Here is a 461,373-nt window from a genome sequence, read left to right as displayed (position 1 = left end):
GGGAATCTTGGGAAATTGCAGAAATCGACTGGGTTCAGGTACTGGACTTTGGCATGATGGATTTCGTCAGTGATCATCAGGGTGCGATCCCGGCAAGCTGTATGCGTAGCCCCGGACAATTCGATCACCCCCTACTTGCGCGAGCTAAATCAGATATGGTCACAGCCGCACTCGCCAATGGTGTGGTCCCTGCACATAACGTAACGCTGGATCTTAAAAATCCTTACCAGACTTACAAAGATGCAGAAAGAGCGCGCAATGAGTTTGGCTTCCTTCGTATGTGGAGTATTTACCCAACACAAATCAAATCGATAGTAGATGCCATGAAACCTGATTACTCCGAAGTAAATGACGCCGCCAATATTCTTATTGCAGCACAGGACAACGACTGGGGTCCGATTCAATACGAAGGCGAGCTTCATGACAGGGCAACCTACCGATATTACTGGCAGTTACTGCAACGAGCACAGGTAACCGGCGTAGGCGTTCCTGAAGAAGCCACAAAGCGTTTCTTCTAAAAGATAACGACTTAAAAATCATTAAAATATAGGTGCGTGCTTAACGCACCTTTTTTTATTTGAAAGCAAACAAACCACTTGTCCCAATCCTGCCTTCTAACAAACTTATATAGCTCCTAAATACAGTTTACGTTTTCTTCACATCGATACTGATAGCTTAAACTTAAATTCGTGTTACAGGAGTTACATAATGAGTCGTTTATTATATGAGTCAGATAAACTCAAGCATGTCCAAGCCACCTATGAGGATTTAAAGGGACACGGCATTAAGGATAGCGATCTACATGTTATCGCGAAAAAACAGGGCAGAGTTCTGCGACGTGGTTTAAATACCGCAAACTTCTGGTACAAGACTAACGTATTGAACGGTAGCTTTAAGGGCTTCATTGCGGGCACCATACTCGGCCTGGTTATTGCCACAACACTATATACTGCAGAGGCTCTCGGCGGCCTGTACGGAACATTCGGCTTTGTAGCCACGACTATTCTATTTAGTGGTTTCGGCACTTGGCTCGGCGGCTTGCTTGGTATTGAAAGCAAGAACTACAAGCTTCGTAAATATTATGACCTGGTGGAAGAAGGACGTTATCTATTACTGATTGATGTTAAAGATAACTCCTTGGAAGATGTCGTAAAGTCCATCTATAAGAATCACCCAGAACTGATTTTATTGAGCGATGAAATTGACACAGTGATTCCCTTTGACTTCATGCAAACGAGCCACTAAGGCTTAAAGTTAGTCATAGATGAAATGGTAAAAGTTCTTACCCAAAGATATAAGATACTCCTCCTACCCCAATCTTATATCACCCTTTAGCTCCCTTTTTGGGAGCTTTTTTTAATATTCATTCAAGCATATAAAGTTAATTTTCTAGCTTAAATTATTAGTACTCTGCCTCCAATTATTATTTACCTTATTTAAAAATATCAATGCCCATTGTTTCTGACAGGATTTTTGGTGAAATACCACTCTCATTAATTTATCTAGGTTTAGGTTCAGCAGGCAAGTCGGAGTTTCCTAAATAATTATTTTCAATTAGATATTTGGTTAACTTTCTTGTAGGCATATTTAAAAGTCGCTCAAAATCGGAAGAAGGGATTTTTGTAACGTCAACAACATCATAAGGCTCATATTCATATTTGTTTTGACCGATATTTGATAAATATACTATATAGCGCCTACCAATACTCATAAAATCAAAATTAAGGTCAACCGCATTCAGTTCAGCCAGCTGTCCTTCTGAGAAAGCCTCACCATTAAGGTCTCGAAGAACAATAAACTGGCTCTTTAATTCCTTATTCACCTTGCACCATCGTTTCTCAATCTCTTCTTGTGTGAGAGAACTATTTTCCTTTAGATATTGCTCGTACCGTATAAATCAAATATCTAGGACACCCACAATTATTTCGCCAGGCTGCCAATGAACTGAGCATCAGTAAAGAAGAGTTATCCAGCTTTATAGGCGCCGAAACTCAAATAACCCCTGGCTTAGCCAGAACACTAGAAGCTTACACAAAAGTCAGCCGTAGTTTCTGGCTAAACCAGCAAGAGAAGTACGATAACTATCGGGGTGTTGATACCAAAAAGTATTGATTAATGTGGGTAGCGATCTTTTTGACCATAAATACCTAGGACACCCACAATTATTTCGCACAATCTTAGCAGACATTAGCCACTGACAGTAGTAGATAACTGGTCTATGCTTTTAGTTATAGATAACGATGCTAATGCTAAGGATGGCGTTTATGACTGTGGCGAGTAGCCGTTTAATTGATATTCACTCAACACCCTATTACCACATTACCTGCCGTTGTGTACGCCGTGCTTTCCTGTGCGGGGTTGATAGCTATACGGGCAAGGATTATGAGCACCGCCGTAGCTGGATTGAGGATAAGCTGTTTGATTTAACCTCGGTTTTTGCGATTGATGTAGCCGCCTATGCCGTTATGAGCAATCACTATCATCTGGTGTTACGTATTGACAATGAGCAAGCTCAGAGCTGGTCGACACGCGAGGTGTTGGAGCGTTGGGCACGGCTGTTTAACGGCAGCTTGATGGCACAGCGCTATCTAGCAGGCGCACTCTTGAGCGAGGCTGAGCTTGAGGTGCTCAGTGAGCTGGTAGAGGATTACCGAGAGCGCCTGATGAGTATCAGCTGGCTAATGCGTATTCTCAATGAATCCATCGCACGGCAGGCTAATCGAGAGGACAACTGCACGGGTAAGTTCTTTGAGGGGCGCTTTAAGTCGCAAGCTCTGCTGGATGAAGCAGCACTGCTGTCGTGTATGGCGTACGTCGATTTGAATCCGGTTAGGGCTAAGATGGCCACCACGCCCGAGGCTTCGGATTACACCTCCATTCAGGCACGCATCCAGCAGGATGTAGAGAAAGCCTTATTACCCTTTATCGGTAACGAGCGACAAGAGCAACCCAAAGGCATCGCCTTTGACTTAACCGACTACTTGGAACTGGTCGACTGGTCGGGACGCGCCATTCGGCACAGTAAGCGAGGCAGCATTCCCGCTAAACTGCCGCCAATACTCGAACGCCTAAACCTCTCCGAGGATGACTGGTTATTGCAAGCCCAGCACTTCGAGAAGCGATTTAAGCGCGCTGCGGGACATTGGTACAATTTAAGTCAGCTCGCTCACCGGCTCGGGCAACACTGGTTACACGGTAAGTCCTTCAAACCCAAAACCACGTAACTTCAACCAATATTCCAAACCCGTCTATCAAGTCAGCTTGAGGCTTACCCCTGCCTGAATATTAACAAAAACCATTCATTGAGCAGATTTTTTATAAAAAAACATCCCTTTTTAGCTAAAAACCAAGCATCCATTCCAATCAAGGCCCCACAACACTACCTAACCCTAAAATGTGGGTGTCCTAGTTTTTAACCTTACCATAGAATATCCTTTTCCTACCCCCTAAAGACTGATAATAATGAAACCAAGACAAAAAAGCATGAGTCAATCGCTCATGCCTTTGTAAGAAATATCAGAAATTGTACTCTGCCTCCAATTATTTGTTCTATGCCTTTTTCTTTCCCAATTATTCTACCTTATCTTTCAGATTATCGTTCTATATTATATTTTTGTAATAAAGTATAGTTTTCGTCTTTACTAATATCTTTCCATAATACTTTGCTTTTACTCCAATCCATGAGAGGGATCTCTTCTTCTTCTATTAAAATTTCTAGCCAAGACTTTATCGAGCTAGTCGTAGTTAACAAACAATTACTCGTATTAGCTTCCGAAGCTCTTTCAAAATGACACTCGCTCTTAACAAGAAAGTAATCAGGGTATATCCTTAGCTCAAGTTTCAGTCCCAGACTCTTCCTACTCTCGTAAAATGTATTTTTATAGAGATACTCGTCACTCATTTGAAGGTTCTCAGTCACAACATAAAGTTTATCACCAAGCCTTTGGCTATGTACTTCAGGAGTACAAGAAAAAACTCCACAAATAAATAATAGTATTACTATAGTGTTTTTCATTACGAACCTTCTCATTTCTATTCAAAAATTTTCCATCCACTTTGCACTGAACCATAACATGTATCTGCTAACCCGCAATTTGGTTTATTGTAATCTTCCCTTACAGTTTCCCCCATTAAACGCACCCAAGGGGTTTCATAGTTGTCAGTAACGAATTGCTCACCTATATCACTGACTTTATCTTTTGACTTGTCCCAAAACTTACTACTCCTATAATCCGCACCTGCTTTACTATACATATTGAAATGCGCAGCATGTCCCAATTCATGAATTAGCCCTGAGACTGGAGATTGACCTCTAAATGATTTTTTATTATTGAAAAGGACTTTATGAACTGTACCTTTTTCATTTGCGCCCCATCCCATATCTCTGTGAAAATATCTAGGACACCCACAATTATTTCGCACAATCTTAGCAGACATTAGCCACTGACAGTAGTAGATAACTGGTCTATGCTTTTAGTTATAGATATTGCTAAGGATGGCATTTATGACTGTGGCTCGTAGCCGTTTAATTGATATTCACTCAACACCCTATTACCACATTACCTGCCGTTGTGTACGCCGTGCTTTCCTGTGCGGGGTTGATAGCTATACGGGCAAGGATTATGAGCACCGCCGTAGCTGGATTGAGGATAAGCTGTTTGATTTAACCTCGGTTTTTGCGATTGATGTAGCCGCCTATGCCGTTATGAGCAATCACTATCATCTGGTGTTACGTATTGACAATGAGCAAGCTCAGAGCTGGTCGACACGCGAGGTGTTGGAGCGTTGGGCACGGCTGTTTAACGGCAGCATGATGGCGCAACGCTATCTAGCAGGTGCACTCTTAGGTGAGGCCGAGCTTGAGGTGCTCAGTGAGCTGGTAGAGGATTACCGAGAGCGCCTGATGAGTATCAGCTGGCTAATGCGTATTCTCAATGAATCCATCGCAAGGCAGGCTAATCGAGAGGACAACTGCTCGGGTAAGTTCTTTGAGGGGCGCTTTAAGTCGCAAGCTCTGCTGGATGAAGCAGCCCTACTGTCGTGTATGGCGTACGTCGATTTGAATCCGGTTAGGGCTAAGATGGCCACCACGCCCGAGGCTTCGGATTACACCTCCATTCAGGCACGCATCCAGCAGGATGTAGAGAAAGCCTTATTACCCTTTATCGGCAACGAGCGACAAGAGCAACCCAAAGGCATCGCCTTTGACTTAACCGACTACTTGGAACTGGTCGACTGGTCGGGACGCGCCATTCGGCACAATAAGCGAGGCAGCATTCCCGCTAAACTGCCGCCAATACTCGAACGCCTAAACCTCTCCGAGGATGACTGGTTATTGCAAGCCCAGCACTTCGAGAAGCGATTTAAGCGCGCTGCGGGACATTGGTACAATTTAAGTCAGCTCGCTCACCGGCTCGGGCAACACTGGTTACACGGTAAGTCCTTCAAACCCAAAACCACGTAACTTCAACCAATATTCCAAACCCGTCTATCAAGTCAGCTTGAGGCTTACCCCTGCCTGAATATTAACAAAAACCATCCATTGAGCAGATTTTTATAAAAAATATCCCTTTTTTAGCTCAAAAGCCGAAGTACCCATTCCAATCAAGGCACCACAACACTACCTAACCCTAAAATGTGGGTGTCCTAGTTTTTCTAGGATGTAGAGAAAGCCTTATTACCCTTTATCGGCAACGAGCGACAAGAGCAACCCAAAGGCATCGCCTTTGACTTAACCGACTACTTGGAACTGGTCGACTGGTCGGGACGCGCCATTCGGCACAGTAAGCGAGGCAGCATTCCCGCTAAACTGCCGCCAATACTCGAACGCCTAAACCTCTCCGAGGATGACTGGTTATTGCAAGCCCAGCACTTCGAGAAGCGATTTAAGCGCGCTGCGGGACATTGGTACAATTTAAGTCAGCTCGCTCACCGGCTCGGGCAACACTGGTTACACGGTAAGTCCTTCAAACCCAAAACCACGTAACTTCAACCAATATTCCAAACCCGTCTATCAAGTCAGCTTGAGGCTTACCCCTGCCTGAATATTAACAAAAACCATCCATTGAGCAGATTTTTATAAAAAATATCCCTTTTTTAGCTCAAAAGCCGAAGTACCCATTCCAATCAAGGCACCACAACACTACCTAACCCTAAAATGTGGGTGTCCTAGTTTTTCGGAGACCTAACTGGAACAGCTTCGGAATCTCGACTGGAACACCCTCGTAAATTGAGCGGTGCCATTAAATTGCTGGCACCGCCCTCAATTCCGAACCCTGCTGTTCACACTTCCGAGCCTAAACCAGACAGCCTTCCGACGGCTGCTGGTGAAACTCCGAAAGCCTTAACTTATTATTACCATCCTATTCCTTGGGTATCCTTGATATGAAAAATGATGGCAAGCATTGTTATTACCAATAGCGGCATCAGGGCTACGGCAATGACGGTGTAAAACATCTGTATTTTTTTTGATAACTTCTTATAGTTTTCCTCAATCATTGAAAACTTCTTTTTCCCATTAATAAATGCAGAAACTACCATCTCAAAGGCGAAAAAAGTAATGGTAATCCATAACTTAGAAATATCTTCACGCTGTAAATCTATATAAAGAGCTATAATCAAAAAAGCACAAGCATAAACTAGCATCCTCACCCCTGCCATCCAAACAAATGCCGACTCATCGGGATGCTTGTGTTTAAGCTTCTTAAAAAACAGATACACGCCGTAATAACAATGTCTAAAGAAGGTGATCATTGCCTTGTCCCCATATTGAAGTGGGTATTAGGAACATTAAACATCCGATGCATCGCATCGTGTGGCTCCTGTTGGATATAATTCATGTTATGTCGGAAGGTAGAAACCCCGCTCTGAAACTCTCGAACATGATAATTAGCAAAACCTGTCCAACCACCATAAGTCTGATTCACATGGTAATCAATAACAGCATAGCCAACACCAACACCTAGCCCGACTAATCCTCCAAAGCGTCCATAAGAAGCTGCTTTGAATGCAATATAGCCAATGGCAGAGTCAGCACCCAACTTCCATACAACGTCTGACTTTGAATAGTTAGGATCAAGACCATTTGCAATAGTTGAACCAACTAAAGCTCCTAACCCTAGCGCTTTTGATGCTACCCTTAACCGAGAGCCAAGACCTTGAAGAGCACTGACTTGCATAAAGGCTCGCCCATTGGCGCTACCCCAGGTGGCAGACCAACCGGCCACACCTCCTGCGGGGCTAAATTGTGGTATAACTTTTGCACTACCAGCCACGCCTAAGAATTGCCCGCCAGCATCGGCAGCAAGACCAGAAACCATGGCAATATCAGAAATAGATCTTAAAGAGTCAGATATTTGTCCTTCAATTTCATCAAGCCCTCCAGAGTAACTTTTAGTGTAGCTCGCTTCTACTGTACCGTCACTATTACTCCTACCAGATGTCAGTTCATAACCTTTATCTTTTAATTCACTGCCGATCTTCTCAACTTCTTCAGTACTACCCTTAGCATTTACCGAATGAATAACATCCGCTCCATTATCAACCTGGTAGACTGTTTTCCAGTCTTGCGAAAAACCTTGCCCACGTTTTTCCCTGCGCTCCTTCTTAGGCTCATCATCCCCACAACCTTTACCGAGGGCTTGTTCACATTCTGCCTTATACCCACTCGGATCTGTTCCACTTAATGGATTATTCATAATGTACGAGTATGGGTTCATACTCTGGCTGTTGCCAGGCGCTTGGATGAACGGGTCGACACTGAGGAACCTGCCAAGATTATAATCATACGCGCGTCCATTCATATGAATGAGTTCAGCATCATCCAAGTGCTCATGGTCGGTAAAGCCACGATTTGTAAACGGTGCTTCATCAGCTAACTCCGTACTGTGGATGTCTTCCAATACCGCTTCTCGCAAGGTTGGAATAAGAGGGTCTTCAAAGTCACCTGTTCTTGGTTTACCGAAAGGATCATAACTTCTGTGCTCCAGAATCTGGTTATTATGATCCGTCAGAGTTACTACAGAACCAAGGCGATCACGGTGAGTAAACCTTATTTTATGGTTTGAAACTTCCTGTCCAACGATTTCTTCTTTCTCTACAATCGCTACATCTCCAATGTAGGTTTTAATGCGTTTTGTTCCACCCTTTACACAAAAAGGGGACAGATTTATTTATTCACTCCTTTTAGTTCAAGTGAATATATATGCTGGCACCACTATTTCCCTCAGTTATCTTTTTGTTATAAACGTTTTTACTAATACCATTAATATTACAAATTGCAGTAATTTTATAACCAACAGCACCATCAGAACCCACAGGAACTACAATAGAGAATGAATTTAATACCAGCTCCTCTAATACAACCCTTTCAGTAGTATTTTTCACTTTTACGATACAACTATTAAAGCTCTGACTGACATTACCTTCAATAATGAAAGCGTGTTCGGAAACAGTTACACAACTGACACACGTGAATAACAGGTAAACGATAGTAATAATTTTATTCATACATATACATAACAGACTGTACAAGGCTATTTCGAAGGGTGAAATTAATAAGGTGCTTCAGGGCACAGCTCTATTTTCTATCCTAGTTATTCAGAAAGTAGCTCTATCACATTTTCATTACTAAGCAATAAGCCTCTTTTCTTTAACGCATTTTTGAAGTCATTATAATTAGATACTTCTTCTGTGACTTCCATTGTATTTGCATTACTAATTTTTAGAACAAGTATTTCTACATCGTATGTAATAGCCGAAGTTTCTTCGATGCTAGCCTTAACAACATGATCAAAGTTAATCTGTCTTAAGGCTCTACCATTCCTTACCAATGTAAATGATTCATTAACTTCATCCATGGCTAAGATCCAACTATCGCCACCGTGCTTTAATCTATAAAAAACATCTCTTAGATAATCTTTAAATTGCTTAAACACACATTTTCCTTACTGAATGGAGTTTTCTCTTGTTCCTAATGTTTAACCGCATAAAAAACGCGCCCTAAGGCGCGCTTTATTACAACTGAAATGCGTAGCTAAATTTGGTGAAAAAACTACGGCCTGTTTTCTCAAATCGGTTAACGGTATCGTCTTCAAAACCATTATCGGAGTAACCAATGTAGAATGCCGTACGTGGGTTCCATTTGTAGGTATACAGTAACTGTCTACTGGTACGAGTCAGGTTGCTGACCTGATCGGGGTCGCTATAGAGCTCGGTGTTATAGTCAACATCACTGTATCGAACAATAAACCGCAGATAGCTTTTTGCACTGAAATGATAGTTTGTATTCAGGTTAAAAATAAGCGCATTGAATAGTTGTCCGTCATTGACGTCAAAGTCGGTTTCACTAATGTCTGCACCGAGGAACCAGGCATCATTAACCTGCCACTCGGTATATAGCCCATAATCAAAGTATTCCCCGGGACGGATATGGCGATAATCAATGTCGTCTGAAACATCGATATTAAAGCCTAGTTTCCACTCACTCGCTGGACGGAAGCTACCGTTAACTGAGAAAAAGTCCTGATCGAACCACTGCTGTGCAAAAAAGTAATCACGTTTACCGCCGACAAGATTAATCGTCGAACGCAAGCTTCCGTATAGGTCCATCGATAGCTCTCTGATCTGTTCATACTTGTCGTTATTCGAGGTAAAGTGTCTGACGCTGTATTCTGCTTTTACTTTCTTTTCATAGAAAAAGTCATCATCATCTCCATACCAGCGATAGCCCAGACCTCCAACGTCCTTAGAGTTGCCGACAATAGTTAAATAACCGACGTCCATACGAAAATCTTCGTCAAACTCAGTACGACTCAAGTACCAGTTCCAATGCTTGTCGCTATGACCATAGTTAAGACGGTAGCCCATACCGGAAGTACTTGGATCCATTCCAAGGTTCTGTTGCATATCTTCAGTATTATCGGAATCGGTATACATCACCTGGTAGCGTAGCCTGCCCGCATCATAGAGCTGGTGCACGCCATCAACCGAATAAACATTATTCTCGTATTCCCCCGCCGAGCGATGTGTCGTCATAACACCAACCTGAGAATTTTCACCGACATCTAGAGCGTAACGCGCAACTGCGACATCACTTTCAACATTCTGCCCATTATCATCCAGTAAGGTATAGACTGACGAGCCCTGCGGTCCCGGCAAAATAAAGCTCGTGCTCTGATCACGAGAGATTAAGGCACCGTAAGAGTTACCCTCGCTTTTGCCCGTGTATTTAATGCCAAAGTCAGGGTCAGCAATGTTTCGCGTATGAAGCAGCGTATATTGAGTATTGAAGTAGTCCGCTCCCTCAAGGAAGAATGGTCTCTTCTCCGAATAGAACAATGAGAATTGCTTGTTGACGTCAAGCTGAGCCGCGTCAGTCTCAACCTGAGAGAAGTCGGGGTTGATGGTAGCTCCAAGCACCGAGTTATCGGTCACACCCCATCTCAAGTCAACGCCGGCCTCATACTCAACACCGTCGCCCTGCCACTCGTTTTGTACAGGCGGATCTCGGCGCTCGCTCTTTTGCGCTGCCGTATAAGGCGTTATCTCAAGATTATTACCACTGACAATATTTTCCAGGCCTTCAGCTTTACCAATCTGGCACAGCACACAAGATAAGTTACGATCATTAGGAGAGTAAGCAAAACGGTGTTGGTAATCCCGAGGATAAAAGCGTACAAAATCAATCCCCCAGACTTTTTTCCCTTTCGTGTTTGGGAACCGTAATACTTTAAAAGGGATTTCAAACTCAACAACGTAACCATCTTTGGTTATTCGACCAGCGCTGTTCCATATGGCGTCCCAGGAAGAGTCTTCTCGACCCAGGACGTCATCTTCTATGCTGTCGCCCTGGATACCGTATGGATTGACAAAGAAATTATAGGCTTTACGTTCATCGTTAAAGGTATCCACCTTAAAACCGACACTGTCTTCACCCCATATTCGGTCCCTTTTACGAAAAGATGCCTGAATTTGGCTCGGGTCACTGTCATAGGCGACAATGGCAACCAACAGTGAGTCGCCGTTTTCAATAATATAAGCAGTAGTTTTCTCAAGAGGTTCAATATTGATACGAGGCTGTGTTTCGTAACGATAGTCTACTTTTGTCGCATCCTTCCAGAATGGTTCATCCATACGACCATCGACGTCAATTTTTCCGCTGGTCTTCGGAATACTAATTTTAGAATCCTGAGCATGTGCAGAGTAGCCCAATACCAACATTAAGGCTAAGGCAACAGCTATGATTATAGGTTGCTGTTTTTTCATAGAATCTATTATTATTTTGTCTGTGTCAGGATTATAACGTTTTAATAAATTTTTTGGCTAAAATTTGTAAAGAAATTTTTCTTCAAAAACGCATCAAGCTTAAGTCACATATGACTTTTTAGTTTTTACGTGTTTTCTCGGTGTAGAATTTCAATCAAGTGAAAGCCAAAACAGCTTTTGACGGGGCCGTGTAGTATTTTTGTTGGAAGAGTGAATACGACATCATCGAACTCCTTGACCATCATCCCTTTCCTGAACACACCCAGCTCACCACCTCGCTCGGCAGATGAACATAAAGAATATTTTTTTGCTAAGGCGGCAAAGTCTGCTCCGAACTCTATGGTTTGCTTTATTTTTTTACAGAGTTCTTCATCCTTTACCAAGATATGTCTTGCTGATGCTTTCATTTCCCCTCCCCTACAAAAGCATCAGCAAGGTTACACGAATCTTTTAGATTTGTGTAGTGGTTAACACTTTAGTTTTCTTCTCCAGGCACCGAGCACTGCTAAAAGACCAAGTGTCAGCAAGCTTGTGCTACCACCACCGCCATGTCCCGAGCTGGTCGTTGAACTCGGAGGGTTAGACGTTGATGTACGGGTGTCATCATCAGCGTCCTCAAGCGGTACCTGAAGTAGTGGTGAAAACTCTGGTGATACATCATCCAGTACTTCACCAGTAGCTGCATCAATCACTTCGAGACGGAAGTCGTAATAGCCCGTAGGGTATCCTGATTGCCAGTTACCACTGATTTCATAGGCATCCTCAGAGCTATAGCCGTAAACGGTAAAGACATCAGACTCTGTTTCAAAATACCATTCACCACCATTCCTTCTCTGATATAGATTAACGTAGACGTCTCTGTCAGCAGTACTCTCAGTATCAATATCAAACGTTAAAGTGAACTCTCGATAGAAACCATCACCGTCAGCGTCAGTGAAGATTTCAGTTTTGACATTATCAACGTAGGTATCGCTACCACCGCCAATTGATTCATAAGTTTTATCTTCAAGGTAGAGGTTTGTTAAATCGTAGTCATCGAAGGGACCTAGTGTATCCACGATATCTGAATAGCCATACTCAAATAAATCGATTAGAACCTCATATTCATCCGGTGGGAAACCAGTGTTTAAACGGGTTGTCACGCTGTATTCATCACTACTGTCATCGTAGTGAATTTCGAACACATCAGTAGTGTAATAATGTGTCCACTGGGATTCACCAATCCGGCGAATAAATAACTCAGCGTATACATCGTAATAGTAATCGTCGGCAGCATCCGCATCGAAATCGACCCTTAACTGGCTATAATAACCATCGCCGTCATCATCTCCATATAGCAATACAGAAGCATCATAGAGATATAAGTGTCCCATAGCTGCTTTTGAAGTGCTATTTGAAGACTTTGGTAAGCCATTGTCTTCTCTTAGCTTTTTCATTTCAGCTCGGGTTTTATTAGGAACGGCCTTTAAATCAAGAGCCTGAAACGCCTTGAGCTCTTCTTCGAGATTGGCATCAGACTTTTGACTGATATAGGTATTTTGGCGCTGTAAAGAAACTGGCTCACCCTTCAGCGGCTGTGTATCGACTTTTGAATTGACTACCGTTGTGGTCTTTGCACGCTTCGCAATAGCTGTAGTAGCTTTTGAGCTAACTTCAGTAGCAACTGTCTGCTCTGCGGCCAGATCGTTTGCATTTAACGCTGTCGAGCCCAATAAACCCAACAACACAGCAGCCGATATCGCAGAAAATTTGGTCGTGGCTTTTTGCATCATATTCTCCTAAGACTTTATTATCCGACCCCAACGAATCACTATTTAATAGCCTCTGGGGAGCTTAGATACCAGTAAAGCAAAAGTGAAATGAACCAAAACTGAATCATTTTGAATAATATGGCATTATCAACTCGATAGTTTATACCTAGATCTTTATTCACTGTCTTATATAATGAGTTTCAAAATTAAACATCGACAGAAATAGGTTCATTCATGCCACTTCCGAGCTTCCAGGTTAGCTTAGAAAGTAACGAGATTATCACCCCTAAAGTCCGTAAACTGGTTTTTAAACTGGACGACCCGAAAACCATCAGTTATAAACCCGGCCAGTTTGTCTCATTCATGCTGCCCTCAGATGACGATCGCCCTATCAAGCGCAGTTATTCCATTTCTAATATGGAAAAAAACACGGATGGCGTTACTCATATTGAGTTTGTGATCGCTTACGTTGACGGTGGCAAAGCTTCAGAGTTATTCTTCAATGCTGAGCCCGGCATGACCATGGAGATGACTGGTCCCTTCGGTCTGTTGTGTTTACTGGAAGAATTACCGCAGAGAGTCTTTCTGGTTGGTACTGGCACGGGAGTAGCTCCATACCGCTGCATGATTGAGCAAATCAAGGCACGTCCTGATACGGAGTTCCACATATTATTTGGTGCACAATATTACGAAGACATGTTTTATCTGGATGACTTCAATGAGGTCGCAAAGCTGGACCATGTGCACTTCCACCCATGCCTAAGCCGAGAAGATAAAGAAGGCTGTGTTTCGGGATACGTTCAAACAAAACTAGCTGAACTTAATCCAAACCCTGAAACTGACATGGCTTATCTTTGCGGCAACCCTAATATGGTTGATGAGGTGTTCAATATGTTGCAAGAGAAAAACTTTGGCGTAAAACAGGTTAAGCGCGAAAAATACGTATTCAGCCGCTTTTAATGGAACTGCCTTTTGCATAGGCAGATTCAGTTTGATTGGTAGTAGCATTGCTACACTCAGCGGATATAACAACATCAACTGGTTAACTATCAGTAACAGGAAAAGTATATGAAATTATTTACACAAAAATCCACGCTTTGTGCTATCAGCTTATCAGTGTTGTTAGCTCTTGGCGGCTGTTCAGAACAGCAGGAAACTACATCCAAAGAAGAAGTTTCAGAGCAAAAAGTTGAGCAAGTCGAGGCAGAGACTACTAAAGAACAGACTGAAACACAGCAAGAACAAACAACAGAAGGCTCTTCTGAATATTCCCGTTTCGATATTTATGCCCCATTTACTCTCACCAGCGATTTGAGCCACCTGTCTGATAACCAGAAGCAGATGATTGGCCTATTGATAGAGACTGGTAAAATTATGGATAACCTGTTCTGGTACCAGTCTTATGGTGATAAAGAAGAACTGCTGTCATCCATAGAAGACCCTAAAGTGAAAAAATTTGCTGAGATAAACTATGGCCCATGGGATCGTCTGGATGGTAACGAGCCATTTATTGACTCCTACGACCAAAAGCCTAAGGGCGCTCAATTCTATCCGGAAGATATGACGGTAGCAGAGTTCGAGGCTTGGGATCAGGAAGGAAAAAAAGGCTTATATTCTTTCGTCGAGAGAAATGAAGAAGGCAACCTGACCTTAGTGCCCTACTCTGTAAAGTTCAAACAGCAACTAACTCAAGCCAGTGATTTATTAAAGCAGGCAGCGGAACTGGCTGAAAATGAGGACTTTAAGAATTACCTACAGCTTAGAGCTGACGCCCTGGTTACTGACAACTATCAGCCATCTGACTTTGCCTGGATGGATATGAAAAACAACCCAGTTGAGGTCGTTGTTGGCCCTATTGAAACTTATGAAGATCAGCTGTTTGGCTATAGAGCTTCATTTTCTACTTATGTCCTGATTAAAGATTTAGAATGGAGCGAGCGTTTATCAAAATTCGCCGCATTCCTTCCTGAACTGCAAAAAGGCCTACCAGTAGAAGACAAATATAAGCAGGAAATGCCCGGCACGGACAGTGATCTCAATGCCTATGACGTTGTATTCTATGCCGGCGATAGTAATGCGGGCTCGAAAACAATTGCTATCAACTTACCAAATGATGAAAAAGTTCAGCTAGCCAAGGGTACTCGCCGTCTACAGCTTAAAAACGCAATGCGCGCAAAATTCGATAAGATTCTTGTGCCAATTGCAGAAGAGCTTATCGCTGAAGATCAGCGTCAACACATTACTTTTGATGCGTTCTTTGCTAACACCATGTTCCACGAAGTCGCTCATGGTCTGGGCATCAAAAACACCATCAATAATAAAGGCACTGTCCGCAGCGCATTAAAAGAGACAGCTTCTGCTCTGGAAGAAGGTAAAGCTGATATTCTAGGCCTTTATATGGTCAGCAAGCTGTATGACAAAGGTGAGATTGCCGATGGCGAGCTGATGGATAATTACGTGACCTTCCTCGCTGGAATCTTCCGCTCGGTCCGCTTCGGAGCCAGCAGTGCTCACGGCAAAGCAAACATGGTTCGCTTTAACTATTTCAAGGATAAAGGTGCATTTGAGCGTAACCCTGAGACGGGAGAGTATCGTGTTAACTTCAATAAAATGACGCAGGCAATGAATGACCTGTCTGAAAAAATTCTGGTTATCCAAGGTAATGGTGACTATGAAGCAGGTAAAGCGCTACTAAATAACCAGGGTGTTATCAGTGAGCAACTAGCCAAAGATTTACAGCTATTAGAACAAAAGCAGATCCCTGTAGACGTTGTTTTCAATCAAGGAAAGGACATCTTGGGAATAAAATAATATGCATACAGCCACTTAGTATCCAGCTAAGTGGCTTCCCTCCTCTGCTTAACTAACAATTTCAGCCATTTTCCTTTAAAATAGCCCCAACTCATAAGTTGGTTCCAGGAGCTTAGCCAGTGGCTATCTTTTCATTATTAATCACTGCAAACCCATTTTCGTCTCAAGGTCAATACAGCGCACTTCAGTTCGCAAAAACCTTATTAGAACAAGGGCATGAGATAAAAAGAGTTTTTTTCTATGGCGATGGGGTTTTGGTAGCAAGTAGGCTGAACTGCCCTCCTTCTGATGAAATAAATTTAACTAAGTCTTGGGCTAAATTAGCCATACAAAACGACTTTGAGTTAACCGTGTGTGTTACAGCGGCATTAAAAAGAGGTATCACCAATGCTACAGAGGCTGAGCGTAATGCTCTAACCGGTGATAATGTAGACCCAGCTTATGAAATCAGCGGCCTTGGTCAGCTCACAGAGGCCATGCTTGAAAGTGATCGGTTAATAACCTTTGGCTAATCGCAGAAAGGGTACGGAATGAAGCGTTTAAGTGTTATCTTTAACAAGGCTCCTTACGGCTCACAAGCTGGCCGTGAGTTATTGGACATCGCGCTGATGGCAGCGGCCTTTGATATGGAAATTAGCGCAATTTTTATTGAGGACGGTATTAGGCAACTCCTGAACAACCAGCAGCCCGATATACTTCACATGAAAAGCCATAGCCCAACATTTAAAGCGATGGAGCTCTATGGGATAGAAACAGTCTTAATCGACAGAGACGATCTTCTAAAGCAAAACATTGCTCAAGAGCAATTGCTAGAAGTAGCTAAAATTACGTCTGGTGATGTTATCAAAGGCCATATTGCCGGTTCAGACTTTGTCTTTATGCTTTAGGTGGATCATGAAATCACTTTTTATTTTAAATAACCCCAAAAAACTTGAGCAATGTCTGTCAGCAATGTCGGAAGAAGATCATATATTACTTATAGAAGACGCAGTTTCACTATGTTTAAGAGAATCCTCACAAAGTGGATTCGTACTGGAAGAAGATCTGATATCCAGAGGCTACGTTAATTCGTCTTCTAATTGGAAGACCATCGACTATCCAAAGTTTGTAGAGCTTACTCTAGAATTTGATAAAGCAGTGACCTGGCTATGAAGATAGATTTAGCATCACTTCCAAGAGACAAAGAAGGATACCTTACCGACTCTAGCGTGTGGAACGAAGACATAGCTACGGCCATAAGCGAAGAAGAAGGTATAGAGCTGAATGAGGACCACTGGCAGGTTATTTGGTATGTCAGACGGTTTTATGAAGAATTTAATACCAGTCCATCGATAAGGCCTCTAGTCAAATATCTGGCTAAAGAATGGTCCAGCGATAAGGGCAACAGCATCTACCTGCACCTGCTATTTCCTGACGGTCCGGCTAAGCAGGCAACAAAAATCGCCGGGCTACCCAAACCCGCTCGTTGTATCTAATATCTTGTTACGAAGTTATCATTAAGCCAGCGTTAAGTTAGATTGTTTAGGATAACAAGCGAGGGTAAAATACAGTGTAACAACAGCTCCTTATTTTGAGAGGAAAACATGAAGAATATTATGCCTAAGGCATTGATAACATTAACATTACTGGTTTTGAGCTTTAAAAGCATGGCTTTTGCTGATCCTAAATTACACTTAGAAGAAGTGACAAAAAAGATCAGTCAGGAGATTATGCAGAATAAAGAGAAAATAAAAACTGATGCCGAGTACGCCAAAGGACTGATAAAAACCTACCTGCTTCCAGAGGTAGACAGTGAGTATATGGCTAAGCGAATTTTGGGCAAAACCTACTGGATGGAAGCCACAGAAGAGCAACGTAAGAAGTTTATCGATGAGTTCATCGGTTTACTTTTAAACAGCTATGCAAAAGGCCTTGCAAACTATGACGGTCAGCCTATTACCTATGATGACACGCAATACTCAAGAAGCGGTAATTTAGCGAATGTGCGCTCAACTATCATTCCGAATGAGGGTGAGCCTATTTTGATAGACTATCGTCTGAAGGTTCAACCAGACGAGAGCTGGCTGGTGACCGATGTGATTATTGAGGGCGTTAGTATGGCTAAAAGCTATGCGACCCAATATCGCGAACAAATTGCTAAAATCGGTTTAGAAGAAACGCTAAAACGACTGGAAGCTGAGAATGAAAGAGCGAAAAATGCTACGGAAATCAGCGATCTGAAAGAACAGCAAACATAGTTTGTGACAAGAAATAAAAAAAAGCCGCCGCAAAGGCGGCTTTTTTATTTACAGCTTACTTAGGATATTCTCCGCAGAGCTTTTTTCAAAACCCTTTTCATCGATTTCAAGCTCAGTTACCTTGCCATCTTCTGCAACCAGAGCAAAACGTTTGGAGCGAACACCCATACCAAAACCAGTAGCATCCATCTCTAAGCCAAGCGCTTCGGAGAAGTCAGCATTACCATCGGCCACCATCATAATGTTGTCTGCATTTTGAGACTTTCCCCAAGCGTCCATTACGAAAGCATCATTAACCGCCATACAGGCAACAGTATCCACACCTTTTTCTTTTAATTTGTCATAATTCACGACGAACCCTGGCAGATGAGCAGCCGAGCAAGTCGGTGTAAAAGCACCAGGAACAGCAAACATCACGACCTTCTTATCAGCGAAGATTTCATCGGTCTGAATATCCTTTGGACCATCGTCAGTCATAACTTTAACCGTCACGTTTGGAAGTTTATCTCCAACTTTTATCATGTCATTTTCTCCTATCATTTCGAACCGTTATTCTTCGGGCATTACAATCCAGAGTATAATATAGACAATCACACCGGCAAACGCGGTAAAAATGGTCAGAAGTGTATACAGTATGCGTGTCATTGTGACATCCCAACCGAGCCACTTTGCAATACCGCCGCAAACTCCAGCTATTACCCTGTCGCGTGAACGTTTTAGTTGTGCCATAACTGAACTCCTTTATATTAATACTCCTTAATCACTATAGCGCTCGCTATTATTGATTCAAGGAAATTATTTTAAGTTTGTGTAACGATTTGATTCAGATAGTAAAAGCTGGAGGCAGGGAACCTCCAGCAGGGTTAAAAACATTAATGCGCAAACATTAACGAAATCAATATAAATACTTCTTATAAAGTATGATGTGAACTGTCTCTAGGTTTATAGAAACTAGTAATCCACTTTTCCTCGTAAGGATTTTTTCTGGGCATTTTGTTTCTTCTTTTCCAGCCTTCTGCGTTTAGCTGCTTTTGAAGGCTTTGTGGGAATGCGCTTTTTTGGGGCTTTTAAGCAACGTTGAATGGCATTTTTTAAGCGTTTCAGGGCATCGTCTCGGTTGCGATCCTGTGTTCTGAAGCTTTGAGCTTTAATGATTAAGACACCATCTGAAGTGATTCGCGAGTCGTTGCTATCAAGAAGGCGTTGCTTAACGTCTTTAGGCAAAGAAGAATGGGGAATATCGAAACGTAGATGTATCGCTGAGGCCACCTTGTTAACATTCTGACCACCCGCACCTTGAGCACGGATGGCCTGAAGCTCTATTTCATAATCGCCCAGCGAAATATTTTTACTTATAAAAAGAGACATAGCGTCTAGCTATTCACCCTTCATCTGTGTTTGCGCAGCCTGCTGTTGCTTAGCCTGCTTTTTCCATTGGCGGCGCTTAGCAATTGACGTAATAACGTCTGAACCGATGTGCTTTTCTCCCCGAGCTTTTGCCAATTGAACCTGCCTTTCACGTTCGATATAGCGCTGACGTTGCTCTGGAGTCTGGCTGTCATAACAATGCGGACAACTCACACCCTTCTCATATTTTTCATGCTGCATTTCTTCTTCTGTAATCGGCATGCGGCATGCATGACACTGGTCGTATTGACCTTTTTGAAGATCGTGATCGACCGCTACCCGGTTATCAAAAACAAAACACTCGCCTTCCCAAAGGGTTTCCTCTTTATCAACTTCTTCAAGATACTTCAGAATTCCGCCTTCAAGGTGGAACACATTTTCAAAACCCTGTTCTTTCAGGTAAGCAGTCGATTTTTCACAACGAATACCCCCGGTACAGAACATGGCCACTTTCTTATGTTTTTCCGGATCAAGGTTTTCTTTTACATAGTCCGGAAACTCACGGAAAGTTTCTGTTTTAGGATTTACCGCGCCTTTGAATGTACCGATCCCAACTTCGTAGTCATTACGAGTATCAATCAAAAGTACCTCTGGATCAGAAATGAGCTCATTCCAGTCTTTTGGCTTAACGTAGGTTCCCACGACTTCTTTTGGATTAATACCCTCAACGCCCATGGTTACAATTTCTTTCTTCAGTTTTACTTTCGTGCGGTAAAACGGCATTGATTCATCGAAGGATTCCTTGTAGTCAAGCTCAGCTAAACGCTCGTCACTTTTAAGCCACGCCAGCAGGTTATCAATACCTTCTCTGGTACCGGCAACCGTGCCGTTGATACCTTCTTTAGCGAGTAAAAGAGTGCCTTTGACATCATTTTCGAGCATGACATCTAATAAAGGCTGACGAATATTTTCAAAATCTTCGAGAGTTACAAACTTGTAAAGTGCGCAGACTACAATAGGCTTTGCAGCTGCATTTGGAGCAGATGTAGACATAGTATATTTTCCTCAGCTGGCTGGAACGTAAATCCAGTGCAAATTTCGGACGTGATTGTAATAAAAAATTAAGCCTTTGTGTAGTACAGCTGACCAATTATTGTACAAAAATAAAAACTCAGGCCTCGCTTCGCAGCATTAATAAAGTAACTACTCTAATACCAAACGCTGTGCCCATGTTGCTTTAACCAATCTTCCGCACGTAAATAATCAGGGCAATTCAATTCTACCTGCTTCCAGAAGCGTTTTGAGTGATTGAGATGCTTCAAGTGTGTAAGCTCGTGAATAATCAGATATTCGATCACATACATAGGTGTCAGTAATATCAATTGATTCAACTGCACTATTCCCTGACGGGTACAGTGCCCCCACTGTGTTTTGGTTTTACGAAAACGAACACCTTTGAGTTTTGAGGAAAAACCCAACCTGGCAGCGATTTTTTCTACCCTCTCAGGCAACCACTCCTTAGCTTGCGACAGTAGCCATCGATCAAGTTGCTTCTTTACAGTTTCGTACGTCGGCTCCCTATTGGTAATGACTAACTTATCATTGTCTAAAGAGATTCGATTTGCCCCCTTTTCTATAACCAGACGGTGAGTCTTGCCTATAAAGCTAATAATCTCACCGGTTTGAAGCTTTAATCGATCTGCTTGCTTATCTGCTTGTTCTAAAAGTTTGCGCGCTATCCATTTCGCCTTTTGGTAAACAAAACCCTCAATCCAATCATCAGGAGCACCCTGTGGGGCCCTAACTTTTACTTTCTGGTGATGCACTTCAATAGATAAGGTCCGCCTGTTACTGCGAATCACTTCATAATCAAATGCTGGGCTGGTTTCGCTTATCATTTATGCAGTATCGGCAATTTCGTGGATCACTAACTGTCCTGAAGCCAGTAATTTTTTCTGGCTGGCCGTTAGTTTTTTTACTTTAATCTCGGCCTTAAGTGCCAACGACTTGTTCTTAAAAGACGTATGATAAATCATCGTCACAGGTTGGCGCCCCCGGAGATATTTAGCACATCGAGGGCCATTTGACTGATGTTCCTCAAAGCGTCTCTCCAGATTATTTGTAATACCAGTGTACAACGTCCCGTCTTTGCATCTAAGGATATACAGATGCCAGGTAGCCAATTCTTCTTCTGTCATACAGCTCCAAATTATTTCTCGGTCGGTCTAGTTGTCACTGTAAAGACGCCCAGCCCGAATAAAACGTGGTTTAAAATAAAGGTTCGCCATTGACGTGACACGAACTTTCTTGCCGCTGGATGGTGCATGAACAAACTGTCCTTGTCCAATATAAATTCCAACATGAGAAGGACTTCCATTTATTCTATAAAACAACAAATCACCCGGCTGCAAATCACTCATACTAACATTTTCTGAAGCGGCTAACTGAGCATAGGAGACACGAGGGATCTTTTCTCCGACTTTTAAATGCGAATAATAAACCAGACCACTGCAGTCGAAGCCTTCATCGGGGTTACTACCACCGTAACGATAACTGACTCCAACCATGGCCTGAGCAATTTGTGCAATAGTAAGCCCTTTATCGCTGCCTCTGGGAGCCTCTGTGCTGCTTCGATGCGGAGCGCTACCTGATTGCGATGATGAGCGAGGGGTACTGGCGCAACTGGTTATCAACACTGCGAGGAGGATGACTGCTAATAATTGCTGTATGTTAACTATGGCTACTCTGTTCATCTGATTAGACTAGCACGGGAAAACTGAATTTACACTAAACGGCAGTCGGGACGTTCCTAACTTCACCGAGAAAATTGATTTTTAATAATGAGGCAAGGTCAGAGGGGCTTCCTGTAACTCTGCAAATTGAACCCGTAAATCAAGAATTTGCTCCTGCCAGTACTGTACACTGCCGAAATATGGAAAAGCATGTTTAAAAGCGGGGTCATGCCAGCGACGAGCCAGCCAGGCACTATGATAAACCATTCTAAGTGTGCGCAGGCACTCAATAAGCTGAAGCTCGCTTACGTCAAAGTCACAGAACTCCTGATAGCCCTCTATAATCTCCATCAGTTGCTTTTGCTGCTGATCTCGCTCACCCGATAGTAGCATCCAAATGTCCTGAATCGCAGGAGCCATCCTTGAGTCGTCCAGATCGACAAAGTGAGGGTTGTCATCACGCCATAAAATATTACCAACATGACAGTCACCGTGAACGCGAATAGCTCGCTTGCTACCCGCCTTCTGCCATAGGTCGTCTACGAGTGCCATAAGATCTCGAGCAAGTGACTCATATGGCATACGAACCTCGTCCGGCAATGAATTCTCGATGATATAGTCGATGCTATCATGCCCGAAGGTTTGAGGTGTTAGCGCGGGCCTTTCAGAATAGTCTTTAGCCTGCCCCACTCTATGAATTCGGCCCAGAAAACGGCCCAATGTAAAAAGGTTATCCAAGTTATCCAGTTCGGGGGCATGGCCGCCCTTTCTTTCAAAAAGTGCACAATAAAAGCCTTTATACTCAAAAAGACTTTCCCCTTTTGTAATCATTGGTGCTACTACTGGAAGCTCCTGCTCGACCAGTTCAAAACAGAACTCATGCTCTTCAAGTATCTGTGCCCGGCTCCAGCGGTTTGGACGGTAGAACTTTGCTATTAGAGGAGCACCCTCCTCTATACCAATCTGCAAAACTCTATTTTCATAACTATTGAGGGCAAGGACTCGCCCATCAGAATAGAACCCTCTCGACTCGATAGCGTCCAGGATAAAGTCTGGTGTTAATCCAGCAAAAGGGTTCTCGCCATTCATATGTGTTAATTAACCACCAAGTTCATCATCGGCAACAAAGTAGCGAGGATCTTCTGTAGCATTCTTTTCTACCAGGTTACCGGCTTTTTTAAGAAGCTTAATACAGTCTGGGCTTAGGTGCAGCAGGTGTAACTTTTTGCCTGCTCGCTCGTAGCGCATGGCTAACGAATCGATAACCTCAATACCTGAATGATCCCAAACACGAGATTCGGCGAAATCAATGTAGACTTCATCCAGGTCATTACGTGCTGAGAACTGCTCTGCAAAGTGAGTAGTCGACCCGAAAAATAGTGGCCCACGAACGGTATAGAATGCTTTGCCATCTTTCTCACTACGACGAACTCGCACACGTTTCGCACTGGTCCAGGCGAAAACAAGAGCCGACAGTATAACACCCACGAAAACGGCCATTGCAAGATCGGTTACCACCGTTACAACTGAAACAACTACCAGAACAAAGGCATCGTGACGTGGTACTTTACGCATAATACGGAAACTGGCCCACTCGAAGGTACCAATAACCACAATAAACATGACACCGACCAGCGCAGCTACAGGGATCTGTTCAATCCACTGTGATGCAAATAAGATAAACATCAACAGGAATATTGCCGCGGCAATCCCAGACAGTCTTCCACGACCACCGGAGTTAACGTTAATCAAACTTTGGCCAATCATGGCACAACCACCCATACCACCGAAGAAGCCGGTTGCTGTGTTAGCCAGGCCCTGAGCAAAGCACTCGCGATTACCTTGTCCGCGTGTTTCAGTTACCTCATCAATCAGGCGTAAGGTTAACAAAGACTCAATCAAACCAATGGCCGCTAACACTACGGCGTAAGGCAAGATGATTTGCAAAGTTTCCAGATTTAGCGGAACCATAGGAATATGGAACTCAGGGAAACCACCACCGATACTAGCAATATCACCGACGGTTGTAGTATTTAAGTTAAACCCTAATACCAGACCAGAAACTACCAGGATAGCTGCCAACGAGGCGGGAATTGCTTTTGTCAGCTTCGGCAGTACATAAATGATAAACATGGTCAGCAGAACTAAACCAATCATCATGTAAAGCTCAGTACCTTGTAACCAGGCAACATCGATACTGGAACCTTCTAAGAAAGTCCCTTCCAGCCAGCCCGTTGCATTCTCGTCCTGAACGCCGAACTGTTTTAGTTGCGCCAGGAAAATAACAATTGCCAGACCGTTTACAAAGCCCAGCATGACCGGGTGTGGCACCATTCGGATCAGCTTACCCAGCTTCATCCAACCAGCCAACATCTGAATTATCCCCATCAATACAACGGTCGCGAATAAATATTCAACGCCATGATCCGCCACTAAAGCGACCATGACCACAGCCAATGCACCAGTAGCACCAGATATCATGCCTGGTCTGCCGCCGAAAACAGACGTTATCAAACCAACCATAAAGGCCGCATACAAACCAACTAACGGGTCAACCCCTGCTACAAATGCAAAAGCCACTGCTTCTGGCACCAGAGCCAAAGCTACTGTCAAACCCGATAGTAAATCATTCTTAAGACTCGAGGTCTTATTTACTATCAAATCAATCATCTTTTTACCTAAAAACGGAGTTTAGTCCCCAGAACGGGAAGATTAGACCTGATGGTCTAAGAGAGCCGCGCATTCTACAGATGACGGCCCTCCTTATCAAATCTGTTTTATCCCTACTATTCTTCTAATGGGCGCTTTTCACTGCCCATAGCCGCTGTTAAGACCTTTTTCATCGCTTTACTTGGAGGTATGTCCAGCTCTTTGACTTTATCCTTCGGCATAAATAGCGTAAATCCACCGATTTGATAGCTCATGGGGATATATACCGCAATCAAATCTGAGCGCTCTCCAAGTTCTAGATTTTGACTGGTGACAAAGCCAATGACCTCGGCTCCTTCCTGAACCTCTACTAACACGGTTTTTTGCAACTCCTCTTTTTCTGAGGCAGTCACAAACCGCACCATATCATTCAATGCATTATGCACCGCCCTGACCACCGGGATTCTTTCCATGAGTTTATTCAGGCCTCTTATGATCAGGCGACCCAGATATAACTTAATGAACAGCCCCAAAGCAAAAATTAATACAATGCCTAATATCAGGCCAAGTCCGGGCCAGTACATGTCTTCTGGCATAAACAACAATAATAGTTGGCTCAGATAATTTTCCAGAGTGGTTACCAGCCAGACAATAATAGCGATGGTTAATACGATTGGCAGGATAGCGAATAACCCCTGCAAAAATATTTTACTGATATTCTTCATATGTCTCTTAGTTATGATGGTGTATTTTCAGCGAAATCTTTAAAACGCTGCATATAGTTCATAGTCTGTTTCGGAAAAGCCTTTTTCATAAAGAAACCCATCAGCTTCATCCCAATACTGGTGAATTTAAATTGATTCTTGGTCATCCAGTGAGTCTGATCAGCACCGACCGCCTTAAAGTGATTTTCAACTCGATTAACCACGCCATCTGTCTCATACCTGGTAATAAGTAAATCAGGCAAGTCATGGGATTCTATCGTCTCTATCATTTCACATTCTTTCTTTCCCATCAGATACACGATCTTTGACTTCTGTCCCGCCGTTCTCTCTTTCCCGCCAATATGTTCAAAGGACACCAGCTCTGGCTGCCATTTTTTCAAATTTGCAGGGTCATCCATTAGTTTAACCACTTCCGCCAGTGGCTTGTTGATAATGATATCCAGCTGGTATTCCATAAAGACTTCCTATGTACTGATAATAAATATGCTTTACAGTCTATAACGCAGTTTACTGCTTTCCCAGTGAATTTTTCTGTTGTCACTGAGCTTTATAGGGCGAATGCTGGAGGTATTGCTCATACCTTAGCTCAAGCCATTCCGCCTCCTGGCTAATGGCTTTAGCAATAGCGGCTCGAAACTGGGGCTGTTCAATATAGTGGAAAGAGCGGGTCCAGGCAGGCGTAAAGCCACGAGCCAGTTTATGTTCACCTTGCGCTCCCGGTTCAAATACACTTAAGCCATGCTCTATTGCGTACTCAATCCCGCGATAATAACAGGTTTCAAAGTGCAGAAATTCGACTTCCTCGAAACACCCCCAGTAACGTCCGTACAACGCAGTATCAGACTTCATGAAAAACGCTCCCGCCACAGGCTCCCCCTTGAGCCTTGCCAATAACAACAGCGTCTGATCAGGCAAAGCGTTAGCACAGCATTCGAAGAAACCTTGAGACAATTGAGCCCAGCCCCCCTTTTTATCAAAGGTATTGCGATACATTCGATAGAATAACTGCCAATCGTCACTGCTTGCGGTGTGACCGTCTAACCAAACAAAGTCCCAGTCAGAATAATTATCGGAGCCAGTGCCAAAGGCTCGTCTTTCACGCAAAATATTTTTTCGCTTTTTGGCTTTGAGACAAGTTAGGAATTCCTCGAAACTTTCATATCGATTATTATGCCAATGAAACTGAATATCAGAGCGCTGCAATAACCTTTCATCAGTAAAAACACTGTCATCACTGTCACAGGTAAAGTTGATATGCCAGCTACTCAGATGGTTTTGCTGAGTCCACTGGATGGCAGCTTCGATCAGGGGCACTTGCTGCTCTGGCTTCAAGTGAGTAATAACTCGAGGGCCGGTCACCGGCGTCATCGGAACGGCTGATAATGCCTTTGGATAATACTTTTGGCCATTACGCTCGTATGCCTCCGCCCAGGTCCAGTCAAAGACATATTCACCATATGAGTGCCCTTTAATATAATTAGGAATAATTGCGATGAGCTCCCCTGCCTTATAAAAGGCGAGATGACAGCTTTGCCAACCATTTTCAGCAGATACGGAGCCAGAGTCTTCCAGTGCTTTTAGAAATTCGTACTGAATGAAAGGGTTTGTTGCTTCTGATGGTTTTGCAGGGTTCAATAAGTGTCGCCAATCATCAGCAGAAATGTCACTGATGGATAAAACGGGCTTTAATGTAATGGTCTCAGACAAGACAGATACTTAGTCACTGTGGATTAACCTGATTGTAACCAACAATGACTCATATAATAAAGCCCGAACGGGGGTAAACGTTCGGGCTTCGATAGGTATATTTGGGGTAATAAACCTAAACTAACAAGTACTTTTAAATGAAACTAGAATAATGCAACAACAAGTGCTGACAGTACGACTACCGCAATAACAGCTACTAATGTGCTCTCGATATATTCGCTCATCACCTTCTCGACCGTAAGTGTTTGCTACAGGACGAATTATAAGCACTTTAGATTACAGTTTTAAGACATTTTCATAGGATATTTTTTAAGCTTTCGGATTAGTTTTATTTATAGAATGCAGGTATGCAATGGATAGTAGCGAAACATCGTGAGAAAGCTCACAAAAACAGAAGGGCCACTCGAAGAGTGACCCTTTTTTGATGCAAAAGCGACTTGAAAAAGACGCTTTGATTTTTCTAGTTTAACCTGAAAATTCTCTTGATTTACTCAACATCATCTTCATCAACTAAACCACGGCTGATCATTAAGAACTTAGGATCAGCTTCTTTACCACGGAATTTTTTGTAAAGCTCTATCGGATCTTGCGTGCCACCTTTAGATAAAATGAACTCGACAAACTTATCCGCGGTTTCCTTATCAAAAATTCCATTCTCGCGGAACGCCTGATAAGCATCTGCAGCGAAAATTTCAGACCAGATGTAGCTGTAGTAGCCGGCGGAATAACCACCGCTGGCACTTGAGAAAATGTGGTTAAAGTAAGTTGAACGGTAGCGAGGAGCAATCTCAGGGATAAGCCCTAACTCGTCCAGCGTAGCTTTCTCAAACGCGTTAGCCTCTTTCAACTCTTTACCATCAAGCGTATGCCAGGCCATATCCAGCAATGCAGCAGCCATATACTCGGTCGTAGCAAAGCCCTGGTTAAACTTAGAAGCCGCCTGGATTTTATCAATCATCTCCTGAGGGATAACTTCACCAGTCTTATAGTGCTTAGCAAATTTGGCCAGGACTTCTGGCTCTAGCATCCAGTTTTCCAAAACCTGTGACGGGAACTCAACGAAATCACGAGGTACAGAGGTCCCTGTCTGTGATGGGTAAACACCATCAGACAGTAAACCATGAGCAGCATGTCCAAATTCGTGGAACAAAGTGCTGGCCTGATCAAACGTCAATAAAGTTGGCTCATCGCCCACTGGACGAGGATAGTTCAATACGTTAACGATAACTGGCTTAACGTACTTACCGTCCTTAGTGACAAACTGCTTACGGTAAGAGTTCATCCAGGCACCACCACGCTTACCATCACGTACATAATGGTCCGTCAGGTAGATACCGATTAACTCGCCATCGTTATCAGTGACTTCGAAAGTACGAACATCTTCATGGTATTTCGGTAGATCAAAGCGCTCTTTGAAATTCATGCCGAACAGCTTGTTTGCTGTGTAGAATACGCCCTGTAATGTGCTTTCAAGTGAGAAGTAAGGCTTTACCGCCGCTTCGTCGAGAGAGTATTTCTCATTACGAATCTTCTCAGCGTAATGACGCCAGTCAGAAGCCTGTAGGTCAAAGTCACCACCTTCTTTGTCGATCATTTCCTGCATTAAAGCGCGTTCAGCTTTAGCTTGCTCCAAGGCAGCCGGCCATACCTGATTCAGTAAGTTATAGACGTTCTCAGCATTTTGCGCAGTACGCTCTTCAAGAACGAAATCTGCATGCGTGTCATAACCTAGCAATTGAGCTTTCTTGGCTCGTAGCTGAGATAGCTTTGCAGCATTTACTTTGTTGTCATGCTCATTATTGTTGTCACCGCGATGCGTGTATGCGTAGTACATTTTTTCACGTAGCTCACGGTTTGTAGAGTACATCAAGAAAGGTGTTTTACTTGGGCGGTGAGTAGTGAATACCCATTTGCCTTCGTAGCCACGCTTCTCAGCTGTATCTGCAGCAGCGTCAATCAAGCCTTGCGGCAAGCCAGCCAGATCTTCTTCGTTATCGATAACCAATTCCCAGCTATTGGTTTCTGCCAGAACATTCTCTGCAAAAGCCAGTGCCAGATCAGTCATTTCTTTATTCAAATCACGTAACTGCTGTTTTTCTTCATCGTTTAGCTTAGCACCGCCGCGAACAAACGATTTGTATGCTTCTTCCAGAAGACGCATCTGATCTTCACGTAAACCCAGATCGTTACGCTTTTCGTAGACGGCTTCAACGCGTTTGAACAAATCAGCATTCAAATTCATATCATCTCGGAAAGATGAAAGTTTTGGGCCAATTTCTTTTTGGATTTTTTGTAATTCCGGGTTGGTATTAGCAGAAGTCAGGTTATAGAACACACTGGATACTTTAGTCAGCAAGCTTCCGCTATACTCCAAAGCCTCGATAGTGTTCTCAAACGTTGGTTCTTCTGGGTTCTTAATTATACTGTCTATTTCCGCCCGGGCTTCAGCTATCGCTTTATCGTAAGCCGGAGCATAGTGCTCATCCTTAATTTTATCGAATGGTGGCATACCATACGGTGTATCCCAATCCTGGAAGAACGGGTTGCTGCTTTCAACATCACTGCTTTCTTCAGTTTTTGCAACCTCTGCGCTTTCAGTTTCCGTAGCTTGGACTTCAGTCACCTGTGTCTCTTTATCGCTACTATCATTACAGCCAACGGCTAAAAGTGCCGATACAAGAGCTGCCCCTAAAGTTAGTTTCTTCATATAGTTACCTATTTTGTTAATCATCAAGGCTCGCAACTGATCTTTTATACGTGGTCTGTCCTAAATAGGCAAGGAGTAGCAAAAAGAGGTAGTCAGGAAAATGTAACAAAATTCAACAAAGAATTGAGGCAGACAGGTTAACCACTGATGTGGTCAATCAGGCCTGATGACAACTAGCAAGGTCATAAACTACCTACGAATTAGAGCTATAACTTGTCTATCTTAAGCGACCGAAATTCACAGATTTTCATTAAGGCTTCTGCTATAGTTAAGGTGTCTATATGACAAATACAGGAGGTTCGTATGTCACGTTTACTCTATGAGGCCGATCATTTGGCCGAGTTGGAAAACACCTACGAAGATCTTCGAGTTTCAGGTGTCTCCGACGATCATCTGCATGTCATCGCAAAGAAACAGGGACGAGTCCTTCGTCGCGGTTTAAACGCAGCTAATAACTGGTACAAGACAGATATTTTAAATGGTGCCAGTAAAGGAGCTATTATTGGTTTTCTGGTTTCTATTGCTATGGTCATTGTCTTCTATGCGACAGATGCCTTCAGTGGCAGTTATGGCATCTTTGGCGTATTGGCTACTTTAGCGGTATTCACTGGCTTTGGCACCTGGCTTGGTGGCTTTATTGGCCTTCAATCCAGAAATCACGCTCTGAAAGAGTTTTATCACTTAGTCGATGAAGGTAAGTATTTATTGTTAATTGATTTAACTCTAGCCGAAGAGTCCGATATTAAAGAGTTAATGAGCAGCCGTCACCCAGAGCTGACTTTATTAAGCGATCATGCAGAAACCACAATTCCTATGAAAATCATGCAACGAATGCACTGATAGTTTCAGTTTGTGGTTTGGGTACGGTAGAGCGACATTCGCCCTACCGATGGTGTTTTTTGTCCAACATAATCTTTATTTGGGATGATAGCTGTTGTTGTGTGCCTGATAATCCAGGTAAGGTAAAACGTTTTGGCGTTAAAAGCCTTTTCAAAGAAGCGCCTGACCGTTTTATTACGACTCACCGTATCACCGTCAAAGTATGAATGACTACGATTTACTGCCTTACAGTTGGTAAAGTCTATATACAGCGCATTCTTCGCATTCAAAGAACGCAAATAGTGACCCAGCCTCGCCTTTTGCTCTTCGCCCGGCTTCCTGCGAGACCATGACAAAGCATAATCGTCCGCATTAATGGTAATAAAGACCGACTTCCTACAGCGAAGAGTTTCGACCCATTCCTCATGAGACTCATTATTAGTGTCAGCCGCCACCAGCACGATATTATCAAACACTAACTGTCTTGCTTCGGACAATGAACTCTTAAGCGCATGCTTAAGGACATAGTTTCCCATACTGTGACACAGCATATTTACTGAGACATTACAGTAGCGCTCAAACAATAACGACAAATGCTCACGTTGCTTGGTAGGATTATCAGGGTACTTAGCCGCTGCTCTATGCTCTAAACGATTCCGAGTGGAGCGTGTTAGCATCCGGTGGTATTTCCCTACAATATCCACGACCCTGTTCAAGGCATCGTCGGATGTTCTGGCATCACGCTTGTCCGCCAGATACGACAGTGTGCCGGATAAGGCTCCCCCGCCATTTGCAGGCCTTGTAAAGGGAACCACTATGACGTCATATAAAGTTTCCAGCTCACTGGCTGTCTGGTAGATATCCCTTACATCATTATTGTAGCCATGAACGTAAAGGAGGACGCTTTTGCACTGCTCTTTGGCTTGACGAAAAACATCGCAGGCAACCCTGAGACTGGCATAGTGCGGCTCAGACTCGTCAATATCCAGTTTAAATTCGTCCTTTAATGCACGAACCTCATCAATTGAGAGCTGATCTTGTAGTAGTTCGATAGTGGGGCTTCGGTTTCCGGTTATTTTAACCGCCGATAATTCGTTAGGACCTTTTTTATTGGGATGCTTTGTTAGCTTTTCAAACCCTTCAAGACTAGGGTCAAAGGCACGGTTAGTAATAAAATACATTTTATCATCCTTAATATTACAGCGCTTTTTTAATTATTATGCGCCTGCTGAAGCGAAAAAAATGCGATGCTTTTCCCATCAATATAATGCAAAAATGCATCTTAACCCTTGAGCTGTCCTTTGAACTTGTCACCCGTAGGGTTTATTATCGAGAAGTCTTTTAAATAATGGGGAGTCCGATGAAGATAAAAAACGTTCTTACAACGCTACTCGTTAGCGCTAGCTTTATTCCGCTATCCAACGCAGCTGACCGTGTGACGGGAGAAATGCACGCAACACGTTCAGAAGTAATCGCACCCAATGCTATGGCTGCAACCAGCCAGCCTCTTGCTACCCAGGTCGCACTAGATATCATGAAAAATGGTGGTAATGCCATTGATGCCGCTATCGGTGCAAATGCAGCCCTTGGTCTGATGGAGCCTACCGGAAGCGGTATCGGCGGCGACTTGTATGCGATAATCTGGCATGAAAAAACGCAACGCCTCTATGGTTTGAATGCTTCTGGACGCTCTCCCAAAGGCCTGACCTACGATAAATTAAAGCAAGAGCTGGATAAGTTAGATCGAGATACCTTGCCTCCCTATGGCATGTTACCCATTTCAGTGCCCGGTGCGGTAGATGGCTGGTTTGAGTTACACCGCAAGTTCGGCGAAATGCCCATGGACAAAGTATTGCAACCAGCGATTGATTATGCTGAAAACGGATTCCCAGTTTCAGAACTTATTGCCTATTACTGGAACTTAAGCGTTCCAAGACTGAGTCCTCAACCAGGCTCATTCAGCGAGACCTTCACCATCGATGGGAAAGCCCCGCGAGAAGGACAAATGTTCAAAAATCCAGAGTTAGCTAACACCTACAAACTTCTTGCACGTGATGGTCGATACGCATTTTATCAGGGTGAAATAGCAAAAAAGATTGATGCCTTTATGAAAGAAAATGGCGGTTATCTGCGCTATGAGGACTTGAAGGATCATGAATCAAACTGGGTTGAGCCACTTGGCGTTGAATATAAAGGCCACACACTGTGGGAGTTACCGCCCAACGGTCAAGGCATTGCCGCCCTACAAATTCTTCAGATCTTAAAAAACTTTGATTTAGCAGAAATGGGATATAACTCAACAGAAAGCCTGCATACGCAAATTGAAGCAAAGAAACTCGCCTTTGAAGACCGAGCAAAATTTTATGCTGATCTGGACTTTGGTAAACAACCAATCGATGAATTAATTTCAGAAGAGTATGGCAAGAAAAGAGCTGGTCTGATAAAAAATAGAGCAGCTCGAACCGTTCAGGCGGGTAACCCTAACTTGACGGAAGGCGATACGATTTATTTAACCACCGCAGATCAGGAAGGTAACATGGTTTCCCTGATACAAAGTAATTATCGCGGTATGGGGTCAGGTGTCGTAGTTCCGGGACTGGGGTTTGTTTTCCAGGATCGCGGACAGCTATTCTCTATGGATAAATCTCACGCTAACGTGTATGAACCTGGTAAGCGTCCCTTCCACACGATTATTCCTGCATTCGTTACAAAAGATGGAAAGCCTCATATGAGCTTTGGTGTTATGGGCGGTGCGATGCAGCCACAGGGCCACGTACAGATTCTTGTTAATATGTCGGATTATGGCATGAACCTGCAGGAAGCTGGAGATGCCACTCGCTGGCAGCACATGGGTTCAACCGAACCAACGGAAAGTCAGGCAAAATATTTAACTGATGGTGGCTATGTAGAAATAGAGTCTGGGGTATCCTCTCAAGTACTAAGAGAGCTTGAGCAAAAGGGACACGACGTCAGAACTGGTAGAGGTGGATTTGGCGGCTACCAAGCGATACTTAGGGATCATGAGGAAGGCGTCTATCGTGGGGCCTCAGAGTCACGTAAAGATGGACAAGCCGCAGGCTTCTAAATACGAAATTAAAAGTGGTTTAGATTTTAAACCACTTTTTCCATGACATAATCGTCCATCACAAAGCCACCACCGATATCTTTAACAATAGAGTCTGTGGTGGTAAACCCTAATCTTTTATAAGCATCAATTGTCGCAAGATTGAACTTATTAACTGTAAGCCGAATGACCTTTGCAGACTTATCTCTCGCCTGCTGCAATATAAACTCGAGGGCTTTCTTTCCTAAACCTTGTCCTCGAACTTCTTTAGCTACATAAATTTTACTCAAAAACACAGCATCGCCTTCATAGTGAAAACTGAAGTAACCAACTGGGTGACTTTGCTCAAATAAAATATGATAGTTAGCACCCTCCTCAATCTGTTGCTGTATGGCGAGAGACGTCTGGTACTTCCTGAGCATGTAGCTCACCTGCTCTTTGCCAATAATCGGAGGGTAATGCTCTTTCCATATTTTATTTGCAAGCATTTCAACTAAAACAACATCGCTCCTAGACTTCACCTTGTTGATAATTGTTTTGACCATTTAAAACGTCCTATTTCATTCCTTAATTGACCTTATACAGAGACGTAATACGATATCTGCCTTTAATTTTTTATACATTATAAATACTTTTTGTTAAACGTGGAGGTGCAACTTCGAGAAGTGGTTAGCAAGTCATAGCGGCCAGGGGAAGTTAAATAAAAAAAGCGCCATCAGGCGCTTTCTTAAAACGGATAGTAAAAAAATTACTGCTTACTCATCTCTATAATCTCATCCGCAGTTTTGCCGTCCAAAGCTTCTTTCATAGCTTCTTCAGCTTTTTCCTCGTCAGACATGTTTTCCATAGCAATTTTCATCATTACCGCCATAATTGCCGTACCGAACTGGGCTTTTTCTGCTTCGGTCATATCTTTTGTTACTTCTTCCATTGAAGCTTTCATTGCTTCTTCGCTAGAAGCATCAATAGTTGGCTCGCCACAGGCAGTTAAAATAAAAGAAAAGCTAACTGCAATAAATAAATATATAATTTTTTTCATAATAAAGTCCTTTGTTAATCCAGAAAGCATCATACCCACTCTCGTAATAAATAGGAATATGCAGGGCAAAATTATCAAGAATGTTTGTCAGATGATATGATGTTGTTTTATGCCTATGACTTTTTATCGTGCCGAAATCTGAAAAGGCCTCCAAGGTCTCACTACCACAGGAAGTTCGTTACCGGACCATTCTCGCCTTCCTCGTTGAGAAGTTTCCACACGTCAGTGAAAAAGAGTGGATTCAACGAATGGAAGATAAACAGGTCTATAAGCCGGATGGCACGCTTATTTCTTCATCCACACCTTATCAAGCCGGACCAATTTACTATCACAGGCAGGTTACTGAAGAACCTAAAATACCGTTCAAAGAATTAATTATTGAGCAAAATGATGACTTTTTAATTGCCTACAAGCCTCATTATTTACCGATAATGCCCGGTGGAGCTTTTGTTAATGAATGTCTGCAGCAACGCCTAATAAATATTACTGGCAACATGGAACTACAGGCCATCCACCGACTGGACCGAGATACAGCCGGTCTAGTTTTATTTTCCACCAATGCCACTACCAGGCATCATTACCATCAGCTGTTCAGTCAAAGGAAGGTTGATAAACAGTATCAGGCAATCGCCACTATTTCCGATGACAGTACTCCGGTTACTGGGGAAAAGTGGCATGTGAAAAATTACATAAAGCGTTCTACTCCTGACTTTCTATTTCAAAACATTGAAGCTACCGATAGTACGTCTGGTGGCTGGTCAGCCGAATCAATCATTGAGTGTACCGGGATTAAAAGCAATCACGCTTTCTTTAACCTCAGTCCCATTACTGGAAGAACGCATCAGCTCCGGCTTCATATGTTGCATATTGGGCATCCAATACTCAATGACCGCTTCTATCCAGAACTACAACCAAAGTCTTCGGATGACTTTAATAACCCTCTCAAATTGCTGGCTTACAGCTTAAGTTTTACCGACCCTATCAGCCAGCAGAGAGTAAGCTACCAATCCCCGGTATCACTTGAAATTTAATTGATGAACCGCATGTTACTTATTACACATTAACTTCTAATTAGGTTCGTTATGGCTTCAGGTTGGGCGCGAGAAGGCGCGGTTCAAGAACAGATAGAAAGTACCATTAAAGACGCTGTAGAACGTGCACGAAGTGAAATGCAACATACCGGTGAGTCGTTAACTCATTGCGAATGGTGCGACGAAAAAATCCCAGAAGCTCGCCGCAAGGCCATTCCGGGGGTACGTCTCTGTATCACCTGTCAGGCAGAGCAGGAAGAGGAAAAGAGTGCCGCTTCCAGCATCAACCGCCGTGGCAGTAAGGATAGTCAATTACGGTAGTTCCTATAAATCCTCTGGAACTTCATTAAGCCTGACATAGGGAAACTCAGCTTCCTTCTGAAAAGAATAGTATTGATTCAACCCCGCAATCCCTACGTGATTGAAGCTTTCGAGATCAATATACCCTCTTTCGTCTATAGCATCGTCGGGAGCTAATATCATTTTGATCTCCCCAATCACCAAATGTGTGCCATTAAGCTCGATCGGTATATCCTGTTTAAACTCCATTCCTATTTTGATGGGCGACTCTTCTACAAATGGCGCCTTAAAATCATCAATGAAAAAGGATGTTAATCCACAACGCTCAAACTCTGAGACATCCTCAGGGAACTTTGCAGAGGTATAATGTGCCTGCTTGACCACCTCTTTGGGAATGTGGTTGATGGTATAACACCCTGTTTCACGTAAATTATCAAACGTATTACGGGGTACATCATCATCGGGACGAACAATCATCCCAAGCAATGGCGGGTTACTTCCTAAGTGAACTACCGAACTGAATATTGCGACGTTTTGAACACCATCAGCCGAGATAGTACCAATCAAATTGGCCGGTTTAATTCCGGTAATGCTATTAATCAGATTTAATCGGTACTTCCTTTCCAGCTCTTCAATATTTTTCGAATTTAAATACATGTCGTTTTTAAATACTCAAGGTTTACCCCAGCATAGAAAATAACCCATCAATTCCCCGTGAAAACTAATAAGTTTATATCATCATCAGAGACATAAATTCATGTACCGGAGTATTGTTTAACCGTTTAGGGTTCATCAGCAGATTAATAATATCGTCAGCATGCCTTTTCGGGAAACGGGTCATCACATTCTTTTTAAACTTATTGATAAGAACAGGTATACCCTCTTCCCGGCGGCGTCTATGTCCTAACGGATATTCCACAGTGATCTTATCCGTAGCAGAACCATCCTTGAAAAATACCTGAACTGCATTGGCGATGCTTCGCTTTGAAGGGTCATGATAATCTTCAGACCATTGCTTATTTTCCTGCACTTCAATTTTATTTCGTAGCTCATCAATACGCTCATCTGCTGCGACGTCATCTTCATAATGTTCTGCAGTTAAATCGCCAAACAACAAACCACAGGCGATCATATATTGAATACAATGATCTCGATCGGCTGGGTTGTAAAGCTCACCTTCCTTCGAAATAATTCGGATTGCTGATTCGTGCGTAGTTAGCTCGATTCGCTCGATATCCTTGATTTTATTTGAGACTTCTTTATGCAGCTCCGTAGCTGCTTCAACTGCAGTTTGTCCATGGAACTCTGCTGGATAGGAAATCTTAAACAGAATATTTTCCATGACATAGCTACCGTAGTCTCTTTGGAAAGAAAATGGTTTACCTTTAAAGGAAACGTCATAGAAGCCCCACTGTTTAGCGGTTAATGCTCCGGGATACCCCATTTCACCAGTTAAAGTGATCATGGCCAGACGAACAGCCCTTGAAGTGGCATCACCTGCCGCCCAGGACTTTCGAGAACCTGCGTTAGGCGAATGTCTGTAGGTACGAAGTGATTGACCGTCAACAAAAGCCTGTGACACAGCATCAATAATATCTTCCTTGTCCCCACCCATCATATGAGTGACCACAGCCGTGGACGCGACCTTTACTAAAATCACATGATCCAGTCCAACGCGATTAAAACTATTATCTAATGCCAGCACACCCTGAATCTCATGAGCCTTAACCATCGCCTCTAATACGACCTGCATGGTTAACGGCTTATGTCCTTCTGCAACCGACTGCCGACTTAAAAAATCAGCTACGGCTAAGATTGCTCCGAGGTTATCAGACGGGTGCCCCCACTCGGCTGCCAGCCAGGTATCGTTAAAGTCCAGCCAACGGATCATACAGCCAATATCAAAAGCTGCTTTTATTGGGTCCATCTCAAACTGAGTTCCGGGAACCCTTGCTCCATTGGGAACCAAAGTGTTGGGGACGATTGGGCCAAGGTGCTTTGTGCATTCGGGATAACGTAAAGCTAATAGTCCACACCCCAGCGTGTCCATCAAGCAATATCGTGCTGTTTCCATTGCTTCTTCGCTATCAACAACATAGTCAGCGACATACTCTGCTATCGCTACAAGTTCTTCATCAGGTTGCGGTCTCACGTTTGATTCAACATTACTCGACATAAGCTCACCTATCGCTCAAAAGTTATAACCCCACCATAAGATCTGCTCGCTATTGATTCAAGCTAAAAGCAAAACAGTTTTACTGTAATTGAATACCGTAAAATTCTTATTAATTACAAACTGACTTTCAACTTGTTTAAAAATCATACACAATGCTTAACAAACTAAAACAAATCATCAGGCCATGACAGGTAAGTATCCAAACACTTATTACGCTGCAACAAAAAAACTCGATTTAGACACTCACAGTCTTAACCCTAACAAGGAGGTAGAGACCTGCATTATTGGCGGTGGCTACGCTGGATTGATGACGGCACTTGGGCTGGTCGAACGTGGGCACAAAAGTGTCGCTATAATCGAAAAAAATGGTATTGGATTTGGGTGCTCAGGACGCAATGGTGGACTGGTTTTTGGTGGTTACTCTCTTAGCCCTCACAAACTTATAAAGCAGGTAGGTTCAGAGCGAGCAAAAGAGTTGTACCAGTTTACCCAGACAGCAGTCAATCTTATCCGACGCCGTGTGGTCCAATATACCATCGATTGCGATCTGGTTGATAAAGGCGTCATATGGGCTAACTGGTTTAAGGACCAGAAGCTACTCAATGATGAGCAGTCGTTCATGAATAACAACCTGGGCGTTAAATGGGAATATATATCTCCCGAAGCGCTGAGAGAACAATTACAAACAGACAGATATCATGGTGGATTATTCGAACCTAGCGCCATGCACTTCCACCCTCTTAATTACGCTCTTGGCATCGCCAGAGAATTAATTAAGCAAGGAGTTCGAATCTATGAAAACTGCGAAGTAACGGATATTAAATATGAACAAGCCGTTAGAAAAGTAAAAACGGCTCAAGGTGATATTCAATGCAAAAACATTGTTCTCTGCGGTGGCGGCTATCTCGGTAATTTGTTCAAGCCAGTATCAAACTCTATCCTTCCGATAGCAACCTATGTCATGACTACAGAGCCTCTTGGCGACAAGCTGAAGGAGTCAATAAATACCCAGTCAGCGGTTTACGACACTCGCTTTGCCTTCGACTATTATCGGCCCCTGAAAGATACACGTATTCTTTGGGGTGGTCGGATTCATACCAAGACCAATAAACCTAAAAATCTCAAGCACATCCTTCAGCAGGATATGCTAAAAGTCTATCCCCAATTAGAGGGAGTCAGAGTGGAGTATGACTGGCAGGGATTTATGGCCTATGCACGTCATCATATGGCACAGATTGGACAGGTAGCTCCCAACGTCTGGTACAACATTGGTTTCGGTGGTCACGGCGTGGCGCCAACGACAGCAGCAGGTGAAATCGTTGCTGCCGCTATTACAAAAGAAAATGAAGACTATAAAAAGTTTGAACCCTGGGGGCTCCCATGGAACGGCGGTATGTTTGGGCCACCAGCAGCTCAATTAAGCTACTGGTGGTATCAACTAAAGGATTGGTGGAAAGAAAAAACGGAGTGACCCGTTACTCCACGGTAAAGACCTTATTGATCTTGGCTGCATTCAGTTCTGATATCCATATGTAGCGGCCAGGCTCTAAATTGACATTGACGTAGCCATGCCCACCACCATAGGTATGCTCCAGACCACCAATAAATTCAACTGGTGCAGGTGCTCTTAAGCCACCAACATTGGTCCAGTCCATCCAGTAATACAGCTTTTCCAGATCGGTATCGTCACCAATTTTTGCTAAATTCAAATCATAAGGAATAAAAAAGCCTTCCGGATCTTCCTGCATAACAACTTTGATACTGTGCTGTCCGGCTGGAAGCGTATCCGGGCCCACAACCCCAGCATTAGAAACGACGACTTCATAGTCTGCTGAAGGCTCGACAGCATCGTTTTCTTCATCGACCACATTAACCTGTTGCAACATTCCCATCAGAGTATGCCACTGCCCATTTGGAGCTTTTACATAACACTCAACCAGGTAAGTTCCGGCTTCATCGATTAAAAAAGTCGACTCGGTGCTGTTGCCGGGGGATAACAATGCAGCGCCTCCGCTCCATTTCATTTGAAGTCCCCACTCAGGAATATTCTCCTCGAAAAAAGGCCCGATATCTGCTTTGGTAAGCTCTCCGCTTCGCAAGCCTTCCATTAGAGGATCAAACGCAGGGGCCACCTCGGTTAGCTGGTCTTCTAACGTTTTACCATCGACAAGTCGATAAATAGCCACAAAGTGAACCTGCTTCCCTTCATTCTTAAAGCGAAAAGTCGTCCATCCCTTTTTGATTTCAGCTGGCGCATTAATTTTGAAGTCGGTGGTAGTAACGTTAACAACTCCATCATCCTTTGGCTCAGGTTCTGGTTTAGGTTCTGGCTCCGGTTTGGACTCAGCGACTTCATTGGCTTGTTCTGAATCAGCCTTAACCACAACATTCCCTTTTTCAGCCTCAGAATCAGAGCCCTGATCACAACCCAGCAGTGCTGTCCCCAACAAGACTGACATTAAAATTGACCTATAATGCTTAAAGCACATCATCGATTCTCCTCTTAGTTAAAAATAAATACAAACACTCTATCGTGTTCTGCTTCCAATCATCTTTCTCAGCTACAGGTTGTTTTACCTTCTTATTGAGGCTTTGCTCTTACAATAAACCCGGTATCGACTCCGAACCAAAATACCTTTTCCTCTGGATCAAAATACATGTGTCTTACGGAACCGCCGCTTTTCACTACCGTGCGACTGATAAATTCTTCTGAGTCCGTATCGAAACCTACCATAACATTAGGGTATGGACCCGTTAGTCCAATCCATAATCGTCCTTCGCTATCCAGTGCAGTTCCATAGGGTTGGCTACCCTCTCCGTCTGGCGTTAGCCATTCGTTAAACGAATCAGAATCTGGTATATATTGGCCAAGATACCCATCTCGAAAGTCGACATACCAGATAGAGTCGTCTGAAGTAATTTCTAGTCGGCGTGGCCGTGCATCCTCTCTTGGGATTGATATTTCTTCTAAACTAAAATCATCCTTATTCACAGTAGCCAGTTTGTTCGTTCCTACCAGAACAACCCAGGGCTGATCGTTTGAATCCATCTTTATACCATAGGGTCTCGAGCGCGGTTCCGTTGCCTTAACGTAACGAACCTCTCCCGTTTCCGTGTTCAAATGACCTATGGCATTGGAATGCTGTGCGGTAAACCAGATATTCTCGTTCTTATCAAAAACCAGAGTGTGTGGATCACGAATGGCTTCGGGCATGGGGTACTGTTTAATATCCCCTGTTTCAGGATCCATTCGACCGATGTGCCCATTTTGGTTGCCGGCATACCAGACAAAGCCATCACTATCTACAATCAGGTTATGCGGGTGACTGCCTTCCGGAACGGAAAACTGTTTCATGCGTCCGGTATCAGGGTTTAGTCGGGCAATGTAATTTCCAGCCTGACCACAGAACCAAACCATGCCATCAGGTGCAACAGCAGGATCTCGGGGCCGACCTTTCCATTCAACTTCGTACGGTGTGAAAGTTAATAATGAGGGGAGAGACTCAGGTTCTGCCGCCTTTTCAGCAGCAACAGTCGAGGTGGGTATCAGAGCCAAACTAAATATAAGGTTGACACCAAATAATGCATAACGATAAGCAAGCATAAAATCCTCCAGACTGATTTACACCTCCACACAGTATAGAGAGAAGAAGCCATAACCGCAAAGATCGTTCAAAACATAAACACTTTCACCAATATTTCACACTCTGTAGCAATAATGGATGCTATGAAAACCGCATTGATATTTGGGGCTAGTGGTGGCATTGGGCAGGCTTTCACCCGTTACTGCCAAAAAAACTACGACTCAATCATAGTCTGTTCACGTGACATAGAGCACTTACAGATCTGTGATAAGAAGTTTGCCGCCAACGCCATTTGTTATGAAGTCGATCCGACCAAAGAGGAGCAGCTCGCTCAGCTATCGGAGCAATTATCACAGGGTAACTATAAGCTGTCGCTGATAGTTAATGCCTGTGGTTTACTGCATCAGGAAGGCGGGCCTTTTCCGGAGAAGAAAATAGAAGATTTCGACGCCGAACAGTTTAAGAAAATCATTGAAGCCAATACCATAGTAACTCCACTGATCGCTAAACATTTTCTTCCTCTGTTGGAGAAAGGTGCCAAAGGCCTTGGTACGACAGGAATTTTCGCTTCGCTATCAGCACGGGTAGGCAGTATATCCGACAACTATCTCGGCGGGTGGTATAGCTATCGAGCGAGTAAGGCTGCGCTGAACCAGATTATCAAAACTCTGGCCATTGAATCGTCGAGACGTTTTAAGCATTGCGCAATATTGGCATTGCACCCGGGAACCACGGATACCAAGTTATCAAAACCGTTTCAGGAAAATGTTCCTAAGGGGAAGCTCTTCTCTCCTGATTACTCTGTTTCGAAAATGATGAAAATCATAAAGAACGCTGACCTTGAAGATAACGGCAAATTCTTTGCCTGGGATGGACAAGTTATAGAATGGTAAAAAATGGCCTCAGATGAGGCCATGATTGATTTCCTATTTACTGACCGTGTCGTCCACCGCTCTATCGGGAATGATCCAGAGATAATCAGTCAAAGTTAACCCCTTCAGACAGTCACTGCCGGGTGTAATATCATCCAGCAACCCCGGACAATCTGGATTCTGATAACTGGCGGTTCCAGCGACCTTACCTGTTGGCCAGCCGGCACGAACATGACAGTTACGACAGCTGGTCGCAATGGGGTGAATTACGCCTTCAATATAAGGGTTAACCGCAATATCAACTTTACCGTCTAGGTTAGCTGGAACGGCGTAGGAGTCGGTTAATAGATAGTGCTGCCATGGCCCCTGAGCTTGCGGAAGTTGCGGCCTATTGCCTGCATACTGACCTTCGTTTGGTTTATCCGACCACCAGACACTTTGCATGGTCCAGCTTTTCAGTTCCTTGGTATTAACGTGCATGGCTATCGTCACCAAATAATCGCCCACCCCGATGCTTTGACCATTTGCCCAGTAACTGGCAGCGCTGAGAATCGCTTTATCTGCGTCGGAAAATGAATCCCAGTCATCTTGGGTAATCTGATGAAAGTAGAAACTGTCGAGGCCGTAAACCTGTGCTTCGGTAGACACGGTAGGAATAGGATTACCCGAATTATCTTTGACACCATATAAGAACGATACATCCGCTGTCTGACCAACCTGCGTTCCTGACGGATCAACGGCTACCATCGTGTCCCAGTATTCGTACCCCGCATATCCGGTAAAGGTCACTGGAAAGTTATTTTTCCAGACGGGAATCCCGGTCAGGCCCTCTGCTTTTACTGGCCAATACATATGCTTGGTCACAATCCACTTCTTATCCAGATCCAGCATCGTAACTTTATCTGCGTGCTTTTTGTCGAGCGTAGACTGGAGATAGAGTTTGTCGTTACGAATCTCCTTCATCGCCGTCATACTCAACGACTCCGTCGGGATCAGAATATCGCCATTGTTAACGAAGTGCGGGCCATCGCAGATAGTCGGGTTACCTTTCTTATCGTGGCAGATAGCATCTGGATATTGCTTTGAAACTGCTTCGGGAATATCGTAAATGGGCGCCTTGGTATCAACGTCGGGTGCATTGGCCAGATTATTTTGAATAATCGTCGAGTGTGACTTTCTGGTTTTAGCTCTAACCTTTTCACCAACGGGCTGAGGATTCGAATCCTGAAACGCTCCGTGGGTATTTGGCCAGCTATACCAGAGAGGCCAGCCCAATTCTTTAGAAGGCTGCATAATACCGGCGAACAAGGCCCAGGCATGCTGTCGAATATAATCACGATTACCCTCATCCGTGGCCTTCTGAAGCAGCTTTAAATCCTGCATGTAACCATAACCATCCGGGAATGGGATATAGCCATTGCTTTTGACTGCAAGCTCGTCTTCCACAGTCATGCTCCCCACCTCAGAAACCTTGCTTTGCTGTTCCTTGCTTTTCTCTACGGCTGGTTCTTCATACCGCTCACAGGAAAATATCAGAGCACAGCACATAATTATTAAGACATTACGAAACATAACTCCCTCCATTGCTATAGGTGTCCTATTATCTTTTTGGTTTACTTATCTATTTTATTCAGAATTTTAAAATCTTTGGGTGGCAGTTCCTCAGACGACTTTAGAAACTCGGTGACTTCCATAATCGAGCTCACCGTGGCCGAAGAAATAATATCGGTCGTGCAGGTATCCGGTGTGTACTTATCCGTCGTAATAACGTACATGTCGCCACCCTTACGAGTTGAGCAGGTACAATTTGCCTTACCGGTTTTCTTATCGATCATACAAGGCGCATCCAGACAGTAAGCCCACTCACGATCATTCTGACAAACCGCAAAACTTTTCACCGGATAATAACGCGAGACTAATGCGCCTGACTTCTCAGCCTTCTTGTCCTCACAAGCATCCGAGCCTACCGAATAGCCCTTCTTAACATCACAGACGCAAGACACCGCATTAGTCCCATCAATCGGCGTACACTTCGCCGTAGTGCATAGCGCATACTTGCTTTTACAGACCTTCAAATTTTGAGACGTTAAAACATCGTCCGCATAAGACGGGGAACTATAGAAAAGAGTTAAAGCAAAAAGGCTTAACGTACAAAGACTACAAAATGAAAACCGTACTAAGAAATAACGACTGAATAGAACAGAAACTTTAGAACGAAACATCCCCACATCCTCCTGATGACTCCATTAATAAGGCCGTCACCCCCAACTTCCATGACAGCCTTTAAAATATAATCCTCCAAATATGGTCAATAAACAAGCGATTTTCTAAAGCAAATTTAACATCAAGGCAATGCAAATATGACTTAGATATCAATTAATTAAGTAAGATTACTTCCATACGTCTTTCATCAAATTATAGGCATTCAGACCCAACACTTTTTCAATTCGAGTACTGCTATGTCTCCTTTCGGCAAGCTTGTTGGCGAGTAGGTAAAACTGATCGGGGCCGACGATATCTGGCATAAAGTTCAGGTTTCCTAGTTTTTCACCGGCAGCGGCAGCGCCATTATCAATCCTGTGCTGAGTCATTTTGTCGGTGTCTTTTCGAACCTTCTCCATGTCGTCGATTCCCGTATAGCCGCCGTCGGTTCCGATCGATACATGATCTTCACCACAGACGTTAATCGCATGTTCGATGTGTGCTACCAGATGATCCGAGTTGGCTTTACTGTCCGATGCAAGAAACGGCATAAAGTAGAGACCAAATAGCCCGCCTTTATCAGCAAGCAGGCGCATCTCTTTATCGGTTTTATTACGCGGCAAATCGACCAGAGCACGGCATCCACTATGACTAATGGTAAGGGGTGTTTTACTCGCAGCAATAGCTTCGAGACAGGTGCGCTCGCCGCTATGACTGAGATCGATCAGTACATTGGTTTCGTTCATCTTTTCAACCACCTTATGACCAAATTCCGTTAGCGGTAATCGTTGGCTGACGTTAGCCCCACCGCCGATCTGGTTCTGGCCATTATAAGTAAGCTGCATGGTGAGCACGCCAAGGTTCTTAAAGGTGTCAACGTTATCCAGGTTATCACCTAAAACATGGCTGTTCTGGAAACCGAGGGTTACTGCTATTTTGTTATCTTTTTTCGCCTGTTCAATATCGTTGAAGGTTCTAACCAGCATCAGTACGTCTGAATTAGCGTCAATCAGCTTCTGATGCTGGCTAAGCATGCTCACACTGGATTCGAAGATATCATCGCCTGGATATGCTGGGAAAGGCGCTCCTGTGGTCTGCCGGTAACAATCTAGACCACTTTTCAGTAAATCACTTCGTAAACGATCCGACATGCGCCAGTCATCCTGAATACTCCCCGCCGGATCATTGATGTCGTACAGCACGCCGAGTCCATCAAACACAAACCATTTATTGTACTGCTCGCGGGAAATCATGGCTGCGTTTGTTGATGCCGCTAACACGCTGCCAGAGCTTAGCTTTAAGCCCACTGCCGCCGCAGCCATGGCTGAATTCGTTAGAAAAGATCGTCTGTTCATTGGCGTTAATCCTTTTATCCAAGCTAGTTAAAGCTAATCTATATTAATTGCAACATATTGCGCAACATGTTACCTTTGTTTCTGAAATAGAGTCAATCGATTCTTTTTTAAAAGAAGTTACAAATAATTTCTTAAAGCAAACTATAGAGAGCAGTATGAACGGTAAAGCATTATTAGGTAAACGCGCAGAAGATCTGAGCAACCTGATTGAACAACAAACCCAGCCGATATTTGATAGCCTCGGCATTATTGTACCTATCAAGTCCTGCTCTACCCTGCTCACACTATCAGAACTAGGCCAGGCCTCGCTGGCGGACATAGCACGTCAATTGCAGCAGTCGCACCAGCTGGTCAAACAGAAACTACCTAAACTGATTAAGCTCGACCTGATTCAACAAAGCCCAGATCCAGAAGATAAACGACGGACGCTCTACTCTCTGACATCAGAAGGGAAATCACAGACTCAGAAAATTAAAGATTACCTTGAACAATCGGAAGTGTTAGTCGATAGCATCTCAAAAGATATCGGTGTCGACATATTCGACGCTATCGATAAGGCGATAAGTTGTATGAAGGACAAAAGTCTTTGGGATAGATATAAACAGCAGTAACTTATTTGAGCTAACTCTTCTACTGATTAAAACTAGGCTGTTCGACTGTTATTCTACGTACTTCCACATTGTTTTTAGCGTAATTATATCGAGTAATGATCAGATCAAACTGAAGCTCTTTACCTGCTTTATTAAAGTCATCACCATACTCAATATCAAATTCGTACAGTAAATGTTCATCTGGAAGGAATAATGTCTTCCAGCCTTTGTTATTTCGTTGCAACTGGTCTCTTAGAACATCTCCGGACAGGCTTATTATGCGCTGATAATTTTGATTGTTGTTATTGGCAAGAATGGTTGGCGTACCGTAGTGACTCATGGAGAGACTTAAACGAGGCCCAAGCTCTTTAATGCTAACCGTTTTCTTATGAGTTCTATTATTATGAGTAGCAATCTTATCAGAGCTATGCGAACAACTCGGATGGTAAATATCGATAGAGTCTTTACCGCTAAAATCACCATAGTTATGTTTCCATAACAGCACAGAACCGTCTTTATCCTGTAGAGAATAATTGAAATAAGTCGCTAGCGGTTTGGCATTACTCGCATCGAGCTGGATAAAGTCTTTATTAAGAGCAACTAGATCAATAACGCATTGCGCGTCTTCGGTTTTATCCGTAACAACGAGAGAATCGAAACAGACAGTCATATGATACTGATAAGTTTCCTGGTTCTCAGGCAATTGATTTAAAGCTAATCCCTTTTGGTTCGCACAAATGTCTTTTGAAGAGGAATGCTTAGGGACGGTTAAGCCACTCGCTGAATCTTGCTGAAAATCGGCATCGACAGTTATCTTATTAATATCATCATCAAGCATAACTGAGACATCGATTAAACGACTTTCAAGCTGTTTAGTGCCCCAGCTATCATGAGCCCCTACTCGGTAATACCGCTGCTGTTCATCGTAAACGACCGTAATATTAAACTGGTTATCCTCAACGTTATACTGACCATCATCAACGAATAACCAGCTATGCGTAACCTCACCAGTGGGAAGCGACTGGCATCCCATGATTAATATTAACAAAAGAATCAAGCTATATTTTTTCATATTAATATTATTTTTTCTTAGTTCGGTACTTTAAAAAGACAGCGAGCACTCCTAACAATCCAAACAAAATACCCATGATTAAGTAGTGAAAATCTGTAAAGGGTGAAAAAAATGGCTTTGACTTTTCATTTTCCTGCTGTGTTTGGTGACGCATTAAAAAATATTTGATATCTCTTAGATGCGAAAGCTTTGTGTTATCTCTGTGCTTGTATTTGACCTTAAGCATAGAGTCTATTCTTTTTTCTAGTGACTCAATAGCATTTGTTACTCTGTACTCTTTTTGGGAGTAACTTCTAACGTAAAAAGGTTGATCTATTTTTAAATTGAGTTCAGTCACAAACCCCTCAACTCTTTCATAGTTTTTTTCTTTTAGTTCGTGATTATATATAAGTGACTTTGATAAGAGCGTTGAACCATAACTATCGTATCCATTCAAATCTACTCCTTTTTCTTGAAGCTTTTTAAAGAATTGAATATCATCCATTCGTGCAGAGAGCTCAAAAATAGGATCCAGCTCATTCCTCTCATAAGTTTCATAGGCTTTATCAAAAAGAGTCTCATCCTGATAGCCTCCCTCATACCATAACCCTAAATATGAAGCCGATAGCATTAATCTAGCAATGGGATAGTCCATTAAGGCAATAGCATTTTCTGCATATTCTTTGGCTTCACTGTACTTTTCAGCTTTTAATAATTGAAGTGAATAATTACCGTTGGCCCATGCTTTTTCTTTCAAGTTATCAAAATGATCAAGCTCAATTACAACTTTATGGCAATATAATCTATCTTCTAACCTCATCCAGTTAGCTAATTTGTCACATTTAAAGATAGCTGCTTTTTTTTCCCTATCGGCGTAATCACCTTCTAGTACCACTTTTAAAGAATTAAGCCCCTTAGAAAGCTTTTGGTACCTGCGTTCCATAAATTCATCATCATTAAACTTCACTCCCATGCCGTAAGCCATATCATCTATTGTGGCAGCATAATTTAAATTAGCCCAGGCGTGCGAGCTATCAATAGATAACGCTTTTTCTAGATCTGTTATAGCTTTATCGTAACGTTTAAGGTTTCTTAATACATGGCCTGATAAGCTTAAGACCTCAATATCATTTGGAGCTATCTTTTTTGCAGTATTAATATCCTTTAAGGCTCTTTCCCACATTCCTTTTTTTTCACATTGTGGAGAATAGAAACCGCAGCCTAATTCATAGCGAGCTTTTTGTACCCAGTACCTTGGGTTATCTGCAGCAGTATCACTAATAGCATCTAATTTCTGCTTTACCTGAGTATATTTTCTTTCGGATATATTATCTTGGTCGATGAGTGATTTAATTTCCTTTATTTCTTCTTCTATAGTTCCCGCACTACTTAGCTCACAAAATGTAAAAGCTATAAAGACCAAAAGCAATTTACAGAGTTTATTATTCATTTTATTCCCTTAGTACATTTTTATTTTGGGTCATACTCCCACAAAGAAAGCCGCAAAACAATGCGGCTTTTATGATATGAGATTTTAATCAATAAACTTTTAAGTATTATTAAATGGAGCGACTTATTTCAATTGTTAATTTACTCTGATACCTGAGTGTCTTTTTTATTTTCTTTACCTTCAGACAATAACTCATCAATTAGCTTAGGAACGCGAGCATAAAAACTAAGTTTACTTAGCTCTTGATCCGATAAATGCCGATTATTATCCATATAGATAATATTGGTTTGGACCATCACCTCTTCCAGACTGGTAACCTTTACGATTTTCTTATCGGCAGAAAGGTAGTAAGTTGTTGGATAGCTGATGTTCCTAACACCCGAAATAAGTTCCCCGTAGCCACCCTCTAAATCAGTTGTATTATCTTCGGTTACACTAATTACAGTTATATTGTCATTAAACGGGCCGTATAGTTTTGGAAATTTCTGTTCCATCATTCCTGATGCGTACGGTGCTTGTTTATGTAAGACAATAAACTTAATTTCATCCGAGTACTTTTCAGCCATATCATTGATGTACTCTTTTTCCCTCAGAGACTGGCCCAAAGAATCTGAAAAAGTATGCAAATAAATTGGCTTTTTAATTTTACTCAGGTCTATCTTTTTACTACCGGACGCAATGACTAGTGGAGAAAAGGAATCCCCTATGACATTTTTATCGAAACACTCCTGTACTGGATTAGAAGTATAGTTGATTTTAAAAGTCTTTTTTGAGGCTTCATGAACTTCCGTTATACAGTCTGATATCTTCTCAGAATATGGAGGCTCTTCGACACAAGCGGTTAACAGACATGTACCAACAACTATGGCTGCGGTTTTCTTTATCATTACATTTCCTTATTTAAAACAGATAAAACAACTCGCAGCCACTATTGGTTAGAATACTCGCTTAGAGTTATATTTTTATTAATTACAGTTTTTAGTTATCAGCCGGCACTCTTACCCAGCCTTCCATTAGCACTCGTGCGCTTCTGCTCATGAATACTTTTTTAGCTATCCATTGATCGTTTTTAAGCTCGGTTTCAGCGCCTACTTTTAAAGTACCTGAAGGATGTCCGAACACAACGCTCTGACGATCACCGCCACCGGCTGCCAGATTTACTACTGTTCCTGGAATAGTCGACGCGGTTGCGATGGCTACAGCGGCTGTTCCCATCATGGCGTGGTGAAGCTTACCCATGGACAGTGCGCGTACGTTAAGATCGATATCGCTGGAGCTGATGTTTTTGCCACTAGACGATACATAATCGGCAGGCTTGGCAACGAAAGCGACTTTCGGTGTGTGTTGACGGTCGGCGGCTTCTTCCAAGCTTTCTATAAGACCCATCTTTAAAGCACCATAGGCTCGAATCGTTTCGAACATAATAAGCGCATCAGCATCACTATTGATGGCCTCCTGTAACTCTGTGCCGTTATAGGTTTTGCCATTAAAGTTGATTTCGTCGGCATTCAAGAAAATCGTTGGAATACCTGCGGTAATCATGGTTGCTTTAAAAGTACCAATTCCGGGTACTTCTAATTCGTCGACCAGATTACCCGTCGGGAACATAGAGCCTTCTCCTGCCGGATCTATAAAGTCCACCTGAACTTCTGCCGCCGGGAAGGTGACGCCGTCGAGAATAAAGTTGCCAGTTTCTTGTACCTGACCATTAGTAATCGGTACATGAGCGATAATCGTTTTTTCGATATTTGCCTGCCAGATTCGAACTTCAGCATGGCCGTTCTCAGGAATACGTTCAGCATCAACCAGGCCGCTGTTGATAGCGAAGGAACCCACTGCCGCAGTTAAGTTGCCGCAGTTACCACTCCAGTCGATAAACGGTTTATCAATCGAGACCTGACCGAATAGATAATTGACATCATGACCAGCCATTTCGCTCTTTGACAGAATCACGGTTTTACTGGTGCTTGAAGTAGCGCCGCCCATGCCGTCGGTATGCTTGCCGTAAGGATCGGGACTACCGATCACACGGAGTAACAACGCATCACGAGCAGGACCCGGAACCTGTGCTTCTTTCGGCAGATCAGTCAGGTTAAAGAAAACACCCTTACTGGTTCCGCCGCGCATGTAAGTGGCTGGAATTTTGATTTGAGGAGGAAACGTTTTTGACATTGTTTTGCCTTTAATTAATCAAAAAATCCCCACTGTCGTGGGGATGATGTGCTTTATTATTTTAGCTAGCGGCCAGGAAGTCCTGAGCGAAACGTTGAAGTACACCGCCCGCTGAATAAATAGAAACTTCTTCCGCTGTATCCAGACGACAAATCATAGGTACTTCTACGCGTTCGCCGTCTTTACGCTTAATCACCAGAGTCATCGTCGCGCCCGGTGCAATCTCGCCTTCAACGTCATACGTTTCAGTACCGTCGATATTTAGAGTTTTACGCGTTGTGCCCTCTTCGAACTGAAGCGGTAACACGCCCATACCGATTAGGTTGGTACGGTGGATACGCTCAAAGCCTTCGGCAGCAATCACCTGAACACCCGCCAGACGAACACCTTTCGCTGCCCAGTCACGTGAAGAACCCTGTCCATAGTCAGCACCGGCAATAATGATTAACGGCTGTTTGCGCTCCATGTAGGTTTCAATGGTTTCCCACATGCGCATTTCTTTACCTTCCGGCTCAAGACGCGCCAATGAACCCTGCTTAACGCTACCGTCTTCATTTCGAACCATTTCGTTCAACAATTTCGGGTTAGCAAAAGTTGCACGTTGTGCCGTCAGGTGATCACCTCGGTGAGTGGCGTATGAGTTATAGTCTTCTTCCGGTACGCCCATCTTATCGAGGTAAGCACCCGCTGCACTCGATTTCTGGATGGCATTCGATGGCGACAGGTGATCGGTTGTGATGTTGTCGCCCAATACAGCCAATGGACGCATATCTTTCATCGAACGTTCGCCAGCCAATGCGCCTTCCCAATACGGAGGACGACGAATGTAGGTACTCATTGGACGCCAGTCATACAATGGGTCCGTTTTATCGCCCATATCAACTTTAACATTGAACATCGGCTCGTAAACGTCACGGAACTGCTGTGGTTTTACGCTCTCGGAAATAATTTCATCAATCTCTTCATCGGTTGGCCAGATGTCTTTCAAGGTCACTGGGTTTCCGTCTTTATCCGTACCCAACACATCTTTCTCGATATCAAAACGAATAGTACCAGCGATAGCATAAGCCACAACTAATGGCGGCGATGCCAGGAACGCCTGGTCAGCGTGGGGGTGAATACGACCGTCAAAGTTACGGTTGCCCGACAACACGGCAGTCGAATATAAGTCACGCTCTTCGATTTCCTGCTTAATTTTTGGATCCAGCGCACCGCTCATGCCGTTACAAGACGTACAGGCATAACCAACGACACCAAAGCCAAGCTTTTCCATTTCTGGAAGCAGTTTTGATTCTTCCAGATAAGCCGTTACCGCCTTTGAGCCGGGAGCCAAAGACGTTTTTACCCATGGCTTACGCTGTAAGCCAAGCTTATTGGCGTTACGTGCAATAATACCAGCAGCAATCATGTTGCGAGGGTTACTGGTATTGGTACAGCTGGTAATCGCTGCAATAATACAGGCGCCATCCGGCATTTTGCCTTCTTCCGTTTCAACGTGCTTAGCGATACCTTTGCTCGCCAAGTCTGTTGTAGAAACCCGTGCATGAGGATTTGAAGGGCCTGCGATATTGCGGCCTACTGAAGACAGATCAAAAGTCAGTACACGTTCGTATTCTGCTTTAGTTAAACCATCAGCCCACAAGCCAGTTTCTTTTGCATACTGCTCGACTAACTTAACCTGCTCATCGTCACGGCCAGTTAGTTTTAAGTAATCAATCGTTTGCTGGTCAATGTAGAACATACCAGCAGTTGCACCATATTCTGGTGTCATGTTGGAAATCGTCGCACGGTCACCCAACGTCAGGTGTGCAGCACCTTCACCGAAGAACTCAAGATACGCAGAAACTACACGTTCATTACGTAGGAATTCAGTAATGGCTAATACGATATCTGTGCCGGTTATGCCCGGTTGCGGTTTACCTGTTAGTTCAACACCAACGATGTCCGGAAGACGCATGTAAGACGCACGACCCAGCATCACACTTTCCGCTTCTAGACCACCAACACCTACAGCGATAACACCGAGCGCATCAACCATTGGCGTGTGGCTGTCAGTACCAACAAGAGTATCTGGGAAAGCAACGCCATCTCGAGCCTGAATCACTGGTGACATACGCTCCAGGTTGATCTGGTGCATGATACCGTTACCCGGTGGTACAACGTTGACATTTTTGAACGCTGTTTTACACCAGTTAATGAAGTGGAAACGATCTTCGTTTCGACGCTCTTCGATCGCGCGGTTTTTTTCGAAAGCATCTTTCTCAAAACCACCATGCTCTACGGCTAACGAGTGATCTACAATCAACTGAGTAGGAACGACCGGGTTTACCTGCGCAGGATCGCCGCCACCTTCTGCGATAGCATCACGTAGACCGGCTAAGTCAACAAACGCGGTTTGACCAAGAATATCGTGGCACACAACGCGCGCCGGGAACCATGGAAAATCCAAATCACGCTTTCGTTCGATCAGCTGCTTTAAGCTATCCGTTAATGATTCAGGATCACAACGGCGAACTAAATTCTCAGCCAGAACTTTCGAGGTGTATGGAAGTTTGTCATAAGCACCTTCTTGAATGTCTTCGACCGCCTGACGCGTGTCGAAATAATCTAAGTCAGTACCTTCAAGTTTTTTTCTATAGTTCGTATTCATCTCTTAAAATGTGGTCTCTTCGTGTTTGTAATGCCTTCAATAAAAAAGCATAAAGAATTAATGTCACTCGGCAATATAAAAGTCTGGCAAATTGTTGGGTTACGAGGCTCAAAGCCTCTAACCCAACCTATAAAAGCTCCTGAATTACCTCAGAATGACTCCTTGTATCAGAGTCATTCCCGCGAAGGCGGGAATCTTTTAATGTTGCTTGGCTCCAGAGATTCCCGCCTTCGCGGGAATGACGTAACCAATTTCATTAAAATGATTTTTTAGCCTTAAATTTTCACTAAAAACTCAAAGACTGTATATTTGGCGTTGAGAATGCGGCAAAAGTTCACGAGAAACCGGAGGTTACCTAACAGGTAATTGAGGATTTCAAGTGAACTTTTAACAAAATTATCGACGCCAAAGGCCAGTCATGATATTAACGTTTGTCGATCTCAACAAACTCACGCGGCTCAGGCCCCGTATAGTTCGCGCTCGGACGAATAATCTTACCGTCCTGACGCTGTTCCATTACGTGTGCAGACCAACCAGCGATACGTGACATTACAAAGATTGGCGTGAACATTGATGTTGGGATACCCATCTTGTTGTAAGACACTGCTGAGAACCAGTCCAGGTTAGGGAACATTTTCTTCTCGTCCCACATCACTGTTTCTAGACGCTCTGCAATGTTGAACAAGTTAGTGTCGCCCTGCTCCACAGACAATTCTTTCGCTACTTCTTTGATCACTTTGTTACGAGGATCGCCCGTTGTATAAACCGGGTGACCGAAACCAATCACGATTTCTTTGCGAGCGATTCGCTCTTTAATATCAGCTTCCGCCTGGTCCGGGTTGTCGTAACGCATCTGGATGTCTAGCGCCACTTCGTTAGCACCACCGTGCTTAGGACCACGCAATGCGCCGATACCACCACAGATTGCTGAGTACATATCAGAACCTGTACCTGTGATGACGCGGCTGGTAAAGGTTGAAGCATTAAACTCATGCTCTGCATATAGGTTCAATGAAATCTGCATCGCACGCACCCATGAATCTGGGCATGGCTCACCGTGTAACAGGTGAAGGAAATGACCAGCGATAGATTCTTCATCAGTTTCCAGATCAATCGCCACGCCATTGTGCGAGAAGTGATACCAGTAAAGAAGCATTGACGGGAATGACGCCATCAAGCGATCCGCGATATCTTTTGCTTCGTTTAGCGGCTGGCTTTCACGTTCAGGAAGAACTGTACCTAAAATTGAACAACCTGTGCGAAGGACGTCCATTGGATGGGCATTAGCAGGAATTAGCTCAAGCGCATCCTGTACTAGTGCTGGTAAACCACGAAGCGCCTGTAACTTACGCTTGTAGTTTTTAAGCTCTGCTACGGTTGGTAGTTTGCCGTGGATTAGCAAGTGAGCAACTTCTTCAAACTCACACGTTTCTGCTAGATCCAAAATATCGTAGCCACGGTAGTGTAAATCGTTTCCGCTACGACCTACCGTACACAGGGCAGTATTACCTGCTGGTACACCTGATAAGGCGACCGACTTTTTTGGTTTTGGTAAAACTGACTCACTCATACTATCTACTCCTGTTTTAAAATTTAAATTCTCTGCAATCAGGCCGCTTACTTGCGGCCTTGATAATCATTTTCTGTTATTACTTTTCTTTACCTTCGGCAAAAAGCTGATCCAGCTTCTGCTCATATTCATGGTAGCCAAGGTAGTTATACAGCTCTTCACGCGTCTGCATAATTTCTACCACGTCACGCTGATGGCCTTTCTCAAGAACATCTCTATAAAACGTTTCTGCTGCTTTATTCATGGCACGATAAGCACCACAGCAATACAACACGATATCAACGCCCTGCTCGCCTAATTCTTCGCATGAGAATAATGGCGTTTGGCCGAACTCAGTGATGTTCGCCAAAATTGGAGCATTCACGTGCTCACGGAAATATTTATAATCTTCCAGCTTGCTCATTGCTTCCGGGAAAATCATATCCGCACCGGCTTCTAGACAGGCGTTAGAACGATCAATCGCCGACTGCATACCTTCGACACCTAAAGCGTCCGTTCGTGCCATAATCACGAAGTTTTCATCAGTACGCGCATCGACTGCCGCTTTAATGCGATCAACCATTTCCTGCTGGCTGACGATTTCTTTGTTCGGACGGTGGCCACAACGCTTGGCAGCTACCTGGTCTTCCATGTGGAAACCCGCGGCACCCGCTTTAATCAAGGAACGCGTGGTACGAGCGATGTTAAAAGCACCACCGAAACCGGTATCGATATCCACTAATAATGGCAGACTACAAACGTCAGTGATACGACGTATGTCAACTAATAGGTCTTCTGCTGTAGAAATACCTAGATCAGGCATACCCAGAGAGTTGGCAGCAACGCCGCCACCTGATAGGTAAACCGCCTTATGACCAACCTGCTCTGCCATACGCGCCGCGTATGCTGTAATCGTACCCATCACCTGTAGCGGATTGTTCTCTTCAACCGCCTTTCTTAATTTTAAACCTGCACTCATAATTCTTTGCCTTCTTTAATTTGTAACTCTTCTTGGAGCACTACCAATTTTCTAGATTCCGTTTCAAGCCCAGAATGACAAGTATTTCACCTTTGGCGTAGCGAGCGCTGGAAAGACAAGGCAAAAAAATCAAATTTAGAAGCGGAGTTTACTAACAGTAAATGACAAATCTAAATTTTAATTTTTAACGCAGTATTTCCAAGCGCAGTAGCCAAAGCTAAATTTAGCTTGCCAGCTTAACTTTCCAAACTTGCGGCCCAGTCTTATGGACTGACTCACCACCAGAATCCACCGCCACAGTCACCGGCATATCTTCAACCTCAAACTCATACACCGCTTCCATTCCCAGTTCAGGGAACGCAACAACGCGTGAGCTCTTAATCGCTTTAGACACCAGATAAGCAGCACCGCCTGTCGCCATCAGGTAGACCGATTTATGTTTCTTAATAGCTTCGATGGCTTCGTCACCACGTTCGGCTTTACCGATCATGCCAAGCAGGCCGGTTTTATCCAGCATCATCTCGGTAAACTTATCCATACGCGTTGCAGTCGTTGGGCCTGCCGGACCTACCGCTTCGTCGCGCACCGCATCCACCGGACCAACGTAGTAAATAAAACGATTCTTGAAATCCAGGCCTTCTGGTAAGCCTTCACCAGAATCTAATAAATCTTTAATCTTTTTATGTGCAGCATCACGACCGGTTAAAATTTTACCGTTCAGCAATAGCACATCGCCCGGTTTCCAGCTGGCAACTTCTTCAGGCGTTACGTTGTCCATATCGACACGCTTAGCATCGGCTGATGCTTCGTATTCCATATCCGGCCAATCTTCGATAGACGGTGGGGCTAGCATAGCAGGACCAGAACCGTCTAATGTGAAGTGTATGTGACGTGTCGCCGCACAGTTTGGAATCATCGCCACAGGTTTTGATGCAGCGTGTGTTGGCCAGTCTTTGATTTTGACATCAAGAACGGTAGTCACACCACCAAGGCCTTGTGCGCCGATACCAAGTTTGTTGACTGCGTCATAAATTTCCAGTCGTAACTCTTCGACTTTATTGTCTGGACCTTTTTTCAATAAGTCTTGCATATTGATCGGATCCATCAATGATTCTTTCGCTAGAACCATGGCCTTTTCAGCCGTACCACCGACGCCGATACCCAGCATGCCAGGAGGACACCATCCCGCGCCCATTTTTGGAACGGTTTCAACCACCCAGTCGACGATCGAATCGCTTGGATTTAACATGACGAATTTTGATTTATTTTCAGAACCACCACCTTTCGCGGCACAGGTCACTTCGACTTTATCGCCCTTGACCATTTCTACGTGTACTACTGCTGGTGTATTGTCTTTAGAGTTAAGGCGTTTGCCCGCAGGATCCATCAATACCGATGCACGCAGCGGGTTATCAGGATTGGTATAGGCACGACGAACACCTTCGTCGACCATTTCCTGAACTGTCATACCGCCTTCAAATCTTGCATCCATACCCACTTTGACAAAAGCACAGGCAATACCCGTATCCTGGCACACAGGTCGATGGCCCATGGCAGACATACGTGAATTGACCAGAATTTGTTTCATAGCATCCTTGGCAGCTGGACTTTCTTCTTTTTCATAAGCCGCTGACATGGCCTGGATAAAATCTTTTGGGTGGTAATATGAAATGTACTGGAAAGCATCCGCGACACTTTCGATAAAATCTTCGGCTTTAATCATGCCCATTGAGGTCTCTCCGAATTATGGTTTTTCAGGTTATGTGCCACTGTCATGACCTATCGTCTTTGTTACAGTCGGCTTCGCTATACAAGCCACACATAAACCTCTAAAATCGGTGCATCATTATACAGGCTGGATCAGGCGTTTCCCAAATTTTGCAGGGGATTAGATGATTCAGCACAACATTTAGACTACTTTTTAATCAAATTGCATGAAAAAAGACCAGTCAGAGCAAGATTTTATAGAATTACCCTATCGCGATCCTTCACAAGTCAGAACCTTGTTCGGGTATTTTGCCGATGAACCATGGGCCTTATTATTTGATAGTGGCAAAACCATTCATCAGGCAGCTCAGTTCGATATTATCCTTTCTCGCCCAAAAGCTACGTTTTGTTTTAGTGATGGCAGAACGGATATTACGGGGATGGAGATAGGAGAGCTTCAAAACGAACCGTTTGAGGATTTAAAACAGTTCTATCAGGCTGGATTAAAAAAAGCCATCCGTCTCCCCGAAGAACTTCAACAGCTACCTTTTCATGGCGGCATCGCGGGTTACTGCAGTTATGACGCTGGCCGCTACGTAGAGCAGCTGCCGAGCATCGCAGAACACGATATCAAGTTACCTGAGCTTGCCTTTGGTTTATATGAATGGGCTTACATTAGCGACCATATTAATCACAAAAGCTTTCTGGTTAAATTTTCAGACTATTGCAATAACTACTGGAAAGATATCATATGTGAATTCAAAAACCTGTATGAATCAGGCTATGATCGAGAACGAGAGACTTTCAGTCTTACTTCCGACTGGCAAAGCAACATGGGTAAAGAAGACTACATTGAGCGGTTCAATAAAGTCCAACACTATATCCATGCCGGTGACTGTTATCAGGTCAATTTAGCGCAACGTTTTTCTGCTACTTTTAAGGGAGACCCATGGAATGCTTATCTGAAGTTGACCGAGCATAACCAGGCCCCCTTCTCTTCTTACATGAATGTGGGTGAACAACAAATTTTATCGCTATCACCGGAGCGCTTCATTCAGATATTCCCAACAGGACGAGGCAAAAATAAAAAGCAGCATGTGGTAACGCAGCCGATAAAAGGTACGCGTCCCAGAAGTCCAGATGCAGATAAGGATCAAAGTCTGGCTGACGAGCTAATTCGAAGTGAAAAAGATCGTGCAGAAAACTTAATGATCGTTGACCTTTTACGAAATGACATTGGGCGCAATGCTGAAGTTGGTTCCGTGAGGGTCAGCAAATTGTTTGAGTTACAGTCCTTTATTTCGGTCCACCATCTGGTCAGTACCATCGAAGCTGACCTGGCTCCTGACAGCGACGCTTTTAAGTTACTTAAACACTGCTTTCCGGGAGGCTCGATAACCGGCGCACCGAAAGTCAGAGCGATGGAGATAATTGAAGAGCTCGAACCTCATCGACGCAGTATTTATTGCGGCTCAATGTTATATTATGACTATAGAGGTTTTTTAGATTCCAATATCGCCATCCGTAGCTTAGTGACTGACAAAGGCCATATTTACGCCTGGGGTGGCGGTGGCTTGGTCGCGGACTCCGAAGCGGAGAGCGAATACGATGAAACCTTACATAAACTCAGCAAGATATTGCCAGTATTAAAAGACTAATATGATCACTTTACAGCAAATTCAGGCCGCATTAGATGCCTCTGGCGAGATAACACCAAGGGTTGCAGAATTGCGTCCCAGTGCCGTTCTGGTACCGCTGATTGAACGTGATAATGGTCTCCACATGTTATTAACGCAACGTGCAGAACATCTTCGTCATCATGCGGGGCAAATCAGTTTTCCCGGCGGCAGTATGGATGATACCGATGATGACTTGATCCATACAGCACTCAGGGAAACAGAAGAAGAAGTTGGTATTCAGCAACATCACATCAATGTTATGGGTAAACTCCCCTTGCAACCCACAACCACAGGATTTCTGATTCAGCCGGTAGTTGGGATCATTCCACACGATATGGAACTGGATCTCTGTAAGGATGAGGTTTCAGATGCTTTTGAAGCTCCTCTGGACTTTGTCTGCGACCCCGACAACCAGATTCACTCATATCGTGAATTCGGTGGAAAGAATTATTCCATATATTCAATACCTTACGATGGCTGGAACATATGGGGTGCAACAGCCAGCATTATCGTAAAATTCTCTCAGCTCATTGGCCATTCTTCATATATAGAAAAGTTATAAACAACTGGTCGGATTAGCACCGCACAGCCCTCGACTTTCGTAGCCACTGCTATCCTTAACCAGTACAATGAAAGAATAGATTTTTAATGAGGTAAAAACTTTGGCAATTAGTGTTTTTGACATGTTCAGCATCGGTATTGGGCCTTCGAGCTCACACACAGTTGGGCCGATGCGTGCTGCTCATCGCTTCATTGAGTTTTTAACAGAAGAAAAATTATTAGATTCCACTCAACGCGTTGTCAGTGAACTCTATGGATCGCTTGGTGCGACCGGTAAAGGCCACGGCTCTGATACTGCCGTGTTACTCGGTCTTGAGGGTCATTTACCAGAAGAAATTGATCCTGATATTATTCCCGAGCGCCTGGAAACGATTCGCGGCGAAGGAAAAATATATTTAAATAACGACAAGTACATCAATTTCAACGAAGAAGCTGACCTTGTCATGTACCGCAAAAAATCCTTACCTAAGCACGCCAATGGCATGATCTTTTATGCCTACGATGACAATGGTAATGAAATTGCGAAGCGTACTTTCTATTCTGTCGGTGGTGGTTTTGTAGTGAATGATGACGTTACTGCAGACTCCCCTATCATAGAAGACGATACAAAAGTTAAATATCCCTTCAGCACGGCAAAAGAGCTCATCGATATCTGCGAGGAAGAAGGTATTTGCATTTCCACCTTGATGATGGAAAACGAAAAGTCGTGGCGCAGTGAAGAAGAGGTGCGTGCTAAGCTACTTGAAATTTGGCACACCATGGAAGAGTGCATCAAGCGCGGCTGTAATCGTGAAGGTGTTTTACCGGGCGGTCTTAAAGTTAAACGTCGGGCACATGGCATCTACCGTAAACTCAAATCGGAAAATAACACCTCGGACACTCTGGCAACGATGGACTGGGTGGATTTATATGCTCTTGCTGTTAACGAAGAAAATGCAGCAGGTGGACGAGTGGTAACGGCACCAACCAATGGTGCTGCTGGCATCATCCCTGCCGTTCTTTACTACTATATGCGTTTCCATAAAAACGCTGATGAGAAGAACGTGGTTCGATTCCTATTAACCGCCGGAGCTATTGGTGTCCTGTATAAATTAAACGCATCCATTTCGGGCGCAGAAGTTGGCTGTCAGGGCGAAGTAGGAACGGCCTGCTCTATGGCAGCAGGTGCTTTAACCGAAGTTCTCGGAGGCTCGCCTCTACAGGTTGAGAATGCCGCAGAAATTGGCATGGAACACAACTTAGGTCTAACCTGTGACCCAGTTGGTGGCCTGGTTCAGGTACCCTGTATTGAACGAAACGCAATGGGCGCAATAAAGGCAATCAATGCCTCCCGTCTCGCCATGCGTGGCGATGGAAAGCATAAAGTGTCGCTGGACAAGGTGATTAAGACCATGTGGGCGACCGGTAAGGACATGCGTGACAAATATAAAGAAACCGCCCGAGGCGGACTCGCTGTTCATATTATTGAGTGTTGATCAATCAATTCCAGTCACCTTTATCGTATCAAGGTGACTGGGTTTCTCTTCCCTGCCCACAGTTCAATAACTTCTGAATAACCCACATTGTTCACTTATTATCTACAAACGTTTTAGTATATTATTGATATAACAACAGAAAGGGGGAAGTTATGTCTCAAGTACTGATCACAGGTGGAACTGGTTTTATAGGTCGTAACCTCATACCGTTACTACAGGCTAAAGGGTACAAAGTCACCGTACTGACACGTTCGGCTGATAAATACAAAGCATACCCCGTGTTAAAAGAAGTCAGACTTGTTGAGTCTTTGCAGGACGTTAATGACATTGATGTAGTGGTAAATCTGGCAGGAGCGAATCTTGCCGCCAAGCGATGGTCGGACAGTTATAAAGAAACCATCGTCAATAGCCGCCTCAATACCACCGAAAACTTGCTGGAATGGATTAAGCAGCAAGAACATAAACCCCATACCCTAATTAACGGTTCAGCCATTGGCTTTTATGGTGCTCGTGGCAACGAGGAACTGGACGAAAGCTCCACTTCTGGCAATGGCTCCGAGTTTCAAGTCAGATTATGTACTCGCTGGGAAGACGCTGCTTACCGTGCTGAAAATCTGGGGCTCCGTGTATGCTGTATCCGTACTGGAGTTGTACTTGGTCACGAAGGCGCTTTGCAGCAAATGCTTCCACCGTTTAAGTTTGGACTCGGTGGAAAACTCGGCTCCGGTAACCAATATTTTTCATGGATTCATATTAGTGACCATGTACGGGCAGTGATGTATCTAATTAAACATAGCGAACTACAAGGTGCATTTAACCTTACAGCGCCAGAGCCTGTGACTAATTACGGCCTGACCAAAACATTAGGTAAAGTGCTAGGACGCCCTACATTTGCAACGGTCCCAGAGTTTGCCCTAAAACTGCTCGTTGGTGAGTTGGCGAAAATGCTATTAACCGGACAACGGGTCTACCCCAAAAAACTGATGGAAAGCGGCTTCACCTTCGAGTATCCCACTCTCAATGAAGCCTTGCAGGATTTGCTTAATTAGCTTTTTTTGCCTGTTGCACTAACTGCTTTACGTCTTCCCGAAGTTGGCGAGCATCAAAAATAATACCGTCTTTAATGGTATATTTTACGCCGCCAACATACTCTGCTTTGTTATCCAACCCAAGACGATAATGTCCTGTGCCGTAAAGCACCTTAAAATTTGCAATAGGATTTTCTTCAACAATGACTAAGTCTGCAAGCTTGCCTGCCTGGATAGTTCCAATTTTATGATCCATTCCCAGCGCTTCAGCACCCTTAATGGTTGCAGACTGAACGACCTCTAAAGGGTGGAATCCGGCTTCCTGAAGTAGCTCAAACTCTCGGATTAGACCAAAGCCGAATATTTTATAAATATACCCTGTGTCCGAACCTGTAGTGACCCGGCCACCATGGTTCTTATAGTCATTTAAGAAACTCATCCAAATCTTATAGTTTTCTTTCCAGTCTATTTCATTCTGTGTTGTCCAGTCGAAGAAATATGAGCCGTGGGACTCCCTGTTAGGCTCAAAGAAAGCCTTTAGCTTTGGATGTGTATACTCTTTATGCCAAGGTGCATTTCGCGCACGCATGACATCCCTACTAGCCTCATAAATAGTCAGCGTAGGATCAATAGTGAAATCTAAATCAATAAGTTCATCTCGAACATTGTTCCATTTGATAGAACCTTTCGGAGCGGCCTGCTGCCATAAACGCCCCGCTTCTGTAAATCGATGCGACTCATCATTATAGTTATAGTCGAGTGGGTAATCCTGTATGACCTTGTCTTCAAATAATGCCTCAGGCAGTCCATACCAGTGCTCCATGGTAGTCAGGCCCATTCGCGCCGAATCAAGGGCATTGGTACCAACAACATTCAATTGAGCATGGTGCATCATGGTACCCAGTCCCTGTTTTTTCGCTTCATCCAAAGCTGCTTCCATCATTGGACGAGGCAAGCCAAAAAATTTAATACCCTGAGCACCTTTATCAGCTACATGCCGAACCCAGCGACGAGTTTCATCTGGTGTGGTAATTTCTTTATCCCAGTCCATGTTGAAACCAACATAAGGAACGATTCTTGGAGCAGTAATATCATTATCTTTACTCAACTCCTGATGCTTCAATGTCCAGTCAAGCCCGTTAAAGCTACCTGGCTCTCTGACTGTCGTAATGCCGTGCGCCAGCCATAGCTTAAAGGGATACTCAGCAGGTAATCCATCGACACTTCCCGCAATATGACCGTGCATATCCACAAAGCCCGGTAGCACATAATGTCCGGAAATATCGATAACTTTATCACCTTCATTTGCCTTTGGTCGGCTTGATGCTTTTATCGGTACACCTGGCGCTCCGACAGACTGCACGGAAACAATAATATTGTCCTCAATAATAATATCAACAGGCCCAAAAGGAGGCGCACCTTTGCCATCAATGACAATACCGCCTCTTAGAATTAAGCGCTCATAAGGACCTTCGCCCTCGGTACGCTGTGGGGCATCAAGCGTTTTAGCGTTTAGGCTTACAGATAATGCAAATAACAGAACAGAAAAGAGAAGCTTCATACTATTTCCCAATTATTTTGACTACAGCAAACATGCCGTAAACCAATAGAAATAGCAAGAAAAGGGGAGCTTTTTAGAATAGTTACAGCGAAAACTGGCTTTAAGAAACAAGTTTATCGACTGGAAGAGTTACTCATTAATTACGCCATTAGGCACATGGCCACTCGGGATGTGCCCTTTAGCACGGTCTATATGCCCTTCCTGATCATCGAAGAACACATCCGCTCCAAAGGCTTTAAGAAACTTGGTTTTATCCATGCCACCTAAGAACAGCGCCTCATCAATACGGATATCCCAATAACGCAGGGTTCGGATAACGCGTTCATGGGCAGGAGCCGAGCGTGCGGTAACTAAAGCAGTACGTATAGGACAGTTTTCCTGAGTGAATTCTTTTTGTAGTTTGTGCAATGCTGACAGAAAGTTTTTAAATGGCCCACCTTCCAATGGTTTTTGTGCAGACTGCTTCTCGGAGCGAGTAAATTCTTCCAGCCCGCCTTTTTGAAATATCTGCTCCGCTTCATCGGAAAACAGCACCGCGTCACCATCAAAAGCGAACTTTATAATATCACTGCCGTTACCTGACTGGGTTGGTGACACAATGGTTGCGGCCGCTATTCCAGCATTAATTGCCTGCATTACATCTTTTGGATTAGTCGATAAAAATAAATGTGCACCGAAGGCTTCTGCATAGAGGTAAGGACTGTTGCCGGAGGTAAATGCTGCCCGGGTAATTTGCAGACTATGACTTTCGATAGAGTTAAAGACTCTAAGCCCTGTATCTGCACTGTTTCGGGATAATAGAATGACTTCAACTCGAGGAGTATCTTTATGAGTTTCATTTAGAGACAATAGTTTTTTTACCAGCCCAAATGCTGCGCCTGGCTTCAAAAGTTCGTCTTCATGATCAATTTGATATTGTGCGTAGCTATCAACACCACTTTCCATGTATATACGGTGACTTTCAGCTAGATCAAATAAAGCTGTGGAAGATATCGCGATTACTAATGTGTCGTTAAACTCTATCGGCATTTTTTATCCCAGAAGAATTACCATTCCTCACAGTCTTCTTCAAACTCACATTCATCTTCAATCGGCGGACGGCCGTCATATATTAAAAACTCACGGCGTTGTAAGTAAGCATCCCTTACCATGAGATACTCGTCAAGGGCTTCTTCAAGCTGATCCTCTAATGGTAGAAGTTCAGCTCGCATGTCTACCAACCAAAGCGAGCGCAATGCCCACTCAGTCTGCTCATCATTTAGTTCATCGTAAGGACTATAGATACCAAACGCATCTACCGCGAAACCGACACCATCTCTAGGGTTAGATGGCCCAAGGAATGGCAACATCAGGAAAGGCCCTGAGTCGAAGCCCCAGACAGCCAGGGTCTGACCAAAATCCTCTTCTTCTTCATCAATACCCATTTCTGTAGCAGGATCTAATAATCCTGCCAGGCCAATGGTACTGTTAATCAAGAAGCGTCCAGTACTCTTCCCTGCCTGACCAACCTTGCCCTGGAATAGTGAATTGACGATATTTGAAATCTCACCGAGGTTATCAAAGAAGTTGGATACACCCTTCTCAACGGGATCAGGTGTAACGTACTGATACCCCTGCGCAACAGGCTTTAGGACTGCTTTATCTAAGCTTCTATTGAATTCCCATACTGCCCGGTTTTGTTCCTCGTAAGGGTCCTTAGGATTTTCACCAGTAGTTGTACAGCCCGCCAGCAAGAGTACTGACAAAATCATTATAAAATGGTTAAGTCTCATTCCTTAATAACCTATATTTTGTTAATGTCGCTAATCATAAAGCACAAAAAGAAGTATGACCAGCTCAAGCGAGCGGTCTATACAATTCTGTAAATAGCTTATCCAAGAAGAAGTGAACTCTACATCAATCCTTCAAACGACTTAGTTTGCTCAATTTATGGTTGCTGATTTTAGCACCGTGATAAAAATTGCGGAACCACAAAAGAGGCGGTAGTTACTAACTAATTACGCAGTTCCCAGCAGGATGTCACGTTCCAGCAAACTATTTAATATTTGACGTCCGCCATTAAGCAACTGTTCAGGATTGGGGAATTGAGTCTCTTCTATCAATTGCTTCAGAGCTTGCACCCCTGTAATTTGCTCTCCACCTTCTTTATGCTCAATGAATATCTCCAGAAGCCGATAGGTCATGGGGTTTCCCTGCATGAAGTCAACTTCATGCTTTCGATTACGGCTAATCAGTAAAAATGTTGGCTGCTCGGGAGCCTCATCCGGTAGGTAGCTTTTACCAATGCGATGAACGGGATACTCATAGACCAGACTTTGAGCCAGTGGAGACACCACAACAGGTTCATTCATTAAGTCGCCGTTACGCTCATGTGGCACGGAAAGAATATTGTCTTTAGCCGAGACCATATATATTTCCATCCACTCCCAATGAGCCAGCTCCTGCATGAAGGGCCAGTCATCTTTCTCTGCTTCACGGTGGTTGGTGATGAAATCAAGAAACTCTTTTGAAATATCGATAAAGTAGGGGGAATCCGCTCTGTAGTCAGTGAAAAACTGGCGAACCATTCGATGCCATTTCCCCTCCTCCGTAATGGAGTGAAGCACTGGGAAGCTGTTTCGACAGAAGTTCTGGATATTGTTATAAAACAAATCCTGATATATCTTCATTCTTCTAGCTTCAATACCCTGCGGCGCCTCGTTTTCTGAAGGATTCCTCAGGTTTTTAGAAAATTCGTACTGAATTTTCTGAAACTTAGGGAGTGGCTCAGTCACGTCTCTATTCTCCCTAGGCAATAGCACTACCAGTGGTTAAGTCTGAGCTGTATTTATCCTGAAGCTTTTTAATATGATCGACTTCCAGCAATAATTCGGCCATTGGAGGGATATTAAAATCTCGCTCAAGCAGCGTTGGGAATACCCCAAAGTGCTGGTACGCAGTTTCCAATAAAGCCCAGACGTCAGGCTTCACATTGTCACCATGAGTGTCAACCTTCAAGTCGTCAGCCTCGTCGTAGTGCCCTGCTATATGAGCATAAGCGATCCTATCTTTGGGCAAGGCCAATAAAAACTCTTCGGGATCGTAGCGGTGATTAATACTGTTAACGTAAATATTATTAATATCGAGCAACATGTCGCAGTCAGCTTCTTCTAGCACAGCTCTAAAGAACTCGAGCTCCGACATTTCTTGTCCAGGTGCAGCATAGTAGGATACGTTTTCCATAGCCAGTCTCTGACCAATGATATCCTGCACCTGCTTAATTCTATCGGCAACATAATGTACAGCCTCCTCCGTGAAAGGAATCGGCATTAAGTCATACATATGACCGTCATCACTACAGTAACTCAAGTGCTCGCTGTAGCAACGTATATTGTAGCGTTTAATAAACTTAGCGACGTCTTTAACAAACGCCGTATCAAGAGGTGAAGGACCACCGATTGATAAGGATAAACCGTGAATTACGAAAGGAAAATGTTCAGCATACTCGCCAAACACCTGCTCTAGATTCCCGCCAAAAGGTAGCCAATTCTCAGGCGCCACTTCCATAAAATCAACGTTTGAGCTTTTTAATGCATCAAACTCTTTCATGAAATCACGTCTTAGACCTAATCCTGTGCCACTTACTGGATACAAAATACCACCTGTTTTGTTGAAAATTAGAGTAGAAAAGCTAAAGAAGATAAGGCAGCAGCTATGCTACTGCCTTACATAACGAATGGTGATGATTAAGCTTCGCCGCATTTACCTTCTTTTTCAGCTTTACCTTCGCCGCATTTACCTTCACCACATTTACCTTCTTTGGCTTTACCTTCTTCGCCGCACTTGCCTTCGCCGCACTTGCCTTCGCCACATTTACCTTCTTTGGCTTTACCTTCTTCGCCGCACTTGCCTTCACCGCACTTGCCTTCTTTTTCGGCTTTGCCTTCTTCGCCGCATTTGCCTTCGCCACACTTACCTTCACCATGGCCGTCAAATTTAGCAAGCTCATATCCAGCTTGAAGATCATTTAATTCGAAAGGATTGTCACTAGCTACTGCAGCGCCACCAGCAGCTGAAGCTGCGATTGATGCACTTACGATTGCGGCTAACTTTACTTTATCTTTGTTCAACATAGACTTTCTCCTATTACACTGTTTAGTTAAATTATTCAGAGACTTAGACCCAACATAACCGAATTTGTTACAAAATTTCAAAAAACAGTTCAAATTTGTGACTTTTTGAGAATAATGTCACGTAATTTAGAGTCTGGAAAGACTATTCCACAACTTCTGTGATTTCTATGTGAAACGTTTTACTAGGTGTCAGCTTGTTTAAGACAGGAGTTCTACCATATCGATCACCGGCTTCAGGCTTAGCCATACCGCTCTGTGAGAGTCTCACTTCTATGTAGACGTTTTCTGCGTCCCATAGATTAACGTCCGGTAACATGACATCCCCTGGAGATAACCGTAAGGGCTGATTCAGTGAGGAAAGTTGCAAAGGCTTTACTGCAATTGGAGGGCCGCCAGCTTCATTACGGATTAGAACAAATGCTTTTTTATAACGAGTCAGCAGTAACTCATCAACATTATCAACGATCACACCTACAAAATTCATCTGTGCCAGTTTTAACTGTCTTTTCGCCAGATTTATTTGCTGTTGAATTAATTCAGCTCCCTTACTGCCTGGCTCTTTCATTCCAAGAATCCTCTCCCAGTAAGGTATGGCCTGTTCAAACTCTCCCTGTTTAAAGTGATTAACACCCTGCCACATTAGCGCTCCTTCATGGTTGGGGCTATTAATCAAAACCATATTGATATGTCTTTCTGCAAACTCATAGGCTTCATTACTACCCTGGTCAATAAAGTTTCGTGCAAACTCAAGACGCACTGCGGGCTCAGGTTTAATATCGATGGCCCGTGTAAATGCTTGCTCGGAAAGAGCTATCTCACCAAAGCGAAGGAAAATGTTTCCCATTTCCTTCCACTTGTCAAAATTTCGTGGATCAGCTTCGGCCCTCAGCCTCAGCTCAGCCAATAAGTCTTGAATAGAAATATCTTTTTGTTCTGCTTTGTCTGCAAGTTCTTTCAGACTTAGCCCTTTGAGATCTTCATGAAGCTGTGCGGTAGCTTTCAGCTCTTTATGTGCGCCAATATATTTATAACTGACCAACGAAGCAGCTGTAGCCAATAATAGCATTGAAAGGTAGATCAAAATTCGCTTTTGACCACTGAAGATATCACTGAACAGCCATGCCGCCCAGACCAATACTAATAAAACTAAAGCCAACCACACTATCATCAGTATTTATTCCTCAGGAGTTACTTTTCGACGACCAACTTTGGCCAAAACAATAACCAAAATAATGACGAAGACAATTAAAGGGGCGAACCATAAAAAATAGTTTGCAGGTTTTACTGGTGGGTCATATAGAACAAAGTCACCATAGCGTTCCTGCATATACCTTAGGATACTTCTCTTCGATTCACCATCCATAACTTTCTGGTAAACAATGAATCGCAGGTCTTCAGATAGTCCTGCATTGGACTCAGCTATTGTCTGGTTCTGACACTTTGGGCAACGTAACTCATGGATAATTTCAGTATATAACTGTTCCTGCGCCTGGGTTTCAAATTCATAGGTTTCAATGACGGCTAAAACTTGCGCGCTCATAAGAAACATTAAGATACTGAATATATTTTTCATTATTGCCCCTTAGACTCTACTGTTACCGGCTTAATCTCCGAACCTTTAATTTGCTCCATAATGGGTAGTAACTTTGTGCTCCATACGCGGTCATCAATCACCCCCACATAACGAAAGCGAATAGTTCCATTCTTGTCCACAATGAATGTTTCTGGTGCGCCGTAGACACCGAGATCAATCCCTAAAGTCCCTTGCTGATCAGCGATGATCATGTGGTACGGATTACCCTTTTCCTTTATAAAGGTTAAACCGTCTATTGTCTCATCTTTATAGTTTACTCCGACAATAGGAATTTCATACTTACCCGAATACTTCATCAAGTAGGGGTGTTCAATATGACAGGGACCACACCAGGAGCCCCAGATGTTCATTAGAAATAACTCTTTGGGTAAGCTTTCCTCAGTGAAAAGCTGCTCAGGATTTTGTAATGCTGGAAGCTCAAAAGCAGGTACCTGTTTGTCAATCAGGTTTGAGTTCAGTTTTTTCGGATCATTCTTCAGGGCGACCCAGAAAAACACAATTAAAACCAGAAATACAATAATCGGCCCAACAGCCATAAGGGCTTTTTTATTCACTTGCTAACTCTCCTGACTGATTACCTTCAGACTTTTTCTGTTTCTTTAAACGACGTTTTTCACGATAACGTTTATCAGATATCGCCAGTAAACCACCCAGCGCCATAAAGATAGAGCCTAACCATATCCAACGGACAAAGGGCTTATAATAGAGACTGACAGCCCAGGCACCATCTTCCAGAGGCTCGCCCATTGCCATATAAATGTCACGGAACAAACCCGCATCAATATCAGCTTCTGTCATGACCATCCTTGAAGCATTGTATTTACGCTTTTCTGGATGAAGTTCTGTTAACAGCTCACCATCAGAGAAGACCCGGAAACTACCGGATGAAGAAATATAGTTTGGTCCCTGAGTATTTTTAAAGTCATAAAACTCAACCTCAAAATCCTCTACCGTAACCGTCTCGCCCTGCTTGATTTTGATATTTTTCTCAAGACTGTAGTAAGACGTTAAAACAACACCTAAGACAGTAATAGCGACGCCAAGATGAGCGACCAACATTCCCCAGTAACTGCGGCTAATCTTTTTAACACCAGACGCAATATTTTGACTTTTTGAAGCCTGGCTTAAAATATATTTTGCACAGCCAGCAAGCACCCAAAGACCCAATGTAGTACCTACTACTGCCATCGGCTCCAAATCACCAAGGACGATGACAATCGCCATTGCCACCAGCAATGCGCCAATAGCCCACAGCCAGTACTGTTTCAAAAATGGTTTCAACTCCTGCTGCTTCCAGTTTATCTGCTGACCAAAAGGCATCAGTATCAGTATTGGAATCATGAAAATTGAAAACATTAAGTTAAAGTACGGAGGGCCGACAGACGACTTACCACCGGTAAAAGCTTCCTGAATCAATGGATGCAAGGTACCAAGCAAAACCATGAAAGTAACCACTGCAAGCAAGGCATTGTTAAACAGTAAGGCTGTCTCACGAGAGTACAGAGCGAAGTTTGATTTAGAGCGAATTTTGCTGGACTGGATAGCATAAATTAAGAGTGATGCTCCCACTACAATAGCCAGGAAGATCAGAATAAAACGTCCGCGAACCGGATCATTAGCGAAGGAGTGAACCGAAGTTAGTACTCCAGAGCGGACCAGGAAGGTACCAAGCAGACTTAAGGAGAAAGTCATGATAGCCAATAAAACCGTCCAGGACTTAAACACTCCCCGCTTTTCAGTAGCCGCTAAAGAATGAATCAAAGCTGTGCCGGCTAGCCAAGGCATAAACGAAGCATTTTCAACCGGATCCCAGAACCACCAGCCTCCCCAGCCAAGCTCATAGTATGCCCACCAGCTGCCTAAAGCGATTCCCAGTGACATAAAAATCCACGCTACCGTAGTCCATGGACGACTCCAACGAGCCCACTTGTGATCGAGATCACCCTGCAAAAGACCGGCAATAGCAAAAGCAAATACAACTGAAAATCCAACGTATCCCATATATAGCATGGGGGGGTGAACTATCAGACCAAAATCCTGTAATAAAGGATTTAAGTCAGCGCCATCAATTGGAATAAAAGGTAAGACGCGCTCAAAAGGATTTGAGGTAAAGAGAGTGAATGCGATAAAGCCAACAGCTACCAGTCCCATCACGCCCAGAACTCTTGCTACCAGTGCCGAAGGTAGCGACTTACTGAACAGAGCTACCGCTGCCATCCAGCCAGTCAGTATCAATACCCACAATAATAAGGAGCCTTCATGAGCACCCCATACAGCAGATATTCTGTAGTGAACAGGTAACTGAGTATTTGAATGGTTAGCGACATAAGCCACTGAGAAGTCGTTAGTAATAAAAGAGATTGTCAGGCACACGAAGCTCGCCAACACCAATAAAAAAATACTGATGGCAGCGCGTTTTGAAAAACGAATTAAGCCTTGATGCGAAGTTTGTGCACCATAAAAAGACAAAGTACCTAGGAAAATGGCGTTGATAAACGCCATAATCAGTAAGAAATTTCCGACTTCTGGGATCAAGTTATATACCTAATATTCTGCTTTCTTGGATTTGACTGGGTGGCCGTATTTTTCCAGCGACTGCTCGATTTCTGGTGGCATATATTTTTCATCATGCTTAGCCAGTACTTTTGTCGCTACTAATCGATCTGCCTCAACTAATTTACCTTCAGCAATAACACCCTGCCCCTCTTTAAAGAGATCAGGAAGAATACCTTCATACTGAATCATCATCGTATTTTGATTATCGGTAATCTGGAACTCGACGTTTAAACCATCTTCAGCTCGCTTTACCGAATTATATGAAACCAGCCCACCGACACGGATAGTTTTATCCATCGGGGCTTTACCCTGAGCAACTTCAGTTGGGGGGTAAAAATGATTAATATTTTCAGACAGTGCAAATAATACTAATGCCACTGCCCCAGCCAATAAAGTCAGGCCGGCCAAGATTGCGATCAATTTATTACGTCTATGAGCTTTCATCGTCGTCTACACTAATTGGTTATTCAGCTTTAGAAACTTTCAGTTTTCGAGCTTTGGGTTTATCGGATTGCTTAACGTTGGCTTCTGCGATTACTTGCTTGCGTAAAGAGCGTAACATTATTCTGAACCCAAAAAACAATCCCAGCAGGACAAAAAATGTCATTAGATAACTAGACCACACATAGGCGCCATGCTTGCCCATAAAAATAAATTCATGCCAGCTGCTCATGATTGACCTCCGTTATGTGATCTTTGTGTTGCCCATTCTTCAACCCAACGAGCTTTTTGGTTACGCAGAATGATTTCGGCACGCAGGCGCATAATCACAAGTGCCGCAAACAGCAAATAGGTTGCTCCAAGCATGATAAACAAAGGCGTCTGAAATTCTGGAGCCAGCGCACCTTTGGCCGTCACTGAATAGCCTTGATGCAGTGTGTTCCACCACTTCACTGAGAAATAAATAATCGGGATGTTGATAACACCTACAATAGCCAAAACAGCACCAGCCTTATCTGCCTTGGTTCTATCGGAAAAAGACGCATGCAGTGCTATATAACCTAAATATAAAAACAACAGCAGAAGTTCGGAAGTCATACGTGCATCCCACTCCCACCAGGTTCCCCAGGTTGGCTTACCCCAGACGGAGCCTGTGAATAGTGCGAGGAATGTCATGGCTGCACCGACGGGTGCGATAGCTCGCGTTACGGCAAAAGCCATTTTCATTTTCCAGACCAAGCCAATTATGGCAGCAATAGCCATCGCCACATAAGCTACCATTGATAAGGCAGCAGCTGGCACATGAATATACATAATTCGTACCGTATGGCCCTGCCCCTGGCGAGCCTCTATCGGTGATGCCCACAAAGAGTAGTACAAGCCAACTGCTAATAGAATCAATGTGACCGCCCATATCCATGGGAGCCACTGACCTGTTTTTTGGAATAAATATTTTGGAGAACCCAGCTGGTGGAACCAGCGCCAAGCTTTTGCCATTAAATCTTAACCTACTGAAATTTTTAGTGCGCGGCCCGAAGTAAAAGGCGCAAATACTAACGTAATCAATAAAAAAGCGCCCAAGATGGCGAGTTCGCCATTATAACTCATATTTTCAAGGGATGCTGTAACAGTCGAAGCCCCGAAAATAAGTACCGGCACATACAAAGGAATAATCAAAATAGACACCAGCAAGCCATTACGGCTGGCCGCCAGAGTTAAACTCATGCCGACCGCACCTAATAAACACAGTGTTGGTGTACCCAATACCAGACTCAACATTAGGATCCAAGTATGGGCTGAATGCTCAACGCCATGATTGATCTGCATCAAAACTCCGAGCAAAGGCGACAAAATAACCAGTGGTAAACCGGTCAATAGCCAGTGTGCGATGATTTTACTGGTCGCTACCATAGTCGGTGAACTCATCAGTAGCAGTTGCTCCAGAGCCCCATCCTGATAATCGCTTCTATAGAACTGCTCAAGTGAAAGCAGCATGGACAATAATGCTGCTACCCAAATTACTCCGGGTGCTAATTTTTGGAGCACAGGTGCATCAGGGCTTACTGCGAATGGGAACAGGCTGACGACAATAATAAAGAATAATAATGGAATCGCCAGCCCAATCCAGTTTCGTCTGGCGACCTTTAATTCGCGGCGCAATAGAGTCAATATCATTCGTGTTCAACTCCTACGCTCTGATCGATCGGTAGCTCTTCAATGTGGTGATGAGAAGTAAACAAAACGGTCCCACCCTGCTGCTTGAAAGCCATCGCCTTTTCCGATAACCAGCTCCGAGTTTTATGATCAAGGTTGACAAAAGGCTCATCGAGAATCCAAATTTTTGCAGGTTCCAGGATGAGGCGCGCCAGAGCGACTTTATGTTGCTGTCCAGCTGATAATTCAGCAAACATACGGTCCTCAAGTCCACCGATACCCAACTCTTCAAGTACCGAACTAATTTTCTGATGTAATGGCTTACCCGTTATCGAACAGCGCATTCTAAGGGAAGCATAGAATGCCAGGTTTTCAGCAATACTCAGTTCATTTTTCATTGAGAGGCTGTGCGCCAAAAAGATGAGATCTTGAAAATAACCAGATTCAGGATGAGTAATTGGACGCTTATTCCAATACATGCTTCCATGATCCGCAGGCAACAAACCCGCCAGACAGCGCATTAACGTGGTTTTCCCTGCGCCATTTTCACCGTGAAGATAAGTAATTGTTGAAGGAGCTAGATGGAGCTCCGCGTCTTCCAGCAGAACCTGCTCAGATCGAGAAACCGTCAGCTCATGGGCATAGAGTCCATTGAATTGAATGTCTGAAGTTTGAGACATATAAACGACGGTTTGGCATAAGTTGCTTTGCTCTGAATTATAGAGGTCCTAACAACTTATGCCAATGTTTTTACGTATTTTTACCTAAGTAAAACTTATGCCAATGCCTTCAGTACAGCGTCACCCATTTCTTTAGTAGAAACCAGCTTGTCACCGTCTGTGTGGATATCGGCTGTGCGATAGCCCTGATCCAGTACCGTAGAAACAGCCTGATCAATCTTATCCGCCAAAGCACCTTCACCAAAGCTATGACGTAGCATCATAGATACTGACAGGATAGTCGCCAGTGGGTTAGCCTTGTTTTCACCAGCGATATCAGGCGCAGAGCCATGAATCGGCTCATACATACCTTTACCGTTAGCGTCCAGGCTAGCCGATGGCAACATACCAATTGACCCAGTCAACATCGCTGCGCAGTCAGAAAGAATATCACCGAACATGTTACCTGTGACCATGACGTCAAACTGTTTCGGAGCACGTACCAGCTGCATTGCAGCGTTATCAACGTACATGTGAGACAGCTCAACTTCAGGATATTCCTTGCTCACACGATCCATCACTTCACGCCATAACTCAGTCGCTTCAAGCACATTCGCTTTATCCACAGAGCAAACACGCTTATCACGCAGCATTGCCGCCTTGAAAGCCACATGAGCAATACGCTCAATCTCACTTTCAGAGTATACGTAAGTGTTATAGCCCTGACGCTCACCATTATCCAAAGTACGGATCCCACGTGGTTGACCGAAATAAATACCACCCGTTAACTCACGCACGATTAGAACATCCAGGTCAGCAACCAACTCTGGTTTCAAGCTCGAAGCATCGGCCAACTGCTTATACAAAATCGCAGGACGAAGGTTACCAAATAACTCCAGCTCAGAGCGTAATTTCAACAACGCCTTCTCAGGACGCACTGAAATATCGTACTGTTCCCACTTAGGACCGCCCACAGCGCCTAATAAAATCGCATCAGCGTCTTTAGCCTGTCCTAAAACTTCATCCGTTAGCGGTGTTTCATGCGCGTCGTATGACGAACCACCAACCAACGCAGACTCATAGCTCACATCCAAGCCATGATTTTCAATCAACGCATCCAATACGCGTGTCGCCTGACCAACAATCTCAGGCCCGATACCGTCACCCGGTAATACCAATACTTTTTTAGTCATAATTAAACTCAATCTTGTCTTCGTTAGAATACTCAATAGCTGTATAAAAAGGGATATCTGGAGCTTTAAAAGTGAATTTATGGATCATTTCCCTCTCAAAGCACTTAACGAAAAAGCCATCACCTTGACGCCAAGCCTTATTTACAGTGCCATCAGTTTGCAGTTCAACAACAACCGTAAACTCTTCTGGTGGAGAACCGGTTTTGTTAATACAGCCACTGAATGTGTCAACAATGAACTGCCCCTGAGCTTGGAATAGATTAGCTTGTTCTGCCTCGCTCAGGGTCGCTTCCATCTGATGTGCTTTCGCTAAAGCCCTCTCAAAGTTCGTCTGGTCTACACTTGATGCTGATGCATCAAACATTAGCATCAAGAATACGGCCAACATCCCCATTTAGTAACCTTAGTGATTAAATAACCAAGGGGCGCGCTTCGCGCGTTCCTTCTCATATGCCGTAATTGCATCTTCCTGCTTCAACGTAATTCCAATATCATCCAGTCCGTTATACAGGTTATGCTTTCTATCTGGCTCCACATCAAAACTGATGACGTCACCGTTTGGCATGGTAATGGTTTGCTTTCCTAAATCGATATCCAGCTTAAAGCCTTCATTAGCCTCTGTCTGTTCGAACAAAGTGTCCATCGTCGTATGATCCAATACGATCGGCAAGATGCCATTCTTGAAGCAATTGTTAAAGAAGATATCGGCAAAACTTGGTGCGATAACCGCTTTAATCCCATAGTCTTCAAGAGCCCATGGAGCATGCTCACGACTTGAACCACAACCGAAGTTTTCACGTGCTAATAAAATTGAAGCACCTTTATAACGATCTTTGTTCATGACGAAATCAGGATTTAATGGACGCTTAGAATTGTCCATGCCCGGCTCGCCATGATCCAGATAGCGCCATTCATCAAACAGGTTAGGACCAAAGCCGGTACGTTTAATCGATTTTAAAAACTGCTTAGGGATAATGGCATCCGTATCAACATTAGAGCGATCTAAAGGCACCACTAAGCCAGTATGTTGCGTAAAAGCTTCCATTAGTGCACCTCCGATGCTTTTGCTAATTCTTTGTCTAACTCAAGTTCACGAACGTCAACAAAGTGTCCGTGTACTGCGGCCGCTGCGGCCATTGCTGGGCTCACCAGGTGAGTACGTCCACCCTGCCCTTGTCGGCCTTCGAAGTTACGGTTTGAGGTTGATGCGCAGTGCTCACCCGACTCTAGACGGTCAGCGTTCATGGCAAGACACATAGAGCAACCTGGCTCACGCCACTCAAAACCGGCTTCAACGAATATTTTATCCAAACCTTCTGCTTCCGCCTGCTCTTTAACCAGACCAGAGCCCGGTACTACCATTGCCTGCTTAATGCTTGAAGCAACTTTACGGCCTTTTGCGACAGCTGCCGCTTCACGTAAATCTTCAATACGCGCATTAGTACAAGAGCCTATAAACACTTTATCTAATGGAATCGAAGTGATTGGCATATCAGCTTTCATATCCATATATTGAAGCGCACGCTCAATACCTTCTTTCTTGACCGCGTTCGATTCTTTTTCAGGGTTTGGAATATTGCCCGTCACTGGCTTCACCATCTCAGGCGAAGTACCCCAGGTAACCTGTGGAATAATATCTTCTGCTTTTAGCTCAACCACACGGTCAAACTCAGCGTCATCGTCACTATGCAGCTCTTTCCACGCTTCCACGGCCATATCCCAGTGCTCGCCTTTTGGCGCAAAAGGACGACCTTTAACATATTCAATCGTCTTATCATCGACAGCAACCAGACCCACTCGGGCACCGGCTTCAATAGCCATATTACAAATCGTCATACGGCCTTCCATTGATAAGTCTTCGATAGCACTACCAGCAAACTCGATCGCATGCCCATTACCGCCAGCCGTTCCAATCTCACCAATAACAGCAAGAACCACGTCTTTGGCCGTAACGCCCGTACCCAACTTACCGTCAACGCGTACCAGCATATTCTTCATTTTCTTCTGGCGCAGACATTGCGTTGCTAGCACGTGCTCAACTTCTGACGTTCCCACACCGAATGCCATGGCACCAAAAGCGCCATGAGTTGCAGTATGTGAGTCACCACAAACCATGGTTAAACCCGGAAGAGTATAACCCTGCTCTGGACCAACAATATGAACGATACCCTGACGAACGTCATCCATCTTAAACTCTGTCACGCCATAGGCGTCACAGTTATCATCCAAAGTCTGAACCTGAATTCGAGAAACCGGATCCGCGATACCATTAGTACGATCAGTAGTCGGTACGTTATGATCAGGCGTTGCCAGATTGGCTTCAATACGTCGAGGTTTACGGCCCGCGATCTTCAAGCCTTCAAAAGCCTGAGGCGAGGTTACTTCGTGTAATAACTGACGGTCGATATAGATTAATGCAGAGCCGTCATCATTCTCTGCGACAAGATGGTCATCCCATAACTTGTCATATAGTGTTTTTCCAGCCATTGACTGCCTCATTTGGTCTCTTCACGTAAAAAATAAACGCCGATTAACGGCAAACTGGCTCTAGTGTAGAACTTATTATAGAATAACTCCAATTCATTATTTTTATAAAACCCATAACCATCAGGAATAACTCGTTTGGATATTGAATTACTTAAAACCTTCCTGACCGTTGCTCGGCTAAAATCTTTTACCTTAGCAGCGAAGGAACTGCAGATGACCCAGCCGGCTTTGAGTAAACGAATCAAAAGACTTGAGTCCATGGTTGATAGTCAGCTGTTTGACCGGGTGGGAAATCATGTCATCGTGACAGAAGCAGGACAGCTACTACAGCAACAGGCACCGCAAATCATCAGTGACATTGACGATACGGTTCAAAGTATTCGTGACCTCAGTGGAAAAGTAAGCGGGGAGCTCCATATTGGCACCAGCCACTATATTGGACTACACCTGCTTCCTCAGTATCTGGAACAATACGTCGATACGTTTGAACAGGTTGACATTAATGTTGAGTTTATTGACTCAGAACTAGCTTATGAGCGAGTCCTAAGTGGCGACCTCGAGCTGGCGCTTTTAACCTTTCCCCAGCAAAAGGATCCTCGCTTGCAACATCAACTCATATGGCGAGAGAAGCTGGCCATTGTGTGTCATCAGGACTACCCCCTGGCCTACGAAGCGAACCCCTTATCCAAACTAAATGACTATACCTGCATCCTCCCTCCAGGGCACACATTTCCCCGCGAATTATTTGAACTACAGCTTGAACAGGCTGGTATCGAACTTGGCAAGGTTAAAACCGCCAACTACCTTGAAGTCATAGCTAAATTAGTCGCCTGTAAAATGGGGTGGACATTATTGCCTGCACGCTTATTAACGCCACCACTAATTAATCTTTCAGGTGATGAATTCCTTTCCGACAGGGATATGGGTATTATCTATAGAGCCAATAAAACTTTGTCTAACGCTTCGCAGGAACTGGTTAAGCTGTTGCATGATCACTAGTTAGAAAACAAGCGTTTGAAACCGCAGAGGAACAACAATGAAGATCACTATTAAGGTCTTAGCTCTGGTTATCACTGTATTGACGCCTTTCATCAGCAAAGCCGAAATACTGTCACGAAGTGAAAGCCACTTTCATATCAAGTTTGAAGTAGAATTACCTCAGTCAGTCAGTACCACTTACGACCAATTCCTCAATATTGGCGAGTGGTGGCAGTCGAGTCATACCTGGTTTGGTGATGCATCCAAACTTTTTATCGAAACTAAAGCCGGTGGCTGTTTTTGTGAAGTTAATGGTGATAAGGAAGCCTTGCACATGACCGTTGCACACGTAAATCCCGGTAAGTCGTTGAAGATGCTAGGCGGACTGGGTCCCCTCCAGGGAATGGGTGTTAATGGAGTAATGTCCTGGGACTTCAGCCAGCTTGAAGAAAATAAAACGAAATTAACCTTAAACTATAGTGTTAAAGGTTTCACCACAGAAAACGTACAAACTATAGCTGAAGCGGTAAATAAGGTTCTTGCTACGCAAGTGAACGAACTTAAGAAAAAATTACAGTAAAAAAAGCCCGCATTCTGCGGGCTTTTGGCGACGGTGTAAGTTTACTTTTTACCCACCACTAACTGTAACAGGCCTATTAAGCCGACTGCGCCACCACCAATCATCAGCCAGGTGGCTTTATCAGAGAAAGAGCCTGTCAAAGTTTCTCTAACCTCTTCTCCAATGGACTGGCTCATGTTGTATCCCCAGAAAAACAAAGCGATACCAACAACTAATAAAACAACTCCAAAAATCTTTTTATTCATGTAATGTCCTCTTATTGTTTTAACTTAGTTAGCTGCTCAATCATTACTGACCAGCTAACCGCTCTACTTCACTCCATACTCGCATCAAGTTACCTGACAGGATCTTTGCAATATCCTGCTCAGAGTAACCACGCTCAAGCAAACCCTGAATGAGGTTCGGGTAAGTCGAGACGTCTTTTAAACCCGTTGGTAAACTGTCGCCGACACCGTCATAATCTGAACCAATACCTACATGGTCGATACCTACCAAATCAATCACGTACTCGAAATGGTCTAGAACGACTTCAATATCAGCATACTCAAATGGGTTCTTTTTACGATAGGCTGCAGCGAAAGTTTGTACCTGCTCACTCTCAGGGTCGAGGCCATTACTTTCGGCATAGTTAGCAACTGCTTCTTTGTAAGCATCATAATTTTCACGGGAGTCCTGAGAGACAAAAGTTGACCCGAAGTTAATGAAAATTACGCCACCTCTCTCAGCCATAGCCTCGATCATGTCGTCGTCCATATTGCGTTCAAAGCCCGGAGTGAAGTCACGCACTGATGAGTGACTGGCTATCACTGGAGCTCTGGAGACTTCCATCACGTCATAAAAAGCTTCGTCCGACAGGTGAGACACATCAACCATAATCCCAAGATGGTTCATCTCAGCGACAACCAAGCGCCCCACTTTACTCAAACCCTCATTTGGGCGAGCCTCGTCATAAGAAGAGTCAGATAAATGATTACTTCGCGAGTGAGCAAGCGTTATATAACGAATACCTCGGTCGTAAAATTTCTTAATGTTAGCCAAAGACCCTTCAATAGGGGAGCCATTCTCCATCCCCATTGGCAATGAAATTAGTCCCTTTTCAAAATTGCTCTGAACTTCTGCTGGACTTGTAGCCAGAGCAAATTTATCAGGGTTAGCTTTTACAATCGCTTCAACATCATCAATCAGCTTATTTGCTAGCTTGAAGCTTTCTCCTTCGGCTTCAAACTCGAGTTCAGCAGGAATATATATAGACATAAATGGTGCGTCTAGTCCGCCTGCAACCGCACGCGGATAATCAAAATCACCTTCCTCTGTTGCTTCACTAATGTCTTCATTAGAGTCATGTAAGCGATGAGGCACGTCAACATGAAGGTCAGCAATAATGTACTTTTTACTGATTTCCTGAGCCTGCTTCGCATAATCAGGTTCTGGCGCATCGTCACCTATCAATGGCATGCCGCCGCAAGCCGTTAGTCCTAAAACTGTCGCTGCCACTAAAGTTGTAATGAAGGTCTTTTTCATACTACTAGCCTTTTCAGTTATAATTCGAATAGCTAATCATCATAAAGCGATCAGCAATAAATGCAAAGCTGACTATTTCTCAAAAGACTGCTATGAATCAAAAATTACTGCTCGAAGCCATAAATCAAACAATGCCCTTTGGTAAATACAAAGGTCGTAAACTTCTTGAACTGCCTGAGCCTTATCTCGTCTGGTTCCATAAAAATGGTTTCCCTAAAGGGAAACTAGGTGAACAGCTGGCTTTGATGTATGAAGTTAAGCTCAATGGCCTGGAAGGTATGCTAAGACCTTTATTACAAAATCAGCCTAAATGATAACGCTCGTGGTCAGTTGATGTTAAAATCAGCAACAACTGACCCCATAGCCAATAAGAGATAGATCTTGAGCCAGCAAACCGTTTTCACACAACTCGACACCAAGCTAATTAAAGCCTTGGATGCGTTGAGCTTCAAAAAACCAACAGACATCCAGCAGGAAGCCATACCTTTTGTTCTTGAAGGTATGGATTTGATGGCAAGTGCAGAAACGGGATCCGGCAAAACGGCAGCTTTCTTGCTTCCAATTTTGGACAGGTTACTGGCAAAGAAAGCCCCCAATAGCGGAACCCGGGTACTGATCTTAGCTCCTACACGGGAACTAGCCCGTCAAATTCATAAGCAGGCATTGGAGCTGACGCAATTTACTGGCATTCAGTCGGGACTGATTACGGGAGGTCAAAGTTTTAGAGAGCAGCGAGCTGCAATGCGTAAAAATCCCGAAATTATTATTGGGACACCCGGCAGAATTCTTGACCACAGCCAGCAGGGAGCAACCGATTTTGCAGATCTGGAATACCTGGTGCTGGACGAAGCTGACAAAATGCTCGACATGGGGTTTAGTGACGATGTTATTGCCATCTCTAACTATTGCTCCAAAAAACGACAAAGCCTTCTTTTCTCAGCAACATTACAGGGTGCAGGAATTAAACATATTACCAATACCTTGCTGAAGAACCCTAGATCCATCACTCTCAATACTTACGAAGATGCACAGGCCAATATTCATCAGTCAATTATTCTGGCTGACGATTTAGAGCATAAAGAAAAACTTGTCGGTCAGCTATTACAAAACGAGAAGTATCGTAAAGCTGTCGTTTTCTGTAATACCAAGACCCAGGTCGAGCGTCTTAGTGGTTTACTCAGATACCATAAATTAAAAGTGGGACATATCCATGGTGACATCAAACAAGATACCCGCAACCATATTATGGTGCAGTTCCGAGATGGTAAGTTTGATGTGTTAATCGCTTCTGATGTCGCTGCGCGTGGCTTAGATGTAAAAGACGTTGACCTTGTGCTGAACTTTGACATGGCACAAAGCCTTGAAGACTATATTCACCGTATCGGCCGAACCGGTCGCGCCGGTGCTGAAGGATCAGCAATTTCACTGATTACCCACAAAGACTGGAACCTGATGGTTACGATACAGAATAAGCTGGGTGCAAAGTTCGAAGTCAGAACCGTACAAAATCTTGTTGCTAAATATCAAGGCCCCCAAAAGCTCAAAAAGAGTGGTAAAGCCGCGGGTAAGAAAAAACGCAAACACGCAGGAAAAAAAGGCATGACCGCCCGCGACAAAAAACGCCTCGCCAAAAAGCAAGATAAAAAACAGGACAAAAAGACACCAAATGCTGATGTAAAACCTAAGAAAAAGTTTGGCGGTATAAAAAGATCTGAAGACTAATTTAATCAAAACGAAACAGGATGTTTCGTTTGATGGCACGCCATAATATTTTAAGCTACGAGGGGAGCCTTTAGGCCTAAATATTTGGGGTGTCGTTTCTTTTCGCCCTTTTCTTTGGTAAGTGACCGTAGGAAATGCCCGTGGTACAAGAAAAGTGACATCACCAAGCAAATGCTAAATATTAAAAGCCAAACATAAATAACTGCTAAAGCTAACTCTTATACAAATCGTACAACACAATAAAGAAGCCACCAATCATACTAATAAGTCCTGCCACAATGAGAAAAATAGCTACTAAGCCCAAACCTGTCTGCATAAAACCTGACGGGAAAAAGGAAGCCAGAAACATTAATGGCAAACCGATAAAGGCGGTAAGAATAAAGCTTAGCAGAACAATCTTCCAGCCACGTTGTAGCTTCGCATTTAAAATATATTTAACTGGATTCATAAATTATAAGTTGTCCAAAAATTCGAGTCGTTGCGGATAGTTTTTTCTTAATCCATCGAATTGATTTTTAATATCTGACTTTTCCGTTCTCATTCGACTGTCATCTGCTTCCAAATCATAAAATGGTTTCAGAGTTTGGTATAAGTTTTTTAATAAACCATTCCATTGCCACTTTGGAGAGTCAGGCAAAAAGTCCTGAAGCTGATTGTCACCATCGACTTGTAACCAGCTATGCACGGCTCTGTATAACTGATAAGTGCCACGGATTTTACCCTCCTGCGAATAACCTGCGATATGAGGCGTAGCAACCAAAGTCTTGTCCATTAGCTCAATGTTAACATCGGGCTCACCTTCCCACACGTCTAGAATATAATCAATAGCTTTTCCTGAGCGTTTAATATCCAACGCTGCTTTATTATCCAGCACAGGTCCTCTCGAGCTATTAATCAGTAAACTCTCATCAGGCAGTTGCTTTAAGAAAGTTTCACTGATCAAATGATAAGTAGGATGCTCACCGTCTTTGACCAAAGGAACATGACAGGTAATCACATCGCACTTGCCTATCTGCGTAAGGTCGACGAAATCTCCCTGCTCATGCATTTCGGCCAGTGGCGGGTCATTAACCACATAGTTGATACCCAGTCGTTGTAGAGTTCTGGCAACGCGACTTCCCACATTACCAGCTCCAATAATACCTACCTTTACTGTGCTTAGATCTTTCTGACGCTGTTCGGCCCAGTAAGCAATACTGGTCAGAACATACTCGACAACACCCTGGGCATTACACCCCGGGGCACTTGAAAACTGGATACCCTGCGATGCTAAATAGTCTAAATCAATGTGATCGGTGCCAATGGTGGCGGTACCAACAAACCGGACCTTAGTATCAGCCAGCAACTTCCGGTTTACTTTAGTCACTGAACGAACCAGTAATATGTCAGTATCGACCAGGTCACTTTGGGTAATTTCCCTACCCGGTAAGCGTTTGATTTGAGAGGGTTTCCCATCAATACTTGCAAAAAGCTCCTCAACTAGAGGCATATTTTCGTCTGCAACAATATTCCACATTGGCGCTGGAGCGTGTTTATTACTCATAAATCGTCTCTGTTATGTCTAAAATAGTGTCAATTGAGGCGTAAGATATTAGGTTTAGTCACTCTAAATCAATATCTTGCAACAAAGAGTGACGCTATTTTAGCCGTAACCCTAAGGGCTGGGACTATTTTTCCGCCCTGCGTTGTTATCAAAAAGTGAAAATATGAATAACTATTCTTCACTTTTAATGCCTAGCAGGGCAAAAAAAGTAGCTCCCAGCAGAGAAAGTTTATGAGTAATAAACCCGCTCCTTACATAATCTTCATATTTATTTGGGTATTGTAGCGTTATCCATTAGAATTACGACTGAAATTGAAACGGGAAGTGGCGAGATGTCCGATAAATTAGCAAATTTGTACAAAGAAGTGTTGGTAGAACTGGGTGAAGATGTTTCACGTAACGGAATTTTAGACACCCCAACACGTGCTGCTAAGGCCATGCAGTTTTTGACTCAAGGTTATGAGCAGGATTTAAACACAGTAGTAAATGGGGCGATTTTCGATTCTGATAACGACTCCATGGTTATCGTTAAAAACATTGAGCTTTACTCAATGTGTGAGCACCATATGCTACCATTCATCGGGAAAGCTCATGTCGGATATTTGCCGACAGGTAAAGTTATCGGCCTATCAAAGATTGCTCGTATCGTCGACATGTTTGCACGCCGCCTTCAGATTCAGGAAAACCTGACAAAACAGATAGCAGAAGCGATTCAAGAAGTGACCGGTGCATCTGGCGTTGGTGTTATTATCGAAGCCAAACATATGTGCATGATGATGCGTGGTGTAGAAAAGCAAAACTCAGTGATGCAGAGCTCGACAATGTTAGGGCAGTTCCGCTCATCTCAAAATACCCGTAACGAATTTTTGACTCTGATCGAGAAATAACTTCAATGCACAATGCTTTTCTTGGCGTAAAGCCAGCTGTTATAGAGTGGCGACGTTTCAACCCGGAAAAGCACCAATGGCTTATAGCTGAAAGGCGTCATATTGATGAAGCTAATCAACAATTGGCGCCCTACTCACCTGATTTTGATGATATCTACTTTAATCCCGAAAATGGTATCGCTGAAAGCGAACATGTCTTCCTGCAAGGTAACGATTTAGAACAACGTTTCAACGATGTTCATCAAGACACAAACAAAAAAAGTTTCAACATTTTCGAGACGGGCTTTGGTACCGGTTTAAACTTTTTACTTACCGCCCAACTATGGCAAAGCACGCAAAACAAACCGAGCAACTCAGAACTCCACTTCTGGTCGGTTGAACAGTTTCCTATCAGTCCCGATGATTTGAGAACTATCTATCGCGTGCTAGGACTTGAATCAGAGCTAACTCAGTCACTGATCGAACAATACCCAGACGCCCTTCCCGGTGTCCATGCCATACCTGTCGCACCCGGCATTACGTTACATCTTGTGTTACTGCCCCTGGATAAAGCATTAAGGGAGATTGCAGTACCTGAGAGCTTTGCTTTTGATGCATGGTTTCTTGATGGCTTTGCTCCTAGCAAGAATCCTGAGATGTGGGCCAAGGGCCTGTTACACTTTATGGCGCTTAACAGTAAAAAGGGCTCTACGTTAGCTACCTTTACAGTGGCGGCGGTACTTCGTAAGCCTCTGCCTCACTATGGGTTTCGGATACAAAAACGACCGGGGTTTGGCCGTAAGCGCGAAATGCTTACCGCTACCTTTGACGATAAAGAGCTTTCGCCTCCAAAACCAACGTTGGCGGATGACTATGTTATTAAGCATTCAAAGGCCAACAAGGTTGCAGTTATTGGTGCAGGGTTAGCTGGATGCGCTACTGCTTATCAACTGTTGCAGCAAGGTATCGAGGTCCACCTTTTTGATAAAGAAGCAACTATCGGCGCCAGCGCAACAAACATGCCGTCTCTGGTGGCTCTGCCCATCATGTCCATTGATCACAATGCATACAGCCAGCTGGCCTTTACAGGGTTTGAGCATTTACGGTCATTTATCCGTCAATACCCAGGACTTGCAAAAAACCACTTTGCCCACCAGCTAAGCAATAAAAAGTACTCCCAGTTTCATTTAGAACAATATGAAACAACCTACTCGGCTCAGACATGGGCTAGCAGTATGTATAAATTCGAGCCCATTGCAATTGGTCAGACTGGTGTAGAAGGTTTAAAAATTCCAGCAATACAGGTCAATGGTCCTGAGTTTTGTCAGGTACTCATTAAAGAACTAGCCGAAGACAATATTCATCTTAATAATAAGATTCAAAACCCGGAACAACTGGATGGTTTTGACCATGTAATTATATGCAGTGGATACCAACTTCCAAAAATATCCCTATCACAGCAGCTACCACAGATTTCCCCTATGAGAGGACAGCTAACCACACTAAAAACAAAGCTGAGTCATCAGACGCCGGTTAATCATGATGGTCACTTAACTCACTTCGATAACAAACTGGTCATCGGGGCGACGTTTGAGCGCAGCAGTGATGACACAATTCGACGCGAGGATTCGCTGCGTAATATCGAAAAGGTGAATAAACGCTTTGGACTGGGTATTAAGGAGAAAGACATCGCCACGGAGCATCCGGGAATTAGAGCAACAAGCTATGACCGTTTTCCTTTCTGTGGTTATCTGACCCGGAATCAAAAACAATCAATTTGGGTTAATTATGGGTACGGCGCAAGAGGCCTCTGCTTTGCCCTGCTATGTGGTGAGGTTATAACAAATGCAATATTGGGCAATCCATCACCCTTAACCAAAACCTTACTCAGCCGAATAACACCCCGACGTACTTTTTAATTCGCGCCTGTATCGGCCCTGCAAGTACCATGCCGTAGAAAAGGCTGATGAGCACAAAATAGCAACCATGATAACGATTTGATAGCGCACTGCTATCAGAGGACTGACTCCAGATAAAATCTGCCCCGTCATCATTCCTGGCAACGCAACCAGACCAACCGCCAGCAGTCCATTAATCTGGGGAATCATGGCTGTATGAAACGCTTTGTTTCGGGCATGCTCAAAAGAATGCTCTGCTTTAACTTCAGTTTCAAAACGCTCCCCTGACAAGCTTAGACTATTCATCGTGTTGGCCAATAACATGCCCGCCAAGGGTATAACGTAACGCGGCTGATACCAAGGGGATAAATCGAGCACTAAAAAAATAACAATCGCTAACATGAAACCACAGCCGACTAAAAGAGCCAGGGCCAGATGCCCTATGTGAAAGATGCTTTTATCGCTCAATGGACGCATTGCAATCCAGCCTGCAGCCGTTAGCATGACAGCCATGACAGTAAGGCCTAACCAGGTGGCAGTTTCTTTGAACAAGTAGACTAGAACAAAGCCTATCGCAATCAGCTGACCGATCATTCGTAGAGTAGCAACCACAAGTTCCAGGCTGTTTGCTTTCCAGCTATAAAAAATTAATCCAACCAGTATCACAGGAACGCAGGTAATGATTAGCTCAAGGTATCCAATATCAGGAAGGGTCACGTTTCTGTAGTCCCTTTACTTTGTTCACTTTTATCAGAATTATTTTTAGTCTCTTCATCATCGTCCAAAGAGACGGGTGAGCTCCAGGAGCGACTCATTGCTGAACTGTCTGCCTGATCTGCCTTTAATACAGCTTCCAGCATTTCAGCCCGCTCTGCCGCCTCCATAACATACTGTTTATCATCACCCCATAAATCGGCTAACTCTTCTAGATGTTGAGAGTCATAATGATAAAAGGCAGTAGCAGTACGATGTGCCTGGTACTTACGGTAACCAAGCGCAACAAGAGCCTCTCGGCCTAAAATTACCGCAGAACCAAGAGTCTCACGCATGACAAAATTGGCACCGGCCTTCTTCTGTTCATAAGCCTCCCGGCGGCCTTTTGCCCGTGAAAATATCTTAAGGTGAGGAAAATGTTTTCGACACAACTCAATGACTTTCAGTGTTTTTTCCTGATTGCCTACCGCAATCACTATCATTTTTGCCGCGTCTGCTCCAGCGACCCTGAGCACTTCCTCGTTGGTTACATCGCCGTAGTAGGCTTTGGTTCCAAACCGTTTAACCAGATCAATCTGTACGGCATCATACTCCAGCAGAGTCGTATCAAAGCCCTGCGAACGAAGTATCCTCGAAACGATTTGTCCGAAACGACCATAGCCAGCAACTATAACTGGTGTTTCACCATCATCGACGTGATCATATGTGCGTTTTTCTTTTTCGTAAGATAACCTTGGGATGATTAGCTTCTCGCAGAAAATTAACAGTAGAGGAGTGAGAGCCATAGAAAGAGCGACGACTACCGTTAATATAGAAATTATCTCATTACTCAAAACACCGTTTAGCGATGCAAAAGAAAATAATACAAAGGCAAATTCACCGCCCTGAGCAAGAGCAAATGAGAACAGCATATTCTCAATCAAAGACATTTTAAACTGTTTGGCCAGCAACATCAGTACGGCAATTTTAACTACGATAAGAATGACTAGAAGCAATGCAATAAGACCCGGTGACTGCATTAGGATCTCTAAGTTAATGCTGGCACCGACAGTGATGAAAAATAGACCGAGTAACAAACTCTTGAAGGTTACCAACCCTACTTCTAACTCATGACGATACTCACTCTCGGCTAAAACAACCCCTGCCAAGAATGCACCAAGAGCTGGTGACAGGCCTACCATCTGCATTGCAATGGTAATCGTTATGACCAACAGCAAAGAGGTTGCGATAAAGATTTCTCTTAACCCTGTGCGCGCAATCCAGTTAAATAAAGGACGAACCAAGTAGCGTCCAATGATAATGATTCCGCTGATAACAACGAAGACTAAAGCGGCCTGTTGCCAGGCCTCCAGTTCTACATGGCCAATGGCAGTTGTCGTTTCAACAGGCAAGGTGGCTAATAAAGGCATCAAAGTCAGCATTGGAATTACTGCAATATCCTGAAACAGCAATACAGAAAATGCTGACTTACCCGCATCGGTTCTTAATAGATCTTTTTCAGATAAGGTCTGTAAAACAATTGCCGTTGAAGATAAAGCCAATATCAAACCAATGGCCAGTGACATTTGCCATGAAAGCTCGAAAAGGTAAGCAATAGCGGTGATCAATATAGTCGAGAGTATGACCTGAAGTCCGCCCAGGCCAAGTATGGGCATTCGAAGCTTCCAGAGCTTTTTAGGCTGTAATTCCAGACCAATTAAGAACAGCATCATGACCACGCCAAACTCTGCAAAGTGCATGATATCTTTTACATCCTGTCCTACCAGCCCCAGGGCAAATGGTCCAATAAGGATCCCAGCAATTAAATAGCCAAGTACCGAGCCTAGTCCTATATGCTTCGCAATCGGTACACCCACAACTGCAGCAAATAAAAAGACAAAGACCTGGTGAAGTAAGGTGGACTCTTCCATTTTAAGCTCCCTCTAATGAATCAGGTTGGGAAGTGCCATTCTCTCTTCTATAGACCGACTCTACCAACTGCTTTATGTAGTCTCTATAGCGAATTGCCTCTTTTTCACAAGCACTATGACTGAGGGTTTCGGAATCATACATAATGAAGGGTTCGACGAACGACATTCCGCAAAAGTCTGCAGTCTGTTCAAAAGGACGTAATAACTCTCTGGCAGAATAGTTATTAAAACCGTGTGGGGCATAACTATCTTTAGCAGCGCCTGCAGTAATTGCATTTAACCAGTATCGTCCTGCTAACTGATACCCCCCCTCGCCATAGGCAAAGCCCTCTGAGAGCACCTGATCTTGCCACTCTTTTAACAATGATGGTGAGCTATACCAATAAAAGGGATGCTGAAAAATAATTATATTGTGCTCGAGTAGAAGTTTCTGCTCTCGCTTAACATCAATAAAAAAATCAGGGTACTCTTCGTATAAGTCATATACTTTGACATAATCAAGATCTTTTACCGCCTCAAGCATTGCCTGATTAGCCCAAGACTTTTCTAATACTGGATGAACTAAATATAGTAGAACTCTGCAGCCCATCTTCCCCTCTTCACTAGCGTGACTATAGCTGATTTATTGATTGTGACTTACTATGTTGAGTCTACACAAGTTCTTGTAAAAAAAGAAATTAACTTTAGAAATATTAGAGCTGATTTAAACACATTTTAGGTAGGCAAAATAAAAGCGGCTAAAGCCGCTTCTGAATATAGGATGAGTCCGTCCCACTTTTTCCTTTTATCCAACCTTGGATGATAATTCCGTTTAATTATGTCCTTTATTATTATTCCGTAATTCGATTTGTAGATAGTGCGTTCTCCCTGAACACGAGAGGTACTTTATCAAAACAGGCGGGGCTGGCAATCACATTATTTATGGAGAATTGATTAAACAAATTGAGAGCTCCAAAAAATATCATTATTTTTCAATGACTTGAAAAGATTCATTAAAAATACAGGAATAAAACCGGTAGACTTTTCAGCCTATGCTCACCACTTTGTAAGAGATCTCGCACAAAGTGATGGGCGAAAAGAGCAGTAATACACTACTGCTCGATGCCAACTGGGTACAGCACAAAATCCTGATAACCAGTGATAACCTTTATAACCCCTGCAAAGTGCTGATTGACCCTGGGGTTATCGCTGTCGACGATAAGGGGACGCCCTTCCAACTCTTTCAACTTAGTTTTTGTAGCAATGATAGTGATATCATCTTTGGTTAAAAACGACAGGACTTCCGAGCTAAGCTGCTGATTGCCACGACCAATGATGTGCCCCTGGCCACCTATCACTGTAATAATGACTTTTACTCGCTTAGGATGTTCTTTAAGTAACTTAAGAATATCCGACTCTGTCATATCGCTTTCAATTACAGCTCCTTGATGAACGCAATCAATTCCTAACAAGGTATTCTCTAACCCCAAAGACTCCATCACAAAGGCGCACGTTGAACCTGAACCAATGAGGTAATAGTAGTCATCTTCCATGTTTTCGATAATGTAATCAGCGATGTCCTGTAAAACCAACTCTTCGACTTCCTTACCTCCAGATTTGGTGGCCTGTACATATCGATGTTCGGCCGGAACCTGCATTTCTCCATATTGCTTGGCACGAACCACACCTTTTCTAAACGCTTCCTCGTCAATATCCATTACTGAGGTTTCCAGCAAGCTAACAAGCTCCTGATTTATCATTTTCTCAATTACCAGACCGGCTGCGTGTGGGGTCACAGCATAAACGCCTGAATGAATTTTCACTCCGGCCGGTATACCCAGGACTGGAACCATCCCATCGACGGCTTCAAAAATGTTTCTTGCGGTTCCATCACCGCCTGCAAACATTAAAACTTCAATCTGTTTTTCATTGTCAGCAAGCCCTGTCATGATCTGCGCCGCACGGATGGTATCGTCAGAAGAGGAAGGAGCTTCGCTTTGGTGCACGACCTCAAACGAAAATCCCATATCCCTTAACAGATTTTCTCCCATATCACCCGATGCGGTAAGCATATGAATATGCTCACGGTATGGGACCAAAGGCTTTAGAGCCACTCTGGCTCGCTCAACAGCCTGAGGTTTCGCACCCCGGGCAAATGCTTCAGCACGAATATCCTGACCATCACTACCTTTTAGTCCAACCTTTCCACCGATGCCAGCAAATGGATTGATAATAAAACCTAAATTAAACATGATAATTTCTGAGGTAAACGAATAGGTTGATTGTGCCGATATAGACAGCACAAAAGCGAAATAATACGTTGCGCACGGGTTGGGAAACCATTAGCAAAATAGTTATTTAATTGAAGATAAACACTGTCACGAAAATACTCAACATCCTCTCTTGGAATATGATCAGCCTTAAGATTATCCAGACTGATACGAAAAGGAATATTGGCAGCGAGACTAAAGGCCCACTCTAAAGCCTGAGGTTTCTGCTCAACTTGGTAGAATATTGATTGCTGTTCCTTACTTCGTCCATCTGGTTCGTACCAGTAGCCATAATCGTCATGCTTACGACGTGCTTCCCCTGCGATACACCAGTGAGCCAATTCATGCAAAGCGCTGGAAAAGTAATCTTGTGTGGAGAAGATGACAGAGCATTCGCCGGCTTGCCGAGAAGCCTGATAAAAGGGCTCATCAGCGCCGGGCTCTAATACTGTCCCATAATCTTTAAAATGCCGATTAAAGTTTCTGGCAAAATCAAAGACACAAGGCTCCTGCGCAATGGATTGGCTACTCTTTAAAGGCTGCTCAAATAACATCAATCAACCGAGAAGTGGTCCTGTAATTGCTTTTTGGTTAATACGAAGACACCATCTCCACCCTGCTCAAATTCGATCCAGGTAAAAGGCACTTCAGGAAACACTTCCTCCAGCGCAGGCCAGCTGTTACCAACTTCGACAATCAGCACACCTTGCTCCGTCAGATAATGGGCCGCGTCTTCTAAAATCTTTCGAGTCAGATCCAGTCCATCAATGCCCGAGCCAAGACCGATCTCAGGTTCATGCTGATACTCCTGTGGCATGTCAGCCAGGTCTTCAGCATCAACGTAGGGTGGGTTAGACACTATCAGGTCAAATGTTTCGCCTTGTAACTGATCAAATAAGTCAGACTGTATCGATCGTGCCTTGTGATACAAACCTAATCTTTCGACATTGATCTCAGCCACAGTCAAAGCATCTTCCGAAACGTCAGACATGACAACGTCTGCATCATCAAGATAGGCAGCAATTGCCAGTCCAATGCAACCACTGCCGCAGCATAGATCTAAAACTTTAGGGTTATCAGCCTCAAGCCAGGGATAAAAGTCGTTATGTATCAGCTCAGCAATGGGCGAGCGAGGCACTAGTACACGCTCATCAATGTAAAATTCAAGGCCAGCAAAATAGGCCTTATTGGTGATATAGGCCAGCGGTTTACGCTGAGTCACTCGGGTTTCAATGGCATGTATCAAGTGCTTTTTTTCTTCACTCAAAACCCTGGCATCTAGCATACTTTGCGGATAATCGGACGGTAAATCGAGCATCTGCAGAACCACAGCCACAGCCTCATCCCAAGGATTATCCGTTCCATGACCAAAGTACAAGTCTGATTGATGGAACTGTGTCGCTGCAAAACGAATAAAATCCGAAATGCTGGACAATTCAACTTCTGCCTGCTGATAAATACTGGGTTCGCTCATGACACTTCCTCCCTTAGCAGTGTATCTAGAGAATTATACACTAAATCTCTTAGTTCATTGCGCTGTTCAACCCCAAAGTTTCTACAGTCGATCGCTTTCCCGATATTCAAAGTGACTTCCTGGTTCAACCGCATATGCAACCATTTCTTGTTAGGTAACACCTTATAGATATCCTGAATCGCCACAGGAATTATCAGGGCATTGGTATCAATCGCTAAACGTATAGCTCCTTTTTTCAGAGGTATAAGTTTTCCTGTTTTGGACCGTGTACCTTCTGGGAACATACAGATTCGGATACCGCTTTCCATTTTTTCCTTTGCCACGGCCAGATCTTTTATCGCCTGCTGACGATTTTGCCGGTCAACCGATAAAATTTCAGCAGCTTTCATAGCACTGGACAGCAATGGAACTTTAAACAGTTCTTTTTTTGAGATCATACGAATACTGCCCGGTAAGGCAGCAAAAATTAAAGGAATATCGTAAGCGCTGGAGTGGTTGGCCAGAATAATAACTCGACGCCCCTCCTCAACCTGAGATTCGAAATCTCCCTTTACTGTCCACTTGAGTTTAACCCGCTTGACGAGGCTCTGTCCCCAGCGATGTATAACACGATCAACCTTGGGTCGTAATGACTCTGGATTTTTCTTAGAGAATAAAGCGTGGTACAGCGTCAGTAATGAATACTTCCCTGTTGAAGCGATCGAAATGACGATCACCCACATTATCCTGAAGAAATTAGCTTTTTCTGCTTTTGATTGTTCCACGGCAACTGTCACGCAAACGTCATAAAACCGCAATGCTAGCCATTTTTCCTATGGACTTCCAGTAATATTAACGATTTAAACTCAGGAGTCAGTGTCATCCGGGCTGCAAAAGATCACCTTTCGGGCTTGCTGAGTCCCGCTTTCAAGCTCAACCGACAGACATCCCATAGCTGAAGTAGGGAAATATTGCGACTCACCACCTAGCCACGCGGCCCATAAGTTAGACACCAGGGGCATATGACTGATCAGTAGAGTCGTACCCTGTGTCGTCTGCTCAACAAAAGGAATGGTTAAATCGGGATTTGATTCCGGTGAAATGAGAGGCTCGGTTTGACGTTGCCAACTGGCTTCAGTCAATTCCTTCAGAGTAGCTTCAAAGGTATCAGCTGTCTGCTGGGCTCTTAATATAGGACTTACCAGTAGTGTGGATAACCGTTCGTCCTGTTGTTTTAACTGTTGAGAAAACCAGTGTGCCATTTTTCTGATGTCCTGGTGACCAGAATCAGATATCTGACGCTCCCCATTAATATAGGGAGCATCACCGTGCCTCATGATCCAGATTGTCTTCATTAGCCTAGATTAAACTCTTTCTGCGCAAACTGAACCAGCTCATCTACGGCTTCAGGCTGTAAACGAGGACCAAATTGAGTTACCAGATGAGCCGAAGCAAAGCTGGCCAGCTTCCCTGTTTCAGCCCAGCTTAAGCCATTGGTAAGACCAAACATAAAGGCGCCGGCAAACATATCACCCGCACCGTTTGTATCCACAGCCTTAACGTTAAACGGCTGAATGTGGTGCTCATCTTGCCCATCAAAGCTCAAGGCTCCTTCCTTACCAAGTGTAATGATGACCTGTTTCGCTTTCTGAGACAAAATAACCAATGCCTTCTCAATGGTGTCTACGCCTGTAAACTCAAGAGCTTCATCATGGTTACAGAATAACAGGTCAACTCCGCCATCCAGCACCTGCTCGATTTCATTTTTGAAAAAACGAACCATATTTGGATCGGATAACGTTGTTGCTACTTTGACTCCGTTATCTCGTGCAAAATTTCTCGCCTTAATTGCCGCCTGATGTGCTTCTGGAGAGCTCACCAAATAACCTTCGATATAAAGGAACTGACTATTATCCAACGCCTCGAAGTTGATATCTTTATCTTTTAGCTCACTGCTAATACCAAGAAAAGTATTCATGGTACGGTCGGCATCAGGGGTAATCATGACCAGACATTTACCGGTTTTGCCATGATTATCTTCCAGGTGGAGTAACGTGTTTGCTACACCTGCACTATTGAGGTCATTCGAGTAAAACTCACCGGCCTCATCTTTTGCCACTTTGCAGGAGTGAAAAGCTTTGCCACCGAGCTGCGCTAGTGCGATCACACTATTTGCTGCTGAACCACCAGAGGCTCGCTGGTGGACTTTACCTTCCAGGTGTCCAAGCAAATAGTCATGACGCTCTTCATCAACCAAAGTCATCACGCCCTTTTCGACGCCGAGACGCTCTAGTTCAGACTCTTGTACTTCGACTTCAATATCGACCAGAGCATTGCCGAGTGCATACAAATCATATTTTTTTGTCATGGTTAAAATCTTGATTAGTGTTTGCACCGATTATGCTATAATTTGACCTAAGATTAAACGTAAACCACTCATCGTTAGTGAAACACTATGCCTGCATTATTTGTTGATCAACTCACTGTCATTGATTTCGCCTTCTTCGATACCCACCGGGGAATAGTCGGCGAAAGCTGGATCGTCGATCTTGTTCTGGAGGGTGAACTTGATGATCAGGGCATGGTATTTGACTTCGGAGATGTTAAAAAGCGTATTAAACAAGCCATTGATGCAACAGTCGATCATAAGTTTGTCGTCCCAGCTAAAAGCGAACACGTTTCATCAACCACTAATGAAAAAGGGATAGAGTTACGTTTAACCGATACCTCAGATAACCGTTATTATCATCAGTCTCCGGAGCAGGCTGTTGTCATGCTGGATGCTGATAAGGTTACGATGAAAGCCGTTTCAAAAGTTTTAAACCAGGCTTGCCTGAACGTTGTCCCGGAAAATGTTGTTAAGATCCACCTTCATCTGAGCACTGAGTCCATTGAAGGCGACTATTATCACTATGCTCATGGTTTAAAGAAACATTTAGGTGACTGTCAGCGAATTGCCCATGGGCATCGCTCTCAAATACATGTTTTCAAAAATGGACAACGCAACAGGGAGCTTGAGGCTCTATGGTGTGAGAAATGGGAGGATATCTATATCGGTACCGAAGAAGATATGGTCGGTACTGAACATGAAGATCCCAATGACTACTACCGGTTCGCCTACACCAGTGAGCAGGGTCACTTTTCTCTGGAACTACCTCAGCACCGCTGTCACATTATGAAAAGTGATTCTACGGTTGAGCTGATAGCTAACCATATTGCGAAACAATTAAAATCGATAGAGCCCAATGCCTCTATTCGTGTGAAGGCTTTTGAAGGGGTAAATAAAGGAGCTATCGCCAACGCCTAGCCCAACTTCAAAGCCTGGCAATCGCAATTGCTCTACTCTAACTATTCAAGGTTGTTTTTATCTTCGTCCTCACCCTGATCTTCATTAATTATCTGACGTCGATCTTGAGGAATAATTTCAACACCTTCTTTAGGATGAGGTACAACACCTTTATACACTGATGAACAGGCGCCGCCAGTCAGTAATCCAACGCCCTGTTTTATTAAACCAATCACAGAGCCTGTAACGGCATCAAACGCTGCGGTGAAAGTTTCTACCTCGGGTGAGGATAAACTGCCATTAAGAGTTTGACCGTATTCACTACATCCTTTTTCATTGATGACATCAAACTCAAAGTCGTTAAATTCCTGCTTGGCAAGATTAATCTGACCATTAAAGGCAAAACGGTATTTACGGGTGGCAGCAGCAACGTCTTTAGTTGTTAGTACGCCATCTTTTAAACTCATTTCAATATTCAGAGCAGATATCAAAGTATCTCCTTCATCTGCTCCAAGCTGACTCACCGTGTCCTGTAAGCTAACTCCTTGAGAAACTAAGAGCCCCAGTGGCCCCGCCAATAAGAAACCACCAATATCCAGTAACCCAAACTTCTGACTATCGAGAAAGCTCCGTAATATCTTATTAACATTTAATCGATGTATCGTTACTGGAGTCTGATTTTTTACCAGAAGGCTACCATCAATACTGGAGAAGATACTGTCTTGGGTCAGCCCATCAAATACAAGCCCAATATCTCCGTCTAACTGACCGGACATTGTTACACTGCGCTCTGTAGCTGGCTCAAAGAGTTTACTGAGTTCCAGATCATTAAATTTGGAAATAAATGTCGACTTATACGGTTGCTGACTAAGCTCAATGGTCCAGTCAGCCTTCAATGGTGTCTCGTTAAAAATAAAGCGTAAGGGCTGGACGCGGATTCTCTGGTCACTCTGTACAGCAGTCACAGTGAGACCACGAATATCATTTTGATTTTGCTTAATATGCTCGACTCTTAGCGCTATTAACGCAAAGGCGTTTTCCAGCTGCGAACTATACCACTGTTCTATGGTTTGAAAATTCTTAGCCAGCATAAGCTCGGTTGCACCAAGATATAGGTTATTTATCTCGCTAAGCTGCTGTTCCTCGCCAACCTGACGCGAGACAGTGACATCAATATTTTGTAGCTTCAGATCACCCACCTTAACGGTTCTAAATGCGAAGGGGCTCTCATCAAGAGTCTTCTTATCAGACGTCAGCTCGTCATCAGCTGGTACTACTGTTAATGTGAGATCCGCTGAGCGAGCCGTCAGTGAATCAAGCATCAAATCCTGATTTTGCAGGTTGCCCCGTGCTGCTATCCCCCTAACCTGGCCTTGTGGTAAATCCAGCTGCTCTAGACGTATATCCATTCGATTTGAGGAACGGGTCATAAACTGCTGTGGTTCGGTGATAAAATTACCGTCTTTAACCAAAGGCAAATACTGTAACTTGATATCAGCACCTGTCACTACATAATCTTCTTCTGCCTGACGATAAGATAGGTTAGTGTTGTTGAGTGTTATATTCTGCAACTCAATTGTATTAATGGGCAAAGACTCCGCAGAAGAAGCAGTATATCCTCCCTCAGGAGCAACAATACTTATGTCTGCTCTTTCAAGATCCAACCTGCTTACCAGAGCATTTTTGTCCTCAATCGTGGACTGTAAGAATAAGCTACCTAACGTGCCCTGAGGCAACTTCAGAGAGGAAGCGTCAATAGTAATATCCGATTGTTTCTGCCATTGATTTGGCTTTGCGATCAGCCACTCGGACTGTCCGTACACTGGAAGATTAGTAGCATTGAACTTTATTCCGCTACCTGCATAGTTTTGCTCATTCGCAGTAATATCAAAGCCAGCGCCAGTAATAGATACTGAGTCGATTGATATACTATTGAGTGGAAACGTGGAACTCTCAGTATCTGAACCTTCAGACTTTTTCTCGTGACTGACCTCACTGACGTATTTGATTTCTGGCTTTTCAAGATTCAGTTTTTTTATGGTGACATCTGAGCCCGAAGCCATTATTTGAGATGCAACGTTTTCAACTCGCCCATAGGCGCCTTCATACTGCGCACTGTCGAGTTGTACGTTGCTTGAGCCTGAACCGAGATCCAGAGACTGATCGTCGAGGACAAATCGATTATTTAAAATAAAGGGAATAGTCTTCAGCTTTAAATCCACATTACTCACTCGGTGAGTCTGCGCTCCCCGGGCAACCTCCACCGTTCCACTCTCAATACTCCCATCAATTAAGGTCGCTGTTTCAAAAGGTAAGAAAATAGAGGTGTCTGTTGATGCTTTAGCTGCTTCACCACTGCCTTCCGTGTCGCTGATACGGACGACAGGCTTAATCAGTTTAAACTTTGGAAATTGGAACTCACCATTGTTTAAAGCTCCTTCAAGTTCAAGACTGTCATAACCCAGAAGATCTGACTGAAAAACCTTAGAGCTGACAGTGAAATGGCTATTTTGCGTTTGATAGAATTCAGGCCAGTCTAACCACAGAGCCTTTTTATTTTTAATTAATAGCAGCTCATTGAATTGAGCCTCAACAGCTCTAATGGAGATGGTTTCTTTATCCTGAATGGTTAGATCCGTTTTACCAAGCATCACCCTTCTAATCGTGACATCAGAAAACGGCAAATCCAGCGGCTTTTCAGAGCTATTGCTATTTGGGACCTGAGCCTGCTGACTGTCCGAGTAATCCAATACATTAATGGTGACCTCTGACTGTCCTGAAACAACGTCGTCAATAATCAGCTGCTCATTCTCAATATGAGCCTGCAACTGCAGTTGATTTAATTGACTCTTATCAGACTTAACTGCGCCTATTGTTGCTTCTACCTTAGTAGTGCTGGCCTTTACCAGCCGACTCAAATCCTCAAACAGTAAAAAGCCCTCTTCTGCCACTGGCAGATCGCGAATTTTTACGTTGGCATTTTGAACGATCAGATCCAGGCCATCCTCATAGACGAAGTCTAAATTATTAATATCAATGGCACTGACATTGATAAAGTCAAAAAATAACGAAGAATCGCCTTCCTCGGATGATTTACCTTGCTGGGTTTTAAACTCGAATGGGTATCTTAATTTAGCCTGATTTAACTCGACCTGCTGTACGGTCAACCGACTTGACCAGAGTTCACTGTAATCGAGCTCGGCTTTGAGGCTTTCGAACTGAATGAAAGGATTGTCTGCAGGGCCAATGACACTGGATTCGATGTTGATGGTACCACTGAGAAGAGAAACATCCAGCTCACCAACTTTTGCTTCGACTCCCAGGTTTTCTGTGATGTAACCTTCCAGATAGGATTCTGAGTTAACGAGATATACAAGAAAAGACACTGCCAGAAACAGCAAAACAAACAGGCCAGATAATACCCATATAATTCGTTTTAACCATTTCCAGCTTTTTGTCATTTCCAAATCCCTCTTTGGCTAAGAGACTATTTACCCAGGTCGAACTCCGTCCAGACAGGTGCATGGTCAGAAGGTCGTTCCATGCTACGGATATCATAATCTATATCTGATGCCACCGCTTTTTTATTTAACCAATCGCAGGCGAAAATCGTATCGATGCGTAGTCCTCTTTTAGGATCTCTTTCGAAGCCCCGGCTACGGTAGTCAAACCAGCTGAACTTATCATCTTTGTCTGGATTGATCGTACGATAAGTATCATACAGCCCCGTGCTTAATATGCGCTGAACCCACTCACGCTCTTCAGGTAAGAAACTGCATTTACCTTCGCGAAGCCAGCGCTTCCGATTTTGCTCGCCGATACCGATATCAATATCAAGCTGCGACACATTAATATCACCTAGAACGATGGTCCGGTTAGCCTCTGCTTCCTGATCTTCCAGATAGGTGTAAAGATTTTCATAGAACTGCTGCTTATATGGAAACTTGGTTGGATGCTCTCTATTTTCACCCTGAGGAAAGTAACCATTTAAAACCTTAATTGTTTCTCCATTATAATCAAAGGTTGTTATTATCATCCGACGCTGAGCATCCTCTGGCTCATTAGGAAATCCTTTCTCAACTGAAATAGGTTTTTTCTTACTGAATGTTGCAACGCCATAATGCGCTTTTCCACCATGAATCTCTATGTGATAGCCTAAATGCTCATACATATCGAAAGGAAACATATCGTCATGTACTTTAGTTTCCTGAATACAAATTATGTCTGGGTCATGCTTCTCGATCAAAGCTTCTATTTGATGAACCCTTGTACGAATACTGTTGATATTAAATGTAACTACTTTCATTGTCTTTATGTTCCAGGATTATGAATTTTTAACCAAGCATTAAAACGTGTTTTATTATCGTCGAAGTTCTCAGCATAAGTAATGTAGGCAGTATCACACTCCGCAGGCTCTAATACCACCTCAAACTCCATCAGCTCATCTCGTCTAAACGCCATAATTGAAACTGTTTCTCCGACTGGAACCTGCTGTATCTGACCATCGAAACTATCCGCAGATATCATCAGTCCATTCAAGGCAATCAGCTGATCATCTGCTGAAATACCAGCTTTCCCAGCTGCGCCATCAGCATAGACATTCTTCACTCTAACGCCTGTAGCTTTCTTTGTGTATTCAATGCCCAAGTCAGCCAACGACTTATTTTCAGGCATAACTTTCTTAAAGCTGCCACGGTCATTACGCTCAACTCTCGGCAAAATACGCAGTTCCAGTCCCACCTGCTTTAACAAAGACTCAGTAGGCAATGAATCAGTGCTGTACAGAGCAGTGTCAAAGAACGACTTCATATCCTGATGTGCTGACTGGGGTACTTCCTCAAGTACTAAACTCTTAATCGTGTCATTTTCGACACCTTTCTGTACACTGCCGTATTCCAGCCAGAGACGTCTCATAATATCTTTTAGCGACTTATCCCACTGAGTTGCCTGTCTGATAAGCAGGTCCAGACACAGCGCTACTTCAGCGCCCTTAGTATAGTAACTGACGACCGCATTAGGTGCATTTTCGTCTTGCTTATAAAATTTTGTCCAGGCATCAAAGCTGGAATCAGTGACCGTCTGTATATAACGTCCCTTCGAGCGTCTTACCGAAGTTATCGTTTTCGCCAAACGGGTCAAGTACTCATCAGGACTGATCGTCTCAGTTTGTGCTAAAGCCAGATTATCGTAGTAGGACGTTATACCTTCAAACGCCCACAAAAGTTCAGTGTAACTCTCATTTTGTGTGTCGTAGGGTAAGAACTCTGCTGGTTTAATGCGTTTAACATTCCAGGTATGGAAATACTCATGTGAACATAAGTCCAGGAAAGTTTGATAATCATCTTTAACACTATCTTTATCATCTGCCTCCAAAGGCAAGTCTTTACGGCTACAGTGCAGTGCAGTGGAGTTACGATGTTCCAGTCCGCCAAAACCATCACCAAGGACATAAGTCATGAAAATATAGCGATCCATCGGAGCGGGTTCGCCAAAAAACTGAATATGATGCTCGCAGATATTTTTTAAGTCTGTCGCAAGACGCTCACTATCAACCCGATGTTGGCCCGTTAACGTCATATAATGTGGCACGCCACAGGCCTCAAACGATATCAAATAAAAATCTGACATTTCTACTGGACAATCAATCAGCTCATCATAGTCAGCAGCTTGGTAGCGTCCAAAGGCAAATTCTTCAGTCCCCTCAACCGGCTTCAATCCAGTCGCCAGTCTCCAGTGGACATAAGCTTCGCCACTAGGGCGACTGATATCAACAGAGCAAGTTTCATCTTCTCTACCATTAACGGCGAGGAACATGCATGTACCATTAAAGAAGCCATGGGTTTGGTCGAGATGAGCCCCCCTGACTGATAAGTCCCAGGCATAAACGTGATAGGTGATGACAACTTTTTCATCAGTTTGGGGAAGTAACCAGGAAGACTTATCCAGTCGCTGTAAAGGGATCTCTGCTGATGCTGTCTTCGCTTTTATCCACTGGATATGTTTGGCAAAATCGCGAATCATATAACTGCCTGGGATCCAGTTGGGCATATACAGTTTTTGCCCAGAACTATCTTCTATCGGATCAAGGTGGAGTTTAACTTCAAACAGATGAGCCTCAGGGTTGACCGGATGAATCTCGTAATGAATCATAGACTAGACTTTTCGCCATTAGCGATGTAGATTTTGGTTTGCGTTAATTATAGAGAAATCACCACCAATTTGCAGGGTTAACTGCAAAAGTCTGTTAAATCTTATGGCACACTTGGAATTAGAACAGTTAACTGAAGAACAACGGTTAAAAATTACCCAGGGAATCGTAGATGATCTTGTGAGAGCCCTGAATTTAGGTAATTACTCTTTGATATGGCGATATCTTAGTGATGATCTTGCCAATCGGCTGGACGAGAAGGCTTTTAGAGAGCTGCACCAAAAGACTTCTGAGCAGTTTCAGAATTTACAAGCTCCCAAGTTACAGCAAACAGAGCTCACACCTTTGCAACTGAACCAATGTTGGCATCTTGAGTCTGAAGCCGATATTACCGCTGAGCTGGCATTATCTTTTGTTCCCATTAAGGAATTCCTGGCTATCAATCGGCTCGACATCAAGCCAGTCTAATGGCTGGTCAGGAACTTCACCGATACCGCCTTACTGAAGTACCAGTAACTGACAAAAAGAACACCATTAAAAAGCAAGTCCCCAAGTAGGGTTCTCTGAAAAAAAGGAATTGCCATGGTGTAGCACGTTACCAACCCTTCCCATGAATTGGGGTAATAATCATTTACCCACCAGACTCCGAAATTTGTGACCACAAAGAAAATAATAGAGCCACACGTAGATGCCGCAATCACCTTCAGTGGTGAAACCGACCGTCTCAATAAAAATCCGATAGACACTGCCAGCAAAATAGCAGCATAGACAAATACCATGGTTGCGTGAAACCCAAGAAAGATATCGGCCATCAGCATCGAAGCAACTGGAATAACAAATGCTAACCACTTTTTATCGAAGTATGTACCCGCAAATAGCCCCATAGCCATGACCGGAGTGACATTAAATGGATGAGGGAATAATCGGTACAAACCTATCGCAACAATAATTGCGATCAAACTGAATGTTTTAACCTGAAGTTTACTCATCATTAATTACCCGTATTTCGTTGCCACTGAGGCTCATTTAGTGAATTGATTCTTCCAAGTAGTCTGGCAACGACAAACAATGCATCTGACAAGCGATTTAGATACGCTAAAAGATTGGAGGATAGCCTATCTTCCTGGTGTAAACCCACCACGCTTCTTTCAGCTCTGCGCGCCACGCAGCGGGCATGATGCGCCTGTGCTGAAGACCAGTTTTGACCCGGAATCACAAACTCTCTAAGTGGCGGAAGATTCGCATTGTGAAACTCAATAAAATCCTCAACAAACTGCACTGACTTTGCAGTTACAAAAGTATTCTGCGGAGAGGCCAGCTCTCCCCCCAGGTTAAATAACTCATTCTGAACCTCAATGCAAAAATGCTCGACCTGTTCGCGAACCTCACTGTGCCTATGATCGATAGAGCCAAGCGATACCTTTAATAATCCGAGTACTGCATTTAGTTCATCCACATCACCAATAGCTTCAACTCTCAATGATGCCTTACTCAACCGCTCACCGGTAGCGATGCTGGTTTCCCCAGCATCACCCTTTTTGGTTGTTATCCGAGTTAATCGCTGTGTCATGAACTATCTCTCTCAAAATTGATAACTGAGTTTAACATAGGCATATCGGCCGGACGCTGGATAAAAACCGTTGAACTGAGCATAACTTATATAGTCTTCATCCAGTAAATTATCGACCCTAAGTCCCAGACCAAATGTGTCCAAGCGCCAGTTAAAAGCAGTGTTGACCAATGTATAGTCATCAATAGGCTCAAAACTATTCGCAAGATCACCTTCCTGGTAACGCTCTCCACGGTAATTAACTTCAAGATACCAGTTTGCAGCAGGATTCAGCTGGAAATCAAACCAGCCATTAGCTGAGTGTTTTGATACCCCAGGTACCGTATTATCGTTAATATCGTTACGGCTGATATCAGCGTCTACGTAGTGATAATTCAGCCCTATTTGCCATCTTTTATTTAACTCTAGCTGATAGTCTATCATGGCCCCTAAGCGTTTGGAGTTGCCACCGTTAACGTTAGCCCCGGGAAAAAATGCACCCGCAGGTGGCGTTGAACTTGGGTCAAAAAATATTTCACCTTCCAGCTTTAGCTCATAACCTGACAGGGACAGAATTCCGTACTCACTGGCTCCCTCCCAACCTAACTCTATGGATTGACCAGTTTGTGGTTCCAGTCCGGTTACACCTTCAGCGGTATAAGCTTGCTCGTCTACTTTAGCGAAGCGGAAATTCTTACTGTAGCGCAGGTATGACTTGCTTTTATTCGAGTATTGCCGAATCAGGCCGATATCATAAGCGTGTGCAGAGTTTGTTAGCTTAACCCCTTGAGGATACAGAGCGGCGTCCGTTAATCTATCCTCAACTTTGGCAAGGCGCCACGCCAACTGTAAATCCGTTCGATTAGAAAAGGGAAATAATAGCTGAGAATAAAAACTATGAACCTGCTGATCATTTGCCCGCCCGAGTAACGAGAAATCATAACTCGCATCATCTATATCTATACCATTGGTCCAGTCAATACTACCGCTGTCAGTAATAAACTGCCCTTTTAACCGTGGGTAAATACTCAACTGCTCACGTTGCGTTTTATTGACTGTATTTGTTGGAAAGTTTAGGAAACTGTTGACGCTATCAATATCGGAATCCACATAATTTATATCCAATGCATAGGTCCAGTTTTGATCAATAGTTTCCTGGCCAAAAACTCGTAATACATCTTGCTTACTGTCTACATAATCGTTCTCAAACTCAGGTCTTGAGAAAGTTGGAGAGGACAGTTCAGACTCAAGCAATGCACCTGGTGTATTAAGTTTTTCATCATTGGAGTTATACTCAAACAGCCAGTCTGACTTCTCGGTAAGATAGTTAAACTTCAACGCAAACTGTTGCTGCTCTTGCTCGTTATGTTGACGGTAGTTATCCGTTTCCAGATAGTTACCACTGAGTAATACCGACCAGTTTGGGTTTAACTCTCGGCTTAAATTAACGTTACCCTGAACGGTACCAAAATTTCCCACCAGCAGATTAGCTGTCGAATCTTTTGTCTGGCCTGAGCGGGTAATAATATTTATCACTCCGGCTACAGCCTGATCGCCATACAAAGCACTGGCTGCCCCTCGAATAATTTCCACACGCTCAATATCAGAGACTAAAATGGACTCCAGGTCTGGCGCTGCTATGTCCGTGTAATTGAGTCGACGGCCATCCACCTGGATTAAAACGTTATTAGTGGACTGCTCTGCTGAAATACCTCGCATACTGACGATAGTTTTTCCGCCCGTTGAGGACAGTTGAACTCCAGACACGTTACGTAGCAGTTGAGCCAACTGTATGGCGTTACTGCGCTCAATATCTTCTTTCGTAATCACGGTAATGCTGGTTGGCAAACGAGCGGACTGCTCTTTAAATCGTGATGCGGTAATGGTTACCGTTTCTTCTTTATTGCCGTTTTCCTGTTGCGCGAAAATAGGTAATTGGCCTAGTCCCAAAGCGCTACTGACTATTGTTGTAACCAAAGCTTTTTTATATAAAGACCCGGTTGCTGATGCTGGCTGTGTCATTACTGATTCTCTTCATCCCAGCGGGCATTAATTTCATAATTATTGTTAATTGAGCTGGAGCCCACCGATCTGCTCAATATCTGTCAGGGCCGGTCTCCGGACTTATAAGCAATGGTTAACTCTCCTTCCCAAGCAAAGCTCAGTGGACCATGAGAAAACCTTCTTAATTACCGTTGCGGGGGCAGTACCAGATTTACACTGATTTCCCGATTAATCTTTGCAGAACCCTGTCAGCCAATAATTACCATTCGTCTTAGGTTGCGGAAGTTTAATAATTTGCAGAGAAATAACCACATAATGGTTCACCCTTCCCCAAGCTGGTGGTATTATAGCCATAACAAACTTTGGACGTCTATACTTCTTTACTTTCTTTGTTATACTTTATGGGTATATCAAAGTTCAGATACTGAACCGTCCCATCAAAAAAATGTTGGCAATAGATAATAGTGACTAAAACAATCAGAGAACTGCTAAAAGAAAAAATTCTGGTATTGGATGGAGCCATGGGAACCATGATCCAGCAATATGAACTGGATGAAGCAGATTATCGTGGTGAACGATTTAAAGATTGGCACTCCGATGTAAAAGGCAATAATGATCTTTTGAGTCTGAGCCAACCCAAAATTATCAGTGATATTCACCAGGCATATCTTGAGGCTGGCTCTGACATCATTGAAACAAACACTTTTAATGCAACTCGTATTGCCATGGCTGACTATGATATGCAGGAGTTATCAGCCGAAATAAACTATGAATCAGCTCGTCTTGCTAAAGAAATCGCGGAACGATTTTCAACTCCTGAAAAGCCCCGGTTCGTAGCTGGAGTACTCGGCCCTACAAACCGCACCTGTAGCATCTCACCTGACGTCAATGACCCGGGTTTTAGGAACGTCAGTTTTGATCAGCTGGCAGACGCTTATTACGAGTCAACCGATGCTTTGGTCAAGGGCGGTGTCGATCTGCTACTGATCGAAACCATTTTCGATACCCTCAATGCCAAGGCGGCAATTTATGCTGTAAAAAAATACTTTGATGATCACAGCGTAGAACTGCCCATTATGATTTCGGGCACTATTACTGATGCCTCTGGCAGAACCCTGACTGGGCAAACGACAGAAGCTTTTTATAATTCCATAAGGCACGCCAACCCCATTTCTATTGGCCTTAACTGTGCACTCGGTCCAAAAGATTTACGTTCCTACATTAGCGAATTACATCGTATCAGCGACTTCCACATATCTGCCCATCCTAATGCCGGATTACCTAATGAATTTGGTGGCTATGATGAAACACCGGACGATATGGTTCGAGAAATGATGCAGTGGGTTGATGAAGGCATGATAAATATCATCGGTGGTTGTTGCGGAACAACACCAGAGCATATTGCCCACTTCGCGAAAATGGTAGAAGGCAAAAAGCCGCGTCAACAATTCAACCGGAAGAAAAAATGTCGGTTATCGGGACTCGAGCCCTTAACCATCGATGATGACAGCTTGTTTATCAATGTCGGTGAGCGAACTAATGTTACCGGCTCCGCCCGTTTTCTGCGCCTGATAAAAGAAGACGACTATGAAACCGCGATCGAAGTTGCTCTACAGCAGGTTGAAAATGGTGCTCAGATCATTGATATCAACATGGATGAGGCGATGCTGGATTCTACTGCAGCCATGCAGCGTTTTCTGAATCTCATAGCTTCGGAGCCAGACATCAGCCGGGTACCAGTAATGCTGGACTCCTCAAAGTGGGAAGTTATTGAGGCTGGCCTGAAATGCATTCAGGGCAAAGGAGTCGTCAACTCCATATCGCTTAAAGAAGGCGAAGATATATTTATAGAACAAGCCAGGTTAGTACAGCGCTACGGTGCGGCAGTCATCGTAATGGCTTTTGATGAGCAGGGCCAGGCTGATACTTTCCAGCGAAAAACTGAAATCTGTGCTCGGGCCTATAACATACTGACGGAACAAGTGGGCTTTGACCCGTGTGACATTATTTTCGATCCAAACATCTTCGCCATTGCTACGGGCATCGAAGAGCACAACAACTATGCTGTCGACTTTATTGAAGCGACAAGCTGGATAAAACAGAACCTGCCTCACGCCATGATTTCCGGTGGGGTGTCCAATGTCTCTTTCTCATTCCGTGGTAATAACAAGGTTCGCGAAGCGATTCACGCCGTATTTCTCTACCATGCCATTAATGCGGGTATGGATATGGGTATCGTTAATGCCGGTCAGCTTGAAGTTTACAGCGAAGTACCTCTCGAGCTGAGAGAAGCGGTAGAAGATGTTGTTCTTAATCGTAAAGAAGATGCTACCGATACCTTGCTGGAGCTGGCAGAAAACTATCGTCAGGATGGTGCACAGGAAAAGAGTAGACAGGATTTAGAGTGGCGCAGCTGGGAAGTTAACAAGCGATTACAGCATTCATTGGTTAAAGGTATTACTGAATTCATTGATGAAGATGTCGAGGAGTCTCGACAGGGGTTTGAACGACCGCTTCACGTGATTGAAGGACCCCTGATGGATGGCATGAATGTGGTCGGCGACTTGTTTGGCTCGGGTCAGATGTTCCTGCCCCAGGTGGTAAAGTCTGCTCGTGTTATGAAAAAAGCCGTCGCCTATTTATTCCCTTTTATGGAAGAAGAAAAGAAACGATTAAACCTAGCTGATAAGCCTAAAGGCAAGATTGTTATGGCTACGGTTAAAGGCGATGTTCATGATATTGGCAAAAATATTGTTGGCGTGGTTCTTCAGTGTAACGGCTACGAAGTGATCGATCTTGGGGTCATGGTTCCCTGTGACGATATTCTGGATACAGCAGTTAAGGAAAACTGTGACATTATAGGTTTATCGGGACTCATCACTCCTTCTCTCGAAGAAATGGTGCATATTGCCAAAGAAATGCAACGTCGCGGGATGGATTTACCGTTATTGATTGGCGGAGCTACAACCTCAAAAATTCATACGGCAGTAAAAATAGAACCACAATATGAGCATGCCACCCTTTACGTTGCGGATGCATCACGTGTGGTCGGTGTTGCCAGCAAACTATTAGGTGATGACAAAGATGTTTTTGTGAAAGAAAACAAAGACGAGTATGAGCAGCTACGAATCCAGCGCGAGCAGCGAATGAATAAGAAATCGCTCACATCAATAGAAGACGCTCGTGACTATAAAACTGATATTGAGTGGAACAAAGAAGATATCGTTAAGCCAAGCTTTTTAGGCACTAAAGTCTTTGATGATTATCCGTTAGAAGATTTGCTGGATAGGATCGACTGGACGCCCTTCTTCCGCTCCTGGCAATTAGCTGGCAAGTTTCCCAAGATTTTAAAGGATGAAGTAGTCGGTGAAACAGCGACCAAGTTATACGAAGACGCGCAGGCCATGCTTAAGACTATTATCGATGAAAAGTGGCTAACGGCGCGGGCAGTAATCGGCTTTTTCCCCGCAAATTCAACTGGCGACGATATTGAAGTTTATTCTGATGAAGACAGAGCTGAAGTAAGCTATAAGTTGCACCACCTGCGTCAACAAAAACAAACGCGCAAAGGTAAGTTTAATCACTGTCTATCGGACTTTATTGCACCGAAAGAAACACGGTTACAAGACTACATCGGTGGGTTTGCGGTCACCGCGGGTATTGGCATTGATGAACATGTTGAACGCTTTGAAAAAGCACACGATGATTACAACTCGATTTTATTGAAGTCACTTGCTGATCGCCTGGCCGAAGCTTTTGCCGAGAAAATGCATGAACTGGTTCGAAAAGAATACTGGGGTTATGCCAAGTCGGAGGATTTAGATAACGAGGCATTAATTTCAGAAAAATACCAAGGTATCCGCCCTGCCCCGGGCTATCCCGCCTGTCCTGATCATACGGAGAAAGGCACCCTTTGGGATATGCTCAAGCCCGATAAAACTATCGGACTTAATATCACAGAACACTTCGCCATGTACCCTACGGCTGCTGTTTCCGGCTGGTATTTTGCCCACCCGGAATCAAAATACTTTGGTACAGGTAAAATTGAAAAAGATCAGGTTGAAGATTACGCAAAGCGAAAAAAATGGACGCTTGAAAAAGCTGAGCAATGGCTGGCACCATCGCTTAACTATGATCCATAAAAGAAGGCTGCTTAGAGCAGCCTTTTTAGTTCTATACAAATTTTAATGGCGAGGTGTATAAACAATTTCTGGATCAAAGATATCTTTGGCTCCGGCACAGCTACAACAATAGCAGTAGCCCATAATGGCGCCATGAGGACCCACTTCGAACTCATAGTCTTTACCTGCAGGAATAAACATCCAGTCCCCGGCCGTTAACTCTTTGCCTTCGTAGATAATCGAGCCTTGAGTAATAAATCGCAAACCGTCACCTTCTTCGTGAGCATGACGTCCAACTTTGGCTCCTGGGTCAGCTTGAGTCATAAAAATTTGAGTTGGCTCCATCAAGAACGGTAATTGCCACTTTTTAAATCCCCGAGGTACATTTTTGATCTGCATGGCTTCTTTTAGCCTTTCAGAGAGCTTATCTCGGGACGTTAAGATTTGTTCGTGGATATCAACTTTAGCTTTTTTTAGAAACTGCTGAAGGTTTTCACTGCCTTGTTTAAAGCTAACCTGGTTGGGATTAAAATTATCCATTGTAAACACTCCTTGTATTTTCCATGATTTGAACTGTGCATTTTTTGCACAAACTTTAGTATACGCCCTTATCTTTTAATTTCAGTGCAATTAAGTCATTTTGCCGATGCAAATATGACTGGTTGGAGTTGCCAAAAATGAATTATACAAATAAAAAAGGCCCCATTTCTGGGGCCATAAACACTAGGGAGTTTGTGTGTGTTTTTACGAGGACTAACGAGGTTGTTTTGGGCCTTTACCTTTGTTGCTTGCTTGCGCTGCAACAACTGTAACTGCTTCCGAACAAACGTTGCTTCCAGCTTCACAGATTTGATAATCAAACTGAGTAGCAGAAGATTGGAAACGGTCAGTGTAAGAACCGTCGTTATTAGTAGTATCAACTAACACGCCGTCACGATATACGTCTACAGAGTTAGTAGAACCACCCACCCAGCTTAGGTCAGCTGTAACACGGCCGTTCTTGCTTTCAGCTGATGCAATCAGATCGATAGCTGCTGATACCGATACTGTTTTAGAAACAGAGTGGCTCGCGCCCTGGTCATCAGTTACCGTCAAGCTTACAGTGTAAGTACCAGCCGCGTTGTAAGTATGCGATGGGTTAGCAAGGCTTGAATTCATGCCGTCACCAAAATCCCAGTCCCATGCAACTACTGAACCATCTGTGTCACCACTAGCGTCAGAGAATACAACGTCAAGGTTGTTTACGTTGAAGCTAAAGTCAGCAACCGGAGCTTCGTTTACTGGCGCAGGATTAACTGTTACAGAAACCTGTGCAGTACCTGTAGCGCTCGCGCTATCTGTAGCCGTAGCTGTTACGACGTGAGTACCAACGCTTAGAGCTGAAGTGCTCACTGAGCTACCTGTACCAAGGTTACCTTGAATGTCAGAAGACCATACCAATGTGTTAGTTACATCACCGTCTTCCGCATCGTTTGCAGAACCAGCGAACGTTACCAGGTCACCTTCAGTGAAAGTAGAACCACCTGTTGGCGAGCTGATTGTTACGGCTGGAACTTCGTTACCTGGGTTAGTGCTACCACCATCGTGAACGAATGTTAGAACCCAGCGGTTAAGGTTACCTTCGTCACCTGCGAACTCATCTTGAATACGAAGTTCCCAAGTACCTGCGGCATTCTCACCATTAAACTCAATTGGGTAGAACGTTTTGTTCAGGTTACGGTAATCATCGCCACTTTCTCTGACGTCAAAGATTTCAACAGTAGTGCCGTTTGGCGATACCAGGTGAATTAGCATGTCATTGTTAAAGCCGTGTTGAGCTTCAATGTGAACATTCATTTCACCAATAGTTACACCTAAAGGTACTTCCATCTGCGCCACAGTTGTTTGGAAATCACGGATAGGATAAGTACTAGTATCTTCATACGAAACAGTAGTACCGTCAGTGATAACGTATAGGAAGAACTGTTTTGAACTTTGTGCACCGTTACTATCAGCTGCCTCAACGGTGATTTGATGCGTACCTTGACTCAAATCGCTGCGTGTAAAGCTAGCTCCAGTTCCAATCACACCATCAAGACTTGATGTCCAGGTCAGATTCTGGCTGATGTTACCTTCTTCCGAGTCAATAGCTTCTCCGTTAAAGACGATAGCTTCGCCAGGCAAGAATAAAGAGCCGTCAACAGGGTCTGATACAGAAACTGTAGGAGGAAGGTTAGTACCTGGATCAGCACCACCAGTAATCTCCATGCTCCAGTTGTTTAGCGTACCCGTATCTGCGCCGACATTATCGCTGACGTTCAATACCCAGTCGCCATAAGCTTCTGTAAGGTCATACTGATCAAGACTATAGGTCGCAACCAAGTCATCAGCAGAACCACCAGTCTTATCGTGCAAAGTGACGGTTTGTCCCAGTGGAGACGTTAAAGTCACTACAAGGTCACTGATATAAGTGTGTGAGATATCAACATTCACCGTTAAATCAGTGATCGTTAGAGCCATACCAACGTTGATGATACTGTTGATACCAGTAGGATCATTGTCTGGAATCGCAACAGGCGTAGTATTTTCAAACGTACCTGTAAACGTACCTACAGGATACACAAGTAGAGAAACATCAGTGCTTTCAGTAATCTCTCCATCAACTGCAGTCACAGTAATGGTGTATTCACCCAACGCTGTTTGATCGTTAGTTGCAACCGTCATTACAGTTGAACCATTAGCGTTAACAGAGCTGTTCGAGAAACTGATATCCGCGTTCAAGCCAGGAGCTGATGCAGAGAAAGTTGCCGTACCTGTGTAACCTCCAACAGCATTCATGTCGATAGTATAGTCTGTAGGAGAACCCTGGTTTACTGTTCTGCTTCCCGGAGTTGTTAGCAGGTAGTAACCTGGACCACCGGCACCTGCCATGTTCAAGGCGTTTTCAACGTTAAGACGCTTACCAGTAACCGTTAAACCTTCAAGAGAAGAGATAGGGTCACCAGAAGACATCAAGATGTTTTTAACGTCGGCAGTAGTTAGGTTTGGAGCAGAGGCCAATACCAACGCAGCAGCACCAGCAACGTGAGGTGTTGCCATTGAAGTACCGCTTAACACATTGTAATCATTGCCGGTGACTGTTGAATAAATGCTCGAACCTGGAGCACCCATATCAACCGTGGTAGCACCCCACTGTGAGAAGCTCGACATAGCATCAGTGCTGGTAGTCGAAGCGATAGACATCACGTTAGGTACATCATAGTTTGCTGGCCATGAGTCGAATTGATCGTTATCAACGGCGTCATTACCAGCCGCTGCAACAAACAGCATACCTGCGTTATCAGCAGCAATAATGGCATCTTTCAGCGATTGACTGAAAGCACCACCGCCCCATGAGTTATTCAATACACGAACATTTACGCCACGGTTAGTTAAATCAACCATGTAATCAATACATTGAATAGCGTCAGCAGTTGTACCACCAGAACTTCCAAGGAAGCTACAGCCAACCATGTTTGTATTCCAGTTAACACCAACAACACCAACACCATTGTTACCGGTAGCACCGATAGTACCGGCTACGTGTGTACCGTGGTAATGCGTGTCCTGTGGGTTACCGTTATCGTTGATAGCAGAAATACCGTGGATATCATCGATATAACCATTACCATCATCATCTACGCCGTTGTCAGGAACTTCATTTGGGTTAACCCAGATGTTTGCCTGCAAGTCAGGGTGCGTGTAATCAAAACCGGTATCAATAACACCAACTACGATGTCTTTTGAACCCATTTCCATTTCCCAACCTTGTTCAGCACTAATTTTTGGCATACCCCAAAGCTGAGAGTACTGAGGATCATTTGGAACTACAGATGGGTATAGCAAACCGTTTAATTCAGCGTACTCAACGTTTGGATTACGCTTTAAACGAGCAACAACATCTTTTGGGTCCTGACCCGAAGGAAGCTTAAACTCTACTAAACGGCCATTAGCAATATTGCGGAAACGGTCATCGACGCCGTCATCATTTTTATCTTTAAAGCTCGCGCCAAAAGATTTTGCAATACTAGCTCTATCTGCTTTTTTAGCAAATGGCTTGAATTTAACTAGAACTGAGTCTTTAGCATACTCAGCCTGCACAGGAGCTTTTTCTTTACCTGCTGCGACTAACTCCGTACTAGCACCTGCCATCAATGTTGTTGATAGTAGAGCAACCAGTACCTGATTAGGTTTACTTGGAAACTTCATCTTTATCTCCTCGCCTTTTGGCGATTTATTACCCCATACAAACTTATACAATTTGCACATTTTTTGTATAAATAAATATACAATGATTATTAATAAAACATATTTGTATAGTTTTGTAAAACAATTTTTATGATTGGAGATCAAAGACATTACTAATTCTTATGCAGGAGAAATCTGCATACAGCACGAGAAAGGTTTGAATATTTATATATTTATCAGATAGTTATTGATTCATTGATAAATAGAAAAGCCAATTTAAAGAAAGGAAAAATAATTGTATATTTTTTTATACTATTTAATATATTTATGTAAAGGCCAGTATATAACAAAGCGAGAACCACCCAAATCACTGGTAGTGATACGCACTTCGGCCCGATATAGTCGTGCTAAACGGCTCACAATGGCCAATCCTAAACCTGTGCCACCAGTGGAACGAGTACGACTCGGATCCAGCCTGACAAAGGGCTCGAATATTTTATCGCGGTCTTCCTTGGCAATACCCGGACCATCATCATCCACATAAATCTCTAAAGCGCTTGGGCTGGATCTGTACCCTAACTCCACTTGTTGTTCCGAGTAATTCATGGCATTGCTGATCAAGTTGCTTAGTATCCACTCGAAATGTTTCTTAGGTAACTGGAATTCCGCAGGACCTCTCGGAGGTTCGGCTCGGGTTATAGTTTTGTTTGGATGCAGTGGCTGATATGCTTCGATCTGCTCAGCAAGTAGATCACCAACAATAACTGGCTGGAACTCTTCAAGTTCTTGCCGGCTCTCCATTTTTAAGAGTGCCAGAATCTCTTTCAGTAATGAATCCAGCTCTCCCAGTCCGCGATTGATGTTCTGGAAGACTTTTTTATCGCCATCATCCAGCTCTTCAAGCATGTCTACACCTAGCTGGACTCTGGCTAATGGAGCTCTGAACTCATGCGCCACTGCTTGCATCAGGCCGGTTTGTGTTTCCAGCGCTCGGCTTAACGCTTGGTTTACTTTTCGTTGGCTATAACGGCCATAGAGCAGTAAAGCTATAAACAAGAGCAATGTCAGACTAAAAATCCAGACATTGCGCTCAAAACGTTGTTGCTGAATTTTTGCAGCCTGCAACTCCTTGTCGCGCTCCAACAGCTCAATTCTTTTAGTCCTCTTCTCTGCTTCATACAAACTTTGGAGCTGAGACAGCTTGTCGCTGTTGGTCTGACTGAAGATATCGTCATCCAACACCTTATGTTTACGGTAAGCCTCCAGTGCCTGCTGATACTCTCCCCTTTCCTCATAGATTCGGGATAACAGTTCGTAAGAGTCACTTTCCTGCGCTCTTTCTCTTGCTTCCGTAGCAAGTTCAATCGCTGTCTGAATATGCGTTAATGCCTCATCCAGCTGGTTTCGAATCAGAAAAATCTCGGCCTGGTGAAAATTCGTTTTTACTTCCAGGGGCTTCAGTCCAATCTCTTCGACTAGAGCCATGGCTTTATTAAGTGATTCCTGAGCATCCTCGGGCATATGACGGGCAATCTGCAGCTCCGTTTTAGAGATTAGAGCATTTGCTTCCATGACCTTATCATTGGTCTGTCTCGCGTAATATAGAGCCTTATCATAGTGAACCGCAGCGGCATCATACTGCTCTTGATTAAAGTATGCTAAGCCCATGGCATTCAGCGTTTGTGAAATTGCACGGGTATCACCCACCGGCTCGTAAAAATTCAACGCACGTTTTAAATATTCATGCGCCTTCTCGTACTCACCAATGTGGATATAGGTAATGCCGATATTTAATGAAATTTCTGCAGTGCCCGGTTCATCGTTAAGCTCTTCCCGGACCTTTAAGACTTCGAGCTGCACTTCAAGCGCCTGGCTATAACTGCTCTGTGACGAATAAATCCCAGCGATGTTGTTCATAGCGATAGTCATTTTGTGCTTGTCACCAAGCTTATCGCCTAAGTTTTTAGCCTGGGTAAAATAATCAAATGCTTTAGGGCTATCGCCGTTTTCAACATAAATCAATCCGATATTATTCAGTGTGGCAGACTCCCCGCTGGTATCTCCAAGCTCTCTCGCAATGTCCAGCGCCCGATGATACAAAGCCAGTGCCTCATCGTAACGGCCCTGTCTCCAGTAGGCTAAGCCCGCAATATTCAGCGGAACGATCAGTGACTTAATATCATCAATTCCTTCCGCAATCTCAAGCCCCCTTACCGACAGTTCTTCAGCTTCATCATATTGGCCTAAAAGCATATATGACCAGGCCATGTTACAGAGCACCAGCACCTCATCTTCATCATTTGGGTATTGTCGGATATGCTCTAGAGCCTTTTTACCGTAATCAATAGTAAGTTGAGGCTTTTCATTGCGGTTTTTGATGGCGAGCTCGAGGTAAATAGCGGTTTTTTTGTCACCGGCGGCCTGCTCCAGCTGCTGTTCTAATTCTTCGTTGGTGGGAGGCTCATCAGCAGCGATAACTTGACTGGCAATAACCAGATTCAAGACAAAAAATAAGCCCGCCACCAAAAAGGTGTGCAGGCTTTGCATTGTTCTGATTCGAGTTATATTCGCCATTAATGAAACGCTAACTGATAACCTTTGCCCCGTACCGTTTTAATTAATTTCGGTACCTTCGGATCATCTCCCATCTTGCGCCTTAAATGAGAAATACGCAAATCAATGGTTCTGGTCGAACTGTCGTAGCCCATTTCTTTAAAGCTCTCGGAGATAGCTTCTCGGGTAACAACATCTCCAGCGTTTTCAGCAAGTATCCATAATAATTCAAACTCGGAAGTGGTGAGATCCAACGTATTATCATAAAGAGTAGCGGAACGTGCGACCTTGTCGATGGTCAGCCCATTCACCTTTATACGGTACTGATCGCTCTCATCTTCCGGCACATCCTGATACTTAGCCAGTAAATCGTAACGTCTTAACAGGGCACGTACTCTCGCCAACAACACCCGTGAACGAACAGGTTTTGCCAAATAGTCATCCGCACCTATTTCCAGCCCAGTAACCTCATCCACATCATCTTCCAATGCTGTCAGCATGAGTATCGGTCCTTCGTAATTGTTCCGTGCTTCACGGCAAATAGATAACCCATCAAGATCTGGCAACATGACATCCAAAATCACTAATTTTGGCTGCCCTTCCACAATGGCCTTAACCGCTTTTGCTCCGTTGGCTTCGGTTTTAACTTGAAATCCATTCTTTTCAAGAAAGCCAGACAAAAGCTCGGTTAGCTCAGTATCATCATCAACAATGAGAATCCAATCGTTTAACTTCATATATCCATCAACAAGTTAGTAAATACACATTTGAATTGTATCATAATGTAAACTTTCGTGTTCAGGTTAATACAAATTTAACATTTATGTAAAAAACTCCCTAATACATTTTACAAAAAGCGATGTTCAACACGTAAATTTAACCAGGTCAGTATGTGAAAACCTCCATGCAATACCCTTTTTACGCCCCTCCTTGAGTCGCCTGGTATGTTAATTATTCCATTGAAAAACAAGGGGGTTAGCTGTATGATTTTTAATCAGAAAGCAGATTGTGTTCAGGGAAGAATCGGTCAAATTAATCAGAACCCTACCCCTGGCAACAATTATAATGAGCTAAAGGAACCCACCACCCTATTAGTTTATTAGCTTAATACCATACTAGCTGAAGCACTTATTGGGATATGTCATTTTATCCCTTACAAGGATCTTATTGTCGTGGGCTACGACTGGGCGAGCTATGAAACTAAACGGAAAGAATAGTTGGCAGATATTCATTAAGGAACTGAACCGCCGTAAAGTTGTTCAGTTAGTCCTCGCCTATATTGCTTTTAGTTGGCTAGTGGTACAAGTCACGGATGTATTAGTTGATGCATTCGAAGCTCCGGAATGGATTATCCGAACGGTATTTATCGTACTCATTATCGGTCTTCCCGTAGTGGCCATTCTATCCTGGGTGTTTGACGTAACTTCTCACGGCATCATTAAAACCCGTGAACTTCCCCATCCCAGCCAACTCGATATTAAAGCCATCCCCATCATTTTTCATGCCGCACTAAGTAAAGAACTATCCTATAAAGAGACACGGAAGCAGTTAAAAGATTATGTTATCTGGTCCGAAGACTATGACAGTCTCTCATCGGTTTTAAATGATCGGGACTGTATGATTTTGTTTCCCAATAGTGTCGATGCGCTTCGGTTTGCGATTCGAATCCAAAACCACTCTCAAAAAATCGACCTCCCCCTAACTATATCGATTATTGAAGCGCCAGATGATTATCAGTCCGATAATGCAGAGTTAAAAGAGCTCGCAAGAGGACGCGCATTGTCCATAGACTCACGTCCCGGAGCTATCGTAACAACAGAAACTGTTAAAGACACTATCCTCAACCGTGGCATCGAAGCAGTCGAATCGGCCTTTCATCCGATAAATAATGCTCACAGTGTGATTGAGCAGACAGAGTACATCATTGAGCCAGAAAATATATGCGACCTCAATAAAACATTAAAGTCGTATCGGGATACCGTACTTTATCAACAAACACCGGTGGGACTAAAAATTGCCGCCCTCCTGTTCCTAACGGTTGTAGCAGCCGTACTATGGAAATTTGTTCCCTCAATTCAGGCAGATAAATATCGAAACTTGGCTGTGTTGCCCTTAGTCAACTCCAGTACTGATAAAACCACAAGCCAAAACTTTGTCTCGGGATTTAGTGAGGATATTTTCAATCACATAGCTCATATCCCCGAGCTGAACCTAATCTCTCGACGTTCCTCACAGGCCATTTCTGAAAACCAACATAGCGTTCAGGAAATTGGTGATTTACTGAATGCCGATCTTATTCTAGAAGGAACAATTTCAAAGCATCGGGAAGAAGTTAAAGTAAACTTATGGCTTACAGATAGCTCGGATGGGATTGAAGTTTGGAATAAAGCCTTTATTGCTAGCGACAGTGACTTGCTGCTGATAAACCGACAGATCATTCAGGAACTATCAGCTTACCTCGATATCCAGACAGATGCTGTAAGTGTTGCCAACTTAACCGACAATCCAAGCAAAAAAGTGTACCCGGAATTTTTGGAAGCAAAAGGGCTTTTGAAACAGCCTCCCACACAGGAACGGTTATCAAAGGTTGAACAGAAACTGCAACTGGTACTGGATCAGCAACCTAACTTTGCACCCGCTGTCGCAGGCCTATGCGTGATGTATATTCGCTGGTACACCCTGACCCTGGACAACGCACATTTTGATCGGGCTGAACGAGAATGTAAGAAAGCTAACAAACTGGATAATGATAACATTGACGTTCTGCTCGCACTGGCTACCCTTTATACCAAAAAGAATGCCTACCAACTGGCACAGAACTATACCGATCGGGCCCAGGCCATCAATCCCAGTGACGTTGACGTGCTACACGCAAAAGCCGAGCTGATGGCAGCCAAGTCAGACTTTGGCAGTGCTGTTAAAATACTAAACCAGGCACTACAAATCGAACCCGGTTACTGGCGTCTGTATGTGAAACTAGGGCATATTCATATTCGGCAGGGAAACTGGCAACAGTCGATTGTTAATTTACAGAAAGCTTTACAAATTAACCCCAACGAAGCCTACCTCTATAACTGGTTAGGATCAGCGTTTGCCATGCAGGGTAATTTTATAAAAGCAGCTGAAACCTATGAGAACGGTCTTCATTTAGAAAAAACATCGGTCATTCTTGCCAACATCGGCAATATGTCCTACTACGCGGGAGATTTTAAAAAAGCCGTAAACTATTACCTACAGGCGATTCAAATTGATCCGACCGACTATCGATATTGGCTAAATCTGGCCGATGCAAAAGATCAGCTTGAGGCTGATGAGTTTGAAGTTCAGAACCATTACCAGCATGCGCTAGATCTTGCTTTAGAATTACTGACAGTATCTCCGGAGAATAGCGAAGCTCGTGTCATTGCTGCCTGGTCTTACGCACAGTTAGATGAAAGTAGCAAAGCACAAAAAGAAATGACCAATGCGCTGCAGCTGAGTCCAGAAGATCCAAACATACTGTTTATGGCAGCGCTCGTTTCAGCTCGAACAGGTCAGCAGGATAAAGGTAAAGCATTATTAGAGCAAAGTATTCAGTATGGCTTTCCAAAAGCCATTATTGATGCCTCACCTATCGTGAAGCAACTGGAGCTCATTTGAGCCCGATGTCAAAGTAAGTCAAAAGGAGTTAGTTATGACACAGTACAAAATTAAAGTTGAAAAGGACAAAAAGAAAGACGGAAAGAGTATTCCAAAGCTGGAGGACAAAAATCAGGAAACCATTGAGGTCATAAATGGCGACACGATTAAGTGGAAATATAAAAAAGGTAAGACCATTACCATCAGTTCCAATACGGACTTTAGTCCAGGCTCCGGTAACTCCTATTCAGGAGATGAAGAAGTCACGATTGAAGTGGGTGGCGCCACAGAAGGTAATAATATTAACCTGAAATACAATATAGCCACATCAGACACTGACGAAACGCTTGATCCCGTCATCATCATAAAAACGGCACAGTTCCGATAAGACTATCAAGCTATCATAAAAACCAACTGAGCCAATATAAATAATAGGGCTTGCGCGCCCTTATCAAATTTCCTTCTCCATAGGATAGCTCAGAGTGATGTCTCAACCATAAGTGGGTATGCTACAAAAGCTCATGAAAAGGCAGGTTGCCTTAAAACAATAAACTGATAAGGTAAAACCGTGTAGCAATTTTCTAGCATGGCCCTCTGGTGTAGTTAATGACAACAAATACCGATCCACGAAAACCAAAAGTAACGCCCCAAATACTACTCTTTATTTGCGTCATGCTAGTCGCAACCAATTTACGAGCGCCTTTTACAGCAATGGCGCCACTTCTGGATATGATCCAGAACGCACTCAATGTTGGTACATCAGAGGCCGGTATTGTTATGGCCATCCCCTTGTTTGCTTTTATGCTGTTTTCCCCATTCGTACCCATGATCACTCGTAAAACTGGCCTCGAAAACGGCTTGCTGTATACGGTCATTTTAATTGGTTTGGGAATCCTGTTGAGGTCTTTCGGAGGCTTATCGTTTCTTTACTTAGGAACGGCCATAATAGGCTTAGGGATTGCAGCAGGTAATGTCATATTGCCCAGCTACATAAAACTTAAATTCCCACACAAAATCCCCCTCGTAACTTCCAGTTACGTGCTAACTATGGGGCTAACAGCAGCAATTAGCTCTGCTATAGTGATTCCTCTAGCTCAGGTTCATGACCTCAACTGGCGCTTTGCAGCGGGAGCTTTTGTAATACTGCCCATCATCACCGTTATTTTATGGGCTCCTCAGGCTCGAAAAAGTACCAAAGAAAAAATGGGAGATATTACAAAGCAATACCTCTCGCCTATCTGGCGCTATGCTCTGGCCTGGCAGGTAACTTTCTTCTTCGCCTGCAACTCAATATTATTTTACGCCATGATCAGCTGGCTGCCGTCTATTTTTAATGAAATAGGACTCAGCCCAGAAAAAAGTGCGACATTACACGGAGCCCTGCAGCTAGCATCAGCCGTTCCCGGCCTCATCTTAGTACCACTCATTAACCGCACCAAAGACCAACGAGGGATTGCCACGTTAGTCGCCATATTTAACTTGTTGGGATTACTGGGGTTACTATTACTTCCAGCCTGGGCGACGTTTTGGACCATCATCATTGGCTTAGGAACTGGCGGTGGTTTTATACTGGCTCTATCCTTCATGGGGCTACGCACCTCAAACAGTGACCGAGCTGCCTCACTATCCAGTATGTCACAAACCATTGGTTACTTAGCCGCCGGAGCCGCTACGCTTGTCCTGGCTAAAGTCGCCGAAGCTAACGACAGCTGGCAACCCATCCTCATTATCTGCATGGCTCTCTGTGTTACTCAGGGGCTCATAGGACTGTTCGCAGGAAGGTCTATTCAAATTAGTTATGACTAAGCAGTGTTAGACTATCCCCCAATTAAGCTCTTCTACTTTTAGCTAGCTTAGGGGGCGTTATAACGCACTACTTTGTTAATTAATTTTAGGGACTTGGTTCGTCACGACGCAGGGGCTACCCCACGGGGTACCCTACGTTTATTTTTACTTGTACCTTCATTAAGTTATCTTTAGGTGATGATGGGGTCCTCGTCCCAAAACTCTTTCTCGAAACCAAACCCTTTTAAGCCAGCATCAATAACCCGCTGCTTAAATCGATCAGAAACATAGCATGTTGTTTTACTGTCAGGTAAAACAAAAAGATCTACACCCTCTAGCTTTGACTCATCGAAGACCCATGTGTGAATAGAAGAAAAATACTCGGGACGTATTTCGTAACCAGTGCGTTTTCCAGTACTTTTATCCCTGTCAAGGCAGTCGATTTCTGTTGTAACAACAACCATATAAAAATTTTCATTAGGCGCATCCTTTAGTTTTACAGGATATAACTTTGCATGCTTTTCAAAAATATCGGATAAAGCATTAGCAGCCTTTTCGCTAACCAAATGAACGACTCCTGATGAAGGCGAATCACCTATAATCCCAGGTTTCCTTTTCTTTTTTCCATCACCTAAGTACTGCTCCAGTAAAGGAGGCTTCCAGTCCTCCATAGAAGCCGGTAATGGTACGCCCATTAAAGGATCGTACCATTGCATTCTCTCATCGTCAGACTCACTGACAGCAAGATAACCCGCATAGGACAAACTTGGATTAAACCATTTATAAATCATGCTTTCACCACTACTTTAAAGCTCTTTTATCTAATAATGATAGAGTGTAAACTTTAGGTGAACTTTTTCACAAAACCACCTATTTCAAGTACAAGCTTCTCTGATAGAGAATCTACTGCTGTTACTGTCAGGCCTGACCAAGTATCCCATTCAATCAGTACAGTTTCTTGTTGTTTACAGTATTTATTGCTAACAGAGTCTAAGTCATCAAACAGCTTTTCTGACTTTGTTAGACTAAACTTCCTTACTATCCTCCATCTAATATATTTGGAAGTAAATCGTGAGCAACCATCTAAAGCGACGACTTGCCTGTTACTAGCATCTTTATACTCTTTATATTTCATATCACTTCCTAAAGAAAATTTTTATTAACTCTTGGAAAGATGAATTCGGCCTTGTAGAACTTTCAATTATTTCTTCCCAGCTTTTTCCACGATCTCTTAAATATTTTATCGTCGGTCCCCACTTATCACCATACTTATCCATATTCCTTCTAAATGCATTTTCCCTAGTCTTAGGATCCGTTAATCTCTTAAACAATCTCCCTATAGCTCTTCTTTTTCTATGTAATACTTTTGCTATTTCTTTTGATGATTTGCCTTGTCTCCTTAGCTGACCTTCAATTTTTTTCAAATCCTTAACGCGCTTCATATATTTAACACGAATCACTGCGGCTTTCCCAGCACGACCAAATTTCAAAAGGGTTCTAACAGTACCACTAAATACCCTTGTTACCGCTGTTGCTGCAAACCTTATTCCATTACTTATACCTGCACCAATAGAGCTTAAAAACTTTCCAGTAGGATCGATATTATTTACCGGATCAGCATGCGTATAAAGATACTTATGAAGTGATTGTGGCTCAAACCGAGAGCCTTGGTATATGTCCAGTGATAAGAAGCGTCCGTTGTTTTGGTTATAGTACCTTGCTCTCAGGTAATAGAAACCTAGGTTTGGATCGTATTGCTCACCTGTAAACAAGTAATTGTTTGGAGTTATGCCGTCTTTATGCTCAATGCCACCGAAGATACGAAAACTGTACTCCTATTATGGCCTCTTTGGACAATATGATGGGGACAATTTGGTACTAATAATCGGGCTTTCCTTGGCATAACTCCTCCTTTACAGGAGTTACTATAATCAACTGCCTTACTATTTAAATAAGACTTTCGCCCTGCCCAACATCAGAAAAAGCTGAATTATCTGATTAAAATAGATCTGTCCCCTTTTTCCTTTTTTCCTCCGGTCCCCTTTTTCCTCCTTTTTTCTTTTTAGTGCTCTTTTATTTAAAGGAGTAAAAGTACCGTTCAATAATCCATTTCTTACGCATATTAAACCTGACCTCAACCAATTATTCTTCACAGTAATTAGTTATAAAGCCAACTGTGAGTTATTAATATCATCAACATTACAAAGAACACTACCACTCCTGTAGCAACTCCATAATCGTAGGCTTTAAGTTTACTATGCCGACTTCTTTGTCTTGTATGTTTATTTAATACTGAATTTACCCCTCCCACTATAATCATCAACAAAAGAAGGGCTACAGCAGAAAGTCCATGAAACCAACTATAATAATAGACTAACTCGGAAACTTCTGTTAAAACTCCGCTATCTCCTAAATAAAACTTTCCGCCTGAGTGCTCTCCATTAAATGCCATTCCTCCAATAAATACAGAAATAAACAAAAAAGTTATCCCGTTAAAAAAAGTTAGAAGGAATATAAAATCACTAATAGCGTTTATAATTCTTTTCATCATAATGCCTCAACTCTACGGATAATGCTCTCTAGTGCTTGTGGTGAATTTGAGCCTCTCAAACTTTTCATCAACCGTTCAATTGTATTAACCAATGGAGCCCTGCTACCAGTAATTTTCCTCCCTTCAGCCAAGCCAAAGAAGTCTGAAGAAAAAGAACTACCTTTACCTATTCTAGCAAATGCAGGCCCCTCTCCAGAAAATCCAGAAAAGCCAAACTGTAAACTCCAGCTACGATGGTTTTTTGCGAATTTAGCAGTTTGCGTCATAACCCCCCAGAATCCTCCTCTGGTTGCTGTCGAAACCCTACCAGCTCTAGTTAATAAGTGTGCAGTTCCTATTGGCCAAGTGGCAGTAGAGCCCGCTCCATTAAATTGCTTTGGACTATTCATGTTCCATACAAGTCCAGCAGTAGCCGAAATATTGAACTTACCTTGTGGTCTAAACGCCGTTAAAGGTGCAATAGTAAACTCTCCTGCCGCAAATGCCCAAAGGTCACCAGTTTTGAAGTCATATACTAAGTCTCCTCCAAACGAACCACCAACACCTTTTGCAAGCCCCCCTCTAAAACTTACACTTACAGCATCAGGGAGGCCATCACTATCATTTGCTGCTCTTCCAAAAGAATAACTTGTTATTGCAGTATTCGCTAGTACTGCAACAATACCTGTACCTACAGCAAAGCCACCAAGTGAAAAATTGCCTGTAGGGTCAATATTGTTTATTGGATCCGCATGAGTGTAAAGATACTTGTGAAGGCTTTTAGGATCAGAGTTTCGCCCCTGATATGTATCCAGCGAGAAGAAGCGTCCGTTGTTTTGGTTGTAGTACCTTGCTCTGAGGTAATAGAAACCTAAGTTAGGATCGTATTGCTCACCAGTAAACAAGTAGTTGTTTTTCGTTGAACCGTCTTTATGTTCGACTTCACCAAAGGCATTGTAGATATAGCTATCGGTTTTCAAACCAGAACTATCGGTTAAGCTTCGTGTTGAACCCAATCCATCGTACATAAAGTAGTGTTCGCCACTGTTTTGAGTCTGACTAATGAGGTCGTCGCCATAAACATAGCTTGTATTAAGCTACCCTGCCCATTGCCCAGCGGTAGCTGTTCGAACACACTATTATCCGTGCTGCTTCCGACCAGACTGTTAGGAATTGTTATTGGATAAAGCTCGCAGAAATCTTTAGATTTTGCATTTGCTTGAAAAGCAAAAACGAATAGGACAGTAACGCCTAAAAGGCGAACTAATGCGCTCATTGTATTATCCCCTAGCTATATGGAAAAACGCAGGGAATATACCTTCTTAGACGAGTTATTCTTCCCTGATTTATTAGAATTAATCCGTAATTTATAAGTATTCTATAAACAAGTGTGACCCAGTACAATATTCGGCATTGTTAAAAATTAATTTCAGGTGCCAAAAAACAACCTAACCCACTGTTATAAATGATATTTTTTAAAATATGTCAGTTTGTATCAAACACAATAATGTTATTAACGCTTAATCCCCCGTCAGGTAGATAAATAAGGAACTAGACTAATGGATTAGAATTTTTTATGAGCCAAAAAAAAAGCCCTGCATCAGCAAGGCTTTAGGAATTCTTAATAATAAACGATAGTAAGAATGGTGCCCAGGGCCGGAATCGAACCGGCACGGTGTCGCCACCGAGGGATTTTAAGTCCCTTGCGTCTACCAATTTCGCCACCTGGGCAGATGACTTAATCAGAGAAAAAAATGGAGGCTGAGGCCGGAGTCGAACCGACGTCCACGGATTTGCAATCCGCTGTATAGCCACTCTACCACTCAGCCAAAACAACCTTTCTCTGAAAAAAAACCTCGGACTTAAAAGCACCGAGGTTTTCTAGAATTTGGAGCGGGAAACGAGATTCGAACTCGCGACCCCAACCTTGGCAAGGTTGTGCTCTACCAGCTGAGCTATTCCCGCGTCGTTTTGATGGCGTGCATTTTACTGTGAAATGATTTTCTGTCAATAAGAAAAACCAAATTTTTTGCACTTTTCTTACGATTGATTAAGGCTTAAACAAATTGCTGTTTTTTCAGCCAAAATCACGGTGCGTTCCGTAAGAGAGGGTTATTATCCTTCATTCTTTTGCGATGTCAAGTACGGCCAGGCGGCTTTTAAATAGACCACCATAGACCACAATGTCAGTAGCGCAGCGACCCACATAAAAACGTATCCGAACGTCTTAGACAGGCCAAAAATAGCCGGTGACGCAATCAATAATAGGAAGATTGCCAATAGCTGACACAGGGTTTTGATTTTACCTATCGTAGAGACACCCACGACTGCCCTGCTACCCAGCTCGGCCATCCATTCTCTTAATGCCGACACTGTAATTTCTCGCCCAATAATAATCATGCCGGGGATTGCTAGCCAGGCGTTCCCTTCTCGACCAATCAACAGAATCAATGTAATCGCGACCATGAGTTTATCCGCCACCGGATCCAGAAACGCCCCAAATGGTGACTCGATCTGCATTTTTCTGGCAAGGAAGCCATCCAGCCAGTCTGTTGCCGCAGCGGTACAGAATATCGCTAACGTTATCCAACGGGCAGCTACGCCATCGATGAAGAAAAATAACACGAATAGCGGTAGTAAAATTATCCTAAAAATGGTCAGAATATTGGGTAGATTCCACATACAGGTCTCTGTTAAGGCTGATTAGACGCTTTATTATGGAACTCATTGTACCCTATGAGTTCCGAAAAATACTGCTAACTATGTAAATAATCATAGATTTTTTGGGCGATTGCCAAACTGATTCCGGGAGCTTTGGCAATATCCTTGGGGCTGGCCTTTTCGATTTCCTGCCAGCCACCAAAATGGCGTAGCAGGGCCTGACGTCGCTTGGCGCCAACGCCCGGAATCTCTTCCAGCAGCGACTTGGTGCCGGATTTCTTACGCTGATGACGATGTTTGGTAATGGCAAAGCGGTGCGACTCATCGCGAATGTGCTGAATAAAGTGCAACGCCTTTGAGTCTTCGTCCAGTAACAATGGACGGTGCTGGCCCGGAAACCAGATCTGCTCCATGCCCACTTTTCTGTCTGAGCCCTTGGACACGCCAATCAGAGGAACACGGCTAATCTCCAGCGCTTCGAACACATCCTCAGCCTTGGCCAGCTGTCCCTTACCGCCATCCACGATAACCAGGTCAGGTAATGGCTTTTCTTCGGCTTTCAGGCGCTTATAGCGTCGTGTCAGCACCTGCTCCATGGCGGCATAATCATCGCCCGGCTCTATTCCTGAAATATTAAATATACGGTAGTCGGACTTTTTTGGGCCGTTATCATCAAATACCACGCAGGAGCCTACCGTCTGGTTGCCCTGGGTATGACTGATATCAAAACACTCCACGTGCTTCGGCAACGACTCCAGTTGCAGTGCTTTCTGCAACTCCATCAGCCGCTCAGTAAAGTTTGACTTGCTGTTCAGCTTGGAACGCAGAGAATGTTGCGCGTTTTTGTTAGCAAAGTCCTGCCATTCCTTGGTCTGACCGCGACTGGCGACTTTAAGCTCGACCTTTGAGCCACGATGCTGTGATAGGGCATCACTAATGGCATCCGAGTCTTCCGGTAATTTCCCCAAGAATATCTGCTTCGGCATTTCTGCACCTGACAAGTAATAGAACGTCAGGAAAGACGATATGATTTCATCCAGATCACTGTGCTTTGGTACTTTCGGGAAATAGGTTTTATTACCCACTATCATGCCGTTGCGTACAAATACCAGCAAAATACAGCAGGTTCCGGACGCATAAGCCACTCCAACCAGGTCCAGATCAGAAGCAGTGCCGCTGATAACCTGTTGCTGCATCACATGACGCATCTGCTTGATCTGATCGCGGTAGCGCGCAGCCAGTTCAAACTCAAGATTCTCACTGGCCTTGTCCATCTTCTTCTGTAGGCTGCTGATGACCTGCTCGCTCTTACCACGATAGAACAGACGCACGTTCTCAACATCCTTGGCGTAATCCTCTTTTGAAATATAGTTCACGCAGGGCGCGGTACAGCGTTTTATCTGATACTGCAGGCACGGCCGAGAGCGGTTAGCGAAATAGCTGTCTTCGCACTGACGGATCTGAAACACTTTTTGAATGAGAGACAGACTCTGACGAACCGCTGAAGTACTGGGAAACGGCCCAAAATAATCGCCCTTCTCTTTTTTAGCGCCTCGATGATATGCCAGTCGCGGATAGTCTCCAGCGGACAGAAAGACATAAGGGTAAGACTTATCGTCACGGAAAATAACATTAAATCGCGGCTTGTACTTTTTAATCAGGTTATTTTCAAGTAACAGCGCTTCGGTTTCGGTTTCAGTCACCGTAGTATGAATATCTTCGATGTAACTGACCAGCAACTCAGTCTTAGGCGACTGATACTGTTTGGTAAAATAGCTTTTAACGCGATTATTTAAATTTTTGGCTTTACCCACATACAAGGTTTCGCCCTCTTTACCCAGCATCTGATAGACGCCCGGTTTTTTACTGAGGTGCGCGAGAATTTGTTTTATGTGAGGTTTAATGGAACCGTTGTCAGAATCGTTAGCCGACATGCTCATGCATTTATTGAGACTCGATCACTTTATAGCGTAACGCCAGGTGAGTGAGTCCAACATCGTTTTCAACACCCAGCTTTTCGAATAGACGATAACGGTAGCTGTTCACCGTCTTTGGACTCAGGTGTAGCGAGTCAGAAATGTTCTGAACTTTCTCGCCGCGAGTGATCATCAGCATAATCTGCATTTCGCGCTCGGAAAGTTTTGAAAAAGGATTGTCGTCGTGTTTGGAAAACTGACTGATGGCCATCTGCTGTGCTACTTCGGCCGCCAGATATAATTTGCCGCGATTGACTGAATGAATGGCCTTGACCATTTCATCGATATCCGTGCCTTTAGTGAGGTAACCCAGAGCACCTGCGCTGATAAACTGGCTTGGGTATGGCTCGTCGCCATGTACCGTTAAGGCAATAACTTTAAGGTCGGGATCAAAACGTAACATGCGGCGCGTTGCTTCGAGGCCACCGATGCCCGGCATGTTGGCGTCCATAAGGACGACGTGTGGTTGGTGTTCTTTTTGATGGGCTAGTGCTTCTTCGCCAGATTTCGCTTCCCCGATCACCTCGATGCCGTCGGCATCAGATAGAAGTCGGCTTAGTCCTGTCCGTACCAAGTCGTGATCATCAACAAGCAAAACCTTTATCACACTACCCCCCTTCTGGAACTTCAATTAGCGGTTCAATTATTATGAAATTAGGTTAAGATAGCAAGCAAGATTAGAAGAAGTTTGGAAGATTGTATGATTATTAAACGCATTATGATACTTAGCGCACTATTCAGCATTAGCTTTAGCATAAACGCAGCATCAACCGCCGAAGACTGTGCTGCTATTACTGACGATACCAAACGTTTACAGTGCTACGATGCATTTTTGAAATCGCAAAAAGCAAAACAGGAAGAATCCAAGTCAGAAGTGACTCAGCCGGAACAAACCGCACCGATTAAACCAGCGCCTAAACCAATCGCGCCACCGAAACCGACAGCCCCTGCGGAACCTGAACCAACGGCGGAAGAAAAATTTGGTGCAGAAAAATTAGAAAAATCTTCTGAAGAAAGTAAGGAGCTTGATCGTATTGAGTCTCGCGCAAAAGGTAATTACAAGATGTGGGAAAGAGGCTTAGAAGTTAAATTAGAAAACGGTCAAGTTTGGGAAATCACAGAATCTCGAAGTTCTTATCACAAAGTGAAGAATCCAAAAGTCACTATCGAGAAAGGTATGTTCGGAAGCTACTTTTTACGAATAGAAGGTCTTAATAAAGGCTTCAGGGTAGAACGAATCAAATAAAAAAATAACCGTTTATTTAACGATATTAAAGGGAAGCAAATGCTTCCCTTTTTTATTTTTACTGAGTAATTTTTATAGCCGATAAGAGACAAAACCAGTCCAGTGATCCTGAAACGATGGTTCATTAAAACTACTCTGAAGGAATTAATATCAGCTCCTGCTGCGGCGGGATCAGGTACTCCGCACCGTCTTCGGTAATAACCGCCATTTCCTCGACAGAAATGGTCTTAGATGTTCCGTCAGGACGCTTCCAGGCATGAAAGCCATCGAAGGCAAACACCATCCCCGGCTTGAGGACCTTTTTCGCCGCAGGTCGAACCGTCGCGCCTCGTGAGCCACCCAGGTTTGGTCCTGTATCGTGCGCCACGTATCCCACCGGATGTCCCGTACTCCACATTACATGTTCCGAACCATTCTGCTTCATTAACACGCTTTGAGCCGCATCGACATCAATACCGCGAACTCCGGGTTTCATCGCCTTATAGGCTGCCACACCGCCGTCACGACCGCTCTCCCAATAAAACTGAATATCGTCGGGCGCTTCTGTTTCGCCCGGCTTGAGAACGTACGCAAAGCGCTGAATATCCGTCACCCAGCGATCATAGACTTTAATGCCGAAATCCGTCTGAATCACATCACCCGGCATAATAACCTTATTGGTGGCATGAGAGTGACCCCGATCCGGCCCTGAGTTCACGTTAGGGTTCTGATCCGGTGCCCAGGCATCCGATACGCCATACTCCGCCATCTTCGCTTTCAAAAAGCGTGCCACGTCAGCATCCGTCGTTTTACCGGGAACAATCTGCTGATATGCCTCAATCTGCCACTTAGCGGTTAACCGCGCCGCCTTGCGCATAATCTCTACTTCCTGAGGCAGCTTAATGGAAAGCCACTCATAGACGACCTCTTCCGACGACACCAAACGCTGTGCGAATTCTTCGCCCAACGCCGCTTCCAGCGACAGACGCTGGCTATAGCTTAAACCGTCAGCCTGGGCGTTATTCGAAGACGAATTCACCGCAATGCGCTCGAAGTCCTGATCTTTTATAAAGTCCGCAGCAAAATCCACAGCCGACTCCCCGCGTGGTACCGCAACCACCTTATCGTGAATCTTCAGCTCAGCCAGCGCCGTCGATTCGCTGGACGGAGAAAATACCAATGAATGAAACTCTGACGAACCACCCTCGGACTCAGACAAATAAAACAAATATGCCGCTGGCGCGCCAGCATTCTCGCAACCAATATGATCCGCCAAAGGATCATTATTGTTCTCACGACAAAGCGTAACCCACACATCCACGTTAGCCGCCTCAAGAGCGTTAGGCAGCAACTTCTTAATCCGTTCTTTACGAATCTCCGGCCAAGGACTCGGCCCCGAAAACATCTCTTTATCATCACCAGCGACAGCACTCTGACCAAGCACCAGCAAACCAGTAATGAAAGATAAGAATAAAGTCGTTAATTTATGAATCATGGCACTCACTTTTATGCTTGGGTACAAAATTCTATAACCTTATATTAGACTTTAATTTCTAAGGCGTAATAAAAGCCAATATCAAAGCCTAGACAAAACTTAATATGCTCGAGATTAGATCAATTCAAAATTAAGTACGTAAGCTAAATCTACAACTAGAAAAAGGTAAAATAGTTATTCAAACATTTTACCTATCAACAATTGATCATATCCTTGAAATCTAAAGAAAGCCAAAAAGTATTTTTGAGGCTTCCACTAAAAGTATGAATACTCAGTAAGGTCATTACTTGATGTAGGATAGGCTGTAAATACAGGCTAACTAACCTAGTGACTTTCAAACAAGCAAGCAATAATGACTAATTATAATCATAAAAGAAAAATCTTAATATCTTATAGAAATGCTTTAGCCAATAACTAATGATTATTATCTTGCGCAGCTTTTTAGCTTTATGAAATAGTGACAATACTCTACTTTATTATTTTTTAAATTGATAGGGTAATGACTTATCTGTTAATAAAAATGATTCAGATATATATTTTTCAAACTTTTTCTCTATGGTCTCTGAGCTTTCTAAATCAGAGGTATCATTAAGTATGTCTATAATAGCAGGAATGAATGACATTAAATTTTTATTTGGCGTTTTCAAAGAAATAAAAATTTCGGTTGAGTTGCCTAGCTTAGATAAAGAGACGAAGCTAAGAAATCTAGAGCCAGCGCTTAGTAATTTTATTAAGTTTTGATTAGAGTAACTTCTTTCATCTAAGTCAATAGTAAGTGTAAAGTGAGTCCCCTTAATAGAAGCCAACATATCAAACTCAATATCTTTCAAATTAACCGTTTGAAGGTTCAGTTCCTTCACAAAAGTCTTAAAGTCATCCTTGTACTTCGGGTTAATACAAAACTCCTCGAGAGTAAACTTAGTCTCATATTTTGATAGTCGACCATATTCCTCAGACCAGTCTTCCAGATATTCTAAGAAATAATGCACGTTTCTAAGGTCTTTCTTAGTAATATTTCTAAAGTGTGCTAACTTGTTCCTAACTGCGATAACCCTTTTAAAGTCAGCAGTAATACACTCTTTCGCACCCCACTTAGAAAAGCAATCATCCCACAGAGGTCCCAGTATTAAATCTCTTAGTTCGCTAAAACTACAGTACGACAATAAGCCATGGGTCTGATAGTCGATATAGCCCAGGGACTTTTCACTACCCTTCTTTTGTTCTATCTGCTCTAGAAGAGATGGGGATAATGCACTTTTCCATTGCATTCCCCAACGGCCTTTAAGTTCCCATATAACTATAAATCGTAGGTACACTTCTAGGTCAAATAATTTTTTATAATATTTAGACTCTACTTCTCTGCAAAACATTAATAATCCTTTCTATTTATGTGGATAATAGTTTTCTCAGAGCGTTGTATCTAGAGTTAATCTCTTTTTTAGTTTTATCTTCTATTTGCTCAGTTGTAAAGTTGTCATTTCTTGCAGCAACAAGTATTTCAAAACCTTTCTTTACTTTTTTATTTTCAAATAAACAGTTTACAATAATATCTGATGCTAATGTTTCATTGTTACGCAATTGTGCTAAAGTTGGGATACCTTCTTCTGCATCGCTTAGATAGTACATTGCAACCCATGCATTGAGCCAACTTTCTATTCTTGAAGAGCCAACTTTTGTATATTCAATTCGTTTTTCAGCATTTAGAGATATTCCAGACCAGAAAAGACCACTCACGCCAGATATAGATGAGTCGGTCATATGTAAGTCAGACTCTACTAATTTATTTATTGCTGATATCCATAACTCCGTATATTCATGAAAATCTTTATCCAAGGAGTCATTTTCAATACCAAAAGATAGTGATTGATCTTTCATGTTTATAAATGAATTAAATAGTGCTTTCTGAAATACTACTTTAAAAAACCAGTTATTTAGTTTGATATCATCATCTATATGTTGGATATGACGTTCAAATCCTTCCTTAATGTTCCAATTTGGATTTACTTGTTTAATTGAGTCTTTTATATCATTTGCACGCCTTATAGCTCTCTCGCCTTCGTTAATATGTCTTTCAATATATAAATTAACTAACTCTGGGGAGTGCAATTGATGTTCTTCGACATAAGAGGTTAGTTCTTTATAAGGACTTAATTCCGTGAACAATTTATGAATCCAAGGAGACCAAAGCTTCTCAAAACTATCTCTTAATTGAATAAGCTGCTCGGGCTTAAAGGTAAGGGGGATTTCTTGATTGTAGCAGTAACGCACCTGCTCCATAATATCTTCAGTAAGCTCTGCATCGGCCTTAAAAATATTCTTGACCCAGTTTTTTATTTTAGGGTCATACTCCATTTGCGGTTCTTTCAGGTTATTTATTTTTAAAATATTACTAACTATATCGCTCAATATTAATAATGTTGTAATGAATGGTCCAGTTTCAAATTTATTCTTTTCTGATACCCAGTCAACCAAACCTAAATGAACTTTATTATCTTCTTTAGAAGTAGTTAACTTAGAACCTATCAAAGACCTTGTACAAATACTTACTATATCACTGTCATTCAATAAAATATTTCTCGCTCTTGAAACAGGCTTGGCATTTTGATTTAGGTCAATAAATATTTTCCTTAATGAAGAAAATACTGATTCAGTATCTTTTACAGGACTAGTGTAGTTAAGATTTTTATGCGGAATGATTAATATCACAGGGACAAATGTTTTAGCAAGTTTGTCGGGGTGTATTTTTTTAACAAGCTGTTTAATCGCTGCAAGTCTATGTTGCCCATCTACCGCAATTGGTGCTATTTCTTTTTTGTCCCATAAAATCTTCCCTGCCAACCCATTAGAGCCCTCAAAAGCTTGAACTGAGCATCCTCCAACCTGAACTGGTTCCTCAAACTCGTTGCCAAGGGATGCTATATGCTCACTTTCGTCATATTTATCCGCTAGACCATGCCCCTTTTTAGGTAATAAAGCTACTGTAAGTGAATTAAAAAATTGCTGTATACTTTCATTTTGTAAATACTTTACGAGTCCTTCATCTACTCTTTCCCAGGCAATATCTCGTTGAAACAGCTCTTGCAAAGTCCACTCGATTCTCTCTGAATTTGGAATTTCATCTATAAGGGTAAACTGTTCGGCTATAAATGACATGGGTAATACAACCGAAAAATACGGTATAGTATACTTGTGTAAGGAATATTCGCCTTTTAAATAAGTAATCGGGTTGGTTAAGTCTCTTTGTATAGTTGGATTAAAAGGTTTCATGGTTTTGTTATCCTGGTCTTTTTACGAATGCTGCAGGTGATAATTTTGTTATAATTTCTTCAATCAATAATGTTTTTTCATCTAGCTGACTAATTGTTTTAGGGTCATTAGTATCTTTAATATACTTAAATTTAATAAAACAACTATCTAACTCAATTCCAGCTTTTTCCAGCCTGGATGTTAGGCTGCTTAACCCTTCGCAGTGGTCACCTATTCTCTTTCTTAAATTTACAGCTTTTCCTACATAGAGTGGGGACTGGAACTCGCTTGCCATATTAATTAGATTTACTATATCTCTTCTTTCTCGGCTACTTCCACATATATCTTTTAGTAAAGCTTTCTTTTTTGGTGACAAGGCAGCAGGTACTTCTTGAATTTGTAACTCATACAAGTACCCAAGCTTTCCATTAAATTGAGCAGAAAGTTTTGCATTTAGTAACTTGTTAATTTCATCATATAATTTATCTCCACTAGCTTCATGATAAAGCTCATCAAAACCTCTATACCATGCATATACAGCTGCTTCTTGCTTTAATGAAATGCTCCTTGCACCTGAGTCCTTAATTTGAGAGAACTTTAATATTTGAAAGTTTTTAGTATTCATTCTACAAACTACAAATTAAACATGACTGGTCTTCCGGGTCTTCATCCTCTTCATTATAACGAAGAGCATCTTGCCAGCGTTTGTATTGCTTAGATTTGAAAGTTTTGCCTTCTTTCTCGGCTTTTTCCGCTTTGGCAACTAACTCATCGAGAGAGCCTTGGGTACTCCAGGTATATTCTCCATCTCCTACAGCGATTAACCCTTCTCCATATTGCCACTTCTTTCTGGATCGACCTTCGAATGCTTTTGCTTTTTCGTATAATTCTGGATGATTCCTTTTTAAACCTAACCACTCATCTTGCCTTTGGAAGAAACAAAAATAACAACCAGAGCGGCTTCTCCATTTGTAATACTCGGGTATTCCAACGCTATCTTCTAGAATTTGAAAAACATCATCCCTGACGAGGCCATCGTCTATAAAAGGATAGACTGCATCAACATTCTCTATGGTGTAATAGTTTGGTTTTTTCCCAACGCCTGTATTAAGTCCTTCGCGAAATTCATCTGCTCGAATACCGATATAGGAAATTGCTGCTGTGCCTTTGACGAAATCCACAAAAGGCTTGATTTTCATAACTCTTGTACACCAACGCTGACGTACAGAAGGTAGGTAATCATTATGAACCTTTAGCCAGTGTTCAAAATCCTCCCCAGAGGCTAACCTGTTAATTTCTTTACCAAGGTAGGCTTCCATTTTATCCAAAAACTCATATACCTCTGGTAGCTCAGCTCCTGTATCTGAGAAAAAATATTCCATTTTTGAGTGTATTTCAGGGTAGTGGTTTTTTATATAGACTGCTAGCGCAGCACTATCCTTGCCGCCGGATAAACCCAAAACATGTCTAACATTTTCTTTTTTGGCGATATCAGCAAAGTGTTCAGACACCTTACGCCTCCTTTTTTTGTGAAGTCTTCGCTTCACTCTTTTCTAGTTGACTAGACTCTTTATACTCACTTAAAAAGTCATTTACAAGTTCTGATATTGCAGCCAACTGCATTTCTTTCCCTTCTAGCGCCCTCAACTCCTCAAATAATTTGCCCTTAGTTTGATTAATAACTCGCGAACAGTCTTTATTAATTGTTGCGACAGCGTCAAGCTCTCCCTGCCCTCTCTTTATACTTCTTAATAAAATCACTTCAAAGTCATCATTGCCTGACTTGTTGTTAATATTATGCTGTAACCAAAGCTTGTGTAAGTCGTTAATTTGCTGAGCATATTGAGCCAGACGATATTCAGCTTGGCTTTGATCCGAGTCCGACCACTTCTCTATAGGTTTGTGGCCTAAGAATACGAATAAACTTTCTAGCCATAGTTCATCCGAGTCAGAACGTTTCGCTAACCGCTTTAGGAATGCCTTAACGCCACTAACATCCACTGTGAAACCTTCTAGCCCAGCAACTTTTCCTGAGATATCTGCTCTCAAGTCTTTTAAAGTAGAGTACTTTGGAAATCCTAGAGCGTTGGCTAGTAGCTTCACTTCTCTTTCCTTAAGCTTTTCACTCGCATACTTTAGCTCTCTAAACACCTCCATGATTTCATTAGAAAATCCATCAAAACTTCCCTCTTCTCTATCAACCTCATACCCAAGCGCTTTAGGGAGCTCTTCGAATAATAGTTTCACAGGAGATTTTGATAGGTTAAACGCTGTTCTAACAGCTATTGCCTCTTTGGAAAGTTGTTTTGTTTTCTTTGTATATTCTGGAAGCTCCGCCATAAACTTAGCTAGAGGCTTCACAATATCTAATACAGTCCTCGTCTCCCCGGACTGTTTTCTTCCGTCTTCAGAGTTAAACAACCCAAGATTGAGTTCTGAGAAAATACTTTTCTTTACGCCTTCAATTTTGAAGTATTGTACTTCAAATTCATCCGGCCTTTTCACAAAGCGTTCTATCTGCTCATAGCTTAAAATTGGTATAAACCGTCGATTTTCATAAATAGCAATTTCATCCTTATAGACAAGGCAAGCAGAAACATAAAGGATAGGCAAAAGGCCAGCCTTAACGCCAAAGGGTGGAGCCACTAGAATTTTATCTAGTTCACCCAATGACTTTGATTGCTTTTCTGTATTTTCAATAAACTCTTTAATTACAGTCCAAACTTTATGAAACTGTGTCTGTTTATGCTTCCTTCCATCTAAAGAAGGCTCGGATAGTGCCCACTCACCATTTGAGTCTTTGGAATGCAGGCCGGTAGCCTTAATTAAAGAATTATATATAGACTTCTCAGGAGGGTTCTTTTCTATCCCAAGATCTCTTTTGTGACTATTAACAAGCATTGCTTGCAATAATTTACCCCTAGCTCCTACAGCCTGACTTGAAGGTTTATCTCTATTAATAAGTTCATTGTGAATTACAGGTGATGCATGATAAACATCCCCTAAAACTTTGGATAGTTGCTCCTGGAACTGCCTTTTATTGTTAACTTCAAGCTGCTTTGAACTCCAGTACCAGCTTGATAACTCAGGAGAGTCGCTAAGTTCCCGTAGCATCATTTGCTCTGTATACTCCGCAGCGTCAAGACGATCTTGATATTCTCTCATAGCAACAGGATCAGAGTTTAACTCTTGTCGAGTAACACGCACTTTATCTAATGCTTCAACCTCTGCAACAGCTTCTCTCAGAGATACCGCATTCTTACATAAAGCAATTACATCCAGATCACCGAAATGTTGACAAACCTTCTCTTCGAATAATTGTTCATCATCTTTTCCTAATGAAAGATAAAACAATGCCCTCGGCTTGGTATCATTACTAGGTAAGGTTTTATAGGACTGTGCATCTATAAATACGGGAGAGTAGTACCTTAAAGTACCACTTTCGATTGTATACCGCCTGGCGACAATAGGAAGCAAGTTTGCTCTTGAATTTAATATCTCAGAGAGTGAAAACTGGCCTAAGTTTGAAAGCTCCTCTTGAAGAGCTAGTTCAATATCAAAATCACTTCCTTGCCAAACTCTATACTCCGAACTAAATCGTCTAAACTGGACTACTGAGCGCTCCTCCAGCGTTTTTAATGAAGTAGATACTGACTTACTGTATAGAGATTTTAAAAGGTTTTTAGAAGCCTTAAGTCCACCGTGGGCGCCTATAATATTCAAAAGTCCTATCGTTTTTAGGAGTGACATTTCTTCGAATGTTACGTCCCCCACTCTCTCTATAGCTGTGATAACTTCTACCCAACGTCTATGAGTTAAGTGATCTCCGATCGAGGCAGGCTGGTTCAGAATAAAGTAGTCAAATATATGATGTGGCATAACCAGCTCTTCAACTGAGCTAAAGTCTTCCAAAATTCTTTTTAAGCCACTAGGTTCATCGCTTCCTAAAAAGCTAAATAGTGTTCTTTCATTTTGTGCTATTTTCTGACATAACACGGGTAGTAGTAGACCTGTCACAGGGTGCAATGGATAGCACGATGTGAATAAATCAATGGCACTATCTTTATCTAGTACACCCGGTAGTGCAGACTCCTTTTCTAGTGTACCAACAACTTTTGCAACCCTGCTTTTTACAAGGTCCTTTTCTTTAGGAGTAAAGTCATGAGAAAAAGCTTTACTAGCTACGCGCAGTGTTTGCTCTGGTCCCTCTAGGAAAGGAATATCTTCAAAGCGCCCCTGAATTTTTGCCCACTCTTTTTTAAGAGCCTCACCTAGACCTTTTGCATATTGCTCAAAAGACTGATGAAGCATAGCAAATACGTAGAGATTTACTTGGTTTTCACTACAAGCGTGTTCAGCAAGTATCTGAAGAAGGAAAATGTCATTCACACCATAGTGCCTTGCTTCATACTCCAAAAACTTACCCAACTCATCAATAACTAATAAAATCCCTTTAGATTTTCCTTCAAGAGCATCCTGTAGTTCAGTGATGTAATTCAATATTTGATTTGGAGCTATTTCGTCTTGCTTTGAAGCTTTCTTTAACTTGCCAATAACTTTCGGCTTTGTTCCAGGAAGCGCACTCCAGTAGTCAACTGCTGAAGAATATAGGGTTTGAACCAACCTTCTTGAAAGAGGCTCTGGAGCACCACTCAGTAAAACTTTAAAGTAACCTTTTGAACCTTTGTTTTCTTTTTTGAAACGAGAAGACAAACTACCTTCACCTGCCAAAACCTTATAAGCTTCTTGAGTGGCACTAGCTCCAGGATTGCCGACTAGGTGATTTAAGAAAATAGAAAATGATGACTTACCTGAGCCATATGGACCTATAAGCGACCAGGCCCTTGGAGCTTGCTTTTCTCCAAATGAATTAGCAACTCTTTCCAAAGTTCTAACAGCTCTTGAAGTAGGTATATAAGAACGTACTACTGCTTCTGAGGAAGCATCTCTCTCAATATTAACTGATCGAGTGTAGTGAGTATTTAGTTTAACCTTATTATTAATACTCACGCGGCTACTCCTTTGATTGAATCTTTATAGTGTTTAGACAGGTAATTCACAGGCTTAATTTTATCATCCAAAATATATAGCTGGTGTATTCCTGCAGTCTCACGGATTGTTAGCTTGCCGGGTAAGTAGTTAACTAACTGCTCAAGCTTAGTCACTAATGCGTTTTCAGTTAATCTAAATATAGCCCCTGGTGCAGCAAAGTCATCTTTAGCATACATTAGGTCCTCTATTGGTAATGATGAAACACCTTTATCTTTCATAAGCTTAGTTACAGCAAAACCTAGCACACCCAAAGGTAGATGCTCACGTTCTTCAGGTTTAGATAAGTAATGTTTTGAACTAGAACCTGTGCCAATAAGCCTAAGTAAACTTAGAGGAGAGTCTAAAGCTTCCTCCACTGGAGTTTTCGCGTTAGCTTTCGATGGGGTATACATTCTCAAAACTAACTGAGCATCATTTTTTAAAGTAGTCGCGCTTACTTTCGTCTCAACCTGATCTTTTACAAAATCTTTTAATGCAGTCTGAACCTCTAGTCCAGTAAATCCGGCTTTATGGAACTTGTTAAAGAACCAAAAAATTGCAGTTGAGTTTTCTGCATTTGATGCTAGTAGCCAATGTATAAGCCATATCGTTGCTTCGTCTTCTAGATAGGGGTCATATCCTTTTTCTTTATCAAAAATTAGCTTTCCTAAAGTAGTGGGCTCCTGTTTGTTATCATTAATTAGCTGAGACGCTGTTAGCCAATACTTTATGGCATTAACCATATTTTTTCCTACTCCAAGAACAGTTGTAGCGTCCTCACTTTTAAAAAAGTTTGGCTCGAATACTAAAGCATTATAGCCCTTCGTTAACCAGCCGTATCTAAGGGCAAAAGACTCATGTCGCCCAAATGCAACTCTATTTTTATTAAACTTCATTGCTTTTCCCTTTCTTTTGGTAGGTCTAACTCAAATGATAACTGTTCCTTGTTGAGGAGTTCGTTGGCCTGCTCTAAAAACCACTCTTTCATATTCAAGCCATCAACTTTAAGTGCTTGATATAATTGCTTTTTTAGTAGTGGGTCAATTTCAAGAACTATTCGACCGCTATTTCCGATACTCATGCTAATTTTCCAGTCTATGTTACATAACATAAACAATGTAACATAGAATCAAGGGTCGTGCATGAAATGAATTTCTATATTATAGAAAGGGCACCAAATTAACGATGCATAAATATAGTAAGATTTTCAGACATAAAAAAACCGCCAATTAAGGCGGTTTCTTTAATATGGCGGAGAGGGTGGGATTTGAACCCACGAAGGGCTACAAACCCTTGCCGGTTTTCAAGACCGGTGCATTCAGCCGCTCTGCCACCTCTCCGAATTGCGCGAAATAATACCGTAACCACTGGTTAGATGGAAGCCCTTTTTTGAAAAAAACGTAACTTTTTTGGGCTTTTACTTAAGTTTTAAACAATTCGTATATTCTTTGTACAAAACTGAAGTCAGTATTAGTTCTAATTGTCTTTTAATTGGTCGGAGCGAGAGGATTTGAACCTCCGACCCCTTGCACCCCATGCAAGTGCGCTACCAAGCTGCGCCACGCTCCGACGTGATCTCATGATCAGAAAAACGATACGAATAGTACCGTTTTTCTCATGAAATGCAATGTAAAAATTGAAGTATTGGTCAGAAAGATTAAATCGTTAGGAATCGTTTAATTTTTTCTAGTTCTTCAATGATGTCATCAATTTGGGCTGATTCAGCCGCATTGCCGTTCTCACCGCCCTCTTCAAGGCACTGACGCGCTCCACCAATGGTGTAGCCATGCTCGTATAATAGAGAACGGATCTGACGGACGATAAGGACATCTTCGCGCTGGTAGTAACGACGGTTACCACGACGCACAGGATCAAGCTGGTCGAACTCTTGTTCCCAGTAACGAAGGACGTGCGGCTTTACCGCACATAAATCACTTACTTCCCCAATAGTAAAATAGCGCTTACCTGGAATTGCTGGTAATTCGTTATTATTGCTCGGTTCCAACATAATCGGCTACTTTCCCTCTAAGTTTCTGGCCGGGTTTAAACGTGACAACGCGTCTCGCGCTGATTGGAACTTCTTCCCCTGTTTTCGGGTTGCGTCCGGGGCGTTGCGCCTTGTCACGTAACTCAAAATTACCGAAGCCTGAGAGCTTGACATTATACCCTTGCTCTAAGGAATCGCGGATCTGCTCGAAAAAAGCTTCTACGATTTCTTTCGACTCACGTTTATTGAGCCCCAGCTCTTCGTATAAACGTTCCGCCATATCAGCTTTTGTTAATGCCATAATCAATCTCCGCTGTAAAATAGTGTCGAGAACACCAATATCCTTTTAATTCCTAAGTACCGCCTGATACTCATCGGCTAATCCAGACACGACTTTTTCGACGACTGCGTTAATCTCAGCATCTTCTAGTGTCTTCTCTGGATGACGCAGGGTCATGCCTAGCGCGATACTTTTCTTTCCACTTTCCAGATGTTCACCCTTGTATATATCAAAAATAAACGCATCTGTCAGTAAATTCCCGCCTATTTTTACAATAAAATCAATTAATTCCCCACCTTTTACGTTTTCATCAACGATTACCGCGAGGTCACGGCGAATCGATGGGAACTTGGATAAAGGCTTGAATTCAGGCAGTTTGCGCTCAGACAGTGCATCTAAATCGAGTTCAAACACGTAACTGTCCAGATCTAAATCCACTTTTTGCTGAATTTCAGGGTGGAATTTACCGATATAACCGACTTTCTTGTCGCCCAACATGATGTTCGCTGACTGACCCGGGTGCAGGATACCCTTGTCCGACGGAACGAAGTCGAAACGCAGCTTTGTCACGTTCAACAAGGCTTCCAGATCGCCTTTAACGTCATAGAAGTCTACTTTACGCGCATCACCATCCCACGACTCGATATAACGACGTCCGGCGACCAGACCGGCCAGGGTTGGGATCTGCTGTAGTTCATCACCTGACGTATCGAAGCGCAGACCCATCTCGAAGAAACGGATACGGCTCTGCTGACGGTTGATGTTGAACTGGGCCGACTGCACCAGTCCCGGAAGCAAGTTAGTGCGCATCACGCCCATCTCGCTGGAAATTGGGTTCATCAATGCCAGTGGCTTCTGCGCAGGCTCCAGAATCGCCTGTAGTTTCGGTTCGACGAAACTGTAGGTAATCACTTCCTGATAGCCACGATCGACCAGCAGATCACGCAGCGTGTCTTTGAACACGCGGTTCTCGTTCTGCATGAACATCGCCATCTCGCCCAGCGGTTTACGGATCGGCAGATTGTTATAGCCATAAACGCGAACCAGCTCTTCGATCAGGCTTTCTTCGTTATCGATATCGAAGCGGAAGCTCGGAACGCTGACGTCCCAGCCGTTATCCGTCGCTTTCAGGCCAAGACCCAGGCGAGTCAGGATATCTTCTACCTGCTCGTCAGAGAAGCTCACGCCCACAACGCGCTCGATGCGCTGGCGACGTAATGTCAGGTGACGCTTCTCAGGCATCGCAGCCTTGTCGACCGCTTCAATGATCGGGCCCGGCTTACCGCCGACGATCTCTAACAACAGCTCAGAAGCACGCTCCATCGCTGTTCTCTGTAATTCATAATCCACGCCACGCTCGTAACGGTGTGAAGCATCGGTATGCAGACCATACTGACGTGCTTTACCGGCGATAGCGATCGGATCGAAATAGGCACTTTCAAGGAAGATATCGTGAGTCTCTGTAGTCACGCCAGAGTGCTCACCACCCATGACGCCCGCAATCGCCAGTGGCTTTGAGTTATCGGCAATCATCAAGGTATCTTCTGTCAGCTCGACTTCCTGACCGTCAAGCAGCGTAAGCTTTTCGTCTTTCTTCGCCATACGAACGTCGATGTGACCGTCGATTTTCTCTAAATCGAAGGCGTGCATCGGGTGGCCCATTTCAAGCAATACGTAGTTGGTGACGTCTACCACCGGGTCGATGGCACGAACACCAGAGCGCTCGATACGCTGTACCATCCACTGTGGCGTGGTTGCTTCTGGATTAATGCCTTTGATAACACGGCCCAGATAACGCGGACACGCCTGTGGCGCGCTGAGCTTCACATCTAGCTCGTCGCTGATTTCTGCCGATACTGCTTCTGGAGCAACTTCCGTTACGTCCTGCTGCGTTAGAACACCCACTTCACGGGCAATACCGCGAATACCAAGGCAATCGCCACGGTTTGGCGTCAGATCAACGTCAATCACGTGATCGTCCATTTTCAGGAACGATTTCAGATCCTGCCCCAAGGGCGCGTCCTGTGGTAATTCCATAATGCCGTCGCTGTCTTCGCCGATTTTCAGCTCGGTTTCAGAACACAGCATACCGAAAGAATGGACGCCACGAAGTTTCGCTTTCTTAATTTTAAAATCGCCCGGCAATACCGCACCGATCATGGCGACGGCTACCTTAATGCCTTGACGGGCATTAGGAGCACCACAGATGATTTGTAGCGACTCATCGCTGGCATCACCCACGTTCACGGTACAAACCTGTAGCTTGTCCGCGTCCGGGTGCTGCTCGGCAGCGCTGATTTCACCGACAACAACGCCATCGAAGTTATCGCCCAGATATTCAAAACCATCGACCTCTAGGCCAGCCATGGTCAGCTTATCGACTAATGCCTGAGTGGAAATTTCAGGGTTGACCCACTCACGTAACCACTGTTCACTAAATTTCATTCTTATCCACCCATTAATTGAATTGCTTCAGGAAGTTCAGGTCGTTCTCGAAGAACAGACGTAAATCGTTGACGCCATAGCGCAACATAGTCAGACGCTCGACGCCCATACCAAAAGCAAAACCGGTATATTTTTCACTGTCGACACCGACAGATTCCAGTACTTTCGGGTGTACCATGCCGCAGCCCAGGATTTCTAACCAACCCGTGTGGCTACAGACACGACAGCCTTTACCGCTACACATCACACACTCGATATCCACTTCCGCCGAAGGCTCTGTGAACGGGAAGTAGGACGGACGGAAACGCACGCCTAAGTCCTTCTCGAAGAAGTGGGTAACGAACTCATACAGAACGCCTTTCAGATCAACAAACGTCGTGCTTTCATCGATCAGTAGGCCTTCAACCTGATGGAACATGGGTGTATGCGTTAAATCAGAGTCACAGCGATAAACACGGCCCGGTGCAATAATGCGGTACGGCGGTTCACCGTTTTCCATCACTCGCACCTGAACCGGCGACGTATGCGTTCTCAGTAGACGGCCGGCGTCAAAGTAGAAGGTATCGTGCATGGCGCGCGCTGGGTGATGCTCAGGAATGTTCAACGCTGTAAAGTTGTGGAAGTCATCTTCAACTTCAGGACCTTCTGCCACGGAAAAGCCCATCTGACTAAAGTATGACTCAATGCGTCTCAAGGTACGGTTTACCGGGTGTACACCGCCCACCTCTGATTGTCTTCCGCTCAGAGTGACATCAATTGTTTCGCTGGCAAGCTTAGCATTGATCTCAGCCGTTTTAATCGCGTTCTGTTTCGCCTCGATAATACCGAAGACTTCTTTTTTCGCTTCGTTAACTTTGGCGCCAAACTTTGGCTTTTCTTCTGGCGGTAGTGTCGCCATCTGCTTCATCTGAGCAGTAATAAGCCCTTTCTTACCAACGAAGCGGGCTTTGACCTGCTCCAGCTCTGGCAATGATTCTACGGCGCTGATTTCTTGTTCAGCCTGTTCGATAATCTCTTGTAAATCGGCCATGATAATTACTCATAGTTTTTGTTGTGTAGCAAAATAGTGTGGCATAAAAAAAGGAAGAGCATTTCTGCCCTTCCTTTAAGACTTTAATCGTGCCATCGTGGTTGTTTACAACCAGCCCCGATGGCAAATGCTATTCTTTTTAAACCAGGTTTGAAAAGAACAGATGCTTAGATTAAGCGTCCAGGGCAGATTTAGCTTGCTCTGCAAAAGCAGCAAAAGCTACTTTATCAAAAACTGCCAATTCTGCTAGCATCTTACGATCAATTTCAATGTTTGATTTTTTCAAACCATTGATAAAACGGCTATAAGACAAACCGTGATTACGTGATTCAGCGTTGATACGTGCAATCCATAGAGAACGGAATTGACGCTTACGTTGACGACGGTCACGATATGCATATTGACCCGCTTTAATTACAGCTTGTTTAGCTACACGATATACACGACTACGTGCACCGTAGTAACCTTTAGCCTGCTTTAAAACTTTCTTGTGACGTGCGTGAGCTGTCACACCGCGTTTTACTCTTGCCATCTCTTAAATCCTCACCAATTACCCGTTAGGAAGCATACGATCGATTTGCTTTGTATCCGCGGCATCAACTAGCTTGCCGTGGCGCAAATGACGCTTACGCTTAGTGGATTTCTTGGTCAAGATGTGACGCAAGTGTGATTGTTTGTGCTTATAACGACCCGAAGCAGTTTTTTTGAAACGCTTCGAAGCACCGCGGTCAGTTTTCATCTTTGGCATAGTAATATACTCGCATTTGATTACTGTCATGGCCATTGCTTGTCTTAACAAAAGACCCAATCGTTTGGAGCCATGATAAGTTATAAAAACGGATAATCCAGCTAAAAGCCGGTCTATCCAACCTTGTGAAGTTTATTAAGCGCCTTGCGGTCTTTTGTTCGGCCCAAACCCTGAGGCAAGAACCGAACGCTCAATTACTTCTTCTTGTTGGGGGCAACCACCATCGTCATCTGACGACCTTCCATTGATGGACGTTGCTCAACTGAACCGTACTCTTCCAGGTCTTTTTCGACACGCTTCAATAACTCCATTCCGAGTTCTTGGTGCGCCATCTCACGACCACGGAAGCGGACAGTGATCTTCGTCTTGTCCCCATCTTCCAGAAAACGTATAAGGTTGCGTAGTTTTACCTTATAGTCCCCTATGTCCGTCCCTGGGCGAAACTTGATTTCTTTGACTTGGGTAACTTTCTGCTTTTTCTTAGCAGCAGCTTTCGCTTTCTTCTGCTCGAAAAGGTACTTACCAAAGTCCATAATTTTACAGACTGGAGGATTCGCATCTGGTGATACCTCTACCAAATCCAGCTCGGCTTCTACTGCCTGAGCCAGGGCATCTTTTGTATCTACCACGCCAACATTTTCGCCGTCGGCTTGAATCAAGCGAACTTCCTTCGCACGAATATTCTCATTTATGCGCTGTCTATCGTCGCGCTTTTGACCTTTTTTAATGTGTCTAATCCTCTAATTGGTTAAAAGTAAGTCAAATTCATCAGCCTATGCTTCTGTCTTTCTTGCTCGCTTAGCGACTTCCGCTTCAAGCAACTCAGCAAAGGCATCAACGCTCATGCTACCTAAGTCTTCACCCTCTCGAGTTCTCACGGCAACATGACCATTTTCAACTTCACGGTCTCCGACTACAAGTAAGAACGGAACACGTGCTAATGTCTGCTCGCGAATTTTAAATCCGATCTTCTCATTTCTCAAGTCCGAATTTACCCTAAATCCCTTATTTTTCAAGGAATCTGCTGTTTTTTTGCAAAAATCAGCATGTTTATCGGTAATATTCATGATAACAGCTTGTGTTGGGGCTAACCAAGCTGGGAATTTTCCGGCGTATTCTTCGATTAAAATACCGATAAAACGCTCCAAAGATCCCAGAATCGCGCGGTGTAACATCACCGGTACTTCACGCTCACCACTCTCGGCAACGAACTCAGCTCCAAGACGACCCGGCATCGAGAAATCGACCTGGATCGTGCCGCACTGCCAATGACGCTCAAGACAGTCTTTCAACGTGAACTCAAGTTTCGGACCATAGAAGGCACCTTCGCCCGGCTGATACTCAAATTCGATGTCATTGGCTTTCAATGCATCGGCCAAAGCTGCTTCTGCCTTGTCCCAGACTTCATCCGAACCGACGCGCTGCTCCGGACGAGTTGATAATTTAACGATCACGTCGGTAAAGCCGAAGTCACGGTAGACGTCATACAACATCTCAATAAACTTCGATACTTCACTCTGGATCTGATCTTCAGTACAGAAGATGTGAGCATCATCCTGTACGAAGTTACGCAGACGCATAATACCGTGCAATGCGCCCGATGGTTCGTTACGGTGGCAAGAGCCAAACTCGGCCATACGCAACGGCAGGTCACGGTAGCTCTTGAGGCCAGCGTTATAAATCTGTACGTGACATGGGCAGTTCATAGGCTTAATCGCATAGTCACGCTGATCCGATTCCAGCGTAAACATGTCGTCGCCAAACTTGTCCCAGTGTCCTGACTTTTCCCACAGGCTGCGATCCACAATCTGTGGCGTCTTCACTTCCTGATAATCATGCTCTTTCAGGCGATCACGGATGTACTGCTCAAGCGTCTTGTAGATAGTCCAGCCTTTGTCGTGCCAGAAAATCATGCCCGGAGCTTCTTCCTGTAGGTGGAACAGATCCAGTGCCTTAGCAATCTTACGGTGATCACGCTTCTCGGCTTCTTCCAGACGTTTCAGGTAGCCCTTAAGTTCTTTCTTGTTAGTCCAGGCCGTACCGTAGATACGCTGTAGCATCTCGTTGTTCGAGTCACCACGCCAATAGGCACCGGCAACCTTCATCAATTTAAAGGCTTTCAGCTTCGATGTGCTCGGTACGTGAGGACCACGACATAGGTCGATAAAGTCGCCCTGCTTGTACAGCGACAACTCTTCGTTAGTCGGAATCGACTCAATAATTTCTGCCTTGTACTCTTCGCCCATGTTACGGAAGAAGGTTACGGCTTCGTCACGCTCCATCACGGTGCGCTCAACCTCAAGGTTTTCCTTGACGATTTTCTCCATCTCTTTCTCGATGGCGCGTAAGTCATCTTCGGTAAACGGCTTTTCGGTCGCAAAGTCATAGTAGAAACCATTGTCGATCACAGGACCGATGGTGACCTGAACATTGTCGAAAAGGCGTTGCACCGCTTGCGCCAGCAAGTGAGCTGTTGAGTGACGAATAATCTCTAAACCGTCTTCATCACGTTCCGTAATGATCGCCAGCTCAGAGTCAGAATCCATAACATAACTGGTATCAACAAGTTTACCGTCGACTTTTCCGGCTAACGCAGCTTTGGCTAAACCAGGGCCAATATCGCTGGCAACATCGTGTACAGAAACGGCTTTATCAAATTCTCGTTGGCTACCATCAGGTAAAGTAATTACAGGCATTGCAAATCTCTTTGTTCGAATATAAGCCCTACGAATGGCTTATTATTCTGTGATTGATTAATTTAATTCGTATTTTAGCGTCATACAGGCCTTAAAACACCCTCAACACAGTGGGGAATCAGGTCTTTTCACTAAAATTCGGGATAAGAGAGTGATTATGGGTATATTGCTAGAATATGCAAGGGTTAGAAGGAAATATTCTCGAATTTCTGAGCCAGGAAAAAGCCGAGGCAGGCCTCGGCCAAAATTTACTGACGCCCCTTTTGCATAATAAATATAAAACCAACTACGGCAAAGACGCCCGCAACCCCATAAAATGGAACCTGACCGGCCATCCAGCCTGCGACAGCAAAGGCGATACTGCTCAAAATAAATAGCACGCCGACAATGGTATTTTTATTCATAACGTTTCCCTTTTTCTATGTTGTCCAGAACCCATTTCAATGGTCTGTCGTTTTGATTTATGTAGTCACCGATGGTTAAAGCAATGTCTTTTGAAGGATACAGCGCGTTTTTGCCTTCCTCCTTGAAATGGTAAAGCCGTTTCGAGTAAGTGATCAACAGGTTTGAATTGGGCAAGGTAAATTGTCCCATGTCCTGATAACCTGACGGCTTAGCCCCCGTCGGCTCGCCAACCAGAGTGGCATTCAAAATCTGTGTGTATTGAGCAGCATTACTCATGGCCGCCGAAAAGGTTTCATTGTCGATAAGAACGTAGACGCCAGACTTCCAGTCGATGCTATCGGCCAACACCAGATACTGGGCCAGTTTTAACCCGATGAAGAAATCACCACCATAGTTTTCACGTAAATCGATGATCAGATGTCGAGACTGATTCTCGTTAATGTATTCCAACAAATCCTCTGCCAGCGACTCCATTTCTGACATGGATGGATAACGTCGGTATTTAAAGTAGACGGTATCTCCCTCATGAGTAGAGCCAAACCAGACATTATCATTAACCTTTTCCACTGGCATGATTCCATTGGTATTTCGGAAGCTAATGGTGTGCGCCAACTGATAGGAGTCGCTGGACTTCAAGTCTGTGCTGAACTTCCTACCATCTTTACTGAATGTAAACTCAGCGTTACTTGGCGTGGCTATTAACCCCAGGCCAGCTAACACTTCTGCCCGATTAAGGTAATAGCCCGCATTGGCTTTCTTTGAGTAAGGGTTTTCAGAGAACGGGACAATGGCAGCTAATTCGTTCAGCACTTTGTCAGCAGAGTAATTCTCCACAGAAGCAATTTCAGCACCTAATAGATCGAGATGCTCTTCGGTAGCACCAATAACGTAAGGCTTATCGTTGATAACTTTAAAGCTCAATGGAAACTTGTTGAGGGTCTGATTCCACAGCGGGACTGAGGTATGGCCGTCATTAATGGCCCGCGTGATTTCCATCAGTTCAACTAAGACCTGCTCTCTTGTCTTTGAATCCAGGGAACCTTTTAAGGCATCAAGTCTTTGTTGAAACTCTGACTCTGAAATGGAATGGAAAGCGTCGATATGTCGCTCAGCTAATATTTTAGCGTAATGGTCGATGTCACTTTTCCATTGCTCCACCGCATCTTTATCCAGCGCGTACACAGAGAAGCTCACCACCATGAGCAATAAAGTGAATAATAATTTCACGGACTGCTATCCTTGCTTTTATTGGTTTTTGTCTACAATTTTGAGATCGACTTCTGGAACTTCCATATTATCAGGAAGGTAAGGTAAGAAAGCTTGGATCATATATTTCATGTTCTTATATCCCGCTCCGTCCAAGTAATACCATCTATTGGCTTCCTGATACTTAACAGCAATTAAGTAGCTTTTTGATATAAGCATTTGAGTATCAGTACTCATCTTTAAATCAAAAGGAATAATAACGATGGTTCTATTTTTTACCTCATATCGGCTAAAAGGCTCACCCAGTCCATAAGAAACAACCGTCGCATTGGCTTCCTTTAAACCGGCCATTCGCTCTTTAGCAGATTCCATTAGAGACTCTGGACCACCGAACCCTTCTATAAACTCAGGAGGCATTTGAGAAATATAGTCCTCTGGTCCTCCAAACTCGAGATTATGAATCATCACATCAACATCTTGCTCAATGGTTGCCAGCTCTTGAATTGTCAGCAATTTTGAAGCTCCAGCACTGAAGCTCAGTAATAACAAAAGGAAGGAAAATATAAGTTTCATCAGGTGCTTCTTTTTGGGTTAGTCCATTAATCAAGCGCCAATGCTACACCGATATGTCTTATGGATTCAATATGCCAATGTCACGAATATTAAGATAGCGGCCAGAATAGGGTCAGTGTCATTTCGAAGATAGTAGCCCATGAATAGGCCAAAAAGAGACCTTCACCTCCCCGCAGAAAGGCGATTTCTCTGTTCGTCGCTGGTTTTATCTCAATGAGCTCATCCAGCGAATGGTGTTAGTTTACTCTGCCGATACGGGATCGATAACCGAGCGGACCTGGGCAACTGAATTTACCGGGAACCCACCCATTTCGCCATGCTTTCTAATGGCGTCCTCATCGGGGGCAATATAAATACAATAGACCTTATCATCAGTTACATAGCTATTGACCCATTGCACTTCAGGTCCAAGCTGGTTCAGGACGTCACATGACTTCTCTGAAATGTCGTGTAATTCACCCTGCGATAGTTTACCGGCATCTGGGATTTCACGTTCTATGACATACTTTGGCATCGCAATACTCCTTATTACTGATTTAACCATTGCATGATCTGGGACACCGGTATTTCTCTCAAACACCAGTAATAGCAATACCGGACCAAATCATTCTTAATTTAGCACAAGGTAGAAATTGATAATATCGATTCTTGCTCGAACACAGCCTTATACTGCATAAGGCCTGGATTAAAAATCGGCGTGAACGGTCAAGCTGACATCTTCACCATTTACCACAACGTCAAACTCAATAGGGCGACAGCAGATCTGACAGTCTTCGATATATTGTTGTTGTTCGATGGAAGGATCGATCAAAACGGTCTGTGGTTCACCACAGTAAGGACAGTTAATTTGAGATTCAATTTGTTCAAGCATTCAATGACTAAAGTTGGTTTAAGAGGCCGGTTTGAAAGCACCATTCTCGACATTATTAACCACTTTCACCTGATTTTTACCGCTTCGCTTGGCTTCATACATGGCGGAATCAGCAAGATCAACAAAGTCTGAGGGCCGTGAATTTTTTCTGGGAACCCCATAAAACACACCAATACTGACGGTGATATAAGGACTCACTTCAGAATATTTATTCTCAATTTTCAGATCGAGAATTGATTGTCTTAGCTCATCTAAGGCTTCTATGAAATTATCAGGGTCCGAATCCAGAGTCGTAACAATAACAAACTCCTCACCACCAAATCTAGCCACCAGATCACCGCTTCTAACGAAACGTTCCGAAACTTTTTTAGCAACAGCTTTTAGCGCTTTATCACCTTCAAGATGACCATAGTTATCGTTATATTTTTTGAATTCATCAATATCAATAAATGCGAAGGCAATAGTTGCCTGTAACCTCTGGTGAACCCCCCAAAGCTGACTGATTTCTTCGTTGTAATATCGACGATTGGGTAGCTTTGTCAGATGGTCTTTGGTCGCCATCTCTTCAATCTTTTTCCTTTGATTAACGCGCTCGGTTGCATCCTTTTGAACACCAATGTAGTGAGTCAGCTCGCCTTCGTCAGAAAACACCGGGGAGAGACTAAGCTCATTCCAAAAGGCATCGCCATTTTTTCTATGGTTTAACAAAGTCACATGACAGGGCTGCTGCTCTCTCAATGCTTTTCTAATCGTAGCAATAGCGTCTTGATCTCGCGCATTTTGATTGAGCATTCGGCAGTCTTTACCGAGAACTTCTTCTTGTGAATAGCCGGTAATTTTTTCAAAGGCAGGGTTGGTATAAATAATTAGAAAATCACTACCCGATTTTTCAGCGATAACAACCCCGTCAACGGCGGCGGCCAAAGCTGCGGACAATAACTTCGAAGGAATCTTTACACTTTTTTTTGCCATATTGTTAACCATCATGGTTGATGCAATTAGCTTAGCTGGCTGAATACTCGTCCACTAATTTTGTAGGCCTTCTCCATCCAGGTAAAGCCTTATAATAAGCCAAGTGCTATAAGTAACCACCAGAACACCAGGCTTCTTAGAACTTAAATTGACCAAAAAACCATCAAATGTCAATAACTTATTGTTTTATTAATATATTGGCGGCCGACTCCAGAGAGGCTTTTAGAAAAGATGTAGGGCTCACAGAGTGGTCTTATCTAGCCGCTACGGTTAGACAGGTTGAAACCGATTTAAGTAACAGCGTTATCCTTCAGGTTCCCAAAAAAAACCTGATGCCGTAGCCGATTGAGGCTAGCGTCAGAACGCCTGCCAGCCAGAGACCAACAAACCAGAGGGCTTTCTGCCACCCGGGTTTGTCGTTTGGATCTTTCTCTTGAGACATTAGTGATAGGCCTCGCCTTCTTTAACCTTGCCGCGGAAAACCCAGTAGGCATAGGTTGTATAGGCCAAGATAATTGGAATTAGGAATGCGGCGCCAACCAGTAAAAACTTCAGGCTGTTATCAGGCGCCGCTGCTTCCCAGACGCTGACCGATGGCGGTACCAGATTTGGAAAGAAGCTAATCACCAGTCCAATATAGCTCAACAGGAAGAGTGAAATAGACAGGATAAACGGGCTAACGTCACGCTCTCTTTTCAAGGCAAAAAATAGACTGATGCCAACGGTTAAAACCAGCACGGGCACAACAAACAGGTAATAGATATTTGGCGCATCAAACCAGCGGTGCAGGTACTGCTGTTCGATAAACACCATCCACAGGCTGATCAGCCCGATAAAGCCCAGAGTAGCAGTGCCGGATACTTTGGCAATATTTCTAGCCAGCCGTTGCAAGTGGCCGGTTGTTTTCATATTGAGCCAGGTAGAGCCTAGCAGAACATACCCCACTACCAGGGCAACACCTGTGGTGATACTGAACGGGGTCAGCCAGTCCCACCAGCCCCCGGCATAAGCTCGGCCTTCGACCGTGATACCCTGAACCAGGGCGCCGAGAGCAATACCCTGACATAAAGCGGCGACCAAAGAGCCGATAGCAAAACCTTTATCCCACAGGTGCTGTGACTTACGCGCACGCCAGTGAAATTCAAACGCTACGCCGCGGAAGATTAAACCCAGAAGCATCAGAATAATCGGCATATATAACGCTGGCAGGATAATCGAATAAGCCAGCGGAAAGACCGCATATAGGCCACCACCACCTAAAACCAGCCAGGTTTCATTACCGTCCCAGATGGGCGCGATAGTATTCATCGCCGTTTCTTTATCTTCCTTGCTTTTGATAAAGGGGAACATGATGCCGATGCCTAAATCGAAGCCATCCAGAATGATGTAAGCCAGTACCGCAAAAGCAATCAGGCCTGCCCAAATTAGTGCGAAGTCAATCATTCGGCTTCCTCCTCTGAGCTTTTAGTCGAGTTCTGAGGCAAGCGACTGGAAATGGTTACCGGAGCACTAACCTTTGTTTCTTCGTCCGCAACATCACCTTTCTCTCCGGGACGGACCCGCATCAGACGCAAGGTGTACACAATACCGGTGCCAAAGACCAGCAGATAAACCACCACAAAGATGGCCAGCGAGGCAGCCACTGCCGGAGCATCCAGTGGCGAGTGAGAATCATAAGTTCGGAGCAAACCGTAAACCGTGTAAGGCTGACGCCCTACCTCCGTAACGATCCAGCCAGCGATGGTGGCGACAATCCCAGAAGGCGCGAACCAGACGGCAACTTTTTGGATAAAGCGATTATCATAAAGCTTACCTCGCCAGCGTAGATATAAACTCAGTAAGCCAATAGCAATCATGCCCATGCCAATCGCCACCATAACGCGGAAACTGTAGAACACCCACTTGATGTTGGGTCGGTCTTCTTTTGCAAATTGATCCAACCCAACCAGCTCACCATCAAAGTCATGAGTTAATATAAAGCTCGCCATTTTGGGAATACCGATAGCATAATCCACGCGCTCTTCTTCATCATTAGGAATACCGAAAAGCAGTAGTGGCGCGCCTTTTTGCGTCTGATAATTACCTTCCATTGCCGCAACCTTTGCCGGCTGATGCTCCAGCGTATTTAGACCATGCATGTCACCAATGAACAGCTGGATCGGGGCAACGATAGCTGCCATCCACATCGCCATCGAGAACATGAGTCTGGCCGCTTCATTTTTGACTTTTTCCTTACGTTCTTTCAGCAAATGCCAGGCAGCGACACCACCGACTAAAAAAGCCGTACTCAAGAAAGCCGCTGTCACCATGTGGGCAAAGCGGTACGGGAACGATGGATTGAAGACTACTTCAAACCAGTCTTCAGCGATGAACTGCCCTACATCGTTATAAGCATAACCAGCGGGGGTCTGCATCCAGCTATTCACGCTGAGAATCCAGAAGGCAGACATCAAGGTACCGACTGAGACCATCAGGGTGGAGAAGAAATGGAGTTTTTTTCCTACCTTGTTCATACCAAACAGCATGACACCAAGGAAACCTGCCTCCAGGAAAAAGGCCGACAAAACCTCATAACCCATTAATGGGCCTAATACCGGACCCGTTTTATCGGAAAACACACTCCAGTTGGTACCAATCTGATAACTCATGACCACGCCAGAGACGACGCCCATACCAAAAATTATGGAGAATATCTTAAGCCAGTATTTGAAAGCGGTAAGGTAAATCTTATTATTGGTTTTCAGCCAGAGGGCTTCTAGAACAGTTAAATAGGCAGCTAGGCCAATGGAAAGGCCGGGAAAGACAATATGAAACGCGATAGTGAACGCGAACTGGATCCGAGCTAATAGCACGGGATCGAGGAACTCCATCAGTAACCTCCGTTCATCATAGGTCGTACTACCCAACACAGCGCTAAGTAGTTTGTGACTAAACTATGACAGCTGGTTTGTCTTTATCTTAGCGTGGTCTTGACCTATATCAAGAAAGATTCGCAGGATATTTTGTATGGAAAAAGAGGTTTTTGATTAGATTTAATAATGAGTATTTTTCATAGGATGGGTTACAGCTTACGCCCGGGCTTTCCCATTGGTTGAACCCATCCTATAAGTAATGCTACTGATTTTTATCAGCTTCCTGCAGCATGCGCATAAGCTCTGTCTGTTTTTCCTTAACCAGTTGCTGTCCGAGCTGCATACCCTGCGCCATCAAATCAGGTGTTTTCTTTGCGACCTTCTGACCCAGTTCAGTCTGATAAAAGTCGGTAAGTTTTTCGATTTCTGCCTGAGTAAAGTTACTAGCATAGAGAATGGCAAAGCGGCCTTTAACATCTTTCCAGTTAACGTGCTGATCATAGAAATCTAAAAAGGCTTGACGATAGTGAGCTATCGAAGGATTTGCTTCGATCTGTGCATCAATTCCAACAACCAGAGCATCAGAAAACTGGTTCCCCATGTCCATCACTTTAAGTAACTCAAGTGCTGCTTTTTTATGGCTTTCTGAAATAGTCTGCTCAGCTGAGGCAACACCAACAGCACCAATCAACATCAATCCTAACAGTATTTTTTTCATCATATTTCCTTGTAAGTAAAAGTTATTGTCCAAACCAGTTTTTAAAACTATCGCTGTTGAGATAGCCTCTCAAACCAATCAAATAGATCACGACAACGAGTGAACCAAAGAATGCCAAGGCTCCCCATAATGACAGGAAGTCTTTGGTTAACACCATGGTGGTTAATGCCTGTAACAGTGCTATCACCCAAATCAAAGCCCTGAGCATTCCCCAGGCTTTACGCATTTTTGTCAGCAGAATAATGTCGGCCAGCAGCAAGGTTCCGAACAGCGACCAGCTGGCAAAAGCAATTAATATCTCAGCACCTGTCTCGGTATACATATTAAATAAAGACCAGCCTACGATGGCAATAATAATTAAATTAATGACCAATACGTTCTTAACGCCTTTAGGCATTGGTACTTTCGAATCTGGAGTTGTTTCAGGCATCAAACTTCATGTCCTTTATTTGTTGTGGCGGTCTTCAAGCAGTTCAATTTTATAGCCATCGGGATCTTCGACGAAAGCTAAAACAGTCGTGCCGTGTTTCATTGGGCCCGGCTCACGCACGATAACACCACCCGCATCGCGAATTTTTTCGCAGGCCTTGTAAACGTCATCAACAGCAATAGCAATGTGACCGAAACCTTCGCCCTTATCATAAGAATCCGTATCCCAGTTATGAGTTAGCTCCAATACGGTATTATCTTTTTCGGGGCCATAACCAAGAAACGCCAACGTAAAACGGCCAGACTCGTAGTCATGTTTACGAATCAGTTCCATCCCCATGATATCTGAATAAAACTTAATCGACTTTTCCAGATCGCCGACGCGTAGCATGGTATGTAGTAATCTCACGATTCCTCCTAATCACCTATGTAACTGCTTCTTACAGTTCGAGGGTTTAGTTACTGTATGGACTTGCGTATAATAGCGCGCCACTGTATTAAGTAAATAGTCAATCAGCAAAAGAGTCCGTCAGGTAAAGCATCAATTACCGGCATATTGACATAACACCGAGATAACGTATGCAAACATTAACCATTACTCGTCCCGATGACTGGCACATCCATCTTCGCTCTGGAGCCGCTTTGCAGCACACGGTCAAAGATGCCGCCAAGCAATTCGCTCGCGCTATTGTGATGCCGAACCTTGTTCCGCCTGTTACCAATGTCAAAGAAGCCGATGTTTACAAGGAAGCCATTCTTCGTCACACCACGGAGAGTATGGATTTTGAACCCTTAATGACGCTTTACTTAACGGATAACACGTCGCCAGAAGATATCGAAGAGGCCATCGCAAGTGGTTTCGTCAAAGCCTGCAAGCTTTATCCCGCAGGTGCCACAACTAACTCAGACTCAGGCCTTACGGATATCGAAAATGCCTATCCTGTATTTGAAAAGATGGCAGAAGTCGGTATGCCTCTCTTGGTTCATGGTGAAGTGACAGATGCTGAGATTGATATTTTTGATAGAGAGAAAGTCTTTATCGATACCAAGCTGCGTCCTGTGGTTGAAAAGTTTCCTAACTTAAAAGTAGTACTGGAACATATCACAACCAAAGATGCCGTTGAGTTCGTTAACGAGCAAGGGCCCAATGTTGCAGCTACAATTACTGCCCATCATCTGCTGGCTAACCGAAACGATATGTTGGTTGGCGGCATTCGCCCACACTTATACTGCCTGCCGATTCTGAAACGTCAGGAACATCAGGCGGCACTACTGGTGGCAGCAACGTCTGGCTCACCAAAATATTTCCTTGGTACGGACAGCGCTCCTCATACCAAAAACAAAAAAGAAGCGGCCTGTGGCTGTGCTGGCGTATACACCGCTTACGCCGCCATCGAGTTATATGCCGAAGCTTTTGAGATGATGGACAAGTTAGACAGACTGGAAGGATTCGCCAGTTTCCACGGCCCAGACTTTTATGGCCTACCGCGTAATGAGAAGAAAATTACGCTGGTCAAAGATGAATGGAAAATACCAAAATCTTTATGCCTGGGTAATGATCACCTGGTTCCATTCCGAGCAGAAGAAACCCTGCAGTGGAAACTTCGCAAGGAAAACTCATAAGCGTTAGGATTTAAGATGATCAATCTGGATATGAAAAACCGGTTTCGTGGCTTTTACCCAGTCGTGGTAGACGTAGAAACCGGCGGTTTCAATGCTGAAACGGATGCCTTGCTCGAAATAGCGGCAGTTACGACACGTTATAATGATGAGGGACAGCTAGAGCTGTATAAAAGCTATCACTTTAACATTGAGCCATTTGAAGGGGCGAACATAGAGCAGCGCGCTCTGGAGTTCACCGGCATCAATCCAGATAACCCACTGCGTAACGCCGTGGACGAAAAAGAAGCACTTAAAGATATTTTCAAAGGCCTCAGAACCGAACAAAAGGAAGCCGGCTGTAACCGTTGTGTCCTGGTCGGTCACAATGCCTGGTTTGATCAAAGCTTCCTCAACGCCGCTGTTGAACGCGCCAATATCAAACGAAGCCCGTTTCACCCTTTTACCAGTTTTGATACGGCTTCGCTTTCCGCATTGATGCTGGGCCACACGGTGCTGGCTCAGGCCTGTAAGCGTGCAGATATCGCCTTCAGTCAGAAAGAGGCCCACTCGGCGCTTTATGACGCGACTAAAACAGCGGAACTATTCTGCCATCTGGTCAATCGGGCCAATCATGCTCAGGCCAGCGCTCCGTTTGTAGAAGAACTGGCGCGGGACATCGATCGCAATAAAGACTGATCAACGCTCATAGAGACACCGGCCGCACAACTCCTCACAGGTCAGTTCCAGAATCAAAGCCTTGACCAGCTGCTTACTGTCAGTACGATCGTTAGAAGCCAGTTCTTCATAACTGATCAGTCCCGAGTTAAAGAGCTGCTGAAGCCCTCTTCCCTGCCAACGCCCAATAATATTCCCAGAGTTCTTTTCTATCAGCTCCAATTTAGGTTGACGCCTATCCAGCCAGGCATTAATCATGTAATGAATCACTTTCTTCTCCCAGATATAGAAAACACACAAATGAGAATAATTCTCAACTGCATTTAAATCAAGTGCCTTTTGTGTTTATTTTTAATAGCGTCGCAGATCAGAGTTAACAATCTATAAGGCATGTGATAGAACATTAAATCCAACGAACAGTTTTGGCAGCTATGACAATGAAACTATTACTAAAAACCCTGACATTGACGCTTCTTCTTGGAACCGCCCTGAGCGCACTGGCTCAAAAGCCTGACAGACCCTACGGCCTGGTCATCCATGGCGGAGCCGGCACTATTTTGAAGAAGAACATGACGCCAGAGACTGAGAAAGCCTATCGCGAAAAACTGGATGAGGCGCTTAAAGCGGGTTATGCAGTCCTGGAACAGGGCGGTAGCAGTGTGGAAGCAGTTCAGGCTGCCATTATTATCATGGAAGACTCGCCTCTATTTAACGCGGGCAAAGGTGCCGTCTTTACCCACGAAGGCGTTAACGAACTCGATGCTTCGATTATGTATAGCAAAGACTTATCGGCCGGAGCCATTACTGGCGTGAGTCATATTAAAAACCCGATTCTGCTGGCGGATAAAGTTCGCACCGATTCGGTTCATGTCATGATGGCACGCGAAGGCGCTGAAGAGTTTGCCAAAGAACAGGGATTCGAGCTGGTCGACACCAAATACTTCTTTACGCAAAGACGCTGGGATCAATTACAGAAAGTACTCAAACATACGCCCGAAAAGCCAAAACTTTCCGAAGACGAAGCCAAGAACTCTAAATTCGGCACAGTCGGCGCGGTAGCGCTGGATAAAGACGGCAATATTGCAGCCGCAACTTCAACCGGCGGTATGACCAATAAACGCTATGGCCGAATCGGTGACTCCCCTATTATTGGCGCGGGGACCTATGCCGACAAAAACTGTGGTGTCTCGGCTACTGGCCACGGCGAATTCTTTATTCGCGCTGCGGTAACCTACGACATCTGTGCTCGAGTAAAATACAAAGAGCAAGGTATCCAGCAGTCAGCCGACGAAGTGATCCACGATAAATTAGTCGAGATGGGCGGTGACGGTGGCGTCATTGGTCTCGACGCGGGCGCCAACATCATGGCCAGCTTCAATACCGAAGGTATGTACCACGGCTGGAAAACCAGCAATGGCCAGTCAGCAATTAAAATCTACAAGGATGAATAATCATGAACAACCTACTATTCAAAATTATAGCGATCATTGCTGCAACCTTATTCCTTCTCGGTTGTTCTGACGATCCTAAAAAACCACAGCAGGCAGAAACAACGGAAACGACCAGCGAACAGTCTCAAGCTGATACGGTTACTGAGCAGGAACAAGTGATGCTACAAGAAATGATTCCGATGGAGCCCAACGAGCAAAATATCATTAAAGGTCTGTATTCTTACCATAACGGCAAAACAACCTTTATCGACTGCTCGACTAATACGCAATACACCGTATCACAGGAAGGCCTGGCCTCAGAATTACGTAATACCTACATCGCCTTACGAGAAGCTCCTCAGCAAAAAGTGCTGGTTGAAGTCAAAGGAGAATACGACGAACGCACCTCGCCGGAGACCGACGACGATATCGAAATGCTTATCGCCAGCGAACTGGTCAGTGTCGTTAACAAGGGTAGTTGCCAGTGAAGTTATTCCTACTCAGTATTCTGTCGCTTTTTATTATTGAAGCACAAGCAACCCACGATCAAACAAAATGGATAGATGCTGACTTAGTTAAAGTTAATATTAGTGAGCTTACACCAGGTGAAATCAAGACAGTTAATTGGAGCGAATACCCAATATCTATCCTAATACCAACTCAAGCACAGCTCAGAGAATATCAGGCCATTAAAGATGAACAGCTTGGTGCCCCACTTGAAATATATGATCTTGCCAAGCAAGTATCAGACTTACCCTATAACTCTTTTGAGAGACTGCTTATTGCAGATAAAATGCTAGGGAAGCGTTTCCACGAAAATATTTCAGTTTTTATTAACGTATCACCTTATATAGGTTGCTATGTGAGCTTTGAAGCTCACAAAAAATCAAAGTTCCAATTGAACAACTATCTCTATGATCCATGCCAAGATGTTTATTTCGATATTAGCGGGAGAGTTTTACGAGGTCATAAACAGAATATACAAGAAAACTTAGAGCTTCCTCCTTACACAATTAAGGATGACACCATCATTATAGGAAATACTTTTGGTATCGATGATTCTGATATAAAGAAGTTACTTCCCAAAGACTCTAAGAGGCCTATAAAAACTGAAAGCGATTTCTTCGATGCCATTGCCTATAGCCAGACAACACAAATCAAAAATCATCTCGAAAAAAATGATGTAGATTTATCAAAGAAAATCCAAGGTTCACGTTTAAAATTGACGCCTTTCGCTCAAGCTATTTTCTTAGAACACTTCAATATAGCTAAATTGTTCATGGACAGTCCGGGCTTCGAATCAAGGTTGCCTAGCGGGGAGTTATTAGGTTGTAGTATGCAGTATCACTGGGGGGACGATCTGGATGCTTTATTCGATCTTGGTTTAGATCCAAATAAAGCCTACTGTAATTACGAGTATAACGGTTGTCCCACACCGCTAGTTTTTCATAGCCCTACCGCTTATGCCGATAAGGATGCAGAACTCAGCAGATTACTTCAGCATGTAGAACATGGTTACGATCTCAAAAATCGCTACTGTGGAAAAACACTTGAAGAGAAGCTTTCTGAAGATGGTTACAGTGAATGGTACTCAGAGTTACTACAAAAAATAGAGAACACCACTAGCCACTAAATTCAGTATTGCATTTAAACCCTATTTTTTCTGTATAAAAACACAATAAAAATGCATCCTTGCATTAGACTAATCCGAACAGTCATAAATGTTCTATGGTTTTATGATTCTGTTGCTATACTCAAGGAAGCTAGTTTTCTGAAGGGATGCAGAAAACAATAATATTCCCTTCGAAGCTATCACCTTGGTAACAATAATGTTAAGACCATATAGCACAGAAGGAATATTGTATGACGTTCAACTACACCAAGTTTTATAAAGGAATCGATCCAGAGCCTCAGGGCGAAACTCAAGGCTATCCCGTTCCCGGCGCACAAGGTGCCACCGCCGATCAAATCGCTGGCAATGCTTTTTTTGCCTCCGAGTGCGACTGGAAACAGATCGTTAATGAAAAATACGACCATATCGTAATCGGCACAGGTCCAACTGGCGTAGCCTTTGTTGATCAAATCTATAAAGACGATCCCCATGCAAAAATCCTGATGCTGGAACGCGGCGGATTCTGGCTGCCAGTTCACTACCAGATGCTGCCGAATGCTTTTGCAGCGACTTCAGGTTCGCCGCCGACCACCTACCCCTGGTCTCGTACCAAAGAAATGTTTACCACCGCACCTGAGTTCTTTCAGGCTGGCTACATACCGGCGGTAGGCGGACGCTCGACTTACTGGAGCGCCTGGAGTCCATCGCCAACGCCAGATCTGATGCGCGACTGGCCACAGGAAATGATCGACGTCACGCTACAGGATGACTTCTGGACCCGAGCGAAAGAGTTCTTACACGTCACATCTATGGACAAAATTAACGACGGCGTTTATGGCAACCTACAGGCACAGCTCGACAGCAACATCGCCAACAATTTCAGAAAGTTCGTGCCATCCGCCGAAAACGCCTACCCCGCGCCGATCGCCGTCGATAACTCCGAGTGGAAAACCGTTAAATTTTATAAGTACTCAACCGTTGGAACGCTCCTCAATATCCAGCAACGTCAGCAGCAACTGGCGAAAACAGGAAAAGGTACAGAACTGACTATCGTCGACCAATGTGTGGTCGAAGAGCTACTGCATGACGACAAGGGCACCGTTGTCGCCATCGAAACCCGTCGCGGCACCATCAGCGTGGCAGACGCCAACATCATTCTCGCCATGGGCGCGATTCCTCCAGCAACCTTATTGATGAACTCCTTTGGTGAGCAGCTACCCAACGCAGGTAGCCGCTATACCGGCCACTTTATGTCCCACGTTACCGCCCGTGTGCCCCGCTCTGCCTATAGTGATTTATCCGACCTCGAAATCGGCGCCGTGTATCTCGACGGCAAAGACAGCGCAGGCTACCAATATCACGTCCAGGCCAGCGTCTTCGCCGAATCCAAACCGGAAGAAGATAAAGTCACCACCGCTCGCGAATGCCCCGACGCTGCAGCCGCTCCCAGCATGCAACAGCTCGTCGGCTCGGAAGACTGTGTGGTATTCGTGTGCGCCACACTAGGCGAAATCAGCGAAAAGAACAGCGACAACTGGATAAAGCTCAATAAGGGGAAAGACCCAACCACAAACATCTCGCTACAGCTCATATTAGGTAACGAAGAAAAGCAGTTATGGGATCAGCTCGACGAAGCTACCTACCAAACAATCGAAGCCCTGGCCACGTCTGGCGAAACCACACCGGACATTGAGTATTGGATTGATAACGGCGATGGAACCGGACAATGGTCAAAAGATAAGCCATCCATCAAACAGATTCGCCTCAACATCATCGTGCATGAAGCATCCCAGATCTGGGTTGGCGACGATCCCGAAGACTCAGTGGTTGGCTTAGACTACCGCCCACACGGCGTTAAAAACGTTTACGTCACCGGCGCAGGCCTCTTCCCAACCTCAGGCTCCTGGAACCCAACCCTCACCATGTGTGGCTTTGCTCAGGACCTGGCAGTGAAACTTTCCAATAAGTAAGTCAGAAAATTCATTAGATACAAAAAAAGCCCCATGTTTTAGCTTGGGGCTATTTTAACTATAGGGTTATCTAACTTTTTTCAAATGTCTTAGCAGTCTTTAATAACTTAGTAGAACTTTCTATTATTTCATCAATACAAGCATCACCAGCAGGAAATACGGAAAATAAGAAAGATACATTTTGAGTATGTAATAGATAATATAGTTGAGTTTCCTGCTTATCATTGATGAACCAAATATCAGTCCAATACTCAACGGTTAGAGAAGTATCGGTCTCAAAAACTCCATACTCACCATTATTTATTACTAAGCTGGTAAGGTTATACTGCTTTCGTAACTCCTCCGCCATTAACCGCCTAACTTCTTCAGAGTTTACTACAGCCTTAGCTTTATAAACTTCCATGAGGTAATTAGTCTCTTCACCACTCCAACCAACAACTACCTCTGAGCCTTTTCCAAAGCCATCCACTAGCTGATATGTAACATCTAAATTTTCCGAGGGTGTAACACTTAAGCCTTCACTTATAGTCCAAGTTTCTGAGGAAGCCGGGAAGTTTATGAGCAAGGTCAATAAAATAATTAAAAATAGATTTGTTATTTTCACTTCTGCTTACCTAATTTACAGATAAATACTTATTAAAGGCATCCTTTGATAGCAATATTAAAAAGGCCTGCCCAGTGACCGCTAATTTATGGAACTATAACAAAACTAGTTTAACGCATGTGTTTATTAGCCTTATCTACAGCTTTCAGCAATGGCCTTAACAGATTTAGCTTTCTTTATCCAAGACAATCTATCCCATTCGATACTGTTGAGTGTCATGGAACCAAGCATATTTGGAGGAAAAATTTTTACCTTATAAAAAGTTGGGCTCATTACCATTGTTGTACGATACATTTCAGGCCCGTCATCCACCATTTTAGCCGCAGAGTTTTTTATTTCACTTTTTAAAGCCTCCAGTGCTACCCGTAGGCCATCACAATTATTAATGTCCACTTCAAATGTTGTAACACTGTAATCATAGTCTTTAATTTTATAAGGTGACCAGACCCCAAGTTTATCGCCATACCAATGTAACGAGTATGGAGGCTTATAAATAAGAGGTGAATATTCCCAATAAGCAAGTCCGTCGAAAATCTGTTTATCTGAAAGCATCCCATACTTTTTAATAAAGTTGGTATCGTCATGATCATCGGTCATAAGAACCCACTCCCCTAGCTCGCCATTAGTCTGAGATGACATACAACAAACAAGAGAAGCTGTTAATGCTATTACTAGCAAAATCCGATAGAGCATGAATGATTCCTTTTATAATAAACCTGATGGGGGAGCGATATAACAAACCTTGTTGTTAATTTCACTCCACCATTACCCAGCTACCTTTTTCTTTTTTAATAGAACCGAATTTTTGCCGAGTTAAATATATTCCTAAATTTTCCTCACCGGTATTAGCGTTGAATAATATTTCATGTGATTTGCTTGAGTCTTGAAGTCTCTGATTTAAAGCCTTGCTTCCATTATCCGCAAGCGAAACTCCGTCCATATTTTCCAACACCCAACCAGTTTTAAGTCCCGAATGATATGAATTGGAATATTTAGAAATCAATAAGACCTCTAAGCCCACCCCTGGTTGCTCTTTAAATATAATTCCTAAGCTATAACGAGCATCCAGCCATTCCTTTGATAACGGCTCTGGTTCTTTAACTTGACTCGTTCCACATCCGACAATAGTAAAAGTAAGTAATAACGTGATAACTGTTTTCATAATTATTATCTCTTGGTGAAGTCGACGCCGGCGTTTATGCAAATTAAAATGTACTCTGACACCATTTATTGGGGTAGCTTCACGAGATATCCTACGCTCATTTTTTTCTCATTTCTTCTAACATAAGCTTCGAATAATTAGCGCTATCAATAACTGCTCTTAATGTCTGACCGGAAATCACTAAAATCAAACCACCAATTAGAACACCAAAGCCAGAAGCTAATGATAGAAGTCCCATGCTATCAAAGGTAGACAATACAACAACAACTGCAAAAACACAGGTCAGCCACCCAATTGCTGATACGACCTTTCCGATAATAATACTCGTCATATAATCTATATTTTGTTCTGTAGTGGTTGCCATTGAAGTATTTTGCTTAGACAAAGTTACAGGCTCTTTTGGGTCCGAAACAGAGCCATCACTATACTTTCTCTCTATAAATTCTTTAGCTGCTGATGTACCAATGCACTTTTTGCAATGCATGATATCCGATTCAAAACGAGCCGACCACTGGGTTACTTTTGCACCACATATTTCACAGGCCATTTCTGCCATAGTCATCCTCCATAGTAGTAATAAATAGATCTGTCACCTATATTACATTCTTAGCGAGTCCAGCACCAAAGGTGCGATGCTGACTTGCCTTGTTATGTGTGCTCATTGCTACACAACTTGTTGTAAAGCATGGGAACAAAAAAAGCGAAAATTGATGCAATGAAACCAACACCCATACCCCATGAACCAATAGGATGAAAAGCACCAAATGAAAGTAATGCAACCCAAGACAAAAGCAAAATAACTAGCAAAACACCTACTGCAATAACTCGATGTGTTTTATGCCCTGCACCATTGCGCAACCAAACAACAAGAATGATTGTGGATAGAACGCTCAATATCAGTAGAGGTATGCCTGCGCTCATAATGTCCTACTTAGCTTCATGACACATAACGCCGCGTTCACCGGCTTGTCCGGTGCAACGCCTTGCTATGCTTACCAAAGTGCAGGTCTCGGTGACAATTTGGGCACAGTGCAACTGCATTTTCCACAGTATCTTCCCCACCGTCAGCAAGTCTAGTTTTATGATGAACCTCCAAATATGGTCTATCGTCTTTTTTTCTTATAAAAGGAGCAGCACCATTGCATCTTTCACAGACACCATTTGCCCGTATAAGTACCTCTGCCACCACATAAGGATTGCGCTCATATACTTGGACGAGGACTGATTTGGTTTTAGGCACTGCACTCGATTCAGCGATTCGCTTTTGGCGCTCGTCTTTAGATGTACTTAATGCCTTCTTGACTTCAGCATCAAAAGATTCGTTTAAACTATCTAGGCAGGAAGAGCCTTTCTCAATTGCTGAGTAGGATGAATTCAAATCACGAAGCGACTTAAGCGTGACGTTATTCTTTGCTTCGTAGTACGTTATGTGCCTCCACAATGCTTCGACAGGTTTTGTCAAAGCGTTACTGCCACCCTCGCTCATGATTCGAGCTAAGTAATAACTCATGTCAGGTGCGCTTAAAGCACGCTTGAATTCTAACCCTTTAACCATCTTTGCGTACACGGTTATCATAATTTTTGCGGAATTAAGATTTATTCCATGCCCTGCGTTTAACTGGCGAGCACCTTCAGTTTGCGAAAGCTCTCCATTAAATACTTTTTTCGCTGTGGTAAAAGCCGCTTCGGTAGTATCCATCTAATTAGGGTCTCAATTGAGCATAACGCCCGCAGCACGTGCGACTTTGTAGTGAAGGCGAAGCCGCAGCGAAAAAGCCGTCGCTGTGCCTGCGATTGTTATGCATTGATATGTCCAAAGCCTGATTTTATGCCTCTACATACCAAATCAAAGACTTCGTCGTAGAACATCACCTGGTAGTGCTTGCACTCCGAAAGGTGCGCTTGATTTAGCGAGGCCAGCCACTTGGAATCCACAACCTCAAATATCGCTGCTCGACTTTCTCCAGTGGCTAGGATGCTACCATGCACCTCTTCCGAGGCCATGCTATACGCCTCAACTCCTTCTAATACCAAGTGCCTCAAATTGTCCGGGACATATTTATCGTCAGGATTGAAATACTCGAAGCCGACGAGGACAGTTCCCCTTAGTTTCCACACAACTCTTTGAAGCTCTGGACCCCTTCCGTCATGGTAGAAATCACTCTCGAGAATAGGCTTAGTGTTCATACTCGTCCTGATGCATAACGTCGCCGTGACTGGCATGGTTATGTGGGTTGCTGGGCATTGAATGACAGAGCCAAAACTGGTGGCTCGCCAACCTCGATTAGCCGCCAATTCACGAAAGCCGTACACTCGACGAGCGCCTCATAAAGGTCTCGGTGATTGGCTTTTAGCTCAGCTGCATATTCAACCTGAAGCATGACCATTTGCCCCTTAGCGCAGGTAACCGTAGTCATCCCATCCTCTGGATCAGATAGCGACGACATGCAATCTATCCAGGCATTCATATTTCTGCCATAGAACTCGGGAAAGCCGAAAACCCTGGCGAACTCCCGATGAAAAGAGTTCCAATCTTTCAGCTTCCTGCCATCTATGATCACCAAATTATGGCTCATGATTCCTTACACATAACATAAGAATACGGCGCAGCAACCGTATCCCATTGAATTTATTGGTTTTATTTTTTGAAGTTCCATTTACTTAGAAATACCCCTATAAACCGAACCTACGTGATTGACGTATCCTCGTGCGATTTCTTTTGTAATTTATTAGTTATGATGCCCTATAAGGCTTATAGTACATCACTATAAGATGAGTTCAACTTTTGTTTTGCACTTCATTTTTCTGAGGAAAGAGAACCTGATAAACAAAACTACCTATATACAAAAGCATCTGAAAAACCTGAAAGGACTAACCAAGGGCATTCCTACTAGTCGCCTAGAATCACGCGGGAATGACGGCAATATTACTTATCCAGCACAAAAAAGCCCCAAGGCTTTTCCCTAAAGGGATTTACCATAGGCACTCCTTTTAGTCGCCCAGCATCACGCGGGAATGACGAAAATACTTTTTGAACACAAAAAAGCCCCGAGGCGTTAACCCCAGGGCTTCGAATTACGCAGGAAAATTGTTCAAATTCGAGGCGGTTGATGATTTTTCAGCGGAGGCGACCTAAAAGGTCGTTGAGCATGAAAAATTATTAACCAACAAAGAAGTTGGACAATTTAACCAGTAATTATAGTTTATCAGCTTCTTCTGATAGGTATTTTGCTACACCTTCCGGAGATGCATCCATACCTTTATCACCTTGGTTCCAGCCAGCTGGGCAAACTTCGCCGTGCTCTTCGTGGAACTGAAGCGCGTCAACCATACGGATCATTTCGTCTACGTTACGACCTAGTGGAAGATCGTTGATTACCTGGTGACGTACAACGCCGTCTTTGTCGATTAGGAAGGAACCACGGAATGCAACGCCTGCTTCTGGATGCTCAACGTCGAACGCCTGGCAGATTTCGTGCTTAACATCAGCAACTAGCGTGTAGCCTACCTGGCCGATACCGCCGTCTTTGATGTCAGTGTTACGCCATGCGTTGTGTGTGAAGTGTGAGTCGATTGAAACACCAACAACTTCTACGCCACGCTTTTTGAACTCGTCTAGACGGTGGTCAAAAGCGATAAGCTCTGATGGGCATACAAATGTGAAGTCTAGCGGGTAGAAAAATACAACCGTTGGCTTCCCTTTTGTAGCTTCAGCGAAATTGTAGTCTTCAACGATCTCGCCGTTCCCTAGAACAGCTGCTGCAGTAAAATCTGGTGCCTTACGGCCTACTAATACTCCCATTATATCCTCCAAGAGTTTTGAATGTTTAATTATGTGGTGCGTATTATACGCTTTTGTGGCGTTAATTCTTAAGTCTTTTCACAAAAGATTAATTTTCCCTATAATTTTATAGAGAAAAGCTAAACCGCTTAATAATTAGGCAGTTATTGCTCGTTTATTAACGCTTCCTTCTACTCAAAATAGGGCCTGAATTCCTGATTTCAAGGCCGCCCTATCTCGAGTTACACACAATCAACAATTAGCTAGTCTGGAGTCTTTCTTAGCCAACGAACGTTGTTCAGTATATCCTGGAAAAATGCGCTTAAGGTTTCACCGCTCATGCTATAAGGATCGAAATTAGCGGTTGAAGAGTATTTTAAAAAGAGCTGTCTATTTTCATCGGAACGAGTGATTAAGCCCATAGACCATTCACTGAAGGAACGGGCGGTTACTTCTCGATAATCCAGAATGGCGGGATCTTTGTGGCGAGCATCGTTCAGAATTCTGTGATACACCCGATTAACAACCGTGCGATCGCCTTCTAGAATTTGCAGGAAGATCCCATCAGATAAACACAGAGCACCTGTGACGCCGTCAGCTTTATTATTTTCCTGAGAGCTTCTTAGAATATCTTTTATGTCGGTCGAGCCTAGCGTTCTACTAACGCGGCTAGCGTAGGTCAATTGCACAAGCATTGTCATCTCCTCTTTGTTTAACTCGTTGCTTTAAGTGATTTTTTACACGAGTACAAAGACTTTAAAGAATCAAAGATGAAGACGGTGTGAAGACTTTAGACTCAGTTATGAGGTTATCAGCTCTTTCGTGCGACGGACACTTTCTCTCATCAGCCTTCTAAACCAGCGATGAAGGGCTGTCTGATGCTGACGTTCGTGCCAGTAAAGGTAGATATCCAGCAGAGGCAACTCAAGCGGTAACTCTTTAATGACCAGGCCATAACGTTCGGCATCTTTTTCGGCGACGAGTCTTGGCATGGCGAAAATTAGATCGGTGCGGCTACAGATATCCAGCGCCAGATGGAAGGTGGGGACAAACAAATCAATATTACGGGTAAGTCCTTCTTTTACCAGTAGCTTATCGATGATGCCCTGTCCTTTACCGGTCACCGTGACCAGCCCATGTCGTTGTTTGGTGTAGGTATTGAGGCTGATATTTTTAGAGGAAGCCAGCGGATGGCTCTGTGCCATGACCATAACGAAGTCATGGCGTACCAGATGAAAATTGTGATATTTTGTGCTTTCCAGCGACTTGTTTTCATCACTGATCAAAAAGTCGATCTCCCCTTCTTCCAGCAAACTGACGGCGTCAGGACGGTAGCCGATCGAGCGCATGGCAACCGATGGCGCGGCTTTCTGTAAGTCCTGCCATAAGTTAGGTAAAAAGAGGCCTACCTCTGAATCCATCGACATGATGGTAATTTCGCCTTTGGCCTGCTCGGGGATAAACTCTTCGGGCTGCATGATCGACATAAAGTCTGCCAGCCAGCGTCTTAGTTTGGGCTGAATATCCTGGGCTCGCTCGGTCAGCTGGTAACCGCTGCCGACCCGGATAAGCAGAGAATCCTTGAACATATCACGCAAACGCTGCAGGGCGCGACTGACTGCAGGCTGACTCATATTCAGTCTTACCGCCGCATTGGAGATGTGCTTCTCTTCCAGAATAACTTCCAATATCAACAGTAAATTCAGATCCGCGTTTCTAAAATTCTCTACTTGCATAATGACTATACGATCAATTCATTTCATGCATAACTATAAACGGATTAAATTATCAACATCAAGATATTTCGGAGAAACAATATGAGTAACAACACAATCGCCGTGGTTTATCACAGTGGTTTTGGCCACACTAAAGTTCTTGCAGAGGAAGTGGCCAATGGTGCTAAAGAAGCTTCTGAAGATGTTCGTCTGATTTCAGTCGATGACGTCGACGATCACTGGGACGACCTGGCAGAAGCTAAAGCCATCATTTTCGGCAGCCCAACTTATATGGGTAGCGTCAGTGCTGACTTTAAAGGCTTTATGGATAAATCATCCAAGGTCTGGTCCGAACACGGCTGGAAAGACAAACTAGCTGCCGGTTTTACTAACTCTGCCTCCTACAGTGGTGACAAGCTGAATACCCTGGTTCAGATGTCAATCTTCGCTGCTCAGCACGGTATGGCCTGGGTTGGTCTTGGTCTGATGCCGGGCAACAATACCAGCGAGGGCTCGCCTGAGGATTTAAACCGTATTGGTAGTTATCTTGGTGCGATGGCGCAGAGTAACGCCGATCAGAGTTCGGATATCGTTCCTCCGCAGTCGGATAAAGATACGGCGAAAGTATTGGGCAAACGCGTTGCCGAATTTGCCGCCAGAATTAACTAATACCTCTTATGTAGTTTTTATATACCTCTTCAACAAAACTCTCTCCCCCACTTTCAGGCCGCTTCTAGCGGCCTTTTTTTGCGCAAAATCAATAGAATACAATCATTCCCAAATAACAATACAAATATTATTGACAATCATTCTCATTTGTAGGAAAATTTCAACCATTGAAGATGCTGCTACCAGTGAGTATTTAAATTATGTACGTTTGTTTGTGTAAAGCCGTTACCGATAAAGAGATTAAGCAAGCCGCTTGTGAAGGCGCCTGTTCAATGCGCTGCCTTAATAAGATGGGCGTGGCGACTCAATGTGGTAAATGTGCCAGAGATGCAAAACAGATTCTTCGCTCAACACGTGCAGAAATTGATATGCAGCTTAACGCTGATTCGGGCCGCATTGCTATTCAAGCCGCTTAACTCATACTCTCTCCTGCTAATAAGCGGCTTTTTAGCGCTCTTTCCTATTAAACACTTCCCTATTCCTCAGCAATAAGAATTCTATTCCCGTCTGGTTTACCCGTATCAGAATATCTCTCAAATAAGAATTGATAACAATTGATAACGTTTCTAATTTTCATTGCATTTCAATAACTTAACGCCTATTTAGCTTGATCGAGTAGCCTCCTGTGCCTACAATGATCTAATAACTAACACATAATTGGAGTTTGGCATGAAAGGCGACGCAAAAGTTATTGAGATATTGAATAAAGTACTGGGCAATGAGCTGGTGGCTATCAACCAATATTTCCTGCATGCCAGAATGTATAAAGATTGGGGGCTGAAAGAGCTGGCCGACCACGAATACGAAGAATCCATCGATGAGATGAAACACGCCGACTGGCTGATTGAACGCATTCTTTTCCTGGAAGGTTTGCCTAACCTTCAGGATCTAGGTCGCTTACGTATCGGCGAAGATACGAAGGAAATGCTAGAGTGTGACCTGGCGTTGGAAATGGACGCGATTCCTGATCTTCGTGATGGCATCAAGTACTGTGAAGATGTCAGAGACTACGTCAGTCGCGATCTTCTACAGGACATTCTTGAAAGCGAAGAAGAGCATGTCGACTGGCTTGAGACTGAACTGGGTCTGATTGAGAAAATCGGCATCCAGAACTATCTGGCTGAAAAAATGAAGGAAGATGGAAATTAGAATTAATAGTTTTACTTCCTGATTGGATACTATAAAGGCGCTTAATCGGCGCCTTTTTTTATTCCGTGCAATATTTTTTTACCCTGTCCGGGTAGTCCGTAAAGACTCCATCCACACCCCACTCCCTGGCTTGTCTGATTTTATCCAAATCATTGACCGTGTGAACATAGACTTTCATTCCCATAGAATGCGCTTCCTCGACCAAGTCCCGACTGAGCAAAGAGAAGCTCGGATGAAAACTATAGGCATTAATTTCATCGGCAAAGTCTAAAGCTACAACGGGCTGATCATCGGCTATTACGCCAAGCTGAATCTCAGTATCCAGCTGCTGCACCAGGTACAGCTCTGAAAAGTGATAAGACGAAATAATGAACTGCTCTTTCTTGAATCTGTCCTTGTCCAGTAATTCCACCAGATCCATCACCAGACTGGCGGTGTCTAATCCTTTAAGCTCTATATTAATAAAGGCCTGATTGCCGATCAGCTCCACCACTTCGCTCAAGAAAGGAATTTTTTCGCCCTTTCCCGCATCCAGACGGCGCAGCTCCTCAACGGAGTGCTCGATCAGTTTGCCTTTACCGTTGGTGGTACGGTCTAAGGTATCATCGTGAAAGATAAACAGTCGGCCATCAATATTCTGTACATCAAACTCAACGCCATCGACTCCAATTTCCAGAGCCCGCTGTATCGATCGCAGAGTATTTTCAGGCTCTAAGCCCAGAGCCCCGCGATGGCCAATTACTTTAAACTCAGCCGTCATTACCCTTTTTATCCTTCACTAAAATTTGGTTGCCGGACTTTTTAGTTTGGAATAAATCAATAACTTTAATTAAGTCGCTGAGTTTTTTATAGCCGTAGTTTCTGATATCAATCGATGACTTATTGGTAATAAACGAGCCAATCGGGCCGAGTGAAGCCCAACCATTGTCATCGGAGTTGAGATCGATAGCATCTCTTATCAGCGAGATAAGCTTGGTATCCTGCTTTAACTGACCTGGCGAAGCTTTTTGGATTTCTTCCTTGTTCAACTTTGAATCCAACACCAGAAATCGACTACATGAATTCTTGAAAACATCTTTGGTTTTACTTTCCCCGTAGCCAAACACCAGCTTACCTTCGTTAATCAGTCGCATCGACAACGGAGTAAAATCAGAGTCGGATGTTACCAGGCAAAAGGTATCGACTTCTTTAGTATATAAGACATCCATGACGTCGATGGCCATCGCCATATCGGTAGCATTTTTGCCTTTGGTCAAATCAAACTGCTGGATAGGCTGGATAGCATGCTCGGGTAGAATATCGACCCATCCTTTCAACCCATCTTTGGTCCAGTTGCCGTAGGCTTTCCGGATAACCACTCGGCCATGGCTGGCCAGATCGGATAATATCAGGTCGATATATTTACTGGATACATTATCGGTATCAATAAACAGTGCAATATGTTTTTCTTGTTCCATGACTGATGACTCCGTTGGGGTATATCAAGACAATACTGAGCTTTCTTCTTCATTTCAATTAAAGCTATATCATCCTTCCGTCTTTTTCTTCTCTCAAGACAGAAAATGGCATAAAAAAAGCCGCAGTACGCGGCTTCTTTTGATTCGGGTAACGGTGTTACTCAGGCTTCTTACCATAAGACTCGTCAAGAACCTGCTGTAGCTCGCCCTGCTGGAACATTTCCAGAATGATGTCACAACCACCGATTAACTCGCCATCAACCCATAACTGTGGGAAAGTTGGCCAGTTGGCATACTTTGGTAGCTCTGCACGGATGTCCGGGTTTTGCAAAATATCAACGTATGCAAACTCGTGACCACACTCCATCAAAGCCTGAACTGCCTGGGCAGAAAAACCGCACATTGGAAGTTTTGGTGAGCCCTTCATATACATGACAACTTTGTTGTCGGCGATTTGCTGTTTAATCTGCTCAATCGTTTCGCTCATGAGATCCTCAACTAATATATATTAACGCTGTCTTTTAAGTGGCGGCGATTATAACGCTTTTCAAGTCCTTTTATCACCCTTTGTCCGAATAATTAGGAGAAATCTTGATCTAAATGCTGGGCATATGTCTCAATGATGGTTACAATGCGATGCTAAATGAGAATGACTACCAATTCAGTTTTAGCGCATGAATGATAATCACCCCCTATTACATCTCAACCAGGTCGAGTGTCGATATGGTGATCAGGTTATCGTTAAAGATATTAATTTCTCGCTAAAACAAGGCGATAGCGCCTGCCTTCTGGGCGCAAGCGGTTGCGGAAAGACAACTCTACTTAGAGCCATCGCCGGTTTAGAGCCAGTTTACGACGGTTCAATCAGTATCCATGGTCAAATCTGCTCAACTTCTACTCAAATGACTCCGCCCGAACAGCGTAATTTAGGTCTCGTTTTTCAGGATCATGCTCTATTCCCGCACCTGAGTATCTATGACAATATCGCTTTCGGATTACGCAAACTCAGACGCAAAGCGAAAAAAGCTCGCGTTGAGGAGTGTCTGGAGCTGGTGGGGCTTGAAGGTATGGGCGATCGCTACCCGCACCAGCTATCGGGTGGACAGCAGCAGCGAGTGGCGCTGGCACGGACCATCGCGCCGAAGCCAAAGCTTATTTTATTGGATGAACCCTTCTCCAGCCTGGATACTCACCTGCGCCGCTCTCTGGCGAGAGAGCTAAAGGAAGTACTGGCTAACCAGAATATTGCGCATCTGCTAGTGACTCACGATCAGCAGGAAGCGTTTGCCATGGCTGATTATATTGGCGTAATGCACGAAGGTCAGTTACTGCAATGGGACAGTCCATATAATCTGTATCACAAACCACAGGACGCTCAGATAGCGGCGTTCATCGGAGAAGGCTATTTTATCGCCGGCAAGATCTGCCGCCAGAACGATAAGGTCTCTACCACGCTGGGCGACTTTAAGATTGCCAACGGTTATCACTTCGAGCCGGAGCAGGATGTTTTGGTCCTGATGCGGCCCGATGATCTGAAGCCAAATCCGGATTCTGAGCTACGAGGAAAGGTCAGTCACAAGGTGTTTAAAGGTGCAATTATCGAATACGAGCTGATTTTACCCAACAATGAGCGCCTCAAGGCCATTTTCCCCAGTCACCATGACTATCCAATATCACAAGATATAGGGTTCGATCTCGACATTCAGCACCTTATCGTCTACCCTAATGCGGTTCCATTGTAAAACTTTTCGACAAAAAAAAATAATTTAAAACACTTGATCTAGCGCTACACCAGACACTGCAAGGGCTGTAAAGTTACCCCCCTTTTTCACACAAGTTATCCACAAGAAATTACACGAGATATACCCTTGCTTCTAATGCAAAAACGGACTATCTTGTGTGCATAGGCTTTTGAACACCTATATATAGTGAATTAACTAGTTGTCCTAACTTGTTGATTTACTGCAAAAGCGCATTGATATTGTATAAAAAGCAATCAAAAAATAATGGTATTAATCTAACCGCTCAATCGACTGGATGGAGAGTGGTTAAAAAGCATCAAGAGGTCTGTGGAGGCAAGATGGAAACCGAAGTCAGCAAATCACAAAAAGCAGCTGCACCAACCCCTACTCAACATTCGGACGCAAGCCCTGAAATCCAAGCCAATAAACCCGGTGAATTACGTGTAATTCGTCGTAATGGCAAGGTGACTCCTTATGATGACAGCAAAATCGAAGTGGCAATGACAAAAGCTTTTCTTGCTGTTGAAGGTGGCAACGCGGCAGCGTCTTCAAGGGTACATGAGACGGTACGTCAGCTGACTAAGCAAATCACGGAAGCATTTGAACGTCGTATGCCAGGCGGTGGCACAATCCATATTGAAGATATTCAAGACCAGGTTGAACTGGCCTTGATGCGCAACAGTGAACAGAAAGTTGCTCGCTCATACGTTCTATATCGCGAAGAGCGTGCACGAGAGCGTGCTGAGCGTGACAGCGATAAGCTTGATGCTATCGTAGGCGATAATGCTGTAACGGTCACTGGCGCTGACGGCAAAGAAAAGCCTCTTGATGTCCAGCGTTTACATACTGTTGTGGTAGAAGCGTGTAAGAATTTAAGCGATGTCGATGCCGAGCAGATCATCAAAGAAACCATGCGTAACTTATACGATGGCGTTGCTCTGAGCGACGTATATCAGGCGCTGGTCATGACCGCTCGCACCATGATTGAAGTAGAGCCAAACTACTCTTATGTGACGGCACGTGTCTTGCTAGACAATATTCGTACCGAAGCATTGCGTGAACTGGGCGTAGCCAGACGTGCGACGCACGGTGAAATGTCAGCTATTTACCCACAGGCATTCAAAGCTTACCTTGAAGTGGGCGTTGAGCATGAATTATTAAGCCCTGAGCTTCTATCATTCGACCTTGAAAAGCTGGGTAATGCTTTACAGCCGGATCGTGACTTACTGTTTACCTACTTAGGTATTCAGACACTTTACGATCGCTACTTCATCCACAAAGACGAAGTTCGCATTGAACTGCCACAGGTATTCTGGATGCGTGTCTCAATGGGCCTCGCGGTTAACGAAGAGAACCGTGAAGAGCGTGCGATTGAGTTCTACAACATTCTATCAACGTTCCACTACATGAGTTCGACGCCTACCCTGTTTAACTCTGGTACGCTTCGTCCTCAGCTATCAAGCTGTTACCTGACTAACGTTCCAGATGACCTTGATGGTATCTATGGCGCGATTAAAGATAACGCCCTACTGTCAAAGTTCGCTGGTGGTTTAGGCAACGACTGGACGCCGGTACGTGGTCTTGGTGCATACATCAAGGGTACCAACGGTAAATCACAGGGTGTTGTACCATTCCTGAAAGTGGCCAACGACACTGCAGTCGCTGTAAACCAGGGTGGTAAGCGTAAAGGTGCGGTATGTGCATACCTGGAAACATGGCACATCGATATCGAAGAGTTCCTTGAGCTGCGTAAGAACACTGGTGATGACCGTCGTCGTACTCACGACATGAACTCGGCTAACTGGGTTCCTGACTTGTTCTTAAAGCGTGTCAGCACCGATGGCGAGTGGACTCTATTCAGCCCTAACGAAGTACCGGATCTGCACGATCTATACGGCAAAGAATTTGAAGATCGCTATGAGTACTACGAAGAAATGGCGAAATACGGCAAGATGAAAACTGCCAAGACCATTCAGGCGAAAGACTTATGGCGTAAGATGCTGTCCATGCTGTTCGAAACAGGCCACCCATGGATCACCTTTAAAGATCCTTGTAACCTGCGTTCACCACAGCAGCATGCTGGCGTAGTACACAGCTCAAACCTATGTACTGAGATTACGCTAAACACCAAAGCTGGTGAAGAAATCGCAGTATGTAACCTGGGTTCAGTCAACTTGCCTAAACATATGGTTGACGGTGAGCTGGATAAAGAACAGCTGGAAAAGACAGTAACTACAGCGGTTCGTATGCTGGACAATGTTATTGATATCAACTTCTACCCTGTTGAGACAGCGCGTCAATCGAACATGCGTCACCGCCCTGTCGGTCTGGGCATGATGGGCTTCCAGGATGCTCTATACATCCAGAATATCCCATACACCTCAGAAGGTGCGGTTGAGTTTGCTGATAATGCGATGGAAGCAATTTCATACTATGCCATTAAAGCATCGACTGACCTTGCTGAAGAGCGCGGCTCTTACGAGACCTTCGCTGGTTCATTATGGTCGCAGGGTATCTTACCGATTGACTCGATTCAGAAGCTTATTGACGAGCGTGGTGAAGAGTTTATCGAAGTTGATACCAGCAGCACGATGGATTGGGACACACTACGTGAGCGCGTACAGAAAGTCGGTATGCGTAACTCAAACGTAATGGCGATTGCTCCTACGGCAACCATTTCAAATATTACAGGTGTCTCACAGTCAATCGAACCGACGTATCAAAACCTATACGTGAAGTCGAACCTGTCAGGCGAATTCACCGTTGTTAACCCTTACATGGTACGCGAACTTAAAAAGCGTGGCCTTTGGGATAACGTTATGGTTAATGACCTCAAATACTACGAAGGCAGCCTGAAGCCAATCGAACGTATTCCTGGAGAGCTGAAAGAGTTATTTGCGAATGCATTTGAAGTTGAGCCAAAGTGGTTAGTTGAGTCTGCCAGCCGTCGCCAGAAATGGATTGACCAGGCACAGTCTCTTAACCTTTACATGAGTGAGCCATCCGGTAAGAAGCTGGACATGGTATATCGCATGGCCTGGTTCCGCGGTCTGAAAACCACTTACTACTTACGCTCAATGGGCGCGACAAGTACTGAGAAATCAACCATCAGTGATGGCAAGCTAAACGCCGTGTCTGCATCCCCTGTCGGGTCTGCTGCACCACAGGCATGCTCAATCGACGATCCTGATTGTGAGGCTTGTCAGTAAATACCAATGGGAGCTTAACCGCTCCCATTTTTGCAGAACAAAACTGCAAACAAAGAGAGTGACACAAATAAGCAACACAGCAAAAGCATTAACGAGGTAAATTATGTTCAACTGGGATGACTACGACAAAGAAGAGAAAGTGGAGCAGAAAAAAGCTCCGAAAACTCCACCAAAGCAGCCTGAGGTAGCAGCGGAAGCTCCACAGCCAAAACAACCTGAAGCTGCAGTTGAGCCAAAGCCAACGACAGAAGAGTATGTCGAGCCAGAAGCACTAGATAATGTTGCTAAGGCACAGGCTTCTCTGGAAAATCTAGATGTTGCACCAGGACTGGAAGAGCTGGAAATGGGTGCGGCTCGTATCGAAGTTGATGACAAGAAAATGATCAACTGTCGTGCAGACTTGAACCAGTTAGTTCCTTTCAAGTACGACTGGGCTTGGCAAAAATATCTTGATGGCTGTTCAAACCACTGGATGCCACAAGAAATTAACATGACTAAAGATGTCGCCACCTGGAAAGATCCTAACGGCCTAACTGACGACGAGCGTAAAATCGTCATGCGTTCTTTAGGCTACTTCTCAACGGCTGACTCGCTGGTTGCAAACAACCTGGTACTAGCAATCTACAGGTTGATCACTAACCCAGAGTGTCGTCAGTACATCCTGCGTCAGGCCTTCGAAGAAGCGATTCACACGCATGCTTATCAGTACTGCGTTGAATCTCTTGGTATGGATGAAGCCGAAGTATTTAACATGTATCGCGAAGTTCCAAGCATCGCTAAAAAAGCCGCCTGGAGTATTAAGCATACTCAGGGTATTTCAAACCCTGCTTTCACAACAGGTACTCCAGAGTCGGATCAGGAATTACTGCGTAACCTGATCGGCTTCTACTGCGTGACGGAAGGTATCTTCTTCTACTGTGGCTTTACTCAGATTCTATCCATGGGTCGTCGCAACAAGATGACGGGTGTTGCTGAGCAGTTCCAGTACATCCTTCGTGATGAATCGATGCACCTGAACTTCGGTGTAGATATCATCAACCAGATCAAAATGGAAAACCCTCACCTGTGGACAGAAGAGTTCCAGCAGGAAGTTATCCAAATGATTCTGGAAGGTACACAGCTTGAAATCGAATACGCACGTGACACTATGCCACGCGGCGTACTGGGCATGAACGCCAACATGATGGAAGAATACTTACAGTTCATCTGTAACCGTCGTCTGGCTCAGCTTGGCCTACCAGCACAGTTCAAGAACGTATCGAATCCATTCCCATGGATGAGTGAAATCATGGACTTGAAGAAAGAGAAAAACTTCTTCGAAACTCGCGTGATTGAGTATCAAACAGGTGGCGCCCTATCCTGGGACTAACCATCTGCTGTTTTGGGGGAACGGAGAGGTAGTTACATTAGCCTCTCGTCCAAAAGCCTGGCAAGAAATTGTCAGGCTTTTTTTGTTACGAAAAAGTAGAAGGTTTTACTGATGTAAATTAGCTTTATACTTCTACTCTTTCTTGAAGCTATAAAAGCGACTTTGGATCCTAGGTTTAAAACGACTATGACAGTCTAAACAACCCTGCATTACTTCAGAATAAACCTTAATCACCGCATCTGAATTTCCTTTTTTTGCCTGCTCTGAAAGCTCAACAGATTTGTCGTGAACAATTTGGTCAAAGGATTTAAACTGCGCCATATCATCACCCAGGTACTGTAGAATTTTCCTCTTTTCAATGAGTGGTGCCTGTTCATGGTTGGCGATACTGTCCGCATGCTGCTGTACCCTTTCCCAGTCTTCCAGCACAATAGCGTTAGCAATAGCTGACATATCTTTAGAGAGCTTCAGCATAATCTGCTTAAGCACTAATCCATTCTTCTTATTATTCTCTGCTGCTGTCGCCGACAAGCCAAAACTTAAGCACAATACCAATAAAGTTGTTTTTATCATCGTCTATCTCTCCAGAATTAATTTGACGCTTCCATTACGTTTTTATTTTTCCACTCAAATAATAATGTATATAAAGGTGGTATCACTAAAATCACCAATACGGTAGAAGTAAGCAGGCCAAACACTACCGAAATTACAAGTGGCTTAATGGCGATAGCCTGGGTGCTGGTCTCCGCTAACAGAGGTAGAAGGCCCATAATGGTGGTTACACTAAGTCAACCGAATGAAGTTGAATGGCTTCTTCGACTACCTGACACTTTATTTCTTATTTTTTCGACGATACCAGGTGATAAAGCCGCTAATAACTAACCAGATAATGATTAGAGCAGTTAAGTCGTTGGTGATTTTCCCGCTTAAGCCAATGACCGCGCCACTGTGGAGATCCTGTACAAACCGTAAGTGGGTAATTTGTCTGTGACGATACCCATTGCTCAGGGTGTCCTTTAAAGCAGGGGTGGGTTCTGTTGCTGCTTGGCGTTTTAATGTCGGAGCAGAATTGGTTTGCTCCCAACTGAAGAAATCTGAATTAAACTGATATCCCTTGCCGCTGGTTGTTTCAACCGTGAGCTGATCATTTATAAAACCGGCAGATGAAATGGTGTTCCCTAATTCCTCAGCAAAAGATATATCTTCTATTAATGCTAAGTCTTTAGTTAACCAAAACGCATGGGATGATGTTATGAGTAAACTTTCCTGCTCCAGCGTCTTAAACAGTAGGATCGGATCAGCCTGCTCTTTCCAGAAAGTCTCATTTAAATAAATTTGATCGCCTATCTGGCAAACCCGTTTTTGTTTCGACTGGAGACAATTTACGGATTCGGGAGACTCTATACCGTACCAATCCATCAACCAATCTGAAGTAATATAGGACTGATGAAGCTTTAATGCTTCATAATGATTCAGAAGGAGCCCGGTAACCGCAAGGTTTAGTAAAAATATAGATGCAGCAACTCCAAAACGACGATGCCACTTTCGGTAGTGACCCTTTCGGTTATTGTTTGAAGAATGCTTTTTTTTCTTCATTGAACTAATTCATCCAGCATTAATGCAACGCGTGCAATTTTTTTCATTGCATCAACCGACATGGTCGCTCCAGTGATACCATCGATATGTTTATCGAGTTTATATTCATCCGTGAGCTTAATCTGTTCAAACTGGTCGGTAAAAGCCTGCATGTGAATTTCACCGCCCCTGCTCTCCCTAAACTCCAGAACTTTAATCAAATTGATACGTTGTGATTTGACACTAACGCCAAAACTAATAGGACGTTCTTTCCCTATTTCGTCCAGAAACCACACGGTTTGATCATCATACTTCCAATATCGTAAACGAAGTTTTGGATACGAGTGCTCTAAAATTTTTGTGATCTTTGCCTGCACTTTATCATCGAGCCAAAGCGTCTTCATCGTCGGCTCATTCCCATTTTCAATGGAGGCAAAAGCCTGTTGAATAAACTGCTCTTTTGTCAGATATTTTTTAGCAATAGCCGGTATTGTTATTACTCCTAATAACAATAAGAAAGCTAATTGTATTTTTATCTTACTCATCAAGTATCACTTCTTTAAACGAACAAAGGCAGGCTTAAAATAAAGCCTGCCCCTATTTACAGCTTAAAAAGCAGGCTTTTAAAACTGGTAACCAACGCCTAGGTTAAATCCATCTCCGTCCTGAGCACCATCACGGCGTTCAAGATCAAATTTGAATACAACGTCCTGGTGTGGCCAGTAGTTGAAACCAACGTTTGTCTGTTCCATTGTTGTATCAACTGAGTTTCCTGCTACGTTATCCCACTCGCTGTAACGAGCGAAAACGCCGAACTCATCGTTGAAACGGTAGCTTGGCTCTACAAAGAAGCCGTCTTGCTTATCTTGGCCAGTCAATTCTGCTTCTTCGCTATCGATATCCCAACCTGCGTAAAGTGCGCGGATACCGAAACCATCAACGTTATAAATCGCATGCGCAGTGTATAAGTTTGCATCTGCGTTTAGAGCGCCTTGCGTCAAATCAGTCTGGTGTTGAACCGATGCTGCAAGCTCTAGACCAGGAATTGCAGTGTACTTGATGCGCGCAGTGTACGCAAAGCTGTCTGCGTTTGCTTTAGCCACTTTTTGGCGACCGCTACGGATACTAAAGTCAGCTGTACCAGTGTCTTCATCCCAAACATTCAAGCCCGAATGAATGGCAAAATCAGCCGTGATGCCCGGAGCCAGTTCAGATGTTACGCCAGCACCACCTTCCCACCAAGTTGTTGGGATGATGTTCTTTTCTACTGGGTTTCTTTCTACACCATAGAATGTTGGTGGTTCGTGAGTTTCGTTGAGAATACCTACTGGCACAAGGAACAAACCAGATTTAACCGACGTTGCATCAGTTACGTCAATTTCAACGTATGCCTGCTCAAGCTCAACTTCACCTGGAGCGCCATCACCAGCCAATGAATGCTCAAGTTCTAATTCAGAGAAGAAACGGACATCATCATTGAACTCATAACCCATAAAAGTCACGAAACGGTGGAAGTCAATCGACTCACTGTCTTCAATATTATTGTAGTGTAGTTCACCGTAACCACCGAAAGATAACTTTGAACTATTAGCATTGCTCATCGACTTTTCTGCGGCTTCGATAGAAGCTTCAGCTTTATTGTCAGTTTCTTCTACTGACTTCTTTAAGTTTTCTATTTCTTTTTGCTGAGACTCAATCAAATCCAATAATTCTTGGTTTGTTGGTTCAGCGGCAAAAGTAGTACCACAAGCCATTAGTGCCGCAGACACAAGTGCTAATTTGAATTTCATAATATTCCCCTAGAAATGCTTTAGTAAAAATGCTGGCGCACTATAACAAATCTACATACAAATGCAAATCATTCTTATTTATATTAAGAAATTAATTAGAACTCCGTTTAACTCAATAGATTTTTTTATACTAAGCCCAATTTAGATATTACTTTTTGGACAAAAAGTCTTTAGATGAGGCCTTATCGGCCGGGAGGAATAACTCTATTCGCTGTTACTTTTACGTGCGTGACGTATTTTAAAATGGACAAGTGTTAAAGCTCTATATGGGGATTTCCCTTTTGCAATAAACAAATCCAGTAGCTTTACAGCCTGCCCCTTCATAGGGGGAAGGTATGCTAAACATTCATCTCTTGTAAGATTTGCTGGGGATAGTACCCTGTCGAATTCGCGAGATTGAAAGTTATAGAGACGAGCACTTTGCTGTTCTTGAGGAAGGGTTATAGTTACGTTGACATCCAGGCTTTGTGACTGGACAGTAAAACTAAAGCTTAGGAATAGGATAATAGTGACAACCACTTTCAATAGCATATTACCCCCCTAGTTCTTAGTGATAAATCAGGGAATAGCTTTTTAATAATATCTGGGGGTACTAGCGACTGGCGTAATAAGAACTTGAAAGGAATTATGAAAGCGTAAGAACAAAAAGAATTTCTGCCTTGAGTGTTTGGCACCTTCAAAGCAATAAACCCGTTTAGTTTCCGCGTCAATTCCATTGACTGAGTAATTATATTTATCATAGTTTGTATATGCATTTTGTATGCATAAATACAGACTACGCCTTTACTGGATCTACCTCAAGACTAAAATGCTACAAAATGTTACAGAGCATCCCAGTAAGGGGGATCACCAAAATAATTACCAAGAAAGTCGATAAAGCTTCTAACCTTGTGGGATAAATAGCGGCGATGAGCATATAACGCATATAGACCTAAGGGCTCAGGTTCATTGTCAGATAAGATTACCGATAACTTCCCCGCAGCTATGGCCGGACCAACAATAAAGGTGGGTTGTACTATAATTCCAGCTCCAGCAATGGCGGCGTTGGCCAGTACTTCACCGTTGTTCGCGGATATATAATGATTTCCTTTTAAGTAAGGAAAGGCTCTGGTTGAGCCACTAACTAAAGGTTCCGATGAATCCCGATAGCTGTAGTGCAGATAATGATGCCTGGATAAGTCTGACGGAGTTTCAGGTGTACCATATTTTTTTAAATAATCGGGAGAAGCACAGGTTACTAACCTGATGGGAGCAATCTTCCTGGCGATAAAGGATGAGCTAGAAAGCCTCCCGATTCTAAGAGCCAGATCGAATCCTTCCTCAATGATATCAACTTTTCTGTCACTTAACTGGATGTCAATTAGGACATCTGGAAACTGTTTTTGAAAAGATGCCAGCGCCTCTCCCAAATGGAGCGTAGAAAAAGACATTGGTGCGCTAATACGCAAAACTCCTCTCGGTTTACTACTCTCGTCCTGAACCGATTGCTCTAGCTCTTCGAGCTCAAGTAATATTTGTCGCGCTCTGTCACAGTAGGCTCTTCCCACCTCAGTAACAGATACTCGCCTTGTGGTTCTTTGCAATAACTGCAGGCTCAGCTCCCTCTCTAAAGCAGAGACGTATTTACTAATGAGCTGTGGGGACAAGTCCAGCTTGTCCGCGGCAGCAGTAAAAGAACCCTGCTCTACCACCGAAATAAACGCTTTCATGCAGTCAAGCTTATTCATAATCAACAAATTATTGATAATAATTCAACATAAGCAATATTTATCAACAAATCATTTACCAGTAAAGTACTAATCATCGAAATGATGATTTAAATTTACTTTTGGAGATCCTGTTATGAACAATATTATGAACAAGCTGATGCCAGCTTCAGACAGTTGGGCGCCTTTATTTATTCGTTTACCGCTTGGAATTATTTTTATGGCACACGGTGCTCAAAAATTATTTGGCTGGTTTGGTGGTTATGGACTTGAAGGTACTGGACAGTGGATGGCCAGCATAGGTTTTGAACCTGGATATATCATGGCCTTATTAGCCGGAAGCGCTGAATTTTTTGGTGGATTGGCACTGTTTATAGGCCTGTTAACTCGTCCGGCTGCAATATTAACTGCATTTACTATGCTAGTGGCAATGACCGTACATATTGGTAATGGTTTATTTGTTAGCAACAATGGTTATGAGTTTGCCTTAATCTTACTGGCTGCATCAGTTTCACTGGCTGTATCAGGGGCTGGTCGACTATCAATAGACAAGGTGTTAGGCCGCAAACTGAATAATTAGTCCAATACCAATTGTCCGCTGATACATGTGTCAGCGGATAAACCTTCAACAGTCAGAGGTGATAGCTTATGTCCAAATACAGCACCATGCCTACTTTGTTTCTATCTCATGGCTCCCCCATGCTGGCAGTGCAGGATAATGATACAACACAATTTTTCACTTCACTCGGCCAGTTATTGCCACGACCGAAGGCCATTGTTATCTTTTCTGCTCACTATGATGAATCCGACTCAATACATATTACCAGTGGCTCAAAATTTGAAACGATCCATGACTTTAATGGCTTCCCAAAACAGCTCTATGAAATTCAATATCCTGCCTCTGGAGACTTCGAGATCGCAAGGGCGATTGCCGAAAATTTGTCCGGTGCGGGTTACCATGTCACTCTGGACGGGCACAGAGGTTTGGATCATGGGGCCTGGGTTCCTCTAAAATGGATCTATCCTGAAGCTGATATACCCATTGTACAAGTGTCGATTAACAGTCGCCTTGATACACAGTACCACTACCAGTTGGGACAAGAGCTAAAAGGACTACGGCAGGAGGGGATACTTTTTATTGGCTCTGGGGGGATAACACATAATCTTCGCGCTTACTTCAAAGCCGCGTCGGAGCCAAATCTTGGCGAGAAGGCAGAAGCGTTTAATGGATGGGTTCATGAGACGCTCACACAAGGGCGACATAGTGAGTTATTAGATTATCAATCGAAAGCACCATTTGCAGCATTTAATCACCCCTACCCTGAGCATTTTTATCCGTTACTTTGCATGGTGGGACTGACTCATCCTGACGAACCGATTAGCCGCCTCCATCACTCAATGGAGAATCATGTTCTGAGCCTTGATGCCTATCAATCAGGCAGCCCCTTGGTTTAACCGTTGGGGCTTCGACCGTTAGATTTAATCTGGTATTTGATGGCTATCCTTAATTCTGCTCAGAGGGCGAGCGTTCCAAATACTCTCGAATGGGTAACTCATTAACATAAAGTTCTTTTAGAGTCGCTTCACCATCAAGGACATTAACTTCGGCATAGACGTTACTAACTTCCTGCCTTCGTCCACTCCAGACCGCTTTTTCTATACTTGGAGCTGTTTTCTCAGAGGCATAGTAACGATTAAAAGGCAGTGAGATATGGTAACCACGCTCTTTAGTTCCCCAGCGGATGGTCGTTTTAATATAGTCACCACTTTTTGGTGGCTGCAATAACAATTGATTAATTTCGGCAAATCCATCTTTATTATTAGAGACTACCGCATATACTGTTTCACCCTCTCGCAGCGGCTCAGGATAAGCAATTGGCTGCTGGTTGGCTTCATATCTCAAAGTAACGTATTGTCCGCGGAAGGGGTCCCTGGGATCGATGGGTCGTGTTTTAAATTTATAAACCGTTCCCTCAGAAAGTATGACATGCTGGTTATAAATCATATATGCAGGCACTCCCAGCTGGATAGCAAACATAACGAGGATAACAAGTTTTAACGGTTTCATTATTCACCCTCCTCGATTTTGCTTTGTTGTTTTTTCTTAAACCAGATATTGGCCACAATAAATGCTGCACCCACTCCGATGAAAATAATACCCTTTGCCATAAAAGGTATGTCACTATCAAAGAATCGGAATAATACTAAAAAGCTAAACCATATCAGGCCACCGTTAAGAATCATCAGTCGAGTTTGCTGTATCCCGAGATACATTAATATAACTGAGCCCACTAGGATATAAAGATTGGAGAGTACAACAAAGATGTGCTCACCAATATCAAAGTAAAAATCGATAATGCCAAGGATAACGAAAACAAAGCTGGTTAGAGCCACCCAATGTGATACTGACAAACGCTTGGCGTAACGGCTGATAAAAAGTATGACGCCGATAAAGCATGCTACAAATAAACCCAGTATGGTGTACTCATTAGCCGTCATCGGTCTCTCCAGCTGCCACAGATCGACAGGCAAGGTTCGGCCGTACCAGGTAAACATCAAACTGACAAAACCAATAACCATTAAACCAAGACTTACCGGTGGATTGCCCCAAAACTTTTTGTTCTCAAAGCCGAACGTCCAGTACCCCAGTGCGTATAAAGCGCAGCCCAGCGCCAAAGAAATATAGATACTCCAATGATCCAGCGGCGAGGCATAATAAGCGCTACCGTATACAACCGAAGATAGAAGACCAATAATGGCAAACCAGCAGGCCCAGGCCAGAAGATTACGGCTGTTACTGCGATAAAGCTTGTATAAATAAGGGACCAGAGCGCCATAAAAGAGCCAGTAAGGTTCACGCTCCATAAAGCATAACCAAAGGATGAGACCTGAGAGCAGCATCAAGGTTGTCGCTGAGCGAATGGTGTAAACGATAGGCAAACCTAATAATAGCCACACCAAGAGGAAGCGCTCTAAATCACCATAGATATGGTAGGTTTGACTGATCAGTGAGATGCTTGCGCCAACAGCAAAGAAAAGCAGAACACCCGCAGTTTCCAGAACCGCCTGCGACTTAGGCTTATATTGTATTCCGTACCAACAGTAAGACTGGGCAAGAACCAGTGGTAAGAACGACAGAATCGTTCGAGTCATTTTGCCAAAGGATTCCCAGTTATGAGCGAGCAGGAGAATAACCCCACCACCGATTAGTAACGCTCCTAAGGATACCAGCAGGATGTTACTCCAACTATGTTGCTGAACGTGGGTTCCGGAAGCTGACTGGTATTGCTGTAGAATTTGTCGTTGAGTATCAGGGTCAATTAACCCTGTATTTTTCCAGCTTTCGGACTCTTGTTGAAGCCAGCTATGACGCTCCCTAGATATGCTCTTTTTATTATGCTCTGTAGCCATGGCACCTCCTTTGGTTTGAAATCACTATACACTATTCCCTTCATCAGTACATATGTCTCTGATTTCCCGGTATTTGTTACATCAGGCAATAGATTTAAATTCCTCTGCACAATGAGAACAGTTTCGCTACAATGAAATCAAAATATCAATAATGGATGTTGTATGTGGTTTATATTATTTGCTTCTCTGCTAATCATCTCACTTTGCGTGATGATCCATTATGAAATGCTCTACAGGCTGTCAAGGTTAAACATTTTACTGAACATTCCCGGCCGTTATCGGGTGACTGCCAGCGTTCTGGTGGCACTTGTGGCGCATACCGTTGAGACCTGGTTATTTGGTATAGGCTACTACCTGATCACTGAACACAGTAGCGTCAATCATCTAGTGAATGAGTCAGGAGAAATCATTACAGGTTTTTTTAATTGTCTGTACTTCTCTTTCGCTACATACACCAGTTTAGGCTATGGTGATATTGTTCCCCTGGGTCCAATTCAATTTATGGCTGGTACAGAAGCTTTGGTTGGACTGGTTTTTATCGCCTGGAGCGCATCTTTCCTCTATATAGAAATGCAAAAGCACTGGAAAAACATTAAATAAAAAAAAGCCCAGCAAGTGCTGGGCTTTTTATATCATCTAGTGCAGGACAGCTATTAACCGAAGTTTTTCGCAGCAAAGTCCCAGTTCACTAGTTCCCAGAAGTTTTTCAAATATTCTGGGCGAGCGTTACGATAGTCAACGTAGTAAGCGTGTTCCCAAACGTCGACTGTCAACAACGGAGTAACACCTGCGTTAGTAATCGGCGTATCCGCGTTGCTAGTATTTACGATCTCAAGTGAACCAGCTGAGTTTTTCACCAACCAAGTCCAGCCTGAACCGAAGTTGCCAGCTGCGCTTGCAGTGAATTTCTCTTTAAAGTCCGCAAAAGAGCCGAATGCAGAATTAATCGCATCAGCAAGTGGACCTGAAGGCTCGCCACCGCCGTTAGGGCTCAAGCTGTTCCAATAGAAAGTGTGGTTCCAAACTTGTGCAGCATTGTTGAACACACCACCTTCCGATGTACGAATAATATCTTCAAGGTCTTTACCTTCGAAGTCCGTACCTTCGATCATTTTGTTTAAGTTAGTCACGTAGGCATTGTGGTGTTTGCCATAGTGATAGTTGATCGTTTCTTCCGAGATATGAGGTGCTAACGCATCACGCTCATAAGGTAATGCAGGTAGTTCAATTGCCATGTTAATCTCCTGATTATTCACGCTATAAATATAAAGTGTGTATTCTACCACGTTCATATTAACGACCCAATAGAATATAAGTATCGGACTATAAAGCCATTATATATTTGTCGAATTGCGCAAATTTTGACATTTAGATTGTTTCCCTTATTATCAAGTGAACCAAAATATCTATAAGACCGTTTATGAATACTCTTGTTTTGCTCTGCGCCTTTATCATGGGTTTTTCCATTATGACCGTGGAGCTCCTTGGTGGAAAAATACTTTCACCTTACTTTGGCGGTAGTGTCTATGTATGGGGCAGTATCATTACCGTATTCATGCTTGCACTTTCTATTGGTTACCTGGTTGGCGGAAGACTCTCCCTAAGAGAGCCCAATACCAGAAAGTACGGCACAATTTTCATCATAGCTTCACTGACAACATTGCCATTGGTTATATGGCATGCCGAACTGTCAGACTGGGTGTTTATGCACATAGAGGATCCCAGGTATGGCTCTCTGGTCAGTTCTGTCATTCTATTCCTGATTCCAACCACCATTATGGGCATGGTAGCGCCCTACTCTGTCAGACTGCTGGTAGCTAATACCGAAAGCAGCGGACAGACGGCAGGCTTCCTATACTTCGTGTCGACGTTGGGCAGTGCCCTGGGTACCATCATGACTTCTTTTTATCTGGTACTGTGGTTTGAGCTTGATAATATTCTGTATGGGGTTGCAGCAGTATTATTTGTAGTAGGGATTGTTGCTATATTATTCCCCAAACCTTTACCTAAAGCAGAGAAAGCGGAGCTATATAATGAATAAGTTATTACACCTATTCCTGGCAAGTACATGTGTTTTTATTACTGCTTTAATTGCCGCTCCTGCTGAAGCTAAAATTCTGGAAGAAGAGCGCTCCCTGTATCAAAACGTCTACATGGTTCAGGAACACGGCTATATTTGTATGCGCTTCAGAAAGAAGAGTCATAACGATCTAAGCCAGTCCTGCATTTTTGAGGATGGCTCGAAACAGCTGGTTTTCGATTACTACAAGCTGGCAATGGGCGCGACATTTTTCTTAGACGAGCCTAAAGATATTCTAGTTATTGGTCTTGGAGGTGGTGTTCTGGTCAATCACTACAAGGAAATTTACCCGGAAGCTAACATTACATCGGTAGAAATTGATGAGGTTGTGGCTGACATGGCCAGAAAGTACTTCAGTTATACTGATGAGGGTGAGCAATACAAAACGCATATTCGCGATGGTCGAGTTTTTGTAAAACGCGCTCAACGCAAGGATCAGCGTTACGACTTTATTTTATTGGATGCATTTAACAGTGACTACATTCCAGAGCATATGATGACCAAAGAGTATCTGGAAGAAGTGAAAAGTATCCTCAAGCCAGGTGGCATCATCATGGCAAATACTTTTAGTTCCAGTGCCCTTTTTCACCATGAATCTGAAACCTACCATGAAGTGTTTGGCGAACTTTACCAGATTCGCTTTGAAGACGAAAAAACAAACCGAGTCATTGTAGTCAGCAATGAAAAACTTCCAGAAAAGCGTTCTCTGCTGAAAAAAGTTAATCAGCTAAAAGGGATAATGATGCAGTATGGCGTGGACAGCCTAAGAGTATTTGACGCAATTAATACGGAAGTGAACTGGGACACCAGTGCGAAAATATTGACGGATCAATACTCTCCTGCAAACCTTCTTAAGTAAATATGCAACTATTCGGCACTGACTGGTTATATAACAAACAATTTTACCCATAAACGGTCAGTGTCACCCCACTGGCGGGCGTATGTCGTCACCGTCAACTGGTATTTTAGAGATAATTTCCATCGAAACAGACAACGGAGACTTTGATGGTTATAAAAAAATTACGTGAACAAAAACAATGGTCACAGGAACAACTCTCTATTCTTAGTGGCATCAGTATTCGCACCATTCAACGAATAGAAAGTGGTAACCGGGCCAGTTTAGAGTCACTCAAAGCTCTGGCATCTGTTTTCGAAACAAATATCGAAACTTTGCAAAAGGAGATTATCGTGATTGATAAAACAACTGAAGACTGGAAAAGTAAACCCTGGTGGTATCGCATAAACATGCTGGGAATCAAAGACAGAAAAAGCTTAATTCACCTCGAAAGATTTTGCCTTTTCCTAGGATTATCATTTTGGGTTGCTGGCTTTTTCAGTAAAGGCTTCCTGATAGGTGCCAGTCCACTTTTCTTATCCGCTTATGTTGCTGCCTTGACGGTGCGAAAAGGTGATAAAGATAAAATATGGTAAGGTTCAGCTGTTAATAAAAAAGGCGCCAATCGGCGCCTTTTCATTATCGAGCTTTTGTTAAAATTTCAAAGCCTGATCGAGATCTTCGAGAATATCATCAATATCCTCGACACCCACAGATAGGCGAACCAGGTTATCCAAAATACCGATTTCCTGACGCACTTCATATGGTACAGATGCGTGAGTCATAATGGCAGGATGGTTTGATAGACTTTCAATGCCACCCAGGCTTTCCGCCAAGGTAAAGATTTTTAGCTTTTTCATAAACTCATGCGAGTTTTTAGCCGCCTGCTCAGGTGTCTCACCTTTAACCAGTACAGACACCATGCCACTGAACCCTTTCATCTGGCTTTTCGCCAATTCATGCTGTGGGTGTGACTCAAGCCCCGGATAGTACACCTTATCAATTTGGGGATGGTTACTCAGGAACTCAGCTACTTTCTGTCCATTCTCATTATGCTGACGCATACGCAAAGCAAGAGTCTTCAAACCACGAAGGGCTAAATAACTATCAAACGGTCCCTGTATCGCTCCCGCTGAATTATGCAGGAACGCCATCTGTTCACGCAGTTCGTCGTTATCACCAACGACTGCAACACCACCGACTATGTCAGAGTGGCCATTCAGGTACTTCGTTGCCGAGTGCATTACGATATCAAAACCAAAACTCAGAGGCTGCTGGTTGAATGGTGTCGCAAATGTATTATCTGCAATCGCAATCAGGTTATGCTTCTTAGCAAAATCAGCAATCGCCTTCATGTCGACCATTTTCAACATTGGATTGGTTGGACTTTCCACCCAGATCATTTTAGTGTTTGGCTTTAACGACTTTTCCAGATTATCCAGGTTTGATAAATCGACAAAGCTGAAATCAAGATTGGCTGTACGTTTACGAACTTTATCAAACAAGCGGAAAGTACCACCGTACAGATCATCCATGGCAATGATATGCGAGCCAGCATCCAGTAGTTCAAGAATAGTACTGGTTGCAGCCATACCGGAAGCAAATGCATAACCTTGTTTACCACCTTCTAAGTCAGCGATACAACGCTCGTAAGCCATACGCGTTGGATTCTGACTACGTGAATACTCATACCCTGTATGCTCACCCGGAGCAGGCTGCGCATAAGTTGAAGTAGTAAATATAGGGGGCATTACGGCGCCAGTGATTGGCTCTGGTTTCTGGCCAGCATGGATAACACGGCTAGCAAACTTTAATTTCTTGTCTGACATAAAATACCTGTTGGTTATATCAATTTAAGCTGTAATGAACAGATTAGTATAACATCGAGTCATTACAGCTAATTTCAAGGGGTGACGCTTAAAAATCAGGACGATCTTTCTTGGCGAGCTCTTTCTGGTATTGCTTTACTTTCCGGAATAATGCAAAGACCTGTTTATGGAAAGGGAGCATACAAAGAACACCAACACCCATAATAACCCACGGATAATGCGGCCAGCTAAAGTACTCAGCCAACATACCCGCGTTCTTTTCATTAATCAGATAGATTTCATAACCCGCCAATACGACTAAGGCCATGCCGATAATATCCAGCAATAGCCACCACAAGGATATATTGGCTGTCGGCGGTGTCGGCGTTTGTTTATCAGTCATCTAGAAAGCCCTGCTCTTTCATCCACTCATCGTTATACATTTTCGACAAGTAGCGGTTACCCGTATCGCAAACAAACGTAACAACATTCTTTGGTTCCGTTTGATCCTGACAATATTTCAGCGCAGCGGCTACTAGCGTACCGGTTGAAGAGCCGCCCATCACAGATTCTTTCAACATCAACTCGCGGGCAGTATTCAATGATTCTTTATCAGTCACTGTATAAGCCTTGGTGAATAGGCTCATATCACAAATATCAGGAATAAAGTCTTCACCGATACCTTCAATTACCCAGCTGCCAGCTTCAGACATTTCACCGGTCTCATGATAATGCGTAAGGATTGAACCGTCCGGATCCGCCAGGACAATATCGATATCCGGATTCTTCTCTTTCAGGAAGCGCCCTATACCTGTAACCGTTCCGCCTGAACCAACGCCTAAAACAACAGCATCAACCTTGCCATCCAGCTGTTCCCAGATTTCTGGGCCAGTGGTCATGTAGTGAGCCGCAATATTCGCTGGATTGGAGAACTGATTAATGAAGTACCAGCCATTTTCTTCGGATAGACGCTTAGCGACATCCTGATAATATTCAGGATGGCCTTTACCCACGTCTGAACGGGTACGCATCACTTCTGCACCGAAAGCGCGAAGGTTATATTCTTTTTCCATGCTCATTTTGTCTGGCATGACAATTTTCAATTTGTAACCTTTCTGCGAAGCTACCATGGCCAGACCGAGTCCGGTATTACCAGCTGTCGCTTCGATCAAAGTATCACCAGGCTTGATATGCCCTTCTTTCTCAGCCGTTTCGATCATGCTGATGGCAATACGGTCTTTAATTGAGGCTCCTGGATTCTGTGATTCCAGCTTGCCAAATAATTGGCATTTGCCTGTATTCATCTTGTGGAATTTGAGCATCGGCGTGTTGCCGACCATCTCAAGAACATTGTCATAAACCTTCATATAGCTTCAATATAACCTAACCTTATATCGTGAAGGCGCTACTTTAACACATTAGAGCCCAAAACCTAATGTCAAACTTAGGTCTGCAGATGATCTGCTCCAACCAGTGGCTTGTGAAGTGACATCCTTATATCCATAAAGCATACTAATCGCCAACTTAAAATCACATAAAATTATTACAATGCTCGACCGTGCCAGTGTCATCGACCAAAATTTTTTGATCGCCTTAAAAACAGCAAAATTCCCTAACAAAGTCAGTAACATACAAGCCGGTGTCACTCAGCTTTCTCCACAGGAATTTGTGCAGTTGTTTGAGTCCCAGATAATCAGCCGGCACCTCGATCTACGAGCACGAATTCTTAAGGACCAGGGAATAGGGTTTTATACCATTGGCAGTAGTGGCCATGAAGGAAACGCTACACTGGGAAAGGTCTTTCGTCATACGGATATGGCCTTTCTACACTATCGCTCAGGAGCCTTGATGGCCGAGCGTTCACGTAAAGTCCATAACGTTGATCCGATCCGGGATCAGATATTGTCTCTGGTTGCGGCAAAAGATGATCCCATCTCACAGGGACGCCACAAAGTATTTGGCTCGACCAAGTTATTCGTACCACCACAAACCAGCACCATCGCATCTCACCTGCCAAAAGCGATGGGAGCGGCCTGGTCTCTAGGCAAAGCACAACGCACAGGATTCGAAGCAGACATCCCGTCAGACAGCGTGATTTTGTGTAACTTTGGTGATGCCAGCTTTAACCATGCGACTTCGCAGTCGGCCTTTAATGCTGCTCAATATATCGCCTATAAGGGTGAGCCACTGCCGTTGGTCTATATTTGTGAAGATAACGGTATTGGGATTTCGGTCTCGACGCCGGACAACTGGATTGAAAATAACGTTAAAAACCGCCAGAGCATCGAGTATATCCAATGTAACGGGTTGCACTTGCCTGACGCCTATTTGGCTGCCCAGGAAGCAGAGGAAATTGCGCGTTACGAACGTCGCCCAGTGTTCCTTCACATGAAAACCATTCGACTGATGGGACATGCCGGCAATGATACCGAAAGTATGTATCACAGCATTGAGCACATAGAATCGACAGAAGCACAGGATCCACTACTGCATTCCGCACGCTTGGCAATTGAAGCGGGCTACATGACAACCGACGACATTCTTAACCTCTACGAGAACACCAGGCAGAAAGTAGAGAAAACCGCAGAAGCAGCCATTAAACTGCCGAAACTCAGCAGTGCGGAAGAGGTCTGCGCATCGATCGCTCCAGAGCGACCCGCCAAAGAGATGCCTGCTCTACCTACCCTCAGCAAACGGCATGAGCTTTTTGACATTGGCCGTCAGTTCAAATTTTTAGACAAGCCGAGAAGTATGGCACAACTGATCAACTATGCACTGACAGACCTGATGGAACAGTATCCGAACATTATGATGTTTGGAGAAGATGTCGGCAAAAAAGGCGGTGTGTACAGCGTTTCGACTAATTTACAGAAACGATTCAGTGACAATAGAGTATTCGACACCATGTTGGATGAAACCAGTATTTTAGGTAACGCTATCGGAGCTGCTCATTTGGGTTACTTACCCATACCAGAAATTCAGTTTCTAGCTTATACCCATAATGCGGTCGACCAGATTCGTGGCGAAGCATCCACCCTGTCCTTCTTCTCTAATAATCAGTTTACCAACCCGATGGTCATTAGAATCGCTGGCCTGGCCTATCAGAAAGGTTTTGGTGGGCACTTCCACAATGACAATAGCATGGCCTTTTTAAGAGAAATCCCCGGCATCATTATCGCCTGCCCTTCTCATGGGCAAGACGCTGCTAAGATGCTACGGGAAGCTGTGCGCTTAGCTGATGAGCAGAAGCGTGTCGTCATATTCCTTGAGCCTATAGCTTTGTATCATGCCAAGGATTTACACACGGCGGGTGATAATGGCTGGCTGGGTGTCTACCCAGAACCTCATGAAATAGCACCATTTGGGGAGCCGGCGCTGTACCCGGGCGAAGGTAAAAAGAAAAGCAAAACATTGGTCATCAGTTACGGTAACGGTCACTATTTATCTCAGCAGGCACAAAAGATCCTAAGGGATAAATACAAAACCCCTGTTGATGTGATGGATATTCGCTGGCTGGCACCGCTCAATCATAAAGCAATCGCCGAAGCTGCCGAAAACTATGAGAATATTTTGGTTGTCGACGAGTGCCGCAAGACAGGCTCTTTAAGCGAAGAGCTGATTACGGGACTTATCGAACACATGGATAAACCACCAAAGATTAAGCGGATTACAGGTCATGACACCTTTATTCCTATCGGGACCTCCTGGCAGTACGTACTTCCAAGCAAGGACAATATCGTTGCAGCAGCTCTTGAACTAAAAGATTAAGTTCAGCAGAAAATAAAAAAGGCGCCATCGGCGCCTTTTTAGTCTTTAGCCAGGAAAGCCGTAACTTGCCTGAAGCCCGAGAGGAATTCCCAGCCCCCAGTAAGCTAACAGGAATAAACTCCAACCGACCAAGAAAGCTATCGAGAACGGAAGCATCATCGCAATTAAAGTACCGATACCCGTGTCTTTCACGTACTTCTGGCAATACACTACAACCAATGGGAAGTAAGGCATTAATGGCGTAATAATGTTCGAGCTTGAGTCACCTACACGGTAAGCCGCCTGAGTTAAGTCAGGTGATATACCCAGCTGCATCAGCATTGGAACAAATATTGGTGCCAGAAGAGCCCATTTTGCTGAAGCGGAGCCCACGAACAAGTTTACAAAGGCCGTCAGCAGTACAATACCAATTACCGTAACACCACTTGGTAATGCCATTGCCTTTAACACCTGCGCACCTTCAATCGCCAGTAGAGCACCAAGGTTAGACTGAGCAAATGCAGCAATAAACAATGCACAGAAGAATGCCATCACAATGTAATAAGCCATACCACCCATCGCTTTGCTCATGGCATCAATCATATCTTTGGATGTTTTGAAGGTTCCTGCGATAAAGCCGTAAACTGCGCCCGGAATCCAGAATAATAAGAAAATGAGTGGGACGATGGACTGCATCAACGGTGCACTGAAGTTTGTTAATGATCCGTCGTGACGCATCGGTGAGTCTTCACCCCACGATGCCCATGCCAGCAATACAAGCCCTATAACCATAACCAGGGTTGCTACATAAAATGATACTTTTTCTTTTGACGAAACCGTATCAAACTCCGGCAGGTCATCCGTATCACCATCAATTTTGGTTTTCTGTAATCGAGGTTCAATAATCTTATCGGTGATATACCAGCCCAATAATATAATGAACAGACTTGATGCCGAAGTGAAGAACCAGTTATTCAGTGGGTTGACCTGCATACCTTCCTGAATGATCTGAGCAGAACTCTGAGTAAAACTCTGTAGCAAAGGATCAATGCCGGAAGGGATAAAGTTTGCACTGAAGCCACCACTCACGCCAGCAAATGCTGCAGCGATACCAGCCAGTGGATGTCTGCCCATGGCATAATAGATAACACCCGCCAGTGGAATAACTAACACGTATCCAGCATCGGTTGCAGTATGACTGACAATCGCCACGAGAATGATCATGGGTGTTAGCAACATTTTCGGCGTACGCTTCAACATCAATTTGATGCCAGTATTGATATAGCCAGAATGCTCGGCAACACCGACACCTAACATCGCAACCAACACCACGCCCAGTGGCGCAAAGCCAGTAAAGGTTTTTACCATTCCTGACAGAAAGCTGGCTAATGAATCACCTGTTAAAAGGTTTTTAATAACAATAGGGTCGCCTGTTCGAGGATCTATTGCTGAAAAGTTGACGCCTGAAAATAACCAGGACAATAGCCAAATTATCAACATGGCTACCAAGAAAATTATCGCCGGATCCGGCAGCTTGTTCCCTACTCGCTCAATAGTATTTAAAAAGCGAGCCACAACGCCATTTGCGCTGCTCGTTTCTTCACTCATTTGTTATCCCCAAAATAAACCAAACTAGATTTATACCCTAAACAGTCCTATATCTTCAAGGTAAATCCCTTTAATCAAATCCGACCACTAACAAAGACTCACCGTTAATAACAACCTGTAATGCTTGAAATATATTTTAATAGCCCAATACTAGTTGTTAACCCCACCGATAAGGCTCTCCAGTCAAAGATTGCAATGCTACCACTCTATATTTTCCTATTTGTATGTGCTGGGTTAATCGTTTGGATTGCGACATCGAATTATAGAAAACGGAAAAAGCGTCAACTGATCAGCAGCGAGCCTTTTCCGAAAGAGTGGCGACAGATATTGCGAAAAAATTTAAGCTTCTTCTACAAGATTCCGTCCGACCTTCAGCTTCAACTTAAAGATAAGATGAAAATCTTTCTGTCTGAAAAGGAATTTATAGGCCATCAAGGTCAGGAAATTACTGAAGAAGTCCGTGTCACAATTGCTGCTCAGGCATGCCTGTTACTATTAAATAGACCAACAGACTTTTACCCTTTCCTAAAAACCATCTCGGTCTATCCAGCCGCGTTTATTACCAATCGTGCCACTCAGGACAGTTCTGGCGTTCACCAGCGAGATTCACGAGTGCTACTTGGAGAGTCATGGAATCGAGGAAAAGTGATTCTGTCATGGCAGGATTCAGCACAGGGAGCTGCGGATTTTGAAGACGGTCATAACTTGGTGATTCACGAATTTGCTCACCAGCTGGATGGCGAGTCTGGCGTCACCAATGGTGCTCCCCCATTAACGCAGGAGCAGGATTATGATACCTGGTCTCAGGTTCTGTCTTCTGAATTTGAAGACTTGAGGCAGCAAGCGCAAAAAGGCGAACGCACTCTAATTGATCACTATGGTGCTACCAATCCAGCTGAGTTCTTTGCCGTCGCCAGCGAGGTTTTCTTCGAAAAGCCAGCTGAACTCAAAAAACGTCATAGCAAACTTTATGCGCAGCTTCAAAAATACTACTCTGTAGATCCCTCGGCCTGGGTATAAAAAATGAGCAATTGAGCAAGTTTTGTACAAAAAACAATCGTATAATGGCTTTTTTGGGCTAAAAGAATAGCCCTGCCAGCGACAACATCGTTGAAAACTTGTCAAGACAGGACTCTTACTATTCTTCTAGCTCAATTATTGCTACTAAGGAGAGTCCTATGAAACTACTATCAAGTTATACCGCAGCTGTTGTCCCCTCTATTCTCATGTGTTGCTTAAACATTAGCGTTGCCAACCCAGAAGAACGTATTAAACAAGCCCGATCGGCTGCTCCTCCGTCAGTGAGTGCTGATGCCACTATCGTTGATGGCGGTGAAGTATTGGTGGAAGGCAGTAATGGCTGGACCTGTATGCCCGATACCATGCCGGGAGATAATGCACCTGTCTGCGTTGACGACGTCTGGAAAGATATGATGCAGGCCCTATCCAATAAGGAAGACTTTTCAACCGACAGGGTTGGTATATCTTACATGTTACAAGGTGATAGTGGGGCCGGAGTCAGTAATGCGACACCCTATCACCCCAACCCCAAAGAGGCCGAAGATTATACTGAAACTGGTCCTCACTTAATGATTATTGTTCCCAAGGAATACCTAAAAGGAATTACCGATGACCCTTCCCAGGGGGGGCCTTATGTGATGTGGGGAGAAACCCCATACGCTCATATCATGATTCCTGTTGAGGATAATTAGTCCAAACCCAAGCCCATCATCCTGGTGGGCTTTATATCCCCCCTACTAAGAACGTTTTATCTTGTTACAAATTCAAACTACAGATATACACAGCCGATCGCTAGAATAGCTGTCATTGAAATAGGGGAATTGATCATGACATTGAAAAAACTCACGACCTTGAAAGTATCTCTAGTGGCCGCGATATCGACCTCACTGCTTACAGCATGTGCTACCACTGCTCAAAAAGGAGATAATGTTCAGCAAGCAGCAACCACTGTAAACAAAAGCCACCTTGATGAGCGCCAATATCAATATCAAACGCTCGAAAATGGGCTGAAAGTTATTGTTGTTTCTGATCCTGAAGCCGATAAGGCTGCTGCATCGCTAGTGGTTAATATTGGCCATCTGGCAGATCCAAAGGATCGTGAGGGTTTGTCTCATTATCTGGAACACATGCTTTTCCTGGGCACTAAAAAGTATCCAGAGGTCGGCGAATATGGCAAGTTCATTTCGCAACATGGTGGAACCCATAACGCTGGAACGGGAATGGAAAATACCAGTTATTTTTTCCAGATAGACAATAATCAGCTTGAGCCAGCGCTGGATCGTTTCTCTCGTTTTTTCATTGACCCGCTGTTTGATCCCAAATACGTTCAAAAAGAACGTAATGCAGTTCACTCTGAGTACAAACTTAAAGTTAAGGACGATGCTCGACGCTTGCATGAAGCCGTAAAGCAAACCGCGAACCAAGAGCATCCAATGACACAGTTTTCGGTAGGCAACCTATCCACTCTATCCAATACAGACAGTCGTAAGATTCTAGAAGATGTCAAAGCCCACCATAAGAAATATTATTCTGCTGGTATCATGTCACTTGTAGTAGTGGGTAACTATCCTACGGACAAACTCATGTCATGGGTGGAGAGTAAGTTTTCTGATATCCCCAATAATGGATATGAGCCCGAACACGCCAAGCGCCCTGTACCTTATCTGGATTCACAGCAAGGTGTAAAAATAGGTGTACAGACTCTGGAAAACAAACGCTTTCTTGAACTGCGGTTCGCTCTACCTAAAGCAACCGAGCATTTCAGAGCAAAGCCGTTAAACTACATTTCAAGCCTTCTGACCTACCGTAGCAAAGGCTCTTTGTATGACTATTTAAAGAGCAAAGGCTACATCAAAAACCTATACGATTATGTTTATGGCCCAGATGACTTTTCACGACTTATTGTGAATATTGAGCTAACCAATGATGGCTATGAAAATACAGATAAAGTTGTTGAGGCTTTCTTCGCTTACCTTAAGCTGATTAAAGAAGACGGCGTGAAGGAGTCAATATTTGATGAAATGAAGCTCATCGCTGACACTAAGTTTGAATACCAAAGCAAGACTCAGCCCGCCAACCTGGCACGAGCACTGGCTGGTAATATGCAGTACTATCCAGCAGAGCATGCACTTGATATCAGTCGAGTCTATGATCAGTTCGACCCAGAGCTTATACAACAGTTCTTATCTCATATAACACCTGAACATCTGCGCCTGGTGGTTTCAGCTCCAGACATTACTTCGGATACGAAAGAAGCTCGTTACGATGTTGCCTACACCATGGAGCCTTTGTCACAGCAACAAATCAAGGCCTGGTCTAATGTAGAGGTTTACGATGAAATGCAGCTGCCGGAGTCTAACCCATACCTGGCTAAAGACTTGTCTATCGTAGAGAAACAGGTAAAGGTCACAGAACCACAGCTGGCCTATGAGCAAAATGGAGTCCGTATCTGGTTTGAAAATGAAAATGAATTCGGACTACCCAAGTCAGCGCTCACAATGAGACTATATACACCGGTGTTTTATGACAATGATGAGTTAAAAGTCATTCGAGATATTTTCGTTAATTACATTAACGATCAGCTTGCAACAGAATCCTATGAAGCTAGAGTAGCAGGTCTAAGTTATAGCCTGTCATCGAATACTCGTGGGTTTCAAATTAGCACTGGAGGCTATAGCCCAAAGATCCCAGAACTGTTAAATACGGTCGTGGATGAGATGCTGTCCAATCAATTTAAACAGGATGATTTTGAGCGTATTAAGCTTAATATGATCCAAAGTTATCAGAACAGTAAGTTTAAGCGTCCTATCAGCCAAGTTATCTCAGCCATTGGAAATGAAATTAATGTGCAAGCAATTTCAGAAGACAAAGCACTCGAAATAATTAAGACCATTGACTTCAAAACCTTCTCAAACAAAGCACCGAATTTACTGGATAAGGTTCAGCTCGACGCTATCTATATAGGTAATATTACTGAAGCAGCTGTCCAACACCTTGGTCAAAACTTAAGTAAAAAACTTGGCGAGCGGCTGACAGGAGGTATCAAACCAGAAAGTCAGGTTATCGGTCTGGATCAGGGTGAAGAATTTATCCGTGAAGTCACTGTTAATCATAATGATTCGAGTCTGGTATGGGTATTCCAGGGCGATTCAGAAGACGTTGAACAAGAGGCCACTTTCCAAATTATGAATCACCTGCTGAGGCATCGTTTTTATGATTCGTTAAGAACTCAGCAGCAATACGGTTATATTGTTCAGATGTTCAATTACAACTTTGACCAGACTCCGGGGCTCGGTTTATTGATTCAATCGCCTAAGGCACACCCAGCTGTTTTAATGGAAAAATTTGATGCATTTATCCAAAAACAACCCGAGTACCTAAAAGGGTTATCAGAAAAAGAGTACCAGGCTCAAATAGCTGGATTGCTATCTAACCTGGATAAACGTCTTGATAACCTGGGTGATAAAATTAGCCAGCTTTCAAATGACTTATATGATGATAAGTATGACTTTGATTCAAAAGAAAAGTTGATAGCGGCTGTTCGCTCAATGCCTTTGTCAAAAGTCATTGAGGCTTATCAACATTATGTAGTATCAGATCACCGTGCTTCTATAGCAGCCTGGAATATTGGTCAGGCACACAAGAGTGAAGAGAGCTATCAGGCGGAAAACTATCATCTATGTAAGACCGATAGCTGTGTTCAACAACTAGCAGACTGATAGATACAAAAACTTAAAACGAAAAAGAGCTCATTCGAGCTCTTTTTTTATACGTATTGGCCACAGGCATGGCCACTGGCCCAGGCCCATTGGAAGTTATATCCTCCAAGGTGTCCCGTAACATCCAATACCTCACCTATAAAATACAGATCCTGTACTTTTTTTGCTTCAAAGGTTTTGGAGGAAACTTCATCTGTATCAATCCCACCAAGGGTAACCTCTGCAGTACGGTAACCTTCTGTCCCGGTAGGCTTTAACTGCCAGCTTTGACATTGCTCCGCAACAGCTGCCATTTGCTCATTGGAAAGCTCAGCTAGTGGTTTCTTATAGAAATCAACGAACCACAACTCACAAAGTCTATCCGCCAGTTTTTTAGTCAGTGTCTCTGATAAAACGCCATTAAGGTGACTTTTTGGATTAGATTGCTGCCTTTCTTTCAGATGCTCCAATAAGTCGATATCGGGAAATAGATTAATCCCAACCGAATCCCCCGGTCTCCAGTATGAGGATATCTGGAGAATCGCCGGCCCACTTAAGCCGCGGTGAGTCCATAAGATATTTTCTCTAAATGACTGACCATTACATGAAACTATCGAGTCAGCGGAAGTACCAGAAAGTCCTTCGAACTGTTCCAGTAAATGGGGTGTTAATGTGAAAGGAACTAGCCCTGCTGTTGTGTCCAGAACCTTCAGTCCAAACTGTCGAGCAATATCATAACCAAATCCTGTGGCTCCCATAGTAGGTATCGACAGCCCCCCTGTTGCGATAACGAGTGACTGACACTGCCATTTTCCCTGGCTAGTAATTAACAGAAAACCCTCATCCTGTTTCTTAATCTGCTCAACGGAACAATGCGTCCGGACATCGGCATCAACCTCAGAACATTCTTCCAATAGCATATTCACAATGTCTTTGGCTTTATTATCGCAAAACAGCTGCCCCAGCTTCTTTTCGTGATATGGAATACCATGTTTTTCAACCATTCCAATGAAGTCCCACTGGGTATAACGACTCATGGCTGACTTACAGAAGTGTTCATTTTTAGAGAGGTAGTTCGCAGGCTCAGCGTAATAATTAGTAAAATTACAGCGCCCACCACCCGACATCAGGATTTTCTTGCCGACTTTATTGGCATGATCCATCACCACAACCGAGCGGCCTCGGCTTCCCGCGCTAATCGCACACATTAACCCCGCGGCACCAGCGCCTATGATGATCACATCTACTTTTTGCATGTTTGCTACTTGTCGACAAATAATTCGAGCAGAATTTTATCATCTATGGCATCATCTGCCCATTCTAACTCTTTGGAGATACCATGCAGTTCTTAATGTCGACGTCGGTACTCTATTTTTTATGTGTTTTGATCTGGGGTAGCACCTGGTTTGCCATCGAGTATCAGCTTGAAGGCGTTGCCCATGAATACTCTTCCTTCTACCGCTTTGCACTGGCCGCAATTCTGCTTTGGCTTTACTGTCTATTCAAAAAGTTGTCATTAAAATTCAGCCTCATTCAACACTTATGGCTGATCTTACTCGGTAGCTGTATGTTCAGCATGAACTACATCCTTATTTATGACGCACAGGAATACCTGAGTTCTGCAATGGCCTCTGTCATTTTTTCAGCCGTGCTTATCGTCAATATCATTAACTCCAGAATTTTCTTTAAAACACCTATCACTCTAAGAGTCGCGATTGGTTCCTTACTAGGTCTTGTCGGCATGGTTTTAATATTTTGGGACGAACTGAGCCACTTCAATTTAGAAAACACGGCAGTATACGGATTGGTGTTAGCAATTATGGCGGTATTGATGGCTTCTGTAGGCAACCTGGTCTCTGTTCAAACACAGAAATATGATTTGCCGGTGATTCAGATGAATGCTTACGGTATGGCCTATGGAGCTATCGTCAGTTTAATTATCGGCCTGATACAAGGTAAACCCATTACCTATAACCTATCTCTATCCTATAACATCAGCCTGGTCTATCTTTCGTTGTTTGGCTCAGTATTTGCTTTTGGCTGCTACCTGACTTTACTGCGGAGAATAGGTGTTCATAAGGCGTCCTATGCGGTAGTGCTTTTCCCCGCGGTAGCTTTGATTATTTCAACCTTATTCGAAGATTTTGAGTGGACCTGGTCGGTGGCTTTAGGAATTCTCTTTATTGCCGCGGGCAATACGTTTGTCATTAACCGAAAAGACTTACGGAAAACGAAACCCACAGTTCAATAAATGTGAGTGATGTTTGAGTGCATTCAAACATCACTGCTCAAACTTTAACGACGAAAACATCTATTTAACGTCGCAGCTGAAAGTATCAATAGCAGCAGCCATCCAAGACTACCACCGCCACCACTGGACTGGGGCGCAGAAAGAGTCAGACCCTGATTTGATACTTTGATTTGGTAGCTGCTATCATCGCCACCTGTATCGCCCAGCTGCCCACTACCGTTCTCATAGCCAGTCCAGGCACCATTATTCCAGTCTACCGGAGTGGATGGGTTAGCATCCAGAGACAAGCCGGCGAAATCCTGTACATCAATGCTAATGCTGATATTCGTTGTTCCATTATTTGAACTGACCGGTATGTCTGACGGAATGGTGAAAGTTGTTTTAAAGGAATCATCTTTGTACCGCATAAAGCTAAAACCATCGGTTTCCTGATCCAGCCAATCAGTGCTACTAACTGCTATAGTACGAGTAAAGTTACCGCTCCCCCCATTTCCGGTTAAAGTAATAGAGGGTACTAAACTCACAGACTGTCCTGGATACTGAGCAATATTACCAGAAGCATTCCTTACTCTCATCGGCTTGCTGAAACTAACAAAAAGATTGTATTCCTGCCCAGCGGTTAATGTTGTATCGGTCGTGACTGATAAATTGCGATTTCCCGTCGATGATTGCCACGAGGCTGCGTAAACTTCGGAGCCATTAGTATCTGTCACTTTCACATTAGTAACATATGCTGGTCCCGCTTGATGATAAAGCATTAGAAACTGAGCTACTGCCAGCTCATCTCTTACTCTTTCTATTTCACCGGACGGTAAAATAAAACCTGAATGGCTCGCACCGGTACCACCATAAAAAGCGCCACCATCTGGAACATTAGTAAATCCCAGAGGAGGTTCAATCTCCAGTGTCCACGCTGGAACTAAATCAGTAAATGCAAAATAATCTGCTGTTGTTGGTATACCGCTCCCTACAGCATCTATGACTGGAAAATAATCCGAACCTTGCACTCGGGTGGCATCCTGAAATTTATTAGCCAGGCTATTAGTAATTGCATTGCGACGCGCATTTTCAGGTTGCGGTACAAATAAAACCCTTGAGAACGAATGGGTATCCTGATAAAAGCGAAGTCTATTTCTTGGGCCTAATTCAGCAGCTTCTAATAACGCCTGAGTTTCTGGTTCAGAAAAAGCTGAGGCTCCACCATAAATTAAGCTGGTTGGTGTACTATTGTCAGGTTGCACACCAAAAAACACCTCGCTATTTCTATTGAGATCAACCCCATCAAGGCGATCTGACTCTGTTGATAACACCTCATCCACAGCGGGCATATTCTTACGCCTCATTCTTCCATCTCTGGGCTGAGCAAACTTCTGTAAAGGCTCTGAACTGGAACTGGTTCCCGGTGTTTGGGTTACCTGATTAGGGTAACGCTGAGTCTGTAAGAAACCATCAATGTTTAAAACTGGGACTATTACTGTATTAGTATTTTCCAGTAGATATTGCACCATGGCTTGATCATTTTTACCTTCGACCATTTGCTCCATCAGCTCAGTTACCACTTCTGGACTCTGCCATTCTCGCGCATGAATCCCGCCATTAATTAAAAAGGCTGGTTCAGCCTGACCATCAACGGTCTGGTTATCGACATCTCCAAATCGATAAACATAAATATCACGGTTATAGTGGGTCTGACCGATAATACTGCTTCTAACTTCCTCGTTGTTTATGGCCAGAGCCTGGTGCTGGTTATGAAGGCTATTATAAGATCGGAAGCCGTTTACCGCGGTTAGAGAATCTATTGGTTCTGGTACCGGATATCCAATGGCTAACTCATTACTAGAGTTTGTATTTTCGGTATAGGTTAAGACTTCAGCATTGACGAATAATGAGGTGAGTAGGAGTGAAACACCAACAACACCTGAGTTTATTTTAACCATGCCAACACCTCTGCTTTCATGTCATCAAATTTTATTTCGTCAGACTCAAGCAACTCCCTAAGAATATATTTTGATTCAACATCACCCGCTAATTTAAGGGCCAGTAAACTATTGGCAACAGTTACCCTGGATTCCGAATGACGTTGAATATTATGTTTCAACCATCGAACGTCTAGAGGCTTTTGAGCCGACCTGGCCAGTGCGGCAGCGCTACTGGCTCCCAAATATTGATCAGATAACAACCCGTATAGTAGGTCAGGTTTACTTACCGTGGCAGGCAGCCTGGCATAATGTAATACAGCCTGAGATGATAACTCACCTTTCTGATGAATAAGATTGTGCAGCACGGCTTCCTGTTCTTGCGCAGTAAGATACTGACTTAAGTTATTTAGTATCTGACTCTTCTGCCAATGCTCGCCTTCAAAATCCAATAATGCATAAACAGCCTGTTTATTTCCGGTCAATTGGACCAGTTCGCTTAACAGCATGGCACTTGAACTTGAGTTATTAGCTTTATATGACATCACCATATTGTTCAGTACTGCATCACTGATTGGTAATGAATCGTTAAGCGCTTTTCTGGCTGCCTGTAACTGCGCCTTGTTATTTAGGCTTTCTTTAACAAATAACTGGTGATCGTTGGCTATCAGCTCTTTCATTTTTTCAGCTTGTGCTGCTACCTCATACTGAAAAATTTTATACTCTGCCAAGGCCCTGATATTAAAGACCGGGACTGCCACAGGTCCTTCAGGATGGGCTTTGTAAGCAAGAGACTTATGCTCGGTCAGCTTAAGCAGATAGTCTTTTTGTTCTGGAGTTACTTTTTCAGGATTAATAGATAAAACGGCACTGTAAGTTTGATAATCCTTTTCTAGTCCTGATGACTCCCTACCCTTTAGTTTCAAATCAACACCCTTTTCAAAGGCTGCTAACTCGCTCTCACTGTAAACTTGGCCAGGAGGAAGTTCAGAAATTAATAACGGCCCTGTATCAACAGCGACTGTAAGACCTGAATATATCAGAGCCGTGACCATTAAGTAGGATCTTAGTTTAGTCATAATATACCTGTGCGAAACTTTTTTAGGCACTCATTAACGTTTAGACCTACAAGTTTCAAGTTAGTTTTACCACTAGGTTAGCTTTTTAGCATCAAGTATGGACTCGAGCTTTTGTTTCGACAGTGATGTTAATTCAACAGCAACGTCCAAAATGGAGCGCTCTTCTTTTCTGGCTTTATAAACTATTTCAGAAGCTTTTTCATAACCCACTTCAGGAGCCAGTGCCGTCGCTAAAATAGCATTTTTACTAAGCAATGTTTCCAACGCTTCTGTATTCGGCTCAAAGGTTTTAATGGTATCAACCAGATGCTTCAGAGAACTGCTCGCCAACCGAAGTGACTGCCATAAATTATAGGCAATCATCGGTAACATCACATTCAACTGAAAATTTCCCGACTGAGCACCTACTGTAATACTGGTGTGGTTGCCTATGATCTGTGCTGCAGCTTGCGTCACTGCCTCAGGGATCACCGGGTTAACTTTACCGGGCATAATGCTACTACCCGGCTGAATCGCCTTGAGCTTAATTTCCCCCAAACCACTTACAGGACCACTATTCATCCAACGAAGATCATTACTGATTTTCATCAAGGCCGTGGCCAAAGTATTTAAGACACCAGACACACTGACACTGGAGTCCTGTCCTGCGATACTGGCGAAGGTACTTCCACTTTTTTTCAATGGCAACCCTGTTTGAGATTTCACTTTCTTTGCAAACTCTGTACGAAACTTAGCTGAGCTATTGATTCCTGTACCTATAGCAGTACCACCCTGAGCTAGCTCTCCTGCCTGAGGTGTGACGTTTTTGATAGCTTTTAGTGATATCTCAAGTTGATAGGCCCAGCCTGTCAATTCCTGCTCCATGGTCAATGGCATAGCATCCATGAGATGGGTACGGCCAGTTTTAACCACCGACTTTAAGGACTTGGCTTTCGACTTAATCGCATGGATTAACTTTTCCAGATCTGGAGTCAGCTGCCTGACCAGTAGCTCAGTAGTCATCATAGCAAGAGCCGTAGGTATCACGTCATTGCTACTTTGTCCCATATTAACATCATCATTGGGATGCACCTTGGTCCGTGAATTAGATGCTAAGTGGGCTACCACCTCATTCACGTTCATATTGGTGCTGGTACCTGATCCGGTCTGGAAAACATCAATCGGAAAATTGTCGGGTTTAATCAGATCATCAGACAGTAACTTATTAGTTGCCTTCGTTATGGCCTTAAATTTAGTTTTACTCAATAAACCAAGGTCGTGGTTTACTTCCGCCGCAACCTGTTTAATGGTCACAACCTGTCGGATAAAATCTTCGGGTAGAGTTAAGTTGCTAAAGTTAAAGTTGTCGACGGCTCGCTGGGTTTGTGCAGCATAAAGCGCCTCCTTCGGCACTTTAACTTCTCCCATGCTATCTTTTTCTGTACGGTATTGCTTAGACTGACTCAAAGTAACCTCCTTCTACTGTTCATGACCGGAACCATTAGTAATGAGGAGGAACCTCATCATTTGGATTGAATGGTTTGTTCGGCAGATTAGCCTCAATATCCTGAATTTTATCGCCAATCAATGAAAACTTAGACTGCATTAGCCGAATAATTTCATCCTGTTTAGTGACGATACGATTCAATTGATCAATCGTATCGTCTTGAAAGGCAAGCTTCGTTTGAAGCTCGTCAATTTGATGTTGTAATGATTCCAGTGTACTCATGTTTTAACTGTTTGGAGTTATGTGTCTTCAAGTTTTACCATGCGTGTAGGCAAAATAAAAGTTTAACTCAAACAACAGCGCTTAGCTTTGAGACCACTACCGCACGGGCAAGCTTGATTGCGGTTAATTTTTTGAACTGTTTTAGGCTGAAATTTACCGTCGGTATAGTACCAGCGATGATTTTCTCGAATGAAATTAGATATTTCGTGCAAGGTATGGAGTTTATCTTTATCGATAAGGCAGGCTTTAAACTCAACCGTTCCCCTGTCACCTTCTTCCGAAGCAGCTATGACCTCTAAACCACACCAATTAGTATTTTTAGCGCTGGCCGTAAACTCATCAACTGTGGTGTTGCCGCGATAACTGGCGTGATGAGTATCGAAGATATACTGCCCAAGACCAAGATAGTATGCGCTATATCTTGAACGCATCAATGCTTCCGGATGTTCAGGAATGGCCTGCTTTAAATGGAAAGGCTGACAGCACTCTTCATATATAGCCGGAGTGCCGTCCAGTTGTTTACCACAGGGGCATAAAGTTTGAGTCTCAGACACAGTTTATTGCTCTGGTAACTCGCAGTAGCCAAACATGCAGCGAGCTTTAATTTCCTCACGGATTTCTTCCGGCAACTGCTGCTCCCAGTCACCCTGCCCCAGCGGAATCTTAGTAGCGATATGGCGAGCAGAAATATGCAGATTTTCATCGTTCCATGTTTCAACTGGCACCAATAGCTTGTTACTGGTTAAGTGCTTTAGAAGATACTGAACATTATCTTCAACTTCTACATTATCCAGAGTAATTAACTGGTTGTTACGGCGTGTTGGGTATACATAAACGTTGGTGTTACCCGTAAACAGTTTACCCATTGCTTCTAGGATACCGCCTTCAAGGCCCTTATAGTATTTGGTATCAAATAACTGATCAAAATCCAGAATGCTCAACACAATGCCGATTCGGTTCTGAGTGTAACGTCGCATCCAGGAGCGAAGTCGGAAAAAGCGAAGGTAGTCAGAAATCAGTACGTTATAACCAAGCTTATTCAGCAGATCCACTCGCGCAAGAAAACTGGCATCATCGGTCTCTACATCACTCTCCAGCTCAGCCATGGTAATTTCGGCCACAGTACAGACCTTATCACTCTCAACGCCATCCTCTTCCAAAAACTGCTTCATGGCAGCCTCGGTCATATCCACATGTACTTTCGTTGGTGGCTTAAATGATCCACGGATGACCAACACATCTTTCTTACGTAATAAACTCATCGGTACTTCAGAGTCGCCTTTGGCGTCAAACATGACCGCACGGCAACACCAGGAACGAACCAGATGAAGGTTCATCAGTCGGTTTTCAACTTTCTCAAACTTATGGCCCGAAAAATGAATTAAATCAATTTCGATACGTTTCTGACCGAAAGGGTTAATCAGATTATCCAGCAATGACTCAATAAAGATCTTAGGCTCATCACTGTAGTTAAAAGCACCATAGACCACATTAACACCGAGAATGCCCAGCGCCTCAGACTGCTCTCGGTTTGTATCATCCAGCATCCTGACGTGCATCAGAATCTCACTGGCTGGAGCTCCAGCTTCAAGCTGTAGACGAATACCTATCCAGCCATGACACTCATTCTTCTGGCTATAGCTTTTGGCCGTTACGGTTGCCGCATAACTGAAATAAAGGGTCTCCTGTGGGCGAACCGTATCAAGACGCTTATGCAACAAGCTGTATTCATAGTCCAGCATTTGCTCCAAACGCTCACGACTGACATAACGACCGGCTTTACCATAAATGGCATCACTGACCTGCATATCATAGGCTGACATGGTTTTAGCGACAGTACCGGCGGCGGCGCCCGCTGAGAAAAACTGTCTTGCAACCTCCTGCCCAGCACCAATTTCTACGAAAGTACCATATTGCTTATCGTCTAAATTAACAGCCAGCGCCTTTTGCTCGGTTGTTAAGGTTGTATCGTTCTCAGTCATTGCTTATCCGTATTAACCTTAAAGTGCTGCATCAATTCTTTAATAAATTGTGCCATAGTTTGTGTCATTAAGACAAAGTCAGCATCAAATCGAGCTAATTTGTCTTGCGCGTCTATATCATCGTTTTCCTTCACCAGCTCATCATCAAACTTAATACTTTTCAATAATAAATCGCTGGTAAGTACCGCGCTGAACTCTTCATCACGTCGAATACCCAGTTTTTGTACCCAATAACCATCCTCTAGCAGCTCATGAACTAAATCCAGGTCCTGCGCACCTTTAATCTTTACCACACGCTCATCTTTAGGATCCTGAAGATCAAACTGCCCCGTCAGCTCCCAGCCTTCAGGCAGACCGTCCAGCAGCCAACGATTCATGATGGCTCCCGGAGACTCTTCACCCATTAATTTAATCGCACCCAGCGACCCCAGAGTTTCAATTAGGAGCTCGACGAAAGTATCCGCCGCACTGGCACTGCCCGCATTAACCACCAGCAAATTATGGTGTGTATCAATATAGCCATGGATATGACTGGACCTGGTCAAGGCCTTAGGCTTCAGCAAACTCAAAATATCATCTTTCAGCGAGGCCTTCTCTTTGCCATAAACCTTGCGCCCCTCAGCGTCTTCTATAGCCGCTACACGCTCCTCCAGAGCTTCCTTAACCATACTCGCGGGAATGACCTTTTGTTCTTTACGCATGGCCAGCAAATAACTGCCGTTGGACAGTAGTGCCAACTGTTCATGCCCTCTCCCCAAAGGAGAAACCCAACCAAAAGCGTCCGTTTCCTGTCGTCCTATTTGTTTAAAGCTTTGATTTTTAAGATGCTCTTCGAAAGACTCCTGAGAATGCTCGAATTGCTCGTTAAGATAATAAATAAAACAGTTTTTAAACCACATATTGGCCCTGGGGACTGGTAACAAATATGTCGGCTATTATGCCAAAACAAAACAGTGATGCTAGCCATTCGATGTTATTTTTTCGAAATCTGTTTTCCCAAGGTTTAAATCGCTTTCAAAGCCCCCATATGTTTACCTTAGACACCAAAACGGAGACACCATGTCATCTACAGATTTTTCAACAACTGAAGCCAAGGCTTCATATGGTATTGGCTTACAAATGGGCCAACAGGTCAGCGGCGCTTTCCCAGGCGTAGGTATTGACGCAGTTATCGCGGGCATTAGAGACGCATTTGAAGGCAAAGAATCACAAATTTCTCATGACGACCTTAATGCTGCTTTCCAAGAAATTCAAAAGATCGTAGAAGCTGAAAATGCTGAAAAAGCAAAGCAGTTTGCAGCTGAAGGCGAAGCGTTCCTGGCTGAAAACGCTAAACGTGAAGAAGTCACTGTTTTAGACAGTGGTCTACAGTATGAAGTGATCACTGAAGGCTCTGGTGAAAAACCAACGGCTGACTCAACGGTTCGCACTCATTATGCAGGTACTCTGGTCAGTGGTCAGGAGTTCGACAGCTCTTACAAACGCGGAGAACCGGCTGAGTTCCCTGTTGGTGGCGTCATTAAAGGCTGGACTGAGGCATTACAGAACATGCCAGTCGGTTCAAAATGGAAACTGTATGTCCCGCATAACCTTGCTTATGGTGAACAAGGCGCTGGCGGTGTTATCGGTCCATACCAGGCACTTATTTTTGAGATTGAATTATTAGACATCGTGTCTTAATGATCATTCTTTTGCAGCGAATACAAAAAAGGTGAGCATTAGCTCACCTTTTTATATTTCTTCTGATGATTAACGACATTTTGCTGGTCTAAATTTAGAAGCCAGGGTTCCTTCTGAGCAAACCCAGTAGGATATCTGTTTACCGCTAACCATGGGTCTTAAAATCATGGTCTGAGGTCCATCACCCAGCGAAGGATTATTCAAATACATTGTGATGACTCCATCATTAATGACCACTTTTTGAATAATCGCATTTTGATAAGACTCTGGCAGCCCAAAATCACCATAACCATTATCAATATCTTCTAGTTTGGCGCCTTCAACCAAACTCATCATAACCTGTAGCTTTACAGTCTCGGCAGTATTCATAGCTGACGCAACCTGTGCTCGGTTAGTGTAATCCTGATATGCAGGGATTGCCACCGCAGCCAGAATACCAATAACTGCGGCCGACGTGGTCGCGCCTCCACCAACTAAAATGTCGGTAGCACCGTTTTCAAACGTAAACTCCAAGCCAAGGCGTTGCTCGCCGGACTGAAGGCTAAAGCCCATCGTTCCCTTATCCGGAAAACCTAACTGGTCTGCCGTTGGTAAACTCATGATATCAATTTGCGTATTTGATAAGTCGGCCAACACGATCAAAGACTCTAAGTAATAGTGATAGCTGGTTCGTGACAAGTCATCGACCGTGGCAGTAAAGTTCAACAGTGAAGACTTATAACCATCACCTTGCTGCTGCTTGAACCAGTCAGCGAGACTCTTGCGGTCTTTCCTGCTATGTCTTTCCAATAATAACTGAGGCACGCTGGCAAAAACCACATGATCACCTTCTAACATCCAAAAATAATTCTCATGATAGTTTTGTAGAGCCATAGCACCAATTTTGGATTCAAAATCTCCATTTGTAGAAGGCTTCGCATCGAATTGAGCCATAGGTGCTCTTAAGTGGTGGATGATGGCGCCGTTCTTTTCATACGTACGGTACTCAACCTTCATATTATCCTGAGCTTTTAATAACAGCTTCTTAATATCAGTCTGTTTATAGCGAGTCGTAGCAAATGCACCAATATCATCTTTAAACAAAACCAGTTCAGGTCCGAAAGTATCCATCAACACATCCAGCTCCATGCCCACTTCCTGCTCAAAAGCTTGATTCAGCTGCTCCCAGGAATCGAAATTAACTTCTCCCAGCGCTTTCAGATTCTCAGCAATACGTTGAGCCTGTTTAGAGGTAGGTAATGACAAAATACCTGCCCACTTTACTTCACCAACGGCTTCAGCAGTAATCTTGTTATTAACCACAGGAATAAACTGTCTAAGACCAACGTCAGGCATATCCAGCATCAGTTTTAAGCGAGTTTTGCCACCGCTAACACCGTAGCCCAAAGCCAGACCATTGGCCTGGTCAACACCCATCTCTTTCATCTGTTGTAATTTTTCAGGGGGCAATCCCATCTGCATCAGCGGCATCGCATTCTTAGGACTAACCCAGGCGAACAATCCCTGGTGGCTAGCATCTATTTCGCTTTCTAATGCCAGCATGGCGTGTTTATCATTGGTTTTTATTAGCTCAGCAGCATTTTCAAGACTGGTTACCGAAGCGCCAAACCCCGTAACAAAAGTCAACCTCCCAGTACTCTGGTCATACTCATATCGAACCGGAACACCCTGCTGAATCATCATCACGCCTTTAGACTCACCCTCCTGAGCAGTAATGTATGCATCAGGTACTGACTCCATCATCGTAGTCAGCTCTTCATTAATAGATTTGTTCTCCTCCGGTTCTCTAATTTGAGAGCCAATAACAACTAAAGGCTGGCCATTTTGAGTAATAAAAGCGATCTCAATCGGACCCGTTACATCTTGGAGGTAACCTTCAACGAAAGGCCTTACACCCTTATCTAATTGAGGAAGAATATTATTGTAAATTCCTTCTTGAATTTGCTTAACGGCTTTAACGTGTTCTTTATTGCCCAAAGCATACTTAAAGCTGTCATCTTTTTGTGAAAAAGAACTCCACGGATTGGGTAGACGGACATATGCAACGGTGCTTTCAGGCAGGTTGCTATATAACCAACCTTGCTCAGTGACATTTTCCAGTTTGAAATTTGGTTCAGGCGCAGATCCTTTGTTTTCTGACTCCGTACACCCCGTCACCAGCAAGCCCCAGGCAACGGTAGAAATTAGTAAGTGTTTTATCGAAAGTGCTTTCATGGCGTCCTCTGTTAAGTTATTGTCTGTCCTTTAATGGAAATACTTTAATAAAATCAAGCGCTAGTGTATTACTGTCCTTACACAATGGCAATGTTATGCTAATACCATTCACATAATATTCAGCACTCATGATTAAACTTAATATTGATAAACGTGTGCCTTTAAGCAAACAATGAGTCGCGTGTTAGCGGTTTCAGCAGGAGATTAAACACTTTGAACAAATCGATACGAATCAGCCTAATAGCGATATTACTCTGTATCCTTCAGGGGTGTGGTTTTCAGTTCTGGTACAATCGATTGGGCTGGGTTTCCACCTGGTATGCTGATGACTATGTCACTCTCACTTCTGCACAGGAAGAGAGAATTGAGTCTTTGGTTGATAAGCATGCTAAATGGCACCGCCTTACCCAGCTACCCCGCTACAATCAGTTTATTGATGACGTTATCAGTCACCTGGAAAACGATACCCTTACACAAAACTATGACACCTACGGTGACAGACTCATAGGCTTTTATCATGACATTCTCGATCAGACCTTAGATGATGCTGTTGTAGAACTATCGAGGCTCAGTGATGAACAGGTTGAAGAGTTTATGCGTAACCTAGATGCATCAGCTAAAGAAGAGTCTAAAGGCTATCTTGAGAAATCCAGAGAGGAGCGCCTGGAAGATACGCAGGAAGAAGCTAAAGATTCCTATGAAGAATGGCTGGGAGACTTAACCAAAGAGCAGGAAGAGCTAATTATAGATACTGTTAACCAGTTAAAGCCGACTACAGAGTTTCGAATTCAATATCTGGAAAGATGGCGTCAGGCCTTTAAGCTGGCACTGGCAGAGCGCCAGACCGAGTCAGGCAAAAAAGCTATTTACAGCCTACTGAGAGAGCCCCGACAATTACGGACACCAGAGCATATCGCAGATTCTCAGCACAACAATAAACTGCGTAAGCAGTTACAGATAGCGCTTTATGAAACAGCTAGCGACGAGCAAATTGAGCATTTTATCGATTATCTTAATGATTATCGTGAAGACTTTAGTGAGCTCATCGCTGAAGCAGATTAAATCATGCTCTTAAAGTATACGTAGCCCAGACTAATACCAATTGCCAAGCCAAAACTAATTAAGGTTCCAATCAAAATATATTCGGTCAGCCGACGGTCATGGGCTTCTTTTAAATCACCAAATCGAAATACTGACTTTGCCGCCAACAAAAATCCCACACCTTCCCAGTGATTTGTAACAATAAAAACAAAAATAAACAGCCGTTCCAGAAAACCTATATAACTACCTGCATTTGCCAACGAATGATTGGTTTGACCGGCATCATTTACATTGAGGGGCGACCATCTAGAAATTAAGACCTTAATCACGATAGAAGAAACACGTGTCAGCAATAAAAGAGCAATTGCCAATAACCATAACTGCTCCGCATCAAGGTTATATTGATATAGCTCCGGATGGTAATAGCCAACAACCAGAAAGATTATTGCGATGTGTAGCAATTGATCCATAAAGAACAAACTGCGACGATTAAAAAAAGTGGAGTTCTCTTCTACTACAAGGCGATTACTGATGGACTTAAAGCCATCAATCAAATAATGCGTTACCAGTAAAACGGTCCAACCTAACCAGTACTCTGGAGCAAAGCCAAATGCCATTGCATATAAAGTGGCATGAACCAACGAATGCAATATCAGCTTGTTCGAAACGAAGGCCTTTTTCTCTTTATCCTGTATCCATCCTAATGGCTGAATCAGAAAGTCGGCGATCAAGTGCGCCATAATCAACTTCAATAATAGAACGGTCATTATTCACCCTGTTGTAATCGTTTTGTCACTGACTCCCGATAGTAACGCTCAGTATCGGTAATGGCGTCATAGCCCGCCCTTGATAAGCGCTCACTAACCCTGCTTTGCGGAATAGATAATAAGTCAGCTATTTCCTTCTGAGTTGCACCCGGCTTTTCCAGGCTTGCAGCAACTACTTCGGCACTGGTTTCTGACCAGTCGTCCATGGTCAGCAATGCCAGTTTGAGGAATAGGTTAATCGCTTTATCAAAATCTTGCCAGGGTGTTTTGACTGCAAGAGTCTGTTTTTTGAGCGAATCGAACATTCTACCGGAATTAACAAAGGCTTCACCATTTGACTGAAGTGCCTGATCTGCGCGGGTCCGCACCTGACCAATACCTATCGCCATACGGACATCAAGCTTTTTAAAGTGTTTAATAACGGCTTTTAAACCAATAGCAAAAAGAAGTGCTTTCTCCGGCTCTTCGATAATTACCTGAAAGCTGTCTCCACGGAATACCTGCCAGTCTCTGGGAGACTCGCCAAATTTTGATAAGTAGTCCTGTAATGCAGGCAACCAACCCTCGCCCTCTTCACTAGTCTGAGAGTTAATGATATCACCAGTAATAACAGCTACTTGTTTCAGGGGGCTGACCTCTTTCTCGGCTTGTCGATTCATTCACCACCAACCTTATCAATTATACGTATTTTAGCGTATACGATATAAATTACGCTTTTTTGCGTATAATGTCAAATATACGCTATATGACGTATTAGCAAATATCGTGATTTATTTAAGATCGAATAAAGTAAAAATTTACAGAGGTAACTTATGAAAATGAGATAAGATAATACCGCAACACCTGATGAGGTATTACGGTATATCTGGAGTTTGGGAGAAGCTATCCTGAATAGTTTATTGCTCTTTCAGCTTCATTTGAATAGTTAGAACGTCGCAGGGAGAACCATGTAATACACCGTTAGCGGTGGATCCTAGTAGCAGTTCCCAGCCATTCTGCCCATGGGTCCCAATCACGATCAAATCACACTTGTTGTCTTCTGCATACTTCTTAATAACTCGAGAAGGCTTACCAATTTCAATATGCTGTTTACTTTCTGAGATACTGAAATGCTTTCCCAGTTCACGCAAACGCTTTTCTTTAGCTTTTAACGCCTCCTGTTCAAGCTCTTCGGTATTCACTACTACCGCGCCGAAAGGAGCGCCTGCCCATAGACCCGCATCAATCGGTTCAGCAACGTGCAACAGCTCCAACTCACCGCCTTTAGCTAACACACCTTGTGCTTTCTGAATAATCTTTTTACTTTCTTTGCGTAAATCGACCGCTACAACAATATGATTAAATAACGACATGCTAACTCCTTAATTACAATGTCTATCTAGACAATAGCATAGGGCGTTTACTAAGTCTTGATCAAGATCATTATCCTGTAGGCATAAAAAACGCCCTTAACGGGCGTTTAGAATAAGATTACAGTGTCCTGAGTTTATTCAGCGAACTTACTTAATGCCTCTCCTGTTAACCGATAACCCAACCATTCTTTCTGTGGCTTGGCTCCTATCGAATCATAAAACTCGATTGCCGGCTTATTCCAGTCCAGCACGGACCAGTCCATTCGCTTACAGTCATTATCCACGGCAATTTTAGACAGACGTTTAAGCAACGTCATACCAATTCGCTTTCCCCTGAACTCAGGTTTCACGAACAGGTCCTCAAGATATATGCCATGCTTTCCCAGGAAAGTAGAATAACTGTAGAAATACAAGGCAAACCCAGCGCTCTGCCCTTCCCACTCTGCTATTAAACAGTAGGCTTTGGGCTGCTCCGCAAACACTGTCTGCTCGATATCTTCTACTGTAGCGACAACCTCATCAGACATTTTTTCATAGTCGGCAAGGTCTTTAATAAACTCAAGGATCTGCGGCGCGTCTTCCCGCGCCGCTTCTCTAATCACTAACTGGCTCATTAGCTTTTATATTTCTTAAATTCGCTGCTGTACCAGTCGAACTGGTTAGCAGTTTGCTCGCTGACCGTTGTGACCTTACTCACAAGGTAAATTGCTAGCATAGCTAAAATGAAGCCCGGTAACAGTTCATATAATCCGAACAATTCAATATCCGTGTTACTTCCAAGGTAATCCCAGACTAACACAGTGACACCACCGGTAATCACACCAGCTAATGCACCTTGGCGCGTCATATTCTTCCATAACAGTGATAAGATAATCACTGGGCCGAAAGCCGCACCAAAGCCAGCCCATGCCTGACCAACCAGGTTCAGAACATTTTTGCTACCACTCATAGCAACGCCAATACCAATACCGGCCACCAGCAAGACTGTAAAACGGTTTACCCATACCAGCTCTTTTTCAGAAGCTTTTGGACGTAGGTAAGGTTTATAGACGTCTTCTGTTACTGAGCTTGATACCGCCAGTAATTGCGAATCAATGGTACTCATTACCGCAGCCATAATAGCCGCTAACAAGAAACCTGCTAACCATGGATTAAATAATGCCTGAGTTAATAGTAGGAATACTTTTTCAGCGCCATGCTGAGTGTTCAAAGCATTAACTTCTTCAGTTGTCAGTAACTTGTACTCACTGGCCGCGAAGTCACCGCCAAAGTACGCGATACCGGCAAAACCGATAAACACTGCACCAAGTACACAGATCGCCATCCACGTCATACCAATGCGACGTGCTTGTGGTACCGTGTTAACACTCTTAATCGCCATAAAGCGGGCTAGAATGTGTGGCTGTCCAAAATAACCTAGACCCCAAGCCATTAGTGAAAGGAATGTAATCCAAAGGAAGGCACCATTCTCATCAAATAAACCGGCTGTGAAGCTGGCTAAATTCTCTTTACCCATGGTTTCGCCAGTCGCACGAACACCCTCAACGATGTTAGTAAGACCATTGTATTCCACCAACAGTACGATTGGAGCGACTACCAGCGAGATAGCAATGATTAAGCCCTGGAAGAAGTCCGTCCAACTTACAGCAAGGAAACCACCAAGGAACGTATAAGAAATAATTACGATGGTACTGACCAGCAACGCCGTGTTGTAGTCATAACCAAAGCTAGACTCGAATAGCTTACTACCAGCGACCAAGCCTGAACCGATGTAATAGCCGTAGAATACAATCATAACAATAACGGCAGCGATTCGTAGCCACTTACCACCATCGTGGAATCGGCCAGCAAAATAATCTGGAAGAGTTAATGCATTATCAGCAATTTCCGTGTAAGAACGGAGACGCCCTGCAATAAATTTCCAGTTGATGTAAGCACCGATAATCAAAAATAGTGCTAACCAGGATTCAGACAAACCTGAGAAGTAAATAGCGCCTGGCAAGCCCATCAAAATCCAGCCACTCATATCAGATGCGCCAGCACTCAGTGCAGTTACAGCGCCACCTAGGCCACGACCGCCTAACATGTAGTCGCTAGAGTCATTGGTTCTCATGTATGCCCAAATACCAATCGCCAACATAAAGACCAGATACAGGCCAAATGCGATCTCAATAGGACCGATACTCATTCCCCATAGTTTAAAAATTTCTGTACTAGAGCTCATATAACTCCTCTAAGTTTAAATTGACTTCACTCAGCATATCCCCGAACAGCCCTACTCTGCAAAATACCGCTCAAGATATTCTTCAAAGCTAAGAGTTTCGCTATCTTCGATATTCTGCTGTTCCAGTATCGACTTTGCAGCTTCGTGCTCAAACATTTGCTGCGTACGCGACTCAACAGCTTTGGATAAAAATTCCTGCTGAGTTTTTACAGAAAGCCCCATCGTGTAGCCAAAATAACCTTGTCCACTACGCCTGATATCATCGTAGTAAAGGCCAGAAAGTGTTTTAGATGGATCGTTAGCCATCTCGATGGCTTCCGACAGCGCTTTCGTATAAGACCGCGTATGGTTACATTTATCGAGCAAGACTGCAACCGGGCGCATTTCTTCGAAAATCTGCAAACTAGCATCTTTCAGTCGTAATGATCGGTTATTTCGCAATAAATTCAAGTCTGGCTTGCGTCCGTAATAGACCACGCGACGGAAATTTTCATCATTTTCGGCGTTTTCACGATCTGACTGCTCTTTACTATCCTGTAGTAAACAGAACAATAAAAATACATCCAGGAAGTCTACCTGTGACTGGCTGATGCCCAGTGGATCGAACGGATTAAGATCCAACGAGCGTACTTCAACATACTCGACACCTCGACGATTCAATGCCTGGGTCGGACGCTCACCACTGTTAATTGTCCGCTTGGGACGGATTTTTGCGTAGTATTCATTCTCAATTTGCAATAGGTTGGCATTAAGTTGACGGTACTCTCCATCGACCTTTACCCCCAGCTCCTGATAGAACTGATCCGGAGTTCTTATGGCACGCTCCAATTCGGCCGTATATTCTTCTAAGTCATTGTGACGAATAGAAAATTTGGACTGAGCATTATTCTGATAACCCAAGTCACTCATGCGCAGTGACGTTGCATAATCACCGTACATAGAGCCGTCTGTTTCCTCCGTTAAGAAAGCACCGCCCTCTCCCTTTGCGAAGGACTTACACATTGCAGGAGAAGCTCCGAACAGATAAGGGAGCAACCAACAGTAACGCAGGTAGTTCCGTATCAACCCCAGATATTGCTTCGATATAAAGTCCTGGAGGTTTTCTTCTGAGCCTAAAAATTCCCGGTATTTTGGCCAGAACTCTTCCGGCAACGAGAAGTTATAATGAACACCAGCAATGGTCTGCATATAGCGGCCATAGCGATAGCCCAGGCCTCTCCGATAAATATGCTTCATCATTCCGACATTCGATGTACCGTAATCAGCCAGAGGAACATCTTCTTCTTTTGTCATGATGCACGGCATACTGCCCACCCATAGCACCTCGTCTTCCATATAGGCAGCGATAAATCGATGTATATCATCCAACCATTGTCGAGGACCAAGGCGATCCTGTGTAACTGGGGTAATCAGCTCAGGTAGAGCTTCAGAATAATCCGTAGTAATAAATTTGTTGGTAAGAGCTGAGCCCCACTCTTTTGGATGCGGTTTCATGGATAAATAACCGTCTTGAGTGACTCGTAAGCTCTCTTTCTCTACGCCACGATTTATTTTAGTTAAACAATCAGCGGCATCTGATTCGATAAACGATAAAGCAGACCTATTTAGTTTAGGCTCAAACATACTTATCAGGAGGGGTAGAAAATAGTGTGTTTACTATGCCACAGCAATTGAAGATTTTGAAGCTAAGTATTTGTAATAAAATGGTCATAGACTTTTTATATAACCACGATGAAACGTATTAAGAGGGAGCCAGAGGCTCCCTGATTGCCTACGGCTATTTTGTTTTAATCGTTACGTTAAGTTCTTTTTGTACACGTTGTACTGGAGTAAATAACGAGGTCGTACCATTGGAGCCACTGTGGACACCCCATGCTTTATTATTCCATGACCAGCCACCGCCGCTGTCGCCACCGATTGAATTATCACCAGTCACACGAACCAGATTTTTAACGGTTACACCATCGGTAAAGGTCGCCGTTACGCCTGTCGCAATCACATCATGATTACAGGTACGTGTATTAGAAGAACGCCCATACTCACAAACAGAGGAACCTGGGAACATAAAAATCGTCGACTTGATACTATTGACGTCACGAATACTGGCCGAAGTTGCATAGAATTCTGCGGGTTCAATATGTGACGTTGTATGATATTCAGCGTCACCATTTCCACGTTCCTCTGAACGCCATGTCATGCCGTATATAGACGAAGTAGATTCTTCGAACTGGTTCAAGCCTGTGCAATGAGCCGCAGTAACAATACCGTCGCCATTCGGACCGCTCACTGACTAGCCACTGGTGCACTCCCTGAAACCATCATCACGCAGCCAGTTACCGCCACGACTATGTTCAAAGGTATAGATTTCGTCTTCGCTCTGAATGACATCCAGATCAATGTCACCTTCAGCAATCGCCTGTAAACCACGAGGCATATCCAAGTCACGTTTTGCATTGCGCTGCAGGAGCTCCAATACCTGTGCCTTGTTTGGACCTTTTGCAGGATTAGGCATCGCCATTTCAACTTTCACTTTACCAGTACGAGCATCAAAATAGGTCATGAAATTACGCTTGCCTGACTTCTTCAATACATCCGCGATATGTTCTGCGCGTTGAATGTTTTCCTGTAACGAGAAACGACCACCACCTTTAGCTGAAACATTAGCAGGTAACTGAACTGCTGGTACGCGACCCACGAATTGAATATGGGCCATTTGACTCGGTGCAGGCTCTAACCAGATGCGTGAGATTTTGTTAGGAAACTTAGCCATAAGCTCTGCCGCTTGACTTTCAAACTTCTCCTGGAACTTCATTGCTCTTGCAACAGATGCTTTATCCACCCCTTTTTCACGTGACAAAATCGCCACGTCAGCTTCAAAAGCTTCAGCACTGGTTTGTTTTTTTACACCAGACAAGTCTTGATCAGTACCCTCGTCAGCAGAAGCAACTGAGGTAGTCAAAGCTAAAGCTATAGCCGACGTTAACATTTTTAGTTTCGTTCCTTTGAACATAGATCTGTAATTCATAGATAATTACTCCTTTAACAATATGAATTAATAAGCAATACGTACTTGTATTACATCAGTGGATAATGAAAGTGATAAAGAATCTATGGCAATCCATAGAAAAGGAAAAATTTCCCTATCAGCTTCTCAGCAAAAACCCTTTCGCTGCAGCAAAGCTTCCATACTTTACTTGTCAAAAACTTAGCGGGTAAAAAAATTAAAAACAAACGAAATGAAGCGTTTTGAGACCTGGGTCAATGCAAGTAAGCATCATGTTAAGTTACCTGACATTTTAAGGAAATGTCCTAATTTAAAAAGGTGTGATATCCTACAAAAAATAACGTCAGGGACACTTAACAGGGAACGCAAATTCTGCTTTTAAAATGCTTATGAACATATTAAAACTTTCAATAATCTTATCGTTATTCGCAGCCACACCATCACTAGCCTCCGATCATGAACTTCTCATTCAACGTGATTTAGAAAAAGTCATCGGTACAGGCACACTTTTCACTGAATATCAAAATAGCAAATGCGGCAATCTGCTTGATGGCGAATTACCGCGGATGGTTCAAAAGATTAATCAGGCCATCGAAAAATTGGAAACAGAAGTAAAACCCAAATACCCCATAATCTGGAAAGAAGTCACTGCTTCAGATAGCCGTATCAACAAAAAAGCGGAGCAATGGGTTTCGAGAAGAATCGAAAAAGTTAAAGGCGTCAGTAGCAATCATGCCTTTGGGTGTGGGCTCATATTTGGTGAACTTCTAACCTTTGGCTACGAATTCGAAAGTAACCGCGTGAGCTTGATGATTAATATGAAAGAAAGCCAGATGGAAAGCTCAGACTCAAGCGCTGAATCATAATAGGCACGCTTTAAGTTACAAATCCAATAACCGATAAAAAAAACTTAAAGCACATTACATGCTTTATTTAAATTAACTTCATTCGTAAAAGGATAAAGGTGGCCTCATGACCCCAATTAAGAGTATTTCTTACGTCCTGCTTGCTTCTCTTGGATTATTTAACTCTATGAATTCAGCCAAAGCGGTTGACATAGGTAGTACAGCTTATTCAACCTTCCCGCTTGAAGTAGGATCGGGCCAAGCATCAATGGCCGTCTGTGACTTTAACTCAGATGGATATCAGGATGTTATTATTGCGAATTATACAGACAACAATATTATTGCTTATCAGGGAAATGGTAAGGGTAAGTTGATTGAAGTTGGGCGCTTCCCTGTAGGAGATAGCCCTTCAGGCATATCGGTATCGGACATCAATAACGATGGAAATTCCGATGTTGCCATCGCTAATCACGAAACATCATACGTCACTTTATTATTGGGTGATGGTAAGGGAGCTTTTAAAAAAGCGCAACAGTCACCGTTCAACATCGACATCAAACCTCACCCCCATGAAGTTCGGTTGAGTGATATTGACGGTGATAATAAGGTAGACCTGATTGTTGATAGCCGTACACACGAAGGATTATTAGTTCTTAAAGGTCTGTCTAATGGAAGTTTCCAAAAGCCAGGGAAAGTGATCAACGTCGGGGGCGACCCCTACCGCGGATTTGCTATCAACGATATCAATGGTGACGAAGCTTTAGACTTTGTTACTCCCAACCAGAATCACATTGGTGTCGTTATTAACAATAATTCTAACGATATGACCTTTTCCTTAAAAAAGTTATCGCAAACAGGCTCTCCCTTTGCGGTCGAGTTAGCAGAAATGAACGGGGATGGAAACATGGATTTAGTGATAGCTACCAATGGCAGTTTAATCACAGTCATTCCGGGCGATGGAAATGGAAACTTTCTTGAAGAGGAAAAAACTGAAATACAGTCTTCATCTGGGGCAAAGCAAATCGCAATTGGAGATATAAACGCCGATGGTATAAAAGACGCTTTGGTCAGTAACTGGTCGGGACAAATCCTGGCTATTTTTGGAAGTAAAACTTCTATAGAAACTATTAGCTTTGAGCACTCAAGTATTCCTAATCCCTGGGGAATTGCTTTAGCAGATTTAAACAATGACGGGAAAAGCGACTTTATAATTGCTGACGGTGACAGCAAGTCAGCTGTTGTATATGTTAGCCAGGATATAAGTGATTAAGAGCGGAGTTTATTTCGTCTGATAAATAAAATGTACTCTGACCCCATTTATTTGCCATTTATTTGGAGGTGAAATATGAAGCTACTAATATGTTCAGTTTTTTTTTCTACTCTACTTGCTGGTTGTGCTACTACAAGCGAAGTAATCCCAGTTGGTAAAGAAACCTACAGAGTTTCTGCGGAAATGGGAGGCCAGTTTCCAAGTTGGTCTGATGTAAAAGGTTTGGCTTTGAAAAAAGCAAATGAGTTTTGCCAAAGTAAAAATATGTACATGGTTGAAAAAGACTGGGTAACTCATGGTTCAAGAGGCTGGACGCCTTTAAACGCGGAACTAACCTTTACCTGTAATAAAGAGTAATAAGTTTTTTTTGAAAAAAATCTACCAGTGCGAATAGGTTGGGCGGAGAGCAGCGATGCCCAACAAATATAATAATTTTGGGGTTGATTACTCTCTAAACGCTGGGATGGTCCTCATGGGTTTTCAGGGCATAATGAGTTTGGTGGAACATTTTTTGATATCTACGTTGATCAAACAAGCGTAGCCTCGAAAGAGCGATAGCGACTTCGAGGGTTTCTTCCCCTTACATTGAGCTGAGCAATAAACAAATCATAGCAATTCAAAACAGGACGTTTTGAATAATGAAATTCAGGCCAGGGACGGACTGTATTTCATGGTGCGTTAAGTGATTTGAGGATTGCGAAGGAAGTTATTCGGAGAATAACCTCGATGTCGGGGCGCACTTCTTTTTGGTTACTTTTTCTTAGGCGTTAAGAAAAAGTAACTCGCTGAAAGAACGAAATATACTTCTAATTAAATACGCAGGATCCCGCGGTCAAACCGCGGGATGATAAGCAAGACTAACCAATCGAACGACGGGCGTTGTAGAATATACGCTGCCACGCACCGTCTTCACTCCACTCATCCGGTCTCCACGAGTTCTGTACCGTACGAGCAACACGCTCCGGATGTGGCATCATGATCGTTACGCGACCATCTGTGGTCGTCAGGCCAGTAATACCATGCGCTGAGCCATTTGGGTTGGCTGGATAAGTCTCTGCAATTTCACCGTAGTTGTTAACATAGCGAGCGGTAACCAGTCCTGACTGATTAACCTGATCTGCAGCTTCGTCTGACTTGAATTGCGCGCGACCTTCACCATGCGATACAGCGATTGGCAGGCGAGAACCTTCCATGCCCTGCATGAACAGTGATGGTGATTTTGCGACTTCAACCATGGCAAAACGGGCTTCGAACTGCGCCGATTCGTTTTTAACGAAGTGTGGCCAATGGTCCGCACCTGGAATCAGTTCTTTTAGGTTTGACATCATCTGACAGCCATTACAGATACCTAAACTGAAGGTATCGCCTCGGTTAAAGAAGGCTTCGAATTCGTCGCGAGCTCGGCTATTGAATAAGATTGATTTCGCCCAACCTTCACCAGCACCCAGAACGTCACCGTACGAGAAGCCACCACAGGCCATGGCACCAATAAAGTCATTCAGACTGACACGACCGCTAAGGATATCGCTCATGTGGACGTCAACACATTCAAAACCAGCTTTGGTCAGTGCCGCCGCCATTTCTAGATGGCTGTTAACACCCTGCTCGCGAAGGATAGCCACGCGTGGGCGAACCCCACCGTTAATCATTGGCGCTGCGATATTCTCGTGTATATCATAGGTTAGTTTTGGCTTGATACCCGGATTACTCATATCCAGCTTCGCCTGGTACTCTTCTTCAGCACACTTCGGATTATCACGAAGCTTCTGCATGTGATAAGTTAATTCAGACCAGATCGCACGCAAATCCTTCATCTCACGAGATACGATATCGTCACCATCTTTCGTGATACTGAACGTTTGCGTTTCTGCTGGGACACCAATGAAGTGACTGAACTCGTCTACTTTATATTGTTTCAGAACCGCTTCTACTGCAGCGCGCTTGTCTGCCGGAACCTGTAATACCGCACCCAGCTCTTCATTAAACAGAATTTCTTCAGCAGAACCCTTGAGGCCACTTAAATCAACGCTGATACCGCAATGACCGGCAAAGCCCATCTCAACCAATGTAGTTAATAAGCCACCGTCCGAGCGGTCATGGTAAGCATGGACCAGATCGTCACGGTTTAATGTCTGCACAGCATCGAAGAAGTTTTTCAGATCCGCGCTTGAATCAACGTTTGCTGGCTCACTACCCAATAGCTTATAAACCTGTGTGAAGGCTGTTGCGCCCAGACGGTTCTTACCGCGTCCCAGGTCAATCAACAATAGCTCTGTCTCACCTTTATTGGTGCGTAACTGAGGCGTTAAGCTCTTGCGCACGTCAGTTACTGGGGCAAAAGCTGAAATAATCAGTGACAGTGGCGAAGTAACGCTTTTCTTCTCTCCGTTTTCTTCCCATACCGTTTTCATCGACATGGAGTCTTTACCTACCGGGATTGTAATCCCCAGCTCAGGGCATAGTTCCATACCCACGGCCTGAACCGCTTCATAAAGATTGGCGTCTTCGCCCGGTGCACCAGCTGCAGCCATCCAGTTAGCTGACAGACGGATTTTTCGGATATCTTCAATCTTGGCTGCGGCAATATTCGTCAGTGACTCACCGACCGCCATGCGGGCTGCAGCCGCGCTATCCAGCAATGCTGCCGGAGTACGCTCACCCATCGCCATGGCTTCGCCTGAGTAACTATTATGCGTCGAAGTAGTCACTGCACAATCCGCTACCGGAACCTGCCAAGGACCAACCATCTGATCACGCGACACCATACCACCTACAGTACGATCACCAATGGTGATTAAGAAGGTCTTATCGGCGACCGCTGGCAGAGCCAGAATCCGATCAATGGCATCATTAATATTTGCCACCTGAGGTAACTTCGTCGATGGCTTAGATAATGTTTTTGCTTCGCGGTGCATCTTTGGTGGCTTACCAAACAGAATGTCCATTGGTAAGTCGACCGGTTTATTCTCGAAATGCTCATCGTTGACTTCAAGGTGCAGCTCTTCCGTCGCTTCACCCACTACGGCAAACGGGCAGCGCTCACGCGAACAAATCGCTTCGAAGCGCTCGAGGCTATCTGGAGCAACCGCCAGAACATAACGTTCCTGCGCTTCGTTACACCAGATTTCAACAGGTGCCATACCCTTCTCGGCATTCGGTACACGGCGTAATTCAAACTTACCGCCACGCTCGCCATCGTGTACTAATTCAGGGATAGCGTTAGATAAGCCGCCAGCACCCACGTCGTGGATGAATTCAATTGGATTACGTTCACCCATCGCCCAACAACGGTCGATGACTTCCTGACAGCGACGTTCCATTTCCGGGTTGTCACGCTGTACCGAAGCAAAATCGAGATCTTCCTGACTGGAACCTGATGCCATTGATGATGCAGCACCACCGCCCAGACCAATCAACATTGCAGGGCCACCCAATACAATAACTTTATAACCCGGCTTAATTTCTTTTTTCTCAACATGCTGCTCACGAATGTTACCCATACCGCCCGCAATCATGATCGGCTTATGGTAACCGCGAACTTCTTCGCCATATTCGAATGTGAACTTTTCTTCGAAAGTACGGAAATATCCGTTCACCGCAGGACGACCAAATTCATTATTAAAGCTGGCGCCACCAATCGGACCTTCCAACATAATATCAAGGGCGGTGACAATACGTTCAGGCTTGCCGAAATCAGTTTCCCATGGCTGCTCGTAGCCAGGTACACGCAAATTCGATACCGTAAAGCCGGTTAGACCGACTTTTGGCTTGCCGCCAATACCAGTCGCGCCTTCGTCTCTAATTTCACCACCAGAACCCGTAGAAGCACCAGGGTACGGAGAGATACAGGTGGGGTGGTTATGGGTTTCTACTTTACACAGGACATGAACTGGCTCTAGGTGATACTCATATTCATTAGTTTCAGCATTGGAGAAGAAACGATGAGCGCTAAAACCTTCAAAAACAGCTGCATTATCTTTATACGCAGAGAGGACACCTTCCGAATTATTGGCATAGGTGTTTTTGATCATTTTGAATAGCGATAGATCCTTGTCGATGCCATCAATGGTCCACGATGCATTGAAAATCTTATGACGGCAGTGCTCTGAGTTCGCTTGTGCAAACATCATAAGCTCAACGTCGATCGGGTTGCGACCCAACTGCGTAAAACTTTCAACCAGGTAATCGATTTCGTCATCCGCTAATGCCAGCCCAATCTCTACATTGGCTATTTCCAGCGCTTCACGACCACCCTTCAGGATATCGACCGTTGCGTAAGGCTTCGGGCTTTCCTGTACAAAAAGTTGCTCTGCTTCCTGGTGCTGACTAAGAACGGCCTGAGTCATGCGGTCATGGATAAGTGGCTTTAAGCGTTCAGCAACGTCAGCCTCAATGCTGATTCCCTCGGCAGTATTAAAGTAGACCGCTACGCCGCGCTCAATACGGATAATCTTTTCCAACCCACAGTTTTGTGCGATATCTGTCGCTTTTGAGGACCATGGAGAAATGGTGCCAGGACGTGGAACTACAATCATACGTTTACCTGTATGTTCACTGGTAACTCGTGAAGGCCCATACTCCAGCAAGCGATCCAGCACCTGCAGTTCATCTTCGGTCAATTCGTCATTAGTATGAACATAATGGACAAACTCACCATAAACTTCTGCAATTTTTGGCTCTATGGCGCTAGCTTCTTCAAATAAACGTTGTTTCTGGAATTGTGAGTAGGCTGGGTTTCCGCGTAGTATGAGCATAAACTTCTCTAAACTGTGGAGTGGATGACATAAGTGCGCAAATTTTACTCCATCTAGGACTTTTTGATAAGACATTGAATGCATTTAAACGCTTAAATTTGCACTTTTTTAGTATTTACCCCCATAATGCCGACTAGAGGATAACTATTTGATAATCATTGAATGATAAACCATTTTGCGAAAACACTTGGCTTGCTTGCGTTCATCTCTATTGGAGTACTGGGTCTAACTTCATGCGACTATCAGCAAAAATCACAGCTCGAACGCATTAAGGATAAGGGCTACATCAAAGTCTATAGCCGTATTTCTCCAACCACAATGTCAGTCGGTGAGAGTGGTTTTTCGGGCTTTGAGTACGAGTTGGTCAAACTATTCGCTGAGGATCTGGGCGTACGCGTAGAAATCGTCACACATAATGATATCGCCAAGATCTTAAGCGAAGTTGAAGAAGGCAAGGTAGACTTCGCTGCCGCAGGTTTAACCGTGACCAAACAGCGTCAGGAAAGGTTACGCTTTGGTCCTCCATACCAGAGCATTACCAGTAAGCTGGTGTACCTCAAAGGAACCAAGCGACCTAGAGATTTTTCCCAGGTAGATGAGCAACTGACCGTTATAGGTAATAGCTCCCACTCTGAAGATCTATATGATGTTCAGGAAGACTATCCTAATTTAAGCTGGACTGAACGCTCGGACCTGACCACGCAGGACTTGCTGGATCAGGTACTTTCAGGAGAAATCAAATATACTATCGTTGACTCAAATGAGCTTGATTTAATGCGACAGGTTCAACCTGAGTTAGCAGTTGCATTTAGTGTTTCTGAGCCAGAAGACCTGGCCTGGGTCTTCAGTAAGAGTGAAGATAACAGTCTATTTATCAAAGTGATAGAGTTCTTTAGTCGTATCCGTGAAGATGGAACCTTGTCCTATCTTATCGAGCGGTACTATGGGCACTTATCCAAGTTTGACTATGTCGGTAGCCGCGCTTTCCATCGCGCTATTGAAAGCAAGCTCCCAGAGTTCAAACCATTTTTCTATGAAGCTGCCGGTGACGACCTGGATTGGCGGTTCCTGGCCGCAATGGGCTATCAAGAGTCGCATTGGAATCCCAAAGCTCGATCTCCTACCGGAGTTAGGGGCTTAATGATGTTAACCCAGGACACGTCCCGCCAACTTGGTATCGAAAACAGAATCGATGCTGAGCAGAGCATAATGGGCGGCGCCGAATACTTCCGTCTTATGAAGGATAAGATCCCGGATCGAATCAGCGACCCCGATCGTACCTGGTTCGCGCTTGCGGGTTACAACGTTGGCTTTGGTCATTTGGAAGACGCCAGACGTCTGGCCCAGAAAGCTGGGGAAAATCCTGATAAGTGGCTTGTAGTGAAAAAGTTCCTGCCACTACTAAGACAGAAAAAATGGTATTCACAAACTCGATTTGGTTACGCCCGCGGCGATGAGCCCGTCAAGTATGTCAATAACATCCGCCGCTACTATCAGGTCCTGAAGAAACTGGAAGAGCCCAAGCCTGGTGCTGCGGAACTGGTTGAGGAAGAGCCGGAAGAAAATGACATTGAACCCGCTGATGAAGTCATCGATGAAGCCATTGAAGATCAGGGTGATGTTGAAGAAGAAAAGCAGTAACAGGTAAGGCCTGTTACTGTTACTTCTAATTATTATCTTTTGGAGCGACCCGCAACACTTCCTCAATAGTCGTCAGTCCTTGTGCCACTTTGTAGGCACCACTAATTCTGAGTAAGTGCATACCATCTTTCTGTGCCTGTTTGCGCAAGCTTTTGATCTGTGCATCATCATGGATGAGATCTTTAAGATCATCTGTAACACGCATCAGCTCATAAATACCCTGTCTACCCTGATAACCGGTATGTCGACAATCATCACAGCCAACAGGCTCATAGACCTCTTCCGGCATTACTAAGGTATCACTGACATCGCCATGGGTTAAAACTTTCCAGGCATCGGGATTAATTTTTGTTTTTTGTTTACAGCTTGGGCACAAGGTACGAACGAGTCTCTGCGCCATAACACCCAGCATGGTCGCATTAAGCAGATAGGGTTCAACGCCGACTTCAATCAGACGGCTCATCGCTGATGGAGCGTCATTCGTATGCAGCGTGGAAATAACAAGGTGTCCCGTCAACGCAGCCTGAACTGCCATCTGCGCCGTTTCCTTATCGCGAATCTCACCGATCATGATGATATCAGGGTCCTGACGCAAAAGAGCTTTCACGCCCGCAGCAAAATCGAGATCAATATCATGATGAACCTGCATCTGATTGAGCCTCGGGTCAACCATCTCTATCGGATCTTCAATTGTACAGACATTAACTTCCGAGGTTGCCAATAATTTTAGTGAAGTATACAAGGTCGTTGTTTTACCCGAGCCAGTTGGCCCTGTCAGTAATACAATACCTGTTGACTGACCGATAAGCTCTCGCCACGTATGCTCGGTTTCTGGCTCGAGTCCTAACTCAGAAAACTCTCGCGTTAACACTGTTGGATCAAAAATACGGCCAACAAACTTTTCTCCAAATGCTGTTGGCAGAGTGGATAAACGTAGTTCGATTTCTTGTCCGTTTGGTGCTTTGGTTTTTACCCTTCCGTCCAAGGGTTTACGTCTTTCAGCTAAATCCATTCGACCTAATATTTTCAGACGCGAAATAACAGCATGCGTAATAGCAATAGGTAACTCGTAAACATTATGTAATACACCGTCAATACGAAAGCGGATTTTTCCTACTTCGCGACGTGGTTCAATGTGGATATCACTGGCTCGTTCTTTAAAGGCATATTGTAAAAGCCAGTCAACAATTTGTACGATATGCTTGTCATTGGCATCAGCTTCCTCGCCCTCCTTCAACTCAATTAATTGCTCAAGATTTTGAACATTAGAGTCATTCTGCATCTTGGTATTTTTGGCACCGGCTACAGATGCAGAGAGTTGATAAAACTCTTTTTGATAGCGTTTAATGGAAGCTGGGTTTGCAAAGACTGGTACTATGTCTTTACTGACAATTTGGGCCAGACTTTCTTTCCAGGATAAGTTCTCTGGATTCATGACCGCAACTTTAACTGCTCCCTCGCCCTCATCTACCTCCACCGCTAATATTCCATGACGCTGCGCGTAAGCGTACGACATTACCTCGGTCACTTCGTCTACTTTGACTTTAAGGGGATCAATTCGGTAGTAGGGAAGTTTATAAAGGCCTGCTACAAAACGGGTTAGAACTTCTTCATCAATTATTTTCTGGTTTTGGTCGTGTCGTGTCAGTGATAGCTGAGCGACTTGCTCAATAGGATGTAACTTGTGATCAGCGCGTCGCAGATGGATCTTTGCAGCATCAAATTGCTCCTGCGTGATCCAGTCAGCTTTTAATAATAACTGCAGAATATGTATAGATGATAGTGGTGAAGTCATGCGTTATTGTAGCCATATCAGCTTATGATCTCTTCACTCAGGTTAAAGCATCTTTCTGTTTTTTCAAAGAGTTAGTTAATAATTAATAGTAAAAATGGGGCCGAAGCCCCATTTTATCGAACGTTTTGTTTCAGCTTAGAACTTCATCTTTACTGAGACATAACTGAAGCTACCTTCTGGGTCATAAACCGAAGGATCATAACCATTCAAAGAACAGCTATAACATGCTGGTGGCGCTTCATTGAAGGCATTATTAATACCAACAGTTAGTTCCATATCAACGTCCTCTAGCTCAGGGAAATAGCTGAACTGGAAGTCACTGTATGTACTGGCATCCAGCTTATTAGTTGATAGAGAATTATTCGCAGTGTTTGGATTAGAGCATAAACCTAAATTAGTTAAGCTATCAGGTGTTCCATCCAGGAAGTCACTACAAGACTCTGTCAGGCTATCTACATGACGTACTGTCCAGTTAAACGCCAGGTTCTCAAATTTCCAGCCCATCGCCAGGCGAGACTTCCACTCAGGAATACCGGAATCATTTCGCTCAATACCGGCGAGATCGACTCGTTGCCCCAATGACTCCTCGACGTACTCGTTAACAAAAGTATTAACCCAGCTGGCATTTAACATACCCCAGTCATATTGCGGACTGGTATAGCTAATCTCAATATCATAGCCGGATGTATCAATAGCACCGATATTAACCAGTCGATTATTGAAGCCATTGATCGCTCCGCCACTGGTACGGCTGATACCATTACAGAACTGCGGGTCCAGAGTATTAACACATAGATCCAGCTGCGCCTGAGCATCGATTGGTTCAATAGCACCTTCGAGTTCATGCTTGTAATAAGTACCTTTGATATCCAGAGTATTAACCCAGTCAACGTTCAGTTCTGGACTGAAAACAAAACCGAAAGTGGTGCTGTCTGACGTTTCAGGTTTTAAGTCTGGATTACCACCTGTTGTGATTGAGATCTGACTGTTAAGCTGCTGGTAAGTGTCAGGGACCCCTAGCGCAGCACAGTTTGTTTCATACTGAGTACCAACGTAATCACTACAACGATCCGCTAACTCAGCATCGAAACGCGAACCACTGGAATAAAGTTCTCCGATACTAGGAGCTCGGAAACCTTCCGATAAAGAGCCACGTAGCATAAAGTTATCGGTTACGCGCCATAAAAGGCCAAACTTCGTTGTGGTATCAGAACCGAAAGTACTATAGTCCGAGTTTCTCGCTGCAAGTGTTAAGCTTAAATCCTTAGCAGCTGACATATCAGCCAGTAGAGGGACCTTAAACTCCGCATAATACTCATCTACTTCATAAGAACCGCGAGTTGGCGTCGAAGGAACACCATTACTATCCCCTGCCACGATAATCGCATCAGGCTGATAATAACCACGATATTCACGGGACTCGATACCTGCTGCGAAAGACACAAAACCGGCCGGCATCTCAAAAAGGTCACCTGTAATGTTCGCAGAAATAGTATCAATTACATTCTCACTCTGGTCTGTCAATACGGGCTGAATATAGTCAAGCATCTCTTGAGTAATGGTTCCAGAGCCGTCACCCTGACCGCCAAAGATATTTAATGGCACACAGCCGTCGATTGCCTGACAGTCGGAAAGTGGACCTAGCGCGTTTTTGATATGGCGAATATTGTAGCTACCATAGGTAGTTTGTTTGGCCTCATTCTTACCATGGGTGTAATTCAAGTCCCAGTAGAAGCTACTATCACCGGCTATGAAATCACCATTTAAGCCCATTCCAACATAAGTCGTATCAACATTTTGTTTAAAGATACGTGGACCACCTTCAATAGGACGACGACCGATGAAGATCAAGTTATTCTCGTCCAATGTCATACCAAAGGGGTTGTACGGGTTAGTTTCATGAATACTGACCGTATCAGCTAGACCACCTGTACCGGCCTCTGGCCCTAAAAACATTGGCTCAGGTGCTGCACGGTTAGTTGACTTCCGATTGTTAAACAAAGCCTTGGTATAGAAGTTCACGTTATCGGTTAGCTGATAATCGGCCTGGCCAAAAATTGACGTTCTTTGGCTGGGCGTTACATACAAGTTATATTCAGCATAGTTGTAACGGTCATTGTTTGTGAAAGTATGAAAATCATCGGTCGCCCCACCCGGATTGTTAGGATCATAGGTTGGGATCCCAGTGACACCATCATTAATGGTTAAGTTATTTACATCGGGATCGCCATCACCATCATTATCCTGACCTAAAAATAGGAACCGCCCCTGAGGCGTGCCCGAACTACCACGAGTTAAACCGGTATTTGGTTTAGGCAAAGCTGATAATTCACGCTCAATAGAGTCAACCGGGTCTTGCTCATAATGACTCAAACTGAAGAAGACACGATGTTTATCGCCGGAAGCACCAAACGCTAAATCAAATTGACCGGTTTCACCATCGCCTTCATCAAACATACCGCCATAAGCGTTGAACTCCATGCCGTCAAAATCTTTTCGGGTAATAACGTTAACAACCCCTGCAATCGCATCAGAACCGTAAATTGATGAAGCGCCATCTTCGAGAATTTCGATGCGCTCAATCATACTAATTGGAATGGTATTTAAGTCTACGGAATTAGAGACACCCGATGCTGAGGAACCATTGACCCAACGAATACCATCTACTAGCACCAAAGTTCTCTTTGCCTTCATATGACGCAACGAAACCTGAGCAGCGCCAGCACCTACGCCACCGCCATCAGGTGGGAAACCAAAGTTACCACTACTGTTAAAGCGTGTATTTAAAGCTGAACCTGCGGCAGGTAAACGAGCAAGAATATCACCGACGGTTTTCAAACCAGACTGATCAAGGTATTCGCGATCCAGAACTCGTACGGGATTAGCCCCTTCGGCCTGAGCCTGACGGATACGAGAACCTGTCACAAGAATTCGTTCTGCTTCCGCACCGGTTTCTTCTTCAGCTGCTATGGTGGTATTGCTAGCGCCCAAAGTGGCAAGTACTGCCGTGGTCACTAACAATTTTTTTACGGGTGGAAAAAATAGATTTTTATCCATGATAATCCCCATTTGTTATTTATTAGTTCATTGTTTTTTAAGCTATAACTGCGACTTTATTTCCAATTAAAGTTTTCGCAGCCTACAGATATATAGCTTAAGAAATGAACAACAACAACCGGGATTTATCTAGAATGTGACATCATCTGTCTTTATACACTATGATACGCGCAGAACCTGCCGAGAATTGGCAGTCGTTTGCTCAGCAATTTGCGAGGCTGGCTCATCTCGTAATTCAACCAGCGTATTAAAATTATTAAAAATGAAGAGTGGACTATTATGATCGTGATCGCAGTTAGCAGGCATCATGTCCGGCGCATCCGTTTCTAGAACAATATCCGTTAGGGGCAAATTTTTCGCAAGGTCCCTGAGCTTAACAGCTCGAGGATATGTCATGGCACCACCAAACCCCAACTTAAAACCAAAGTCACGATAGCGCTCTGCTTGTTGCATACTGCCATTGAATGCGTGAACGATTCCCCCCTCCTGAAATTTCATGGTCTTTAAGTACAGCAGGACATCTTCATGGGCTTTACGGACATGCAGCACCACAGGAAGCCGACAAGACTTTGCGATTTCCATCTGCGCTTTAAACAAGCTAATTTGAGTTTTCCTATCGAGGTTTTTCTCGTAGAAATCCAGCCCAATTTCACCTATGGCTGCCAAAGGTTTGACTCCTGCAGCGAGCTCAAGGTCATGAATATGAGACTTTTTATGTTCCTTAAGGAACATCGGATGCAAACCCAAAGCAACAGAGACCTCAGGTCGCATCGCGGCAAGCTGCCGAATGAATCTCCAGTTATCCTTTTGTACACCGGGAATCAGAACTCCCTCAATACCAACCTTGCGCATCTGATCAAATATAACGTTCCGATCCTTATCAAAAACAGGGAAATCGAGGTGACAGTGACTGTCGAACAGTTTTATGTTTGGCGCTTTCGGTTTGGGTTTAAACATTTGTTCTTTTAATGCTCTCTTGTCTCAAGGAATTTAACTTCTGGCCAGCGCTCTATTGCCAAGTTCAAATTAACCATGGTTGGCGCTAGATAAGTCCAGTTGTCACCACCGTCGAGCGCTAGATTATCAGAATTCTTACGTTTAAATTCTTCAAACTTTTTCTCATCATCACAGGTCACCCAGCGAGCAGTAGACACATTCACCTGGTCGTAAATACACTCTACTTTATATTCATTTTTAAGTCTTGCTGCAACTACGTCAAACTGCAGCACACCTACCGCTCCCAACACCAGGTCATTTGAGTTTTGTGGCTTAAAGACCTGTGTCGCACCTTCTTCTGATAATTGAACCAGCCCCTTGAGCAACGCTTTATTCTTCATCGGATCGCGCAAGCGAACACGGCGGAATAATTCTGGAGCAAAGTTTGGGATACCGCGGAACTTTAGAATTTCACCCTCAGTAAAGGTATCACCGATCTGAATAGTGCCATGGTTATGAAGGCCAATAATGTCTCCCGCATAGGCCTCCTCCAGATGCTCACGGTCACCAGCAAGGAAGGTTAGCGCATTATTCACTGCAATATCCCGTCCCAATCTTACATGACGCATTTTCATACCTTTCTGGTACTTACCACTACAGATTCTGACAAAAGCGATTCGGTCACGATGCTGAGGATCCATGTTAGCCTGAATTTTGAATACAAAGCCGGTAAATTTATCCTCCGCTGCTTTCACTTCGCGCTCATCTGCTTCGCGTGGCAGAGGTGATGGAGCCCACTCGGTTAGACCATTCAACATATGATCCACACCGAAGTTACCCAAAGCGGTACCGAAGAAGACCGGAGTTAACTTACCCTCCAAAAACTCCTGCAGATCAAACTCATGACTGGCACCCAGTACAAGCTCCAGCTCGTCACGCAGATCACTCGCTAAACTGCCAATGGCTTCGTCCAACTCAGGATTGTCAAGGCCTTCGATGATTCGTTCTTCCTGTATGGTATGGCCCTGGCCTGATTTATATAAATACGTTTTATCTTCCAGTAAATGATAAACTCCCTTGAACTGCTTACCCATGCCAATCGGCCAAGAAACCGGTGCGCACTTAATTTTTAATACCTCTTCAACTTCGTCCAGCAGCTCGATGGGGTCACGAATATCACGATCCATTTTGTTCATGAAAGTAACGATTGGTGTATCTCGCAAACGACACACCTCCATCAACTTAATGGTTCTTGCCTCAACACCTTTGGCGCCATCAATCACCATTAAGGCCGAATCAACTGCTGTTAAGGTACGATAGGTATCTTCAGAGAAGTCTTCGTGTCCAGGGGTATCCAGCAGGTTAACCGTCTTGCCACCATAGGGAAACTGCATTACAGAAGTCGTGACAGAAATACCACGTTCCTTTTCCATTTCCATCCAGTCAGAAGTCGCATGTTTGCCCTTACGTCCTTTGACCACACCCGCTTCCTGGATTTGTTTACCGAATAACAGAACTTTTTCCGTAATGGTTGTTTTACCCGCATCGGGGTGAGAAATAATCGCGAAGGTGCGGCGATTTTCAATTTCAGACGTCAACTTAGACATGTCACTCTCTTCGTACTTATCAGCATTGAATGAATTTGGAGCTCAAAGCCCGCAAAAGCGGGCATTATAAGCTATTTGTTACTGTCTTCGCGACCATTCAAATTATTATCTTTCAGGTCTGCCAAACTTGAGAAGTCATGTCCCGTTGGAGACTGGTGAAGACGCAAACCAAACTCAGGTAGAATAGCAAATATATGGTCGAAGATATCCGACTGAATATTTTCATATTCAGCCCATTTAGTGGTAGCTGTAAAGGCATACACTTCTATCGGAATACCCTTTGAGGATGACTGTCCCTGACGCACCAATAAGGTCATGTCCTGACGTATATCCTCTCGGTTTTGCAGATAATGCAAAAGGTAAGCCCTAAAAGTCCCAAGATTGGTCATCCGGCGTCCATTAACGCTCAGGCTCAAATCTAAGTCATTCTTCTGATTATAGTCGGATATTTCTTGCTGCTTTTGTTGCAGATATGATGCCAGAACTTTCGACTTTTTTAATCTGGTAATATCATCTTCTGACAGAAAGCCTACACAGGTTGCGTCAATGAACACCTGTCTCATGATCCGTCGACCACCGGACTTTTCCATACCTCGCCAGTTTTTAAATGAATCAGATATCAGTGCATAGGTAGGTATGGTTGTGATGGTTTGATCCCAGTTACGAACCTTCACCGTAGTCAGAGCTATTTCAATGACATCACCGTCAGCGCCATAAGATGGCATCTCCAACCAGTCTCCAACTTCCAGCATATCATTCGCAGACAACTGAATTCCTGCAACAAGCCCCATGATCGGATCTTTAAACACCAGCATAATCACAGCTGTCATGGCACCAAGACCGCTGAGAATTATCAGAGGTGACTTACCAATCAACGTCGAAACAGCTAATATGGTGATAATGACCGAAGCAATTATCTTGACGCTCTGGAATAAGCCACGCAACGGCAGTCCTTTTAAACTGGATTCGCCACGGGACATATCCAACAGCGCATCTAAGACAGAGAATACTGTCAGTAGGACATACAACAACACCCATAGGATCGTGACGGTCTGTATCCATTCCAGTACCGCTGTGTCCGGTTTTAGCCATAACGAAGCTTGGATGTAAATGATCACGCCTTGCAATAGAAATGCAATGCGACTGAATAGTTTGCGTTCGAAAAAAGCCTTGCGCCATCGACGGCGAGAATTTTTCGCCATCCGCTCGACAAATCGTAAAACAATGCGATGGAAAATGAAATGAATAGCTATGGATATGACAAGAATTAATCCTAAAACAGACAACAAAGCTGTTATGTCGGAAAATTCATACCCTTGTGCCTGTAACCATTGACTGAATCGTTGCTGCATTCCTTAAACTGCCTATAAGACCTTCAGTAATAGTGCTAAGTCTAACAGTCCCTTGCTTAACAAGTTAAGTCTTTTTGCATTACAAGAGCGTCTTCCCTTCCTTCTTTCGTTGGATAATAGCCAGGGCGCCGACCAATTTCTTTAAACCCCTCTTTTAGATAAAATTGAATGGCGGGATGGTTAGATGCTCTCACTTCGAGCAAAACATTTTTCATTCCCTGCTGTTTAGCATCTTGGTAGATATGATGAATAATTTTTGTTGCCATGCCCTGCCCCTGTCGATCAGGTCGGGTTGTAATGTTCATCAGATGACATTCATCATATAGATAGTTATAAACTGCATACGCAGCAAGTTCACCGTCTACCTCTAATACCTGACTGGGATAATCCACTTCAATACAAGAGTTATGAATGGACTTTTTCCAGGGATATTCATGCGCTTCAAGTTCGATAGCTACTATCTGATCAAGATCGCCGCTAGTGAGAGGACGAATTAACATTTCCATCTAATTAATGAAGTCGTTGGAGTAACTGCCACCAAGCTTTTTTGTCAGCTTCTTTGAAATTAAAGGCGGGGCCGGCAAGTGTGGGTAGATCTAATTCCTGCTCACCCTGGCTACAGTCAATAACTTGACCGCCAAAGCTCTCAATATCAAGAAGCCCAGAGCTATCATTCTCGTTAGCTTCGACCTCCTGAAATAATGCTGCCGACAAAGGTTGTTCTAACCAGGCTTTCCAGGCGAACTGTAATTGCTGAAAAGTAATTAATGCAGTCTTTAAATCCATCTCTTTTGGAATCAAAAATGCAATTCTGGCACTTTCTTCACCATGCAGGCGCTTGAACTTATAAGCAACCTCAGCCTCAACCTTAGCAGTATCTTCTGACTTTTCTGATGTTGGGTTATCGTCTTTTGTGGATGTATGATCGTGAAGAGGTACCCAGACAGGTACCTCTAATGCATCCAGATAGGCTTTATTCCAATGTGACATGATTAGCGGTTAACGATTTTCAATAAATCTTCGTCTAAAATATCATGCTTCTCATCAGCCAGTTTTTTGAAAGCTACAAACGCTTCCTTCAAGTCCTCATTATTCTCAAACTGAACACCTAATTCAGCTAAATGACTCTTGAAAGCATTTCGGCCTGAGTGTTTACCCAGAACCATACGGTTGTTTGCCCAACCGACGTCTTCAGCTTTCATGATTTCATAAGTTTCACGGTGTTTTAGAACACCATCCTGATGAATACCTGATTCGTGGGCGAAAGCGTTATCACCAACGATCGCTTTATTAGGTTGCACCGGGAAGCCGGTTACCTTCGACACCAGCTGTGAGGTTGGAACGATATGACGCGTATCAATATCCACTTCAACATCAAAAAAGTCAGGGCGAGTTTTAATTGCCATAACAACTTCTTCCAGCGAAGCGTTACCAGCTCGCTCCCCTAAGCCGTTAATCGTACACTCAACCTGGCGAGCGCCTTTCTGCACAGCTGCAAGAGAGTTTGCTACCGCCAACCCTAAGTCGTTGTGGCAGTGTACTGAGAAAATGGCTTTATCAGAGTTTGGGATACGCTCAATCAACTGCTGAATGGTATTGGCGTATTGCTCTGGCAAGTTATAACCAACGGTATCCGGAATATTAATGGTGCGAGCACCAGCATCAATAACCTGCTCAATAATGCGACACATAAAATCAAGTTCTGAACGTCCCGCATCTTCACATGAGAACTCAACGTCATCACAAAGACTACGAGCTAACGATACTGACTTAACTGCCTGCTCAATGACCTCGTCTGGCTGCATCTGTAATTTGTATTTCATATGCAGTGGCGAGGTTGCAATAAAAGTATGGATACGGCCTGAATTTGCACCTTTCAATGCATCGCCAGCTACTTCAATATCCTTAGCAACGGCACGTGATAGTGAACAAATCGTACTGTCTTTAATGTTATCGGCCACTAACTTCACTGCTTCGAAGTCACCTGGGCTCGCTACCGCGAAACCAGCTTCGATAACATCTACTCGCATTTTCTCTAACTGTTGCGCAATTTCTAATTTTTCTTCTTTATCCATCGATGCGCCAGGACTTTGCTCGCCATCACGCAAAGTCGTATCAAAAATTACTAATTTATCTTTTGACATATATTTGGTCTCTCAATATTTAGTCGTATGTCTTATAACCTACGGGGGATATACACATATAATAAACTCAATACCTCAGAATACCAAATATTGATGCTTTAAGACATATAGTCGGAGATGGTTGTATCAGTTTCTATCTCACTGATTTATATAAAAAAGGCGCCAAAAGGCGCCTTAAACTGAACAAACTTGTTCAAGTATTAATCAGAAATAACTCCTGATATTTGTTCATGAGCATAATCATCAACCTGAATAACGTCTAGACGCGCCGTTTCGGCATCCGTAAGAAGCTGCTTTTCTTCCTCGTTTATAATCCCTTTTTCAATAGCCTGCTCAATACGTTCCATATTAGTTAGGTTTTTGTCCAATTCCTTGGCTTTCATTGCCTTACGAAGTTTGTAACGAACTTCATCAGCTGCCAAGACCTTTTTAAAGGCAAGTTCAACACGCCCAGTTACATCATCTTCCGTTTTACCAACGTAGGCGAACTGAGTGATGCGATCACGAAGGTCACAATCTTTCATCATAGGCTTAACAAGCTCACGCTCTAAACGATCTGATGGCTTGCTGTAACTTTTACCGTAAGGAAAAGCGATCAGACGTAAAGCTTTACCAACAACTTTATTTGGGAAGTTGTCATAAAAATCATAGAACGCTTCTTGAAGCTTATATAGGCCGTACTCCATATTCCATTTTACGTAAGGCAAGTCGGATAATGGACGGTCTTGATCTTCATAATACTTCAACACCGTTGAGCACAGATAAAGGTGACTCAATACATCAGCTAACCTTGCTGATAACCGTTCCTTACGTTTTAAATCACCACCCAGAGTACCCATTGCAACATCAGAGGTTAAAGCCAGCACTGAGCTCATTCGAGTTAATTGCTGATAATATTTGCCTGTTTCACCTGCCACTGGTTTATCAGCAATTTTTGCAGCCGTTAAACCCAGCCCAAGTGTACGGAAGAAATTACTGACACCGTACCCAATATGACGGAATAGCAGGCTATCAAAACGCTTAACGCCTTCTTCCTCATCGTCCAGCTGAGCCGCCAGCATTTCCCGTAATACATAAGGATGACAGCGAATAGCACCCTGACCGAATATCATCAGGTTACGAGTAAGGATATTGGCACCCTCTACAGTAATACCGATTGGCTGATTCATATAGCCATTAGCAAGGTAGTTACGCTCGCCCATGATAATGGCTCGGCCCGCATGTACATCCATCGCATGATTCATGATCTCACGACCCATTTCAGTCATATGATATTTAGCGATAGCTGATACCACTGATGGCTTGACCCCCATATCAACAGCACCCGCGGTCATAACCCGGCTCGCTTCAGTTCGGTAAGTTAAACCAGCAATTTGCGCCATCGCTTCTTCGACGCCTTCAAATCGACCAATTGGCAGCTTAAATTGTTCACGTACCAAAGCATAAGCACCCGTCATTCTGTAAGACAACTGCGCTACAGCTGTACCCATCGCTGGAAGAGAAATAGAGCGACCTGCTGCCAGGCTCTCCATTAACATGCGCCAGCCTTGACCAGCGTAATCCTTCCCACCGATCAACATACTCATTGGGATAAATACATCCTTACCATGAGTTGTACCATTCATAAATGCCTGGTTCATCGGTAAGTGACGACGACCGATTTCAACCCCAGGATGATCAGAAGGGATAAGAGCACAAGTTATGCCATAATCTTCTTTATCTTCATTACCCAGCAAACCCTCAGGATCGTAAAGTTTAAACGCTAAACCCACGATCGTGGCGACCGGTGCCAAAGTAATATAGCGTTTGTTCCAGGTGACTCTGATACCCAGAGTTTCTTCACCATTAAACTCACCCTTACAAACAATACCTTTATCTGGAATGGCTCCTGCATCTGATCCGGCAACAGGTGAAGTCAAAGCAAAGCAGGGAATCTCCTTTCCGGCAGCTAGCCTTGGTAAATAATGATCTTTTTGCTCTTGTGTACCATAGTGAAGAAGCAGTTCACCCGGTCCTAATGAGTTAGGGACCATAACCGTGACTGCCGCGCTTGGGCATCGGGTCGCTAACTTTGTAACAACAGTAGAATGAGCTAAAGCCGAAAAACCCTTACCGCCATACTCCTTAGGAATAATCATTCCTAAAAAACCTTTTTCTTTAATAAAATCCCAGACCTCTGGAGGTAAATCTTTACGTTTATGGACAACTTCCCAGTCGTCCAGCATTCCACAGAGCTCTTCGGTTTCATTGTCTACGAATGACTGCTCTTCTTCGGTCAGCGTTGGCTTTTTATACTCGAGCAATGTTCTCCAGTCAGGTTTACCCCTGAACAACTCGCCTTCCCACCAAACATCGCCGGCCTCTAATGCAGTCTTCTCTGTTTCGTTCATTGGCGGCAGAACCTGCTGCATAAAACGATAAAGCTTTCTTGAAATCCAATCTATGCGAAGATCAGGCAATAAATAGAAAAGTGCTACTACTGCATAAACCAGCAGGGACAGGAAGAAACCCCAGGAGTTATCCACAAAAACTAACAATACTGCTAGAGCAGCACCGTTTATGACCATTGCCTTTTTCATTGCCATACGCTGATAAGCACAAAATGCCATCACCGCCAGCATGATTAATAGCTCAACTAACCCGATCATTATTTTTCCTCAAATTTGTACTATAAAAACTTTATGCTTTCATTCCAGCAGCTAAAAATGGCACCATTTCTTCGATTACATCTTTAACCTCTAATCGACGGTTAAAATCTACCTCAGAAATCTGTCTTAATGCATCACTTCCAGCTAACGTAAAGATTAAACTTCCCAGCATGTAATGTAACCGCCAAAAAATTTGGTCATTACTAAGACTTGGATAAGCTTTTTGAAATAAGTGCGTGAACCGAACTAAAACATGCCCATAACGCTCAGTAACATAGCGACGAAGATGTCCTTGTGTTTCAGCGTAAGCTCGACCTAACAACCTCATGAAAATTGAAACTGCGTTTTTTCGTGAGCGATTCAAAGCCAACAAGGGATCAATTAATGCTCCAAGTAACCCTTCTGCATCAAGGTCACTGGCAGGCTGTCTCTCCATCTCGGTTAAACGGGTACTCAGGTTTGTGGTGAAGTCTTGTAGAAACCTATCAAAAACGGCCTGGATTAAAGATTTTTTAGAGCCAAAGTGATAGTTCACGCTGGCTAAATTGACCTTGGCACGACTGGTAATCGTCCTCAGGCTGGTCTCAGCAAAACCACGCTCAGCAAATAAAAACTCCGCTGCATCAAGTATTTTGGTCTGGGTAGAATCGTTTATGCTCATGATAGTAGGGTCAAAACAAACTAAAACAGTTGTTTGAAACATACGTTCAAAACGCTACTTTGTCAAGTTCATAGATTTGGCAAGTCTGTTATTGGCTAAACACGATAATAAAGGATGAATAAAAAGTTCAACCATGCGAAGTTGGAAAAAGGTGACAATCAGAAATTTAAGAATGGGTTTTAGTTTAGAATTAAGTTAACCAATCGTTCAGTTGTTCAAAAGTGAATGGCCAAAATAACTGTTCATTGGTTGCTTGATTTTTTAGAACAGGAATTGTTGTGCGATATTCCTCTAAAATTTTTTCATCATCGATAATATCAAACGCAATAATATTATATTTTTGTGTTAAATTTTTTTGCTGATTTAGAGTAAAAATCATAGCTTCAACTTGCTCGCACAAATGACAACCAAAAGTGGTATATAAAATTATTTCTTGCTTTTTTTGCATGCTTTTTAATAAAAAATATGAAAAAACTCTTTAATAAGCCTACTTTATCATAATTAACATTTAACATTACAAAATTCTTTCCGTATAATTTGATTGAAATTTAACCAAAAACATCACGCGACAAATAGGGGAAACATCATGGCTAGAAAACCAGTGAAGACAACTGCAAAAGCTTCATCAAAGTCTCCAACTTTGAAGCAGCTTGAAGCAGCAGCGAAAAAGGCAGCGAGCGCAGCAAAAAAAGCTCGAGAAGCTGCACAGAAAGCTAACGAAAAAGCTAAAGTCGCTACGAAAAAAGCGAAGGACAAACCAACCAAAGCGAGTAAGGCTGCCGCTAAAAAAGCGAAAGATGCCGTTCGCAAAGCTAAAACAGCTGTAAATAAAGCTGTTAAAGAGCAAGACAAAGCTAAACAAGCTCTTGCTGATGGTCGCACTGCAGCAAGGAAACAAGCAGCACTGGATAAAGCTATCGCCAAGTTTGAAAAAGAGTGGGCAGCTAAAGAAGCCAAAAAGGCTAAAGCTGCAGAGAAAAAACGTATAGCACGCGAAAAAGCAGCTGCTAAAAAAGCAGCCGCTAAAAAGAAAGCGGCTGAAAAGAAAAAAGCAGCTAAGGCAAAAGCCAAAGCTTCAGCGGCAAAGAAGAAAGCTGCCAGTAAGAAAAAGGCACCGGCTAAGAAAAAAGCTCCTGCCAAGAAAAAGGCACCAGCTAAGAAAAAAGCTGCTAGCAAGAAAAAGGCACCAGCTAAGAAAAAAGCTCCTGCCAAGAAAAAGGCACCGGCTAAGAAAAAAGCTCCTGCCAAAAAGAAAACTCCTGCTAAAAAACGTGTTACTCGTAAGAAAAAGTAATACTGAGTTTTCAAGCCTTAAAAAAAGCCCAGTCTTCACTGGGCTTTTTTAATGGTCTTATATTTTATGCTGCACTAACCAGCACCTGTGATGGTTTCGGCTATTTTTAAAGTCCGGAGGCAAAGTTTTCCCGGTGATTTCATGGATGATATATCGTTCTTTTAGTTTCGGCTCTAAACTAAACTTCTTGAAGTTATTCGAAAAATACAACTTACCCTCTGGTTTTAACAGACCCATAGTCAAATCAATCAATGACTCCTGATCACGCTGAACATCAAAGGTTTGTTCCATACGCTTTGAGTTGGAAAACGTTGGTGGGTCGAGAAAGATTAAGTCATAATTCGGTTTTGCTTCCTGCTCCTCTAACCACTGCACACAATCAGCTTGTATAAAGTTATGTCCATAGGGAGCAATGCTATTTAAACTGAAATTCTTTTTAGCCCAGTTAAGATAAGTGTTGGACATATCTACCGTTGTAGTTTTAGCGCCTCCTAAAGCAGCATACACACTAACAGAGCCCGTATAGGCAAATAAATTAAGAAACTTCTTACCGTCGGCTTCCTGATAAATCATTTTCCTGGTTTTGCGATGATCCAAAAACAAACCAGTATCGAGATACTGTTTCAGGTTGACCTGAAACTTAAATCCATTTTCCTCAACTATTTTAAAATCATCTTCTTGGGACTGTTTAGTGTATTGTTGCTTACCCTTCTGGCGTTTTCGTTGCTTTAAGTGAACCTCAGCCTCAGGCAACTCTAATATCCCAGCAGTGACCCTCACAATTTCGTTTAATCTTTTATTACTAACCTTCTCTGGCACTTCTTTAGGCGGCATATATTCCTGGATATGAGCTTCATCCTCATATACATCTATTGCGGCTGAATATTCAGGCAAGTCAGCATCATATAAACGATAACAGTGTACGTTGTTTTGCTTCAGATAGGACTTAAGACGTTGCATATTCTTCCTGATGCGATTTTTGAGCATGTTCGCACCATCCGAAAGATTGTTTTCCCAGTTAGGATTGAAAGTTGTGGGATCAAAAGGCGTGTAGTAATTATCTTTGTTTACATCAAACAAATACAACTTACAGTCTAACGCACCATTTTTAAATTTATACTGCTTATGTGAGCGAATTCCCACAGCTTTGGCAAATCGATCATCCGTAGTAATAAAAGCGACTTTCCACCCCATACAGCGCGCTTTTATATAATCTCCAAAATCACGATATAACTCTGTTACTTCATCCTCTTCACCTAAACGCTCAGCATAGGGAGGATTAGACAGTAATAAACCTTTTTCACTAATCAATTTTTGGCTTGGGTTTCGAATATCTTGCTCTTCAATAGATATGAACTCTGCGAGCCCGCTGGCCTCACAATTTTCCTTGGCTACAGGTAAGCTTTTACGAAAGCTGTCACTGCCGTAAAAGTGATTTGATAGATTTTGTCGGCCTTTTTCGGCCTGTACTTTTGCACGGGCTAAAATTTCTCGCCACACTTCGTCATCGTGCTGCTTCCAATGCTGAAAGTCAAACTGGTGATTCAATAAACCAGGGGCCATATCGGACGCCATCATGGCTGCCTCTATAAGCAGAGTCCCACTACCACACATTGGATCATGGAAGTCATAGCCTTCCCTTGCTAATTCTGGCCATCCTGCTCTAAGCAACAGCGCAGCAGCAAGGTTTTCTTTAATCGGAGCACGCCCCCCGTCTGCACGATAGCCTCGTTGATTTAAACCATGACCGCACAGGTCAATCCCAATTTTTAATTGAGTACCATTAATTAATGCATGTACTCTGTAATCAGGAGATTCTTTATCGACTGATGGTCGCTGCTCATAACGCTCCTGGTAATAATCTACAATAGCGTCTTTTACTTTTTGCCCACCAAAGCCTGAATGACGAATATGTTTATTTTTGCGGGCAACACAAGTAACAGCAAACGTTTGATTAATATCAAAATGCCAGCTCCACTCGATGCGGTTCACTTTCTTGTACAGCTCTTCAACCGAATCGAATTGCTCGTCCAGCAGGCATAGATAGATCCGATTGGCTAAACGGGAATGTAAACAGGCCCGATAAGCAACCGCCAGCTCCCCTTCAAAAGTAACATGAGTTGGGTGTTCTTTAATTTCTTTGGCACCGTATGAGGTTAACTCATCAGCTAATAGTGACTCGACACCCTTTGGGCAAATGGCATAAAACTGCATAATAATCTCGGTTACTTGACTGCGTAGTGTTCTTTAATAGCTCGTGCAACATCATGAACAAGCTGTGGTCCGTGGTATATAAAACCTGAGTAAATTTGTACTAAACGTGCCCCGGCTTCTAGTTTTTCTATCGCTGACTCAGGATCAGTAATACCTCCAACACCTATAACAGGTATCTTATCGCCCATAACATTAACCAGACGTTTGATAACTTTGGTCGATTGATTAGACAGGGGCTTACCACTTAAACCACCCTGTTCATCTGCGTTTTTCATACCTTGAACCTGACTACGGTCGAAAGTCGTATTAGTGGCAATGACGCCATCCAGCTCATACTGGTTAAAGGTATCGGCCAACTCTTGAATATTATCGTTTGAAAGGTCGGGAGCAATCTTAATGGCCAGAGGCTTATATACCTTATGCTCTTGATGCAACTGCTGTTGTTTCTTTTTAAGGTTATCCAACAGATCCTTCAAAGTATCTCCAAACTGCAGATCGCGTAACCCAGGTGTATTAGGCGATGATATATTCACCACCATATAGTCCGCCCTGGTATAAATTTTTTCCATGCCAATCAGGTAATCATCGACGGCTTTCTCTACTGGCGTATCGAAGTTCTTACCGATATTAATGCCAAGCACACCATCAAACCTCGCTTTAGCCACATTCTGCAAAAGCTGCTCTACACCATCATTATTGAATCCCATACGGTTAACAATGGCTTCTGCCTGTTTAATTCTAAATAACCGCGGCTTTGGATTACCGGGCTGTGGGCGCGGCGTTACAGTACCAACTTCGACGAAGCCAAACCCCATCCTGGACAAAGCATCAACATACTCACCGTTTTTATCTAAACCAGCCGCTAAACCTACACGGTTTGGAAACTTAATCCCCATGACCTCAACGGGATCATCTACTGCTGGCTTTGCTAGCATACCTGTTAACTTGAGTTTTTCAGCTAACTTTAACGAGTTTAGAGATATATGATGAGAGCGCTCAGCATCAAGCTGAAACAGAATAGAGCGAAGTAACGAGTACATAAATAGTCCAGTTTATAAATATCTTCCTGGCCAGAAATAACAAGGCCAGCATCGAAAGCTGGCCTATTTTAACGTGATTTCAATATGATTGGCAGTTTATTCTTTTTCCTGCCATTTGCCATTTACGTAAAATGCGGACCAGCCACTGGCTTTACCGTCATCTTTAACCCCGGCGACATACTGCTGCTTGGTTTTTCGGCTGAACTTCACAAAGGTACGGTTACCGTCAGGATCTTTGGTCGGAGCCTCAGCAAGAAATTTATACTTTGGATCTAACTGGTCTTTCACCATTAAGATCTCATCAACCGCCGGAGCACGAGTTTCACGATTACGTGGGAATTTGCTTGCCGCCAGGAAAATACCCGCAGCACCATCACGTAAAACATAATGGTCATCAACTTTCTCACACTGTAACTCAGGCATAGGAATCGGATCTGCCTTCGGTGGCGCAGGCTCACCATTCTTTAGCAATTTCCGAGTGTTTTTACAGTCATCGTTGGTACAGTCAAAATACTTTCCGAAACGGCCAGTTTTTAACTGCATTTCACTTCCACATTTATCACACTCTAGAACAGGTCCATCATAACCCTTAATTTTATATTCACCCTTTTCGACTTCGTAACCATCGCAATCCGGGTTATTACCACAGATAAATAACTTGGTGTTTTCATCAACCAGATAATCATCCATGGTTGAATTACATTTCGGGCAACGCTTTCGCGTATGTAAAAAGCGCGCTTCCTCATCCTCGTCCGCAGCGACAAACTCTTCGCCAGGAATCAGGTTAACGGTATTTTTACATCGCTCCTTGGGCGGTAAGGAATAGCCCATACAGCCCAGGAAAACACCAGTACTGGCATTTCGAATAGCCAGATGATGCTCATTACATTTGCCACACATCAACTCAGTTTCAACAGCTTCATTACGACGCATGCCACCTTCATCCTGCGCCTTATCTGCTTTGGCTAACTGCTTGGAGAATTCATCATAAAACTCATCCAGTGTAATTCGCCAGTCTGAACGACCTTTGGCAATGTCATCCAAGTGTTTTTCCATGGTGGCGGTGAACGAATAATCCAGCAGGTCATCAAAACTTTCGACCAGACGATCGGTAACGATTTCACCCATTTTCTGGGCATAGAATCTTTTGTTATCCAACCGAACATAGCCGCGATCCTGAATAGTGGAAATGATTGAAGCATAAGTTGATGGACGGCCAATTCCCCGTTTTTCCAGCTCTTTAACCAATGCCGCCTCAGAGTAACGCGCGGGTGGCTTAGTGAAATGCTGCTTAGGATCAAGCTTTTGCAGTTTCAGTTCCTCGCCTTCCTTCACATCCGGAAGCTCCTGATCTTCTTTGCTACGGCTTTGCATCGGCTGTACCTTGGTCCAGCCATCAAAGCTCATAACACGACCACGTGCTTTTAGTTCGTAATCACCGGCTTTGATTTTTAGACTGGTAACGTCGAATTCTGCAGGAACCATCTGACAGGCAACAAATTGACGCCAAATCAGCTCATACAAACGCTCAGCATCTTTCTCCATGTTACTCAGCTGTGATACTCGAACAGTAACACTGGAGGGACGAATCGCTTCGTGTGCTTCCTGAGCCCCCTCTTTACTCGAGTAAGTATTCGGCTCCTTTGGCAAATACTTCCCACCAAATTTGTCGTCAATATAATCTCGACATGCAGCGACGGCATCCTGACTCAAATTGGTCGAGTCAGTACGCATATAGGTAATATAACCTGCTTCATAAAGGCGCTGAGCCATCATCATTGTTTTCTTTACACCAAACCCAAGACGTGTACTTGCAGCCTGTTGCAGAGTTGAGGTAATGAATGGCTTAGGAGCTTTGCTTTTTTGAGGTTTGTCTTCGCGCGAATAAACACTGTAAGTCTGCTGCTTCAATTCCTCCAGTGCTTTATTGGTATCCGCTTCGTTAGTTGGTTTAAAACTTTTGCCATGATGTTTATTCACCATCAGGCGTAAATCTTCATTGCCCTGAGTCAGGGTATCAGCATGAACATCCCAGTACTCTTCTGGAATGAATGCTCGGATTTCGCGCTCACGCTCAACCAGCAAACGAACTGCAACCGATTGCACACGTCCTGCCGACAAACCCCGTGAAATCTTTCGCCACAACAGCGGAGAAACCATAAATCCGACAACGCGATCCAGAAAACGACGTGCCTGCTGCGCATGAACATAATTCATGTCCAGCTCACCCGGGTGTTTAAAAGCCTCCTGAATGGCTTTTTTCGTAATCTCATTAAAGATAACGCGCTTGTAACGGCTATCATCGCCACCTAAAGACTCACGCAAGTGCCATGCGATAGCTTCTCCTTCTCTATCCAAATCCGTTGCCAGATAGATTTGATCAGCGTTTTTCGCCAGCTTTTTTAATTCACTCAGTACTTTTTCTTTCCCGGGTAGTGTTTCATAGTGAGCATCCCATCCTTTTTCAGGATTAATCCCCATACGCTCGAATAGAGCTTTCTTCTCTTTCCGAGCTTTATGCTTAACCTTCTCCTCGGGTGATAGCTTACGAGTCTCAGCGGCCTTTCGAGCCCGCTCTTTCGCATCTACAGGCTTCTTTTTCCCTGATCCCGTTGGCAAGTCACGGATGTGACCGACACTCGATTTAACGATGTAGTCACTGCCTAAATATTTATTAATGGTTTTCGCCTTGGCTGGCGACTCCACTATCACTAAGGATTTACCCATAAAAAATTATCTTAAATTTCAGTACTTTATTAGTTCTATATAAACAAAAAACAGGCGATCACTGGTGCGATACCTGTTTATCCTTTTTTATTAATAACAACCAAAGCCAGTCGGTGTCTAGCTTTATTTTCATTAATCGTTAACTTTGGTTGGCCTGCTCTAATTAAAGAACAGGCCACAATCTTGACTGACTCCTCTAAGGATTAATACTCTCTCAGTACCTGATGCGCTGGCTGGTTCAGTAAATGCCTCAATCCTAACCAGCCAGTAACTCCGATAAATAACACGCTGACCATTGGAACCCACAACCAGAACCAGGGGTGCAGCACAATGTCTATGTCCAGAGCTCTCCAATATAGAATACTCACCAGTATTTCACCACCAATAACACCGAGTATCCCGGAAAACAATCCTAGAAGTACCAGCTCAGCCAGTATACTGGAGCGGATAAAGCGCTTTCTTGCTCCAAGTGCCTTTAGCAAGGTTGCGGACAGGACTCTTTCTTCACGGCTGACCTGAAGAACAGCGTACAATACAGCCACACCGGCCAACAACACAAACAGCATAATGAACTCAACGGCCAAAGTAACCTGATCCAAGATTGACTGGACTTGCTCCATAATAGCATCGAGCTCAATAATGGTGACAGTTGGCATCTGTTTCAATATTTGATTCAGAACATTTTTATCTTCCAGAGGAAGATGGAAACTGGTTATGTAGCTGGCTGGAAAGTCATCCAGCGCTCCAGGCTCAAAAATTATGAAAAAATTAGGCTGAAAAGAGTCCCATTGAATCGAGCGGAAATTGGTAATCTTTCCTTCCAGCTCTAGGCCGCCAATAGAAAACTGAATAACATCACCTAACTCCAGCGAAAGGCGATTCGCCAACTCTTCACCCATAGAAATTTCTGCGATGTCATCCTGAACATCCTGTTGCGACCACCACTCGCCCTTAGTCACTTTATTGGCACTTGGTACATCAGCCATCCACGTTAGATTTAACTCTCGTCGAAGCGCACCGGTACGCTGCTGCTCTTCATTTAATGCTTCTTCGAGGGTCATATCATTGAGTCCAACGACTCGTCCACGCACCATCGGATAAATGCCCTCTGTCTGAACATTATTTTGAGATAAAAGATTCTCTAAGGGTTCGACTTCGTCTTCCTGGACATTGATTAGGAAGTGGTTAGGCGCTCCCTCTGGTAGCTGGCTCTGCCACTCGCTGAGTAGTTCGCTACGAATCAGTACTGTCGATAACATGATTATAAAAGCCAGACCAAAAGCGCTTATTTGACTGATAGTAAAAGCAGGATATTGCTTTAACTGTCCCACACCAAAACGCACTGGAGCAGAACCTCTTTTACCCAGCCATATACCTATTCTAAAGATGAACCATGCTATCAGACGTATCAGCAGATAGGTAATTACAGCCACCACCAACAATATACCCACTAACTGTAAAGAATGGCTTTGCCACCACATTAAAATTGCCATCACTCCGATGGAAAGCAGATAAATTACCCAACTTGACATGGCACGGGGTAAAAGCTCTTTTCGCAGTACTCTCAACGGCGGCACTTTTGCAATCTGCAGGAAGGCAGGCAAAGCAAAACCCAATAGCACAACCAGACCACTGAGCGCGCCAGTGATTACTGGAGCTAGACTTAGGCCAACCATCGGCTTTGGCAGGTAATCGGCAAATTGATTGATGACTACAGCCTGTAAGCCGAGTCCCAGCAGCAGTCCCGCCACTGAGCCAATAAGTCCAATCATTAAGAGCTGCCACAGATAGAGTTTGTGAACCTGACGGATTTGCATTCCCAGGCAACGATAAATTGCTGAGTAATCAAAATGTCTATGGCTGTATCGACTCGCACCGACAGCTATAGCAACACCGGCCAATACGACCGAAATAAGACTAGCAAGACGTAGGAATATTTCGGCACGCTCGATGGCAGCCTTTAAAGCCGGGGTTCCTTCTTTACCACCAGTAATTTCCTGACTAGGATTTTTTTGTTCTTTGAGCCACTGTATATAAGGTTCACGCTGCTCAGGCTGACCCGCAATAAATAACATATGTTCTATTCGGCTACCGGCCTGAACAATATTCGCCGGAGCCACATCAGACTCATTGATTAAAACTTTGGGGGCAACGTTAAATACCTCACTGGCCTGCCCCGGTGCTGCGACAATAACACCATCAACTGTCAGCTGGATAGCACCAAAGTCAATGGTATCACCAACCTCAATCCCCAGAACGCCTAGGATTCGAGGCTCGACCCAGATAGTGCCCTTTTCTGGCTGAGATTGTTGAACAACGCCTTGACTGAATGGCTTATCCGCGATTTCAATTGTACCTTTTAATGGATATTTACCAGCCAGTGCCCTGACGCTGACAAGCTGAAAGTTATCCCCTTTTGATAGCACCGTGGCGAAGGACTGAGATCGGGTAATCTCCAAGCCGTTCTCTAACCCACGTTCAATCCAGGTTTGCTCTACTGGTCTTGGGGATTCAAAAGTATAGTCTGCTCCAAGAAACTCACTACTCTGCTCGCCCATTGCGCGATGAACTCGATCTGTTATTGAGCCTATGGCTACCATAGCCATCACCGCTATCATCAATGCAAACAATAGTACTTTGACCTCTCCCGCCTTCCAATCGCGGCGGAAAGTACGCATCGCCATTCTCAACATTATTTCTGTCCTACCGCTGCTGAATTTGACTGAGTGCTAGCTGAGTTACCATCTTCAACAACTTGACCACCTTCCAATCGAATTACTCGTTGGCAGCGCTCAGCCAGACGATCATCGTGTGTCACTAACACCAGCGTTGTTCCCAACTGTTGGTTCAGCTCAAACAGTAAGTCGCTTACCTTGTCACCGTTTTGAGTATCGAGGTTACCCGTCGGCTCATCAGCAAAAAGTATTTTCGGCTCACTGGCAAATGCTCGTGCAATTGCAACCCGCTGCTGCTCACCACCTGACAGCTGATTTGGATAGTGATGCAAGCGTTCTTTTAGGCCGACCTTTTCCAGCAGCTCAGTGGCACGCTTTTTGGCCTCACCCTGCTCTTTTAGCTCAATCGGCAACATAACGTTTTCCAAAGCACTGAGTCCGGGAAGTAGATGAAAAGACTGGAAAACAAAGCCAACATTCTGTGCACGTACAGCAGCACGCTCATCTTCATCCAATTGGTGTAGCGGCTGCTCTGCCAAAAAGACTTCACCTTTGGATGGCACATCCAGCCCCGCCAGCAAAGACAGTAAAGTTGACTTACCGGAGCCAGAAACACCAACAATTGCTACCGTATCTCGTTCATTTACGGTTAAACTAACGTCAGATAGAATGGTCAAATCTTGACCTTGTGAGTTAACTGTTTTGGTTAATTCTTTAGTACGTAACATAAATTAAAGTTTCTCAGCACATTATGATTGAACAAATTAGTAACAAACTTACCATGTTTAAACAGTTTTTGAACTGGATTTTGTTTCCAGTTGTTACAGTATTGACTCTCACCCTTTCGCCTGTTGCTCAGTCACAGGAAAAAGGAACCATTCTGGTATTGGGTGACAGTTTAAGCTCTGGCTATAACTTTAGCCCTGATCAAACATGGGTCGCATTATTAGAACAGAGGCTGGGTGAAGAAAACATCAATTATGATGTTGTTAATAGCAGTATCAGTGGCGATACGACGACTCAGGGACTGAAGCGACTGCCAAAACTGTTAGAAGTTTATAAGCCTGAGTTAGTAATTATTGAACTCGGCGGCAACGATGGTTTACGTGGATTTCCTCCTAACGTAATAAAATCTAATTTGAAAACACTAGTATCAAAATCCCAAAAAGCTGGTGCGGAAGTGCTTTTACTGGGTATCCAGATACCCCCAAATTATGGAGAAAAGTACGCTCAGGCATTTTTTGAAAATTACAAAGAAATAGCCTCTAATAGCGAGACGAAACTTGTCCCATTCTTTCTCGATGGAGTTGGTGGGAATGAAGAACTGATGCAAAAAGATGGTATTCACCCAAACGCCAAGGCTCAGCCGATATTATTGGATAATGTCTGGCAACAACTATCACCCATGCTACAAAAATAAAAAAAGGCACTCCGATGAGTGCCTTTTTCTTCTCTAGCGAATAACCTGAACGTTTCGAACTTAAGCTCAGAATCTCCAGGCAAAACCAACCATCGCCACCCATGGGTCGATGTCAACATCAACTGTCGTTGCCGTAGCACCATTAACAATAACATCAGCATCAGTATTAATATCTACGTACCATACGCCTGTGTTAATGAACCAGTTATCACCTATCTTCCAGTCGGCACCAATCTGCCCTGCAATACCGATAGAGCTATCAAGCGATAACTCAACATCATTAGTTCCTAACGCTGCTTTCAGTTCAGGCGATACTTCTTCATCAAAAAAGTAAGTGTAGTTAACGCCAAGACCAAAGTAAGGATGGAAAGAATCACCACCAACATCAGGGTAATACTGGAAGGAAGCCGTTGGAGGCAGGTGTTTAGTTGAACCTATCGGTAGACCTGACAGACTGCCATTGCCATCAATATCGTGTTCGAAAGGTAGAGCGGCAAGAACTTCAAAGCCCCAGTTATCCGTCAGCATCCAGGTTCCGCTGAAACCCAGCCCCGTGGCCGAGTCCACTGTCACACCGTCATCAGTACCAAGCACATTTGAACTTTCATCATTAGGGTTTACATGCGCCGCACCAACTCGAAGAATAAAGTCACCTTCTTTATGTGCTAACGCCTGAATAGAGCCTGCTGCTAAAGCAACACCAACAACCAATGCCGTTAGGCTTTTTTTCATATTTACCATTGTCACTGTCCTTATTATTTCTAAATAAACGTGACTACAGTAAGGCCCTTTTCAATTAAAAAAGTTGATGTAGATCAAGAATTTAAACCCACCTGCAAATGTGCATTGGATTTCCTTGTTTTAGATCAAAAAAGGCTCCATTTCTGGAGCCTTTTTTGCATTTATGACTTAAGGATTAAGCCACTAAAGAAGCTACAGCCTTGTCTAGGCGCGCTAAACCATCTTCAATGTCTGCATCCGTAATAGTCGCCGCAGGAGCAAAACGAACAACGTCTGCGCCAGCAACAAGGCACATCACACCATTTGCCCAACCGGCTTCGAGGAACTTACGAGCCTTACCTTTCCATTCGTCAGACAATACAGCACCAAGCAACAGGCCTTTACCACGTACTTCTGAGAATACGCCGTATTTTTCGCCTATAGCCTCTAAGCCTTTGACGATTTTTGCACTTTGCTCTTTAACTGTCGCCATCATCTCTGGAGTATTAACTGCTTCCAAAACAGCAAGGGATACTGCACAACCCAATGGGTTACCACCATAAGTACTACCGTGCGTGCCAGGAACAAGGCTTTCCGCAATTTTCGATGTAGTAATCATGGCGCCGATTGGGAAACCACCACCCATCGATTTCGCTGTTGTAAGGATATCAGGAGTGACACCCAGGCCCATGTAGGCGTATAGGTCACCAGTACGGCCGAAGCCTGTCTGAACTTCATCAAAAACTAATAGGGCATTGTGCTTGTCACACAGTTCACGTACCTGTTTTACAAACGCAGGATCAGCAGGAATGATTCCGCCTTCACCTTGGATTGGCTCCATAACAACTGCGCATGTCTTATCAGAAATTAGTTCTTTGAAAGCTTCTATGTTGTTGTATTCTGTGTGTAGAATACCACCCGGCAATGGCTCAAAACCTTCGGTATATTTAGGCTGGCCACCAACACATACTGTAAATAGAGTACGACCGTGAAAAGATTTAGAGAATGAAAGAATTTCACTCTTCTCAGGACCAAAATTATCATGTGCATAACGACGTGCCAGTTTAAAAGCAGCTTCGTTAGCTTCACCACCCGAGTTAGCAAAAAATACTTTATCAGCAAATGTCGCCTCAGTTAGTTTATCTGCCAATTCCAGCGCAGGCTTATTGGTAAACACATTACTCAAGTGCCAAATTTTATCGGCTTGCTCATTAAGCGCCTTTACCATACCAGGGTGCTTATGGCCAAGAATACTGACCGCGATACCACCAGCAAAGTCAACATATTCGTTTCCATTCTGATCCCATACCCGCGACCCTTCACCGCGTTCCGGAATGATTTCCGATGGATTATAGTTGGGGACCATGACCTCATCAAAGGTCGCTCTAGTATAACTTTTCGACATAAAAACACCTTATTTTTGTCTAAGCTGACGATTTCAGCGTTGCTATTCATCAATGATTAGCCGGACATGATCGCTGTTTTCAGGTCAAAATTCCAGCCTTCGCTGGAAAAATACTACTTTTTACTTCAGAATAACGCTTTTACTCAAGGGAACTTTTGTCTATCATCCTCTTCCCTGACTTTCATATACTAATATTGCATAGTACAAATATAAGGACTTAGGTCGCATAGTTATGGTAATTCGCCCTGCACAAAGCACTGATTTAGAAGACATTTTAGAGTTGGCCGCCAGCGCTGGGACTGGGCTGACAACCCTACCTCACAATCCAGAAACGATTTCAAACAGAATCACAAACTCACAACAGGCGCTTTCAGAGGATATTAAGCAGCCTGGTTCTGAGTGCTACTTCTTTGTACTTGAAGACAGCCAAGACGGAAAAGTAATTGGCACCAGTGCATTAGTGTCAGCTGTTGGAATGGATGATGCCTTTTTCAGTTATAAGCTCAGTACACAAGTCAGCACTAGCCCTGAATTAGGCGTTTACAACCCTCATCAGATGTTGGTTCTGGGAAATGATTACACTGGTGCTACCGAGATAGCAACATTGTTTTTAGCAGAAGAATATCGCGGTGGCATAAACGGACACCTACTGTCCAAGTCTCGCTTTTTGTTCCTTGCTGATCACCCTGAGCGCTTTTCAGAGAAAGTTATCGCTGAAATGCGTGGTTACTCAGATGACAATGGTTACTCCCCATTTTGGGAAGCTATCGGCAAACGCTTCTTTAAAATGGAATTTGCAAAAGCCGATGCAGTTCGTGGTCTTGGCAGTAATACTTTTATCTCCGAGCTGATGCCAAAGTATCCGATTTACGTTGATATGCTACCCGAGGAAGCTCGAGCAGTTATTGGTAGAGTGCATGCTGACACAGCTCCTGCACTCTCCCTGTTAAAGAAAGAAGGTTTTACCCATCAGAATTACGTTGATGTCTTTGATGGTGGGCCAACGGTTGAAGTTCAACGAAATGCCATCAGAACTATAGCACAAAGTCACATTGTCGAGCTGGTCGCCGGTGAAGTTAGTGGCAGTACCTTGCCAATTATGATTAGCAATCGTAAATTAAAAGATTATCGGTGTATTGTTGAACAAAGCCGCCTGGAAGGCGATCAATTAACACTTCCTCAAGCATCCATAGATGCCCTTGGCTTAAACGAAGGCGATACGGTACGAGCGGTAGAGTTATTCAACAAGCGCAGACCTTCCAGCTCGAAGAAAACTCAATAAATTCAGGGTTATTTTATGTTGCACAACAATCTATTCATTAATAATCAATGGCTTGCTGGTGAAGGCAAGTCGTTCAAGTCCATCAACCCAGCTGACGGCAGCACGGTTTGGGAGTCCAACAGCGCGACTCCTGATCAGGTTAGCGACGCAATTATGGCTGCTCAAAAGGCAGGCTGGACATGGAGTCAAAAAACTCTTGATGAGCGTATAGAGATCATCAAAAAATTTGAAAGCCTGGTCAGGGACAACAAAGAAAAGATTGCTGAGTTAATTTCTCAGGAGACAGGAAAGCCATTCTGGGAAACGTTGACTGAAGCAGGTGCTATGGCAGGTAAAATTGATATTTCTATCAAGGCATATCATGAGCGTACCGGTATAAAAGAAACAGAAACTGCAACCGGTCAAACGGCACTCCGTCATAAACCTCATGGTGTATTAGCCGTATTTGGCCCATACAACTTCCCGGCGCATTTACCGAACGGACACATCGTTCCAGCTTTAATTGCTGGTAATACCATCGTCTTCAAGCCAAGTGAACTGACACCCGCCGTTGCAGAGCTAACGATTCGCCTGTGGGAAGCTGCAGGTTTACCTGAAGGCGTAATTAATTTAGTTCAAGGTGAAGTTGAGACAGGCGTAGCCCTGGCAGGCCACCCTCAAGTAGACGGTATTCTATTTACTGGGAGTGAAACGGTCGGCAACATATTACATAAGCAAGTTGCTGGACAGCCCGGCAAAGTGCTGGCGCTCGAAATGGGTGGTAATAACCCATTAATCGTCGGTGACATCAAAGATGTCAATGGTGCTGTTTATCATACCATACAGTCAGCGTACCTTTCTGCGGGTCAACGCTGCACCTGTGCCCGTCGCCTTTTCGTTCCAAACACCGAAGAAGGTGACATATTCCTGGATAAACTCACCGATGCTACGGCAAATATCCGTGTCAGTTATTATAACGATGAAGAGCAACCTTTTATGGGCCCGGTGGTATCAGAAAAAGCCGCGCTTGAGTTATTAGAAGCTCAGGACAAACTTATCGCTAAAGGTGCAAAACCATTAGTAAAGATGGAGCACCTGGAAAAAGGTACTGGTTTTGTTAATCCAGCCATTCTGGAAGTAAGCGATGTTGAACTTGAAGATGAAGAATACTTCGGTCCTTTGTTGCAAGTGATGCGTTACGACAATTTCGAAGATGCCATCGTAGAATCTAACAATACTCGCTTCGGTTTGTCAGCGGGTTTATTAAGCGACAACAAAGAGCAGTACCAAGAGTTTTACACGAAAATCCGAGCCGGTATTGTTAACTGGAATAACCAAACAACTGGAGCCGCAGGTACAGCTCCTTTTGGTGGCGTAGGTAACTCAGGCAACCACCGCCCAAGCGCTTATTATGCTGCAGATTACTGTGCCTACCCGGTCGCTTCTATCGAGAATAATGCCTGTTTATTACCTGAAAACCTAGCTCCGGGAGTAAAACTTTAATGAGCAAGAAAGCTTTTGAGTTTAACTTTGATGGCCTGGTTGGCCCAACGCATAATTATGCAGGTTTGTCGCACGGTAACGTTGCTTCAACTTCGAATGCTAACCTGGTTGCAAAACCTAAAGAAGCCGCTAAGCAGGGACTAGCAAAAATGAAGGCGCTACATGACATGGGGCTTAGGCAAGGCGTCTTAGCGCCAATGGAGCGACCTGACGTATTTACCTTACGTAAACTGGGGTTCACTGGTACCGATGCACAGGTCATTATCAAGGCAGCTAAGCAAGCTCCAAAGATTCTGGCAGCCTGCAGCTCTGCTTCTAGCATGTGGACAGCGAATGCCTGTACCATGGCACCATCCAGCGACACCGCAGATGGTAAAGCACACTTTACACCAGCGAACCTGGCCAATAAATTTCATCGCTCGATAGAGCATGAGACTACGGGCCGTATTTTGCAGGCCATGTTTAACGATGAAAATTGCTTTGCTCATCATCCTGCATTACCTATGGGTGACCATTTTGGTGACGAAGGTGCGGCTAACCATACGCGCTTTGTGGATCTAAGCTCAGAAAAAAGCTATGGCAAAAAAGGCTTACACTTCTTTGTTTATGGGAAACATGCCTTTGACAGCAGCAAGCCAGCACCACATAAATATCCTGCTCGTCAGTCCTACGAGGCCTCACAGGCAATCTCACGTTTACACATGCTGGATATGGATAACACGGTATTTGCGCAGCAAAACCCGCACGTTATAGATAAAGGCGTATTCCATAACGACGTGATTTCGGTTGGTAACGGTAACGTCTTATTCGCTCATCAAAAAGCTTTCCTTAACCAAATGCAGGTATACACGGACTTAGAGCAGGCTTTTGACGGTGAAGAATTCCACGTAGTGGAAGTAGGCGCTAACGACGTTCCAGTTGAGGACGCCGTCAAATCTTACCTATTCAACAGCCAATTAATTACCCGTGATGATGGCAATATGGCTATCATTGCACCGGGTGAGTGCGAGACAACGCCTTCAGTAAAAGAGTACCTTGACTGGCTAGTAGAGCAAGATACGCCAATTAAAGAAGTCAAAATTTTTGATGTAAAACAATCAATGCAAAATGGTGGCGGTCCTGCCTGTTTACGTCAGCGTGTGGTTCTTAATGAAACTGAAATTGCTGCCATGAACCAAAGCGTTCTAATGTCTGATGACTTATTCAACCAACTGAATAGTTGGGTTGATAAACACTATCGAGAAACATTGGAAGAGGTAGATCTGGCCGATCCAAGCCTATTAACTGAGTCAAGAACAGCTCTGGATGAGCTTACTCAGATCCTTAATCTAGGCTCTGTCTATCCATTCCAGTTAGCATGATTTAATGACTATAAACATACAAAAGCCCGCTCTAAAGCGGGCTTTTTTATAGCAACACACTAACTGTCTAAAGCAAACTTCATCTGATAAGTCCGGCCTCGTTTACCATAGTCTTTGTCTGCAAAACGCCATTGTTTAATCGCGTCGATAGCAGCTTTATTAAAAAGCCCTTTATTACTCGACTTTTCGACTCTTATATTAGATGCTCTACCTTGGTTATTGACATCAAAAGTTAAATTGACATAACCCTCTATGCCCTCTTTTTTAGCTTCTTTCGGGTATTCTGCCTGAGGCTGTTCAATCACTGTCAAGGTATCAGCTTTGATACTGTCAGGAGCTTTTGGTGCTTTTGGATTCAAAGGCCCTTTAGGTGGCTTAGGGATAAGTTTAATCTTTTCTTCAAATCGAGCTTTTTCTTCCGATGTCATCGCTCTTTTCTTACCATTTTCTACAACGTAATACTCGCCATTTGCTACCGTATAGACTTTGCCTCCATTTTCCGTCCAGTTTATAACGCGGTGTTCATCACCCTCACCTTCGGAAAATACTCTCTCATCTATTTTAATAATGCGATGAGCTTCATGGGGAGGCATGGGCGGAGTTCTCATAGCCTGCGAGCGTTGCCTTTTAATTTCAGTGCGCGCTTTTTCTAAATCTCGCTTACTACGTTCAACATCAATGCGAATACGTTTTTGTAATTTTTCAGCATTAATCTGCTTTTTAGCCTTTGCCAGATCCTTCTTAATACGCTGCATCTCTTCTCTTGAAATCTCACCTTTCTCATACACTCTGACGATCTCTTGCTGTGCTCGGGCGATTTCTTCGTGGGCATGCTTAATCTCTTCTTCTGCTATTTTGACTTCATCAACATGCAGCTCCAGTTCTCGATGAGCTTGCTCAATTTCTTTCTCAACCTTACGAAGCTCTTCTTCTGACAAATAGAGTTGTTTCTGAGCCTCTTCATGCACTTTCTCAAACTTCTCTTTCTCCTCGGCTGTCATTTCGCGTTTGACGCCATTTTCCTTGATGTAGTATTTATCGTCTTCCTGCAAATAAACCACACCATCACCATTGTTAAATTCGATAACTGTTTTTTTCTGACCGTTTCCATCGATGGTGATATTTTCACGGGTAACAACTCGTTCTTCTTTGACCTCCTTGTTGGCTGCATAAACTGCACAACAGCTTAAAACCATTGCAGCTCCTAGCGACAAGGCAACTTTGCCTGTACGGTTGATGGGTTTAGTAATATTCATAATACGCTCCTCAAGTTGGTTAAAAACCTTCCAAGAGCAGAGTAGACTTACAGAGTGAGTGGCAGAAACTGTTGAAAGCAGAGCATGACCGTAGTCTTTTGTACGTGAGGTATCCGTTTTATTTAGAACCAGATAGTCACAGAATAATTCCTGGTCATGCCTGAAGTTTTTTCTCGCGATATAAATTAATGGATTAAACCAACCGATACAAACCAGCACATCCCATAATAAGTTAAGCCATAAATGCTTCTGTCTAATATGCTGTTCTTCATGTTCGATAATGAGTTGAATTTGCTCAGCAGTTAATTGTTCGGCAACGTGAAGCGGGAAATAGATCTTAGGTTTTATAAAGCCATAGACTGCTGGTGACATATCATCATGTTCTACGGCTATCAGTGAATACAGCTTTGGCTTATGATTCATATACCCTTTTAAATCAGTGGCGGGTCTTTCAATCCTTTTTAGCTCTCGTCTTAATTCAACATGCTGAATTAGTAACCGCAGTAGTAATAAGGTAGTTCCTGTTAGCCATATCGCACCTAACCACCAATAATTTTGAAGTGTTTCTACAGGCTTCATCACCATAACCGATACAGCCTGACCAATATAGCTGGAGCTGGCCGAGGTAAAGTCGATGGATGCAACAACTTTCGCCAACAAAAACCCTACCGGGATAGCCAACCATAGTAGGTATGAGTTGTAGCTTTTGGTGGTTTTACGTATAAAAAAGCGCACCACCAACACCGTCAACACGATGACACTTAAGTCTAAGTTGAAATGCCAGAAAGTATCCAGCCAGCCATTGAGCCTAAGATCACTCAGCATCATTCTGCTCCTTCCTATTTCCCTGCTCGGCCAGTAACCCTTTCAGATAATCCAGTTCATCTTTCGACAGTTGTTTATTCTGAACAAATGTCGCCAGTAATTCTTTCATATTGCCTTTAAAGACTTTATCCAGGAAACCTTCACTTTCATCGGCTAAAAACTCATCACGCTCTATGGCGGGATAGTATAGATACCGACGACCGTCTTTCTGGAAAGTCACTACACCCTTTTTAACCAACCGGTTTAAAAAGGTTTTTACGGTTTTCTCACTCCAGTCCTGAGACTGAAGTTTCTCGACTACTTCCGTACTGGATAATGGAGATTCCTGCCACAGAACATCCATCACACTTTTTTCTGCTTCACTCACTCTGATCGTCATACTCGACTCATATCAGTTAATTTATTCAATTTTATGATTACAAACGTAATCAATAGTTAAAGATTACACCTGTAATCATTCATAATCAAGTATTAATTTGCAGTTTTTTGTACAATGACTTAGAGTTCATAAATTCTCTAACAAACGATTAAAACAATGAACTTAAGCGCAAAAATTCTAATTTTTATGGTTGCGGGTGCCATTGTAGGCTTCTTATTCCTGCAATTTGGGGGCTACGACTGCTCAGGCTTCTTGACTCAGACCAAAACCATGGCTTTGAACATGGACAGCTGGGCAGGTAAAAAAGGCCTGTTAGCGGCGGGACAGGCAAACTGCACCCTGCTGCAAGAACAAAGCTGGTCTTATAATTACTTAGTTGAAGGTTTGTTTAGCGTCGGCGGCACACTATTTATCAATGCGCTAAAAATGTTAATGGTTCCATTAGTTCTTGTCTCTCTGGTTTGCGGAGTCTCTTCCCTGGCCGATCCCTCAAAGCTTGGGCGCTTAAGTTTAAAATCGATAGGTTTATACCTGCTTACCACAGCTATCGCTCTGACCCTGGCCCTAACTCTAGCTTCCATATTCCAGCCAGGGATAGGGATGCCAGTAGGTGATGCAACATTTAACGCCAGTGAGAAACCTCCACTGACAGAGGTTATTATCAATATTATTCCAACCAACCCATTTGAGGCTATGTTTAACGCCAATATGCTTCAAATTATCGTCTTCGCTATTCTTGTTGGTCTTGCGATTACTTTATCCGGTGAGCAGGGTAAACGTATCAGCAAATGGTTTAATGACGTTAATAAAGTAGTGATGGAACTGGTTAATATCGTTATGCGCTTCGCACCTTACGGTGTATTCTTCTTGATTGCTGAAACGTTTGCGACCTTCCCATTCTCTGACTTACTGGGTGGTTTGGGTGGCTATTTCTTATTGGTCATAGTGGGCTTAATTCTACATGCCATATTAACCTATAGTACTTTGATTGCTCTGTTTGCGAGACTCAACCCAATCAACTTCTTTAAGGGCATGTGGCCGGCGATGATCACAGCCTTTGGTACTTCCAGCAGCAACGCCACGCTACCAGTAACCATGCGTTGTGCCGAGATGAACCTTGGAGTGCATAAGAACACCTTCTCTTTTACCCTGCCTCTTGGTGCAACCATTAATATGGATGGCACTGCGATCATGCAAGGTATTGCTACACTGTTTATCGCCCAAGCTTACGACGTAGACCTGAGCATGGCGCAATTACTGACCGTGGTATTAACAGCGACCCTCGCCTCAATCGGTACTGCAGGTGTTCCTAGTGTCGGCTTGATTCTGCTTGCGGGCGTGTTAACTCAAGTTAATCTACCAGTAGAAGCTATTGGTATGATTCTGGGCATTGACCGTCTACTGGATATGACCCGAACGGCAGTCAATATTTCCGGTGATGCTGCTGTCACAGCAATCGTGGCTAAGTCAGAAAACGAAATTGAAATGGATACCTTTAACGATCCGTTCAACCACAGTAACTTTGATGACTAGAAAGTTTTAAGGAATGAGAATGAAAAGGAATTTTTTTACCTACATGCTGTGTCTATTAGTAGTGGGGTGTTCACACATCCCACTATCCACCATGCTAAGCATGTCGACCTTTGATAAGAAAGATTTTGCTGAACTTAATGCCAGGCATATTCGAGCAAAAATTGTTACCAATATCTCCAGGGGCTATGTTAAGGATAGAACTAATCTTCAAGTTAAACTATTAACTCCAAGCCATAAACTAGATAAAACCCTCAATCTCATTGTTGTCAAGGATACAATATCTTCTGAAGAAAGCTGGTTTGGTGACACTACTCTCAAACACAGTACCGTGTTTAAACTATCAGAGGAAGCTATTAAAGACTTTCAGGAACTACAACAATCACCGCTCATTCAAAAGAGAACAGAAGACGGTAAGTTTAACTTTAAGGTTCGTTGGCAGTTTGAGGGAGGAGCTCCAGATAACTTTACAATAAGTGCTGACTTGCTTCTGGATCCTGAAGATGGCTTCTTTACTTTGATTGATGACTATGAGTTTACTCAAGGTCAATAAGGGCAAGTAAAAACAACTTATACTAATTCGAAAGCCCTCTGTTGAGGGCTTTTTGCTATGACATTTAAAACAACTAAAAAACTGACTTAGTAACCGAGACAAAAGAAATAATGCCGATACCCTCCAGCTTGGCACAGTGACTTATCAAATCAGCAGGCGTAACCTAATCAAACTAATACTTTTTAGCTCAAGTAAAAGGCTTCTGTGGAGTGTATTACTCTTCTGATTCGAGCCCAAGAGCATTTGTATTTATTTCAAAGAACAACTTCGAGTCATCACTGACGCTCACCAACTGAACTGGCATCTCGGGCCTCTAACTTTCCACGCCCTTTACTGGCGATGCTCCATACGCTCCGACTAGCGACTTAATGTCTTCCACGCTAGTATCATTAATTTTTAGCCTCGGCTTATCCTTTTTTATGCCGAGGCATTATGGTGACAATCCCCCCTGGGGTATCAGGTATTAAAGTAAATACTGCTGATAAAAATGTAGCTCTGTGTTAAACGCTTTAATAATGGTATCCGGCTTTCTGAATCCATGACCTTCACCTTCGAACGTTATATATTCATAGGGCAACCCTTTTGCCTTAAGCGCATCAACCATTGCTTCAGCCTGGTTTGGGGGTACGACTTTATCTTCCAGCCCCTGCAAAATCAGGATTGGGCATGATAATTGGTCGGTATGGTTTACAGGTGAACGCTGCTGATATATGTCAGCCTTTTCAGGATATGGACCTACCATGCTATCCAGATAGCGTATTTCAAACTTATGGCTATCTTGAGACAAGGAAACCAAATCTGCCACTCCATAGCGGCTCATACCTGCTTTAAATGCATCATGGAAGGTAAGCGCACATAAAGTCGTATAGCCACCTGCTGACCCTCCTCTAATAGCCATACGTTCGCCATCTACTAAGCCCTGCTCCGCTAAATAGTGTCCCATTGCTATGCAGTCATCTACATCCAATAACCCCCACTGTCCACGAAGCTTATCTCTGAAAAGTCGTCCATACCCAGTACTTCCGCGGTAATTAACGTCGGCTACTGCAAAGCCTCGGCTGGTCCAGAACTGTATTTTCGAATCCAGTCCGCTATCTGCCATCGCTGTAGGACCGCCATGACTCATTACAATAAGGGGTGGTCTTTCATCACCTGGCCCCTCGAACCCACTGTTAACTGGGGGATAGAAGAAACCATGAGCTTTATCTCCATGAGATGTTTTAAAGCTAACATGCTGTGCCACAGATATGTCACCTCTATCTGTGGTCTGCTCTAAATCCGACAAGATCTCCCGTTGCAGGATATTGTGATCACCATCCAATGTAACCTCAATCACACATTCCGGCTGGGTTGGGTTCGCTGCAACGAAATACACCTGATTTCCTTGTTCAGTATGCCTTACCACCATCTGACCGTTAAAAGCAGTCCAATGGTCAGTTAGCAATGATATGGAACCATCGCTCAGATTTATTAAATAGAGTGCCTGGGTACCGGTCTTTGTTCCAATCGCAATTAAGGTATCCTCGTCAAGCTGTTGCCATGTATTACAGCCAAAGACCCACTGAGGGAGTGCAAATTCAATATGCTGAAATACATGTAATGGCTTGCTTGAGTTTTGCTGATATAAATGCCACCACTCTTCATAGTCCGCAGCAAACAACAACTCATTATTATCGCTCCAGTCAGGCTGATAAGCTGATACGTTGTTCTCCGCCACAACTGCCTTTGGGTTGGCAACTTCTCCGTTCACCCATTCGCCAGACCAGACTTCAGTCTCATCCCAGGGCATGTTCGGGTGATTCCAACAAAGCCAGCTAATACGTTTACCATCCGAGCTGATCCGTGGATTAGAGTAAAAATCATATCCCTCTGCAATAATGGATGGACTGGCAGAGCCATCAAGAGGTATCTTAACCAGCTCATTCACCACCTCGCCTTTTTCGTGCCTTTCTCGTACACAGACAGTAAAGTCGCCTTGAGGTGCTATGCAACCATCATTGTAGCGCCAGCTACGCTTAGAAGGTGGCTTAGGAGTAATGGCGATAACTTCCAGCGATTGTAAGTCTTGCTTATAAAGCTGCTGTTCTTCATCGTCAACAAACAGTAAGACATCATCGTTAAGCCAGAAATCAGCACCACCGTACTCATGAACACGGGTGCGAACATTGTAGGGTTTCGGTGTGATGTCTTCGCGCTGTCCTTCGCGGTAGCGGACTATAACTCCACGCCCCTGCTCTTCTGGCCTCCCTTCCAGCCAGTAGAGCGCGTCCGAGGTAGTTTGTATCTGCCCCAATCTGGTTGACTTGCTGGCAAGTTGCTCAGCGCTGATTGGAGATTCCCACAAACCATATGGCTTAACTTTTTTTTGCTGTTTATTCATATACTCTTAATGTTTTAAACGAATTTTATAAAGGATTTCATTCAGATAGCTCAGTTCAAGCTCTTTCCAACGAGGGTGGCTATCTAAAATACTGTGGCGGTCAAGTTCCGTTATCTCAGCATGGGGGAATAATTCATGCAAATCCCGCTCAGATATACAAAATGGAGGACCACTCATCTCTTTCGGGTCATAATCCATAGTCACCAGTAGAATTTGCCCATCCGGACTAAGAAAACTTTCGAGATGACTCGCATATTTGTGTCGTAGCTCAAGAGGCAATGCAACGATTGCTGCACGATCAAAAATCAGCTGGAAAGAACCCGTATCTTTCTTATGAAGTTGAAAAAAGTCACTGAGCCACAGGTGGATATGAGCAGCATCATACCGAACACCATTATCTACCTTTGTTATTTCGGGCCTAATCCCACTTTCCTTCCAAAACTCCTCTACCGCATGCTGGTTAAATTCAACTCCAACAGCATCGATCTTTTGGTCAGATAGGAAAAGTAAATCCCTTGTCTTACCGCATAAAGGCAGCAGTACCTTGTCTTTACCGTCAAAATACTGCTGGTAATACTTTACTAAAAAATGGTGCGCCTGGCTTAAATGGAAAGGTTGTGTTGGCCGCAACCAACAGTTATTCCAGAAATCGTAATCCACGCTAAACCTATTTGAATAAATCCTGTCGGGAAGAACGATGCAGCAGGCGATTAATCAGGCTTTCTGCACCACGGCTGAAGCTGACAGATAAACGCTCACTGATTGGTTTTTTGATACTGTATTTAATTGCATACACATCTTTATCTTTCAGTGCATCAATAATCAGATCATCGCTGGTTTTAAGGTCATCAACTAAGTCCAGCTCCTTGGCACGCGTACCATACCAGTGCTCTCCGGTCGCTACCTTTTCTAAATCTAACTGTGGTCGATTTTTATTGATAAACGACTTAAACAGTTCATGTGTATCATCCAGATCCTGTTTAAATTTATCTCTTCCGTGAGAGGTATTTTCACCAAACATCGTTAATGTCCGTTTATAGTCACCCGCTGTGTGTTGTTCGTAGTCTACATTTGCTTTTTTTAATAAACGGTGGAAATTCGGTAACTCTGCAACCACACCGATTGATCCTATTACTGCAAAAGGAGCAGCTGTAATCGTATCAGCAACACAGGCCATCATATAACCACCACTGGCAGCAACTTCGTCAACTGCAATGGTCAGTTTATAGCCCGCATCACGTACTCTCTGCAATTGTGATGCCGCCAGACCATATGTATGAACCATACCGCCGGGGCTTTTAAGCCGGACCATGACTTCATCACCTTCTTCCGCAGCAGTCAGAATAGCAGTAATTTCTTCTCGCATTGACTCAACATCACTGGCCTCAATATCACCGTCAAAGTCAATCACAAAAACTCTTGCCCGGCGGTCATCTTTTGAGTCTGTGTCATCCGCCTTACGGTCTTTTTTCTTCAAGGACTTAAGCTTTTGCTTTTCTTCCTTTTCTTTAGCCTTGTCTTCTTCCTTTTCTTTTTTCAGGCTATATTTGAACTGATATTTAGACATCACTTCATTTTTAATGGCCTGACTTCTCTCTTTAATCGCATCACCGAGGTTGGTAACTCTTAGGTCGCCTTTCGGGATAGCTTGCTGCTGCCGATGGCCAGCATTAATTATCATGCCCAGTACGAGCATAATCCCAATGATAATAGTTGCGGCCTTTAATAGAAAAAGCCCGTATTCCGAAAGAAACTCAATCATAGTAACCTTTGCATAATGCCATGAGGCGTTGACGGTAAAACGTGATTTTACTTTAAAAGCCAATAAAATTGGATAAAAATCACTCTAAAATATCTTTTTTCCTAGTCATAAAAAAAGCCCTCATATTGAGGGCTTTTCATCCTAATAGATTACAGCTTACTGTTCAACGAGTGAAGGGTCTGTAATCTCGACCAAGGCACCGCCAGAGGCAATAAACTTGGCAATTGCGTTTTGTATTAACGTGGTTTGCTCAATAAACTCTGTCGAACCATTAGGGCCCGCAGGTGTAAGTACGGTTCCATGATTACCATCAGAGACTTTAATCGAAGCACGTGATGTTTGTGTCGTCTGTGTAACGACCGGTAATCCGAACAATGCTGCATGAGGAGTTGCCCCAGCTAGAGGACCTCCTTCAATAACTGGAGGAACGACCGTATCCGTTTGGATCTGCACTCCCAGTGTCGGCTTATTATTAGCTATCGCGATTGCCGCGTAATTCACAGGATCACCCGAGTCAACTACTGTTTGTGCAGCAAACAAGAATGGTGATAAGACTTCAGGAACGAATGCAGGGTCATCTACTGCTACACCTGAAGCTGCTGATAAGCCACCACGAATAACAGGACCGAAGGCAGGCGATCCATTCAAGAATTGAGCAATGCTACCTGTTGTTCCTGCCAAGACCCCTTGCTTTGTGTCAGCAGTCAATGCCATATAGTTTGAACCAACAACTCCACCAAGAGAGTAACCCATGAAGCTGATTTTTGAACCATCAAAGTCAGGGGTACTATCTCCGTCAATATCCATATTAGGGATTTCAGATTCCAACGCTAGTAGGTCGAGAACCCCTTGTCGAATATTGTCTCTAGAAACCAACAAGTTTTGAAGGTTAATGAAGTGTGTTCCTGATGCATCAGGTTGGCCGTCTTGACCCGGCTGCGTTGGACTAGAACCATTTACTACATAGTCCACACCAAAAGTACGCTCTCTGGCTGAACCCGGAGTGTACCCCGCAAAAATTCCAATTTGCCCGCCACTCGCTTGCTGCAGCCCTTGGTGTACTGCATTGTCTTGAGCAATTCCGTGTAGCGGTAAATCCATAGATACAACCGCTGTACAAGCGCTTGCCATAGTATCAGCGATACCGAGCATAGCTGTTCTGTTACTTGTCAGTCCATGCTGGAAGATCATCACCGGGTACGGCTTAGGGCATTGGGTATTTTTTGGAATAGATACCAACAACGGAACTGACTCTTCACCCGTTCTCTGAGGTAATTTATTCGCATAAGTAATGTTAGCACCTGCTAAAGGATTCGGTACCAGACCCTGAGATGTTGGAACCATGTCCGCACCAACCCATTGGCTGTTCAGTGGTGCTGTTGGATTTTCTAACGAAGGCGCTGAAAGTAGATATGGTAAAGACACTTGGCCTTTGTATAGATTCGCTGCACCAATACCAGTAAATGGTGTTGTGTCCGTCATTAAACTTGAAAAACTAGAGTTTCCAGATGTAGCTAGCGGTGAAGCCGCATTAACGTATACCGAGTTTGATGCGACAAGAGCATCCGCGACAGACTGAACAGTAAACTGATATGCGAGAACGACATTATCACGCTCAACACCACCAGTTTCAGCAGCAGCCAGCATAGCGTTAACTAACTGTCTAACAGGCTCTAAACCGGCTGTCGCAGAACCCTCAGGAATTGCATCTGGCGATTTAGCAATGGCAAACTGAGGATCTTCTACCAGAGGATTACCATTTATGTCAGAAATACCGTCAGTAACAATAACCATATAGCTGCCTTGAGGCTCTAATGGTGCTAACGGGACAACACCTACAGCAGCAGGACCATTAGGTACCGCAACAAACTCGCTACCAGCCTGCAACTCGCGTTCCACACCCGTCACTGGTCCAGTCGGATTAGGGATACCTGAGCCAGGAGACGTTTCTCCACGCGCTACTGAAACCTTAAATACACGAACGGTCTGCCCAGGAACGACTGTGCTGCCATCAATTGCACCACGGAACTCAATATTAAATGGAGCATGAGTTGACCAACCATCAAGACCGCTAATTGCGTTTGATGGATCCGACATATCAGTTGGATCGTCAGTTGGGATATTTAGAGTTAAATCAGTTGTACCACTGAATAATAGATCGTTAGGAACTGGAATCTCACCATCGCCAGGAGCATATACTGGAGCAATTAACTTAGTACTACCATCGCCAGTACCTGGTACTTTGGGCTCTTCAGGCCCATCACTACACGCTGCCAACACTAAACTACTAACTAGTGTCACTCCGTATAATAAAGTTTTCTTCATTTCTAACTCCCGTTGATCAGTGAGCGGTTTTAACCGATTTAATTATGTTATTTATAAAATTGTTCTAATCCTACTCTGTAAGATACCCAATTGGCAAGTGGACTTACCAGCTGAAACTAGTTGAGCTGAGTCAGAGAGGTCATATCACCTTTGGCTTTATTCCAAAGCTCGCCACTTTGATGACCGTACTCCCAGAGTATCTCATTAACCTTCTCGACATCTTTCTCTTTAATCGCCTGTTCAAGCTGACGGTAATAGTTATAGGCCAGACGACGAGTCTGCTCATAACCAAAATAAAAACGACCTATTTTATAGTAAATCGCCTCAAAACCGTTAAGCATCAAAGTATATATAGGGTTACCGCAGGCGCGGGTTGCGGAATGGTGGAAATGCCAGTCGAAATCAATATAACCTTCCGCAGTGTTTGGAACATTATCCAACTCAGCCAATACTGCTAGAAGCTTTTCCGGTTCTTTTTTCACCGCATCACGCATAAATACACTGACGATAGATGTTCTTGCTCTGAGTAAATTATCAGCCAATGTCATCGAGCCGGCATCGTCCAAGGTTACTAGAGTGTCAAGGACGTTTAATGTCGCAGACTGCCAAATGTCATTAACCTTTGTTGGCTTGCCATGCTGAATGGTCAACCAACCATCACGTGCTAAGCGCTGCAATACTTCGCGCAAAGTTGTTCTTGTGACCCCAATAATTTCAGCCAGCTCACGCTCTGCTGGTAAAATTGTGCCTGCTGGAAATTTTCCATTCCAGATAGACTCTACAATATACTGCTCAGCAAATGCTGCTGGCGTTAATGCTTTAGCTGTAGAAGCCATCAGCTTTCCCCACTTAAATTTATCATGTTATATAACTGGTAAGAGGTCAACTCTCACCACGTTTTTAGCATATAGAACCAATCTTTTCCAGCATTAGTACCCCAAACCTGCCGAAAGAAGACTTTTATAACTTTCGTTTCAACCGCAGTAAAATACCTTAAAACCCCACAAAGATAAACCTTGTAGAGTTAAAGCTTTTTCGATATGAGTAGCCCTCTCAGCAAACTTTTGCCTTGCTTAACTTTCCATTAAATAAACATTAACCTTCCTGACTAGTCAAAAAGATGAGTCCGCCATACACTTCTGGTGTGCCTCTTTTATGGCCAGCTTAAAAATAAACACAAACAAAACTCAGTTGAAGGAGAAACAAAGTGAAAACATTAATCACCCTATTAGTCGCACTTATCATCGGGGCGGGCTACTCATTCGTTAACTCACCTGCTAGTTACCAGCCTGGAAGTCCGACTCAATTTCAAGCCGACGAACCGTTGCCAGGGAATGATGGTGAAGATGACTCTGAGCGAAGCTTCATGTGCCGTCTCTTTAATGTCTTCTGCCCAGAGTCTAAATCAGATTAACTAAGTCAGCCTGAAACACCGATCATGGCTTTAGTAACACTAGCGATGATTGAGTGTTCCAGCTGCGCTGATAGAGTAACTTATCAGCCTCAAAAGAAATAGAAAGCAACCAGGAGAAACCATAATAGGGCTGGAGCATCTCTCTTTTTTTAGCTGCTATATCATAACGATAAAGCTTCATACGAGGGTAATCATCAGACAGGTAATAAATATTATTTTGTCTAAGATAAATACTGTTCCAGCTGAACACATCAACGTTATCTACCACCAAACGCTCTTTTTCTGAGGAATAGGATTTAAACCACAGTCCCTTTACATGATACTTTAAGTAAAAGACACCATTTTGCTCAGGCGCTTCAACCCCAGCATAGCCCCCTTTAAAAGTAATTTGCTCGATAGAGTCTGCTCGATTTCCATCGTTAATGGGCAAAAGATAAACTTGCCAATCTCCATCCCTATTAGAAGAAAATAGTACTTTGTCACCAGTTCTGTTCCAGGACTCGCCTTCGACTGACTCACCAGGCTCAGCCTGATACAGCACTTTTAGTTTCTTGCTGGATAAACTCAGCTGGTAAATTTTATTATCATGGATAAATAATAATGAAGTATCATCAGGCGACCATCGAATTCTTTTTATATCAAAGCTTTGTTCAAAAGACGTTAGCTGCTTTTCCTCACCATCAAGTTCTTTTAACCATATTTGTGGCTTTCCGGATCTTCTAGAGATGAAAGCGATCCGGTCAGATGTATTCGCATACTCGGCATAATTATCTATGGAGCTAGAGGATACTACAGTAAGAGGAGAAGACTCGGAGCCTGAGTCCGCTGAAATGGGTTCCGCGACAATATTGACTACCTTACGTCCCGCAACCACTGCCAGCTCTTGTTTGATGGGTGAATGAACAGGAAAAGAGATGGGCTCAACACTTTTGGCTATATTTTTCTCTACCCCGGCTGATAAATGATAAGCGTCGATTTCCTCTGAGTTCCTATTATAAATCAAAGTATTGCCTTCATTTGCCCAATCGAAATATCGATTCCATCCGATCAGCTCCCTGACTGTTTCAAAACTAAGGCTTTCCAGATTCAGCACATCGATCCGGCTATTTCGCCAGTTAACATCTTTTAAAATAGCCAGATGCTTATTATCAGCTGACAGCTTTATGCCCAGTGCCCCTCGTGTTTCTCCCTGGGTATAATTTGTCAGCTGCTCGGTTTTCCCGGTCCGGATCGTTAAACGAAAAATTTGTAAGGGTGACACCTTAGTGGCCGAGCTGGTGTAATATAAGTACTTGCCTTCCCGTCCCCAGACAACATCATTGTGTTGTAATACTCCAGAACACTCCGTTAATGACTCAGCACTGGATTCGCTTTTTTGTCCAGAAGTTAAGGGAATTTCGATCACGTCAATCATGCAGCGTTTGTTGTCATAACGTAACACCGCAACTTTGCTACCATCAGGAGCCCATGCTGGATTAAGTTCATCCGTTATATCATCAGAAATCTGGTACAAGCGACCATCCTGCAAAGACTCGACATAAATATCCCAGTTATCTTTAACATTATCTCTGTAACTGAAAGCAATATAATTGCCATCAGGAGAAAAACTCGGATCTCGGATGCTTCCATTCAATGTTATCAGAGAGGTTGACTGGTTATAACCGGTTATGGATTGATAAAAATAAAGCTTTATCCCAAGAAGCGTCATAATAAACGTTGACACCAGTAGCAAGCTCCATTTAATCCACCGGACCAAACGTTTAGACTGAATTTTTGGCTCATTTTCCATGGCAGGCTGATCACTAAACTTTGCTTTCTCCGTTACCACGAAATCCTGCACATGGAAGTTTTGATCATCCCCACCGTCTTTTACTGTTGTACTCTCCTCAACATTACCAGAGTCAGGAGGCACAACGTCACATACCAACTGATAGCCTTTTTTGCGAATGGTCTTAATGTACTCTTGCTCACTATCCTTAGCGAGAGTTTTCCGCAGCTTATTTATGATCCTGTAGACAGCATGGTCACCGACAATTCGTCCGCTCCAAACGGCATCGATTAACTCATTTCTACTGACAACTTGTTGAGGATGCTGAGCAAAATAAACCAGCACATCCATTGCTAATGGTTCAATGTAGTGCTCAACGTCGTTGAAGCACAGCTTATTCGTGTCAGGATAAACGAACCAGTCCCCGACTTTTATAATTTTGGGCATAACGTCTGTAATGCTCTCTAGGCTATATGGTGTAAGGTATAACTACCTGAAAAATATACTATTTACTTTTATTTTAAGTCTTTTATTAAGTAGCTATTAAATTATAATCAATTAAATATCACAACGCCATTAGCCTTCTTTTTCATATTTATGCCACTGTTTTGAAGCCTATTTCACAAACAAAGGTAAATTAAAATATGAAAACATATCAATATCTCACTATGGCATCACTTTTGCCTCTGCTATTAATTAGCTCTCCAGGCTTACAGGCCAAAGAAAAAGAGGTGCAGCAACAAAAAGTATCCCCCAAGCTGATAGAGGAACCTTGCCTCGAGCCACTTAACGTCGAAAACAAATTGGAACCAATTGACAGTTGTGACGGCGGAGGCTCGACTGGTCCTTACTCTCCTCCAGGTACGCCGGGCTCAATTAAAACTCCGGTCTATACCAATGATGACAATTATCGTGTGACCTGGACCAGTGGCTATGGTTATGGTTATCCAGTAAGAAATGAGCTTTACCAGCAAACCAATAACGGTAGCTGGTCAAAAATTTATGACGGGTACGGTACCAGCAAGTATATCTCAGTATCTGCAGGTAAGGCTTTAAAACGATATCGGGTTCGCTCATGTAACACCAAGGGATGCAGTAGTTTCCGCTATGGTAATAAGATGATGGTTAACTACCAGCCAAGCCCTGATTTGTATGCAGAATATAGTTTCCTATCGAATATTGATCAAAAAGCATCAAGCTACAAGTCATCGGTCGATAGCTATGAATCATCACTAATCAGAGACGATTCAACCAGCGGCGGTACATTACGAATCTCAGGCTCAGGTGAACGCTTCTATCTTGGTGACGGCTACGATCTCGTTCGTGGTGCATTAAAGCAAACTTGTCTAGATGTCGATCACCCAGACTTTCAAATTACCCAGAACACACCTTATGAGCCAGTAACGTTTGATGTAGATTATGTTGAAAACAACGATCATCTTGCAGAACTACTTGATGTATCGGCCTCAGCAAAAGTAGGCTTCACTGGCGACGATATAAGCCTGGGTGTATCCGGGGAAAAGTCACGTTATGTCCAATCAATCTCTGATCATGACACGGTTAGATTTGTGGTTAAAATTGTTAACCGTGAGGAAAACTGGCGTCTAACCACATCTTCAGATCCGATTGATCCAGATTTCACCAATAACATGCTGACACCTAATAATGATGATGCCAAAGCAGACTTTAGAGAGTTTTGTGGTGATGCTTTTGTTGATGGGGCTAACGTCGGTTCTGCTCTATATCTAGTATTCTCATTCGACTCAAAAAAATACAGCTATACAGAACGAGAGCAAAAGAAAGGTCAACTGGGTTTAAAATTAGGAGACGTTTTCAGCGCAAATGGCGCCGCATCTTCTAACAGTGAACTGGAAATTTTACTCGATAATCTGCAAGTCAGTATCAGCGCATCTCAGGTTGGTGGCCCAGAGGGTCTGGCAGCAAACGTCACTCCTTCCAATGTGGTTGATAAGTACAATCAGTTTTTACAGGGGACAAATTCCAGTAACTGGGCCGCGGTCGAATTTTCTACACGCCAATACGTTAGACCGGCTGCTTATAGTGGTTACCCTCATTCTGCTATTTTTGCTGATTTTACTGGTAATCAGGGACCGTTAGCACAAATGCGTCGCTGGGCGAACATCAGTGTGCAGCATACTGAACGCTGCTCTCCCTGGAGTGACTACAATAAGAGCACGCCTGCCCAATGTGGCAGCTCTCAGATGGAGATTAGCACAGCCATGGACGCATGCCGTAACACCCGTCAGTGGGCAGACTGTGAACACCCTCTGGTTTATACCACGGGAGCAATCAGTGCTGCATATCCGGGTACAAACCTTTATAACTGGTTGAACTCAAATGTGAAGAAGCTGGAAAAAACATCCGTTTCCGATACCTATGATCATCATGTATATAAAGGCTCTCTTGCGGTAGATGATTACACTTGTCTAGCAGAGACATCTTGTTTTGCTGATCCATATAAAGGTAAAGGCGCAGGAATTGGTAAAGGTTTTGAAATTATTACCTATGAATACGACAACCCGAAAGGTTCTGGCCGTAGCCATAGAATATCTCCTCAATACTGTGTAAATTCCACTGCATACCTTGAGACACGTACTTGGTTCCTAGGTGATACCACTGCAGACTGGCACTACAAAGTTAAATTTGACGGTCTATGCCCTGAAAACCAGGACTTCGTAATCGTACAATAGTTTACGATACAAAAAAGCCGGCATTTGCCGGCTTTTTATTGGTATTGGCTACTACCAGAAGCTCAGAATTAAATAGCCTGCCAGCAAGATAGTCACCCATACAACCATGCTTCCGGACAATTGAGTTCTGGATAAAATACCGTCAGGCTCATGACGGGCAATCATGCCTAGTACGCCATTCACACCGCGCATAAACCAGCGACGAACGGCTCTATCAGTAGCCCAGAAAGCACTGAAGAACGGTGTGAGTATCGCTGGGAATAAGCGTCGATAGAACCAGTCAATATCCAGGTTAACCGAAGGTAGCTCAGGCGGATACATATTTCTCAGGTTTAGCCAGACAAAGGCTAATGCTGAGAAGAATAGTAACTGTGTTTGAGTCAACACGTGCGTCGCATCGTAAGGGTTATAGCCTGTATCGAACGGTAACAGGCTATATAAGGCCTGCGGGTAGACACCTATAGCAATACACAATACCGCCGCGATACTCATCGCAAGCAGCATATTCTTTGGAGGCTCGGACGTCCTAATCCCAGAATCATGGGCGAAGAACGCAAAATATGGGATTTTAATACCTGCATGATGGAAGACACCTGCCGCTGAGAATAACAACAACGCCCACGCCCAGCCGTAACCGTTGTTCAGCGCCGCTGACATCACCATCGACTTACTGACGAAACCACTGAACAGCGGGAACGCAGAAATTGATGCAGCGCCAACCATACATAAGATAGCGGTTTTAGGCATGGTCTTATATAAGCCACCGAGACGGGAACCATCAATCTTGCCGGTCATATGCAGGACAGCCCCCATTGACATAAATAGCAGTCCCTTGAACAGAATATCGTTAAAGGCGTGTGATACCGCACCATTAACAGCCAGTGCTGTACCAATACCAATACCGACGACCATAAATCCAATCTGGTTAATCATACTGTATGCCAGTACCCTTCTCAGATCATTTTCAATTACCGCGAAGAAAATTGGGAAGCAGGCCATGATGACGCCAATGTATATCAACAACTCAGTTCCGGGATAAGCACGGGCCAGCGCATATACAGCAACTTTTGTTGTAAAGGCACTCAAGAAGACGGTTCCTGTCGGCGTAGCCTCTGGATAGGCATCGGTTAACCAGTTATGCAGCATTGGGAAAGCACACTTAATACCAAAGGCAATAAAAATAAGCCAGCTGGCGGTATCCGTTAGACCAATGAACTGGAAGTCAATTGACTGATGCTTGTGAGCATAAAATATTATTCCGACCAGCAGAATAACACCGGAAAGTACCTGGATAATTAAGTAGCGGAGTCCAGCTATATAAGAGCGCTCTGTTCGACGTGCCCAAATCAAAAATACTGAAGTGACGGCCAACAGCTCCCAGAAAATGAATAGCGTAATTAGATCTCCAGCAAACACTGCACCAATTGCACTGCCTGCATACAGCAAACCACTAACCTGTTGCAGTGTGTCTTTCACATGTAATGCAAACAGCATGCATATAAAAGCTGCGATGTGAAATATGTACCCGAAAAGCAGGCTGAGCTTGTCAACTTCAAAGAGCTGAAGCTGGAAATTTAAGAAATCAAAACTTAGAACTGTTCCTACCGGCACAGTAAGTAAGTGCAAACCACTGACGACCGGCGTTATTAGTAAAATAGCCTGGCGTACCTTACCACTGGTAATCAGGGCTAGTAGTGCACCAATAAAAAAAGGAACAAAAGCGGGTAACTCAGGCATCCACATCATCGCCCCCTTTGGTTTCTTTGACTTGCACGTTTGATGATTCAGCATCCTTCTTTAGCTGATGCTGCTTTTGCTCTAACTTGTCGTAATAATCTTCATCACGCATTAAAAAGGTTCTCATCCACTTCGCAATCAGTACCAATAGCACACAGCCGATAAAACCATATATAGGATAGAAGCCAAACAGCTCTTCCCATGAATGGTAAATATGACGGTGAATAACAAACTCCAACAGAACCAGGATAAAACAGCAGGTGTAAAGACCATAAAGTAGCCGCTTTACGTTCTTTGGTTTATCAAATAAATATTTTTTCTCGTCATTGTTATTATTAGCCATTTGTACCTCCAGCAATACTTGCCAGTGTCTCTGCTAGCTCATAAAAAGCCTGTGGCCAGAAAAAGAAAACGATAGTCATGATGGCCGTAATACATAATGCCAGTAAGCTTGGCCAGGGTGCTTCTTTAATTTCAGCTCTATTAATAGAGACAACACTACGGTTACCATCAAAAAAGGCTCTTAAGGGAATTGGTAGCAAGTAAGCAATATTTAATAAGGAGCTGATCATTAATACGATCATCACGGCCCATTGCTGCGCTTCCAGGGTTCCCATCAGTAAATACCATTTACTCCACATTCCTGCGGCAGGAGGCAAGCCAATAATGCTTAGACTGCCAATGAAAAAGGCGATCATAGTGACTGGCATGGTTTTGCCCAAACCTCGCATGTCGCTAATTTCGGTTTTATGAGCTGCCACCATAATAGCGCCGGCACAGAAGAATAAAGTAATCTTACCGAAGGCATGAGCCACTATGTGTAACGCACCACCGAGAACCCCAGCCTGCGTTGCCAATAAGGCTCCAATCGTAATGTAACCTAATTGGCTAACCGTTGAATAAGCTAACCGTTTCTTCAGATTGTCCTGTCGCATTGCGACTAAAGACGCAAGCAGGACTGACGCCGTTGCAACGTACAATAACCAGTCGGTGACACTCAGATCATTAAGCAAGTCAATGCCAAAGACATAGACGCAAACCTTAAGAATCGAGAAGACACCCGCCTTTACTACTGCTACAGCATGAAGCAGTGCACTGACTGGCGTCGGTGCGACCATTGCCGCCGGTAACCAGCGATGGAATGGCATGACAGCGGCTTTACCAATACCAAATACGAACAGTACCAATAAAACACCCGCGATCATTGGCGACACAGTATCGTCAAAAACGCCGCCTTGAGTAAATGTTAAGGTGTCAGCTACATTCCAGGTGCCAATAATGGCAAATAGCAAAAATAGAATTGAAGTAGTCAGAAGTACGGATAAGTATACCCGTCCACCATGGCGTGCCTTATCAGTACCTGCATGAGTAACCAAAGGATACGTAGATAAAGTTAATACTTCATAAAAAACAAACAAGGTAAAGAGGTTGTCGGCGAACGCCAGTCCCATTACTGCTGAAATGGCAACGGCAAAACAGGTGTAGAACCTGGTCTGGTTTGCTTCACCATGCCCTCTCATATAACCGATGGCATATATCGACGTTACCAGCCATAGAGAGCCCGCAACTAAACTGAATAGTACACCTAAAGGCTCGGCCCTGAATGCAATATCCAAACCTGGCATTAACTCCCACCAGTGGACATATGCTGCTTTATCAACTACAAAGTCCTGATAAAAAGCAATGACAGCGATCAACAGCAAAGCGCCAACGATTAGTGTCACCGCCTCACGCAGATTTGGCTGTTTATGAAATAAAAGGATCCCCGGAATTGCCAATAGCGGCAGTATAATGATCCACTGCATCAATAATTCTTGACTCATTATTTAACCACCCCAAACAACAGTTCAGCTGTTTTTTCTGATATGCCTGCCGTGAAGCTGGTATCAATACCAAAGTAAATATTAGCGATAACAAAAATCCATGCTGGAACCAGAATCGTCAATGGCGCCTCTTTGTAAGACCGATTGTTTTGTAACGCAGGCTTGAAATATGCGACTTCGACGATACGCCAGATATAGGCCATTGCCAGCAATGAGCCGATCAGGACCAATACAGCTATTGGCCACCAGCCATTTTCCAGCAATGCCAGAACTAGATACCACTTACTAACAAAGCCCACCGTCAATGGCACACCTATTAAGCTTAAACCACCAACAACAATTGCCGCCATTGTCCAGGGCATCTGCCGCCCAAGCCCGGCAAATGCTTTTATATTAACGCTACCCACTCGGTAAACCACGCCTGCAAGAGCCAGGAAGATTGCACTCTTCATTAAGGCATGATTGAACAGATGCAATAACGTTGCGCTAAGACCGGTCTTGGTTCCAATACCCAGCCCCAGAATCATGTAGCCTATCTGACTGACACTGGAATATGCGAATAAACGTTTTACATTCGTCTGATAGATGGCAACGATTGAAGCAGCAATAACACCCAGTAACCCGAGAGTGACCAGTATCTCCGTCAGAGGTAGATGAGTGAACGAAAACTCAAAACCATAGACTGAGAAAATAAACCGCAGCAGAATATATATCGCTACCTTAGTTGCTGTTGCCGCCAAAAAGACGGTAGCGATGGAAGGCGCGTAAGCATAAGCATTCGGAAGCCATAAGTGCAGAGGGAATAAAGCCAGCTTAAGACACACACCAACAAGAAAGAAGGCAAAAGCCATATAAATGGTTTTGGTTTGCTCAACTTCCACCAGGCGCCCTGCAAGGTCATGCATATTCAAGGTACCTGTCATCATATACATCAGACCAATACCAATAAGAATGAACGTTGCACCAATGGTTCCCATAATTAAGTATTGGTATGACGCCCAAAGTGAACGGCGGTCATTACCCATCGCAATCATGGTGTATGATGCCAATGACGAAATTTCCAGGAAGACGAAGACATTAAAAGCATCTCCAGTTGCCAGAATACCCAGCAAACCGGTTAGACAGAGCATGTAAGCGATGTAAAAATAAGTTTGCTTACTCTCCTTCATTTCCTTTGTCAGACTGGAGCCAGCAGCCATCAAAGTGATGGTACTGATAGAAGTCACCAGAATCAGTAAATAAGCATTAAGCTCATCAATCCGATATTCAATGCCAATCGGTGCTTCCCAGCCACCCAGAGTATAAACTAAGGTTCCGTTCGCATTAACCTGCTGCAGCAACATAATGCTGACAACAAATGCCATGATGTTAGCCAGTAGAACAAACCAACGAACGAGCTTGGCTTCACGCAAAATAAAACATATCGGTGCTGCAAGTAATGGAATAATTACCTGCAAAATCGGTAAATGTTGAATCACTCTGTTGAGCCCTCTTGCTGCAAGTCTTTTTCTTGAATAACGTCCTCTTCGACAGTGCCGTAAGCTTCCTTAATACGAACAGCCAAGGCCAGGCCTAAAGCAGTTGTTGCGACACCAACAACGATAGCCGTCAGAATAAGCACATGAGGCAAAGGGTTGGAGTAAACCTCATAACTATCATCAAGTATTGGAGCTGTACCGCCAAAAACTTTACTTACGCTGATGTATAGAATGAAGACTGAAGTTTGAAAGATGGTCAACCCCATTAACTTTTTGACCAAATTGCCGTGGGCAATAACGATGTAGAACCCACTCATCATTAATAGAATTACGATCCAGTAATTGTACTGTTCGAGAAAATTCATACTATCTCCTCTTCAGTTTTGCCAATTCTTCCGGCAAAGGTTAAGAAGATTAAAATCATTGCTGTAGCTACCGTGATACCAACGCCCAGCTCAATAACAATAATCCCAACATGCTGACCGGTAATATCATTTTCAGCTAGCACACTATAATTTAAATAGGTGCCGCCATTTAACATACTGACAATACCTACACTTCCGTAGATTAGTACCCCGAGGGCTGCAAGGAGTTTAACCACAGGCATTGATACAGCTTTTCTTGTCTGCTCAATACCAAACAGCATTGCATACAGAATGATACTTGAGGCAAAAATAACGCCCGCCTGGAATCCACCTCCGGGGCTGTACTCGCCATGGAACTGGACATACAAAGCAAACAGCATAATTGGCGGAATAAGAATTTTACTGACTATACGCAAAATCTTATGCTGGAACATTGGGGCTGGCCTTTGACTCGCATCCTGCTCCTGTCTTGAAAACTCTAAAAGTGCTAACACCCCGATAACTGCGGTGAAGACCACTACGACCTCACCAAAAGTATCGAAGCCACGATAACTTGCCAGCACTGATGTGACGATATTTGGGATATCAATATCCTGTCCCGACTGCTGGATATAATACGGAGCAACGTGCGTCTGTGCCGGTGCTGATGGTGAGCCAAACGCTGGCATATCGAACGTTCCGATAACAAGCATGACTCCAGTAACAATGACCACGCTTAATGCGATTTTTGGATGATGCAGCTTCCTGTTTTCAAACCGCCCCGTCATTGTCAGCGTAGTCAGCATCAAAATTGTTGAAATACCTGCGCCAACGGCAGCTTCGGTAAAAGCAACATCAACAGCATCCATCAGTACAAAGAATCCTGCCGAGAGTAGACTATAGATCCCCGTTAGCATTACTGAAGCGAACAAATCCTTAGTAAAGGCTAAGGATAGAGCTGTAATTGCTAAAAAAGCCAGTAATATGACATTAATTAAGATTTCTATGGCTCTACTCCTTATTTTTATCAGAATCAGACGTCGCTTGACGGCCGAATTTAGTTAACACATCTTCCTTCTCATCTTTGTGACTTCCCTGTATTGGTCTAAGGCCGCCATGTAGGGCTGCTTTTGCAAGGGCATGGCTGGCAGTAGGGCTGGTAATTAATATAAATAAAAAGATTAAGACCAGCTTAACCAGGACTATAATCTCTCCCCCGGTTTGTAGCATTAAACCTAAGAGTATCAGGCCGCTCCCCAATGTATCTGTCACACTGGCTGCGTGCATGCGGCTAAAGAACTCAGGGAAACGGTGAATACCTATAGCTCCAGAAAAACAAATGAAGCTACCGATGACCAGTAGTCCCCAACTTAACCCATCAATAAAGAAGTTCATTTAACCTCCTCCTCCGGATCAGCTTTTTTGTATTCAAAAAAACGTAAAACCGCGATGATAGCGATAAAGTTGATTAGGGCATACACCAACGCAACATCTAGAAAGTCAGGCCTGCCCATGAAAAACCCAAGAACAGCAATGAACAGTACCGTTTTTGTACCGAACATGTTCACTGCCAAAATACGGTCATATAAAGTTGGCCCCATTAGCGCACGAACTAAGGCCAGCGCCATAGCTACCAGGATGGCAATTATTGCGGCAAGAAACATTATTCCTCCAAACGCTTAACGCGACGATCCATTTCTCCACCTTGGAGATATTTGATCGCATCATAGGACAGTGCGTACACAATCATCGTGTCGCCTTCGATATCAAGAGTTGTGGTGCCGGGAGTTAACGTGATGGAATTTGCGTATATAGCTTTCCCCATATCCGTATCTTGGCTCATGGGAAGTTTTGCTACAACAGGGTCGAGAGACTTTGGTCCCTTCCATATACGCTTTATTACTGTAATGTTGGATTCGACAAGAGTTTTGAGCAGCCAAAACCAATATCCGACAATTCGTCGACTGACATGTAAAGGCTGTGACTCTTCATCCAGGATATTTAAACGGTAAGCCATGAAAACAACAAAAGCCACTGAAACGACACCCAGCGATAGTAACAAGCCATTAAAGAAACCGGAGTTACCAATCCAAATGAGTGACAACACAACAATTAAGCTGATGATATAGCGAAGACTTGTTTTTTTCTTCATGTAGTTTTATAGCACCTTATTCGCTGAGACTGCGAAACTTGCTCAATCGCAATTAATTCGCGCCTCGTGTTATGCAGTTACCAACAAAGTCAAAAGATTGTAGCAACCCCCAAAATACCGCGCAAGCGCCCTACTGAGCAGTTATTAACCAAAAATCACTTCCGATTAACTACATAAATAAGCTGTCTATAAAATCCAATTTTTTTACTATTTTTATTTGGATAACCTAAAACCAGTGTTTTTTACAAATTTTATTCACCTTCATGATAAGTTTTTCTTGTCCTTGAAATCCCCCAAGCCGCTCACTTTATAATCAAGTTCTAAACAGTCCTCATTAATAGTCCCTACTGTATAAGCAAGCAGTCACTAATTGGGTACTTAGCTTTCACGCCATAAAGCGTTATCCATATCCTCAATTTTTTTCTGATGCGCTTCAACTTCTTCGTTCGTGGCCTTAATAACCTTTAAAACAGGCCTATCTTTCGATAACTTTCTAACTTGAATTTCACCGCCTTCACTACTGGCTGCAGACTGTCGACCTAATGTCAGGTTGGTTTGCCCACCAGTCATCCGCAAATAAACGTCTGCCAGAATCTCCGAGTCAAGCAAAGCTCCGTGCAAGTCCCGATGACTGTTATCGATATCATAGCGTTTACATAGTGCATCAAGGCTGTTTCGTTGGCCCGGGTGCATTTGCCGAGCAAGCACTAGAGTATCCAATACAGTGCAGTAGTCTGTGGTTTTACCCTTAGTGGGGTCGAACAGCTTAAGCTCATGATCGATAAAGCCGACGTCAAATGGCGCATTGTGGATGATTAATTCTGCACCATCGATATACTCTAAAAACTTTTCAGCAATTTCATCAAACGTTGGTTTATCTTCCAGAAATTCATTGGTAATACCATGAACCTCAATGGCACCCTCATCCACTTCACGATCAGGCTTGATATATTGGTGATAGTGATTTCCGGTTAACTTCCGATTAACCAGCTCCACGCAACCAATCTCAATGATGCGGTGACCATCAGAGGGCTCTAGGCCTGTGGTTTCTGTATCCAGTACAATTTGTCTCATGCTCATTTTCGCCCGCCTAATGCTTTCTCAACGCCTAAGTTTGCCAGCTCATCAGCTATTTCATTCTCGGGATGACCGCTATGGCCTTTAACCCAATGCCAATTAATATCATGCTTAGATACCTGCTCATCCAGCTGCTGCCATAAGTCTTTATTTTTAACCGGTTTCTTGCCAGCTGTTTTCCAGCCCTTAGCCTTCCACCCTTTAAGCCACTGATTAATACCATTTTTTACATATACAGAATCAGTCGTTAACTCTACGTGACAAGACCGTTTGAGCGCTTTTAGGGCTTCAATCGCAGCGGTAAGCTCCATACGGTTGTTAGTGGTTTCTAATTCACCGCCATAAAGGCGTTTTTCATGATCACCATAGCGAAGTAATGCACCCCACCCACCCGGGCCTGGATTCCCCTTGCAGGCACCATCGGTATAAATTTCTATTTTTTTCACAATATCTCTTGTCGTAATTATGTAGTAAAAGTGAAGCTATACATTTGCCAGTTTACCCCCTAAGGCAAGCGCTTCCCGTTGCTCAAGCGGCGAGATCGGTGTCATGGTTGATACCTTCTTCTCTGCCTTTATCATGTAAGCAATGGGAGCTGATAGCCAGGAGTTAGACATTTCAGACTTTTTTTCAAATTCTTTAAAGCCTCTCCACCAAGGGCAACCCACCACTTCAGTTTCTAATGTTCTAAAGCCAAGTAAATCTAGCCAATCCTGATACCGGCGAATGCCGATAGATTGTACAGGTATACTTTTTTTCCGTCTGCCAATTTGCATCCTGGCTTTCAAAGTCCATGGGCTCATTGGTGCGTATAATAACACATAGAGTACTCCCTGAGGTGCCAGCGAACGGTGTACCTCACCCAAAAGAACACTAGGATTATCTCCATAATCCAGGGCATGACTCATTATTACGGCCTGTACAGAGTCAGTCATGATGGGGAGCTGATCCGGTTTTGCCTGAATACAGTGTCCTAAACCATCCCCTATCCGAATATGGTACTCAAAAACGTTATCCGGCAAACTTAAGCTTTGAGTCAGACTATCCAAACTCAAGAGGTAAGTTCCATGATATTCTTCCAGGTGCTGCTGTAACCACTCTTGCCACAGGTAACGAATGCGGTTTCCCGCCGGCATTTTAGGCCAACTGAGCTCAAATAATCGTTCCATTTCCATCCATCAGTTGCTTGGGCTGAACCAGTCTTGTACAGTAAGACTCATGCTAACCCGAGACCCGACAGCACGCAAACACTCAAGCGCATAATCATGAAAACGATCCCAGTTGAAGCCTTCAATGATAACTATATCTGGCTAATTATTGCGCCAGACGGCCATTCTGCCGCTGTAGTTGACCCTGGTGATGCTAACCCCGTCATTGAATATCTTGATCAGCATCGATTAGCTTTAGATACCATTTTAGTTACGCATCATCATCATGATCATATTGGCGGAGTCAAAAAACTTAAGGCACGTTATGGTTGTCGAGTAGTTGCCCCACGCCATGACCAGCACTCATTCTCTGATCAGGATTTAACTGAAGGGGATGAGGTATCCATTTTAGATGATACCTACCGTTTCAAGGTACTCGAAGTACCCGGTCACACTATGGGGCATATCGCTTTCTACGGTCATGGTGCTGTATTTTGTGGTGACACTCTATTTAAAGCGGGCTGCGGCAGAATGTTCGAGGGCACCCCGCCGATTTTTCATCAGTCACTGAAGAAGCTTGCCAATTTACCAGCGGAAACTAAAGTGTACTGTGCGCATGAATATACTCTTACAAACCTTAAGTTTGCTCAAACGGTAGAGCCGGACAATGAGGCAATCCGCAACGCCATCGAGGAGTCTCAGGCGTTGAGAGCTAGTAATAAGCCAACACTGCCCTCAACCATTGGAGAAGAACTAACCTTTAACCCATTCCTTCGCTGTGAGCAAGAATCAGTCCAAAAGGCCGCAGAAAATGCAGGAGGAGATAAAACTTTCTCCGATCCTGTGCGAACTTTTGCTACAATTCGGCAACTAAAAGATAATTTTTAATTCAATAAAGAGTCTATGAAGCGCATTGCATTATTATCGCTACTGGTTTTATCAGCCTGTAGCACACTACAGAAAGAGTCGACAGACAACGCTAGCCAGAATAGCGCCTCTGGCGAACATCAACCGCTTCCAGCCCCAGAGCTGGCTCAAGGCGAACTATCACCAGAAGTTGAAATGGTGACAAAGGATATGAAGCCTCAGCCCCCGGAGAATCTCTGGGATGCTCTTAGTGCTGAGCAGAGCTTAACGCATCTTTCCAATCAACGTATTAATCAGCACAAAAAGCGTTTCCTGACTCATAAACACCTTCTGGTCGAGCGTGCAAACAAAGCCGCACCGTATTTGCATTACATTATTAACGAGCTCCATAAAAGGAACATGCCGGTCGAACTCGCTTTTACCCCAATGGTGGAAAGCAACTTTGACCCACTGGCTCATTCGGTAGTTCAGGCGGCTGGCCTTTGGCAGTTTATGCCGAGAACGGCCAGAGGATTTGGACTTAAGATTGACCAATGGTACGACGGTCGACGTGATGTAGTAGCCTCGACCCAGGCAGCTTTGGATTATTACGAGTACCTGAACGAAATGTTCGATGGTGACTGGCTACTGACCGTAGCGGCATATAATGTAGGCCAAGGGAACGTAAAAAAAGCCATCAGACGCAATGCAAGACAGGGAAAGCCAACGGACTATTGGTCTCTACGTTTACCCAGAGAAACCATGCGTCATGTCCCAAAATGGATAGCACTGTCTAAAATCTTCCTCAATCCACAGGATTATAATGTCGATCTACCTTTTATTGAGAATACACCGGCATTTACAGAGGTAATTATTGATGCGCCAGCCAATTTAATGCAACTGGCAAAGATATCGAACATCAATAAAAGCGACTTCTATCGCCTCAACCCTGCGTACAATAAATTATTTATACCAGAGGAGCATGGCCAGGCAACGATTTTAGTGCCGACCAAGAACGTGCAGCTTTTCCAAAAAGGACTGCTGGGAATTGAGCCAGGGAAAAGCCTTGGATTGCTAACTTACACAGTTAAGTCAGGCGACAATCTAAGTACTATTGCAAATAAACATAAGACTAGTGTCTCAACACTTAAAAGTATTAATAAACTGAAGTCCGACTTTCTTAGTATTGGGCAAGTTTTGAAGATGCCCGGGTTCGCCAATGCCTCAGAGCATGAACTGAACTTTATGGCAACACTGGATAAAAACCGTCAGCGCCGTCGCTATCAGACTTACAGAGTTCGAAGTGGTGACAACCTATGGAGTATTGGCAAACGTTTTGGAGTTAGCTCGTCTCAAATCGCTCGCTGGAATAACATCAGCAAAACGAGCACCCTAAGAATTGGCCAAAGGCTTAAAGTATGGCCAAAGCGTTATGCAAACTTCGCATCTGCTAAGACTTCTTACCAAGTCAAATCCGGTGACTCGCTTTACACTATTGCAAGAAAGTTCAAAGTCAAAGTAAGTGAGCTTACCAAATGGAATAGGCTGTCTAGAAACAGCATCATAAGACCCGGACAAAGACTAACAATTTACCGTTAGTCTCCATTACCAATTAAAAAGGGCCATTCCAGGCCCTTTTTTATTCATCCTAATATGCGTATGTTAACTTCTAAACAATACCTTTTCTTTCTTAAAGAACTGGGTAGTGAAGTACAACATTGCGCCGGCAATTACCAGTGTTGAGGCTAACAACACTCCTATCATGCCATAATCTACAGTACCTTTAATCAAATCCTTCATCGCCAATGCCACGTTAGTAATCGGTATCATGGCCGTTTTCACATTCAGCTCCATACCTGGTACAAATGCCACTATCACTGGCATGAATCCCAGCATAAAAATAGGTGACATATAGGCTTGCGCTTCCTTCATGTTTTTTGCGTATATTGAAGCGCTTAGCATGATTGAAGCAAAGATGCTGGTCAATGGGACTAACAGAACGGCAACCAATAATAAATCTAAACCAGAGATGTTAGATAAGAAGCCTAAGCCTCCCATATTAAACCAGAGAGTAAAAATGTAGGTCCATATAAAATAACTCAAGAGGGTTACAACGACCGTAAAGAAACTCGCAGTAAAGATTACAGCGAATTTAGCCAGAACGATTCTACCTTTACTCATTGGCGTTAATAATAATGTCTCCAGGGTGCCCCGCTCTTTTTCCCCAACACCCAATTCTAGCGCTGGATACATAGCACCAGAAACTGCTAGCGCAATTAATATATAGGCTATAAGCGGCCCGGCAAACTCACCCAGTCTCTCTCTTTCAGATGCGAAGTTTTTATTCTCAACATCAATTGGGTTATTAAAAGCTTTTACATTATCCGTAGACAGATTAAATTTATCACCTAAGGCCAGGCGCTGTGTATTATTGTACAGCTCAATGACATCATTAACCCTTCCCCGAGAGATGTTATCTAACTTTGAAGAGCCTTTGTAATACAGGTTAATAACTTCCTGCCTGGAGCTGTCGGAGGGCATTGAGGCACCCTCTGGGATTTCGATAATAAAGTCCGTATTATTATTTAAAATTTCCTCTTTATAATCTTTACTTTCGATGGTTACTTTCTTAAACAGTTTTTCTGCTGTGAAAAGCTCGGTAAACCCCTCAAAAGTATCACCATTAATGAAAGTAACTTTTATCTCTTTATTTTTAGCTTCAGTTTCTTTGCTATCAACAAATGCACCTATCCCAAAGAATAAAACTGGGAATATGACTGTTGGCAATAAGATAGAAAATATTAATGTTTTCTTATCTCTTAATATTTCTAATAATTCTTTTTTATAAACCAACCACATACTAAGCCACCTCTAATTCTTTATTGTTTATATTATGTAAGAAGGCATCATATAAATTGCCTGACGGTGTTTGTGCAGCAAACTCTTGAGTCGAACCATAAAACTTAGTTTCACCCAAGTCGATCAAGCAAACCTCGTCACACAGTTTTTCCACTTCATGCAAATGGTGAGTCGAAAAGATTACCGACATCTCCGAGCCTTTATAACTCTCGATAAAGTCCAGAACGGTTTTTGCTGAAATCACATCCAATCCTGTCGTAGGTTCATCAAAGACCAATACTTTAGGGTCATGTATTACCGCTCTTGCAATAGAAGCTCGTTGCATCATCCCAGTTGATAAATCATCAGCACGTTTTCCAGCAAACGAGTGCATATCCAACATATTAAATATCTTATCCAGACGCTCATCCATAACTTGCTTTGACAGGCCATGCATCCGGCCAAAATACTCAACATTCTCCCTAACTGTTAAACGATGATATAACCCCGTTTTGCCAGACAGAAAGCCAATTAACTTCTGGGCATAACGCGGCTCTTTCGTAACATCATGACCGTTGATCAATATCTCACCAGCGGTGGGTTCGAGAGCAGTCGATAGCATGCGTAAAGTAGTTGTCTTACCGGCACCATTTGGTCCAAGTAGACCTAATACTTTGCCCTTATCACAACTAAAGCTGACGTCTCTCACAGCATGAAAAACGCCTTCCCCTTCTCTTGGATCCTTAGCCACAGTTCCTTTCTTTTTCTTGGCTTCTTTCTTATCATACGCAAAGCTTTTCGCTAAGCCTTTAATTTCTATCATGTTTATAATTTCCCCTGCGTTTTTTTCTCTACGCTCTTTCCTGAGGTTGAAATGCTTTTAATAAGCCCTGCAACCTTACTGTAAATTGATTTCCTGATATCACCGAGCCTTGGTTTATTATCGTCGCTAAAGGCCACTGGTCGACATAACTGCATATTCTGCAGGCCCATTCTCGCAATCAACATACCTACCCCAATACCTTGAGCTGCCTTTGTTGATATAGTCGCTGTAAGACCTTTTCCAAGGAACTCAACACTTGCATCAGCCACTAAATCACTGGCACCGGCCAACATCATATTCTTAAATATCTTTTTCGTCATCTCAAATCTACTTAAGGCCGTTTGCGGACAGCCATAAATTTGCGAGACCTCCTCAATCATTTTGCTTCCACGCCACGCAACCAAAGCCATATCCCCTATTGCAAGTGGACTGATAGCAACCATAGCTGCGGCTTCTGTCGCGTGCTTGGTAATAGCGTCCAGAGCAATTTTATCTAACCCCTTCAGTACTGTATCCGAATAAATTTGAATCAACTCTTTGTCATTGTGTACCTGTTGCTTTTGGCGTTGATACTTCTGCTTCAACCCCTTCATATCCACATACTGACCAATTTCTAGCGTCAGCTCGTTTAATGGAGCGGCTGCCTTACCGTAACTATTTTTTTGTTGGATTTCCTCAAAACGTACTTGTTGTTGACGCCTCTTCTTAAAACGATATTTTGCCTGCCAGCCCTTAATCAGCATATAGCCACCACTGATAACTGCGGCACCAGCAAGTACCCCAACCGCGCTTCCAAGCAACCAATGGGTACTCATCAGACTATTAATGAATTGGATCGCCTCGTATCCGGCTGCCGTGATAACAAAAGCAGAGAGCGCGGGCCAAAACAATCGTCTAAGGAAGCCCCCCTTGCTTTGCTTTTTTAAAGAAGCCGAATCATCCGTCTCACGGTCAGATGCTTCATCAATAGCCAAATGATATTTAATGCCACCGTCGTCACCCAGGTTTTGTTCTTGCAGTAGTTTTTCAGCTTTTTGGTGCTCTTTATCCTTACCGTAAAACTTTACAGGCTTATCACTCATGAGAACTTATCTCCCAGCAGAAATTGTAATACCTTATCCATCCGAATATAGGGTAAGGGTTCATCTGCCTTAATTTCTGGTATACCAAAAGTAGAAAAATCTATATCCAGGCTCTGCCATTCAGTCCTGCTTAATGATGTCGAAGGGACTTTACCGGGGTAATGAAGTACGGGCTCTCCCGTGTCATTATCTAACCCTTTAACACATAACATTGGCTGACCGTTATGTTCTGTGGTTACGGGCTCAGAAGTCGATACCGAACTTATCGCCATAGTTTCAACTTCAACGCCTTCATAGCCAACATCATTTTTTGCCTGCGCTACCATCTTCTGCATAAATGACTCAATATTCGAGTGCTGGTCCGGTGGAATCAAGTCCACCTTGGTTGTCGCAATCATTAACTTGTCGATAGTTGGTGAAAATAACCTTTTAAGCCAGTTGGAGCGGCCATAACTAAACCCGGTAAGCAGCAGCTCGATAGTCTTTTTTAAATCTTGATAGGCCTCATAGTCACTCTCAAGAACAGAAGTTGTGTCAATCAGTAAAATCTGTCGGTCAACTTTAGAGAAGTAATCTTCAAAGAAAGGTTTTATGATTTCGCGCTTATAGTAGTCAAATTTCCTTTCGAGGCTTTTAAGCAATGTAGAGCCCTCTAGAGAGCTCCAATCCAGAGAAAGCACATCTTCATTCACTATAGGAAAAAAATCCAATACAGGCGCACCGGTGAGCTCTCCTGGCAATATAAAGCGTCCCGGTAGCGCGATGCTGTTATCACCTTCAGTATTTCTATATTGCAGCAGTGATTCTTTATATTGCTTTGCAAGTTCTGCTATGTATCCATCATCATCCCTATTATTAAAATCTTTGTGGAATTCCAGGCTACTTATTGCCCTTACTACATCCTTTGTATAGTCTTTTCTTCGCTCACTTTGCAAATAATTTAAACACTGCTGTGACCAATCCTTAAAGCTCATGCCTAAAAGAGGTAGGTCGAGAAGCCACTCCCCAGGGTAATCAACAATATCTACAGTCAACACAGACTGTTCATGTACTTTTTTTAGCCAAGGATTTTTAACTTTGAACCGGCACTTAATCTGGGCCTGAGAAATACTTTTTGTAGATTCAGGCCAAGAAGGTACTTCAGCTGTTAGTTGTTCTATACATTGATCGTACTTAAAGCTAGGAATATGCAATTCACTGTGAAGTTCTAACTTGGACGCTTTCAATCTACCCTCTTCAACAACCTCGAAAAAAGGCAGCTGATATTCTGAAGAAGCAAATAGTAACTGATTAATTAATGAGGTTATAAAAGCGGTTTTGCCTGCTCCACTTAAACCAGTAACAGCCACTCGCACATGCCTGTCAAGGCTTCTGTCCCAGAGGTCATTCACTTTATTTAATGTATTATTTATCCAATCCATACCGTGTCCTTTTCAACCCTACCAGTATAGCTTAGACAACAGGCTTAAAATATGAGGAAACGTAATAAAATATTACTCTATATGCTCTATCAAAGAACTTTGTACGAACTGTTTAAAATCACTTAGTGTTAATTCGGCAATACCCTTATTAAGCTGTTCATTATAATCTTTCAGGCCAAAAACCTTGGTTAATAATTTTGTTTGGTATTTACTATCCTGAAGTCGTAAGTTATTGAGAAGGCTTTTTTTCCACTGTTCAAATTGTTTCTCATCCACAAGCAGGCTAGTATTTAAATTCTCATGGATCTTATTGGCTGGCCTAACGGTCAGTGTCGAGCTAAACCGATTCACGTTAAAAAATGGCTGCGGCTTCAGGCCAATTATAGAATTATCTTTTACCACTTCCGCCTCTTCGCTAAGACTGGATTTAAGTACATAGTACAATAACTCACTAACAGGCCAGTCTTGGTCTCCGGGTAGAACAGGTAGTTTCCAACTCCTGGAATTTGAGTCAGAGGTATCCAGTATACCCTTCTGCTGAATCATAAGGCTTGATGATGACGGAAGCTTCCCTAGTGCAAAAAACAACCCATCTAACTGCTCTACTGTGAAATCTCCGCTCAGAGCTACCACAAGGTCTTTTTGTCTGAGCCCTTCTTGCCCAAGTATAAAGGGAACCAAATGTTCATTTATATAACCTAATACCTGCTGGGATATTTCAGGGGAAAAACTAAAAGATAGAGTTTGGTTTAAGTGGTTATCAGCGACTGTCAGGTAGTAAGGCGAGTTCTTACAGTCTATAAGTACACAAAAGCTATTGTCCACACGAACCGCAAAGGTAAATCGAAAGACACCATCCATTTCTTCAATTTCAAAGATATCAACTTCGAACCGATCTTCGACGTTTTGGTTAAAATCATACTTTTGTTTAGACTCAACACTTTCAGTTGCAGGGTGGCTGTCTGTTACTTCTAGTAGTCGTTCATTATATAGAGCTATAACGTCATCGATAGATACAGTTTGGAGGCCTTTATAATAGCTTAAAAATTGCTCATAGCCTCTATCCTTTGAAAACTGAGATAGAAGCTGCAACCACTCAAAAGGTTCAGAGTTTATGAATCTGGAGCGTTGCATTAGGTCACTTTTATAGTTAGCAACTAACTTCTCATCAATGTGAAGCTGCCTTGTATCAGCGGGTTTTATGCATCTAAACCCATCCTGATCCAAATAAAAAAGGGGGACATTGTTTGCGTCAATTTGACAGAGTAAAAAACCAGTCACAAGACTAGTAGCAATATTTTTTGTAGCCTTTGTTGATGACTTGGGTTGTGCAAACTCAAATGGAAAATCGTACTTTAAGATGTCCACACTAACCGCAGATTCTGACTGCGAAGCCAAAATATTAACAGTTGTATTCGAGTAGAATCGGTTGATAAGACCTAAAACACGTTGCTGGTTTATTTGTCCCATAACAGTAAAAGATAGTGAGCGAAAATCCTGGTTTTCTAGATTTGCGATCGATGACTGAAGGACTTCTTCATACTGTTCAACCGGAAGTTTAACTATTATTGTTGAATAATCTTTGAAGGAACTATACGTGTATGGGAACCCATGCTTTTGGTAATATTCTTTGTGTTTAATTAAATCAGCTTTATTACTCACGCTTCTTGTACGAATGGAGAGAAACGCAAGATCGTGATAATCTGCGTCGATCAGCTGAACCTGGACACCTTCACTAATTGTTTCTTCAATGACAGAGTCAACTCTCTCAAAGATAGCAGCAGTTTGTGCTTCAACTCCGTAAAGACATAACAGTAAACAACAAATTACAACTCTCAATATAGTTTCCCTTTTACCTCATCTGTTTGATTTTACCAGTAAACAGGCACAAAAAAAGCGCTAAAAATAGCGCTCTTTTTGTTGATAGTGAGTTTTAGCTTTCGCCTTCTCCCTCTTGATTCTCTTCCTGATTAATCTCAGCTAGAGAATCGCGCATTCTTTTCAAATCTCCAAGGTACTTAATGTATGCATTAGCATTTTTTGCTACTTTTGGATATTTTGTTGCGCGTTTCATTGTTTCAATAGCAGCTTGTTCGCGGCCCAAACGGAATTGAGATACACCTAAGTTCATGTAGGCATAACCAATGTCGCCTTCTTTAAGACCACCTTTCCTAATAGCTTCGCTATACTTTCTTGCTGCCTTAGCATAATCATCATTGTCTTGATACATGATTGCTACTTTATAATCATATTTACCAGATGATGTAAATGACGATGCTTTATCATAGGCTTCTACAGCATTCTCCAAGTCTTTTGCAAAGAAGTAATTATCAGCTACACGCTTCCAATTATCCTCGTTTGACTCAACAACACCCTTGTTAATGCCTTCTTTTAAGCGTTCCGCCGCAAGACGGGGCGTTTTATTGTTCGAAAACAATGCAGAAAGCTGCTTATAGTTCGTCTCACTCTGCCATATTCCATTCATTCTCGCTAATTCAGCTAAAGCAAGCATGTCAGCCTGTTTTCCACGACGGCTATATACGGCAAACAAGTTGTTATAGACAGATTTATCGTCTGGGAAAAGCTCAATCATTTCCTCGCCGATTGTCTCAGCACCAACATTTTCATTTAACCTAATGTGTGCACCGAAAAGCATGCTGTACATTGGTTTTTTTGAACTGATACCTTGCTCTAACGCTATGTATGCCGGACAAATGGCTTCACGATACTTCTCACTGTTATAAAGAAGACTTGCATAGGAAGCATAACTATTTGCTGGTGGCTTGATGGCGTCTTTAAAATAACGCTCCATCCAGCTTATTGCTTGAGAGTAATTCTCTTCAATAGCATAGAGCTGAGCAATACCACGACGCAGACGTACTTCATCTTGCTTACGCAGGAATCCGCTTTCGATTGCTTTCATAAAAGCATTACGCGCTGCGCTGTAGTTCTCTATCGCCTGGTAGTTCATACCCTGCAATGACTGTGCTCTACCTACAGCAACTTTATCACTTGAGTTAGCAATAAGCTCATTAAGTATAGCGATTGACTCTTGATGCTTTCCGTCTGCGTATGCCTCGTTAGCTGCCGTTAGTTTCTTGAACGCTGACTGTGAGCTAATCGAACCAGTAGAGCCTTTTTCCTCGTATTTGCCTTCTGTAGGAGAGAGAGGCTTACAAGAGCTAGTATACTTGGTTTGCGGAAGTGCCATAGCACTGCCCGCAAAAACCAACCCTGTGACTCCTAATAAAACGGATAATTTCTTCATATTCATACACTTATTTATGGTTATTGAGCAAGCTCAAATTCCATCGTATACCTCATATTACGCTGAGGGATGGGCTGCCCATTGACGATTCTTGGTTTGAATTTCCACTTCCGAATAGCTCGTAACGCATTTCTTCGGAAGACACCACGAGGATTTTCATCTTCAACCGAAATGTTTGACGGCGAACCATCTGGACCGATATCCAAACTGAATGTTACATAACCTTCAATGCCTTTCAGCTGTGCTTGGACTGGGTAGTCAGCAGGTGGCTGGTATACAGGGATAGCATCACCATCACCCATTCCAGCAAAGTCACTCTGGCCTTGCCCTAAACCACCAATATAAATACCTGCGCCGTCCATAGAAGCATCAATATTATCAATCTTAATATCAACCAACGCAGTCACAACCTTCTGCTGCTTCTGCTGCACCTGTTGTTGTGGCGGTGGTGGCTCTTTCGGTGGTGGTGGCTTTTTAGGAGGACGACGTTCTTTACGTTGAACCTGTTTATCTTCCTCAACAAAAGCCACTTCTACCTTGATATTGTCCATATCTTCATCTTTCGTATCATCAGAAGAGATCAAAAGATTCATCAATAGAAATAGACCAACCACAATACCAAAGGCAAACAGTGCACTTAATATAACTCTCATCATCGTTTACTGTACCTTCTCTGTTGCGACAGAAACCTTGGCTCCAGCGCTTTTAGCAAAATCAATGACTTTTAACACAAGCCCTGCTCTTGCTTTTTTATCTGCCTGGATAACTACTTCACCTTCCAAGTTTTCAGTACGCAATGATTGGATTTTTGATTTAACTTCTGCAGGCTGAACAGTCGTTTTATCAATCGTAATGGTGTTCTTATCGTCAATGGCCACAAAGATATATGCGTTTTTACGCTCTTCTGCTGTGGTCGCACTAGGTTTGACAACATCTACGCCTGCTTGTTTCACAAAAACCGTAGTAACGATGAAGAAAATCAACATGATAAACACGATGTCGAGCATCGGTGTCATGTCAATTTCAACATCTTCTTGCTTTCTTTTATCATTAGCCATGTAGCTTCACCCAATAATTAATGGTGTGGAAGGTTGTCGGCTAACTGGTGTGTCTTCATATAAGCTGTTTGTTCTAAACGGCTACTGAAGAAAATGCCAGATAAAGCTGCAACCATTCCCGCCATTGTCGGAATTGTCGCTTGGAAGATACCGCCCGCCATTTGACGTGCACTACCTGAGCCTTGACCTGACATGCCATCGAAAACACTGATCATACCGGTTACCGTACCCAAAAGGCCTAGTAATGGACAGATAGCAATCAACGTTTTAATTAATAACATTCTCTGGTTCAAAGCTTCTCTCGCAACAGAGACCCAAGCTTCACGGATTTGATGTGCGCGCCATGAAGTTTGATCGTCACGAGAGTTCCAACGAGCGATAATCGAACGAGCTTCTTTGGGGAATTGCCCATAGATGTACCAGTAACGCTCGATAATAAAGGTCCACATCATGAATAGAACGAGCCCTATCCACCATAGGACCCATCCACCTTTATCAATAAACTCTAATATCGTATAGATTAATTCCATAAGGAAATTCCTATCCGTTATTTTCGTCGTGTTGAGCCATTAGGCCCGTGCTTTGCTCTTCAAGTACATGAATGATGTTCTTACTCTTACCTGCAACAACGGCATGTAGGAATGTAAGTGGGATTGCTGCTAATAGACCCCAAACGGTTGTTACCAATGCTTGCGAAATACCGTTTGCCATCAAACGAGGGTCACCAGTACCGTGAAGTGTAATAGATTGGAATACCTCAATCATACCAACTACCGTACCCAATAGACCCAACAAAGGACCTAGCGCTGCAATAACTTTTATCAAGTTGATACCACGCTCGATTTTAGGCGTTTCTTTCAGTACAGCCTCATCAAGTTTCAGCTCCAAGTTCTCGACGTCTTCATTCTTATTCGCCAAGTAAACTTTCATTACACGACCAAGTGGGTTGTTGCCAGGAGTGCTTGATTTCTTCTGTGAAGCAACTTTTGGACCTGTAACCATGTACAGTGTGAACAGACGCTCTAGAGCAATTAAGATACCGATTGCCAACAAGATCATTACTGTTGAACCTGCGAAACCTTTAAACTTCCATAAGCGGTCTGGAAGGCTCATTTTCAGCTTTTCTAGCTGTAGGATACCGCCTTTAGTAGGGTCAATGTAAAGACCTGCATAGCCAGAGTTTGCTGCTTCATAGTCAGCTGCCAAGTCACGAACTTCTGGTCCAGGCTGAACTTGTAAAGTTTTGATCTGACCTTTGTCGTAAATCAGGTAGTCTTTACCAGTAAGCAGGTTAAAGGTACCGATACGCTCAACAGTTTGCGTTTCTGTACGACCTTCTTCGTTTACAACGTCTGCGGCAAAGCTTGCAGTATTACCTTGCTCAGAAAGCTCCTGCAACATTAATACGTAGAAGCCACGAAGGTCGTCCATTTTTGGAAGCTCTTCTGCTTCGATTAACTTGTTTAGCAGGGCATCACGACCAGGATACTGAGCGCTGATTAATGATGATGAAATATCACCAGACAAGCCGTTAGCTGCCTGACGAACTACACCAAACAACTCACCCAGGTTACCCTGCTTAACACGAAGGTCTTCTGCAATTTCAGTTAGTTGTTTTTCGTTTTCATCAAACTCGGCTTTAAGACGCTCACTTCGAGCTTCTTCTGCTGCTAAACGTGCTTTTGCGTCCGCTAGTAGCTCCGCTTGCTGGTTTTTCTTACGAACAAATTCTTGAACACGCTGGTTGTTCACCTGCTCTTGAATACGCTCTTTATCTCTTACTTTCTTAAGTAGGTCGGCGTGTGACAAGCTTTCAGCAGCATTTGACGCAGCTGAAACACTAAACGCTAAGGCGCCAGCGAGTGATAATGCTAAAATGTTTCTCATTGTGCTGCCTCCGTAACTGGGACTGGTACTTTGAAGAGTTCTTGTGTTGCTACACCTTTCGCCATATTGATAGCGCTATTTACCGAATCTAAGAATTCATTCGGAAGAGGTTTCCAAGTAGCTGAACTTTTGTCCCAATAGGCACCACTTTCACCGTCAACAGTTAAGTAAACGTAAGATAAACGACCAACACGTAGGAAATCGACAGTTAGAGTCTCACCGTCTTTATCAATGGTACCACTACTTGCAGATACAGCATTACCGTACTGCATTTCGATTTGATAAGCTTCTAGAATCTTACGGTATTTCTCAGAAACAGTAACATCAGCTGAATCCATCAGGCCGTACAAGTTTTGTACACGTTCCTGACGTTTTTCAAGGTTGAATGGAATGTCTAACTGAACAAACTCATCAAGGGTTTTGATCATTTCATCCATCAGTGGAAGAACACCCTTTTCTGTTTCATCAATGGTTTCCATTTCCTCAGTGCTTGATGCAATCTCTTTTTCCTGAGATGCAATTTGTCTTTCAAGCTGAGTGTTATAAATGCGCAGGCTATCAACTTGCTGTAAAGTGTTTCTGTATTCTAGCGCCAAATCGGTCGTTTGCTCTGCTAGACGATCTACAGACACCTGTGTGCTCGCTGCCTCTTTATCAATTCGCTTTTCTATATTCATAGAAGAATTGAATGGGCCAGCAGCAATTGTGCTCCCCATGACAGCAGAAGCCATCAAGGCAATAGCCGTTTTCTTAAAAAGTACTTGTTTTTTCATAAACTTACCCAAATTTCTGTTCAGAAATTGTTTCATTAAAAGTCGATGTTAAAGAAACTTAGTAGGATTCAGGCCAAAAATCAAGAAATTAAAGGCCAGAAGTGTTAATACCGTCTCTTTAATTGTCAACTTAAACCAATCGGTCTTCTCGCGGTGAAAGAAATCAACTATAAATGACAAGCCCCGTAACGGTCAACAAATCATTACAGCTAATTTACATTTAGTAATATACTCAGATAATATTTTTTTATAGTTGAATGCAGAAGTGACAATATATCAGTGAGCTTTGACTAGAAGTTAATACTGCCGCTTAATTTGATATATTTTGGGCTTTGGAAGGTGTAAGGCATCAACCCAGAATCATCCAGCTGTTGCAAACCATTATCCTGGTCCGCAGCCTCTCCCAACAAATTAAGCAAATCTATTCGAATCACCAGCCCCATATCATCCCAGCGCCCCTGGTATTGGACACCTATGTCTAAGGTTGTATTTTCAAAGTTTAGTTCGCTAGCATCAGCAGCAAGTAAAGACACTACCTGAGGGGACTCTTTTTGAAAGTAGTTGCGACTCAGATTCGCATTGAAACGCCAATCTTGGCTGATATCATATTGACCAAACAGCGAAAAACTCTGTTCATCATACTCTGAGATTGGAAGTTGTATATTATCAAACTTGTAAGGTTGCCAATCCAAGTTCAGGTTAGAGCTACTTATTGTACCGCCAACACGCAGCTTATCACTGGCCTGCCGGGTTAGGCGTATTTCAATTCCCTCAGAGGCCTTATCGAAGTCTGAAGCTGTTCCGAGCTCAGAAAACAAATTCACCGACTCAGGCAAACCATCTTTGTTCAGGTCGAACCAATAATGCTGGTTCAAAGCACCACTATGTTCGTAACCGACTTCACTGTTTTGTGATGAATTCTGTTCAAGCTCAGACTTAGTATAACTAATACTTACTGACCATGAATCATTTAACTTTTGATTTAACCCAAGTGAAAAGTTTTCATCCGAAATGCGCTTTTGATTATACTCGAGAATATCATCAACCTTGATGGAAACAGGAACTCGTCGATTTCCATAATCAATGTAAAAGGTAGACTCTCCATTATTCGGACTGTATGCCGTATTCAAACGATACTGTTCATCAGCAAAAGCCGACTCTTTAGACTGATTCAGATCTAAAGACACTTTCCAGAATCCATCTATACTATCAGAGAAACCCACGGATAATTTCTCTTCATTATCTTTACCACCAAAAGTACCTGAGTCTGAATCAGCGTAAAGAGGGATCACTTTGGAAGAGGAGTAATAGTCAAATAGTTCAGCGTAAGAAGAATCACCAAATGTATAGGGAGACCAGCTGTCCGCCGGTACTGAAGCACCATTTGCAACAACAACTGGGCTGCTAAGTAGCACCAGCGCTGCTGTGGCGATCATTTTTGCCTGATTAAACGGTTTCATTGCTCACTCTATACTTATCTCTGCCATCACTTTACGAAACCCGAAATACTTATTGCTTTTGATTTCAAACTACGGGCCCCGACAGATAATTGTTTTTCTTACTTTAAGTTATAACGCCTGAACGACTTCTTAACAGCATATATATACTACAAAATCAGTATAGCAGTTTCCCTATCCCTTTCAACTTGTTACCGTGGTAACTCAGCACCTGTTCACAGCTTGTAACAAGTTTGGGTTAAGCCTTGATGATTTCTTGACACTAAGTAATTGCTAGGCACTGACTGTTAAGCTTGTTATTATTAAGAAATCCAACGAAAACAAAGACCTGATGTCAAACCATAGCGTTTATAACAGCATCGCCAAGAAAGTGCCCGGATTAGCAGTTTTAACCCTGCTTCTATGTTCGGCCTGTACACCAGATGCCTCCGAAAAAGCCGGGCAAAACAGCCGAGAGCTTTTGGTTTACTGTTCTGAGGGCAGCCCTGATGGATTCAACCCACAACTTGTGACATCAGGGACTTCCTACGACGCAACAGCCAACATCATCTATAATCAGTTAGTGACATACAGGCCCGGTACTACGGAGATCGCACCTTCATTAGCTAAGTCCTGGCGCATTAGTAATGACGGCTTACGTTATACTTTTAATCTTAGAAAAGATGTCGCATTTCATGGTAGCCAAATATTTACGCCCAGTCGTCCGATGAATGCCGATGATGTCTTATTCAGCTTTAATCGCCAACGCTTACGCAGCCATCCCTACCATGGTATTTCTGGTGGCCGGTACCCCTACTTTACCGCACAAAGTCTTGATCAACTGATTAAAGACATTAGGAAGACCGGCGAACATCAGGTTCAATTCGTACTCAGCCGTCCTGAAAGCCCTTTCTTATCAATATTGGCGACACCTTTTGCCTCAGTTTTATCTGCAGAATATGCTGAGCAACTTAACCGTCTAAGGCACCCTGAGTGGATTGACAGCAAACCCATTGGAACAGGCCCTTTCAGGTTTGAGCGCTACGAACCCGACGCTTACATTCGTTATAAGCGGTTTGATAACTATTTTGCCGATACCAAGCGGGTAAAAAACCTGGTGTTTGCCATAACTCCAGACGCAGCCATGCGCTTTGCCAGGTTCAGTGCTGGCGAATGCGATTTAATGAGTTATCCACTCCCGGTACACCTCAAGGTTGCCCAGAAGAATGATTTAAAAATCGTGCAAACCCCGGGTCTTAACGTTGCCTACTGGGCTTTTAACACTGAAAAACCGCCGTTCGATGATGAAAAAGTAAGAAGAGCCCTAACCATGGCGATTGATCGTGAAGCGATATTACAAACCGTTTATGATCGTCAGGCATCATTGGCTACTAACCCCATTCCTCCATCATCGTGGGCCTACAACCAAGATATAAACAAAATAACATTCAGCAAGAGAAAGGCATTAGAGCTTCTCCGGGATGCGGGCTATGCCAATGGATTTAGTATAGATATCTGGGCTATGCCAATTCAGCGCGCATATAATCCAAATGCCAGAAAGATGGCTGAGATGATTCAGCAAGACCTGGCAGACATTAATGTTGATGCTCGAATCATCACTTATGAATGGGGAACGTTTTTAGCAAGAGTGGCTCAGGGACAGCACCATAGCGTATTACTCGGTTGGAACGCAGATAACGCCGATCCCAATAACTTCTTCACCCCGCTTCTTAGCTGCTCTTCGGCTGTTAGCGGTAACAACTACTCAAAATGGTGTGATAAAGAGTTTGATAGGCTAATCCTGAAGGCAAGGACTCTCTCTGAGCAGCCCGTAAGAAAGCGATATTACGATGAGGCACAAAAAATATTTAAACAGCAGGCACCATGGTTAACAATTGCACACGCCAATAATAGTGTCCTGGTACAACCTAATATCAGCGGCTTAATAATTTCGCCCATTGGCAACATTAACTTTGAGGGTGTAACTATTTCAAAGCCAGACCCAACTACGCGCGTTTTGCCACAGAAGGAAGCTGATTAATGTTCACCACTCTTATAAAGCAGTTAGGTACATTACTAATTAGTCTTCTGGGCTTAACGGTCTTAACTTACATCCTTAGCTTACAGTCTGACACGCCGATACATGACTACAAAAGCCAGAATGTATTTTTCCAATACTTCGAGTATCTACAGTTTTTATTGCAGGGGGACTGGGGGATTTCCAGTATCCATAAAAGAAGTGTACTCACTGATTTCTTACAACATTTTCCCGCCTCAATCGAGCTCATTGTATTAGCATTAGCTTTGGCGGTTACAACAGGCCTGGGGCTGGGCATTCTTTCCTCCACACGCCGTGGCGGGTGGCTGGATAACACCCTGATGACATCATCTTTGGTAGGCTACTCAATGCCTATTTTCTGGTGGGGTATGCTGTTAGTGCTGCTGTTTTCCCTGACCCTTGGCTGGACACCGGTCGCTGGAAGAATTGATTTCCAATATGACATCCAGCCGTATACTCGTTTTATGCTCATTGATACCTTACTACACCACAATCAATATGGGTTTGATGCTTTTTTGAATGCCTTGCACCACCTTGTACTCCCAGCAATAACATTGAGTACTATCCCGATGGCGATTATTGCCCGCATGACTCGCTCTTCTTTACTTGCGGTACTCAAGTCGGAATATATTCGTACGGCACGCTCCAAAGGTATCAGCCAGAGAAGGATAATCTGGATTCATGGCCTGCGTAATGCATTGCAACCAATTCTGACAATTAGCGGCGTTCAGGTCAGCATCATCATGTCAGGCGTCATTGTTACTGAATATATTTTTGCATGGCCTGGAATTGGCAAGTGGCTTCTGGAGGCTGTATCTAGACGTGATTTTGCCAGTATCCAAGGGGGGGTTTTAGCACTTTCTATCATCGTTATTGCCTTTAACCTGGCTCTGGACTTCTTGAGTATCTATCTTAATCCGCGCTTAAGGAGACCGTCATGATTAAGCGCATTGGAACGGCTAATCAAAAAGCGGCCTGGGCTATTTATAAGCAGAACAAAGGTGCTTTAATAGGAACCGCTGTACTGTCAGTTATTATGCTAATGGCGTTAATTGGCCCCTTGCTTGCGCCCTACGATCCAGCACACCAGTTTAATAACAAGGTTCTAGTTCCACCAATATGGAGCTCTGCTGGTGACTTTAATTACTTCTTTGGTACGGATGATCTTGGGCGTGACCTGCTATCAAGATTACTCCATGGAGCTCGCTTATCATTACAGCTCACAATCACTGTAGTGCTTATCGCAGCCATATCAGGCATAGTAATCGGTGCTGCCTCGGCCTTCCTGAGTCCTGCACTGCGCTCGCTGTTGATGCGAATTATGGATTTATTACTCTCTTTCCCTTCACTTCTGTTGGCAATTGCGATTGTAGCTATAATAGGTCCAGGACTGCCCAATGCTATCTACGCGGTCATTATTGTTTTAATACCGCAGTTTGTTCGTATCACCCAGTCAGCCATCAGCGATGAGCTGAATAAAGATTATGTTATGGCTGCCCGTCTAGATGGAGCAAAGCGTTTTCGCCTACTGACACACCATGTCTGGCCAAATATTGTTCCAGCTTTAATTGTGCAGCTAACATTTAGTTTTTCAACGGCTCTGCTCGATATTGCCGCGCTGGGATTCTTAGGCCTGGGCGCTCAGCCACCCATGGCAGAATGGGGAACAATGCTATCCGAATCAAGAGCGTTTATTCAGTTTGCGCCATGGACCATGACTTTGCCAGGTCTGGCTATTTTCCTTACAGTGCTTTCAATCAACTTGGTCGGAGATGGCGTACGTGATGCTCTAGATCCAAGGCTCAACCGGTAGATTTTATGGGATTACTGCAAGTAGAAAACCTAAGCGTTAACTTTAAAACCGATAGCGGTATTATTCCCGCGGTAGATAACGCAAAAATATCCATCAATGCAGGGCAGGTACAAGGAGTCATAGGCGAGTCCGGATCCGGTAAAAGTGTTATGGCTTTAGCTATTGCAGGCTTATTATCACCCGCAGCAACAATGCGAGCAGATTTATTTAACCTTGATGGTCATGACTTGACTCGTATGGGTGCAGCAGAGCGCCAAAAATTGATTAGCAGCAATATCTCAATCATATTTCAGGAACCAACATCAAGCTTAAATCCCTCATTAACAATAGGCTATCAACTCGATGAAACCATCCGCTTTCATGATGGTGGCACTCGCAAGGAGCGATATGAGAAATCCTTGGAGTTATTAAATCAGGTAGGGATATTGGATGCAAAACGCCGATATAAAGAATATCCCCACCAACTGTCAGGTGGGTTGAACCAGCGTGTAATGATAGCCATGGCTCTTGCCTGCCAGCCCAAGCTTCTCATTGCAGATGAGCCGACGACGGCGCTTGATGTAACAGTACAGTCACAAATCCTGGACCTGCTTTTAAAATTAAATGAAGAGCATCACATGGCTCTGATGCTAATCACTCATGACTTCTCTATCCTGTCGGAGACAACCGATAAAGTTTATGTCATGTACGGAGGCCAGATTGTTGAGTCTGGGCGAACTTATAACCTTTTGAGCCAACCTTATCACCCTTACACTAAAGCGTTGCTTGATAGCGTTCCACACTACGGGATGCATTACAAAAAGGGAAGGCGCCTCTTTAATCTCAAGGGAAGTACCCCATCCTTGGATCATTTGCCTGTGGGCTGCTATTTAGGGCCTCGTTGCCCCTATGCCAATAAAAAATGTGTACAACCCCCTGAACTACGTTCTCTAAAAGGACGTAAGGTACGCTGTCACTTCCCTCTAATTGAGGAGGATTAACATATGCCAAACCTCTTCTCTGCAAAAAATCTACGAAAAAGTTATAAGGTTTCAAATAACCCGCTAAAAAAAGGTTATCTTGAGGTATTACAAGATGTCAGCTTCAGTCTGAACGAAGGGCAAACTTTGGCCGTAGTTGGAGAGTCTGGCTCGGGGAAATCAACCCTTGCCCGCATTTTAGTTGGTGCAGATAGTCCTGATAGCGGCGAGCTACTCTTCGAAGGGAAGGATATTCTAAAGAGAAAGAACAAGTTCCAGTGGTATAAAAATATCAGGATGATTTTTCAGGACGCATCTGCTTCACTAAACCCACGAGCTACCATCATGCAAAGTTTGGAAGAGCCATTGCATAATGGCACCACTTACACTGCAAGCCAACGCCGGGAAAGAATCAAAGAAGTCCTTGAAATGGTCGGTCTGCGTGCCGAATATGCTGAACGGTACCCTCACACATTTTCAGGTGGGCAAAGACAGCGCATAGCCATTGCCAGAGCCCTTTTATTACGTCCGAAGGTAATCGTTGCAGATGAACCTGTTTCAGCTTTAGACGTCTCAGTTCAGGCTCAAATTATTAACCTTCTCCTCGACCTTCAGGACCAGCTTGATTTAGCCTATGTGTTCATATCACACGATCTTGGCCTAGTTCAGCACTTTAGTAACAAGGTTCTGGTATTAAATAACGGAAAACAGGAAGAGTATGGAAGAGTTGCCGATATTTTCAGCCAACCTAAATCACAATATACACTTGAGCTGCTGAATGCCTCGGCAGGCTACAAAAAGAATCGCTAGAAAAATATTGAAGCATAAAAAAAGCCACTCTCTGAGTGGCTTTTTTTTGAGATTGAAGCATTACTTTTTCACTTCGACAGTATTCTGGAAGTATTGAATAAGGTTCCCAGTATCTACCTGAGTATTCAAGTTCTTCGCCATCTGCTGTAACTGCTCGCGTTTAGACTCATCCATATCCGAAGGATCTGGATAATTTACAGCCTTAAGCTCAATAACAGCATAATCACCATTAAACAAAGATTTAGAGTCAATTACTGACTCACCTTCTGCTGGTGCAGGCAGCTGATATATGGCGGATACAAGATCAAACTTCATTTCAGAATCACGGCGTTTCAAGTCCGCGTTCTCTTGCCACTCCAGCTCTTTAGAAGAAACCATGTCGTCCACTGAATCACCACTTTTAAGAGCATCCATAACGTTACTGGCGAACTCTTCAGCGGCCTCAGCAGCTTTTTGTTGTGTTAGTGTAGCTACTATCTGAGCTTTTACTTCCTCTAAAGGCTTAACTGATTCAGCTTTATAGTCTGTGGCCGTAACATAAATAATATCTTTATTGCCTAACTCAATTTCATCACTTACGTCTGTTGAGTCAATGACCTGCGCTGTAAACGCCTTCTCTAGTAGTGCTGGTTCTGCAGCAACTCCAGTAGCACTCTGTCTACTGAATAAGCCTGTTTCTTCTACAGTTAAACCAACTTGCTCTGCAAACTTTTGAATGTCATCGCCATACTCAAATAGCATTTCATTCAACTTTGATTCTTTTTCATAAAACTCTTCAGTGGCCGCTTCTTCAGCAAGCTCTGTGATAATGTCATCACGAACCTCTTCTAAAGGCGTTGTGCTGCCTGGACGCTTATCGAGAAGTTTAATAATATGAAAACCAAAAGACGTTTCAACTATATCGGAGATATCACCACGGCTCTCCAGTGATAAAGCAGCCTGCTCAAATTCTGGAGCCCAGCCCGTACCGGCCGATTCATCACTTTGCTCAACCGCATCAACCCAATCTAACTGACCGCCATTTTCTGCACTGAATGTATCAGAAGAGTTTTCTTCTGCTAATTGTGCGAAGTCTGCCCCTTGCTTTAATTGCTCAAGTAATTGCTCTGCCTTAGACTTAGCATTCTCAACAGAATTATCAATAAGAATATGGGCTACCTGTATCTCACCAACTTCCTGATAATTTGACTTTTGAGCTTCGTAAAATGCTTCTATTTGCTCCTCAGTCACGTCAGATTTATTTTCTTCTATCAGATTCTCAACAGACAAGCGCACATATTTTAAGTTAATTTGCTCTGGCTGCTGAAACTGACTTTGATTGTTTTGGTAATACTCATTAATTGCTTCATCACCAAAGTCCACTGATTCAGTGAAAGCCGAGATAGGGACGCGAAGAACTCTTACATCACGAGACTGTTCCTGTAATCGATATAAGGTCGCTACTTCATTGGACAGAGCAAACCCAGAACTTGTTAGCCCATTTTGTAGCTGTTCACGTGCAATTTCTTCACGAGCCATTTCTGCCAGTCTATCTTCCGACATACCATTCTGACGAAGAATTTCCCTTGCCTGACGAGCGGAGTACTCCCCATTGATTTGGAAAATTTCGTTAGTGCGAATCCATTCCTTAACCTGCTCTTCAGAAGCAGCAAAGCCAGCTCTTGCAACACCCGCCACAATAACTTCACTGTTGATTAACTGCTGAGCGATGGTTTGACGAAGCTGCTCACGGCTTGCTTCAGTTGGATAACGCTGCTCAAAAGCCTGGCCATCACGTTGGCGCATCTGATCAATTTGGCTTTGCACCCGTTGGCTGCTGATTGAAACACCATCAACCTCTGCGATTCGGTTTGGATCACCACCAAACATATTGGCACCGAAGTAGCCTGCTCCAATGAAAAACACAATAATGATGAACATAACGAACTTCATTATCGGGCTATTCATGCTTTGCTGAATCTTTTCCAACATCATGGCTGAAATTACCTTTCGTTTATAAACTTTGCTTTACACGTAGATTACTGACTTTTCTATCGCCAGTTATAAAAAACGCGCCTAAAGAGGCGCGCTTAAAAAGTGGCGGAGCGGACGGGACTCGAACCCGCGACCCCCGGCGTGACAGGCCGGTATTCTAACCAGCTGAACTACCGCTCCGAATTTTTAAGTCCTCACCATAAGCGTTCAACTGAACTTATGGTGAAAGACTTGGTGGGTGGTACTGGGCTCGAACCAGTGACCCTCGCCTTGTAAGGGCGATGCTCTCCCAACTGAGCTAACCACCCGCAAAAAAACGGCGCTTAGTTTACCGCGTCTTTAAGCGCTTTACCAGCTTTAAATCCTGGAACTTTTGCTGCTTTAATTTGGATAGTTTCGCCAGTTTTAGGGTTACGTCCTGTACGAGCTGCGCGCTCTTTTACAGAAAATGTACCAAAACCCACTAAAGAAACTTGCTCACCTTTTTGTAGTGAATCAGTTACAGCGCCCAACATTGAATCCAATGCACGACCTGCTGCTGCTTTAGAAATATCTGCGCCTGCTGCGATAGCATCAATTAATTCTGATTTATTCACACACTTTCCCCTTTATTTTTTAGAAATCTGTGATTAAAAAATTTACTGCGTTTCTTAGAGTTTTTATGCATAACTCAAGGTGCTCTGTTATATCAATTGACTGTTAAAACTGTCAAGATAATTTAGAGCAATATCGCTAAAAGTCTCTAGAAATCAGCATTTCACGCTTAATGTGGTTGAATTTTGTTCTGTTCACCCTTCTCTGCTGGCGCAGATTCAGGCTTTGATCCAACCGGACTACTGATAGGCTCAGGCAATCGTTCAAGAGCAATATCAATAACTTCGTCTATCCATTTCACTGCAACGATCTTAAGATCCTGCTTGATATTTTTTGGAATATCCTCGAGATTCCTTTCATTTTCTTTTGGAATAATGACTGTTTTTATACCGCCTCTGTGAGCGGCTAATAACTTTTCTTTTAAACCACCGATAGGCAATACTTCACCTCGCAAGGTGATTTCACCCGTCATAGCTACATCTTTCCTTACAGGGATGTCTGTTAAGCTAGAAATGAGCGCTGTACACATTCCGATACCGGCACTTGGGCCGTCTTTTGGAGTTGCTCCCTCTGGAACATGTATGTGTAGGTCTTTCTTTTCATAAAAGTCAGGTTCAATTCCTAACGCCAGACAACGACTTCTAACAACCGTCATTGCTGCCTGGATAGATTCTTTCATTACATCGCCCAATTGTCCGGTAAAGACGGTTTTACCTTTACCGTTTACCACAACCGACTCAATTGTTAACAGCTCACCACCGACAGACGTCCAAGCTAGCCCCGTAACCTGACCTACTTTGTTATTTTCGCCAGCACGGCCATAATCAAAGCGTTGCACTCCGAGGTATTTATCTATGTTCTTATCAGTCACCTTGACTGTTTTCTTAGCCTTGGTCGCTAGCAATTGTTCTTTGACCGTTTTACGGCAAACCTTTGAAATTTCGCGCTCGAGATTTCGGACACCTGATTCACGGGTATAATATCTAATGATGCTTCGAAGAGCGTCTTCCGAAAGGTCAAGCTCATTCTTTTTCAAACCCGCGTTTTTAATTTGCTTTGGCAGTAAGTAGCGTTTTGCAATCTCAACTTTTTCGTCTTCGGTATACCCAGGTATACGAATAACCTCCATTCGATCTAATAATGGTGCTGGGATATTCATCGAATTTGAGGTCGCAATGAACATGACTTCAGACAAGTCATAATCTACTTCAAGATAATGGTCACTAAAAGTATGATTCTGCTCAGGGTCTAAGACTTCCAATAATGCTGAGGATGGATCACCTCTCATGTCCATCGACATCTTGTCGATCTCATCCAGCAGGAATAATGGATTTTTAACCCCAACCTTGCTCATACGCTGCATTAACTTACCGGGCATTGCACCGATATACGTACGTCTGTGGCCTCTAATTTCAGCTTCATCGCGCACACCACCCAAAGCCATACGAACGTATTTTCGGCCAGTAGCACGAGCTATAGACTGTCCCAGTGAAGTTTTACCTACACCTGGAGGCCCTACAAGACACAGGACTGGCCCTTTTAACTTTTTCACACGCTGTTGAACTGCTAAATACTCAAGGATTCTATCTTTGATCTTCTCAAGACCATAATGATCCTCATCAAGCACCTCTTCAGCTTTTACCAAATCATGCTTTACCCGGCTTCTCTTTTTCCAAGGGACACCCAGTAACCAATCAATATAACCACGAACCACCGTTGCCTCTGCGGACATAGGTGACATCATTTTCAATTTTTTCAGTTCAGCCTCAGCCTTCTCCTTGGCTTCTTTAGTCATACCAGCTTCTTCGATTTTCTTCGCTAACTCTTCATGCTCTGAAGCTGTTTCCTCACCATCACCCAGCTCTTTTTGAATGGCCTTGATTTGCTCATTCAAATAATATTCACGCTGATTCTTTTCCATCTGATTTTTAACACGGCCTCGGATTCGCTTCTCAACTTCAAGCAGATCCATTTCACTTTCCATCTTACTCATCAAGTGCTCAAGGCGCTCTACAACCGACTCCATTTGAAGAATCTCTTGCTTGTCTTCAATACTCAAGGACATGTGAGCAGCGATGCTATCCGCAAGACGGCTTGGGTTTTCAATCCCGGAAAGAGTTGTCAGAATTTCACTGGGTATTTTTTTATTAAGTTTTACGTACTTATCAAAGCTATTTAATGCTGCTCGAGCCAATGCATCTTCCTGATCTTCCTCTCCCTGCTGGTTGTCAATCAAGCTGACTTCAGCAATAAACATCGGATCAAGCTGTACGAAGCGGTCAACCTTAGCGCGCTGGACACCCTCAACTAAAACTTTTACATTTCCATCGGGCAATTTCAGCATCTGTAAAATTGTTGCCACACAGCCGTAATCATACACCTGATCAGCATCAGGCATATCTTCGGTTGCCTCTTTCTGAGCTACCAGCATGACTTGCTTATCACCGTTTGTCGCTTCTTCCAGTGCCTGAATCGATTTTTCTCGTCCAACAAACAGAGGGATAACCATATGTGGGAATACCACAACATCGCGCAACGGTAATAATGGAAGTTCTTTAGTTTCTAATGGCATGTACGTTTATTTCCTGGGATTTTAACCAATCTACTCAGTGGGAATGGTTACAACCTGAGGTTGTAACCACAACTTATCAATCTATTACTCTGATGCAGCCTTAGACTGGTTGTCGTAAATCAAGAGAGGATCAGCCTCGCCTTTAACTACTGCACCGTCGATACAAACTTTACTGACACCTTCTAAAGATGGTAAGTCATACATGGTGTCTAACAAGATTTCTTCAAGTATAGAGCGCAAACCTCTGGCACCAGTTCGACGTGCCATGGCTTTATGAGCAATCGCCACTAATGCGTCCTTACGGAACTCCAGCTCAACATTTTCAAGTGAGAAAAGCTTGCTGTATTGCTTAGTTAAAGCATTCTTAGGCTCAGTTAGAATCCGCACTAGAGCTGTTTCGTCAAGTTCCTGCAGAGTTGTGACAATCGGCAAGCGACCTATGAACTCTGGAATCAACCCGAACTTAACCAAGTCATCCGGCTCAACCATTTTCAGCATCTGCCCGACTTTCGCGCCATCATTTACTTCCTTAACGTCAGCACCAAAGCCAATGCCACCTTTTTCGGTACGCTCTTGAATGACTTTTTCCAGACCGGCAAAAGCACCGCCACAGACGAAAAGGATATTTCCGGTATTCACCTGTAGAAATTCCTGCTGTGGGTGCTTACGACCACCCTGGGGTGGAACCGAAGCGACAGTCCCTTCAATCAGCTTCAATAATGCCTGCTGCACACCCTCACCAGATACATCACGTGTAATGGAAGGGTTGTCTGATTTCCTGGAAATCTTATCGATTTCATCGATATAAACTATACCACGCTCCGCTTTCTCTACGTCATAATCACACTTCTGCAAAAGCTTCTGAATAATGTTCTCTACGTCTTCACCCACATAACCTGCTTCTGTCAGGGTGGTTGCGTCAGCCATCGTAAAAGGAACATCCAGCATTCGAGCAAGAGTTTCCGCTAGTAAGGTTTTACCGCTACCAGTAGGCCCTATTAGCAAGATATTACTTTTCCCTAGCTCAACATCTTGGTGCTCACTGGAGTGAGGCTCGTTTTCAAGACGTTTGTAATGGTTATAAACCGCAACAGAAAGCACTTTCTTAGCATCTTCCTGCCCAATAACATACTGCTCCAAGAAGTCTGCAATTTCCTTGGGCTTAGGTAATTTATCCTTTGCTTCCTTCGACGCAATCTCTTGAATTTCTTCAATAATAATGTCGTTACACAAATCCACACATTCATTACATATGAACACACGAGGACCTGCGATCAGCTTTTTCACTTCATGCTGACTTTTGCCACAAAACGAACAATAAAGTGTTTTATCGTCGGAGTTTTCGTTACTCATCTTCTACCTCAAGCAAGCGCCTAGATTAAAAAATTGGCGTGGCTTCATTTAATGCTTTCTATACACTGCAGTAGCAGCCGTTTCTATAAAGAGGAAATGAGGTCTTAAGCCTGTTTTTTCAAGTCGGAAGTAGGACTTTACATAACTCCAGCCTCTTAAACCCGCTCTTTATACGTTAACAGTACCAAATATAACACGGCAACAAAAGCAAAAAGCCTCGCAAAGCCATAAGAACACTAAATTTTACAGATTTTGACAAGCTTCGGACCATCCCCTTTCAGGACCAACAAAACTGGCTTATGATATAGTATTAGCAAGCCTAAAATGCGACTGGAATGCGTTATGAATCTCAATAAAGCCCTTTCTTATAGTTCTATCCTCGTTACTTTTTTAGTCATTTTGACTCTACCTGTGGCAGGCATTGCCAAAAGAACTGTAGCCGTCACCGATGTTCATGGGGCCTACACTGAATTACTAAATGTTTTAAAGGCAAGTGACGTCATTGATGAGAAACTGCGATGGAGTGGCAAAACAGATTTATTGATAAGCATTGGTGACAATTTAGACAGAGGTCCCGACTCCAGAAAAATAATGGATCTTTTTATACGCCTGGAAAATGAAGCAAAACAGTCAGGCGGACAGGTTGAGGTTTTGCTTGGAAACCATGAGGCAATGAACCTTATGTCAGACCTACGCTACGTCTCAGAGGAAGAGTATGCAGCCTTTATCCCCGATGAGTCAGAACGATATCGACAAGCGATTTATGAAGATTATCTCAGTTATTCAGAGCTTGAGGATGACGAGGAAAGTAGAAAAGCATTCCTCGAGATGTACCCTCCGGGTTATTTTGGACTGGTAGCAGGGTTCGCTCCAGATGGTTATTATGGTCGCTGGCTTTTACAAAAAAATGTTTTACGCACTTTTAATAGTCGCAGTTACGTTCATGGAGGTATATCCAAACAAGTTCTGGATCTGGAATTAAGCGAAGCTGGTTTGAACCAGCTGTTCCGCCAGGAACTAAAAGATTACGCAACCCTATACCACGATTTGCTGGATGCAGGGTTATTTAAACACTATTTCAATAAGCTCGAGAGAAAACAGGTAGCAACTGCATTAGTTGAAGGAAAGATACAGTCCCGCTCATTAAATAAACGCAGTGTGGTAAAAAAAGCCAAACGTTTTCTTGAGGTTGCAGATTCGTTAATGCTCACTACATTCGGTCCAATCTGGTACCGTGGGAATATCTACTGTCATTGTTATTCAGAGCAACAGACTATTGATCGTGCTCTCGAACGATTTAATTCTGAGCAACTTTTAGTAGGTCACACTCCTGACGAAAGTCGTCTGGTTCGTTCACGTTTCGGTAATAAGCTTATTTTACTGGACACAGGCATGCTCCGCTCACATTACAATGGCCACCCGAGCGCAATTATTATTCAAGATGAGAATCTACAGGTGCTTAACATTGATGATCCCACGAATACGACTCCACTTGAAGATCCGGTCCGTAAACCATTATACGCTGACGGATATAGTGATGAGTACCTGAAGAGCTTTTTCGAAAACGCCAAAATTGTAGAACAAATACCCTTGGATGACTTTTTTAGCAAGCCCATTAAGTTAACCTTTTCTAATGCTGACCATCAGCACAGTGCTATTTTCAAATACTATGATAGCGACCCTAATATGGAGAAGGGTTCTATAGACAGGCGTTTAGCAAATGTTGCCGATCGTTATGTCTATGATATGGCAGCTTTCAAGCTGGATCGTATTCTTGGTTTATATATGGTTCCTTTCACCATGGAGTATACACATAATGGGCAAAAAGGGATTATTCAGTACTGGGTAGAAGACTCAATATCCAGAACTGAAATGATAGAACAAAATACAAAACTCTACAGCTTTTGCTCCATTAATGAGTCTGAAGATATTATGCATATTTTTGATTGGTTAATTTTCAATGAAGATCGGAATACCGGTAACCGTCTATACAGTAAAGATAATGGCTTTTTATGGCTTATCGATCACACTCGTTCCTTCAGAATGAGCAGCAAGCTCCCTGAGTATGAAAGACAGTCTCCTACTTATCTGTCACCTGTTTTTAGGGAGAAGCTTGCATCTTTGACACGTCAGCAGCTGATGGCTGAGTTAAGAGCTTACTTACACCCACAACAGATTCTCTCATTATTATCACGGCGCGATAAAATACTTAAGTATTTTCAGTGATATCCACTTCTGGTTTGACTGTGACTTCCCAGTCGGTTGACGCTTCAAAGCCAGCAAAATCTGTGGCCACCAACACCAGCTTCAATTTGGCGTCAGTAGCTGGTGGTGGCATAAAAGTAACAGTTAGCAATTCATGGTTAAAATGACACCAGGATGGTAACTCACATCCATCACCTGCCTTTAACTGATAGCGGATCATATCCCCAGGGTCGGGATCAATAAAGGTATTTTCGGGAATGGAAACAATCGTTTTATTACCTGCTGTTAATTGCTCCGGCTGTAGTGAAAGAGCCAGTTCCGGAGGACGCCCCTCCACCTGACCATTATCTTGTAGTTTGTAATGTCTTCGGATAGATAAGGCAGTCCAACAACAAATACCGGCTAAAATAGTATTAAAGGTAATAAACTCGAAAGTACCCAATCCAAATAATTGGACACCGATAAAAACGCTACCACCACTCATAACATCACCGAAACGATAAAAGAAAGTATCGGTAGTATTCTTGCTTAAATACTTTTCATCTCTCGATACGGGCAGGAAAAGTGCATGCCGGCTAGTATTCTGTATAGAGTAATTGACACTATTTTCAGCTATCAACGCCCACTTCACAACAGTGAAAAAAGGAAAGAACAAAATCATGGTATAGTTTATAACCATGACAAACGGCAAAATAAATACCGAAGCCCCTACTCCTATCCACCGAAATAATCGTGACACGACAAATAATTGAAGCAATAGACCTATCAAAGTAAACCAAGCAATGTAACTGGAATAAAACTCGGTCATATACAGCTGTTCGCCATGACTTCCTTTCTCAGCTAACTGCAGTGCCTGATTCACCACAAACTTGGCAAGGACATACTCACCGATAGAGTTAATCCAATTGTATAATAGTATAAATACCCCTATAAGCATTAAATATCGACTATTAAAAAATAATGAAAAACCTTCCCACCACTGATGCCTTTTAGTTTGTATTTTATTTCTCGAGCTCGATTTAGAAGACTCAGGAACTGCACGATAGCTTGAACGAATCAAAAAGTTTAACGTTGTCAGAAGAATGGCGGATAACATGAGCAGTCCAGTAATATCTAAGATGGGATATAGCAGACCAGCTAGTTGAGCCCCAACCCATGCCCCAGTGGTTCCTCCAATCGCAATAATGGCAAATAACCGTTTACCACTCATGGGGTTAAAGCAATCAGCACAAAAGGCCCAATAAAGCGCTACCATGGTTACGCTAAATACCCCAAGCCAGATATAAAACGCGATGCCAATTGGAAGTCCAGCATACTTGGCTACTGCGAAAATGAGGAGATGACTGACAAAAAATAGTAGAACCCGCCTCAAGAAAAGCGACTTATCGTTGTAATCAGAAAATTTATAATAGTATTTGCTGAACAGAGGAATGACCCCAAGCAAAATAATCGCTTGCACCGAGGTGGTATAGCTTTTTAATTCAGCACTACCATCAGATAGGATTAACGGGTCTCTGATTACTTTAAGCAGGTAATAGGCCAGCATCAGGATAAAGAGGCTGAAAAACATCAATACGACGCTACGCCCCTCGCCGGCACGGATCCAGACAAAGGGAGCGAGCAACCTCTCAACCCGACTAAACGAGCGGTGTTCATCCATCGCGACCTCCTATATCCATTAGGACTAATGCGACAAGCCAAATATAAACTGAACCGCTAAAGGTCTAATGTATCCTAAAATGAAACCTTTGGCAGGAAAATTAGGGAAAAATATTAATAAATGAGAAAGTGATGGGGAAAGGTACCACCCATGGACTGAGCCATGAGTAGTCTATACTTACTTACGAGAGTTAATTATGGAGTCCACCAGACCATAATTGACTGCTTCATCAGCAGATAAGAAGTTATCACGGTCTGTGTCTTTTTCAATTTGCTCTATTGGCTTATCACAGTGATGGGCCAAAATACCGTTCAAGCGCTTTTTCATCTCACTAATTTCTTGAGCGTGAATTGCTATGTCAGAAGCCTGACCTTGAAAACCACCGAGAGGCTGGTGAATCATCATTCGCGAGTTAGGTAAGCAATGACGTTTTCCCGCTGCTCCACCTGCCAGTAATAAAGCCCCCATACTAGCAGCTTGTCCAACACAGACAGTCGAAACGTCTGGACGAATAAACTGCATGGTATCGTATATACCCATACCAGCAGTTACTACACCACCTGGTGAATTAATATATAAGTAAATGTCCTTATCAGGATTATCTGATTCCAAAAATAGCAACTGAGCTATAATTGAATTGGCCATGTGATCTTCGACTGGGCCTACACAGAAAATAACTCGTTCTTTTAATAGACGAGAATAAATATCATAAGAGCGTTCCCCTCGGGAAGTCTGCTCCACAACCATTGGAATTAAAGCACTGCTTATAGGTTGATCAATTTTGCTCATATCTAGACGATTCCTTAATCTAAAAACAAAAGAAGCGGATAAAATCCGCTTCTTTTTTATACTCTGAATGAAAAGCTAAACTTATTGTTTGTTTGTGTTTAGCATCTCATCAAATTTAACGGCTTTCTCAGTTACTTTAGCTTTTTCCAGCACCAAGTCAACCACAGTATCTTCAAGCACTAACGACTCCACTTCACGTAAACGCTGCGGGTCGCCATAGTACCAGTCAATAACTTCCTGAGGCTCTTCATATACTGAAGCCAGGTCTTCTACCTGCGCACGGACTTTATCATCATCAGCCTTGATTTCTTCTGATTTAATAATTTCTGCAACGACCAGGCCAAGTTTTACTCGACGAGTAGCTTGTTCTTCGAACAGCTCTGCAGGTAGATCTGGAGTCTCACCTTTTGGAGCATTCATTTGCTGTGCCATTTCTTGACGCATGCGATCAATTTCCTGATCAATCATTGCCTTAGGCATATCAAACTCGTGCTGGTCTACAAGCTGCTCCATCACAGCGCCTTTAACGCGTGATTTAATGGCATTACGAAGCTCTCGCTCCATATTCTTTTTAACATCAGCTTTAAGAGCTGATAAATCTTCAGCACCAAGCTGCTCAGCTAAATCTTTAAGTGCTGGAAGTTCTTTCTTGTTAACAGCATGAACGTGCGTTTCAAAAGTTGCTTCCTTACCTTTTAGATCTTCTACGTGGTAGTCTTCAGGGAAGGCTACTTTGACCTCAACGTCATTACCAGCAGAAGCACCTACTAACTGGTCTTCAAAGCCAGGAATCATATTTCCAGCGCCAATTTCCAGCGGGAACTGCTTCGCCTCACCACCTTGGAACGCTTCACCATCAATAAAGCCTTTGAAGTCGATTACAACCTGGTCACCTTCTTTAGCTTTACGCTTAACTTCGGTCCAAGTAGCACGCTGACCACGAAGAGTCTCCATCATATTAGACAGATCATCCTCAGTTACTTCTGAGGTTGGCTTTTCTATTTTAAGCTTGGTTAAATCTGCAACTTCGATTTCTGGATAAACTTCAAAGGTTGCTGAGAACTTAAGGTTCTCACCATCTTTGTTTTCAATTAGTTCAAGCTGCGGATATCCTGCTGGTGTAATTTTTTCCTGCTGGATCGCTTCAAAATAGTGACGCTGCATAATTTCGCCAAGCACTTCCTGACGGACTGACGCACCGTAACGCTTTTGAACAACTTTGAAAGGGACTTTGCCTGGACGGAAACCGTTCATTTTCACGGTACGCGTCATTTCCTGTAGGCGCTTTTGTACCGCGCCGTCAATGTTCTCGGCAGGTACATCGATAACTAATTTTCTTTCTAAACCGTTATTGGCTTCAACTGAAACTTGCATTCGCTGATCTCCGATAGGCTATTTTTAAATCAATAGCTAATAATTAAAATGACCAGGTTTTCAGATGAAGACTTTAAGGGAGGAACCATCTTCAGACCAGTTTTTATAAACTGAGTTAAAGATGGTGCGAAAGGAGAGACTCGAACTCTCACGCCTCGCGGCACTGGAACCTAAATCCAGCGTGTCTACCAATTCCACCACTTTCGCATTTTGATTGCGGGCCCTGAGCCCTCATCGAACCGTATTGTAATTCCTGCTCAGCGTCAATGCTGGTTTACAAGAATCTGGGGTGGACGATGGGATTTGAACCCACGACAACCGGAATCACAATCCGGGGCTCTACCAACTGAGCTACGCCCACCATCAACCTCAATTTCTCCCCTCGCCTCCGGAACATCCGCTCAATAATGGCGCGTCCGGCAGGATTCGAACCTGCGACCCACGGCTTAGAAGGCCGTTGCTCTATCCGACTGAGCTACGGACGCATGTTAATCCTGACTCGAGGTGAGAATAAAACTGGTCGGAGATGAGGGATTTGAACCCCCGACATCCTGCACCCAAAGCAGGCGCGCTACCAGACTGCGCTAATCTCCGATTTTTTCGTCTCAAGGGGCTTGCCCCTGCGAGACGCGCATATTACTGATTTCCCCCATACCCGTCAACCACTTTTTATCGCTTTTTTCTAACTTTTTTAATCTTCTATAAAAGCATTGAGTAAGTTGTTCAATATTGAGACAATAACGCCTTTCAAACAATCATTTGAATCTTATTAACCACATGACTGCTCAAATTCTTGATGGTAAAAACATCTCAGCCAAAGTAAAAGACGATCTAGCCCTTAAAGTAAAGGCTCGCCTTGATCAAGGGCTTCGCGCCCCGGGTCTGGCAGTAATACTGGTGGGAGTCGATCCCGCGTCACAAATCTATGTTAACAAGAAAGTAGAAGCTTGTGAAAAGGTTGGCTTCATTTCTCGTAAAATTGTGATGGAAGCAGACACCACTCAGGACGCTTTATTAGAGCAGATTGACCTGCTAAATGACGATCCTGCAATAGACGGAATATTGGTTCAATTGCCACTACCTGACCACCTCGATTCTAACGTTATTTTAGAGCGCATAAAAGCTGATAAAGATGTCGATGGATTCCACCCCTACAATATGGGTCGTCTAGCCCAAAAAATGCCTACTATGCGTCCCTGTACTCCTTACGGCGTTATGGTCATGCTTAAAGAGACGGGAATCGACCTTATAGGTAAAGACGCTGTGGTTGTCGGAGTTTCTAATATCGTCGGTCGTCCAATGGGCCTTGAGCTTTTGATGGAACGCTGCACTGTGACTTTTTGTCATAGTAAAACCAAAGACTTACCTAAGAAAGTCTCTGAAGCAGATATTGTCGTTGTTGGTGTGGGCATACCTAATATGGTCAAAGGTGAGTGGATCAAACCAGGCGCTATAGTGATTGATGTGGGCATAAACCGCCTGGATAACGGCAAGCTTGCTGGCGACGTTGAATATGATGTAGCTAAAGAACGTGCATCATGGATTACCCCCGTTCCTGGTGGCGTAGGTCCAATGACAGTAGCCATGCTGATGAGTAATACGCTTTACGCTTGCGAAAACCTGCACGATTAGGCTAACAGTTACACCTTAATTCTGGTCGAGCCAGTTCCACCGAGTGTGAAATGGCTCACCCTTCTCCTGCTAAAAACTTCTTGAGTTCAACTAGTTGCGCTAGGCTGACTAGCAAACAGAAACAAAAGGACTCACTATGTTTTATACCATCGTTACCATACTTGCCATTATTGGGGGCTTACTGGCAGCATCCAGCTTCATTGCAAAAAAATCCCAAGATGCTGGTAAGGCATTAAAAAAATTGGCACCTTACCAGGGCGTGATTGGGATTATCTTATTAGTTTTTGGCCTCTACTACTTCCTATTTAAAAGTCTGCCCCACTTAGGCGTGATGGTGAAATATTCGGCTGGGCTGTTCGGTCTTATCATGCAAATCCTTATGATTCTCGTTGGTTTCATCCTTTCTTACAATCTGTTAGCTGAAAAGCTATTATCGAAAAGTGAAACTGCTCAGGAAAAAGGAGCTCAGGCAGCTAAAAAACTAACTTCAATACAGATACCTTTAGGAATTGCTTTATCTGTGTGTGCTTTTTTGGCGTTAATTTTATAAAAATATTAAATCAATAATCTCAACGGAAACTTACACTTGAGTTTTATAATTTCAGCTTCATACTAAATCACAGACCCTAACGTTCTGAGTAATACCCTGTGGCTGGATGTTGTGATGATGACTGTTCTGTTGATGTTCTACAAGAGAAGCAACGCGGAACTCTAAAGACTGTTCTATTTATCAATGCGACTATGTTCCTAGTCATTGTTGCAGCGGGTTTATACAGTCGTTCGAGCTCTTTATTAGCGGATAGCATGGATAATTTTGGCGATGCTCTGACTTATGCTTTGAGTTTACTGGTTGTTTCAAAGGGAGTCTCTGCTAAAGCCAGGGTAGCTCTATTTAAAGGCCTGTTAATTACACTTGGTGGCTGCATTATTATGGGCCAGGTCATCTATAAATTGTTTGAACCGACTACCCCCATTTTTGAAGTAATGGGGGCTTTCAGCCTACTCAGCCTGGTCGCTAATTCAGTCTGCCTTTATCTTTTGTGGCGACACCGCAACGAAGACGTCAATATGAGCTCTGTCTGGGAATGTTCTCGAAATGATATAGCAGTTAATATTTCAGTCTTTTTAACCGCTGGAGCCGTCTGGCTTACTGACTCTGGTTGGCCCGACATCATAATAGCGACTTGTCTGGTCATTCTATTATTACGATCAGGCTATAACGTTATAATGTCAGCAACCAAGGAACTGAAAGCGGCTCGTTGAAGGAGGAAATCATCCCCCATCAATCTTGAATATAGGTAGCAAAGCGCTGTTGATTAGTACTCTTTAATCTCTACGATGCAGTGCTTCATAAAGTCAGCAGCTTCATTTGCTGTCCAATCGCCCTTATCTTTTTCTTTCATCGCCTTACACCAGCGCTCGCTACCCACTTCTGGTTCACAGGCAGACAAAACAAGGGGAGCTACTACTAATAAACAGATTTTGATTAATCGAGTCATTTCTTTTTCTCACTACTCTAAATTACTTACGGCGCCAGCTGGTACCGCCAGCACCATCTTCCAGCTCGACATTCAGCGCGTGAAGCTGATCTCTTATTTTATCTGCCAGCTCCCAGTTCTTATCTCCGCGTGCCTGCAAACGTTCCTGAATCAAGGCTTCGATATCTTCATCAGTCACATCACTCTCTCCAGCGCCAGACTTTAAAAATTCTTCTGGGTCATGCTGAAGCAGGCTTAATACACCAGCCAGCTCCTTTAACTTCACTGCAACTGTCGCCGCTTTTGCCATGTCATCATCTTTCAACCGGTTGACTTCTTTCGCCAGGTCAAACAACACAGGCATTGCTTCGGGTACGTTAAAATCATCGTCCATTGCTTCGATAAAGTCTTGTTGGGCCTTTTCCAAAATATCATATGACTCATCCGTTGCCTGAGACTCATCAACGCCACGCAGAGCCGTATACAAACGCTCCAAACTTGCATCGGCCGACTCGAGGTTTGCCTGAGTATAGCTCAGCTGGCTACGATAATGACCGCTCATCAGGAAGTAACGAACCGACTCAGGACGGTACTGTTTCAATACGTCGCGGATGGTAAAGAAGTTACCCAGAGACTTGGACATTTTTTCTTTGTCCACCTGAACCATACCCGTATGGATCCAGGTATTAGCGAATGTACAGTCATTGGCACATTCAGACTGTGCGATTTCATTTTCATGGTGCGGAAACTGCAAATCAGAACCACCACCGTGAATATCAAAAGTTTCGCCCAGACACTTTTTACTCATGGCAGAACATTCAATGTGCCAGCCTGGACGACCTTTACCCCATGGTGAATCCCACGATGGTTCATTAGGCTTGGCAGCTTTCCATAGCGCGAAATCCATCGGATCTTTTTTCGAGTCACGAACATCAATACGCTCGCCGGCATTTAGCTGCGAAAGATCCTGACGACTCAATTTTCCGTAATCTTTAAACGCAGGGACATGAAAATAGACATCACCTTCATCAGTGGCGTAAGCGGCGCCCTTGTCAATCAGAGTCTCGGTCATGGCAATGATTTCATCCATGGTCGTAGTGGCCCTTGGCTCCACGTCTGGACGCTGCAATCCAATAGCATCAAAGTCCTGATACATTTCTTCGATAAATTTATCGGTAACTGCACCGAACTCTTGATTCGTTTCATTGGCACGATTAATGATCTTGTCATCAATATCCGTGATATTGCGTACGTAAGTCACATCATAGCCACGGAATTTTAGATAGCGATTAATAACGTCAAACGCGGCATAGGTTCTAGCGTGGCCAATATGACACAGATCATAGACCGTCACGCCACAGACATACATAGATACCTTGCCTTCAACGAGTGGCTTAAAAGGTTCTTTTTGACGAGTAAGGTTATTGTAAATCTGCAACATGGCCATTTGTCTCTATCTCTTAATTAATATCTAAATTCAGTCTATTTTTCGCTAAAATCGCATTTTGATACTAAAATAAGTATCATGTGCGCCAAACAGCCTAGCATTGTAGCGTTCAAGTCACTTGCAGGCTAGGCGAAATCATTAATTTTGAGGAAATCCCCATGAGCAGCGCGAACCCAACAGTAACCTTTAAAACTAATCACGGTGAAATCACTCTGGAGCTATACCCTAATGAGGCTCCAAAAACCGTTGAAAACTTTTTGAGCTACGTTAAGGAGGGCCACTACGACGGTACGATTTTTCACCGTGTCATTCCTAACTTCATGATTCAAGGCGGCGGATTTACTCCTGAAATGGATCAAAAAGACACCAAAGATCCGATTGAAAACGAAGCGAACAATGGCCTCAGCAATGAAATGGGTACTGTCGCAATGGCCCGTACTATGGAACCTCACTCAGCGTCCTGCCAATTTTTCATTAACGTCAATGACAACGACTTTTTGAACTTCAAAAACGAGTCAATGAATGGCTGGGGTTACTGTGTTTTCGGTAAAGTCACTGACGGTATGGATGTTGTGGAAGCGATTCGAAACGTACCAACAGGTAGCTATAGCATGCACCAAGACGTACCAACAGAGACCGTACTGATTGAGAAAGCAGAAATTAACGGCTAATTATGATACTCGTAATTTCTGACCTACATCTATGCGAAGAGCGGCCGGATTTAACGGCGCTCTTTGAGCATTTTATGCAAAATATCGCGCCTCAGTCAGATGAGCTATACGTACTGGGAGATCTTTATGAAAGCTGGATTGGTGATGATGATGACTCAGCCTTTGTAGAGTCCACCATCAGTCTGTTCAAAGCCTATTCGGGCAGCGGTAAAAAACTTTACTTCCAGCACGGCAACCGCGATTTTCTTCTAGGCGATGTTTTCGCTGAAAAAACAGGCGGTCAGTTGCTGGACGAAGTTCATCCAGTTCAACTAGGCGATAAAGATGCCATCATGATGCATGGCGACAGCTTGTGCTGGGATGATAAAGAGTATATGCAGTTTCGAGAAATGGTTCGCTCGGAAGAATGGCAGCAGCAACTCCTCTCCCAACCTCTGGCGGTTAGGCGAGGCATAGCGGCTGATCTGAGAGCGAAAAGCCGTGAGGCAATGGAAAATAAAGCCAGCGCCATTACTGACGTCCATCCCCAAGCGGTGGAAGAAGTGTTACAGCAAAATAATGCTCAGGTGTTAATTCACGGTCATACGCACCGCCCAGCCTTTCATGATATCGAAGTCAATGGCAAGCATTGCCAGCGGATAGTACTTAGCGATTGGGGCGAACAGGGTCATTACCTGACGATTGAAGGCGACTCGGTAACGGAACATTATTTCTCCATATAGTTATTTGAACAAGGACGTTTTATGATACTTAGGTTGATAATCCCAGCTTTGCCTTTGCTCTTAGTGAGCTGTTCTTCTCTTGAGTCAGTCGAAAACAAAATAAAACCCGAAACAAACGTATATTTGGGTGAGAACAATGTTCTGCATTACGACGGGCGTATAAACAAAGGTGCCAACCTAAGGATTTTCTCTCTATACCAATCCCTAAAAACCAAGCCAACTATGCTAAAAATAACCAGTAAAGGAGGGCCGGTGCTTGAGGGTATAAAACTTGGACACTGGGTTTATGACAATAAGTTGGATGTAACCGTTGGCAAAGGCTGCGCGTCTTCTTGCGCTAACTATATTTTCCCAGCAGGTAGGAATAAATATTTACAAAAAGATTCGATGTTAATTTGGCATGGTAACTCATACCAAAGTGATTTTGATGATTTGGTCAGGAAAGGAGAACCAAGGGCTGTAAAAGTTCGGGAGAAAGAAAATGCTTTTTACAGGAAAATTAATGTCCACCCCTTATTAGCGGAATATGGCCATAAAGAATTTACTGTTTGGAACTTCTTATACCGCTACTTCAAAGAAACCGTTGGATTTGATTACTCCCTTGATGACATGAAGAAATTTAACATTACAAATGTCAAGCTTATTGATGGAGCTTGGGAATGGCGAAAATATAATTCTAACTACCATGTGATCAGAGTCGAAGTTGAAGAAAATGATTTAGAGCCCTTTTCTTCGTGATTAACAAAACGGATTTTCTAAAAAGCGTTGTTCAGCTAATGTGTTTTTTCTACCCAATGCTTTATTGCGATCAGGAAATCTGCCGAAACGAATGATCTGATCACGGTGGCATAAGGCGTGACTGGTAGAGCTGCTATCGCCCAGACCAATAAATAACTCCACGCTCTTATTCTGAATGATCAAATCCTCAGCATGCTCAAAAGGCAAATACATAAACTTTCGTTGTACCGTTAAAAGCCCCTGATCAAATCCTTTATTCAAAGCATACGCCGCAACTTCTCTAGCTTTGGCATCGTTGGAAAAAGCCTCCGCTTGTCCCCTGAAAATATTGCGAGAGAATTGATCCAGTAGAATGATTAAAGCCAGAGACCCTCGCTGACTTTCCATCATAGCATCTAGTTGTCCTTGCCCGGCTTCCCGGTTGGCCTGACCAAAACGCTGGCGAATGTCTTCATCAAACGCAGGTGTAGAGTCAAACCAGATGGATCGAGCTGCGCCTAACTCAGCTGAGTCAGGCGCGCCAAACCAGAAATTTATCACTTCTTCAGTTAGTTCTTCAAAAGCCATAAATCACCAACTACTGAGCTTTACGCTTCAAAGAAGGTTTAACAGCACCCTCTTTTTGCATCGCTTTATAGGCCGCCTGCCAAACTGGAATGGCTTTAAAAGCCGTAACCATGTCGTAATCAAGTGCAACCTGATTAGCGTCCATTGGCTCATCACCGGCTCTGCTCTGGAACCATTTCATCCACCCTTGAGATCCTGGCTCAAAAAGGACTAGAACGTCAGCAGGTCCACTTGAGTGCGGTGGCGGTAGCTGTGATGGTGGTTGAGTAGTGGTCGGTAATAAAAACGACACCATATTAGGCTCATCAGTCTCTAAACTATTAGGGTTATATTGTGCTGAACTATGACAACCCAAGCAGCCAACACTGGACACTCCTGCTGGATAATAATGTCCCCCAGCCCAGGCAGGCGTCACCACGGCACCATCATTCGGCCCCGACAAACGCCCGTCCCAGCCAAGTGTTGAACGGGCATAATCGGGAGTATTCATATTAATCCAGTTTTCAGTTAAAGCGGGATTAACCTTTGCTGGCGGAGTAATGGCTGAGCTTGCAGTATTAATCACATCAGGGTTCCCTCCCCAGGTCGCACCTAGAGGAACCATTTTATCCCAAGCAGTTTTTCCTGGTGCATCTTTATCGTAAATCAACGTCGAGAAAACCCATCCAGTATCCGGTGCCGCCTGGCTGTCTTTAACAATAATATCAAACTGCATCATATAGATATCTGTAAGACTTGGCTGAGTGGCACTTCCTTCCGAGCCATTGTTGGGACACTTTGATTTTGTGGGATTATTACCAGAGCCATTACTCGAATTAAGAGGAGCATATATAGGTAAGGAAGCAGTCCCTTCCATTGGCGACCAGTCGGCCCCGCATGGCGTGACAAAAGCAAACTTAACGATGACGCTTCCTTCGGCATACTGTGCACCGGGATTGGTAATATTTGGGTTGTAAGCATCCTCAAGAGTGGTACCCCAGATATTGCCCAAAGTAGCAGCGGCCGTGTTGTCGTATAATGTTAAAACATAGGTTGTAAGATCTAGGTTCTGATCAGTCAAAGTCCCAGCAGGAAAACCCGAACCGACATAGAAGCCATGAATTGGCTCACGCTCAGTACCTAACCAGATGGATTGCCACCAAGGCTCCTCACTGGCATTCCAATGTTCATAATCATAAATTAACTTCTGCATATCCTCCGAGACATAGCTTTTCAAAGCCTCAACATATGCCATAGCATTTTGCTGGTTTATCAATCCATTATTAGTTACTTTTTTCCAAGGGGGAGACTGTTTCTGTACTGCTTCACTTGGATAGTCATGTCTCAGCTGGAAAAGAGGACCATCATAAACAGAAGCCGGAGGATTAGGTATTGAGGAGTTTATAAAAGGATGGGTTGCAATATTTGCATCTTTTAGTTTCTTTGCAGTAAGAGTCAGAAACGGAACCTTCCCCACCAGGTTCTCGTCATCCTTATGCTCTTCTGCCATTACAGAAGATGATGTCGCCAATGCCAGCGACACCAGTCCCAGTACATGTTTTTTCATAGTTCTCTCCGTTAGTGGTATATGTCATACCATGGAGGTATAACTTATTATTATCACCATCCATAGTCATTCCACACTAGCCCATTTGAACTATTGAATATACATTTTTCTTAACAAATCCAACCACTTAAGGCGTTCTTGCATTAAACAAGCCAGCTAATGTCAGTATTGCATTGAATTGGTCGTGTTTTTTCTCCATCACGGAAGACAAGACCAGGTTTGTTACCAACCAAAGTAAGCTTGTTACCAATAAGCTTCAGCGCTGTACCCTCTCGTGTACCGACAACATAACGGTGGGGGTTAGCACGAACATATTCAAATAGTCGCTCAGCACGAGTCTCACCATTATGGTTTGGTGGCTGATAATCAGTGTAATGAGGATTTATCTGGAAATTTACCAAGGCCAATGCTTTAAAGCTTCTTGGCTCAACAATCGGCATATCATTAGTGGTACAGATTGTCAGCCCGGCTACGTTGGAGCCCGCACTCCACCCCATGTAAGGCACGCCCTCATCAACGCGCTTCCTGATTGCATCGATGAGCTCGTTGTCATACAGCTCTTTTAATAAGTGGAAAGTATTACCACCACCTATGGCAATAGCCTCAGCTTCCTGTACCGCTTTTACTGGATCATCAAAGCGGTGAATCGAAACTACTTTTTTGCCGATCGTATTAAAAGGCTGGTTAACCTTATCTTCATATTTATCATAGCCCATTGCAAAACCTGCATAGGGGATAAACAATACTTCTTTAATTTTATCTTCCAGAAAACTATCAATCATTGGCAGGGCGTGCTCTAGATAATCTGTTTGCCCCTCTCTGGATGAGCTTAAAAGCAGTAACTTTTTATTCGACATAATATATATCTAACCTTTGTATTAAACTGGTACGCCAGAATGAAAGCGGAATAGCGGATCGGGTGACTCTATCAACTCCTGTTCTTTTTGCAAAAAGAAATCGAGTCGCTCATCAATACTGGAATCGGCATTTTGTCTTGCAAGCTCCAGATAATCCATAAAGTGGCGTGACTCAGATTTGAGAAGAAATCGATAATATTTTGCCAGGTCTGGATAAGCATCCTTCAGGTAAGGAACCAGTGCGTGAAACCTTTCGCACGAACGAGCTTCGATAATCCCGCCAATAATCAGCCCATCAATGAATCGTTGCGGTTCATCTTTGGATACAAACTGATGTAAACCAGCAGCGTAACGTGATGGTTTTATTGCGCGATACTTAATGCCCTGCTGCTCTATAAATTCAAGCACCTGTTCAAAATGTAACACTTCTTCACGTATCAGTTGCGAAAGTTTTTTTAACAGGTCGATCTGCTCGGGATAGCGGAACATCAACTTAACCGCAGTAGCAGCAGCCTTTTTTTCGCAATGAGCATGGTCAATGAGCAGTAGCTCCATATTGTTAAGAGCATGTTCCAGCCATGCCTTTGGAGTTTCACAATACAAAAACTCCCGGATGGGACTTATATCAACGGCTTTTTCCGCCACTTTGTCTGCCATGAACTTGATTCAACAGTTACCAATAGAGCGCAGTATTATACGCGTAAGCATCATTATTGTCAGTTCACTACACCCTAGCGACCTGCTGCTTTAATAATTTCAGCTGCTCCTTGGTAGCGGATTGCTTACGATAACGAAGCTCTACATAGGTTTTAATTGCTGGGGCAGCTCTGGCATATAACTTTGGAGAGACATCTCGGACGCTCTTAAGTAACTCCTGAGGACCAGTTGATGACTCAAGACTGACGCCTTGTTTTTTTAGTTTTCCAATCAACTTAATGTATTGTTTTGCAACAGGATCAAGCCATTGTGTTGACCGCAAAACCCAATAACCAAAGATCAGACCTGCTAAAAACACAGTGAACAGAAGTCCGTATCCAAGGTAGCGATACTGATTTTTTTCTATACCAAGTTTGCGCAGCCAACTAAACTGCATATCTTGGCTGTAGCCCATTACTGTCTCGCTCCAGAAACTTTGGATCGCGTCCCAGCGCAAAGCTAAATTCTGCAAAAATCCCCTTGGTGCTTCAAAACTAGTATTACTGCCGAACTCTTGCAGCCAGCCGTCCCGTGAGCTTGTTTGGCCCAACAGGTCTTCATCCACTCTCGACGGATGTATTGCTGCTGTTGGGTCAATTCGGCGCCAGCCCTCACCCTCCAGCCACACTTCTGTCCAGGCATGAGCATCCTTTTGACGGACAATATAATAATCACCGTAAGGATTATATTCACCACCCTGGTAACCAGTCACTACACGGGCTGGGATGCCCGCCGCTCTCATGATATAGACAAATGCTCCAGCATAATGCTCACAGAATCCTTCTTGAGTTCTGAACCAGAAGCCATCAACCGTATCAACCTCAATCACCTCTGGAGTCAAAGTGTAGTGATACTGATTCTGATGAATGTATGACAAAACCCAGCTGACGAAAGTCTCAGCACTGCCATGCTCCTGTCTACGCACTTCTGCCCACTCTTTCGTTCTCTGGTTAGAGTCATCAGGTAATTCCAAGTACATTTCCTGTTGACGCGGCGTCAAATTATGATCACTAAAGTCTATGTCATAGGCCTGCGCTGAATAGGTAATACGTTGAGTAACCCTGCGCCGTTTCATCCAGGTATAGTCACTAAAAAGATAGGCATTTTCAGGCGCTTCGGCTAATTGCTCCAGGCCAAAAATCCAATTTCGGTTATTGGGCTCCATTTGAATCCGATACTGATAGGTCAGCTCTCGGGGTAATTCCAGACCGCCCCGAACAGGACTATGACTCTCCTTATACCAGGTAAAACCGTCAAAACGCGAGAGGACCAGTCCACGCCAGTACATCTCACTGTTTTTGGGGACTTCCCCCTCAAAATCAGCTCGGAAAGCAATATCATCGAAAGTATGTAATGCCCCAATGCTACCGGGCGTCATAGTATCATCGATACCAGACCCCGACTGGGAGTCATTGGGCATTGACCAAAGAGGTGAGGAGCTTCTGGGAAATAAAAAGAATAACAGTACCATAATAGGTATGGCCTGGAGTAAAGTAATGACTGAGGATCTACCAATCTTAGCACTACTTTGAACACCCTTCGGACTGTTTAGCGCCACCATCCCAACCAAAATCAGTAACATTGATATTAGCAGGTACAGCCCCATCCATATTGCTTCAGTGTAGAAAAATGCCGTAACTACGATAAAAAACGAAATAAACAGCAGCAAGGCAGCATCGCGATAACTTCTGGCTTCAAGTAACTTAAAACCATACATTAAACTAATCAGTCCGATTCCTGCGTCACGCCCATTTAGCGTCTTAAACTGGAGAAATACTCCTCCCACACACACTAATACCACTATGAGAAGTATCCATTTAGGTGCATGTAAACGATGATGATTGAGATACCATTTTGCTAACAGCAGAGCGATGGTGGTTAACGTTATCCATGCTGGCATAAAGAACCATAACGGAAATAATACTCCGGTCTGAATAAGCAGTAAGAGAGGGACAATTCCTGGCCGACTAATCGGTAGCTGTTTTACATTCATAATTCCACCTACATCATAGCCAGAGCTTTCAGACAACTATGCATGTGCTCCATACCCTGGTCTTTATCAATCGTCACGTGCGGCAGCTGTAGAGCGTAAAGTTGCTGACTTTCTTCAGCCTGTAATACGGCATCTGTCAAATATGAAATCGCAAGCTCTCGTTCGTAATGAGCCACACTATCCCAGCTTAAACTATGCTGTTCGCCCGCCTCCTGCTCAAACTCTTTGCTCAACAATCCCCGTTCTCGGGCAAAGGCTTTCCACATAACCTGTTTAATAGGATCACCGGGATGATAATCTCTCACGCTATGAAAGTCCTCTGCTCCCTGCTCTACATGCGCGCCTTCATTGCTACCTGTTCGACTTGCAATCAATGGCTCCGGACATTGTAAAGGCTTGGGATACACTAGTATCTGGTATGGAGTTCTAACCCAGGACCAGGCTTCAAAAATTCCAAATGGAAAGATACTGGTACAAACAAAACGAGGAACATCCTCCAGCCCCCTGACAGAGGTTGGAACATTTATCTCTGCCATAGTTTCAGCCCTAGCACCTACATCAAGGTATGATACTGATTTTTTGGTAAGCCCTATTCCTATACCAATTCTTTCCTGCTCGCTTGCATTGGCCAATTGCATGGAGATCACCGCACTCTCGCCAGCAAAAACCGGCAACGCTTTATGGCAGCGAATCGCTAACCCTTTCAAATTACGGAACGTATAGAAGACGGACAGCATTCCAACCGCAAGGACAATAAAACCAGCCATAAAACCCATATTATTTTGATAGTTGGTGGATGCTATTAGAATTAATATCAAAATGATCAACATCAGCCAGCCATAACGGGTGGGTAAAATATAAATATTATTTTGCTTTAGCTCGGTCCTCACCTGCTGTGGAGTGCGCTTATCGATCCACCCATTAAGTTTTGTCTTTAATCTTCTAAACATTATGCAGGGACAGTTATATCTTTCATTAATTCTTCAATCAAAGTCAGCGTTGACGATGAAGACGTTTTGACCAACTGCAGCCTGTGGCGGGAAGCTGCTACAAACACCTGCTGAATATCATCGGGTAGAACAAAATCTCTCCCGTCTACAAAGGCCCAGGCTTTAGCAGCGCTGATAATTGCCAGCCCTGCTCGTGGTGATAAACCATGCGCGAAATCAGGACTGCGGCGTGTCGCCTGGATTAATTCCATCACATACTGAAGAAGATGATCGGTAACTGTGATTTTCTCCACCTCGACCTGTAGGGCTAAGAGAGAATCCAGATCTATTAGTGACTCAAGCTGTGGCATTTTTGTTCGGCCTGACTGCCCTTTCAGTAAAACTTTCTCTAACTCCGGATCAGGGTAGCCTAAATTAATTTTGAATAAAAAGCGGTCAAGCTGAGATTCGGGCAAGGGGTAAGTCCCAATTTGATGAGTTGGGTTCTGTGTTGCAATCACAAAAAACGGACTTGGCAATTGATAGGTATGTCCTTCAACCGTAACCTGTTTCTCTTCCATGGCTTCCAATAAAGCACTTTGTGCTTTTGGAGTGGCTCGGTTAATTTCATCTGCTAGCACCAGCTGAGAAAAAACTGGGCCCTGATGAAATTCGAAAGCAGACTTTTCGCGGTCAAAAATATTTGCACCAACAATATCAGCTGGCAAAATATCACTGGTAAACTGAATACGTTGGAAGTCCAAGCCAAATACTTTAGCCATCGCCTGGCCTAAAGTAGTTTTGCCCATACCTGGCAAATCCTCAATTAATAGGTGTCCTCGGGCCAACAGGCAGACCACTGCTAATTTAACTTGTAGCGGTTTACCAAGAACCACTTTATTTAATTGTTCCAACACGGGCAAAATGGACGAGTTCATACAGCTCCTTGGAGTTGTGAAAGAGTTATCATTAATTATGTTAAACTGAATTTTGATTCAGGAAAAATTCAGTTTACTAAAACCATAATACAGTTGCATTATTTAACAAGGATATTTAAGGAGAAGACAATGTCTTTAAAAAAATTATTTGTAGCAACAACTATCGCACTATCTTCTGGCCTAGCCATGGCTAACGGTGTTAGCTATGACTATGTACAAGGTAGTCTACAGGACTATGATGGATTTGACGGTGTTGAATTCGATGGTTCTATGTCGTTTGACCAAAACTTTTATGGTCGTGCAGAAGTCTTGAAAGGAGAAACGGACGCCTTTGGTATTGATGTCGATCGCTATCGCTTCAATGCTGGTTTTCACTCGCCAATTAACAACTCTGTTGATTTCGTAGCTGAAGCCGGTTTTGAGAAGTTTGATGCTGAAGGTGGCTTTGACGATTCTGGTTTCAATGTACTTGCAGGCTTCCGTGGTATGGCAAGTCAAAACTTCGAATTAGGCGGCTACGCTCAATACTCTGATGTGCTTGAGTCAACAGACCTAACATTAGAAGGTCGCTACCACTTCAACAATAAATTTTCAGTAGGTGTTGAAATTGGTAATGATGACGAGCTTGACGATCATATCGGTGCAAGTTTCCGTTACAGCTTCTAAACGTTTGTATATAAAAAGGCCGCTAAACGCGGCCTTTTTTCTATCAACGAACCTTTGTTTCTCAATAGCTGCCTTTGTAGTACACTATGCTCAAATTTAAGGCACAACCTCTGATACGGAAATAATGAATAAGTTACTGACCACAACAGCGATGGCGCTGGGTTTGGTACTTGCAGGCGTCTCTGCAAAAGCCAGCGACAAAATTAATTATGAATTTATTGAAATGGGATTCCTCCATAGTGAGGGTGAGTTAACCAGTGATAAATCAGGTTATCAATTCAACATATCCCAGGCTTTTAACGAAACATGGTACACCAGGGCTGCAGTTCGCTCTCAATCAGCTGATGTTTATGTTACGGGGCTGACGACCAGTGTAACCTCCAAAGATTACACGATTGCTGTAGGCTTTCATTTACCAAGTTCACGAACCGATGACTTTTATACAGAAATAGGCTACCTGAAGTTTGACGGTAGTGACATCGTCTCAGCATCAACTTACGGTAACGACGAAGAAGGCTTTATGGTCGAAACGGGTTTTCGTGGCCGCCTGTCTCCTGACTGGGAATACAAAATATATGCAGGGTACAAAGATTACGATTACTCAAAATACGTAGATGAAGACCTTCATGAAGATTCTAACTCAACGTTCTATGGCATAGAAAGTCGATATTACCTCTCTAAACAATGGTCTTTAGGAGTGACATTATCCGAAGAAATCACAGGGTTGACATCAGGCCTAAACTTCCGCTATAACCTATAAAAGGAACAAAAACAGCAAGTTAACCGCACACTGACGACCTTTATCACTTGAAAAGACACTCAAAATATTGCTTTTGCTAACCGCTTCACACAAATACGCGGTCCTGTGAGACTTAGGACACAGAACCTTTTTCATTTGTTGTTAAAATTTTGGACAGTCTTGGTAAACAAATGCGGAAGGAAAGGTATCAACATGAAATACGTGCTTGCTGCAGTTGCTGGGTTGGTAGGCATCAATTATGTGATGAGTGAGCCAGCCATCTATGAAAATGTTCTTCAAAACAAAGAACTTCTTGGTGCTTTGGTGTTAACACTAATCGCTAAACCTTTGCTTAAGAGAATATTTGAGTAGTTAGTAAACCTCCCTATAGGTTTGTAAGGTGGCTTTATAGCCACCTTTATTTTTGCTCGTAAAAAATTTCTCAAAAAAAAAGCCCAGTTTAGACTGGGCTTTTTTATCCTTTAGACCTACTTATGGAAGCTCTCCGAACCATCCCTCATTTTAATTAAGATATCAGCTGGTGCGAAGCGATCCCCCTGCAATTTTTGGTAGTACTCCAAACGCTCTACCACAGTATCTATACCTAACTTATCCATATAACGGAATGGCCCTCCATGAAACGGGGGAAAACCTATGCCAAAAATTGCGCCAATATCTCCATCACGAGCACTGCGAATAATGCCCTCATCCAGACATCGTGCCGCTTCATTCGCCATGAGTAGCAAACCCCGCTCTGCAATTTCCTTGTTGTCTACATGCTTGTCCGGGGTGACACCCAGAACAGAGTAGACGCTCTCGTCAACTTCCTTACCATTTTTCGAGCCCCCCTCATATTTATAGAAGCCTCGCTTATTTTTTTTGCCTTTTCGGTCATCATCTTTTAATTTCTCAAAGGCCCTTGGAGTCGACATTCTATCGCCAAATGCTTCTTCTAAAATTGGAGCCACCTTCGTCGCGACATCAATACCCACCTGGTCCAGAAGAGTAATAGGCCCAACAGGGAATCCAGCCTGTACCATCGCTTTATCAAGCTTCTCTATGGCAACACCTTCATTTAGAAGTATTCCAGCCTCGTTGATGTATGGAGCAAGTATTCGGTTAACGTAAAACCCTGCGCCGTCATTCACTACAATTGGTGTCTTACCTTGCTGTTTAGCCAGCTCTACACAGGTCGCGATTACCCAGTCAGCCGTTTTGTCGGTAGCAATAATTTCCACCAATGGCATTTTTTCCACTGGAGAGAAGTAATGTAAGCCCACAACCTGCTCTGGACGCTTCGCTGCTTCTGCAATTGTAGTAATAGGGATAGAAGAAGTATTTGTTGCAAAAATAGTATGATCCGAGCAGTTCTGCTCAACATCTTTAACCATCTGATGCTTAAGTTTGATATCTTCAAATACGGCCTCTATCACCATGTCTACATTCTTAAAACCACTGAAGTCTGTAGTGCCCGTTAAAAAAGACATGGTATGGCGAGCAGTAGAGGGGCTGACGATCTTCTTTTTCATTTTTTTGGATATCAACTTCCAGGAATAGTTTAACGCCCCGTTAACTCCCTCAGGACGAACGTCCTTTACCCTCACTTTTTTATTAGCTTTATCAACGGAGACATAAGCAATACCTGAACCCATCAGACCCCCGCCTAAAACACCAACCTTCTTAATTCTAGCTGGCTCAGCATCCGAATCGACTCCATTGTCTTTCTTCAGTTCAGTGGTTGCATAAAAGACGCTTATTAAAGCTTTCGCTTCTGATGAAACGACAAGCTGGCCAAAGTTTTTTGCCTCTGTGGCCAATCCCTTTTTTATCCCCTGAGACATACCTTTTTCAACACACTCGATAATTTTATTGGGTGCAGGGTAATTCCCCTTAGTTTTCTTCTGAACAGTCTTTCTGGCCTGATCAAAAATTATATTTCGACCAAGAGGATTTGATTCCAAAAACAGTTTCTGTAGACCTTTTGCAGTAAAGTAGCTGCTGATAGATGTTTTCTTTTCTTTGCCCTTCCTAAGCTCTTCGATACGCTTTCTCGCTGCCTTCATCAGGTTTGCCTGCGGTACCACGTCATCAACCAGGCCAAGTTTCTTGGCTTGCTTTGGAAACAGCTGCTTACCAGTTAGCATCATATCCAGTGACGGAGCAATGCCTACAAGCCGAGGTAACCGCTGAGTACCTCCACCGCCAGGCAGGACACCCAGTTGAACTTCCGGCAACCCTAATTTTGTTTTTGAGCTATCAGAGATCACTCGTCCACTACATGCAAGTGCTAATTCCAATCCCCCGCCAAGGCAGGCTCCGTGAATAGCCGCAACAACAGGCTTCTTCAAATCCTCTAAAGCATTAAAGAACTGATGTCCAGATGTGGATATTTTTTCAGCATCCTCTGCTGTATCCACCTTACCAAACATTGAAATATCTGCACCCGCAATAAAGCTTCCTTCTTTGCCACTTTTAATGATCAAGCCTTTGACTGCACTGTCCGTTTTAATTTGCTCAATCACGGGCTGGAGCTCTTCAATAAACTCCATTTTAAGGACATTTTGAGACTCACCTGGCAAATCAATTGATATTACAGCAATGCCATCGTCATGTTGCTCAAATGTAAAGAATGTATTATCCGACATTATTCAACCTCCAAAATCATTGCTGCACCCAATCCACCTGCCGCACATGCAGTTGTTAAACCTAAACCTCCGCCACGACGCTTTAGTTCACGTAAGGTTTGCGTAATCATCCTTGCACCTGTCGCTGCAAATGGATGTCCGTAAGCCAATGAGCCACCCAGGACATTGAATTTATCCATATCAATCTCACCAATTTTTGTACGCTGCCCCAGGTTTTCTTTTGCAAACTTAGTTGAGCCAAATGCCTGAATGTTTGAAATGGTCTGCGCCGCAAACGCTTCGTGCATATCAATCAGATCCAGATCACTCAACTTTAACTTGGCTTTTTTCAGCGCCTTAGGAGTAGCGTACGAAGGACCCATCAGCATATCGTGATCGGCTTCTATTGCTGCGAATGCATAACTTTTAATGTAGCCGAGAGGTTCATAGCCTAAAGCCTTTGCTTGAGACTCTTTCATCAAGACAAGTGCAGCCGCACCGTCGCTTAATGGTGTTGAATTGGCTGCCGTTAAAGTACCAAACTTTTTATCAAAGGCTGGACGCAATTTGGCATATCCTTCAATACTTGAGTCAAAGCGAACAATATTATCACGATGCAGAGGCTCTTTAGTGTAGGGTTCAGCGTACGCTGTCATAACCTCATCATCCAGTTTTCCTTCTTCCCATGCTTGAGCAGCTAAAGTATGAGAGCGATGCGCAAGTTCATCCTGCTCCTGCCTCGTAATGCCTCTGTCCCTAGCCATCTGCTCTGCATTCTGTCCCATTGTAAGTCCTGTTGAGTACTCCTTAATCGCAGGAGGTACTGGTAACAAGTCCTTAAAACGTAGCGTTTTGAGAATAGATAACTTTTGCCCAAGCGTTTTCGCTTTTTGTAAATCAATCAAAGCCAAATTCAATTTCTTACTGACACCGATCGGTACTACTGAGGATGAATCAGCACCACCTGCAATTCCTACAGATACGTCACCAACCATTATCGACTCAGCTAAACTGGCAACACTCTGGAAACTGGTTGCACAAGCACGTGATACCGAGTAGGCATCCGTGTGCACATCCATAGGAGTGCCCAAAACAATTTCTCGAGCAATGTTTGGAGCTTCAGGCAAAATCACCACCTGTCCAAAAACAACTCGCTCGATCAATTTGGGGTCAAGGTCTGTCTTTTCTATTAATTCATTAACGACCATTTTGCCTAATTCAATAGCATTAATGCCTCTGAAGTGAGTAGCCTGCTTAGCAAATGGTGTTCTGAGTCCTGACACAATAGCAACACGATCCTGTTTTTTGGAGCGCGTTGTCTTTTTAGTGGTGCTTTCGCTCATGGTATCTCCTAATAAGATGTTCTGACTTGATTCTACCTAAAGACAGGAGGATTTCAAACACACGTTTGAATTAATCATCTAAGTCGTCACCATGAATAACTTCCCAAAGTAACAATTAGTTGCAACTTTTTATGCTTTTTTGATACAAAACACCCTGTATATGCATTACATTGAACCATCTTTTTCATGTATAAAGGCAATTCATGAGTACAAAAGAACAGTTTATTAAGCTCGATAAGTTTTTAAAATCTAGAATTATTGGTCAGCAAGGTTTGGTCCATAGAATGATCATTGCCTTGCTGGCAGACGGGCATATTATTGTTGAAGGAGCTCCCGGTCTTGCCAAGACAAGAGCTATTAAAGAGCTGTCTACAGCGATGGAAGGAACCTTCCACAGGGTACAGTTTACACCTGACCTTTTACCTGCAGATTTAACTGGAACAGAAATTTATCGTCCTCAGGATGCTAGCTTCCATTTTCAAAAAGGTCCGCTATTCCATAACTTGATTCTGGCGGATGAGATTAACCGAGCACCAGCCAAGGTTCAGTCAGCTTTACTGGAAGCGATGGCTGAACGACAAATTACCGTTGGCCGAGATAGTTTTCCATTGCCTGACTTTTTCCTGGTTATGGCGACACAAAACCCCATAGAACAGGAAGGAACCTACCCACTCCCCGAAGCACAGCTTGACCGTTTTTTAATGCATGTTGAGGTTGGCTATCCAAGTCATGAGGCTGAAGCTCAAATCCTGGCCATAAACCGCCAGGAAGCGTTATCAGGGGACACAGCCAAACCTTTGGAAATCAGCCAGCAAGAATTATTTGAAGCTCGTAAAGAAGTGCTCGCTGTACATATGGCTCCCGAGGTCGAGGAATATTTGATCCAATTAATCATCGCCACACGAGAGCCTGAGCAATACAGTCCTGAATTGGCTCAGTATATTGAGTTTGGTGCAAGTCCCAGGGCAACCATAGCGCTGGATCGTTGTGCAAGAGCTAATGCCTGGTTGGATAACAGAGACTATGTTACGCCAGGTGATGTTCAAGAAATGCTACCGGGTATTTTAAGGCATCGTATTATCCTGAGTTATCAGGCTGAAGCAGAAGGCGTCACTTCCAACGACATTATTTCTAAATTGATAGACAAAGTTGCTACTCCATAGACAAACATAGCTCAATCAATGACTGAATATAACGTTACAGCGAAACAGGCAAGACAGCACAGTATCGAGCTGACACTGGAGCAACTGATCGCTTGTCAGTACTGGGCAAAGGAGTCAATCCCCCTGCCTCACAAAAAAACTCGTGCTCATCTTGTTGGTGGACATTTGTCACCATTTAAAGGGCGCGGAATGGAATTTTCCGAGGTCAGGCAGTATCAGCCCGGTGATGATATCCGAACAATAGACTGGCGCGTTACGGCACGCACAGGAAAAGTTCATACCAAAATATTTCAGGAGGAGCGTGAGCGTCCTGTATATATCGTCACTGACTTACAGGACACCATGTTTTTCGGTTCTAAAAACAGGTTCAAATCAACTTTAGCGTGCCTTCAGGCTGCGCGCGCTTTTTGGGCTGCATTTAATAGCGGCAATCGAGTAGCCGGGCTTTTCAGCACAGCCGAAAAGCATATTGAGCTCAAGCCATCCAACCGACGTCAAAATGGTCTCAGACTTTTACAGCACCTTCTGGAGTTGCACAACCAACGACTTCATGATGTCTACTCCGGTTCTGACTCATACCGGATAAATCAAAATGCATTAAGCGATACCCTCTTACGCTTGAGACATCTAGTGAAAGGCGGCAGCCTGATCTATATTTTCAGTGACTTTATGAATCTAAATGAAGAGTGTAGGCAGCACCTGACATATCTGGCACAACACAATGATATATATGGAGTGATGGTCTATGATCCGTTGGAATCCAGCATTCCTGTTCCTGGTCAATATACCCTAACGGATGGATTGCAACACGTACACATTGATGCAAGCAATAGTAAAGACATGCATAGGCATCAGCAGTCTTTTAAACAAAAAGTGTTCCAGGTCAATCAGTGCTTTACTCAATCACAGTCTTCCTTCGCCGTATGCAGTACCGCAGATACTATGACGGAACTTGCTCTGGACCCCAGTATAAGTACTGCAGCCAGTATAAAAAATACAGCGTGAACTATGACAACTGCTACTAACACACCAACACCTCAACAAAAACAGTTGCTTGAACAGTTAAGGGATATCCATAGCCCTACTAATATAGACTGGTGGCCACTGGCGCCTGGCTGGTGGGTAATTATTGCACTGTTCATATTAGTTGCCGCTCTACTCATAGCTAAATACTTTGTAAAAAAACACCACTACCGTTTTTCTCACTATGCTATTGCAGAGTTGAGTGACTTAAAAAATAGCCATGAATCGCGCTGGTTAGCTCAGACACAACATATTATGCGTAGGCTCAGCCTCTGCTACCTACCCCGACAGTCTGTCACTCAGCTGTCTCAGAATGAGTGGGTAGACTTATTAAAAGCCACTAACAACAATAGCCTCAGCTCTAAAAGTCTTCAGGCTTTTGGAGATCTTCCCTTCAAACCTGCTGAAGAGACAGAAGTACTCGATCGACATCAGCTTATATCTGAAGTTATTGACTGGGCTGCACAGCTTCCAGAACAGTCAAAGAGCTGGCCGCGCGAGAGTGAGGAGTCCCAGCATGTTTGAGTTCCAGTGGCCCTGGTTACTTCTACTATTACCATTACCCTTATTGGTATGGTGGGCTGAACAAAAAAAACAGCGCCGGCAAGCCTTGAAAGCGCCTTTGTTCCTGTACTGGAAAGTTCAGAATCAGCAAGGCAAAAAAGTGAAAAGTCAGTTTCCATGGTATAACTTTATACTATGGTTTTTACTACTTCTTGCTGTAGCAAGGCCAACCTGGGTGGGAGATTCTGTAGCGTTACCAAGCAGTGGTCGCGATCTGATGGTCAGCATTGATATTTCTGGCTCAATGGAAAGAGAAGATATGGTGCTTGAAACGGTGCCGGTTAATAGACTTGTCGCCGTTAAGGCTTTAATGAAGGACTTTATCAAACGTCGTCAAGGTGACAGATTAGGGCTAATCCTATTCGGGGAGCAAGCCTATTTACAAACGCCCCTGACTTTTGATTTAAAAACTGTTCAAACAATGCTGGATGAAAGTGAAATTGGTTTAGCGGGATCTTCCCGAACCGCGATTGGTGACAGTATTGGTCTTGCAGTGAAGAGACTGAAAGATCGTGACGCTGAAACACGGGTCATGATTTTGCTTACCGATGGACAAAATAACACTGGAATTCTTAATCCGATTCAGGCTGCTGAATTAGCCGAGCACGCAGGTGTTACCATCTATACCATAGGCATAGGTGATGACAAAATGGTAGTGCGTAACAGCTTCTTTGGCAATCGCACCATCAACCCTTCGAAAGAGCTGGATGAAAAAACATTAACTGCGATTGCAGAAAAAACTGGAGGACAATATTTCAGGGCAAAGAATACGCAAGAGCTTGAACAGATTTATGCAAAGCTTGATCAGTTGGAACCCGTAGAAGATATCGATCAACGGTACCGCCCTAGTAAAGCTCTATTTTTTATTCCTCTTCTGGCAGCATTACTTCTTAGCTTTTTAAAAGTCGCTTACAAACTGTTAAGAAATAGATTAATGGTAAACCAAACTGATCAGGAGGCTGAAAGTGCCTGATTTTAGCTTGTTTCACTTAATAAGGCCCTGGGCATTATTATTAATTCTCCCAGCAATTATTTTATATTGGCTCTACAAAAAACAACCGGCTACGCAGGATGGCTGGAGCGCCCTCATTGATCAACACTTGTTAAGCTGGCTGATGCCTCATTCAAGTAAAAGCAAAGGGATTAAATACCTTCCCAGCATGCTACTTACTTTCTGGGTAATAACCTGCCTTTCCTTGGCTGGGCCTACATGGAAAAAAACACCACAACCAGTTTTCTCAAGTAACAGCACACAGGTTATCTTGCTGGACTTATCATTATCGATGGATAGCGACGATATTAAGCCTTCTCGGCTAGAGCGTGCGAAGTTCAAAATAAAGGATTATCTGAAACTGCATAATGAAGGGTTAACAGGCTTAGTAGTTTATGCTGGTGATGGTTTTATATTAAGCCCTTTGACAAGTGATAAAGATACCATAGAAAATTTGCTCGACGCATTATCTACCAAAATTATGCCCCTTCTTGGCAGTCGACCCGAGCTTGGTTTTAAAAAAGCCATCGAGCTTCTGGATAATACAGGACTTGCTCAAGGTAATATTATCTGGTTTACCGATGGAGCAGATCCAGATAGCCTTAAATCCATCAGTGATCAACTTGATGGCACTCCTTATCAGTTGAGTATTCTTGCAATTGGTACAGAAGATGGTGCCCCCATTCAACTGACTGAAGAGCAGGGATTCTTAAGGGATAATCGTGGCAACATCGTTATTCCAAAACTTAACTATGACCGTCTTTCAACGTTTGCTAAAGCAAATAATGCCATATTAACTCCCGTTACAGTTGATGATAGTGACGTTAAATTATTTATCAGTGCTACTGACAACACTTCCACAAAGAACTCTGAAAAAGATAATAAGTTTGCTGATGATTGGTTTGACCTGGGCTACTGGCTAATTCTTCCTCTACTTCCCCTGGTACTCTATAGTTTCAGACATAGAGCGTTACTCGGAAGTTTATGTGTATTTAGTTTTTGTTCAATTTTGATGCAACCAGCTCAGGCAAACCCTCTTGAGGATTTTTTCCTCAACGAAGATCAGCGCGGTAGAAAGTTAATAGATGAAGAAGATTACTCAGAAGCCTATAACACATTTCAAGATCCAAGGTGGAAGGCATTATCAGCCTATAGAATGGGTAGTTATGATTCATCCAGTGACATTTTGGAGAATATCCCAGAAGGTCAGCAAACAGCAGATGATTTGTACAATCAGGGAAACGCTCTGGCTCTAAATGGGCAGCTGGATAAAGCTATCGAGTCCTACAATGAAGCCCTCAAACTAGAACCAGACCATCAGGACGCACAATATAATAAGGATATAGTTGAAAGCCTGAAGCAAGAACAGGACAAGGAGAAGCAACAAAATCAAAACGAACAAGGGGAATCTGAAGAGCAAAAGCAAGATCAGCAAGATTCACAGCAAGAAAACTCTCAACAAGAGTCAGATCAACAGGAACAGGATCCACGCCAACAGCAACAGTCTGAGAAGGAACAACAACAGCAACAAAAGCCGGAACTAACTGAGCAAGAACTTAGGGATCAGTTTGAAGAAGAAGAAAAAGATCAAGAGATGGAACAGTGGCTTAGGCAACTATCCGATGATCCAGGCGGCTTACTGAGACGTAAGATGTATCGTGAGTATCAACGACGTGGGCATAAACAACAGGTTGAGAAAAATTGGTAATGAGTATGACGGCTAAATCTTTATGGTTACAATCTATTATTAAATTATCGGCATTGTTATTGTTATCCACGATAGCCAGCGTATCATCGGCGGAAATCACCATGTCGCTGGATCGTACCGATATCCATGAGCATGAGACTTTTCGTTTAAGAGTTCAGGTAGAAGAAACCGATACCCTGAGACAGGGAGCCAGTCGAAATTTTATACCGGAAGAAATCACTGTACGTAGCCGACAGGAATATAACAACAGTGTTATTATTAATGGGCAATACAACATTCAACGTGGATGGGACTTTGAACTGCTAGCCCAAAAAGCAGGTACCTACACAATCCCAGCTTTGACAATAGGTAATGAGCGTTCCAAACCTTTCGTTATCAGGGTATTACCTGAACAGGACGACTTATCCACTACTCAAGCCTCAAAAGTAAAGCTTCGCTCAAACGTCAGTGATGATGAAATATATGTTCAGCAGCAACTCATTTTCACCGTTCGAATTTATCGTTCAGTAATCGCAAGAAATGAGAAGCTTCCACCCGTTCGTGTCAGTAATGCTTTAGTCGAGCAACTTGGTGATACATCGAGCTTTGAGGTGGTCAAAGCTGACCAAAGTTACCGTGTTGTAGAGCGACGTTATGCTATTTTTCCGCAGCAAAGTGGAGAAATGGTCATTGAGCCTATTACATACAGCGCCAGAGTTCCAGAAGACAGCGAAAGACGCTCTCCCTGGCAGCGTTCTCAGTTACAACCAATAAGCCTCAGCACACAAAAATACACCATAAAGGTCAAACCTAAACCAAGTAATGCCGCTGAACCATGGCTCCCTGCGAAGAAATTAAAACTGACTGCAAACTGGAAACCCGCAAATCAAAATTTTAGAGTTGGAGAGCCGGCAAACCTTGACTTGATTATCAGTGCCACAGGTTTGCTCAAAACACAGCTTCCTGCAATTAACTTTCCCGATCAGGGTAGTTTGACCATATATCGAGACTCGCCACAATATCATCAGCGGTTCAATCGCTTTGGTGTCAACAGTTACCACTTCGAAAAAGTAACGGTTATACCCAGTCAGACGGGCGAGGTAGAAATTCCAGAAATTAAGGTGCCGTGGTGGAATGTGAAAACTGATAAGCAAGAGTATGCAGTACTTCCCGCTATCAGGTTTAACGTTAACCCAAGTAACAAACAAATTCTTCAAAATCAGCAACAGATGGTAATTCCTGAATCCCAGCAACCTTCATCTCAGGACAATACCTCCCAGAGTGAGGGGCTGAAATTACAACCAGAAGAAAGCAGTGGTAGTACTGTATGGAAATACATTAGTTTAACCTTTGCTGTTTTATGGATCTTCACCCTGCTATTCTGGCTTCTGCAAAGAAGAAAAGATCACAAGAATCACATTCATGAATTGCCTCAACAAATCGAAACTTCTTCTTTGAATCTAGGGGCGGCCATAAAAGCCGCCAAGAGTAATGTGGCTCATAAAACATTTAAAGCTTTGCAGCACTGGCTTTTCAGTCAAAAAGAAGAGCTGAAAGATATCAGCAGCCTCAATGGTCTCATTCAATACTGTCGCCAAAATCAGCTCCAGCAGTTAGGTTCCGAACTTGAAAATCTACAAGAAAGTTTATATTCAAATATGGAGGACAGCCCCAGCTGGGATGGTCAAGAGCTGGCACAGCTACTGCCAGAAATCACAAAAATAGCTCAACCAATACATAATAAAAAACTACCCGAGCTTTATCCTTAGCCCTTCTCAAATTGGCAGAAGTGTTGAGGGTTGGTACAATGCCATCCCTTAACACTTAAGATACACAACGATTAGGATGGACTATGGACTTTGCACAAACGAAAGCTCTAATTAGTGGTGGCGCTTCTGGCTTGGGGCTGGCTACAGCAAAACATATTATAGCTCAAGGCGGTAAGGTTGCTTTATTGGACATAAACCAAGAACAAGGTGACTCAGTCGCACAAGAACTTGGTGACAATGCAATTTTCATTACCACAGATATCAGTCAGGAAGAGCAGGTAGAGGCCGCAGCAGACAAAGCGGTAGAATTTATGGGCGGTATCAACCTGGCAGTTGGCTGCGCAGGTATTCTTGGTGCAGGACTAATCCATAGTAAGAAGGGTCCTATGCCAGCTGATTACTTCCAAAAGGTAGTCGATATCAATTTGGTAGGCAGTTTTCTTTTGACTCGTGCGGCATCGCGCCACATGCAGGAAAATGAAGAAGTAAACGGTGAGCGCGGTGTAATTATACACACAGCGTCTATCGCGGCTTATGAGGGCCAGATTGGTCAAACGGCTTACTCCGCAACCAAGGCAGCTATCACAGGAATGGTATTACCATTGGCTCGAGAGTTTGCCCGAATTAAAGTTCGAGTAATGGCGGTAGCACCTGGCGTTTTTGAGACGCCAATGATGGAAAAAATCACACCAGAAGTTTGTGAGCAAATAGCCGCTGGAATTCCTAACCCTTCACGCTTTGGTAAACCAGAGGAATACGCAAAACTGGTACAACATATTGCCGAAAATGCTTACCTTAACGGTACAACTATCCGCCTTGATGCGGGAGCACGCCTACAGTAACGTCACTGATAAGGTAACGACCTAAAGCACCAACTAATTATTGTTTGGTGCTTTTCTTTACCATACTCAGGAACGACTTATCCTGAACACGTTCTGCGGCTACTAATTCTGTGCGATCTTTCTGTTGCTCTTTCCAATAAGCTTCAAACACTTCAGTGTATTCTTTTGATTGTTTCATTTCTTCAGGTACGACCAATACACACATGATTCTCTCCAAAATGTAGAATTTAATTGTTGTATGGGTCTAGTAGAACAAAGGAATCTGAAGTTTCAATGAATGAATTATGGCGAATTATGGCAATTGTGCTTTTTTTATAAAAAAGCCCGGAAACCCGGGCTTAATAGGACTACTTAATTAAGCGATGACTTCGCTGAACAAGAATCTGAAGCTCCCTCAGAGCCACTGAGAACTTGGCGAACTCATGGGTACTGCTTTGCTTAAAGTCACTAACCATCTCGCGCCAACGTGATAACAGGTCATCGTGATCGCTCAGGAAGTGCTTAATGCGAGTATCTGCTGCCTTATATTGAGAGGTTAAAGGCAGGACCGCCTCAATTAAGTTTCGTTGCTGATAGTCCAGCTCCTCACGGAATGCAGCTCGTGCGAAAGCCTGCCAGTGATTACTAACCGGTTGCGCTATGATCTGGTTGAGGAACCAGTGTAAGTCAATCTCAGCCCCAAGTTTGTAGTAAACTTCTGCAACATTCAGAATTGGTAAGTCATACTGTGTCGACAACTCAATAATATCCATCGCTGAGAACATGGTACTGAGATAGCCAACCTGTTTAGCAAGCTTCTCAGGAACTCCCCGTTCAACCAGAGCTTTGATTTCTTTTTCAATCCCGTCAGCTTCTTTGGCTTCAAGTGTCTTATGTACGTTTTTCTGAAGCTCAGCAACACCCTTCCTGAAGAAATTGACAACTTCTTCAATAGTCTGGTCCTTACTGCGGTTACGAACAAACCATCGTGTCGCACGACGTACTATTCGTCTTGCCTGGAACATCATCTTGCTTTGTTCGCTGGCAGGTATCTTATTATCCAGCGCCTCAATACTTTCAAACAGTCCTTTTAGGTCGAAAGTTTCTTTAGCCATTACGTAACACTGGGCTACCTCGCCGATATTTGCACCAACCTCGTCAATAACTCGGAAAACAAAGTTTGTACCCATGAGATTAACCATTTCATTAGCAAGGCTCATGGCAATAATTTCATCCTTTAGAGGATGCTTTAACATGTTTTCAGCGTAGTTTTTGCGTAGTGGCTTTGGGAAATACTCAAAAAGATAGCTTTCAAAATAACTGTTTTCTGTGACTTCTGGGATACACAACGAATCTTTGAGCTCAATCTTTCCGTAAGCCAACAAGACGGCAAGTTCAGCCCTGGTCAGGCCTCGGCCATTAGCTTCACGCTCAAGGAGCTCTTCATCTGTTGGTAAGAATTCCAGCTTGCGGTCAAGATTCACGCTTTTCTCAAGGCCATGGATAAAGCGCATATGCTCTTTAACCATAGCCGGAGCACGCGACTCAGTAATGCTGATAGATTGTGTTTGACGATAATTATCTTCAATCACGATATCAGACACTTCATCAGTCATTCTAGCCAGTAAGTTATTACGTTTTTTAACCGTAAGGGCGCCATCACTGACGACACCGTTCAATAAAATTTTAATATTAACTTCATTGTCAGAGCAGTTAACACCACCGGCATTATCTATGAAGTCTGCGTTGGCACGTCCGCCATGCTGCATATACTCGATTCGGCCAAGTTGAGTACAGCCAAGGTTACCACCTTCACCAATTACCTTAACTTGCATATCTTTACCATCAACACGCAAACTGTCATTTGCTCTGTCACCAACCTGCTGATGGCTTTCTTTGCTGGATTTGACGTAAGTACCAATACCTCCATTCCAGAAAAGATCAGCCTTCATCTTTAAAGCAGCGTGTATGAATTCGGTAGGTGATAAACTTTTCGCTTTAACACCTAACATTTCTTGAATCTCAGGTGTCAAATCTATCTTCTTAGCGCTGCGCTCGAATACTCCCCCACCTTTTGAAATAAGATCGGTCTTGTAGTCGTTCCAACCCGAACGAGAGAGGTTAAATAACCGTTCACGCTCTTTATAGCTGGTAGCAGCATCTGGGTTTGGGTCAACAAAAATATGCATATGGTTAAACGCAACCTGCAAACGGATATGCTTCGATAACAGCATGCCATTACCAAAAACGTCTCCTGACATGTCACCACAAGCAACGACAGTGAAGTCTTCATTTTGACAGTCAACACCCATTTCACGGAAATGTTGCTTCACTGATTCCCAGGCGCCCTTGGCGGTAATACCCATAGCTTTATGGTCATAGCCATTACTGCCACCCGAAGCGAATGCATCGCCTAACCAATGACCATACTCTTCAGAAATACCATTAGCTATGTCTGAGAATGTCGCAGTACCCTTATCAGCAGCAACCACCAGATAGGCATCAGGTTCATCATGAACCACCACATCACGTGGGTGAACCAACTTATCGTTGACGTAGTTATCAGTAATATCAAGCAACGCTCTGATAAAAGTTTTATAACACTCAACCCCTTCTGCGAAGTAGGCCTCTCTATTATCAGAGGTTGGTAATTGCTTACATACAAAACCACCTTTGGCACCAACAGGAACAATCACAGAGTTTTTAACCTGCTGCGCTTTTACCAGGCCTAAAATTTCGGTGCGGAAATCTTCGCGACGATCTGACCAGCGTAAACCACCTCGTGCGACCTTCCCGCCTCGCAGGTGAACACCTTCTACGCGAGGTGAATAAACAAATATTTCATACATCAATACCGGTTTCGGCATATCCGTAATAATGCTTGGATTGAGCTTGAAGGAAATATAGGGCTTATCCTTTCCATCTTCATCGGGCTGGAAGAAGTTGGTACGTAGAGTTGCTTCTATCAACTCAATATATTTATTGATGATCTTATCCTGATCAAGGCTCTCTACTTCCTGGACTTCTTTCAGTAGCTGACTCTTCTTCAGTGCGTATCGGCGCTGGCTAAATTCATCATTTGGATTAAACTTTAGCTCAAACAACTCGACGATACTGTTGGCGATTTCAGGATATTGTGCCAGGGTTTGCTCAATATAAACTTGGCTAAAGGTGAAGTTAATCTGCCACATGTATTTTGCGTAAGCGCGTAACACCGCAACTTGACGCCAATCCAAACCACCAGCAAGAATGAGACGATTAAAACCATCGTTCTCTGCCTGCTTGTACCAAGCCTTCGCAAAAGCCTTATGGAAATTGTCACGAATCTGTTCAACATCAATATCCGCTTCTTCATAGCGCACATCAAAATCAAGAATCCGGTAATCGCCAAGCCGCTCAGAAGATACTTCATAAGGCGTTTCATCAATAACTGTAAGCCCCATGTTCTCTAACATAGGCATCACAGCTGATAGCGCCAAAGGAGTATCTTTATGGTAAAGCTTAAAGCGAAGAGACTCATCGTCCTGAAGTCGGTAAAGGAACATGCCTAAAGGCCAGTCGTCGCTTAGTTCCTCGATGTTATCAATATCCACCATGGCAGATTCAACACTTTGCTGATTCTGGAAGCTAGGTGGAAAGGCCTCACGATACTTCTTCAGTAGTAACGCAGCCTTATCGCCTTCATACCTTTTATTAATTTCGTCCGTTAACACTTCCTCCCAGCTCATAGCTGAGCGTTCGAGTTTTTCCTGTAATTCATCCAGGTCGTAGCTAATAGACTCAGTATTTTCAACAGGAACACGGAAGTGGGTTCGAACCAGATTCGACTCAGAAAAGTAAGTAGTAAACTCTATCTCACCTTTGCTACTAAACGTTTCTGATAGAATATCGGTCATCTTAAGTCGGATACGAGTATTGTAAGTATCCCTTGGAACAAAGGTTAAGACGGAGAAATAGCGACCAAATGGGTCACGGCGCACAAATGCTCTTACTTGACGTCGTTCCTGGATATGCAAAATACCCATAACGATGTCCAATAGCTTTAGTGTGGGAATCTGGAATAACTCATCTCTTGGATAGGTCTCCAGGATATTCTTTAGTGCTTTATAATCATGTCCACCTGGCTTGAGTTTCGATTCAGCTAAGACGTTGTTTATTTTTTTACGCAATACTGGGATCAACTGCGGATCCATATTGTAAGCTGCTGAAGTGAATAGGCCAAAGAAACGGTGCTCCCCGATAACCTCTCCCTTATCGTTAAAGCGCTTAACTCCAATATAGTCAATATGACTTGATCGGTGGACCGTTGATAATGTACTGGTTTTAGTTAGTACCAGAATATGCTCTCTGGATAAAGCAAGCTTTTTAGCACCCTTTGGTGATCGTGATAAATGATACTCTGAATATTTACGTTCATCTGCAAGAATACCCAGACCGGAACCTTTTACCGATTTCAAATGAAGGTCATCACCCTCACCCAGCAGATCATAGGTTCTGGATCCCATAAATACAAAATGGTTTTCTTTAACCCACTTCAGGAAGTCGACAGCTTCTTCAATTCGATCCTGCCTCAGTGGTGGTGGCTCAGACTCAAGATCAGAAATAATACTGATCATTTTGTCACGCATTGGTTTCCAATCAGAGACGGTTGAGCGAACGTCGCGTAGAATTCGTACTAAATCTTCTTCGACAGCCTGCATCACCTTTGGGTCGATAATCCGCTCGACTTCCAGATACATTGGTGTTTCGATATTTTCATTATGCTCACTGTCCTTGTCATACGACACATCCAATGATGAAACGCGTCCAGTTTTGGTACGCTTAACATACATTGGAACATGGACATGCAGGTGAACATCTATACCATGGCGATTTAACTCCATCCTTATCGAATCCACTAAAAATGGAATATCTTTATGGTTAATCTGAATGATGCTGTAACGTGACTCCCAACCATCTTCCTCTTGATTGGGGTTAAACACTCGAACTTTGCTCGAACCGTCAAAGTCCTGAATAAACGTCCAAAGACTACTGATAGCACTAAAGATTTGCTGTGGATTTCTTTCCGCAAATTCGTCTTCGGAAACACTTAAATAAATTAGTTCGGAGAATTGTTTTACAAGCTCTGCTTGACGTTTTGAGAATTGCTTTTCACAAATCTGTTGGATATTTTCCAACAATTCGGAAGAGTTAGTTACACTGGCCATTGTCCTGTCCGAGAATAAAATATGAATTAATTCACGCTGTTTTAAACGTTACCTAATTCTAGGACATTTATATACAAAATGGCACCTTAAATTGCGATTAAGGTGCCATTTTTTACACTGCTACAACCAGTTTCACGAAAACACTAACGGCGGTACAAAATCGACGCTAGAGCTGGTAACAAGAAGATTGCACCCAACATATTAACAAGGAACATGAAGGTCAGCATTATCCCCATATCCGCTTGATACTGTAGCGCAGAGAAAATCCAGGTACTGACGCCAATGGCCAATGTAAGGCCTGTAAACAGCACCGCATTACCAGTCAGCTTCAAGGTTTCAAAATAGGCTTCTGATACACTACGCCCTTCTCGTATGAATCCAACCATCCGAGAGAAGATATAAATGCCATAATCAACACCAATACCTACACCCAGGGCAATCACCGGTAAAGTCGCCACGGTTAGACCAATCTCCAGCCAGGTCATTAAAGCCTGAGCTAATAATGAGACCACTACCAGAGGTAAGACTACGCAGATAGTACCCCTGACAGAACGGAAGCTAATGAGACATAACAGGGTAACCGCTAGATAAACCCAAATCATCATTGGCGTCTGGGCAGCCTCGACCGCTTCATTAGTCGCTGCCATAACGCCTACAGCACCAGTTGCCAGCCTGAACTTAATAGGTTTAAAGCCACTGGCTGGCAGTTCGTCTTTAAGGGTTTGGACAATCTGCTTCAATTGACTCTCATCAACGACTGTTGATTCTTTAAGCTGCTCATCAACAAACTCAGGTAGTTCTGGTTTCGCATCATCCTCGTGGTAAGAAAGCTCGCTATAGCTATCTAGCACCGGAGAAAGCGCTTCCTTAATAGAGTTTCTCTGCTCTTCTTCAATGCCAGCAAACTCTTTATCAAGAAATGACATTACCTGATGTTTTTCATTTTTTAAGTAATCGGCTTTAAATGTTTTTACTGAACCAACGACCCTTTCAATTGTTTCTGCCTTGTGATCTTTCAAGAACACCATTACAGGCATGACACTACAACCTGAGTTTAACAGGCCGGTACTGGTCTCAACTCGAGCGATGGTGTAAGGCAGTACTGCTTCGTCTTTAGGCAACATTTTCCATTTTAGATTACCTTCGCTGAGCAGCCCATTCACGACCTTAGATATCTGAGGTAAGCTTAATGTCGACTGTACGCCTTCTACATTAGACAGCTGCCATTGGAAATCATCAATGGTTTCCATGATATTGTAATAAGTACAGCCATCGGTTCTGGTTTCTGCCAGAATAGAAATGACATCCGTCCCAATAGAATACTTTTCTGTTACATATTTGGTATCCAGGTTATATGGAGAATTTTGCTTTAATGCTGGTGCACCTGCGTGCAGATCACCAACCTTCATGTTCTCAGCGCCCCAATATCCTATTAAACCTAAAATGACCCCCGCAATGGCAATAATTGTTGCCATAGGTCTTTTGGCAAAGACAGCGAGTTTGTGCCACCACTTTTCATGCGATTTCTCTCGCTTCTGAACACCCTCAACAAACGTCTGAGGGAAATGTGTATAAGAAATTAAAAGTGGTAATAGAATCAGATTAGTTAAAATTAAAACAGCAACACCGATACTGGCAGTAATTGCCAATTCACGAATGATATCAATTTCAATCAGTTGTAACGTCATGAAACCAATGGTGTCACTCAATAAAGCAACACCGCCAGGGACAATTAAACCTGCACATGCTGCAATGGCGGCATCATAAACTTTTAGTCCTTTACCAACGTTATGTTGAACACCATTGATCATCTGAACGCCGTGACTGACGCCAATAGCGAAGATCAAAAACGGAATCAGGATTGACATAGGGTCAATACCATAACCAAGGGCGGTCAGGATACCAAGCTGCCACACCACTGCTACGCTGGATGTTAATAACGGTAATATAGTTAGTTTGATGGAACGCGAATACCAATAAACCAATAAGGCCGTAATGAAGAAAGCAATTAGGAAGAAGAAAATAACATTGCCGGCACCATCGCTGACATCACCAATCATTTTAGCAAAACCAATGATATGGACCTCAATGTTCGGGTACTTTGCTTCTATATCCGTTCTCAACTGCTCTAGTTGCTCAGCCACCTTCACATAGTCGGTTTTAATCATCTGCGATGCGGCCTGGCCACTGTCATCAAGTTCTAATTCGGCATCTGGATCATTATATTCAGAGAACAATTGAGCAGATATCATCGCCGAAGTGAAATCATTTGCTACTAAGCGGCCACGAATACCTGCCTTAAGAATATTCTCGCGTATTTTGTCAAATGCCTGTTCTTTGTCGACCTGCTCAAATTCCGGAGGTATGACAGGGCCACCCTCTAGGCCTTGCTCACTAGCTTCAATATATCGTACTGAAGGTGAAAAAAGAGACTGAACCTGTGATTGGTTAACACCCTCTATACCCTCGACACGATCGTCTGACTCTTTTAATGCGCTAAAGAAATCTTCAGTGAAGATTTCGCCTTCTTTTGCTTCTAAGGCTACAAAGACACGGTTAGCGCCACCAAATTCATCCTGATACTGCAAATATGTTTGCATGTACTCGTGTTTTAGGGGGATATTCTTTTCAAAGCTGGCGTCAATTCTCAATTGTGAGACGAAATATGCCATTACCGCAGTAACGATAGCGAAGATCCCAACCCATAAACCACGTTTGCTAAAAAGAATATTCTTTACCAAAGGCTCTAATTTATTCTTTGCCATTTTATTGACCTTTCAATGCAGATTCTTTGTCTTTATCGTCAGGTGTATAGCTTTCTACACCACCCTCACCAACGATAATATAATTTTCTTCCCCTAAATTCAGTAAAGCAGCCCTTCCCTTAAGGTCTGCTCTTTTAGCAACAGTAACCTGTTCATTCTGCTTTCGAATCAGAGCCCCGGCCGTGCCTACCAAAACAAGAGTACCGTTAGGTGTAATTAGCATATCATGCAATCCAGACTCCACCTTTCCTGACTTGGCTTTCAGCATAACTTTATTCCAGCTCTCACCTTCATTGACTGAGTGAAACAGGTTACCACGTAACCCATATACATAAATTCCGGAGTCAGTAACAGATATACCAAAGAAGGAGCCTTCATAAGGTGAGTTCAACTTTTTCCACGTACGGCCAGCATCATGTGTCACAGCTACCATTCCTTTGCTAAACTCCTCTCCCTCATCATTTGCCTCAGCGATGTACTTTTCGCCGGCTATAAACCAAGTATCTGCAGAGCGCTTTTCTAAATCATAAAAATGACTGAAGCCATCATAGACATCACTCAGGCTAGCAACTTCACGAGTATTCCAGGTATCTCCACCATCTGAAGTTTCGAGGTATAGACCATACGAGCCCACAGCAGTAATTCGGTTACGAGTATTATAAAGCACACTAAATAAAGCAGGCTGATAATTAGATACTTTCTGATGACTGATAGTCCATGTTTCGCCAGAGTCTTCAGTAAGCAAGATGGTTTGATCAAAACCTACTGCGACACCATGTTTTTCATCAAGGAAGTCCACTGCAGTCAGGTTTACGTCGACAGGTACTTCAACCTGGCGCCAAGAACTACCATCATCCTCTGAAATGAGAATATGGCCTCTTTCACCAACAGTAATAAGCCGGTTGTCACTGACTTTTACCACATCCAAAAGTAGAGATGAGTCGGCTTTCGGAGCAATCACGGCTGGTTTAGCCTGAGCAGCATAAGATGCGACTATTAACAGGCTAACGTAAATAAGTTGTAGGACAGTTTTCATTTGCAAGGTAATTTAATGAGGTTAAAAGCAAAGCGGCCGGTAAACCCGACCGCTATGAACGTAGACACTATCGGCGGCCAATTCTTCGCAGGGCCGATGGTGTGAAGTGTGATGCATTGAATTCAACTTCAAAGTTGTACATGTCTTCCTGGTTATCCAAACCAATGACCAAATAGCGACCTGATGGAAGATCATAGTATGTCTCCAGAGTCGACCATAAAGTTGGTACATCATAGTAATTTATAGGATAAGCCATAGCCACACGCCATAGTTCATCACGCTCATCATACATTTCTTCAGCTACGATTTGATAGCTGTCTTCATCAATGTAGAACACACGCTTTTTGTACTGGTGGCGGGTATCTTCTTTAAGATTCGCTTCCAATACCCAAACGCGGTGCTTTTCATAACGCACTAACTCTTGATTAATTACACCCGGCTTAATGATTTCATCATACTCCACTTCATCAGAGTGTAGCTTGTAGTTATTATAAGGGATGTAAACTTCTTTCTTGCCTTTGATTGTCCAGTTATAACGATCTGGTGCACCGTTGAACATATCAAAGTCATCAGTCGTACGTAAACCATCCGAGGCAGTACCTGGAGCATCATACGCTACGTTAGGAGCACGACGTACACGTCTTTGGCCTGGGTTATAAGTCCACGCCTTACGTGGTTCTTTAACCTGATCCATTGTTTCATGTACAAGTAGTGCTGTACCTGCCAGTCGAGCTGGAGCTTCAACGATTTGGCGGAAAAGGAATAGAACGTTACCCTCAGCCAATTTTTCCGGCGTCATATTTGGCTCATTATAGATGTGGTGAAGCTCATCTTTCAGCTTAACCAACACATAATCACCATCCGCCAGAGGCATTGCCTGACCAACTTCGCGTTCTACTGATACACCGCGGTAACGAGTTAACGAGTTCCAGATAAGCTGCAAACCATTTTCAGGGAATGGGAAAGGAACACCAATTGATGCACCCGAAATACCATTACCTCCCTGAATTAATTCAGCACGACTAGCATTAGCCTTGATAGCGTCATATACGTGCTGTGGGAACGAAGCTGAACGTCGGGTAGTATAAACGTTCATCTTGTAGTTCTCAGGATAGGTTTTAAATAAAGCCACCTGACCAGGAGTCAAATACTCCTCGTAATCTTTATAGTTTGACGCAGTGATAGTAAACAGAACTTTATCATCAGCAAAAGGATCTGGGTGATGGTCACCGACTTCGTAGCCAGGAGGAACCTCTTGGATACCACCCGTCCACTCAGGAATAGAGCCATCAGCATTTGCAGATCTTTCTGAACCCATAGGGGTATAAACGTCGCCGCCAAGCTCTGCCGCTTTTTCTGCCGAAACTTTTGCAGTAGCTACACCGGAAAAGAGTACTGAAGCGACTGCACTCGTCAATAACCATTTATTCATTATCTTAGCCATAAACTGTTAATACCCTTTTATTAGAATGAGTAACTTAGTGCCAGAGATACATAATCACGATCTGAGATTAAGTTTCTGTCTTCAGCACCCATGAATACATTATAAGCAAAGTCGACTTTCCAGCGGGCCTGGTAGTCAAAGCTTGTACCTAGAGCAATTGACTTTCGATCTTCTAAGAAGTTCGAAATTGGGGCAGGAGTATTACCTTTTACGTCGTGCTGGAATACGATTCGAGGCTTCATGTTCCAGCCACTGAATACATCGTTATAATCCCAGCGCATCGCAAGGCGGTAGCCCCATGAGAACTCATCAGCAAAGCCACTTGACATGCCTTCACACTCGGTAGTTACACGATCACCCGTCGCTGGGTTAGTGAAACCACATGGTGTGGAGCCAGGAGGTGCTAATTCAAATACACCGCCTACTCTGCCGTTACCGTTAGCATCAACTGCACGATCAGGGTTTCCTGAACGGAAAGTACCTTCTGCCTCATAACGCAGTTCGCTCTTATCTGGCATATCAAGGATTTGGTTCATACCAACTTCTAGCAATAGTGCTGTCTGATCGGAACCAAACACTGGACCAAGCAAGTTCGTAAAGGTCATTTGAGCCTGAATGGTATCATGCAAACGATAACCTGAAATTTCTTCACCCAGACCAACACCGTTTGCTACCTGGCTAGTACCACTTGGTACTTGTCCAATAGGCTCCAGAGTTGCAAACAGAAGTTCAACATCATCAACCTGTAGTGGCTCATCAATACGGTAAGACACTTCACCAGCGACCGAAATACCGCTATCTGTTGCCGTATTCATGCTGATACCCAGCATTTGTATATCTTCAGGGTATTCAAGGAAGCCGTAAACCGTACCCGTCTGATCAGCTGCGTTAGCTGAAATGATTGGGCGACGGTTATGATAATTCATGTAGTAGAAACCCCATTCGGTTCCCATCTCAGTAAAGTAACCAACTTTCATACCATACTGACCATCATCATCAGCCGGACGAGTCTCGCTACGGATAGCGACAGTACCTGGCTGACCTTCTGGGAACTGAGCAAAACCAAGGTGTACTTCAGAACCTTTAAGGCCTAAGAAATCTCGTGTTGCGAAGTAAGTACCTGGCTCATCAGTACGCACTGGCTCCCACTCAAATTGGTAGAAACCTTCAAGTGTTAAACTGCTGCCACTATCGCTGATCCACTCTGCTGAAGCCCATAACATACTCGAAGGAATGAAGGCTTCTTTCAGTTCTGCACCTGGATTACGTAAGGTACGTAAATCGACTGCATTTGCTTCTGACAAACTGTGCTGGATGAAAGTACTTTCACCCCAGCTTACTACCTGCTCACCAAGTCGAACCTGCATAATGCTGTAGTCACTCAGGTCCCAAGTCGACCAGGCATAGACATCCAGCATACGGGCATCATAACCCTGCTCTTTACGAGCAGTTGTCTCTCCAGCAGCGTAAGCGCCTTCAGGATAAGTATCTAGGTCACGGAAACGAAGCTCTTTGTCCATCAGCACACGGTCGTAGTACCAAAGCCCACGTGCGAATAAGCCGTAATCGCCATCTTTATGACGAATATCAAGTTCATGAGTACCTTTGGCTACTTGAGAGAAGAAATCTCCCTTGTTGAAGTTTAAGTTACCGTCGTCAGAGTTATTGGACCAAGCACCGTCTGGAACTACGCCCGAGCCATATAAAGTAGTAATAGGCATACCTGTTTCCAGTTGGTACAAGTTAGCCTTACCCACTAAGCCACGGTCACGCTCTTCAACACGCATGCTCGCGCCCACTGAAAGGGTTGTGTCAAAGCTATATTCGAAGTTTTCGCTATCCCAACTGACAGCATTCGAAGCAGAAGCAGCGAAAGCCATTGAGACACCGGCTGCAATCTTTGACAAGGTCATTATTGGTTTATTTCTTTTCATACAATTCCTTCCCCCATCGACAGGAATTAGCTATTTATTACACGATTCCGTAAGCGACTTTTTCAAGACGTCATACCACTTGCTAGTTTGCATACTATCAATAATGCGCACTTTTTAGCAAGAAATATAACGGAGAGTAGGATTTGGATGGCTAAACAGATGTTTTTTAGGTGAAAACTTCGTTTGCTTCATGGAATCAACCTTCCCTGGTTTTATGACTATTTAAAAAGTGGCGAGGATGCTTCCCCAAGTTAGACCGCCTCCAAAAGCCAGCATTAGCACCCTACTCCCTTCTTTGATATGGCCGCTTTGCATCGCTTCATCCAGTGCCAGAGCAACCGAGGCAGCGGAGGTGTTGCCGTATTTCTGAACGTTTAAAAAAACCTTAGCATCTGGCAGTTTATAACGCTTTGCTACCGAGTTGATGATACGAATATTGGCCTGGTGAGGAATTAACATATCGATATCCTCGATATGAATCCCTTTTTTGTTCTGTACGCTGTCGATTAATTCATTAAACTTACTGACAGCACTCTTAAAGACATCCTGCCCCTGCATTTGCAAATAGGAATTGTCGTTTTCCTTTATGAAGGGCAGACGTTCCTGATTCTTCGCCGTTAAGATATCGCTTTTACCACCGTCGGAACCGAGCTCCGTGTACTCAATACCGGGAGTATCACTTAACCTTATAATAGAAGCACCTGCACCATCCCCAAACAATATACTGGTGTTTCTATCCGCCGGGTTACATAGACGAGAATAACGATCAACTCCGATGGCTAGTACGCACTTTGCCTCAGAGGTTCTGATAAACTTATCCGCGATGCTAACCGCATATATAAAGCCTGAGCAGGCTGCTGCAACGTCGAAGGCCGTCGCTCCCGAGATTCCAAGCCCTGCGGCTACCTCACATGCAGTGCTTGGCATGACATAAGTCGATGTGGTGGTACCAACAATGACCATATCAATATCTTGCGCCTTAATATCCGCTGCAGCTATAGCTTTTTTCGCTGCTTCAATCGCCATGAATGACGATGATTCAGTATCGGAGGAAATCCTTCTCTCCTCAATACCGGTTCTCGCCACAATCCATTCATGACTGGTATCCAGCGTTTCCTCCAGCATGTAGTTTGAAACCACATGCGAAGGAACATAGCTGCCAACTCCCTTTATTTTGCTGTATAACTGCACAATTCAGTCCCTTAATTCTCAGTTATCGACTGCGTTTTAAAACGCTTTTAGTAAAAGAACTGTCATCATAGCCATTCCTGAACGAAAACTGCTTCCAGTACATAGCTGTGCTCTTTTGCGTTTGATGATTGGTCATAACCATTTTCTTGGCACGCCAGTATTTATTCAGGAACTGCTGATAGTCACTTAGCACTAACGTTTTAAGATGAGCGTCCTGATGATCGTAATACTCTATTTTCTGATATCGAAAATGCTCCTTATCAACCCACACCTTTTGCTTGTTATAACCTGAGCTTTCATAACGTGGCTTTCGCTCAATAACATAACAGTCCTGGCCATTGATGACTTCCTCTCCAATATAGCTGTAATCATACTTCTCAACTTCTTGGGACAGCATATCTTCATAGGCAAACTCACTTCCCACAAAAGGTCCTGACTTGTTGCTGGAGGAAATTCTCTTAACCCGTTTCAGGGCAGGTAAAAACAGCCACTGCTCGTCATCTTCTAATATATGAGAATAAGTCAGCAGCGCTGTCCCGGATACATCACTCGGTTCTTTAAACACTAACAGACGCTTATCACCATCATCTTTGACTTCCAGATTTTTGACTTCCATCAAACGCGTACTTTTATTTCCATCGTTATCTTCAAGCACCATAGAAATCTGCGCTTTGAAATCCTCAAAGCCTTCATCTCGAACATCCACTTCAGTCATAATCTCTAAACCCTTACTGTTATCAGTCTGGGCCATGGATGTGTTTACACCAATAGCAATTACTAATGATGTAACGATACTAATCAGTTTCATACCAACTCCTAATGAATCTTTTATTTATTCTCTTCAGCAAGCTCTACCGAAGGACTTTGTTTAAAAATACGTTTACCACTATCCAGGTTGGACTTCTTAGCTAATTCCAATTCTGCTTCTGTCGCCAAATTTTGATCCCAATAAGCAAGTTTTGGTGCTGTGTATTGATTCCATAAAGGCGGGACCATGGCCAGCATCATATGAGCGATATAGCCATATTTAAGATCCATCACATTAGGATGAGCTTCTAACTCCCAGAATGGGGTTGTTGCACGAGCGTGGTGATCTGAATGTCGGCTTAAGTTATACAGTACATAAGAAGCAGCTCGGGTATTACAGTCCCAACTATGTTTGGGTTCCACTTTAGTACCCTTTTCACGCAATAAGCCGTAATGTTCTATATAGTTAACTGTCTCAAACAGAAACTTTGATGTAAGAAATAATACGACATAGACCAATAAACCAATCCAGCCAGCTATTGCCACCATGCAGCCGATAATAGCGAAAGTCATCAAAGCACCAGTCAGTACTCTGTTTTTCCATGACCAGAAAGAGCTTCCCCGATTCTTCAGACGTCGACGTTCAATCTCACACGACTCAAAGTACTGGCCTATGCTCGAGCGGAAAAAGAATGCATACAGAGATTCACCACGTCTGGCCGTCGCAGCATCCTCATGAGTAGCCACATTTAAATGATGCGCATATACATGAGAGATAGAAAACTGAGCGTCACCGACGACCGCCAATAACCAGCGCCCAACAAACATCGAAAGCTTATGGCTTGTGCGATGAACTAACTCATGTCCCACCAGAGTGTTAGTACTCAAAATAAAACCCACGGCAAATGCTGAGGACAATAACTGACTTAGTGTTAGTTCATTGTGGGCCTGCAATAAATCAACTGAAACAAGCTCAGAAAGCCAGGCACCAAAACCCAGGAAGTCTCCGGGTGTTGCTTGCCATGTGACTAGAAAAACGAGTCCCAAAGAGGCTGGTAGATGCATGTACAGCATAAAGTTTAAAATGCTCTTATATTTGACAGGACGGGTATCTACGTCCGGTGATGATAAGTTGTCGTATATAAGATGAAATGCAATGACTACATTTGGAGCTAATAAACTCCACCAGCCACCAGCCAATACACAGACCGCCGTCAATGGCATAAATAGCAGTAGTAAATAACTGTACTTAAGATAATCTTTCATGATTTAACCTGTTATTTTTCGTTAAGAACCAGTTTCGGTTATAGGTTTTTGTTCAACTACCGGCTGCTCGCTCTCCACTTTTTGCGTAGAGCGATCAAACAGCATCATTAAGCATGGCAATAAGAAAAAGTCCCCGATAAATGCAATAACAATAGTGATGGCTGTCAAAGCCCCCATCTGGGAATTAATCTCAAAACCTGAAGTTGCTAACATGGCAAAGCCCATAGCTAGGATCACCGTAGTGCCAAACAGAGCAGGCCCTACCGTAATAATAGTTTCCTTAACGGCCTCGGGTGTTGTCATATTTCGTTCGCGTCGATAATGCAGATACTTGCTCAAGAAGTGCACCGTATCGTCAACCACAATACCCAGTGTCATGCCTACTACAATTGATATTGCAAGACCAACCTGGCCAACCAGAAGCCCCCAGATTCCAAAACCAAGAAGTGCTGGCAATAAATTGGGAATTAAACTCATTACACCAAATTTAAAGCTTCTTAAAGGCGCTATAAGCAGAATAGAGATAAGTGCCAAAGCAATTAACGTTCCACCCAATAAAGCCTGAATGTTTCGCTTAGAAATGTTGGCAAATAAAATACTGGTACTGGCAGCTTCACTAACCATGCTTTCAGGCGCATTTTGAACTAACCAGTCCTCGGCTCGGCTCTCCAGCGCTAAAAGCTCCTGTGAATCCATATTACTGGTTCGTATCACAAACTTGGTTGCCGACTTGGAAATGTTAACAGTGTTAGTTAAGTCCAGTCCCTTAGGTAAAGACAGTTCATAAACCAGTAATAACTGTGAAGCCAACTGCTTAGATTCAGGTACACGGTAGTAGGCAGGATCTCCACCATGCATTTTCATATTCATTTCTTTGAAAATATCTATCATGCTGTGGACATGAACGACACCTTCCTGGCTTCTTGCCCAGTCAGTAAAACCATCTAGAACTTGCAAGTATTCAGGAGAAGAAATGCCATTGTTTTCGCCTGACTCTAAAGACCAGTCCAGACGGTATAAGCCAGTCAAATTATCATTAATAAAGTCACTGTCCTGTCTGAACTCATAGCGATCATCAAGCCATTCAACAAACTTATCGTTAAACTCTAGCTTGCTAACACCTAGTGCCATAAAAGTCGCCAGGAATACAAAAGACAGCATCACGACTTTATATTTAGTCACGATAAAGTCAGCTAGCTTGGCATATACTCCGCCACCCTGGCTCTTCGCTTTTTTTGGTTTAAGCGGAAAGATATTCATAATCGCAGGCAATACAAACAAGCTGAAAAGCACTACAAAAATTAAGCCACCCGCAACCATATTTCCTAAGTCCCGATAAGGAGGAACATCACTAAAGTTCATAGTTAGAAAACCAATCGCCGTAGTAATGTTAGTCACAATCACAGGGGATATATTGATTTTATAGGTTTCCAGAATCGCGTCTTTTTTATCCACGCCAGGCTTGAATTTTTGGTAGAAAGTAACAAGTAGATGGACGCAGTTTGCCACTACCATAGTCATAATAATGGTCGGTGCGCTCAGAGAGGGAGCCATTAAAGTGATACCTGCCCAACCGGCAGCTCCCATGCTAGCGATCAATGAAATTAAAATCATTATCCAGGTTGCAAAGACACCACCGATGGTTCGTAGCAATAAACCCAGCAATACTAACGCAGCTAAATACATTAACGGCATAACAGACTTAAGATCTTCTTTTGAAGCATCTGTTAATGCGTAGTTATAAGGAACAGCTCCGGAAATATGAATTTGAAGGTTAGGATACTTAGCCCTAAATTCGTCGGCTAACTGGTAAACATAATCACCAATTTCCTGTACTTGAGCACGTGGTTTCTCTGATAATAATGTGGTGACATTAACCGCGGCAGTCGTTCCCTGAGGATTAATCAGGCGATTTACTAAAAGGGGGTGTTCTGTTGCAACCTTTTGAATATAAGCTAGTTGCTGCTTGTCCAAAGTCATACCAGACTCGACTAGATCATCGACTAACAGATCGTCACCCTGGGCTTTAATATCCTGAAAGTTTGTAATCGAATCTACACGAGTGGCATGCGGTACTTTCCAAGATGCTTCGGTCAACTCCTGAATGACTTTTAATTTTTCTGGAGCGAAAACATCACCTTGTTCAAAGGTTAAAGCAAAAAGTACATTGTCTGTCTTAGAGTAGACTTTTTGTAGCTCCTCCCATTCTGCCAACTGGGGATTTTCCTCACTGAAAAAATCTCTATAGTCATTACTAAAGGTGAAGTTTTTAACTCCCGCACCAAATGCAAAACTAATCAACAAGGCGGCTATTAATATTAACCATGAATATTTTAAAGAGACCCGCTCAATAAATTTTAAAAACATAATATAGTCCTAATAATTTTATGATATTGGAAAGGCCAAAACCTCTATCCATTACCCTCCAGAAATTTCATACTTGTCGTATGAAATATTTTTTTTATCGAAACCCATCTGATCTAATATTGCTAAAGAGTTATCAATTAATCCCGGTGCTCCACATAGAAGTACGCTCCACTCTCTAAAGTCACTATCCTTTGGATTATTGTCAGCCCAATTCTCCAGCTCATTTTTAAGATGTCCCGTTACCCTTCCCTGTCTAACATTCGTCATGCCATCTACTTTCGATTGAGTAATAAATGGGATATGAGTGATATTTAAAGTTTTGGATAATCCTTTCAGCTCGCCTTCGATATACTGCTCACTTATACTTTTGGTACTACACAAAAAAAGCACATTACGTCCCGCTAGCTTCTCAGTGCTCTGCTTCAGAATATTTAATAGCGCACCCTGACCACTTCCAGCAGCTATACACAATAAAGGACCCTTTTCTCTCATAAGGGAAAAGTCACCTTTAGGAGTAGACACACCAACTTTTCTACCAACGTTTTCTGGGTTTAAAAGCCAGAGGGAGACCTGGCCGTTATCGTGAAGCGTTATATCGAATGAATAGCGTTTGTCAGTATCATCCTGCTGAGAAAATGAGTAAGAGCGATATTGCTCTAACTGTGGGATTGTTAGGTTGCAATATTGACCTGCCCTCGGCTGAATCGGTTTTTCCGTTGTCAGTGTTAAGCGCTTGATCTTCGGCGTTAAGTCAGAAATTGAATCAATTACAGCATCTATACCTGAAGTTTCACTTTCCACAGGTTGAAGTGTTTCGATCACTAAGTTGCTTTTAGCTATCGACTGACAGGGCAGAAAATATCCTGCTTCAATTTCACTTTGATCAAATAAGTAATCCAGTTCAACCTGTGACTTAATTTCTCCATCAACTAACTTACAACAGCACTCTTTACACGACCCCACCTGACAGTTGTGCGGCATTTCAATACCCGCGCTCATAGCCGACTGAAGTATGGTTGCCTTTGCTTCTAAATCAAAGGCAAACCCTGAGTTAACTATTTCGCAACTGAGTTCTTTTGCAGGCTTTCGTTGGAAGAATCGTTTAAGCACAGGCCAACTCCAACTCTTCTTCCGTTAGCTGGAGCTGAACATAGTCTGATATCGCTCTTAATGTCCGAAGTTCAATAATGAATTTTTCAGTCGGCACATCAATATCAAATTTTTCACTGAGCAATTCCTGAAATAAAACAACGCCCATCGAGTCTATGATACCCGCCTCTAATAAATCGGCATCCAACTGCTGTTCGATATTATCCTTTGGGATAATTTCGTATTCCTGGCAAAGTACTATTAGCTTGTATAAGAATGTCATCCTTGACTCCTATATCTCTTCTGCTAAGTGTAGGCGCTCAAGCTCGAATAAGAACTTAATTTTATGAGTAGGAGTGCGCTCTAAAGCTTTCGGCAGAATATAAATGGTTTTCTTGCTCAACTCTGGCGTTATATCAACGATTGACTGAGCATAATCAATAGCTTCCTCAATACGTTTTCTTAGAGCTTCCTGTGCAGACAAACCTGCTTTTAGATCTTCTTGATACTCTTTATCTTTTTGTAAGCGTTTATAATCCGGGTAAACGTAAACACTCAAATAATCATCGTCCGGGTTTAAGCGAGTCACTAAAGCGTCTTTAATGAATATGCTTCGCACCATAATGTTGGAAAGGTGCTGAGGATCTATATAAGTACCGTCATCCCAAAGCGTCAATTCCTTTTGACGGCCGACTATATATAAATATCCCTCATCGTCTAACCAGCATAAATCACCCGTACTATAGTAACCATCCTCATCGAGATGGGCAGACTTTTCCATACCAAGGTAAGAGTGCATGATAGTGTCACCCTTAATCTGCAACTCACCCACTTCCTGCTTCATGCCAGGGATATCTACCATGTTGGCCAAACGGTATTGCAATGGTTTAATAATTTTTCCGCAGGAACCGGCTTTAACATCATTAAGTTTATTACGGGCTATAATGCCGCAGGCTTCGGTAGCACCATAAATATCAATGACAGTAATACCCAACTTGCCAAATATTTCGACCAGAGCACCATCGAGTTTCATAGAGGATGAAACCCCATAGCTAAAGTAGCCACCAAGCTTATTTCGCAGCAAAGTTCTCATAGCCGTTAACTTGGCTTTATCAAGCGTACCGATATCATGAAGATTGGCATTCTTTTCGATGCTGATGAGGTAGTTGTATAAGTTACGCAGTACTGGCTTATCCTTCATTTCTTCCAGTAGCTCTTTTAGAACGTAAATCCAGAACTTAGGAACTGCCATCAAGGCTTTAATACGTATGCCTAACTTTTTGAGTTTCTTAATTTCATCTTCAAGAACTTCATCTTCATCCGGCTCGCGAGTGAAGTAGGTCACTGTAAAACCTCTGGTTTTAGTCATCAGAAACTCAACCAAGGTCGCAATATGGGTATAAGGACCAATATTCAGTACTTCTTCATTCGAGCGAAGATTAATAACATCAACCGCTTCGTTAACTTCCGCAACGATATTGCCGTGAGTAATTTGAACGATTTTTGGCAAGCTGGTGGTACCCGACGTTGGGTAGTGCCCTAATACGGTATCCTTTTGCTTTAACAGCGGACTCGAAACCACGGTTACATTGTCATCAGACTGCTCGACAATAGCCTTAGTCGATAGCTCACCATCTTTTAGCCCAGCAGGCTCAAATCCAAGGTCTTCGAAAACCTCATAACTGTTGGCCAAAATAATCGTCGTCGGTAGTTCAAGCTCTTCAATAAATCCACGAACCCGCTCCAGCTGAGAACGTGGAGTTAAAATATATTCAGGGGCATTCATTGTTAATAAATGCTTTAACTCAACATCATTGGTCTTTGTGTCTAAAGGGAAAATGATGTTACCCGTGTAAAATGTCGCCATCGACGTCATGTCCCATTCCGGGCGGTTTTTACACAAGGTGGCAATAACTTTTTGCTCACACTCCTGAGTTGCCAGGAATTGAATCATGGCTTTAATATTTTGACGATACTCTTCGAAGTTCAAGTATTCATACGTCGTACCATTGTCATAACGAATAGCAATAGACTTGCTGTATGACAGCATCTGTTCATCAAAAATATCGGCAACGCTATCAATTGAATTATAGACTTTGAACGAAGTATCTTTTTTCTTAAATGTACTAAACTGAAACATCCTACTTTCCTTATGCGTTTACGGTTGCACTATCTTTCGTGTTAAGAAGTACATTGTTATTCAATTTTAAATTTCCTAATTCAAAACCATGTTCTTCAGCCATGGAAATGACTTGATATACATGCTCAGAACTTAACGGGCCTTTACAGAAGGAGTGGTTTTGCCCTTCAAAACCAAGAATTAATGTTTCTGCCAGACAGCCATAGGCCAGACCATTTTCAGGCATACCCACAAACTTAATTTCAGACTGCTCGGGAAGAGCAGAGAGGCCACCATCAAAAGCCAGGTAATTTTGAGTTTCCTGTTCAAAGCTCTGGCTTAAGTTTGACGGAACAGAAGCACAGCAAACTACAGCGCCAGGACGTACCATCTCAGGTTTGATTAACTCTTCATCAGGAGAGTTAGTTGCGACAACCACAATATCGCTGGACTTTAAATGACTGAAGTCTGAACGAATGACAAACATCTGTTCATACTGTTCGGCATGGTTATTACTTAAAATGGTATCCAGCTGTTTACTTAAGTAGTCAACGTCTGACTGCTCTAAAAGATCATTATAAAATCTCAGTTGCTGGCTATGCTCAGAGTTCAGGATAAGGTCGTAAACTAGACGGCCTACACCCTGAAGCTGAGTTTCCTCAAAACTGATACCATTATCATGCTCTGTTTTTATTGCTTTAATAATTTCTGCTAAGCAGGTTTTACGAGCATACTTTAAACGTAATTCGCTGGTTGAGCTGCCGCTACCGACCAGGCAAAGGCGGCCCACCTGAAGTGATAAAATTTGAGAAAGAACGGATCCAATATTACCCGCTGCACCGACCACAGAAACTTCAGCCTGTGTTATGTCAATCGGTGGTTCCACATTATTTGCAGCAAACATCATGCCCTGTAATGTTAAAGCGGCTGTATAAGCATTACCCGTAGTGATAGGTGATTCATAGTCATTAACCGTAATACCATTATTGGTCACGATAGAGCTATATGCTCCCAAGCCAATGATTGATACAGGTATGTTGTCATCTCCCAGTTCCTTGGCAATGGTTACAGCATCCTGCACTTTATCTCTTACTTCCTGTTCCAGATATGCAGCTTTACCCTCAACCAGATATTCTGGCAAATAAGGAACAAAAACCAGATTATTCTCCAGAATGAAATCTCTGGAGGTAATGTAGTTTCGCTTTACGTGCACCGGCTCCAGGAATCGGGCGATATTATTCCACCATCCTTTCATGGCTGACTCTGACCAATCATAACGTTCGAAAGATGGAAAGAAGTAATCGATCAGATGCTGCACTTTGGTTGGGTGAACAATAAATCCTGTGCGTGCATCAATATGGTTTTGCTCTTCATTAAATGGCCATTTAACATCCATGCTAACTGGCGAGCGACGTTGTTCAGCAGATAACTCTTGACCAATCAAATGGGCAACCAGTAAATACTCATTATTGCTTTGAATAATATCCAGCACTTCTACAAATGAACTCAGTAACGCTTCAATTTCTTCATCAGTAATTGTAGCCGGCGGTTGAACTCGAAGAATAGACATTCGGTTCTTACCCGGGTTACCTTTCAACATAGTAGTTAAAGGCGCCAGTAAACGAATATTGTGATATTCAAGTAAATAGCTGGCTACTAACATGGATAGTACGCCCTGCTTTCCAGTTGCTCTAAAGAAAGGTGAGCGTGTTAACAAAGGTGTTAGCTCAACGCCAATCATTAAACCTTTACCACGAACATTTTTGATAATCTCAGGGTAACGCTGCTGAAGCTCTTTAAAGCCATTCAGTAATTTCTCACCCTGTACATTAACCCGCTTTAACAGCTCACTGTCATTAGCTTTCAACAACTCTAACGCTTTGATTGCAACCTTGGACGACAAATCATCTTCAGCAAAAGTAGAGGTATGTAATATTCCAAAATCCTGATCATAGATATCATCACGGATTAATGTAGCACCGATTTTGACTAATCCACCACCGAGCGCTTTACTTAAAGTTATATACTCAGGTGCAATAGATTTTAAGGCGGTATCCTGATAACTATAAATACTTCCCAGTCGCCCACAACCCGTCTGAATTTCATCAAGGATAAATGGAATTTTTAGCTCACCGTGTATTGCCGCTAACTGTTCCAACGTTTTTTCGGGAACTGGCTTTATTCCACCTTCTCCCTGTAACACTTCCATGATAAATGCCATCACTCGAGTTATTTTCAGTGTATGGATTTCGACTTTACTTCCTACCAGCACCGGGTAGTAAAACTCACAAGCGAGCTCGTTTACAATTTCCTTTAGGCGTTGAGGTTTATCATGGTCGACAAAAGCAGCCTGTATAGAGGATAAGCCCTCAAATCCTTCCCTATAAGATTTGTTGAATGTCACTTTCAGAGGAGAGCATGTCTTTCCATGGTAGCTGCCTTTAAGTCCTGCGATTACCGGTGACTTTTGAAAGGATTCAAATTGATTTAGGTTGTACTCGTCTAAATCATTACGGAAATCTATCAGATCATTTTCTTCACCCGGCAATTCAATTTCTATGCCTTCACGCTCTACTTTGTAATAGAAATCATTGAGGATACGAGTAATTCGCTCGTACTCTCTACGAACTTTATCGAAATGCACCTTGTAAGCGTGTTTAATCGCAGCCTCAACACTCTCAGCTCCGCTATTACTAAAGTTCACTTTGTAGTTATGACCATTATCGATATATTCATTTAATACCATGGCCAAATTAGCTGATTCACTTCTTACTGAGCATTGACTGTTAATAGCCACATTACTCTGAAGCGTAGTTGTCATTTCTTTAATCAGTTCAGGGTGGTTATGTCCCAAAATAGAAACACCAAATCCACCGACAAAATCTACTACTTTTTTACCGTCATCGGTGTAAAGATAATTTCCTTCAGCTTTAATATAATTTTTGTCTAGCTTTAAAGCCGACAACAGCTTATTTAATTTTGGTTTACAAAAATTGTTGTAGTTATGCTGCACACTCATTTATTGTCCCTACTAAATTCGTTTCGTTGTTGATATAACGTTGACGTATGACTTTTCGTCGTTTCTTGCCACTTGATGTTTTTTCTATCGTTCCACGTTCACAGAAAATTACTTTGGTAATTAACACATCACAGCTCTGATAGAGATGAGATTGAATATCGAGTTTTTTCTTACCCAGCTCTTCATTCGATATGTTCTGCTTTTCCTCTACCAGTAGAGTTAATTCCAAAACACCGGTTTCTTTATTTTCGACACCTAATAAGCAGGTCCTGCCGACACCAACGCCATCAATTTCCTCTGCTGCAATTTCTAAATCATCTGGAACAATATTTCTTCCATTGGTGATGAGCATGTCGTCTTTTCTGGAGTAGAAATAAAACTCACCAGCATGACTAAAACCTAAATCTCCCGTACGAAGACGCCCTCCGCTAACAGACTGCTCCGTAGCTTCGGGGTTGTTGTAATACCCGGGAGTAACGCAGTCGCTAACGATATTGATTTCACCCAGAGTCAGATCGGGTAAAATTTCATCATTGTCATTGCGAATGGTGATAATGTGATTTACGTTTGGAATGCCGACTGAAACCAGCTCGACAACTTCTTTATCCGAGCTTTTCGCCAACCTGACTTTGTCATCAGTGATAGCAACATTTAATGTTTTAATGGTCCCATGAGGTGTTCGGGTACAACCCAGCGCATTTTCCGCCATGCCGTAGCCAATATGGAAACTTTCAGCAGGCATGCCAAGCTGACCGAACAGATCCTGAGCTTTTCTTAAAATATTAGGATGTACTTTTTCAGCCGCGACATAGATATGTAGTTTTGATAAATCGACATCTTTATCCACTAAACGTTTGATGCTCTTCAGGCTCGAAAATAATACAGAGTTTGTAGTGAAGTTTAGATCCACACCGTGCTCTGACATTAACCTAAACCAACGGCCAGGATTCCGCATATAGAAAGATGTTGGACTTAAAATATTGTCACAGCCATCATAAATGGGTAATAGAAATCCTATAAATAAACCCATATCATGATTAAGAGGCAACCATGAACCCGCAGACTCAACCACCCTTCCTTGTCGAGAGTAATAGTGGTTTCCATGAAGCTGATCCAGCTGCTCAATCACCATTTTGTGAGTCACCATGACTCCTTTGGGAGTGCCGGTACTGCCAGAGGTAAATTGTAAAACGGCTAAGTCGGTTTTACCTGGTTCTACAGGTGTTGGAACATCGCCCCATTGCCCAGAATCTTCTAAAATACAGGTCGAATAGACTTGTTTTCCACTTTTCTCTGACCAGGCGGCCATGACTTCAGCAGGTATTTCCGGGTCGTGGAATAATAACTGTAAATCACAGATTTCATCGATACCCGTCAGGTATTCTTCATACTTAACGTATTTTCCGCCTTGTGGCCTCAGTGGTACTGCTACAGCGTTTAACATCCATGTGGCCAACATCAACTTTATGTAAGTTGAGGAGTTACCCATCACAAAGCCAACTCTATCCTGCTCAGTAACACCTTTTGATACTAAGAATGCCGCATACTGTTCAGCATCACTTAGTATTTCTGACAATCTTAACTGCGACGACTCCGCTGGAAATCGCCATAGCGGATCCGTCTCCTTCGCATGCTTAAATGCTATTGAGATAATCGACTGATTACTCATACCCCCTCCTTTTCATAAAAACTATACGGTTCAATTATTTATAGCGCCTTCCTTAGCAGCGCAAGAATATACACTATAAAAAACCAATAAAACAACGTTTTTTGTAAAAAAAACCTTGAGATAAGACCAGTTAATTTGCAAAACTGTACGGTACAGTTTATTATTTTTATCAATATCAGGTTACAGGAATATGACGATGAGCAGTGCCCAGTCTAATATTGAGAACAAAGTCGACCTCAAAGGGAACACTAAACAGTCAAATCATCCGGTTGCGAAAGCACTACATATATTTTTTAAAGCTGGAGACAGGTTTTTCGTTAACAAAGCGGGGGAAATAGCCAGTAATTTATGGTTTAAACCGCGAAAATTTAAAATTTCTACTCATGAAAGAAACATAGTAGAGCAGGCTGAAATAGCCTCCTTCTCGCTTTCCCAAAATAAACAGGTCACTTACTATCGATGGGGCAAATCCAAGAAAACCATTCTCCTGGTTCATGGCTGGGAAGGAAGAGCTAGTCAGTTCTACAAGATGATTCAGCACCTGATTAAAAATGATTACTCTGTAATATCATTTGACGCCCCGGGGCATGGCTCTTCCCAAGGGAAGGACTCAGATATCATTGAGTTTCACCAGATCATGCTTCACTTGCAAAAGATATTCGGCTCTTTTGATGGTGTAATAGCTCATTCTTTTGGAGCTATTTGTGCCTCATATTCGATTAATAACGGGCTAGAATCCGATAAGATAGTGACTATCAGTACACCTTCACACTTCAAAGGTCTGGTCTATAAGTTCCAAGTTATTCTAGGTTTGACTGATAATGTCACCGATAGACTTTGCAAGAATATTGAATCAAGGTTTTCAGAACACCACGGAGATATCTGGCAAAACTTTTCAGCCTATGTCAATGCTCGCCGTGCATCAGCCAAGGCACTTATTGTTCATGACAAAAATGATAAAGAAGTTCCTTACGAAGAGAGTGTTCTAATTGATGAAAATTGGACCGACAGTCAACTGCTTCTGACAGAGGGGCTGGGCCATAAAAGAATCTTAAAAGATGAGGCGACGATAAACTCTATTACTGAGTTTTTGGCTAATACCCAAGCTTCAGAAACTATGCTAAACTGAACCCGTCCGATGAGTCGGAAAGCTCAAAAATAATAAAGACTAGACAATATGGCCACAAAAAAGCAGTTACCAAAGCGAGAGCATATTCTCGACACCGCTATAAAAATGTTTTTGAAGCAAGGTGTTTCAAAAACCAGCATCGAACAAATAGCATCTGCAGCAAAAGTTTCCAAAATCACTCTATATAATCACTTTGAGAATAAAGAGTCGCTATTTATCGCTGGTCTGGAAGAAGTTAATAAACGTGTTGTCAGTAAAATCCCTGATATTGATAATATGGCAGGCTCGCCTGAAGAACGCCTCAGCCTATTTTCTCATCAAATAGTAAGAATACTGGTTCAGCCAGATACCGTTGCACTTTTCCGCGTCATTATTTCTGAAGCTGAACACCACCCTCAAGTTCCGATCAACTTTTTGCAATATGTCAAAATCCCATTAATGCGCTCATTGAGTCAGTTACTCTCAGAGTTCAGTTTTGATAAACAAGTCGTCAAAAACGCCGATGTGGCAGCAGAAATTTTCTTTGGTATTTTAAAGGAGCGTGTACTTTGGCCTTTATTATTAAAGCTGAAAGTCCATTTCAGAGAGGAAGAGCTTGAGTCCATCGCAGACGAATCTGTTTCAGGACTCATGCACTGGGTAAAAAGCTAATTAATCAAGCGAAACAAAAATATTCTTAATTCCTTTCTGTAGCGTCTCAACGGTTTCTAAACTATTAAGTACTCCAACCTCGGGTTGTACTCGATTCATCTTAGCAGCAATGATATAACCTATTGCTGCAACTGCGATGTAAAGACAAATCCGATTCATTTGTTTGCTCGTTTTCCTGTTAAAAGTCATCATTTCCTCCTTTAATTAGCTCTTTACGCGTCGGGTTAAAATGCTTCATCTCTAAAGCGGCGAATATATATGGCTGCACCTATCATGGCAGCTCCAAGAATGACTCCAATCCAGAACCCAGCATCACTTAGTTGCTGGCCAAAGTTCATGAACTCCAGTTCGTCAGCAATAAAACTCAGGTCGTCTTCAACCTCTGCTCTTTTCTGCGAGAACTCTTTTGCTAGCGAGTTAAAAGGAGCAATCAGCGCTTGGACTACACCAAATATTTTTTCTCCAAGGAAACTGATTACATGGCCTGTTTTGAAAATCATACCTTCGGCGATAATAACCAATACTGGAGGTACGGTTGCCACGAGGAAAGGTACTTTCTTTGTCCAGCTGGATACCAGTAGTAAATAACCAATAAATGGTATCGCCCATAGCATCGCCATATAAATTGCAGCCAGCTGATATAGCGATACTTTTATAAAGCCTGAATTGGCCCATAGAGTCGTCCAGGCATTGACATCAGATACCCAGGCAAAAATCGTGGCAATAATCAGCATGGAAAGATTGGTAGCAACAATCACTAACCAGTAGATGAAGGGTGCGATGATAGCTACCGAAACCACTTTGGATAATACCGTCTGGGCATCAGAAACTGGCATTGATTTCCAGAACAAGATGCTTTTATCTTTACGATCGTCATATAACGAACCAAGGCAGTAAAAGAAGCCAACGATACCCAGCACCATGTAATAGCTGTAAACAGCTGAATAGAGTGCACTCTGCGTTGCAAATGCTTTAATATCATTATCGACTGAAACATCATACAACTTGAACAAGCTACTTAAGTCGTGCGAACCATATCTAACCGTTTCTATATTGCCATTCGATACAATAATTAGGCCAAGGATTGCTGTGAACAGTGTTATACCTGTGATCACCAGTGGAACCCAGAAGAAGCCTGTTTTGTTTTCCCAAAACTCTCGTTTCAGCAATGTTCCAAAAGTATTCATGCTACCTCCCCTTTCATTTTCGCCACGAACAGGTCGGCAACACTTGGTTTTCTTACCTTACCCATCTCTTCCAGTTGTGATTTATCAACACCATTAAATAAGCAAACTTTCTGCCCAAAAACATCTCGAACATTCATTGGGTTTAGCGCCAAAGCCGCCTCTTCATACTCTTTCTCAACCATAACCTCGTAATAAGACTGAGCAACCTCTTCCATACTGTCATCCAATACGATTCTTCCATCCTGTATAAACACAAGATCACTTAATATATGTTCAATTTCTTCTACCTGATGCGTGGTAATAATGATGGTTTTGTTATCATCGAAATAATCATTCAGCAACGTTTCATAGAAAGACTTACGATAAAGTATGTCCAGACCTAGAGTTGGCTCATCAAGAATTAACAGATCAGCATCAATTGCCATGATCAGAGCAAGGTGAAGCTGAGCGACCATACCTTTTGATAACGCTTTAACTTTGCTGTCACGCTTAATCTTGGTTTCTGACAGGTACTTCTCGCATAGCTCTCTACTGAACTTAGGGTGAACCCCTTCCACAAAGTCTATTGCTTGGCTAACTTTAATCCAGCGAGGCAATACAGCTACGTCAGCAACAAAGCACACTCTCTTCATCAACTCATCTCGTTGTTTATGAGGGTCAAGATCCAATACCTTAAGGTCACCTGCATAATTAGTAAGACCTAACAGTGCTTTCAGTAAGGTTGTCTTACCCGCGCCATTGGGGCCAATCAAGCCCAAAATGCTTCCTTTTTTCAGATCAAAGCTAACATCATTAAGCGCCTTGAAGTCACCGTAATACTTATTGACCTGTCTTGCCGTTATGACATTACTCATGTTCTGATTCCTCCTTGTCAAAAGCACTCATAAACTCATCCTTTGTAATATTGAGTCGTTTTAATTTTCTTATAAGAGCAGGCAACTCAGTTGTTAAAAACATTTCACGTTCCTGTTGCAACAACTTACCTTTCGCACCTTCCACCACAAACATACCCAGTCCTCGTTTTTTCTCTGCCAATTGATCATCAACTAATAGCTGATAAGCCTTTGATACGGTAATCGGGTTCAGCTTGTACTCTGCTGACACCGTTCTTACCGACGGTAAGGCCTCTCCTTCCTCTAAATTGCCTTCAAGAATCATGTTCTGCACTCGATCCCTTAGCTGAAGGTAAATTGGCTGTGAGTCATCCCACTGTATTTGCATACGTTTCTACCTTTTATAAGCCCAGCGATTAACACCAATTACAGGGCTAGTTTTGATCCAATATGAATGATTTTACAATCACTGACATACCGATATAGTGTTATACTTACATATAACACCTAATCAGTAAAGTATTTTTTAGAAATTTTTTATAAAAACACCTATTTTTAAGATGCAGAACTTCCTAATCCTAAGTACACTGTGCGACTAACTTTAATAGTTTCTAATATAAGATATGCCTTTCGCCGACAATAAAAGTCTTGATCTTTTTGCCAATACTTTATTGATTTTACTAACTATTTTATGCGTTATTGGTTTACTACAAGCCAGTTATGCATTGGCGTTAGGCCTACTTTGGGGATGGTTTTTTTCTGGTAGCCACAGGCTCCCCCTTGGTTCCTGGGCAGGGTTATTACTTAAAGTAGCCATCGTTCTGCTGGGATTTACATTACCATTCAACGAACTGGTTACTACTGCTGGCGGAAGCTTCTGGCTAACGGTACTAGTTATTAGTGGAGCCATAATCCTAGGGCTCTTATTGGGTAAGCTATTAAAAACAGACCATAAACAAAATTGGCTAATAAGTTCCGGGACAGCTATTTGCGGCGGAAGCGCAATTGCAGCAGTTGGCGCTTCAATCAAGGCCAACCAGCAGCAAATGGTTGTCTCGCTAGCAATCGTATTCCTCCTTAATGCCGTAGCGCTTTTTGCCTACCCTACAATAGGTCATCTTCTGGAGTTGAATCAGCATCAATTTGGAATCTGGGCAGCATTAGGGATACACGATACCAGTAGCGTTGTTGGAGCTGCAGCGGTGTATGGTGACGAGGCACTTGAAATTGCCACCACCACCAAGCTCGCTCGAGCACTCTGGATTATCCCTGTAGCATTAATTGCTTCCTTTGCCTCCCACTCTGATAGATTCCGTTTCAATATCCCTGTTTTTATAGTGTTCTTTTTATTAGCCAGTGGGCTGGGTAGTTGGCTCGATATTGCCTCTTTAAGCGACTATATCAAGCCATCAGCAAAGAGCCTGTTTGCTCTAAGCTTATTGTGGATGGGAACCAGCTTGAACAAACAGGCAATCAGAGCCATTCCGCTAAAAGCTATGATTTTAGGAATAATTTTATGGCTGATACTATCAGTCGGCACCTTAATGGTGGTAATGTATTGGCTGTAATATCAAAATAGGACAGGAAAAGCTTTTCATGTTTGCTTTCCAAACCAGCCCTCTGGACAGGCACGGCGATAGCCGACATAGACCGCAATTTATAGCCCAACGCTTGCAGAAACCCGAGACTCGCTTTCTACCCGTGATAAAGCAGAGTATCGCTACGAAGGTCGATGCTAATCAAGCCTCACCCATGTGGCTAGATTATCAACAATTAACAGCAATAACTCCCCATATTGAGGACAAGCATCTGATCTACCTCGGAGAGTACGATAGTTGTGATTATTTTACCTTCCGACTTAAATCTCAATCCGCCATGGAGAGACTAAGTAGTTTAGGCGATAAGTTTGAGCTGACGGAACTACGTCAATTACTAAAAAACCTGCCCCCTGAACAAGCACATATTTGTAATGTAGCAGTAGCAATTGAGCACTGGCACAATACACATCAGCACTGTGGTGTTTGTGGCCACCAGACCTTTGCTACGGATGCGGGATTTGTAAGAAATTGCTCAAACCAAGAATGTCAGACGCAACACTTTCCTCGAACTGATAGTGCAGTAATATGTGCCATAACTTATGAGGATAAACTGCTGCTTGGTCGCCAACAATCCTGGCCTGAAAAGCTTTTCTCTGTCATCGCCGGGTTTGTTGAGCCCGGAGAAACACTAGAGCAAGCTGTTACTCGGGAGGCATTTGAAGAGACCGGTATAAAGATTAATGATGTTCGATATTATGGTTCACAACCTTGGCCCTTTCCTCAATCACTGATGATAGGATTTACCGCTAAAGCTGTCAGTGAAAAAATTGACTTGATGGACGAAGAGCTAGAGCAGGCTCGATGGTTCACCAGAGAGGAAGTTAATCGCCTGGTAGACAACGAAGAAATGTTTTTGCCATTCAAGCACTCTATTTCCAGGACACTAATAGACCAATGGTTAAACCGGAATAAATGACATGATTTTAATAAGTTAGAGCTATCTTACTTGATATTATTGTAACTTTAGCGTATGACTAAAGACAGTAAGTAGAAAAATGATAAATATAAATACATATAGCTGGAAAGGAATGCATTTAGAGAAGTAAATCGACAACCATAGTAACAATAGGATGTTACTTAGAGGGAGGAATATGTCGAAAGTTACTATTATTGCAGGAGACTTTCCAAGAGGGACAGGTCACTTCACTTTCCGCAACTTCACACTTCCTGGTGATGAAGACCATTATCTGTGTGAAACCGTGTGTGTTACACAGGTTGAGTTCATTAATTTGGCTAACCCCAAAATGGCTTTGTTACTCAACAAGGACCCAGAATTATCCGAAGAAATCCAGTTAGAGCTAGAGCAGAAGCTCCGAATAGCAGACGAAAATGATGTCATTTTCATGATTCGCCTATCAGATCAAAGGCGTTTCATAGCTGAAACAGACCAAAATACTTATAAAAAAATACAAAACTCGATTGATAATAAACAGCTGGACTCGTCATTTCCTTCATCCCATAAGGCTAACTCAAAGTAGCAAAATCACATAGTGCCAAGCCATAAAAGCCCTGTCAGCTCAGTAAGTTAGCGGGTTAAAGCAAGTCATATTTGCAAAAAACAACAACCCTGTCTCAACTCTCTATTGAAAATGAGCTAAATGTTTGACGCTGAATCAGCCAATCGCTAATACTACAGATAAGGTTCTTGAATACATCTTAAATTCTTGAACCAAGACAATATTACACTCAGGAATTAAAGAGGTAAGATATATGTCAAAGTTAACCATTCTGGCTGGAGACTTCCCCGTTGGCGCTGGGCGCTTTACTTTCCGCAACTTTACATTGCCTGGCGATAAGAATCATTATTTGTGTGAAACCGTTTCGGCTAACCAAATTACAGCTATCAACCCTGCCACAGAAAAATTATTAATGTTGCTAGACACTGATGAAGACGCTAAAAAATTGTTTGAAAAAACAAAAGATGATCAGACCTTTTTTATGGTAAAACTGAAGGATGGGCGTCGCTTTGTTGCAGGAACAGACGAAACAACTTTCAAGAAAATATTAAATGTTGTGAAGCGTGAAATAGATACTCCTATGGACGAAGCCCCTTCAGCTGCTTGATCTTCAAGCCCTGTTGACAGGAAAGGTCAGAACATCCTGTAACTGCGCCTTCCTCAACAGAATCATGAAGAGACGATCCAGACCAAGAGCTACTCCAGAGCACATCGGGAGTCCGTGTTTTAATGCATCTATCAGGTGTTGGTCAATCGCCATTGGTGTCTGCCTATCAAGCTTTCTCAGCTTATTATCTTTTTCAAACCGATTTAACTGTTCTTCTGGGTCAGATAGTTCGTAAAAGCCGTTAGCAAGCTCTACACCCTCCCAGTAAACCTCGAACCGACAACATACCTCTGGATTTTCAGAGTCAAGCCTGGCCAATGCTGCCTGTGAGGCGGGATAATCAGTAATAAAACAGACCTCACCTTCCAAACCTATAAATGGCTCAATATGTGCTTCAAACAAGAGAGCTAGCATATCATCTCTTTCAAGTCCGGGAGGCAGGTCGCCCAATTTGTTATGAGCAACACTGGATAACTCATCATGACTGATAGCAAACGGATCCAGCTTCAAATATTGAAGAAAAGCTTCCCTGTAAGATAGGTTTCGGCGTTTCAGCTGCATGCCTTGAGCCTTTGCAAGCTCTTCGAGTAATTCAAAAACCTGCCCCATCAACTGCCAGTGATCAAAATCAACGCAGTACCACTCGAGCATAGTAAACTCAGGGTTATGTCTCTCCCCCAGCTCATCCTGACGGAATGACTTACAGATCTGATAGATGGAGCCTGAACCAGAAGCTAACAGTCTCTTCATTGCATATTCTGGGGAGGTTTGCAGAAAACCATCACCACCAGCAAAACCTTCAACCTTAAATGACTTCATGTACCTATCTGTCACACCATGACGGCATAACAATGGTGTCTCTACCTCAAAAATATCTCGGGTAGAAAAGAACTGACGTATTAGACTCAACAACTCGGCACGAGCTTTTAAAGTTTTAATAGAAGCGCTGGATTTCCAGTCAGACATAACTTGTTCAACTTTCCTAACGAGAGGTTGCTTGTCGCATTAGAAGCTACATAGTTTCAGGCGCAAAATTTGATAAGGGACCAATAATGGCACAGTGTTCCTGATTAGGATTACCATACCTATAAAATAGAGCCCGTTGCTTTTTGAATCAGGTAACTTATTACAGGAACCAATATCTCCAGAAAGCAACGTGGCGCCAGGTACGATATCAGGCGCGTGAAACGTACTCGCCGTTACGGGTATCAACCTTTAGCTTATCTCCAATATTGACAAATAATGGAACTTTAACTACCGCACCCGTATGCATCGTCGCAGGCTTAGAGCCACCGCTTGAAGTATCACCACGCAGCCCTGGATCAGTGTCAGTCACCTCTAAAACCACAAAGTTAGGTGGTGTTACATCTATCGGGCGTCCATCCCAAAGTGTCACCTGACATTTATCCTGCTCAATCAGGTAATATTGCGCATCACCTACAGCATTCACATCTGCCGACACCTGTTCAAAGGTGTTTGGATCCATGAAGTACCAGAACTCTCCGTCGTTATAAATGTAGTCCATATCTGTATCGACTACGTCGGCAGTTTCAATGCTTTCACCTGACTTAAAAGTTTTCTCAACAGTTCTGCCTGTTAATAAGTATAATACCTTGGTTTTACTGAAAGCTTGACCTTTTCCCGGACGAACAAACTGGTTATCGACCACGGTGCAAGGTTCGCCATCCAGCATGATTTTGCTACCATTACGAAGGTCATTAGTAGTAATTGTTCCCATGTGTTCCTCTAAACTTGGTAATTTATGATTCAAAACGTGCAGATTTTAACGCGAAACGATGCTTATTGGCAGGATAATGAGTGGAAAAAGTTACTTTCTACCGCTTTTTCAAGCCCTAAAAGGCTTTTAGAGCACCTGAACCTTGACTTAGAACAGCTTCCCTACTCAGTATTAATGGAACATCCCTTCCGTCAGCGCGTTCCTCAGCCCTTTGTAGATCGTATGGAAAAAGAGAACCCTCTGGATCCCCTGCTTCTACAGATCCTGCCATTACATGAGGAGTCCCAAGCAGTTAGCGGTTACGTTGACGACCCCCTGGGTGAACATAAAAGCGCAATTCCCGGCCTTCTTCATAAATATAAAAGCAGGGTATTGGTGATGTTGGCAACAGCCTGTGCGGTAAATTGTCGTTACTGCTTTAGAAGGGAGTTCCCCTATGCCAATAACAATTTAGGGAAAAGTCAGTGGTCATCCATAATTAACTACCTGCAAAGTCGAGAGGAAATTAATGAAGTCATTCTCAGTGGCGGAGATCCATTGGTCGCAACCGATGACTATTTAGCTGAGTTCATAGCCAAAATTGAAACTGTTGAACATATAAAGCGGTTACGAATTCATAGCCGTCTTCCTGTCGTGATCCCCCAGAGAGTCACTAGCCAACTAACAGAGGTCCTTCAAACGAGTAGACTCCAATGCGTTTTTGTTACTCATATTAACCATCCTAATGAGATAGACAAGACTCTGGGAAGAGCACTAAAGCGTCTGCATAATGCCGGGGTACAACTATTGAATCAGAGTGTACTACTAAATGGGATCAATGATGATTCAGATACCTTAGTAAAACTCAGTGAAAAGCTTTTTGCCAATCATGTTATACCTTACTACCTCCACCTCCTGGATAAAGTTAAAGGGGCTCATCACTTTGACACGGACGAAGAAGACGCTATCGCAATAATGCACCGCTTACAAAGGGAGCTGGCCGGCTTTCTTGTACCCAAACTTGTCCGCGAAGAAGCAGGAAAAGCCAGTAAGTCCTGGATAGATTTAGCCAATAATAATCAATAAGTTAACCTAAAATCGCTAGCGTCTCCTGTGACTTTCCGATAATATACTTTTATATGGCCATAGTTTAAGGGGATAAAGGTGGCGCTAACTCAAGGATCTTTGGGATTAACGACTCGCGTTCAGAACAAAAACGTCGTTCCAGACATACCGTCTACTATAAAAGAAGCGAAACATTGGATCGAGATGTTGCCAGTTGCCGACATGGGCGAGACAGCTTCAAAAATTTTCCATTACCTATACGATTTAAACCAATCCCCCCTTGAACCAAAAAACAGGCTTCAAATTCTGGAATCGGTAAAACCGACTTGTCTCAATATCCTTAATTCTTTAGCAACAGTTTATATCCACAGTCCACTGAAATATTCTCAAAAACTACAGTCTGCCTCGGAGCTGGTACACGCCATTTCCTCAGAAATTGTTTTTGGCTTTAACACAGTTATCGAAGATCTCTGCAGCAACCCTGCTGATCTTGAAAAGTACCAGAAAACCATTCTTCCAGCGGCATGCGCAAATAGTCTTCAGTTTCAGGGATACATTCAGCTACAACGCTACCAGCTATACAAAACCGTAGGCTCGAAACTTTGGGTTCAACAAAACATTATTTTTAAACTGTCACTAAAATATGAGTTACTGGAACATAAACTTAGAAAAGACTCAGCCCCACTGGGCAGCATAAAAAAGCAACTACTGATCAACCTAATGCTTCCTGTCTCGGCACCATACCAATTAAAGCATGGTGAAATAAATGAGGTTTACAACAGTCTTGAAACTCTGGCAGATTTAGCTGAAATACGACTTGATGGAACTCACGGTTGTCTATTTGCTTATTTACCTGACAGCGATATTGCTCCACAGCCCGCTAATTCAATTGAAGAGGATGATCAAACTGTTATCGGTCTGGATCTCCAGGAACCGACAAAAGCCTTAGAGCAAAACTTAAAGAATGAATCGCAAGGCTTTTTCAGTAGATTTAAGAAAAAAGCACCTGATTTTGAACTCGAGCCTGACTTAATAGAACATCTCATCACACATTGGAGCAAAATTCTTAACCGAAACTTCATCCGGATGAACTCCAAAGCCAGCACACAAGTATGTGTCGGGCTGGCAGCTTCACATCACTTCCTAATAGAAAAGCTCGGCAAAGATGTTCAGGAGCGCTTCTTTGGAGGCAAAAAAACCAAAACCAGAAACCTTGAACCTCAGTCTCTGGAACTAGACCAAGATGAAGGCGATAGTCAGCATAGCTTCGTCTGGAAAACTAGAGGCAATGTTACCGGGCTGACTGGTGAAGAATCCAAGGATGCTTTCGCGTCAATCTATAAACCACCGACTAAAGCAGACAAGCAGCATACAAAAGAAGATAAACCATTTAAAAATATAACTACAAAAACAAATTACCAATGGACATCTGGTGTCGTTCGTGACGTCAGTCCGGCAGGTTTCTGCCTAGCCTTTGAAAAAGCCCCATCAACTCATGCTGAAGCAAATGAATTAATCACAGTCAAAAATATTAAAGACCACAAGGAACAATATAACCTGGGAATGATTCGCTGGAACCGGTGGCACAAGAGCTCATTATTCCTTATAGGAGTTGAAACAATTGCACCGCAAGCTATACCAGTAAGAGTGACATTAGACTGGGACTATGCAAAACCAGCTTACCATCACAACGGACTATTGTTACCAGAAATGCCAAATGTCGGCATTGACGCGACTATCATCCTGCCTCCGTTAGGCTATCGTTCTGGACAGACAGTCGCCATTATGACGCCTGAAGATGAATTCAAGTTAGAACTTAACCGGAAAGTTATCGAAACCGACAACTTTATCCAGTTTCGATTCAGGAAACGCTGACCTTTATTGATTATAAAAGGTAACGTTTGTCATAACGGTTAAATATTGTAGAATTTGTGGCCCAGTTACAGTTAGGCCCAAGGAAAGGCTATACAATACCTCCTTGGGGATTATTCATAAAATGACTAGACAGCAATGATGAAAGAAAAGGTTAAAAAATCACCGATCAATACGATTATCTTTTCCTCCTCGCCTAATGATAGCGAGCAGGTGGCAAGCCATCTCAAAAATATGGGCCTGCCGATTCGTCATCAGGTCATTTCAGATAGCGAGCAGCTTAAAGAAGCACTACAGACAAAACACTGGCAGCAGGCTATTTTTATTAATGAACTTGATAATCTACCCATAAAATTAGCGTTAAAGCAGCTTAGAAGCCAGCCTTATGCGGTTCCAGCAATACTGCTTAGTGATGACTATAATGAGGAAAGGCGGTTCGATAAAATTTCTCAGGGATTGAGTGACTGTATTCCAACAAAATCATTAGACTTACTTGCTCTGCTTATAAAAAGAGAGCAACAGCTGGTTAATAGTCTACAATCATTGGAACAGGCTAACAAAATTGTTTACGAAACGAATAAGCGTAACGAGCTTCTGTTAGACAGCTCGAAAGATGCTATTGCCTACATTCACGATGGGATGCACATTTATACCAACCCAACCTATATCAAGCGCTTTGGTTATGAAGAAGATGAAATTATAGTCATGACTATCATGGATATCATTGCTGAAGAGGATAAAGACAAAATCAAGGCGTTATTGAAACGGCAGGCTCAGGAAGGTACCGAAGTCAGTGAAGCACTTAAAGGTAAAACCGCTTCCGGAGAAATATTTGAGGCTGACTTTATTATCAGCTCCGCAATCTACGATGATGAGGACTGTGTTCAATTATTGGTACGTGACATAGGTGACCAACAGGAGCTGATGAAAAAACTGAAAGAAGTCAGTCAGCTGGATCAAGTGACCGGAGCCCTTAACCGCCCTGCCTTCATGGAGCATTTGAAACAGGCAGTCACAACAGCAAGAAACCATAATCACGAAGCATTGGTATATCTGCTGGAGATAGATAAATTCACTGAATATCGAAGCAAATTCGGCTTGTCCGATTGTGACGCTTTACTGAAGGACGTTGCCGGATGGCTACGCGATCATATCGATAGCAGTGATGTGATTGGCAGAATCAGCGATAGTAGCTTTGCTATTTTGCTGGACAATACTGATAAAGGTCCTATGGAGTTGCCCAAAAAGCTGTGTGAAGAAGTAGAGCAGCAAATGTTTGAGGTATCAGGGCAAACTCTAAATGTTACTTTCAGCATAGGTGGTGTCCCCAGCAAGGATAACGATGTAGAACCTGGCAAACTTCTTCTGCACGCTACCACCGTAGCTCATAACTTACAGGAAGAGGGTGGAAATAAGTACCAAATCTTTAACCCATCAATAGACAGTTTGCTGACCGAAAAAGAGCGTAAGATCTTTGAAGAGTTCACTATGGCGCGTGAAGAAGGCAAAATGACCTTGTTCTATCAACCCATGATGAGCCTGAAAGGCAGTCCTAATAAGCAATATATGTGCTATTTCCGTTATCAGCTACAGAATGGCTCATGGGGACTGGGAGAAGATATCTTCCCGATTTTCGAAAAAGTTGGCATTGATGCTGAAATTGACAAGATCACCATTAAACACAGTCTTAAGGTACTTGCTAAAGATAAAGCAAGTGGAAACGATAACAAACTCTTCTTGGCCTTAAACCCGAACACTTTGATCCGAGAAGATCTGGAAAAATGGTTAGCGAAGCTGATTTCAGTATCTGGAATTGAGCCAAACAACCTGATTCTGACTCTGAAGGGTCATATCGCTCAAAGCTATCTCAAGCGAGTTGTTGAGCTGAAAAATGCCTTACGCAAAATCAACATTCCTTTCTGCTTATCAGGTATAGATATTGGTGACAGTGAGCTAGTAAAGTCTATTAGACCAAAATTTGTGATATTTGCTCCAACCTTTGTCGAAACACTCAAAGAAGGCGGTTCAGAAAAGGTTCAGTCCGTTATTGATGCTTCAGCAGAGGTAGAGGCGAGAACAGTAATCTCAAACCTTGAGGATGCGTCAAGTCTTGCTCAAATCTGGCCATTGGGAATTGATTTTGTCATGGGGAACTACGTTTCGAAGCCCATCCCGAAACTGAATTATGATTTCGCTGACAGTGATTTCTAAGCTGACAATAGAGAATAAAAAGCCCTTCCATTATGAAGGGCTTTTTTTATTACCGTAACTGACAACTATAGGCAGAATATCACTTAAGGCATCCATCTCACCAAACTGCAACACACAGTCCGCCTCTTTTTGTAACAAAGGTTTTGCTTTATATGCAACACCAAAGCCCGCCTCCTTAAGCATGAGCAAATCATTTGCACCATCACCGACGGCTATCGTCTCCTCTCGTCTTAGCCCCCTGCTTTGCCTCCACTGCTTTAGTGATTCCGCTTTAACGGTAGCATTTACAATCGGCCTATGAGCAATTCCCGTTAACTTACCATCCCTGAAATGTAGTCGGTTTGAGTTCACTTCATTAAAAGCTACTCGCTCAGAAAGCTCTTGTGCAAACACATCAAAACCTCCAGAGGCAATACCAATATCAGCTCCAGAAGAGTCAAGCCAGTTAAGAAAGCTCTCTACCCCTGAGTTAAACTGAATACGTTGTAAAACCTTATCCACCGCTTGCTCAGGCATCCCTTTCAATAAGCCTAGTCTCTGCTCAAAACTTTGGTTAAAGTCCAGCTCGCCCTGCATTGCTAATTCTGTAATTGACGCTACTTCATTTGCAACACCAGCTTCTTTTGCAAGCTCGTCAATCACTTCCATCGGAATCAAGGTAGAGTCCATGTCAAATACCGCTAAAGCCACCCGTTCTACTCCAGAGCCTGGACCGATAACGCAAAAGTCGCAGCATAGAGACTTCGATATACTAATCAAAGTATTGCGTGCAAGGACCTCGTCAATAATCTCTACCTCACACTCATAACAGGATGCGTAATGATCCAGGCAAACCTCCAGGGAATGAACTCCTTTAAAATGAACACCACTTTCCTCAGGACTCTCCCACTGATGCTGTTCAGCCTCCAATCTCTTCAGGGATAAGGGGTCTACCGAAAATATTAACCAATATTGATGAGAGCGTTGCTTCATGTAATTTCCACAATCAGTTGTTGCTCGCTGCTAACGAGCTTCTCTGGTTTAGAATCTGTGATATATTATCCACAAATAAGAGCATGATGTAACTTTGTGAGTCAAAACAAGAGTAAAAATAAGTCTTATCTTCAGACCATTCGTTTTCCTATGCTGCTCTGTTCAGCAATTACGGTCATCGCAATGAGTTTTTTAATGTTTTTCTGGCATGAAAAAGTGACAGATTATCAGCAACAAGCTTTTTCCAAAACCTATAATCAGGGTTTAGCCGACAGCACAGCGGCATTTCTTGGCCAGCTCATTGATGAGGACAGAATTGAAGCAATCAGCAAAGTCGTTGATCAGCTGGAAGAGCAACCAAGTATACAGAGCGTCACAGTATATCAGCGTACCGGCGAGCTAATACACTCCGCTGGAAATAAGGATAACCCACATAGCGATCCAGTTATAGCCAACATCAGTTTTAATGGAACTTACAATGGGTACCTCATTGTCTATTTTAAACCAGGAACATCGCTCATTGCCGACCAAGATCAATTATGGGTTAGTAGTGGGGTCATATGGCTTCTAGGCGCACTCATTTGGTCGTTTTTATTTTTCATTCTTAATATCAAACGTTGGTTTCGCTCATCGAAAAAATCAAAGTCAGCAAATACTCCCAAGAACGTTACAGTTGAGCAGGATAACTCAAAACTATTAAAACAGCTCATGAAACGAAACCTGAAACAAAGCAAGGATACTGACTTTCAGTGCTCACTGGTTATAAAGGCGAACTGGACTAAGCTGAACAATGGTAATAACAATAAACTTTTAAAAATTCTTAGCCGCTGGTTACCACAAAATGGCTTAGTGGCAACGCAGTTTAACAATAGTTTACTAGTATTGGGCTTAGACACTCACGCCTCAGCTCTATCTAGAAATCCCTTATACGCTCTTGAGCAGAGCCTGAAATCTTTACAGCTTGAACCCAAAATAATCATACATGACAAAGATTTTGATAAAGAAATATATCAAACATTATTCAAGAATATTGAGGCTGGTATATGGTATGAGAAAACGTTACACAAAACTCATCAAGACAAAGCATGGCCAGCTGACTCACTGGCAAATATAGAGTTTAAAGAAAATCAATTTATCGAGCTTTGCCAGCTACCTCAACCCGACGCTCAACAAATCAGTCTTATCGAGCGCCAGGTTCGGTTTATTAGTGATGATTAATCTTTAGACTCAACGGTGACAGAGTCAACTCGCTGAAAACCACGCGGTAGTTTGCTGCCGCGTCTACCACGTTCACCCCTGTAGTGTTCTAAATCTTTTGGTTTAAGGGTTAAGTGTCGCTTCCCGGAGTAAATAACAAGATTATCATCTTCCGTCACAGCAGCTATGGAGACCACGAACTCTTCACGGCTTTTTGCACGAGCCGCAGGAATACTGATGATCTTGTTTCCTTTACCCTTTGCTAACTCAGGCAAGTCCTCCAGAGGGAAGACCAGCATACGGCCTTCATTCGAAATGGCAACACAGTAGAGGTTTTGATCTTTAGGCAACCGCTTTGGCTTTAAAACTTTAGCACCAGATGGCAACGATAAAAACGCCTTACCATTTTTTGTTTTAGATACTAAATCACTAAACTTAGCAATAAAGCCATAACCTGCATCAGATGCAAATAAGAATTTATCGTCGTCTTCTCCCATAATGGTTGCTAGGAATTCAGCACCTGCAATGGGGTTTACCCGTCCTGTGACAGGCTCGCCCAGACCCCGTGCTGAAGGAAGAGTGTTAGCTAAAAGCGAAAAGCTACGCCCTGTTGAATCCAAAAAGACAGCGTACTGATTACTTTTACCCTGTGATGAGTCTAGGTATGAATCTCCGGAACGGTAATTCATTCCCGTGGCATCTATATCATGGCCTTTGGCACAACGCACCCAACCTTTTTCTGACAGCACCACCGTAACTGGCTCTGTCGGGATCAAATCAGTTTCTGACAAAGCTTTTGCTTCTTTTCGTTCAACGATCGGTGAGCGGCGTTCATCACCATGCTCATCAATCACTTCCTTCAGTTCTTTTTTAACGACAGTCTTCATGCGCTGCTTTGACCCTAAGGTAAGCTGTAGCCAGTCAGCCTCATCTTCCAGCTCTTCCTGCTCGGCTTTAATCTTTATTTCTTCAAGCTTAGCTAAATGACGTAACTTTAACTCAAGAATTGCTTCAGCCTGACGATCGGATAACTTGAAGCGCTCCATCAACTTCAGCTTTGGCTTATCTTCGGTTCTTATGATGTGAATCACTTCGTCAATATTTAAGTAAGCGACAAGCAGGCCATCCAAGATATGCAGCCTGTCCATGACCTTATCTAAACGATATTGCAAACGACGTCGGACTGTTTCTAAACGATAGTCCAGCCATTCCTTGATAAACATTTGCAAGCTTTTTACCTGCGGACGCCCATCAAGACCGATCATGTTCATATTAACACGATAGGTTTTTTCAAGATCAGTGGTAGCAAAAAGGTGGCGCATTAATTCATCGGTATCAACTCGATTTGAACGAGGAACGATGACTAGTCTTGTTGGGTTTTCATGGTCGGACTCATCACGTAAGTCGCTAACCATTGGTAACTTTTTTGACTGCATTTGGCTGGCTATCTGCTCAAGGACCTTTGAGCCAGAAGCCTGGTGTGGCAAGGCGGTAATAACAATTTCACCGTCATCCTTTTCAAAGTAGGCACGCATCCGGATTGAACCACGTCCCTTCTGGTACATTTCCAGAATATCTGATTTTGGCGTAATAATTTCAGCATCGGTCGGGAAGTCCGGTCCTTGCACAAACTCCATTAATTCTTCAATGGTCGCCTTCGGATTATCCAACATATGAATACAGGCATTCGCTACTTCCGTCAGATTATGTGGTGGCACATCTGTCGCCATACCAACCGCAATACCTGTAGTGCCATTTAGTAGTAGGTTAGGTACCCGCGCTGGCAGAACCTTGGGCTCCTGCATGGTTCCATCGAAGTTCGGAATCCAGTCAACCGTCCCCTGAGAGACCTCTTTTAGCAGGACTTCCGAGTAGGCAGCAAGCCTAGACTCTGTATAACGCATCGCAGCGAAAGACTTGGGATCATCGGGTGCTCCCCAGTTTCCCTGCCCGTCAACCAATGGATAACGGTATGAAAATGGCTGCGCCATCAGAACCATGGCTTCGTAGCAGGCCGAATCACCGTGAGGGTGGAACTTACCTAAAACATCACCAACTGTTCTAGCTGACTTCTTGTATTTGGCTGTAGCTTTTAAGCCAAGTTCGCTCATAGCGTAAACGATTCTGCGTTGTACAGGCTTCAAACCATCGCCAATATGAGGTAAGGCACGATCCATTATGACGTACATGGAATAATTCAAGTACGCCTGCTCTGTAAACTCGGCTAAAGATTTTTTTTCAATACCTTCGTAATCTATTTCTTCCACGTTAACTCACTATTTTTTATACTTCGATTTCAGCTTTATTGCCTTTTTCCTGCAACCAGCTCTTACGATCAGCTGAACGTTTTTTCGATAACAGCATATCCATAACCTGCTCAGAATTGTCTCCACCTTCTATCGTCAGCTGAACTAGTCGACGGGTTGCTGGAGCCATTGTCGTTTCACGCAACTGCTTAGGGTTCATCTCGCCCAAACCTTTGAAGCGGGTAACCTGGATTTTGCCACGTTTTTTCTCTGCTTTAATCCGATCGACAATCCCCTGCTTCTCATCCTCGTCCAAGGCATAAAAAACCTCTTTACCAATATCAATGCGATATAGTGGAGGCATGGCCACATAAACGTGTCCAGCCTTAACCAGCGGTCGGAAATGACGCACAAAAAGGGCGCATAACAGAGTAGCAATGTGCAATCCGTCAGAATCCGCATCCGCCAGGATACAAATTTTGCCGTAACGTAACTTTGACAAATCGTCGGTATTTGGATCCAGTCCAATAGCCACCGAGATATCATGAACTTCCTGCGAGGCTAAAATCTGCTCTGGTTCGACTTCCCAGGTATTAAGTATCTTACCTCGTAACGGCATAATCGCCTGATACTCTTTATCTCTAGCCTGTTTAGCCGAACCTCCCGCAGAGTCACCCTCAACCAGGAACAGCTCACTACTCATGCTGTCCTGTCCAACACAGTCAGCCAACTTGCCCGGTAGTGCCGGTCCCTGAGTAACTTTTTTTCGAACCACTTTTTTACTGGCGCGCATTCGCTTGTGAGCGTTGCTGATGGCTTTTTCCGCCAATGCATCACCAATCACCGAGTTTTGGTTCAACCACAGGCTAAAAGCATCTTTGACTGTTCCTGCAACGAAAGTAGCACATTGCCTGGAAGACAAGCGCTCTTTGGTTTGTCCAGAAAACTGTGGGTCATCAAGTTTTACTGACAATACATAGCTGATACGGTCCCAAACGTCATCCGCAGTTAACTTCACACCTCTGGGCAATAGGTTTCTGAACTCGCAAAATTCCCTCATTGCCTCCAGAAGACCGTTACGCATACCGTTGACATGAGTCCCTCCTTGCGGAGTCGGGATCAAATTAACGTAACTCTCAGCCAGGCACTCACCACCCTCAGGTAACCAGAAAAATGCCCAATCGACAGCTTCAGTTTCACCAGCCAGTGAACCTACAAAAGGCTCTTCAGGAAGTTTTTCAAACTCTCCTGCCTGTTCTAGAAGATAATCTGTCAGACCGTCCTCATAGTGCCACTCATCTTTTTCACCATTGGTCTTATTATCGAATACAACCTTGAGGCCCGGACAAAGAATAGCTTTTGCTTTCAGCAGGTGCTTAAGTTTAGAAATAGAAAACTTGGAACTATCAAAATACTGGGGATCGGGCCAAAATTTGACCGAAGTGCCCGTATTACGTTTACCGACATCTCCTACCACCTCTAAATCAGATACCTTAAAGCCATTTTCAAACGCCATAAAATACTGTTTAGCATCACGCTTAACGTTGACTTCAACTCGAGTTGACAGAGCATTCACCACCGATATGCCTACGCCATGCAGGCCGCCTGAAAACTGGTAATTCTTATTAGAAAACTTACCACCGGCGTGTAATTTACTCATTATCAGCTCAACGCCTGGGATACCCTCTTCTGGATGTATATCCACAGGCATACCTCGCCCATCATCCTGAATTTCCAGCGAATTATCTTTGTCTAAAGTGACCTGGACAGTCTTTGCATGCCCTGCTAGAGCCTCATCTACACTGTTATCAATAACCTCTTGTCCCAAATGATTTGGGCGCGAAGTATCAGTGTACATTCCAGGGCGTTTCTTAACAGGATCTAACCCGCTGAGAACTTCAATATCATCAGCGGTATATTGGTTCTTTGCCATAAATTCTTTGTGGTTGTTTGAAAGTAGAGTCGTCTAAGACAGAATATTGTTATAACGCCTTATCCTATAAAGGCGGATCTATTTGTGCAAGTAAAATATGCTGTAGCTTGCAGCAAGAGCATCTCAGCAAGCTCAATCAGAACTAATAGCCTGAAATAGCCAAATTTACAGAGGGAAGGTAGTCATCTACACGGAAACTATCTACTTCAATCAACCCATTAGACTGACAACGGTATAGGTTATAACCGGGCTTTTCAGCACTGGCAGAGAAGTCTTTAGAGTGCTTTTTAAACTGAACGCATGTAGACGGAACTGATCGATAATTAACTGTTTTATACAGCAACTCTGTAGCTTGGTGGACATGTCCAAAAGCACACATCTGAACCTGAGGGTACTGGGATAATAACTCTACTAGCTCAGAGCCATTTTCAATTCCAATTTTATCTAACCAGGCACTACCAACAGGAACCGGGTGATGGTGGGTAAAGATAATGGTAGGTAAATCAGAGTTTTCATCCAAACAGCGTTTTAGCCACTGCAACTCTTCCTGACTTATCTGTCCATAAACCTTCTCAGGAACATGACTATTTAACATTAGCATTTGCCAATGCTCAGTAATGAGCTGCTCTGCTGTGGAAAAAATAGAAGTTGATAAATACTTCTTAAGCTTGGAGCGCTCATCGTGATTACCCGCAAGGCTGAATACAGGTTTGTTATATCTTGATAAATACTGGACGAAGTTTTGATAAGACTCTGCGGTATAATCTTGCGAAATATCACCAGTGACTACTATTAGATCAGGCAATATATGGCGTCTGTCGATATCATCCAGTACCGCAAGCAAGCTTTCGTTGGTTTTTACACCGAGTAGGGTAGAATCACGTTCCGCAAACAAATGTGGATCGGACAGATGTAGTATTGTCATCTCAGAACGGCCTATAAAAAGGCGTGTTTGCTCTTTATTCAAAACGCTCCCCTACTATCGACTACTTGTTATTATCTCTTGCTAATCAATCAAAAAAAACCAATTGGGTCTTACTCAAACTGTGAGGTCGACCAAATTCTAGACAAAAATTCAACCATTCTGACAAAAAACGGTTTAACTGAATTTTTTCATCAGGCTGCCTCATCTTTTCATTCGGGTACGGAAATACAGGCGGCAACATGCCTTTATTCAAACCAGAAAGGACTTCAGCAACTTTAGCATCATGATACATACGCACCAGATAATCTCTTTTCAAGCTAATTTGACTTGAAGTTTGGGTTAGTGCGTAGGTTGCGGTATGCCGACTTATCTGTTTTAGAGTAATTTTTAAATCAGGTTGATTGTCTATAGGAATAGTAAATGCTTGGCCAACCTCTAAGTCAACCAAACCAGTCAGCCGAGCAAGCTTTGCATAGTTACTGGCGCATAACGCCATAAACTCTTTTAAATCAGGAATATACTTTCTCTTTACTCGACTCGACATACACTCTTAAGCTAAATCCAGCTCTCTCTCATTCAGTAAAAACCACTGCAGCGCTATAATTGCCATTGCATTATTAATGTGGCCTTGATGTAACAATTTCAACAGCTCTGCTCTGCTAAGGACTAAAACTTTAATATCTTCATGCTCAGTTTCAAGACCTGCATACTCGGCCACTTCATCACTATCTGCTAATCCAAGAAATAAATCAACATACTCGGTAGTTCCTCCGGGGCTTACCCAGTAACCTGGAATGGGTATCAACCTCTTCACATGACAGCCAGCTTCTTCTAATGCTTCTCTTGTAGCAACATCTTCAGGCTTCTCTCCCAGCTCAACCATGCCAGCTACGATTTCCAGGAGCCATGGAGAACCATGACGGTTTAAAGCACCCGGACGGCATTGCTCGATCATGATGAAAGCGTTTTTCCCGGGATCGTAAAGCAGAACGCCTACCGCCTCCCCACGTTCGAAGATTTCCCTCTCAATTACCGGGCTCCAGTCACCCTGATAGCGTCGGTGCTGATAACGGTATTTTTTCATCGAGAAGAAACCCTGGTATAAACTTTCGCTCTCAATAAACTTCACATCATCTTGCGTAAAACGATTCATCCTCACGACCCTTTCACATCCAATACTTAAGCTCTTAATTAGATTGAGGATACCACTCTTTCATAATCTGTTACACTTACCCTGTTGTTTGAAATATCAGAAATGACTATTCTTTTCACAAGGTAAGGTGAGGTACTCATGACAAATACGGCTACCGATTTCGAACAAGCAAGACACAACATGGTTGAGCAGCAGATACGCCCGTGGAATGTCCTCGATCAGCGTGTTTTAGACAAAATAGAGGGGTTAGCAAGGGATCGGTTTGTGCCGAAGCGATACCGCGATATTTCTTATGCTGATACCCAAATTGATATTGGCCATAGTCAAATCATGATGACTCCGAAGGAAGAAGCAAGAATGTTACAAGCCCTGGCCATTAAACCCAGCGACACTGTTTTAGAAATCGGAACAGGTACTGGTTATTGTACAGCGCTCATGGCGAGTTTGGCTAAACACGTATATAGCGTTGATATAATTGCAGAGTTTATTGAGTCAGCTAGTCAAATCACCAGCAAGCTGGGGCTTTCAAATATCGAATTTGAGGAAGGCGACGCTGCCAATGGCTGGCCTCACCACAAACCTTACGATGCGATTGCCATTACTGGCAGTTACTATCAACTTCCTGAAACTTATTTAACCCATCTGTCGATTGGTGGGCGCCTCTTTTGCGTTACTGGCACCGAGCCAGCGATGCAGGCTCAAATAATCACCAGACTAGGCGAAGAAGAATGGCACTATGAAACTTTATACGAGACGGTCATTCCGAAACTCATTAACAGTCAACCCAAACCGCAGTTTAGTTTTTAGGTTGAGTTGAAATAGAATCAAAAATATATCAAGAGAGCAATACGAATGAAACTGACAAGAACCTATAAACTGCTTACGGCAACTCTATTGAGTGGTATAGCCAACATGAGTGTCGCAAGTACAGATTTAGTGGACGTTTATACCGATGCGCTGGAGAATGATACTCAATATAAGATTAGTGATGCTGATTTAAAGTCAACCGAACAAGGTTATCGTGTGACACGCTCTAATTTGCTGCCACAAATTAACGGTAGCATCAGTCGTTCACGCTCGGATAACGACAATGAGGGCCAGGGACTTGATGGAAGCCCTTCCGATCCCTTTAACAGTGTAGTGGATACCACGTCATATTCTTTGCAGCTGGATCAGGTTCTTTTTGACTGGAGTCAGTGGGTTGCTCTTGACCAGGCAGAAATGCAGGTCAGAGCCTCAGAGCTAAGTCATGGTGCGAACTTGCAGAGCCTTATGCTTCGCTCGGCCCAAGCCTACTTTAACGTTCTTTCAGCAGAGGAAGCTCTTGCTATTTCTGAAAATGAAAAAGCAGCTTTGAAGCAGCAGCTTGATCTAACTCGAGAACAATATGAAGCCGGGCTGGCAAACTCAACAGACTTTCTAAATGCTCAAGCTAACTATGATCAAGCTGTAGCGAATGTAATCAATCAGGAAACCAACCTGGTTAATGCTCAGGAAGCCCTTCGCGAATTAACAGGACGGTATTACTCCGAACTTGATGAGGTGGGTAATAATGTCACCATGGTAAAACCTTCACCGGATAATATGGATGACTGGCTACGAGTGGCAAATGAATCTAATTTGGGTCTAAAAGCACAACAAATGAGTGTTAGAATCGCCCGGGATGAAGTGAAGCGAAACCGTAGCGGGCACTACCCAAGAGCTAACCTAAGAGTTAGCTATAGCGATCAAGAAAGGGATACGGAACGGCTTTTTCCTGAGGGTACAACAGGAATACCAGCTCTTCCTCCTGGGACAACCACAAACTCCTCAACCTTATCTGATGGTTATACCGCTGGAGTGACAGTGACAATTCCTTTGTTTTCAGGACTCAGAACATCGGCACAGACAGAACAGGCAAAACAAGGTTACCTTAAAGCTACTCATCAGCTGGAACAGAATGCCCGCTTAGTGCAAAAGAATGTACGCTCAGCTTTCTCTACACTAAAAGCGGCCATACAGTCATTCGAGGCGAATAAGCGTGTCTTACAGTCAAGCCAGAGCTCACTGGAAGCAACTCAGGATGGTTATCAAGCCGGTACACGTAATATTATTGATGTACTGTCAGCTACCCGTGCAGTTTACTCTGCAGAGCGTTCATTGAGTCGAGCCAAGTTTGATTATCTTTTAAGCGGCCTACAATTAAAACAAGCAGTAGGTACTTTAACTAGAGAAGATATAGAGCAGGTAAACAGTTGGATTAATAATAACTGACCGATACCGAAGCCTTTCCTCATCTACAGGAAAGGCTTTAATGCTTCAACCGTTTTATCTAGAGCACCATGGCTCTGCTCAACAACGGCTTTCGCACTTAACCCCATACCAATTCTTTCCTCTGGGTTTCCCAACAACCTAACAACTACCGAACTGATTGAATCAGCATTATCTGCCGTTAGCGCAGCCCCTTTTAACTTGAGCTGACCAAAGATCTCCTTAAAATTATGGACATGCGACCCCGAAATGATTGGTTTACCTAAAGAAGCTGGTTCAATCATATTATGCCCACCGATGGAAACCAGACTCCCCCCTACAAAAGCAACGTCTGCTAGTTTGTAAGCCATCATCAACTCGCCCATGGTATCTCCCAACAGTATCTGTACCGAAACTTGCCAGGTATTCTCCTCTGAGCGTCGAGCATATGAAAGTTTATGTGATTCTATTAACTTCGCAACTTCGTTGAAACGCTCAGGGTGTCTCGGAACGATTACCAGCTTAGCATCAGGGATCTGCTTTAAGACCTTTTCATGAGCTTGAAGTATTATTTCATCCTCTCCTCTATGGGTACTGGCAGCAAGCCAAACCGGCGCACTGTTTTCCTGCCATAAAGGATAATACGAGGGACGTCCGTTTTCCTCAAAGGTTTGATCAAACTTTATATTTCCCGTCACCAATGTTTTCTCGGGACTAACACCTAACCTGACAAATCTAGCCCGATCATCTTCCCCCACAGCAAGAACTAAATAAAAAGCTCCCATCATCTCTCTACTTAAAGAACCAACCTTGAGGTATTTTTTAGCCGAGTTTTCTGACATTCTTGCGTTGGCCAATATTACTGGAACCCCCGCTTTATCCATCTGATTCAGCCAGTTTGGCCATAACTCTGTCTCCATGATAATCAACACTTTAGGCCTTATACGCCGAGTGAACCTTTTTATAGTACCTGGCAGGTCACATGGAGAATAATGATGAGTCACTCTTTCGCCTAACCCGTCGATGATTTGTCTTGCTCCAGTGGGTGTGGTCGTTGTGACTACAATATTTAAACTTGGGTCATCTTTAAGTAGGTTTTCAATGATGGCCTTGGCTGCGTTTGACTCACCCATAGAAACGGCATGAAACCAGATTGAGGGAGCCATCTGCTTTCTTACGAAACCAAAACGTTCACGCATTGGTTCCCTGTACTGCGGGGGCTTAAAGCTTTTATATACCCAGCGAAAACACAGTAATGGGGCACAAAGATAATAAACGAATGTATAAATTAAACGTAACAACTATTATTCCTTATTGTTTTTTATTTTTAGACTCTTGCTTCGCTTTCTCAGCTCGCTGCTTTCTAACTTCCTTTGGATCAATCAGTAAAGGCCGATATATTTCAATCCTGTCACCATCATGTAAGTAATCATCTAACTTTGCCAACTTACTGAAAATCCCTACTTTCTGAATATTTAAATCAATTTCTGGGTACTGCTCAAGAATTCCTGATTGATGGATAGCCTCTCTAACCGTAATATTAGGGTCAATCTCTAACTGTAATATTGTTTGTTTATCAGGTAAAGCATATGCAACTTCGACATGCAATTTTTCCTTTTGCTCATCAACTGTATCATCTGAAGACTGTTCCATCATAACCCTTTTCCTCAAAATACCTTCTTATCTATAGACAGCTTTTGCACGCTCTGAAAATGCATCTACAAATGATTCTGCCAAATGGCTGAAAATACTTCCGAAGGCTAAGCCCGTCAGCCGACTCGAAAATTCGAATGAGACTACCAATTCTACCTTGCAAGCATTATCATCAAGTTTTGTGAAAGTCCAGCAGCCGTTCAAATGTTTGAAAGGACCTTCGACCAACTCCATTTCGATTGTTTGATAAGGATTATTCTTATTTCGTGTAGTGAACGCTCTTTCAAAACCACCCTTTGAAACAGCCAAACTAGCTGTTACCTGATTATCCGTACGGTTTAATACTGTCGAACCAACACAGTTAGGCAGAAACTCAGGATATTTCTCAATATCGTCCACAAGGTCAAACATCTGTTTCGTTGAAAAGGGTAATAAGGCCTGACGCTTAATCGTTTTCATGAACTTGATAATCAAATTACGTGGGGATAATTGTAACATTGACCTTTTGAAAAATCCTAGCCTATTGAGACATAACGCTATGAAGCCTATAATCCTATGAATATTAATTTTTATCTAGAGAGATACTGAGTGGCAAAAAAAGGCAAAGGCAAACAATCCAGCAACACAATCGCCTTAAATAAAAGAGCTCGCCATGACTACTTTATAGAAGAGACATTTGAGGCAGGGTTAGCCCTGCAGGGCTGGGAAGTAAAAAGCTTGAGAGCTGGCAAGGTTAACCTGTCTGAAAGCTATGTGCTGCTTAAAAATGGTGAGGCCTTCCTGTTTGGCTGCCACATATCTCCGCTGTTGAGTACATCGACTCATGTCGTCGCAGATCCTACAAGAACGCGCAAACTTCTTTTAAATAACCATGAAATTGCCAAGTTATTTAGAGGGGTAGAGCAGCAAGGCCACACAGTTGTTGCTCTGAAACTCTACTGGAAAAAATCATTGGCTAAACTTGAAATAGGATTAGCCAAAGGTAAAAAACTACACGACAAGCGGGCTACAGAAAAAGAGCGCGAATGGAATAAAACCAAAGAACGTCTGATGAAGCACAGTGTGTGAATTAGTTCTAAAAACCACAGCGCATCACAGTGGACACAGTCAAATACTGCTACTATTATTTGACCATTATTACTAGGAAATTGAATAAGTTGAAAGTGACAATAGGTATATCTAAAACGAACATTGCAGTGGTATGCACCGCTATTCTCCTAACTGGTTGCTCATTTAAAGAGGACCGTACAGATGTTGTTGTGCCTATTGTTGACGCCTTCCCTTCACAACCTCAGTCTGGCCTGAATGACCAAAACTCAAGGACATCTTTCGAGGGCTATACTTACGTTGTCAAGTACGGTGATACGCTTGGAACAATAGCACAAGAATACCTGGGCTCATCAAGCCGCTACACTGAGTTGCTGCGCTTGAATAACCTCAAAAAAAATGGCTCAATTTATGTTGGGCAAAGGTTAAAGCTCCCAGTTGAAGGTTTAAGAAAAATACCGGGCACTGAAGCAGCAAAACAAGTAACTTCTAAAGCAGACCAACAAAATTCTGCATCGATAACACCTGACAATGAGAGTTACCCAGAACTTGAGAAACTACTGGAGAAGCAACAGTTTAACCAAGCTATCCAATGGGTTTTGAGTCAGGAGGATTTATCTGCTAGCCAGGTGCTTCAACAAAAGCTTCTTTTTGCAACAAAGAGTCAGGTTAAAATCTATAAGCAAGAGCAGAATATAACGGATGCAGAAACTTTGCTGTCGGGTTTAATAGCTAATGAGGCCATAAGGCCTTCTAATAAAAGAACCCTTGAGAATGAACTATCGCTTTTAAGAGCGGAACAGGGATTAGTAGCGGCTAAAAGGTACGCAGATAATGAAGACTTTGACGAAGCCTACACCATTCTTCTTGATTCATGGCAGAAAGTAGGGAAACCTTTAGAAAACAATATCTTGTTCACTGGAACACGAAACACGGTCTCTGAACATTACCATCAGAAAGCATTAAGACACTATCGTAATCAGGAGCTGGATCAGGCACTGGCCTTTTGGCAGAAAATACTAGCTCTAAACCCTAATGATGATCTGGCATTAGTATATAGAGACAGAGTTATAGCATTACAAAATAAATTAGATAACCTATAACACTAAGGTTTCTCAGAGTCATTTTTTCCAGGCTCTGAGTAATCCAGTAATACCGTTTTATCCATTTCTGTCATTTCCTTAATTGAAGCATTTACTTCATCGACACTCATATGTTGCGTCTTTGTTATGCCTGCCAACTTTTGATTAAGATTATTCAATTCTTGCTGGAGGCGCCCGACCTCATCATGAGAATCAATGGAAATTAAGTCTGCCTGGCCATGCGTTTTAATATCTTTAACTGCCTGTCGCACTTTGTTTATTCGCTGAGTAAATTTATTAGCAAGCCAGTACACGCCTGAAAAAACTGCCAGCATAATAACAAACATCCAGATAATCATTGTCAGCAATGAAGAACGTGTCGCGCTAGTTAGTTTTTCTCGGCCTATTGCGATTGTTGCAAACCCAATTTTCTTATCTTGGAATGAAATGGGTGTATCGAACAAAAATGTTTCCTGTTTGAAGGTGTCTGCATTTTGAAAAATTCGACTTCCTTTCATGCCACCGAGAGACTCACTACCTTCAAAAAGCTGGTGCTGCTTACCGACCTGCTGCTCCATACTACTGCTCTGTACCAACCCATTGCTATCCCTGATAGATAGATAGAGGACATCTGAGTTCTCTACTATGTCTACAGTAATTGCCTGTAACGCTACATTCTCATCAAGCAGCAAGGGCTCCGCAGTTTCACTTGAGATAATCTGAGCCATTGAGCTTCCATAATCATACACTAGCTGGTTCATTAACGAATTCTGTCGCTCATAAACCCAAAACATCCCCAATACCATGACAACCAATACCAGAGTAGACAACGCGATCGCCCATCGTGCACGCATTGAGAAAAAGCGAATGCTCCCTACACCCTGCCCGCTTTGCTCAATTTCTTTTGACAGCGCATCAAGCTCTTTAATCAGCTCATCAGTATCATGATACCGAAGATCCGGATTCTTCTGGAGCAATCTGAAAATAATACTCTGCCAAATAAAGCCCTGTTCAGAGTATGCATTCAAAGGCTGTGGATTCTGCTGCAAAACAGCTTGCATCATGGCCCCGTAGTTGGCGGCCTCAAAAGGTAACTCTCCTTTCGTTACTTTGTATAAAATAACGCCGATCGAGTAGAGATCCGTTTTAAAGTCAGTACCTTTACCAGAAATCTGTTCAGGTGACATGTAAGCAGGAGTACCCATGACCTTGGCCTGCTCTTCTTCGCTCTCACCCTCCATATATTGATGCTCAATTCGAGCGATACCAAAATCGGTAATCTTGAAGCGTCTACCCTCGTCGAGAACCAAGATATTTTCAGGCTTTATGTCGCGGTGAACGACCCCTTTTTTATGGGCGTAATGTAGGGCTACTGTCAATTGCTGGGCCATTTCTAGAGCATCTTCCAAAGGCATTGCACCTTCTTCAGACAGGTAATCGTCCAAGTTCTTCCCTTCCAGCAACTCCATAGCGATATAGGGTCTATCTTGCCAGATGCCAACATCGTAAATAGTTACAATTCCGGGGTGACTCAAACCACCTGCTGCTCGGGCTTCACGCAAAAATAGCTTGCGATATTCCTCTTTCTCAACCAGGTCATGTTTTAACAGCTTAATCGCAAGTGACCGACCGATATCGGGATCCTTTGCTAAATAAACAACAGACATGGCGCCACGGCCGATTTCCTCAATCAGCTCATAGCGCCCTATGGTTAACTTATTAGACATCAATGATTATAAAAACAACCAGATTAATACACCGATAAGTAGTACAGCGGCTATACCAAGAGAACCAACAAGCATCCAGTTAATTTCACCCTGGTCTTCATCATCGGTTTCCTGTGCATCTACCAGAGTAAAAAGAAATTCGGTATGCCCTACTTGAATTTTATCACCAAATGATAGCTCTCTTTCAGATACTTTTTCACCATTAACGATCGTGCCGTTCGATGAAAGTAAATTTAGAATTTTCCACTCACCATTATAGTAAGTAATTTGAGCATGAGTAGAAGATGCGGCAGGATCGTAAATAGTGACACCGTTCCCTTTACCGCGGCCTATAACGTTTTTGCCATAATTTAAAATAAAAGTCTGTCCAGCATGAGGTTTGGTTGTAGCCAATAATGCAGGGACTTTTGTTCCATCATCTTCTAACTTCTGAATCTCAGCAGCAATCATCCTATCAACTTCTTTAGAGTCAAAAACAAGCGTTCCCTGCGGACCAGCCTTATCTTCTCGATACCCCTTATTTTGGGCTGGTTTGTTTTTTGACGGATCTTGTGACGACATACTTACCTCACGTTAGCCTATTTTTAATAGTTCTTTAATTTGTTGGATAAAGCTCTTTTTTTCAGGTTTCTTCGGCTCTTTCACTGGCGAAGATAATAAAATTACAGAGACATTATCACTACCCCCATTTTTACATGCAAGCGAAACCATATATTCCACCTTTGCCTGATTATCTCTTTGCATGCGTAACGCACCAAGTAACTCAGTACGTGATAACTCATCATACAGACCATCACTGGCCAGCAGGATATGTTCACCATAGCCCCACTCTCGACTCAGTTGACCAATATTTAATTGGTGGTCATTTTCGATACCAAGACACTGAGTAATAACGTGTCTTTTTGGATGATGTTTAGCTTGTGACGGCTCAAGTAAACCAGCATTCATCAGTTTTTGTACTAATGTATGGTCTTCTGTTAACTGAGTTAGCTCGCCCGTCACTTCATTCCAAAGATAGGCACGACTATCGCCAACCCAGGCAATGTCATAAACATCGCCCTTAGAGTGCAGAGCAACAACCGTAGCACCGCGGTCTTCTTCTTCATGACGATTATATGCCTTAATTACAGAATGTGCAGAATGAACTGCATTGGGTAAATTGGCGCCAGCTATGATTGACTTCCTAATTTCCTTAACCGTATACAGGCTAGCCTGCTCACCTTGCTTTAAACCACCAACCCCATCGGAAAGTAACCACAGGCCTAACTCAGATGAGCCATAGACTTTATCATCATTATTTTGCCGAGACACACCTTTATGAGACAACATTGCTGATGCAATGCGTTGAGTTTCTTTTTCTGACATTAACCCTCCTACGATAGCCCACAAAGTGTAACCTTTTGTTAAAACAAGGAATGTTAACCAAGCCACAATTTACTTTTAGTGACTTGAAGTCTATATACACTAACCCCATATCAGTTATAATAACAGACTCCATGGGGGCGAATCTGGCTTCGACGTGGATTACGAAACTTTAGTTGCATGTCGAGATGTCAGCGAATCTCGTAAAATCAAAGCTGAAAACTTATAGTTGCAAACGAAGACAACTACGCTTTAGCCGCATAAATGGCTAACTGTCTACTCTGAGCGTCCTTGGTAGGAGCTAGACAGTCATATACAGGGACTCGCAGGTAACTGTGCTCGGCAGCCAACTGTTAAACTTACCTCGAGATCGCCTTTAAAAGCCTGGCCATTGGCTCGTTAGAGGTTAAATTAATAATGGTTCTAAGCATGTAGACTCTGAAGCAGAGGATTTGCGGACGCGGGTTCGAGTCCCGCCGCCTCCACCAATCCCATGATTAAAGACGTCTCAGGACGTCTTTTTTCTTGCCTAAAACAATTAAATATCAATAGGTTATATTCCAAAATCGTCTTATAGCGTTTTTTGTTGCTTGATAAAATCTTAATTCCAATGTTACATTGAATGTAACACTACCAGTGTTTCACAAAGGACGATGTTACAATGGCGAATACGACAAGCCCCTTAACTGATACTGAAATAAGGCAAGCAAAAGCTAAAGAGAAAGAGTACAACTTAGGTGATGGCAAAGGACTGTTACTAAGAATAAAGCCCAACGGCTCGAAACTCTGGCTATTCAATTATCAGCGCCCTTATACCAAGAAGAGAGCAGTTCTTAGCATAGGCAGTTATCCTGAAGTCAGCTTAAAGCAGGCACGCTCAGCAAGGTTGAAGTACCGTGAGCTTTTATCTCAGGACATTGATCCGAAAGACTACAAATTAGAGCAAGAAGCCAAGGCAAAGGAAGCCATAACTAACACCTTCGAACACGTTGCTAACTTGTGGCTAGAAAGCAAACGAGACACTATCACTGAAAATCATTTCAACAAAATAAAGCGTTCTTTAGAAAAAGATATATTCCCGGGTTTAGGCAAACAACCTGTCAGTAAATTAAAAGCCACTTCATTTATTACCCTACTGCGCCCAATCGAGGCGAAAGGGTCGCTAGAAACCGTAAAGCGCCTTTCTCAAAGAATCAACAACGTTATGAATTATGCTGTTAACTATGGCTTAATTGAAGCTAACCCAGCGCAAGCCATAGGTGAAGTATTTAAGAAGCCAAAGAAAAAACACTACCCTACGTTGAAGCCAGAACAACTGCCAGAATTAATGAAGGCACTCAATACTGCTAGTATTCAACTACAAACACGTTGCTTAATAGAATGGCAACTACATACCATCACACGTCCTAGCGAAGCATCTGGAGCGGAATGGTCAGAAATCGACTTCAAGCAAAAGACTTGGACAATTCCAGCGGAGCGTATGAAAAAGCGGATTGAGCATGTAATACCGTTATCTAACCAAGCTATGAAATTACTAGAAATCATGAAGTCGATCAGCGGCAAACGTAAGCACATTTTCAGTAGCACTAAGAACCCTAGAAAGCCAATGAGTAGTTCTACGGCGAATGTAGCACTAAAACGTATGGGCTTTGATGGTGTGCTGGTTTCTCACGGCCTACGCGCTTTAGCTAGCACTACCCTGAATGAACAGGGGTTTGATAGTGACGTGATCGAAGCCTGCTTAGCACATATCGACAAAAACGAAGTTAGAAAAGCCTACAACCGGGCAACCTATCTAGGAAGACGAACTAAAGTTATGACGTGGTGGTCTGATCATATTGAATGCGCCTCCCAAGGGAATTTAAGCCTGACAGGATCACAAGGCTTATCACTCATTAAATAGTTGCGCTCAGGTTGGGTGGTTATGGTTAATTTTAAAACTAAGGCAGAACTAAATAAGGCTAATTATGGATACTATTGATTACAGCGAGTTCATCAGTAAGGCGATCAAAATCCAAGAATACTGGATTGATGAATTTAGTTCTAAGGTAGAGGGTAAGCAGTGGGTTGTTGGTGATGATAATTACGACCCTGGGTATTTCATAACTCAATATATAAAAAATGACTCCTCTCTACATATAAAATTAATCACCCTATTTAAAAATATAGTTACAGCCTTCCCTTTTGTTGAAATTTCCACATTAAATAGCGACGAAGAAAAAATATTTTATTTAGAATTAACTGGCGATGACCCTGTATATTCAAATAGAGTTGCTCATTGGATAGAGCTTGCAGGGAGTGAGGTTCTAGACACATCTATAGATGGTAGACTTAGGGACTTAAAGCATAAGCAATCAGTGGCAGCAAGAGGCGTACTATTTTATCTCTGGTTATATATAGAGGTAACGAATAACCCGAGTTCTAAGTTTATAGGTTTGATAAAAGATATAACTAACCTAACATTTTATATTGGAAAATGGGCCCAGGTTGTAAGCCACCTAAATAGTCGCTCATATCGACAGCCTTTTGAGAAAGTATACAGTACCAGTAATGCTAACGCTTTAAAGTCAGACAAAAGAGCGTTGGCAACTTTCATATTTCTGAAAAGCCACAAAATCTATGGTACTCCCAGTTCAATCGCGGGTGATTTAGTGACAAAAAAAACTAAGCTAAGTAACCTAAACATCTATCTAGAGGAAAGAAAGTCTAAACCCTTTAACCATAGCTCAACCAACATTAGAGATACTATTACAAAATTTCTAGATAGGACAATAAAGGGGTTATCCAATAAACTAGAATTGAAAGAAGTGAGTGATTCCAATATCCAGTTAATCCTTGATGAGCTTGAAGAAAGGATCGACTTGCAAGAATTTAAGGGACTAAAACTTAGCACTTCCATTCCCATTCAAAGGTATCCAGATACTTGGACTTCTAGTGATTTGTCCAAACTTAAAAACAAATAATTTGGACTTTTTATAAAGTGTCCAAAATTAAGACTTAAAGTTTATTTCAAAACCTTAGATACGCACTAATAATAGCTACCGTACTCATAAACAAACTTCCTAGAGGTATAAAAAATGAATACGGTAAATAGTAAATCTAAAGATCCCATCAGCCGACAAGAGCTAGCCCGTCAGCCTCATAGAGTATTAAGGCTAAAAGATGTTATGGCGAAGCTGGGCGTTTCTCGTTCAACGGTATACAAATTAGTAGCTGACAATAAACTACCGAAACCAATTAGTTTGGGTGCGAGAAGTATCGGCTGGATCGAAAAATCCATAGATTCATGGTTAGAAAAGCAAGAAGAAAAAGCGAACCAAAGGGGGTAGCACCATGAAGTGGTTTAAGCATGATTCGAAAGCCTCCCATGATGCCAAGCTCCAAAAGTTACAAATGAAGTATGGTATGGAAGGTTACGGCCTGTATTGGTACTGCCTAGAAATGATAGCCTCAAACGTTGAGCCGGATAATTTAACGTTTGAGCTTGAACATGACTCAGAAATCATTGCTTACCGCACTGGTATTCATTATGAGCGAGTTCAGGAAATGATGACCTACATGATTAGACTTGGGCTATTTGAAGAAAATAAAGGCGTCATCACCTGCCTAAAGCTGGCCAGAAGGCTTGATGATACTACCTCGAGAAACCCTGATATTAGAAAAATAAGGTCTAAGCTCTTCCCTAAATCCGATGGTATTTCGAAGAAACTCCGAAGCAAGTCCGAAGAAACTCCGACCAGAGTAGATAAGAGTAGAGTAGAAGAGAATAGATCAGATAAACAAGGGACGGCCTCGCATCCGCTTTCTAAACGATTTAAAAAGCCAACTGTTCAGGAAATTCAAAGTTATTGCTTTGAACGACAGAATAGAGTCAACGCACAGACATTTTATGACTTCTATGAGTCGAAAGGCTGGAAGGTTGGCAAGAACCCGATGAAAGATTGGAAAGCCGCTATACACACATGGGAGCATCGAGATAAACAGCCAAGAGGTCAACAAAATGATTCAGGTAAGCGAGAAAGCCATACAGAGCGTCTTGAACGCGAAGCCAGAGAAGCGCAGGAAACCTCCTATTGAGCTATACAAGCTTTGGGCTGTACTAGGTGAAATGTACGGAAACAGATTTTTCAGTGTATATGGCGATAGTCCTACCGTGGGTTGGCAGTTGTGCTTTACAGGATTCGCACCAAAAAAGATCGAACGCGGACTAAAGAACCTGGTTGAATCACCAAAGTTCAAAGAGTGGCCACCAACGGCAAAACAATTTCGTGACTTATGTTTGCAGGTAAGCGATCCAGCAAATAGAAAGCACTCCAACCTTTACAGTTTAAATGAAATAACTGATGAGGAGAGGAATTATGGTTTGGAAGTTTTAAAACAGCTAAAGAAGCGACTTTAACTATAACGAAATAGCAGGTATTGATATGACTGACAACTTGACTGAAAAACAGGAAATGGCCTGTCGATTATATGGGCTAGAAGGAAAAACCAAGAGTGATGCTTATCGAGGAGCATACAACACGGTTAATATGAAACCAGCAACTATAAATCGTAAAGCGAAAAAACTTTTTGATGAGGGCAAGATTAGGGCAAGAGTCAATCAACTTAAAGAAGAACGTTGTGAGCGCCTGAACTACGATGCGGATCAATTACTAAAACAGCTATCTGGTATGCTTAATGCGGATATTCTTGATATATACGATACTGATATAGGATCCATAAAACCTTTAGATGAGTGGCCTCTCATTTGGCGGCAAAGGCTAGACTTATTAGAGACTCAAGAAATTTTTACTAAGGGCACAGATAACAAAAGTGTGATAGGTAAGATAATAAAAGTGAAGTTTATTCCTGTATCTAAGCTACTTGAGCTGGTTGGAAAACATGTTAACGTAGGTGCTTATTCTAAAACTCACAAGCATGACCTAGTGGATAACCTTACAGAAAAATTAACAAATGCAATAAGGCGTCGTGATGATTAGTAAATTCCTATATAGTCTCTTCTCTTTTCAGCTTTTATTTCTTGGGCTATAAACTCAATCTCACTCCTCACAAATGTCCTATGCTCAAGCAGTTCAACTGAACCAAAAAGTGGAAGTAAGCTTTCAAGGAATTTTAATTGCCGCTCTAAAATAGGTACTCGGCTACTTGACCAAGACATATTAGTTAACTCATAGTTAAGAGTTTTAAAGTCATCAATATTTGTATTACGACATAAAAATATCTCTAGTAGCTCTCTCCAAAATTTTTCACCTAAATAGGACGCCGCATTGAATAAAAAACACGATAGTTTAATATCGGTTGCATTATCCTTAACAGCATTGCGTAGAAATATCTCTTTTTTAATTAGTATCTCTTTCCGTTCAGAAATACCTCTCTCATTAGTGAACAGCTTACAAAACATGCTTTCTCTATCATGGTATGAGTTATCATCTTTGCTTAAAAGATACTTTGCATAATCCGTAATATCTTCATAGTAACTATCTCTTTCCCATAAAAAGTCTAAAGTCGGGGTTATTGAGTATAGGTCCGGGTAACTTTCTTTTTCATATATTTTGTCTATTAATGAATAAAGGAAATCAAAACGCTCAAATAGCAATAATTTTAATGCAGCTCCAGAGTGGTCGAAATAATTATCTGTCAAGAAGGTTTGTAAATAAGCCTCAAAAACTAAATCCTTATCATAGGATATTTGGTCAAACCACTTGCCAAATAGAGGTGAGCTTTTACTAAAAATATATCCCATTGGCCATGCGAAAAATATGTCTTTTTTTGACTTATCTACTAACACTCGAATAACTTTACAATATAATTTAGGGTCAGCACTCTTATATTTATCTATGCACTCTAACCTAGTAAACAACTCATTACTAGAAGCGGTAGAAATATGCTCTAATAACATGTCTGTGTTGGATTTATCTATATATTTTTCTGGCAGATATTCATAATAAACTGAAATCCATAGTTTTTTCCGTTTATAATTTCTACTGTCTAGTAATGCATAAACCTCTTTGTTTGATAGGAAATTAAAAAGGTTTCTAACAATTGTACTGGGTTTAACTTCTAAAATATTATCATACTCAAGATATATGGATACTAGCTGCGGGAAGATTTCACGTTTCACGCTAGCTAAAGCGTCAAAGCATGTCGCGAGACTGTTTTTAAGTAAATAATCTCTTTCTCTACCTTCTAAAATTTCGTAAAGACTTTTGCACTCTTCTAAAAAATTTATAAAGTCTACTTTTGTAGTCTGAGCGAAATATTTTTCTAGCTTAGCTCTCTTATAGACCTCGTAATCTTCAAACCCCATCTCTAAGGCAACTCGCTCACTTCGATTATCAAGTAGTAGCTTTGATAACTCTACCGTTTTATTTTGATAAAATACTCTTAATTGCTTATCGAAACTCAGCTCAATCGATTCTAACTGGTCTAAATATTTATGCACTATGAAACAGTGCAGTACTTTGTTTCGGTCTAATTTTTGAATAAAATATTTTTCTATAAGTGGAAAGTCTACTTCCGCTAGTTCTTTTCCCTCCACCCTTAACCTTAAAATATATTTATCAAAAATACGCAAAATAGATTCTTCAAATTTACAGTCACCTAAGAGTTTGGATATATTTATAATTATTTTTTCCCTCAAAGGGATTAAGTACTCATCAGGAGGAAGACAGAATGTAATAAAATTTATTGAATCGCTATTTGACCATTCATGTGCACGATGCTCAGTTTTTAAATAAGAATCTGAGACAATAAGCAATAGTTTGCTATATAAATAGTTTTTGCCTCTATCAGACAGGGCTACTAACCTATCTATGATAAAGTTTTGAATATTGTAACCATAACGCCTATCTTTAGGTCTGAAATTATAATTGTGGACTAAGACTTGTATGACGGCACCAAGACTAAAACTATCCCTTAAAAGATAATCGAACAACAATTCAATGCTATTTTTAAAAGTTGACTCATCGAACTGTCTAAAGTTGGATAATAATTTAACAATAGGAAATTTACTTAATTCATTACTTGACTCTTCAAAGTTCACATTTCTCCAGTTAACTTCATCGTTTTGCATTCCCTGAATACAGTTTTTTACGTATAGAAGGGATTCTTCCGGAAGGGCAAACCAAAACATATTAAGAAACCTTAAGACTTCATCACTACTGCTAGTGTTATATATACTTTTATAATATTCTTTTATTGACCGTCTAATCTCGGAAATTATTTCACCTTGGTTAAAAACTTTCATCAATGGATTTATTGAGTCAACGATATAGCTATTAAGATCCGGGAAAAAATTTTCTACAATGGATAAAAAAGGCACATCTTTTCTTTCAAAGACCGCAATATAAAATATATAGGTAGATAACACTTGATCAGATATTTTTACGACCTCATTTTCGTACAAGTCAACTATTTCATTTCGGTGTAAGACACCAATAAGCTCCCAAAACTTTTCGTACTGTATACAAAATACTTTTTCAACCCATTCATTTTGTTTTTTATTGTGCTTATCCAGTTTCCTAAAAAAAGAAACGGCACAAGCTACTAATGTTAAATCTCTATTATTAAGTAACTGTTTTACGCTATCATTACTTCCAAAATACTCTTTGTATATTGCAGCAGCATTATGTATAGACTGTATCTCTTTTCTTTCAACTGCGACTCTTGATGCCATTACAGCTAAACGAGGGTTACCACGAGCCACCTCCTGAATTTGCTTTTGATATTCTGCGTTTTTGATTCCAAATAAAGTTTCCGTAAGTACTTTTATATGTTCATCTAAAAGTGGCTGGATTGTTTGTTCGTGAAACTCCGTAATTTTACTAACTCTTTCTATTACAGATTCTCTAGCATAGTCTCTTACCGTAGCAATAATACGAAAACTTCTTTGTTCATCAATATCATTTAGGTAATGGAGAATGTAATCAAGCCTATTATCAAGTCGATTGGCGTCATCAACAAATATTAAATAATTACCTGGCTCGCTAAAACAGGCGGTTATATCTCTTATTAGATCTACTCCTTTATCAAAAAGACAAAATGCTTTTAACTTACCTTCCCTTTTTTTAATATCTTTAACTAAATTAACACCAAATAGTGTTTTCCCAACTCCTTGTCCACCAGATATTAATAAAAACTTTTTTTCTTCTAGTAGTTCAGTAGCTTTTTTTAGTAAATCATCTTTAAATAATAACTCATTATCAATTGGTGCTGTAAAGTTACTCTTTCCGTAACGCTCTATAAAGTCTTGAACCGAGAGTAGCTGCCCTGTATCTAATGGTATGCCTAAATGTCTTTCTGAAAGAGCAGGATAAGAGTTTGTAATGCTTAAGGAGATTGTGTCAATTCCATATAGTTCTAATATAACTCCCTTTTCATAACAAAGACTCCTAAGATTCTCTATCTCTTTAGTAGATAACTCACCTGTATAACATATTATTATTTTGCTAATTTTATCTATTGGGATACCAGTTTTATTTTCATCTAAACAGTTACCTATATCTCCCTCTATCTTTCTTCCCAAACCTTGTTGACGCACCGTGTACTCACCAAAAATATACTTTCCATTCTCTTGCATGAGTAAGCTATCTGGAGTACCTATCGTTACACGGTCTGTTGCTTTCATCATGCCAATAGAGTTTATATTTTCGTAGCCTTTCTTATATAACCAATCATCGCAAAGGCGTTGAAAACCACCTCCCTCCAACTCACATATTTTTATTTTAATTTGGTTTTGACTTGCCATTATCAACTCTTTTGTTCAAGTTCCTTTTCAGCCTGTTTATACTCTTTATGTACCTTTATAAAAAGCTCTAACATTTCCCTAAGCTCCTTTCGAGACTCTCGACCCTGCTGTTCTTCTAGTAACTTTATATTTTCTTCTGATATTTTTACTATTTGGTAACTGAAGTATGATGAAGTAATTGCTGAAACCGCTAATAGTATTGTTAAAAATATATTTATATTTTTAAAATTTAATTTTCCTTTCATTTATCCCCCTTACTATCGATTAAAGAATATAAACTATTCTTTCCTAATATATACTGCAGTCTCAATTTAAAATCTAAAAACTATTCATCTGGTTATAACTTCACGTATTTGAGATGCATTTTCTGATTGTTTCCTTACAATCAGTTAGACAAACCCTTAGGTTACTCTCCAATTCATGTTTCATTCTGGAATGTACATTAGTAAACCCTGCAGAGCACATATTAATTCTAGTTATTGCGTTCTTTATTAGCTCAACATTATCCAGGTGCTCGTGTAAATATGATATGAGCTTCTCATCTTTTGATAGGTCTACTGATGAGCCTGTTAGAAAGTTTTTAATATAAAAAGAATCCAGCCCTCCGAGAATTCTATTCTCACCAAGGTTATCATTTAGAAGATCTAGTTGTTCAATCTGACTCTCAAGTTGGAGCTTGAGCAACTTTAAAGCAACAGTTCTGTCCTTTCTTCCTTTCCACTTGTCATATAATAGGGCTAATAAGAGACCTATAAAAGCAGAGGCAACCGCTACTAACATTGGATCCCTAATAAAATTATCGTAGCTCATTGATATACCTTTAATTTTTAAGAGCCTTACATCCCTAAAAACTTTTAAACTTGATAAGGCTGTACAATTTGCATGTTTATGCTGCACTTAAACACTACAACAATGCTATTTATTGTTCAAAATATTATCTTACTTTATTAGAAGGAAGGTGCTTTCATCCAAAAAAATATTCAGGCAACGTCCTTAACTTCTGACATGCTTTATATAATGCATTTTAAAGAAGGATGCTTCCAATGTAACATTTAATGTAACACTAAAACCATTATTACTAATTTAATCACATAATAAACAATACCTTAAAATCAATATTCGAGCCCCGCCGCCTCCACCAAATAAAAAGGCCACTTATGAAGTGGCCTTTTTTCGTTTATCTCAGCAATTTATTTAATGATTCTTGTAAGGGTCTCATTTGCTTTATCAATATTACCCACCTGCTGAAAAAGTATACGACCCTCCTCATCTAAGACCGTCATCAGATTCGAGTGTGCCACTTCATTGTCATCGCTTTTTTTGTATTTAATGTTCATGGCCATGGCAAGTGTACGGACATCTCTAGGAGTTCCTGTAAGTAATGTCCAGTATTCTGGGTCAAGCTTACGTCGTTCGGCGAAAGACTTCAGTACTTCAGGGGTGTCTGATCCCGGTGTTAAAGATATCAAGACGAAACCCACTTTATCCTGATACTCTACAGGCAATGTTTTTTGAATTTCCTGCATCGTTGCCACAATCGTTGGGCAGGTGTGCATGCAGTGGGTGTATATTAGGCTCACGACCTGCTTCTTTCCCTTGAGATCTTTAATATTAATCGTTGCTTTATCCTGAGTAATCCACTCACTATCCAGATGATAAATGGAAGCCTCAGAAAGCTCCTTTGCCCTTCCTTCAGGTTGAGCAGTCAGTGCCAGTAGGAACCCCAACGCAACCACTTTCGACCATACTTTCATATTATTCTCCGCTCTGTATTTTCACATCCGAGGCGCAGCGAAAACCTAAGTTTGACAAGGTAAACTTTGCCTCAAGACTGCTTCTGAAGCCATAGCGCATAAATGCCGCATAATCACCTGGATCAACGGCACCGCTGGCACCTCCAGCACAAAATAGTTTGGTGTCAATCGTGCTATCCTCTCGTGACTCGCCTGTGACCAAAGTAGAATTAAAATCTTCAGTCCACTCCCAGACCAGCCCATGCATATCATGAACTCCCCAGTAATTGGACGACTCCAGACCAATGTCCGGCAACACTGCCGGGCTTGGCCTGCTGTACCAGGTCAAGATTTTTTGTTTGTACCCATTCTCTAATGAGCCGTTCGGCTGAGTCTCGCTAGCTAGTGCGGCAAGCTCCCACTCTGACACCTTTGGTAACCGTTTACCTTGCGCCTGACAATAAGCATCCGCTGCAAACCAGGACACATTAGTTACAGGACTATTAGCAGATATCTTGCCCAGGCTTGTATCGTTATCCCAGTGTTTTAAGTAATCCTCTTCTGCAAATACAGAAGCGATATTTGAACGCTGCCAAGCGGTATGCTCGTTAACAAAAGATAAAAACTGTCCATTAGTTACCGGGTACTTATCAAGCTCGAAAGAATCAACAATTTGCATAGGACTATCCTTACTCATATACAAAGGTCGATACTCACCGCCCTGAATAAGTACCGTTTCACTGGCTCCAGAAAGAGCCAGTGAAACGGTGATCAAAGTTAGAGTTAACATATTCATAAAAGGCTACGTACTCTTAATGACCTTTTTGCTGACGAACTTTCTGTACGTCCTCAACAGTCACTTCTCCCCCCTTATTTCCCCAAGAATTAAGGATATAAGTTAGAACGTTAGCTATTTCATCGTCATCAAGCTTCATCGCTGGCATCACACTGTTAAAGCTTTCGCCGTTAACTTTAATAGGTCCTTCCAATCCATGGACAATCGCCTCGATACCGCGTACAGGGTCTTCATTGAAGTAATCAGATTCAGCTAGAGGAGGAAATGCCTGTGGCACCCCTTCACCATTGGCCTGGTGACATGCTTTGCAGTTAGCATCATAGACACGCTTACCAAATTTCACTTTATCTTCTTTATTTTCTGCTTTTGCAACTTTGTAGTCGCCTTCCATGGTTTGAACTGCAGAACCCTCAGGTTGATAAATTGCATCGCTCAACTTGCCTGAATACACGACTTTATCTTCCTCGCCTGTCACATTAATCATGCCTAGAGCACCTTTATTGAACGCACGGAAAATAGAGTGATCAACAAGAATGAGATTACCTGGAACCTGAACCTCAAAATCAACAATAGCAGAGCCACCAGCAGGGACTAGCGTAGTCTGAATATTATGGTTTTTGGCATCACCACCTTCAATATACACAGTGTCGAAAATCTCACCAATGACGTGGAATGATGAAACCAGGTTCGGGCCACCATTACCTACATACAATCTAACAGTCTCACCGACTTTCGCAGTCAAAGCATTGTCACCAGTCAAACTGCCTACTGAGCCGTTGAATACAACGTAATCAGCATCTTCATCAATCGCTTTTTCCATATCAAATGGCTGTAAACCAGCTTCACCATACTTGCCTTTAGTATAGAAGTCTCCCTGCATTACATAGTATTCCCGGTCAACCTTTGGTAAACCTTCTTTTGGCTCGACCAGAATTAATCCATACATACCGTTAGCAATATGCATACCCACCGGTGCAGTTGCACAGTGATAAACATATAGACCCGGGTTTAAAGCTTTGAAGGCAAAAGTTGAAGTATGTCCAGGGGCAGTAAATGAAGAGACTGCACCACCGCCAGGACCTGTTACGGCGTGTAAATCGATATTATGAGGCATTTTTGAAGAGGGATGGTTAGATAGGTGGAACTCAATTTCATCGCCCTCCTTCACTCGTATAAAACTACCCGGAACGGTTCCACCGAAAGACCAGTAGACATACTCTACGCCATCCGCCATAGTTCCAACTTTTTCAACGGTCTCTAAATGAACAACGACACGTGCATTATGGTCACGTTCAATCGCCGGTGGTACATTAGGCGGTGATGTTAAAATGGCATCTTCGACAGGTAGTGTTTTTGCCGCCCCGACAGAGGCAGCAGTGGCTATTGCTAAAGTCACTAAAAGTTTCTTTCCCCACATAATCATTTCTCCAGATGGTTATTCACTGTAAGTAAGTATCAGACCAAAATGAGAACGTGAGTATGATCTAGATCATGTACCGGTTTAAATATGCAAAATAATTACATCTTCTTTCTTTTCAGCATGTTTAGACAAGACCTTATTCAGCAATAGTCACCTTAAATGACTGAAAATAGGATAAAAACCTAACCTGTGAAGTAGGTAGGAGTTTTATTAGAAGATGTAAACAAAATAAATGTAAGCTATTAGGCTTATGTGATTTGCAGGATTCTGGCTAATTGCGCTCGGTACTGATCAGGAAGAACATCTTCCAGGGTGTACTTATCCAGCGTTGTTAGAAAGGAATTTAAGGCCTCACTTAAGACCCCTTTAAGTCCGCAGACTGGAGTAATTATGCACTGGTTCTTATCCGAAAAGCATTCAACTAAGGCAAGATCGGGCTCCATCTCCCTTACCAGTACACCAATATTGATTTCAGAAGCCTTTAGCTTCATACGAATCCCACCATTTTTACCTCGAATAGTTTCGATATAACCTTTTTTATTAAGATTATGTACAACTTTCATCAAATGATTAGAGGATATTTTATAACGGTCAGATATCTCATGAATGGTAGTCAGCCGCCCCTCTTGTAATGCTAAGAACATTAAGACACGCAAAGAGTAGTCAGTATATCGAGTAATGTTCATTTTCAATTCCTTAGTTACATTGAGGGCCGGCTTAAAATAAATACAACTATGCATGCAAAGAGCACTGATAAGCCCACAATTAGGTATGTGTTTGCTCCCATAAACCACAGGGCTAGCCAGCTGATTGTCATCATACTGCATGCCAGGTATTTCGCGGACACGGGTATCGCCTTTCGCTCATGCCACGCCTTCAAGGCAGGGCCAAAATGACGGTGATCCATGAGCCACCCCTTTAACTCAGGGGATCCCTTAGTAGCAGCCCATAGGGCGATGAGCAGGAAAGGTGTAGTAGGCAATAGTGGCAATATAACCCCGGCAAAGCCTGCACCGACAGCAGTCAAAGCAACGACTTTATAAATTAACCGACTCGATACAAACATTCACTTGCGCCTCAAGCTCGTCCTCTACACAGATTTAAATAACATGCATTTACAATGATACTTTATTTCTATCACCTCAATGTAATTTTGATCTAGATCAAAGATAAATACACCCTGCCGATTATTATCTAGGCAAAGACTGGTTTAACAGCGTAAGAGCATTCTAGACAAAGTGCTTATTAATTTACCCATAAACATGCATTTTAGATACACCTTCAAAAGAGAAGCAACATGAAAACAGTTAGCGCACAAGTAGTTTTCTTCCCAGCAGCCTGCTTTTACGGTGCTTTGGCTGTTGTGTTGTCAGCTGTGGCACTTAACACAGGTTGGCCTATGGGGCTGGTTGGCTCTGGTCATGGCCACGAACTTCTCTTTGGTTTCCTATTAGCTCTGGTGGCGGGTTATAACTTAGGAAAACTCGCCCGCTTCTCAATGTGGTGCCTGTTTATACTGTGGCTACTCGCTCGGATTACCTACATAATTGTCCCGACTCACCCCGTATCCCAGTGGCTGAGCCCCATATTTGCTCTGGTACTGGCATGGAAAATTGTACCCCGTTTTTTCGCTGCTAAGAAATGGCGCAACAAGATGATCAGCCCATTGTTGCTAGTAATCTGTATTTTTCCGCTTCTCTGGTACCTGCAGTTCTGGGGCTATATCGATTTAAGTCACCGGCAGCTACTGTCGGCAATATTGCTTCTATTTATTCTGTTGATGGCATTTTTTGGTGGCCGGATTATAGCCCCAGCCGCAGCTGGTGAATTACAAAAACAGGGCAAACGACTTCAAGCTCCCGTTCAAGCTCGTTTAGAAGGTTTGCTACTCCTGCTTTTACCTGTTGGTGCCCTCAGCATATCAGTCCCTAGCACCGATAAAGTAGCAGGAGTAGTAACATTGTTAGCAGCCAGTATTTTATTGATTCGGCTCACTCGGTGGCAACTCTGGCATTGCCTTAATCGCCCCGATTTGATGGCCCTTGGCATGGGGTACTTCTCTCTAGCACTTGGCACCCTAGCATTAGGCGTTGCATTTTGGTTTAACCTACCGATTAAAACCATACTTCATATTGTGACAGTCGCTGCTGCCGGCTGTTTATCTGCAGGCGTCATCCTTAAAAGTCAATACAAGCGTGAGACTGCTCAGACCGCTTCCGCCATTATGGTACTTGGCATTATCAGCTTAATCTGTATAGCAGCCTCAATGCGAGTACTGGCAACAGTGGGAGGCTACTCCTTACCGTTACTTTCTATCTCAGCTTTATGTTGGGCGATAGCATTTCTGTGCCTGGGAGTTTTCCTTCTTAAAAACTCATTGGGTCCTTTTACTATTTCGTCTTGGAGACAAGCGACATGAACTTATTAACTCTACCCCTTGGGCAAATTGCCCGTGACATTCCTGGAGCTAATGATCTATTTTTTGAGCATGGTATTGATTACAGCTGCTCAGGAAAGTCAACATTAGGTTCTTCTATTGAAGAGATGGGACTGAGTCCTGATAACATTCTGGAGGCTTTGCAAAAACTAGAAGCACGCCCACCATCTGAACATGAACTTAGGAACCTATCCGATGAGCAGTTAATCGACCACATTCTAGAGCGCTATCATGTGGTTCATCGGCAACAAATCCCCGAACTTTTGCAACTGGCCGATCGGGTTGAGTCGGTTCACAAGGATCACCCCGACTGCCCCCAAGGATTAACACAACATCTGCACAAGATGTCTCAGGAGATGGAAGCTCACATGCTTAAAGAGGAGCAAATCCTGTTTCCCATTATTCGACAAGGCATGGCGCACATGGCTAATAGCCCCGTCGCTGTTATGCGTATGGAGCATGATGATCATAGTGGTTCATTACGTCGACTAACGCTATTAACCAATAATTTTCAACTACCCGGCGATGCCTGCAACAGCTGGCGTTCGCTTTATGACAACCTGAAGATATTTCAACAAGACTTAACCAATCATATTCACACAGAAAATAACATTTTATTTGAACGTATTGATAACTACCTGAGAGGAGCATAATCATGGGTAAATATCGCAAACTCTGGTTTACCCTGATAGCTATATTAGCGGTAACTTTCGCTATTCTTGGCTATTTTGGTAATGAAGTATATAGACAAGCGCCCCCGATCCCTGAAAAGGTCATCACCACAGGGGGACAGGAGCTTATGACACAAGACTCCATTCTAGACGGTCAAACCGCCTGGCAATCTGTCGGTGGTATGCAGCTTGGTTCAGTTTGGGGGCATGGTGCTTATCAGGCTCCGGACTGGACAGCTGACTGGCTACATCGCGAATTACTCGCCTGGCTGGATCTAGCTGCACATGACAACTTTGGTGCACCATACAGTGAACTGGATGGTGAGCAGCAACAAACATTGCAATACCGTCTTAAGAAAGAGTATCGCACCAACTCTTTCAATAAAGAGACTGGCACAATGACAGTTTCTGAAAGACGTGCGAAGGCGATAGAGCAAGTAGCTACCTACTATAGCCGTCTGTTCAGTGACGCTCCTGAATTACAAAAAAGACGTGATAACTATGCCATGAAAGAAAACACTCTGCCTGATGCAGAGCGTCGCAAGGTTCTTGGGCAATTCTTTTTCTGGACGGCCTGGGCAGCGTCAACAAACAGACCCGGAAGCGATTCCACTTATACCAATAATTGGCCACATGAGCCTTTAATTGATAACAAACCGACTTCAGAAAACGTTGTCTGGTCAGTTATTAGTGTCATCCTCCTTATTGCTGGTGTTGGCGGGCTTGTCTGGGGCTGGGCTTTCATGAGGAAAGAGGAAGACCGGGAGCCGGAGCCTCCTGCACAGGACCCGATTACGACTTTTAAACTGACTCCTTCTCAAAAAGCCCTGGGCAAATACCTGTTCGTTGTTGTGGCACTATTTACCCTACAGGTTTTTCTCGGTGGATTTACTGCACATTACACAGTAGAAGGTCAGGGTTTTTATGGACTGGAAACGTCTAAGTGGTTCCCTTACTCCCTGGTCAGAACATGGCATATACAAGCGGCCATGTTCTGGATTGCTACCGGATTCTTAGCCGCGGGACTATTCTTAGTACCCATTATTAATGGAGGAAAAGATCCTAAGTATCAAAAGCTTGGGGTTAATGTTTTATTCTGGGCTTTAGTTGCGGTAGTTGCTGGTACTTTCATTGGCAGTTATTTAGCCATCGCACAGATTATGCCTCCTGAACTGAATTTCTGGCTAGGTCACCAGGGATATGAGTACGTAGACCTCGGCCGTTTATGGCAGTGGGGTAAATTCCTTGGCGTTGTATTCTGGTTGTTTTTGATGATGCGAGGCATTAGACCGGCACTCAAACAGAAGGGTGATAAAAACCTACTGGTTTTATTAACAGCTTCTGTTGTAGCTATTGGCCTTTTCTATGGTGCTGGCTTCTTCTACGGCGAAAGAACACATATCTCGATCATGGAGTATTGGCGCTGGTGGATTGTTCACCTGTGGGTTGAAGGATTCTTTGAAGTATTCGCAACAGTATCACTAGCCTTCATTTTCCACAGTATGGGATTAGTTAGCCGGTCGACGGCTACCGCAGCAAGTCTGGCCTCAGCATCACTGTTCCTGTTAGGCGGTGTACCAGGCACTTTCCATCATCTGTATTTTGCCGGAACCACTACCCCAGTCATGGCAATCGGTGCGACTTTCAGTGCCTTAGAAGTTGTACCGCTTATCGTGCTTGGATATGAAGCCTGGGAACATTATCGTCTAAAAAGTCGTGCGGCCTGGATGGATAAAGTCCGCTGGCCATTAATGTGCTTTGTTGCTGTGGCTTTCTGGAATATGTTTGGCGCAGGAGTACTCGGATTCATGATCAACCCACCCATCTCACTTTACTATGTACAGGGCCTAAACATGACTCCGACTCACGCACACGCAGCTCTGTTCGGGGTCTATGGTTTCCTTGCCATAGGTTTCGTACTGCTGATTTTACGTTACATCCGTCCTCACATGGTGTTTGATGAAAAACTGATGAAAACTGGTTTCTGGTGGCTCAATATCGGACTCGTTTTGATGTTACTGACAAGTTTGCTCCCCGTAGGGTTAATTCAGTTTTATGCCAGTGCGAGTGAGGGATTCTGGTATGCGAGAAGTGAGGCAGTCATGCAAAGTGACATCCTATTCACACTTCGCTGGATTAGAACACTTGGTGACGTAGTCTTTATCGTAGGAGCGCTTGCGATAACATGGCAGGTTATAAAAGGACTACTTAATAAGACCAGTCGAGAGCCAGTGACTCAGCCGGTTCCTGCAGAAGAAACAATGTAATAATAATAAGAGACATTCTCCTGATACTTTGAGGTGCCTTGCAGGCACCTCTTTTTTTATCTCTACCTACCGAGGTGGATCAACTTTGTGTCCCTGACTGGTATTGATGCGATACCAGCCTGCAATCGAAAAACGGTCTCTGCTCGCAGGTAAGACTTCATGTGGAAAGTCCTCACTCAGAAACGCCACTAAGGTACCAAATGTTGGTGTAACTTTAATACCTTCGCTATCGTGTTCATTGCGATACAGCACTAGCTCTCCTGAGTCTTCGGGTTGCCACTCAGGATTAAGGTAAATTACCAGCGATAAAACTCGGTTTGACTCTCCCTTAAAAGCATCGTAATGACGCTTATAAAAGTCTCCAGGCGCATAATGTGCAAAATGGCTCTCGAAAGAAAACAGCCCTAGAAATAACCTTGAGTTAAGGTGAACCCTCAGTTCACCGGTCCAGGCTAACCACTCCTGCCCCGCTTTCGACAAACCATCAATCCAACAAATTTCATCAGTACGGACAAAATTATTTACCATATGATCAGACTGCCGGCCTATTCCAGCCGAGTCGAACTCTGAATAAGACATTTGATGTAGCTGACGGTATAAAGCTTCAGACAGCTCAGGAGGCAAGGCATTGGGGTTGATGCTGTAACCCTGACGACCAATATCATCAGTAATTTTATCAAACAAGGTCTTGCTATCGACCTCGATAATATCCTGATGCTGAAATACATGTATGACGTTACTGCTCAATAGAGGGGGCCTCAAAGCAATAGAGTAAGAATTGTGCTATTTATATGCTTAAAATGCTTTAGAGGCAAGCATTATTAAGAGTTTACTTTCTCACCTTTGCAGAACAGTGACCACCAGCTCAACGTCTAGTCGTATTCCCCTATACCTATCCAGGAATACCCCCCATTTATACATATTTGTAAGAACACACCCCGTTTTCTTTACATAACTTTCACATAATCATTCATAGTGTGGATTTGAGGCACGTTAATTTGAGTTATCTCAACGTGTTAAATAAGACGGGGTATCAATGTTACGCACGAATTCACACACAAATTTCGTTCGTGACGCAACAAAAATACCCCACAGAAAAAGAGGTATTAACAATGAAGAAGCATATCGCAATGAGCGCTGTCTGCCTGTGCATGACAGCGTCTTATATTTCTCAGGAGGCAGAGGCTTCTAGTCACCGTGAAGCACCCAACATTACACGTTACCCAACTTTGGATTCCACCGACTTCTATGTTTTTAACAGCTACGAAACAGGGCGTTCAGGTTATGTTACAATGATCGCTAACTATGTTCCACTTCAAGATGCTTACGGTGGACCGAACTACTTCGCTTTAGATCCTGCTGCAGACTACAATATTCACATTGACAGTGATGGCGACGCAGTAGAAGACCTTACCTTTCAATTTAAATTCGATAACAACCTCGCCGCCGGAGGTGCAGGGATTGAGCTCGCAGTCGGTCCTGATGGCGATAAGAAACAAATCGCTATTCCATTAAAGAACGCCGGGGGCATTTCTGCCGGTGATAGCTCAGCTTTAAACTTTACGGAGCAATACACCCTTAACCTTGTTGAAGGTCCCGTTCGTTCAGGTACAACCTCAGCAATAACAGGCTCAGGTGGAGAAACTAATTTCACTAAGCCATGGGACTATATTGGTGACAAAACCTTTGGTTCTTCAACTGCATACCAGGATTATGCCAATCAATATATTTATAACATCAGTGTTCCGGGATGCTCCACCGAAGGTAAGGTATTCGTAGGTCAGCGTTCAGATCCCTTCGCTGTTAATCTGGGTGAGAGCTTTGACTTAGTAAATTACGTACCGGTAGAAGGTGATAGTTCGCCGGGTGCTGGCGATGGCGGAGGTTTCCCAGGCGGTATTACTCAGGACAAAGCAAATGATGACTTACGTAATAAAAATGTCACAACTTTTGCTTTGGAGCTACCAGCCAGCTGCATCGTTGGTGATGGTAATGGAGTGATTGGAGCCTGGACAACAGCTTACGTACCACAAGCTCGAATTCAGAACCCAAACGCAACATTTGAAAAACCAGAAGTTAACGGCGGAGCAAAAGTACAAATTTCACGACTCAGCAACCCCTTGGTCAACGAAGTGGTTATAGGACTACCTGACAAAGACAGGTTCTCAACAGCCGCCCCTGCCGATGACGGTCAGTTCGCGGATTATGTAACGCACCCAAGTTTCCCTGAGTTACTTAATATTTTATTCAGAGATGCGGTGAACAACACCCTGGGAACTAACTTTGAGACTATTGCCCCAACAAACTTCCCGCGTACGGATCTAATCGCAGCATTCCTAACAGGCTTCCCTGGCGTCAATCAACAGGCAACAGTAACACCATCGGAAATGCTTCGCCTTAACACAGGCATTCCTGCAGTACCCGCCTCACAGCAATCACCATATGGTGTTGTCGGCGATGACTTGGCTGGCTTCCCTAATGGTAGACGACCTGGTGACGATGTTGTTGATATTGCACTACGAGTCGTAATGGGTCGTCTATGCTACGAATTCCCAGTCAACGGCACTCCAACAAATCTTGGCTATTGTGAACCTGCTGATGCAAACGTTGGTAACGCTCCCTTCACTGACGGTGCACCATTATCCGCTACAGACCTAGATGAGTTTTTCCCTTACTTAAAAACTCCCGTTGCCGGTTCACCAAACTAATAGGAGTATGAAATGAAAATTGTACATGCTACGAAGCTTACACCATTAATATGCCTACTCATTCTGGCAGCGTGTAGTGATAACGATTATACGGAACCAGAAATGAATCAGGCACCGGTGGCTACTAAGCTAACAGTTACTACAGAAACTGACACAGAGGTGATGGACCAGTTACAAGCCAATGACCCTGATGGGGATTCTTTAACCTTTAGTATCTTTGCAGAACCACAATCCGGAACTGTACAGCTCAGTGCCGATGGCAGTTTTACTTACACTCCTGCAAAAGAGTTTACTGGTAGCGACATTTTCACTTTCGTTGCCAGTGATGGTTCCCTGAGCAGTGCGGTAACAGAAGTTGATATTACTGTTAACGTCAAACAGGAGGTATTTAGCTCTTACAGTCGCACTTCTTACTCCAAGTCGAGTGGTGATGAGCCCTCAGGAGTTAACGGTCGTGAGTTTATTTTTGATGTCACAACGACCGATACTTACCAGGATTTGGTTCAAGATGGTGAACAATAAAAAAAACACACAGATACCGGCAGTGATTTTTTTGCTGCTGGTATCTCCTTTATGCTTTTCTAAGCAATGGATTCCTGAAAACGAAGACCAGGTAATACTTCAATATAAACCCGATCAGTCAGGAAAAAATATATTAGAGAAACAATCTTACAGCGACTCTCAAAATATTCAGGAACTGCTCGATAAGATGTCTAGCCTAATCGAGTTGTCACAACTTCCCGGCAATAGCCATTACCTTAATGTAGCAAAAAACATTGAGCGGGAAGTAACCAGCAAAAAGTATAAGCTTTCTACTGAACAGCAGTCTCAGTTGACTTTAGTTCAGGCCAATATTGAACAGCAGTCACATAATTTTAGGAAAGCCATCGAACATCTAAATAACATTAAAATTAATAGCCGATATTATGCTCAGTCCCTACTAATAAAGGCTCGCTTATACCTTATTCAAGGCAACTATGGATCTGCAGAAACGTCTTGCAGATCACTCATACCAATTCATATTCAAGCAGGTGAGCTTTGCTCAATTGAGGTTAAGATCTATCAAGAGGCCCCAGGGTTAACTCAACCACTCAGGCTCTTGAAGAGACGTTATAACTCTGAAACAAGCTCAAGCTCCCTCAGCCGATACTATTTCCAAATACTTGCCACGTATTTTTTAATACAAGAGGACTATATTGGTGCCGAAGAAGCTTTCGCCTACGATCTACTTAATGCCCCATCCAGTCAATGGTACCAGTGGGCAGATATGGTAATGAAAAACAGTCGGCCGCAACAGGTATACTCCGCTTTGAAGACTATTGCGGACTCCACTTCAGATAACTCCAGCCTTGAAGACGGATTTATAGTAAGACTCGCACGTGCAGAAAAAGCTATGAAATCCTCTGACTATACATACCGTAACTTAGCTCAACAGCGAGTTAAGCTCCGCCAGCATCGAAATGATCGATTACATGCTGCCGATATAGCCTACTATTATATCCATGTCGTTCGAGCTCCAGATCTTGCAATGAAATGGGCCACTATCAATTGGGAACAAGTTAAAGAGCCAGGTGATAGGGCTCTGCTGCGTCAAGCTAAAGCATTAAACTATGATTAAGGAGCCCTGATGCGCTACATTTTTTTCACCGCTATCCTACTGTTCATGAATCTGAACGCTGCCGCTCACCAATTCAGTACGGCAAACTTAACCATGGAGCAAATCTCTTCAGAGCATCACAGAGGTTTTATAGAGCTGTCCTTAAATGACCTACAACAAACACTAAGGCTAGACCCTGACCAAGACGGAAAGCTCACCTGGGGAGAAGTAAAACAATCTCACCAAAAGCTAGTAGGCTATCTTACCAATCATATTCATCTACGGACACAGTCAGAACCCTGCCGTATTGAATGGGCAGATAATGTCTCACTTGTGGATTCATACGGAGAACTATTACTAAGACAGCCACTGACAACCCAGTGTAACGGGCACTTTTCACTTCAATACCAAGCGCTATTTGATACAACGAACAGCCATAAACTGCTGATTAACTGGTTATTAAAAAATGGACAAACACAAACAGTTATCGATAGCCCAGATTTTGTATGGAACGTCGATGCTGGTACTAATTCAGGCTGGGAAACCTTTCTTTTCTATCTTTACCAAGGGATGATTCACATATGGATTGGTTTAGACCACGTACTATTCTTATTAATCCTACTCTTTCATTTCAAGTGGTCTTATGAACAAAATACAAAGCAACAAAAGCCTGTAAGAAGGCTAAAGTTAAAACCATTACTCTGGTTAATCACGGGTTTTACTCTTGCACATTCAATAACTTTAACTTTAACAGCGTTGGGCTTAATTGATATATCACCTAAGTGGGCTGAAGTAGGTATTGCTTTTTCCGTCGCCTTCGCGGCACTAAATGTCTTCACGAACTGGATAAAGCGTATCATTTTAATGACAATGGGATTTGGTCTACTCCATGGACTTGGGTTTGCCGGGGCACTCAGTAGCCTTGGCCTGAGCAAGTCTCATCAAGTTACCAGCATAGTAGGATTTAATCTTGGAGTTGAGATTGGACAGATAGCCATACTATTAATCGCAGTACCGATGCTCTTGCTCATATCACAGAACCAGCGTTTGTATAAATACTTCTTGCTGCTCAGCAGTAGTATAATTTTTTTACTGGGGATATTCTGGATTTGGCAGCGGATTTAGTGCCAGAACCAACTCAGCCACTAAATCCCCACTGAAAGTTTCTAGCCAACATTTTTAAAAGGTATTGCCGACTTAACGTCATCTATACCGAGTATGCTTAATGCTTTTTCTTCCTGCCCTTTGGCAACTACGTCTGCCAAAGTATATTGGTTTAGTCTCTGTAAAAACGCACTCAGAGCTGATGCTAAAATTGATTTCAGCTCACACACAGGAGTAATGGCACAATTTCCTTTTGAAGTGAAACACTCAACCAAACTAAAGTCTGGCTCCAACTCCATAACCAGACGGCCAATATTGATATCCTCGGGTGCTACACTCAAGCTCATCCCCCCTTTTTTACCTCGAAGGGTGTCTATATAACCAATCTTATTGAGGTTATGCACCACTTTCATCAGGTGGTTCTTCGATATGTCATAGCTGTCGGCAATATCTTTTATGGTTGTTCGCTTACCTTTATTTAATGATAGATAGATTAAAACTCTGAGTGAATAATCGGTATATCTTGTTATGTGCATAACGTACTTTCGACACTGAAGTTTTTAGTGCGCTGGCCAAAAACCTGTGCCCTCCCCCCGGAACTGTTTATCTTTTAGACACTAGTATAACGAATGTCCCATATAATAGTAGTTATAGATATAACAATTATGAAGAATACAACAAATCCAAGTCTTTTCTGACTTGGATTTGCATACTTTGGTTATAAATGACGGTGGTCACCACTCGTGTGATGACCATGAGAGTCAGGCTACCCAGCCAAGCTCGTGTGCTTTTGCGGCGGCTTTTTTCGGGATATCCTGTTTGACAAAGTGGTGATAGAGTAACTGAACCCCAAGAACATGATTTAAAATAGCATCCATTTGAACCTTATGGTCTCGAGGGACACTGGGGTCATCATGGCTTTGAATCATATCCTGAAGTGCACCATAGTCGATAAGACCGGCTTCTTTAATTTTTTCTTCATTGGCAAATTCTTCCATCAGCTCCATCAGAGCATTCCACTTTTGCTTGTCTGTGTGTGCTGGGGGTGCCATGAAAGCAAATTTCTGCCTCTTGTATAAAGTCTCTGGCAGCAACCCTTTCATTGCCTCTTTCAGTACATACTTCTCAACCGGACCCTTAATTCGCATTTGTGGCGGAATATTAACCGCATAATCTGCAAGATGATGATCGAGAAATGGTGGACGAGCTTCCATTGAGTTTGCCATATCCACACGATCACCACCCCAGGTTAAGATCTGTCCTTCTAGCATAGTTTTTATCCAAACATACTGTGCTTTATCCAGCGGATGTCTTCCCTCTAGCTGACTTTCATCAAACTGCTCAGCCATGGCAGTACCCGGATCGTAATCTTTAATATTAGATAGACGGTCTTTATTCATCAGGTTACGAGCAAAATGATCGCATCCCATCCAACTCTGTATACAAGTAGGAGTAAAACCAACTTTTTTATCAATGGCTTCTGAATGGAACTCCTCACGCGGCAGCATCGCACCTTTAAATAAAGCGTTAGACTCTGCTAGAGTATCCTGAAGTTCGCTTTTAAGATTGTCCGGTAAATCAGATAGGCCATAAAGAAACATATCTTTTCGGAAAGCCGGGTAACCAGCAAAAAGTTCATCACTGCCCTCACCTGTTAGAACAACCTTGTATCCTTGCTCACGAACCTTCTGGCTCATCAGTAATTTGGCAACACCCAGCGTGTTATAAATTGTGCGTTCGGTGTGCCAGATAGTTCGCTCAAAATGATCGTATAGATGCTCGGCAGACAATGGCAAAACAATCTGATCAGCACCCGTCATTTCAGCCATTTCTCGTGCAATAGGGGTCTCATCATAATCAGCATCATCAAAGCCAATGGTGAAAGCCTTAACAGGATCCTGACGCACTGCCGCGGAAAGACCAAGAATGGAACAGGAATCAATTCCTCCGGATAAGTATGCACCTACAGGAACGTCTGCGTTTAGACGTAAGTGAACGGCTTCTAATAACTGCTCCCTCACACCTTCGATATACTCTTGCTCCTCTTTAACCTTAAGATGCTCCTCAGCTTGTGGAAAGTTGATATCCCAATACTTATGCTGCTCAATCTTTAGCTTGCCATCCTTACGCTGAATTTTAATCCAGTGGCCCGGAGGGACCTGATTAACACCTTTAAATGCTGTCGAACCAGGCACCATCACTTGAATCAGCTGGTGATACAAGCCTTCAGAATCGATTTCTCGTTTAACATCTGGATGCGCGAAAAGAACTTTAAGTTCAGATCCAAAAACTACTCCATGCTCTGTTTCTGTCCAGTACAGAGGTTTAATACCGAAACGGTCCCGAACCAAATACATCGTTTCTTCTTCGCGATCATAGATCGAAAAAGCAAATTCGCCACGAAGCTCCTCGACGGTTTTTTCAATGCCGTAATGTGGATACATCTGCAGCACCAACTCTGAATCACTCTTACTCTGGAATCTTGCTCCCTGTGCAGTCATGGAAGCACGGATCCTTTGAAAATCGTAAAACTCACCGTTATGCACCATCATGTAACGACCACTATCGCTCACATGTGGCTGCCGCCCTCTCTCTTCATCCAGGTCTATGATAGTCAGTCGCGCATGACTTAAGCCTACACCAGCACCTTCGGGGCTGTAATATCCAAAATTATCAGGGCCACGATGAGACTGAATCGCAGCCATATTTACTAAGGTTTGTGGATCGATTGTTCGGTTTTTATCACTGTGTATAACACCGGCGATTCCGCACATACACTTAATCTCCTTGAGATAATATTATTTCGTAAAAAGGGGATCTTTTATTACTCTAGATCACATCCAGTACGCGTTCAGTTCGCTCAACCATGCAGGTTAGCAGAGCCATACGCAAAAATACCGCTCCTCTCGCTTGTGAGAAATACCAGTTATGAGGTGTCTCATCAAGTTCGGTCGATAACTCGTCGCCGCGTGCAAGAGGATGCAAAATAATGGCGTCTTTCTTAAGTGGCGAGTTTTTATCTAACTTAAAACGAGTGCCATGCTCTTCATAAGAGTCACCAACCCAGGCAATAGCATTGATATAAACAACGTCCAAAGTTGGTAATATGTCATCCAGTTTTCTGCTGGTCGTCAACTTTAAACCCTTAGCCTCAAGCTTCTCCCGCTGACCAGGAGTAAACATATCTTTATCCTCGGCATCATGGATCAATACGACTTCTTCAAACATATCCGGGAATAAAGCAAAAAGCTTTAATAAACTACGCACGGTGCGCATAAAGCTAGGAACACCGATAACACCAACTCGTATTTTTTCGCCATTGCCTTCTAATAGCTCTGGCTTCCACTTAAAAATGGTATACAGGTCAGCCATTGCCTGAGTCGGGTGTTCACGTGTACCGTTACCGGCATTAATAATTGGTATTCTCAGAGTCGACGTCATTTCAGTGACAGACTCTTCGTTAGACTCACGCAGAACCACGCAGTCGCCGTAGTTATTGAACATTTCACCAATATCAGCTAAAGACTCGCCCTTGGCAATACCTGTAGTAGCGCGGTCAGTAATTGACATAATGTCACCACCTAAACGGTGCCATGCGCTTTCAAATGATAGTCGGGTACGTGTGCTAGGCTCGTAAAAAGCACTGATTAATATTTTCCCTTTCAACGGATTACTATAGCGGCTCGGGTTACTTTCATATTTGCTCGCTAATCTAAAAAGTTGCAGCAGCGTTTCAGCGTCGAACTGATCTGCCGCTACGATATGTTGATTAGATAGTATTTGCAGCTTATCGCCGTCTTCTTGTATACGCTTGAGTAGAGCTTTAGGATGCGCATCGCCAAATACATCTGGCTTAACTCGAGAAAACTTCATATTCTCATCAACCATTTGGTTCACCATAATTCTTCCTTCAACCAATCCCTTATTAACAAGATGATTAAAATGATAGGTGACAAACAGGTTACACCCATTGCCACCAGGACTAATGTATCTAAAACGTCTAGAGAAATTATCATTACTGTTTCTCCATATTTTTCAGTCGCTGCCAATCAAATTTATCATCTTTAACGACTAAACCAATCATGCAGATGATGAAAGATGTTATGCAGCTAAATAATGCCGCTACATAAAAACCTATCACGTGATAACCAATTAATCCGCAAGTGGTTCCCAGAATCAGGGCTGCCGTCACAAAATGACCTGACATACGACGCTGATAGAGGCCCAATACAATAGGCCAAATAGTGCTGGCCACAAACGCACCAGTGAAATTCAATAAAGCACCTAAGGTAGTTACTTTAGGTAAACAGATAACCCATGTAACCACACCCAGTCCCAGTATGACCAGCTTACTAATTTTATGAAGTTTTTCTTTGCTCGCCTGTTTATCAATTAAACCGTTATAGATATCGCGAGTAACCAGATCACTGGTTGCTGCTAATAGTGAATCCAGACTTGATGCCAGAGCAGAAAAAACAACAATAAATACAAATATGGCGCCGATATCACCAAGCAGATTGGCAGCAACCATTGGCCCCACCATGTCACTGGAATCGGGGTATAAACCAAGCGCCGGAGCTGCCAACGCAACAAACCCTGTTACGATAGGAATTGGTAACCAAAGAAAGCCTGAAAGCAGGTAAGCTTTTTTACCGATACCAGGCCTGAATGCCAGTGCTCGTGACCACCAGACATTGGAGTGGAAGATTTCCCCAATACCAAAGAAGATATTATTAAATAAAAACATCATTGCTGCGGGAAACAATAAACTCAAAAGCTCGGGATGTTTTTCTTTATTAAACTCATATACTTCTTCCAGCCCAACTGATTGATAGCAGACAAAACCAATAATTAAAACACCAACGATGATAATAATGGTTTGTACATAGTCGGTAGCAATTACAGCTCTTAAGCCTCCAAGCAAAGTGTAGGTGACACAGATGACAAGAATAACGGTCATACCAACTTTATAGTTAAGTCCACTCAAGGTATCGAGCAAAACACCACCTGCCATGCCCAAACTGACTAACCAGCCCATCGCATAGCAGAACGATACCACTAAAAATGCAATCCAGGCAGGCTTGCCATAACGCACTCGAATAAAGTCGCCGCAGGTGTATCCTTTTGGCATTAACTCTTTAATTCTTTGCGCCATAGGTGCAAATAAAATTAACCCTAATGCGGCCAGTGAATAACCAACCATACCCCATACACCAAGCTCATAGGTTAGCTGGGGCGCTACCAAAGTAGTGTTACTGGTTATCCAGGTAGCCATAGCAGTTGCACCTGCAAATGCGAGGCCAACATTACGACCCGCCAGCATAAAGTCATCTAATGATTTATTCTTTTTACCAAGCCACCACCCAAAAAATATCCAGACAACGCCAAAGATCACTAACAATATCAGGGCAGTACTGATCGATATCGGGTTATATTCCATAACTAACCTTCTTCTTTATGTCGAAAAACTTTAGCTACCATATAGGCAATAAGGAGACCGAAAAGAATAGCGCCAGAAGCAAATATGATCATCACTCGCTGCATCGAATGATGCTCTACTGTAATCTTGACGAAATTACTGACAGGTTGGTTGTCCTCATCGACTAAACGGGCGAAATAAACACCATCAGTAAAACCAGTCAGACTGACCATTCGCTTGGTAGCATGTATGGGAATAGAATGGGTGATTTGAGAAAAATTTTGATCGGAAGCAATAAGAATTTTGGTTGCGGGATGTGTCTCATCATCGATAAGCGCGTCTGCAACTACAGTTTCATCAACCGTGTTTTCCTCTGAAGAGTTTTCTTTTACAGGCCAGATTAAATTAAAATGACCTGCTTTTATGATCGCATCCTTGCCTTCTTTTAATTCTAGCGTCAACGGGCAGTCATTTGCACCACATTGGTCGTTGCCTAACGCCCCGCCACTAAACACCAGCAGGAACAGGAAGACCGTCACTATGATTTTGGTCATAACCTATGTTCACTGTCTTTTTCAAAGGCAATCCACCTTAGCAAAGCTTTGAATTCAAAGCAAATAAGTGGTTATAATTTGAGCACGACTCACTTAATTAAGGATGTCACTATTACTTCAATTAATATTGACCGAATCGAAAATGATTTATACGAGCTATCCAAGTTTGGTTTTAACGAAAAAGATAAGGGCATTTACCGCCAGGGATTAACAGAAATAGACATGGAGGCCAGGCAGTGGGTAATGGAGCAATTCAAAAGCAATGGCCTCACTACTCATATGGATGGTGCTGGCAATGTCTGTGGTCGTCTTGGCGAACCTGATAAGCCAGCAATCATCATCGCCTCTCACTTGGACTCCGTCCCTGCCGGAGGCATGTTTGATGGAACACTTGGAGTCATTGCAGGGCTAGAGTGTATTCGAGTTATCCAGGAAAATAATCTTGAAATTGACTGCCCCATTGAGGTCATTGGAACCAGTGAAGAAGAGGGACGTTTTGGGGGCATGCTAGGTGCGCAAGCTCTAAGCGGTCATCTTACTCTCGACTGGCTTGAAAAAGCCCGCGATCCTAAAGGTGAATATCTAAAGGACGCGTTACAAAAATGTGGACTTGACGTTCATGCCGCGCTTAAGGCACGCCGCGACCCAAGCTCGATGAAAGCCTTTCTAGAGCTCCACATTGAGCAAGGACCTGTACTTGAAAATGAACACAAATGTATTGGCGTAGTGGATGGGATTTCAGGTGTATTTAAGTGGCTGGTAAAACTCAAGGGTAAGGCCGACCACGCAGGTACCGCACCAATGGATATGCGCAGCGATGCATTCATGGGACTAGCAGACTTCGCTCACGAAATCAGTCGTATTATTGATGAAGAAGGGACTGATAAAAGTCGCCTGACTATCGGCCGAGTTGATCTCAAGCCTGGGTATGCACATACCATTCCCGGAGAGGCTCACTTTACCATTGTCGGTAGAGACATGCAGGAAGATGTTATGCATCAGCTGGCGAACAGTTGCCGTAAAGTTCTATCCTCTATTGCCCGTAAACATAAGCTCTACTTTGAATATGAACAAATGAGCTGGCTTGAGCCAAAATACTTCAATCCTAATATTGTTGACCTGATCGAAGATGAAGTAAAAAAACTTGATTACTCTTATATGAGAATGCCAAGTGGTGCTGGTCACGATATTCAATTTTTCACTGACCTCACGCCTACCGGTTTAATATTTATCCCCAGTGTCGGTGGTGTCAGTCACGCACCAGATGAATGGTCACATTGGCAAGACATCGAAAAGGGAGTACAGCTTCTATTCAATACAATGATGCGGATTGCCAATAACTAAAAAAATAGGGGCGTAAAGCCCCTATTCTATCTATAAGAAAAATTTTATGAATCTGGCAGTTAAGCGGCCTGTTCACTTTTTTCAGACTGATGCTCAATGGTTGTTGCCTCACTAGAACCGATAGCAATTTTTTTCGGTTTCATAGCTTCTGGAATTTCTTTAACCAGATTAATGGTTAACAATCCATTACTCATATTCGCTTCTGTCACTTCGACATAATCAGCTAAATTGAATTTACGTTCAAAGGCACGATAAGCAATTCCCTGATGTAGGAAATTACGCTCCTGATCACTGTCTGCTTTACGACCACGAACCGTTAGCACGCCTTTCTCAGTCTGTATGTCTAATTCGTTCTGTTCAAAACCCGCCACAGCAATAGTAATGGCATATTGGTTTTCATCTAAAATTTCAATATCGTAAGGTGGGTAACCGCCTGAGCTTTGTTGCTCACCTCGAAGAGTACTGTCCAACAAAGATGCTAAACGATCAAAACCGACACTGCTGCGGTACAAGGGTGATAGATCTATTCTGTTCATAATGTATATCCTCCAATAGAAGCAATATAGTTAAAGTTTTTTATACATGGCGTTAATCTCTCAGAGACTTAACGCTCAATACAGATATAGGTACTGACAATTTTTTTTCAAGGGATTATTTTCAGCATAAAAAAAGCCACCCTGAGGTGGCTTAGTTTTAAGTGGTAATCTGCTTACTTACCAATATGCTCTTCCAGGAAGTCAAAAATCAACTCAAACGATTCAATTCTGTACTCCACTTTCTGGAAGCCATGTCCATCTTCTCTATAATAAGTTTGAACCTCTTTGCCTGCTTTTTTCAAGGCTTCTTCCATAACATAAGCATTCTCAATCGGCACCCGAACATCGTCTTCACCGTGAATCAAGAATACCGGAGCCTTTACTTTTTCAGCATGGAAAGCAGGAGAGCGCTCTTCTAGAGTCTCCTGGTCAGCGGAGCCAAAAGACATAGTAAGGAAACTATTTTTATACTCTTCGCTGGCGTTACGGAACGAATCTGCTTTATCCCACTGTAGCTCAGCATCATAAAGTCCGGCTTCAGGAATAACGCATTGGTAAAGGTCTGGATGCCTTACAGCAGCATTCATAGAGGCATAACCACCATAACTAATACCATGCATACAAACTCTGTTCTTATCGGCAAAACCTTGATTGATAGCCCATAAGGTCGCATCAGCAAGATCGTCCTGCATCTTCGTGCCCCACTCACCATTGCCGGCTTCTCGGAAGTCATCACCATAACCTCCAGATCCACGGTAGTTTAACTGTAGTACCAGATAACCGCGATTGGCTAAAAGCTGTGCCCTCCAGTCAAAACGCCAAGAATCCGCAACTCCATAAGGCCCACCATGAGGGAAAACTACCATTGGTAGATCTTTTAATTCCTTGCCATTGGGAATGGTCATCTGTCCATACATCTTTAGGCCATCTCGAGCATTCATTGCAAATGGCTCTACCTGTGCCATTTTCTTAGGATCGATGTGTGGCATTGAGCTAGCGATATACCTAGCCTTATTTGTTTCTCGATTAAACAAATAAAAATCACCCGGGTTTTTATCACTTGATACATTAACAATACTTAGCCTTCCATCATCGCTGTAGTTACTCATTCTCAGCTTTGAGCCCTTGAAACTAGCGCGTAAACGTTTATGAAAGCTAACTTCTTTGGCTACATCCGGGTTGTCTAAGTAGTAATAACTTGGGTAACCTGGTTCGTAATAAGCACCAATAACCTCACCTTCAGAACCGTAAATTCCACCCAGTATATCGACATCATCATGTCTGAAAAGTAATTCAATTTTTTTTGTTTCTGTGTCTAAAACAAATAAACCCTCTGTTCCGTCATGGTCCAGGTCATGGTTAGAGGTGAAATAGAATCTGTCGCCAGCTTCATTAAAGCCTATGGCTGATGGTGACGGGAAATCTTCACGCTTCTTTGGCAGTATGATGGATTCCCATTCGCCTTTTTTGTTTTTAATGTGAAGGCGCTGAATATCATCAGTTGCATCGTCTTCGTCCATCAAATCCAACTCAACGGCAAACCGAGGAACATCGTCAAGATCAACGTTAATGGAGCGAATTAAACCATTTTCACCCACCGGACGTGGCGAGTCCTGCTCGTAGTACAGCTCACCCTTGTAGATATCCATGCGATGCAGTTTTACATCACCTTCCGTAAAATGATACTTTCCCACCAGGATCTTCTCAGGGTCAGACTCCAGATCGGATACGATTCTGAGACTAGAGCGCTGAAAGTCCCACAACAAATCACGCTCGGTACCATCAATATTACCTGCAACGAGCCTTGGATACTGTCTTGCACCGTCCAGCCAGCCTGTGATTTTTCGCTGCAACATCACGACACGGTCATTATTTGGCCAGAAAAACTGAATAATCTCACGGCCATCGCCAGCGCCAAAAGAAAATTTAATATCCTTATTTTCCAGATCCATGATAGCTAATTTTACCTGGTTATCATCCTCATAAGTGAATGCCACATGCTTACCATCGGGAGAGATTCGGACATCTTTAAATTGTGATTTTTTTGCAAAATCTTCAATTGGAATTTGTTCAGCTTGTAGCCCTGAAAACAATAGCAAGCCAAGAATAAAAACGATCTTTTTCATCCTAAAGTCCTTTATTTCTAATAAGTTGTACGTAATTCTGATAATGACAGCCAAGGATACGGCAATTTATTATGCTTTTTTAGCAACTTTTTGTAACACAAGCCCCACTGCAAAATAGCCAAAAGTGGCAGTTATATGGGTGGCTGACCCCATGCCAACATCGCACGCCATGCGTAATGCTCTATCAGAATCTGGTTTTTGGTTAGTTATACCGCCATCCGGGAGTGGATAAGATAGCTGTTCGGTTGAGTAGACGCAAGGAACCTGATACTTACGCTTTAAATTACTTGAAAAGCCATAGTCATATCGCAAAATAGATCGGGTTTTCGCTAGCAGAGGGTCATTATGGGTTCGGGTTATATCGGCTACGGTAATCTGCTGTGGATCGATCTGCCCCCCGGCACCACCAATACAGACAATCGGCACTTTGTTACGCTTGCAATGGCTTATCAACGCGGCTTTGCTACGAGCACTATCAATCGCATCAATGACGTAATCAAAGCCGCTACCAATCAACTCACGGGTATTGTCAGGTTTTAGCAGATCTTCAATAATTGCGACCTTGCACTCTGGATTAATATCAGAAACTCGCTCTTTTAGAACATCACCCTTACCTTGCCCAATGGTACTATCCAGCGCAACTAGCTGGCGATTTATATTGCTTTCACTCACCTCATCCGGGTCAATCATGGTAATAGCACCAACTCCAGAGCGAGCCAGAGCTTCGACAACCCAAGAACCAACGCCCCCAATACCAATGACACAAATGTGAGTCCGTCTAAACTTATCCAGTGCTTTTTGACCATATAGACGTGCAATGCCGCCAAATCGTGTATCCACAAATATCTCTACTGACAAAATTAGTGGCATGATTATAACAAGCATTACGACTATTAAGTAAGAGTGCTGAACTGTTGGTATTTTTTACACTTAAAAAGCGATAGAATAGCCAAAAATTCTAAGAGGAAGATGACAATGACTTTAAAGAAACTTCTTACAGCAACTACAATTCTGGTTGCTTCCGGTACGGCAAGCGCTGACTTTATTGGTTTATACGCTGGTACAGAGAACTGGAACTATGACGCTGAGGGCATTATCAGCACTGGCGGCGGTGACATTGATTTGAATCAGGACCTAGGTTTTAGTGATAATGACGATAATACTTATTACGTGGCATTTGAGCATCCAGTTCCATTCTTGCCTAACGTTAAAGTTCAACAGACTAACCTGGAAGGTAAAGCGACAGGTACCACTACTCAGTCGTTTATTTTTAACGATCTTGCCTTCCCGCAAGGCAGTGCAGTAGCGTCAGCATACGATTTATCGCATACTGACTATACGCTGTATTATGAGTTACTCGATAACTGGGTTAACCTTGATCTTGGCCTTAACGCTAAAGAATTTGACGGTTTCATGTCAGTAAACTACCAGGCAACGTCAGGTACAGTAGGGTCAACGCTTGATTTGAGTGGAACCATCCCTACAGCCTATGGTAAAGCACAGTTCGACTTCCCTCTTACAGGCTTAAGCGCTGGCGTAACTGCAAATATCGGTGAAAAGTCGGGTGATAAAATCTCTGATATCAAAGGCTTTATCGCTTATGAAGGCGGCACAGGCTTTGGTGTTGAATTCGGTTACCGTACTTTTGACATCGAGTTCGATAACTTTGATAGCTTAGCAAGTGATATTAAGTTCGATGGCTACTATGCTGGATTTACTCTTCATCTGTAAATGCAACACACATCAAAAAAGGCGCTAATCAGCGCCTTTTTTTTGTATCAACCTTTCTCTGTACAGTAATGCCATTATCAAAATCAGTGCAGGAATGCCTAGAGAAGCCGCATAAGTAAAGAACATTGGATAACCCCAGTTATCAATATTAACACCACTGTAACCTCCTAATATTTTCCCGGTAAGCGTCATAAGGGATGTATACAGAGCGAACTGTGTTGCTGTAAATTCTTGATTGATCAGGGTAGCAAAATAAGCCATTAGAACACCCATCGAAAATCCGCCCGCCATATTGTCAGCACTGATTACAGCGATCAGAAATCCCACATCTTTTGGTTGTGTAGCCATATAGGCAAAAAGTAAGTTCGTCAGGATCACTAACAGAATGCCCCAAAGCAAACACCACAATATCTTTACTTTATTAACCACATAGCCACCTATAAAGGCGCCCAAAATAGTCATGATTACTCCGTAAATCTTTGAGTAATCAGCTATCTCGTCTTTGGTAAACCCCATATCGTCATAAAATACATTTGTCATAACACCTAAGACGATATCACTCACTCTGAATGAGAGGATGAAAGCAATAATGACCAGTCCCCACCATTTATATCGCCTGAAAAAATCTACAAATGGGGATAGGATTGCTTTAACAAAATATAGAAAAACATGACTATTTTGGATTTTGGTTTTAAGCGATTGCCGGCTATTTTTAAAAGGCTTAAGCAATTGATTTGAAATATCTTTTTCCAGGTCTGTTTCACCTAAAACTTGTTTTTTGTGGGGGGGTTCCGGTGACAATAGCCCACCTAAGATACCAACAAGCATACATAACGCCATAATCTGGTAGCTAAACTCCCAATCAAAACTAGCGGCAATTTTTAAAGCTCCTGCTCCTGCAACTATCATTCCGATCCGGTACCCCATGATATAAGTTGCTGCGGCTGCACCCTGCTCCTTTTCATCATTTGACTCAACACGAAATGCATCAATTACAATATCCTGGGTGGCAGACAGGAAAGCAGTGATAAGGGCAAACACCAATAACCTTTCTGTATGTGTTCCAGCATCGGTTTGGGAGATAAGGTACAGGCCTGTAGCAATCCCAATCTGAGCAAAAAGTAGCCAGCCCTTTCGTTTACCCAACAACCTGCTTAAGATTGGTAACTTAAAGTTATCAACAACTGGAGACCAAACCACTTTTATTGAATAAGCCAAACCAATCCAGGAGGCAAAGCCAATTTCACTTCTTGAAATCCCTGCATCTTTTAGAAGGAGTGACAGGGTGCCCAGTACTAAAAGCAATGGGAGTCCTGCGGAAAATCCCAGAAATAGCATTCTGAAAACTTCCGGCTGGAAGTAAACAAAGTTTTTTACGCTTTTTAAAAGTTTTATTCTTGCTAAGATCACTATAAGATTATTCTCAACTCATTAATTATAGTTTGCTATGATTTCAATTCTTGGTGCTGGCGCTATCGGTCAGCTTCTAGCCCATAAACTAACTGAAGCGTCTATCGAATGCCAGTTAATTGTAAAGCCTGGGCATGACCTGGACGCTAAGCAGTGGCAGCTTGTCCAACAAGGGCAACCAACTTACCACGAAATCAAAACAATAACCGCTTCAGATTGTGATGAAATAAGGCACCTGTGGGTTTGCGTGAAATCACACCAGCTGCAGTCGGCTCTGCAAAGTATATCTCATGCGATTGATGACAAAACGTCCGTGGTGCTATTTCAGAACGGCATGGGGCATGACAAGCTGGCCCAGAAGTATACCGACTCTAAGAATATTTATTTTGCCAGTAACACTCACGGCGCTTTCAAGCAGAGCTCGCAGGTCGTTGAGCATGCGGGGGAAGGACGTATCAGATTTGGCAGCCTTAATAAAGAAACACAGCCAGACTGGCTCTCTGAGAACATGTTGTCTGCAATTCAAGGAAGCTGGACTGAAGATATCAAGTCTGTTCTGTGGCAGAAACTCTTCATTAACGCTATCGTTAATCCTCTAACTGCAATACATCAGTGCAAGAACGGTGACTTATTACTTCCTGAGATGAAGCCCATGGTTTTAGCACTGATAAATGAAAACCAGCAATTAGCCAAAGCTTTGGATTTACCGATTGCCGATGGACTAAAGTCAAAAGTCCTCGACGTTATAGGTTCCACTGCCAATAATCAGTCATCAATGCTACAGGACGTGAAACAAGGGACAACCACAGAAATTGATAGCATTAATGGATACTTACTCGATGTTGCTACGGACCTTGGCCTACCGATGCCTTATAACTGGAGACTATGGAGCCAATTCCACATTAAGTATCCTCCATTGAAAGAACTAAGAGAACAGGCAGCAAACAGCTTCGACTCCATGACTTATCAGGTTACCCAGCAGCATGGTACCGAACCTCCTTTTTCCGGAAGCTATAATTTGCATAATGATAAAGGGCTCTATCGTTGCATTTGCTGTCACAACCCACTTTTTACTGATAAGTCAAAATTCGACTCAGGCTGTGGCTGGCCTAGCTTTGATAGAGCAGAAGATAACAAGGCCATTGCTTATCGCGAAGATACCAGTCATGGCATGCACCGAACTGAAATTCTATGCGCCCAGTGCGGTTCCCATCTAGGTCACGTCTTTGAAGATGGTCCAACAGAAACTGGGCAGCGCTTCTGCGTTAATTCAGTCAGTCTTGATTTTACTAAGGAAAACTCATGAAATTAAAAGCTACTGGGCTCTTGATCACTGCCTTAACTGTATTGACAGCATGCAGCCTGCAACAAAAACAACATCAAGCGCAGCAGCAGAGTCGATTCAATCAGCATGTTGATGCAGAGGGCCTAATTTCTATTGAGGAACTACAGACAAACTACCCGATATTTAATGCAGGGAGCGGGTACCAACCAGTAAAAGCCTCGATAGAAAGCTTTAATGCCACTACGGCATCAACTGATATCAAGGTATTTTTAGGAACCTGGTGTCATGATAGCCAGAGAGAAGTGCCGCGCCTGATCAAATTTTATAACTCGATTAATAACCCGAGGGTGACTCTCACTATGGTAGCACTGGACAGAAGTAAAAATGACAGTAACGGGCTCGCGCAACAAGCTGAGGTTCGATATACCCCTACTATTATCTTGTATCAAGACAACCAGGAGTTAGGTCGTATTATTGAGCAAAGTGACGGGCCTATTGATGTCCAGTTAGCTAACATGCTCCCGCGGCAAAAATAGGATAACTGCCTCAACCTTAAAGCAGCTCTTCCTGTAACGGCTTTTTCTGTTGGTAACGCTGCAAATGCTTTTGATAATAATCGAGTAATTTCTGTGAGCAATTTTGGCATTTTCCTTCTCGAACCAGCTCCAGAGCCCGGGTCTGAGTATCAAGCGCCTTATCATATTGTCCATTAGCAGCATAAGCTGCAGCCAGAGTATCGATATAACCATGGCTATCAGGGTATTTTTTTACCACCCTAGTGGCGAGCTCTATCGCTCCTTCCGGATCGAATAAAGCACTGTCTCGTGCTAAAGCCTTTATCCATGCCAGATTATTCATAGCTCTTACATTGCCCTGTTGTACTGACATCTGATACCAGTAACTGGCTTCATTCGGGCTTTTATTTTGTCCGGCGTAACCAAACAGAAAGACATTACCCATCCAAAACTGAGCAACATCATCCCCAGATTCAGCAAATACCTGCATCTTTTTGAGCGCAGCCGCAGACTTCTCGGGACTGTCCGATTCAAGCAGGGTTTCTACGGTCTTATGGAAAACTGCTTTGGTAAACCCTTCTTCAGCGGCTTTGTAGATAAGTTTACGTCCCTGCTCGTCTTTGCCCTCAACTCTGATATAAATCATTCCCAGATAGTAATGAGCTTCAACATCGCCATTGTCGACAGCTTGCTGGCAATGTTTAAGAGCGACCTGATAACTTTTCGCTTGAAAGTGGTTTTTACATAAACTAGCGTGATCTTGGCCGGAATTGCAGCCAATAAGCAACATCAGGCATAAGGATGCCAGGCATCCTACCTTAATGATAGTTGTCCAGTTAATGTTAAAAATCATGGGTTATCGTTAAATTCACGCTATAGATACCTTTATTATGGTAAAACAATCGGTAAAATGCACCTAAATTCCGTAATTTCTTTATGAGGAAAATATGTCTGATATAACAAAACAACACGCGCAACCACTTACGCCAGAAGCTCTAGATACATTATTTAACGAAGCAAGAACTTACAATGACTTCGAAGATACGGAGGTATCTGATGAGCTGCTTCATAAACTACACGATCTGGTAAAAATGGGACCAACATCCGCTAACTGCTGTCCGATGCGTGTTGTTTTTGTCAAAAGCGACGAAGCAAAGGAAAAGCTAAAGCCATGCCTGATGGAAGGAAACGTGGAAAAAACCATGAACGCTCCTGTTTGCGCAATCATCGGTATGGACATGGAGTTTTACGAGCACCTACCTAAGCTGTTCCCACACACAGACGCCAAAAGCTGGTTTGTAGGTAATGACAAATTTATTGAGTCAACGGCATTCCGCAACAGCTCACTTCAGGGTGGCTACTTCATCATGGCCGCTCGCGCGCTAGGTCTGGACTGTGGACCTATGTCTGGATTCAGCCCGAAAAAGATCAATGAAACTTTCTTTGAAGGCACAAAAACAAAAGTTAACTTCTTATGTAATCTCGGCTACGGAACAAAAAAAGATTTATTCCCTCGTAGTCCACGCTTTGATTTTGATGATGTTAACTCAATTATTTAAAGGGTTACTCAATGGACAACAACAATGAATTTATCCATGAGGATGAGCAGGCCTCCCAAGGACCGGAGCCCGCTCAAAGCCAAACCGTTTCACCTATTAGAGGATTCTACTGGCTGGAACGGGCTTTAAGTGAAGTTTATGTGCCTCACTTCAAGCAGTGGTTTGTTGCAGCACTGATCTATACCCTGATTTCATCACTGGTCCCAGCCATTATTCCACCAATGAGGTATGTGATGGCAATTGTAAATCCATTACTGATTGCTGGGTTATTGATTGGAGCCCATAAGGCCTACACCAAAACTGAAAGCATCTCGCCTCTGCAGACATTTAAAGCTTTCCAGCATCAACAAATTGGACAGATAATCTTGTATGCAATTATTGCTATAGGTTTAATGTTCGGAATCTTTTTTATTCTGACGTCAATCATTGGTGTTGAAGCTCTACAAGGGGTAGATTTTTCGAGAATTCAAGCCGGAGATGAAGAGTACGCTCGCTCTTTATTTAAGTTAATTGCTCCAGCAATCCCCTGGGCTGTCGTGCTAATTTTATTATTCTCGTTAGCGACATGGTTTGCCATCAGCCTGATACTTTTTAGTGGTCAAAAAGCTTTTCCTGCAATTGGCAACAGTTTTGTTGGTGGTCTGAAGAACTTTTTTGCGGTTCTTATTCTGGCTATCGTCGCCATTATCTGTTTACTGGTTTTAGCCCTGATTGCAAGTTTGGTTTTATCTCTATTTGGAAGCTTGGTTACTAATCCATACATCAACTTGATAATCGACGTTGCCCTTACCTCATTGCTGATCCCTATTGGTATTGGTACTACATATATCGCTTATCGTGAAATATTTCTTGGTGATATCAGTAAGTCTGAAAACAGTTTGTAGAAAAAGTTTTCCGACAAAAAAAGAGGAGCATAGGCTCCTCTTTTTTATTTCAGCAAACTTATTAGTCCTTCAAATGTTCCTCAAAAAGGTAATAAATACGCTTATATTCATCCAGCCAGCTTGAAGGCTCCTTAAAGCCATGCGGCTCAACAGGATAGATTGCCGTCTCAAAATATTCCGTTTTTTCCAGTTCAATCAAACGCTGTACAAGACGCACTGTATCTTTGAAGAAAACGTTGTCATCAACCATTCCATGTGCGATGAGTAATGGCTTATTTAAGCCTTCCGCGAATTCGATCGGAGAGCTACGCTCATAAGCCACAGGGTCAACTTCTGGTGTATTTAATATGTTTGAAGTGTAAGGATGATTATAATGAACCCAGTCGGTTACCGGTCGCAGTGAAGCACCAGCGGCAAACTCTTCCGGTGCGGTAAACAGTCCCATGAAAGTCAGGAAGCCACCATAAGAGCCTCCATAGATACCAACGTTATCTCGATCCACATTAACGTTTGCTTCCATCCAGTTAGCTCCGTCAATCAAATCCACTACCTCAGGAGTACCCATTTGGCGATATACTGCCGTTCTCCAATCTCTGCCGTATCCTGCAGAACCTCGATAATCAATATCCATCACCACATACCCCTTTTGGTTGAGGAAGGTATGGAACATAAATTCACGGAAATAGAGAGACCAGCCCTGATGTGCATTTTGAAGATATCCGGCCCCATGAATAAAGATTACCGCCGGGTACTTTTCAGCTCGATTCTCATCGAAACCTTCTGGTTTATATAACCGAGCATAGATTGGCTGATCAACATCTCTGGAAGGTACTTCTACATATTCCGGCTGTGTCCATGGGATAGACTCAAACTTTTCACTGGTCGTATAGGTAAGCTGTTTTGCCTCACCACCATTGGCATCTACCAAAAACAGCTCAGGCGGATTTAATGCCTCAGAGTGAGTAATCACCAGCTTCTGACCGTCCGGAGATAATACAAAGTCATTTTTCCCGCCAAGGTCTGTAACAACTTCCGACTCATTACCATCAGCTTTAACACGGTATACCTCGTAAATACCCGGGTGCTTTTTATTGGCTCTGTAGTAGAGATAATTGCTATTCGGATCTTTAACCACACTATCCACAATATACCGCCCTTTAGTTAAAGCATCAGGCGAATCACCCAGCTCCTTTACATAAAGCTGACTATAGCCAGTATCTTCAGCTGTAAAATAGATAGTGTCATCGTTGACCCAGCCAAAATCATTAAAATTCCAGTCATTGATCCAGGCCTTATCTCTTAGATGATGCTCTGTTTCCAGCTCTTTGTCTTCCGTATCAATACTTACTAACCAGCGATCCTTGTTATCTGCTGAATATAATAAAACTGCCGCGGTGTCGCCACTATCATTCCACGAAATACCTTGATTAGGGATCCAGTCAAATACAAAAACATTACGCGGGTCTTTATCGGCTTTATACTTTTCACCGTTACGTTTAGCCGTAGCACGTTTGATGTCAGCCAGAGGGTCGTCATCAAACTCGGGTAGGCTGTCGTAATTTAATTCGGTTTTTTCTCCAGTGGTTAGATCAAGCAAGTACAAGGTTTCATTTCTTGGTGTGTAAGTCCCCACTAACGGGCGTACTTTTTCATTCTCAACATAACCGTCTTCTGTCACAAATCGCGGCATGTTGTCATTCTTACCCTCACTTTCTGACTTATTGTAGGTGGACAACACCACAAACTTACCATTAGGTGACAAACTTAAAGTGTGTATCCCCTTATCATCACCCAGGTACCAAGTATTATTTGCCGTTCGTGGACTACTTTCAGTAATTTCTTTTTCACGCTTTTTATTATAGTCGCGCTTTTCTTGCTGCTCTCGAATATAGTCAAAGTATCTCGTTTGCTGCTTTTCAAGATACCCATCCTCTTCTTTGTCTTCAGGATTGTCCTTTAATTGAATGTCTACTAGCTGAGATAACAGACCTGAGCCAACATCAATCGTAAAGAAACCATTACCGTCGCGATAGGCCACAGTGTCATTACCTACAAACTGTGGCGTTCCTTCGTTAGCATGTGTTTTGGTTAACTGTCTGACTTCCCCTGACTCCAAATACTTCAGATATAGATCACCACGCAAGTTATAGACTTTTAATTTACCATCCGGGCTGATATCACCTTGAGGGCTGTCTATTTCAAATAACTCTGCATCTCTGACAGCAGTCAATTTATTGTTGCCGAGCTCGAGTCGCCATACTCGACGCTCATCCTGTCCCTGCATCTTTTGTTTATAAAAAATTGCCTGCCCATCATCTGACCAATATGGTGATTCTGGCGCATTACCAATCCAGTCAGGATAGGCCATCACTTGCTCCAAAGTCAGAGCTGATGTTTTTTGCGTCTCTGCTGCATGGATACTGGACATGAGACCAAATGCTGTTAATGCACCCGCTGTCGCCAACCATGCCTTCATTGATTGTTTTAAGACCACTAGAATTACTCCCACTAACAAATATGAACCCAAAAATTCACTTGGAAAGGGTTTATCAAGGTATAAAGCTTACCCCCCCTGTGCATACAGTCAAGTGATGTAACCATTAAAGCCACTGAACATTAGTGTTAACTAATATTATTTCGCCTTCCTTTGTATCAAATCATTGAGATTCGCCTTAGCCATGGGTAATATGAGCCCACTAAACAGACCAAAGGTAGTACTATGAACAAAACAACCCTGAGTTTATCCATTGCAGCACTGTTACTTTCTGCCTGTAATGACAACGGTTCATCAGAAACCGCCTCTGAGGCAAAACCTGCAGAAACTAAACAGCAGGAAACAACTGCATCAAAGAAGGCTGAAACTGACAAGACAAGCACTGATTCATCTAAGGCACAGAACAGCTTTCTGACTGCTTATGACAATATAGATCTTGAGCAATATAAAGAGCGTGTTAAGACCTTATCCACAGATGAGTTTGCTGGTCGAAGCCCAGCGACGGAAGGCGGTCGCAAAACTACAGAATTCCTGAAAGCAGAGTTTGAAGCCGTTGGTGCAGAGCCGGGTAATGGCGACAGCTATTTTCAGCAGGTTCCATTAATCAGCATTGAAGCTGACGCTAATATGCAGCTTCAGCTAGGCGACTCGACCCTAGAATATAGTACTGACTTTGTAGCAGGTACTGCTAAAACAGTAGAATCTATTGAGTTGAAAGATTCTGATCTGGTTTATGTTGGGTATGGCGTAGTCGCACCAGAATATGGCTGGAACGATTATGAAGGCATTGATATGGAAGGTAAAACAGCAGTTATTTTGATTAATGACCCCGGTTTTGCTCAGCCGGACGCTGGAATCTTTCAAGGTAAAGCAATGACGTACTATGGTCGCTGGACCTATAAGTATGAAGAAGCAGCACGCCAAGGTGCCGCGGGTGCAATCATTATTCATGAAACAGCGCCAGCTTCTTATGGCTGGAATGTGGTGTCCAGTAGCTGGTCTGGTCCTCAATACCACCTGCCTAGTACTGGTGATGAGCCAAAGCTGGATGCAGAGATGTGGATTACATTTGATCAGGCTCACAGCCTCTTCAAACAGTCAGGACTTGAACTGGCCGAGATGCAACAAAAAGCTTTGAGCAAAGACTTTAAACCGGTTCCGTTGGACAGCAAAGCATCTGTTTCCATCAGTAACACCATTAAAGAATCTCAGTCAGCAAACGTTATCGCGACGATTCCTGGTAAGAAAAAGCCCGACGAGCATGTTATCTACATGGCTCACTGGGATCACCTGGGATCTCGTCCAAATATGGAAGGCGATCACGTATATAACGGTGCCATTGATAATGCAACCGGTACAGCTGGCATTATCAGTATTGCACAAGCTTTTAAGCAATTGCCTGAAGCGCCTGACCGTAGCGTAACTTTTGTTGCTGTTACTGCAGAAGAACAGGGTCTTTTAGGTTCTAAATATTTTGCTGCCAATCCTATAGTCCCTCTTAACAAAATTGTGGGTGCTTTCAATATTGACAGCATGAACATGAGCGGCCGTATGAAAGATTTTACTGTGGTCGGCTATCCAAAGTCAGAAGTTGAAACCTACGTTGAACAAGCAGCCAAACGTCAAGGTCGTGAATTACGCCCTGAAAGCAAACCGGAGCGCGGTGGCTATTATCGCTCAGATCATTTCAGCCTGGCTAAATTTGGTGTTCCAGCGGTCTATGGTGGAGGCGGTACTGAGTATCGTGATGATGCTGATAAAGCGGCTGCAGAGAAATGGGACGCTATGCGTAGTGAGTGCTATCACAACCTTTGTGACGAATATCAGGAAGACTGGGTTTGGAACGCTGCGATGGAAGATATCCGCATCTTCTTCGAAGCTGGCTATCTGCTGAGTAACAGCGGTAATTACCCGAACTGGTATGAAGGTACAGAGTTTAAAGCTATCCGTGACAAAAGTATGCAACAGACTAAGTAACAGATAGTTTTAAGCCAATCAAATTAAGGCTGTGTCAGGGACTCTCTGACACGGCCTTAAAATTTTTCATTAGACTACTCTCATAAGCTTTGCAAAGCCTCAAGGATTGACATAGGATGCTACTAAGGAGGGAGCACCATCAAACAAAAATTATTACTCTTATCTTGCGTATTGTTCAGCTTGCTATTATCTGACAGGCTTTTTGCTGCGCATTCAAGTAATGAACAAACTCCTCCTCAGGCGCTTCCTTTAAAGCTTGAAAGTAACTGGGCTTTATGTGTTGACGTAGCTACGGACGATAATGACAAAACGGATTGTAAGGTACAGAAACGCCTTGGTGCCATTGAGGACAGCTTCCCAGACTATGATGGAATGGCTATCTATACTAATAAGTTTCGTCTTGAAAAAGCCGCCAAAAACTTACAGTTATCCCTTTCCATTCCTCACTTGCGAGACGCGGATGAAATTTATCTGAATGGAAAGTTATTGGGTCAGACAGGTCGCTTCCCACCTGATTTCGAAAAAGCTACTTTATATTCACGTAACTACCCTATTCCCAATAATTACCTGCTATATGGAAAAGAGCAGGCAAATGAGCTGGTCATAAAAGTCTATAACCATGCGCGGCAAGGTGGCATGAGTTCCGGTATCCCGACGATCAATGAAACCACCACTATACAGGACACACTGATTGCTCACGAGGGATTACTAATGCTCTATGTGGGCTTGATGCTCATTATCTCTGCAGTACAGTTTTTCTATTTTGCTGCACAAAAACAAAACAGAGACCATCTTTACTTTGGTTTGTTCTGCATTGGTGAAGCAGTTTATATTCTGACCTACTCACACTTCATATTCGCGTCAGGGGTTCACCTCAATATTATTTTTAGATTGAACATTTTATTATTCGGGGTTCTGACACTATTATTCTTTCTATTCCTGACCAACTTCTTTAAATGCAAAGTGTCTAAGTGGTTTAGATTACCACTGATATGGTTATTGTCGCTGATTAGTCTGGCTGCGGTTTTTATCCATATTGACTCGATTTACCATATTGTTCACTTGCTACAAGCGATTAGTATTGTCGTATTGATCCCGTTTTATTTTTACCTTTTTTATCAGGCAATAAAAGATAAACTGCCCTATGCCAGACTGATGGCATGGACTATTGTGGTTTTCATTGGCGCCGTACTATTTGACTTTATGGTCGACCTGCAGCTTGTACCAACTTTTATGAGTGGTCTTGAAGGGCTGGTATCCCCCATTTTTATCATCGCAATATTTATAGTCATAACACTGATACTAATCCACAAGCATTGGCAGTACTACCGTAACGCTACTTACGACTATTTAACTAATTGCTTGAGACGCTCCTCATTTATAGAGAGACTGAATGAAGAACTTCACCGAATTCATCGCTCAGAAGACACTATGGTCCTGGCTCTAATCGATATTGATTATTTCAAGCAATTTAATGACCAGCACAACCATTTAACGGGTGATCTCGTTTTAAGAACGGTAGCTAAAAGAACCAAGGATACTTTACGTGAGTTTGATCTATTGGGGCGTTATGGCGGTGACGAATTCATAGTCGCGGCCCAAGTTTCTGACGAGCATGATGCATTCCAACTTTTGAAACGTATTCATAACAATATCACGCAGGAACCCATAGTACTTCAAAATAAAGCACCGGTATCGATCAGCGTGACGCTCGGGGGCGTGACCACTAACCCACAAATTGCAACAACCGCAGAAGAGCTTATTGAACAGGCTGATGAAATTCTAGTTAAAGGTAAAGTTAAGCAGAAAGGTAGAGTGCATATCTAACTTTCGGCTTTTTACGACTAGGTTACTTTCGCCTTACGAACTATTTTTGCAAATAGTTTGGGGAATAGTCTTTTCAGTAATACCGCTCTGGTTTC

The 461,373-nt window shown here is 43.2% G+C and carries 419 protein-coding genes, 11 tRNA genes, 1 other RNA gene, 1 pseudogene and 1 riboswitch (2 of these 433 cut by a window edge); of the genes and pseudogenes, 133 read left to right on the top strand and 299 right to left on the bottom strand.

What is annotated here, in order from left to right; all coding sequences use genetic code 11:
- A protein-coding gene (locus KS2013_RS04630; protein WP_068990421.1) for an HpcH/HpaI aldolase/citrate lyase family protein crosses the window boundary here: on the top strand, window positions 1-518 show its 3' portion. The gene continues 472 nt to the left of window position 1, outside the view; 518 of the gene's 990 nt are visible here — the last part of the coding sequence; the start codon falls outside the window, past its left edge; it ends in the stop codon at window positions 516-518.
- Between the two features lie 190 nt (window positions 519-708).
- Window positions 709-1,245: a hypothetical protein gene (locus tag KS2013_RS04625; protein ID WP_068990419.1), complete on the top strand. Its 537-nt coding sequence runs from the start codon at window positions 709-711 to the stop codon at window positions 1,243-1,245.
- A gap of 253 nt (window positions 1,246-1,498) precedes the next feature.
- Here the strand turns inward: KS2013_RS04625 and KS2013_RS04620 are convergent, their stop codons facing one another.
- Window positions 1,499-1,822, bottom strand: a complete 324-nt coding sequence (locus tag KS2013_RS04620) for a hypothetical protein (protein WP_068990415.1) — start codon at window positions 1,820-1,822, stop codon at window positions 1,499-1,501.
- Between the two features lie 442 nt (window positions 1,823-2,264).
- Here KS2013_RS04620 and KS2013_RS04615 point away from each other — a divergent pair, with 442 nt between their 5' ends.
- Complete coding sequence (locus tag KS2013_RS04615) at window positions 2,265-3,224, top strand: transposase (protein WP_068990412.1); 960 nt, start codon at window positions 2,265-2,267, stop codon at window positions 3,222-3,224.
- 368 nt (window positions 3,225-3,592) lie between these two features.
- Here the strand turns inward: KS2013_RS04615 and KS2013_RS04610 are convergent, their stop codons facing one another.
- A complete protein-coding gene (locus KS2013_RS04610; protein ID WP_156768966.1) occupies window positions 3,593-4,015 on the bottom strand; it encodes a hypothetical protein in 423 nt (140 codons plus the stop codon).
- Between the two features lie 17 nt (window positions 4,016-4,032).
- Window positions 4,033-4,437 carry a hypothetical protein gene (locus KS2013_RS04605; protein ID WP_068990406.1) on the bottom strand — a complete coding sequence of 135 codons (405 nt, stop codon included), beginning with the start codon at window positions 4,435-4,437 and terminating at the stop codon, window positions 4,033-4,035.
- Window positions 4,438-4,504: 67 nt separating this feature from the next.
- Here KS2013_RS04605 and KS2013_RS04600 point away from each other — a divergent pair, with 67 nt between their 5' ends.
- Window positions 4,505-5,464, top strand: a complete 960-nt coding sequence (locus tag KS2013_RS04600) for a transposase (RefSeq protein WP_068990404.1) — start codon at window positions 4,505-4,507, stop codon at window positions 5,462-5,464.
- 890 nt (window positions 5,465-6,354) lie between these two features.
- Here the strand turns inward: KS2013_RS04600 and KS2013_RS04595 are convergent.
- From KS2013_RS04595 to KS2013_RS04565, 7 genes are all read right to left on the bottom strand, one after another.
- Window positions 6,355-6,753, bottom strand: a complete 399-nt coding sequence (locus KS2013_RS04595) for a hypothetical protein (protein ID WP_068990401.1) — start codon at window positions 6,751-6,753, stop codon at window positions 6,355-6,357.
- Window positions 6,750-7,901 (bottom strand): RHS repeat-associated core domain-containing protein, encoded by a 1,152-nt coding sequence (locus KS2013_RS04590; protein ID WP_211267781.1) that lies wholly within the window; start codon window positions 7,899-7,901, stop codon window positions 6,750-6,752. Before KS2013_RS04590 ends, KS2013_RS04595 begins: the two co-directional genes overlap by 4 nt.
- Before the next feature lie 283 nt (window positions 7,902-8,184).
- Window positions 8,185-8,508 (bottom strand): hypothetical protein, encoded by a 324-nt coding sequence (locus tag KS2013_RS04585; protein ID WP_068990394.1) that lies wholly within the window; start codon window positions 8,506-8,508, stop codon window positions 8,185-8,187.
- An 86-nt stretch (window positions 8,509-8,594) separates the two neighbouring features.
- Window positions 8,595-8,936 (bottom strand): hypothetical protein, encoded by a 342-nt coding sequence (locus tag KS2013_RS04580; RefSeq protein WP_068990393.1) that lies wholly within the window; start codon window positions 8,934-8,936, stop codon window positions 8,595-8,597.
- A 79-nt stretch (window positions 8,937-9,015) separates the two neighbouring features.
- A complete protein-coding gene (locus KS2013_RS04575) occupies window positions 9,016-11,265 on the bottom strand; it encodes a DUF5916 domain-containing protein (protein WP_068990391.1) in 2,250 nt (749 codons plus the stop codon).
- 125 nt (window positions 11,266-11,390) lie between these two features.
- Entirely contained in the window at window positions 11,391-11,672 is a 282-nt protein-coding gene (locus tag KS2013_RS04570) for a peptidylprolyl isomerase (RefSeq protein WP_068990389.1), read from the bottom strand.
- Between the two features lie 60 nt (window positions 11,673-11,732).
- Window positions 11,733-13,037: a choice-of-anchor H family protein gene (locus tag KS2013_RS04565; RefSeq protein WP_156768965.1), complete on the bottom strand. Its 1,305-nt coding sequence runs from the start codon at window positions 13,035-13,037 to the stop codon at window positions 11,733-11,735.
- A gap of 213 nt (window positions 13,038-13,250) precedes the next feature.
- On the opposite strand from KS2013_RS04565, the gene KS2013_RS04560 reads away from it, so the two are divergent.
- The 7 genes from KS2013_RS04560 to KS2013_RS04530 all read left to right on the top strand — a co-directional run bounded on the left by KS2013_RS04560 (window position 13,251) and on the right by KS2013_RS04530 (window position 18,064).
- Window positions 13,251-13,976: an FAD-binding oxidoreductase gene (locus KS2013_RS04560; protein WP_068990386.1), complete on the top strand. Its 726-nt coding sequence runs from the start codon at window positions 13,251-13,253 to the stop codon at window positions 13,974-13,976.
- Window positions 13,977-14,084: 108 nt separating this feature from the next.
- Window positions 14,085-15,827: a dipeptidyl-peptidase 3 family protein gene (locus tag KS2013_RS04555; RefSeq protein WP_068990384.1), complete on the top strand. Its 1,743-nt coding sequence runs from the start codon at window positions 14,085-14,087 to the stop codon at window positions 15,825-15,827.
- A gap of 119 nt (window positions 15,828-15,946) precedes the next feature.
- Entirely contained in the window at window positions 15,947-16,339 is a 393-nt protein-coding gene (gene tusD / locus KS2013_RS04550; RefSeq protein ID WP_083217784.1) for a sulfurtransferase complex subunit TusD, read from the top strand.
- A gap of 18 nt (window positions 16,340-16,357) precedes the next feature.
- The gene (gene tusC / locus KS2013_RS04545) at window positions 16,358-16,714 is read left to right on the top strand and encodes a sulfurtransferase complex subunit TusC (protein ID WP_068990380.1); all 357 of its coding nucleotides are present in this window, start codon (window positions 16,358-16,360) and stop codon (window positions 16,712-16,714) included.
- Between the two features lie 7 nt (window positions 16,715-16,721).
- Window positions 16,722-16,979, top strand: coding sequence for a sulfurtransferase complex subunit TusB (gene tusB, locus KS2013_RS04540; protein WP_068990377.1), 258 nt, complete (start codon window positions 16,722-16,724; stop codon window positions 16,977-16,979).
- On the top strand, window positions 16,976-17,302 hold the full coding sequence (locus KS2013_RS04535) for a TusE/DsrC/DsvC family sulfur relay protein (RefSeq protein ID WP_068990374.1): 327 nt from the start codon (window positions 16,976-16,978) through the stop codon (window positions 17,300-17,302). The genes tusB and KS2013_RS04535 overlap by 4 nt, the downstream gene beginning before the upstream one ends.
- Before the next feature lie 108 nt (window positions 17,303-17,410).
- On the top strand, window positions 17,411-18,064 hold the full coding sequence (locus KS2013_RS04530) for an MlaC/ttg2D family ABC transporter substrate-binding protein (protein WP_068990371.1): 654 nt from the start codon (window positions 17,411-17,413) through the stop codon (window positions 18,062-18,064).
- Between the two features lie 48 nt (window positions 18,065-18,112).
- Here KS2013_RS04530 and KS2013_RS04525 read toward each other — a convergent pair whose 3' ends face one another.
- The 13 genes from KS2013_RS04525 to KS2013_RS04465 all read right to left on the bottom strand — a co-directional run bounded on the left by KS2013_RS04525 (window position 18,113) and on the right by KS2013_RS04465 (window position 29,931).
- Window positions 18,113-18,586, bottom strand: a complete 474-nt coding sequence (locus KS2013_RS04525; protein WP_068990368.1) for a peroxiredoxin — start codon at window positions 18,584-18,586, stop codon at window positions 18,113-18,115.
- A gap of 27 nt (window positions 18,587-18,613) precedes the next feature.
- The gene (locus KS2013_RS04520) at window positions 18,614-18,793 is read right to left on the bottom strand and encodes a PspC domain-containing protein (protein WP_068990363.1); all 180 of its coding nucleotides are present in this window, start codon (window positions 18,791-18,793) and stop codon (window positions 18,614-18,616) included.
- Window positions 18,794-19,015: 222 nt separating this feature from the next.
- A complete protein-coding gene (arfB, locus tag KS2013_RS04515) occupies window positions 19,016-19,432 on the bottom strand; it encodes an alternative ribosome rescue aminoacyl-tRNA hydrolase ArfB (RefSeq protein WP_068990360.1) in 417 nt (138 codons plus the stop codon).
- A 9-nt stretch (window positions 19,433-19,441) separates the two neighbouring features.
- A complete protein-coding gene (gene trhO / locus KS2013_RS04510) occupies window positions 19,442-20,464 on the bottom strand; it encodes an oxygen-dependent tRNA uridine(34) hydroxylase TrhO (RefSeq protein WP_068990357.1) in 1,023 nt (340 codons plus the stop codon).
- A gap of 155 nt (window positions 20,465-20,619) precedes the next feature.
- On the bottom strand, window positions 20,620-21,309 hold the full coding sequence (locus tag KS2013_RS04505) for a M48 family metallopeptidase (protein WP_068990353.1): 690 nt from the start codon (window positions 21,307-21,309) through the stop codon (window positions 20,620-20,622).
- A complete protein-coding gene (locus KS2013_RS04500) occupies window positions 21,310-21,609 on the bottom strand; it encodes a GIY-YIG nuclease family protein (protein ID WP_068990350.1) in 300 nt (99 codons plus the stop codon).
- A gap of 27 nt (window positions 21,610-21,636) precedes the next feature.
- Window positions 21,637-22,164 (bottom strand): C40 family peptidase, encoded by a 528-nt coding sequence (locus tag KS2013_RS04495; protein ID WP_068990346.1) that lies wholly within the window; start codon window positions 22,162-22,164, stop codon window positions 21,637-21,639.
- A gap of 81 nt (window positions 22,165-22,245) precedes the next feature.
- Entirely contained in the window at window positions 22,246-23,232 is a 987-nt protein-coding gene (locus tag KS2013_RS04490) for a serine/threonine protein kinase (RefSeq protein WP_068990343.1), read from the bottom strand.
- A 9-nt stretch (window positions 23,233-23,241) separates the two neighbouring features.
- Entirely contained in the window at window positions 23,242-24,813 is a 1,572-nt protein-coding gene (locus KS2013_RS04485) for a SulP family inorganic anion transporter (protein WP_068990340.1), read from the bottom strand.
- A gap of 116 nt (window positions 24,814-24,929) precedes the next feature.
- Window positions 24,930-25,517: a DUF502 domain-containing protein gene (locus tag KS2013_RS04480; RefSeq protein WP_068990337.1), complete on the bottom strand. Its 588-nt coding sequence runs from the start codon at window positions 25,515-25,517 to the stop codon at window positions 24,930-24,932.
- 11 nt (window positions 25,518-25,528) lie between these two features.
- Window positions 25,529-25,972, bottom strand: coding sequence for an SRPBCC family protein (locus KS2013_RS04475; protein ID WP_068990334.1), 444 nt, complete (start codon window positions 25,970-25,972; stop codon window positions 25,529-25,531).
- Between the two features lie 82 nt (window positions 25,973-26,054).
- The gene (locus KS2013_RS04470; RefSeq protein ID WP_083217783.1) at window positions 26,055-27,224 is read right to left on the bottom strand and encodes a GNAT family N-acetyltransferase; all 1,170 of its coding nucleotides are present in this window, start codon (window positions 27,222-27,224) and stop codon (window positions 26,055-26,057) included.
- A gap of 487 nt (window positions 27,225-27,711) precedes the next feature.
- Window positions 27,712-29,931 carry a M3 family metallopeptidase gene (locus KS2013_RS04465; protein ID WP_068994396.1) on the bottom strand — a complete coding sequence of 740 codons (2,220 nt, stop codon included), beginning with the start codon at window positions 29,929-29,931 and terminating at the stop codon, window positions 27,712-27,714.
- Window positions 29,932-30,234: 303 nt separating this feature from the next.
- On the opposite strand from KS2013_RS04465, the gene KS2013_RS04460 reads away from it, so the two are divergent.
- On the top strand, window positions 30,235-30,771 hold the full coding sequence (locus KS2013_RS04460; RefSeq protein WP_068990331.1) for a hypothetical protein: 537 nt from the start codon (window positions 30,235-30,237) through the stop codon (window positions 30,769-30,771).
- 5 nt (window positions 30,772-30,776) lie between these two features.
- Here the strand turns inward: KS2013_RS04460 and KS2013_RS04455 are convergent, their stop codons facing one another.
- Window positions 30,777-31,931, bottom strand: coding sequence for an alpha/beta hydrolase (locus KS2013_RS04455; RefSeq protein WP_068990327.1), 1,155 nt, complete (start codon window positions 31,929-31,931; stop codon window positions 30,777-30,779).
- 179 nt (window positions 31,932-32,110) lie between these two features.
- Between KS2013_RS04455 and ggt the strand changes: the two genes are divergently transcribed.
- Window positions 32,111-33,835, top strand: coding sequence for a gamma-glutamyltransferase (gene ggt, locus KS2013_RS04450; RefSeq protein ID WP_156768964.1), 1,725 nt, complete (start codon window positions 32,111-32,113; stop codon window positions 33,833-33,835).
- 26 nt (window positions 33,836-33,861) lie between these two features.
- Here the strand turns inward: ggt and KS2013_RS04445 are convergent, their stop codons facing one another.
- The gene (locus tag KS2013_RS04445) at window positions 33,862-34,359 is read right to left on the bottom strand and encodes a GNAT family N-acetyltransferase (protein WP_068990324.1); all 498 of its coding nucleotides are present in this window, start codon (window positions 34,357-34,359) and stop codon (window positions 33,862-33,864) included.
- 203 nt (window positions 34,360-34,562) lie between these two features.
- Window positions 34,563-34,853: a DUF6694 family lipoprotein gene (locus KS2013_RS04440; protein ID WP_228703738.1), complete on the bottom strand. Its 291-nt coding sequence runs from the start codon at window positions 34,851-34,853 to the stop codon at window positions 34,563-34,565.
- Between the two features lie 128 nt (window positions 34,854-34,981).
- Between KS2013_RS04440 and KS2013_RS04435 the strand changes: the two genes are divergently transcribed.
- Together KS2013_RS04435 and KS2013_RS04430 are read left to right on the top strand one after the other, a co-directional pair.
- On the top strand, window positions 34,982-35,884 hold the full coding sequence (locus KS2013_RS04435) for a pseudouridine synthase (RefSeq protein ID WP_068990318.1): 903 nt from the start codon (window positions 34,982-34,984) through the stop codon (window positions 35,882-35,884).
- Window positions 35,885-35,935: 51 nt separating this feature from the next.
- Window positions 35,936-36,205: a DksA/TraR family C4-type zinc finger protein gene (locus tag KS2013_RS04430; RefSeq protein ID WP_068990313.1), complete on the top strand. Its 270-nt coding sequence runs from the start codon at window positions 35,936-35,938 to the stop codon at window positions 36,203-36,205.
- A 3-nt stretch (window positions 36,206-36,208) separates the two neighbouring features.
- Here KS2013_RS04430 and KS2013_RS04425 read toward each other — a convergent pair whose 3' ends face one another.
- Together KS2013_RS04425 and KS2013_RS04420 are read right to left on the bottom strand one after the other, a co-directional pair.
- Window positions 36,209-36,841 (bottom strand): flavin reductase family protein, encoded by a 633-nt coding sequence (locus tag KS2013_RS04425; protein ID WP_068990310.1) that lies wholly within the window; start codon window positions 36,839-36,841, stop codon window positions 36,209-36,211.
- Between the two features lie 73 nt (window positions 36,842-36,914).
- On the bottom strand, window positions 36,915-38,360 hold the full coding sequence (locus KS2013_RS04420) for a bifunctional 2-methylcitrate dehydratase/aconitate hydratase (protein WP_068990308.1): 1,446 nt from the start codon (window positions 38,358-38,360) through the stop codon (window positions 36,915-36,917).
- A 184-nt stretch (window positions 38,361-38,544) separates the two neighbouring features.
- On the opposite strand from KS2013_RS04420, the gene KS2013_RS04415 reads away from it, so the two are divergent.
- The gene (locus tag KS2013_RS04415) at window positions 38,545-39,831 is read left to right on the top strand and encodes an NAD(P)/FAD-dependent oxidoreductase (RefSeq protein ID WP_068990305.1); all 1,287 of its coding nucleotides are present in this window, start codon (window positions 38,545-38,547) and stop codon (window positions 39,829-39,831) included.
- Between the two features lie 4 nt (window positions 39,832-39,835).
- On the opposite strand, the gene KS2013_RS04410 is transcribed toward KS2013_RS04415, so the two are convergent.
- Together KS2013_RS04410 and KS2013_RS04405 are read right to left on the bottom strand one after the other, a co-directional pair.
- Window positions 39,836-40,819 (bottom strand): hypothetical protein, encoded by a 984-nt coding sequence (locus KS2013_RS04410; protein ID WP_156768963.1) that lies wholly within the window; start codon window positions 40,817-40,819, stop codon window positions 39,836-39,838.
- A 122-nt stretch (window positions 40,820-40,941) separates the two neighbouring features.
- A complete protein-coding gene (locus KS2013_RS04405) occupies window positions 40,942-41,964 on the bottom strand; it encodes a Vgb family protein (protein WP_068990297.1) in 1,023 nt (340 codons plus the stop codon).
- Between the two features lie 123 nt (window positions 41,965-42,087).
- Here KS2013_RS04405 and KS2013_RS04400 point away from each other — a divergent pair, with 123 nt between their 5' ends.
- Window positions 42,088-42,837 (top strand): SDR family NAD(P)-dependent oxidoreductase, encoded by a 750-nt coding sequence (locus KS2013_RS04400; RefSeq protein WP_083217862.1) that lies wholly within the window; start codon window positions 42,088-42,090, stop codon window positions 42,835-42,837.
- Window positions 42,838-42,870: 33 nt separating this feature from the next.
- Here KS2013_RS04400 and KS2013_RS04395 read toward each other — a convergent pair whose 3' ends face one another.
- The 3 genes from KS2013_RS04395 to KS2013_RS04385 form a co-directional block, all read right to left on the bottom strand.
- A complete protein-coding gene (locus KS2013_RS04395) occupies window positions 42,871-44,388 on the bottom strand; it encodes a hypothetical protein (protein WP_228703736.1) in 1,518 nt (505 codons plus the stop codon).
- Window positions 44,389-44,429: 41 nt separating this feature from the next.
- Window positions 44,430-45,038 carry a hypothetical protein gene (locus KS2013_RS04390; RefSeq protein WP_068990287.1) on the bottom strand — a complete coding sequence of 203 codons (609 nt, stop codon included), beginning with the start codon at window positions 45,036-45,038 and terminating at the stop codon, window positions 44,430-44,432.
- Between the two features lie 168 nt (window positions 45,039-45,206).
- Window positions 45,207-46,373 (bottom strand): dipeptidase, encoded by a 1,167-nt coding sequence (locus KS2013_RS04385; protein WP_068990284.1) that lies wholly within the window; start codon window positions 46,371-46,373, stop codon window positions 45,207-45,209.
- 155 nt (window positions 46,374-46,528) lie between these two features.
- Here KS2013_RS04385 and KS2013_RS04380 point away from each other — a divergent pair, with 155 nt between their 5' ends.
- Window positions 46,529-46,984 carry a MarR family winged helix-turn-helix transcriptional regulator gene (locus tag KS2013_RS04380; RefSeq protein ID WP_068990281.1) on the top strand — a complete coding sequence of 152 codons (456 nt, stop codon included), beginning with the start codon at window positions 46,529-46,531 and terminating at the stop codon, window positions 46,982-46,984.
- Between the two features lie 19 nt (window positions 46,985-47,003).
- Here the strand turns inward: KS2013_RS04380 and KS2013_RS04375 are convergent, their stop codons facing one another.
- The 8 genes from KS2013_RS04375 to KS2013_RS04340 all read right to left on the bottom strand — a co-directional run bounded on the left by KS2013_RS04375 (window position 47,004) and on the right by KS2013_RS04340 (window position 58,543).
- Window positions 47,004-48,035 carry a hypothetical protein gene (locus KS2013_RS04375; protein ID WP_068990278.1) on the bottom strand — a complete coding sequence of 344 codons (1,032 nt, stop codon included), beginning with the start codon at window positions 48,033-48,035 and terminating at the stop codon, window positions 47,004-47,006.
- Between the two features lie 7 nt (window positions 48,036-48,042).
- Complete coding sequence (locus KS2013_RS04370) at window positions 48,043-49,464, bottom strand: tetratricopeptide repeat protein (RefSeq protein ID WP_068990275.1); 1,422 nt, start codon at window positions 49,462-49,464, stop codon at window positions 48,043-48,045.
- Between the two features lie 140 nt (window positions 49,465-49,604).
- On the bottom strand, window positions 49,605-50,351 hold the full coding sequence (locus KS2013_RS04365) for a hypothetical protein (RefSeq protein WP_068990273.1): 747 nt from the start codon (window positions 50,349-50,351) through the stop codon (window positions 49,605-49,607).
- A gap of 91 nt (window positions 50,352-50,442) precedes the next feature.
- Window positions 50,443-51,636 carry a 2-methylaconitate cis-trans isomerase PrpF gene (gene prpF, locus KS2013_RS04360; protein WP_068990269.1) on the bottom strand — a complete coding sequence of 398 codons (1,194 nt, stop codon included), beginning with the start codon at window positions 51,634-51,636 and terminating at the stop codon, window positions 50,443-50,445.
- Between the two features lie 61 nt (window positions 51,637-51,697).
- A complete protein-coding gene (gene acnD / locus KS2013_RS04355; protein WP_068990266.1) occupies window positions 51,698-54,286 on the bottom strand; it encodes a Fe/S-dependent 2-methylisocitrate dehydratase AcnD in 2,589 nt (862 codons plus the stop codon).
- 424 nt (window positions 54,287-54,710) lie between these two features.
- Window positions 54,711-55,856, bottom strand: coding sequence for a bifunctional 2-methylcitrate synthase/citrate synthase (gene prpC, locus KS2013_RS04350; protein WP_068990262.1), 1,146 nt, complete (start codon window positions 55,854-55,856; stop codon window positions 54,711-54,713).
- A 79-nt stretch (window positions 55,857-55,935) separates the two neighbouring features.
- Complete coding sequence (prpB, locus tag KS2013_RS04345) at window positions 55,936-56,814, bottom strand: methylisocitrate lyase (RefSeq protein WP_068990258.1); 879 nt, start codon at window positions 56,812-56,814, stop codon at window positions 55,936-55,938.
- 223 nt (window positions 56,815-57,037) lie between these two features.
- Window positions 57,038-58,543: a fumarate hydratase gene (locus KS2013_RS04340; RefSeq protein ID WP_068990255.1), complete on the bottom strand. Its 1,506-nt coding sequence runs from the start codon at window positions 58,541-58,543 to the stop codon at window positions 57,038-57,040.
- 205 nt (window positions 58,544-58,748) lie between these two features.
- On the opposite strand from KS2013_RS04340, the gene pabB reads away from it, so the two are divergent.
- The 4 genes from pabB to KS2013_RS04320 all read left to right on the top strand — a co-directional run bounded on the left by pabB (window position 58,749) and on the right by KS2013_RS04320 (window position 63,285).
- A complete protein-coding gene (gene pabB / locus KS2013_RS04335; protein WP_068990253.1) occupies window positions 58,749-60,179 on the top strand; it encodes an aminodeoxychorismate synthase component I in 1,431 nt (476 codons plus the stop codon).
- A gap of 1 nt (window position 60,180) precedes the next feature.
- Complete coding sequence (locus KS2013_RS04330; RefSeq protein WP_068990250.1) at window positions 60,181-60,762, top strand: CoA pyrophosphatase; 582 nt, start codon at window positions 60,181-60,183, stop codon at window positions 60,760-60,762.
- Between the two features lie 100 nt (window positions 60,763-60,862).
- Window positions 60,863-62,236: an L-serine ammonia-lyase gene (locus KS2013_RS04325; protein ID WP_068990243.1), complete on the top strand. Its 1,374-nt coding sequence runs from the start codon at window positions 60,863-60,865 to the stop codon at window positions 62,234-62,236.
- 152 nt (window positions 62,237-62,388) lie between these two features.
- Window positions 62,389-63,285 (top strand): TIGR01777 family oxidoreductase, encoded by an 897-nt coding sequence (locus tag KS2013_RS04320; protein ID WP_068990240.1) that lies wholly within the window; start codon window positions 62,389-62,391, stop codon window positions 63,283-63,285.
- Here KS2013_RS04320 and KS2013_RS04315 read toward each other — a convergent pair.
- The 19 genes from KS2013_RS04315 to leuC all read right to left on the bottom strand — a co-directional run bounded on the left by KS2013_RS04315 (window position 63,278) and on the right by leuC (window position 79,520).
- Window positions 63,278-64,825 (bottom strand): amidohydrolase family protein, encoded by a 1,548-nt coding sequence (locus tag KS2013_RS04315; protein ID WP_068990238.1) that lies wholly within the window; start codon window positions 64,823-64,825, stop codon window positions 63,278-63,280. The two genes, KS2013_RS04320 and KS2013_RS04315, sit on opposite strands and share 8 nt — an antisense overlap.
- Before the next feature lie 129 nt (window positions 64,826-64,954).
- On the bottom strand, window positions 64,955-65,854 hold the full coding sequence (locus tag KS2013_RS04310; protein WP_068990234.1) for a 5'-nucleotidase: 900 nt from the start codon (window positions 65,852-65,854) through the stop codon (window positions 64,955-64,957).
- Window positions 65,855-65,871: 17 nt separating this feature from the next.
- On the bottom strand, window positions 65,872-66,576 hold the full coding sequence (locus KS2013_RS04305; protein ID WP_228703734.1) for an MlaA family lipoprotein: 705 nt from the start codon (window positions 66,574-66,576) through the stop codon (window positions 65,872-65,874).
- A 246-nt stretch (window positions 66,577-66,822) separates the two neighbouring features.
- Entirely contained in the window at window positions 66,823-67,599 is a 777-nt protein-coding gene (locus tag KS2013_RS04300; protein WP_156768962.1) for an HvfC family RiPP maturation protein, read from the bottom strand.
- Window positions 67,600-67,612: 13 nt separating this feature from the next.
- Window positions 67,613-68,458, bottom strand: a complete 846-nt coding sequence (locus KS2013_RS04295) for an HvfB family MNIO-type RiPP peptide maturase (RefSeq protein ID WP_228703732.1) — start codon at window positions 68,456-68,458, stop codon at window positions 67,613-67,615.
- Between the two features lie 92 nt (window positions 68,459-68,550).
- The gene (locus tag KS2013_RS04290) at window positions 68,551-68,937 is read right to left on the bottom strand and encodes an HvfA family oxazolone/thioamide-modified RiPP metallophore (RefSeq protein ID WP_068990222.1); all 387 of its coding nucleotides are present in this window, start codon (window positions 68,935-68,937) and stop codon (window positions 68,551-68,553) included.
- 142 nt (window positions 68,938-69,079) lie between these two features.
- A complete protein-coding gene (locus KS2013_RS04285; protein WP_068990220.1) occupies window positions 69,080-70,105 on the bottom strand; it encodes a tetratricopeptide repeat protein in 1,026 nt (341 codons plus the stop codon).
- Between the two features lie 6 nt (window positions 70,106-70,111).
- Window positions 70,112-70,510 (bottom strand): cytochrome c-type biogenesis protein, encoded by a 399-nt coding sequence (locus tag KS2013_RS04280; protein WP_068990217.1) that lies wholly within the window; start codon window positions 70,508-70,510, stop codon window positions 70,112-70,114.
- The gene (locus KS2013_RS04275; RefSeq protein ID WP_228703730.1) at window positions 70,510-71,085 is read right to left on the bottom strand and encodes a DsbE family thiol:disulfide interchange protein; all 576 of its coding nucleotides are present in this window, start codon (window positions 71,083-71,085) and stop codon (window positions 70,510-70,512) included. Before KS2013_RS04275 ends, KS2013_RS04280 begins: the two co-directional genes overlap by 1 nt.
- Window positions 71,078-73,066 (bottom strand): heme lyase CcmF/NrfE family subunit, encoded by a 1,989-nt coding sequence (locus KS2013_RS04270; protein WP_068990215.1) that lies wholly within the window; start codon window positions 73,064-73,066, stop codon window positions 71,078-71,080. Before KS2013_RS04270 ends, KS2013_RS04275 begins: the two co-directional genes overlap by 8 nt.
- Window positions 73,067-73,075: 9 nt before the next feature.
- Window positions 73,076-73,531 (bottom strand): cytochrome c maturation protein CcmE, encoded by a 456-nt coding sequence (ccmE, locus tag KS2013_RS04265; RefSeq protein WP_068990212.1) that lies wholly within the window; start codon window positions 73,529-73,531, stop codon window positions 73,076-73,078.
- Window positions 73,532-73,550: 19 nt separating this feature from the next.
- On the bottom strand, window positions 73,551-73,760 hold the full coding sequence (gene ccmD, locus KS2013_RS04260; RefSeq protein ID WP_068990209.1) for a heme exporter protein CcmD: 210 nt from the start codon (window positions 73,758-73,760) through the stop codon (window positions 73,551-73,553).
- The gene (gene ccmC, locus KS2013_RS04255; protein WP_068990206.1) at window positions 73,757-74,524 is read right to left on the bottom strand and encodes a heme ABC transporter permease CcmC; all 768 of its coding nucleotides are present in this window, start codon (window positions 74,522-74,524) and stop codon (window positions 73,757-73,759) included. The genes ccmD and ccmC overlap by 4 nt, the downstream gene beginning before the upstream one ends.
- Before the next feature lie 6 nt (window positions 74,525-74,530).
- Window positions 74,531-75,202, bottom strand: a complete 672-nt coding sequence (ccmB, locus tag KS2013_RS04250; RefSeq protein ID WP_068990202.1) for a heme exporter protein CcmB — start codon at window positions 75,200-75,202, stop codon at window positions 74,531-74,533.
- Window positions 75,199-75,861, bottom strand: a complete 663-nt coding sequence (gene ccmA, locus KS2013_RS04245; RefSeq protein WP_068990199.1) for a heme ABC exporter ATP-binding protein CcmA — start codon at window positions 75,859-75,861, stop codon at window positions 75,199-75,201. The genes ccmB and ccmA overlap by 4 nt, the downstream gene beginning before the upstream one ends.
- 95 nt (window positions 75,862-75,956) lie before the next feature.
- The gene (gene leuB, locus KS2013_RS04240) at window positions 75,957-77,033 is read right to left on the bottom strand and encodes a 3-isopropylmalate dehydrogenase (RefSeq protein WP_068990192.1); all 1,077 of its coding nucleotides are present in this window, start codon (window positions 77,031-77,033) and stop codon (window positions 75,957-75,959) included.
- Window positions 77,026-77,427, bottom strand: coding sequence for a hypothetical protein (locus KS2013_RS04235; protein ID WP_068990189.1), 402 nt, complete (start codon window positions 77,425-77,427; stop codon window positions 77,026-77,028). The genes leuB and KS2013_RS04235 overlap by 8 nt, the downstream gene beginning before the upstream one ends.
- Before the next feature lie 9 nt (window positions 77,428-77,436).
- Entirely contained in the window at window positions 77,437-78,078 is a 642-nt protein-coding gene (gene leuD / locus KS2013_RS04230) for a 3-isopropylmalate dehydratase small subunit (protein WP_068990186.1), read from the bottom strand.
- Window positions 78,078-79,520 (bottom strand): 3-isopropylmalate dehydratase large subunit, encoded by a 1,443-nt coding sequence (gene leuC, locus KS2013_RS04225; RefSeq protein ID WP_068994393.1) that lies wholly within the window; start codon window positions 79,518-79,520, stop codon window positions 78,078-78,080. Before leuC ends, leuD begins: the two co-directional genes overlap by 1 nt.
- 135 nt (window positions 79,521-79,655) lie before the next feature.
- Between leuC and KS2013_RS04220 the strand changes: the two genes are divergently transcribed.
- Both KS2013_RS04220 and KS2013_RS04215 read left to right on the top strand, forming a co-directional pair.
- Window positions 79,656-80,519 (top strand): LysR family transcriptional regulator, encoded by an 864-nt coding sequence (locus KS2013_RS04220; protein ID WP_068990183.1) that lies wholly within the window; start codon window positions 79,656-79,658, stop codon window positions 80,517-80,519.
- A 37-nt stretch (window positions 80,520-80,556) separates the two neighbouring features.
- Complete coding sequence (locus KS2013_RS04215; protein WP_068990181.1) at window positions 80,557-81,078, top strand: SRPBCC family protein; 522 nt, start codon at window positions 80,557-80,559, stop codon at window positions 81,076-81,078.
- A gap of 41 nt (window positions 81,079-81,119) precedes the next feature.
- Here KS2013_RS04215 and KS2013_RS04210 read toward each other — a convergent pair whose 3' ends face one another.
- Both KS2013_RS04210 and KS2013_RS04205 read right to left on the bottom strand, forming a co-directional pair.
- Window positions 81,120-81,323: a DUF3185 family protein gene (locus KS2013_RS04210; protein WP_068990176.1), complete on the bottom strand. Its 204-nt coding sequence runs from the start codon at window positions 81,321-81,323 to the stop codon at window positions 81,120-81,122.
- A 43-nt stretch (window positions 81,324-81,366) separates the two neighbouring features.
- On the bottom strand, window positions 81,367-82,599 hold the full coding sequence (locus KS2013_RS04205; protein ID WP_068990174.1) for a dipeptidase: 1,233 nt from the start codon (window positions 82,597-82,599) through the stop codon (window positions 81,367-81,369).
- Window positions 82,600-82,691: 92 nt separating this feature from the next.
- Between KS2013_RS04205 and KS2013_RS04200 the strand changes: the two genes are divergently transcribed.
- Both KS2013_RS04200 and KS2013_RS04195 read left to right on the top strand, forming a co-directional pair.
- Complete coding sequence (locus tag KS2013_RS04200; protein WP_068990170.1) at window positions 82,692-82,913, top strand: DUF3820 family protein; 222 nt, start codon at window positions 82,692-82,694, stop codon at window positions 82,911-82,913.
- Between the two features lie 67 nt (window positions 82,914-82,980).
- Window positions 82,981-84,321: a DEAD/DEAH box helicase gene (locus KS2013_RS04195; protein WP_068990165.1), complete on the top strand. Its 1,341-nt coding sequence runs from the start codon at window positions 82,981-82,983 to the stop codon at window positions 84,319-84,321.
- Between the two features lie 211 nt (window positions 84,322-84,532).
- On the opposite strand, the gene KS2013_RS04190 is transcribed toward KS2013_RS04195, so the two are convergent.
- Together KS2013_RS04190 and KS2013_RS04185 are read right to left on the bottom strand one after the other, a co-directional pair.
- Window positions 84,533-84,769 (bottom strand): hypothetical protein, encoded by a 237-nt coding sequence (locus KS2013_RS04190; RefSeq protein WP_068990163.1) that lies wholly within the window; start codon window positions 84,767-84,769, stop codon window positions 84,533-84,535.
- A 3-nt stretch (window positions 84,770-84,772) separates the two neighbouring features.
- Window positions 84,773-85,864, bottom strand: a complete 1,092-nt coding sequence (locus KS2013_RS04185) for a 4-phosphoerythronate dehydrogenase (protein WP_228703728.1) — start codon at window positions 85,862-85,864, stop codon at window positions 84,773-84,775.
- Window positions 85,865-86,196: 332 nt separating this feature from the next.
- On the opposite strand from KS2013_RS04185, the gene folE reads away from it, so the two are divergent.
- Window positions 86,197-86,751, top strand: coding sequence for a GTP cyclohydrolase I FolE (folE, locus tag KS2013_RS04180; protein WP_068990160.1), 555 nt, complete (start codon window positions 86,197-86,199; stop codon window positions 86,749-86,751).
- 5 nt (window positions 86,752-86,756) lie between these two features.
- Window positions 86,757-88,649, top strand: a complete 1,893-nt coding sequence (gene mnmD / locus KS2013_RS04175; protein WP_068990157.1) for a tRNA (5-methylaminomethyl-2-thiouridine)(34)-methyltransferase MnmD — start codon at window positions 86,757-86,759, stop codon at window positions 88,647-88,649.
- Here mnmD and KS2013_RS04170 read toward each other — a convergent pair.
- The 9 genes from KS2013_RS04170 to KS2013_RS04130 form a co-directional block, all read right to left on the bottom strand.
- Window positions 88,614-89,345 carry an ABC transporter permease gene (locus KS2013_RS04170; RefSeq protein WP_068990153.1) on the bottom strand — a complete coding sequence of 244 codons (732 nt, stop codon included), beginning with the start codon at window positions 89,343-89,345 and terminating at the stop codon, window positions 88,614-88,616. The genes mnmD and KS2013_RS04170 overlap by 36 nt on opposite strands.
- The gene (locus tag KS2013_RS04165) at window positions 89,342-91,252 is read right to left on the bottom strand and encodes a monovalent cation:proton antiporter-2 (CPA2) family protein (RefSeq protein WP_068990150.1); all 1,911 of its coding nucleotides are present in this window, start codon (window positions 91,250-91,252) and stop codon (window positions 89,342-89,344) included. The genes KS2013_RS04170 and KS2013_RS04165 overlap by 4 nt, the downstream gene beginning before the upstream one ends.
- A 1-nt stretch (window position 91,253) precedes the next feature.
- The gene (locus tag KS2013_RS04160) at window positions 91,254-91,841 is read right to left on the bottom strand and encodes an NAD(P)H-dependent oxidoreductase (RefSeq protein WP_068990147.1); all 588 of its coding nucleotides are present in this window, start codon (window positions 91,839-91,841) and stop codon (window positions 91,254-91,256) included.
- Between the two features lie 502 nt (window positions 91,842-92,343).
- Window positions 92,344-93,483 carry an ATP-NAD kinase family protein gene (locus tag KS2013_RS04155; RefSeq protein WP_156768961.1) on the bottom strand — a complete coding sequence of 380 codons (1,140 nt, stop codon included), beginning with the start codon at window positions 93,481-93,483 and terminating at the stop codon, window positions 92,344-92,346.
- Window positions 93,471-94,055, bottom strand: coding sequence for an elongation factor P hydroxylase (locus tag KS2013_RS04150; RefSeq protein ID WP_083217861.1), 585 nt, complete (start codon window positions 94,053-94,055; stop codon window positions 93,471-93,473). Before KS2013_RS04150 ends, KS2013_RS04155 begins: the two co-directional genes overlap by 13 nt.
- Window positions 94,055-94,975: a 50S ribosomal protein L3 N(5)-glutamine methyltransferase gene (gene prmB / locus KS2013_RS04145; RefSeq protein ID WP_068990143.1), complete on the bottom strand. Its 921-nt coding sequence runs from the start codon at window positions 94,973-94,975 to the stop codon at window positions 94,055-94,057. Before prmB ends, KS2013_RS04150 begins: the two co-directional genes overlap by 1 nt.
- Entirely contained in the window at window positions 94,972-95,739 is a 768-nt protein-coding gene (locus KS2013_RS04140) for a lysophospholipid acyltransferase family protein (protein ID WP_228703727.1), read from the bottom strand. The genes prmB and KS2013_RS04140 overlap by 4 nt, the downstream gene beginning before the upstream one ends.
- Before the next feature lie 81 nt (window positions 95,740-95,820).
- The gene (locus tag KS2013_RS04135) at window positions 95,821-96,309 is read right to left on the bottom strand and encodes a SixA phosphatase family protein (protein ID WP_068990137.1); all 489 of its coding nucleotides are present in this window, start codon (window positions 96,307-96,309) and stop codon (window positions 95,821-95,823) included.
- Window positions 96,309-97,322, bottom strand: coding sequence for an adenosine kinase (locus KS2013_RS04130; protein ID WP_068990133.1), 1,014 nt, complete (start codon window positions 97,320-97,322; stop codon window positions 96,309-96,311). Before KS2013_RS04130 ends, KS2013_RS04135 begins: the two co-directional genes overlap by 1 nt.
- 87 nt (window positions 97,323-97,409) lie before the next feature.
- Here KS2013_RS04130 and KS2013_RS04125 point away from each other — a divergent pair, with 87 nt between their 5' ends.
- A complete protein-coding gene (locus KS2013_RS04125) occupies window positions 97,410-98,261 on the top strand; it encodes a 6-pyruvoyl trahydropterin synthase family protein (RefSeq protein ID WP_068990130.1) in 852 nt (283 codons plus the stop codon).
- Between the two features lie 41 nt (window positions 98,262-98,302).
- Here KS2013_RS04125 and KS2013_RS04120 read toward each other — a convergent pair whose 3' ends face one another.
- From KS2013_RS04120 to KS2013_RS04110, 3 genes are read right to left on the bottom strand one after another with little or no spacing between them, the layout of a single operon-like run.
- Window positions 98,303-101,701, bottom strand: coding sequence for an AsmA family protein (locus tag KS2013_RS04120; protein ID WP_068990124.1), 3,399 nt, complete (start codon window positions 101,699-101,701; stop codon window positions 98,303-98,305).
- Window positions 101,702-101,727: 26 nt separating this feature from the next.
- Window positions 101,728-102,546, bottom strand: a complete 819-nt coding sequence (gene xthA / locus KS2013_RS04115) for an exodeoxyribonuclease III (protein WP_068990122.1) — start codon at window positions 102,544-102,546, stop codon at window positions 101,728-101,730.
- 5 nt (window positions 102,547-102,551) lie between these two features.
- Complete coding sequence (locus KS2013_RS04110; RefSeq protein ID WP_068990120.1) at window positions 102,552-104,390, bottom strand: M61 family metallopeptidase; 1,839 nt, start codon at window positions 104,388-104,390, stop codon at window positions 102,552-102,554.
- A 103-nt stretch (window positions 104,391-104,493) separates the two neighbouring features.
- Between KS2013_RS04110 and KS2013_RS04105 the strand changes: the two genes are divergently transcribed.
- Complete coding sequence (locus KS2013_RS04105) at window positions 104,494-104,856, top strand: hypothetical protein (protein WP_068990117.1); 363 nt, start codon at window positions 104,494-104,496, stop codon at window positions 104,854-104,856.
- Here KS2013_RS04105 and KS2013_RS04100 read toward each other — a convergent pair.
- Genes KS2013_RS04100 through KS2013_RS04090 form a run of 3 tightly spaced genes read right to left on the bottom strand, consistent with a single transcriptional unit; the run spans window position 104,853 to window position 107,959 of the window.
- Window positions 104,853-105,380: a DUF6580 family putative transport protein gene (locus KS2013_RS04100; RefSeq protein WP_228703726.1), complete on the bottom strand. Its 528-nt coding sequence runs from the start codon at window positions 105,378-105,380 to the stop codon at window positions 104,853-104,855. The two genes, KS2013_RS04105 and KS2013_RS04100, sit on opposite strands and share 4 nt — an antisense overlap.
- Window positions 105,380-105,958, bottom strand: coding sequence for a cob(I)yrinic acid a,c-diamide adenosyltransferase (locus KS2013_RS04095; protein ID WP_068990114.1), 579 nt, complete (start codon window positions 105,956-105,958; stop codon window positions 105,380-105,382). Before KS2013_RS04095 ends, KS2013_RS04100 begins: the two co-directional genes overlap by 1 nt.
- 12 nt (window positions 105,959-105,970) lie before the next feature.
- Entirely contained in the window at window positions 105,971-107,959 is a 1,989-nt protein-coding gene (locus KS2013_RS04090; protein WP_083217782.1) for a TonB-dependent receptor, read from the bottom strand.
- Between the two features lie 70 nt (window positions 107,960-108,029).
- Window positions 108,030-108,204, bottom strand: a riboswitch (cobalamin riboswitch).
- 258 nt (window positions 108,205-108,462) lie between these two features.
- Between KS2013_RS04090 and metH the strand changes: the two genes are divergently transcribed.
- Window positions 108,463-112,083: a methionine synthase gene (metH, locus tag KS2013_RS04085; RefSeq protein WP_407656669.1), complete on the top strand. Its 3,621-nt coding sequence runs from the start codon at window positions 108,463-108,465 to the stop codon at window positions 112,081-112,083.
- 42 nt (window positions 112,084-112,125) lie between these two features.
- Here metH and KS2013_RS04080 read toward each other — a convergent pair whose 3' ends face one another.
- The 4 genes from KS2013_RS04080 to KS2013_RS04065 form a co-directional block, all read right to left on the bottom strand.
- Complete coding sequence (locus tag KS2013_RS04080; protein ID WP_068990110.1) at window positions 112,126-112,602, bottom strand: cupin domain-containing protein; 477 nt, start codon at window positions 112,600-112,602, stop codon at window positions 112,126-112,128.
- Window positions 112,603-112,815: 213 nt separating this feature from the next.
- On the bottom strand, window positions 112,816-116,289 hold the full coding sequence (locus tag KS2013_RS04075) for a S8 family serine peptidase (protein WP_068990107.1): 3,474 nt from the start codon (window positions 116,287-116,289) through the stop codon (window positions 112,816-112,818).
- 291 nt (window positions 116,290-116,580) lie between these two features.
- Entirely contained in the window at window positions 116,581-118,842 is a 2,262-nt protein-coding gene (locus KS2013_RS04070; RefSeq protein ID WP_068990104.1) for a tetratricopeptide repeat protein, read from the bottom strand.
- Window positions 118,842-119,558, bottom strand: coding sequence for a response regulator transcription factor (locus KS2013_RS04065; protein ID WP_068990100.1), 717 nt, complete (start codon window positions 119,556-119,558; stop codon window positions 118,842-118,844). Before KS2013_RS04065 ends, KS2013_RS04070 begins: the two co-directional genes overlap by 1 nt.
- Window positions 119,559-120,015: 457 nt before the next feature.
- Here KS2013_RS04065 and KS2013_RS04060 point away from each other — a divergent pair, with 457 nt between their 5' ends.
- The 3 genes from KS2013_RS04060 (at window position 120,016) to KS2013_RS04050 (ending at window position 124,245) form a co-directional block, all read left to right on the top strand.
- Window positions 120,016-122,460: a tetratricopeptide repeat protein gene (locus tag KS2013_RS04060; protein ID WP_068990098.1), complete on the top strand. Its 2,445-nt coding sequence runs from the start codon at window positions 120,016-120,018 to the stop codon at window positions 122,458-122,460.
- 34 nt (window positions 122,461-122,494) lie between these two features.
- A complete protein-coding gene (locus KS2013_RS04055; RefSeq protein WP_068990096.1) occupies window positions 122,495-122,827 on the top strand; it encodes a hypothetical protein in 333 nt (110 codons plus the stop codon).
- A gap of 218 nt (window positions 122,828-123,045) precedes the next feature.
- Complete coding sequence (locus KS2013_RS04050) at window positions 123,046-124,245, top strand: MFS transporter (RefSeq protein ID WP_068990093.1); 1,200 nt, start codon at window positions 123,046-123,048, stop codon at window positions 124,243-124,245.
- A gap of 170 nt (window positions 124,246-124,415) precedes the next feature.
- On the opposite strand, the gene KS2013_RS04045 is transcribed toward KS2013_RS04050, so the two are convergent.
- The 12 genes from KS2013_RS04045 to uvrY form a co-directional block, all read right to left on the bottom strand.
- Window positions 124,416-125,015: an imm11 family protein gene (locus KS2013_RS04045; RefSeq protein WP_068990090.1), complete on the bottom strand. Its 600-nt coding sequence runs from the start codon at window positions 125,013-125,015 to the stop codon at window positions 124,416-124,418.
- A gap of 53 nt (window positions 125,016-125,068) precedes the next feature.
- Entirely contained in the window at window positions 125,069-125,359 is a 291-nt protein-coding gene (locus tag KS2013_RS04040; RefSeq protein ID WP_068990087.1) for a hypothetical protein, read from the bottom strand.
- Window position 125,360: 1 nt separating this feature from the next.
- Window positions 125,361-125,996, bottom strand: a complete 636-nt coding sequence (locus KS2013_RS11835) for an RHS repeat-associated core domain-containing protein (RefSeq protein WP_071890114.1) — start codon at window positions 125,994-125,996, stop codon at window positions 125,361-125,363.
- 386 nt (window positions 125,997-126,382) lie between these two features.
- Window positions 126,383-126,775 (bottom strand): hypothetical protein, encoded by a 393-nt coding sequence (locus tag KS2013_RS04030; RefSeq protein ID WP_156768960.1) that lies wholly within the window; start codon window positions 126,773-126,775, stop codon window positions 126,383-126,385.
- Window positions 126,772-127,734: an RHS repeat-associated core domain-containing protein gene (locus KS2013_RS04025; protein ID WP_228703725.1), complete on the bottom strand. Its 963-nt coding sequence runs from the start codon at window positions 127,732-127,734 to the stop codon at window positions 126,772-126,774. Before KS2013_RS04025 ends, KS2013_RS04030 begins: the two co-directional genes overlap by 4 nt.
- Window positions 127,735-127,748: 14 nt before the next feature.
- Window positions 127,749-128,030 (bottom strand): hypothetical protein, encoded by a 282-nt coding sequence (locus KS2013_RS04020; protein ID WP_068990077.1) that lies wholly within the window; start codon window positions 128,028-128,030, stop codon window positions 127,749-127,751.
- Window positions 128,031-128,398: 368 nt separating this feature from the next.
- A tRNA-Leu gene (locus KS2013_RS04015) sits at window positions 128,399-128,485 on the bottom strand.
- A gap of 24 nt (window positions 128,486-128,509) precedes the next feature.
- Window positions 128,510-128,583, bottom strand: a tRNA-Cys gene (locus KS2013_RS04010).
- A 60-nt stretch (window positions 128,584-128,643) separates the two neighbouring features.
- Window positions 128,644-128,719, bottom strand: a tRNA-Gly gene (locus tag KS2013_RS04005).
- Window positions 128,720-128,869: 150 nt separating this feature from the next.
- Window positions 128,870-129,436: a CDP-diacylglycerol--glycerol-3-phosphate 3-phosphatidyltransferase gene (gene pgsA / locus KS2013_RS04000; RefSeq protein ID WP_068990074.1), complete on the bottom strand. Its 567-nt coding sequence runs from the start codon at window positions 129,434-129,436 to the stop codon at window positions 128,870-128,872.
- 74 nt (window positions 129,437-129,510) lie between these two features.
- Entirely contained in the window at window positions 129,511-131,349 is a 1,839-nt protein-coding gene (gene uvrC / locus KS2013_RS03995; RefSeq protein ID WP_068990071.1) for an excinuclease ABC subunit UvrC, read from the bottom strand.
- A gap of 10 nt (window positions 131,350-131,359) precedes the next feature.
- A complete protein-coding gene (gene uvrY, locus KS2013_RS03990) occupies window positions 131,360-131,998 on the bottom strand; it encodes a UvrY/SirA/GacA family response regulator transcription factor (RefSeq protein ID WP_068990067.1) in 639 nt (212 codons plus the stop codon).
- A gap of 93 nt (window positions 131,999-132,091) precedes the next feature.
- Here uvrY and KS2013_RS03985 point away from each other — a divergent pair, with 93 nt between their 5' ends.
- Window positions 132,092-132,637, top strand: coding sequence for a hypothetical protein (locus tag KS2013_RS03985; protein WP_068990064.1), 546 nt, complete (start codon window positions 132,092-132,094; stop codon window positions 132,635-132,637).
- A 130-nt stretch (window positions 132,638-132,767) separates the two neighbouring features.
- Here KS2013_RS03985 and KS2013_RS03980 read toward each other — a convergent pair whose 3' ends face one another.
- The 24 genes from KS2013_RS03980 to KS2013_RS03870 form a co-directional block, all read right to left on the bottom strand.
- On the bottom strand, window positions 132,768-134,021 hold the full coding sequence (locus tag KS2013_RS03980; protein ID WP_407656668.1) for a M24 family metallopeptidase: 1,254 nt from the start codon (window positions 134,019-134,021) through the stop codon (window positions 132,768-132,770).
- A 566-nt stretch (window positions 134,022-134,587) separates the two neighbouring features.
- Window positions 134,588-135,481 (bottom strand): hypothetical protein, encoded by an 894-nt coding sequence (locus KS2013_RS03975; RefSeq protein ID WP_068990061.1) that lies wholly within the window; start codon window positions 135,479-135,481, stop codon window positions 134,588-134,590.
- A 16-nt stretch (window positions 135,482-135,497) separates the two neighbouring features.
- Window positions 135,498-137,378 carry a DNA sulfur modification protein DndB gene (locus tag KS2013_RS03970; protein ID WP_068990058.1) on the bottom strand — a complete coding sequence of 627 codons (1,881 nt, stop codon included), beginning with the start codon at window positions 137,376-137,378 and terminating at the stop codon, window positions 135,498-135,500.
- Between the two features lie 7 nt (window positions 137,379-137,385).
- A complete protein-coding gene (locus KS2013_RS03965; protein ID WP_068990055.1) occupies window positions 137,386-137,982 on the bottom strand; it encodes a GIY-YIG nuclease family protein in 597 nt (198 codons plus the stop codon).
- A gap of 1 nt (window position 137,983) precedes the next feature.
- Window positions 137,984-138,868 carry a phosphoadenosine phosphosulfate reductase domain-containing protein gene (locus KS2013_RS03960; RefSeq protein WP_068990051.1) on the bottom strand — a complete coding sequence of 295 codons (885 nt, stop codon included), beginning with the start codon at window positions 138,866-138,868 and terminating at the stop codon, window positions 137,984-137,986.
- Window position 138,869: 1 nt separating this feature from the next.
- Window positions 138,870-142,367 carry a hypothetical protein gene (locus tag KS2013_RS03955; protein WP_068990048.1) on the bottom strand — a complete coding sequence of 1,166 codons (3,498 nt, stop codon included), beginning with the start codon at window positions 142,365-142,367 and terminating at the stop codon, window positions 138,870-138,872.
- Complete coding sequence (locus KS2013_RS03950; protein WP_068990045.1) at window positions 142,364-143,284, bottom strand: DUF4007 family protein; 921 nt, start codon at window positions 143,282-143,284, stop codon at window positions 142,364-142,366. Before KS2013_RS03950 ends, KS2013_RS03955 begins: the two co-directional genes overlap by 4 nt.
- Window positions 143,281-143,469, bottom strand: a complete 189-nt coding sequence (locus KS2013_RS03945) for a hypothetical protein (RefSeq protein ID WP_068990040.1) — start codon at window positions 143,467-143,469, stop codon at window positions 143,281-143,283. Before KS2013_RS03945 ends, KS2013_RS03950 begins: the two co-directional genes overlap by 4 nt.
- A 168-nt stretch (window positions 143,470-143,637) precedes the next feature.
- Window positions 143,638-143,728, bottom strand: a tRNA-Ser gene (locus KS2013_RS03940).
- Window positions 143,729-143,880: 152 nt separating this feature from the next.
- Window positions 143,881-143,957, bottom strand: a tRNA-Pro gene (locus KS2013_RS03935).
- Between the two features lie 88 nt (window positions 143,958-144,045).
- Window positions 144,046-144,396 carry a MerR family transcriptional regulator gene (locus tag KS2013_RS03930; RefSeq protein ID WP_068990037.1) on the bottom strand — a complete coding sequence of 117 codons (351 nt, stop codon included), beginning with the start codon at window positions 144,394-144,396 and terminating at the stop codon, window positions 144,046-144,048.
- Window positions 144,377-144,676, bottom strand: a complete 300-nt coding sequence (locus tag KS2013_RS03925) for an integration host factor subunit alpha (RefSeq protein WP_046560878.1) — start codon at window positions 144,674-144,676, stop codon at window positions 144,377-144,379. Before KS2013_RS03925 ends, KS2013_RS03930 begins: the two co-directional genes overlap by 20 nt.
- Before the next feature lie 45 nt (window positions 144,677-144,721).
- Complete coding sequence (pheT, locus tag KS2013_RS03920) at window positions 144,722-147,100, bottom strand: phenylalanine--tRNA ligase subunit beta (RefSeq protein ID WP_068990034.1); 2,379 nt, start codon at window positions 147,098-147,100, stop codon at window positions 144,722-144,724.
- A 13-nt stretch (window positions 147,101-147,113) separates the two neighbouring features.
- Window positions 147,114-148,130: a phenylalanine--tRNA ligase subunit alpha gene (gene pheS, locus KS2013_RS03915; RefSeq protein ID WP_068990031.1), complete on the bottom strand. Its 1,017-nt coding sequence runs from the start codon at window positions 148,128-148,130 to the stop codon at window positions 147,114-147,116.
- Between the two features lie 172 nt (window positions 148,131-148,302).
- Complete coding sequence (rplT, locus tag KS2013_RS03910; protein WP_068990028.1) at window positions 148,303-148,662, bottom strand: 50S ribosomal protein L20; 360 nt, start codon at window positions 148,660-148,662, stop codon at window positions 148,303-148,305.
- 18 nt (window positions 148,663-148,680) lie between these two features.
- Window positions 148,681-148,878, bottom strand: coding sequence for a 50S ribosomal protein L35 (gene rpmI / locus KS2013_RS03905; protein WP_046560874.1), 198 nt, complete (start codon window positions 148,876-148,878; stop codon window positions 148,681-148,683).
- A gap of 194 nt (window positions 148,879-149,072) precedes the next feature.
- Window positions 149,073-149,606 carry a translation initiation factor IF-3 gene (gene infC / locus KS2013_RS03900; RefSeq protein WP_068990026.1) on the bottom strand — a complete coding sequence of 178 codons (534 nt, stop codon included), beginning with the start codon at window positions 149,604-149,606 and terminating at the stop codon, window positions 149,073-149,075.
- A 45-nt stretch (window positions 149,607-149,651) separates the two neighbouring features.
- The gene (gene thrS, locus KS2013_RS03895) at window positions 149,652-151,574 is read right to left on the bottom strand and encodes a threonine--tRNA ligase (protein ID WP_068990023.1); all 1,923 of its coding nucleotides are present in this window, start codon (window positions 151,572-151,574) and stop codon (window positions 149,652-149,654) included.
- Window positions 151,575-151,822: 248 nt separating this feature from the next.
- On the bottom strand, window positions 151,823-151,978 hold the full coding sequence (locus KS2013_RS11940) for a hypothetical protein (protein WP_156768959.1): 156 nt from the start codon (window positions 151,976-151,978) through the stop codon (window positions 151,823-151,825).
- The gene (locus KS2013_RS03890; protein WP_083217778.1) at window positions 151,971-153,206 is read right to left on the bottom strand and encodes a S41 family peptidase; all 1,236 of its coding nucleotides are present in this window, start codon (window positions 153,204-153,206) and stop codon (window positions 151,971-151,973) included. The genes KS2013_RS11940 and KS2013_RS03890 overlap by 8 nt, the downstream gene beginning before the upstream one ends.
- A gap of 18 nt (window positions 153,207-153,224) precedes the next feature.
- Window positions 153,225-153,758, bottom strand: a complete 534-nt coding sequence (locus KS2013_RS03885; RefSeq protein ID WP_068990022.1) for a hypothetical protein — start codon at window positions 153,756-153,758, stop codon at window positions 153,225-153,227.
- Between the two features lie 241 nt (window positions 153,759-153,999).
- Window positions 154,000-154,272, bottom strand: coding sequence for a DUF4242 domain-containing protein (locus KS2013_RS03880; protein ID WP_068990020.1), 273 nt, complete (start codon window positions 154,270-154,272; stop codon window positions 154,000-154,002).
- A gap of 171 nt (window positions 154,273-154,443) precedes the next feature.
- Window positions 154,444-154,629 (bottom strand): CPXCG motif-containing cysteine-rich protein, encoded by a 186-nt coding sequence (locus KS2013_RS03875; RefSeq protein ID WP_068990017.1) that lies wholly within the window; start codon window positions 154,627-154,629, stop codon window positions 154,444-154,446.
- Window positions 154,630-154,647: 18 nt separating this feature from the next.
- Window positions 154,648-155,601, bottom strand: coding sequence for a sensor domain-containing diguanylate cyclase (locus tag KS2013_RS03870; protein ID WP_068994379.1), 954 nt, complete (start codon window positions 155,599-155,601; stop codon window positions 154,648-154,650).
- A 167-nt stretch (window positions 155,602-155,768) separates the two neighbouring features.
- Between KS2013_RS03870 and KS2013_RS11985 the strand changes: the two genes are divergently transcribed.
- A complete protein-coding gene (locus KS2013_RS11985; protein ID WP_169816847.1) occupies window positions 155,769-155,942 on the top strand; it encodes a hypothetical protein in 174 nt (57 codons plus the stop codon).
- A 100-nt stretch (window positions 155,943-156,042) separates the two neighbouring features.
- Here the strand turns inward: KS2013_RS11985 and cydB are convergent, their stop codons facing one another.
- The 5 genes from cydB to gloA form a co-directional block, all read right to left on the bottom strand.
- Window positions 156,043-157,044, bottom strand: a complete 1,002-nt coding sequence (gene cydB, locus KS2013_RS03865) for a cytochrome d ubiquinol oxidase subunit II (protein WP_068990014.1) — start codon at window positions 157,042-157,044, stop codon at window positions 156,043-156,045.
- The gene (locus tag KS2013_RS03860; protein WP_068990011.1) at window positions 157,041-158,471 is read right to left on the bottom strand and encodes a cytochrome ubiquinol oxidase subunit I; all 1,431 of its coding nucleotides are present in this window, start codon (window positions 158,469-158,471) and stop codon (window positions 157,041-157,043) included. Before KS2013_RS03860 ends, cydB begins: the two co-directional genes overlap by 4 nt.
- A 244-nt stretch (window positions 158,472-158,715) precedes the next feature.
- Window positions 158,716-159,174, bottom strand: coding sequence for a DUF2059 domain-containing protein (locus tag KS2013_RS03855; protein WP_083217777.1), 459 nt, complete (start codon window positions 159,172-159,174; stop codon window positions 158,716-158,718).
- A gap of 19 nt (window positions 159,175-159,193) precedes the next feature.
- On the bottom strand, window positions 159,194-159,601 hold the full coding sequence (locus KS2013_RS03850; protein WP_083217776.1) for a hypothetical protein: 408 nt from the start codon (window positions 159,599-159,601) through the stop codon (window positions 159,194-159,196).
- A 15-nt stretch (window positions 159,602-159,616) separates the two neighbouring features.
- Window positions 159,617-160,009, bottom strand: a complete 393-nt coding sequence (gene gloA, locus KS2013_RS03845) for a lactoylglutathione lyase (protein WP_068990007.1) — start codon at window positions 160,007-160,009, stop codon at window positions 159,617-159,619.
- 170 nt (window positions 160,010-160,179) lie between these two features.
- Here gloA and pyrC point away from each other — a divergent pair, with 170 nt between their 5' ends.
- Both pyrC and rnt read left to right on the top strand, forming a co-directional pair.
- Window positions 160,180-161,223 (top strand): dihydroorotase, encoded by a 1,044-nt coding sequence (gene pyrC / locus KS2013_RS03840; RefSeq protein ID WP_068990005.1) that lies wholly within the window; start codon window positions 160,180-160,182, stop codon window positions 161,221-161,223.
- A 15-nt stretch (window positions 161,224-161,238) separates the two neighbouring features.
- Window positions 161,239-161,898, top strand: a complete 660-nt coding sequence (gene rnt, locus KS2013_RS03835; protein ID WP_083217775.1) for a ribonuclease T — start codon at window positions 161,239-161,241, stop codon at window positions 161,896-161,898.
- On the opposite strand, the gene KS2013_RS03830 is transcribed toward rnt, so the two are convergent.
- Window positions 161,899-162,147, bottom strand: coding sequence for a hypothetical protein (locus KS2013_RS03830; RefSeq protein ID WP_228703724.1), 249 nt, complete (start codon window positions 162,145-162,147; stop codon window positions 161,899-161,901).
- Between the two features lie 167 nt (window positions 162,148-162,314).
- On the opposite strand from KS2013_RS03830, the gene KS2013_RS03825 reads away from it, so the two are divergent.
- From KS2013_RS03825 to KS2013_RS03810, 4 genes are all read left to right on the top strand, one after another.
- On the top strand, window positions 162,315-163,328 hold the full coding sequence (locus KS2013_RS03825) for an isoaspartyl peptidase/L-asparaginase family protein (RefSeq protein ID WP_068989997.1): 1,014 nt from the start codon (window positions 162,315-162,317) through the stop codon (window positions 163,326-163,328).
- A gap of 2 nt (window positions 163,329-163,330) precedes the next feature.
- On the top strand, window positions 163,331-163,795 hold the full coding sequence (locus KS2013_RS03820; protein WP_068989994.1) for a hypothetical protein: 465 nt from the start codon (window positions 163,331-163,333) through the stop codon (window positions 163,793-163,795).
- Window positions 163,792-164,940 carry a Rieske (2Fe-2S) protein gene (locus KS2013_RS03815; protein ID WP_068989993.1) on the top strand — a complete coding sequence of 383 codons (1,149 nt, stop codon included), beginning with the start codon at window positions 163,792-163,794 and terminating at the stop codon, window positions 164,938-164,940. The genes KS2013_RS03820 and KS2013_RS03815 overlap by 4 nt, the downstream gene beginning before the upstream one ends.
- Before the next feature lie 230 nt (window positions 164,941-165,170).
- The gene (locus KS2013_RS03810) at window positions 165,171-166,889 is read left to right on the top strand and encodes a GMC oxidoreductase (protein ID WP_068989992.1); all 1,719 of its coding nucleotides are present in this window, start codon (window positions 165,171-165,173) and stop codon (window positions 166,887-166,889) included.
- 70 nt (window positions 166,890-166,959) lie between these two features.
- Here the strand turns inward: KS2013_RS03810 and KS2013_RS03805 are convergent, their stop codons facing one another.
- The 11 genes from KS2013_RS03805 to KS2013_RS03755 all read right to left on the bottom strand — a co-directional run bounded on the left by KS2013_RS03805 (window position 166,960) and on the right by KS2013_RS03755 (window position 174,172).
- Entirely contained in the window at window positions 166,960-167,493 is a 534-nt protein-coding gene (locus KS2013_RS03805; RefSeq protein ID WP_068989990.1) for a hypothetical protein, read from the bottom strand.
- Between the two features lie 132 nt (window positions 167,494-167,625).
- Window positions 167,626-168,090, bottom strand: coding sequence for a hypothetical protein (locus KS2013_RS03800; protein ID WP_068989984.1), 465 nt, complete (start codon window positions 168,088-168,090; stop codon window positions 167,626-167,628).
- A gap of 157 nt (window positions 168,091-168,247) precedes the next feature.
- Window positions 168,248-168,655 carry a hypothetical protein gene (locus tag KS2013_RS03795; protein WP_068989981.1) on the bottom strand — a complete coding sequence of 136 codons (408 nt, stop codon included), beginning with the start codon at window positions 168,653-168,655 and terminating at the stop codon, window positions 168,248-168,250.
- Window positions 168,656-168,752: 97 nt separating this feature from the next.
- Window positions 168,753-169,211 carry a hypothetical protein gene (locus KS2013_RS03790; RefSeq protein WP_068989977.1) on the bottom strand — a complete coding sequence of 153 codons (459 nt, stop codon included), beginning with the start codon at window positions 169,209-169,211 and terminating at the stop codon, window positions 168,753-168,755.
- A 92-nt stretch (window positions 169,212-169,303) separates the two neighbouring features.
- Complete coding sequence (locus KS2013_RS03785; RefSeq protein ID WP_068989973.1) at window positions 169,304-169,576, bottom strand: hypothetical protein; 273 nt, start codon at window positions 169,574-169,576, stop codon at window positions 169,304-169,306.
- A 37-nt stretch (window positions 169,577-169,613) separates the two neighbouring features.
- Window positions 169,614-170,354: an HNH endonuclease gene (locus KS2013_RS03780; RefSeq protein ID WP_068989970.1), complete on the bottom strand. Its 741-nt coding sequence runs from the start codon at window positions 170,352-170,354 to the stop codon at window positions 169,614-169,616.
- Window positions 170,355-170,452: 98 nt separating this feature from the next.
- Window positions 170,453-170,842, bottom strand: coding sequence for a hypothetical protein (locus KS2013_RS03775; protein WP_068989968.1), 390 nt, complete (start codon window positions 170,840-170,842; stop codon window positions 170,453-170,455).
- Between the two features lie 38 nt (window positions 170,843-170,880).
- Complete coding sequence (locus KS2013_RS03770; protein ID WP_068989964.1) at window positions 170,881-171,231, bottom strand: barstar family protein; 351 nt, start codon at window positions 171,229-171,231, stop codon at window positions 170,881-170,883.
- Between the two features lie 620 nt (window positions 171,232-171,851).
- Entirely contained in the window at window positions 171,852-172,457 is a 606-nt protein-coding gene (locus tag KS2013_RS03765) for a peroxiredoxin (protein WP_068989962.1), read from the bottom strand.
- Window positions 172,458-172,699: 242 nt separating this feature from the next.
- Window positions 172,700-173,131: a BLUF domain-containing protein gene (locus KS2013_RS03760; protein WP_068989961.1), complete on the bottom strand. Its 432-nt coding sequence runs from the start codon at window positions 173,129-173,131 to the stop codon at window positions 172,700-172,702.
- A 105-nt stretch (window positions 173,132-173,236) separates the two neighbouring features.
- A complete protein-coding gene (locus KS2013_RS03755) occupies window positions 173,237-174,172 on the bottom strand; it encodes a LysR family transcriptional regulator (protein WP_068989958.1) in 936 nt (311 codons plus the stop codon).
- A gap of 81 nt (window positions 174,173-174,253) precedes the next feature.
- On the opposite strand from KS2013_RS03755, the gene KS2013_RS03750 reads away from it, so the two are divergent.
- The 3 genes from KS2013_RS03750 (at window position 174,254) to bfr (ending at window position 175,969) form a co-directional block, all read left to right on the top strand.
- Window positions 174,254-174,820, top strand: a complete 567-nt coding sequence (locus KS2013_RS03750) for a flavodoxin family protein (RefSeq protein WP_068989956.1) — start codon at window positions 174,254-174,256, stop codon at window positions 174,818-174,820.
- A gap of 200 nt (window positions 174,821-175,020) precedes the next feature.
- Window positions 175,021-175,236 carry a (2Fe-2S)-binding protein gene (locus tag KS2013_RS03745; protein ID WP_068989950.1) on the top strand — a complete coding sequence of 72 codons (216 nt, stop codon included), beginning with the start codon at window positions 175,021-175,023 and terminating at the stop codon, window positions 175,234-175,236.
- A 253-nt stretch (window positions 175,237-175,489) separates the two neighbouring features.
- Window positions 175,490-175,969, top strand: a complete 480-nt coding sequence (bfr, locus tag KS2013_RS03740; protein WP_068989948.1) for a bacterioferritin — start codon at window positions 175,490-175,492, stop codon at window positions 175,967-175,969.
- 58 nt (window positions 175,970-176,027) lie between these two features.
- On the opposite strand, the gene KS2013_RS03735 is transcribed toward bfr, so the two are convergent.
- From KS2013_RS03735 to grxD, 3 genes are all read right to left on the bottom strand, one after another.
- Window positions 176,028-176,729: a glycerophosphodiester phosphodiesterase gene (locus KS2013_RS03735; RefSeq protein ID WP_068989946.1), complete on the bottom strand. Its 702-nt coding sequence runs from the start codon at window positions 176,727-176,729 to the stop codon at window positions 176,028-176,030.
- Window positions 176,719-177,426, bottom strand: a complete 708-nt coding sequence (locus tag KS2013_RS03730) for an NYN domain-containing protein (protein ID WP_068989943.1) — start codon at window positions 177,424-177,426, stop codon at window positions 176,719-176,721. Before KS2013_RS03730 ends, KS2013_RS03735 begins: the two co-directional genes overlap by 11 nt.
- Before the next feature lie 157 nt (window positions 177,427-177,583).
- Entirely contained in the window at window positions 177,584-177,913 is a 330-nt protein-coding gene (gene grxD / locus KS2013_RS03725; RefSeq protein WP_046560841.1) for a Grx4 family monothiol glutaredoxin, read from the bottom strand.
- A gap of 187 nt (window positions 177,914-178,100) precedes the next feature.
- Here grxD and KS2013_RS03720 point away from each other — a divergent pair, with 187 nt between their 5' ends.
- The 3 genes from KS2013_RS03720 (at window position 178,101) to KS2013_RS03710 (ending at window position 183,746) form a co-directional block, all read left to right on the top strand.
- Window positions 178,101-179,168 (top strand): ABC transporter ATP-binding protein, encoded by a 1,068-nt coding sequence (locus KS2013_RS03720; protein ID WP_068989941.1) that lies wholly within the window; start codon window positions 178,101-178,103, stop codon window positions 179,166-179,168.
- Window positions 179,169-179,506: 338 nt separating this feature from the next.
- The gene (locus tag KS2013_RS03715; protein WP_068989939.1) at window positions 179,507-182,377 is read left to right on the top strand and encodes a ribonucleoside-diphosphate reductase subunit alpha; all 2,871 of its coding nucleotides are present in this window, start codon (window positions 179,507-179,509) and stop codon (window positions 182,375-182,377) included.
- A gap of 103 nt (window positions 182,378-182,480) precedes the next feature.
- Window positions 182,481-183,746 (top strand): ribonucleotide-diphosphate reductase subunit beta, encoded by a 1,266-nt coding sequence (locus tag KS2013_RS03710; RefSeq protein ID WP_068989937.1) that lies wholly within the window; start codon window positions 182,481-182,483, stop codon window positions 183,744-183,746.
- A 132-nt stretch (window positions 183,747-183,878) separates the two neighbouring features.
- Here the strand turns inward: KS2013_RS03710 and KS2013_RS03705 are convergent, their stop codons facing one another.
- The 7 genes from KS2013_RS03705 to KS2013_RS03675 form a co-directional block, all read right to left on the bottom strand.
- The gene (locus tag KS2013_RS03705; protein WP_068989933.1) at window positions 183,879-184,319 is read right to left on the bottom strand and encodes a cytochrome c; all 441 of its coding nucleotides are present in this window, start codon (window positions 184,317-184,319) and stop codon (window positions 183,879-183,881) included.
- A gap of 17 nt (window positions 184,320-184,336) precedes the next feature.
- Window positions 184,337-184,519: a hypothetical protein gene (locus tag KS2013_RS12145; protein WP_407656667.1), complete on the bottom strand. Its 183-nt coding sequence runs from the start codon at window positions 184,517-184,519 to the stop codon at window positions 184,337-184,339.
- A gap of 58 nt (window positions 184,520-184,577) precedes the next feature.
- Entirely contained in the window at window positions 184,578-185,342 is a 765-nt protein-coding gene (locus KS2013_RS03695; protein ID WP_068989926.1) for a PepSY domain-containing protein, read from the bottom strand.
- Window positions 185,339-185,866, bottom strand: coding sequence for an FMN-binding protein (locus tag KS2013_RS03690; protein WP_068989923.1), 528 nt, complete (start codon window positions 185,864-185,866; stop codon window positions 185,339-185,341). Before KS2013_RS03690 ends, KS2013_RS03695 begins: the two co-directional genes overlap by 4 nt.
- A 78-nt stretch (window positions 185,867-185,944) precedes the next feature.
- Window positions 185,945-187,111, bottom strand: a complete 1,167-nt coding sequence (locus tag KS2013_RS03685; protein WP_068989920.1) for a porin — start codon at window positions 187,109-187,111, stop codon at window positions 185,945-185,947.
- A gap of 204 nt (window positions 187,112-187,315) precedes the next feature.
- The gene (locus tag KS2013_RS03680; RefSeq protein ID WP_068989918.1) at window positions 187,316-187,642 is read right to left on the bottom strand and encodes a hypothetical protein; all 327 of its coding nucleotides are present in this window, start codon (window positions 187,640-187,642) and stop codon (window positions 187,316-187,318) included.
- A 290-nt stretch (window positions 187,643-187,932) separates the two neighbouring features.
- Window positions 187,933-188,838, bottom strand: a complete 906-nt coding sequence (locus KS2013_RS03675) for a LysR family transcriptional regulator (RefSeq protein WP_068989916.1) — start codon at window positions 188,836-188,838, stop codon at window positions 187,933-187,935.
- A gap of 115 nt (window positions 188,839-188,953) precedes the next feature.
- Between KS2013_RS03675 and KS2013_RS03670 the strand changes: the two genes are divergently transcribed.
- Together KS2013_RS03670 and KS2013_RS03665 are read left to right on the top strand one after the other, a co-directional pair.
- Window positions 188,954-189,397: a DoxX family protein gene (locus tag KS2013_RS03670; protein ID WP_068989913.1), complete on the top strand. Its 444-nt coding sequence runs from the start codon at window positions 188,954-188,956 to the stop codon at window positions 189,395-189,397.
- Between the two features lie 68 nt (window positions 189,398-189,465).
- Window positions 189,466-190,272: a dioxygenase family protein gene (locus KS2013_RS03665; RefSeq protein WP_068989911.1), complete on the top strand. Its 807-nt coding sequence runs from the start codon at window positions 189,466-189,468 to the stop codon at window positions 190,270-190,272.
- 49 nt (window positions 190,273-190,321) lie between these two features.
- Here KS2013_RS03665 and KS2013_RS03660 read toward each other — a convergent pair whose 3' ends face one another.
- Together KS2013_RS03660 and KS2013_RS03655 are read right to left on the bottom strand one after the other, a co-directional pair.
- The gene (locus KS2013_RS03660; protein ID WP_068989908.1) at window positions 190,322-190,885 is read right to left on the bottom strand and encodes a GDYXXLXY domain-containing protein; all 564 of its coding nucleotides are present in this window, start codon (window positions 190,883-190,885) and stop codon (window positions 190,322-190,324) included.
- Entirely contained in the window at window positions 190,885-192,228 is a 1,344-nt protein-coding gene (locus tag KS2013_RS03655; RefSeq protein WP_068989901.1) for a DUF2157 domain-containing protein, read from the bottom strand. The genes KS2013_RS03660 and KS2013_RS03655 overlap by 1 nt, the downstream gene beginning before the upstream one ends.
- Before the next feature lie 162 nt (window positions 192,229-192,390).
- Between KS2013_RS03655 and KS2013_RS03650 the strand changes: the two genes are divergently transcribed.
- Window positions 192,391-192,828, top strand: coding sequence for a potassium channel family protein (locus KS2013_RS03650; RefSeq protein ID WP_068989899.1), 438 nt, complete (start codon window positions 192,391-192,393; stop codon window positions 192,826-192,828).
- 53 nt (window positions 192,829-192,881) lie between these two features.
- Here the strand turns inward: KS2013_RS03650 and sodB are convergent, their stop codons facing one another.
- The gene (gene sodB / locus KS2013_RS03645; RefSeq protein ID WP_068989896.1) at window positions 192,882-193,463 is read right to left on the bottom strand and encodes a superoxide dismutase [Fe]; all 582 of its coding nucleotides are present in this window, start codon (window positions 193,461-193,463) and stop codon (window positions 192,882-192,884) included.
- Between the two features lie 185 nt (window positions 193,464-193,648).
- Here sodB and KS2013_RS03640 point away from each other — a divergent pair, with 185 nt between their 5' ends.
- From KS2013_RS03640 to KS2013_RS03630, 3 genes are all read left to right on the top strand, one after another.
- Entirely contained in the window at window positions 193,649-194,269 is a 621-nt protein-coding gene (locus tag KS2013_RS03640; RefSeq protein ID WP_068989893.1) for a fused MFS/spermidine synthase, read from the top strand.
- Window positions 194,262-195,167, top strand: coding sequence for a spermidine synthase (locus KS2013_RS03635; RefSeq protein ID WP_068989889.1), 906 nt, complete (start codon window positions 194,262-194,264; stop codon window positions 195,165-195,167). Before KS2013_RS03640 ends, KS2013_RS03635 begins: the two co-directional genes overlap by 8 nt.
- A gap of 146 nt (window positions 195,168-195,313) precedes the next feature.
- A complete protein-coding gene (locus KS2013_RS03630; RefSeq protein WP_068989886.1) occupies window positions 195,314-195,739 on the top strand; it encodes a helix-turn-helix domain-containing protein in 426 nt (141 codons plus the stop codon).
- Between the two features lie 57 nt (window positions 195,740-195,796).
- On the opposite strand, the gene KS2013_RS03625 is transcribed toward KS2013_RS03630, so the two are convergent.
- The 3 genes from KS2013_RS03625 to KS2013_RS03615 all read right to left on the bottom strand — a co-directional run bounded on the left by KS2013_RS03625 (window position 195,797) and on the right by KS2013_RS03615 (window position 198,318).
- Complete coding sequence (locus KS2013_RS03625) at window positions 195,797-196,972, bottom strand: trans-sulfuration enzyme family protein (RefSeq protein WP_068989883.1); 1,176 nt, start codon at window positions 196,970-196,972, stop codon at window positions 195,797-195,799.
- Between the two features lie 88 nt (window positions 196,973-197,060).
- Window positions 197,061-197,354, bottom strand: a complete 294-nt coding sequence (locus KS2013_RS03620) for a hypothetical protein (protein ID WP_068989879.1) — start codon at window positions 197,352-197,354, stop codon at window positions 197,061-197,063.
- On the bottom strand, window positions 197,347-198,318 hold the full coding sequence (locus KS2013_RS03615; RefSeq protein ID WP_068989876.1) for a PLP-dependent cysteine synthase family protein: 972 nt from the start codon (window positions 198,316-198,318) through the stop codon (window positions 197,347-197,349). The genes KS2013_RS03620 and KS2013_RS03615 overlap by 8 nt, the downstream gene beginning before the upstream one ends.
- 181 nt (window positions 198,319-198,499) lie before the next feature.
- On the opposite strand from KS2013_RS03615, the gene KS2013_RS03610 reads away from it, so the two are divergent.
- Window positions 198,500-200,719: a thiamine pyrophosphate-dependent enzyme gene (locus KS2013_RS03610; protein ID WP_068989873.1), complete on the top strand. Its 2,220-nt coding sequence runs from the start codon at window positions 198,500-198,502 to the stop codon at window positions 200,717-200,719.
- Between the two features lie 45 nt (window positions 200,720-200,764).
- On the opposite strand, the gene KS2013_RS03605 is transcribed toward KS2013_RS03610, so the two are convergent.
- The gene (locus tag KS2013_RS03605) at window positions 200,765-202,306 is read right to left on the bottom strand and encodes an AbgT family transporter (protein WP_068989870.1); all 1,542 of its coding nucleotides are present in this window, start codon (window positions 202,304-202,306) and stop codon (window positions 200,765-200,767) included.
- Window positions 202,307-202,501: 195 nt separating this feature from the next.
- On the opposite strand from KS2013_RS03605, the gene KS2013_RS03600 reads away from it, so the two are divergent.
- The 3 genes from KS2013_RS03600 (at window position 202,502) to KS2013_RS03590 (ending at window position 207,045) form a co-directional block, all read left to right on the top strand.
- Window positions 202,502-203,326, top strand: a complete 825-nt coding sequence (locus tag KS2013_RS03600; RefSeq protein WP_068994374.1) for a M90 family metallopeptidase — start codon at window positions 202,502-202,504, stop codon at window positions 203,324-203,326.
- Between the two features lie 158 nt (window positions 203,327-203,484).
- Window positions 203,485-204,018, top strand: coding sequence for a hypothetical protein (locus tag KS2013_RS03595; protein ID WP_156768958.1), 534 nt, complete (start codon window positions 203,485-203,487; stop codon window positions 204,016-204,018).
- Window positions 204,019-204,153: 135 nt separating this feature from the next.
- Window positions 204,154-207,045 (top strand): insulinase family protein, encoded by a 2,892-nt coding sequence (locus KS2013_RS03590; protein WP_068989867.1) that lies wholly within the window; start codon window positions 204,154-204,156, stop codon window positions 207,043-207,045.
- A 47-nt stretch (window positions 207,046-207,092) separates the two neighbouring features.
- Here KS2013_RS03590 and KS2013_RS03585 read toward each other — a convergent pair whose 3' ends face one another.
- Window positions 207,093-208,280 carry a BaiN/RdsA family NAD(P)/FAD-dependent oxidoreductase gene (locus KS2013_RS03585; RefSeq protein WP_068989863.1) on the bottom strand — a complete coding sequence of 396 codons (1,188 nt, stop codon included), beginning with the start codon at window positions 208,278-208,280 and terminating at the stop codon, window positions 207,093-207,095.
- An 83-nt stretch (window positions 208,281-208,363) separates the two neighbouring features.
- Here KS2013_RS03585 and KS2013_RS03580 point away from each other — a divergent pair, with 83 nt between their 5' ends.
- Complete coding sequence (locus tag KS2013_RS03580; protein ID WP_083217774.1) at window positions 208,364-209,275, top strand: DMT family transporter; 912 nt, start codon at window positions 208,364-208,366, stop codon at window positions 209,273-209,275.
- Between the two features lie 44 nt (window positions 209,276-209,319).
- Here the strand turns inward: KS2013_RS03580 and KS2013_RS03575 are convergent, their stop codons facing one another.
- From KS2013_RS03575 to KS2013_RS03545, 7 genes are all read right to left on the bottom strand, one after another.
- Entirely contained in the window at window positions 209,320-211,212 is a 1,893-nt protein-coding gene (locus KS2013_RS03575; RefSeq protein ID WP_068989860.1) for a M14 family zinc carboxypeptidase, read from the bottom strand.
- Window positions 211,200-212,270, bottom strand: coding sequence for a hypothetical protein (locus KS2013_RS03570; protein WP_156768957.1), 1,071 nt, complete (start codon window positions 212,268-212,270; stop codon window positions 211,200-211,202). Before KS2013_RS03570 ends, KS2013_RS03575 begins: the two co-directional genes overlap by 13 nt.
- 72 nt (window positions 212,271-212,342) lie before the next feature.
- On the bottom strand, window positions 212,343-213,677 hold the full coding sequence (locus tag KS2013_RS03565) for a class II fumarate hydratase (protein ID WP_068994370.1): 1,335 nt from the start codon (window positions 213,675-213,677) through the stop codon (window positions 212,343-212,345).
- A gap of 73 nt (window positions 213,678-213,750) precedes the next feature.
- On the bottom strand, window positions 213,751-213,978 hold the full coding sequence (locus tag KS2013_RS03560) for a SlyX family protein (RefSeq protein ID WP_068989853.1): 228 nt from the start codon (window positions 213,976-213,978) through the stop codon (window positions 213,751-213,753).
- Between the two features lie 62 nt (window positions 213,979-214,040).
- Entirely contained in the window at window positions 214,041-214,532 is a 492-nt protein-coding gene (locus tag KS2013_RS03555; protein WP_068989849.1) for a YchJ family protein, read from the bottom strand.
- A gap of 3 nt (window positions 214,533-214,535) precedes the next feature.
- The gene (locus tag KS2013_RS03550) at window positions 214,536-215,960 is read right to left on the bottom strand and encodes a nicotinate-nucleotide adenylyltransferase (RefSeq protein WP_068989846.1); all 1,425 of its coding nucleotides are present in this window, start codon (window positions 215,958-215,960) and stop codon (window positions 214,536-214,538) included.
- Window positions 215,957-216,859, bottom strand: coding sequence for a recombination-associated protein RdgC (locus KS2013_RS03545; protein WP_068989842.1), 903 nt, complete (start codon window positions 216,857-216,859; stop codon window positions 215,957-215,959). Before KS2013_RS03545 ends, KS2013_RS03550 begins: the two co-directional genes overlap by 4 nt.
- Window positions 216,860-217,019: 160 nt before the next feature.
- On the opposite strand from KS2013_RS03545, the gene KS2013_RS03540 reads away from it, so the two are divergent.
- Window positions 217,020-217,640: an FKBP-type peptidyl-prolyl cis-trans isomerase gene (locus KS2013_RS03540; protein WP_068989839.1), complete on the top strand. Its 621-nt coding sequence runs from the start codon at window positions 217,020-217,022 to the stop codon at window positions 217,638-217,640.
- Between the two features lie 69 nt (window positions 217,641-217,709).
- Here the strand turns inward: KS2013_RS03540 and KS2013_RS11900 are convergent, their stop codons facing one another.
- A complete protein-coding gene (locus tag KS2013_RS11900) occupies window positions 217,710-219,854 on the bottom strand; it encodes a pilin (RefSeq protein WP_083217773.1) in 2,145 nt (714 codons plus the stop codon).
- A 213-nt stretch (window positions 219,855-220,067) separates the two neighbouring features.
- Between KS2013_RS11900 and KS2013_RS03530 the strand changes: the two genes are divergently transcribed.
- Window positions 220,068-220,916: a DUF6279 family lipoprotein gene (locus KS2013_RS03530; protein WP_068989836.1), complete on the top strand. Its 849-nt coding sequence runs from the start codon at window positions 220,068-220,070 to the stop codon at window positions 220,914-220,916.
- Here KS2013_RS03530 and KS2013_RS03525 read toward each other — a convergent pair.
- From KS2013_RS03525 to KS2013_RS03490, 8 genes are all read right to left on the bottom strand, one after another.
- The gene (locus tag KS2013_RS03525) at window positions 220,913-221,662 is read right to left on the bottom strand and encodes a DUF3307 domain-containing protein (protein WP_068989832.1); all 750 of its coding nucleotides are present in this window, start codon (window positions 221,660-221,662) and stop codon (window positions 220,913-220,915) included. The genes KS2013_RS03530 and KS2013_RS03525 overlap by 4 nt on opposite strands.
- Entirely contained in the window at window positions 221,662-222,321 is a 660-nt protein-coding gene (locus tag KS2013_RS03520) for a SatD family protein (RefSeq protein WP_068989831.1), read from the bottom strand. The genes KS2013_RS03525 and KS2013_RS03520 overlap by 1 nt, the downstream gene beginning before the upstream one ends.
- A 237-nt stretch (window positions 222,322-222,558) precedes the next feature.
- Window positions 222,559-223,014 carry a universal stress protein gene (locus KS2013_RS03515; RefSeq protein WP_068989829.1) on the bottom strand — a complete coding sequence of 152 codons (456 nt, stop codon included), beginning with the start codon at window positions 223,012-223,014 and terminating at the stop codon, window positions 222,559-222,561.
- A gap of 134 nt (window positions 223,015-223,148) precedes the next feature.
- Window positions 223,149-223,628, bottom strand: coding sequence for a GNAT family N-acetyltransferase (locus KS2013_RS03510; protein WP_068989827.1), 480 nt, complete (start codon window positions 223,626-223,628; stop codon window positions 223,149-223,151).
- Entirely contained in the window at window positions 223,628-225,202 is a 1,575-nt protein-coding gene (putP, locus tag KS2013_RS03505) for a sodium/proline symporter PutP (protein ID WP_068994367.1), read from the bottom strand. The genes KS2013_RS03510 and putP overlap by 1 nt, the downstream gene beginning before the upstream one ends.
- Window positions 225,203-225,289: 87 nt before the next feature.
- Window positions 225,290-226,861, bottom strand: a complete 1,572-nt coding sequence (gene gshA, locus KS2013_RS03500) for a glutamate--cysteine ligase (protein ID WP_068989824.1) — start codon at window positions 226,859-226,861, stop codon at window positions 225,290-225,292.
- Window positions 226,862-227,015: 154 nt separating this feature from the next.
- Window positions 227,016-227,525: a chymotrypsin family serine protease gene (locus KS2013_RS03495; protein WP_068989822.1), complete on the bottom strand. Its 510-nt coding sequence runs from the start codon at window positions 227,523-227,525 to the stop codon at window positions 227,016-227,018.
- A 3-nt stretch (window positions 227,526-227,528) separates the two neighbouring features.
- A complete protein-coding gene (locus KS2013_RS03490; protein WP_156768956.1) occupies window positions 227,529-228,263 on the bottom strand; it encodes a hypothetical protein in 735 nt (244 codons plus the stop codon).
- A 368-nt stretch (window positions 228,264-228,631) separates the two neighbouring features.
- On the opposite strand from KS2013_RS03490, the gene KS2013_RS03485 reads away from it, so the two are divergent.
- The 3 genes from KS2013_RS03485 (at window position 228,632) to KS2013_RS03475 (ending at window position 230,714) form a co-directional block, all read left to right on the top strand.
- Window positions 228,632-229,108, top strand: coding sequence for a hypothetical protein (locus tag KS2013_RS03485; protein WP_068989817.1), 477 nt, complete (start codon window positions 228,632-228,634; stop codon window positions 229,106-229,108).
- Window positions 229,109-229,214: 106 nt separating this feature from the next.
- The gene (locus KS2013_RS03480) at window positions 229,215-230,357 is read left to right on the top strand and encodes an FG-GAP repeat domain-containing protein (protein WP_068989815.1); all 1,143 of its coding nucleotides are present in this window, start codon (window positions 229,215-229,217) and stop codon (window positions 230,355-230,357) included.
- A gap of 75 nt (window positions 230,358-230,432) precedes the next feature.
- A complete protein-coding gene (locus KS2013_RS03475) occupies window positions 230,433-230,714 on the top strand; it encodes a hypothetical protein (protein ID WP_068989812.1) in 282 nt (93 codons plus the stop codon).
- A gap of 500 nt (window positions 230,715-231,214) precedes the next feature.
- Here the strand turns inward: KS2013_RS03475 and purL are convergent, their stop codons facing one another.
- The gene (gene purL, locus KS2013_RS03470; RefSeq protein WP_068989810.1) at window positions 231,215-235,111 is read right to left on the bottom strand and encodes a phosphoribosylformylglycinamidine synthase; all 3,897 of its coding nucleotides are present in this window, start codon (window positions 235,109-235,111) and stop codon (window positions 231,215-231,217) included.
- Window positions 235,112-235,273: 162 nt separating this feature from the next.
- Between purL and mltF the strand changes: the two genes are divergently transcribed.
- A complete protein-coding gene (mltF, locus tag KS2013_RS03465) occupies window positions 235,274-236,752 on the top strand; it encodes a membrane-bound lytic murein transglycosylase MltF (RefSeq protein WP_068989807.1) in 1,479 nt (492 codons plus the stop codon).
- Window positions 236,753-236,777: 25 nt separating this feature from the next.
- Here the strand turns inward: mltF and KS2013_RS03460 are convergent, their stop codons facing one another.
- From KS2013_RS03460 to KS2013_RS03410, 11 genes and pseudogenes are all read right to left on the bottom strand, one after another.
- The gene (locus tag KS2013_RS03460; RefSeq protein ID WP_068989804.1) at window positions 236,778-238,547 is read right to left on the bottom strand and encodes a GspE/PulE family protein; all 1,770 of its coding nucleotides are present in this window, start codon (window positions 238,545-238,547) and stop codon (window positions 236,778-236,780) included.
- 135 nt (window positions 238,548-238,682) lie between these two features.
- Window positions 238,683-241,604 carry a TonB-dependent receptor domain-containing protein gene (locus KS2013_RS03455; protein ID WP_068989801.1) on the bottom strand — a complete coding sequence of 974 codons (2,922 nt, stop codon included), beginning with the start codon at window positions 241,602-241,604 and terminating at the stop codon, window positions 238,683-238,685.
- Between the two features lie 159 nt (window positions 241,605-241,763).
- Window positions 241,764-242,561, bottom strand: a complete 798-nt coding sequence (locus KS2013_RS03450; RefSeq protein WP_068989798.1) for a TatD family hydrolase — start codon at window positions 242,559-242,561, stop codon at window positions 241,764-241,766.
- A gap of 8 nt (window positions 242,562-242,569) precedes the next feature.
- Window positions 242,570-244,147 (bottom strand): peptide chain release factor 3, encoded by a 1,578-nt coding sequence (prfC, locus tag KS2013_RS03445; RefSeq protein WP_068989793.1) that lies wholly within the window; start codon window positions 244,145-244,147, stop codon window positions 242,570-242,572.
- Window positions 244,148-244,218: 71 nt separating this feature from the next.
- A complete protein-coding gene (locus tag KS2013_RS03440; RefSeq protein WP_068989791.1) occupies window positions 244,219-245,499 on the bottom strand; it encodes a mechanosensitive ion channel family protein in 1,281 nt (426 codons plus the stop codon).
- Between the two features lie 56 nt (window positions 245,500-245,555).
- The gene (gene rimI / locus KS2013_RS03435) at window positions 245,556-245,999 is read right to left on the bottom strand and encodes a ribosomal protein S18-alanine N-acetyltransferase (RefSeq protein ID WP_228703721.1); all 444 of its coding nucleotides are present in this window, start codon (window positions 245,997-245,999) and stop codon (window positions 245,556-245,558) included.
- A gap of 10 nt (window positions 246,000-246,009) precedes the next feature.
- Window positions 246,010-246,489, bottom strand: a complete 480-nt coding sequence (locus tag KS2013_RS03430) for a hypothetical protein (protein WP_068989787.1) — start codon at window positions 246,487-246,489, stop codon at window positions 246,010-246,012.
- Window positions 246,490-246,497: 8 nt separating this feature from the next.
- A pseudogene (locus KS2013_RS03425) lies at window positions 246,498-247,643 on the bottom strand (2-isopropylmalate synthase); the annotation flags it as partial.
- Window positions 247,644-247,843: 200 nt separating this feature from the next.
- A complete protein-coding gene (locus KS2013_RS03420; protein ID WP_068989784.1) occupies window positions 247,844-250,291 on the bottom strand; it encodes an acyl-CoA dehydrogenase in 2,448 nt (815 codons plus the stop codon).
- Between the two features lie 31 nt (window positions 250,292-250,322).
- Window positions 250,323-250,952 carry a TetR/AcrR family transcriptional regulator gene (locus KS2013_RS03415; RefSeq protein ID WP_068994365.1) on the bottom strand — a complete coding sequence of 210 codons (630 nt, stop codon included), beginning with the start codon at window positions 250,950-250,952 and terminating at the stop codon, window positions 250,323-250,325.
- Between the two features lie 190 nt (window positions 250,953-251,142).
- The gene (locus KS2013_RS03410; RefSeq protein WP_068989781.1) at window positions 251,143-251,400 is read right to left on the bottom strand and encodes a glutaredoxin family protein; all 258 of its coding nucleotides are present in this window, start codon (window positions 251,398-251,400) and stop codon (window positions 251,143-251,145) included.
- A 138-nt stretch (window positions 251,401-251,538) separates the two neighbouring features.
- On the opposite strand from KS2013_RS03410, the gene KS2013_RS03405 reads away from it, so the two are divergent.
- Window positions 251,539-252,246, top strand: a complete 708-nt coding sequence (locus KS2013_RS03405; protein WP_068989779.1) for a hypothetical protein — start codon at window positions 251,539-251,541, stop codon at window positions 252,244-252,246.
- A gap of 57 nt (window positions 252,247-252,303) precedes the next feature.
- On the opposite strand, the gene rlmKL is transcribed toward KS2013_RS03405, so the two are convergent.
- The 5 genes from rlmKL to KS2013_RS03380 form a co-directional block, all read right to left on the bottom strand.
- Window positions 252,304-254,460, bottom strand: coding sequence for a bifunctional 23S rRNA (guanine(2069)-N(7))-methyltransferase RlmK/23S rRNA (guanine(2445)-N(2))-methyltransferase RlmL (gene rlmKL, locus KS2013_RS03400; protein ID WP_068989777.1), 2,157 nt, complete (start codon window positions 254,458-254,460; stop codon window positions 252,304-252,306).
- 11 nt (window positions 254,461-254,471) lie between these two features.
- Window positions 254,472-255,500, bottom strand: coding sequence for a quinone-dependent dihydroorotate dehydrogenase (locus KS2013_RS03395; protein WP_068989774.1), 1,029 nt, complete (start codon window positions 255,498-255,500; stop codon window positions 254,472-254,474).
- A gap of 96 nt (window positions 255,501-255,596) precedes the next feature.
- Entirely contained in the window at window positions 255,597-258,227 is a 2,631-nt protein-coding gene (topA, locus tag KS2013_RS03390; protein WP_068989770.1) for a type I DNA topoisomerase, read from the bottom strand.
- A 203-nt stretch (window positions 258,228-258,430) separates the two neighbouring features.
- Window positions 258,431-260,920: an ABC transporter permease gene (locus KS2013_RS03385; RefSeq protein ID WP_068989765.1), complete on the bottom strand. Its 2,490-nt coding sequence runs from the start codon at window positions 260,918-260,920 to the stop codon at window positions 258,431-258,433.
- On the bottom strand, window positions 260,920-261,630 hold the full coding sequence (locus KS2013_RS03380; protein WP_068989762.1) for an ABC transporter ATP-binding protein: 711 nt from the start codon (window positions 261,628-261,630) through the stop codon (window positions 260,920-260,922). Before KS2013_RS03380 ends, KS2013_RS03385 begins: the two co-directional genes overlap by 1 nt.
- Window positions 261,631-261,683: 53 nt before the next feature.
- Here KS2013_RS03380 and KS2013_RS03375 point away from each other — a divergent pair, with 53 nt between their 5' ends.
- A complete protein-coding gene (locus tag KS2013_RS03375; protein ID WP_068994364.1) occupies window positions 261,684-262,322 on the top strand; it encodes an arylesterase in 639 nt (212 codons plus the stop codon).
- 66 nt (window positions 262,323-262,388) lie between these two features.
- Here the strand turns inward: KS2013_RS03375 and KS2013_RS03370 are convergent, their stop codons facing one another.
- Window positions 262,389-263,054, bottom strand: coding sequence for an OmpW/AlkL family protein (locus KS2013_RS03370; RefSeq protein ID WP_228703720.1), 666 nt, complete (start codon window positions 263,052-263,054; stop codon window positions 262,389-262,391).
- Between the two features lie 184 nt (window positions 263,055-263,238).
- Window positions 263,239-264,447: an aspartate aminotransferase family protein gene (locus KS2013_RS03365; protein WP_068989755.1), complete on the bottom strand. Its 1,209-nt coding sequence runs from the start codon at window positions 264,445-264,447 to the stop codon at window positions 263,239-263,241.
- 232 nt (window positions 264,448-264,679) lie between these two features.
- Between KS2013_RS03365 and astA the strand changes: the two genes are divergently transcribed.
- The 3 genes from astA to astB are packed head-to-tail and all read left to right on the top strand — an operon-like array spanning window position 264,680 to window position 268,572.
- Window positions 264,680-265,729, top strand: a complete 1,050-nt coding sequence (gene astA, locus KS2013_RS03360) for an arginine N-succinyltransferase (protein WP_068989751.1) — start codon at window positions 264,680-264,682, stop codon at window positions 265,727-265,729.
- Between the two features lie 15 nt (window positions 265,730-265,744).
- A complete protein-coding gene (astD, locus tag KS2013_RS03355; RefSeq protein WP_068989748.1) occupies window positions 265,745-267,211 on the top strand; it encodes a succinylglutamate-semialdehyde dehydrogenase in 1,467 nt (488 codons plus the stop codon).
- Window positions 267,211-268,572 carry an N-succinylarginine dihydrolase gene (astB, locus tag KS2013_RS03350; protein WP_068989747.1) on the top strand — a complete coding sequence of 454 codons (1,362 nt, stop codon included), beginning with the start codon at window positions 267,211-267,213 and terminating at the stop codon, window positions 268,570-268,572. Before astD ends, astB begins: the two co-directional genes overlap by 1 nt.
- Window positions 268,573-268,631: 59 nt before the next feature.
- Here astB and KS2013_RS03345 read toward each other — a convergent pair whose 3' ends face one another.
- Window positions 268,632-270,656, bottom strand: coding sequence for a TonB family protein (locus tag KS2013_RS03345; RefSeq protein WP_228703719.1), 2,025 nt, complete (start codon window positions 270,654-270,656; stop codon window positions 268,632-268,634).
- Window positions 270,643-271,032, bottom strand: coding sequence for a BlaI/MecI/CopY family transcriptional regulator (locus KS2013_RS03340; protein ID WP_068989740.1), 390 nt, complete (start codon window positions 271,030-271,032; stop codon window positions 270,643-270,645). Before KS2013_RS03340 ends, KS2013_RS03345 begins: the two co-directional genes overlap by 14 nt.
- Window positions 271,033-271,188: 156 nt before the next feature.
- On the opposite strand from KS2013_RS03340, the gene KS2013_RS03335 reads away from it, so the two are divergent.
- Together KS2013_RS03335 and KS2013_RS03330 are read left to right on the top strand one after the other, a co-directional pair.
- Window positions 271,189-272,565, top strand: a complete 1,377-nt coding sequence (locus KS2013_RS03335; protein ID WP_068989737.1) for a dicarboxylate/amino acid:cation symporter — start codon at window positions 271,189-271,191, stop codon at window positions 272,563-272,565.
- Between the two features lie 19 nt (window positions 272,566-272,584).
- Window positions 272,585-273,115, top strand: coding sequence for a hypothetical protein (locus KS2013_RS03330; protein ID WP_156768955.1), 531 nt, complete (start codon window positions 272,585-272,587; stop codon window positions 273,113-273,115).
- Window positions 273,116-273,578: 463 nt separating this feature from the next.
- Here the strand turns inward: KS2013_RS03330 and KS2013_RS03325 are convergent, their stop codons facing one another.
- The 6 genes from KS2013_RS03325 to KS2013_RS03295 form a co-directional block, all read right to left on the bottom strand.
- Entirely contained in the window at window positions 273,579-275,495 is a 1,917-nt protein-coding gene (locus KS2013_RS03325; protein ID WP_068989731.1) for an alpha/beta hydrolase family protein, read from the bottom strand.
- Window positions 275,496-275,501: 6 nt separating this feature from the next.
- Window positions 275,502-276,155 (bottom strand): class I SAM-dependent methyltransferase, encoded by a 654-nt coding sequence (locus tag KS2013_RS03320; RefSeq protein WP_068989728.1) that lies wholly within the window; start codon window positions 276,153-276,155, stop codon window positions 275,502-275,504.
- Window positions 276,156-276,162: 7 nt separating this feature from the next.
- The gene (gene sohB / locus KS2013_RS03315; protein WP_068994358.1) at window positions 276,163-277,254 is read right to left on the bottom strand and encodes a protease SohB; all 1,092 of its coding nucleotides are present in this window, start codon (window positions 277,252-277,254) and stop codon (window positions 276,163-276,165) included.
- A 159-nt stretch (window positions 277,255-277,413) separates the two neighbouring features.
- Window positions 277,414-279,582, bottom strand: a complete 2,169-nt coding sequence (locus KS2013_RS03310; RefSeq protein ID WP_068989723.1) for a hypothetical protein — start codon at window positions 279,580-279,582, stop codon at window positions 277,414-277,416.
- 116 nt (window positions 279,583-279,698) lie between these two features.
- The gene (gene fadR, locus KS2013_RS03305; protein ID WP_068989719.1) at window positions 279,699-280,418 is read right to left on the bottom strand and encodes a fatty acid metabolism transcriptional regulator FadR; all 720 of its coding nucleotides are present in this window, start codon (window positions 280,416-280,418) and stop codon (window positions 279,699-279,701) included.
- A gap of 600 nt (window positions 280,419-281,018) precedes the next feature.
- Complete coding sequence (locus KS2013_RS03295; protein WP_068989707.1) at window positions 281,019-283,211, bottom strand: winged helix-turn-helix domain-containing protein; 2,193 nt, start codon at window positions 283,209-283,211, stop codon at window positions 281,019-281,021.
- Window positions 283,212-283,408: 197 nt separating this feature from the next.
- Here KS2013_RS03295 and KS2013_RS03290 point away from each other — a divergent pair, with 197 nt between their 5' ends.
- Window positions 283,409-285,475: a hypothetical protein gene (locus KS2013_RS03290; protein ID WP_068989703.1), complete on the top strand. Its 2,067-nt coding sequence runs from the start codon at window positions 283,409-283,411 to the stop codon at window positions 285,473-285,475.
- Window positions 285,476-285,526: 51 nt separating this feature from the next.
- Here the strand turns inward: KS2013_RS03290 and KS2013_RS03285 are convergent, their stop codons facing one another.
- The 12 genes from KS2013_RS03285 to KS2013_RS03230 form a co-directional block, all read right to left on the bottom strand.
- Entirely contained in the window at window positions 285,527-287,218 is a 1,692-nt protein-coding gene (locus KS2013_RS03285) for a Na(+)/H(+) antiporter subunit D (RefSeq protein ID WP_068989700.1), read from the bottom strand.
- On the bottom strand, window positions 287,205-287,555 hold the full coding sequence (locus tag KS2013_RS03280) for a hypothetical protein (RefSeq protein ID WP_068989696.1): 351 nt from the start codon (window positions 287,553-287,555) through the stop codon (window positions 287,205-287,207). Before KS2013_RS03280 ends, KS2013_RS03285 begins: the two co-directional genes overlap by 14 nt.
- Complete coding sequence (locus KS2013_RS03275) at window positions 287,548-289,035, bottom strand: monovalent cation/H+ antiporter subunit D family protein (protein WP_068989694.1); 1,488 nt, start codon at window positions 289,033-289,035, stop codon at window positions 287,548-287,550. Before KS2013_RS03275 ends, KS2013_RS03280 begins: the two co-directional genes overlap by 8 nt.
- Window positions 289,035-290,513, bottom strand: coding sequence for a monovalent cation/H+ antiporter subunit D family protein (locus KS2013_RS03270; RefSeq protein WP_068989692.1), 1,479 nt, complete (start codon window positions 290,511-290,513; stop codon window positions 289,035-289,037). Before KS2013_RS03270 ends, KS2013_RS03275 begins: the two co-directional genes overlap by 1 nt.
- On the bottom strand, window positions 290,510-290,878 hold the full coding sequence (locus KS2013_RS03265) for a cation:proton antiporter subunit C (protein ID WP_068989690.1): 369 nt from the start codon (window positions 290,876-290,878) through the stop codon (window positions 290,510-290,512). The genes KS2013_RS03270 and KS2013_RS03265 overlap by 4 nt, the downstream gene beginning before the upstream one ends.
- Window positions 290,875-291,822, bottom strand: a complete 948-nt coding sequence (locus KS2013_RS03260) for a DUF4040 domain-containing protein (RefSeq protein WP_407656666.1) — start codon at window positions 291,820-291,822, stop codon at window positions 290,875-290,877. Before KS2013_RS03260 ends, KS2013_RS03265 begins: the two co-directional genes overlap by 4 nt.
- A 46-nt stretch (window positions 291,823-291,868) precedes the next feature.
- Window positions 291,869-292,252, bottom strand: coding sequence for a monovalent cation/H(+) antiporter subunit G (mnhG, locus tag KS2013_RS03255; RefSeq protein ID WP_068989684.1), 384 nt, complete (start codon window positions 292,250-292,252; stop codon window positions 291,869-291,871).
- On the bottom strand, window positions 292,249-292,521 hold the full coding sequence (locus KS2013_RS03250; RefSeq protein ID WP_068989681.1) for a monovalent cation/H+ antiporter complex subunit F: 273 nt from the start codon (window positions 292,519-292,521) through the stop codon (window positions 292,249-292,251). Before KS2013_RS03250 ends, mnhG begins: the two co-directional genes overlap by 4 nt.
- The gene (locus KS2013_RS03245; protein WP_068989676.1) at window positions 292,521-293,009 is read right to left on the bottom strand and encodes a Na+/H+ antiporter subunit E; all 489 of its coding nucleotides are present in this window, start codon (window positions 293,007-293,009) and stop codon (window positions 292,521-292,523) included. The genes KS2013_RS03250 and KS2013_RS03245 overlap by 1 nt, the downstream gene beginning before the upstream one ends.
- Window positions 293,010-293,387: 378 nt before the next feature.
- Complete coding sequence (dnaQ, locus tag KS2013_RS03240) at window positions 293,388-294,083, bottom strand: DNA polymerase III subunit epsilon (protein ID WP_068994356.1); 696 nt, start codon at window positions 294,081-294,083, stop codon at window positions 293,388-293,390.
- 2 nt (window positions 294,084-294,085) lie between these two features.
- Window positions 294,086-294,532 carry a ribonuclease HI gene (gene rnhA / locus KS2013_RS03235; RefSeq protein ID WP_068989671.1) on the bottom strand — a complete coding sequence of 149 codons (447 nt, stop codon included), beginning with the start codon at window positions 294,530-294,532 and terminating at the stop codon, window positions 294,086-294,088.
- A 36-nt stretch (window positions 294,533-294,568) separates the two neighbouring features.
- Window positions 294,569-295,255, bottom strand: a complete 687-nt coding sequence (locus KS2013_RS03230; RefSeq protein ID WP_068994355.1) for a class I SAM-dependent methyltransferase — start codon at window positions 295,253-295,255, stop codon at window positions 294,569-294,571.
- 96 nt (window positions 295,256-295,351) lie between these two features.
- On the opposite strand from KS2013_RS03230, the gene gloB reads away from it, so the two are divergent.
- Window positions 295,352-296,122, top strand: a complete 771-nt coding sequence (gene gloB, locus KS2013_RS03225; RefSeq protein ID WP_068989667.1) for a hydroxyacylglutathione hydrolase — start codon at window positions 295,352-295,354, stop codon at window positions 296,120-296,122.
- Between the two features lie 15 nt (window positions 296,123-296,137).
- Window positions 296,138-297,679: a lytic transglycosylase gene (locus KS2013_RS03220; protein WP_068989664.1), complete on the top strand. Its 1,542-nt coding sequence runs from the start codon at window positions 296,138-296,140 to the stop codon at window positions 297,677-297,679.
- 63 nt (window positions 297,680-297,742) lie between these two features.
- Here the strand turns inward: KS2013_RS03220 and KS2013_RS03215 are convergent, their stop codons facing one another.
- From KS2013_RS03215 to KS2013_RS03160, 12 genes are all read right to left on the bottom strand, one after another.
- Window positions 297,743-298,939 carry an ABC transporter permease gene (locus tag KS2013_RS03215; RefSeq protein WP_068989661.1) on the bottom strand — a complete coding sequence of 399 codons (1,197 nt, stop codon included), beginning with the start codon at window positions 298,937-298,939 and terminating at the stop codon, window positions 297,743-297,745.
- 1 nt (window position 298,940) lies between these two features.
- Window positions 298,941-299,741 (bottom strand): ABC transporter ATP-binding protein, encoded by an 801-nt coding sequence (locus KS2013_RS03210; protein ID WP_068989658.1) that lies wholly within the window; start codon window positions 299,739-299,741, stop codon window positions 298,941-298,943.
- Window positions 299,742-299,743: 2 nt separating this feature from the next.
- Window positions 299,744-300,823 carry a TIGR01620 family protein gene (locus KS2013_RS03205; protein ID WP_068989655.1) on the bottom strand — a complete coding sequence of 360 codons (1,080 nt, stop codon included), beginning with the start codon at window positions 300,821-300,823 and terminating at the stop codon, window positions 299,744-299,746.
- The gene (locus tag KS2013_RS03200; RefSeq protein WP_068989651.1) at window positions 300,820-302,244 is read right to left on the bottom strand and encodes a YcjX family GTP-binding protein; all 1,425 of its coding nucleotides are present in this window, start codon (window positions 302,242-302,244) and stop codon (window positions 300,820-300,822) included. Before KS2013_RS03200 ends, KS2013_RS03205 begins: the two co-directional genes overlap by 4 nt.
- Before the next feature lie 72 nt (window positions 302,245-302,316).
- Window positions 302,317-304,083 (bottom strand): hypothetical protein, encoded by a 1,767-nt coding sequence (locus KS2013_RS03195; RefSeq protein WP_068989648.1) that lies wholly within the window; start codon window positions 304,081-304,083, stop codon window positions 302,317-302,319.
- A 94-nt stretch (window positions 304,084-304,177) separates the two neighbouring features.
- The gene (locus tag KS2013_RS03190) at window positions 304,178-305,512 is read right to left on the bottom strand and encodes a tetratricopeptide repeat protein (RefSeq protein WP_068989645.1); all 1,335 of its coding nucleotides are present in this window, start codon (window positions 305,510-305,512) and stop codon (window positions 304,178-304,180) included.
- A gap of 20 nt (window positions 305,513-305,532) precedes the next feature.
- Window positions 305,533-306,168, bottom strand: a complete 636-nt coding sequence (locus KS2013_RS03185) for an energy transducer TonB (protein WP_068989642.1) — start codon at window positions 306,166-306,168, stop codon at window positions 305,533-305,535.
- 3 nt (window positions 306,169-306,171) lie between these two features.
- Window positions 306,172-306,570 carry an ExbD/TolR family protein gene (locus KS2013_RS03180; protein WP_068989640.1) on the bottom strand — a complete coding sequence of 133 codons (399 nt, stop codon included), beginning with the start codon at window positions 306,568-306,570 and terminating at the stop codon, window positions 306,172-306,174.
- 17 nt (window positions 306,571-306,587) lie between these two features.
- Complete coding sequence (locus KS2013_RS03175; protein ID WP_068989637.1) at window positions 306,588-307,100, bottom strand: MotA/TolQ/ExbB proton channel family protein; 513 nt, start codon at window positions 307,098-307,100, stop codon at window positions 306,588-306,590.
- A gap of 10 nt (window positions 307,101-307,110) precedes the next feature.
- Window positions 307,111-308,457, bottom strand: coding sequence for a MotA/TolQ/ExbB proton channel family protein (locus KS2013_RS03170; protein WP_068989634.1), 1,347 nt, complete (start codon window positions 308,455-308,457; stop codon window positions 307,111-307,113).
- On the bottom strand, window positions 308,454-309,230 hold the full coding sequence (locus KS2013_RS03165) for a DUF3450 domain-containing protein (RefSeq protein WP_068989631.1): 777 nt from the start codon (window positions 309,228-309,230) through the stop codon (window positions 308,454-308,456). The genes KS2013_RS03170 and KS2013_RS03165 overlap by 4 nt, the downstream gene beginning before the upstream one ends.
- Before the next feature lie 290 nt (window positions 309,231-309,520).
- Window positions 309,521-310,690 carry a TonB-dependent receptor gene (locus tag KS2013_RS03160; protein WP_068989630.1) on the bottom strand — a complete coding sequence of 390 codons (1,170 nt, stop codon included), beginning with the start codon at window positions 310,688-310,690 and terminating at the stop codon, window positions 309,521-309,523.
- A 328-nt stretch (window positions 310,691-311,018) separates the two neighbouring features.
- Between KS2013_RS03160 and KS2013_RS03155 the strand changes: the two genes are divergently transcribed.
- Genes KS2013_RS03155 through KS2013_RS03135 form a run of 5 tightly spaced genes read left to right on the top strand, consistent with a single transcriptional unit; the run spans window position 311,019 to window position 316,307 of the window.
- On the top strand, window positions 311,019-312,707 hold the full coding sequence (locus KS2013_RS03155) for an ABC transporter substrate-binding protein (RefSeq protein WP_068989628.1): 1,689 nt from the start codon (window positions 311,019-311,021) through the stop codon (window positions 312,705-312,707).
- Window positions 312,707-313,666, top strand: a complete 960-nt coding sequence (locus tag KS2013_RS03150) for an ABC transporter permease (RefSeq protein ID WP_068989625.1) — start codon at window positions 312,707-312,709, stop codon at window positions 313,664-313,666. The genes KS2013_RS03155 and KS2013_RS03150 overlap by 1 nt, the downstream gene beginning before the upstream one ends.
- A complete protein-coding gene (locus KS2013_RS03145) occupies window positions 313,663-314,538 on the top strand; it encodes an ABC transporter permease subunit (RefSeq protein ID WP_068989616.1) in 876 nt (291 codons plus the stop codon). Before KS2013_RS03150 ends, KS2013_RS03145 begins: the two co-directional genes overlap by 4 nt.
- Before the next feature lie 5 nt (window positions 314,539-314,543).
- The gene (locus KS2013_RS03140; protein ID WP_068989614.1) at window positions 314,544-315,518 is read left to right on the top strand and encodes an ABC transporter ATP-binding protein; all 975 of its coding nucleotides are present in this window, start codon (window positions 314,544-314,546) and stop codon (window positions 315,516-315,518) included.
- Window positions 315,519-315,521: 3 nt separating this feature from the next.
- Window positions 315,522-316,307 carry an ABC transporter ATP-binding protein gene (locus KS2013_RS03135; RefSeq protein WP_068989610.1) on the top strand — a complete coding sequence of 262 codons (786 nt, stop codon included), beginning with the start codon at window positions 315,522-315,524 and terminating at the stop codon, window positions 316,305-316,307.
- A gap of 60 nt (window positions 316,308-316,367) precedes the next feature.
- Here KS2013_RS03135 and KS2013_RS03130 read toward each other — a convergent pair whose 3' ends face one another.
- The 6 genes from KS2013_RS03130 to clpX all read right to left on the bottom strand — a co-directional run bounded on the left by KS2013_RS03130 (window position 316,368) and on the right by clpX (window position 322,800).
- Window positions 316,368-318,281, bottom strand: coding sequence for a SurA N-terminal domain-containing protein (locus KS2013_RS03130; RefSeq protein WP_068989608.1), 1,914 nt, complete (start codon window positions 318,279-318,281; stop codon window positions 316,368-316,370).
- 103 nt (window positions 318,282-318,384) lie between these two features.
- Window positions 318,385-318,461: transfer RNA gene (locus KS2013_RS03125), tRNA-Asp, on the bottom strand.
- Between the two features lie 52 nt (window positions 318,462-318,513).
- A tRNA-Val gene (locus tag KS2013_RS03120) sits at window positions 318,514-318,589 on the bottom strand.
- A gap of 15 nt (window positions 318,590-318,604) precedes the next feature.
- A complete protein-coding gene (locus tag KS2013_RS03115) occupies window positions 318,605-318,877 on the bottom strand; it encodes an HU family DNA-binding protein (protein WP_068989605.1) in 273 nt (90 codons plus the stop codon).
- A 167-nt stretch (window positions 318,878-319,044) separates the two neighbouring features.
- On the bottom strand, window positions 319,045-321,447 hold the full coding sequence (gene lon, locus KS2013_RS03110; RefSeq protein ID WP_068989602.1) for an endopeptidase La: 2,403 nt from the start codon (window positions 321,445-321,447) through the stop codon (window positions 319,045-319,047).
- 84 nt (window positions 321,448-321,531) lie between these two features.
- Window positions 321,532-322,800, bottom strand: coding sequence for an ATP-dependent Clp protease ATP-binding subunit ClpX (gene clpX, locus KS2013_RS03105; RefSeq protein WP_068989599.1), 1,269 nt, complete (start codon window positions 322,798-322,800; stop codon window positions 321,532-321,534).
- A gap of 342 nt (window positions 322,801-323,142) precedes the next feature.
- Between clpX and KS2013_RS03100 the strand changes: the two genes are divergently transcribed.
- Window positions 323,143-325,026, top strand: coding sequence for a metallophosphoesterase (locus KS2013_RS03100; RefSeq protein WP_068989594.1), 1,884 nt, complete (start codon window positions 323,143-323,145; stop codon window positions 325,024-325,026).
- Here KS2013_RS03100 and KS2013_RS03095 read toward each other — a convergent pair.
- The 7 genes from KS2013_RS03095 to KS2013_RS03065 form a co-directional block, all read right to left on the bottom strand.
- A complete protein-coding gene (locus tag KS2013_RS03095) occupies window positions 325,010-326,665 on the bottom strand; it encodes an ATP translocase (protein ID WP_068989587.1) in 1,656 nt (551 codons plus the stop codon). The genes KS2013_RS03100 and KS2013_RS03095 overlap by 17 nt on opposite strands.
- A gap of 177 nt (window positions 326,666-326,842) precedes the next feature.
- Entirely contained in the window at window positions 326,843-327,454 is a 612-nt protein-coding gene (gene clpP / locus KS2013_RS03090) for an ATP-dependent Clp endopeptidase proteolytic subunit ClpP (protein WP_068989584.1), read from the bottom strand.
- Window positions 327,455-327,535: 81 nt separating this feature from the next.
- Window positions 327,536-328,828 carry a trigger factor gene (gene tig / locus KS2013_RS03085; RefSeq protein WP_068989581.1) on the bottom strand — a complete coding sequence of 431 codons (1,293 nt, stop codon included), beginning with the start codon at window positions 328,826-328,828 and terminating at the stop codon, window positions 327,536-327,538.
- 122 nt (window positions 328,829-328,950) lie between these two features.
- Window positions 328,951-329,035, bottom strand: a tRNA-Leu gene (locus KS2013_RS03080).
- A gap of 78 nt (window positions 329,036-329,113) precedes the next feature.
- A tRNA-His gene (locus KS2013_RS03075) sits at window positions 329,114-329,189 on the bottom strand.
- A 47-nt stretch (window positions 329,190-329,236) separates the two neighbouring features.
- Window positions 329,237-329,313, bottom strand: a tRNA-Arg gene (locus tag KS2013_RS03070).
- 32 nt (window positions 329,314-329,345) lie between these two features.
- Window positions 329,346-329,422 (bottom strand) — tRNA-Pro (locus KS2013_RS03065).
- A 183-nt stretch (window positions 329,423-329,605) separates the two neighbouring features.
- On the opposite strand from KS2013_RS03065, the gene folD reads away from it, so the two are divergent.
- The 3 genes from folD to KS2013_RS03050 all read left to right on the top strand — a co-directional run bounded on the left by folD (window position 329,606) and on the right by KS2013_RS03050 (window position 331,723).
- A complete protein-coding gene (gene folD / locus KS2013_RS03060) occupies window positions 329,606-330,460 on the top strand; it encodes a bifunctional methylenetetrahydrofolate dehydrogenase/methenyltetrahydrofolate cyclohydrolase FolD (protein ID WP_068989580.1) in 855 nt (284 codons plus the stop codon).
- A 136-nt stretch (window positions 330,461-330,596) separates the two neighbouring features.
- Window positions 330,597-331,010, top strand: a complete 414-nt coding sequence (locus tag KS2013_RS03055) for a hypothetical protein (protein WP_068989575.1) — start codon at window positions 330,597-330,599, stop codon at window positions 331,008-331,010.
- A 98-nt stretch (window positions 331,011-331,108) separates the two neighbouring features.
- Window positions 331,109-331,723, top strand: a complete 615-nt coding sequence (locus tag KS2013_RS03050; protein WP_068989571.1) for a cation transporter — start codon at window positions 331,109-331,111, stop codon at window positions 331,721-331,723.
- 53 nt (window positions 331,724-331,776) lie between these two features.
- Here the strand turns inward: KS2013_RS03050 and KS2013_RS03045 are convergent, their stop codons facing one another.
- Window positions 331,777-331,959, bottom strand: coding sequence for a DUF3012 domain-containing protein (locus KS2013_RS03045; protein ID WP_068989568.1), 183 nt, complete (start codon window positions 331,957-331,959; stop codon window positions 331,777-331,779).
- A 22-nt stretch (window positions 331,960-331,981) separates the two neighbouring features.
- The gene (gene cysS / locus KS2013_RS03040) at window positions 331,982-333,379 is read right to left on the bottom strand and encodes a cysteine--tRNA ligase (RefSeq protein WP_068994353.1); all 1,398 of its coding nucleotides are present in this window, start codon (window positions 333,377-333,379) and stop codon (window positions 331,982-331,984) included.
- 164 nt (window positions 333,380-333,543) lie between these two features.
- Here cysS and KS2013_RS03035 point away from each other — a divergent pair, with 164 nt between their 5' ends.
- The 3 genes from KS2013_RS03035 to KS2013_RS03025 are packed head-to-tail and all read left to right on the top strand — an operon-like array spanning window position 333,544 to window position 335,516.
- Complete coding sequence (locus KS2013_RS03035) at window positions 333,544-334,056, top strand: peptidylprolyl isomerase (protein ID WP_068989564.1); 513 nt, start codon at window positions 333,544-333,546, stop codon at window positions 334,054-334,056.
- A 2-nt stretch (window positions 334,057-334,058) separates the two neighbouring features.
- Window positions 334,059-334,778 (top strand): UDP-2,3-diacylglucosamine diphosphatase, encoded by a 720-nt coding sequence (locus KS2013_RS03030; protein ID WP_068989561.1) that lies wholly within the window; start codon window positions 334,059-334,061, stop codon window positions 334,776-334,778.
- 21 nt (window positions 334,779-334,799) lie between these two features.
- Complete coding sequence (locus tag KS2013_RS03025; protein WP_068989558.1) at window positions 334,800-335,516, top strand: hypothetical protein; 717 nt, start codon at window positions 334,800-334,802, stop codon at window positions 335,514-335,516.
- Here KS2013_RS03025 and KS2013_RS03020 read toward each other — a convergent pair whose 3' ends face one another.
- From KS2013_RS03020 to KS2013_RS02990, 7 genes are all read right to left on the bottom strand, one after another.
- Window positions 335,517-336,083, bottom strand: a complete 567-nt coding sequence (locus KS2013_RS03020; RefSeq protein ID WP_068989555.1) for a DUF924 family protein — start codon at window positions 336,081-336,083, stop codon at window positions 335,517-335,519.
- 10 nt (window positions 336,084-336,093) lie between these two features.
- Window positions 336,094-337,629: a hypothetical protein gene (locus KS2013_RS03015; protein ID WP_068989552.1), complete on the bottom strand. Its 1,536-nt coding sequence runs from the start codon at window positions 337,627-337,629 to the stop codon at window positions 336,094-336,096.
- Between the two features lie 143 nt (window positions 337,630-337,772).
- Window positions 337,773-338,486: a dipeptidase PepE gene (gene pepE / locus KS2013_RS03010; RefSeq protein WP_068989549.1), complete on the bottom strand. Its 714-nt coding sequence runs from the start codon at window positions 338,484-338,486 to the stop codon at window positions 337,773-337,775.
- 21 nt (window positions 338,487-338,507) lie between these two features.
- Entirely contained in the window at window positions 338,508-339,143 is a 636-nt protein-coding gene (gene miaE / locus KS2013_RS03005) for a tRNA-(ms[2]io[6]A)-hydroxylase (protein WP_068989545.1), read from the bottom strand.
- A 67-nt stretch (window positions 339,144-339,210) separates the two neighbouring features.
- Window positions 339,211-341,175, bottom strand: coding sequence for a transglutaminase family protein (locus KS2013_RS03000; RefSeq protein WP_068989542.1), 1,965 nt, complete (start codon window positions 341,173-341,175; stop codon window positions 339,211-339,213).
- Between the two features lie 8 nt (window positions 341,176-341,183).
- Window positions 341,184-342,125 (bottom strand): DUF58 domain-containing protein, encoded by a 942-nt coding sequence (locus tag KS2013_RS02995; protein ID WP_068989539.1) that lies wholly within the window; start codon window positions 342,123-342,125, stop codon window positions 341,184-341,186.
- Complete coding sequence (locus tag KS2013_RS02990; RefSeq protein ID WP_068989536.1) at window positions 342,125-343,042, bottom strand: AAA family ATPase; 918 nt, start codon at window positions 343,040-343,042, stop codon at window positions 342,125-342,127. Before KS2013_RS02990 ends, KS2013_RS02995 begins: the two co-directional genes overlap by 1 nt.
- A 129-nt stretch (window positions 343,043-343,171) precedes the next feature.
- Between KS2013_RS02990 and KS2013_RS02985 the strand changes: the two genes are divergently transcribed.
- From KS2013_RS02985 to KS2013_RS11980, 3 genes are all read left to right on the top strand, one after another.
- The gene (locus KS2013_RS02985) at window positions 343,172-343,708 is read left to right on the top strand and encodes a hypothetical protein (RefSeq protein ID WP_068989533.1); all 537 of its coding nucleotides are present in this window, start codon (window positions 343,172-343,174) and stop codon (window positions 343,706-343,708) included.
- A gap of 124 nt (window positions 343,709-343,832) precedes the next feature.
- Complete coding sequence (locus KS2013_RS02980; RefSeq protein ID WP_083217768.1) at window positions 343,833-344,468, top strand: hypothetical protein; 636 nt, start codon at window positions 343,833-343,835, stop codon at window positions 344,466-344,468.
- A gap of 192 nt (window positions 344,469-344,660) precedes the next feature.
- Window positions 344,661-344,819 (top strand): hypothetical protein, encoded by a 159-nt coding sequence (locus KS2013_RS11980; protein ID WP_169816856.1) that lies wholly within the window; start codon window positions 344,661-344,663, stop codon window positions 344,817-344,819.
- A 116-nt stretch (window positions 344,820-344,935) separates the two neighbouring features.
- Here KS2013_RS11980 and fadJ read toward each other — a convergent pair whose 3' ends face one another.
- Window positions 344,936-347,092 carry a fatty acid oxidation complex subunit alpha FadJ gene (gene fadJ, locus KS2013_RS02975; protein ID WP_068989530.1) on the bottom strand — a complete coding sequence of 719 codons (2,157 nt, stop codon included), beginning with the start codon at window positions 347,090-347,092 and terminating at the stop codon, window positions 344,936-344,938.
- Complete coding sequence (fadI, locus tag KS2013_RS02970; protein ID WP_068989527.1) at window positions 347,092-348,414, bottom strand: acetyl-CoA C-acyltransferase FadI; 1,323 nt, start codon at window positions 348,412-348,414, stop codon at window positions 347,092-347,094. Before fadI ends, fadJ begins: the two co-directional genes overlap by 1 nt.
- Before the next feature lie 203 nt (window positions 348,415-348,617).
- On the opposite strand from fadI, the gene KS2013_RS02965 reads away from it, so the two are divergent.
- The 7 genes from KS2013_RS02965 to KS2013_RS02935 all read left to right on the top strand — a co-directional run bounded on the left by KS2013_RS02965 (window position 348,618) and on the right by KS2013_RS02935 (window position 356,453).
- A complete protein-coding gene (locus tag KS2013_RS02965) occupies window positions 348,618-349,577 on the top strand; it encodes an AAA family ATPase (protein ID WP_068989523.1) in 960 nt (319 codons plus the stop codon).
- Between the two features lie 18 nt (window positions 349,578-349,595).
- The gene (locus KS2013_RS02960) at window positions 349,596-350,582 is read left to right on the top strand and encodes a DUF58 domain-containing protein (RefSeq protein ID WP_068989520.1); all 987 of its coding nucleotides are present in this window, start codon (window positions 349,596-349,598) and stop codon (window positions 350,580-350,582) included.
- Between the two features lie 3 nt (window positions 350,583-350,585).
- Window positions 350,586-351,125, top strand: coding sequence for a DUF4381 domain-containing protein (locus KS2013_RS02955; RefSeq protein WP_068989517.1), 540 nt, complete (start codon window positions 350,586-350,588; stop codon window positions 351,123-351,125).
- Window positions 351,118-352,137, top strand: coding sequence for a vWA domain-containing protein (locus KS2013_RS02950; protein WP_068989513.1), 1,020 nt, complete (start codon window positions 351,118-351,120; stop codon window positions 352,135-352,137). Before KS2013_RS02955 ends, KS2013_RS02950 begins: the two co-directional genes overlap by 8 nt.
- On the top strand, window positions 352,130-353,863 hold the full coding sequence (locus tag KS2013_RS02945) for a VWA domain-containing protein (RefSeq protein WP_228703715.1): 1,734 nt from the start codon (window positions 352,130-352,132) through the stop codon (window positions 353,861-353,863). Before KS2013_RS02950 ends, KS2013_RS02945 begins: the two co-directional genes overlap by 8 nt.
- A gap of 5 nt (window positions 353,864-353,868) precedes the next feature.
- Window positions 353,869-355,611 (top strand): BatD family protein, encoded by a 1,743-nt coding sequence (locus KS2013_RS02940; RefSeq protein WP_068989506.1) that lies wholly within the window; start codon window positions 353,869-353,871, stop codon window positions 355,609-355,611.
- A gap of 83 nt (window positions 355,612-355,694) precedes the next feature.
- Entirely contained in the window at window positions 355,695-356,453 is a 759-nt protein-coding gene (locus KS2013_RS02935) for an SDR family NAD(P)-dependent oxidoreductase (RefSeq protein WP_068989500.1), read from the top strand.
- A 37-nt stretch (window positions 356,454-356,490) separates the two neighbouring features.
- Here the strand turns inward: KS2013_RS02935 and KS2013_RS11975 are convergent, their stop codons facing one another.
- The 15 genes from KS2013_RS11975 to KS2013_RS02865 form a co-directional block, all read right to left on the bottom strand.
- Window positions 356,491-356,658 (bottom strand): hypothetical protein, encoded by a 168-nt coding sequence (locus KS2013_RS11975; RefSeq protein ID WP_169816855.1) that lies wholly within the window; start codon window positions 356,656-356,658, stop codon window positions 356,491-356,493.
- Between the two features lie 142 nt (window positions 356,659-356,800).
- Window positions 356,801-361,639: an NAD-glutamate dehydrogenase gene (locus KS2013_RS02930; protein ID WP_068989496.1), complete on the bottom strand. Its 4,839-nt coding sequence runs from the start codon at window positions 361,637-361,639 to the stop codon at window positions 356,801-356,803.
- A gap of 143 nt (window positions 361,640-361,782) precedes the next feature.
- On the bottom strand, window positions 361,783-364,404 hold the full coding sequence (locus KS2013_RS02925; protein ID WP_068989493.1) for an efflux RND transporter permease subunit: 2,622 nt from the start codon (window positions 364,402-364,404) through the stop codon (window positions 361,783-361,785).
- Between the two features lies 1 nt (window position 364,405).
- Window positions 364,406-365,440, bottom strand: coding sequence for a WD40/YVTN/BNR-like repeat-containing protein (locus KS2013_RS02920; protein WP_068989490.1), 1,035 nt, complete (start codon window positions 365,438-365,440; stop codon window positions 364,406-364,408).
- A gap of 67 nt (window positions 365,441-365,507) precedes the next feature.
- Window positions 365,508-366,872: a DUF1329 domain-containing protein gene (locus KS2013_RS02915; protein ID WP_068994351.1), complete on the bottom strand. Its 1,365-nt coding sequence runs from the start codon at window positions 366,870-366,872 to the stop codon at window positions 365,508-365,510.
- A gap of 32 nt (window positions 366,873-366,904) precedes the next feature.
- Window positions 366,905-368,818 carry a DUF1302 domain-containing protein gene (locus KS2013_RS02910; protein ID WP_068989487.1) on the bottom strand — a complete coding sequence of 638 codons (1,914 nt, stop codon included), beginning with the start codon at window positions 368,816-368,818 and terminating at the stop codon, window positions 366,905-366,907.
- A 222-nt stretch (window positions 368,819-369,040) separates the two neighbouring features.
- Window positions 369,041-370,009, bottom strand: a complete 969-nt coding sequence (locus tag KS2013_RS02905; RefSeq protein ID WP_071890107.1) for a beta-ketoacyl-ACP synthase III — start codon at window positions 370,007-370,009, stop codon at window positions 369,041-369,043.
- A gap of 22 nt (window positions 370,010-370,031) precedes the next feature.
- Window positions 370,032-370,817: an outer membrane lipoprotein-sorting protein gene (locus KS2013_RS02900; protein WP_068989483.1), complete on the bottom strand. Its 786-nt coding sequence runs from the start codon at window positions 370,815-370,817 to the stop codon at window positions 370,032-370,034.
- A 20-nt stretch (window positions 370,818-370,837) separates the two neighbouring features.
- Window positions 370,838-372,022 (bottom strand): alkane 1-monooxygenase, encoded by a 1,185-nt coding sequence (locus tag KS2013_RS02895; protein ID WP_068989481.1) that lies wholly within the window; start codon window positions 372,020-372,022, stop codon window positions 370,838-370,840.
- A 21-nt stretch (window positions 372,023-372,043) separates the two neighbouring features.
- Window positions 372,044-374,389 (bottom strand): efflux RND transporter permease subunit, encoded by a 2,346-nt coding sequence (locus KS2013_RS02890; RefSeq protein ID WP_068989478.1) that lies wholly within the window; start codon window positions 374,387-374,389, stop codon window positions 372,044-372,046.
- Between the two features lie 51 nt (window positions 374,390-374,440).
- Window positions 374,441-375,499: a 2Fe-2S iron-sulfur cluster binding domain-containing protein gene (locus KS2013_RS02885; protein ID WP_068989473.1), complete on the bottom strand. Its 1,059-nt coding sequence runs from the start codon at window positions 375,497-375,499 to the stop codon at window positions 374,441-374,443.
- Entirely contained in the window at window positions 375,492-375,761 is a 270-nt protein-coding gene (locus tag KS2013_RS02880; RefSeq protein ID WP_068989469.1) for a phosphopantetheine-binding protein, read from the bottom strand. The genes KS2013_RS02885 and KS2013_RS02880 overlap by 8 nt, the downstream gene beginning before the upstream one ends.
- 9 nt (window positions 375,762-375,770) lie before the next feature.
- Window positions 375,771-377,618: an AMP-binding protein gene (locus KS2013_RS02875; protein ID WP_068989466.1), complete on the bottom strand. Its 1,848-nt coding sequence runs from the start codon at window positions 377,616-377,618 to the stop codon at window positions 375,771-375,773.
- Window positions 377,619-377,628: 10 nt separating this feature from the next.
- Entirely contained in the window at window positions 377,629-380,616 is a 2,988-nt protein-coding gene (locus KS2013_RS02870) for an aminotransferase class III-fold pyridoxal phosphate-dependent enzyme (RefSeq protein WP_068989463.1), read from the bottom strand.
- Entirely contained in the window at window positions 380,600-382,285 is a 1,686-nt protein-coding gene (locus KS2013_RS02865; RefSeq protein WP_068989460.1) for an AMP-binding protein, read from the bottom strand. The genes KS2013_RS02870 and KS2013_RS02865 overlap by 17 nt, the downstream gene beginning before the upstream one ends.
- Window positions 382,286-382,475: 190 nt before the next feature.
- Here KS2013_RS02865 and KS2013_RS02860 point away from each other — a divergent pair, with 190 nt between their 5' ends.
- Both KS2013_RS02860 and KS2013_RS02855 read left to right on the top strand, forming a co-directional pair.
- On the top strand, window positions 382,476-383,414 hold the full coding sequence (locus KS2013_RS02860) for an alpha/beta hydrolase (RefSeq protein ID WP_083217765.1): 939 nt from the start codon (window positions 382,476-382,478) through the stop codon (window positions 383,412-383,414).
- A 48-nt stretch (window positions 383,415-383,462) separates the two neighbouring features.
- The gene (locus KS2013_RS02855) at window positions 383,463-384,065 is read left to right on the top strand and encodes a TetR/AcrR family transcriptional regulator (protein ID WP_068989455.1); all 603 of its coding nucleotides are present in this window, start codon (window positions 383,463-383,465) and stop codon (window positions 384,063-384,065) included.
- On the opposite strand, the gene KS2013_RS02850 is transcribed toward KS2013_RS02855, so the two are convergent.
- Genes KS2013_RS02850 through KS2013_RS02835 form a run of 4 tightly spaced genes read right to left on the bottom strand, consistent with a single transcriptional unit; the run spans window position 384,066 to window position 386,473 of the window.
- The gene (locus KS2013_RS02850; RefSeq protein WP_156768954.1) at window positions 384,066-384,257 is read right to left on the bottom strand and encodes a hypothetical protein; all 192 of its coding nucleotides are present in this window, start codon (window positions 384,255-384,257) and stop codon (window positions 384,066-384,068) included. It abuts the gene before it with no gap.
- A gap of 32 nt (window positions 384,258-384,289) precedes the next feature.
- A complete protein-coding gene (locus tag KS2013_RS02845) occupies window positions 384,290-385,252 on the bottom strand; it encodes a hypothetical protein (protein WP_068989448.1) in 963 nt (320 codons plus the stop codon).
- Complete coding sequence (locus KS2013_RS02840) at window positions 385,249-386,106, bottom strand: ABC transporter ATP-binding protein (protein WP_068989445.1); 858 nt, start codon at window positions 386,104-386,106, stop codon at window positions 385,249-385,251. Before KS2013_RS02840 ends, KS2013_RS02845 begins: the two co-directional genes overlap by 4 nt.
- Complete coding sequence (locus KS2013_RS02835) at window positions 386,099-386,473, bottom strand: GntR family transcriptional regulator (RefSeq protein ID WP_068989443.1); 375 nt, start codon at window positions 386,471-386,473, stop codon at window positions 386,099-386,101. The genes KS2013_RS02840 and KS2013_RS02835 overlap by 8 nt, the downstream gene beginning before the upstream one ends.
- Window positions 386,474-386,708: 235 nt before the next feature.
- On the opposite strand from KS2013_RS02835, the gene KS2013_RS02830 reads away from it, so the two are divergent.
- The 4 genes from KS2013_RS02830 (at window position 386,709) to KS2013_RS02815 (ending at window position 389,747) form a co-directional block, all read left to right on the top strand.
- Window positions 386,709-387,653, top strand: a complete 945-nt coding sequence (locus KS2013_RS02830) for a YeiH family protein (RefSeq protein ID WP_068989440.1) — start codon at window positions 386,709-386,711, stop codon at window positions 387,651-387,653.
- 28 nt (window positions 387,654-387,681) lie between these two features.
- Window positions 387,682-388,599, top strand: a complete 918-nt coding sequence (gene nudC, locus KS2013_RS02825; protein WP_068989437.1) for an NAD(+) diphosphatase — start codon at window positions 387,682-387,684, stop codon at window positions 388,597-388,599.
- 175 nt (window positions 388,600-388,774) lie between these two features.
- Window positions 388,775-389,161, top strand: a complete 387-nt coding sequence (locus KS2013_RS02820; RefSeq protein WP_068989432.1) for a hypothetical protein — start codon at window positions 388,775-388,777, stop codon at window positions 389,159-389,161.
- A 232-nt stretch (window positions 389,162-389,393) separates the two neighbouring features.
- Window positions 389,394-389,747 carry a hypothetical protein gene (locus tag KS2013_RS02815; protein WP_068989428.1) on the top strand — a complete coding sequence of 118 codons (354 nt, stop codon included), beginning with the start codon at window positions 389,394-389,396 and terminating at the stop codon, window positions 389,745-389,747.
- A 3-nt stretch (window positions 389,748-389,750) separates the two neighbouring features.
- Here KS2013_RS02815 and epmA read toward each other — a convergent pair whose 3' ends face one another.
- On the bottom strand, window positions 389,751-390,713 hold the full coding sequence (gene epmA / locus KS2013_RS02810; RefSeq protein ID WP_068989424.1) for an EF-P lysine aminoacylase EpmA: 963 nt from the start codon (window positions 390,711-390,713) through the stop codon (window positions 389,751-389,753).
- A gap of 208 nt (window positions 390,714-390,921) precedes the next feature.
- Window positions 390,922-391,485, bottom strand: a complete 564-nt coding sequence (gene efp / locus KS2013_RS02805; RefSeq protein WP_068989421.1) for an elongation factor P — start codon at window positions 391,483-391,485, stop codon at window positions 390,922-390,924.
- Between the two features lie 24 nt (window positions 391,486-391,509).
- Between efp and epmB the strand changes: the two genes are divergently transcribed.
- The 3 genes from epmB (at window position 391,510) to KS2013_RS02790 (ending at window position 396,612) form a co-directional block, all read left to right on the top strand.
- On the top strand, window positions 391,510-392,550 hold the full coding sequence (gene epmB, locus KS2013_RS02800) for an EF-P beta-lysylation protein EpmB (RefSeq protein WP_068989417.1): 1,041 nt from the start codon (window positions 391,510-391,512) through the stop codon (window positions 392,548-392,550).
- A 78-nt stretch (window positions 392,551-392,628) separates the two neighbouring features.
- On the top strand, window positions 392,629-394,404 hold the full coding sequence (locus KS2013_RS02795; protein WP_068989414.1) for a hypothetical protein: 1,776 nt from the start codon (window positions 392,629-392,631) through the stop codon (window positions 394,402-394,404).
- Between the two features lie 135 nt (window positions 394,405-394,539).
- Complete coding sequence (locus tag KS2013_RS02790; RefSeq protein WP_228703714.1) at window positions 394,540-396,612, top strand: EAL domain-containing protein; 2,073 nt, start codon at window positions 394,540-394,542, stop codon at window positions 396,610-396,612.
- A 30-nt stretch (window positions 396,613-396,642) separates the two neighbouring features.
- Here KS2013_RS02790 and serB read toward each other — a convergent pair whose 3' ends face one another.
- Complete coding sequence (gene serB, locus KS2013_RS02785) at window positions 396,643-397,584, bottom strand: phosphoserine phosphatase SerB (RefSeq protein ID WP_068989410.1); 942 nt, start codon at window positions 397,582-397,584, stop codon at window positions 396,643-396,645.
- A gap of 183 nt (window positions 397,585-397,767) precedes the next feature.
- Here serB and KS2013_RS02780 point away from each other — a divergent pair, with 183 nt between their 5' ends.
- Window positions 397,768-398,802, top strand: coding sequence for a hypothetical protein (locus KS2013_RS02780; protein WP_169816854.1), 1,035 nt, complete (start codon window positions 397,768-397,770; stop codon window positions 398,800-398,802).
- On the opposite strand, the gene parC is transcribed toward KS2013_RS02780, so the two are convergent.
- From parC to KS2013_RS02755, 5 genes are all read right to left on the bottom strand, one after another.
- Window positions 398,799-401,039: a DNA topoisomerase IV subunit A gene (gene parC, locus KS2013_RS02775; protein WP_068994347.1), complete on the bottom strand. Its 2,241-nt coding sequence runs from the start codon at window positions 401,037-401,039 to the stop codon at window positions 398,799-398,801. The two genes, KS2013_RS02780 and parC, sit on opposite strands and share 4 nt — an antisense overlap.
- 25 nt (window positions 401,040-401,064) lie before the next feature.
- Window positions 401,065-402,960, bottom strand: a complete 1,896-nt coding sequence (gene parE / locus KS2013_RS02770) for a DNA topoisomerase IV subunit B (protein ID WP_068989404.1) — start codon at window positions 402,958-402,960, stop codon at window positions 401,065-401,067.
- 142 nt (window positions 402,961-403,102) lie between these two features.
- A complete protein-coding gene (cpdA, locus tag KS2013_RS02765) occupies window positions 403,103-403,927 on the bottom strand; it encodes a 3',5'-cyclic-AMP phosphodiesterase (protein WP_228703712.1) in 825 nt (274 codons plus the stop codon).
- 43 nt (window positions 403,928-403,970) lie between these two features.
- Entirely contained in the window at window positions 403,971-404,429 is a 459-nt protein-coding gene (locus KS2013_RS02760) for a DUF1249 domain-containing protein (protein ID WP_068989401.1), read from the bottom strand.
- 6 nt (window positions 404,430-404,435) lie between these two features.
- Window positions 404,436-405,038: an NUDIX domain-containing protein gene (locus KS2013_RS02755; RefSeq protein ID WP_068989397.1), complete on the bottom strand. Its 603-nt coding sequence runs from the start codon at window positions 405,036-405,038 to the stop codon at window positions 404,436-404,438.
- Between the two features lie 138 nt (window positions 405,039-405,176).
- Between KS2013_RS02755 and KS2013_RS02750 the strand changes: the two genes are divergently transcribed.
- Complete coding sequence (locus tag KS2013_RS02750) at window positions 405,177-405,845, top strand: protein-L-isoaspartate O-methyltransferase family protein (RefSeq protein WP_068989395.1); 669 nt, start codon at window positions 405,177-405,179, stop codon at window positions 405,843-405,845.
- A 45-nt stretch (window positions 405,846-405,890) separates the two neighbouring features.
- Entirely contained in the window at window positions 405,891-407,291 is a 1,401-nt protein-coding gene (locus KS2013_RS02745; protein ID WP_068989391.1) for a TolC family outer membrane protein, read from the top strand.
- A 23-nt stretch (window positions 407,292-407,314) separates the two neighbouring features.
- Here KS2013_RS02745 and waaA read toward each other — a convergent pair whose 3' ends face one another.
- Genes waaA through KS2013_RS02730 form a run of 3 tightly spaced genes read right to left on the bottom strand, consistent with a single transcriptional unit; the run spans window position 407,315 to window position 409,379 of the window.
- On the bottom strand, window positions 407,315-408,568 hold the full coding sequence (gene waaA / locus KS2013_RS02740; protein WP_068989387.1) for a lipid IV(A) 3-deoxy-D-manno-octulosonic acid transferase: 1,254 nt from the start codon (window positions 408,566-408,568) through the stop codon (window positions 407,315-407,317).
- 10 nt (window positions 408,569-408,578) lie between these two features.
- Complete coding sequence (locus KS2013_RS02735) at window positions 408,579-408,923, bottom strand: RnfH family protein (protein WP_228703711.1); 345 nt, start codon at window positions 408,921-408,923, stop codon at window positions 408,579-408,581.
- A 24-nt stretch (window positions 408,924-408,947) separates the two neighbouring features.
- Window positions 408,948-409,379 carry a type II toxin-antitoxin system RatA family toxin gene (locus KS2013_RS02730; RefSeq protein ID WP_068994343.1) on the bottom strand — a complete coding sequence of 144 codons (432 nt, stop codon included), beginning with the start codon at window positions 409,377-409,379 and terminating at the stop codon, window positions 408,948-408,950.
- A 129-nt stretch (window positions 409,380-409,508) separates the two neighbouring features.
- Between KS2013_RS02730 and smpB the strand changes: the two genes are divergently transcribed.
- Together smpB and KS2013_RS02720 are read left to right on the top strand one after the other, a co-directional pair.
- Window positions 409,509-409,988 (top strand): SsrA-binding protein SmpB, encoded by a 480-nt coding sequence (gene smpB, locus KS2013_RS02725; protein ID WP_068989383.1) that lies wholly within the window; start codon window positions 409,509-409,511, stop codon window positions 409,986-409,988.
- A gap of 89 nt (window positions 409,989-410,077) precedes the next feature.
- Entirely contained in the window at window positions 410,078-411,070 is a 993-nt protein-coding gene (locus KS2013_RS02720) for a LysM peptidoglycan-binding domain-containing protein (protein ID WP_169816853.1), read from the top strand.
- A gap of 2 nt (window positions 411,071-411,072) precedes the next feature.
- On the opposite strand, the gene KS2013_RS02715 is transcribed toward KS2013_RS02720, so the two are convergent.
- Genes KS2013_RS02715 through KS2013_RS02705 form a run of 3 tightly spaced genes read right to left on the bottom strand, consistent with a single transcriptional unit; the run spans window position 411,073 to window position 414,141 of the window.
- Entirely contained in the window at window positions 411,073-412,776 is a 1,704-nt protein-coding gene (locus KS2013_RS02715; RefSeq protein ID WP_068989380.1) for a serine/threonine protein kinase, read from the bottom strand.
- Between the two features lie 6 nt (window positions 412,777-412,782).
- Complete coding sequence (locus tag KS2013_RS02710) at window positions 412,783-413,337, bottom strand: FHA domain-containing protein (protein WP_068989378.1); 555 nt, start codon at window positions 413,335-413,337, stop codon at window positions 412,783-412,785.
- 12 nt (window positions 413,338-413,349) lie between these two features.
- Window positions 413,350-414,141, bottom strand: coding sequence for a PP2C family protein-serine/threonine phosphatase (locus KS2013_RS02705; protein ID WP_068989376.1), 792 nt, complete (start codon window positions 414,139-414,141; stop codon window positions 413,350-413,352).
- A 133-nt stretch (window positions 414,142-414,274) separates the two neighbouring features.
- On the opposite strand from KS2013_RS02705, the gene ssrA reads away from it, so the two are divergent.
- From ssrA to KS2013_RS02670, 7 genes are all read left to right on the top strand, one after another.
- Window positions 414,275-414,626, top strand: a transfer-messenger RNA (tmRNA) gene (gene ssrA / locus KS2013_RS02700).
- A 173-nt stretch (window positions 414,627-414,799) separates the two neighbouring features.
- Window positions 414,800-416,041: an integrase domain-containing protein gene (locus KS2013_RS02695; RefSeq protein ID WP_068989373.1), complete on the top strand. Its 1,242-nt coding sequence runs from the start codon at window positions 414,800-414,802 to the stop codon at window positions 416,039-416,041.
- A gap of 64 nt (window positions 416,042-416,105) precedes the next feature.
- On the top strand, window positions 416,106-417,101 hold the full coding sequence (locus KS2013_RS02690) for a hypothetical protein (protein WP_068989371.1): 996 nt from the start codon (window positions 416,106-416,108) through the stop codon (window positions 417,099-417,101).
- Window positions 417,102-417,215: 114 nt separating this feature from the next.
- Window positions 417,216-417,467 (top strand): helix-turn-helix transcriptional regulator, encoded by a 252-nt coding sequence (locus KS2013_RS02685; RefSeq protein WP_068989368.1) that lies wholly within the window; start codon window positions 417,216-417,218, stop codon window positions 417,465-417,467.
- 4 nt (window positions 417,468-417,471) lie between these two features.
- Complete coding sequence (locus KS2013_RS02680) at window positions 417,472-418,215, top strand: Lin1244/Lin1753 domain-containing protein (protein ID WP_068989365.1); 744 nt, start codon at window positions 417,472-417,474, stop codon at window positions 418,213-418,215.
- A 31-nt stretch (window positions 418,216-418,246) separates the two neighbouring features.
- A complete protein-coding gene (locus KS2013_RS02675; protein ID WP_068989362.1) occupies window positions 418,247-418,537 on the top strand; it encodes a hypothetical protein in 291 nt (96 codons plus the stop codon).
- Window positions 418,538-418,562: 25 nt separating this feature from the next.
- A complete protein-coding gene (locus KS2013_RS02670; protein ID WP_068989359.1) occupies window positions 418,563-419,117 on the top strand; it encodes a terminase small subunit in 555 nt (184 codons plus the stop codon).
- Here the strand turns inward: KS2013_RS02670 and KS2013_RS02665 are convergent.
- The 8 genes from KS2013_RS02665 to KS2013_RS02630 form a co-directional block, all read right to left on the bottom strand.
- Window positions 419,114-422,884, bottom strand: coding sequence for an nSTAND3 domain-containing NTPase (locus tag KS2013_RS02665; RefSeq protein WP_068989356.1), 3,771 nt, complete (start codon window positions 422,882-422,884; stop codon window positions 419,114-419,116). The genes KS2013_RS02670 and KS2013_RS02665 overlap by 4 nt on opposite strands.
- Window positions 422,885-422,886: 2 nt before the next feature.
- Window positions 422,887-423,129, bottom strand: coding sequence for a hypothetical protein (locus KS2013_RS02660; RefSeq protein WP_068989351.1), 243 nt, complete (start codon window positions 423,127-423,129; stop codon window positions 422,887-422,889).
- 100 nt (window positions 423,130-423,229) lie between these two features.
- On the bottom strand, window positions 423,230-423,694 hold the full coding sequence (locus tag KS2013_RS02655; RefSeq protein ID WP_068989348.1) for a hypothetical protein: 465 nt from the start codon (window positions 423,692-423,694) through the stop codon (window positions 423,230-423,232).
- 380 nt (window positions 423,695-424,074) lie between these two features.
- Window positions 424,075-424,638: an SCO family protein gene (locus KS2013_RS02650; RefSeq protein ID WP_068989341.1), complete on the bottom strand. Its 564-nt coding sequence runs from the start codon at window positions 424,636-424,638 to the stop codon at window positions 424,075-424,077.
- Window position 424,639: 1 nt separating this feature from the next.
- Window positions 424,640-425,407, bottom strand: coding sequence for a formylglycine-generating enzyme family protein (locus KS2013_RS02645; protein WP_068994340.1), 768 nt, complete (start codon window positions 425,405-425,407; stop codon window positions 424,640-424,642).
- A gap of 22 nt (window positions 425,408-425,429) precedes the next feature.
- Window positions 425,430-426,830 (bottom strand): copper-containing nitrite reductase, encoded by a 1,401-nt coding sequence (nirK, locus tag KS2013_RS02640; RefSeq protein ID WP_068989338.1) that lies wholly within the window; start codon window positions 426,828-426,830, stop codon window positions 425,430-425,432.
- A gap of 251 nt (window positions 426,831-427,081) precedes the next feature.
- Window positions 427,082-427,519 carry an Rrf2 family transcriptional regulator gene (locus tag KS2013_RS02635; RefSeq protein ID WP_068989335.1) on the bottom strand — a complete coding sequence of 146 codons (438 nt, stop codon included), beginning with the start codon at window positions 427,517-427,519 and terminating at the stop codon, window positions 427,082-427,084.
- A gap of 14 nt (window positions 427,520-427,533) precedes the next feature.
- Entirely contained in the window at window positions 427,534-427,899 is a 366-nt protein-coding gene (locus tag KS2013_RS02630; RefSeq protein ID WP_068989331.1) for a YbaN family protein, read from the bottom strand.
- A 231-nt stretch (window positions 427,900-428,130) separates the two neighbouring features.
- Between KS2013_RS02630 and KS2013_RS02625 the strand changes: the two genes are divergently transcribed.
- From KS2013_RS02625 to KS2013_RS02615, 3 genes are read left to right on the top strand one after another with little or no spacing between them, the layout of a single operon-like run.
- A complete protein-coding gene (locus KS2013_RS02625; protein WP_068989327.1) occupies window positions 428,131-429,252 on the top strand; it encodes an NnrS family protein in 1,122 nt (373 codons plus the stop codon).
- Window positions 429,249-429,923, top strand: coding sequence for an iron-sulfur cluster repair protein YtfE (gene ytfE, locus KS2013_RS02620; protein ID WP_068989326.1), 675 nt, complete (start codon window positions 429,249-429,251; stop codon window positions 429,921-429,923). Before KS2013_RS02625 ends, ytfE begins: the two co-directional genes overlap by 4 nt.
- A 2-nt stretch (window positions 429,924-429,925) precedes the next feature.
- On the top strand, window positions 429,926-432,208 hold the full coding sequence (locus tag KS2013_RS02615) for a nitric-oxide reductase large subunit (protein ID WP_068989323.1): 2,283 nt from the start codon (window positions 429,926-429,928) through the stop codon (window positions 432,206-432,208).
- A gap of 66 nt (window positions 432,209-432,274) precedes the next feature.
- On the opposite strand, the gene KS2013_RS02610 is transcribed toward KS2013_RS02615, so the two are convergent.
- Window positions 432,275-432,955 (bottom strand): 2OG-Fe(II) oxygenase, encoded by a 681-nt coding sequence (locus KS2013_RS02610; protein WP_228703709.1) that lies wholly within the window; start codon window positions 432,953-432,955, stop codon window positions 432,275-432,277.
- A 365-nt stretch (window positions 432,956-433,320) separates the two neighbouring features.
- On the opposite strand from KS2013_RS02610, the gene KS2013_RS02605 reads away from it, so the two are divergent.
- Genes KS2013_RS02605 through KS2013_RS02590 form a run of 4 tightly spaced genes read left to right on the top strand, consistent with a single transcriptional unit; the run spans window position 433,321 to window position 437,638 of the window.
- Window positions 433,321-434,916 carry a DUF4331 domain-containing protein gene (locus KS2013_RS02605; protein ID WP_068989321.1) on the top strand — a complete coding sequence of 532 codons (1,596 nt, stop codon included), beginning with the start codon at window positions 433,321-433,323 and terminating at the stop codon, window positions 434,914-434,916.
- Between the two features lie 12 nt (window positions 434,917-434,928).
- Window positions 434,929-435,438 carry a cadherin-like domain-containing protein gene (locus KS2013_RS02600; protein WP_068989317.1) on the top strand — a complete coding sequence of 170 codons (510 nt, stop codon included), beginning with the start codon at window positions 434,929-434,931 and terminating at the stop codon, window positions 435,436-435,438.
- On the top strand, window positions 435,425-436,534 hold the full coding sequence (locus KS2013_RS02595; protein ID WP_068989314.1) for a hypothetical protein: 1,110 nt from the start codon (window positions 435,425-435,427) through the stop codon (window positions 436,532-436,534). The genes KS2013_RS02600 and KS2013_RS02595 overlap by 14 nt, the downstream gene beginning before the upstream one ends.
- Before the next feature lie 9 nt (window positions 436,535-436,543).
- Window positions 436,544-437,638, top strand: coding sequence for a HupE/UreJ family protein (locus KS2013_RS02590; RefSeq protein ID WP_068989305.1), 1,095 nt, complete (start codon window positions 436,544-436,546; stop codon window positions 437,636-437,638).
- A 41-nt stretch (window positions 437,639-437,679) separates the two neighbouring features.
- On the opposite strand, the gene KS2013_RS02585 is transcribed toward KS2013_RS02590, so the two are convergent.
- From KS2013_RS02585 to KS2013_RS02565, 5 genes are all read right to left on the bottom strand, one after another.
- Complete coding sequence (locus KS2013_RS02585) at window positions 437,680-438,153, bottom strand: Rrf2 family transcriptional regulator (protein ID WP_068989300.1); 474 nt, start codon at window positions 438,151-438,153, stop codon at window positions 437,680-437,682.
- 225 nt (window positions 438,154-438,378) lie between these two features.
- Entirely contained in the window at window positions 438,379-440,391 is a 2,013-nt protein-coding gene (asnB, locus tag KS2013_RS02580; protein WP_068989297.1) for an asparagine synthase (glutamine-hydrolyzing), read from the bottom strand.
- 55 nt (window positions 440,392-440,446) lie between these two features.
- Window positions 440,447-441,517 (bottom strand): aspartate/ornithine carbamoyltransferase family protein, encoded by a 1,071-nt coding sequence (locus KS2013_RS02575; RefSeq protein WP_068989293.1) that lies wholly within the window; start codon window positions 441,515-441,517, stop codon window positions 440,447-440,449.
- Between the two features lie 115 nt (window positions 441,518-441,632).
- Window positions 441,633-443,057 (bottom strand): sodium:solute symporter family protein, encoded by a 1,425-nt coding sequence (locus KS2013_RS02570; protein WP_068989289.1) that lies wholly within the window; start codon window positions 443,055-443,057, stop codon window positions 441,633-441,635.
- 2 nt (window positions 443,058-443,059) lie between these two features.
- Window positions 443,060-443,590, bottom strand: a complete 531-nt coding sequence (locus KS2013_RS02565; RefSeq protein ID WP_068989287.1) for a hypothetical protein — start codon at window positions 443,588-443,590, stop codon at window positions 443,060-443,062.
- A gap of 111 nt (window positions 443,591-443,701) precedes the next feature.
- On the opposite strand from KS2013_RS02565, the gene KS2013_RS02560 reads away from it, so the two are divergent.
- Window positions 443,702-444,934: a Zn-dependent hydrolase gene (locus KS2013_RS02560; RefSeq protein ID WP_068994337.1), complete on the top strand. Its 1,233-nt coding sequence runs from the start codon at window positions 443,702-443,704 to the stop codon at window positions 444,932-444,934.
- Window positions 444,935-444,993: 59 nt separating this feature from the next.
- On the opposite strand, the gene KS2013_RS02555 is transcribed toward KS2013_RS02560, so the two are convergent.
- The 3 genes from KS2013_RS02555 to tcdA form a co-directional block, all read right to left on the bottom strand.
- Window positions 444,994-445,470, bottom strand: coding sequence for an Hsp20 family protein (locus KS2013_RS02555; protein ID WP_068989282.1), 477 nt, complete (start codon window positions 445,468-445,470; stop codon window positions 444,994-444,996).
- 173 nt (window positions 445,471-445,643) lie between these two features.
- Window positions 445,644-447,596, bottom strand: a complete 1,953-nt coding sequence (locus tag KS2013_RS02550; RefSeq protein ID WP_068989279.1) for a S9 family peptidase — start codon at window positions 447,594-447,596, stop codon at window positions 445,644-445,646.
- Window positions 447,597-447,665: 69 nt separating this feature from the next.
- Window positions 447,666-448,466 carry a tRNA cyclic N6-threonylcarbamoyladenosine(37) synthase TcdA gene (gene tcdA, locus KS2013_RS02545; protein WP_068994335.1) on the bottom strand — a complete coding sequence of 267 codons (801 nt, stop codon included), beginning with the start codon at window positions 448,464-448,466 and terminating at the stop codon, window positions 447,666-447,668.
- Between the two features lie 105 nt (window positions 448,467-448,571).
- Between tcdA and KS2013_RS02540 the strand changes: the two genes are divergently transcribed.
- On the top strand, window positions 448,572-449,327 hold the full coding sequence (locus KS2013_RS02540) for a TIGR04219 family outer membrane beta-barrel protein (RefSeq protein ID WP_068989276.1): 756 nt from the start codon (window positions 448,572-448,574) through the stop codon (window positions 449,325-449,327).
- Window positions 449,328-449,351: 24 nt separating this feature from the next.
- Here KS2013_RS02540 and KS2013_RS02535 read toward each other — a convergent pair whose 3' ends face one another.
- Window positions 449,352-450,737 (bottom strand): AmpG family muropeptide MFS transporter, encoded by a 1,386-nt coding sequence (locus tag KS2013_RS02535; protein WP_156768950.1) that lies wholly within the window; start codon window positions 450,735-450,737, stop codon window positions 449,352-449,354.
- 37 nt (window positions 450,738-450,774) lie between these two features.
- On the opposite strand from KS2013_RS02535, the gene msrB reads away from it, so the two are divergent.
- Entirely contained in the window at window positions 450,775-452,043 is a 1,269-nt protein-coding gene (gene msrB, locus KS2013_RS11820) for a peptide-methionine (R)-S-oxide reductase MsrB (protein ID WP_071890104.1), read from the top strand.
- A complete protein-coding gene (locus tag KS2013_RS02525; RefSeq protein WP_068989273.1) occupies window positions 452,040-452,558 on the top strand; it encodes a thioredoxin family protein in 519 nt (172 codons plus the stop codon). The genes msrB and KS2013_RS02525 overlap by 4 nt, the downstream gene beginning before the upstream one ends.
- A 16-nt stretch (window positions 452,559-452,574) precedes the next feature.
- Here KS2013_RS02525 and KS2013_RS02520 read toward each other — a convergent pair whose 3' ends face one another.
- On the bottom strand, window positions 452,575-453,390 hold the full coding sequence (locus KS2013_RS02520; protein ID WP_068989270.1) for an SEL1-like repeat protein: 816 nt from the start codon (window positions 453,388-453,390) through the stop codon (window positions 452,575-452,577).
- 94 nt (window positions 453,391-453,484) lie between these two features.
- On the opposite strand from KS2013_RS02520, the gene KS2013_RS02515 reads away from it, so the two are divergent.
- A complete protein-coding gene (locus KS2013_RS02515; protein ID WP_068989265.1) occupies window positions 453,485-454,096 on the top strand; it encodes a malonic semialdehyde reductase in 612 nt (203 codons plus the stop codon).
- An 11-nt stretch (window positions 454,097-454,107) separates the two neighbouring features.
- Entirely contained in the window at window positions 454,108-454,980 is an 873-nt protein-coding gene (locus KS2013_RS02510) for a BPSS1780 family membrane protein (RefSeq protein WP_068989262.1), read from the top strand.
- Between the two features lie 61 nt (window positions 454,981-455,041).
- On the opposite strand, the gene KS2013_RS02505 is transcribed toward KS2013_RS02510, so the two are convergent.
- Window positions 455,042-457,456, bottom strand: coding sequence for a S9 family peptidase (locus KS2013_RS02505; RefSeq protein ID WP_068989258.1), 2,415 nt, complete (start codon window positions 457,454-457,456; stop codon window positions 455,042-455,044).
- Window positions 457,457-457,699: 243 nt separating this feature from the next.
- On the opposite strand from KS2013_RS02505, the gene KS2013_RS02500 reads away from it, so the two are divergent.
- Window positions 457,700-459,451 (top strand): M28 family metallopeptidase, encoded by a 1,752-nt coding sequence (locus tag KS2013_RS02500; RefSeq protein ID WP_068989254.1) that lies wholly within the window; start codon window positions 457,700-457,702, stop codon window positions 459,449-459,451.
- Between the two features lie 180 nt (window positions 459,452-459,631).
- Entirely contained in the window at window positions 459,632-461,278 is a 1,647-nt protein-coding gene (locus KS2013_RS02495; RefSeq protein ID WP_156768949.1) for a GGDEF domain-containing protein, read from the top strand.
- A 17-nt stretch (window positions 461,279-461,295) separates the two neighbouring features.
- On the opposite strand, the gene KS2013_RS02490 is transcribed toward KS2013_RS02495, so the two are convergent.
- Window positions 461,296-461,373 carry the final stretch of an SDR family oxidoreductase gene (locus tag KS2013_RS02490; protein ID WP_068989247.1) on the bottom strand. Its footprint extends 717 nt past the window's final position, so 78 of the gene's 795 nt are visible here — the last part of the coding sequence; its start codon lies beyond the right edge, outside the window; its stop codon occupies window positions 461,296-461,298.

Origin of the sequence: Kangiella sediminilitoris (genome assembly GCF_001708405.1) — a bacterium.
GTDB lineage: Bacteria > Pseudomonadota > Gammaproteobacteria > Enterobacterales > Kangiellaceae > Kangiella > Kangiella sediminilitoris.
This window is presented reverse-complemented; position numbering and strand designations above follow the sequence as displayed.

What these genes read in the sequence shown, in the direction of transcription:
- KS2013_RS04625 (WP_068990419.1), top strand. Translation starts at nt 709, where the DNA reads ATGAGTCGTTTATTATATGAGTCAGATAAACTCAAGCATGTCCAAGCC.
- KS2013_RS04615 (WP_068990412.1), top strand. Translation starts at nt 2,265, where the DNA reads ATGACTGTGGCGAGTAGCCGTTTAATTGATATTCACTCAACACCCTAT.
- KS2013_RS04610 (WP_156768966.1), bottom strand. Translation starts at nt 4,015, where the DNA reads ATGAAAAACACTATAGTAATACTATTATTTATTTGTGGAGTTTTTTCT.
- KS2013_RS04605 (WP_068990406.1), bottom strand. Translation starts at nt 4,437, where the DNA reads ATGTCTGCTAAGATTGTGCGAAATAATTGTGGGTGTCCTAGATATTTT.
- KS2013_RS04600 (WP_068990404.1), top strand. Translation starts at nt 4,505, where the DNA reads ATGACTGTGGCTCGTAGCCGTTTAATTGATATTCACTCAACACCCTAT.
- KS2013_RS04595 (WP_068990401.1), bottom strand. Translation starts at nt 6,753, where the DNA reads ATGATCACCTTCTTTAGACATTGTTATTACGGCGTGTATCTGTTTTTT.
- KS2013_RS04585 (WP_068990394.1), bottom strand. Translation starts at nt 8,508, where the DNA reads ATGAATAAAATTATTACTATCGTTTACCTGTTATTCACGTGTGTCAGT.
- KS2013_RS04575 (WP_068990391.1), bottom strand. Translation starts at nt 11,265, where the DNA reads ATGAAAAAACAGCAACCTATAATCATAGCTGTTGCCTTAGCCTTAATG.
- KS2013_RS04570 (WP_068990389.1), bottom strand. Translation starts at nt 11,672, where the DNA reads ATGAAAGCATCAGCAAGACATATCTTGGTAAAGGATGAAGAACTCTGT.
- KS2013_RS04565 (WP_156768965.1), bottom strand. Translation starts at nt 13,037, where the DNA reads ATGATGCAAAAAGCCACGACCAAATTTTCTGCGATATCGGCTGCTGTG.
- KS2013_RS04560 (WP_068990386.1), top strand. Translation starts at nt 13,251, where the DNA reads ATGCCACTTCCGAGCTTCCAGGTTAGCTTAGAAAGTAACGAGATTATC.
- KS2013_RS04555 (WP_068990384.1), top strand. Translation starts at nt 14,085, where the DNA reads ATGAAATTATTTACACAAAAATCCACGCTTTGTGCTATCAGCTTATCA.
- tusC (WP_068990380.1), top strand. Translation starts at nt 16,358, where the DNA reads ATGAAGCGTTTAAGTGTTATCTTTAACAAGGCTCCTTACGGCTCACAA.
- tusB (WP_068990377.1), top strand. Translation starts at nt 16,722, where the DNA reads ATGAAATCACTTTTTATTTTAAATAACCCCAAAAAACTTGAGCAATGT.
- KS2013_RS04535 (WP_068990374.1), top strand. Translation starts at nt 16,976, where the DNA reads ATGAAGATAGATTTAGCATCACTTCCAAGAGACAAAGAAGGATACCTT.
- KS2013_RS04530 (WP_068990371.1), top strand. Translation starts at nt 17,411, where the DNA reads ATGAAGAATATTATGCCTAAGGCATTGATAACATTAACATTACTGGTT.
- KS2013_RS04525 (WP_068990368.1), bottom strand. Translation starts at nt 18,586, where the DNA reads ATGATAAAAGTTGGAGATAAACTTCCAAACGTGACGGTTAAAGTTATG.
- KS2013_RS04520 (WP_068990363.1), bottom strand. Translation starts at nt 18,793, where the DNA reads ATGGCACAACTAAAACGTTCACGCGACAGGGTAATAGCTGGAGTTTGC.
- arfB (WP_068990360.1), bottom strand. Translation starts at nt 19,432, where the DNA reads ATGTCTCTTTTTATAAGTAAAAATATTTCGCTGGGCGATTATGAAATA.
- trhO (WP_068990357.1), bottom strand. Translation starts at nt 20,464, where the DNA reads ATGTCTACATCTGCTCCAAATGCAGCTGCAAAGCCTATTGTAGTCTGC.
- KS2013_RS04505 (WP_068990353.1), bottom strand. Translation starts at nt 21,309, where the DNA reads ATGATAAGCGAAACCAGCCCAGCATTTGATTATGAAGTGATTCGCAGT.
- KS2013_RS04500 (WP_068990350.1), bottom strand. Translation starts at nt 21,609, where the DNA reads ATGACAGAAGAAGAATTGGCTACCTGGCATCTGTATATCCTTAGATGC.
- KS2013_RS04495 (WP_068990346.1), bottom strand. Translation starts at nt 22,164, where the DNA reads ATGAACAGAGTAGCCATAGTTAACATACAGCAATTATTAGCAGTCATC.
- KS2013_RS04490 (WP_068990343.1), bottom strand. Translation starts at nt 23,232, where the DNA reads ATGAATGGCGAGAACCCTTTTGCTGGATTAACACCAGACTTTATCCTG.
- KS2013_RS04485 (WP_068990340.1), bottom strand. Translation starts at nt 24,813, where the DNA reads ATGATTGATTTGATAGTAAATAAGACCTCGAGTCTTAAGAATGATTTA.
- KS2013_RS04480 (WP_068990337.1), bottom strand. Translation starts at nt 25,517, where the DNA reads ATGAAGAATATCAGTAAAATATTTTTGCAGGGGTTATTCGCTATCCTG.
- KS2013_RS04475 (WP_068990334.1), bottom strand. Translation starts at nt 25,972, where the DNA reads ATGGAATACCAGCTGGATATCATTATCAACAAGCCACTGGCGGAAGTG.
- KS2013_RS04465 (WP_068994396.1), bottom strand. Translation starts at nt 29,931, where the DNA reads ATGAAGAAACTAACTTTAGGGGCAGCTCTTGTATCGGCACTTTTAGCC.
- KS2013_RS04460 (WP_068990331.1), top strand. Translation starts at nt 30,235, where the DNA reads ATGTCACGTTTACTCTATGAGGCCGATCATTTGGCCGAGTTGGAAAAC.
- KS2013_RS04455 (WP_068990327.1), bottom strand. Translation starts at nt 31,931, where the DNA reads ATGTATTTTATTACTAACCGTGCCTTTGACCCTAGTCTTGAAGGGTTT.
- ggt (WP_156768964.1), top strand. Translation starts at nt 32,111, where the DNA reads ATGAAGATAAAAAACGTTCTTACAACGCTACTCGTTAGCGCTAGCTTT.
- KS2013_RS04445 (WP_068990324.1), bottom strand. Translation starts at nt 34,359, where the DNA reads ATGGTCAAAACAATTATCAACAAGGTGAAGTCTAGGAGCGATGTTGTT.
- KS2013_RS04440 (WP_228703738.1), bottom strand. Translation starts at nt 34,853, where the DNA reads ATGAAAAAAATTATATATTTATTTATTGCAGTTAGCTTTTCTTTTATT.
- KS2013_RS04430 (WP_068990313.1), top strand. Translation starts at nt 35,936, where the DNA reads ATGGCTTCAGGTTGGGCGCGAGAAGGCGCGGTTCAAGAACAGATAGAA.
- KS2013_RS04425 (WP_068990310.1), bottom strand. Translation starts at nt 36,841, where the DNA reads ATGTATTTAAATTCGAAAAATATTGAAGAGCTGGAAAGGAAGTACCGA.
- KS2013_RS04420 (WP_068990308.1), bottom strand. Translation starts at nt 38,360, where the DNA reads ATGTCGAGTAATGTTGAATCAAACGTGAGACCGCAACCTGATGAAGAA.
- KS2013_RS04415 (WP_068990305.1), top strand. Translation starts at nt 38,545, where the DNA reads ATGACAGGTAAGTATCCAAACACTTATTACGCTGCAACAAAAAAACTC.
- KS2013_RS04410 (WP_156768963.1), bottom strand. Translation starts at nt 40,819, where the DNA reads ATGTCAGTCTTGTTGGGGACAGCACTGCTGGGTTGTGATCAGGGCTCT.
- KS2013_RS04405 (WP_068990297.1), bottom strand. Translation starts at nt 41,964, where the DNA reads ATGCTTGCTTATCGTTATGCATTATTTGGTGTCAACCTTATATTTAGT.
- KS2013_RS04400 (WP_083217862.1), top strand. Translation starts at nt 42,088, where the DNA reads ATGAAAACCGCATTGATATTTGGGGCTAGTGGTGGCATTGGGCAGGCT.
- KS2013_RS04395 (WP_228703736.1), bottom strand. Translation starts at nt 44,388, where the DNA reads ATGTTTCGTAATGTCTTAATAATTATGTGCTGTGCTCTGATATTTTCC.
- KS2013_RS04390 (WP_068990287.1), bottom strand. Translation starts at nt 45,038, where the DNA reads ATGTTTCGTTCTAAAGTTTCTGTTCTATTCAGTCGTTATTTCTTAGTA.
- KS2013_RS04385 (WP_068990284.1), bottom strand. Translation starts at nt 46,373, where the DNA reads ATGAACAGACGATCTTTTCTAACGAATTCAGCCATGGCTGCGGCGGCA.
- KS2013_RS04380 (WP_068990281.1), top strand. Translation starts at nt 46,529, where the DNA reads ATGAACGGTAAAGCATTATTAGGTAAACGCGCAGAAGATCTGAGCAAC.
- KS2013_RS04375 (WP_068990278.1), bottom strand. Translation starts at nt 48,035, where the DNA reads ATGAAAAAATATAGCTTGATTCTTTTGTTAATATTAATCATGGGATGC.
- KS2013_RS04370 (WP_068990275.1), bottom strand. Translation starts at nt 49,464, where the DNA reads ATGAATAATAAACTCTGTAAATTGCTTTTGGTCTTTATAGCTTTTACA.
- KS2013_RS04365 (WP_068990273.1), bottom strand. Translation starts at nt 50,351, where the DNA reads ATGATAAAGAAAACCGCAGCCATAGTTGTTGGTACATGTCTGTTAACC.
- prpF (WP_068990269.1), bottom strand. Translation starts at nt 51,636, where the DNA reads ATGTCAAAAACGTTTCCTCCTCAAATCAAAATTCCAGCCACTTACATG.
- acnD (WP_068990266.1), bottom strand. Translation starts at nt 54,286, where the DNA reads ATGAATACGAACTATAGAAAAAAACTTGAAGGTACTGACTTAGATTAT.
- prpC (WP_068990262.1), bottom strand. Translation starts at nt 55,856, where the DNA reads ATGAGTGAGTCAGTTTTACCAAAACCAAAAAAGTCGGTCGCCTTATCA.
- prpB (WP_068990258.1), bottom strand. Translation starts at nt 56,814, where the DNA reads ATGAGTGCAGGTTTAAAATTAAGAAAGGCGGTTGAAGAGAACAATCCG.
- KS2013_RS04340 (WP_068990255.1), bottom strand. Translation starts at nt 58,543, where the DNA reads ATGGGCATGATTAAAGCCGAAGATTTTATCGAAAGTGTCGCGGATGCT.
- pabB (WP_068990253.1), top strand. Translation starts at nt 58,749, where the DNA reads ATGAAAAAAGACCAGTCAGAGCAAGATTTTATAGAATTACCCTATCGC.
- KS2013_RS04330 (WP_068990250.1), top strand. Translation starts at nt 60,181, where the DNA reads ATGATCACTTTACAGCAAATTCAGGCCGCATTAGATGCCTCTGGCGAG.
- KS2013_RS04320 (WP_068990240.1), top strand. Translation starts at nt 62,389, where the DNA reads ATGTCTCAAGTACTGATCACAGGTGGAACTGGTTTTATAGGTCGTAAC.
- KS2013_RS04315 (WP_068990238.1), bottom strand. Translation starts at nt 64,825, where the DNA reads ATGAAGCTTCTCTTTTCTGTTCTGTTATTTGCATTATCTGTAAGCCTA.
- KS2013_RS04310 (WP_068990234.1), bottom strand. Translation starts at nt 65,854, where the DNA reads ATGCCGATAGAGTTTAACGACACATTAGTAATCGCGATATCTTCCACA.
- KS2013_RS04305 (WP_228703734.1), bottom strand. Translation starts at nt 66,576, where the DNA reads ATGATTTTGTCAGTACTCTTGCTGGCGGGCTGTACAACTACTGGTGAA.
- KS2013_RS04290 (WP_068990222.1), bottom strand. Translation starts at nt 68,937, where the DNA reads ATGTTGAACAAAGATAAAGTAAAGTTAGCCGCAATCGTAAGTGCATCA.
- KS2013_RS04285 (WP_068990220.1), bottom strand. Translation starts at nt 70,105, where the DNA reads ATGATAGTGTGGTTGGCTTTAGTTTTATTAGTATTGGTCTGGGCGGCA.
- KS2013_RS04280 (WP_068990217.1), bottom strand. Translation starts at nt 70,510, where the DNA reads ATGAAAAATATATTCAGTATCTTAATGTTTCTTATGAGCGCGCAAGTT.
- ccmE (WP_068990212.1), bottom strand. Translation starts at nt 73,531, where the DNA reads ATGAAAGCTCATAGACGTAATAAATTGATCGCAATCTTGGCCGGCCTG.
- ccmD (WP_068990209.1), bottom strand. Translation starts at nt 73,760, where the DNA reads ATGAGCAGCTGGCATGAATTTATTTTTATGGGCAAGCATGGCGCCTAT.
- ccmC (WP_068990206.1), bottom strand. Translation starts at nt 74,524, where the DNA reads ATGGCAAAAGCTTGGCGCTGGTTCCACCAGCTGGGTTCTCCAAAATAT.
- ccmB (WP_068990202.1), bottom strand. Translation starts at nt 75,202, where the DNA reads ATGATATTGACTCTATTGCGCCGCGAATTAAAGGTCGCCAGACGAAAC.
- ccmA (WP_068990199.1), bottom strand. Translation starts at nt 75,861, where the DNA reads ATGTCTCAAACTTCAGACATTCAATTCAATGGACTCTATGCCCATGAG.
- leuB (WP_068990192.1), bottom strand. Translation starts at nt 77,033, where the DNA reads ATGACTAAAAAAGTATTGGTATTACCGGGTGACGGTATCGGGCCTGAG.
- KS2013_RS04235 (WP_068990189.1), bottom strand. Translation starts at nt 77,427, where the DNA reads ATGGGGATGTTGGCCGTATTCTTGATGCTAATGTTTGATGCATCAGCA.
- leuD (WP_068990186.1), bottom strand. Translation starts at nt 78,078, where the DNA reads ATGGAAGCTTTTACGCAACATACTGGCTTAGTGGTGCCTTTAGATCGC.
- leuC (WP_068994393.1), bottom strand. Translation starts at nt 79,520, where the DNA reads ATGGCTGGAAAAACACTATATGACAAGTTATGGGATGACCATCTTGTC.
- KS2013_RS04215 (WP_068990181.1), top strand. Translation starts at nt 80,557, where the DNA reads ATGAAGATCACTATTAAGGTCTTAGCTCTGGTTATCACTGTATTGACG.
- KS2013_RS04210 (WP_068990176.1), bottom strand. Translation starts at nt 81,323, where the DNA reads ATGAATAAAAAGATTTTTGGAGTTGTTTTATTAGTTGTTGGTATCGCT.
- KS2013_RS04205 (WP_068990174.1), bottom strand. Translation starts at nt 82,599, where the DNA reads ATGAAAAAGACCTTCATTACAACTTTAGTGGCAGCGACAGTTTTAGGA.
- KS2013_RS04200 (WP_068990170.1), top strand. Translation starts at nt 82,692, where the DNA reads ATGAATCAAAAATTACTGCTCGAAGCCATAAATCAAACAATGCCCTTT.
- KS2013_RS04190 (WP_068990163.1), bottom strand. Translation starts at nt 84,769, where the DNA reads ATGAATCCAGTTAAATATATTTTAAATGCGAAGCTACAACGTGGCTGG.
- KS2013_RS04185 (WP_228703728.1), bottom strand. Translation starts at nt 85,864, where the DNA reads ATGAGTAATAAACACGCTCCAGCGCCAATGTGGAATATTGTTGCAGAC.
- folE (WP_068990160.1), top strand. Translation starts at nt 86,197, where the DNA reads ATGTCCGATAAATTAGCAAATTTGTACAAAGAAGTGTTGGTAGAACTG.
- mnmD (WP_068990157.1), top strand. Translation starts at nt 86,757, where the DNA reads ATGCACAATGCTTTTCTTGGCGTAAAGCCAGCTGTTATAGAGTGGCGA.
- KS2013_RS04165 (WP_068990150.1), bottom strand. Translation starts at nt 91,252, where the DNA reads ATGGAAGAGTCCACCTTACTTCACCAGGTCTTTGTCTTTTTATTTGCT.
- KS2013_RS04160 (WP_068990147.1), bottom strand. Translation starts at nt 91,841, where the DNA reads ATGGGCTGCAGAGTTCTACTATATTTAGTTCATCCAGTATTAGAAAAG.
- KS2013_RS04155 (WP_156768961.1), bottom strand. Translation starts at nt 93,483, where the DNA reads ATGTTTAATTTAGGTTTTATTATCAATCCATTTGCTGGCATCGGTGGA.
- KS2013_RS04150 (WP_083217861.1), bottom strand. Translation starts at nt 94,055, where the DNA reads ATGTTATTTGAGCAGCCTTTAAAGAGTAGCCAATCCATTGCGCAGGAG.
- prmB (WP_068990143.1), bottom strand. Translation starts at nt 94,975, where the DNA reads ATGAGCGAACCCAGTATTTATCAGCAGGCAGAAGTTGAATTGTCCAGC.
- KS2013_RS04135 (WP_068990137.1), bottom strand. Translation starts at nt 96,309, where the DNA reads ATGAAGACAATCTGGATCATGAGGCACGGTGATGCTCCCTATATTAAT.
- KS2013_RS04130 (WP_068990133.1), bottom strand. Translation starts at nt 97,322, where the DNA reads ATGACAAAAAAATATGATTTGTATGCACTCGGCAATGCTCTGGTCGAT.
- KS2013_RS04125 (WP_068990130.1), top strand. Translation starts at nt 97,410, where the DNA reads ATGCCTGCATTATTTGTTGATCAACTCACTGTCATTGATTTCGCCTTC.
- KS2013_RS04120 (WP_068990124.1), bottom strand. Translation starts at nt 101,701, where the DNA reads ATGACAAAAAGCTGGAAATGGTTAAAACGAATTATATGGGTATTATCT.
- xthA (WP_068990122.1), bottom strand. Translation starts at nt 102,546, where the DNA reads ATGAAAGTAGTTACATTTAATATCAACAGTATTCGTACAAGGGTTCAT.
- KS2013_RS04110 (WP_068990120.1), bottom strand. Translation starts at nt 104,390, where the DNA reads ATGATTCATTACGAGATTCATCCGGTCAACCCTGAGGCTCATCTGTTT.
- KS2013_RS04105 (WP_068990117.1), top strand. Translation starts at nt 104,494, where the DNA reads ATGGCACACTTGGAATTAGAACAGTTAACTGAAGAACAACGGTTAAAA.
- KS2013_RS04100 (WP_228703726.1), bottom strand. Translation starts at nt 105,380, where the DNA reads ATGATGAGTAAACTTCAGGTTAAAACATTCAGTTTGATCGCAATTATT.
- KS2013_RS04095 (WP_068990114.1), bottom strand. Translation starts at nt 105,958, where the DNA reads ATGACACAGCGATTAACTCGGATAACAACCAAAAAGGGTGATGCTGGG.
- KS2013_RS04090 (WP_083217782.1), bottom strand. Translation starts at nt 107,959, where the DNA reads ATGACACAGCCAGCATCAGCAACCGGGTCTTTATATAAAAAAGCTTTG.
- metH (WP_407656669.1), top strand. Translation starts at nt 108,463, where the DNA reads ATGGGAACCATGATCCAGCAATATGAACTGGATGAAGCAGATTATCGT.
- KS2013_RS04080 (WP_068990110.1), bottom strand. Translation starts at nt 112,602, where the DNA reads ATGGATAATTTTAATCCCAACCAGGTTAGCTTTAAACAAGGCAGTGAA.
- KS2013_RS04075 (WP_068990107.1), bottom strand. Translation starts at nt 116,289, where the DNA reads ATGAAGTTTCCAAGTAAACCTAATCAGGTACTGGTTGCTCTACTATCA.
- KS2013_RS04070 (WP_068990104.1), bottom strand. Translation starts at nt 118,842, where the DNA reads ATGGCGAATATAACTCGAATCAGAACAATGCAAAGCCTGCACACCTTT.
- KS2013_RS04065 (WP_068990100.1), bottom strand. Translation starts at nt 119,558, where the DNA reads ATGAAGTTAAACGATTGGATTCTCATTGTTGATGATGATACTGAGCTA.
- KS2013_RS04060 (WP_068990098.1), top strand. Translation starts at nt 120,016, where the DNA reads ATGAAACTAAACGGAAAGAATAGTTGGCAGATATTCATTAAGGAACTG.
- KS2013_RS04055 (WP_068990096.1), top strand. Translation starts at nt 122,495, where the DNA reads ATGACACAGTACAAAATTAAAGTTGAAAAGGACAAAAAGAAAGACGGA.
- KS2013_RS04050 (WP_068990093.1), top strand. Translation starts at nt 123,046, where the DNA reads ATGACAACAAATACCGATCCACGAAAACCAAAAGTAACGCCCCAAATA.
- KS2013_RS04045 (WP_068990090.1), bottom strand. Translation starts at nt 125,015, where the DNA reads ATGATTTATAAATGGTTTAATCCAAGTTTGTCCTATGCGGGTTATCTT.
- KS2013_RS04040 (WP_068990087.1), bottom strand. Translation starts at nt 125,359, where the DNA reads ATGAAATATAAAGAGTATAAAGATGCTAGTAACAGGCAAGTCGTCGCT.
- KS2013_RS04030 (WP_156768960.1), bottom strand. Translation starts at nt 126,775, where the DNA reads ATGATGAAAAGAATTATAAACGCTATTAGTGATTTTATATTCCTTCTA.
- KS2013_RS04020 (WP_068990077.1), bottom strand. Translation starts at nt 128,030, where the DNA reads ATGAGCGCATTAGTTCGCCTTTTAGGCGTTACTGTCCTATTCGTTTTT.
- pgsA (WP_068990074.1), bottom strand. Translation starts at nt 129,436, where the DNA reads ATGTGGAATCTACCCAATATTCTGACCATTTTTAGGATAATTTTACTA.
- uvrC (WP_068990071.1), bottom strand. Translation starts at nt 131,349, where the DNA reads ATGTCGGCTAACGATTCTGACAACGGTTCCATTAAACCTCACATAAAA.
- KS2013_RS03985 (WP_068990064.1), top strand. Translation starts at nt 132,092, where the DNA reads ATGATTATTAAACGCATTATGATACTTAGCGCACTATTCAGCATTAGC.
- KS2013_RS03980 (WP_407656668.1), bottom strand. Translation starts at nt 134,021, where the DNA reads ATGTTTTCGGGGCCGAGTCCTTGGCCGGAGATTCGTAAAGAACGGATT.
- KS2013_RS03975 (WP_068990061.1), bottom strand. Translation starts at nt 135,481, where the DNA reads ATGTTTTGCAGAGAAGTAGAGTCTAAATATTATAAAAAATTATTTGAC.
- KS2013_RS03970 (WP_068990058.1), bottom strand. Translation starts at nt 137,378, where the DNA reads ATGAAACCTTTTAATCCAACTATACAAAGAGACTTAACCAACCCGATT.
- KS2013_RS03965 (WP_068990055.1), bottom strand. Translation starts at nt 137,982, where the DNA reads ATGAATACTAAAAACTTTCAAATATTAAAGTTCTCTCAAATTAAGGAC.
- KS2013_RS03950 (WP_068990045.1), bottom strand. Translation starts at nt 143,284, where the DNA reads ATGAAGTTTAATAAAAATAGAGTTGCATTTGGGCGACATGAGTCTTTT.
- KS2013_RS03945 (WP_068990040.1), bottom strand. Translation starts at nt 143,469, where the DNA reads ATGAGTATCGGAAATAGCGGTCGAATAGTTCTTGAAATTGACCCACTA.
- KS2013_RS03930 (WP_068990037.1), bottom strand. Translation starts at nt 144,396, where the DNA reads ATGTTGGAACCGAGCAATAATAACGAATTACCAGCAATTCCAGGTAAG.
- KS2013_RS03925 (WP_046560878.1), bottom strand. Translation starts at nt 144,676, where the DNA reads ATGGCATTAACAAAAGCTGATATGGCGGAACGTTTATACGAAGAGCTG.
- pheT (WP_068990034.1), bottom strand. Translation starts at nt 147,100, where the DNA reads ATGAAATTTAGTGAACAGTGGTTACGTGAGTGGGTCAACCCTGAAATT.
- pheS (WP_068990031.1), bottom strand. Translation starts at nt 148,130, where the DNA reads ATGGCCGATTTACAAGAGATTATCGAACAGGCTGAACAAGAAATCAGC.
- rplT (WP_068990028.1), bottom strand. Translation starts at nt 148,662, where the DNA reads ATGGCAAGAGTAAAACGCGGTGTGACAGCTCACGCACGTCACAAGAAA.
- rpmI (WP_046560874.1), bottom strand. Translation starts at nt 148,878, where the DNA reads ATGCCAAAGATGAAAACTGACCGCGGTGCTTCGAAGCGTTTCAAAAAA.
- thrS (WP_068990023.1), bottom strand. Translation starts at nt 151,574, where the DNA reads ATGCCTGTAATTACTTTACCTGATGGTAGCCAACGAGAATTTGATAAA.
- KS2013_RS11940 (WP_156768959.1), bottom strand. Translation starts at nt 151,978, where the DNA reads ATGAATAAAAATACCATTGTCGGCGTGCTATTTATTTTGAGCAGTATC.
- KS2013_RS03885 (WP_068990022.1), bottom strand. Translation starts at nt 153,758, where the DNA reads ATGAAACTTATATTTTCCTTCCTTTTGTTATTACTGAGCTTCAGTGCT.
- KS2013_RS03880 (WP_068990020.1), bottom strand. Translation starts at nt 154,272, where the DNA reads ATGCCAAAGTATGTCATAGAACGTGAAATCCCAGATGCCGGTAAACTA.
- KS2013_RS03875 (WP_068990017.1), bottom strand. Translation starts at nt 154,629, where the DNA reads ATGCTTGAACAAATTGAATCTCAAATTAACTGTCCTTACTGTGGTGAA.
- KS2013_RS03870 (WP_068994379.1), bottom strand. Translation starts at nt 155,601, where the DNA reads ATGGCAAAAAAAAGTGTAAAGATTCCTTCGAAGTTATTGTCCGCAGCT.
- KS2013_RS11985 (WP_169816847.1), top strand. Translation starts at nt 155,769, where the DNA reads ATGTCAATAACTTATTGTTTTATTAATATATTGGCGGCCGACTCCAGA.
- cydB (WP_068990014.1), bottom strand. Translation starts at nt 157,044, where the DNA reads ATGATTGACTTCGCACTAATTTGGGCAGGCCTGATTGCTTTTGCGGTA.
- KS2013_RS03860 (WP_068990011.1), bottom strand. Translation starts at nt 158,471, where the DNA reads ATGGAGTTCCTCGATCCCGTGCTATTAGCTCGGATCCAGTTCGCGTTC.
- KS2013_RS03855 (WP_083217777.1), bottom strand. Translation starts at nt 159,174, where the DNA reads ATGATGAAAAAAATACTGTTAGGATTGATGTTGATTGGTGCTGTTGGT.
- KS2013_RS03850 (WP_083217776.1), bottom strand. Translation starts at nt 159,601, where the DNA reads ATGCCTGAAACAACTCCAGATTCGAAAGTACCAATGCCTAAAGGCGTT.
- pyrC (WP_068990005.1), top strand. Translation starts at nt 160,180, where the DNA reads ATGCAAACATTAACCATTACTCGTCCCGATGACTGGCACATCCATCTT.
- rnt (WP_083217775.1), top strand. Translation starts at nt 161,239, where the DNA reads ATGATCAATCTGGATATGAAAAACCGGTTTCGTGGCTTTTACCCAGTC.
- KS2013_RS03825 (WP_068989997.1), top strand. Translation starts at nt 162,315, where the DNA reads ATGAAACTATTACTAAAAACCCTGACATTGACGCTTCTTCTTGGAACC.
- KS2013_RS03820 (WP_068989994.1), top strand. Translation starts at nt 163,331, where the DNA reads ATGAACAACCTACTATTCAAAATTATAGCGATCATTGCTGCAACCTTA.
- KS2013_RS03810 (WP_068989992.1), top strand. Translation starts at nt 165,171, where the DNA reads ATGACGTTCAACTACACCAAGTTTTATAAAGGAATCGATCCAGAGCCT.
- KS2013_RS03800 (WP_068989984.1), bottom strand. Translation starts at nt 168,090, where the DNA reads ATGACCGATGATCATGACGATACCAACTTTATTAAAAAGTATGGGATG.
- KS2013_RS03795 (WP_068989981.1), bottom strand. Translation starts at nt 168,655, where the DNA reads ATGAAAACAGTTATCACGTTATTACTTACTTTTACTATTGTCGGATGT.
- KS2013_RS03790 (WP_068989977.1), bottom strand. Translation starts at nt 169,211, where the DNA reads ATGGCAGAAATGGCCTGTGAAATATGTGGTGCAAAAGTAACCCAGTGG.
- KS2013_RS03785 (WP_068989973.1), bottom strand. Translation starts at nt 169,576, where the DNA reads ATGAGCGCAGGCATACCTCTACTGATATTGAGCGTTCTATCCACAATC.
- KS2013_RS03780 (WP_068989970.1), bottom strand. Translation starts at nt 170,354, where the DNA reads ATGGATACTACCGAAGCGGCTTTTACCACAGCGAAAAAAGTATTTAAT.
- KS2013_RS03775 (WP_068989968.1), bottom strand. Translation starts at nt 170,842, where the DNA reads ATGAACACTAAGCCTATTCTCGAGAGTGATTTCTACCATGACGGAAGG.
- KS2013_RS03770 (WP_068989964.1), bottom strand. Translation starts at nt 171,231, where the DNA reads ATGAGCCATAATTTGGTGATCATAGATGGCAGGAAGCTGAAAGATTGG.
- KS2013_RS03765 (WP_068989962.1), bottom strand. Translation starts at nt 172,457, where the DNA reads ATGGGAGTATTAGTAGGCCGTAAGGCACCAGATTTTACTGCAGCAGCT.
- KS2013_RS03760 (WP_068989961.1), bottom strand. Translation starts at nt 173,131, where the DNA reads ATGCTTGTGCAATTGACCTACGCTAGCCGCGTTAGTAGAACGCTAGGC.
- KS2013_RS03755 (WP_068989958.1), bottom strand. Translation starts at nt 174,172, where the DNA reads ATGCAAGTAGAGAATTTTAGAAACGCGGATCTGAATTTACTGTTGATA.
- KS2013_RS03750 (WP_068989956.1), top strand. Translation starts at nt 174,254, where the DNA reads ATGAGTAACAACACAATCGCCGTGGTTTATCACAGTGGTTTTGGCCAC.
- KS2013_RS03745 (WP_068989950.1), top strand. Translation starts at nt 175,021, where the DNA reads ATGTACGTTTGTTTGTGTAAAGCCGTTACCGATAAAGAGATTAAGCAA.
- bfr (WP_068989948.1), top strand. Translation starts at nt 175,490, where the DNA reads ATGAAAGGCGACGCAAAAGTTATTGAGATATTGAATAAAGTACTGGGC.
- KS2013_RS03735 (WP_068989946.1), bottom strand. Translation starts at nt 176,729, where the DNA reads ATGACGGCTGAGTTTAAAGTAATTGGCCATCGCGGGGCTCTGGGCTTA.
- KS2013_RS03730 (WP_068989943.1), bottom strand. Translation starts at nt 177,426, where the DNA reads ATGGAACAAGAAAAACATATTGCACTGTTTATTGATACCGATAATGTA.
- grxD (WP_046560841.1), bottom strand. Translation starts at nt 177,913, where the DNA reads ATGAGCGAAACGATTGAGCAGATTAAACAGCAAATCGCCGACAACAAA.
- KS2013_RS03720 (WP_068989941.1), top strand. Translation starts at nt 178,101, where the DNA reads ATGAATGATAATCACCCCCTATTACATCTCAACCAGGTCGAGTGTCGA.
- KS2013_RS03715 (WP_068989939.1), top strand. Translation starts at nt 179,507, where the DNA reads ATGGAAACCGAAGTCAGCAAATCACAAAAAGCAGCTGCACCAACCCCT.
- KS2013_RS03710 (WP_068989937.1), top strand. Translation starts at nt 182,481, where the DNA reads ATGTTCAACTGGGATGACTACGACAAAGAAGAGAAAGTGGAGCAGAAA.
- KS2013_RS03705 (WP_068989933.1), bottom strand. Translation starts at nt 184,319, where the DNA reads ATGATAAAAACAACTTTATTGGTATTGTGCTTAAGTTTTGGCTTGTCG.
- KS2013_RS03695 (WP_068989926.1), bottom strand. Translation starts at nt 185,342, where the DNA reads ATGAAGAAAAAAAAGCATTCTTCAAACAATAACCGAAAGGGTCACTAC.
- KS2013_RS03690 (WP_068989923.1), bottom strand. Translation starts at nt 185,866, where the DNA reads ATGAGTAAGATAAAAATACAATTAGCTTTCTTATTGTTATTAGGAGTA.
- KS2013_RS03685 (WP_068989920.1), bottom strand. Translation starts at nt 187,111, where the DNA reads ATGAAATTCAAATTAGCACTTGTGTCTGCGGCACTAATGGCTTGTGGT.
- KS2013_RS03680 (WP_068989918.1), bottom strand. Translation starts at nt 187,642, where the DNA reads ATGCTATTGAAAGTGGTTGTCACTATTATCCTATTCCTAAGCTTTAGT.
- KS2013_RS03675 (WP_068989916.1), bottom strand. Translation starts at nt 188,838, where the DNA reads ATGAATAAGCTTGACTGCATGAAAGCGTTTATTTCGGTGGTAGAGCAG.
- KS2013_RS03670 (WP_068989913.1), top strand. Translation starts at nt 188,954, where the DNA reads ATGAACAATATTATGAACAAGCTGATGCCAGCTTCAGACAGTTGGGCG.
- KS2013_RS03665 (WP_068989911.1), top strand. Translation starts at nt 189,466, where the DNA reads ATGTCCAAATACAGCACCATGCCTACTTTGTTTCTATCTCATGGCTCC.
- KS2013_RS03660 (WP_068989908.1), bottom strand. Translation starts at nt 190,885, where the DNA reads ATGAAACCGTTAAAACTTGTTATCCTCGTTATGTTTGCTATCCAGCTG.
- KS2013_RS03655 (WP_068989901.1), bottom strand. Translation starts at nt 192,228, where the DNA reads ATGGCTACAGAGCATAATAAAAAGAGCATATCTAGGGAGCGTCATAGC.
- KS2013_RS03650 (WP_068989899.1), top strand. Translation starts at nt 192,391, where the DNA reads ATGTGGTTTATATTATTTGCTTCTCTGCTAATCATCTCACTTTGCGTG.
- sodB (WP_068989896.1), bottom strand. Translation starts at nt 193,463, where the DNA reads ATGGCAATTGAACTACCTGCATTACCTTATGAGCGTGATGCGTTAGCA.
- KS2013_RS03640 (WP_068989893.1), top strand. Translation starts at nt 193,649, where the DNA reads ATGAATACTCTTGTTTTGCTCTGCGCCTTTATCATGGGTTTTTCCATT.
- KS2013_RS03635 (WP_068989889.1), top strand. Translation starts at nt 194,262, where the DNA reads ATGAATAAGTTATTACACCTATTCCTGGCAAGTACATGTGTTTTTATT.
- KS2013_RS03630 (WP_068989886.1), top strand. Translation starts at nt 195,314, where the DNA reads ATGGTTATAAAAAAATTACGTGAACAAAAACAATGGTCACAGGAACAA.
- KS2013_RS03625 (WP_068989883.1), bottom strand. Translation starts at nt 196,972, where the DNA reads ATGTCAGACAAGAAATTAAAGTTTGCTAGCCGTGTTATCCATGCTGGC.
- KS2013_RS03620 (WP_068989879.1), bottom strand. Translation starts at nt 197,354, where the DNA reads ATGACTGATAAACAAACGCCGACACCGCCGACAGCCAATATATCCTTG.
- KS2013_RS03615 (WP_068989876.1), bottom strand. Translation starts at nt 198,318, where the DNA reads ATGAAGGTTTATGACAATGTTCTTGAGATGGTCGGCAACACGCCGATG.
- KS2013_RS03610 (WP_068989873.1), top strand. Translation starts at nt 198,500, where the DNA reads ATGCTCGACCGTGCCAGTGTCATCGACCAAAATTTTTTGATCGCCTTA.
- KS2013_RS03605 (WP_068989870.1), bottom strand. Translation starts at nt 202,306, where the DNA reads ATGAGTGAAGAAACGAGCAGCGCAAATGGCGTTGTGGCTCGCTTTTTA.
- KS2013_RS03600 (WP_068994374.1), top strand. Translation starts at nt 202,502, where the DNA reads ATGCTACCACTCTATATTTTCCTATTTGTATGTGCTGGGTTAATCGTT.
- KS2013_RS03595 (WP_156768958.1), top strand. Translation starts at nt 203,485, where the DNA reads ATGAAACTACTATCAAGTTATACCGCAGCTGTTGTCCCCTCTATTCTC.
- KS2013_RS03590 (WP_068989867.1), top strand. Translation starts at nt 204,154, where the DNA reads ATGACATTGAAAAAACTCACGACCTTGAAAGTATCTCTAGTGGCCGCG.
- KS2013_RS03585 (WP_068989863.1), bottom strand. Translation starts at nt 208,280, where the DNA reads ATGCAAAAAGTAGATGTGATCATCATAGGCGCTGGTGCCGCGGGGTTA.
- KS2013_RS03580 (WP_083217774.1), top strand. Translation starts at nt 208,364, where the DNA reads ATGCAGTTCTTAATGTCGACGTCGGTACTCTATTTTTTATGTGTTTTG.
- KS2013_RS03575 (WP_068989860.1), bottom strand. Translation starts at nt 211,212, where the DNA reads ATGGTTAAAATAAACTCAGGTGTTGTTGGTGTTTCACTCCTACTCACC.
- KS2013_RS03570 (WP_156768957.1), bottom strand. Translation starts at nt 212,270, where the DNA reads ATGACTAAACTAAGATCCTACTTAATGGTCACGGCTCTGATATATTCA.
- KS2013_RS03565 (WP_068994370.1), bottom strand. Translation starts at nt 213,677, where the DNA reads ATGGGAGAAGTTAAAGTGCCGAAGGAGGCGCTTTATGCTGCACAAACC.
- KS2013_RS03560 (WP_068989853.1), bottom strand. Translation starts at nt 213,978, where the DNA reads ATGAGTACACTGGAATCATTACAACATCAAATTGACGAGCTTCAAACG.
- KS2013_RS03550 (WP_068989846.1), bottom strand. Translation starts at nt 215,960, where the DNA reads ATGACTGAGAACGATACAACCTTAACAACCGAGCAAAAGGCGCTGGCT.
- KS2013_RS03545 (WP_068989842.1), bottom strand. Translation starts at nt 216,859, where the DNA reads ATGTGGTTTAAAAACTGTTTTATTTATTATCTTAACGAGCAATTCGAG.
- KS2013_RS03540 (WP_068989839.1), top strand. Translation starts at nt 217,020, where the DNA reads ATGTCATCTACAGATTTTTCAACAACTGAAGCCAAGGCTTCATATGGT.
- KS2013_RS11900 (WP_083217773.1), bottom strand. Translation starts at nt 219,854, where the DNA reads ATGAAAGCACTTTCGATAAAACACTTACTAATTTCTACCGTTGCCTGG.
- KS2013_RS03525 (WP_068989832.1), bottom strand. Translation starts at nt 221,662, where the DNA reads ATGACCGTTCTATTATTGAAGTTGATTATGGCGCACTTGATCGCCGAC.
- KS2013_RS03520 (WP_068989831.1), bottom strand. Translation starts at nt 222,321, where the DNA reads ATGAATCGACAAGCCGAGAAAGAGGTCAGCCCCCTGAAACAAGTAGCT.
- KS2013_RS03515 (WP_068989829.1), bottom strand. Translation starts at nt 223,014, where the DNA reads ATGTCGTTATTTAATCATATTGTTGTAGCGGTCGATTTACGCAAAGAA.
- KS2013_RS03510 (WP_068989827.1), bottom strand. Translation starts at nt 223,628, where the DNA reads ATGAGCCAGTTAGTGATTAGAGAAGCGGCGCGGGAAGACGCGCCGCAG.
- putP (WP_068994367.1), bottom strand. Translation starts at nt 225,202, where the DNA reads ATGAGTATCGGTCCTATTGAGATCGCATTTGGCCTGTATCTGGTCTTT.
- gshA (WP_068989824.1), bottom strand. Translation starts at nt 226,861, where the DNA reads ATGTTTGAGCCTAAACTAAATAGGTCTGCTTTATCGTTTATCGAATCA.
- KS2013_RS03490 (WP_156768956.1), bottom strand. Translation starts at nt 228,263, where the DNA reads ATGAATTACAGATCTATGTTCAAAGGAACGAAACTAAAAATGTTAACG.
- KS2013_RS03485 (WP_068989817.1), top strand. Translation starts at nt 228,632, where the DNA reads ATGAACATATTAAAACTTTCAATAATCTTATCGTTATTCGCAGCCACA.
- KS2013_RS03480 (WP_068989815.1), top strand. Translation starts at nt 229,215, where the DNA reads ATGACCCCAATTAAGAGTATTTCTTACGTCCTGCTTGCTTCTCTTGGA.
- KS2013_RS03475 (WP_068989812.1), top strand. Translation starts at nt 230,433, where the DNA reads ATGAAGCTACTAATATGTTCAGTTTTTTTTTCTACTCTACTTGCTGGT.
- purL (WP_068989810.1), bottom strand. Translation starts at nt 235,111, where the DNA reads ATGCTCATACTACGCGGAAACCCAGCCTACTCACAATTCCAGAAACAA.
- mltF (WP_068989807.1), top strand. Translation starts at nt 235,274, where the DNA reads ATGATAAACCATTTTGCGAAAACACTTGGCTTGCTTGCGTTCATCTCT.
- KS2013_RS03460 (WP_068989804.1), bottom strand. Translation starts at nt 238,547, where the DNA reads ATGACTTCACCACTATCATCTATACATATTCTGCAGTTATTATTAAAA.
- KS2013_RS03455 (WP_068989801.1), bottom strand. Translation starts at nt 241,604, where the DNA reads ATGGATAAAAATCTATTTTTTCCACCCGTAAAAAAATTGTTAGTGACC.
- KS2013_RS03450 (WP_068989798.1), bottom strand. Translation starts at nt 242,561, where the DNA reads ATGTTTAAACCCAAACCGAAAGCGCCAAACATAAAACTGTTCGACAGT.
- prfC (WP_068989793.1), bottom strand. Translation starts at nt 244,147, where the DNA reads ATGTCTAAGTTGACGTCTGAAATTGAAAATCGCCGCACCTTCGCGATT.
- KS2013_RS03440 (WP_068989791.1), bottom strand. Translation starts at nt 245,499, where the DNA reads ATGCAGCAACGATTCAGTCAATGGTTACAGGCACAAGGGTATGAATTT.
- rimI (WP_228703721.1), bottom strand. Translation starts at nt 245,999, where the DNA reads ATGTTAATTCGTCCTCTCACTAGCGGCGATCTTGATCAGATAGTAGCT.
- KS2013_RS03430 (WP_068989787.1), bottom strand. Translation starts at nt 246,489, where the DNA reads ATGTCACATTGGAATAAAGCCTATCTGGATGCATTAGAGGTACCTGTC.
- KS2013_RS03420 (WP_068989784.1), bottom strand. Translation starts at nt 250,291, where the DNA reads ATGATCGGGTTAGTTGAGCTATTAATCATGCTGGCGGTGATGGCATTT.
- KS2013_RS03415 (WP_068994365.1), bottom strand. Translation starts at nt 250,952, where the DNA reads ATGAGCATAAACGATTCTACCCAGACCAAAATACTTGATGCAGCGGAG.
- KS2013_RS03410 (WP_068989781.1), bottom strand. Translation starts at nt 251,400, where the DNA reads ATGCAAAAAAAGCAAGAAATAATTTTATATACCACTTTTGGTTGTCAT.
- KS2013_RS03405 (WP_068989779.1), top strand. Translation starts at nt 251,539, where the DNA reads ATGGCTAGAAAACCAGTGAAGACAACTGCAAAAGCTTCATCAAAGTCT.
- rlmKL (WP_068989777.1), bottom strand. Translation starts at nt 254,460, where the DNA reads ATGCAGTTTTATGCCATTTGCCCAAAGGGTGTCGAGTCACTATTAGCT.
- KS2013_RS03395 (WP_068989774.1), bottom strand. Translation starts at nt 255,500, where the DNA reads ATGTACTCGTTACTTCGCTCTATTCTGTTTCAGCTTGATGCTGAGCGC.
- topA (WP_068989770.1), bottom strand. Translation starts at nt 258,227, where the DNA reads ATGGGTAAATCCTTAGTGATAGTGGAGTCGCCAGCCAAGGCGAAAACC.
- KS2013_RS03385 (WP_068989765.1), bottom strand. Translation starts at nt 260,920, where the DNA reads ATGTTGAGAATGGCGATGCGTACTTTCCGCCGCGATTGGAAGGCGGGA.
- KS2013_RS03380 (WP_068989762.1), bottom strand. Translation starts at nt 261,630, where the DNA reads ATGTTACGTACTAAAGAATTAACCAAAACAGTTAACTCACAAGGTCAA.
- KS2013_RS03375 (WP_068994364.1), top strand. Translation starts at nt 261,684, where the DNA reads ATGTTTAAACAGTTTTTGAACTGGATTTTGTTTCCAGTTGTTACAGTA.
- KS2013_RS03370 (WP_228703720.1), bottom strand. Translation starts at nt 263,054, where the DNA reads ATGAAAAAAAGCCTAACGGCATTGGTTGTTGGTGTTGCTTTAGCAGCA.
- KS2013_RS03365 (WP_068989755.1), bottom strand. Translation starts at nt 264,447, where the DNA reads ATGTCGAAAAGTTATACTAGAGCGACCTTTGATGAGGTCATGGTCCCC.
- astA (WP_068989751.1), top strand. Translation starts at nt 264,680, where the DNA reads ATGGTAATTCGCCCTGCACAAAGCACTGATTTAGAAGACATTTTAGAG.
- astD (WP_068989748.1), top strand. Translation starts at nt 265,745, where the DNA reads ATGTTGCACAACAATCTATTCATTAATAATCAATGGCTTGCTGGTGAA.
- astB (WP_068989747.1), top strand. Translation starts at nt 267,211, where the DNA reads ATGAGCAAGAAAGCTTTTGAGTTTAACTTTGATGGCCTGGTTGGCCCA.
- KS2013_RS03345 (WP_228703719.1), bottom strand. Translation starts at nt 270,656, where the DNA reads ATGATGCTGAGTGATCTTAGGCTCAATGGCTGGCTGGATACTTTCTGG.
- KS2013_RS03340 (WP_068989740.1), bottom strand. Translation starts at nt 271,032, where the DNA reads ATGACGATCAGAGTGAGTGAAGCAGAAAAAAGTGTGATGGATGTTCTG.
- KS2013_RS03335 (WP_068989737.1), top strand. Translation starts at nt 271,189, where the DNA reads ATGAACTTAAGCGCAAAAATTCTAATTTTTATGGTTGCGGGTGCCATT.
- KS2013_RS03330 (WP_156768955.1), top strand. Translation starts at nt 272,585, where the DNA reads ATGAAAAGGAATTTTTTTACCTACATGCTGTGTCTATTAGTAGTGGGG.
- KS2013_RS03325 (WP_068989731.1), bottom strand. Translation starts at nt 275,495, where the DNA reads ATGAATAAACAGCAAAAAAAAGTTAAGCCATATGGTTTGTGGGAATCT.
- KS2013_RS03310 (WP_068989723.1), bottom strand. Translation starts at nt 279,582, where the DNA reads ATGAAGAAAACTTTATTATACGGAGTGACACTAGTTAGTAGTTTAGTG.
- fadR (WP_068989719.1), bottom strand. Translation starts at nt 280,418, where the DNA reads ATGGCTTCTACAGCTAAAGCATTAACGCCAGCAGCATTTGCTGAGCAG.
- KS2013_RS03295 (WP_068989707.1), bottom strand. Translation starts at nt 283,211, where the DNA reads ATGCCCAAAATTATAAAAGTCGGGGACTGGTTCGTTTATCCTGACACG.
- KS2013_RS03290 (WP_068989703.1), top strand. Translation starts at nt 283,409, where the DNA reads ATGAAAACATATCAATATCTCACTATGGCATCACTTTTGCCTCTGCTA.
- KS2013_RS03285 (WP_068989700.1), bottom strand. Translation starts at nt 287,218, where the DNA reads ATGTGGATGCCTGAGTTACCCGCTTTTGTTCCTTTTTTTATTGGTGCA.
- KS2013_RS03280 (WP_068989696.1), bottom strand. Translation starts at nt 287,555, where the DNA reads ATGGCTAATAATAACAATGACGAGAAAAAATATTTATTTGATAAACCA.
- KS2013_RS03275 (WP_068989694.1), bottom strand. Translation starts at nt 289,035, where the DNA reads ATGAGTCAAGAATTATTGATGCAGTGGATCATTATACTGCCGCTATTG.
- KS2013_RS03265 (WP_068989690.1), bottom strand. Translation starts at nt 290,878, where the DNA reads ATGAATTTTCTCGAACAGTACAATTACTGGATCGTAATTCTATTAATG.
- mnhG (WP_068989684.1), bottom strand. Translation starts at nt 292,252, where the DNA reads ATGAACTTCTTTATTGATGGGTTAAGTTGGGGACTACTGGTCATCGGT.
- KS2013_RS03250 (WP_068989681.1), bottom strand. Translation starts at nt 292,521, where the DNA reads ATGTTTCTTGCCGCAATAATTGCCATCCTGGTAGCTATGGCGCTGGCC.
- KS2013_RS03245 (WP_068989676.1), bottom strand. Translation starts at nt 293,009, where the DNA reads ATGAAGAAAAAAACAAGTCTTCGCTATATCATCAGCTTAATTGTTGTG.
- dnaQ (WP_068994356.1), bottom strand. Translation starts at nt 294,083, where the DNA reads ATGAGACAAATTGTACTGGATACAGAAACCACAGGCCTAGAGCCCTCT.
- KS2013_RS03230 (WP_068994355.1), bottom strand. Translation starts at nt 295,255, where the DNA reads ATGGAACGATTATTTGAGCTCAGTTGGCCTAAAATGCCGGCGGGAAAC.
- gloB (WP_068989667.1), top strand. Translation starts at nt 295,352, where the DNA reads ATGAAAACGATCCCAGTTGAAGCCTTCAATGATAACTATATCTGGCTA.
- KS2013_RS03220 (WP_068989664.1), top strand. Translation starts at nt 296,138, where the DNA reads ATGAAGCGCATTGCATTATTATCGCTACTGGTTTTATCAGCCTGTAGC.
- KS2013_RS03215 (WP_068989661.1), bottom strand. Translation starts at nt 298,939, where the DNA reads ATGTGGTTGGTTTATAAAAAAGAATTATTAGAAATATTAAGAGATAAG.
- KS2013_RS03210 (WP_068989658.1), bottom strand. Translation starts at nt 299,741, where the DNA reads ATGATAGAAATTAAAGGCTTAGCGAAAAGCTTTGCGTATGATAAGAAA.
- KS2013_RS03205 (WP_068989655.1), bottom strand. Translation starts at nt 300,823, where the DNA reads ATGAGTGATAAGCCTGTAAAGTTTTACGGTAAGGATAAAGAGCACCAA.
- KS2013_RS03200 (WP_068989651.1), bottom strand. Translation starts at nt 302,244, where the DNA reads ATGGATTGGATAAATAATACATTAAATAAAGTGAATGACCTCTGGGAC.
- KS2013_RS03190 (WP_068989645.1), bottom strand. Translation starts at nt 305,512, where the DNA reads ATGAAGAAATTATCCGTTTTATTAGGAGTCACAGGGTTGGTTTTTGCG.
- KS2013_RS03185 (WP_068989642.1), bottom strand. Translation starts at nt 306,168, where the DNA reads ATGATGAGAGTTATATTAAGTGCACTGTTTGCCTTTGGTATTGTGGTT.
- KS2013_RS03180 (WP_068989640.1), bottom strand. Translation starts at nt 306,570, where the DNA reads ATGGCTAATGATAAAAGAAAGCAAGAAGATGTTGAAATTGACATGACA.
- KS2013_RS03175 (WP_068989637.1), bottom strand. Translation starts at nt 307,100, where the DNA reads ATGGAATTAATCTATACGATATTAGAGTTTATTGATAAAGGTGGATGG.
- KS2013_RS03170 (WP_068989634.1), bottom strand. Translation starts at nt 308,457, where the DNA reads ATGAGAAACATTTTAGCATTATCACTCGCTGGCGCCTTAGCGTTTAGT.
- KS2013_RS03165 (WP_068989631.1), bottom strand. Translation starts at nt 309,230, where the DNA reads ATGAAAAAACAAGTACTTTTTAAGAAAACGGCTATTGCCTTGATGGCT.
- KS2013_RS03160 (WP_068989630.1), bottom strand. Translation starts at nt 310,690, where the DNA reads ATGAAACCGTTTAATCAGGCAAAAATGATCGCCACAGCAGCGCTGGTG.
- KS2013_RS03155 (WP_068989628.1), top strand. Translation starts at nt 311,019, where the DNA reads ATGTCAAACCATAGCGTTTATAACAGCATCGCCAAGAAAGTGCCCGGA.
- KS2013_RS03150 (WP_068989625.1), top strand. Translation starts at nt 312,707, where the DNA reads ATGTTCACCACTCTTATAAAGCAGTTAGGTACATTACTAATTAGTCTT.
- KS2013_RS03145 (WP_068989616.1), top strand. Translation starts at nt 313,663, where the DNA reads ATGATTAAGCGCATTGGAACGGCTAATCAAAAAGCGGCCTGGGCTATT.
- KS2013_RS03140 (WP_068989614.1), top strand. Translation starts at nt 314,544, where the DNA reads ATGGGATTACTGCAAGTAGAAAACCTAAGCGTTAACTTTAAAACCGAT.
- KS2013_RS03135 (WP_068989610.1), top strand. Translation starts at nt 315,522, where the DNA reads ATGCCAAACCTCTTCTCTGCAAAAAATCTACGAAAAAGTTATAAGGTT.
- KS2013_RS03130 (WP_068989608.1), bottom strand. Translation starts at nt 318,281, where the DNA reads ATGATGTTGGAAAAGATTCAGCAAAGCATGAATAGCCCGATAATGAAG.
- lon (WP_068989602.1), bottom strand. Translation starts at nt 321,447, where the DNA reads ATGCCATTAGAAACTAAAGAACTTCCATTATTACCGTTGCGCGATGTT.
- clpX (WP_068989599.1), bottom strand. Translation starts at nt 322,800, where the DNA reads ATGAGTAACGAAAACTCCGACGATAAAACACTTTATTGTTCGTTTTGT.
- KS2013_RS03100 (WP_068989594.1), top strand. Translation starts at nt 323,143, where the DNA reads ATGAATCTCAATAAAGCCCTTTCTTATAGTTCTATCCTCGTTACTTTT.
- KS2013_RS03095 (WP_068989587.1), bottom strand. Translation starts at nt 326,665, where the DNA reads ATGGATGAACACCGCTCGTTTAGTCGGGTTGAGAGGTTGCTCGCTCCC.
- clpP (WP_068989584.1), bottom strand. Translation starts at nt 327,454, where the DNA reads ATGAGCAAAATTGATCAACCTATAAGCAGTGCTTTAATTCCAATGGTT.
- tig (WP_068989581.1), bottom strand. Translation starts at nt 328,828, where the DNA reads ATGCAAGTTTCAGTTGAAGCCAATAACGGTTTAGAAAGAAAATTAGTT.
- folD (WP_068989580.1), top strand. Translation starts at nt 329,606, where the DNA reads ATGACTGCTCAAATTCTTGATGGTAAAAACATCTCAGCCAAAGTAAAA.
- KS2013_RS03055 (WP_068989575.1), top strand. Translation starts at nt 330,597, where the DNA reads ATGTTTTATACCATCGTTACCATACTTGCCATTATTGGGGGCTTACTG.
- KS2013_RS03045 (WP_068989568.1), bottom strand. Translation starts at nt 331,959, where the DNA reads ATGACTCGATTAATCAAAATCTGTTTATTAGTAGTAGCTCCCCTTGTT.
- cysS (WP_068994353.1), bottom strand. Translation starts at nt 333,379, where the DNA reads ATGTTGCAGATTTACAATAACCTTACTCGTCAAAAAGAACCTTTTAAG.
- KS2013_RS03035 (WP_068989564.1), top strand. Translation starts at nt 333,544, where the DNA reads ATGAGCAGCGCGAACCCAACAGTAACCTTTAAAACTAATCACGGTGAA.
- KS2013_RS03030 (WP_068989561.1), top strand. Translation starts at nt 334,059, where the DNA reads ATGATACTCGTAATTTCTGACCTACATCTATGCGAAGAGCGGCCGGAT.
- KS2013_RS03025 (WP_068989558.1), top strand. Translation starts at nt 334,800, where the DNA reads ATGATACTTAGGTTGATAATCCCAGCTTTGCCTTTGCTCTTAGTGAGC.
- KS2013_RS03020 (WP_068989555.1), bottom strand. Translation starts at nt 336,083, where the DNA reads ATGGCTTTTGAAGAACTAACTGAAGAAGTGATAAATTTCTGGTTTGGC.
- KS2013_RS03015 (WP_068989552.1), bottom strand. Translation starts at nt 337,629, where the DNA reads ATGAAAAAACATGTACTGGGACTGGTGTCGCTGGCATTGGCGACATCA.
- pepE (WP_068989549.1), bottom strand. Translation starts at nt 338,486, where the DNA reads ATGTCGAATAAAAAGTTACTGCTTTTAAGCTCATCCAGAGAGGGGCAA.
- miaE (WP_068989545.1), bottom strand. Translation starts at nt 339,143, where the DNA reads ATGGCAGACAAAGTGGCGGAAAAAGCCGTTGATATAAGTCCCATCCGG.
- KS2013_RS03000 (WP_068989542.1), bottom strand. Translation starts at nt 341,175, where the DNA reads ATGAATGTAAAACAGCTACCGATTAGTCGGCCAGGAATTGTCCCTCTC.
- KS2013_RS02995 (WP_068989539.1), bottom strand. Translation starts at nt 342,125, where the DNA reads ATGTTTAGAAGATTAAAGACAAAACTTAATGGGTGGATCGATAAGCGC.
- KS2013_RS02990 (WP_068989536.1), bottom strand. Translation starts at nt 343,042, where the DNA reads ATGAACTCGTCCATTTTGCCCGTGTTGGAACAATTAAATAAAGTGGTT.
- KS2013_RS02985 (WP_068989533.1), top strand. Translation starts at nt 343,172, where the DNA reads ATGTCTTTAAAAAAATTATTTGTAGCAACAACTATCGCACTATCTTCT.
- KS2013_RS02980 (WP_083217768.1), top strand. Translation starts at nt 343,833, where the DNA reads ATGAATAAGTTACTGACCACAACAGCGATGGCGCTGGGTTTGGTACTT.
- KS2013_RS11980 (WP_169816856.1), top strand. Translation starts at nt 344,661, where the DNA reads ATGAAATACGTGCTTGCTGCAGTTGCTGGGTTGGTAGGCATCAATTAT.
- fadJ (WP_068989530.1), bottom strand. Translation starts at nt 347,092, where the DNA reads ATGTCGGATAATACATTCTTTACATTTGAGCAACATGACGATGGCATT.
- fadI (WP_068989527.1), bottom strand. Translation starts at nt 348,414, where the DNA reads ATGAGCGAAAGCACCACTAAAAAGACAACGCGCTCCAAAAAACAGGAT.
- KS2013_RS02965 (WP_068989523.1), top strand. Translation starts at nt 348,618, where the DNA reads ATGAGTACAAAAGAACAGTTTATTAAGCTCGATAAGTTTTTAAAATCT.
- KS2013_RS02960 (WP_068989520.1), top strand. Translation starts at nt 349,596, where the DNA reads ATGACTGAATATAACGTTACAGCGAAACAGGCAAGACAGCACAGTATC.
- KS2013_RS02955 (WP_068989517.1), top strand. Translation starts at nt 350,586, where the DNA reads ATGACAACTGCTACTAACACACCAACACCTCAACAAAAACAGTTGCTT.
- KS2013_RS02950 (WP_068989513.1), top strand. Translation starts at nt 351,118, where the DNA reads ATGTTTGAGTTCCAGTGGCCCTGGTTACTTCTACTATTACCATTACCC.
- KS2013_RS02940 (WP_068989506.1), top strand. Translation starts at nt 353,869, where the DNA reads ATGACGGCTAAATCTTTATGGTTACAATCTATTATTAAATTATCGGCA.
- KS2013_RS02935 (WP_068989500.1), top strand. Translation starts at nt 355,695, where the DNA reads ATGGACTTTGCACAAACGAAAGCTCTAATTAGTGGTGGCGCTTCTGGC.
- KS2013_RS11975 (WP_169816855.1), bottom strand. Translation starts at nt 356,658, where the DNA reads ATGTGTGTATTGGTCGTACCTGAAGAAATGAAACAATCAAAAGAATAC.
- KS2013_RS02930 (WP_068989496.1), bottom strand. Translation starts at nt 361,639, where the DNA reads ATGGCCAGTGTAACTAACTCTTCCGAATTGTTGGAAAATATCCAACAG.
- KS2013_RS02925 (WP_068989493.1), bottom strand. Translation starts at nt 364,404, where the DNA reads ATGGCAAAGAATAAATTAGAGCCTTTGGTAAAGAATATTCTTTTTAGC.
- KS2013_RS02920 (WP_068989490.1), bottom strand. Translation starts at nt 365,440, where the DNA reads ATGAAAACTGTCCTACAACTTATTTACGTTAGCCTGTTAATAGTCGCA.
- KS2013_RS02915 (WP_068994351.1), bottom strand. Translation starts at nt 366,872, where the DNA reads ATGAATAAATGGTTATTGACGAGTGCAGTCGCTTCAGTACTCTTTTCC.
- KS2013_RS02910 (WP_068989487.1), bottom strand. Translation starts at nt 368,818, where the DNA reads ATGAAAAGAAATAAACCAATAATGACCTTGTCAAAGATTGCAGCCGGT.
- KS2013_RS02900 (WP_068989483.1), bottom strand. Translation starts at nt 370,817, where the DNA reads ATGAAACTGATTAGTATCGTTACATCATTAGTAATTGCTATTGGTGTA.
- KS2013_RS02895 (WP_068989481.1), bottom strand. Translation starts at nt 372,022, where the DNA reads ATGAAAGATTATCTTAAGTACAGTTATTTACTACTGCTATTTATGCCA.
- KS2013_RS02890 (WP_068989478.1), bottom strand. Translation starts at nt 374,389, where the DNA reads ATGTTTTTAAAATTTATTGAGCGGGTCTCTTTAAAATATTCATGGTTA.
- KS2013_RS02880 (WP_068989469.1), bottom strand. Translation starts at nt 375,761, where the DNA reads ATGACATTCTTATACAAGCTAATAGTACTTTGCCAGGAATACGAAATT.
- KS2013_RS02875 (WP_068989466.1), bottom strand. Translation starts at nt 377,618, where the DNA reads ATGTTTCAGTTTAGTACATTTAAGAAAAAAGATACTTCGTTCAAAGTC.
- KS2013_RS02870 (WP_068989463.1), bottom strand. Translation starts at nt 380,616, where the DNA reads ATGAGTGTGCAGCATAACTACAACAATTTTTGTAAACCAAAATTAAAT.
- KS2013_RS02865 (WP_068989460.1), bottom strand. Translation starts at nt 382,285, where the DNA reads ATGAGTAATCAGTCGATTATCTCAATAGCATTTAAGCATGCGAAGGAG.
- KS2013_RS02860 (WP_083217765.1), top strand. Translation starts at nt 382,476, where the DNA reads ATGACGATGAGCAGTGCCCAGTCTAATATTGAGAACAAAGTCGACCTC.
- KS2013_RS02855 (WP_068989455.1), top strand. Translation starts at nt 383,463, where the DNA reads ATGGCCACAAAAAAGCAGTTACCAAAGCGAGAGCATATTCTCGACACC.
- KS2013_RS02850 (WP_156768954.1), bottom strand. Translation starts at nt 384,257, where the DNA reads ATGATGACTTTTAACAGGAAAACGAGCAAACAAATGAATCGGATTTGT.
- KS2013_RS02845 (WP_068989448.1), bottom strand. Translation starts at nt 385,252, where the DNA reads ATGAATACTTTTGGAACATTGCTGAAACGAGAGTTTTGGGAAAACAAA.
- KS2013_RS02840 (WP_068989445.1), bottom strand. Translation starts at nt 386,106, where the DNA reads ATGAGTAATGTCATAACGGCAAGACAGGTCAATAAGTATTACGGTGAC.
- KS2013_RS02835 (WP_068989443.1), bottom strand. Translation starts at nt 386,473, where the DNA reads ATGCAAATACAGTGGGATGACTCACAGCCAATTTACCTTCAGCTAAGG.
- KS2013_RS02830 (WP_068989440.1), top strand. Translation starts at nt 386,709, where the DNA reads ATGCCTTTCGCCGACAATAAAAGTCTTGATCTTTTTGCCAATACTTTA.
- nudC (WP_068989437.1), top strand. Translation starts at nt 387,682, where the DNA reads ATGTTTGCTTTCCAAACCAGCCCTCTGGACAGGCACGGCGATAGCCGA.
- KS2013_RS02820 (WP_068989432.1), top strand. Translation starts at nt 388,775, where the DNA reads ATGTCGAAAGTTACTATTATTGCAGGAGACTTTCCAAGAGGGACAGGT.
- KS2013_RS02815 (WP_068989428.1), top strand. Translation starts at nt 389,394, where the DNA reads ATGTCAAAGTTAACCATTCTGGCTGGAGACTTCCCCGTTGGCGCTGGG.
- epmA (WP_068989424.1), bottom strand. Translation starts at nt 390,713, where the DNA reads ATGTCTGACTGGAAATCCAGCGCTTCTATTAAAACTTTAAAAGCTCGT.
- efp (WP_068989421.1), bottom strand. Translation starts at nt 391,485, where the DNA reads ATGGGAACAATTACTACTAATGACCTTCGTAATGGTAGCAAAATCATG.
- epmB (WP_068989417.1), top strand. Translation starts at nt 391,510, where the DNA reads ATGATTCAAAACGTGCAGATTTTAACGCGAAACGATGCTTATTGGCAG.
- KS2013_RS02790 (WP_228703714.1), top strand. Translation starts at nt 394,540, where the DNA reads ATGATGAAAGAAAAGGTTAAAAAATCACCGATCAATACGATTATCTTT.
- serB (WP_068989410.1), bottom strand. Translation starts at nt 397,584, where the DNA reads ATGAAGCAACGCTCTCATCAATATTGGTTAATATTTTCGGTAGACCCC.
- KS2013_RS02780 (WP_169816854.1), top strand. Translation starts at nt 397,768, where the DNA reads ATGAGTTTTTTAATGTTTTTCTGGCATGAAAAAGTGACAGATTATCAG.
- parE (WP_068989404.1), bottom strand. Translation starts at nt 402,960, where the DNA reads ATGGCAAAGAACCAATATACCGCTGATGATATTGAAGTTCTCAGCGGG.
- KS2013_RS02760 (WP_068989401.1), bottom strand. Translation starts at nt 404,429, where the DNA reads ATGTCGAGTCGAGTAAAGAGAAAGTATATTCCTGATTTAAAAGAGTTT.
- KS2013_RS02755 (WP_068989397.1), bottom strand. Translation starts at nt 405,038, where the DNA reads ATGAATCGTTTTACGCAAGATGATGTGAAGTTTATTGAGAGCGAAAGT.
- KS2013_RS02750 (WP_068989395.1), top strand. Translation starts at nt 405,177, where the DNA reads ATGACAAATACGGCTACCGATTTCGAACAAGCAAGACACAACATGGTT.
- KS2013_RS02745 (WP_068989391.1), top strand. Translation starts at nt 405,891, where the DNA reads ATGAAACTGACAAGAACCTATAAACTGCTTACGGCAACTCTATTGAGT.
- KS2013_RS02735 (WP_228703711.1), bottom strand. Translation starts at nt 408,923, where the DNA reads ATGATGGAACAGTCTTCAGATGATACAGTTGATGAGCAAAAGGAAAAA.
- KS2013_RS02730 (WP_068994343.1), bottom strand. Translation starts at nt 409,379, where the DNA reads ATGAAAACGATTAAGCGTCAGGCCTTATTACCCTTTTCAACGAAACAG.
- KS2013_RS02715 (WP_068989380.1), bottom strand. Translation starts at nt 412,776, where the DNA reads ATGTCTAATAAGTTAACCATAGGGCGCTATGAGCTGATTGAGGAAATC.
- KS2013_RS02710 (WP_068989378.1), bottom strand. Translation starts at nt 413,337, where the DNA reads ATGTCGTCACAAGATCCGTCAAAAAACAAACCAGCCCAAAATAAGGGG.
- KS2013_RS02705 (WP_068989376.1), bottom strand. Translation starts at nt 414,141, where the DNA reads ATGTCAGAAAAAGAAACTCAACGCATTGCATCAGCAATGTTGTCTCAT.
- KS2013_RS02695 (WP_068989373.1), top strand. Translation starts at nt 414,800, where the DNA reads ATGGCGAATACGACAAGCCCCTTAACTGATACTGAAATAAGGCAAGCA.
- KS2013_RS02690 (WP_068989371.1), top strand. Translation starts at nt 416,106, where the DNA reads ATGGATACTATTGATTACAGCGAGTTCATCAGTAAGGCGATCAAAATC.
- KS2013_RS02685 (WP_068989368.1), top strand. Translation starts at nt 417,216, where the DNA reads ATGAATACGGTAAATAGTAAATCTAAAGATCCCATCAGCCGACAAGAG.
- KS2013_RS02680 (WP_068989365.1), top strand. Translation starts at nt 417,472, where the DNA reads ATGAAGTGGTTTAAGCATGATTCGAAAGCCTCCCATGATGCCAAGCTC.
- KS2013_RS02675 (WP_068989362.1), top strand. Translation starts at nt 418,247, where the DNA reads ATGTACGGAAACAGATTTTTCAGTGTATATGGCGATAGTCCTACCGTG.
- KS2013_RS02670 (WP_068989359.1), top strand. Translation starts at nt 418,563, where the DNA reads ATGACTGACAACTTGACTGAAAAACAGGAAATGGCCTGTCGATTATAT.
- KS2013_RS02665 (WP_068989356.1), bottom strand. Translation starts at nt 422,884, where the DNA reads ATGGCAAGTCAAAACCAAATTAAAATAAAAATATGTGAGTTGGAGGGA.
- KS2013_RS02660 (WP_068989351.1), bottom strand. Translation starts at nt 423,129, where the DNA reads ATGAAAGGAAAATTAAATTTTAAAAATATAAATATATTTTTAACAATA.
- KS2013_RS02655 (WP_068989348.1), bottom strand. Translation starts at nt 423,694, where the DNA reads ATGAGCTACGATAATTTTATTAGGGATCCAATGTTAGTAGCGGTTGCC.
- KS2013_RS02650 (WP_068989341.1), bottom strand. Translation starts at nt 424,638, where the DNA reads ATGAAAGTATGGTCGAAAGTGGTTGCGTTGGGGTTCCTACTGGCACTG.
- KS2013_RS02645 (WP_068994340.1), bottom strand. Translation starts at nt 425,407, where the DNA reads ATGTTAACTCTAACTTTGATCACCGTTTCACTGGCTCTTTCTGGAGCC.
- nirK (WP_068989338.1), bottom strand. Translation starts at nt 426,830, where the DNA reads ATGTGGGGAAAGAAACTTTTAGTGACTTTAGCAATAGCCACTGCTGCC.
- KS2013_RS02635 (WP_068989335.1), bottom strand. Translation starts at nt 427,519, where the DNA reads ATGAACATTACTCGATATACTGACTACTCTTTGCGTGTCTTAATGTTC.
- KS2013_RS02630 (WP_068989331.1), bottom strand. Translation starts at nt 427,899, where the DNA reads ATGTTTGTATCGAGTCGGTTAATTTATAAAGTCGTTGCTTTGACTGCT.
- KS2013_RS02625 (WP_068989327.1), top strand. Translation starts at nt 428,131, where the DNA reads ATGAAAACAGTTAGCGCACAAGTAGTTTTCTTCCCAGCAGCCTGCTTT.
- ytfE (WP_068989326.1), top strand. Translation starts at nt 429,249, where the DNA reads ATGAACTTATTAACTCTACCCCTTGGGCAAATTGCCCGTGACATTCCT.
- KS2013_RS02615 (WP_068989323.1), top strand. Translation starts at nt 429,926, where the DNA reads ATGGGTAAATATCGCAAACTCTGGTTTACCCTGATAGCTATATTAGCG.
- KS2013_RS02605 (WP_068989321.1), top strand. Translation starts at nt 433,321, where the DNA reads ATGAAGAAGCATATCGCAATGAGCGCTGTCTGCCTGTGCATGACAGCG.
- KS2013_RS02600 (WP_068989317.1), top strand. Translation starts at nt 434,929, where the DNA reads ATGAAAATTGTACATGCTACGAAGCTTACACCATTAATATGCCTACTC.
- KS2013_RS02595 (WP_068989314.1), top strand. Translation starts at nt 435,425, where the DNA reads ATGGTGAACAATAAAAAAAACACACAGATACCGGCAGTGATTTTTTTG.
- KS2013_RS02590 (WP_068989305.1), top strand. Translation starts at nt 436,544, where the DNA reads ATGCGCTACATTTTTTTCACCGCTATCCTACTGTTCATGAATCTGAAC.
- KS2013_RS02585 (WP_068989300.1), bottom strand. Translation starts at nt 438,153, where the DNA reads ATGCACATAACAAGATATACCGATTATTCACTCAGAGTTTTAATCTAT.
- asnB (WP_068989297.1), bottom strand. Translation starts at nt 440,391, where the DNA reads ATGTGCGGAATCGCCGGTGTTATACACAGTGATAAAAACCGAACAATC.
- KS2013_RS02575 (WP_068989293.1), bottom strand. Translation starts at nt 441,517, where the DNA reads ATGGTGAACCAAATGGTTGATGAGAATATGAAGTTTTCTCGAGTTAAG.
- KS2013_RS02570 (WP_068989289.1), bottom strand. Translation starts at nt 443,057, where the DNA reads ATGGAATATAACCCGATATCGATCAGTACTGCCCTGATATTGTTAGTG.
- KS2013_RS02565 (WP_068989287.1), bottom strand. Translation starts at nt 443,590, where the DNA reads ATGACCAAAATCATAGTGACGGTCTTCCTGTTCCTGCTGGTGTTTAGT.
- KS2013_RS02555 (WP_068989282.1), bottom strand. Translation starts at nt 445,470, where the DNA reads ATGAACAGAATAGATCTATCACCCTTGTACCGCAGCAGTGTCGGTTTT.
- KS2013_RS02550 (WP_068989279.1), bottom strand. Translation starts at nt 447,596, where the DNA reads ATGAAAAAGATCGTTTTTATTCTTGGCTTGCTATTGTTTTCAGGGCTA.
- tcdA (WP_068994335.1), bottom strand. Translation starts at nt 448,466, where the DNA reads ATGCCACTAATTTTGTCAGTAGAGATATTTGTGGATACACGATTTGGC.
- KS2013_RS02540 (WP_068989276.1), top strand. Translation starts at nt 448,572, where the DNA reads ATGACTTTAAAGAAACTTCTTACAGCAACTACAATTCTGGTTGCTTCC.
- msrB (WP_071890104.1), top strand. Translation starts at nt 450,775, where the DNA reads ATGATTTCAATTCTTGGTGCTGGCGCTATCGGTCAGCTTCTAGCCCAT.
- KS2013_RS02525 (WP_068989273.1), top strand. Translation starts at nt 452,040, where the DNA reads ATGAAATTAAAAGCTACTGGGCTCTTGATCACTGCCTTAACTGTATTG.
- KS2013_RS02520 (WP_068989270.1), bottom strand. Translation starts at nt 453,390, where the DNA reads ATGATTTTTAACATTAACTGGACAACTATCATTAAGGTAGGATGCCTG.
- KS2013_RS02515 (WP_068989265.1), top strand. Translation starts at nt 453,485, where the DNA reads ATGTCTGATATAACAAAACAACACGCGCAACCACTTACGCCAGAAGCT.
- KS2013_RS02510 (WP_068989262.1), top strand. Translation starts at nt 454,108, where the DNA reads ATGGACAACAACAATGAATTTATCCATGAGGATGAGCAGGCCTCCCAA.
- KS2013_RS02505 (WP_068989258.1), bottom strand. Translation starts at nt 457,456, where the DNA reads ATGAAGGCATGGTTGGCGACAGCGGGTGCATTAACAGCATTTGGTCTC.
- KS2013_RS02500 (WP_068989254.1), top strand. Translation starts at nt 457,700, where the DNA reads ATGAACAAAACAACCCTGAGTTTATCCATTGCAGCACTGTTACTTTCT.